Origin of the sequence: Arthrobacter sp. SLBN-112 (assembly GCF_006715225.1) — a bacterium.
In the GTDB taxonomy this organism is placed as follows: domain Bacteria; phylum Actinomycetota; class Actinomycetes; order Actinomycetales; family Micrococcaceae; genus Arthrobacter.
On sequence record NZ_VFMU01000001.1, the window covers coordinates 680917 to 1142289 of the forward strand.

General features: G+C 65.4%; 412 protein-coding genes, 4 tRNA genes, 6 rRNA genes, 3 pseudogenes and 2 riboswitches (2 of these 427 cut by a window edge). Of the genes and pseudogenes, 191 read left to right on the plus strand and 234 right to left on the minus strand.

Annotated elements, in window-relative coordinates; all coding sequences use genetic code 11:
- Positions 1-546: the beginning of an ammonium transporter gene (locus FBY33_RS03250; RefSeq protein WP_142029280.1), read on the minus strand. The gene continues 744 nt to the left of window position 1, outside the view; 546 of the gene's 1290 nt are visible here — the first part of the coding sequence; the start codon lies at positions 544-546; the stop codon falls past the left edge of the window.
- Between the two features lie 451 nt (positions 547-997).
- Here FBY33_RS03250 and FBY33_RS03255 point away from each other — a divergent pair, with 451 nt between their 5' ends.
- From FBY33_RS03255 to FBY33_RS03270, 4 genes are all read left to right on the plus strand, one after another.
- Positions 998-2128 carry a Gfo/Idh/MocA family protein gene (locus tag FBY33_RS03255; protein ID WP_200831306.1) on the plus strand — a complete coding sequence of 377 codons (1131 nt, stop codon included), beginning with the start codon at positions 998-1000 and terminating at the stop codon, positions 2126-2128.
- A 24-nt stretch (positions 2129-2152) separates the two neighbouring features.
- On the plus strand, positions 2153-2887 hold the full coding sequence (locus FBY33_RS03260) for a ThuA domain-containing protein (RefSeq protein WP_235010435.1): 735 nt from the start codon (positions 2153-2155) through the stop codon (positions 2885-2887).
- Positions 2888-3033: 146 nt separating this feature from the next.
- Positions 3034-3408 carry a cupin domain-containing protein gene (locus FBY33_RS03265; RefSeq protein WP_142029282.1) on the plus strand — a complete coding sequence of 125 codons (375 nt, stop codon included), beginning with the start codon at positions 3034-3036 and terminating at the stop codon, positions 3406-3408.
- Positions 3409-3514: 106 nt separating this feature from the next.
- On the plus strand, positions 3515-4501 hold the full coding sequence (locus FBY33_RS03270) for an NAD-dependent epimerase/dehydratase family protein (RefSeq protein WP_142029283.1): 987 nt from the start codon (positions 3515-3517) through the stop codon (positions 4499-4501).
- A 6-nt stretch (positions 4502-4507) separates the two neighbouring features.
- Here FBY33_RS03270 and FBY33_RS03275 read toward each other — a convergent pair whose 3' ends face one another.
- Positions 4508-4975: a hypothetical protein gene (locus FBY33_RS03275; protein WP_235010436.1), complete on the minus strand. Its 468-nt coding sequence runs from the start codon at positions 4973-4975 to the stop codon at positions 4508-4510.
- A complete protein-coding gene (locus tag FBY33_RS03280) occupies positions 4959-6902 on the minus strand; it encodes a primary-amine oxidase (protein WP_142029284.1) in 1944 nt (647 codons plus the stop codon). Before FBY33_RS03280 ends, FBY33_RS03275 begins: the two co-directional genes overlap by 17 nt.
- Positions 6903-6978: 76 nt before the next feature.
- On the opposite strand from FBY33_RS03280, the gene FBY33_RS03285 reads away from it, so the two are divergent.
- Positions 6979-7632, plus strand: coding sequence for a TetR/AcrR family transcriptional regulator (locus FBY33_RS03285; protein WP_442858312.1), 654 nt, complete (start codon positions 6979-6981; stop codon positions 7630-7632).
- An 85-nt stretch (positions 7633-7717) separates the two neighbouring features.
- Positions 7718-7894, plus strand: coding sequence for a CsbD family protein (locus FBY33_RS03290; RefSeq protein WP_056330981.1), 177 nt, complete (start codon positions 7718-7720; stop codon positions 7892-7894).
- 54 nt (positions 7895-7948) lie between these two features.
- On the opposite strand, the gene FBY33_RS03295 is transcribed toward FBY33_RS03290, so the two are convergent.
- Complete coding sequence (locus FBY33_RS03295) at positions 7949-8386, minus strand: DUF1003 domain-containing protein (protein WP_142029285.1); 438 nt, start codon at positions 8384-8386, stop codon at positions 7949-7951.
- Between the two features lie 182 nt (positions 8387-8568).
- Between FBY33_RS03295 and FBY33_RS03300 the strand changes: the two genes are divergently transcribed.
- The gene (locus FBY33_RS03300) at positions 8569-9540 is read left to right on the plus strand and encodes a helix-turn-helix domain-containing protein (RefSeq protein ID WP_142029286.1); all 972 of its coding nucleotides are present in this window, start codon (positions 8569-8571) and stop codon (positions 9538-9540) included.
- Here the strand turns inward: FBY33_RS03300 and gdhA are convergent.
- Positions 9537-10874 (minus strand): NADP-specific glutamate dehydrogenase, encoded by a 1338-nt coding sequence (gene gdhA, locus FBY33_RS03305; protein ID WP_142029287.1) that lies wholly within the window; start codon positions 10872-10874, stop codon positions 9537-9539. The genes FBY33_RS03300 and gdhA overlap by 4 nt on opposite strands.
- 203 nt (positions 10875-11077) lie before the next feature.
- On the opposite strand from gdhA, the gene FBY33_RS03310 reads away from it, so the two are divergent.
- Positions 11078-11707: an AmiS/UreI family transporter gene (locus FBY33_RS03310; RefSeq protein ID WP_142029288.1), complete on the plus strand. Its 630-nt coding sequence runs from the start codon at positions 11078-11080 to the stop codon at positions 11705-11707.
- On the opposite strand, the gene FBY33_RS03315 is transcribed toward FBY33_RS03310, so the two are convergent.
- The 8 genes from FBY33_RS03315 to glyA form a co-directional block, all read right to left on the minus strand.
- Positions 11700-13175, minus strand: coding sequence for an APC family permease (locus FBY33_RS03315; protein WP_142029289.1), 1476 nt, complete (start codon positions 13173-13175; stop codon positions 11700-11702). The two genes, FBY33_RS03310 and FBY33_RS03315, sit on opposite strands and share 8 nt — an antisense overlap.
- A gap of 200 nt (positions 13176-13375) precedes the next feature.
- A complete protein-coding gene (purU, locus tag FBY33_RS03320) occupies positions 13376-14272 on the minus strand; it encodes a formyltetrahydrofolate deformylase (RefSeq protein WP_142029290.1) in 897 nt (298 codons plus the stop codon).
- Between the two features lie 3 nt (positions 14273-14275).
- Complete coding sequence (locus tag FBY33_RS03325; protein WP_142029291.1) at positions 14276-15691, minus strand: L-serine ammonia-lyase; 1416 nt, start codon at positions 15689-15691, stop codon at positions 14276-14278.
- Complete coding sequence (locus FBY33_RS03330) at positions 15691-16341, minus strand: sarcosine oxidase subunit gamma (RefSeq protein WP_142029292.1); 651 nt, start codon at positions 16339-16341, stop codon at positions 15691-15693. Before FBY33_RS03330 ends, FBY33_RS03325 begins: the two co-directional genes overlap by 1 nt.
- Positions 16334-19276, minus strand: a complete 2943-nt coding sequence (locus tag FBY33_RS03335) for a sarcosine oxidase subunit alpha family protein (RefSeq protein ID WP_142029293.1) — start codon at positions 19274-19276, stop codon at positions 16334-16336. Before FBY33_RS03335 ends, FBY33_RS03330 begins: the two co-directional genes overlap by 8 nt.
- On the minus strand, positions 19273-19677 hold the full coding sequence (locus tag FBY33_RS03340) for a sarcosine oxidase subunit delta (RefSeq protein WP_142029294.1): 405 nt from the start codon (positions 19675-19677) through the stop codon (positions 19273-19275). The genes FBY33_RS03335 and FBY33_RS03340 overlap by 4 nt, the downstream gene beginning before the upstream one ends.
- Positions 19678-19706: 29 nt before the next feature.
- The gene (locus tag FBY33_RS03345) at positions 19707-20927 is read right to left on the minus strand and encodes a sarcosine oxidase subunit beta family protein (RefSeq protein WP_142029295.1); all 1221 of its coding nucleotides are present in this window, start codon (positions 20925-20927) and stop codon (positions 19707-19709) included.
- On the minus strand, positions 20924-22279 hold the full coding sequence (gene glyA, locus FBY33_RS03350; RefSeq protein ID WP_142029296.1) for a serine hydroxymethyltransferase: 1356 nt from the start codon (positions 22277-22279) through the stop codon (positions 20924-20926). Before glyA ends, FBY33_RS03345 begins: the two co-directional genes overlap by 4 nt.
- A gap of 133 nt (positions 22280-22412) precedes the next feature.
- Between glyA and FBY33_RS03355 the strand changes: the two genes are divergently transcribed.
- Positions 22413-23072, plus strand: coding sequence for a GntR family transcriptional regulator (locus tag FBY33_RS03355; protein WP_142032502.1), 660 nt, complete (start codon positions 22413-22415; stop codon positions 23070-23072).
- A 21-nt stretch (positions 23073-23093) separates the two neighbouring features.
- Here FBY33_RS03355 and FBY33_RS03360 read toward each other — a convergent pair whose 3' ends face one another.
- Positions 23094-24299: an ROK family protein gene (locus FBY33_RS03360; RefSeq protein WP_235010437.1), complete on the minus strand. Its 1206-nt coding sequence runs from the start codon at positions 24297-24299 to the stop codon at positions 23094-23096.
- Between the two features lie 89 nt (positions 24300-24388).
- Between FBY33_RS03360 and FBY33_RS03365 the strand changes: the two genes are divergently transcribed.
- The 6 genes from FBY33_RS03365 (at position 24389) to FBY33_RS03390 (ending at position 31320) form a co-directional block, all read left to right on the plus strand.
- Positions 24389-25666 carry an ABC transporter substrate-binding protein gene (locus FBY33_RS03365; RefSeq protein ID WP_200831307.1) on the plus strand — a complete coding sequence of 426 codons (1278 nt, stop codon included), beginning with the start codon at positions 24389-24391 and terminating at the stop codon, positions 25664-25666.
- 39 nt (positions 25667-25705) lie between these two features.
- Positions 25706-26644: a carbohydrate ABC transporter permease gene (locus tag FBY33_RS03370; RefSeq protein WP_142029297.1), complete on the plus strand. Its 939-nt coding sequence runs from the start codon at positions 25706-25708 to the stop codon at positions 26642-26644.
- Positions 26641-27531, plus strand: coding sequence for a carbohydrate ABC transporter permease (locus tag FBY33_RS03375; protein ID WP_142029298.1), 891 nt, complete (start codon positions 26641-26643; stop codon positions 27529-27531). Before FBY33_RS03370 ends, FBY33_RS03375 begins: the two co-directional genes overlap by 4 nt.
- Before the next feature lie 23 nt (positions 27532-27554).
- Positions 27555-28463 (plus strand): polyphosphate--glucose phosphotransferase, encoded by a 909-nt coding sequence (gene ppgK / locus FBY33_RS03380; RefSeq protein WP_142029299.1) that lies wholly within the window; start codon positions 27555-27557, stop codon positions 28461-28463.
- Positions 28447-30360 carry an alpha-amylase family glycosyl hydrolase gene (locus FBY33_RS03385; protein ID WP_142029300.1) on the plus strand — a complete coding sequence of 638 codons (1914 nt, stop codon included), beginning with the start codon at positions 28447-28449 and terminating at the stop codon, positions 30358-30360. Before ppgK ends, FBY33_RS03385 begins: the two co-directional genes overlap by 17 nt.
- 108 nt (positions 30361-30468) lie before the next feature.
- Positions 30469-31320 carry a prephenate dehydratase gene (locus tag FBY33_RS03390; protein ID WP_142029301.1) on the plus strand — a complete coding sequence of 284 codons (852 nt, stop codon included), beginning with the start codon at positions 30469-30471 and terminating at the stop codon, positions 31318-31320.
- Here FBY33_RS03390 and FBY33_RS03395 read toward each other — a convergent pair.
- The gene (locus FBY33_RS03395; RefSeq protein ID WP_142029302.1) at positions 31296-33227 is read right to left on the minus strand and encodes an FAD-binding monooxygenase; all 1932 of its coding nucleotides are present in this window, start codon (positions 33225-33227) and stop codon (positions 31296-31298) included. The genes FBY33_RS03390 and FBY33_RS03395 overlap by 25 nt on opposite strands.
- A gap of 228 nt (positions 33228-33455) precedes the next feature.
- Here FBY33_RS03395 and FBY33_RS03400 point away from each other — a divergent pair, with 228 nt between their 5' ends.
- The 7 genes from FBY33_RS03400 to FBY33_RS03430 are packed head-to-tail and all read left to right on the plus strand — an operon-like array spanning position 33456 to position 41421.
- Positions 33456-34916 carry a fumarylacetoacetate hydrolase family protein gene (locus FBY33_RS03400; RefSeq protein WP_142029303.1) on the plus strand — a complete coding sequence of 487 codons (1461 nt, stop codon included), beginning with the start codon at positions 33456-33458 and terminating at the stop codon, positions 34914-34916.
- A complete protein-coding gene (locus tag FBY33_RS03405) occupies positions 34909-35583 on the plus strand; it encodes a GntR family transcriptional regulator (protein WP_142029304.1) in 675 nt (224 codons plus the stop codon). Before FBY33_RS03400 ends, FBY33_RS03405 begins: the two co-directional genes overlap by 8 nt.
- Positions 35584-35631: 48 nt before the next feature.
- Positions 35632-37170, plus strand: coding sequence for a 5-carboxymethyl-2-hydroxymuconate semialdehyde dehydrogenase (gene hpaE, locus FBY33_RS03410; RefSeq protein WP_142029305.1), 1539 nt, complete (start codon positions 35632-35634; stop codon positions 37168-37170).
- A 43-nt stretch (positions 37171-37213) separates the two neighbouring features.
- A complete protein-coding gene (hpaD, locus tag FBY33_RS03415; protein WP_142029306.1) occupies positions 37214-38299 on the plus strand; it encodes a 3,4-dihydroxyphenylacetate 2,3-dioxygenase in 1086 nt (361 codons plus the stop codon).
- A 3-nt stretch (positions 38300-38302) separates the two neighbouring features.
- Positions 38303-39088, plus strand: coding sequence for a 2-oxo-hept-4-ene-1,7-dioate hydratase (hpaH, locus tag FBY33_RS03420; protein ID WP_142029307.1), 786 nt, complete (start codon positions 38303-38305; stop codon positions 39086-39088).
- Complete coding sequence (locus FBY33_RS03425; protein WP_200831308.1) at positions 39073-39888, plus strand: HpcH/HpaI aldolase family protein; 816 nt, start codon at positions 39073-39075, stop codon at positions 39886-39888. The genes hpaH and FBY33_RS03425 overlap by 16 nt, the downstream gene beginning before the upstream one ends.
- Before the next feature lie 27 nt (positions 39889-39915).
- Entirely contained in the window at positions 39916-41421 is a 1506-nt protein-coding gene (locus tag FBY33_RS03430) for an NAD-dependent succinate-semialdehyde dehydrogenase (protein WP_142029308.1), read from the plus strand.
- Between the two features lie 133 nt (positions 41422-41554).
- Here the strand turns inward: FBY33_RS03430 and FBY33_RS03435 are convergent, their stop codons facing one another.
- From FBY33_RS03435 to FBY33_RS03455, 5 genes are all read right to left on the minus strand, one after another.
- Positions 41555-42877, minus strand: coding sequence for an MFS transporter (locus FBY33_RS03435; RefSeq protein WP_142029309.1), 1323 nt, complete (start codon positions 42875-42877; stop codon positions 41555-41557).
- Positions 42874-44100, minus strand: coding sequence for an acetylornithine deacetylase (gene argE, locus FBY33_RS03440; RefSeq protein WP_142029310.1), 1227 nt, complete (start codon positions 44098-44100; stop codon positions 42874-42876). Before argE ends, FBY33_RS03435 begins: the two co-directional genes overlap by 4 nt.
- A gap of 183 nt (positions 44101-44283) precedes the next feature.
- Entirely contained in the window at positions 44284-44907 is a 624-nt protein-coding gene (locus FBY33_RS03445) for a helix-turn-helix domain-containing protein (RefSeq protein WP_200831309.1), read from the minus strand.
- Between the two features lie 87 nt (positions 44908-44994).
- Positions 44995-45987: a LacI family DNA-binding transcriptional regulator gene (locus tag FBY33_RS03450; RefSeq protein ID WP_142029311.1), complete on the minus strand. Its 993-nt coding sequence runs from the start codon at positions 45985-45987 to the stop codon at positions 44995-44997.
- Positions 45988-46134: 147 nt separating this feature from the next.
- Positions 46135-47487 carry an MFS transporter gene (locus tag FBY33_RS03455; RefSeq protein ID WP_200831310.1) on the minus strand — a complete coding sequence of 451 codons (1353 nt, stop codon included), beginning with the start codon at positions 47485-47487 and terminating at the stop codon, positions 46135-46137.
- Between the two features lie 203 nt (positions 47488-47690).
- Here FBY33_RS03455 and hisD point away from each other — a divergent pair, with 203 nt between their 5' ends.
- The 4 genes from hisD to FBY33_RS03475 all read left to right on the plus strand — a co-directional run bounded on the left by hisD (position 47691) and on the right by FBY33_RS03475 (position 51886).
- Positions 47691-49037, plus strand: coding sequence for a histidinol dehydrogenase (gene hisD, locus FBY33_RS03460; protein ID WP_235010438.1), 1347 nt, complete (start codon positions 47691-47693; stop codon positions 49035-49037).
- A 9-nt stretch (positions 49038-49046) separates the two neighbouring features.
- Positions 49047-49499 carry an SDR family NAD(P)-dependent oxidoreductase gene (locus FBY33_RS20910; RefSeq protein WP_142029313.1) on the plus strand — a complete coding sequence of 151 codons (453 nt, stop codon included), beginning with the start codon at positions 49047-49049 and terminating at the stop codon, positions 49497-49499.
- The gene (locus FBY33_RS03470; protein ID WP_142029314.1) at positions 49384-50298 is read left to right on the plus strand and encodes a 3-hydroxyacyl-CoA dehydrogenase family protein; all 915 of its coding nucleotides are present in this window, start codon (positions 49384-49386) and stop codon (positions 50296-50298) included. The genes FBY33_RS20910 and FBY33_RS03470 overlap by 116 nt, the downstream gene beginning before the upstream one ends.
- 178 nt (positions 50299-50476) lie before the next feature.
- Positions 50477-51886, plus strand: coding sequence for an aldehyde dehydrogenase family protein (locus FBY33_RS03475; RefSeq protein ID WP_142029315.1), 1410 nt, complete (start codon positions 50477-50479; stop codon positions 51884-51886).
- A gap of 60 nt (positions 51887-51946) precedes the next feature.
- On the opposite strand, the gene FBY33_RS03480 is transcribed toward FBY33_RS03475, so the two are convergent.
- From FBY33_RS03480 to FBY33_RS03510, 7 genes are all read right to left on the minus strand, one after another.
- Positions 51947-52333, minus strand: coding sequence for a hypothetical protein (locus FBY33_RS03480; RefSeq protein WP_142032514.1), 387 nt, complete (start codon positions 52331-52333; stop codon positions 51947-51949).
- Between the two features lie 195 nt (positions 52334-52528).
- A complete protein-coding gene (locus FBY33_RS03485) occupies positions 52529-52954 on the minus strand; it encodes a heat shock protein transcriptional repressor HspR (RefSeq protein ID WP_142029316.1) in 426 nt (141 codons plus the stop codon).
- 15 nt (positions 52955-52969) lie between these two features.
- Positions 52970-53944, minus strand: coding sequence for a DnaJ C-terminal domain-containing protein (locus FBY33_RS03490; protein WP_200831311.1), 975 nt, complete (start codon positions 53942-53944; stop codon positions 52970-52972).
- A gap of 294 nt (positions 53945-54238) precedes the next feature.
- The gene (locus FBY33_RS03495) at positions 54239-54940 is read right to left on the minus strand and encodes a nucleotide exchange factor GrpE (protein WP_142029317.1); all 702 of its coding nucleotides are present in this window, start codon (positions 54938-54940) and stop codon (positions 54239-54241) included.
- 3 nt (positions 54941-54943) lie between these two features.
- Positions 54944-56812, minus strand: coding sequence for a molecular chaperone DnaK (gene dnaK, locus FBY33_RS03500; RefSeq protein WP_142029318.1), 1869 nt, complete (start codon positions 56810-56812; stop codon positions 54944-54946).
- Between the two features lie 233 nt (positions 56813-57045).
- Positions 57046-57477, minus strand: a complete 432-nt coding sequence (locus tag FBY33_RS03505) for a hypothetical protein (protein ID WP_235010439.1) — start codon at positions 57475-57477, stop codon at positions 57046-57048.
- Positions 57478-57567: 90 nt separating this feature from the next.
- The gene (locus tag FBY33_RS03510) at positions 57568-58317 is read right to left on the minus strand and encodes a TetR/AcrR family transcriptional regulator (protein ID WP_142029319.1); all 750 of its coding nucleotides are present in this window, start codon (positions 58315-58317) and stop codon (positions 57568-57570) included.
- A gap of 125 nt (positions 58318-58442) precedes the next feature.
- On the opposite strand from FBY33_RS03510, the gene FBY33_RS03515 reads away from it, so the two are divergent.
- The gene (locus FBY33_RS03515; RefSeq protein WP_142029320.1) at positions 58443-59372 is read left to right on the plus strand and encodes an NAD-dependent epimerase/dehydratase family protein; all 930 of its coding nucleotides are present in this window, start codon (positions 58443-58445) and stop codon (positions 59370-59372) included.
- Between the two features lie 34 nt (positions 59373-59406).
- On the opposite strand, the gene FBY33_RS03520 is transcribed toward FBY33_RS03515, so the two are convergent.
- Positions 59407-61608 carry an MMPL family transporter gene (locus tag FBY33_RS03520; RefSeq protein ID WP_142029321.1) on the minus strand — a complete coding sequence of 734 codons (2202 nt, stop codon included), beginning with the start codon at positions 61606-61608 and terminating at the stop codon, positions 59407-59409.
- A 184-nt stretch (positions 61609-61792) separates the two neighbouring features.
- On the opposite strand from FBY33_RS03520, the gene FBY33_RS03525 reads away from it, so the two are divergent.
- The 6 genes from FBY33_RS03525 to FBY33_RS03550 all read left to right on the plus strand — a co-directional run bounded on the left by FBY33_RS03525 (position 61793) and on the right by FBY33_RS03550 (position 68069).
- On the plus strand, positions 61793-62299 hold the full coding sequence (locus tag FBY33_RS03525; RefSeq protein WP_142029322.1) for a MarR family winged helix-turn-helix transcriptional regulator: 507 nt from the start codon (positions 61793-61795) through the stop codon (positions 62297-62299).
- Positions 62300-62335: 36 nt separating this feature from the next.
- The gene (locus FBY33_RS03530; protein ID WP_056331579.1) at positions 62336-63154 is read left to right on the plus strand and encodes a methyltransferase domain-containing protein; all 819 of its coding nucleotides are present in this window, start codon (positions 62336-62338) and stop codon (positions 63152-63154) included.
- A 57-nt stretch (positions 63155-63211) separates the two neighbouring features.
- Positions 63212-63835: a LysE family transporter gene (locus tag FBY33_RS03535; RefSeq protein ID WP_142029323.1), complete on the plus strand. Its 624-nt coding sequence runs from the start codon at positions 63212-63214 to the stop codon at positions 63833-63835.
- 136 nt (positions 63836-63971) lie between these two features.
- Positions 63972-64505, plus strand: a complete 534-nt coding sequence (locus FBY33_RS03540) for a low molecular weight protein-tyrosine-phosphatase (protein ID WP_142029324.1) — start codon at positions 63972-63974, stop codon at positions 64503-64505.
- A gap of 67 nt (positions 64506-64572) precedes the next feature.
- Entirely contained in the window at positions 64573-66639 is a 2067-nt protein-coding gene (pabB, locus tag FBY33_RS03545; protein WP_142029325.1) for an aminodeoxychorismate synthase component I, read from the plus strand.
- A 155-nt stretch (positions 66640-66794) separates the two neighbouring features.
- Positions 66795-68069, plus strand: coding sequence for a multidrug effflux MFS transporter (locus tag FBY33_RS03550; protein ID WP_142029326.1), 1275 nt, complete (start codon positions 66795-66797; stop codon positions 68067-68069).
- 45 nt (positions 68070-68114) lie between these two features.
- Here FBY33_RS03550 and cls read toward each other — a convergent pair whose 3' ends face one another.
- On the minus strand, positions 68115-69590 hold the full coding sequence (gene cls, locus FBY33_RS03555) for a cardiolipin synthase (protein WP_442858313.1): 1476 nt from the start codon (positions 69588-69590) through the stop codon (positions 68115-68117).
- Positions 69591-69685: 95 nt separating this feature from the next.
- Here cls and FBY33_RS03560 point away from each other — a divergent pair, with 95 nt between their 5' ends.
- Both FBY33_RS03560 and FBY33_RS03565 read left to right on the plus strand, forming a co-directional pair.
- Positions 69686-70615 (plus strand): aminodeoxychorismate lyase, encoded by a 930-nt coding sequence (locus FBY33_RS03560; RefSeq protein ID WP_142029327.1) that lies wholly within the window; start codon positions 69686-69688, stop codon positions 70613-70615.
- Positions 70616-70674: 59 nt separating this feature from the next.
- Positions 70675-71139 (plus strand): pyridoxamine 5'-phosphate oxidase family protein, encoded by a 465-nt coding sequence (locus tag FBY33_RS03565; protein ID WP_142029328.1) that lies wholly within the window; start codon positions 70675-70677, stop codon positions 71137-71139.
- A gap of 40 nt (positions 71140-71179) precedes the next feature.
- Here the strand turns inward: FBY33_RS03565 and FBY33_RS03570 are convergent, their stop codons facing one another.
- Positions 71180-71884, minus strand: a complete 705-nt coding sequence (locus tag FBY33_RS03570; protein WP_142029329.1) for a TetR/AcrR family transcriptional regulator C-terminal domain-containing protein — start codon at positions 71882-71884, stop codon at positions 71180-71182.
- A gap of 219 nt (positions 71885-72103) precedes the next feature.
- On the opposite strand from FBY33_RS03570, the gene FBY33_RS03575 reads away from it, so the two are divergent.
- The 4 genes from FBY33_RS03575 to FBY33_RS03590 all read left to right on the plus strand — a co-directional run bounded on the left by FBY33_RS03575 (position 72104) and on the right by FBY33_RS03590 (position 74625).
- Positions 72104-72358 (plus strand): hypothetical protein, encoded by a 255-nt coding sequence (locus tag FBY33_RS03575; protein ID WP_142029330.1) that lies wholly within the window; start codon positions 72104-72106, stop codon positions 72356-72358.
- Between the two features lie 246 nt (positions 72359-72604).
- A riboswitch (SAM riboswitch) is annotated at positions 72605-72720 on the plus strand.
- Between the two features lie 13 nt (positions 72721-72733).
- Positions 72734-73009, plus strand: coding sequence for a DUF1737 domain-containing protein (locus FBY33_RS03580; RefSeq protein WP_142029331.1), 276 nt, complete (start codon positions 72734-72736; stop codon positions 73007-73009).
- Positions 73006-73416 carry a rhodanese-like domain-containing protein gene (locus FBY33_RS03585; RefSeq protein ID WP_142029332.1) on the plus strand — a complete coding sequence of 137 codons (411 nt, stop codon included), beginning with the start codon at positions 73006-73008 and terminating at the stop codon, positions 73414-73416. Before FBY33_RS03580 ends, FBY33_RS03585 begins: the two co-directional genes overlap by 4 nt.
- Positions 73417-74625 (plus strand): O-succinylhomoserine sulfhydrylase, encoded by a 1209-nt coding sequence (locus FBY33_RS03590; RefSeq protein WP_142029333.1) that lies wholly within the window; start codon positions 73417-73419, stop codon positions 74623-74625.
- On the opposite strand, the gene FBY33_RS03595 is transcribed toward FBY33_RS03590, so the two are convergent.
- From FBY33_RS03595 to FBY33_RS03620, 6 genes are all read right to left on the minus strand, one after another.
- Positions 74622-74939 carry a DUF1905 domain-containing protein gene (locus FBY33_RS03595; RefSeq protein WP_142029334.1) on the minus strand — a complete coding sequence of 106 codons (318 nt, stop codon included), beginning with the start codon at positions 74937-74939 and terminating at the stop codon, positions 74622-74624. The genes FBY33_RS03590 and FBY33_RS03595 overlap by 4 nt on opposite strands.
- A gap of 145 nt (positions 74940-75084) precedes the next feature.
- Entirely contained in the window at positions 75085-76311 is a 1227-nt protein-coding gene (locus tag FBY33_RS03600) for a glutamate--cysteine ligase 2 (protein WP_142029335.1), read from the minus strand.
- Positions 76312-76377: 66 nt separating this feature from the next.
- Positions 76378-77901: a UDP-N-acetylglucosamine 1-carboxyvinyltransferase gene (locus tag FBY33_RS03605; protein WP_142029336.1), complete on the minus strand. Its 1524-nt coding sequence runs from the start codon at positions 77899-77901 to the stop codon at positions 76378-76380.
- A gap of 117 nt (positions 77902-78018) precedes the next feature.
- Complete coding sequence (locus tag FBY33_RS03610; protein WP_142029337.1) at positions 78019-78819, minus strand: energy-coupling factor transporter transmembrane component T family protein; 801 nt, start codon at positions 78817-78819, stop codon at positions 78019-78021.
- Complete coding sequence (locus FBY33_RS03615) at positions 78816-80354, minus strand: ABC transporter ATP-binding protein (RefSeq protein ID WP_442858341.1); 1539 nt, start codon at positions 80352-80354, stop codon at positions 78816-78818. Before FBY33_RS03615 ends, FBY33_RS03610 begins: the two co-directional genes overlap by 4 nt.
- A 5-nt stretch (positions 80355-80359) precedes the next feature.
- A complete protein-coding gene (locus FBY33_RS03620) occupies positions 80360-80983 on the minus strand; it encodes an ECF transporter S component (RefSeq protein WP_142029339.1) in 624 nt (207 codons plus the stop codon).
- 68 nt (positions 80984-81051) lie between these two features.
- Positions 81052-81192, minus strand: a riboswitch (TPP riboswitch).
- Positions 81193-81276: 84 nt separating this feature from the next.
- On the opposite strand from FBY33_RS03620, the gene FBY33_RS03625 reads away from it, so the two are divergent.
- The 5 genes from FBY33_RS03625 to FBY33_RS03645 all read left to right on the plus strand — a co-directional run bounded on the left by FBY33_RS03625 (position 81277) and on the right by FBY33_RS03645 (position 84783).
- On the plus strand, positions 81277-81819 hold the full coding sequence (locus tag FBY33_RS03625; protein ID WP_142029340.1) for a heme-degrading domain-containing protein: 543 nt from the start codon (positions 81277-81279) through the stop codon (positions 81817-81819).
- Between the two features lie 182 nt (positions 81820-82001).
- A complete protein-coding gene (locus FBY33_RS03630) occupies positions 82002-83057 on the plus strand; it encodes an iron-containing redox enzyme family protein (RefSeq protein WP_142029341.1) in 1056 nt (351 codons plus the stop codon).
- Entirely contained in the window at positions 83006-84139 is a 1134-nt protein-coding gene (locus tag FBY33_RS03635) for a glycosyltransferase (RefSeq protein WP_327436739.1), read from the plus strand. Before FBY33_RS03630 ends, FBY33_RS03635 begins: the two co-directional genes overlap by 52 nt.
- A 29-nt stretch (positions 84140-84168) precedes the next feature.
- Complete coding sequence (locus FBY33_RS03640; protein ID WP_142029342.1) at positions 84169-84384, plus strand: CDGSH iron-sulfur domain-containing protein; 216 nt, start codon at positions 84169-84171, stop codon at positions 84382-84384.
- 135 nt (positions 84385-84519) lie between these two features.
- Positions 84520-84783 (plus strand): DUF4235 domain-containing protein, encoded by a 264-nt coding sequence (locus tag FBY33_RS03645; protein ID WP_056331531.1) that lies wholly within the window; start codon positions 84520-84522, stop codon positions 84781-84783.
- 9 nt (positions 84784-84792) lie between these two features.
- Here FBY33_RS03645 and mnhG read toward each other — a convergent pair whose 3' ends face one another.
- The 6 genes from mnhG to FBY33_RS03675 are packed head-to-tail and all read right to left on the minus strand — an operon-like array spanning position 84793 to position 91317.
- Entirely contained in the window at positions 84793-85197 is a 405-nt protein-coding gene (mnhG, locus tag FBY33_RS03650) for a monovalent cation/H(+) antiporter subunit G (protein ID WP_142029343.1), read from the minus strand.
- Positions 85187-85465: a monovalent cation/H+ antiporter complex subunit F gene (locus FBY33_RS03655; RefSeq protein ID WP_142029344.1), complete on the minus strand. Its 279-nt coding sequence runs from the start codon at positions 85463-85465 to the stop codon at positions 85187-85189. The genes mnhG and FBY33_RS03655 overlap by 11 nt, the downstream gene beginning before the upstream one ends.
- Entirely contained in the window at positions 85462-86007 is a 546-nt protein-coding gene (locus FBY33_RS03660) for a Na+/H+ antiporter subunit E (RefSeq protein WP_142029345.1), read from the minus strand. Before FBY33_RS03660 ends, FBY33_RS03655 begins: the two co-directional genes overlap by 4 nt.
- Positions 86004-87608, minus strand: coding sequence for a Na+/H+ antiporter subunit D (locus FBY33_RS03665; protein WP_142029346.1), 1605 nt, complete (start codon positions 87606-87608; stop codon positions 86004-86006). Before FBY33_RS03665 ends, FBY33_RS03660 begins: the two co-directional genes overlap by 4 nt.
- Complete coding sequence (locus FBY33_RS03670; RefSeq protein ID WP_142029347.1) at positions 87605-88210, minus strand: Na(+)/H(+) antiporter subunit C; 606 nt, start codon at positions 88208-88210, stop codon at positions 87605-87607. Before FBY33_RS03670 ends, FBY33_RS03665 begins: the two co-directional genes overlap by 4 nt.
- Positions 88207-91317: a Na+/H+ antiporter subunit A gene (locus FBY33_RS03675; RefSeq protein WP_142029348.1), complete on the minus strand. Its 3111-nt coding sequence runs from the start codon at positions 91315-91317 to the stop codon at positions 88207-88209. Before FBY33_RS03675 ends, FBY33_RS03670 begins: the two co-directional genes overlap by 4 nt.
- A gap of 195 nt (positions 91318-91512) precedes the next feature.
- Between FBY33_RS03675 and FBY33_RS03680 the strand changes: the two genes are divergently transcribed.
- The 3 genes from FBY33_RS03680 to FBY33_RS03690 all read left to right on the plus strand — a co-directional run bounded on the left by FBY33_RS03680 (position 91513) and on the right by FBY33_RS03690 (position 94650).
- Positions 91513-92916, plus strand: coding sequence for an MFS transporter (locus FBY33_RS03680; RefSeq protein WP_142029349.1), 1404 nt, complete (start codon positions 91513-91515; stop codon positions 92914-92916).
- Positions 92917-92980: 64 nt separating this feature from the next.
- Positions 92981-93463, plus strand: coding sequence for a TrkA C-terminal domain-containing protein (locus tag FBY33_RS03685; protein ID WP_142029350.1), 483 nt, complete (start codon positions 92981-92983; stop codon positions 93461-93463).
- Positions 93464-93468: 5 nt separating this feature from the next.
- A complete protein-coding gene (locus FBY33_RS03690) occupies positions 93469-94650 on the plus strand; it encodes a cation:proton antiporter (protein ID WP_056331513.1) in 1182 nt (393 codons plus the stop codon).
- Between the two features lie 67 nt (positions 94651-94717).
- On the opposite strand, the gene dcd is transcribed toward FBY33_RS03690, so the two are convergent.
- Positions 94718-95293 carry a dCTP deaminase gene (dcd, locus tag FBY33_RS03695; RefSeq protein WP_018769967.1) on the minus strand — a complete coding sequence of 192 codons (576 nt, stop codon included), beginning with the start codon at positions 95291-95293 and terminating at the stop codon, positions 94718-94720.
- A gap of 142 nt (positions 95294-95435) precedes the next feature.
- Between dcd and FBY33_RS03700 the strand changes: the two genes are divergently transcribed.
- On the plus strand, positions 95436-97166 hold the full coding sequence (locus FBY33_RS03700) for a CAP domain-containing protein (RefSeq protein WP_442858314.1): 1731 nt from the start codon (positions 95436-95438) through the stop codon (positions 97164-97166).
- A gap of 21 nt (positions 97167-97187) precedes the next feature.
- On the opposite strand, the gene FBY33_RS03705 is transcribed toward FBY33_RS03700, so the two are convergent.
- The gene (locus FBY33_RS03705; RefSeq protein WP_142029352.1) at positions 97188-97649 is read right to left on the minus strand and encodes an SRPBCC family protein; all 462 of its coding nucleotides are present in this window, start codon (positions 97647-97649) and stop codon (positions 97188-97190) included.
- 240 nt (positions 97650-97889) lie between these two features.
- Here FBY33_RS03705 and FBY33_RS03710 point away from each other — a divergent pair.
- The 3 genes from FBY33_RS03710 (at position 97890) to FBY33_RS03715 (ending at position 99373) form a co-directional block, all read left to right on the plus strand.
- Positions 97890-97960: transfer RNA gene (locus FBY33_RS03710), tRNA-Gly, on the plus strand.
- A gap of 106 nt (positions 97961-98066) precedes the next feature.
- The gene (locus FBY33_RS20445) at positions 98067-98207 is read left to right on the plus strand and encodes a hypothetical protein (protein WP_200831312.1); all 141 of its coding nucleotides are present in this window, start codon (positions 98067-98069) and stop codon (positions 98205-98207) included.
- Positions 98204-99373: a N(5)-(carboxyethyl)ornithine synthase gene (locus FBY33_RS03715; protein ID WP_142029353.1), complete on the plus strand. Its 1170-nt coding sequence runs from the start codon at positions 98204-98206 to the stop codon at positions 99371-99373. Before FBY33_RS20445 ends, FBY33_RS03715 begins: the two co-directional genes overlap by 4 nt.
- A gap of 12 nt (positions 99374-99385) precedes the next feature.
- On the opposite strand, the gene FBY33_RS03720 is transcribed toward FBY33_RS03715, so the two are convergent.
- Entirely contained in the window at positions 99386-100762 is a 1377-nt protein-coding gene (locus FBY33_RS03720; RefSeq protein ID WP_142029354.1) for an MFS transporter, read from the minus strand.
- 141 nt (positions 100763-100903) lie between these two features.
- Here FBY33_RS03720 and FBY33_RS03725 point away from each other — a divergent pair, with 141 nt between their 5' ends.
- Positions 100904-101758: a LysR substrate-binding domain-containing protein gene (locus tag FBY33_RS03725; protein ID WP_142029355.1), complete on the plus strand. Its 855-nt coding sequence runs from the start codon at positions 100904-100906 to the stop codon at positions 101756-101758.
- Positions 101759-102045: 287 nt separating this feature from the next.
- The gene (locus FBY33_RS20590; protein ID WP_235010440.1) at positions 102046-102240 is read left to right on the plus strand and encodes a hypothetical protein; all 195 of its coding nucleotides are present in this window, start codon (positions 102046-102048) and stop codon (positions 102238-102240) included.
- Between the two features lie 109 nt (positions 102241-102349).
- Here FBY33_RS20590 and FBY33_RS03735 read toward each other — a convergent pair whose 3' ends face one another.
- Complete coding sequence (locus FBY33_RS03735) at positions 102350-105856, minus strand: bifunctional proline dehydrogenase/L-glutamate gamma-semialdehyde dehydrogenase (RefSeq protein ID WP_142029357.1); 3507 nt, start codon at positions 105854-105856, stop codon at positions 102350-102352.
- A gap of 303 nt (positions 105857-106159) precedes the next feature.
- Positions 106160-107623 carry an amino acid permease gene (locus tag FBY33_RS03740; RefSeq protein WP_142029358.1) on the minus strand — a complete coding sequence of 488 codons (1464 nt, stop codon included), beginning with the start codon at positions 107621-107623 and terminating at the stop codon, positions 106160-106162.
- Between the two features lie 156 nt (positions 107624-107779).
- Between FBY33_RS03740 and FBY33_RS03745 the strand changes: the two genes are divergently transcribed.
- The 4 genes from FBY33_RS03745 to FBY33_RS03760 all read left to right on the plus strand — a co-directional run bounded on the left by FBY33_RS03745 (position 107780) and on the right by FBY33_RS03760 (position 111465).
- Positions 107780-108694: a LysR substrate-binding domain-containing protein gene (locus FBY33_RS03745; RefSeq protein ID WP_142029359.1), complete on the plus strand. Its 915-nt coding sequence runs from the start codon at positions 107780-107782 to the stop codon at positions 108692-108694.
- Between the two features lie 170 nt (positions 108695-108864).
- Positions 108865-109290, plus strand: a complete 426-nt coding sequence (gene panD, locus FBY33_RS03750) for an aspartate 1-decarboxylase (protein WP_200831313.1) — start codon at positions 108865-108867, stop codon at positions 109288-109290.
- Positions 109291-109341: 51 nt separating this feature from the next.
- Positions 109342-110268: an AEC family transporter gene (locus FBY33_RS03755; protein WP_142029360.1), complete on the plus strand. Its 927-nt coding sequence runs from the start codon at positions 109342-109344 to the stop codon at positions 110266-110268.
- 42 nt (positions 110269-110310) lie between these two features.
- Positions 110311-111465, plus strand: a complete 1155-nt coding sequence (locus tag FBY33_RS03760) for an FAD-dependent oxidoreductase (RefSeq protein ID WP_142029361.1) — start codon at positions 110311-110313, stop codon at positions 111463-111465.
- On the opposite strand, the gene FBY33_RS03765 is transcribed toward FBY33_RS03760, so the two are convergent.
- Both FBY33_RS03765 and FBY33_RS03770 read right to left on the minus strand, forming a co-directional pair.
- Positions 111462-112967, minus strand: coding sequence for an MFS transporter (locus FBY33_RS03765; protein ID WP_142029362.1), 1506 nt, complete (start codon positions 112965-112967; stop codon positions 111462-111464). The genes FBY33_RS03760 and FBY33_RS03765 overlap by 4 nt on opposite strands.
- Position 112968: 1 nt before the next feature.
- Positions 112969-113961 carry an LLM class flavin-dependent oxidoreductase gene (locus FBY33_RS03770; RefSeq protein ID WP_142029363.1) on the minus strand — a complete coding sequence of 331 codons (993 nt, stop codon included), beginning with the start codon at positions 113959-113961 and terminating at the stop codon, positions 112969-112971.
- Positions 113962-114102: 141 nt separating this feature from the next.
- Here FBY33_RS03770 and FBY33_RS03775 point away from each other — a divergent pair, with 141 nt between their 5' ends.
- Together FBY33_RS03775 and FBY33_RS03780 are read left to right on the plus strand one after the other, a co-directional pair.
- The gene (locus FBY33_RS03775) at positions 114103-114975 is read left to right on the plus strand and encodes an aldo/keto reductase (RefSeq protein WP_142029364.1); all 873 of its coding nucleotides are present in this window, start codon (positions 114103-114105) and stop codon (positions 114973-114975) included.
- A gap of 24 nt (positions 114976-114999) precedes the next feature.
- A complete protein-coding gene (locus FBY33_RS03780; RefSeq protein WP_142029365.1) occupies positions 115000-115698 on the plus strand; it encodes a type 1 glutamine amidotransferase domain-containing protein in 699 nt (232 codons plus the stop codon).
- 97 nt (positions 115699-115795) lie between these two features.
- Here FBY33_RS03780 and FBY33_RS03785 read toward each other — a convergent pair whose 3' ends face one another.
- Positions 115796-117841 carry a PxKF domain-containing protein gene (locus FBY33_RS03785; protein ID WP_142029366.1) on the minus strand — a complete coding sequence of 682 codons (2046 nt, stop codon included), beginning with the start codon at positions 117839-117841 and terminating at the stop codon, positions 115796-115798.
- Positions 117842-118162: 321 nt separating this feature from the next.
- On the opposite strand from FBY33_RS03785, the gene FBY33_RS03790 reads away from it, so the two are divergent.
- The 5 genes from FBY33_RS03790 (at position 118163) to FBY33_RS03810 (ending at position 124948) form a co-directional block, all read left to right on the plus strand.
- Complete coding sequence (locus FBY33_RS03790) at positions 118163-119140, plus strand: ABC transporter substrate-binding protein (RefSeq protein WP_142029367.1); 978 nt, start codon at positions 118163-118165, stop codon at positions 119138-119140.
- 137 nt (positions 119141-119277) lie between these two features.
- Entirely contained in the window at positions 119278-119859 is a 582-nt protein-coding gene (locus FBY33_RS03795; protein WP_142029368.1) for a TetR/AcrR family transcriptional regulator, read from the plus strand.
- A 99-nt stretch (positions 119860-119958) separates the two neighbouring features.
- Entirely contained in the window at positions 119959-121497 is a 1539-nt protein-coding gene (locus tag FBY33_RS03800; protein ID WP_142029369.1) for an aldehyde dehydrogenase family protein, read from the plus strand.
- Positions 121498-123153, plus strand: a complete 1656-nt coding sequence (locus FBY33_RS03805; RefSeq protein WP_142029370.1) for a GMC family oxidoreductase — start codon at positions 121498-121500, stop codon at positions 123151-123153.
- A 205-nt stretch (positions 123154-123358) separates the two neighbouring features.
- On the plus strand, positions 123359-124948 hold the full coding sequence (locus FBY33_RS03810; protein ID WP_235010631.1) for an APC family permease: 1590 nt from the start codon (positions 123359-123361) through the stop codon (positions 124946-124948).
- Between the two features lie 90 nt (positions 124949-125038).
- Here FBY33_RS03810 and FBY33_RS03815 read toward each other — a convergent pair whose 3' ends face one another.
- A complete protein-coding gene (locus tag FBY33_RS03815) occupies positions 125039-126319 on the minus strand; it encodes a wax ester/triacylglycerol synthase domain-containing protein (protein ID WP_142029372.1) in 1281 nt (426 codons plus the stop codon).
- Positions 126320-126431: 112 nt separating this feature from the next.
- Here FBY33_RS03815 and FBY33_RS03820 point away from each other — a divergent pair, with 112 nt between their 5' ends.
- From FBY33_RS03820 to fdhA, 3 genes are all read left to right on the plus strand, one after another.
- A complete protein-coding gene (locus tag FBY33_RS03820) occupies positions 126432-126992 on the plus strand; it encodes a hypothetical protein (protein WP_235010441.1) in 561 nt (186 codons plus the stop codon).
- The gene (locus FBY33_RS03825; protein WP_142029373.1) at positions 126989-129817 is read left to right on the plus strand and encodes an ATP-binding cassette domain-containing protein; all 2829 of its coding nucleotides are present in this window, start codon (positions 126989-126991) and stop codon (positions 129815-129817) included. The genes FBY33_RS03820 and FBY33_RS03825 overlap by 4 nt, the downstream gene beginning before the upstream one ends.
- 322 nt (positions 129818-130139) lie before the next feature.
- Complete coding sequence (gene fdhA, locus FBY33_RS03830; RefSeq protein ID WP_142029374.1) at positions 130140-131357, plus strand: formaldehyde dehydrogenase, glutathione-independent; 1218 nt, start codon at positions 130140-130142, stop codon at positions 131355-131357.
- A gap of 351 nt (positions 131358-131708) precedes the next feature.
- Here fdhA and metH read toward each other — a convergent pair whose 3' ends face one another.
- Complete coding sequence (gene metH / locus FBY33_RS03835; protein WP_142029375.1) at positions 131709-135350, minus strand: methionine synthase; 3642 nt, start codon at positions 135348-135350, stop codon at positions 131709-131711.
- Between the two features lie 573 nt (positions 135351-135923).
- Here metH and FBY33_RS20450 point away from each other — a divergent pair.
- Positions 135924-136385 carry a DNA adenine methylase gene (locus FBY33_RS20450; RefSeq protein WP_200831314.1) on the plus strand — a complete coding sequence of 154 codons (462 nt, stop codon included), beginning with the start codon at positions 135924-135926 and terminating at the stop codon, positions 136383-136385.
- Complete coding sequence (locus FBY33_RS20915) at positions 136339-136830, plus strand: DNA adenine methylase (protein ID WP_200831315.1); 492 nt, start codon at positions 136339-136341, stop codon at positions 136828-136830. The genes FBY33_RS20450 and FBY33_RS20915 overlap by 47 nt, the downstream gene beginning before the upstream one ends.
- Here FBY33_RS20915 and FBY33_RS03845 read toward each other — a convergent pair.
- The 5 genes and pseudogenes from FBY33_RS03845 to FBY33_RS03865 form a co-directional block, all read right to left on the minus strand.
- Positions 136790-138292: a hypothetical protein gene (locus FBY33_RS03845; RefSeq protein WP_142029376.1), complete on the minus strand. Its 1503-nt coding sequence runs from the start codon at positions 138290-138292 to the stop codon at positions 136790-136792. The genes FBY33_RS20915 and FBY33_RS03845 overlap by 41 nt on opposite strands.
- Before the next feature lie 743 nt (positions 138293-139035).
- Positions 139036-140124 (minus strand): hypothetical protein, encoded by a 1089-nt coding sequence (locus FBY33_RS03850; protein ID WP_160141937.1) that lies wholly within the window; start codon positions 140122-140124, stop codon positions 139036-139038.
- A complete protein-coding gene (locus tag FBY33_RS03855) occupies positions 140114-141172 on the minus strand; it encodes a hypothetical protein (protein WP_200831316.1) in 1059 nt (352 codons plus the stop codon). The genes FBY33_RS03850 and FBY33_RS03855 overlap by 11 nt, the downstream gene beginning before the upstream one ends.
- A gap of 159 nt (positions 141173-141331) precedes the next feature.
- Positions 141332-142559 (minus strand): annotated as a pseudogene (locus FBY33_RS03860) (ABC transporter ATP-binding protein); the annotation flags it as partial.
- Between the two features lie 12 nt (positions 142560-142571).
- Positions 142572-143612, minus strand: a complete 1041-nt coding sequence (locus FBY33_RS03865; protein WP_142029379.1) for an LLM class flavin-dependent oxidoreductase — start codon at positions 143610-143612, stop codon at positions 142572-142574.
- 174 nt (positions 143613-143786) lie between these two features.
- Here FBY33_RS03865 and FBY33_RS03870 point away from each other — a divergent pair, with 174 nt between their 5' ends.
- Positions 143787-144764 carry an alpha/beta fold hydrolase gene (locus tag FBY33_RS03870; protein ID WP_142029380.1) on the plus strand — a complete coding sequence of 326 codons (978 nt, stop codon included), beginning with the start codon at positions 143787-143789 and terminating at the stop codon, positions 144762-144764.
- A 111-nt stretch (positions 144765-144875) separates the two neighbouring features.
- Here FBY33_RS03870 and FBY33_RS03875 read toward each other — a convergent pair whose 3' ends face one another.
- From FBY33_RS03875 to FBY33_RS03905, 7 genes are all read right to left on the minus strand, one after another.
- Positions 144876-145358: a nucleoside deaminase gene (locus FBY33_RS03875; RefSeq protein ID WP_142029381.1), complete on the minus strand. Its 483-nt coding sequence runs from the start codon at positions 145356-145358 to the stop codon at positions 144876-144878.
- A gap of 34 nt (positions 145359-145392) precedes the next feature.
- Positions 145393-145899 (minus strand): gluconokinase, encoded by a 507-nt coding sequence (locus FBY33_RS03880; RefSeq protein ID WP_142029382.1) that lies wholly within the window; start codon positions 145897-145899, stop codon positions 145393-145395.
- A complete protein-coding gene (locus FBY33_RS03885; protein ID WP_142029383.1) occupies positions 145899-146210 on the minus strand; it encodes a putative quinol monooxygenase in 312 nt (103 codons plus the stop codon). Before FBY33_RS03885 ends, FBY33_RS03880 begins: the two co-directional genes overlap by 1 nt.
- On the minus strand, positions 146207-147130 hold the full coding sequence (locus tag FBY33_RS03890; protein WP_142029384.1) for an NAD(P)-dependent oxidoreductase: 924 nt from the start codon (positions 147128-147130) through the stop codon (positions 146207-146209). Before FBY33_RS03890 ends, FBY33_RS03885 begins: the two co-directional genes overlap by 4 nt.
- A gap of 3 nt (positions 147131-147133) precedes the next feature.
- Positions 147134-149053, minus strand: coding sequence for a TRAP transporter large permease (locus tag FBY33_RS03895; RefSeq protein WP_142029385.1), 1920 nt, complete (start codon positions 149051-149053; stop codon positions 147134-147136).
- A 94-nt stretch (positions 149054-149147) separates the two neighbouring features.
- A complete protein-coding gene (locus FBY33_RS03900; RefSeq protein WP_142029386.1) occupies positions 149148-150182 on the minus strand; it encodes a DctP family TRAP transporter solute-binding subunit in 1035 nt (344 codons plus the stop codon).
- Between the two features lie 95 nt (positions 150183-150277).
- Positions 150278-151630 carry an NAD(P)H-dependent oxidoreductase gene (locus FBY33_RS03905; protein WP_142029387.1) on the minus strand — a complete coding sequence of 451 codons (1353 nt, stop codon included), beginning with the start codon at positions 151628-151630 and terminating at the stop codon, positions 150278-150280.
- A 237-nt stretch (positions 151631-151867) separates the two neighbouring features.
- Between FBY33_RS03905 and FBY33_RS03910 the strand changes: the two genes are divergently transcribed.
- Positions 151868-152902 carry a LacI family DNA-binding transcriptional regulator gene (locus FBY33_RS03910; RefSeq protein WP_142029388.1) on the plus strand — a complete coding sequence of 345 codons (1035 nt, stop codon included), beginning with the start codon at positions 151868-151870 and terminating at the stop codon, positions 152900-152902.
- Here the strand turns inward: FBY33_RS03910 and FBY33_RS03915 are convergent.
- The 8 genes from FBY33_RS03915 to FBY33_RS03945 are packed head-to-tail and all read right to left on the minus strand — an operon-like array spanning position 152888 to position 159642.
- Positions 152888-153328, minus strand: a complete 441-nt coding sequence (locus FBY33_RS03915; protein WP_142029389.1) for a hypothetical protein — start codon at positions 153326-153328, stop codon at positions 152888-152890. The two genes, FBY33_RS03910 and FBY33_RS03915, sit on opposite strands and share 15 nt — an antisense overlap.
- Positions 153329-153368: 40 nt before the next feature.
- Positions 153369-153518: a hypothetical protein gene (locus tag FBY33_RS20460; protein ID WP_200831317.1), complete on the minus strand. Its 150-nt coding sequence runs from the start codon at positions 153516-153518 to the stop codon at positions 153369-153371.
- A complete protein-coding gene (locus tag FBY33_RS03920) occupies positions 153518-154891 on the minus strand; it encodes an NtaA/DmoA family FMN-dependent monooxygenase (RefSeq protein ID WP_142029390.1) in 1374 nt (457 codons plus the stop codon). Before FBY33_RS03920 ends, FBY33_RS20460 begins: the two co-directional genes overlap by 1 nt.
- Positions 154888-155979 carry an LLM class flavin-dependent oxidoreductase gene (locus tag FBY33_RS03925; protein WP_142029391.1) on the minus strand — a complete coding sequence of 364 codons (1092 nt, stop codon included), beginning with the start codon at positions 155977-155979 and terminating at the stop codon, positions 154888-154890. Before FBY33_RS03925 ends, FBY33_RS03920 begins: the two co-directional genes overlap by 4 nt.
- Positions 155976-156812 carry a DUF1684 domain-containing protein gene (locus FBY33_RS03930; RefSeq protein WP_142029392.1) on the minus strand — a complete coding sequence of 279 codons (837 nt, stop codon included), beginning with the start codon at positions 156810-156812 and terminating at the stop codon, positions 155976-155978. Before FBY33_RS03930 ends, FBY33_RS03925 begins: the two co-directional genes overlap by 4 nt.
- Positions 156809-157855, minus strand: coding sequence for a transporter substrate-binding domain-containing protein (locus FBY33_RS03935; RefSeq protein WP_142029393.1), 1047 nt, complete (start codon positions 157853-157855; stop codon positions 156809-156811). Before FBY33_RS03935 ends, FBY33_RS03930 begins: the two co-directional genes overlap by 4 nt.
- A 12-nt stretch (positions 157856-157867) precedes the next feature.
- Positions 157868-158677, minus strand: coding sequence for an amino acid ABC transporter ATP-binding protein (locus FBY33_RS03940; RefSeq protein WP_142029394.1), 810 nt, complete (start codon positions 158675-158677; stop codon positions 157868-157870).
- Complete coding sequence (locus FBY33_RS03945) at positions 158677-159642, minus strand: amino acid ABC transporter permease (protein ID WP_142032529.1); 966 nt, start codon at positions 159640-159642, stop codon at positions 158677-158679. Before FBY33_RS03945 ends, FBY33_RS03940 begins: the two co-directional genes overlap by 1 nt.
- A gap of 380 nt (positions 159643-160022) precedes the next feature.
- On the opposite strand from FBY33_RS03945, the gene FBY33_RS03950 reads away from it, so the two are divergent.
- The 4 genes from FBY33_RS03950 to FBY33_RS03965 all read left to right on the plus strand — a co-directional run bounded on the left by FBY33_RS03950 (position 160023) and on the right by FBY33_RS03965 (position 165560).
- Positions 160023-161957 carry an FAD/NAD(P)-binding protein gene (locus tag FBY33_RS03950; protein ID WP_142029395.1) on the plus strand — a complete coding sequence of 645 codons (1935 nt, stop codon included), beginning with the start codon at positions 160023-160025 and terminating at the stop codon, positions 161955-161957.
- Positions 161958-161977: 20 nt separating this feature from the next.
- Complete coding sequence (locus FBY33_RS03955; protein WP_142029396.1) at positions 161978-162511, plus strand: GNAT family N-acetyltransferase; 534 nt, start codon at positions 161978-161980, stop codon at positions 162509-162511.
- A 66-nt stretch (positions 162512-162577) separates the two neighbouring features.
- A complete protein-coding gene (locus FBY33_RS03960; RefSeq protein WP_142029397.1) occupies positions 162578-164338 on the plus strand; it encodes a helicase HerA-like domain-containing protein in 1761 nt (586 codons plus the stop codon).
- 229 nt (positions 164339-164567) lie between these two features.
- Entirely contained in the window at positions 164568-165560 is a 993-nt protein-coding gene (locus FBY33_RS03965; protein ID WP_200831318.1) for a hypothetical protein, read from the plus strand.
- Positions 165561-165688: 128 nt separating this feature from the next.
- On the opposite strand, the gene FBY33_RS03970 is transcribed toward FBY33_RS03965, so the two are convergent.
- The 15 genes from FBY33_RS03970 to rpmB all read right to left on the minus strand — a co-directional run bounded on the left by FBY33_RS03970 (position 165689) and on the right by rpmB (position 188681).
- Positions 165689-166396, minus strand: coding sequence for an endonuclease domain-containing protein (locus tag FBY33_RS03970; protein WP_235010442.1), 708 nt, complete (start codon positions 166394-166396; stop codon positions 165689-165691).
- 331 nt (positions 166397-166727) lie between these two features.
- Positions 166728-168752, minus strand: coding sequence for an NHL domain-containing thioredoxin family protein (locus FBY33_RS03975; protein WP_142029399.1), 2025 nt, complete (start codon positions 168750-168752; stop codon positions 166728-166730).
- Positions 168752-170911 (minus strand): cytochrome c oxidase assembly protein, encoded by a 2160-nt coding sequence (locus FBY33_RS03980; protein WP_142029400.1) that lies wholly within the window; start codon positions 170909-170911, stop codon positions 168752-168754. The genes FBY33_RS03975 and FBY33_RS03980 overlap by 1 nt, the downstream gene beginning before the upstream one ends.
- 135 nt (positions 170912-171046) lie before the next feature.
- Complete coding sequence (locus FBY33_RS03985) at positions 171047-171331, minus strand: HU family DNA-binding protein (RefSeq protein ID WP_011693739.1); 285 nt, start codon at positions 171329-171331, stop codon at positions 171047-171049.
- 278 nt (positions 171332-171609) lie between these two features.
- A 5S ribosomal RNA gene (gene rrf / locus FBY33_RS03990) occupies positions 171610-171726 on the minus strand.
- Positions 171727-171890: 164 nt separating this feature from the next.
- A 23S ribosomal RNA gene (locus FBY33_RS03995) occupies positions 171891-175029 on the minus strand.
- Positions 175030-175547: 518 nt separating this feature from the next.
- A 16S ribosomal RNA gene (locus tag FBY33_RS04000) occupies positions 175548-177069 on the minus strand.
- The 16S, 23S and 5S rRNA genes sit together here, the layout of an rRNA operon.
- Positions 177070-177639: 570 nt before the next feature.
- Entirely contained in the window at positions 177640-180672 is a 3033-nt protein-coding gene (locus tag FBY33_RS04005) for a glycoside hydrolase family 2 TIM barrel-domain containing protein (protein WP_142029401.1), read from the minus strand.
- Between the two features lie 95 nt (positions 180673-180767).
- Positions 180768-181775 carry a LacI family DNA-binding transcriptional regulator gene (locus tag FBY33_RS04010; RefSeq protein ID WP_142029402.1) on the minus strand — a complete coding sequence of 336 codons (1008 nt, stop codon included), beginning with the start codon at positions 181773-181775 and terminating at the stop codon, positions 180768-180770.
- Between the two features lie 93 nt (positions 181776-181868).
- A 5S ribosomal RNA gene (gene rrf / locus FBY33_RS04015) occupies positions 181869-181985 on the minus strand.
- 166 nt (positions 181986-182151) lie between these two features.
- A 23S ribosomal RNA gene (locus FBY33_RS04020) occupies positions 182152-185290 on the minus strand.
- A gap of 518 nt (positions 185291-185808) precedes the next feature.
- A 16S ribosomal RNA gene (locus FBY33_RS04025) occupies positions 185809-187330 on the minus strand.
- A 639-nt stretch (positions 187331-187969) separates the two neighbouring features.
- Positions 187970-188275: a 30S ribosomal protein S14 gene (rpsN, locus tag FBY33_RS04030; RefSeq protein ID WP_142029403.1), complete on the minus strand. Its 306-nt coding sequence runs from the start codon at positions 188273-188275 to the stop codon at positions 187970-187972.
- Between the two features lie 2 nt (positions 188276-188277).
- On the minus strand, positions 188278-188445 hold the full coding sequence (rpmG, locus tag FBY33_RS04035) for a 50S ribosomal protein L33 (RefSeq protein ID WP_013602737.1): 168 nt from the start codon (positions 188443-188445) through the stop codon (positions 188278-188280).
- Entirely contained in the window at positions 188445-188681 is a 237-nt protein-coding gene (gene rpmB / locus FBY33_RS04040; protein ID WP_050687447.1) for a 50S ribosomal protein L28, read from the minus strand. The genes rpmG and rpmB overlap by 1 nt, the downstream gene beginning before the upstream one ends.
- Before the next feature lie 318 nt (positions 188682-188999).
- On the opposite strand from rpmB, the gene FBY33_RS04045 reads away from it, so the two are divergent.
- From FBY33_RS04045 to FBY33_RS04055, 3 genes are read left to right on the plus strand one after another with little or no spacing between them, the layout of a single operon-like run.
- Entirely contained in the window at positions 189000-190472 is a 1473-nt protein-coding gene (locus FBY33_RS04045) for a ferredoxin reductase family protein (protein WP_142029404.1), read from the plus strand.
- Complete coding sequence (locus FBY33_RS04050) at positions 190469-191002, plus strand: FMN-binding protein (RefSeq protein WP_142029405.1); 534 nt, start codon at positions 190469-190471, stop codon at positions 191000-191002. Before FBY33_RS04045 ends, FBY33_RS04050 begins: the two co-directional genes overlap by 4 nt.
- Positions 190986-191807 carry an FAD:protein FMN transferase gene (locus tag FBY33_RS04055; protein ID WP_142029406.1) on the plus strand — a complete coding sequence of 274 codons (822 nt, stop codon included), beginning with the start codon at positions 190986-190988 and terminating at the stop codon, positions 191805-191807. Before FBY33_RS04050 ends, FBY33_RS04055 begins: the two co-directional genes overlap by 17 nt.
- A 19-nt stretch (positions 191808-191826) precedes the next feature.
- On the opposite strand, the gene FBY33_RS04060 is transcribed toward FBY33_RS04055, so the two are convergent.
- The 3 genes from FBY33_RS04060 to FBY33_RS04070 all read right to left on the minus strand — a co-directional run bounded on the left by FBY33_RS04060 (position 191827) and on the right by FBY33_RS04070 (position 194427).
- The gene (locus FBY33_RS04060; protein ID WP_142029407.1) at positions 191827-192588 is read right to left on the minus strand and encodes an SGNH/GDSL hydrolase family protein; all 762 of its coding nucleotides are present in this window, start codon (positions 192586-192588) and stop codon (positions 191827-191829) included.
- A 36-nt stretch (positions 192589-192624) separates the two neighbouring features.
- Entirely contained in the window at positions 192625-193815 is a 1191-nt protein-coding gene (locus FBY33_RS04065; protein WP_142029408.1) for a glycosyltransferase 87 family protein, read from the minus strand.
- A 120-nt stretch (positions 193816-193935) separates the two neighbouring features.
- The gene (locus FBY33_RS04070) at positions 193936-194427 is read right to left on the minus strand and encodes a MarR family winged helix-turn-helix transcriptional regulator (RefSeq protein ID WP_142029409.1); all 492 of its coding nucleotides are present in this window, start codon (positions 194425-194427) and stop codon (positions 193936-193938) included.
- 61 nt (positions 194428-194488) lie between these two features.
- On the opposite strand from FBY33_RS04070, the gene FBY33_RS04075 reads away from it, so the two are divergent.
- Positions 194489-194794: a YciI family protein gene (locus FBY33_RS04075; RefSeq protein ID WP_142029410.1), complete on the plus strand. Its 306-nt coding sequence runs from the start codon at positions 194489-194491 to the stop codon at positions 194792-194794.
- On the opposite strand, the gene FBY33_RS04080 is transcribed toward FBY33_RS04075, so the two are convergent.
- The 7 genes from FBY33_RS04080 to FBY33_RS04110 all read right to left on the minus strand — a co-directional run bounded on the left by FBY33_RS04080 (position 194791) and on the right by FBY33_RS04110 (position 203440).
- The gene (locus FBY33_RS04080) at positions 194791-195636 is read right to left on the minus strand and encodes an SGNH/GDSL hydrolase family protein (RefSeq protein ID WP_142029411.1); all 846 of its coding nucleotides are present in this window, start codon (positions 195634-195636) and stop codon (positions 194791-194793) included. The two genes, FBY33_RS04075 and FBY33_RS04080, sit on opposite strands and share 4 nt — an antisense overlap.
- 126 nt (positions 195637-195762) lie before the next feature.
- Positions 195763-197958 (minus strand): CBM96 family carbohydrate-binding protein, encoded by a 2196-nt coding sequence (locus FBY33_RS04085; protein WP_235010443.1) that lies wholly within the window; start codon positions 197956-197958, stop codon positions 195763-195765.
- 319 nt (positions 197959-198277) lie between these two features.
- Positions 198278-199333, minus strand: coding sequence for a siderophore-interacting protein (locus FBY33_RS04090; RefSeq protein WP_142029413.1), 1056 nt, complete (start codon positions 199331-199333; stop codon positions 198278-198280).
- Positions 199330-200145, minus strand: a complete 816-nt coding sequence (locus FBY33_RS04095) for an ABC transporter ATP-binding protein (RefSeq protein ID WP_142029414.1) — start codon at positions 200143-200145, stop codon at positions 199330-199332. The genes FBY33_RS04090 and FBY33_RS04095 overlap by 4 nt, the downstream gene beginning before the upstream one ends.
- A gap of 1 nt (position 200146) precedes the next feature.
- Positions 200147-201190 (minus strand): FecCD family ABC transporter permease, encoded by a 1044-nt coding sequence (locus FBY33_RS04100; protein WP_235010633.1) that lies wholly within the window; start codon positions 201188-201190, stop codon positions 200147-200149.
- Between the two features lie 68 nt (positions 201191-201258).
- On the minus strand, positions 201259-202341 hold the full coding sequence (locus FBY33_RS04105) for a FecCD family ABC transporter permease (protein WP_142029416.1): 1083 nt from the start codon (positions 202339-202341) through the stop codon (positions 201259-201261).
- Positions 202342-202351: 10 nt separating this feature from the next.
- The gene (locus FBY33_RS04110; protein WP_142029417.1) at positions 202352-203440 is read right to left on the minus strand and encodes an iron-siderophore ABC transporter substrate-binding protein; all 1089 of its coding nucleotides are present in this window, start codon (positions 203438-203440) and stop codon (positions 202352-202354) included.
- A 380-nt stretch (positions 203441-203820) separates the two neighbouring features.
- On the opposite strand from FBY33_RS04110, the gene FBY33_RS04115 reads away from it, so the two are divergent.
- Positions 203821-205122 (plus strand): hypothetical protein, encoded by a 1302-nt coding sequence (locus FBY33_RS04115; protein WP_200831319.1) that lies wholly within the window; start codon positions 203821-203823, stop codon positions 205120-205122.
- Between the two features lie 329 nt (positions 205123-205451).
- On the opposite strand, the gene FBY33_RS04120 is transcribed toward FBY33_RS04115, so the two are convergent.
- From FBY33_RS04120 to FBY33_RS04130, 3 genes are read right to left on the minus strand one after another with little or no spacing between them, the layout of a single operon-like run.
- Complete coding sequence (locus tag FBY33_RS04120) at positions 205452-208925, minus strand: ATP-binding protein (protein ID WP_142029418.1); 3474 nt, start codon at positions 208923-208925, stop codon at positions 205452-205454.
- Entirely contained in the window at positions 208922-209749 is an 828-nt protein-coding gene (locus FBY33_RS04125) for a DUF4194 domain-containing protein (protein ID WP_142029419.1), read from the minus strand. Before FBY33_RS04125 ends, FBY33_RS04120 begins: the two co-directional genes overlap by 4 nt.
- Positions 209742-211199: a DUF3375 family protein gene (locus tag FBY33_RS04130; protein ID WP_142029420.1), complete on the minus strand. Its 1458-nt coding sequence runs from the start codon at positions 211197-211199 to the stop codon at positions 209742-209744. The genes FBY33_RS04125 and FBY33_RS04130 overlap by 8 nt, the downstream gene beginning before the upstream one ends.
- A gap of 258 nt (positions 211200-211457) precedes the next feature.
- Here FBY33_RS04130 and FBY33_RS04135 point away from each other — a divergent pair, with 258 nt between their 5' ends.
- The 3 genes from FBY33_RS04135 to FBY33_RS04145 all read left to right on the plus strand — a co-directional run bounded on the left by FBY33_RS04135 (position 211458) and on the right by FBY33_RS04145 (position 214720).
- A complete protein-coding gene (locus tag FBY33_RS04135) occupies positions 211458-211760 on the plus strand; it encodes a hypothetical protein (RefSeq protein WP_142029421.1) in 303 nt (100 codons plus the stop codon).
- A 61-nt stretch (positions 211761-211821) separates the two neighbouring features.
- Complete coding sequence (locus FBY33_RS04140; protein ID WP_142029422.1) at positions 211822-213822, plus strand: acyl-CoA dehydrogenase family protein; 2001 nt, start codon at positions 211822-211824, stop codon at positions 213820-213822.
- A gap of 64 nt (positions 213823-213886) precedes the next feature.
- Positions 213887-214720 carry a TIGR04086 family membrane protein gene (locus tag FBY33_RS04145; RefSeq protein ID WP_142029423.1) on the plus strand — a complete coding sequence of 278 codons (834 nt, stop codon included), beginning with the start codon at positions 213887-213889 and terminating at the stop codon, positions 214718-214720.
- On the opposite strand, the gene FBY33_RS04150 is transcribed toward FBY33_RS04145, so the two are convergent.
- On the minus strand, positions 214721-215089 hold the full coding sequence (locus FBY33_RS04150; protein WP_142032532.1) for a YchJ family protein: 369 nt from the start codon (positions 215087-215089) through the stop codon (positions 214721-214723).
- A 193-nt stretch (positions 215090-215282) separates the two neighbouring features.
- On the opposite strand from FBY33_RS04150, the gene FBY33_RS04155 reads away from it, so the two are divergent.
- The 4 genes from FBY33_RS04155 (at position 215283) to FBY33_RS04170 (ending at position 219082) form a co-directional block, all read left to right on the plus strand.
- Complete coding sequence (locus tag FBY33_RS04155; RefSeq protein WP_142029424.1) at positions 215283-215942, plus strand: hypothetical protein; 660 nt, start codon at positions 215283-215285, stop codon at positions 215940-215942.
- 54 nt (positions 215943-215996) lie between these two features.
- On the plus strand, positions 215997-217001 hold the full coding sequence (locus tag FBY33_RS04160; RefSeq protein WP_142029425.1) for an aldo/keto reductase family protein: 1005 nt from the start codon (positions 215997-215999) through the stop codon (positions 216999-217001).
- Complete coding sequence (locus FBY33_RS04165; RefSeq protein WP_142029426.1) at positions 217002-217862, plus strand: SDR family oxidoreductase; 861 nt, start codon at positions 217002-217004, stop codon at positions 217860-217862.
- 89 nt (positions 217863-217951) lie between these two features.
- Positions 217952-219082, plus strand: coding sequence for a sulfite oxidase (locus FBY33_RS04170; RefSeq protein ID WP_142029427.1), 1131 nt, complete (start codon positions 217952-217954; stop codon positions 219080-219082).
- A gap of 31 nt (positions 219083-219113) precedes the next feature.
- Here the strand turns inward: FBY33_RS04170 and FBY33_RS04175 are convergent, their stop codons facing one another.
- The gene (locus FBY33_RS04175) at positions 219114-219485 is read right to left on the minus strand and encodes a hypothetical protein (RefSeq protein ID WP_142029428.1); all 372 of its coding nucleotides are present in this window, start codon (positions 219483-219485) and stop codon (positions 219114-219116) included.
- Positions 219486-219623: 138 nt separating this feature from the next.
- On the opposite strand from FBY33_RS04175, the gene FBY33_RS04180 reads away from it, so the two are divergent.
- Positions 219624-220007 carry an RNA-binding S4 domain-containing protein gene (locus tag FBY33_RS04180; RefSeq protein WP_056332115.1) on the plus strand — a complete coding sequence of 128 codons (384 nt, stop codon included), beginning with the start codon at positions 219624-219626 and terminating at the stop codon, positions 220005-220007.
- Positions 220008-220024: 17 nt separating this feature from the next.
- Here FBY33_RS04180 and FBY33_RS04185 read toward each other — a convergent pair whose 3' ends face one another.
- Positions 220025-220537, minus strand: coding sequence for a hypothetical protein (locus FBY33_RS04185; protein WP_142029429.1), 513 nt, complete (start codon positions 220535-220537; stop codon positions 220025-220027).
- Between the two features lie 113 nt (positions 220538-220650).
- On the opposite strand from FBY33_RS04185, the gene FBY33_RS04190 reads away from it, so the two are divergent.
- From FBY33_RS04190 to FBY33_RS04220, 8 genes are all read left to right on the plus strand, one after another.
- Positions 220651-222210, plus strand: coding sequence for an HNH endonuclease signature motif containing protein (locus FBY33_RS04190; RefSeq protein ID WP_142029430.1), 1560 nt, complete (start codon positions 220651-220653; stop codon positions 222208-222210).
- 45 nt (positions 222211-222255) lie between these two features.
- Positions 222256-222873, plus strand: coding sequence for a uracil-DNA glycosylase (locus FBY33_RS04195; RefSeq protein WP_142029431.1), 618 nt, complete (start codon positions 222256-222258; stop codon positions 222871-222873).
- Between the two features lie 81 nt (positions 222874-222954).
- Positions 222955-223110, plus strand: a complete 156-nt coding sequence (locus FBY33_RS20315) for a hypothetical protein (RefSeq protein ID WP_160141938.1) — start codon at positions 222955-222957, stop codon at positions 223108-223110.
- Positions 223111-223120: 10 nt separating this feature from the next.
- Positions 223121-223756 (plus strand): DedA family protein, encoded by a 636-nt coding sequence (locus FBY33_RS04200; protein ID WP_142029432.1) that lies wholly within the window; start codon positions 223121-223123, stop codon positions 223754-223756.
- 43 nt (positions 223757-223799) lie between these two features.
- The gene (locus tag FBY33_RS04205; RefSeq protein ID WP_142029433.1) at positions 223800-224507 is read left to right on the plus strand and encodes a FadR/GntR family transcriptional regulator; all 708 of its coding nucleotides are present in this window, start codon (positions 223800-223802) and stop codon (positions 224505-224507) included.
- 30 nt (positions 224508-224537) lie between these two features.
- Entirely contained in the window at positions 224538-225602 is a 1065-nt protein-coding gene (locus FBY33_RS04210) for an asparaginase (RefSeq protein WP_142029434.1), read from the plus strand.
- Positions 225603-225610: 8 nt separating this feature from the next.
- Positions 225611-227044, plus strand: a complete 1434-nt coding sequence (locus FBY33_RS04215; protein ID WP_142029435.1) for an aspartate ammonia-lyase — start codon at positions 225611-225613, stop codon at positions 227042-227044.
- Between the two features lie 26 nt (positions 227045-227070).
- Positions 227071-228585: an amino acid permease gene (locus tag FBY33_RS04220; RefSeq protein WP_142029436.1), complete on the plus strand. Its 1515-nt coding sequence runs from the start codon at positions 227071-227073 to the stop codon at positions 228583-228585.
- A 103-nt stretch (positions 228586-228688) separates the two neighbouring features.
- On the opposite strand, the gene ggt is transcribed toward FBY33_RS04220, so the two are convergent.
- Entirely contained in the window at positions 228689-230524 is a 1836-nt protein-coding gene (gene ggt, locus FBY33_RS04225; protein ID WP_142029437.1) for a gamma-glutamyltransferase, read from the minus strand.
- 90 nt (positions 230525-230614) lie between these two features.
- On the opposite strand from ggt, the gene FBY33_RS04230 reads away from it, so the two are divergent.
- The 3 genes from FBY33_RS04230 (at position 230615) to FBY33_RS04240 (ending at position 233646) form a co-directional block, all read left to right on the plus strand.
- Positions 230615-231562 carry an L-lactate dehydrogenase gene (locus FBY33_RS04230; protein WP_142029438.1) on the plus strand — a complete coding sequence of 316 codons (948 nt, stop codon included), beginning with the start codon at positions 230615-230617 and terminating at the stop codon, positions 231560-231562.
- A 140-nt stretch (positions 231563-231702) separates the two neighbouring features.
- Positions 231703-233019, plus strand: a complete 1317-nt coding sequence (locus FBY33_RS04235) for an ATP-binding protein (RefSeq protein WP_056335586.1) — start codon at positions 231703-231705, stop codon at positions 233017-233019.
- A gap of 78 nt (positions 233020-233097) precedes the next feature.
- On the plus strand, positions 233098-233646 hold the full coding sequence (locus tag FBY33_RS04240) for a flavodoxin domain-containing protein (protein WP_142029439.1): 549 nt from the start codon (positions 233098-233100) through the stop codon (positions 233644-233646).
- On the opposite strand, the gene FBY33_RS04245 is transcribed toward FBY33_RS04240, so the two are convergent.
- Both FBY33_RS04245 and gluQRS read right to left on the minus strand, forming a co-directional pair.
- The gene (locus FBY33_RS04245; protein ID WP_142029440.1) at positions 233613-234236 is read right to left on the minus strand and encodes an HD domain-containing protein; all 624 of its coding nucleotides are present in this window, start codon (positions 234234-234236) and stop codon (positions 233613-233615) included. The genes FBY33_RS04240 and FBY33_RS04245 overlap by 34 nt on opposite strands.
- A 9-nt stretch (positions 234237-234245) precedes the next feature.
- Positions 234246-235145, minus strand: coding sequence for a tRNA glutamyl-Q(34) synthetase GluQRS (gene gluQRS, locus FBY33_RS04250; RefSeq protein WP_142029441.1), 900 nt, complete (start codon positions 235143-235145; stop codon positions 234246-234248).
- A 318-nt stretch (positions 235146-235463) separates the two neighbouring features.
- On the opposite strand from gluQRS, the gene FBY33_RS04255 reads away from it, so the two are divergent.
- The 3 genes from FBY33_RS04255 to FBY33_RS04265 all read left to right on the plus strand — a co-directional run bounded on the left by FBY33_RS04255 (position 235464) and on the right by FBY33_RS04265 (position 238175).
- Positions 235464-235940: an Lrp/AsnC family transcriptional regulator gene (locus tag FBY33_RS04255; protein ID WP_142029442.1), complete on the plus strand. Its 477-nt coding sequence runs from the start codon at positions 235464-235466 to the stop codon at positions 235938-235940.
- Between the two features lie 100 nt (positions 235941-236040).
- Positions 236041-237516: a WXG100 family type VII secretion target gene (locus FBY33_RS04260; RefSeq protein ID WP_142029443.1), complete on the plus strand. Its 1476-nt coding sequence runs from the start codon at positions 236041-236043 to the stop codon at positions 237514-237516.
- The gene (locus tag FBY33_RS04265) at positions 237513-238175 is read left to right on the plus strand and encodes a hypothetical protein (protein WP_142029444.1); all 663 of its coding nucleotides are present in this window, start codon (positions 237513-237515) and stop codon (positions 238173-238175) included. Before FBY33_RS04260 ends, FBY33_RS04265 begins: the two co-directional genes overlap by 4 nt.
- Before the next feature lie 17 nt (positions 238176-238192).
- Here FBY33_RS04265 and FBY33_RS04270 read toward each other — a convergent pair whose 3' ends face one another.
- On the minus strand, positions 238193-238648 hold the full coding sequence (locus FBY33_RS04270) for an Lrp/AsnC family transcriptional regulator (protein WP_056335603.1): 456 nt from the start codon (positions 238646-238648) through the stop codon (positions 238193-238195).
- A gap of 107 nt (positions 238649-238755) precedes the next feature.
- Here FBY33_RS04270 and FBY33_RS04275 point away from each other — a divergent pair, with 107 nt between their 5' ends.
- Entirely contained in the window at positions 238756-239400 is a 645-nt protein-coding gene (locus FBY33_RS04275) for a LysE family translocator (protein ID WP_142029445.1), read from the plus strand.
- 12 nt (positions 239401-239412) lie between these two features.
- On the opposite strand, the gene FBY33_RS04280 is transcribed toward FBY33_RS04275, so the two are convergent.
- The 6 genes from FBY33_RS04280 to FBY33_RS04305 all read right to left on the minus strand — a co-directional run bounded on the left by FBY33_RS04280 (position 239413) and on the right by FBY33_RS04305 (position 244940).
- Complete coding sequence (locus tag FBY33_RS04280; protein ID WP_142029446.1) at positions 239413-240390, minus strand: hypothetical protein; 978 nt, start codon at positions 240388-240390, stop codon at positions 239413-239415.
- A 9-nt stretch (positions 240391-240399) separates the two neighbouring features.
- Entirely contained in the window at positions 240400-240783 is a 384-nt protein-coding gene (locus tag FBY33_RS04285) for a nuclear transport factor 2 family protein (RefSeq protein WP_142029447.1), read from the minus strand.
- A gap of 43 nt (positions 240784-240826) precedes the next feature.
- Positions 240827-241330 (minus strand): DUF456 domain-containing protein, encoded by a 504-nt coding sequence (locus FBY33_RS04290; RefSeq protein ID WP_142029448.1) that lies wholly within the window; start codon positions 241328-241330, stop codon positions 240827-240829.
- Positions 241331-241423: 93 nt separating this feature from the next.
- The gene (locus tag FBY33_RS04295; protein WP_142029449.1) at positions 241424-242623 is read right to left on the minus strand and encodes an NAD(P)-dependent malic enzyme; all 1200 of its coding nucleotides are present in this window, start codon (positions 242621-242623) and stop codon (positions 241424-241426) included.
- Positions 242624-242909: 286 nt separating this feature from the next.
- Positions 242910-243518 carry a TetR/AcrR family transcriptional regulator gene (locus FBY33_RS04300; protein WP_142029450.1) on the minus strand — a complete coding sequence of 203 codons (609 nt, stop codon included), beginning with the start codon at positions 243516-243518 and terminating at the stop codon, positions 242910-242912.
- A gap of 138 nt (positions 243519-243656) precedes the next feature.
- On the minus strand, positions 243657-244940 hold the full coding sequence (locus tag FBY33_RS04305; RefSeq protein WP_142029451.1) for an MFS transporter: 1284 nt from the start codon (positions 244938-244940) through the stop codon (positions 243657-243659).
- A 119-nt stretch (positions 244941-245059) separates the two neighbouring features.
- On the opposite strand from FBY33_RS04305, the gene rraA reads away from it, so the two are divergent.
- The 3 genes from rraA (at position 245060) to FBY33_RS04320 (ending at position 248957) form a co-directional block, all read left to right on the plus strand.
- Entirely contained in the window at positions 245060-245557 is a 498-nt protein-coding gene (gene rraA, locus FBY33_RS04310) for a ribonuclease E activity regulator RraA (protein ID WP_142029452.1), read from the plus strand.
- A 97-nt stretch (positions 245558-245654) separates the two neighbouring features.
- Entirely contained in the window at positions 245655-247319 is a 1665-nt protein-coding gene (locus tag FBY33_RS04315; protein WP_142029453.1) for an MDR family MFS transporter, read from the plus strand.
- Between the two features lie 201 nt (positions 247320-247520).
- On the plus strand, positions 247521-248957 hold the full coding sequence (locus FBY33_RS04320) for a sugar porter family MFS transporter (RefSeq protein WP_142029454.1): 1437 nt from the start codon (positions 247521-247523) through the stop codon (positions 248955-248957).
- Positions 248958-249040: 83 nt separating this feature from the next.
- Here FBY33_RS04320 and FBY33_RS04325 read toward each other — a convergent pair whose 3' ends face one another.
- From FBY33_RS04325 to FBY33_RS04350, 6 genes are all read right to left on the minus strand, one after another.
- Entirely contained in the window at positions 249041-250267 is a 1227-nt protein-coding gene (locus FBY33_RS04325; protein ID WP_142029455.1) for an MFS transporter, read from the minus strand.
- Between the two features lie 28 nt (positions 250268-250295).
- The gene (locus FBY33_RS04330) at positions 250296-250736 is read right to left on the minus strand and encodes a MarR family winged helix-turn-helix transcriptional regulator (protein ID WP_142029456.1); all 441 of its coding nucleotides are present in this window, start codon (positions 250734-250736) and stop codon (positions 250296-250298) included.
- 42 nt (positions 250737-250778) lie between these two features.
- Positions 250779-251270, minus strand: coding sequence for a GNAT family N-acetyltransferase (locus FBY33_RS04335; protein ID WP_442858342.1), 492 nt, complete (start codon positions 251268-251270; stop codon positions 250779-250781).
- Between the two features lie 188 nt (positions 251271-251458).
- Complete coding sequence (locus FBY33_RS04340) at positions 251459-252622, minus strand: mannitol-1-phosphate 5-dehydrogenase (protein ID WP_142029457.1); 1164 nt, start codon at positions 252620-252622, stop codon at positions 251459-251461.
- Positions 252622-254679, minus strand: coding sequence for a PTS mannitol transporter subunit IICBA (locus FBY33_RS04345; RefSeq protein WP_142029458.1), 2058 nt, complete (start codon positions 254677-254679; stop codon positions 252622-252624). Before FBY33_RS04345 ends, FBY33_RS04340 begins: the two co-directional genes overlap by 1 nt.
- Positions 254680-254766: 87 nt before the next feature.
- Positions 254767-255495 (minus strand): TetR/AcrR family transcriptional regulator, encoded by a 729-nt coding sequence (locus FBY33_RS04350; protein ID WP_142029459.1) that lies wholly within the window; start codon positions 255493-255495, stop codon positions 254767-254769.
- 160 nt (positions 255496-255655) lie between these two features.
- On the opposite strand from FBY33_RS04350, the gene ptsP reads away from it, so the two are divergent.
- The 3 genes from ptsP to FBY33_RS04365 are packed head-to-tail and all read left to right on the plus strand — an operon-like array spanning position 255656 to position 258626.
- Positions 255656-257341 (plus strand): phosphoenolpyruvate--protein phosphotransferase, encoded by a 1686-nt coding sequence (ptsP, locus tag FBY33_RS04355; RefSeq protein ID WP_142029460.1) that lies wholly within the window; start codon positions 255656-255658, stop codon positions 257339-257341.
- 44 nt (positions 257342-257385) lie between these two features.
- Positions 257386-257808, plus strand: coding sequence for a helix-turn-helix domain-containing protein (locus FBY33_RS04360; protein WP_142029461.1), 423 nt, complete (start codon positions 257386-257388; stop codon positions 257806-257808).
- A gap of 11 nt (positions 257809-257819) precedes the next feature.
- Positions 257820-258626: an alpha/beta fold hydrolase gene (locus FBY33_RS04365; RefSeq protein ID WP_142032537.1), complete on the plus strand. Its 807-nt coding sequence runs from the start codon at positions 257820-257822 to the stop codon at positions 258624-258626.
- Positions 258627-258642: 16 nt separating this feature from the next.
- Here FBY33_RS04365 and FBY33_RS04370 read toward each other — a convergent pair whose 3' ends face one another.
- Positions 258643-259863 (minus strand): PucR family transcriptional regulator, encoded by a 1221-nt coding sequence (locus FBY33_RS04370; protein WP_142029462.1) that lies wholly within the window; start codon positions 259861-259863, stop codon positions 258643-258645.
- Positions 259864-260095: 232 nt separating this feature from the next.
- Here FBY33_RS04370 and ald point away from each other — a divergent pair, with 232 nt between their 5' ends.
- Entirely contained in the window at positions 260096-261214 is a 1119-nt protein-coding gene (gene ald / locus FBY33_RS04375) for an alanine dehydrogenase (RefSeq protein WP_142029463.1), read from the plus strand.
- 75 nt (positions 261215-261289) lie between these two features.
- Here the strand turns inward: ald and FBY33_RS04380 are convergent, their stop codons facing one another.
- From FBY33_RS04380 to FBY33_RS04405, 6 genes are all read right to left on the minus strand, one after another.
- Positions 261290-262351, minus strand: a complete 1062-nt coding sequence (locus FBY33_RS04380; protein ID WP_142029464.1) for a Gfo/Idh/MocA family protein — start codon at positions 262349-262351, stop codon at positions 261290-261292.
- A 105-nt stretch (positions 262352-262456) separates the two neighbouring features.
- Entirely contained in the window at positions 262457-264172 is a 1716-nt protein-coding gene (locus tag FBY33_RS04385; protein WP_142029465.1) for an ABC transporter family substrate-binding protein, read from the minus strand.
- A gap of 51 nt (positions 264173-264223) precedes the next feature.
- Entirely contained in the window at positions 264224-266422 is a 2199-nt protein-coding gene (locus FBY33_RS04390) for an ABC transporter ATP-binding protein (RefSeq protein ID WP_142029466.1), read from the minus strand.
- Positions 266419-267408 carry an ABC transporter permease gene (locus FBY33_RS04395; RefSeq protein WP_142029467.1) on the minus strand — a complete coding sequence of 330 codons (990 nt, stop codon included), beginning with the start codon at positions 267406-267408 and terminating at the stop codon, positions 266419-266421. Before FBY33_RS04395 ends, FBY33_RS04390 begins: the two co-directional genes overlap by 4 nt.
- 2 nt (positions 267409-267410) lie before the next feature.
- Positions 267411-268394: an ABC transporter permease gene (locus tag FBY33_RS04400; protein WP_142029468.1), complete on the minus strand. Its 984-nt coding sequence runs from the start codon at positions 268392-268394 to the stop codon at positions 267411-267413.
- Positions 268395-268661: 267 nt separating this feature from the next.
- Positions 268662-269273, minus strand: coding sequence for a TetR/AcrR family transcriptional regulator (locus FBY33_RS04405; protein ID WP_442858315.1), 612 nt, complete (start codon positions 269271-269273; stop codon positions 268662-268664).
- A 118-nt stretch (positions 269274-269391) separates the two neighbouring features.
- Here FBY33_RS04405 and FBY33_RS04410 point away from each other — a divergent pair, with 118 nt between their 5' ends.
- The 5 genes from FBY33_RS04410 (at position 269392) to FBY33_RS04430 (ending at position 273142) form a co-directional block, all read left to right on the plus strand.
- On the plus strand, positions 269392-269949 hold the full coding sequence (locus FBY33_RS04410; RefSeq protein ID WP_056335685.1) for an NAD(P)H-dependent oxidoreductase: 558 nt from the start codon (positions 269392-269394) through the stop codon (positions 269947-269949).
- 183 nt (positions 269950-270132) lie between these two features.
- Positions 270133-270807: a GerMN domain-containing protein gene (locus FBY33_RS20595; protein ID WP_235010445.1), complete on the plus strand. Its 675-nt coding sequence runs from the start codon at positions 270133-270135 to the stop codon at positions 270805-270807.
- Positions 270808-270862: 55 nt separating this feature from the next.
- Positions 270863-272155 carry an aminotransferase-like domain-containing protein gene (locus FBY33_RS04420; RefSeq protein ID WP_142029469.1) on the plus strand — a complete coding sequence of 431 codons (1293 nt, stop codon included), beginning with the start codon at positions 270863-270865 and terminating at the stop codon, positions 272153-272155.
- Between the two features lie 44 nt (positions 272156-272199).
- Complete coding sequence (locus FBY33_RS04425) at positions 272200-272628, plus strand: universal stress protein (protein ID WP_142029470.1); 429 nt, start codon at positions 272200-272202, stop codon at positions 272626-272628.
- A gap of 178 nt (positions 272629-272806) precedes the next feature.
- Positions 272807-273142, plus strand: coding sequence for a hypothetical protein (locus FBY33_RS04430; RefSeq protein WP_082566808.1), 336 nt, complete (start codon positions 272807-272809; stop codon positions 273140-273142).
- A 335-nt stretch (positions 273143-273477) separates the two neighbouring features.
- Here FBY33_RS04430 and FBY33_RS04435 read toward each other — a convergent pair whose 3' ends face one another.
- From FBY33_RS04435 to FBY33_RS04460, 6 genes are all read right to left on the minus strand, one after another.
- A complete protein-coding gene (locus FBY33_RS04435) occupies positions 273478-274581 on the minus strand; it encodes an IS110 family transposase (RefSeq protein ID WP_142029471.1) in 1104 nt (367 codons plus the stop codon).
- A gap of 300 nt (positions 274582-274881) precedes the next feature.
- Positions 274882-275499, minus strand: a complete 618-nt coding sequence (locus tag FBY33_RS04440) for a phosphatase PAP2 family protein (protein WP_142029472.1) — start codon at positions 275497-275499, stop codon at positions 274882-274884.
- Between the two features lie 31 nt (positions 275500-275530).
- Entirely contained in the window at positions 275531-277021 is a 1491-nt protein-coding gene (locus FBY33_RS04445) for a dihydrolipoamide acetyltransferase family protein (RefSeq protein ID WP_142029473.1), read from the minus strand.
- A gap of 7 nt (positions 277022-277028) precedes the next feature.
- Positions 277029-278009 carry an alpha-ketoacid dehydrogenase subunit beta gene (locus FBY33_RS04450; protein ID WP_142029474.1) on the minus strand — a complete coding sequence of 327 codons (981 nt, stop codon included), beginning with the start codon at positions 278007-278009 and terminating at the stop codon, positions 277029-277031.
- Positions 278009-279241, minus strand: a complete 1233-nt coding sequence (gene pdhA / locus FBY33_RS04455) for a pyruvate dehydrogenase (acetyl-transferring) E1 component subunit alpha (protein ID WP_142029475.1) — start codon at positions 279239-279241, stop codon at positions 278009-278011. Before pdhA ends, FBY33_RS04450 begins: the two co-directional genes overlap by 1 nt.
- 150 nt (positions 279242-279391) lie before the next feature.
- Positions 279392-280510: a histidinol-phosphate transaminase gene (locus FBY33_RS04460; RefSeq protein WP_142029476.1), complete on the minus strand. Its 1119-nt coding sequence runs from the start codon at positions 280508-280510 to the stop codon at positions 279392-279394.
- A 105-nt stretch (positions 280511-280615) separates the two neighbouring features.
- On the opposite strand from FBY33_RS04460, the gene FBY33_RS04465 reads away from it, so the two are divergent.
- Both FBY33_RS04465 and FBY33_RS04470 read left to right on the plus strand, forming a co-directional pair.
- Complete coding sequence (locus FBY33_RS04465) at positions 280616-281041, plus strand: phage holin family protein (protein ID WP_142029477.1); 426 nt, start codon at positions 280616-280618, stop codon at positions 281039-281041.
- A gap of 194 nt (positions 281042-281235) precedes the next feature.
- Positions 281236-282147 carry a hypothetical protein gene (locus tag FBY33_RS04470; RefSeq protein WP_142029478.1) on the plus strand — a complete coding sequence of 304 codons (912 nt, stop codon included), beginning with the start codon at positions 281236-281238 and terminating at the stop codon, positions 282145-282147.
- Positions 282148-282208: 61 nt separating this feature from the next.
- On the opposite strand, the gene FBY33_RS04475 is transcribed toward FBY33_RS04470, so the two are convergent.
- Both FBY33_RS04475 and FBY33_RS04480 read right to left on the minus strand, forming a co-directional pair.
- A complete protein-coding gene (locus tag FBY33_RS04475) occupies positions 282209-283555 on the minus strand; it encodes a hypothetical protein (RefSeq protein ID WP_235010446.1) in 1347 nt (448 codons plus the stop codon).
- Positions 283555-283857, minus strand: coding sequence for a hypothetical protein (locus FBY33_RS04480; protein ID WP_142029480.1), 303 nt, complete (start codon positions 283855-283857; stop codon positions 283555-283557). The genes FBY33_RS04475 and FBY33_RS04480 overlap by 1 nt, the downstream gene beginning before the upstream one ends.
- A gap of 166 nt (positions 283858-284023) precedes the next feature.
- On the opposite strand from FBY33_RS04480, the gene purB reads away from it, so the two are divergent.
- Together purB and FBY33_RS04490 are read left to right on the plus strand one after the other, a co-directional pair.
- On the plus strand, positions 284024-285466 hold the full coding sequence (gene purB / locus FBY33_RS04485) for an adenylosuccinate lyase (protein ID WP_142029481.1): 1443 nt from the start codon (positions 284024-284026) through the stop codon (positions 285464-285466).
- A 131-nt stretch (positions 285467-285597) separates the two neighbouring features.
- Positions 285598-286275, plus strand: a complete 678-nt coding sequence (locus tag FBY33_RS04490; RefSeq protein WP_056335725.1) for a histidine phosphatase family protein — start codon at positions 285598-285600, stop codon at positions 286273-286275.
- On the opposite strand, the gene FBY33_RS04495 is transcribed toward FBY33_RS04490, so the two are convergent.
- From FBY33_RS04495 to FBY33_RS04505, 3 genes are all read right to left on the minus strand, one after another.
- A complete protein-coding gene (locus FBY33_RS04495) occupies positions 286272-287255 on the minus strand; it encodes a serine/threonine-protein kinase (RefSeq protein ID WP_142029482.1) in 984 nt (327 codons plus the stop codon). The two genes, FBY33_RS04490 and FBY33_RS04495, sit on opposite strands and share 4 nt — an antisense overlap.
- Positions 287252-287572: a hypothetical protein gene (locus FBY33_RS04500; protein ID WP_235010447.1), complete on the minus strand. Its 321-nt coding sequence runs from the start codon at positions 287570-287572 to the stop codon at positions 287252-287254. The genes FBY33_RS04495 and FBY33_RS04500 overlap by 4 nt, the downstream gene beginning before the upstream one ends.
- A gap of 88 nt (positions 287573-287660) precedes the next feature.
- On the minus strand, positions 287661-288158 hold the full coding sequence (locus tag FBY33_RS04505; protein WP_142029483.1) for a MarR family winged helix-turn-helix transcriptional regulator: 498 nt from the start codon (positions 288156-288158) through the stop codon (positions 287661-287663).
- A 156-nt stretch (positions 288159-288314) separates the two neighbouring features.
- Here FBY33_RS04505 and FBY33_RS04510 point away from each other — a divergent pair, with 156 nt between their 5' ends.
- From FBY33_RS04510 to FBY33_RS04530, 5 genes are all read left to right on the plus strand, one after another.
- Positions 288315-288818, plus strand: a complete 504-nt coding sequence (locus FBY33_RS04510; RefSeq protein ID WP_142029484.1) for a GNAT family N-acetyltransferase — start codon at positions 288315-288317, stop codon at positions 288816-288818.
- Between the two features lie 91 nt (positions 288819-288909).
- On the plus strand, positions 288910-289344 hold the full coding sequence (locus FBY33_RS04515) for an acyl-CoA thioesterase (RefSeq protein WP_142029485.1): 435 nt from the start codon (positions 288910-288912) through the stop codon (positions 289342-289344).
- A 168-nt stretch (positions 289345-289512) separates the two neighbouring features.
- The gene (locus tag FBY33_RS04520; protein ID WP_142029486.1) at positions 289513-290589 is read left to right on the plus strand and encodes an extracellular solute-binding protein; all 1077 of its coding nucleotides are present in this window, start codon (positions 289513-289515) and stop codon (positions 290587-290589) included.
- A gap of 47 nt (positions 290590-290636) precedes the next feature.
- Positions 290637-291701, plus strand: a complete 1065-nt coding sequence (locus FBY33_RS04525) for an ABC transporter ATP-binding protein (RefSeq protein ID WP_142029487.1) — start codon at positions 290637-290639, stop codon at positions 291699-291701.
- Entirely contained in the window at positions 291698-293518 is a 1821-nt protein-coding gene (locus FBY33_RS04530) for an ABC transporter permease (RefSeq protein WP_142029488.1), read from the plus strand. Before FBY33_RS04525 ends, FBY33_RS04530 begins: the two co-directional genes overlap by 4 nt.
- Here FBY33_RS04530 and FBY33_RS04535 read toward each other — a convergent pair whose 3' ends face one another.
- From FBY33_RS04535 to FBY33_RS04545, 3 genes are all read right to left on the minus strand, one after another.
- A complete protein-coding gene (locus tag FBY33_RS04535; RefSeq protein WP_142029489.1) occupies positions 293519-294574 on the minus strand; it encodes an FAD-dependent monooxygenase in 1056 nt (351 codons plus the stop codon).
- Between the two features lie 59 nt (positions 294575-294633).
- Positions 294634-295821: a 4-hydroxybenzoate 3-monooxygenase gene (locus FBY33_RS04540; RefSeq protein WP_142029490.1), complete on the minus strand. Its 1188-nt coding sequence runs from the start codon at positions 295819-295821 to the stop codon at positions 294634-294636.
- A gap of 113 nt (positions 295822-295934) precedes the next feature.
- Positions 295935-296678: an IclR family transcriptional regulator gene (locus FBY33_RS04545; protein WP_142032546.1), complete on the minus strand. Its 744-nt coding sequence runs from the start codon at positions 296676-296678 to the stop codon at positions 295935-295937.
- A 155-nt stretch (positions 296679-296833) separates the two neighbouring features.
- Here FBY33_RS04545 and FBY33_RS04550 point away from each other — a divergent pair, with 155 nt between their 5' ends.
- Entirely contained in the window at positions 296834-298063 is a 1230-nt protein-coding gene (locus FBY33_RS04550; protein WP_235010448.1) for an MFS transporter, read from the plus strand.
- A gap of 56 nt (positions 298064-298119) precedes the next feature.
- Here the strand turns inward: FBY33_RS04550 and FBY33_RS04555 are convergent, their stop codons facing one another.
- Positions 298120-299202: an FUSC family protein gene (locus tag FBY33_RS04555; protein WP_142029491.1), complete on the minus strand. Its 1083-nt coding sequence runs from the start codon at positions 299200-299202 to the stop codon at positions 298120-298122.
- 161 nt (positions 299203-299363) lie between these two features.
- On the opposite strand from FBY33_RS04555, the gene FBY33_RS04560 reads away from it, so the two are divergent.
- Complete coding sequence (locus tag FBY33_RS04560) at positions 299364-300206, plus strand: ACT domain-containing protein (protein WP_142029492.1); 843 nt, start codon at positions 299364-299366, stop codon at positions 300204-300206.
- Here FBY33_RS04560 and FBY33_RS04565 read toward each other — a convergent pair.
- Positions 300166-300699 carry an HPP family protein gene (locus FBY33_RS04565; RefSeq protein ID WP_142029493.1) on the minus strand — a complete coding sequence of 178 codons (534 nt, stop codon included), beginning with the start codon at positions 300697-300699 and terminating at the stop codon, positions 300166-300168. The two genes, FBY33_RS04560 and FBY33_RS04565, sit on opposite strands and share 41 nt — an antisense overlap.
- Before the next feature lie 324 nt (positions 300700-301023).
- On the opposite strand from FBY33_RS04565, the gene FBY33_RS04570 reads away from it, so the two are divergent.
- From FBY33_RS04570 to FBY33_RS04590, 5 genes are all read left to right on the plus strand, one after another.
- On the plus strand, positions 301024-302382 hold the full coding sequence (locus tag FBY33_RS04570; protein ID WP_142029494.1) for an MFS transporter: 1359 nt from the start codon (positions 301024-301026) through the stop codon (positions 302380-302382).
- A gap of 78 nt (positions 302383-302460) precedes the next feature.
- Positions 302461-303144 (plus strand): GntR family transcriptional regulator, encoded by a 684-nt coding sequence (locus tag FBY33_RS04575; RefSeq protein ID WP_142029495.1) that lies wholly within the window; start codon positions 302461-302463, stop codon positions 303142-303144.
- Positions 303141-303929 carry an aspartate/glutamate racemase family protein gene (locus FBY33_RS04580; protein WP_142029496.1) on the plus strand — a complete coding sequence of 263 codons (789 nt, stop codon included), beginning with the start codon at positions 303141-303143 and terminating at the stop codon, positions 303927-303929. The genes FBY33_RS04575 and FBY33_RS04580 overlap by 4 nt, the downstream gene beginning before the upstream one ends.
- A 29-nt stretch (positions 303930-303958) precedes the next feature.
- Positions 303959-305386: an amidohydrolase family protein gene (locus FBY33_RS04585; RefSeq protein WP_142029497.1), complete on the plus strand. Its 1428-nt coding sequence runs from the start codon at positions 303959-303961 to the stop codon at positions 305384-305386.
- Positions 305387-305394: 8 nt separating this feature from the next.
- Positions 305395-306120, plus strand: coding sequence for a maleate cis-trans isomerase family protein (locus FBY33_RS04590; RefSeq protein WP_142029498.1), 726 nt, complete (start codon positions 305395-305397; stop codon positions 306118-306120).
- Positions 306121-306126: 6 nt separating this feature from the next.
- Here FBY33_RS04590 and FBY33_RS04595 read toward each other — a convergent pair whose 3' ends face one another.
- The 16 genes from FBY33_RS04595 to FBY33_RS04670 all read right to left on the minus strand — a co-directional run bounded on the left by FBY33_RS04595 (position 306127) and on the right by FBY33_RS04670 (position 321668).
- The gene (locus tag FBY33_RS04595) at positions 306127-307047 is read right to left on the minus strand and encodes a diacylglycerol/lipid kinase family protein (protein ID WP_142029499.1); all 921 of its coding nucleotides are present in this window, start codon (positions 307045-307047) and stop codon (positions 306127-306129) included.
- Positions 307048-307119: 72 nt separating this feature from the next.
- Entirely contained in the window at positions 307120-308493 is a 1374-nt protein-coding gene (locus FBY33_RS04600; RefSeq protein WP_142029500.1) for an NAD(P)(+) transhydrogenase (Re/Si-specific) subunit beta, read from the minus strand.
- Positions 308490-308810 (minus strand): NAD(P) transhydrogenase subunit alpha, encoded by a 321-nt coding sequence (locus FBY33_RS04605; protein ID WP_142029501.1) that lies wholly within the window; start codon positions 308808-308810, stop codon positions 308490-308492. Before FBY33_RS04605 ends, FBY33_RS04600 begins: the two co-directional genes overlap by 4 nt.
- Positions 308810-310018 (minus strand): Re/Si-specific NAD(P)(+) transhydrogenase subunit alpha, encoded by a 1209-nt coding sequence (locus tag FBY33_RS04610; protein ID WP_142029502.1) that lies wholly within the window; start codon positions 310016-310018, stop codon positions 308810-308812. The genes FBY33_RS04605 and FBY33_RS04610 overlap by 1 nt, the downstream gene beginning before the upstream one ends.
- 223 nt (positions 310019-310241) lie before the next feature.
- On the minus strand, positions 310242-311054 hold the full coding sequence (locus tag FBY33_RS04615) for an IclR family transcriptional regulator domain-containing protein (RefSeq protein WP_142029503.1): 813 nt from the start codon (positions 311052-311054) through the stop codon (positions 310242-310244).
- Positions 311055-311077: 23 nt separating this feature from the next.
- Complete coding sequence (locus FBY33_RS04620; RefSeq protein ID WP_142029504.1) at positions 311078-311746, minus strand: 3-oxoacid CoA-transferase subunit B; 669 nt, start codon at positions 311744-311746, stop codon at positions 311078-311080.
- A gap of 1 nt (position 311747) precedes the next feature.
- Positions 311748-312449 carry a 3-oxoacid CoA-transferase subunit A gene (locus FBY33_RS04625; protein WP_142029505.1) on the minus strand — a complete coding sequence of 234 codons (702 nt, stop codon included), beginning with the start codon at positions 312447-312449 and terminating at the stop codon, positions 311748-311750.
- The gene (locus FBY33_RS04630; RefSeq protein WP_142029506.1) at positions 312449-313666 is read right to left on the minus strand and encodes a thiolase family protein; all 1218 of its coding nucleotides are present in this window, start codon (positions 313664-313666) and stop codon (positions 312449-312451) included. Before FBY33_RS04630 ends, FBY33_RS04625 begins: the two co-directional genes overlap by 1 nt.
- Positions 313667-313749: 83 nt before the next feature.
- Positions 313750-314199 (minus strand): 4-carboxymuconolactone decarboxylase, encoded by a 450-nt coding sequence (pcaC, locus tag FBY33_RS04635; protein ID WP_200831320.1) that lies wholly within the window; start codon positions 314197-314199, stop codon positions 313750-313752.
- Complete coding sequence (locus tag FBY33_RS04640) at positions 314196-315014, minus strand: alpha/beta fold hydrolase (protein WP_142029508.1); 819 nt, start codon at positions 315012-315014, stop codon at positions 314196-314198. The genes pcaC and FBY33_RS04640 overlap by 4 nt, the downstream gene beginning before the upstream one ends.
- Positions 315007-316482 carry a lyase family protein gene (locus FBY33_RS04645; protein WP_142029509.1) on the minus strand — a complete coding sequence of 492 codons (1476 nt, stop codon included), beginning with the start codon at positions 316480-316482 and terminating at the stop codon, positions 315007-315009. Before FBY33_RS04645 ends, FBY33_RS04640 begins: the two co-directional genes overlap by 8 nt.
- Positions 316479-317036 carry a protocatechuate 3,4-dioxygenase subunit alpha gene (pcaG, locus tag FBY33_RS04650; RefSeq protein WP_142029510.1) on the minus strand — a complete coding sequence of 186 codons (558 nt, stop codon included), beginning with the start codon at positions 317034-317036 and terminating at the stop codon, positions 316479-316481. The genes FBY33_RS04645 and pcaG overlap by 4 nt, the downstream gene beginning before the upstream one ends.
- Before the next feature lie 3 nt (positions 317037-317039).
- Positions 317040-317912 (minus strand): protocatechuate 3,4-dioxygenase subunit beta, encoded by an 873-nt coding sequence (gene pcaH, locus FBY33_RS04655; RefSeq protein WP_142029511.1) that lies wholly within the window; start codon positions 317910-317912, stop codon positions 317040-317042.
- A gap of 68 nt (positions 317913-317980) precedes the next feature.
- Entirely contained in the window at positions 317981-319849 is a 1869-nt protein-coding gene (locus FBY33_RS04660) for a bifunctional sugar phosphate isomerase/epimerase/4-hydroxyphenylpyruvate dioxygenase family protein (protein WP_142029512.1), read from the minus strand.
- A complete protein-coding gene (locus tag FBY33_RS04665) occupies positions 319849-320730 on the minus strand; it encodes a shikimate dehydrogenase (RefSeq protein ID WP_142029513.1) in 882 nt (293 codons plus the stop codon). The genes FBY33_RS04660 and FBY33_RS04665 overlap by 1 nt, the downstream gene beginning before the upstream one ends.
- A gap of 149 nt (positions 320731-320879) precedes the next feature.
- A complete protein-coding gene (locus FBY33_RS04670; protein WP_142032550.1) occupies positions 320880-321668 on the minus strand; it encodes an IclR family transcriptional regulator in 789 nt (262 codons plus the stop codon).
- 313 nt (positions 321669-321981) lie between these two features.
- Here FBY33_RS04670 and FBY33_RS04675 point away from each other — a divergent pair, with 313 nt between their 5' ends.
- Complete coding sequence (locus FBY33_RS04675) at positions 321982-323301, plus strand: MFS transporter (protein WP_142029514.1); 1320 nt, start codon at positions 321982-321984, stop codon at positions 323299-323301.
- Positions 323302-323451: 150 nt separating this feature from the next.
- On the opposite strand, the gene FBY33_RS04680 is transcribed toward FBY33_RS04675, so the two are convergent.
- Positions 323452-324540: an ATP-dependent DNA ligase gene (locus FBY33_RS04680; protein ID WP_142029515.1), complete on the minus strand. Its 1089-nt coding sequence runs from the start codon at positions 324538-324540 to the stop codon at positions 323452-323454.
- A gap of 62 nt (positions 324541-324602) precedes the next feature.
- Positions 324603-325526, minus strand: coding sequence for an AEC family transporter (locus tag FBY33_RS04685; RefSeq protein WP_142029516.1), 924 nt, complete (start codon positions 325524-325526; stop codon positions 324603-324605).
- A gap of 162 nt (positions 325527-325688) precedes the next feature.
- Between FBY33_RS04685 and FBY33_RS04690 the strand changes: the two genes are divergently transcribed.
- From FBY33_RS04690 to FBY33_RS04705, 4 genes are all read left to right on the plus strand, one after another.
- Positions 325689-326717 carry a TIGR03885 family FMN-dependent LLM class oxidoreductase gene (locus FBY33_RS04690; RefSeq protein WP_142029517.1) on the plus strand — a complete coding sequence of 343 codons (1029 nt, stop codon included), beginning with the start codon at positions 325689-325691 and terminating at the stop codon, positions 326715-326717.
- Positions 326714-328408 (plus strand): alpha-amylase family protein, encoded by a 1695-nt coding sequence (locus tag FBY33_RS04695; RefSeq protein WP_142029518.1) that lies wholly within the window; start codon positions 326714-326716, stop codon positions 328406-328408. Before FBY33_RS04690 ends, FBY33_RS04695 begins: the two co-directional genes overlap by 4 nt.
- Positions 328409-328446: 38 nt before the next feature.
- Positions 328447-329673 carry a pyridoxal phosphate-dependent aminotransferase gene (locus FBY33_RS04700; protein ID WP_142029519.1) on the plus strand — a complete coding sequence of 409 codons (1227 nt, stop codon included), beginning with the start codon at positions 328447-328449 and terminating at the stop codon, positions 329671-329673.
- 137 nt (positions 329674-329810) lie between these two features.
- On the plus strand, positions 329811-330047 hold the full coding sequence (locus FBY33_RS04705) for a hypothetical protein (protein WP_142029520.1): 237 nt from the start codon (positions 329811-329813) through the stop codon (positions 330045-330047).
- Positions 330048-330119: 72 nt separating this feature from the next.
- On the opposite strand, the gene FBY33_RS04710 is transcribed toward FBY33_RS04705, so the two are convergent.
- The 3 genes from FBY33_RS04710 to FBY33_RS04720 all read right to left on the minus strand — a co-directional run bounded on the left by FBY33_RS04710 (position 330120) and on the right by FBY33_RS04720 (position 331782).
- Complete coding sequence (locus FBY33_RS04710; protein WP_442858316.1) at positions 330120-330440, minus strand: MoaD/ThiS family protein; 321 nt, start codon at positions 330438-330440, stop codon at positions 330120-330122.
- Positions 330400-331509 carry a WD40/YVTN/BNR-like repeat-containing protein gene (locus FBY33_RS04715; protein ID WP_142029522.1) on the minus strand — a complete coding sequence of 370 codons (1110 nt, stop codon included), beginning with the start codon at positions 331507-331509 and terminating at the stop codon, positions 330400-330402. Before FBY33_RS04715 ends, FBY33_RS04710 begins: the two co-directional genes overlap by 41 nt.
- Before the next feature lie 72 nt (positions 331510-331581).
- Positions 331582-331782: a hypothetical protein gene (locus FBY33_RS04720; RefSeq protein WP_142032552.1), complete on the minus strand. Its 201-nt coding sequence runs from the start codon at positions 331780-331782 to the stop codon at positions 331582-331584.
- A gap of 279 nt (positions 331783-332061) precedes the next feature.
- Here FBY33_RS04720 and FBY33_RS04725 point away from each other — a divergent pair, with 279 nt between their 5' ends.
- The 6 genes from FBY33_RS04725 to FBY33_RS04750 all read left to right on the plus strand — a co-directional run bounded on the left by FBY33_RS04725 (position 332062) and on the right by FBY33_RS04750 (position 337889).
- Positions 332062-333087 carry a hypothetical protein gene (locus tag FBY33_RS04725; RefSeq protein ID WP_142029523.1) on the plus strand — a complete coding sequence of 342 codons (1026 nt, stop codon included), beginning with the start codon at positions 332062-332064 and terminating at the stop codon, positions 333085-333087.
- Positions 333088-333189: 102 nt separating this feature from the next.
- Complete coding sequence (locus FBY33_RS04730) at positions 333190-334002, plus strand: class F sortase (RefSeq protein WP_142029524.1); 813 nt, start codon at positions 333190-333192, stop codon at positions 334000-334002.
- A gap of 97 nt (positions 334003-334099) precedes the next feature.
- Complete coding sequence (locus FBY33_RS04735) at positions 334100-334612, plus strand: universal stress protein (RefSeq protein ID WP_142029525.1); 513 nt, start codon at positions 334100-334102, stop codon at positions 334610-334612.
- Between the two features lie 284 nt (positions 334613-334896).
- Entirely contained in the window at positions 334897-335262 is a 366-nt protein-coding gene (locus FBY33_RS04740) for a metal-sensitive transcriptional regulator (protein WP_142029526.1), read from the plus strand.
- A 53-nt stretch (positions 335263-335315) separates the two neighbouring features.
- Positions 335316-335555 carry a heavy-metal-associated domain-containing protein gene (locus FBY33_RS04745; RefSeq protein ID WP_142029527.1) on the plus strand — a complete coding sequence of 80 codons (240 nt, stop codon included), beginning with the start codon at positions 335316-335318 and terminating at the stop codon, positions 335553-335555.
- 27 nt (positions 335556-335582) lie between these two features.
- Positions 335583-337889, plus strand: coding sequence for a heavy metal translocating P-type ATPase (locus tag FBY33_RS04750; RefSeq protein ID WP_142029528.1), 2307 nt, complete (start codon positions 335583-335585; stop codon positions 337887-337889).
- Positions 337890-337892: 3 nt separating this feature from the next.
- Here the strand turns inward: FBY33_RS04750 and FBY33_RS04755 are convergent, their stop codons facing one another.
- Positions 337893-338165 (minus strand): DUF2277 domain-containing protein, encoded by a 273-nt coding sequence (locus tag FBY33_RS04755; RefSeq protein ID WP_056335855.1) that lies wholly within the window; start codon positions 338163-338165, stop codon positions 337893-337895.
- Between the two features lie 212 nt (positions 338166-338377).
- Between FBY33_RS04755 and FBY33_RS04760 the strand changes: the two genes are divergently transcribed.
- The gene (locus FBY33_RS04760) at positions 338378-338641 is read left to right on the plus strand and encodes a WXG100 family type VII secretion target (protein WP_056335858.1); all 264 of its coding nucleotides are present in this window, start codon (positions 338378-338380) and stop codon (positions 338639-338641) included.
- A 104-nt stretch (positions 338642-338745) separates the two neighbouring features.
- On the opposite strand, the gene FBY33_RS04765 is transcribed toward FBY33_RS04760, so the two are convergent.
- Positions 338746-339792: an EamA family transporter gene (locus FBY33_RS04765; RefSeq protein ID WP_442858317.1), complete on the minus strand. Its 1047-nt coding sequence runs from the start codon at positions 339790-339792 to the stop codon at positions 338746-338748.
- A gap of 71 nt (positions 339793-339863) precedes the next feature.
- On the opposite strand from FBY33_RS04765, the gene FBY33_RS04770 reads away from it, so the two are divergent.
- Positions 339864-340409, plus strand: coding sequence for a CGNR zinc finger domain-containing protein (locus FBY33_RS04770; protein ID WP_142029529.1), 546 nt, complete (start codon positions 339864-339866; stop codon positions 340407-340409).
- A 55-nt stretch (positions 340410-340464) separates the two neighbouring features.
- Here the strand turns inward: FBY33_RS04770 and FBY33_RS04775 are convergent, their stop codons facing one another.
- From FBY33_RS04775 to FBY33_RS04785, 3 genes are all read right to left on the minus strand, one after another.
- Positions 340465-340842 carry a hypothetical protein gene (locus FBY33_RS04775; protein WP_142029530.1) on the minus strand — a complete coding sequence of 126 codons (378 nt, stop codon included), beginning with the start codon at positions 340840-340842 and terminating at the stop codon, positions 340465-340467.
- Between the two features lie 99 nt (positions 340843-340941).
- Positions 340942-341532 (minus strand): hypothetical protein, encoded by a 591-nt coding sequence (locus FBY33_RS04780; protein WP_142029531.1) that lies wholly within the window; start codon positions 341530-341532, stop codon positions 340942-340944.
- 94 nt (positions 341533-341626) lie between these two features.
- Entirely contained in the window at positions 341627-342952 is a 1326-nt protein-coding gene (locus tag FBY33_RS04785; protein ID WP_142032556.1) for an MATE family efflux transporter, read from the minus strand.
- Positions 342953-343087: 135 nt separating this feature from the next.
- Here FBY33_RS04785 and FBY33_RS04790 point away from each other — a divergent pair, with 135 nt between their 5' ends.
- The 4 genes and pseudogenes from FBY33_RS04790 to FBY33_RS04800 all read left to right on the plus strand — a co-directional run bounded on the left by FBY33_RS04790 (position 343088) and on the right by FBY33_RS04800 (position 349343).
- The gene (locus FBY33_RS04790) at positions 343088-343522 is read left to right on the plus strand and encodes a DoxX family protein (RefSeq protein WP_142029532.1); all 435 of its coding nucleotides are present in this window, start codon (positions 343088-343090) and stop codon (positions 343520-343522) included.
- Between the two features lie 423 nt (positions 343523-343945).
- A pseudogene (locus tag FBY33_RS20920) lies at positions 343946-345829 on the plus strand (SGNH/GDSL hydrolase family protein); the annotation flags it as partial.
- 630 nt (positions 345830-346459) lie between these two features.
- Positions 346460-348271: pseudogene (locus FBY33_RS20925) on the plus strand (rhamnogalacturonan lyase); the annotation flags it as partial.
- A 100-nt stretch (positions 348272-348371) separates the two neighbouring features.
- Complete coding sequence (locus FBY33_RS04800; RefSeq protein WP_142029534.1) at positions 348372-349343, plus strand: acyl-CoA thioesterase; 972 nt, start codon at positions 348372-348374, stop codon at positions 349341-349343.
- Position 349344: 1 nt separating this feature from the next.
- Here the strand turns inward: FBY33_RS04800 and dnaB are convergent, their stop codons facing one another.
- Positions 349345-350727: a replicative DNA helicase gene (gene dnaB, locus FBY33_RS04805; protein WP_142029535.1), complete on the minus strand. Its 1383-nt coding sequence runs from the start codon at positions 350725-350727 to the stop codon at positions 349345-349347.
- A gap of 641 nt (positions 350728-351368) precedes the next feature.
- Here dnaB and FBY33_RS04810 point away from each other — a divergent pair.
- Together FBY33_RS04810 and FBY33_RS04815 are read left to right on the plus strand one after the other, a co-directional pair.
- On the plus strand, positions 351369-351674 hold the full coding sequence (locus FBY33_RS04810) for a hypothetical protein (RefSeq protein WP_142029536.1): 306 nt from the start codon (positions 351369-351371) through the stop codon (positions 351672-351674).
- Positions 351675-351687: 13 nt separating this feature from the next.
- Positions 351688-352254, plus strand: coding sequence for a hypothetical protein (locus tag FBY33_RS04815; protein WP_142029537.1), 567 nt, complete (start codon positions 351688-351690; stop codon positions 352252-352254).
- A 153-nt stretch (positions 352255-352407) separates the two neighbouring features.
- Here the strand turns inward: FBY33_RS04815 and FBY33_RS04820 are convergent, their stop codons facing one another.
- From FBY33_RS04820 to rpsF, 7 genes are all read right to left on the minus strand, one after another.
- Positions 352408-353634 (minus strand): hypothetical protein, encoded by a 1227-nt coding sequence (locus FBY33_RS04820; protein WP_235010449.1) that lies wholly within the window; start codon positions 353632-353634, stop codon positions 352408-352410.
- Between the two features lie 377 nt (positions 353635-354011).
- Positions 354012-354638 (minus strand): FMN reductase, encoded by a 627-nt coding sequence (locus FBY33_RS04825; protein ID WP_142029539.1) that lies wholly within the window; start codon positions 354636-354638, stop codon positions 354012-354014.
- Between the two features lie 107 nt (positions 354639-354745).
- A complete protein-coding gene (locus FBY33_RS04830) occupies positions 354746-355594 on the minus strand; it encodes a PhzF family phenazine biosynthesis protein (RefSeq protein ID WP_142029540.1) in 849 nt (282 codons plus the stop codon).
- Positions 355595-355672: 78 nt separating this feature from the next.
- Positions 355673-356125: a 50S ribosomal protein L9 gene (rplI, locus tag FBY33_RS04835; RefSeq protein ID WP_018769834.1), complete on the minus strand. Its 453-nt coding sequence runs from the start codon at positions 356123-356125 to the stop codon at positions 355673-355675.
- Between the two features lie 17 nt (positions 356126-356142).
- Complete coding sequence (gene rpsR, locus FBY33_RS04840) at positions 356143-356382, minus strand: 30S ribosomal protein S18 (protein ID WP_003800144.1); 240 nt, start codon at positions 356380-356382, stop codon at positions 356143-356145.
- Positions 356383-356506: 124 nt separating this feature from the next.
- Complete coding sequence (locus FBY33_RS04845; RefSeq protein WP_056335900.1) at positions 356507-357082, minus strand: single-stranded DNA-binding protein; 576 nt, start codon at positions 357080-357082, stop codon at positions 356507-356509.
- A gap of 73 nt (positions 357083-357155) precedes the next feature.
- On the minus strand, positions 357156-357461 hold the full coding sequence (gene rpsF / locus FBY33_RS04850) for a 30S ribosomal protein S6 (protein ID WP_015939036.1): 306 nt from the start codon (positions 357459-357461) through the stop codon (positions 357156-357158).
- Positions 357462-357699: 238 nt separating this feature from the next.
- Between rpsF and FBY33_RS04855 the strand changes: the two genes are divergently transcribed.
- From FBY33_RS04855 to FBY33_RS04890, 8 genes are all read left to right on the plus strand, one after another.
- Entirely contained in the window at positions 357700-358434 is a 735-nt protein-coding gene (locus FBY33_RS04855; RefSeq protein WP_235010450.1) for a glycoside hydrolase family 16 protein, read from the plus strand.
- A gap of 272 nt (positions 358435-358706) precedes the next feature.
- Entirely contained in the window at positions 358707-359798 is a 1092-nt protein-coding gene (locus FBY33_RS04860) for a hypothetical protein (protein WP_142029541.1), read from the plus strand.
- Between the two features lie 10 nt (positions 359799-359808).
- Positions 359809-360627 (plus strand): glycosyltransferase, encoded by an 819-nt coding sequence (locus FBY33_RS04865; protein WP_142029542.1) that lies wholly within the window; start codon positions 359809-359811, stop codon positions 360625-360627.
- Positions 360617-361903: a polysaccharide biosynthesis protein gene (locus FBY33_RS04870; RefSeq protein WP_142029543.1), complete on the plus strand. Its 1287-nt coding sequence runs from the start codon at positions 360617-360619 to the stop codon at positions 361901-361903. The genes FBY33_RS04865 and FBY33_RS04870 overlap by 11 nt, the downstream gene beginning before the upstream one ends.
- Positions 361900-363678, plus strand: a complete 1779-nt coding sequence (locus FBY33_RS04875) for a glycosyltransferase (protein ID WP_142029544.1) — start codon at positions 361900-361902, stop codon at positions 363676-363678. The genes FBY33_RS04870 and FBY33_RS04875 overlap by 4 nt, the downstream gene beginning before the upstream one ends.
- Positions 363675-364016, plus strand: a complete 342-nt coding sequence (locus FBY33_RS04880; protein ID WP_142029545.1) for a hypothetical protein — start codon at positions 363675-363677, stop codon at positions 364014-364016. The genes FBY33_RS04875 and FBY33_RS04880 overlap by 4 nt, the downstream gene beginning before the upstream one ends.
- Positions 364013-364243 carry a hypothetical protein gene (locus FBY33_RS04885; protein WP_142029546.1) on the plus strand — a complete coding sequence of 77 codons (231 nt, stop codon included), beginning with the start codon at positions 364013-364015 and terminating at the stop codon, positions 364241-364243. Before FBY33_RS04880 ends, FBY33_RS04885 begins: the two co-directional genes overlap by 4 nt.
- Positions 364240-365298 carry a hypothetical protein gene (locus FBY33_RS04890; RefSeq protein ID WP_142029547.1) on the plus strand — a complete coding sequence of 353 codons (1059 nt, stop codon included), beginning with the start codon at positions 364240-364242 and terminating at the stop codon, positions 365296-365298. The genes FBY33_RS04885 and FBY33_RS04890 overlap by 4 nt, the downstream gene beginning before the upstream one ends.
- A gap of 195 nt (positions 365299-365493) precedes the next feature.
- Here FBY33_RS04890 and FBY33_RS04895 read toward each other — a convergent pair whose 3' ends face one another.
- Together FBY33_RS04895 and FBY33_RS04900 are read right to left on the minus strand one after the other, a co-directional pair.
- On the minus strand, positions 365494-366492 hold the full coding sequence (locus tag FBY33_RS04895; protein WP_142029548.1) for a glycosyltransferase family 2 protein: 999 nt from the start codon (positions 366490-366492) through the stop codon (positions 365494-365496).
- Between the two features lies 1 nt (position 366493).
- Positions 366494-367309: a glycosyltransferase family 2 protein gene (locus tag FBY33_RS04900; RefSeq protein ID WP_142029549.1), complete on the minus strand. Its 816-nt coding sequence runs from the start codon at positions 367307-367309 to the stop codon at positions 366494-366496.
- A gap of 616 nt (positions 367310-367925) precedes the next feature.
- Here FBY33_RS04900 and FBY33_RS04905 point away from each other — a divergent pair.
- Positions 367926-370631, plus strand: a complete 2706-nt coding sequence (locus tag FBY33_RS04905) for a helix-turn-helix transcriptional regulator (protein WP_142029550.1) — start codon at positions 367926-367928, stop codon at positions 370629-370631.
- A gap of 192 nt (positions 370632-370823) precedes the next feature.
- Positions 370824-371483 (plus strand): PglD-related sugar-binding protein, encoded by a 660-nt coding sequence (locus FBY33_RS04910; RefSeq protein ID WP_142029551.1) that lies wholly within the window; start codon positions 370824-370826, stop codon positions 371481-371483.
- On the opposite strand, the gene FBY33_RS04915 is transcribed toward FBY33_RS04910, so the two are convergent.
- The 15 genes from FBY33_RS04915 to FBY33_RS04975 all read right to left on the minus strand — a co-directional run bounded on the left by FBY33_RS04915 (position 371480) and on the right by FBY33_RS04975 (position 389638).
- Entirely contained in the window at positions 371480-372787 is a 1308-nt protein-coding gene (locus FBY33_RS04915) for a M18 family aminopeptidase (RefSeq protein ID WP_142029552.1), read from the minus strand. The genes FBY33_RS04910 and FBY33_RS04915 overlap by 4 nt on opposite strands.
- Before the next feature lie 22 nt (positions 372788-372809).
- On the minus strand, positions 372810-374216 hold the full coding sequence (locus tag FBY33_RS04920; protein ID WP_142029553.1) for an amino acid permease: 1407 nt from the start codon (positions 374214-374216) through the stop codon (positions 372810-372812).
- 273 nt (positions 374217-374489) lie between these two features.
- Positions 374490-375374 (minus strand): ABC transporter permease, encoded by an 885-nt coding sequence (locus FBY33_RS04925; RefSeq protein WP_442858318.1) that lies wholly within the window; start codon positions 375372-375374, stop codon positions 374490-374492.
- Positions 375375-375382: 8 nt separating this feature from the next.
- The gene (locus tag FBY33_RS04930; RefSeq protein WP_142029555.1) at positions 375383-376306 is read right to left on the minus strand and encodes an ABC transporter ATP-binding protein; all 924 of its coding nucleotides are present in this window, start codon (positions 376304-376306) and stop codon (positions 375383-375385) included.
- 147 nt (positions 376307-376453) lie between these two features.
- The gene (locus FBY33_RS04935; RefSeq protein WP_142029556.1) at positions 376454-377950 is read right to left on the minus strand and encodes a bifunctional phosphatase PAP2/diacylglycerol kinase family protein; all 1497 of its coding nucleotides are present in this window, start codon (positions 377948-377950) and stop codon (positions 376454-376456) included.
- Between the two features lie 22 nt (positions 377951-377972).
- Positions 377973-379187, minus strand: coding sequence for an MFS transporter (locus FBY33_RS04940; protein ID WP_142029557.1), 1215 nt, complete (start codon positions 379185-379187; stop codon positions 377973-377975).
- Entirely contained in the window at positions 379184-379957 is a 774-nt protein-coding gene (locus FBY33_RS04945; RefSeq protein WP_142029558.1) for a DeoR/GlpR family DNA-binding transcription regulator, read from the minus strand. Before FBY33_RS04945 ends, FBY33_RS04940 begins: the two co-directional genes overlap by 4 nt.
- A gap of 119 nt (positions 379958-380076) precedes the next feature.
- Positions 380077-381759 (minus strand): ATP-binding cassette domain-containing protein, encoded by a 1683-nt coding sequence (locus tag FBY33_RS04950; protein ID WP_142029559.1) that lies wholly within the window; start codon positions 381757-381759, stop codon positions 380077-380079.
- A 25-nt stretch (positions 381760-381784) separates the two neighbouring features.
- Positions 381785-383773 (minus strand): penicillin-binding transpeptidase domain-containing protein, encoded by a 1989-nt coding sequence (locus FBY33_RS04955; RefSeq protein WP_142029560.1) that lies wholly within the window; start codon positions 383771-383773, stop codon positions 381785-381787.
- Between the two features lie 69 nt (positions 383774-383842).
- On the minus strand, positions 383843-385282 hold the full coding sequence (locus FBY33_RS04960; RefSeq protein ID WP_142029561.1) for a phytoene desaturase family protein: 1440 nt from the start codon (positions 385280-385282) through the stop codon (positions 383843-383845).
- Entirely contained in the window at positions 385275-386720 is a 1446-nt protein-coding gene (locus FBY33_RS04965; RefSeq protein ID WP_142029562.1) for a glycosyltransferase family 87 protein, read from the minus strand. The genes FBY33_RS04960 and FBY33_RS04965 overlap by 8 nt, the downstream gene beginning before the upstream one ends.
- Positions 386721-386768: 48 nt before the next feature.
- Positions 386769-386897, minus strand: a complete 129-nt coding sequence (locus tag FBY33_RS20795; RefSeq protein WP_268815861.1) for a hypothetical protein — start codon at positions 386895-386897, stop codon at positions 386769-386771.
- A 361-nt stretch (positions 386898-387258) separates the two neighbouring features.
- Positions 387259-387393, minus strand: a complete 135-nt coding sequence (locus tag FBY33_RS20800) for a hypothetical protein (RefSeq protein ID WP_268815862.1) — start codon at positions 387391-387393, stop codon at positions 387259-387261.
- 155 nt (positions 387394-387548) lie between these two features.
- Positions 387549-388133 carry a histidine phosphatase family protein gene (locus tag FBY33_RS04970; protein ID WP_018769863.1) on the minus strand — a complete coding sequence of 195 codons (585 nt, stop codon included), beginning with the start codon at positions 388131-388133 and terminating at the stop codon, positions 387549-387551.
- Positions 388130-389638, minus strand: a complete 1509-nt coding sequence (locus tag FBY33_RS04975) for a CCA tRNA nucleotidyltransferase (RefSeq protein ID WP_142029563.1) — start codon at positions 389636-389638, stop codon at positions 388130-388132. Before FBY33_RS04975 ends, FBY33_RS04970 begins: the two co-directional genes overlap by 4 nt.
- A 208-nt stretch (positions 389639-389846) precedes the next feature.
- Between FBY33_RS04975 and FBY33_RS04980 the strand changes: the two genes are divergently transcribed.
- The 5 genes from FBY33_RS04980 (at position 389847) to trxA (ending at position 395934) form a co-directional block, all read left to right on the plus strand.
- Positions 389847-390347: an NUDIX hydrolase gene (locus tag FBY33_RS04980; RefSeq protein ID WP_056335973.1), complete on the plus strand. Its 501-nt coding sequence runs from the start codon at positions 389847-389849 to the stop codon at positions 390345-390347.
- A gap of 60 nt (positions 390348-390407) precedes the next feature.
- Complete coding sequence (murJ, locus tag FBY33_RS04985) at positions 390408-392549, plus strand: murein biosynthesis integral membrane protein MurJ (protein WP_142029564.1); 2142 nt, start codon at positions 390408-390410, stop codon at positions 392547-392549.
- A gap of 163 nt (positions 392550-392712) precedes the next feature.
- Positions 392713-394359, plus strand: coding sequence for an ABC transporter substrate-binding protein (locus FBY33_RS20320; RefSeq protein ID WP_160141939.1), 1647 nt, complete (start codon positions 392713-392715; stop codon positions 394357-394359).
- A 254-nt stretch (positions 394360-394613) separates the two neighbouring features.
- Complete coding sequence (gene trxB / locus FBY33_RS05005) at positions 394614-395570, plus strand: thioredoxin-disulfide reductase (protein ID WP_142029567.1); 957 nt, start codon at positions 394614-394616, stop codon at positions 395568-395570.
- Positions 395571-395607: 37 nt separating this feature from the next.
- Positions 395608-395934: a thioredoxin gene (gene trxA / locus FBY33_RS05010; RefSeq protein ID WP_056335985.1), complete on the plus strand. Its 327-nt coding sequence runs from the start codon at positions 395608-395610 to the stop codon at positions 395932-395934.
- A 4061-nt stretch (positions 395935-399995) separates the two neighbouring features.
- Here trxA and FBY33_RS05015 read toward each other — a convergent pair.
- The 8 genes from FBY33_RS05015 to rpmH all read right to left on the minus strand — a co-directional run bounded on the left by FBY33_RS05015 (position 399996) and on the right by rpmH (position 405724).
- Positions 399996-401294, minus strand: coding sequence for a ParB/RepB/Spo0J family partition protein (locus FBY33_RS05015; protein WP_142029568.1), 1299 nt, complete (start codon positions 401292-401294; stop codon positions 399996-399998).
- Positions 401295-401360: 66 nt separating this feature from the next.
- Entirely contained in the window at positions 401361-402443 is a 1083-nt protein-coding gene (locus tag FBY33_RS05020; RefSeq protein ID WP_235010451.1) for a ParA family protein, read from the minus strand.
- Between the two features lie 89 nt (positions 402444-402532).
- Positions 402533-403183, minus strand: a complete 651-nt coding sequence (gene rsmG, locus FBY33_RS05025) for a 16S rRNA (guanine(527)-N(7))-methyltransferase RsmG (RefSeq protein ID WP_142029569.1) — start codon at positions 403181-403183, stop codon at positions 402533-402535.
- Between the two features lie 20 nt (positions 403184-403203).
- Positions 403204-403767, minus strand: coding sequence for a Jag family protein (locus FBY33_RS05030; RefSeq protein ID WP_142029570.1), 564 nt, complete (start codon positions 403765-403767; stop codon positions 403204-403206).
- Entirely contained in the window at positions 403767-404735 is a 969-nt protein-coding gene (gene yidC / locus FBY33_RS05035; RefSeq protein ID WP_142029571.1) for a membrane protein insertase YidC, read from the minus strand. Before yidC ends, FBY33_RS05030 begins: the two co-directional genes overlap by 1 nt.
- 15 nt (positions 404736-404750) lie before the next feature.
- Complete coding sequence (gene yidD, locus FBY33_RS05040) at positions 404751-405143, minus strand: membrane protein insertion efficiency factor YidD (RefSeq protein ID WP_200831322.1); 393 nt, start codon at positions 405141-405143, stop codon at positions 404751-404753.
- Positions 405136-405546, minus strand: coding sequence for a ribonuclease P protein component (gene rnpA, locus FBY33_RS05045; protein ID WP_142029573.1), 411 nt, complete (start codon positions 405544-405546; stop codon positions 405136-405138). Before rnpA ends, yidD begins: the two co-directional genes overlap by 8 nt.
- 40 nt (positions 405547-405586) lie before the next feature.
- Positions 405587-405724: a 50S ribosomal protein L34 gene (gene rpmH / locus FBY33_RS05050; RefSeq protein ID WP_003800212.1), complete on the minus strand. Its 138-nt coding sequence runs from the start codon at positions 405722-405724 to the stop codon at positions 405587-405589.
- 468 nt (positions 405725-406192) lie between these two features.
- Here rpmH and dnaA point away from each other — a divergent pair, with 468 nt between their 5' ends.
- From dnaA to FBY33_RS05105, 12 genes are all read left to right on the plus strand, one after another.
- A complete protein-coding gene (gene dnaA, locus FBY33_RS05055; RefSeq protein WP_018769876.1) occupies positions 406193-407614 on the plus strand; it encodes a chromosomal replication initiator protein DnaA in 1422 nt (473 codons plus the stop codon).
- Positions 407615-408150: 536 nt separating this feature from the next.
- Entirely contained in the window at positions 408151-409275 is a 1125-nt protein-coding gene (gene dnaN, locus FBY33_RS05060) for a DNA polymerase III subunit beta (RefSeq protein ID WP_142029574.1), read from the plus strand.
- 107 nt (positions 409276-409382) lie between these two features.
- Positions 409383-410267 (plus strand): phosphogluconate dehydrogenase (NAD(+)-dependent, decarboxylating), encoded by an 885-nt coding sequence (gene gnd / locus FBY33_RS05065; RefSeq protein WP_142029575.1) that lies wholly within the window; start codon positions 409383-409385, stop codon positions 410265-410267.
- Positions 410268-410312: 45 nt separating this feature from the next.
- Positions 410313-411518: a DNA replication/repair protein RecF gene (gene recF, locus FBY33_RS05070; protein ID WP_142029576.1), complete on the plus strand. Its 1206-nt coding sequence runs from the start codon at positions 410313-410315 to the stop codon at positions 411516-411518.
- A complete protein-coding gene (locus FBY33_RS05075) occupies positions 411508-412062 on the plus strand; it encodes a DUF721 domain-containing protein (RefSeq protein WP_142029577.1) in 555 nt (184 codons plus the stop codon). Before recF ends, FBY33_RS05075 begins: the two co-directional genes overlap by 11 nt.
- Before the next feature lie 380 nt (positions 412063-412442).
- Positions 412443-414530: a DNA topoisomerase (ATP-hydrolyzing) subunit B gene (gene gyrB, locus FBY33_RS05080; protein ID WP_142029578.1), complete on the plus strand. Its 2088-nt coding sequence runs from the start codon at positions 412443-412445 to the stop codon at positions 414528-414530.
- A gap of 55 nt (positions 414531-414585) precedes the next feature.
- Positions 414586-417264, plus strand: coding sequence for a DNA gyrase subunit A (gene gyrA / locus FBY33_RS05085; protein ID WP_142029579.1), 2679 nt, complete (start codon positions 414586-414588; stop codon positions 417262-417264).
- Positions 417257-417928, plus strand: a complete 672-nt coding sequence (locus FBY33_RS05090; RefSeq protein ID WP_142029580.1) for a DUF3566 domain-containing protein — start codon at positions 417257-417259, stop codon at positions 417926-417928. Before gyrA ends, FBY33_RS05090 begins: the two co-directional genes overlap by 8 nt.
- A gap of 97 nt (positions 417929-418025) precedes the next feature.
- Positions 418026-418099, plus strand: a tRNA-Ile gene (locus FBY33_RS05095).
- 70 nt (positions 418100-418169) lie between these two features.
- Positions 418170-418286 (plus strand): DLW-39 family protein, encoded by a 117-nt coding sequence (locus tag FBY33_RS20610; RefSeq protein WP_229748488.1) that lies wholly within the window; start codon positions 418170-418172, stop codon positions 418284-418286.
- A 72-nt stretch (positions 418287-418358) separates the two neighbouring features.
- A tRNA-Ala gene (locus FBY33_RS05100) sits at positions 418359-418434 on the plus strand.
- Between the two features lie 82 nt (positions 418435-418516).
- Positions 418517-419449: a DMT family transporter gene (locus FBY33_RS05105; RefSeq protein WP_142029581.1), complete on the plus strand. Its 933-nt coding sequence runs from the start codon at positions 418517-418519 to the stop codon at positions 419447-419449.
- Between the two features lie 2 nt (positions 419450-419451).
- Here the strand turns inward: FBY33_RS05105 and FBY33_RS05110 are convergent, their stop codons facing one another.
- Positions 419452-420327, minus strand: a complete 876-nt coding sequence (locus tag FBY33_RS05110) for a glycosyltransferase (protein ID WP_142029582.1) — start codon at positions 420325-420327, stop codon at positions 419452-419454.
- A 180-nt stretch (positions 420328-420507) separates the two neighbouring features.
- Entirely contained in the window at positions 420508-421470 is a 963-nt protein-coding gene (locus FBY33_RS05115; RefSeq protein WP_142029583.1) for a hypothetical protein, read from the minus strand.
- A 155-nt stretch (positions 421471-421625) separates the two neighbouring features.
- On the opposite strand from FBY33_RS05115, the gene FBY33_RS05120 reads away from it, so the two are divergent.
- The 3 genes from FBY33_RS05120 (at position 421626) to FBY33_RS05130 (ending at position 424061) form a co-directional block, all read left to right on the plus strand.
- Complete coding sequence (locus FBY33_RS05120; protein ID WP_142029584.1) at positions 421626-422171, plus strand: peptidylprolyl isomerase; 546 nt, start codon at positions 421626-421628, stop codon at positions 422169-422171.
- Between the two features lie 9 nt (positions 422172-422180).
- Positions 422181-423059 (plus strand): rhomboid family intramembrane serine protease, encoded by an 879-nt coding sequence (locus FBY33_RS05125; RefSeq protein ID WP_142029585.1) that lies wholly within the window; start codon positions 422181-422183, stop codon positions 423057-423059.
- Between the two features lie 537 nt (positions 423060-423596).
- Positions 423597-424061: a carboxymuconolactone decarboxylase family protein gene (locus tag FBY33_RS05130; RefSeq protein ID WP_142029586.1), complete on the plus strand. Its 465-nt coding sequence runs from the start codon at positions 423597-423599 to the stop codon at positions 424059-424061.
- Between the two features lie 218 nt (positions 424062-424279).
- Here the strand turns inward: FBY33_RS05130 and FBY33_RS05135 are convergent, their stop codons facing one another.
- Positions 424280-424885 (minus strand): DNA-3-methyladenine glycosylase I, encoded by a 606-nt coding sequence (locus tag FBY33_RS05135; protein WP_142029587.1) that lies wholly within the window; start codon positions 424883-424885, stop codon positions 424280-424282.
- Positions 424886-424916: 31 nt separating this feature from the next.
- Positions 424917-425168, minus strand: coding sequence for a cell division protein CrgA (locus FBY33_RS05140; RefSeq protein ID WP_018769892.1), 252 nt, complete (start codon positions 425166-425168; stop codon positions 424917-424919).
- A 175-nt stretch (positions 425169-425343) separates the two neighbouring features.
- On the opposite strand from FBY33_RS05140, the gene FBY33_RS05145 reads away from it, so the two are divergent.
- Genes FBY33_RS05145 through FBY33_RS05150 form a run of 3 tightly spaced genes read left to right on the plus strand, consistent with a single transcriptional unit; the run spans position 425344 to position 426943 of the window.
- Entirely contained in the window at positions 425344-426132 is a 789-nt protein-coding gene (locus FBY33_RS05145; RefSeq protein WP_142029588.1) for a class E sortase, read from the plus strand.
- A gap of 2 nt (positions 426133-426134) precedes the next feature.
- The gene (locus FBY33_RS20465) at positions 426135-426305 is read left to right on the plus strand and encodes a hypothetical protein (protein WP_200830467.1); all 171 of its coding nucleotides are present in this window, start codon (positions 426135-426137) and stop codon (positions 426303-426305) included.
- Positions 426302-426943 (plus strand): aminodeoxychorismate/anthranilate synthase component II, encoded by a 642-nt coding sequence (locus tag FBY33_RS05150; RefSeq protein ID WP_056336041.1) that lies wholly within the window; start codon positions 426302-426304, stop codon positions 426941-426943. Before FBY33_RS20465 ends, FBY33_RS05150 begins: the two co-directional genes overlap by 4 nt.
- Positions 426944-426988: 45 nt before the next feature.
- Here the strand turns inward: FBY33_RS05150 and pknB are convergent, their stop codons facing one another.
- The 7 genes from pknB to FBY33_RS05185 are packed head-to-tail and all read right to left on the minus strand — an operon-like array spanning position 426989 to position 436502.
- The gene (gene pknB / locus FBY33_RS05155) at positions 426989-428992 is read right to left on the minus strand and encodes a Stk1 family PASTA domain-containing Ser/Thr kinase (RefSeq protein ID WP_142029589.1); all 2004 of its coding nucleotides are present in this window, start codon (positions 428990-428992) and stop codon (positions 426989-426991) included.
- Between the two features lie 15 nt (positions 428993-429007).
- Positions 429008-430732, minus strand: a complete 1725-nt coding sequence (locus tag FBY33_RS05160) for a protein kinase domain-containing protein (protein ID WP_142029590.1) — start codon at positions 430730-430732, stop codon at positions 429008-429010.
- The gene (locus FBY33_RS05165; RefSeq protein WP_142029591.1) at positions 430729-432189 is read right to left on the minus strand and encodes a penicillin-binding transpeptidase domain-containing protein; all 1461 of its coding nucleotides are present in this window, start codon (positions 432187-432189) and stop codon (positions 430729-430731) included. Before FBY33_RS05165 ends, FBY33_RS05160 begins: the two co-directional genes overlap by 4 nt.
- Entirely contained in the window at positions 432186-433574 is a 1389-nt protein-coding gene (locus FBY33_RS05170) for an FtsW/RodA/SpoVE family cell cycle protein (RefSeq protein ID WP_056336053.1), read from the minus strand. The genes FBY33_RS05165 and FBY33_RS05170 overlap by 4 nt, the downstream gene beginning before the upstream one ends.
- On the minus strand, positions 433571-435283 hold the full coding sequence (locus tag FBY33_RS05175) for a PP2C family protein-serine/threonine phosphatase (protein WP_142029592.1): 1713 nt from the start codon (positions 435281-435283) through the stop codon (positions 433571-433573). Before FBY33_RS05175 ends, FBY33_RS05170 begins: the two co-directional genes overlap by 4 nt.
- A gap of 2 nt (positions 435284-435285) precedes the next feature.
- Complete coding sequence (locus FBY33_RS05180; protein ID WP_056336060.1) at positions 435286-435765, minus strand: FHA domain-containing protein FhaB/FipA; 480 nt, start codon at positions 435763-435765, stop codon at positions 435286-435288.
- Positions 435762-436502, minus strand: a complete 741-nt coding sequence (locus tag FBY33_RS05185) for an FhaA domain-containing protein (protein WP_142029593.1) — start codon at positions 436500-436502, stop codon at positions 435762-435764. The genes FBY33_RS05180 and FBY33_RS05185 overlap by 4 nt, the downstream gene beginning before the upstream one ends.
- 383 nt (positions 436503-436885) lie before the next feature.
- Between FBY33_RS05185 and FBY33_RS05190 the strand changes: the two genes are divergently transcribed.
- A tRNA-Leu gene (locus FBY33_RS05190) sits at positions 436886-436968 on the plus strand.
- A gap of 94 nt (positions 436969-437062) precedes the next feature.
- On the opposite strand, the gene FBY33_RS05195 is transcribed toward FBY33_RS05190, so the two are convergent.
- Both FBY33_RS05195 and FBY33_RS05200 read right to left on the minus strand, forming a co-directional pair.
- A complete protein-coding gene (locus FBY33_RS05195) occupies positions 437063-437761 on the minus strand; it encodes a FadR/GntR family transcriptional regulator (RefSeq protein ID WP_142029594.1) in 699 nt (232 codons plus the stop codon).
- Between the two features lie 9 nt (positions 437762-437770).
- The gene (locus FBY33_RS05200) at positions 437771-438898 is read right to left on the minus strand and encodes an L-talarate/galactarate dehydratase (RefSeq protein ID WP_142029595.1); all 1128 of its coding nucleotides are present in this window, start codon (positions 438896-438898) and stop codon (positions 437771-437773) included.
- Positions 438899-439050: 152 nt separating this feature from the next.
- On the opposite strand from FBY33_RS05200, the gene FBY33_RS05205 reads away from it, so the two are divergent.
- Entirely contained in the window at positions 439051-439974 is a 924-nt protein-coding gene (locus tag FBY33_RS05205) for an NADP-dependent oxidoreductase (RefSeq protein ID WP_142029596.1), read from the plus strand.
- Between the two features lie 18 nt (positions 439975-439992).
- Here FBY33_RS05205 and FBY33_RS05210 read toward each other — a convergent pair whose 3' ends face one another.
- Positions 439993-440685 (minus strand): TetR/AcrR family transcriptional regulator, encoded by a 693-nt coding sequence (locus FBY33_RS05210; RefSeq protein ID WP_142029597.1) that lies wholly within the window; start codon positions 440683-440685, stop codon positions 439993-439995.
- An 81-nt stretch (positions 440686-440766) separates the two neighbouring features.
- Between FBY33_RS05210 and FBY33_RS05215 the strand changes: the two genes are divergently transcribed.
- Entirely contained in the window at positions 440767-442212 is a 1446-nt protein-coding gene (locus FBY33_RS05215; protein ID WP_142029598.1) for a flavin monoamine oxidase family protein, read from the plus strand.
- A gap of 66 nt (positions 442213-442278) precedes the next feature.
- Entirely contained in the window at positions 442279-442761 is a 483-nt protein-coding gene (locus tag FBY33_RS05220) for a pyridoxamine 5'-phosphate oxidase family protein (protein WP_142029599.1), read from the plus strand.
- A gap of 27 nt (positions 442762-442788) precedes the next feature.
- On the opposite strand, the gene FBY33_RS05225 is transcribed toward FBY33_RS05220, so the two are convergent.
- On the minus strand, positions 442789-443397 hold the full coding sequence (locus FBY33_RS05225) for a DUF6919 domain-containing protein (RefSeq protein WP_142029600.1): 609 nt from the start codon (positions 443395-443397) through the stop codon (positions 442789-442791).
- Positions 443398-443457: 60 nt separating this feature from the next.
- Positions 443458-444060, minus strand: a complete 603-nt coding sequence (locus FBY33_RS05230; protein ID WP_235010452.1) for a hypothetical protein — start codon at positions 444058-444060, stop codon at positions 443458-443460.
- 178 nt (positions 444061-444238) lie between these two features.
- Here FBY33_RS05230 and FBY33_RS05235 point away from each other — a divergent pair, with 178 nt between their 5' ends.
- Positions 444239-444622, plus strand: a complete 384-nt coding sequence (locus tag FBY33_RS05235) for a VOC family protein (protein WP_142029602.1) — start codon at positions 444239-444241, stop codon at positions 444620-444622.
- A 3-nt stretch (positions 444623-444625) separates the two neighbouring features.
- On the opposite strand, the gene FBY33_RS05240 is transcribed toward FBY33_RS05235, so the two are convergent.
- Positions 444626-445030: a DUF5997 family protein gene (locus FBY33_RS05240; RefSeq protein ID WP_142029603.1), complete on the minus strand. Its 405-nt coding sequence runs from the start codon at positions 445028-445030 to the stop codon at positions 444626-444628.
- Here FBY33_RS05240 and FBY33_RS05245 point away from each other — a divergent pair.
- A complete protein-coding gene (locus tag FBY33_RS05245) occupies positions 444993-445814 on the plus strand; it encodes a LysR family substrate-binding domain-containing protein (RefSeq protein ID WP_200831323.1) in 822 nt (273 codons plus the stop codon). The two genes, FBY33_RS05240 and FBY33_RS05245, sit on opposite strands and share 38 nt — an antisense overlap.
- Positions 445815-445911: 97 nt before the next feature.
- Here the strand turns inward: FBY33_RS05245 and FBY33_RS05250 are convergent, their stop codons facing one another.
- From FBY33_RS05250 to FBY33_RS05260, 3 genes are read right to left on the minus strand one after another with little or no spacing between them, the layout of a single operon-like run.
- Positions 445912-446574: a DUF3618 domain-containing protein gene (locus tag FBY33_RS05250; RefSeq protein WP_142029605.1), complete on the minus strand. Its 663-nt coding sequence runs from the start codon at positions 446572-446574 to the stop codon at positions 445912-445914.
- Positions 446571-447002 (minus strand): phage holin family protein, encoded by a 432-nt coding sequence (locus tag FBY33_RS05255; RefSeq protein WP_200831324.1) that lies wholly within the window; start codon positions 447000-447002, stop codon positions 446571-446573. The genes FBY33_RS05250 and FBY33_RS05255 overlap by 4 nt, the downstream gene beginning before the upstream one ends.
- Complete coding sequence (locus tag FBY33_RS05260) at positions 447002-447898, minus strand: hypothetical protein (protein WP_235010453.1); 897 nt, start codon at positions 447896-447898, stop codon at positions 447002-447004. The genes FBY33_RS05255 and FBY33_RS05260 overlap by 1 nt, the downstream gene beginning before the upstream one ends.
- Before the next feature lie 275 nt (positions 447899-448173).
- Between FBY33_RS05260 and FBY33_RS05265 the strand changes: the two genes are divergently transcribed.
- Positions 448174-448719: a MarR family winged helix-turn-helix transcriptional regulator gene (locus tag FBY33_RS05265; protein WP_142029607.1), complete on the plus strand. Its 546-nt coding sequence runs from the start codon at positions 448174-448176 to the stop codon at positions 448717-448719.
- 86 nt (positions 448720-448805) lie between these two features.
- Here the strand turns inward: FBY33_RS05265 and FBY33_RS05270 are convergent, their stop codons facing one another.
- The 12 genes from FBY33_RS05270 to FBY33_RS05325 form a co-directional block, all read right to left on the minus strand.
- Entirely contained in the window at positions 448806-449093 is a 288-nt protein-coding gene (locus tag FBY33_RS05270) for a hypothetical protein (protein WP_142029608.1), read from the minus strand.
- A 50-nt stretch (positions 449094-449143) separates the two neighbouring features.
- Entirely contained in the window at positions 449144-450277 is a 1134-nt protein-coding gene (locus FBY33_RS05275) for a baeRF2 domain-containing protein (RefSeq protein WP_142029609.1), read from the minus strand.
- A complete protein-coding gene (locus FBY33_RS05280) occupies positions 450274-450486 on the minus strand; it encodes a hypothetical protein (protein ID WP_142029610.1) in 213 nt (70 codons plus the stop codon). The genes FBY33_RS05275 and FBY33_RS05280 overlap by 4 nt, the downstream gene beginning before the upstream one ends.
- A 106-nt stretch (positions 450487-450592) precedes the next feature.
- Positions 450593-450862 (minus strand): hypothetical protein, encoded by a 270-nt coding sequence (locus FBY33_RS05285; RefSeq protein WP_235010454.1) that lies wholly within the window; start codon positions 450860-450862, stop codon positions 450593-450595.
- 98 nt (positions 450863-450960) lie between these two features.
- Complete coding sequence (locus FBY33_RS05290) at positions 450961-452211, minus strand: D-arabinono-1,4-lactone oxidase (protein WP_142029612.1); 1251 nt, start codon at positions 452209-452211, stop codon at positions 450961-450963.
- Between the two features lie 57 nt (positions 452212-452268).
- Positions 452269-452985: a pentapeptide repeat-containing protein gene (locus FBY33_RS05295; RefSeq protein WP_327436741.1), complete on the minus strand. Its 717-nt coding sequence runs from the start codon at positions 452983-452985 to the stop codon at positions 452269-452271.
- Between the two features lie 89 nt (positions 452986-453074).
- Positions 453075-454847: an amidase gene (locus tag FBY33_RS05300; protein ID WP_200831325.1), complete on the minus strand. Its 1773-nt coding sequence runs from the start codon at positions 454845-454847 to the stop codon at positions 453075-453077.
- Entirely contained in the window at positions 454844-455944 is a 1101-nt protein-coding gene (locus FBY33_RS05305) for an agmatine deiminase family protein (protein WP_142029613.1), read from the minus strand. Before FBY33_RS05305 ends, FBY33_RS05300 begins: the two co-directional genes overlap by 4 nt.
- A 48-nt stretch (positions 455945-455992) precedes the next feature.
- Positions 455993-456703 (minus strand): alpha/beta fold hydrolase, encoded by a 711-nt coding sequence (locus FBY33_RS05310; RefSeq protein ID WP_142029614.1) that lies wholly within the window; start codon positions 456701-456703, stop codon positions 455993-455995.
- Between the two features lie 43 nt (positions 456704-456746).
- Positions 456747-457859, minus strand: a complete 1113-nt coding sequence (rsgA, locus tag FBY33_RS05315) for a ribosome small subunit-dependent GTPase A (RefSeq protein WP_142032565.1) — start codon at positions 457857-457859, stop codon at positions 456747-456749.
- A 373-nt stretch (positions 457860-458232) separates the two neighbouring features.
- Positions 458233-458982: a GAF and ANTAR domain-containing protein gene (locus tag FBY33_RS05320; protein ID WP_235010455.1), complete on the minus strand. Its 750-nt coding sequence runs from the start codon at positions 458980-458982 to the stop codon at positions 458233-458235.
- Positions 458983-459078: 96 nt separating this feature from the next.
- Complete coding sequence (locus tag FBY33_RS05325; protein WP_142029615.1) at positions 459079-459315, minus strand: zinc-ribbon domain-containing protein; 237 nt, start codon at positions 459313-459315, stop codon at positions 459079-459081.
- 145 nt (positions 459316-459460) lie between these two features.
- Between FBY33_RS05325 and FBY33_RS05330 the strand changes: the two genes are divergently transcribed.
- Entirely contained in the window at positions 459461-460612 is a 1152-nt protein-coding gene (locus tag FBY33_RS05330; protein WP_142029616.1) for a GGDEF domain-containing protein, read from the plus strand.
- 33 nt (positions 460613-460645) lie between these two features.
- Here FBY33_RS05330 and FBY33_RS05335 read toward each other — a convergent pair whose 3' ends face one another.
- Positions 460646-461373, minus strand: the 3' portion of a protein-coding gene (locus tag FBY33_RS05335; RefSeq protein WP_142029617.1) for a Gfo/Idh/MocA family protein. It continues 388 nt past the right edge of the window; only the last 728 of its 1116 coding nucleotides appear in the window; the start codon falls outside the window, past its right edge — the gene reads right to left on this strand; its stop codon occupies positions 460646-460648.

Below are 461373 nucleotides of genomic sequence, written 5' to 3' on the forward strand. Positions count from 1 at the left end.
CGCGCCGGCATTCATGTGGACCGCGGTGCCGCCGGCGAAGTCGATGGCCTTGATGCCGTTGGCGATCCAGCCGCCCATCGTGCTGCCGTCGGCCGAGTCGAATGCGAACACCCAGTGCGCGATGGGGAAGTAGACAACGGTGGCCCAAATGCCGGCGAACAGCATCCAGGCGCCGAACTTCATCCGCCCCGCCGCTGCACCGGCAACCAGGGCCGTGGTGACGCAGGCGAAGAACAGCTGGAACGCGGCGAACAAGATGACCGGGATGGATGCCGAATCATCCGCGGCCAGCAACTGGCCCATGCCGGGGAACTCGGTGACGTCACCGATCAGCCCCAGCCCCCCAACAGAGTTGCCGAACGCCATCGAGTACCCGAACAGTGCCCACAGGACGGCCACCAGGCTGGCGCCGCCGAAGCACATCATCATCATGTTCAGAATCCGGCGCGACCCCACCATGCCCCCGTAAAACAGGGCCAGGGCGGGGATCATCATGCAAACCAGCGCCGAGCTGGCCAAAATCCAAGCGACATTTCCCGAATCCATGGGAAACCCCTTTCAAGATGCGAAGAGAAGAACGGTAAGTTGCCGTCAGAGCCGCTCCGTGGGAGGGACGTGGACGGAGGGGCCACGTTCAGCGGAGGGGCGGCTGGTGCCGTCTGGTTCCAACTGTATGGCCGCTGTTTTGGGGTGGGTTTCCGGTGTGTTAAATGATCGTTTCGGTCATCCGCCACCGAGTTTCAGGCGTCCCGCCGCTCGCAGGAGTTACTGGCGCGTCACGCCAGGCATGCTTTCAAGGAGCGGACGACGGCGGGAGGCCGGGTTTTCGCGGCACACGCACCAAAGGCGGGTCGAAAGCATGCCCTGCGTGACGCCGTCGGGCGGCTGCTCCATATTGCCGGGCCGAAGCGGCGGCTAGGCTGAAAGCCACGGGGCGGAAGGTTGCTTCGGCCGGTACCCGCCACTGTCCAAACCCCGGACGAAAGGAAGCATCCCTTTGAATAACCAGCAGCCCATAGCCCGGCAGGCACCCACGCCCGGAGACAAGCTCCAGGAACTGCGGGTGGGTGTGGTCGGCATCGGCTGGGCCGGCCAGCAGCACCTGAAAGCCTATTCCGAGCTCGACGGCGTCCGCATCATGTCACTGGCGGGAATGGAACAGGAACTGCGCGACTCCCTGCAGGCCGAGTACGCCATCCCCAACGGCTTTGCCGGCTGGGAAGAGATGCTGGACCACGGCGGCCTGGACGCCATCAGCGTGGCGGTGCCCACCTTCCTCCACGCCCCCATCGCCATCGCCGCCCTGGAACGCGGAATCCATGTGCTGAGCGAAAAGCCCATCGCGCGCAACGCCGTCGAGGGCCAGGCCATGGTGAAGGCAGCGCGGAAGGCCGGACGCGTCCTGGACGTTGCCTTCAACCACCGCCGCCGCGGCGACATCCAGGCGCTCAAGGACGTGATCGATGCCGGCGGACTGGGCAGGCCCTATTACGCCAAGGCGTCCTGGCTGCGCCGCTCCGGCATCCCCACCCTGGGCAGCTGGTTCACGAATCCCGAGCTCGCCGGCGGCGGACCGCTGGCCGACATTGGCGTGCATGCGCTGGATTACGCCCTGCACCTCCTCGGCGAACCGAAGGTGGTGGCGGTCTCTGCCGCGACACACTCGGAGCTGGGCCCGCAGGGCAGGGGCGGCGGAAACCGGTATTCAGCTCAGGCCACCAGCCATGCGTTCGAGGTGGAGGACTTCGCGTCGGCGTTCCTCCGGCTTGAAGGCGGCGGAACACTGCTCCTCGAAGCGGGCTGGGCCACTTACCGGGAGACGGACGACCTGCTCGACTTCACGGTCTACGGCACCGACGGCGGCGCGGAACTAAAGGTGAAGGGCGCGCCGTTCCCGCCGGTAGGCCAGCTCAGGGTCTTCACGGACAAAGAGGGGGAATCCGCCGATTACGTGCCAACCGTGCTGCCGGGCCGCGCCCATGACGCAGTGGTGGAAGACTTCGTAACGGCGGTGCGCGGCGGCGAAACAGCGTGGGCCGGGCATGACGGTTCCCTGGCCCTGTACCGTGCACAGATCATTGACGCGTGCTACCAGTCCGCGCTGCAGCAGAGGGAGGTTCGACTCTAATGAACGGCAAATTTGAGGATCCGGGTGTGGAACGAGGGCGTCCACGAGGCCATCAACGAGCCCTCCCACATCGGGGAGATCTACCCCGACGGCATCCACGGCGCCATCGCCGCGGGCCTTCGTTCCCACTTTCCGGACGCAGACATCACGACGGCGGTCCTGGCCACCGACGACGAACACGGCCTTGACGAGGAGGTGCTTGCGGAGACCGACGTCCTGCTCTGGTGGGGCCATATGGCCCACGCCGAGGTGGGCGACGCCGTCGTCGAACGCGTCCACCGGCACGTGCTCGGCGGAATGGGGCTGATTGTGCTCCATTCGGGACACTTCGCGAAGATCTTCACCAAACTCCTGGGCACCAGCTGCTCGCTGGCCTGGCGCAATGACGGCGAGCGCGAGCTGGTGTGGACCGTCAAGCCAGCGCACCCCATCGCCGAGGGCGTGGACAGCCCCATCGTCATCCCCGAGCAGGAGATGTACGGGGAACTGTTCGACATCCCGGACCCGGACGATCTGATCTTCATCAGCTCGTTCGCGGGCGGCGAAGTGTTCCGTTCGGGTGTCACCTTCACCCGCGGCAAGGGCCGCATTTTCTACTTCAGCCCGGGCGACCAGGAGTACCCGGTGTACCACCACCCGCAGATCCAGCGGGTGCTGGCCAACGGCGTGAAATGGGCCGCGCAACCGGGGCTGCACCGTTCCGCCCCGGAAGTGACCAACCCTGCCCGGGAGTGGTTCCAGGAGGAAATGCGGCATTGACATCGGGTCCGGCCGGGAGCACATTGAGATCGTCGCGCACGCGGTTCGGCAGGTTCTGGACGGGCACACCCTCCCTGGCGGATCACCTCCCGGCGCCGCCCAGCCCGCCGGATGAATTAGCAACCACTCCTTACCGGGAGCCAGAAATGCCTGCAGTAACGGTCACGAACCTCGAATCCAAATCCTTCAACGAACCCGACGAGAAGCGCCGCCCGCCCAAGACCGAGGTGGATGTGGTCAACATTGGCGGCGCAACCCTGGGCCGGTTCACCTTTGAGCCGGGCTGGCGCTGGTCCGAAACCGTCAAGACCGTGGTCAAAACGGACAGCTGCCAGAACAACCACTTGGGCTTCTGCACCGCCGGCACCCTGACGGTGCAGCTCAACGACGGAACGCAGAAGACCATCCATGCCGGCGACGCCTATTCCATCCCGGCCGGGCACGACGCCTGGGTGGAAAACGACGAGACGTTCGTTGGCTATGAAGTCATGAGTGCAGCCGAGTACGCCAAGCCCGCCTGATCACGCAGCAGACCAAGGCGAACCAGCAGGAAAGGGAGGCCCGCCAGGACCTCCCTTTCCTATGCCGCCAGCCCTACGGTTGAGGGAATACAACGATCGGAGAGCAATGAAAGTCACCGTCATCGGCGGCAGCGGCCACATCGGTTCGTTCCTGGTCCCGCGGCTGGTCCGCGCCGGCCACGAGGTCACCACCATCAGCCGCGGCACCAGCAAGCCCTACATCGACTCGCCCGAATGGCAGCAGGTCCACCAAGTCACCGCAGACCGGCAGGCGGAAGACCGGGACGGAACGTTCGGGGACCGGGTGGCCGGGCTGAAGCCGGACGCGGTGGTGGACCTGGTCTGCTTCACCCTCGAATCTGCGGCGTCTCTGGTGCACCGCCTGCGGGGCGAGGTGGGGCACCTGCTGCACTGCGGCTCCATCTGGCGCTACGGGCAAAGCCTGAAGCTGCCCATCCGGGAAGGCTCTGATTCAGCGGCCGAGCCCTTTGGTGACTACGGTGTCCAGAAGAACCGCATCGCGGTGATGCTGCAGGAGGAGACCGCCAGCGGCGGCCTGGCAACCACCTCGCTGCATCCCGGCCACATCGTCGGACCGGGCTGGCACCCCATCGGCCCGCTCGGAAACCTGGACCCCGCCGTCTGGCAGGCACTCTCCGCCGGCCAGCCCCTTCGGATCCCCGGCACCGGCGCGGAACTGATGCACCACGTGCACGCCGACGACGTCGCCCAGGCTTTCGAAAAGGCCCTCGCCCACCCCGAGGCGGCCGCCGGCGAGGACTTCAACATCGTGGCCCCCACGGCGCTCACCGTCCGCGGCTACGCCGACATCGCGGCCGCCTGGTTCGGGCACGCCGCCGTCCTGGAGACGGTCAGCTGGGAGCGGTTCCGCGAAAACACCTCCCGCGAGTACGCCGAATCCAGCTGGGAACACCTCTACCGCAGCCACTGCTTCAGCATCGGGAAGGCTGCGTCCGTGCTGGGCTACGCGCCGCGGTACGAACCGGAGCAGGCCGTCTTCGAATCCATCCAGTGGCTGGTGGAGCAGGGCAAGCTGCACGTCGCGCGCCCGCTGGGCGTCCCGGCGGGGTGAGGCCGCCTAGGCAGGCCGCCGCCGGAGCCGTGACACCAGCGAGGCGGCCAGCAGGGCAGTCATCAGTTCCAGCGCGATGACCAGCAGCAGTTCCGGGGCGCCGTTTGCATGGGCAATGGACGACGGCGGCGCCCCGGCGTGGGCGTGTCCCGCACCGCCGCCGCCAAGCAGCAGGAAGCCGTGGAGGGCTGCCATGGCCACCGCGGCAACGGTGACCTGGTGCAGGGCGCCCATGCGGCTGTGCCGCCAGATGTGCACCGTGCAGGGCAGGCAGACGGCGGCGAGCGCCAGCATGAGCACGCTCAGCCAAATGCCGTGGCGGCCGGCGGCGGCCAGCCACAGGTGCCCAGCGCAGCCTGCGGCGGTGACCACGGCGACCAGCCGGGAATGCAGGACCGGACCCTTGGCACCGGCCCGTCCTGCCGCCGTCGTACTCCCTGCCCTGCCCGGGGCGATGTTAGTGGCAGGAGCCACCGCTGCCGCCCTCGGTGTGGCAGGCTACGGCCTGCTTGTTGGGGTTGGCGGGCACATCCAGGACGGGGCTGCGGTCGAAGAAGCCCTCGGGGCGGAGCTTGAAGCCCACGGTGTCCACCGGCATGATGGGCCAGTCCTCCACCCGCGGGAAGTGGGTCAGGCCAAAGGTGTGCCACACCACGATGTCCTGCCCGTCGATGTCCCGGTCCTGCGCCACGAAGGCCGGCAGGCCCGCTCCCCCGGCATGCTGGTTCACGAAGTCGCCCGTGGGGTAGCGCTCGTCCTCGGCGTGGCGGGTGACCCAGAGGTCCTTGGTGGCGAACGCGGCCCGGCGCGCAATGGACGAGTCCGGGTCCGCCAGCAGCGTGGGCTGGTTGTGGGAATGCAGCTTGTAGCCCACGGGCTCCCCCAGCCGGTTGCGGGATTCGGGGTTTGAGATGATCCAAGTCCGGCCGCTGCGGGCATCAGCCTCGCGGACTGCCTCGGATTCACGGGCCAGGACGGTGCGCTTCCGGGAGAAGGCGTTGCCGCGCTCATTGCCGGGACCCATGGCCTGGCGGACCACGTCCTCTTCCTCCACCCGGTTGGTGAACCCGTCAACGGCCATGTCCAGCCGGGCGCTGAAGAGGTGCTGGTGGAACGGGGCGCCCAGGCCGGGGGCCAGCTGGGAGATGTTGTCCGAGCCGCCCTCGGGGAAGGCTGACGTGAAGACGATGCCGGTGGCCTTGGCTTCGAATTCAATGGTGCCGTCCAGGTACAGGTACCAGTAGAAGCCGTAATCGTAGTTGCCGATGGTGGTGAAGAAGGAGATGACCAGGCGGCGGTTGCGGCGGGTGTAGTTGACGCCGCTCCACAGGTCCGAGTGCTTGGAGAGGATGCTCCAGTCCTCCTCGTGCATGCAGATCCCGTTGCGGATTTCCCGGGGGTTGCCGAACGCGTCGGAAATCACGGGGCTTAGGTACGTGATATCGCCCAGGCAGTCGCAGCCCAATTCCAGGGAGTTGGCGTACTGGCCCACCAGGTATTCGCCGGTGTCGAAGTAGTTCTGCCAGGACCGGATGGGTGACGGGTCGCCGTAGGGGACCACCATCTCGGCGATGGAGCCGCGGTTGATGATCGGCCGCAGCCGGTCGCCGTCCCGGAAGCCGAGGTTGTGCAGGACCACGCCTTCGCGGACATCGAAGCCGACGTCCACGCTCCACTTTTCCCACTCCACATGATTGCCGCCGGTTACGGTGAAGCTTGGCCCTTCCGGCTGGGTGATGCTGATGGGTTTCTGGGTGGTGCGCAGCGGCCCGGTCAGTTCCGGATGGGTGTAGTTGCCGTGTTCGGCAGGGATGGGCATCACGCCCAGGTCGATCACCTGCGTGACCTCTTTGCTGACCACGTCCACGTAGGCCACCAGCCCGTCCACGGGGTGCGCCCACGCGCTGTCCTCCGGGAACTCCTGCACGAACGCCAGCCCACGCAGGATCCGCCGGCCCTTCTCCTCCGCGTATTCGAAGACACCGGCGGAGAGCGGGGCAACCCGGACCTTTTCGACGGCGAGTCCGCGGTCTGCAAGCGCCTTGAGCCAGCGGTCATCGGTGGCCAGGAGGGCTTCCACCACCTCGAATTCCTCCTCCAGCACAGGCAGTTCGCCCGTCACCGCTGTGTCCAGTTCGACGTCGGAGTCCACCCTTTGGTGCGTGACGGAGACAAGGACATCGTGTGGGGCGGCGCCGGAGACGTCGTGGATGAACACCCGGAAACGGCGGTCCACCGCCTCCGGATCCGAGCCGCGGGGCGGATCCTGCAGGCCCAGGTAGGCAATCCGGTGCTGCGGGCCCAGGCGGCCTTCGGCCTGCAGGAGGGACCGTACCTGCAGGATTTCGGCTTCGGTTGCCAGCCCGAAGGCGGAGGCAGTTTCAGTTGGGGCAAGCATCATGGGTGAACCTTTGTCCGGGCCGTTTCCGGCCGCTGGGATTTATTTTCTATAGTTGTAGAGAATAAACCTACGTAACATGGCTCACAAGAGTCGGGACCAAAATATTTTCCGGGGAGTGGCCGCGGTGCCCAAGATTGTTGACCATGACGAGCGGCGCCTGGAACTGGTGGATGCCACCTGGCGGATCATTGCCCGGCAGGGGCTTGAGGGCGCCACCATGCGCGAGATCGCCACGGAGGCAGGCTTTGCCAACGGCGCCCTGAAACCCTACTTCCCCACCAAGGACACGCTCCTGGAGTTCGCCTTCAGCCACGTCTTCAACCGCACCAACCAGCGGATCGCCGAGGTCACCAAAGGCAAGTCCGGCCTGGCTGCCCTGCGGGCCTTTTGCCTTGAAGTACTCCCCCTGGACGAGGAACGCATCAACGAGGCACGGATCGTCATCCCGTTCTGGCAAAGGGCGGTGAATGACGCCCAGAAAGCCGGGATACACCAGCGCTCGATGGACGAATGGCTGGCCGCCATCCGCCGCTACCTGCAGGAGGCGAGGGACAGCGGAGACGTGACCGCCGGCGTCGACAACCACGTTCTGGCCGGCCAACTGTTGAACATGCTGCTGGGCGCGCAGATTGAAGCGGCACTTGGGCAGGAAGGCCGGACGGACTTCGGACATGCCGCGCAGCTGGACGGGTACCTGGCACTGCTGGGCAAAAATCCTGCCCGGAAATGAGCACCAAACTCGAAAGTATGCTTACTATTGAGGGGTCAGGTTCTGGTTCACGCCGGAGCGAGCACGAACTGTTAGGAGCATCTCCATGGGTTTGGATGACAAGATCGGCAACGCAGCAGAGAAGCTCGGCGGCAAGGGCAAGGAAGCTGCCGGAAACGCCACGGGCGATGAGAGCCTGAAGGCCGAAGGCCAGACGGACCAGTCGAAGTCGGACCTCAAGCAGGCCGGCGAGCACGTCAAGGACGCCTTCAAGAAGGACTAGTCGACGCTCGCATAATGGGTGCAGCTCCAGCCGGAGTTGCACCCATTATCGCGTTCAGGGCCGCTGCTCCCCCGCACTTCCCGCCCGGGCATCGCCATGCATTTCCCGCAGTTCCTGCAACAGCTTCAGCTGTTCGGCGTTGATGTTCATGAGCATCTCAATGTGCGCCGCGGCGCGCACATCCGTTTCGTAGTCATGCTGGGCCATCGCCGAGGCGATGGCGTCCTGGCGCTTGGCCGCGATCAACAGGATGGCCCCCTGCAGTCCGGCCAGCATGGACAGGAAAAGGTTCAGGAGGATGTAGGGATAGGGATCCCACGCCTTCGCTGCGAGAACGTAGCTGTTCACCACGGCCCACATTCCCATCGATGCCAGGAAGATGCCCACGAAGGGCCAGCTGCCCATCCCGTTCCGGAGGGTGTCCGCAGCCCTTTCGCCGGGACTCAGTCCCTCCTTGTGCCGCCGGTGCCAGTTGCTTCTGATGTCCGTCATGGCCCCAGACTATGTCCTGGACCATGGGCGGCGCGGCTGGTGGATAAGCCGCCAGGGAGTCAACTCCGTTTTATTTTCGCCAGCCGTTGAAAAAAGACGGCTTGGGTACTAACCTGAACACACTGTGTCGCAGAACACAGGGCGGGGGAACGTCGAGTTGCATTCCGTTACGAGGAAAATCCATGCCAGCACCAACTCCAACCCGGGCAACGTCCCGGCAGGCACCACAGGACCTTACCTCCAGGGTGGCCGGTTCCTTCGACCACTGGAAACACCTGGTGGCCGAATCATTCGTGCCGCTTACCGCACGGACCAATGACGTGGAGGGCTTCCGCGGCCAGATGCGTTCGCGTGTGCTGGACCGGATGTCCATCGTTGAAGTCACCGCTACCTCCCACGAGGTGCACCGCACGCCGGCCTTGATCGCCCAGGCCCACGAGCGCTACTTCAAGCTGAACCTGCAGCTGGAAGGAACCGGCCTTCTGGTCCAGGACAACAGGGAAGCCGTGCTTCAGCCCGGGGACCTGGCCATCTATGACACCAACCGCCCCTACACCCTGGCGTTCGAGGACCAGACCCGGATCATGGTGCTCATGTTCCCCTGCGATGCCCTGTCGCTGCCCGCGGACTACGTGGGCCAGCTTGCCGCCGTGCGGATGGGCAGCGGGGGCCTCAGCGGGATCGTGGGCCAGTTTATTCGGGAGCTGTCGGCAAACCTGGATGTCCTGAACGGCCCCAGCGGGTCAAGGCTCGCCACGAACGCGCTGGACCTGGTGTCCACCATGCTGCATGCGGAAATGGACATTTCGCCGGACAGGATGAAGCCACAGGCGCTCCTGGCCGTATCGATCCGCGAGTATATCGAGGCCAACCTGTCCGATCCACTGCTCTCGCCGGCCGGCATCGCCGCGGCGCACTTCATCTCCACCCGGCACCTGCACAATGTCTTCCACGAGTCGGGCAGCACCGTTGCCGGCTTCATCCGGAGCCAACGACTGGACGGTGCCCGCCGCGACCTGCGCGATCCGCTGCATGCCGGAAAGTCCGTAGGTGCCGTGGCCGCCGCCTGGGGATTCCTGGACGCCGCCCACTTCAGCCGGACGTTCCGGGACGCTTTTGGCGTCTCCCCCACCCAGTGGCGCCGCGGGGGCTAGATCAGCCCCTGTGCCAGCATGGCGTCGGCCACCTTGACGAAACCGCCGATATTGGCGCCGAGCACGTAGTTGCCCGGCTCGCCGTATTCCTCGGCTGTTGCCGCGCACCGGTCGTGGATGCCCACCATGATGTCCGTCAGCCGCGCCTCGGTGTGCTCGAAGGTCCAGGAGTCCCGGCTGGCGTTTTGCTGCATCTCCAGCGCCGACGTGGCCACCCCTCCCGCATTCGCCGCCTTGCCTGGCCCGAACAGCACCCCCGCTTCCTGGAACACCGAGACGGCATCGCGCGTGCAGGGCATGTTTGCGCCTTCACCGACCGCCACCAGGCCGCCGCGGACCAGCCGGGCGGCAGCACCGCCGTCGAGCTCATTCTGCGTGGCGCACGGCAGCGCCACGGAAGCATCCACGTCCCAGACCGAGCCGCCGTCCACATAGGCAACGCCGGCCCGCCGTTCGGCGTAGTCCTTGAGCCGCGCCCGCTGCACCTCTTTCACCTCGCGGAGCAGGGCAACGTCGATGCCCGCCTCATCCACCACATAACCGGAGGAATCCGAGCAGGCCACTACGGTGGCGCCGAGTGCTTGTGCCTTGGCGATGGCATTGATGGCCACATTGCCGGACCCGGACACCACCACGCGCCGGCCGTCAAAGGACGTGCCCCGGGTCCGCAGCATCTGCTCGGTGAAGATCACGGTGCCGAATCCTGTCGCTTCGGGCCGCACCAGGGACCCGCCCCAGGAGATGCCCTTGCCGGTGAGGACGCCGGATTCGTAACGGTTGGTGATCCGCTTGTACTGGCCAAAGAGGTAGCCGATCTCGCGCCCGCCCACGCCGATGTCGCCGGCAGGGACGTCAGTGTATTCACCGATGTGGCGGTAGAGCTCGGTCATGAAGGACTGGCAGAACCGCATGACTTCGGCGTCACTGCGGCCGCGGGGATCGAAGTCCGAACCGCCCTTGCCGCCGCCGATGGGCATGCCGGTCAGGGCGTTCTTGAAGATCTGTTCGAAACCGAGGAACTTGACGATGCCCAGGTACACGGACGGGTGGAAGCGGAGGCCGCCCTTGTAGGGCCCCAGGGCGGAGTTGAACTCCACCCGGAAGCCCCGGTTGATCCGGACCCGGCCGGAGTCATCCGTCCACGGGACCCGGAAGATGATCTGGCGCTCCGGCTCGCAGAGGCGCTCCAGGATGGCGGCTTCGAGGAATTCGGGGTGGCGGTCATGCACGGGGCCGAGGCTTTCGAAGACCTCCACCACCGCCTGGTGGAATTCCGCTTCGCCGGGGTTCCGCGCCAGGACGGTGTCCCTGATGGCTTCCAGCCGTGCATCCATAAACTCATTCCTTACCGTGGAGCCGGGACGGGAGCGGGCGCCAGGCAGGCACCGTCGCCGCGATAGGTTTACGTTTCAACCTATCGAATTACGACTGGGCACCGTTAGCCGGGTAGTGCCAACTGCACTAATCTCCGTATTGTGACAGCAACTTTCCGCTCAGTGAGATTATCTGGCCCAGCCCTCGCAGTGAAGACCGTCTGATGCCGTACGTCTGCCTCCTCCTCTCCGGCGCCGCGCTGCTGGTCAACGGCCTCGCCACCCTTGGGCACCTCCCCCGCCGCGACGCCGCCGTGTTCAGCCTGGTCATCGGGGGCACGCAGCTGGCGCTCGGCGTCGTCCATGTCTCCACAGCCGGGAACGCCCCGGCGGCGCTCCTGACGGCGGCCGGCATGTTCCTGTTCGGAGTGACGTACCTGTACTCAGGGCTGGACCTGCTGCTGGCACTCGGGGGCCGCGGCCTGGGCTGGTTCTGCGGGATGGTGGCCTCCTGCGGGGTGCTGCTGACAGCCGCTTGGCTGGGCCCGGACCCGCTGCTGGCGGTTCTGTGGCTGTGCTGGTCGGTGCTGTGGGCGCTGCTGTTTGCCGGCATGGCCCTCGGCGCAGCGCGGCTCGAACCGTTCACCGGCTGGGCGCTGGTGCTGACCAGCCAGGCGTCGGCCACGATACCGGCGGTTCTTGGCCTGGCCGGGCTCTGGCCCCGTTCCGCCACCGTGGCCTGGCTGGCCGCACTGTTCCTGGCCGGCCTGTTCGTTGCCGCACGCACACTGGCCCGGCGCGGAGACAATGTTCCGCGCCGGGCCCGTGCCGGAGAGACCCTGCCTGCTAAGTGAGCGCGTGGCCCAAATCGGCAACGTGATGGCGCCGCTGTATTGCCGACTCCACCAGCACGCCGGCCAGGAAGACCACTGGGACAGCCACCAGGAGGGCCGCGGCGGTCTCCGCGCTGCCGCCAATGAGGGCCGTGAAGTTGCTGACCACCAGGGACAGGACCCACGCCAGCAGGATCACCGCGAGGATGGGAGCCACGCGGGTTTGCCAGAGGAGCGCAGCCGCACGTTCCCGCCGGAAGAATGCCACGACGGCCGCGGAGCAGAGCATGTACAGCACCAGCAGGGCCGCCACGGCCAGGCCGCTGAACCAGGAGAACAGGGTCAGCACGGGGTCCAGCGCCAGGATGGCGAAGGGCACCACCAGCACGACGGCGGTGGCGGACTGGACCCAGGCTGCAACGGCAGGTGCCCGGTGCCGGTTGGTCCGGGCGAGGACGGCGGGCATGGAACCACGCAGTGCCAGGGAGTGCAGGTAGCGGTTGATGCCGTTGTGGAACGCGATGATGCCGGCGAGCAGCGAGGTTACCAGGAGGATCCCGGCCACGATGCCTGCCCAGGGTCCGAACAGTTCCACCAGCGGACCCATGACGAAGGAGGTGGCGTCTCCTGATTCGAGGGCGGCGCCGGCGGCATCCATCACCTGCGAGGGCCCGTAGTAGCTGACCAGCATCCAGGAGATGAAGGCGAAGAACACCGAGATCACGCCGACGGAGAGGTAGGTTGCCCGGGCCACGGTGCGGTGCGGATCCTTGGCCTCAGCGGAGTAGATGGCCGTCGATTCGAACCCGAACATGGAGGCCACCGCGAACATGATGGCAACACCGGGAGCTCCTGCGCCGATGGCTTCCGGGGAGAAGGACGCGGCAACGCTGATGCCCTCGGGGCCGCCGCCGTGGAACAGCACGGTGAACCCGAACATCAGGAGGATGGCCACCTCGAGTCCCACCAGCACAGCCAGGACGCGGGCGCCGAGTTCGATGTTGAGGGAGCCCAGCACCTGGACCCCGGCCATGGTGGCCAGGGACAGCAGCCACCAGGGAATGTCCAGCCCGGCAGAAGCCAGGAGCCCGGAGAAGGCTGCGCCGTAGAGGCCGTACATGGCGGCCTGGACGGTGCTGTAGGCCAGGAGGGCCAGCCACGCTGCGCCGGCCCCGGTCCGCCGGCCGAACGCTGCCGTCACGTAGGCGTAGAAGGCGCCGTTGGCCTGGATTTTCCGGCTCATGGCCACAAAGCCCACCGCGAAGATCACGATGACGATGCCGACAATCAGGTAGGCGCCCGGGGCGCCGGCACCGTTGCCCAGCGCTGCCGCGAGCGGTGCCGCGCCCACGATCCCCGTCAGGGGCGCCTGGGCGGACAGGACAAAGAACAGGATGCCCAGCACGCCGATGCTTCCGGCGCGGAGGGCCGTGGAATGCTCCTTTGCCGGAGCGTCAGTGGTCCGGGTCTCGGAATTCGAAATACTCATTGGATCCTTCTTAACGGTCATGAGCTCGGAAAAATTGCTGTGGGATCCAGCTTGGCAGCGGCCCGCGCTGCTGCTTTGTCCGCCAGCGATCAGTTGTTGTCCGTCAGCGCAGTGCCGTCCGCACCCGGGGCACAACAAAGCGCGGCCGGCCGCCCCGAAAGGGGCAGCCAGCCGCGCTGGCAGTATTTAGTTGGATCCGGTTACCGGAGCACCACGGTGCGGTTGCCCTGCAGGATGACCCGGCCCTCGCAGTGCCACTTGACGGCATTGGAGAGGGCCTTGCATTCGGTGTCGCGGCCGGCGGCCACAAGGTCCTCCGGCCCGTACGTGTGGTCCACCTCCACCACCTGCTGGGCGATGATCGGCCCCTCGTCCAGCTCTGCGTTGACGTAGTGCGCCGTGGCGCCCACCGTCTTGACACCGCGCGCGTAGGCCTGGTGGTAGGGCTTGGCACCCTTGAAACTAGGCAGGAACGAGTGGTGGATGTTGATGGCCCGGCCGTCCAGCTGCCGGGTCAGGTCGTCGCTGAGCACCTGCATGTAGCGGGCCAGCACCACCAGTTCCACGTCCAGCCCGTTCACCAGGTCCATGAGCTTCGCCTCAGCCTCGGGCTTGGTGCCGGCCGTGACCGGGATGTGGTGGAACGGGATGCCGTGCCACTCCACCAGGGCCTGGTGGTCCCGGTGGTTGGACACCACCGCCACCACATCTATGGGCAGTTCGCCGATCCGGGCGCGGAACAGCAGGTCGTTCAGGCAGTGCCCGAACTTGGACACCATGATCAGCACCTTGCGCTTGGAGCCCTGGCGTTCCAGCTGCCACCGCATGCCGAACTTCCCGGCAACGGGGGCAAAAGAGGACCGCAGGAGCTCCAGGGTGGATTCGTCCCCTTCGGAGGCGAAGTGCACGCGCATGAAGAAGTGGCCCTCGGAGCGTTCGCCGAACTGCTTGTTGTCGATGATGTCGCAGCCGTGCTCCAGCAGGAAGCCGGAGACGGCGTGCACGATGCCGGGCCCTTCCGGGCAGTCCAGGGTCAGGACGTGTTCTACGGTGGTGGGCGCCTTGGGTGCGGGGAGATGGGTTTCAGTAACAGTCATGGCTCAGCACTCGATTACATTCACGGCGAGGCCTCCTCGGGAGGTTTCCTTGTACTTGGTTTTCATGTCGGCTCCGGTGTCGCGCATGGTCTTGATGGCTTTGTCCAGCGAGACCTTGTGGCTGCCGTCCCCGTGCAGGGCCAGCCGGGCTGCGTTGATCGCCTTCACGCTGGCGATCGCGTTCCGCTCGATGCACGGGATCTGCACCAGGCCGCCCACGGGATCGCAGGTGAGGCCCAGGTTATGCTCGATCCCCACTTCGGCGGCGTTTTCCACCTGCGCGGGCGTTCCGCCGAGCACTTCGCAGAGCCCGGCCGCCGCCATGGAGCAGGCGGAGCCCACCTCACCCTGGCAGCCCACTTCGGCGCCGGAGATGGAGGCATTGGTCTTGAAGAGGATGCCGACGGCGGCCGCCGCCAGCAGGAAGCGGACCACACCTTCGTCGTCGGCTCCCGGAACAAACTTGATGTAGTAGTGCAGCACGGCCGGCACGATTCCGGCTGCCCCGTTGGTGGGCGCGGTGACGATCCGGCCGCCCGCGGCATTCTCCTCGTTCACGGCGAGCGCGAACAGGTTGACCCATTCCATGGCCAGCAGCGGGTCCGCCGGCGCCTGGACGGGCGACGGCGTTGCTGCCGCGGCTTTGGCGCTTGCCGCGGAGGCGGTCAGGGTGCGGAACAGCGACGGCGCCCGCCGGGTGACGTTCAGGCCGCCCGGCAGGATGCCTTCGGCGTTGCAGCCATTCTCCACGCATTCGCGCATCACGGCCCAGAGCCCCAGCAGTTTCTCCCGCAGTTCCGCTTCGCTGTGCCAGGTGAGCTCGTTGGCCAGCATGACGTCGGAGATGGACATGCCTTCCCTGCTGCAGATCTGCAGGAGCTCGTCGGCGGTGGAGAACGGGTAGGGCAGGACGGTGTCATCCGGCACCACCTTGTCAGCGCCCGCCGCGTCGCCGTCCACCACGAAGCCGCCCCCAATGGAATAGAAGCTCCGCTCGCTCAGCACCGCTCCCGTGTGGTCAAGGGCGCGGAAGGTCATGCCGTTGGGGTGCGCCGGAAGGGACTTGCGCCGATGGAGCACCACATCCTCTTCCCAGTTGAAATCCACCCGGTGGGAGCCCGCGATATGCAGCTCGGCGTTCAGCGCGGCAGCCGCCACCTGGTCGTCCGCGGTGAAGGTGTTCACCGTTTCAGGTTCCAGGCCCTGCAGCCCCAGGACCACCGCCTTATCCGAGCCGTGCCCCCGTCCCGTCGCGCCCAGGGACCCGAAAAGTTCCGACTGGACGCGCACCGTGGAGGCCAGCTGCCCGTCGCCCTTCAACCCGTCCGCGAACAGCTTGGCCGCCCGCATCGGGCCCACCGTGTGTGACGACGAGGGCCCGATGCCGACGGAAAACAGGTCAAGGACGCTGAGCGCCATCAGGGGACCTCTGGCGAGGCGTACTCCCGCATGGCGTCCAGCAGCCACCGGCCCAGGAACTCGGCGAAGGATGCCCGGGGGAAGATCCGGAAGGACTCCTCGCCGGTCTTCCACAGGATGGCGGGGATGTTGGCGATCTCGGTGGAGAAGGCGGTGCCGGTCTTGAACACCCGGGGGTGCAGGTCCAGCGAGCAGCCCTTTTCCAGGACGGCGCGGGCCCGCGGGCCGGTCAGTTCGAAAGTGGTCCGGTTGGCGGAAAGGTCCACTACCTGGCCCGCGTCGCTGCCCAGTCCATCCCGGAGTGCGGGGATCAGGCCGCCGCCCAGGGATTCGTGCGCCTCGGTGGGTGCCACCACCAGGAATTCGCCGGGCCCCAGCCAGAGGACGGACGTGTCGTCGCTGCCGGCGACGGCACCGGATCCGGAAGGAAGGCCGCCGGTGACAGCGGCCAGGCGCTGTGCCGTGTCCGATCCCGCCGTTGCCCGGAGCCCCACCATGGTGAGGAAGGGCAGCTCGGCGATCTCAACAGTCCCGGGCAGGGAGCCGGCCGCGAAGGCTTCGGAGAGCTGCTTGGCGGGGCTGACTCGGGCTGCGAGGTTCTTGTCTGCGGCGGTCTTTGCGGCGATCGGGGATGCTGCTGTTTCAGCCATCTTTACGGGTCCCTTCTGGGTCAAAAAGCACTGTTTCTGCAACAACCACGTCAACCAGCTGGTCGCCGGCGGCGGCCACCAGGGTTTCGCCGATGCGGTTGCGGCCGTTCTTGATCAGGGCCAGGCCGAAGGACCTGCCCAGGGCTGCACTGTGGTAGCTGGAGGTGACGAAGCCTTCCATCGGCACCGGCCCGTAGGCCGGGTTCGTGGAGCGGCCCTTTTCCACCAGCTGGGTGCCTTCGGGGAGCCGGAGCGTGCCGTCAACGGGCAGGACGCTGACCAGGTGCTTGCGGTCCTCGCGCTGGGCGTCGGCCCGGGAGTAGGAGCGCTTGCCAATGAAGTCCTTGGCCTTGGAGACTATCCATTCCATGCCCGCGTCCTGCGGGGTGACGGTTCCGTCCGTGTCCTGCCCAACGATCGGGTAGCCCTTTTCGGCGCGGAGCACGTGCATGGTTTCCGTGCCGTACGGGGTGATGTTGAATTCGGCACCGGCGGCAGCAACGGCTTCCCAGGTGTTCAGCCCGTACCAGGCCGGAATGTTGATTTCGTAGGCCAGCTCACCGGAGAACGAGATCCGGCAGATCCGGGCACGCACGCCGGAGGCAAGGGTGGTTTCGCGGAAGGTCATGAACGGGAACGCCTCGGCACCCAGTCCGCCGTTGGCGGCGAGTTCCGGGGCCACCTTGGCGATGACCTCGCGGGACTTGGGCCCGACGACGGCAATGGTGCTCCACTGCTCCGTCACCGACGTGCAGTGCACGTCCAGCTCCGGCCACTCGGTCTGCAGCCATTCCTCCAGCCAGTCCAGGACCTTCGCGGCGCCGCCGGTGGTGGTGGTCATGAAGTAGGTGTCACCGTCCACGCGGAGGGTCACGCCGTCGTCGAAAATCATCCCGTCCGGCGTGCACATCACGCCGTAGCGTGCCGAACCCGGGGCGAGCTTCTTGAACGCGTTGGTGTAAACCCGGTTCAGGAACTCGCCCGCGTCCTTGCCGCGGATTTCGATCTTGCCCAGGGTGGTGGCGTCCATGAAACCCACGGACTCACGGACGGCGGCGCATTCGCGCAGCACGGCGGCATCCATGTCCTCCCCGTCCTGCGGGTAGAACCAGGGCCGCTTCCACTGTCCGACGTCCTCGAACAGGGCGCCCTTGGCCACATGCCAGGGGTGGATGGAGGTGATGCGGGCGGGGTCGAAGAGCTCGCCGCGCTGGCGTCCGGCAAGTGCCGCGAAGGCCACCGGGGTGAAGGGTGCACGGTAGGTGGTGGTGCCGATGTCGCCGATGCCGCGGGACGCCTCACCTGCCGTGCGGAGGGCCGCCGCGATCACGCCGATGGCGTTGACGCCGGAGGTCTTGCCCTGGTCGTTGGCGGTGCTGATGGAGGTGTACCGTTTGATGTGCTCCACGGAACGCATGCCTGCCCCGGTGGAGCGCAGCACGTCGGCCACGGACTGGTCGCGCTGGAAGTCCACGAAGTGGTGGTGCCAGTCGTCCGGGGTGCCGTTCTCCCCCGGCACCAGCCAGAGCTGGCGGGTGGGGGCCGCTGCCTTCGGTTCAGCAAGCGGGGAAGGCTCGACGGCGGACGCAAAGCCCGCGGCGATGGCCGCCTTTGCGCCGGCGGAGACACCCTCGGCAAGGCAGTCGGCGGTGGCAAACGAGCCGCGGCCGGAGCCGATGGTCTGCTGGTTGGGCACTTCGGTGCTGGGCACGAAGGCGGCCAGTTCGTCATCCCAGCGCAGCTTGCCCTGCCGCTGCGAGTGCAGGTGCACCAGCGGGCTCCAGCCGCCGGACACAGCCAGCAGGTCGCAGGCGATCTGCTCGACGCCGGAGGTGAGTTCGCCGTCGTCGTTAATGCTGCGGACGGTGACGCCGGCCAGGCGACCTGCGGAATCCGCGGAGGTGTTGGTCACCGCGCTGCCGATCAGCACCCGGATCCCGGATTCGACGGCGGAAGTTGCGGCGGCGGTCAACGCGGGACGGGCGTCCACGACGGCGGCAACCTTGACCCCTGCGGCGGCGAGGTCAGCTGCCACGGTGTAGGCGCTGTCGTTGGTGGTGCTGATGACCACGCGCTTTCCGGCGGCCACTGCGTAGCGGTTGAGGTAGGTGCGGACGGCCGAGGCCAGCATGACCCCGGGGCGGTCGTTGTTCTCGAACACCAGGGGGCGTTCGTGCGCGCCGGGGGCCAGGACCACCTGGTTGGCACGGATGTGCCAAATCCGCTGGCGGGACACTCCCGGGGCAGCGGGGGTGGTGAGGTGGTCGGTGCGGTTCTGGACGGCGATGACGTAATTGGCGTCGTAGGCGCCGAACGCGGTGGTGCGGTTCAGAACGGTCGATTCCGCGCCGGACACGAGCTCCGCTTCGACGTCAGCGACCCATTCGAGGGCGGGCTTGCCCTCGATGGTCTCGGCCAGGCCGGCGGCGGTGGAGCCGGAGAGCAGGGAACCGCCTAGTTCGGGCTGGTCATCGAGCAGCATGACCCGGGCGCCGGTGCGGACGGCTTCGCGGGCCGCGGCAAGGCCGGCGGGGCCGCCGCCGATCACCAGGACGTCGGTGTGGACGTACTTCTTGTCGTACTCGGCGCGGTCATCCTCCGGATCCAGCTTGCCCAGCCCGTTCAGCAGGGTGGCCTGCAGCCCGTCCACCAGCGAGACAGTGGTGGCGGGGAGCATGGATTCGGCCACGTGGCCGGGGAACCGGGCCTCCACGCGGACCAGGGCGTTGGCTTCCTCCACGCCGGCGGACATGATGCCGCGGGCGCGCTCCTCGTACAGGGAGTTGCCGGCGGCGATGCGGCCGTTGGCCAGCAGCGCCGAGGCCAGGGTGTCGCCGGGGTGGCCGGTGAACTCCTCGCCGTCGAGCGTGAAGCGCCACGAGATGGTGCGGTCGATGCGGCCGCCGGTTGCCAGGCGGGCGTTCTGGGAAGTCACTTGGTCGCTCCTTCCGGGGCGGTGGTGCTGAGGATGCTCGTGGTGGAGGTGCTGGGTGCAGCGCTTCCCGTGGTGGTGCTGTCGGGGGCGGTGCTGGCAGTCCCTGTTTCGGGTGCGCCGTCTGGCGAGCGATCAGGCCGCTTCGCCCCCATCGGGTAGACAGCCTTGATGTCGTAGCTGACGGTGTCGCGGAGCATGTTGAACCACTGGCGGCAGCCGGTGCTGTGGACCCAGCGCTCGGCGAAGATGCCCTTGGGGTTCTCGCGGTAGAAGAGGTAGCGGGACCACTCCGTGTCGCTCAGCTCGTTGGGGTTCTCGGGGTACGGGACGTGGGCCTGTCCCCCGTAGTGGAATTCGGTTTCGTCCCGCGGGCCGCAGTTGGGGCATGGGATCAGCAGCATATGCGTTAGTCCTTTTCTGGTGGCGGCGGCTAGTGGGCCACGGCGGCGGCGCCGTGTTCGTCGATGAGGGCGCCGGTTTCGAAGCGGTCCAGCGAGAACGGCGCGTTCAGCTTGTGCGGAGCGCCGGTGGCGATGGTGTGCGCGAAGGTCATGCCGGCGGCGGGGGTGCCCTTGAATCCGCCGGTTCCCCAGCCGCAGTTCACGAACATGTTCTCCACCGGGGTGGTGCCCACGATCGGCGAGGCGTCCAGGGTGGTGTCCACAATGCCGCCCCAGGTCCGGAGCACGTGGGCCCTGGCGAAGATGGGGAAGAGCTCGACGGCGGCCGCCATCTGCTGCTCGATCACGTGGAAGGAGCCGCGCTGGCCGTAGCCGTTGTAGGAGTCCACGCCGGCGCCCATGACCAGTTCGCCCTTGTGGGCCTGGGAGACGTAGACGTGGACGTGGTTGGACATGACCACCGTGGGGTGGACTGGCTCATGCAGTTCGGACACCAGTGCCTGCAGCGGGTGGGACTGGATGGGCAGCTGGAAGCCCGCCATCTCCGCCAGGACCGAGCTGTGGCCGGCTGCGCAGAGGCCCACCTTTTCGGTGTTGATGGTGCCCCGGCTGGTCTTGACGCCCACCACGCGGTCGCCGTCCTTGAGGAAGCCGGTGACTTCGCAGTTCTGGATGATGTCCACGCCCATTTCGTCGCACTTGCGGGCGAAGGCCCAGGCCACATGGTCATGCTTGGCGATGCCCGCGCGAGGCTGGTAGGTGGCGCCCATGACGGGGTAGCGGATGTTGTCCCGGATGTTCAGGATGGGGCAGAGTTCCTTGACCTGCTGCGGGTCCAGCCATTCCGCGTCCACGCCGTTGAGCTTGTTGGCGCCCACGCGGCGGATGCTTTCGCGGACGTCGCCCAGGGTGTGGGCCAGGTTCATCACGCCGCGCTGGCTGAAGAGGAAGTCGTATTCGAGTTCCTCCGGCAGGATCTCCCAGAGCTTGAGGGCGTGCTCGTAGATGGCCGCGCTCTCGTCCCAGAGGTAGTTGGAGCGGATGATGGTGGTGTTGCGGGCCATGTTTCCACCGGCCAGCCAGCCCTTTTCCAGGACCGCGATGTTGGTCATCCCGTGGTTCTTGGCCAGGAAGTAGGCGGTGGCCAGGCCATGCCCGCCGCCGCCCACGATCACGGCGTCATAGGAGGACTTGGGTTCCGGGTTCCGCCAGAGGAAGTCCGGGTGCTCCGGAAGGTGCTGCTTGCTCACTGGGCGGCTCCAATCAGGTCTGCTTCGGCTTCGGCCAGGCCGGCGTCGGCGGAGAGGTGCGGGTAAAGGGGGAACTTGTCGGCCAAGGCCGCCACGCGGTTGCGGAGTTCGACGGCGGTGTCCCCTGGCAGGGTGCCCGTGCCGTTGGTGCCATTACCTGCAGCGGCGATCAGCGCCGTCGCGATGATGTCTGCAACCTCGGTGAATTCGGCGGCGCCGAAGCCGCGTGCGGCCAGGGCGGGCGTGCCGATCCGGAGGCCGGAGGAGACCATCGGGGGGCGGGGGTCGAACGGTACGGCATTGCGGTTGACGGTGATGCCGATCCGGTGGAGGGCGTCCTCGCCCTGCTGGCCGTCGAGTTCGGAGTGGCGCAGGTCCACCAGGACCAGGTGGACGTCGGTGCCGCCGTTGACCACGGAGATGCCGGCGGCCTGGACGTCTTCCTGGAGGAGTCGCTCTGCCAGCAGCTTGGCGCCCTGCAGGACGCGCTCCTGGCGTTCCTTGAATTCAGGGGCTGCGGCGAGCTTGAAGGCCACGGCCTTGGCGGCGATGACGTGCTCCAGGGGACCGCCCTGCTGGCCGGGGAACACGGCGCTGTTGATCTTCTTGGCGTATTCCTCCTTGGCCAGGATGACGCCGCCACGGGGGCCGCCCAGGGTCTTGTGCGTGGTGGTGGTGACCACGTCCGCGTACGGGACGGGGTTGGGGTGCAGGCCTGCGGCGACGAGGCCGGCGAAGTGGGCCATGTCCACCATGAGGTAAGCCCCCACGAGGTCCGCGATCCGGCGGAATTCGGCGAAGTCCAGCTGGCGGGAGTAGGCGGACCAGCCGGCCACGATCAGCTTGGGCTTGTGTTCCAGGGCCAGGGCTTCCACCTCGGCCATGTCCACTCGGAGGTCGGACTCGCGGACGTGGTACGGAACCACGTTGTAGAGCTTGCCGGAGAAGTTGATCTTCATGCCGTGGGTGAGGTGGCCGCCGTGGGCCAGCGAGAGGCCGAGGATGGTGTCGCCGGGGTTCAGCAGCGCGAACATGGCGGCGGCGTTGGCCTGCGCGCCGGAGTGCGGCTGCACGTTGGCGAATTCGGCGCCGAACAGTGCCTTCACGCGGTCGATGGCGAGCTGCTCGATCACATCGACGTGCTCGCAGCCGCCGTAGTAGCGCTTGCCCGGGTAGCCCTCGGCGTACTTGTTGGTGAGCACCGAGCCCTGGGCTTCCATCACGGAGGACGGAGCGAAGTTCTCCGAGGCAATCATTTCCAGTGTGGACTGCTGGCGGTGCAGTTCCTGTGCCACAGCGGCGGCGACGTCGGCGTCCACCGTGGCGAGCGAGGCGTTCAGTACGTCCTGCATTGTTCTCCTTTTGAGCCCTTCGGAGTTACTGATCCATAACTGATCTGTAACTGATATATTAGAACTGACGCAATAGTATGTTGTAGATCACGTGGCAGTCAATAGCTACCTTGGGAGAGCCCGGATGAGCGTAATGACAGAAAACCAGCTGGCTGGAGAAGGAGACCTCTCGCTCGCCGAGCAGGCCTACCGGCACCTTCGCGACCGGCTCATCATGCTCGACATCCGGCCCGGCGAGGCAATCAACGACGGCAAGCTCGCCGCCGAACTCGGGATCGGCCGCACGCCGGTCCGCGAAGCGCTCAAGCGCCTGGAAGGCGACCACCTCGTCGTGTCGTACCCCCGCCGCGGAACGTTCGCCACCGTCGTCGACATCACCGAGCTTGCGGACGTCTCGGAGCTGCGCGAGTCGCTGGAACCGCTGGCCGCCCGCCGGGCCGCCAAGCTGGCCACCCCTGCCCTGCGCAAGGAAATCAGGGACACCGCTGCGGCCATTGCGGACATGGGGGATGAGGACGATCCCTATGACCTCATGCGGTACGACATCAAAGTCCACCGCCTGATCTACCGGGCCGCTGCCAATACGCACCTCGAGGACGTCCTGATCCGGTACGACAACCTGGCCACCCGCATCTGGTGCATGGTGCTGGAGAAGGTGCCGTCCGTGGCGGCGCACATCGCCGAGCACGTGGAACTGCTGGAAGCAGTGGCCGACGGCGATTCCGACCGGGCGGGCAAGCTCGCCCTTGAGCACGTAACCAGTTTCGAGCAGGCCATCCGCAGCGTGCTGTAGGCCCACCGGCCCGTCCTGGGGTCAGGAACGGGCGGCACGCGGGATGAACGCCGAAGGCTCGCGCCTGATCCTAATCAATGCCGACTCGATGGCACCCTTCACTACCGCTTCCGCCCCGAGGGTGCTCGCCACGAGCTCCGGAAGCGGCAAGCCGGAATCCGTGGACAGCAGGCTGCGGGCATGCTCCAGGACAGGTTCGATGGCCCGTGAGATCGCGCCCGCGATGACGACGCGCTCAATATCGAGAAGACTGGAAAGCACTGCCGCGATCCGCGCCAGGCGCACGCCGAGCCGGGCAATGATTTCCTGCGCAAACGGGTCTCCTCCGCGGGCAGCCTGGAAGACATCCTCCGCGTTAATATCCCCCTCAGGTATTTGCCGCAGCGTCGTCGCGCCGTCGTAGGAATGGATGCCCGCACGCGCCCACTTCCGCGCAAGCGCTCCGAACCCGTCCCAGCCTCCCTCATCAGGCACGAACTTGCTGTCGAGCGCATCCAGGAACCGCATCTCACCGGCACCGCCCTGCCGGCCTCGCAGCAGGCGCCCATCAACAATCAGGCCGGCACCAAACCGCTCTCCCGACAGCAATGTGGCCACGTTGGCTGACGGCTCGTTTGCCTGCTCGGCGACTGCGGCGAGATTGGCATCGTTCTCGATGATGACCTTGCCCCAAAGATGCCCGCCGAATCCGGAATTCATCAACTGCCAGAATTCCCCTTCCTCTGGAGACTGGCCGTTCGCATCGATCGGAGCCGGCACGCCGACGGCCGTCAGCAGGACATCATCCGGGGTGCGTGAAACATCCTCAAGCGTCAGGCGGATCAGTTCACGTGCACTCCCGACCCGGCCGGAGCGTCCCAGCATGTGCGAATCAATGCCCTGGCGGCGCTTGCCCAGCTCGCGTCCGCGCAAGTCGGCAACGATGGCGGTGTAATAGCCCTCCCCGGCATCCAGGCCCACCACCACACCGGCTGCTTCGCGCAACTGGTACCGCCGCGCCGGCCTGCCCTTGAGCCTGCCGGCGTCCGCGCTCCCGTCGTTGAATTCCTCCAGCCAGCCGACGTCAACCAGGCCGTCACAAACCCCGAGCACGGTGGCACGCGTCAGCCCGGTCGCAGCCATGGCCGCTGCCGCCGTGAACACCTGCTCCTGCAGGGCAAAGCGCAACAGCGCCTCCGAGTTGATCTGCCGTAACAGTTGCGTCGAGCTCGCCGTAATTCCGTCCACCCCTTGACGATAGACCCTTCGTCCCCCATCCTCATTTAGGACCTAAATATAAGATCCATATAAATTCGCAGACAGCCCACGAGGAGCCGATGTTGCCACCTTTGCCGCCCGCCGGGAGACCACTCTCCCGGCGTACTTTCCTTACTGCTGCCGGAGGTGCTCTCACCGCTTTCGGACTGGCCGGCTGCGCCCCGGCCGGAACTGCACCAACCATCACGTTCCACCAGTCAAAGCCGGAGGCAGTTCCGTACTTCCGGGATCTGGCCGTGAAGTTCACCGCCTCACAGGACCGGGTTCGCGTCCTGCATGACATGGCCACGAATCTCTCTGCCAGCTTCGTCCGCAGCAGTCCCCCGGATCTCGGATGCCTCAACTACAACCTGGAGATGGCCCGGTTCATGGAGCGCGGGGCGCTCTCTGATCTTTCCGACCTCCCGGCAGCGGCTTCGATCCGGGAGGACGTCCTCGACCTCACCAACTGGTACCCAAGCTATCCGGGCCGCACGAGTGTGATCCCCTATTCGGTAATGGCGGCCTCCGTGATCTACAACCGCCGCATCTTCGAAGAGAACGGGCTGGCTGTCCCTGCAACCTGGGATGAACTGATCGAGGTATGCGAGCGGCTCAAGGCAGCCGGCATCACGCCGATTTACGGCACCTTCCGTGATCCCTGGACGGTGGCGCAGGGTTTGTTCGACTACACGGTGGGCGGAATGATCAACGTGCGTGACTTCTATAAGTCAATGCACGCCGCTGGCGCGAACGTGGGACCGGACTCGGAAGTGTCGTTCCAGAAAACGCTGCTTGAGCCGGTGAAGCGCATGGTCGAGCTGACCAAGTACGTCAATCCCGATGCCGCGAGCCGCGGCTACGGAGACGGCAATACCGCCATGGCGCAGGGCCAGGCCGCCATGTACTTCCAGGGACCGTGGGCCTTCGGGGAGATCGAGAAGGCCGGCAAGGACCTGGATCTCGGTACCTTCCCGCTGCCCATGACCGGTGACCCCGCCGATCTGAAGGTCCGGGTCAACATCGACCTCTCGCTCTGGGTACCCGAGGTGGCCAACGGGCAGCAGGGAGCCCGCGACTTCCTTCAGTACCTCATGCAGCCGGAGATCCAGAACCCTTACAACGCCAAATTCCTGGGTTTCGGCACCACCAAAGATGCACCGCCGGTAACCGACCCCCGCATCGTTGAGATGCAGAAGTACTACGACGAAGGCCGCTTCTACATGGGTGCCTCGCAGTTCATTCCGAACTCCATCCCGGCTGCGAACTACATCCAGTCGATCATCGGCGGCGCCGACGCCGAGGGCACGCTGCGCAGGATGGACGCCGACTGGGCGCGCCTGGCGTTCCGCGCATAACTACACTTTTCGATTCACAGCATGAAACGAGGACCATCCATGTCATCAATGACAAAACCTTCAATCAGGGCGGAGGTGACCCCACCACCCGCAACCGCAGCGGCAAGGGCAGGCAGGAGCCGCGTTGATCCGCTCTACTATGTCTTCCTGTTGCCTTCCCTGGTGATCTTCACGCTCGCCGTCACGCTGCCTGCCGTGCTCGGGTTCATCTACAGCTTCACGAACTCCGTGGGCTTCGGTGACTTCGATTTCATCGGCGTCCGGAACTTTATCGCGGTGTTCCGCGATGAAGGCGTCCTGGGCGCTTACGGCTTCACACTCACCTTTTCGCTCGTCACGGTCATCGTCGTGAACGCCGTGGCCTTCCTCCTGGCCCTGGGCCTGACGTCCCGCGTGCGGTTCCGTGCTGCGCTTCGCACGGTATTCGTCGTCCCGATGGTGATCTCGGGCATCGTCATCGCCTTCGTTTTCCAGTACCTCTTCTCGAACTCGCTGCCCCTGTTCGGCCAAAGCACCGGCATAGAGCCGCTGGCCACCAGCCTCCTGGCCAACCCCAACCTCGCGTGGCTTGCGATCGTCTTCGTCACGGCCTGGCAGTCCATTCCGAGTGCCATGCTGATCTACATCGCGGGGCTCCTCACGGTCCCTCCCGAGGTTTACGAGGCGAGTTCCATCGACGGCGCATCGCCATGGCAGAACCTGCGGCACATCACCCTGCCGCTCATTGCCGGATATGCCGTGATCAATACGGTTCTCGGCTTCAAGAACTACCTCAACGCCTACGACATCATCATCGGCCTTACCGACGGCGGTCCAGGCGTCGCCACACGAAGCGTCGCCATGTCGATCTTCCGCGGCTTCGAAGGCGGCGACTATGCCTACCAGATGGCCAATGCCGTGATCTTCTTCCTCATCAGCATCGTCATCGCACTCATCCAGCTTCGCTTCACCCGTGGCAAAGGAGGGATCGCAGCATGAGCAGCGCACCCAGCACCATCCCTGCAAAACCTGTCACGGCAGGAAAGGGACGGCGGATCCCCGCCGGCCCGGAACGTACCCAGTGGCCCGCCACCATCGTCCTCATCGTTTGCACGCTCAGTGTGCTCGTCCCGCTGTATGTCACCATCAGCATGGCATTCAAGACCACTGGCCAGGCCGTGGACGGCAACGCCTTCTCACTGCCAAACCCGCTGACCTTCGACAGCTTTGCCCAGGCGTGGACGCTCACGAACTTCCCCCGAGGCTTCGGGATTTCCGTGTTCGTGTCAGTGATCGCCGTTGCAGGCGAAATCATCGTTTCGGCACTGGCGGCCTACGCCATCGTCCGCAACTGGGACCGGCGGCTCTTCCGCTGGTCCTTCTTCTACCTGCTGGCGGCGATGTTCATCCCGTTCCCCGTGGTGGCGCTGCCGCAGATCCAGCTCACCGGCCTCGTCGGGCTGGATAACCCACTGGGCGTGGCCATCCTCCACATCGTTTTTGCCCTGGCATTCAACACCATGCTGTTCACTGCTTTCCTGCGCTCGATCCCCCTGGAGTTGGAGGAAAGCATGCGCATGGACGGCGCCGGAACCTGGCAGGTGTTTTGGAAGCTCATCTTCCCCCTGCTCGGACCAATGAGCGCAACCGTGGGCATCTTCGCCTTCATCGCCTCATGGAACGACTTCATGATGCCCTCACTCATCATTTCCGACCCGGAACTGCAGACCATCCCGGTGCTGCAGAAGATCTTCCAGACTCAGTTCAGCAACAGCTACAACGTTGCCTTCGCCTCCTACCTGATGGCCATGGCCCCGGCCATCATCGTCTACCTGTTTACGCAGCGCTGGGTAATGTCCGGCCTCACCCAGGGCGCAGTCAAGTGAGTCCGGCCCCGGGACAGGCAGTCATGGAACCGAAGGAACCGGCCCTCCCCGCCATCGTCGAACCCGCGGCCGGACCGGATTGCCTGATCGGAATCGACATCGGCGGGACATGGATCAAGGGTGCCCTCGTCGATTTGGGCAGCGGCACTCCGGCCGGTGGCGTCCGCCGCCTGAGGACACCCGCCGGCGGCAGGGTTGATGAGGTGGCAGAGACCCTGGACCAGCTCATTCACGAGCTCGAAGGCGAAAGCCCTGGGCCCGGGGACCGTTCGGTCGGCATCGCTGTTCCCTCGATAATCCAGCGTGGAGTTGCAAGGTCCGCAGCGAACATGGATGAAGGCTGGATCGGGCTCGATGTCCAGTCCTACCTGCTGTCACGGCTTGGCCGGCCTGTTTGCGTGGTGAACGACGCTGACGCGGCCGGCATGGCAGAGGTCCGTTACGGCGCGGGCAGGGGTAACCACGGCGTTGTCCTGGTCCTGACCCTGGGGACAGGCATCGGATCGGCGCTCATCGTCGACGGCAGGCTGGTGCCCAACGTCGAGCTGGGCCATCTGGAGGTGGGCGGCCGCAAGGCAGAATCCCGGGCATCGGCCGTGGTCCGAGAAACTGAAGGCCTCAGCTGGCCGGAGTATGCCGGCAGGCTGCAACGGTACCTGGCCCATGTGGAGTTTCTCTTCTCGCCCGACCTGATCATCATTGGCGGCGGAATTTCGGCCTGCAGCGATGAATACATCCCGCGCCTCTCATTGCGCACTCCGGTCATTCCCGCCGGCCTGGAGAACTCCGCAGGCGTGGTGGGCGCTGCCCTGCAGGCCCACGAGTCGATCCTGGACCTGGGTGGCGAAAGTGACGTGGGATACTTCGGTACAGATGCCGCCGGATGGGCCGGCGGCGGGCGGAAGGGGCTGTTGCATGCAGGGAACCGTTAATGAGGACGAAGAGGCGCGCCGGTCAGTGCTCGCAACACTGGCCCGCGAGCGGGACCTCGGCCTCCAGGCGGATCCGGATTTTGACCGCCGGCTTGAGGAGCACTTCCCCACGCTCCGCAGCCTCTTTCACTCGCTCTACGGCGCCCGGCAGGACTGGCTGGAACAGTTGTCCGCGCTGGTGGTCCAGAGCGCACGCTCGTGGCAGGAGCGTTCCCCGGAGCTGAAGGCGCTGGACGCCGAACGCGAGGAGGCCCCGGAGTGGTTCCAGTCCAACGGGATGCTGGGCGGCGTCTGCTATGTGGACCGCTACGCCGAAAGCCTGGAAGGAGTGCGCAGCCGCATTCCCTACTTCAAGGAACTGGGCCTCACCTACCTGCACCTGATGCCGCTGTTCCTGGCGCCCGATCCCCACTCGGACGGGGGCTACGCCGTCTCCAGCTACCGCCAGGTCAACCCGAAACTGGGCACCATGGAGCAGCTGCGGTCCCTCGCGGCGAAACTGCGCGCCAACGGGATCAGCCTGGTGGTGGACTTCATCTTCAACCACACCTCGGACGAACATGAGTGGGCCCGGAAGGCTGCCGCGGGCGACCCGGAGTACAGCGACTACTACTGGATCTTCCCGGACCGGACCATGCCGGACGCCTTCGAGGCGGACGTGCGCGAAATCTTCCCCGAGAACCACGCCGGATCCTTCATCCAGATGGACGACGGCCGGTGGGTTTGGGCCACATTCCACACCTACCAGTGGGACCTGAACTACTCCAACCCGGAGGTTTTCCGGGCCATGGCGGCAGAGATGCTGTTCCTGGCCAACCAGGGCGTGGACATCCTGCGCATGGACGCGGTGGCCTTCATCTGGAAGCAGCTGGGCACCCCCTGCGAGAACCTCCCCCAGGCACACACGCTGCTCCGGGCCTTCAACGCGGTCTGCCGGCTGGCGGCGCCGTCACTGCTGTTCAAGTCCGAGGCCATCGTGCACCCGGACGAGGTGGCGCTGTATATCGACCCCGCAGAATGCCAACTTTCCTACAACCCCCTGCAGATGGCCCTGATCTGGGAGTCCCTGGCCACCCGGGACGTCTCGCTCCTGGCCCAAGCGCTGGAACGCAGGCACAACATCCCCGACGGCACGGCCTGGGTAAACTACGTCCGCAGCCATGACGACATCGGCTGGACCTTTGCCGATGAGGACGCGGCAGAACTGGGCATCAACGGCTTTGACCACCGCCGTTTCCTGAACTCCTTCTACGTCAACCGGTTCCCGGGCAGCTTCGCCCGCGGCGTCCCCTTCCAGGACAACCCCAAGACGGGTGACTGCCGGATTTCGGGCACGACGGCGTCCCTGTGCGGCATGGAGGTGGACCCGGCTGAGGCGGTGGAACGGATCCTCCTGGCCCATTCGGTGCCGTTCAGCACCGGCGGCATCCCGCTGCTGTACCTGGGTGATGAAGTGGGCCAGGTCAACGACTACTCCTACGCGTCCGAGCCGGGCCACGAGGAGGACAGCCGCTGGGTGCACCGGCCGCACTTCCCCGCCGAACAGTACGCCCGCCGGGACGACCCCGCCACCGCGGAAGGCGCGATCTACGCCGGACTGAAGCGGATGATCGAGGTCCGGGCCGGCACCCCGGAACTTGCCGGGACCACGCTGGTGGATTTCCACACGGACAACCGTTCGGTGCTGGCCTACCAGCGCCCTGGGGATGGGGAAGGCGCCGGAACTGTCCTTGCCCTCGCCAACTTCGGCGACTCAGCCCAGACCCTCCCTGCGGAAACCTTTGCCGGCTTCGCTGCCGCCGCCGTCGACCTTCTCTCCGAAGCCACCCTGCAGCTGGACGACGGCGTCACCCTCCTCCCCCGGCAGTACCTCTGGCTGCGCGTCACCTCCGCCTAACCCGCGCCTCCCCAACCAGGTAGCAGCAGGTGTCGGTTTGGGGGCCCAAAACAGCATCTGCTGCTACTCAGTTGGGCGGGCGGGGCGGGACATGAAACCATACGGATCATGGCCTCCAAGATTGCGTACCAGGGTGAGCCCGGCGCCAACTCCAATATCGCGTGTCAGCAGATGTTCCCGGACATGGAAAGCGTGCCGTGCGCCAGCTTCGAGGACGCCTTTGAACTGGTGACCACCGGTGAAGCGGACCTGGCCATGATCCCCATCGAGAACTCCATCGCCGGCCGGGTGGCGGACATCCACATCCTGCTGCCGCAGTCCAACCTGCAGATCGTGGGCGAGTACTTCCTGCCCATCCACTTCGACCTGCTGGGCATCCCGGGCAGCACCATCGAGGGTGCCACCGAAGTGCACAGCCACATCCACGCCCTGGGCCAGTGCCGGAAGCTGATCCGCGAACATAACCTGAAGCCCGTCATCGCCGGCGACACCGCCGGATCGGCCCGCGAAGTGGCTGAGTGGAACGATCCCCGCAAGCTCTCCCTGGCTCCCCCGCTGGCCGCCCGGATCTATGGTCTCGACGTCCTGGCCTCGCGCGTGGAGGACGACCCCTCCAACACCACCCGCTTCGTGGTCCTGGCCCGCGAGACAGCGCTGCCGGCCAAAAATGAACTTCCCGGACCGGCAGTCACCAGCTTCGTGTTCCGCGTCCGCAACGTGCCTTCGGCCCTTTACAAGGCTCTGGGCGGGTTCGCCACGAACGGTGTGAACATGACCCGTCTGGAGAGCTACATGGTGGGCAACGAGTTCGCGGCCACCATGTTCATGGCCGACGTCGAAGGCCACCCCGAGGACCTGCCGCTGAAGCTGGCCCTCGAGGAGCTGGACTTCTTCACCGCCGAGGTACGGATCCTCGGCGTGTACCCCGCGGCTGACTACCGGGCGGCAGCCACCGCCTGACGCGGCTGTGCGGGTGCCGCGTTGGCGAGGGGCTTGAGCAGCGGCCGGAAGAAGGCGCCGAGCTCGGCGGTTGCGGTCAACGGCAGGACGGTGGCCACGTACTGGTCCGGGCGGACCACCACCACGGCGCCGGCACGGTCGATGCCGCGCAGCTCGAAGATGTCCGCAGTGGGATCCGTTGCGTACACCTTTTCGTAGTCCGTGAGCTTGAACGGGCCCACCTGCGGCTTGAACACGGCAGGAACGGCACCGATGTCGACGGCGGTGTGCGGCTGCTGGTAAATAACCTTCAGGTCGAACCACGCATCCGGGTCGGCGCCGGCAGGCGTGGCAGCCAGCGGAGATTCGGGTGAGTTAACGAACCACTCGGCAAGCTTGTCCGTGGTGGAGTCCGTGCCGGGCAGGGCCTGGTCCGCGAAGACGTAGATCCGCCACCGGCCGTCAGCCGTAGCGTGGTGGCCCAGGTGGATGGGGTTGGTGTCACCCACGCGGACGGCGGGTGCGGACTTGAACCGCTTGCCCACGGGGAAGCCGGCGGCAAGGCCCTGGTGGTCCGCCGAACCGATAATCAGGGACGGCGCGTATTGGGTCATGAAACCTGCAGGGAACTCGGCGGTCTGCACATAGAAGTCCTCGAGGTCGGAGGGGTGCTCGAACTCCTCCGGCTTCTTGGCCATCATGGTGGACCACTCCTTGTCGAAGTCGATCAGGTTCTTGGCCACCACCTGCCGCTCCTCGGAGTAGGTGGCCAACAGGCTTTCCGGGCTCCGGCCTTCCAGCACGTGCCCCAGCTTCCAGGCAATGTTGAACCCGTCCTGCATGGAGACGTTCATGCCCTGCCCGGCCTTGGCGCTGTGGGTGTGGCAGGCGTCGCCGGTGATGAACACGCGCGGGGTGCGGGTGCCGCGCTCCGCGGGCAGGACGTCGTCGAACCTGTCCGTGAGGCGGTGGCCCACCTCGTACACGCTGTGCCATGCGACGTTCCGTACATCCAAGGTGTACGGGTGCAGGATCTCGTTGGCCTTGGTGATGATCTGCTCGATGCTGGTGTTGCGGACGTCGTGGTGGGTGGCAGGATCCACTTCGCCCAGGTCCACATACATGCGGAACAGGTAGCCGCCCTCCCGCGGAATCAGCAGGATGCTGCCCTTTTCGGCCTGGATGGCGCATTTCGTGCGGATGTCGGGGAAATCGGTGACGGCCAGGACGTCCATGACGCCCCAGGCATGGTTGGCCTGGTCTCCCGCCAGGGTGCAGCCGATGGCCGTACGCACCTTGCTCCGGGCGCCGTCGGCTCCTACCACGTACTTTGCACGGACCGTCCGTTCCTGGCCCTCGTTGCGTCCGGCGGTGTGAAGCAGCGTCACGGTGACCGGGTAGTCCCCCTCGGTGCCGACCGTGAGGCCCTGGAAGTCATAGCCGTAGTCGGGCTTGAGGCGGGTGGGTGAGTTGGCGGCAAACTCGGCAAAGTAGTCGAGCACCCGCGCCTGGTTCACGATCAGGTGCGGGAACTCGCTGATCCCGGTTTCGTCATCCACGGCACGGGCGGCGCGGATGATGTTCGCGTGGTTTGCGGGGTCCGGCTTCCAGAACGCCATCTCCGTGATGCGGTAGGCCTCGGCGATGATCCGCTCCGCGAATCCGAAGGCCTGGAAGGTTTCGACGCTGCGCGCCTGGATCCCGTCAGCCTGGCCGATAGCGAGGCGCCCCGGACGGCGGTCAATGATCCGGGTGGAGACATTCGGGAACATGGACAGCTGGGCGGCGGCGAGCATTCCGGCGGGGCCGGTGCCGACGATGAGCACGTCCACTTCCTCCGGGAGCTCCTCGGGGCGGTTCAGGCCGACCCCGGCCGCCGGCTGGACGCGGGGGTCACCGGATACATATCCGTGGTGGTGGAACTGCACGGGCTTTCCTCACTTCTTTGTGGATGAGTCTCGGGCAGTGTTCTATATCAGAACACTAGATTCGATAATCGAAAACTATAAACTTGATTTCCACTGTACGCCGGATGTGACGGGGACGACAAGTGGCTCTGGAAGTGCCCGAAAAGCGCAGGAAAACCGGGGGTTGACGGACGCCGGAAATCTATAGATAGTGATCGTATACGATTTCGTACCTGATGAGGAGATGCTTTGGAGCAGGTCAACGGCGACACCCTGGCGGCAGCACGCAAGGTGGTCGCGGTGCACATCAACTACCCCAGCCGCGCTGCCCAGCGCGGCCGCACTCCGGCGCAGCCGTCCTACTTCCTCAAGCCTTCCAGCTCGCTGGCATTGAGTGGAGGCCCCGTCGAGCGCCCTGCCGGCTGCGAACTCCTCGGCTACGAGGGCGAGATCGCGCTCGTCATCGGGAAGGCTGCCCGCCGCGTCAGCATTGACGACGCGTGGAGCCACGTCGCCGCCGTCACCGCCAGCAACGACCTCGGCGTGTACGATCTCCGCTGGGCGGACAAGGGCTCCAACCTCCGGTCCAAGGGCGGCGATGGGTTCACCCCGGTGGGCCCGGCACTGATTCCGGCAGACGCCGTCGACCCTTCCCAACTCCGGATCCGCACCTGGCACAACGGAGAGCTGGTCCAGGAGGACACCACCGCGGACCTGCTCTTCCCGTTCGCCCGGCTGGTGGCGGACCTCTCCCAGCTGCTCACCCTTGAAGAAGGGGACATCATCCTCACCGGCACCCCGGCCGGCGCGTCCGTGGCCAAACCCGGCGACGTCCTGGAGGTTGAAGTGGGCACCGTGGACGGCAACCTGACCACCGGCCGGCTGGTCACCACCGTTGAGCAAGGCACGACGGCGTTCGCTGAGTTTGGTGCCCAGCCCAAGGTGGATGACCTGCAGCGGGAGGAAGCCTACGGGTCCCGCGAAGCCGCTGGGCTCCCCGCGCCCAAGCCCGCCCTCTCCGCCGAGTTGAAGGCGAAGCTGGAAAGCGTCGCCACGGCCACCCTGTCCTCCCAAATGCGCAAGCGCGGCCTTAATAACGTCAGCATCGACGGGCTGCAGGCCACCCGGCCGGACCGCCGCGTGGTGGGGCTGGCCCGGACGCTGCGCTACGTGCCCAACCGCGAGGACCTCTTCAAGACCCACGGCGGTGGTTTCAACGCCCAAAAGCGGGCCATCGACTCCGTCAACGAGGGCGAAATCCTGGTCATGGAAGCCCGCGGCGAAAAAGGAACCGGCACCGTGGGCGACATCCTGGCCCTGCGCGCCCAGGTCCGCGGCGCCGCGGCCATCATCACCGATGGCGGCGTCCGCGACTACACCGCTGTAGCCGGCCTGGAGATGCCCACCTACTTCGCCAACCCGCACCCCGCCGTGCTGGGCCGCCGCCACATCCCCTGGGACACGGACATCACCATCGCCTGCGGCGGCGCCACGGTCCAGCCCGGCGACATCATCGTTGCCGACTCCGACGGCATCCTGGTGATCCCGCCGGCGATCGCCGAAGAACTCGTCGATGACTGCATCCAGCAGGAAAAGGAAGAAACCTTCATCTTCGAGATGGTCAAGCAGGGCAACAGCGTGGACGGCCTCTACCCCATGAACGCCGAATGGCAGGCGAAATATAAGGAATGGGCTGGCAATAATGACTGAAACCATAGCCGACCTCCCTGAGGCCACTCCCGGCAGCAAGTCCCAGCAGGCCTACCAGGCCGTCAAGGCACGCATCGTGGAGGGCACCTACACTCCCGGTTACCGCCTGGTCCTGGGCGCCATCGCAAAGGACCTCGGCTTCAGCGTGGTGCCGGTCCGGGAAGCGATCCGCAGGCTGGAAGCCGAAGGCCTGGTGACGTTCGAACGCAACGTCGGCGCCACCGTGGCGGGCATCGACCCCACCGAATACCTCTACACCATGCAGACCCTCAGCATCGTGGAGGGTGCCGCAACGGCACTCTCCGCACCGCTGATCGACGGCCAGTCCATCGCCCGGGCCCGGGCGGTGAACCAGGAGATGCGCGAGTGCCTGGAGCACTTCGACCCGGTGCGCTTCACCCAGCTCAACCAGGACTTCCACAGCGTCCTGTTTGAACACTGCCCCAACCCGCACATCCTGGACCTTGTCCACCGCGGCTGGAACCGGCTGGCCGCGCTCCGCTCCTCCACCTTCCGCTTCGTCCCCGGAAGGGCACGCGACTCCGTGGAGGAACACGAAAACCTGCTGCACCTCATCGAGACCGGGGGAGATGCAGACGACATCGAAAAAGCGGCCCGCCGGCACCGCACCGCAACCCTGGACGCTTACCTCGCCCAAACCAACTAGTACGCAAAAGACAACTTGTACGGATAGAACCCAGTTAGGACTTCAACGATGACGACCTCGGTAGAAACCACCAAGCACTACGTTCCGGATGACCTGCCCACCCACATCCAGCACTACATCAACGGCCAGTTCGTGGACTCCGTCTCCGGCAAGACCTTCGATGTCCTGGACCCCGTGTCCAACCGGAACTACGCCACCGCCGCGGCCGGCCAGAAAGAGGACATCGACCTCGCCGTGGCCGCCGCCCGCGAAGCGTTCGTGAGCGGACCCTGGCCCAGAATGAAACCCCGCGAACGCGCCCGGGTCTTGAACAAAATCGCCGATGCCGTCGAGGCCCAGGAAGCCCGGCTCGCCGAACTGGAAACCTTCGACACCGGCCTGCCCATCACCCAGGCCAAAGGCCAGGCCCTGCGGGCGGCCGAGAACTTCCGATTCTTCGCGGACCTGATCGTTGCCCAGTTTGACGACGCCATGAAGGTCCCCGGTTCGCAGATCAACTACGTGAACCGCAAGCCCATCGGCGTCGCAGGCCTGATCACGCCGTGGAACACGCCGTTCATGCTGGAGTCCTGGAAGCTCGCCCCGGCCCTGGCCACCGGCAACACCGTGGTCCTCAAGCCCGCCGAATTCACACCGCTCTCGGCCTCGCTCTGGGCCACCATCTTCAAGGACGCCGGCCTGCCCGATGGCGTCTTCAACCTGGTCAACGGCCTGGGCGAGGAAGCTGGCGATGCCCTGGTCAAGCACCCTGACGTCCCGCTGATTTCCTTCACCGGCGAAACCACCACCGGCCAGACGATCTTCCGGAACGCCGCCGCCAACCTCAAGGGCCTGTCCATGGAACTCGGCGGCAAGTCCCCCTGCGTGGTGTTCGCCGACGCCGACCTCGACGCCGCGATCGACTCCGCGCTCTTCGGGGTCTTCTCCCTCAACGGCGAGCGCTGCACCGCCGGCTCCCGCATCCTGGTGGAGCGCGCCATCTACGATCAGTTCTGCGAAAAGTACGCCGCCCGGGCCAAGAGCATCGTGGTGGGTGACCCGCACGATCCCAAGACCGAGGTGGGCGCCCTGGTCCACCCGGAACACTACGAAAAGGTCGCATCCTACGTAGAGATCGGCAAGTCGGAAGGCCGGCTCCTGGCTGGCGGCGGACGGCCGAAAGGCCTCCCAGAAGGCAACTACATCGCACCGACGGTGTTTGCCGACGTAGCCCCCGACGCCCGGATCTTCCAGGAGGAAATCTTCGGGCCCGTCGTTGCCATCACCCCGTTCGAGAACGACGACGAAGCCCTCGCCCTGGCCAACAACACCAAATACGGCCTTGCGGCCTACATTTGGACCCAGAACCTGACCCGGGCGCACAACTTCTCCCAGAACGTGGAGGCCGGCATGGTGTGGCTGAACAGCCACAACGTACGCGATCTCCGGACCCCGTTCGGCGGCGTGAAAGCCTCCGGCCTGGGCCATGAGGGCGGCTACCGCTCCATCGACTTCTACACCGACCAGCAGGCCGTGCACATCACGCTCGGCAGCGTCCACACCCCCAAGTTCGGCAGCATCGAAGACTCCGCCGCCAACGAGGGCTAACCCCTTACTTCCTGAAGAACCTGCTCAAAGAAGAGAGACCATCATGACCAACTTCGTTCCCACCCCCACCGTCCCGGCACCGGACATCGTCCGCTGCGCCTACATGGAAATCGTGGTCACCGACCTCGCCAGGTCCCGTGAATTCTACGTGGACGTCCTGGGCCTGCACGTCACCGAGGAAGACGAGAACAACATCTACCTGCGCTCCCTGGAGGAGTTCATCCACCACAACCTGGTCCTCCGCAAGGGCCCGGTGGCCGCCGTCGCGGCCTTCGCCTACCGGGTCAAGTCCCCCGCCGAAGTGGACGCCGCCGAGGCCTACTACAAGGAACTGGGCTGCCGGGTGGAGCGCCGCAAGGAAGGCTTCACCAAGGGCATCGGCGACTCCGTCCGCGTGGAGGACCCGCTGGGCTTCCCCTACGAGTTCTTCTACGAGGTGGAACACGTGGAGCGCCTCACCCAGCGCTACGACCTCTACTCCGCCGGCGAACTGGTCCGCCTGGACCACTTCAACCAGGTCACCCCCGACGTCCCGCACGGCCGCAAGTACCTCGAAGACCTGGGCTTCCGCGTCTCCGAAGACATCAAGGATGCCGACGGCGTCACCTACGCCGCGTGGATGCACCGCAAGCAGACCGTCCACGACACCGCCCTCACCGGCGGCAACGGCCCCCGCATGCACCACGTCGCGTTCGCCACCCATGAGAAGCACAACATCATCCAGATCTGCGACAAGATGGGCGCCCTTCGCATCAGCGACCGGATCGAACGCGGCCCCGGCCGGCACGGCGTGTCCAACGCGTTCTACCTCTACATCCTGGACCCTGACGGCCACCGCATCGAGATCTACACCCAGGACTACTACACCGGCGATCCCGACAACCCCACCATCACCTGGGACGTCCACGACAACCAGCGCCGCGACTGGTGGGGCAACCCCGTGGTCCCCTCCTGGTACACCGAGGCCTCCCTGGTCCTGGACCTGGACGGCAACCCGCAGCCCGTCATCGAGCGCGAGGAAAAGAGCGAGATGGCGGTGACGGTGGGCGCCGACGGCTTCTCCTACACCCGCAAGGAAGGCTCCCCCGAAGGCGACCGGACCGGCTTCAAGCTGGGAGTGCAGGTCTAGGACATGCTGGAGCCGAAGACGATTGAGGCCATCGCGGATGAGCTGGTGGAAGCCGGCCGGACCCGCACCCCCGTCCCCCGCCTGACCGCCCGCTACCCGGAGATGACGGTGGAGGACTCCTACGCGGTGCAGCAGCTGTGGCGGCGCCGGAACGAGGACGCCGGCCGGACCCTGGTGGGGCGCAAGATCGGCCTCACGTCCAAGGCAATGCAGGCTGCCACCGGCATCACCGAACCGGACTACGGCGCCATCTTCGATGACATGGTGCTGGAGACCGGCTGCTCCGTGGAGTGGGACCGGTACACGCATCCGCGGGTGGAGGTGGAGCTGGCGTTCGTCCTGAAGGACGGTCTCAAGGGCCCCGGAGTGACCATCTTCGATGTCCTGAAGGCCACCGACTACGTGGTTCCGGCCCTCGAGATCCTGGACTCCAGGATCGAGATGGAGGGCCGGACCATCGTGGACACCATCTCGGACAACGCGGCCATGGGCGCCATGGTGATCGGCGGCAACCCCGTGAAGCCCGATGCCGTGGACCTCCGCTGGGTCTCCGCCATCCTGTACAAGAACCAGACCGTGGAGGAGACCGGCGTGGCAGCCGGCGTCCTGGACCACCCCGCCAACGGCGTCCACTGGCTGGCCAACAAGATCGCCGCCCACGGCGACGCACTGAAGGCCGGCGACATCATCCTGGCCGGATCCTTCACCCGTCCCATGTGGGTCTACAAAGGCGATACCGTCCATGCAGACTACGGACCCCTGGGGAGCGTCACATGCCGTTTCGAGTAGAAGACACCTTCCGCTCGGCCCTGGCTGCCCAAAGGGGCGAAGCAGGCCGGCCGCTGGCCGGCATGTGGGTGTGCTCCGGCAGCCCGCTGATCGCGGAGCTGTGCGCCGGGGCCGGCCTGGACTGGCTCCTGGTCGATGCCGAACACAGCCCCAACGGGCTCGAGTCGATCCTGGCACAGCTGCAGGCCATCCACGGCTACCCGGTGCACACCGTGGTCCGGCCGCCGGTCAACGACACCGTGGTGATCAAGCAGTACCTGGACCTCGGCGTGCAGAACCTGCTCATCCCCATGGTCAACTCACTGGCGGAAGCCGAGGCTGCCGTGGCGGCCACCCGCTACCCGCCGCAGGGCGTCCGCGGCGTCGGCTCGGCCTTGGCCCGCGCCGCCCGGTGGAACCGCGTCCCCGGTTATCTGGCGCGGGCCAATGAGACCATCAGCGTCACCGTCCAGATCGAGTCGACGGCGGCCGTCGAGGCAGTGGAGGACATCCTCAAGGTTGACGGCGTGGACGCCATCTTCGTTGGCCCGTCCGACCTCGCAGCCTCCATGGGGCTGCTGGGCCAGCAGGAACACCCCGAGGTGCGCGCCGCCGTCGAACACTGCCTCTCCGCCGCCAAGGCGGCCGGCAAGCCTGCCGGCGTGAACGCCTTCGCCCCCGCCACGGCCCGGCATTACCTGGACAACGGCGCCGGCTTCATCCTGGTGGGCGCCGACGTCGCCCTCCTGGCCCGCGGTTCCGAAGCCCTCGCCGCCCAGTACATCCCACAGGCCGACGGCGGCACCCCCGCCAGCTACTGACCTTCCCCTTCCCAAAGGACTTCTTCCATGACAGTTACTTCTGCGCTTTCCCCTGCCATCTCACCGGAGCGTGAAGCATCGTTGCTGGCTTCCGTGCCCACCGGCCTGCTGATCAACGGGAAGTGGGTGGAGGCGTCCGACGGCGGCACGTTCGATGTGCACGATCCCGCCACCGGGGAGGTGCTCGCCACCCTCGCCTCCGCCACCAGCGAGGACGCGGTTGCCGCGTTGGACGCGGCCGACGCCGTGCAGGCTTCGTGGGCGCGGACTGCGCCCAGGGTGCGGGCCGAGATCCTGCGCCGTGCCTTTGACCTGGTCACCGAACGGGCCGAGGACTTCGCGCTCCTGATGACCCTGGAAATGGGCAAACCCCTGGCCGAAGCCCGCGGCGAAGTGGTTTATGGCGCCGAGTTCCTGCGCTGGTTCGCCGAAGAAACCGTCCGTGACTACGGCCGCTACCTCACCACACCCGAGGGCAGGAACAAGATCCTCGTCCAGCACAAACCCGTCGGCCCCTGCCTGCTCATCACACCCTGGAACTTCCCGCTTGCCATGGCCACCCGCAAGGTGGCCCCCGCCGTCGCCGCCGGCTGCACCATGGTCCTCAAGCCCGCCAAACTCACCCCGCTCACCGCCCAGTACTTCGCGCAGACCATGCTCGACGCCGGCCTGCCCGCCGGCGTCCTGAACGTCGTCGCTTCCTCCTCCGCCTCCGGGATCTCCGGGCCGCTGCTCAAGGACTCCCGACTCCGCAAGGTCTCCTTCACCGGCTCCACACCTGTCGGCAAACGCCTGATGGCCGACGCCGCCCAGAATGTCCTGCGCACTTCCATGGAGCTGGGCGGGAACGCCCCATTCATCGTGTTCGAGGATGCCGACCTCGATGCCGCCGTCGAGGGCGCCATGGCCGCCAAGATGCGGAATATGGGCGAGGCCTGCACCGCCGCCAACCGCTTCCTCGTCCACGAATCCGTCGCCTCCGAATTCACCGCCAAGTTCGCCGCCGCCATGGGCAACCTGGCCACCGGCCGCGGCACCGACCCCGCCACCCAGGTCGGCCCGCTCATCGACGCCGGCGCCCGGGCGGACGTGCACGCCCTGGTGGCTGCCGCCGTCGGCGGTGGGGCAACAGCCGTCACCGGCGGGGCACCCGTGGACGGTCCCGGCTACTTCTACCAGCCCACGGTCCTGGCTAACGTGCCCAACGACGCCGCGATCCTGGGCCAGGAAATCTTCGGACCCGTCGCCCCCGTCACCACCTTCAGCACCGAAGAAGACGCCATCCGGCTCGCCAACAACACCGAGTACGGCCTCGCCTCCTACCTCTACAGCCGCGACTTCAACCGCCTCCTCCGCGTCGCGGAACAAATCGAGTTCGGCATGGTCGGCTTCAACGCCGGCGTCATCTCCAACGCCGCAGCACCCTTCGGCGGCGTCAAACAGTCAGGCCTCGGCCGCGAAGGCGGAACCGAAGGCATCGCCGAATACACCACCACCCAATACATCGGCATCGCAGACCCGTACGCGAGCTAAAAGCTGAAACAGCGCCACGCAGGGCACACTTTCAACGCACCAAAAACGGCGGGACCCCGGAAACCCGGGATCCCGCCGTCGTTCAGTGCCCAAAAGCATGCTCGGCGTGACGCCGACACAACCAAGATGGCGTTTAGGCCTGCCGGAATACTTTCCGGGAAACAGCGAGGCTGGCGGTGGCGATTGCGGCGACACCCACAAGGTAGTAGCCGGGGACCAGGAGAGAACCGGTCCTGTCGATGAGCCAGGTGAGGATAAACGGAGCGAACCCGCCGAACACCGTGACGCCGATGTTGTATCCCAGGGACAGCCCGGTCGAGCGGATGCGTGCCGGGAACATGGAAGACATGATGGCCGGCAGCGGGGCGAAGTATGCCGTGGCCAGGACCGAAAGGATCAGTTCAACCAGAACCATCATGGGCAGGCCCGGGGCAGCCATGAGCAGCAGGAACGCCGGAATACCGATGAGGATGGTTCCGACAGCAGCCCACGTCATAACCCGGGCCGGCCCTGCCTTGTCGGCGAGCATCCCGATGAAGGGTGAGCCGATGCTCATGACAACCCCGAAGATCAGAGTGGAGACGAACGCCGCAGTCTTGGGCATGCCGAGGTTGACGATCGCGTAGGTGGGCATGAACAGCGCAATGTAGACACCCACCGAACCCAGGGAAACGACGCCCACGATCGCCCACAGGCGGCCGCCGTTGCCGATGAGTGTTTCCTTCAGCGGCGCCTCGGACCGTTCCGTGGCCATGAACTCCGGGGTTTCCTTCATTTTCGAGCGGATGTACCAGCCAACGGGTCCAATGGCCAGCGCGAAGATGAAGGGAAGCCGCCAGCCCCAGGATTCCAGCGACTGGACGCTGAGGTAGGTGTTCAACACGAAGCCGAAGATTCCGGCTAGCAGTATGCCTGTGCCCTGCGTTGCCACCTGCCAGCTCGCGTAAAACGCCTTGCGGTTGGGGGCGTACTCGATGAGGTAGGCCGTGGCCGTGCCGAACTCCCCGCCGGTTGCGAACCCCTGCAGGAGGCGGGCAACGAGCACGAGGATACTCGCGGTGATCCCGATGGCCACCGCTGTGGGCGCGAGAACAATGAGCAGGGTGCCGATGAACATGACCAGGATGGAGACCATCATGCCGGCCTTGCGGCCGGCCCGGTCGGCGTAGCGGCCGATGATGATGCCGCCGAGCGGGCGCATGATGAAAGACACTCCGAAGGAAGCGAACGTCAGCAACAGGGAGGCGGTTTCATTGGTGGTGGGGAAGAACAGCTTGGAGATGGTGACGGCGAAAGTGCCGTAGACGATGAGGTCGAACCACTCCAAACCGTTCCCGATAGCCGCAGCAACGACTGCTTTCTTGGCATTCTTCAGTTCAGCCGCACCGGCAGCTGGGGCCGGGGCTTCCGGCGTTACGGGACCCGGCCCGACGCTCCTGACTGCTTCGTGACTCATGGCTGTGCGTTCCGTTCAGTAGTGGAGAGGTGTGCGGCGAGGTTGTGCAGGAACTCTTCGCAGGCTGCGATCTGGGTGAGTTCTATGTATTCGTTGGCGGTGTGGCCCTGGTCCATGCTGCCCGGGCCGCAGACCACCGCATCGATTCCGGCCCTCTGGAAGATGCCGGCTTCGGTGGCGTAGACAACGGTCTCCTCGGCGTCGTTGCCCGTCAACGCCTGGGCCAGTTCAAGCGCGGCGCCGGTGCCGTGCGGGCTGAGGCCGGGAACAGCGCCCAACGGTGTCATGCAGATATCTGCGGCGGGGTTTTCATGCTGCATCTCGGCCCGCAGGAGCGCGATGTGGTCCTCGATCCGGGAAATAACGGATGCCGGGTCGTCGCTTGGAATGGTCCGGAACTCGAATTCGAACTCGCACTTTTCGGCCACGGTGTTCACGGCGGCACCACCGGAAACCACGCCGACATTTGCCGTGGTGTACGGAACCACGAAGCTTTCGTCGAATGGGCCGGAGAGCCTGTGCTCGTCAGCCAGCGAGCGGATAAAGGCAATGGACCGGGCCGCGTACTCAATGGCGTTGACGCCGGTGGGTGTCATCGATGAGTGGGCGGCGCGTCCGCTGGCCGTGACGCGGTAAAGCTGGCTGCTCTTGTGTGCCGACACCGCACGCATGCTGGTTGGTTCGCCCACGAAACACAGCCGCGGCAGGATGCCTCGTGCGCTCAGTTCCCTCACGAGGGCAACAGCACCGTGGCAGCCGACTTCTTCATCGTAGGTCCAGGCGAGGTGGAGCGGCTCGAGCAGGGGACGGGACAGGAATTCGGGCAGGACGCCCAGGATCGCGCCGCTGAAGGCCTTCATGTCCGTGGTTCCGCGCCCGTAGAGCCTGCCGTCGCGGATCTCGGGCGAAAACGGTTCGCTGGCCCAATCCTGGCCGTCCACGGGGACGACGTCGGTGTGGCCGGCGAGCATTATTCCGCCAGTGACGGAACCATCCCGCGCCGGGATGGTAGCGAAAAGGTTGGCCTTGGTTCCCTCCGGGTTCGGCAGGATAACGGGGGCCAAGCCGTGGGCGCTGAGCGCGGCTGCCATCGCATCGATCATCGGAAGGTTGGAATTCCGGCTGGTGGTGTCGAAGGAGACGAGCTTGTTGACCCAGTCGAGGGTGGGTGCGGTAGGGGCACTCGAAGTTGGTTCGGCAGAGGCCGTGGCAAGGGTCGTCACGTGAAGGTCCTTGGATTCAGGGAGAAGGAGGAGAGCAAACCTGACGCAGGTGCAGGAAGCCCTGTGATCGGCCAGGAGTACTGAGTCGCAGGCCACATCCCTTCCAGTATTTACTGGAGCTTCACGCGAGTCAACACTTTAGAGTGGATTTATTCAATTAAATGAACAGAACGGAGCTGCGGTTCAAAAAGTGGGGGGCGTCATGGCGCCGATCAAGGCTGCGTCTTCCAAAGTCGGGTTCCGGTACCAGTGCGGCAGCGAGGAGTCATAGGTGAGGGAATCGCCCTCCTCAAGGTCGTAGCCCACGCCGTTGACGCAAACATGCAGACGGCCTTGCACCACGGTGACGCATTCCTCGCCAGGGTGCCTGAACGGTGCGTCCTTGTTGTCCCAGCCCGCGCCAATTTGGGCCCTCAACATCCCAAGCTGTCCGTGCATATGGGGCGTGAGGAGCTCGTACACCAGATTGTCCTCAGCGACCTCAAGACGCCGCCGGTCCGTTCGTCGGACAAGCGCGCCAGCCTGGTCCCCCGTGTCGAAAAACCGCCCGACGGGCACTTTGAGGGCCTGTGACAGCTTGATCAACGTGGTCAGGGAAGGGTTCCCCTGGCCACGCTCTATCTGGCTCAGCAGCCCGGGGCTGAGCCCGGCGGCAGCAGCCAAACTTCCGATGCTGTAGCCCGAGTCCTTCCGCAACTGCAGAACCAGGGCCCCGACCGCCGTCATTGCGCGCTCGGCCTGATCGTCGGCGCCGCGCGGTTCTATGTCGCTGGCAGGGTGCGGCGCGTGGCTATGCATAAATTCCATGTTCCAGTTAATTGAAGGAATGGTCAACATAATGAACGACGGCGAGGGCCGGGTCAAGGGGCAAGGAGGCCGTGCGCCAGGGCTGCTTTACTGCCGCTGCCTTGCGCTTCCCCGAACAATTAATTCGCAGGGAAAAACAACCTGGCGCGCGGGCTGGCCGGGGGAAATAATGCGGTCCACCAACATCCGGGCTCCTATCCGGGCCATTTCACGGCTCGGCTGGCGGACCGTGGTCAGGCTGAAGGACTCCCAGGCCGCCATGTCGACGTCGTCATAGCCGATGACCCAGCAGTCCTCAGTGTCCATCCCATGGGCACGCAGGGCGTCCAGCGCACCGAAGGCCATGAGGTCGTTGGCGCAGAACACCGCCTGGGGCCGGTCCGCCCGGGAGAGTAGCCTGCTCATGACCTGCGACGCGATGTCGTGCGAAAACCTGCCGTTGAACCGGAGGTGCTCCGGCACGGCATGTCCCTGCTCTTCCATCCTGCTCAGGAACCCCCGGCCCCGCTCGCGGGTGGTGCTCGCGTTCTCGGGGCCTCCGATGAAAGCCACTCGGGTCCTGGAGTTGGACAGCAGGTAGTCGGCCACGGCCGCGCCGCCGTCAGCGTTGCTGCTGGTGACCTGGTCGCAGTCAAGGCCCTCTACTATCCGGTTGATCAGAACGATCGGGCTGTTCTTTTCGATCGCTGCCTGCAGCTCGATCGAGTCTTCGGTTGCGGTGGTAAAGATGACGCCATCCACCGCGTGTTCCCGGATGGCCTTCAGTGCGTCCTTGTGGCTGCCGCCGCCGGCGTTCCAGATGACCACCCTGAAACCGGAGGTATCCAGTTCCTGGGTGAGTTCGTCGACGGCCTCAGAGTAGAAGGGGTTGTTCAGGTCTGCCACCACCACCCCAATGGTGTTGGTTCGCCTGGTCTTCATGGCCTGGGCACCCGCGTGCGGGACATAGCCGAGCGTCTCCATAGCTGCCTGCACCCGGGCTTTGGTTGCCGCCGACAGTTTCGGGGATGAGGACATGACCCGGGAGACCGTGGCCTGTGAGACGCCGGCCAGTTCTGCGACGTCGCGGCTCGTTACCATCGGTCGCGTCCTCCTTGCTTCGTAAGTTACTTTCGGGCGGGCACGCTGAATGAAGTCCCGGCCTTCAGACTAGCCAATCATCACTGCCCGGGTCCTCCGGCACCCGGCTTGCCGCCGGGTGTCGAAGGATCCCGGAGAAACGGCAGCCTACCGGGTGGTTGTGGGATCGTGTTCTGCGCTGAGTCCCTTGCGGAGCCGAACCCGGGGCGCGGTCTCAGGCGACCAAAGAGCGCCCACGATGGTGATGAGTGAGGTGACCACCATGTAGAGCGCGACCAGCCAGTAGCGGTCGAAGCCCGGGCCGATAAGCGCGGTGGCAATGAGCGGAGCAAACCCTCCGGCGAAAACGGCTGCCACCTGGGGGCCCACTGAAGCGCCGGAGTAGCGGAGCTTGGGTTCGAAGAGTTCGGTGAAGTAGGCCGGTTCCACGGAGTAGCAGAGGTCGCGTCCCACGTTGCAAGTCAGGATCAGTACGAGGAGGACCATGAAAAAGTCACCGGTCTGGACGGCCCAGAAGAAGGGGAACGCCATGAGTAGCATTGTGACCGCACCGGCGACCACGGTGTAGCGGCGGCCCCAGCGGTCTGATACCCAACCCCAGAATGGAATCGAGAAGACGCCCAGCCCGGCCATGATCATCGTTGCCAGCAGGATGGTGTTCTTTTCCAGCAGCACTGCAGGACCGTATGCGAGCAGGAAGGTGGTGTAGATGTAGTAGTTCGCGTTTTCCGCGAAGCGCATCATGATGACCTTGAGAATGGTAAGCGGCCGGGTCTTGACGACCTTGACCACCGGCATCTTCTCGATCTCACCCTTGCGCTTGATCTCTTCAAAGGCCGGGGATTCGTCCACCTTGCTGCGGATGTAGAAGGAGAGCACCACCAGCAGGATCGACACCAGGAACGGGATGCGCCATCCCCAGGCCACGAAGGCCTCTGGTGAAATCAGGTAGCCCATGATGTAGAAGGCGCCGTTTGCCAGCAGCGTTCCTGCCGGCACGCCGATTTGCGGCCAGGAGCCGAAGAATCCCCGCCGCTTGGCCGGGGCGAACTCCGTTGCCATGAGCGCCGCGCCGCCCCACTCTCCGCCAACGCCGATGCCTTGGATGATGCGCAGAAGCACCAACAGGGCGGGAGCTGCGATCCCGATGGAAGCGAAGTTGGGCAGGCAGCCAATGAGGAACGTGCCTCCGCCCATCAGGCCCAGGGTCATCATGAGCATCTTCTTACGGCCGAGGCGGTCGCCGAAGTGGGCGAAGATGATGCCGCCGATGGGGCGGGCCGCGAAGCCGATGGCATAGGTGCTGAAGGACAGCAGGATGCCCACGAAGGGGCTCGCGTTCGGGAAGAACTGGCTGTTCAGGATGATGGCTGCAGCTACGCCGTAGACGTAGAAGTCGTACCACTCGATGCAGCTGCCCAAGACTGATGAAACAAGGGCTTTGCGGCGCATCTTCGGGTCAATTGTGGGTGGCGCTGCGGTTGTCGTGGGGGTGCTCACTATGAGACTCCTTTGTCTTCGACCGGACAGTGACGGCAGCCACATCAGCCGCCTCGTGGACGAGTGTATACGTAAACATCTGCGAGAAACAACGTCTTGCGGAGCGAAATGTATACGTATACACTCGTTCCACATGCAGGCCGGCTGGCCTGGCCCGGGGCGCTCGATAGGTCGCCCATCAATGCAGATGGAAGGTATTGCTCATGACCGTTACAACAGCAACCGGCTCGGCCGTGAACTCCTCGATGTTGAAGGAGCCGGCCCAGAACAGCGTGAACCGGGGCAGCACCCCCGAGGTGCGCGCCACCGTCGAAGGCGTCATCGCGGACATCCGTGAACGTGGCGACGCAGCAGTCCGTGAATACTCCGAGAAGTTCGACAAGTACGCACCGGAATCCTTCCTGCTCTCCAAGGATCAGCTGGACGAGATCATCGCCCGCGTTCCGGAACAAACCATCGAGGACATCAAGTTTGTCCAGGAGCAGGTCAGGGTGATGGCGCAGAAGCAGCTTGAATCCCTGAGTGACTTTGAGATTGAAACCATGCCGGGGGTTTTCCTTGGCCAGAAGAACGTTCCGATCCAGGCCGCCGGCGCCTACATCCCGGGTGGCAAGTACCCCTTGCTGGCCAGCGCCCACATGACCATCATCACCGCCAAGGTGGCAGGCGTGGCGCGGGTCGCCGCCTGCACGCCGCTGATCCAGGGTGAGGTCCCCGACGCCACTGTTGCCGCCATGTACCTGGCCGGAGCAGACGAAATTTACCTCCTCGGCGGCATCCAGGCTGTAGCCGCGCTGGCCGTCGGCACTGAAACCATCAAGCCGGTCAACATGCTGGCCGGACCCGGAAACGCCTTCGTCGCCGAGGCCAAGCGCCAGCTCTTCGGGGAGGTCGGCATCGACCTATTCGCCGGACCCACCGAAGTCCTGATCGTGGCGGACGAGCACGCCGACCCGTTCATCGTCGCCGTCGACCTTCTGTCCCAGGCCGAGCACGGCCCCGACTCACCCGCCGTCCTGATCACCACCAGCGAGGAACTGGGCCGGAAGGTCATCGAGCACATCGACACGATCCTCGTCGACATGCCCACACGTGACTACGCAGGAGCCGCATGGCGGGACTGGGGTGCCGTCCACGTGGTTGAAACCCTTGACGACGCCTACGTCCTGGCAGACGAGTACGCCTACGAGCACGTCCAGATCCTCACCGAGAACCCCCGCGAAGCGCTGGAGAAGATGCATGATTACGGCGCACTGTTCCTGGGCGAAGGAACCTGCGTCTCCTACGGAGACAAGGTCATCGGAACCAACCACGTGCTGCCCACCCGCGGCGCCGCCCGCTACACCGGCGGTCTTTGGGTCGGCAAGTACCTGCGCACCGTCACCTACCAGGAGGTGACCAACACCGAGTCCAGCGCCTTCTTCGGCGAACTCTGCGGACGCGCCGCCCGGGTGGAACGGTTCGAAGGACATGCCCGCTCCGGCGACGTCCGGGCCGCAAAGTACCGCGGCACCGGCCTGTCCTGGTCAGACCACACCTTCGACAGCTAAGGAACACCGGTGCCTGACTTCCGCCTTGACGGCAAGAAAGCACTGGTCACCGGAGCAGCCCGAGGACTCGGCCAGGCCATCGCCGATGGCCTGGCCGAGTCCGGCGCGACTGTCTACGGAACCAGCCGCGACGCCGAAAGCGCCCGCCGGATCAGCGAACGCTACGGCACTTCTGCCCTGCCCCTTGACATCACGGAGCCCGCCCAGGTGCTCCAGTTCGCCGATGATCTCGTGCAGGAGAGCGGAGGCATCGATTTGCTGGTCAACAACGCCGGCGTCAACGTGCCCAAACCCGCGCTCGAACTGACCACGGAAGACTGGGACACCGTCTTCGACACGAACCTCAATGGGCGGCGGCATCGCCCAGGTGCTGGCCCTGCACGGCTACAAAGTCGCGCTGGGCGACGTCGACGGCGAAACGGCCGAACGTGCCCGCGTGCGGCTCGTGGAGCAGGCCCGTGACTTTGAAGGCTCCGGACTCCTGCCCGAAGGTGCCGCGGAAACCATCGAGGGGAACCTCGTGGCCGCAGCCAGCATCGAGGAAGCGGTGGAGGGGGCGGACTACATTGCGGAAGCCGTTCCGGAACAGCCTGACCTGAAAGCCAGCATCCTCCGCCGGGTCTCGGGTGCCGCACCGTGCCACGCGATCATCGGCACCAATACCTCCGCCATCCCCATCGGAGAACTTGCTTCTTCGGTGACCGGCCCGGAGCGGTTTCTTGGCGTGCACTGGATGAATCCAGCCCCCTTTATCCCCGGCGTCGAACTCATTCCAGGCGAGGAAACGGACCCCCGGGTCCTGGAGCGCGCCGAGCAGCTCATCCAGAGCCTGGGCAAGACACCGGCCAGAGTGGCGGATACCCCTGGCTTTGTCGCCAACCGCCTCCAGTTCGCCCTGTATAAGGAAGCCGTCCAGATCGTTGACGACGGCGTCGCCACGCCTGAACAGATCGACGCCGTCGTCGCCAACACGTTTGGATTCCGGCTGGCCCTGTTTGGCCCTTTCGCCATCGGGGACATGGCAGGGCTCGACGTGTACGAATCCGCCTACCACACCCTCGAAAAAGCCTATGGCGAACGGTTTGCAGTCCCCGAGGCCCTGGCCGCGACAGTCCGGGAAGGGAACATCGGGTTGAAAAGCGGACATGGCTTTCTCCACGTCGCCCCCGAGCATAAGGCGGCCCTGCTTTCCCACCGGGACAACGCCTACGCCCGCCTGGCCCAGCTCCGCACGGAACTCGGCCAGGCGCCGGGACTGTAGCGCCGGAACTGTAACCACCGAAAGCAGGGGCGTGGGGCGGATTGAATCCGCCCCGTTCCCTCAAGGTCAAGGAGTCTGCGCACAAAGACAAGAGCAGGGACCGGGCCTTCACCCAGACTGGGGAGTAACCCGCTACGCCGACCGGCTGGCGTCCTTGCTACTCGAAGTGGAGTATCCCTTGGAAACCTACGATGCACTCCTCGCGTCCATTGCCCCCGCGGCCGGCACCGGCCGGACCATCCTTGATCCCGCGACGGGCGAGGCTGTAGGCGAAGCACCCGTCCACGGCCTTGAATACCTTGAGTCCGCCGTCGCCGCTGCCGTGGCCGCCCAGCCCGCCTGGGCTGCCCTGGGCCATGACGCCCGGTCTGCCGCGCTCCTGAAGGCAGCCGACGCCGTCGAACGCTCCGCAGAGGAACTCGCCCAGCTGCTCTCCCGCGAGCAGGGAAAACCCCTGAACGGCCCCAACGCCCGCTTCGAAGTGGGTGCCTGCGTCGCCTGGCTCCGCGCCACCGCCGCACTGCCCCTGGAACCCGAAACCATCGTGGACGACGGCGAGACCCGCGCCGAACTGCATTACCGGCCCATCGGCGTCGTGGGCGCGATTGGACCTTGGAACTGGCCCATGATGATCGCCGTCTGGCAGCTGGCCCCGGCCCTGCGCATGGGCAACGCCGTGGTGGTCAAGCCGTCCGGCAATACTCCCCTGAGCGTCCTGGCCCTGGTCAAGGTCCTCAACGAGGAACTGCCCGAGGGCATCCTGTCGGTGGTCTCCTGCGGCCGCGAGGTCGGCGCACGGCTCACGGACCACCCCGCGATCGGCAAGATCATGTTCACCGGTTCCACCGCCGGCGGCCGCGCCATCATCAAGTCCTCCGCGGACACCGTCAAGCGGCTCACCCTGGAACTGGGCGGCAACGACGCCGGCATCGTCCTGCCCGACGCCGATCCCAAGGCCATCGCCACGGACATTTTCTGGGGCGCGTTCCTGAACACCGGCCAGACCTGCGCCGCGCTCAAACGCCTCTACGTCCACGACAGCATCTACGACGCCGTCTGCGAAGAGCTAGTGGCGGTCGCCAAGCAGATGCCCATGGGCAACGGCCTGGACGAGGACAACGTGCTGGGACCGCTGCAGAACAAGGCACAGTACGACGTCGTGGCGAACCTCGTGGAGGCGGCCAAGGCTTCCGGCGCACGCGTCCTGCTGGGCGGCAACCCCGATTCAAGCCAGCCGGGCTTCTTCTACCCCACCACCCTGGTGGCGGACATCGACAACGACAACCCGCTGGTGGCCGAGGAACAGTTCGGCCCCGCCCTGCCGATCATCCGCTACAGCAGCATTGATGAAGCGGTGGAGAAGGCCAACGGGCTCGACGTCGGCCTGGGCGCCTCGGTGTGGTCCCCCAACCTGGCGGCCGCCCGCGAGCTCGCGGCGCGTATCCAGGCCGGCACCGTCTGGATCAACCGGCACGGCGCCGTGGACCCCCGCATCCCCTTCGGCGGAGCCAAGCAGTCAGGCTACGGCGTCGAATTCGGCGTCGAAGGCCTCAAAGCCCTGGGCGTACCGCAGGTCATCAACGGCTGAGGTTGACTCGGGAGCCCGGCACGCGGCCTGCCAGTGCCGGGCTCCCGGGGCTGTATGGCTTTACCCCAAGGCCGGGGCGGTGGACGTCCTGCCGGCAAACTGCCGGCGGGCCCACCGGGCGAGCTTCTTGCCCCTGCCCTTCCACCAGTTGTCCTCGTCCTGGTTGTGGTGGAACCGGAAGACAATGGCCACCAGGACAAACATGCCCATCACCACGTCCACCCAGGAAGACACCACCAGGGCGATAAAGACGGTCATGGCATTGGCCACGATGGACGGGATTGCCAGGGTACGGAAGACGGTACTGGCCACATAGCGCCGGTGCGACCGTGGGACGGACAACTCACGGACCATGTCGAAGCAGACGCAGACCACAACAATGGTCTGCCCGATGGCCAGCAGGATCTGGCCTGGCATGGAACTGCTGAACGCGGCCACGGATTCCATTCCCGGGCTCATGGACGGGTCCTGATTGAAGCTTTGCTGAGATCTGTAAACACGGAAAACCCCCAGAACTTGCAGAACCACCGCCGCTGATCCGGCGATGGTTCCATTCAAGTTCCAGGGGGGTTTTCCGTCACGAGTAGCGGGTACTCATATTTGTGCGTGGCCCCGGGAAACGGTACTTATTGTCCGGGCACGCTATTGTCCGAGTGCCCGCGGCCGCCACAGCATGACCGCCTGCGACCGGGGCCGGGGGCGCTGGCCGCGGGCAAGGCTCACTACGTCGCCCGCCGCGCCGGCGGCAAAGATGCGCGAATCCACAGAACGCGGCCGCCGCCCGAGTTCCTCGGTAAGTTCAGCGATCCGGGTTTGGAGGGCTGCCACCTGGTTCTCGAGTTCCAGGATGCGCTTGATCCCCTCCAGCGAGACGCCTTCCTGGGACAGCCGCTGCACTTCCCGCAGCATATTCACGTCACGCTGCGAGTAGCGCCGGGACTTTCCGGGGGCACGGCTGGGTTTGACGATGCCCAGCCTGTCGTACTGCCTCAGCGTCTGCGGGTGCATGTCCGCCAGCTCGGCCGCCACCGAAATCACGAAGATCGGCTGGTCAGCATTGATGTCCATGCCTCACCTCCGTGCCTAGAGCCGGGCCTTGGCTGCCAGGCCCTCGCGAACATCCGCCGACGACGTTGCCTCGGCGAACGCCTTGACCGCAGCCTCGGCTTCCTTGTTCAGGTTCTTGGGAACCGCGACGTCGATGGTCACCAGCAGGTCGCCGGTGGCCTTGGACGTCTTGACACCTTTGCCCTTGACCCGCAGGGTACGGCCGGACGGCGTGCCCGCCGGAACACGGACCTTCACCTTGTCCCCGTCGATCGTGGGAACCTCAATGTCCGCGCCCAAAGCAGCCTCCGGGAACGTGACGGGGACGTGGATGCGGAGATTGTCGCCGTCGCGCGTGTAGAACTGGTGCGGTTGGACAGCGACGGTCACCACCAGGTCACCGTTACCGGCAGCACCGGGCTGGCCCTTGCCGCGCACGCGGACCTTCTGGCCGTCCTTGATGCCGGCGGGAACCCGGACGTCGATCACCTCGCCGCTGGGTTCGCGCAACCCGATGGTGGTGCCGCGAATGGAGCCGGCAAAGGAAATGCTGGTGGAAGCAGTCCGGTCGGCCCCCTTCTGCGGGGTCCGCTGGAACCCGGGCGCGCCACCGAAGCCGCCACCGAACAGATCGGCGAACTCGGGCGGGATGCCGCCCGCGGAAGGGTTGAACCCTCCGGCATGGCGTCCGGTGTTGCCGGTGAACAGGCCGCCGAACATGTCCTCGAACCCGCCGTTCGTGGCCCCTCCGCCGCCCGGAGCAAAGCGTGCCCCGCTGCCCATGGCCCGGATGGCGTCATACTGCTGGCGCTCATCTGGATCCGAGAGCACCGAATAAGCCTCAGAGATGTCCTTGAACTTCTTCTCGGAAGCAGCGTTTCCCGCATTCGTATCAGGGTGGTGCTGCCGCGCAAGCTTCCGGTAGGCCTTCTTGATGTCGGCGTCGGAAGCGTCCTTGGCAACACCAAGGATTTTATAAAAGTCCTTGTCCACCCAATCCTGGCTAGCCAATGGCGTTTCCTTTCTAGTACTTACTAAAGCCCTACGCGCTGCATGGGCCCCGGACCGCGCTCCGCTGGGTAGGGGGCCGTGCCCGCTCCGCGGTGCCCGCCACGCCGCGGCCCCCTACCCAGCTGCGCTTCGCTTGGTCCCACCTTAGGCGAGACAACCGCTGAGCGACGGACGGATAAGGGGCCCGGGAGTGGCATCGGGCCTGCCGGAGCTGGGTGGCTGGGGATCGCAGATCCTCAGCCACCCAGCGTAGGGGCGGGGCCCCTTATCCGTCCGGCGCAGGTGAGAAGCCGACTAAGCCGGGACCGCCACGATTACCTGGGCTGCGCGGAGGACTCGGTCGCCTGACTTGTAGCCTGAGCGGAGGACCTGGCTGACGGTGTCAACCTCAATGTCCTCGCCGGGCTGCTGGATCAGGGCCTCGTGGATCGTGGGATCGAACTCCACGCCGGTCTCATTGATGCGGACCAGGCCGTAGGTCTTCAGCGCGTTCTCCAGTTTGGTGGCGATCGCGGCGAAGGGACCGTCGGTGAGGTCGCCGTGCTGCCGGGCGGCGTCGACGTCGTCCAGGACCGGGAGCAGGGAGTTCAGGACGCCGATGACGGCCATTTCCCCTGCCACGGCGCGGTCGCGTTCAACGCGCTTGCGGTAGTTGACGTACTCAGCCTGGAGGCGGAGCAGGTCGTTGCGCAGCTCGGCTGCCTCGGCGTTGCCGCCGGACCCTGCGGGCGCACCCTGGGCCACAGATTCCTCGGCCGGCACGTCCACGCCGTTGAGAATCTCCTCAGCCTGGGCCAGCGCGTCGCCGTCGGAATCTGCTGCCCCGGCCTGGGAACCGGCGCCGGGGGCGGACTGGCCGCCCTCCGGGTGCCGGGCCTGCCCGGTCACCGGGTCAACCTTGCGGTTGTCCCGGATGACCGGCTCCTGGCCGTTGCCCTGCGTGTTCTGCTGGCTTGCGGATGTGTTGTGCTCTTCCTCGTTACCGTGGTGCGGCATGGGTTACTTCTTCGCTTCGTCTTCGTCGATGATCTCGGCGTCGACGATGTCTTCGTCGGAGGAACCTGCCGACGCACCGGGGGCACCCTCGGCACCTGCAGCGCCTGCGCCGTCCGGCGAACCGGGCTGGGCGTAGATGGCTTCGCCGAGCTTGGTCTGGGAAGCCTGCAGCTTCTCGAACGCGGACTTCACGGCGGCGTCGTCGGTGCCTTCGAGGGCCTTCTTGAGGCTGTCGACGTCGCCCTGTACCTCGGTCTTGACCTCTTCGGGCAGCTTGTCCGCGTTGTCGGCGATCAGCTTGTCCACGGAGTAGGCGAGCTGCTCGGCGGTGTTGCGGGTGTCGGTTGCCTCGCGGCGGGCCTTGTCCTCGGCTGCGTGCTCCTCGGCGTCACGGACCATGCGGTCAATGTCTTCCTTGGAGAGGCTCGAGCCGCCAGTGATGGTCATGGACTGTTCCTTGCCGGTGCCCTTGTCCTTCGCCGAGACGTGGACGATGCCGTTGGCGTCGATGTCGAAGGTGACCTCGATCTGCGGGATGCCGCGCGGAGCAGGGGCGATGCCGGTCAGCTCGAACGTGCCCAGCGGCTTGTTGTCCCGGGTGAACTCGCGCTCGCCCTGGAAGACCTGGATGGCCACGGACGGCTGGTTGTCATCCGCCGTGGTGAAGGTCTCGGACCGCTTGGTGGGGATGGCGGTGTTGCGCTCGATCAGGTGCGTCATCACGCCACCCTTGGTTTCGATGCCGAGGGACAGCGGGGTGACGTCGATCAGGAGGACGTCCTTGCGCTCACCCTTCAGCACACCGGCCTGCAGGGCTGCACCAACGGCCACAACCTCATCCGGGTTCACGCCCTTGTTCGGCTCCTTGCCGCCGGCGAGTTCCTTGACCAGGTCGTACACGGCGGGCATACGGGTTGAGCCACCAACGAGGACGATGTGGTTGATGTCGGAGAGCTTGATGCCCGCTTCCTTAATGACATCGTGGAACGGCTTCTTGGTGCGCTCCAGCAGGTCCTTGGTGAGGTCCTGGAACTTGGCGCGGGTCAGCTGCTCGTCCAGGTGGACCGGGCCGTCGGGGGTGACGGACAGGTACTGGAGCGAGACGTTGGTGCTGGTGGAGGAGGAAAGTTCCTTCTTGGCCTGCTCAGCGGCTTCGCGGAGCCGCTGCAGGGCGATCTTGTCCTTGGACAGGTCGATGCCCTTGACCTTTAGCTGGTTCAGCAGGTAGTCAACGACGCGCTGGTCCCAGTCGTCGCCGCCCAGGCGGTTGTCACCGGCGGTGGCGCGGACCTGGATGGTGGAGAAGTTGTCTTCGTCCTTGCCGACTTCGAGCAGGGAGACGTCGAAGGTACCGCCACCGAGGTCGAAGACCAGGATGAGTTCGTCTTCCTTGCCCTTGTCCAGGCCGTAGGCGAGGGCTGCGGCGGTGGGCTCGTTGACGATGCGCAGGACGTTCAGGCCTGCGATTTCGCCGGCCTCCTTGGTGGCCTGGCGCTCGGCGTCATTGAAGTAGGCCGGTACGGTGATGACAGCGTCGGTGACCTTTTCACCCAGGTAGGACTCGGCGTCGTTCTTCAGCTTCATGAGGATACGCGCGGAGATTTCCTGCGGGGTGTACTTCTTGGCGTCGATGTCCACCTTCCAGTCGGTGCCCATGTGGCGCTTGACCGATGCGATGGTGCGCTCGATGTTGTTGACGGCCTGGCGCTTGGCGATCTCGCCAACCAGGACCTCGCCCGACTTGGAGAATGCAACGACCGACGGCGTGGTGCGGCCACCCTCGGCGTTGGCAATAACGGTGGGCTCGCCACCTTCGAGAACGGAGACGACGGAGTTGGTGGTTCCGAGGTCGATACCTACTGCACGTGACATGTGTTGCTTCCTTCTTTCCTTGGAAACTGGTTGGCGCCCTAAACATTGAGCGTTCTGCACTCAACTCTACTCAGGGCGCCAGCGATGTCAATCCAAAGTTGAGTGGGGTCCACTCAACTTTGGATTTTCAGCGGGGTTTTCACCTCGGTGTTCCTTGGATTTTCGGGCTTCCGGGCGCAGAAGTACGACGCCGGAGCGCGGGTTCGCTTTGGGAGAACGTGCCGCCGGGCTGCTTAACGCTCCGTATCCCGGTCGCCATGGAGCGGGCCGCGCTCTTCCGCCGTCGTTTGAACCTGGCGGTCCGTGAGTCCTTCACGGATGGACTCCTCCGTGCGGCGGCCCGCAGTGCCGGCATCGCCGTAGTCGCCGTCGTCGTACTCGCCGTCGGCAACGTCGCGTTCGGGCTCGTTGACCGCGCCGGCATCGCCGTAGTCACCATCCACGTACTGCCCGCCGTCCTCCGCGCCCGAAGCATGGGTTCCAGCTGTTCCGGCAGCGCCGTAATCGCCCTCCGGATATTGCTCACCCAGCTCCCCGGCCGGCCTTTCCACGGCCCCGGCGTCGCCGTAGTCGCCGTCCACGTACTGCCCGCCCTCGCCTTCCAGCCCGGGGGCACTGCTGCCCTTGCGGGGTTCCTCGGCTGCAATTTCAGGGTTCTCAGTCATGGTGCATCTCTCCTTCGAGGCTCCGCGTCCATGCGGGCGCACTGGCAGTCTATCGACGGCCCGGGCGCATCAACAGGGCTTCGCCGGCACTTATCGGGAGGCCCGGACCGGCAGGCCGGCGACGCCTGCCAGCACGGCGAGGTGATGGTCGAAGAGCTCCGCGGGAGCCTTGAACGTGTCCGGCCCGTACTGGTTGAACACCTCGAAGCTGATCGCGCCGAAGAGGGAGCTCCACACCAGGACACCCCGGGCCACGAGCTCGTCCGGGAGGTCCAGGCCGTACTCCGAGCGGATGGCGGCCAGGTCGGCGGCCAGGGTTTGCGGCAGCTGCGGGGCCCCTTCAGCCGGCACTGCCAAGTGGCCGGCCCGGGAAGCCTCGTCCAGGATCCCGATGAGGCTGACGATGACCCTTGTTCCGGGACCAGTGGTGCGTTCCGCCGGGGCGTTGTAGCCGGGAACGGGGCTGCCGAAAAGGAGGGCGTAGCTGGCGGGCTCGCGCAGGGCCCATTCCCGGACACCCCTGCCCAGCGCCAGGAAGCGGGCAACATGGTCACCTTCCGGGGCCTGGGCGACGGCGGCGTCCACTTCGTCCCCAAGCTCGCCGAAGGCGTCGATCAGCAACAGTGTCAGCAGCTCGTCGCGGCTCTCGACGTAACGGTAGACGGCGGAGGACACCACTCCCAGGTCCCTGGCCACCGCTCGCAGGGAGAGCGCGGCCGCACCGTGGGTGGCCAGGTGCTGCCGGCCCAGGCGGACAATGTCCGCGATGGTTTGCGTCCTTGCCCGCTGCCGGGGCGTGAGCGGGCGGTCAAGGCCAGCCGTTTCCTTAACTTCAGTCACCGGTCCAGCATGCCACAACCGAGAGCGCCGGAATCAAAAGAGAGCACTGCTCTTGACTTAGTGGCCAAGCAGTCCCATGCTGTTCCTGAGAGCACTGCTCTCAGGAACCGGAAGGAGGAGGACAGATGGCACAGGTGTATGTAGTGACCGGAGCTGGGCCGGTGGGGTGGACGGTGGCCGAACAGCTGGCAGGCCAGGGACGGAAGGTGCGCGTCCTTACCCGTTCGGGCAACGGGCCCCGGCACCCGCTGATCGAGCGGATTGCCGGGGATGCGAAGGATCCTGCCATTCTGCGCGCTGCCCTTGCCGGCGCCAAGGCCGTCTTCCACTGCATCCACGGGTCGGCCTACACCGCCGCGGCATGGCAGGCGGAACTTCCCGCCGCCGAGCAGGCAGTCCTGGCCGCCGCGCAGGAAGCAGGCGCCGTCGTCGTATTCCCCGAAAGCCTCTACTCCTACTCCGAGCCTGACCGCGTGATGACGGAGGGAAGCCCGCGCCGGGCTGCCGGCGGCAAGCGCGGGGTGCGGACCGACCTGCTTCGGGCCCGTGCGGCGGCAGCCGCTCCTTCCGTGAGCGTGGTGGCAGGCGACTTCTTTGGGCCCCGCGTCCGGATGGCGCACGGCGGCGAGCGCATGGTGGTGCCGATCCTGGCAGGGAAGAATGTCAGCGTCATCGGCAGCTCCCGCCAGCCGCACACGTTCACGTACGTCCCGGACCTGGCCAAGGCAATGATCGCCGCGGCAGACAGGCCCTCCGCCTGGAACACCATGTGGCACGCACCCACAGGCCCGGCACTCACCCAGAAGGAACTTGCCCACGCCTTCGCCGCCGCCGCGGGACAGCCTGCTCCCAAAGTGCGCGCCCTGCCCGGCTGGACGCTCCGCGCGGCCGGCCTGTTTTCGGCCGATGCACGCGAACTGGCCGAGATGCTGTACCAGTTCGAGCGGCCGTTCATCATGGACTCGGCCGCGTCGCAGGCAGCCCTGGACGTCAGCCCCACCCCGCTGGAAACGGCTGCTGCCGCCACCGTGGACTGGTGGCGGCAGCAGGGTTAGACCTGAAGCTTACGGGTGGTGGAGATGCCGGGGGTTAGCGGCTGGGAACCTCTTCCAGGGGTTCGACGCCGGGCTCCCGCGGCCGGACGGCACTCCCGCCGTCCGTGCGCCCCAGCTTGCTGGGCCACCAGATCTTCGGTCCGATGTCGTAGGCCAGGGCCGGTACCAGCAGCGAGCGCACCAGGACGGTGTCCAGCAGCACGCCGAACGCCACAATGAACGCCAGCTGCACCAGGAACATGATGGGGATGACGCCCAGCGCCGCGAACGTGGCGGCCAGCACCACGCCTGCGGAGGTGATGACACCGCCGGTCACCACCAGGCCGCGGAGGATGCCCGGCCGGGTGCCGTGTTTGAGGGATTCCTCCCGGACCCGGCTCATCAGGAAGATGTTGTAGTCCACGCCCAGGGCCACCAGGAATACGAAGCCGAACAGCGGAACTGTGGCATCGGCGCCGGGGAAGCCAAGGATGTTGTTGAAGACGAACGCGGACACACCGAGCGCCGCCGCGTAGGAAAGCACCACGGAGAGCACCAGCAGGACCGGCGCCACGATGGAGCGCAGCAGCAGCATCAGGATGAAGAGGATCACCACCAGGACCACGGGGATGATGACCACCAGGTCATGCTGGGCGGTGGTGTTGGTGTCGAGCGCGGTGGCGATGACGCCGCCCACCAGGGCGCCGGGGTCAACGGCCTTCACCTCGGTGCGCAGGGCCTTGACGGTTTCCTCCGCCTCCAGCGAGTCGGCCGCGTCGTTGAGGGTGGCGTTGATGATCACCCTTCCCTCCCGGACGTCCGGGGCGCCGGGAGCCCCGGGGGCTCCGGTGATGGGCACACTGCCCGGGCCCAACAGGTAAGCCTCGCCCACGCCGTCGTCCGCTTTCACGCGGTCCAGCACCTCGGCTGCCTTGGCCTGGTCAGCAATGACGACGGCGGGGCTGCCGCTGCCGGCGTCGAAGTGGCGGGCCAGCGCGTCCTGGCCGTCAACGGCGTTGGAGGCGGTGAGGATGACATCCGTCTGCGGCACGCCGTTGGCCTTCAGCTGGAACAGGCCGCCAGCCGCAACCAGCAGCAGGAGGACCGAGGCCACCCAGACGGTCCTGGGGCGCCGTGCTACCAGCGAGCCGGTGGCATGCCACAGCCCCTTCTGGCCTTCCAGGCCCGTGACCAGCTCGGGTTCACGCTGGTCTGCGGGGAGGAGTTTGGGGCGGAACGGCCAGAAGGCGGCCCGGCCCAGCAGTGCCATCAACGCGGGAAGCAGGGTCAGCGCGGCGAACAGCGCGCACAGTATGCCCGCAGCAGCAACGGGGCCCAGCGCCTTGTTGGAGTTCAGGTCGGAGAAGAGCAGGCACAGCAGCGCGATGATCACCGTGGCGCCGGAGGCCAGGATGGGCTCGAAGGACGCCTTCCATGCGGTCAGGACGGCGGCCGTGCGGTTGGTGGTGTGGGTGAGCGCTTCCCGGAAGCGTGCCACGAACAGCAGGGCGTAGTCCGTGGCCGCGCCGATCACCAGGATGGAGAGGATGCCCTGGCTTTGGCCGTTGAGCTGGATCCAGCCGGCCTTGGCCATGCCGAAGACCAGCAGGATCGCGGCACACAGGGCAAACACGGACGTCAGCAGCACCATGATGGGCAGCAGCAGGGACCGGTAGACGATCAGGAGGATCACGAACACCGCGGACAAGGCAACGAGCAGGAGGATGCCGTCAATGCCGCCAAAGGCTGCGGTGAGGTCGGCGGCGAGGCCGGCGGGGCCGGTCACAAAGGTTTGGGTGCCCTCCGGTGCTGCTTCCGCCACCGTGTCTCGGAGTTCCTTGACCGCGTCCTTGACCTCAACGGAGGATCCGACCGGGACCACGAACTGGACCGCCTTGGCGTCCTTGGATGGAATCGGGCCGATCACCGCACTGCCCAGCTTGAGCTCCTCAAGGCTGGCCTTGAGCATGGCCAGCTCCCCCAGCTGCGCGGGTGTGAAACCCTCGTTCTTTTCGATGACGATGATGCCGGGAACCTCGTCCGAGTCGCGGAACTTTGCCTGCCAGTCCTGGGCCTCGGTGGCCTCGGCGCTGGCGGGCAGGAACGACGCCTGGTCGTTGGAGGAGACCTCCTCCAACCGGCCGAATGTGGGTCCGCCAACCCCCGCAAGCCCCAGCCAGGTCAGCACCAGGACCACCGGGACCAGCCAGCGCAGCCAGAAAGGGACTCGCTCCTTGGAAACTCTTGTGCGTTTCATGGCGCCTTCCGTCAATAAGCGGTGGAGAAATATTTGTTCCATCATAGATTATCTCCACCATAGAGATAAGCGCCGGTCGAGCTTTTTTCGGGCCGCTGAAGACGAAAGCGGGGCCTGCAGTAATATCCGTCAGTACGGCCGGACACAAACGTTGGCGTGGAACCAGGAATGCGGGGAGGTGGACATGGCAGGGAAAACTTCGCCTGATGCGGCACGGGGCCCGCTCGCCGGCGCGCCCGGAGGTCCCCCTCACCCACTGCTGCGCCTTCTGCAGGAGTTCACCATGGAGGCCAACCGCTACGTGGATGTCGCCGGGGGCCGGAAGGACATGCACCGCACCGACATGAACGCGTTGGCCGTCATCATGCGCCATACGGCCGCCGGCAGTGTGGTGACGCCCGGGGTCCTGCGCAAGGAGCTGAACCTGAGCTCTCCCGCCACCACCGCCCTGATCGACCGGCTGGACAAGTCGGGGCACATCGTGCGCGAACGGAACAGCGCGGACCGGCGCCAGGTCCAGCTGAAGATGACTCCCAAGGCGTTCCAGGAAGGCGGGGCCGTCTTCGCCCCCCTGGCGCAGCATATGGGCAGCGCCATGACCGCCTTCTCGGAAGAGGATCTGGAAACGGTCACGCGCTTCATGACGGCGATGGTGGAAGCCACGGTGGCGGCAAGGACAGAGTCCGGGTAACCGCAACCTGGCCGTTGTTGGGGGTAGCGTTTTGTTATGAGTGCCCAGCAGCCTGAAGACGACGTTTACACGCACGGCCACCATGAATCAGTGGTCCGCGCCCATGCCGCCAGGACCGCCGAAAATTCCGCGGCGTTCGTCCTTCCGCACCTCACGCCCGGCTCGACGCTGCTGGACGTCGGCTGCGGCCCCGGCACCATCACCTGCGACTTCGCCGCCCTGGTCAGCCCGGGGAAGGTCACGGGCCTGGACCGGTCACCGGACATCATCGCCCAGGCGCAGGCCCTCGCCGTCGAGCGGGAAGTGCCGAACGTCGAATTCGTTGCCGGCAACATCTACGACCTCGACTTTGCCGACGAGACGTTCGACGTCGTCCACGCCCACCAGGTGCTCCAGCACCTGACCGACCCCGTTGAGGCCCTGCGGGAAATGCGGCGCGTCGCCAAGCCCGGCGGCATCGTGGCAGTGCGCGACGCCGATTTCCACGGCATGAGCTGGTACCCCGCCATCCCCGAGCTGGACGAGTGGATGGACCTCTACCAGCGCATTGCGCGCCGGAACGGAGCAGAGCCCGACGCCGGGCGGCGGCTGGTCAGCTGGGCTCAGGCCGCGGGATTCAGCGACGTCGCCCCCAGCAGCAGCAACTGGCTTTATGCCACGGCCCAGCAGCGCCGCTGGCAGGCGCGCGTCTGGGGTGAGCGGGTGCTGCACTCGGCCTTCGCGGAACAGGCGCTGGAGTACGGGTTCGCCAACCCGGCCGACCTTGCCCGGATTTCTGCCGGCTGGCACCGTTGGGGTTCCACCGACGACGGCTGGTTCCTGATCCCGAACGGGGAGGTCATCGCCAGGGCCTGACAGCGATACGCCATAGCGGTGGCAACCCTCTGGCAGCAGGGGCACTAAACTTGGTTGGTGCAATTCTCTCTCTGGCTGGCCCTTGCCGGCGCAGGCGCCCTGATCAGCTTCACCCCCGGTGCCGGGGCCATCAACACCATGAGCAACTCGCTGAACGCGGGCTTCCGCCGCTCCATCTGGGGGATCCTGGGCCAGCAGGCAGCGCTGGTGGTGCACGTGCTGATCGTGGCCCTGGGCGTTGGCGTCCTGGTGGCCAGTTCACCCGTTGCCTTCAACGTGATCCGCTACGCCGGGGCGGCCTACCTGGTGTACCTGGGCATCCGCCAGTTCCTGAGCAAGCCCACGGTAGCCCAGGAGCAGGCCGCCACCCTCCGCAACGAACCCGCCTGGTCCATCTTCCGGCGCGGGTTCTGGGTTAACCTCCTGAACCCGAAGGCGATCGTGTTCTTCCTGGCCTTCACTCCCCAGTTCATCCGGCCCGATCAACCGCTGTTCACCCAGTACGCCGTGCTAACGGCAACGATTGTGGTCATCGACATCCTGGTGATGTGGTTCTTCTTTGCGGCAGCGGCGAGGTCATTTCAACGGTTCACCAACACGGAGCGGGGCCAGCTGGTCCTCAGCAGGGTGTTCGGTGTGCTGTTCGTGGGTGTGGGTATCCTGCTGGCCCTGATCCACTGAAAAGAGTCACCCGCCAACACCGGCACCAACGTGACCCGTACCCATTCCGGCGTTAGTAATGCATCTTTACAAACCCGTAAAGCTTTGTGAACAAGCCGCTAGCCAAGAGTGATTGGAAGCGCGCATGCTTAGGGGCATGAACTCAGCGTCGAGCGCATATCGCGTCATCACAGTCTGCACAGGCAACATCTGCCGGTCCCCCATGGCTGAGCTGATGCTCAAGGCAGCGCTTGAACGCGAGGGCCTTGACCGCCTGGTGGAGGTGGATTCCGCAGGCATCACCGGGTACGAGGCAGGCCGCCCCATTGATCCCCGCGCCGCCCGCCGACTCGCTGCAACCCAACTCGCCTCCGACCACCACGTGGCCCGGGAGTGGGAGCCTGGCTGGTTCCGCGAGCGCGACCTGATCCTGGCCCTGGACATCGACCACTACGCCTGGCTCAGCGAGGCGGCGCCGGACCAGGAATCCCTGGACAAGATCCGCATGCTCCGCAGTTTCGATCCCACCATGGCCGAACGCGACCGGCTGGACCTAGGCATCGAGGATCCCTGGTACGGCGGCCATGTGGATTTCGACGCCGTCTGGCACCAGATCCATGCAGCCCTGCCAGGCCTTGTCCAGCACATCAAGTCCGCGGTCCTGCACAACACCCAGCTTCAGCCGCACTAGCCGCAGGGAAACCAATCGGTACAGGAGCGCAAGCGAACGCGCCGCTGAAAACGGTACGCTCTAGTCCATGAGCCCAGCCCCCGTCATTATCGCCATCGACGGGCGCTCCGGCGCAGGGAAGACCACCCTCGCCGTCGAGCTGGCGGCCCGGCTCCGCGCCCACCACAAGGTCTCGCTGTTCCACCTTGAGGACATCTACCCTGGCTGGGACGGCCTGGCTGCCGGCGTCGAGCGTTATGTCTCCACCGTCCTCACCCCGCTCAGCCAAGGCCAGGCGGCCTCCTGGACCAGCTGGGACTGGGAGAACCACTACGACGGCGACGCCCGGGTGACGCTTCCTGCGGAGATCGTCATCGTGGAGGGGGTGGGGGCCGCCGCGGAGGCGGGCCGCCCCATGCTGGACGCGGTGATCTGGGCGGAATCCCCCGATGATGTGCGGCGGACCCGGGCGCTGGACCGCGACGGCGCAACGTATGAACCGTACTGGGACCTGTGGGCCGCCCAGGAGGAAGAATGGCTGGGCCGCGACGATGTGCCCGGCCACGCGGACCTTCGCGTCCGGAACCTCGCCGACGGCGCAGCCCCGGCGGAGCTTTTGCAGCTGCTCCCCTACCTGCCTGCCCTGGCTCCGGTCCTCGCCCCCGAACTGTCGGCCCGCCGCGGCCTTCGCCTTCAGGCCGAGCGCATGGATGCCGTCCCGGATGCACCGGCCCTGTTTCAGTCCCTGTACGGCCGCTCCGCCAATGCCGCGTGGCTGGACTCCTCCAACGCGGGCGCGGAACCTGGCGGCGCGGAGCCCGCGCAGCGGACTGCCGCCGAACGCAGCCGGTTCAGCATCATGGCGGACGACGGCGGCACCTTCGGGCAGTGCGTCGTGCACCGCGGGGGTGTAAGCCGGATCAGCGCAGGCTCGTCCACCGCCACCGTTCCCGGCCCCTTCTTCCGCTGGCTGGACACGGTCTGGGGCCGCCGCGCGGTGCGGACCCCGGACGGCTACCCCGGCGAATTCACCCTTGGCTGGCTGGGCTGCCTGGGGTACGAACTCAAACGTGAAACCGGCGGCAGCGGCCTTTCCGCACCCACCCCGGACGCCGCTTTGATCTTCGCGGGCAGGGCTGTGGTCCTGGACCATGCCGAGGGTACCGCCTGGCTCCTGGCGCTCGAGGCACCGGACGCGGACGAGTGGCTGGCGCAGGCCCGGTCCGCCGTGGAAGCCGCGGCGGAACCAACGGCTCAAGCCGGCGGCAGCACCGGCGTCGTACCCGCCACGCCGCCCGCTTTCCGCAGCCGGGACACGGGTGCGCAGTACCGGGAGAAGATCGCCGCCGCCCAGCACCAAATCGCGCAGGGGAATACCTACGAGGTGTGCCTGACCACCACGCTCGAAGCGCGGATCCCGGCCGGCTCCCTGGATCCGTGGACCACGTACCTGGCGCTCCGGCGCAGGAACCCGGCCCCGTTCGCGAGCTACCTCCGGCTGGGAGACCTTGCCGTGGCCAGCACCTCGCCGGAGCGGTTCCTCAAGATAGGGTCCGACGGCGGCATGCGCGCCGAGCCGATCAAGGGCACCCGCCGCCGGGCTTCAGACCCGCAGGAGGACAGCCGGCTGCGTACGGACCTGTCCAGTTCCTTGAAGGACCGGGCCGAGAACATCATGATCGTTGACCTGCTGCGCAACGACCTCAGCCACTTCGCCATCCCAGGCTCCGTCACGGTCAGCCGGCTCTGCGCCATCGAGAGCTACGCCACCGTCCACCAGATGGTCAGCACCATCGATGCCCACCTCCTCGCCGGAGCGCCGCGGGCAGAGGCGGTGGCAGCCTGCTTCCCTGCCGGCTCCATGACCGGCGCCCCCAAGATCAGCACCATGGCCATCCTCGACCAGCTGGAGGCAGGACCCAGGGGCATCTATTCGGGAGCCATCGGCTACTTCTCGCTCAACGCGGCGGTGGACCTCGCCGTCGCCATCCGGACCCTGGTGGTCAATGCGGCCGGTGACGGGACTGCTGAAATCTCCCTCGGCGTCGGCGGCGCCATCACCTCGGATTCCGATGCCGACGACGAGTACGAGGAAATCCGGACCAAGGCCTACGGGGTCCTCTCCACCCTGGGTGCGGAGTTTCCGGACGACTGACCCGTCCAGGGCGGGCCGGCGCCGGGTTGCCCTGGCAGCACACCCGGGAAAACGGTTTAGGAGGACACCGCCGCGGGTAGGGAGCTGAGCGTCAGCTGAACCGCTCAAGCAATGCGGCGGAATACCCAAGCGCCCACACGAGTGAGGTTTGCCGCGTGACGGACCCGTCCCACCCCCACAACACCAGCAAGCAGGCACCGCGGAGCGTCAAGTACATCCTCATGCTTGGCGCCCTGGCCGCCCTTCCTGCGATCACCACGGACATGTACCTGCCCTCGCTGCCTGCTGTGGAGGCCGATCTCCACACCACCCAGACCGCCGCCCAGCTGACACTGTCCGGAACCCTCGTGGGGGCCGGTGTTGGCCAGCTGGTGATCGGGCCGTTCTCGGACCGGTTCGGCCGAAGACTGCCCCTGGTCATCGGGATCTCGCTGCACGTGGCCATCTCGCTGCTGTGCTCGTTGACGCCGAACATCGAAACCCTGACCGGGCTGCGCGTGCTTCAGGGCTTCTTCAACGCGGCCGCGGCCGTGGTGGCACTGGCCGTCATCCGCGACCGCTTCGTTGGGTCCGCCGCCGCCCAACTGCTCTCCCGGCTGATGCTGGTGATTGGCGTGGCGCCGCTCCTGGCGCCCACCGTGGGGCAGGCGATCGCCGGTGCCTGGAACTGGCGGGCGGTCTTCTACGCCCTGGCGCTGTTCGGGGTGGTGCTGGTGGCAATCGTCTGGCGGTTCATGCCGGAGACGCTGCCGGAGGACAGCCGGAGTCCGGGCAATCCCAGGCATGTGGCCAGTGCATACTGGTCGCTGCTGCGGGACAGGCATTTCATGGCGCTTGCCGTCATTCCCGGGCTGGGGCTGGCCCTGATCATGAGCTACGTGGTGGGGTCCCCCTTTGTCTTCCAGAACGAATACGGCCTCACCGCCCAGCAGTTCGCCCTGGTCTTTGCCCTTAACGGGGCCGCGCTGGTCCTCTCCGCCCAGCTCAACGCCGCCCTGGTCCGGAAGTTCCCGCCGGTACGCCTCCTGCGCACCGCCCTCCTGGTCCAGCTGTGCCTTGCCCTGCTGCTGCTCGTGGTGGTGGCCACGGGGGCCGGTGGCGTGTTTGGCCTGGTGGCCGCCCTGTGGCTGGTCCTGTCAGCCCAGGGGATGGTGCCGGCAAACGCCTCCGTACTGGCCCTGCACAATTACGGCCATATGGCGGGAACGGCGGCGGCGGTCATCGGCGCCTTGCAGTCGGGGGTGGCCGGCCTGGTGAGTCCGCTGGTGGGGATCCTGGGCGGAAATTCGTGGTCGATGGCCGGCGTCATGATCGGCAGCTGCGCCCTGGCGGTGATGGTGCTTGCCCTGGGGACTCCCGCCTACCGGAAGGGCGGCTGGGCAGAGCATGCCGGGCGCGACGACGGCCAGCGGGTCAGCGCGGACGAATAGCCGGGTGCGGGGCCGGCTTATTGAACCGTATTTACTGGACCGTGTTTACTGGACCGTGGCCGTCAGCCGGGCCACGTTGTCCACGTACCGCGCGGCGAGCGGCCTGTTGAGCCAGTCCGCCAGCTTCAGCTCGTGGGAAATGTCCCGGTAGGTATCCTCCACCGCCCGCATCTTGTTCACGATGTCCTCGCCCAGGAGCATGACGGATACCTCCAGGTTCAAGGAGAACGACCGCATGTCCATGTTGCTGGAGCCCAGGACGGCCACTTCGTCGTCGATGGTGAAGTGCTTGGCATGCAGCACGAACGGCGCCTTGTACAGGTAGATCCGCACGCCGGCCTCGAGGAGCGCCTCATAGTAGGACCGTTGCGCGTGGTGGACCAGGAACTGGTCGCCCTTCTCGGACACGAACAGTTCCACGTCCACGCCGCGCTGCGCCGCGGTAGTGATGGCGTAGAGCAGTGAATCGTCCGGAACGAAGTAGGGGCTGCAGATGGAGATCCGGTGCTGCGCGGAGTAGATGAGCGTGTTGAAGAGCCGGAGGTTGTTCTCCGTGATGAAGCCGGGGCCGCTGGGCACCACCTGGGCCGTGACGTTGCCGGGTTCGGGGTTCGACGGGAGCTGCAGCTGGTGTTCCAGGGACTCATCGGTCTCGGTCAGCCAGTCAGTGGCGAAGACGACGTTCAGGGTGGTCACGATGGGGCCTCGGAGGCACGCCATCAGTTCCACCCATTCGCGGCCTGCCTTGCGGTGCCGCGGGTTGTTGTAGGAGGGCTCGATCAGGTTCTGCGAGCCCGTGAATGCGACTTCGCCGTCCACCACCATGATCTTGCGGTGGTTGCGCAGGTCCGGCCGGCGCCACTGGCCGTGGATGGGCAGCAGCGGCAGCATCCGCTTCCACTGGATCTTGCCGGCCTTGAGCCGCTTGAGCAGCTTCCGGTAGCCCTTGATGCGCAGCGTTCCGATGTGGTCGAAGAGGAGCCGCACTTCCACGCCGCGTTCGGCGGCTTCCTCCAGGGCGGTGAGCAGGTCGTTGGTGACGTGGTCCGAGCTCATGATGTAGAACTCGGCATTGACGAATTTCTTCGCCTTCCGCACGGCGTTCGTCATGTCCAGGATGGAGTCCGGGTAGCCGGGGATGAGCTCAACGGAATTGTTGTCCACCATGGGCAACGAACCCAGGGTGCGGTTGAGCTCGGCGGCGGACTTCACCCACTCCGGCCCGGGGTAATCGCTGTCGGCATCCGCGAGGGCACTGATGCCGGCCCGCACCCGCTCGTTGACCTGCTGCTGCTGCGCGCGTCTGCGGCTGGAGAGCTGGAAGTTGCCGAACAGCAGGAACAGCACGATGCCCACGAACGGGATGAAGAAGATCCCCAGCAGCCAGGCCATGGCGGTGGTGGGCCGCCTGTTCCCGGGGATGATGCCCAGCGCCAGGACCCTGATGACAAGGTCGGCGAAGCCCAGGAGCACCACAACCCATGTCGGCGCGGTGCCGGCAAGCGAAAAAGGCCACAACACGTCAATAACTCCCGGGGAGATTGGGCTCCCGGAGGACGGTTTTCGCCCGGGGCACTCTGCCCAGCTTATCCGCGGCACCGCACTAAGCTGGTGCCATGAGCTCTCCAGCCCCCGTGGTTCTCGTTTTCCTTGACCCTGCTTTCCCCGACGGCAGGGTGGCCGACGCCTCCAAGCCCCAGCTGCTGGTCACGGACCTTGGCGTCACACGCGGCGACGGCGTCTTCGAAACCATGCTGGCAGTGGGCGGGACGGTGCGGAAAATGCAGGCCCACCTGGATCGGCTTGCCGGTTCGGCCACGGCGTTGGACCTCGACATCCCGGACCAGGACGCCTGGCGGCGTGCCATTGCGGCTGCCGTGGCCCGGCACCGGTCAGAGAACCCGCCGGCAGACCCTTCGGCAGATGAACTGGTGGTCAAACTGGTGGTGACCCGCGGCGTGGAGGGCGCTCCCACCCCCACCGCGTGGGTCCAGGCCTCCCCGGCCGGTGCTGCCGCGCGCCGGCAGCGGGAAACGGGCATCGATGTCATCCTCCTTGACCGGGGCTACGACAGTGACGTAGCCGAACGGGCCCCCTGGTTGCTCCTGGGGGCCAAGACGCTCTCCTACGCCGTCAACATGGCGGCGCTGCGCCACGCGCACAAACAGGGCGCCGACGACGTCATCTTCACCTCATCCGATGGTCGCGTCCTGGAAGGGCCCACGTCCACGGTGCTCCTGGCGCATGTGGAAAAGTCCGACGACGGCACAACCGTCAAGCGCCTCATCACACCGCAGCTGGACAGCGGCATCCTGCCCGGAACCTCCCAGGGGGCGCTCTTCGCTGCAGCCAAGGCGGCAGGCTGGGAACTGGGCTATGGCCCGCTGGAGCCCCGGGACCTTCTGGACGCCGACGCTGTCTGGCTGATCTCCAGCGTCCGCCTGCTGGCGCCCGTGAACCGGATCGATGGCAAGGAGATCGGCACTCCTTCTGTCCAAAAGGAACTGACCACCGAATTGAACGGCCTCTTCGCCGGGATTCATTAGGCCCCCACAGGCCGGGACGGCCCTTTTCCCGTCCCGGCTTCACCCGTAAGGTGTGCACCATGGACTCGCAAAAGCTGCCGATCGAAAATTTGTCCTTTGACGACTGCTGGGATCTCCTTGCCAACGACATCGTGGGCCGGCTGGCCATTGTGGTGGATGGACATCCGGAGATCTTTCCCGTGAATTACGTTGTCCACCTGCGCAGCATCCTGTTCCGCACGGCGCCCGGGTCCAAGCTGTGGGGCGCCAGGATGGAAAGGCCCGCCGCACTGGAAATCGACGGCTACGATCCCGCCACCGAACTGGCCTGGAGCGTGGTGGTGCGGGGCGATACCGGGATCGTCGAGGACCAGGCCGTCAAGGATGCCGTGGACGGCCTGGGCCTTGAGCCGTGGCAACCCGGCGAAAAGGCAAACTACGTGAGGCTGAACGCCAAGGCACTGACCGGGCGCAGGTTCCAGGTGAACCGGCCGGACATCTGGAACACCCGCGCCCAGGACCGGCGCCGGGCGTCATTCGAATAGTACCGGTGGCATCAACCGCGTCTTTGGCCGGGCGCCGCTGTCACCCGCGGGCGCCTGCCACCTGCCGCGAAAGCTGCGCCTCCAGCCCGGACAGCAGGATGGCGAGTCCCTGGTCAAGCTCCCGGGCGCCGTCGTACTCTGCCAATGCCGGCGCCAGGGCACGCAGCCGCGGGAATTCCTTTGCGGGCAGGCGGTGCAGCCCAAGGCGCAGCAGCACTTCGTTCTCTTCCGGGTCCACCACGTACTCCTGAAGTTCGTTCAGGATGTGCCCGTAGAGGAAGCCGTAATAGGCACGGTAGACGTGGAGCGCATCCGCCGGTTCGAACCCTGCGGACGCCAGCAGGGCCAGGATCTGTTCCAGCGGCCGCAGGGTGCCCAGCGGGCGCAGTCCCAGCGGCGTGGACAGGGGCCGGGTTACCAGCAGGGGGACCACGTTGGGGTGCTCGAGCGCCAGCATCCGCAAATCGTGGGCGATGTTCCGCAGCTGGGCTTTCCAGTCCGGGTCCTCGGGATGAATCGGGAGCTGGTCAAGGACCAACTCTGAAACCCCGTCAAGGAGCGCAGCCCGGTTCTCGGCGTAGCGGTAGAGGCTCATGGGGTCCCGGCCAAGCTCCTGCCCCAGGCGCCGCATGGTCAGTGCGTCCAGCCCTTCGGCGTCGACCAGTTCGAGGGCCTTGGCCAGCACGGTTTCCCTGCTCAACCTTGCCTTGGCAGGTGTGCGGGCTGAAGCACGCGGGGAATCCATGATGTTGTCCTAGCGGTGGAGGTCGTCCCGAATAAATCGAGACGGTTGCGTCACTTGTAGTCTACGGGTACAGTCTACAGCGTAGACAGGCGCTGACAACGCTCAGGCCCACTGCATTTCAGGGGGACTCAACCTATAAATCCGATGGCCACGTGCAGGGCATCGGTTTTGCTGCTGTAGCCGAACGGCGGCGCCGAGCACTTAGCGAAGGGGGCCGTCATGGCGCATTCGCAGTTCGATCTTTTCCTCAACGAAGCCACCTACCCCGACAAGGCCTCAGACTCCAGTCTGGACCGCGACCGCCTGTACGGGCTGTACACCAGCTGGTGCTTCATCAACCAGCAGCAGCCCGGCACCGAGGACTGCTTCTGGGCGGCCATGAAGCAGAGGATTTCGCCGCACCATAACGGGCTCCGCATGAAGGGTCCTGCCGCTGCGGACTACATTCTCACCAGCTACCCGGGACTGGTCTAAGACTTCCCCGGTTTTACAACGGCCACCGGACAACCGGTGGTTCATGATCAAATGCTGTGGCACACCGTGCCGCAGCATTTTTCATGCCCTCCTTGGGCCGAGCGTGGCGCGGCGGGCCGCACACCTGCGGCGATGGCCGCCATCGGACCGTCCTTCGGTACTGGAACTTCCTTCGGCACAGCTCAATTACGGAACATGACGACGGCTGCCGTGCGGCCCGGCGCGGCAGGTGTTACGTTTTTGGGGAGTAATGAGTACCGGTGTGAAGCCCTGACTGGCCGGTCGGCAACCCTCCCTTTCGCGGCGGGGTGCCTCAGGTGAATACTCGGCATATCGACCGATTCGAGCTGCAAGCGTGAAAGAAGGAGATCCGTCGTGTCCGACGCACCCGCACCTGACGAAAAATTGTCCTACCGCCTGATCACAGGACCGGACGACCGCGCATTCTGCGAACGGATCTCGGCTGCGCTGGCTGAGGGGTACGTCCTGCACGGCAGCCCGGCAGCCACCTTCAACGGCACCCGCGTCATCGTGGCGCAGGCAGTGGTCCTTCCGGCGGCAATCGCCTCCGCCGACGCAGCGGTGGCCACCGCGGTGGATCAGCTGGACGCGGACTTTGAGGGCGAATTCGACGGCGAGGGCCACGCATGAGCTACGCGGGAGACCTCACGCCCCATGAGGCATGGGAAAAGCTGCAACAGGGCGCCATCCTGGTGGACGTCCGCACCGAGGGCGAATGGGCCCACATCGGCATCCCGGACACCAAGGCCACGGACAACGATCCCCTCTTCATCCAGTGGACGTTTCCCGGCGGCATCCCCAACCCCGACTTCGTGAAGGACCTCAGGGAGCAGGCGCCGGAGGACCCGTCCGCTGAGCTGGTGTTCCTGTGCCGGTCCGGTGCCCGTTCGGTTGCGGCTGCCACCGCCGCCACGAAGGCCGGCTTCATCTCCTACAACGTGCTGGAAGGCTTTGAAGGCGAGCCGGACCGCTACGGTGAACGCACCGTCAACGGCTGGAAGAACCGCGGCCTGCCTACCAACCTCGGAAAGAACTAAGTGAGCTTCAACCAAGACGCCCCCGGATGGAGCCCCGACACCCAGGCTGTCCGCGGCGGGCTGGACCGCACCAACTTCCAGGAAACGTCCGAGGCCATCTTCCTGAACTCCGGCTTCGTCTACGAATCCGCCGCAGCAGCTGAACGTGCCTTCACCGGCGAAGACGAGCGCTTTGTCTACTCCCGCTACGGCAACCCGTCCGTTGCCACTTTCCAGGAGCGGCTCAGGCTGCTGGAAGGCACCGAAGCATGCTTTGCGACGGCGTCGGGCATGTCCGCGGTGTTCACCGCCCTGGGTGCCTTGCTGGCTGCCGGGGACCGGGTGGTTGCCGCCCGTTCGCTCTTCGGTTCCTGCTTTGTGATCCTGAACGAGATCCTCCCGCGGTGGGGCGTGGAGACCGTCTTCGTGGATGGTCCGGACCTGGACCAGTGGCGCGAGGCCCTCTCCAAGCCCACCACCGCCGTCTTCTTCGAATCCCCGTCCAACCCCATGCAGGAGATCGTGGACATCGCCGCGGTCAGCGAACTCGCGCACGCCGCCGGGGCCACCGTGGTGGCCGACAACGTCTTTGCCACTCCCCTCCTCCAGCGCTGCGGGGACCTGGGCGCGGACGTCATCGTCTACTCGGGCACCAAGCACATCGACGGGCAGGGCAGGGTGATGGGTGGGGCCATCCTGGGCACCAAAGAGTTCATTGATGGCCCCGTGAAGCAGCTGATGCGGCACACCGGGCCGGCGCTCTCCGCGTTCAACGCCTGGGTCCTGACCAAGGGCCTGGAGACCATGAGCCTGCGGGTAAGCCATTCCTCTGCCACCGCCCTGCGGCTCGCGGGGTGGTTGGAGGAACAGCCTGCCGTGAGCTGGGTGAAGTATCCGCTGCTGAAGTCCCACCCGCAATATGAGCTGGCCGCCAGGCAGATGAGCGCCGGCGGTACGGTCCTCACCCTTGAGCTCGCCTCCTCCGGTGGGCGCTCCGGCAAGGAAGCGGCCTTCGCACTGCTGGATGGGCTGCGGATCATCGACATCTCCAACAACCTTGGCGATTCCAAGTCCCTGATCACGCACCCCGCCACCACAACGCACCGCGCGATGGGCCCGGAGGGTCGTGCCGCCATTGGCCTCACTGACGGTGTGGTCCGGCTTTCTGTGGGTCTTGAGGATGTTGACGACCTGATCGGCGACCTGGAACAGGCGCTGAAGCAGATCTAGCCGGGCGGGGAATGGTCGGTCCGGACTTCCAGTTGGACTTGTACGTTGTCACCGTCCTTGAGGTGCGCCTTGTCCCTCACTTCCTTCTTGACGGGCAGCAGGTACGACGCGCTTTTGCTGTCGCGGAACAGCGACGTCTGCCACGCATGGCCGTCCACCTTGGCCTGGACTTTGACGGAGCCGAATGCCTTGCCGGCCCCTGCCGTTAGAGCGCGGACGTCATCCGCCACCTCTGCCGGCAGGGTCACGAAGTGCCAGCCGGCTTCGCCCGGGTACAGCCAGAGTTCGGCATTAAAGGAATACGACGGCGTCACGCGCCGAGTATGGCACGCCGCCCCCGCAGGTGCCATAGATTTCGCCGGTGTAGCTATGAGACGGCCACCGATAACCCACCTAAGCACGGGCTGCCATGCTCAACAAGGCTCGGGGAACTCCCCAGCGGCTTCTGCCGGCTGTCCCTCAGGACTGGCGGACGCGCAGCAATTCGGGGGTGGACTCCATATCTGCAAGATCCAGGGCATCGCGCATTGTGACGTGGACGGCCTGCCGGACCACCGCGCCGAAGCCCATATCCTCCGGGGGCGGCCCCGCCAGGGCCTTTTCGCGGGCGCGGCGCTGCTCAGCGGCTCCTGTTCCCCGGGCGATGATGTCCTCCACGCCCTGCCGGGCCAGGGCCAGCTCGCCCTGTTCGGCCAGGACGGGAGCCAGGTAGTCCACCAGGGAGCGCACCACGTCTGCGGCCGGCGCGGGGCGGAAATTGCCGAAATCCAGAAGCTCACCACTGAGGCCGGAGCTGCTGGCCTGCCAGGAAGCCATGCGCAAAAGGACCGTGGGAACAGGCGCGGGGTCCACGCCGTCCCGCCATTCCCTGCTGGCGGATTCCACCAGCGCCCGGACCAGCACGGCAATGAGCGCGGCGTCCTCGGCACGAAGGCACACATCCGCTACGCGGACCTCCACCGTGGGGTGGTTGCGGGAAAGCCGGGCATCGAAATACAGCATGCCCTCATCGAGCATGACGCCGCTCTCCAGCAGACGGGTGACCACCCTTCGGTAGGCAGCGTATGTGCCGTAGATACCGGCTGGCCCCGCGGTGGGCCAGCGGTTCCAGGCCTGCGTGCGGTAGCTTTCGAACCCGGTGGGAACGCCGTTCCAAAAGGGCGAATTGGCGCTTAGGGCCGTCAGCACTGCCAGCTTGTCCCGGATCCGGTCCAGGACCGCCACGCCCTCTTCGGGCGATTCGACGAATGTGTGGACGTGGAAACCGCAGGTCAACTGCTCCTGGGCGGTAAGGCCAAAGCGCTCAAGCATCCGGGCGTAGCGCGGGTCAGGGGTGGTGTGGGTGGTGGACGCCATCGGCGAGGTGGCGAGTGCCGCCACCCGGGCGCCATGCTTCTTGGCGGACTGATCGGCCAGGGAGCGGCCCGCGCGGATCTGTTCGAGCAGGCTCCCGTACTCCAGGCACGGCCGGGTCTGCGTCTCGATCTGCTCAAGCTTCAGCTCGGCACTCAAGCCCATCTCGTCGTCGTAATCCGCCTGCTTTCCCGTGTGGTGGACCTCCGGGTCCACGGGAAGATCGTCAGCTGCAACGTGGTGGTTGGCCAGGAGGGCGTCGGCCAGGGCAAGGGGCTCCCCCGACTCCGGATCAACGATCAGGAGTTCTTCCTCCACGCCAAAAGTACGCATACCAACATTCTGCGATACTTGCCCCGCATTCACAGGGCACCGGCGGTTCATGACGAACCGTGAATGCTAGTCCTGGAAGTACTCCACCTTGGCGCCGATGGTGTTGAGGCGCTCGGCCAGGTCCTCGTAGCCGCGTTCGATCACGTAGATGTTCCGCAGCTCGGACACGCCCCGCGCGGCGAGCATGGCCAGCAGCAGGCACGCGGCCGGACGCAGCGCCGGCGGGCAGCCCACCTCGGCGGCGCGCCACTTGGTGGGCCCGTTGACATAGATGCGGTGCGGATCCAGGAGCTGCACCTGCGCCCCAAGCCTGTTCAGCTCCGTCAGGTAAATGGCCCGGTTCTCGTACACCCAGTCATGGATCATGGTTTGGCCATGGGCGTTCGCGGCGATGACAGCAAAGAACGGCAGGTTATCGATGTTCAGCCCGGGGAACGGCATGGGGTGGATCTTGTCCTCGGGGGCGTGCAGCGTGGAGGGCTTGGTGGTGACATCCACCAGCCTGGTACGGCCGTTGCGGGCCATGTATTCGCCGGAGATTTCCAGTTCCTGGCCCATTTGGCCCAAGGTGGCCAACTCGATCTCCATGAATTCGATGGGCACGCGGCGCACCGTCACTTCTGAGTTGGTGACGATGCCGGCCGTGATGAGGCTCATGGCCTCGATCGGATCCTCGGAGGGGAAGTATTCGATCTCGGCGTCGATTTCGAGCCGGCCGGTGATCTTCAAGGTGGTGGTGCCCACGCCCTCGATGGTGACGCCCAGCATCTGCAGGTAGAAGCACAGGTCCTGCACCATGTAGTTGGGGCTCGCATTGCGGATCACGGTGGTACCGGGCCGGTGCGCCGCAGCCATGATGGCGTTCTCGGTGACGGTGTCGCCGCGTTCGGTGAGGACGAAGGAGCGGTCGCGGGTGTCGGCAGGGGGCGCCTGGACGGTGTAGAAACCTGAGGTGGCCTCAACCGACAGGCCGAACTGGCGCAGCGCCTGCATGTGCGGTTCCACGGTGCGGGTGCCGAGGTCGCAGCCGCCGGCGTAGGGCAGCCGGTACTCCCGCGACTCATCCAGGAGCGGACCCAGCAGCATGATGACGCTGCGGGTCCTGCGGGCCGCGTCAACGTCCATCGCGTCCAGGTCCAGGACGGCGGGACGGCGCAGGCGCAGGTCCGTGTCGTTGAGCCAGGTGCACTCCACGCCGATGCTGGTCAGCACTTCGACGATGCGGTTGACTTCCTCGATCCGGGCCAGCCGGCGGAGCACGGTGGTGCCGCGGTTGATCAGGCTGGCGCACAGCAGGGCGACACCGGCATTCTTGCTGCTGTTGACATCCACGGCGCCGGACAGGGTGCGGCCGCCCTCCACGCGGAGGTGCGTCATCTGCGGCTTGCCGACGTTGACGATGCTGCGGTCGAAGATGGTTTCCAGCCTCTGGATCATCTTCAGGCTCAGGTTCTGCTTGCCCTGTTCCATCCGGGCAACGGCGCTCTGGCTGGTGCCGAGTTCGGCGGCCAGCTGGCCCTGGGTCCAGCCCTTCTCGGTCCGGGCGTCCCTCAACATGGCGGCAACGTGCTCAGCGGTTTCCTGCGTCATAACCAAAAATATATCATAAATGAGTTACCACAGCCTCGGCTCAGCGATATGGGCCGCTACTGGAAAGGCTTTACCCGGTACATGCGATAGAAATCACGCGCTGGGTCCAGGCGACGCTCAGCTGCCCAACCACACCATGTTCCACGTTCCGGCGGCCAAGGCCGCAAAAAGGGCAAGTCCGGCCACCAGGACACCACCGGCCACCACCCCAAGATCCAGCGTGCTGAACGTGGATTCCCGGGCCCAGGTCCGTTGGCCACCGCCGAAACCCCGGGCTTCCATGGTCACGGCGAGCCGGGACGCGCGGCGGACCGCCTGCACCAAAAGCCCAAAGCTCTGGCCCAACGTCGCTTTCACCCGCTGGCCAAGGCTGCCGCGTGAACCCACGCCGCGTGCACGGCGCGCCATCCCGATGGTCTGCCACTCCTCGGCCATCAGCCCCACCAGGCGCATCGCAGCCAGCGTTCCCAGGACGAACCGGTGCGGCAGGCGTGCCTTCTGCGCCAGCGCGTCGGCAAGGTCCGTGGGATCCGTGCAGCTCATCAGGAGCACCGCCGGAAGGGCGATGGCAAAGCCGCGCAGCATGAAGCCGACGCCCAGCTGAAGAGAACCTTCGCTCATGGTCCAGATGCCGGCGTCGAGCAGGATCCTGCCGCTGTCCGGCGCCAGGATGGACGTGCTCCAGCCGCCCACGGCGGCGGCGATGATCAGCGGCCAGCCGCGCTGCCACAGCAGGGACAGGTTGAGCCCGGCCAGGGGGAACAGCAGGAGCTCGAAAACCAGGGCCACGGATGCCGACACCCAGTCGATGGACAGCGCCAGGACCGCGGTGATGAGCAGGACGGCCGCGAACTTGCTCAGTGGATTGGCGCGTGCCAGGAGGGCATGGTTGCCGGTCAGGGTGAGTTGCTGCCTCATGGTGCCACCGCTTCCGCCGCAGCCATCCGCAGTTCGGTCCCGCCCAAGGCTTCGGTGAACTCGGCGTCATGCGTCACGGAGACCACCGCGGTGCCGGCATCCAGGAGTTCGGACAGGAATGAGGCCAACTCAGCCCACGTGTTGGCGTCCTGCCCGAACGTGGGCTCGTCCAGGACCAGGACCTGCGGGCTGGCGGCAAGGACGGTGGCCACGGACAGCCGCCGCTTCTCGCCGCCCGAGAGCGTATAGGGGTTGGCGTCCACCAGGTGGGTGAGCCGCAGCCGCTCCAGCAGTTCGTCCACCCGGTCTTCGCCATGCCCAAGGTGCCGGGGGCCGAACAGCAGCTCATCCAGCACCTTCCCGGTCACGAACTGGTGCTCCGGCTCCTGGAACACCGTCCCCACGCGCGAAATCAATTGCTGGGCCTTCCACCGGTACGGGTCGATGCCGGCCCCGCGGCTGAGGTCCAGGGTGGCGGACACCTTTCCGGAGACCGGCTCCAGCAGCCCGGCCAGGGTGAGCGCGAACGTGGACTTGCCGGCACCGTTGGGGCCCGTGACGGCGAGGGCCTGGCCGGCGCGGACCTGCGCGGCCAGGCCTTCCTGGACCGGTACCGGCGGGATCTTCCGGAAGCCTTTGCGGCGGGGACGTTCGCGGGAGACACCCAGCTGTTCGGCGGCCAGCAGCAGGTTCCCCGTGCCGGGTGCCGGGACAACGGCGCGGGCGCGGGTTGCTGGCAGGTAGCCGGGGACCCACACGCCGGCTGCGGCGAGCATGGCCCGGGCCTCCGTGAGCACCCGGTCCGGCGGGCCATCCAGGAGCACGGCAGGATTGGCGCCGGAGCCCGGCTGCAGGACCACGATCCGGTCCACCAGGTCCTTCCACACGGAAACCCGGTGCTCCACCACCACCAGCGTGGCCCCGGTCTTGTCCAGGCAGCGCGCCACGGCGTCACGGACCTCCAGCACGCCGTCCGGGTCAAGGTTGGCGGTTGGCTCATCCAACAGGATCAGGCCCGGGCGCATGGCCAGGATGCCGGCCAGCGCCAGGCGCTGCTTTTGCCCGCCGGACAGGGCCGACGTCGGGTGGTCCAGCGGGAGGTGGGACAGTCCGACGTCGGCAAGCGCCTCGTGCACCCGCGCCCAGATTTCCTCCCGCGGCACCGCAAGGTTCTCGGCACCGAAGGCGACGTCGTCCCCCACGCGCGACAGGACGACCTGCGTCTCGGGGTCCTGCTGCATGAGTCCGGCACACCCGCGCTGGGCGCGGGGCACGGCGCCATCAACCAGCAGCGAACCCGATTCGTCGGCATCGCCCGCCTCGCCGCCGTCGTCGTTGATGTCCCCCAGCACCCCTGCGAGCGCATGCAGGAGCGTGGACTTCCCGGCGCCCGATGGGCCGAGCAGGAGCACCCGCTCCCCGGGGCTGATGTCGAGGTCAAGGGCGTGGACGGCGGGCTTGGCCCTGCCGGCATGCCGCCAGCCCCAGCCGCGGGCGGTGACAGCGGCAGGGCGGACCGCCGTGGCCTGGGGCATTGCCATCAGGAGAAGACGGGCTCCGTGGCAGCCTTGCGCGAGGCGAAGGAGCTCAGTACCCCTGTGCGCGCCAGGCCGCGGGTGGCCACCCAGGACAGGGCACCGGCAATGACTGCTCCGGAAATCATGCAGAAGACGATGTAGGCCAGCTTGTCACCGCCGGAGTAGGCGATGTTCCAGCCCCACGGCGCAAAGGAGTCGTTCAGGCCGCAGAAGAGACCTGCTGCCGCACCTGCCAGCAGGGAAACGGGCAGGTTGAACTTGCGGTAGACGAAGATGGCGAAGATGATTTCCGCACCGAGGCCCTGGACGAAGCCGGAGAAGAGGACCGAGGCGCCGTACTGGGAGCCCATAAGCAGTTCCCCGGTGGCGGCCACGGTCTCGCAGAACAGCGCGGCCCCCGGCTTGCGGATGATCAACATGCCCAGCACGCCCGGAATCATCCATCCGCCGGCAATGATGCCGGTCAGGGGCGGGTAGGCGGCGTTCATCGGCACGGATACTGCCGCCGCCCCTTGGGACCAGGCCCAGAAAATAACGCCGCCGGCGATGGCCACCAGCGCGGCGACGACAATGTCCACGACGCGCCAGGACTTACTGGTGGTCTTCTTGATTGCTGCAGTACTCATTGGAATCCTCCTGGGAAACAGGAGGGGAAAGTGGACCCGGCTGACGGCCCGTTGCCGTGCAGCCGCGACACTTTGAGAACTCGACTCCCTTGCGCCGGTACTAACCGGATCAGGTTCGAGGGTCTGCGGCTGTCCGCACTCTCAGCGCCCACCTGCGGTGCCCGGCGGATGCCAGGATGCCCGACGGCGGCGCTCCCCTGTCGTTTGTAGTGTTGCTTTTCGTTTGGGTAAGGCTTTTGATTGCCCTTCCGGGCGTGGTCAAGTTTACACCTGGCGGGGGTAGATTGAAGGCCATGAGCGCCATTCCACCGGATGTGACCGGGTTCGATCCTGATTCCCCCGACGCCCAGCCCGAGGGGTCACTGGAGGCACTGGTTGCCCGGGTCGAGGCGGAGGTCCGGGAACTCCATTTCCCCGGCTTCTCCGTGGATGACGCGCTGAACCTTGGGCTGCTTCTGGTGGAACTGGGCAAGGAGCGGTCGCTTCCCATCGCCATCGACATCACGAAGGGCGAGCAGGTACTGTTCCACGTCGCGCTTCCCGGCGCCACTCCTGACAACGGCTACTGGATCCGGGCCAAGCAGCGCACTGCCGCCCGGTTTGAGGTACCGTCCCTTTTGGTGGGGCTGCGGGGCCGGCTGGGCGGCGGCCGGATCGAGGACAACGCCTGGTTCGACCAGTCCCGGTATGCAGCCCACGGCGGCTCATTTCCCATCTTCGTCACCGGTGTGGGCGCGGTGGCCACGGTCACCGTCTCCGGATTGCCGCAACTGCAGGACCATGACCTGGTGGTGGAGGCGCTGCGCGACATCCTGGGGTCTGCCCTGTCTGACTGATCGCCGCAAGGCCGGGTACAGGGGGACCCAGCAAAACCCCTAAATGCAAAGCCTGCTTAGCTTTTATTAGTAATCATGCTTACTATATTGTCCCCCGGGTTTCGAGGAGGACAGGGCATGGCAGTCAGCATGGGCGGTCCCGCGTTCGTTCCCGTCACCAGCGCGGCAGACCAAGGAGCACCATGAGAATTCCGGAAACCAGAGGCCCCCTCAGCAGCGCCCTGTTCACGGCCCTGGCGCAGGCTCCGGACTCCGCCGGGACAGAACTGGACGCCCTGTACCGCCTGGCCGCACGGCAGGTGGCCGGCACCGCTGACATTATTGGCGACGACGACATCCAGCTGGCCCTCTTCTGCCTCTACGAACTCCATTACTCCGGGCTGGACGGCGTCTCCGACCACTGGGAGTGGAAACCGGAATTGATCAGGGTCCGGCAGTTGCTCGAGGAACCGTTTGAGGCGGCCCTTCGCGCCGCCGCACGGCAGGCCGCCGGGGACCTCGAACTGCCCGCCGGCGGTGCCATGACCAGCGACCAGGTGGCCGATGTCCTGTTCGGCCTCGCTGGCAAGGACACCGGCCCCAGCGTCTCCCGGTACGTGGCCAGGAAGGCAACCCTGGAGCAGCTCAGGGAGTTCCTGGTGCACAAATCCATGTACCAGCTGAAGGAAGCCGATCCGCACACGTGGGCCATCCCGCGCCTCAGTGGACGGCCCAAAGCCGCCCTGGTGGAAATCCAGGCGGACGAATACGGCGGCGGCCGCCCGGAGCGGATGCACAGCGCGCTGTTCGCCCGGACCATGCGGGGCCTGGGCCTGGATGACAGCTACGGCGCCTACGTTGACGCCGTCCCCGCAGTCTCCCTCGTATCGGTAAACCTCATGTCCCTTTGCGGGCTGAACCGGCGGCTCCGCGGTGCCATCACCGGCCACCTGGCAATCTACGAAATGACCTCCTCCCAGCCCAACCGGTTCTACGGCAACGGTTTCCGGCGGCACGGCTTTGGCGCGGACGTCACCCACTACTTTGATGAGCACGTGGAGGCAGACGCCGTCCACGAGCAGATCGCCGGCCGGGACCTCGCCGGCGGCCTCGTCGAAGCCGAGCCGGAACTCCTGGCGGACGTCCTGTTTGGCGCGACGGCCGTCATGGCCATCGACAGCCGGCTCTCCGCCCACCTCTTGTCCTCGTGGGAAGCCGGGACATCATCGCTGCGGGCGGCCGTGCCGGCGGCAGCATGACGGCCGCTCCCACCGCGCAGGGACTGCACGCCTGCCTGGCCGGGGCGGAGTACATCCTTCCCCTGCGCTGGAATGAGGACTCCGCCCTTTCTGAGCTGTCGGACTACCTACGGCGCCTCGCGGACTGGATCCCGGTCAGCGTGGTGGACGGCTCCGCCCCCGACCTCTTCGAACGCCACCGCGCCGCGTTTCCCACGGCAGTGCGCCACCTCCGCCCGGACCCCGATGGTTCCCCGCAGCACGCGGGCGACGGTGGTGGTGCCCGTAACGGCAAGGTGGCCGGAGTCATGACCGGCGTCCGCGCCTCCAGCGCGGAGTTCCTTGTCATTGCCGACGACGACGTCCGCTACACGCGCGAGGCCCTCGCCGCCGTCGTCCATCACCTCGGGTCGGCCCACGTGGTGCGGCCGCAGAACTACTTCGACCCCCGCCCGTGGCACGCCCGGTGGGACACGGCCAGGACGCTGCTCAACCGCGCATGGTCCACCGACTACCCCGGAACCATGGGGGTCCGCCGCAGCGCACTCCTGGCCACCGGCGGCTATGCGGGGGTCCTGTTCGAAAACCTGGAGCTGATCCGCACCATCAGGGCCGCTGGCGGAACGGAACGGATCCTGCCCGGCCTGTTCGTGGCCCGCCGGCCGCCAACTGCCCGGCACTTCCTGCGCCAACGCATACGGCAGGCGTACGACGATTTTGCCCAACCGCGGCGGCTTGCTGCCGAACTTATCCTGCTCCCGGCAGCCACCGGCGCCGCACTCCTTCCAGCCCGGGCAAGGCGGACCGCCCTCCTGGTGCTGGCCGGGGCGGCCATCGCCGGCGCGGAAATTGGACGGCGCCGGCACAACGGGACAGCCGTCTTTCCCGCCTCCGCAGCGTGGTTTGCGCCGCTCTGGGCACTGGAGCGGGCCGTCTGCGTCTGGCTGGCAGCCGCCTTCAGGGTGGCCGGCGGGATCCCCTACGCGGGCAGCAGGATCAGGACGGCGGCGCACTCGGAGGCAGAACTCCGGCGGCGCCATGCCGGAAAGCTCCGCCGGGCGCCCGGCAACCAGGAAGCAACGATGAAAGCGGTGCAGGGATGAAACCAGGACAGAATGGAACAGAAGCCCACGTGGACCAGGAAGCAGCCGCCAGCTCCATTGTGGTGTGCCCGGACGGGCCGCTGATTGTCAGGGGCGAGTTCGAGATCGTCACCCCCTCCGGGGACGCCGTGCCCCGCGACCGCAAGACCGTTGCCTTGTGCCGCTGCGGGGCCTCGGCCATCAAGCCGTACTGCGACGGCACGCACAAGATGATCAAGTTTCGCGCCGAGCCGCCCACCGGCTAGTCCAACAAGCTGTCAGTCCAATAAGGCTGTTAGTCCAACAAGCCGCCTGCAGCACGCCACGCCCTTGCCCGGACCGGAAGGGGCGTACGGCTAGGCTGGAGGCAGTCCGTTTTCCGCCCGCAAGGAGTAATAGGAATGAACCTTTTCATCAAGCTGCTCGGGACCGGGGTGAGCCTGGGTGCAGGCCTGGTCGGAACCAAGCTCGTCAACACCATCTGGGAAAAGACCACCGGGCAGAAGGCCCCCACCGGCAAGAACGAGGACGTCCCCACCAGCCTGCGTTCGGCGTTGACCTTCGCGCTGATCTCGGCGTCGGTGAGCGCCATCATCCAGGTCCTGGCCAACCGCGGCACCCAGCGCGCCATCACCCGGTTCGCCAAGTCCCAGGACATCGTCTAGCGTCAAGCGCTACCGGCCGCCGTCGGGGCTGTCTTTCCGGGCAGCCTCGGCGGCGGCTTTTTGCACCACGGCCTCCAGCTCGTCGGCCGTGAGCAGTTCCCGGTGCAGGTGCTTGGTGCGGTACCCGGCGCGGCCCACCATGTGCGCGGACACCGGCACGGTGAGCAGCTGGAAGATCCAGGCCACTGCCAGGACCGGCCACACCCACCACGTCCGCATCTGCAGCCCAACGGCCGCCAGCAGCAGGAACAGGCCCAGGACCTGCGGTTTGGTGGCCGCGTGCATGCGGCTCAGCAGGTCAGGGAAGCGGAGCAGCCCAATGGCCGCGCCCAGGGACATCAGTGCCCCCACCACCATGAACACCGCTGAGACGGCGTCGATCCAGCCGTCGGGTCCGGACAGGTCAGGATTCATCAGGCTTCACCCTTCGGTCCGCCACAAAACGGGCCACGGTCACGGATCCGATGAAACCGATGATGGAAATGGCCACCACCAGCATGAGGTTGTTCAGGTGCCGGTTCACGGCCATGTCGATGCACAGGGCTCCGGCCAGGACGGCCAGCAGCACATCGGCCGCGAGCACCCGGTCCAGCAGCGACGGTCCGCGGGAGATCCGCAGGATGGCGCCGGCTGCAGCAAGCGAGAAGATGACGGCTGTAACAGCCAGGACAACGTGCATCATGCGGCGGCCTCCATTCGGACGGCTTCGAGTTCCTCAGGGCTGCCCATGATGCGGATCAGGCCGGCCTCGATGGACCGCACTTCGTTCCGCAGGCCCTCCACGTCCTCCTTGGAGGTGATGTTGAGGGCGTGCAGGTACAGGGTGGATGTGGAGCGGTCCACCTCCACAACCAGGGATCCCGGGATCAGGGAGATCACGTGGCCGGTGGCGGTGACGATCAGGTCCTGGTGGCTGCGCAGCTTCACCGCGACGACGGCGTTGGTTACCTTGGGGCCCCTGACGGTGGCCAGGTACAGGACCTGGGCGCTGGCCACTGCCACTTTGCCCACGAACGCCAGCGCAAAGGGCACGGCGTGGAGGATGTTGAAGCGGCCGCTGAGCTCCACCGGCGGAAGGTAGAAGAGCCGGGCCACGCCCACTGCCAGCAGGGCACCGAACAGGAGGTTCCCGGGGCTGAAATCCTGCCACAGGGCGCCCCAGACAATCACCAGCCAGACCAGGAGGGGCAACTCCTGGCGCAGGGAAATGCGTTTGCGGCTCATCGCACTCCTCCCACGGCAGTTGTGGCCGGGATGGGAACATCACTGCCCAGCACCGCCTGGATGTACGGGGTCCGGTCCAGCATGTCCCGCGCGGCCCGGTCCGCAAGCCCGAACAGCGGACCGGCAAAGACGGTCAGGGAAACGCCGAGAACCACCAGGCCAAGGGTTGAGCCCACCATGGTGCGGGGCAGGAGCGTCACGGTGTTGAGCTTGGCGCCCGGCCCGGCCACCCTGGCCGCCGGGCGGGCAAGCAGCACCGGGTCCGGATGTTCGGCGTCGGTGGGCCTGCGCCAGAACGCACGGTTCCACACCCTGGCGATGGCCAGCAGCGTCAGGAGGCTGGTAACAACCCCGCCGATCACCAGCGCGTAGGCCAGCGGCGTGCCCAGCTCGATGCCCGCCTGCATCAGCCCCACCTTGCCCAGGAACCCGGAGAACGGCGGGATGCCGGCAAGGTTCATGCCGGGGACAAAGAAGAGCAGCGCCAGCAGGGGCGACAGCTTGGCCAGCCCGCCCAACCGGTCCACGGACGAGCTGCCGCCGCGCCGCTCGATCAGGCCCGTGACCAGGAAGAGGCTGGTCTGGATGGTGATGTGGTGGGCCACGTAGAACACTGCCGCGGCCAGTCCGGCAACGGAGGACATGGCCAGCCCGAACACCATGTAGCCGATGTGGCTGACCAGGGTGAACGACAGGAGCCGCTTAATGTCGCTTTGGGCCAGGGCGCCAAGGATGCCCACCACCATGGTCAGCAGCGCTGCCACCATCAAAGGTGTGTTCAGGGTGTCCCCCGGGAACAGCAGGGTTTCGGTCCGGACCATGGCGTACACGCCCACCTTGGTGAGCAACCCCGCGAACACGGCTGTGACGGGCGCCGGCGCGGTGGGGTAGGAGTCAGGGAGCCAGAAGGAGAGCGGGAACACGGCAGCCTTGATGCCGAACGCCACCAGCAGCATGACGTGAAGCAGGGTCTTGGTGCCCTGGTCCAGTTCGCCCAGCTTGATGGCCAGGTCCGCCATGTTGACCGTTCCGGTGGCTCCGTAGACCATGGCGATGGAGATCAGGAACAGCACCGAGGACACCACGGACACCACCACGTAGGTGACGCCTGCCCGGATGCGCGGCCCGGTGCCGCCGAGGGTCATCAGCACGTAGCTGGCAGTCAGCAGGATCTCGAAGCCGACGTAAAGGTTGAACAGGTCCCCGGACAGGAACGCATTGGACACCCCCGCCACCAGGATCAGGTAGGTGGGGTGGAAGATCGACACCGGGGCGTCGTGGTCGCCGTCGGCCATGCCCTGCCCCGTGGCGTACACCAGCACGGCCAGGCTAATCGCGGAGGACACCACCAGCATCAGGGATGAGAACTGGTCCACCACCATGACGATCCCCCACGGCGGCAGCCAGCCGCCGATGGTCACCGCTGCGGTCCCGCCGTTCCACGCGGACGCCAGCAGGAGGCATTCGAGCGCCAGGGTCAGCGAGAGCAGGGCGATGCTCACCGCCCGCTGGGCCCGGGTATGCCGGATCAGCAGGAAGGTCAGGGCGGCGCCCAGGATGGGAAGTACGACGGCGAGCGGGGCAAAGCTTGCGATGTTCACTTTCCGCCTCCTTCCGGGCTGGGGTCGACGTTGAGTGAGCCGGGCTTTTCCTCCGCGGCGGCATGTTCGGCGGGCATCTCCCGGCCGCCGGCCACGACGGTGGCCACCGGCTGGCCCGTTTCCGGGCCGCCATCCACGCCGGACGCCGCGTGGTTTGAGACGTCCCGGCCGTCCGATCCCAGCATGGTGAGCGGGAACTCGGAGGTTTCCGCCGGCACTTCGGCGTCGTCCTCGGCGTCGAAGCTGGGGGTTGCCGCCACACGGCGGTCTTCCAGGTCGTCCTGGATGTCGTCCTGGCGTGCCAGCACCCAGGTGCGGTAGATGATGCCGAGCATGAACGCCGTGACGGCGAAGGAAATGACGATCGAGGTCAGGATCAGGGCCTGCGGGAGCGGATCGTTGTAGTCCTGGGCGGGCCTGTCCTTGTCGAACAGCGGAGCCAGCCCTGCGTATCCCCCGGTGGCCAGGATCAGGAGGTTGGTGGCGTTGGCCAGGAGCATCAGCCCCAGCAGCACCCGGGTGAGGCTGCGTTCCAGGATGAGATAGATGCCGCAGGCATACAGGGCGCCCATGACGATCAGCAGGGTCAGGTTGACGCTCATGCGTGGCCCTTTGCGGTGGTCTCGGCGGGCCTGGTCTGGGCGGGGACGGTCTGGGCGGGCGCGGTGTCCGGCTCCAGCGGCGGTTCAGGATCGCGTTCGGCTTCCAGTTCCGGCTGCACCGGACGGTCCTCCTCCGGCTCGTCCTGGTGCGCGGCCGCCGCGGACCGCTCCTCCATGTGCTCATCGATCTCGGCGCCGAGGCTGCGGAGCACGTCAAGCACCAGGCCCACCACCACGATGTACACGCCGATGTCGAAGATGGTGGAGGTGACGAATTTGATGTCGCCGAAGACGGGCAGCCACACCTGGATGATGGCGGACTGGAACACCTGCCCACCCAGCAGCAGGGGCACCACCCCGGACACGGCAGCCAGGGCCAGGCCCGTGCCCAGCAGCGCGCCGGCGCTCAGCGGCGCGGCCTCCCGCAATTCGAACCGTCCGCCGGCCAGGTAGCGGATGGTCAGCGCCAGCCCGGCCGTGAGGCCACCGGCGAAACCGCCGCCCGGCAGGTTGTGCCCGGCCAGCAGCAGGTAGAGCGAGAAGATGATCATCGAGTGGAAGATCAGCCGGGTGACCACCTCGAAGATGATGGAGCGCCGTTCGGGGGCGAGGGTCCGGCCGGCCACGATCCAGGGATCACGGGCGGCGGCTGCGAACTTCCGGCTGATGGCCAGGGCCGCGCCGTCGCGGGAGCCGGGATCCACGCCGTGGTGCCGCCCCACCGTGCCTTCGGCCACGGACGCGGAGGTCTGGAGGCGGTCGCCGCGGCCGCGGATGAAGATCAGGCTGGCCACGCCGGTGGCGGCGAGCGCCAGCACGCTGATCTCGCCGAAGGTGTCCCAGGCGCGGATGTCCACCAGGGTCACGTTGACCACGTTGAGGCCGCCGCCGCCCTCGTAGGCAAGCTGCGGGAACTGCAGTGACACCGGAATGGCGGTCCGGGCGCCCATCGCAAAGATCGCCGCGAACACCATGGTCACGCCGAATCCCAGGCCGATGATGACGCGCACCACCCGGTATTTGCCGCCCGTGCGGTCCCGCAGCTCGGGCGGCAGGCTGCGCATGGCCAGGACGAACGCCACCAGGATGATGGTTTCCACCAGCATCTGGGTCAGGGCCAGGTCCGGTGCGCCCTGCAGGGCGAACACCAGCGCGATGCCGTAGCCGGTCACGGACACCATCAGCACGGCAAGGAAGCGTTTGTTCGCCTTGACGGCGGCCAGGGCGCCTATCACGATTCCCACACCGGCCACGAGCTGCAGCGGGGAGTTCGGATCCACCAGGTAGACGTCCTGCGGCAGGGCGTTGCCGCCCAGGAAGATGGCCGTGAGCGGCAGGACGAACGCCACGCTGAGGATCACCGCAAGGTAGAAATACAGTGAACCGCGCTGGGTCCGGCCCGTAATCCACACCGCCACGTCGTCCAGGGCGCCGATGGTCAGCTGGTAGCCGCGGTCGCCGTCCACCCAGGCCGGAACGAGGGACTGGACACGGGCCACCGCGTTGCGGCCAAAGTACATCGCCGCGCCCAGCACGAAGGTGACCGCCGTCAGCCCAAGGGCCGGGGTCAGCCCGTGCCACAACGCAAGGTGGCCCGCCTGCTCGGCCGGAGTGCCGGCGTCGGGCGCTGTGGAAGCGAACGATGCCGCGTACGGCTGGATCCAGGCGTCCACCGGCACCGGCCAGAGCCCGTAGGGGATGGTCAGGACGCTGAGGACCGCAGGCGCGGCGAGGAAGGAGGGCGTGATCGCCTTGAAAGGGGTGGGGGCCACGCCGGGTTTGGCCGCGAACGCACCCCACATGAAACGCGCGCTGTAGGCGAAGGTGAGGATTGACCCCACCACCAGCCCGGCCAGGACCACCATGCCCCACGGGGCGGAGTGCGGGTCCGCAGCATGACGGACGAACGCTTCCAGCACGGATTCCTTGGCGACGAAGCCGCCCAGCAGCGGAACGCCCGCCATGGACGCGGCGCCGATACCGGCCACGATGCCCAGCGCACGGGAGGAGCGGAAGACGCCGGACAGTTTGCGCACGTCGCGGGTCCCGGACTGGTGGTCGATGATGCCCACCACCAGGAAGAGGGTGGCCTTGAACAGGCCGTGGGCCAACAGCATGGCCAGGCCCGCCAGCGCGGCATCGGGTGTGCCCAGGCCCACCACCATGGTGAGGAAGCCCAGCTGGCTGACGGTGCCGTATGCCAGGATCAGCTTGATGTCGGTCTGCCGCAGTGCCCGGTAGCCGCCTACCAGCATGGTGGCCAGGCCCAGCCCCAGGACCACGGGCTGCCAGTACGCCGTTTCCGAGAACCCCGGGGCGAGCCGCGCCACCAGGTAAATGCCTGCCTTCACCATCGCCGCAGCGTGCAGGTAGGCGCTAACGGGGGTGGGCGCGGCCATGGCGCCGGGGAGCCAGAAGTGGAACGGGACCAGCGCGGACTTGGTGATGGCCCCCACCAGGATGAGGACGACGGCGGCGCCCACCACGCCGGCGGACGTCCCGGAAACCAGCGCGGGGGCCTGTTCCAGGATCCCGGAGATACGGTACGTGCCGGCGGTGTAGCCCATCATGATCAGGCCCACCAGCATGGCCAGGCCACCGGCGGTGGTCACCATCAGCGCCTGGAGGGCGGAACGGCGGGCCGCAAGACGGGTCCGGGCAAAGCCGATCAACAGGTAGGACAGGATGGTGGTCAGTTCCCAGAAGATGAACAGCAGCAGCAGGTCATCCGCCACCACCAGCCCGAACATGGCCCCGGCGAACGCCAGCAGCTGGGCGCCGAACCCGCCCAGGTCCGGGTCTTCCCTTTTGAAGTACCGGGCGCAGTAGACCAGCACCAGGGCGCCGACGCCGAGCACCAGCAGGGACATCACCCACGCCAGCGCGTCCATGCGGAAGGCGAATTCCAGGTGGAGGCTGGGGATCCAGTCGAAGACTTCGGTGACGGCCCCGGACCCTGAGTAGATGGGGTTGTGCTGGAACAGCAGCCAGCCGAAGGAAACACCCGGAACAGCCGCCAGTGCGTAGAAGGCGTTGCGGCCCCACAGCCTGAAGAGGAAGGGCGCGAGGACAGCCACCGAAAAGTGCACGGCAAGGACTGTGATCACTGTATTCTCCGCAACGTCAGGAATTCGATTGTCAAAAGTTGGAGCAGGCGGCAAAAAGTAAGGTCCGGGAGGGGTCAGTTTACCAAGGGCCTTCCGGTATCCTGCCTCTTCCGCGGCGCCAGGGCAGGCGGAATCCCCACCGGCAAGGGCCCGTCGTCCCAAGGGTGTTCGCCACGGGCGGATACGATGCATCCTATGAACAGCGCCAGCGCTCCGGGAGCAATGCAGCCTGCCTCGGAACTCGAAACCGGACCCGGGAAATCCAGCAAGGGCCGGGTGCTGGCCTGGGCTTCCTGGGACTGGGGCTCGGCGGCCTTCAACGCGGTGATGACCACCTTCGTCTTCACTGTCTATCTGACGTCCAAGGCTTTTGGCGGCGAGGACAACGCCTCGGCCGTGCTGGGCGCGGCATTGGCCGTTGCCGGGTTTGCCATCGCGCTGCTGGCGCCTGTCACCGGCCAGCGCTCTGATGCCGGCGGCCGGCGGAAACTGTGGCTGGGAGTGAACTCGGCCGCCGTCGCCATCCTTACGGCACTGTGCTTCTTTGTATTCCCGCACCCGGAATTCCTGCTCCTCGGGGCATCGCTGATCGCGCTGGGCAACGTGTTCTTCGAATTCGCCGGCGTCAACTACAACGCCATGCTGGCCCAGGTCTCCACGCCCCACAACATCGGGAAAGTCAGCGGCTTCGGCTGGGGTGCGGGCTACCTCGGCGGCATCGTGGCCCTCCTGATCGTCCTGCAGCTGTTTGTACAACCGGCCTTCGACTGGTTCGGCGCGTCCACCCAGGACAGCCTCAACATCCGGCTGGTGGCCGTCTTCTCCGCCCTGTGGTTCCTCGTCTTCGCCCTCCCGGTCCTGTTCGCCGTCCCCGAGCTGCCCCGGTCCACCCAGGCGGCCCGCCTCGGATTTTTTGCCAGCTACGGACTGTTGTTCCGGCGGATCAAGGCGATCTACGCCACCAGCCCGCACACCATCTACTTCCTGCTGGCCAGTGCGGTGTTCCGCGACGGCCTCGCCGCCGTCTTCACGTTTGGCGGCATCATCGCTGCCGGCACCTTCGGCTTTGCCCTCTCCCAGGTCATCTTCTTCGCGATCTTCGGGAACGTGGTGGCGGCCGTGGGCGCGGTGATCGGCGGCTTCCTGGATGACAAGGTGGGCCCGAAAGCCGTCATCACCGGTTCCCTGGTGGGGCTCCTGATCGCCGGAACGGCCATCCTGGTCCTGGGCAACGGGGACTATGTCTTCTTCGGCATGCAATGGGCCGGCAGCACCACGTTCTGGGTGTTCGGTCTCTTCCTCTGCCTGTTCGTCGGGCCCGCCCAGTCCGCATCCCGCGCCTACCTGGCCCGGCTCGCCCCGCACGGCGAATCCGGTGAGCTGTTCGGCCTCTACGCCACCACCGGCCGGGCCGTCAGCTTCCTGGCGCCGGCTCTGTTTACCCTCTGCATCACCGTGGCAACGCCGCTGGTGCCCGCCGGGCAGGCACAGCGGTGGGGCATCCTGGGCATCATGGTGGTCCTCCTGGCCGGGCTCCTGGTGCTGCTGCCGGTGAAGTCCCCGGAGAAGGCACCCATCGCGGTGGTCCCCGCCAGCTGAAAACACCCTCCGGGTCCTCTGCCAGGGCCCGACCAAGGGTTGCCAGGCAGACTAGGCTGGACGTATGAACGTGGACGAAACCAACCTTCCCGGCCTGGGCCGCAGGAAGGATTTCATGACCGCTTCCGGACGCCGCATCGGCGTCGTCGAGCGGCGGGAAGGCCAGACGGAACTGATCGTTTCCACCTGGGACGACCCCGATACCTGCCAGGTTTCCATTCCGCTCACCAGCGATGAAGCAGCCACCCTGGGCAACCTCCTGGGCGGCACGCACCTGGCCATGAAGCTCACGGAGGAACACAAGGACGTTCCCGGCATCGTCACCCGGCAGTTCTCCATCGCTGCGGATTCCCCGTTTCAGAACCAGCCCATGGGCAAGGCCTGCATCCGCACCCGCTGCGGCGTATCCATCGTGGCCATCATGCGCGAGGGCGAGGTACTGCCTTCGCCCGGGCCCGACGTCGTACTTCACCCCGGCGACCTGCTCGTGGCGGTTGGCACCCAGGAAGGCCTCGACTCAGCGGCCGATATCCTGCGCCACGGTTAGTTCCTATGGACCCGTTGGCCCTGACCCTCATTGAACTGGGGGCCGTTGTGTTCTGCCTGGGCCTGCTGGCCAGGCTGGCCGGACGGATCGGAATGTCGCCCATCCCGCTCTACCTGCTGGGCGGGCTGGCTTTTGGCGCCGGCGGGATCGTCAAGCTCGAAGGCATGCATGAGTTCGCACATCTCTCCGGCGAGATCGGCGTCATCCTCCTGCTGCTTATGCTCGGACTGGAATATACCGCGTCCGAGCTTTTCACCGGCCTGCGCCGGTCATGGCAGGCCGGTGTCCTGGACCTGGTCCTGAATTTCCTGCCCGGCGCCGGGCTTGCCCTGCTCTTGGGCTGGGGCGGCGTGGGGGCCATGGTCATGGGCGGCGTCACGTATATTTCCTCCTCGGGCATCGCCGCCAAGGTGATTACCGACCTCGGACGGCTTGGTAACCGCGAGACTCCGGTGGTGCTGTCCATCCTGGTCTTCGAGGACCTGGCCATGGCCGTTTACCTGCCCATCCTCACAGCCACGCTCGCGGGAGTCAGCTTCCTGGGCGGGCTCACCACGGTGGGAATCGCCCTGGCCGTGGTCAGCCTGGTGCTCATGGTGGCCCTGCGGCACGGCCACCACGTCTCCAAGGCTGTGCACAGCGAGAACTCCGAGGTCTTCCTGCTCAACGTCCTCGGGGCCGCGCTGCTGGTGGCGGGGGCCGCGTCAGCCATGCAGGTTTCAGCCGCGGTGGGGGCCTTCATGCTGGGCATCGCCATCTCGGGTGCCACGGCCCACAACGCCACCCGGATCCTTGAGCCGCTGCGGGACCTGTTTGCCGCCATTTTCTTCGTGGCGTTCGGGCTCAACACCGACCCCTCATCCATTCCCCCGGTCCTCGGCTGGGCCCTGGTCCTGGCGGCAGCCACCACGGCCACCAAAATGGCCACCGGGATCTGGGCCGCCAAGCGCGCCGGCATTGCACGGCCTGGTCGGTTCCGTGCCGGCGCCGCGCTCGTGGCCCGCGGCGAATTCTCCATCGTGATCGCCGGCCTGGCCGTTGCTTCGGGGGTGGTACCTCATGAGCTCGCGGCGCTGGCCACAGCGTACGTGCTGCTGATGGCAGTACTGGGCCCGCTGGCCGCGCGCTATGTGGAAGCGCTGGCCAGGCCGTTCCTGCGCAGGCCGGCCGTCGCCCCGCAGCTCTAGGCACACCGGCGGCACTGAGTACGCCCCCGGCACTGGCCCTTGCCGGTGCCGCTTTTTATTGCCGGGGCTAAATGCTGGTGCGGTGGAAGTTCAGGTGGCTCCGGCTGGCGGTCGGACCGCGCTGGCCCTGGTACCGGTTGCCGTACTCGCCCTGGCCGTAGGGGTACTCCGCGGCCGAGCTCAGCCGGAAGAAGCAGAGCTGCCCGATTTTCATGCCCGGCCACAGTTTGATGGGCAGGGTGGCCATGTTCGACAGCTCGAGGGTGACGTGGCCGGAAAAGCCGGGGTCGATGAAGCCTGCGGTGGAGTGCGTCAGCAGGCCGAGCCGGCCCAGGGATGATTTGCCTTCCAGGCGGGCCGCGATGTCATCCGGCAGCGTCACGGTTTCGTAGGTGGAACCCAGGACGAACTCCCCCGGGTGCAGGATGAAGGCCTCGTCCTGCTCCACTTCCACCAGCCGTGTCAGCTCAGGCTGCTCCTGCGCCGGATCAATGTGCGCGTACTTGTGGTTGTCGAACAACCGGAAGAACTTGTCGATCCGGACATCCACGGACGACGGCTGGACCATCGCGGGATCGAACGGTTCCAGCACGATCCGCTGGGAATCAATTTCGGCACGAATGTCGCGGTCAGAGATCAGCACCGTCCCAAATTACCGTATCGGTTATCCACAGCCACATTTCCCCGTTGTTGCTGTGGCCTTCTGGGGCTAATGTTGCCAATGATAGCCGCCGGAATGGTCTCCCGGAGGCGTAACAGAGCTGGGGATGTTTGTGAATAAATTGGTGGCGCCCTCTTTTGTTGGCGTGCTCTGCGCGTGGGCACTGGTCTCCTCATCAGTTGCGGGGCCTCCCGCGCCGTTGCAGGTGGGGCAGGCAGGGGCAGCGGGCATCTCGCTGGCGGCTCCCGTCGTGCACGACGCCGGGACGTCCGCCAGGGTGAACGGCACCGCCGGGAGCCTCACCCCCGCCGTGGACCCGGACATCCGGGTCGCTTCACCCCTGCCGAATGTCATCGCCGTGCCGACTGCAATATCCTCGCCAACTGCAACCGCACCCATGGCAGCTTCACCGTCCACGGCTGACGCTGCGGCCTCGACGGAAACGGCACCATCACCGGCGCCCTCCGTCGCTTCGGCGGAGCCGGCCCCGCAAACAGTTTCGATCCCGCCGCTGTGGGCGCCGGAACAGGAACTGGCTTCGCCTCCCGCCACTCCGCTGGCCGCCCCGGAGTCCGCCACCGCGCTGCCCTCCGCGGAGGCACTGGTCCCGGATTCCAACGCAGCGGCCATCCTCACAGTGTTCACCAGGATCAATGAGTACCGGGTGGCCAACGGCCTGAACAAGGTCAAGTACCACCCCACGGTGGCCGGCCTGTCGCAGGAATGGTCGGACAACATCGCCAGCCGCGAGGTAATCGAGCACCGGGCAAGCTTCTGGACCGATCCCCGCGCCCTCAGCCCCAATAACGGCGCCGGCGAGGTCATCGCCATCCGTACCGACCGTGACGCCGCCCAGTTGGTGGAATGGTGGAAGGGATCGCCGGGCCACAACGCCATGCTCCTGGACCCGCGTTTCAACGTGATGGGCGCCGGAATCTCCTACACCAACTCCACCTACCAGATCTGGGGTGTAGTGAACTTCTTCGGCTACACCTCGCTGCCGGCGGGCACTCTCGATTCCCCGGGCGGCGCAGGATCCAGCGGCGCTTTCCCGGCACCGCCGGCAAGCCTGTGCGATGCCCCGGTCAAGCACATGCCGCCCACCCTCAACCTCGCCGGTGCGGCCATCACGAGCCCGGCAGACCTCGTGTCGGTTGACTCCGCCGGGCAGCTCCTGGACAGGGCATCCACCGGGCCCCGCACCTATGCCACGGCCAAGGTGATCGGATCAGGCTTCAGCGGAGCCAAGGAAGTCTTCGTCACGGACTGGGACCGTGACGGCGCATACGACCTCCTGACCCAGTGGACCGGCGGCGACCTCACATTGCACCGCGGCAGCTCCGGCGGGGGGTTCCAGGCCGCCATCACTCTCGGCAGAGGCGGATGGAACACGCTGACCCTGGCAGTTGGCGGCTGGTGCGCCAACAACCGGATGCCCCAGATCCTGGCCCTGGATGGCGCCGGGAACCTGTTCCTCTACGCCAACAAGGGCACCGGTGACCTAGCGGAGCGTGCCACCGTTGCCACCGGCGTTTACGCTTCCCGCCTCGCCATGGTGGACTACGACGCCGACGGCTTCCAGGACCTGCTGGGACTGAAGGGCGACGGAAGCGTGCAGCTCTACCGCGGCTGGGGCACCACCGCCCTCCGTGCTGAGGCGCGGCCTACCGTGGCCACCGGCTGGACGGACGTCACGGGAATCAAGGCGCTGCGCAATGTCACGGGGCTGAACTCCACGGGCGTAGCGCTCCGCCGGGCCAACGACACCGTGCAGTACTGGGACCTGAGCGGCGGAAGCCTGGCCTCGGCGTCGACCATTGCCGGGCCCTGGACCGGGCAGCGGCTGGCGCAGTAAGCCCCGAACGCCGGCAGTGGCTCAGATGACCGGTTGAAGTTCCAGCACGTGCTTCAGCCGGTCCAGTTGGGCCACATCCGCGCTGACGCGGCGCTGCAGCATTCCGTTGAGGAACCCAAACCGGCTGAGGAAACCGAAGCGGCCCTCACGTTTGGCCTCAATGGCGAACCTGACCCGGGTCCCCGCGTCCTCGGTGCTCAGGTAGTAACCGCCCCACCGGGTGGCAGGCCCGGAAACAACGTGGAACTGGATTTCTGCACCGGGCCGAACATTGGTGATTTCCAGGTCCGCGGGGATGCTCAAGCCAGAGCGCCCCGCCACCATTTTGCGGTAGACGGCACCGGCGGCTTCGGCCGGCCCCTGCAGGAGCTTTACGCTGCGGACATCGTTCCGCCAGGCGGGGAGATTGGTGGCATCAAGGAGGTACTGGTAGACGGCCATGGCGTCGCGCTCTATGAGGACCTCGTATTCTGCGATTGCCATGTAGATATTTCCTGTGGTTGACGTCGGCTGCCGCAATAGCTGCCTCCCCCAATGCGGCCGCTACCCGGATCAGGTTAGCCAGCGCTCAACGCCCAAACCTAGCCGGCAGCGCCGGCGTTATTGAAGAGTTACTGGATGACGTCATGCGTGCCGGGACACGGAACCCGCCGCCTGCCGCGTTGGCGGGGAGCCGGGAGATCTGCGCTAAGCTAAGTTCTGCCCCGCGCGAGTGGCGGCACTGCGGCTGTAGCTCAATGGTAGAGCGCTAGCTTCCCAAGCTTGATACGCGGGTTCGATTCCCGTCAGCCGCTCTGATCCCCAGCTTCCCGTAAGGGGCAGCCTCCCCCTGATCCCATTAGGTGCACGGGTGTAGTGTCGGTAGCCAGGAACCTTTTCGGTTCCGCTACAGGAGCAATCATGGCTGATAAGTCCCCGCGTCAAACGGCATCAAAAAAGTCCGGCAAGTCCATCAAGGAAAAGCGCGCAGACAAGAAGGCCGCCGCGGCGCCGGCCAGCTCCCTGGACACCACGTCCACCAAGGCCGCTAAAAAGAAGTGAGTGGCCAACAGACCCAGCTGAGCCTGGGCGTCCTGGCCTCCACGCGGAAACCGGACGAGCGCCGTGTTCCCATCCACCCCCTGCACTTCGAGCGGATCGAACCCGGACTGCGGCAGCGCATCATCCTGGAGCAGGGCTACGGCGAGCGCTTCGGCGTCCCGGACAGCCACCTCGCACCTTTGGTGGGACGAATGGCGGCCAGGGCAGAGCTGTTGGCCGCGGCCGACGTCGTGCTCCTGCCCAAACCCCAGCCGGAAGACCTCGCCGACATGCGCGACGGGCAGGTCCTCTGGGGTTGGCCGCACTGCGTCCAGGACCGCGCCATCACCCAACTCGCCATCGACAAGAAGCTCACCCTCATCGCATTCGAGGCCATGAACCACTGGGCCAGCGACGGCGGGTTCGGCCTGCACGTGTTCCACAAGAACAACGAGCTCGCCGGATACTGCTCGGTCCTGCATGCGCTGGCATTGACGGGCTCCACGGGAGACTACGGACGCCGGCTGAGCGCCGTCGTGATCGGCTTCGGCGCCACGGCCCGGGGTGCAGTGACGGCGCTGAATGCGCACGGCATCCACGACGTCCAGGTGCTCACCAACCGCGGTGTGGCCGCGGTGGGCGCACCGATCCATTCGGTGAACATCGTGCAGTTTGACCACGACGCCGAGGCCCCCTTCCTGAGCCAGGTCATCACGGAGCGTGGCCGGGTTCCGCTGGCGCCGTTCCTGGCCGAAAGCGACATCGTGGTCAACTGCACGCTGCAGGACCCGAACAATCCCCTGACCTACCTGCGGACAGAGGACCTGGCGGGGTTCCGTCCGGGCAGCCTCATCATTGACGTCTCCTGCGACGAAGGCATGGGATTCAGCTGGGCGCGGTCCACCACGTTTGCCGATCCCATGTTCACGGTGGGTGAGCACATCAACTACTACGCTGTGGACCACAGCCCCTCCTACCTCTGGAACTCCTCCAGCTGGGAGATCAGCCAGGCACTGCAGCCGTTCCTCGAAACCGTGATGGCCGGCCCGGCCGCTTGGGAAGGCAACGACACCATTGCGCGGGCCATCGAGATCCGTGACGGTGTCATCCGCAATGAGGCCGTGCTCCAGTTCCAGGAGCGGGGCGCGGAGTATCCGCACCGGCCACTGCACCTGGCAACCCTCTAGGCGCCTGCGCGGCTAGGCTCCTGCGCGGCTGACGATCCTCACCGGGCGGCGGCCCTTCAGATCCATCCGAAGCTTCAGTCCGCCCTTCCGCGCCAGGATGACGCCCATCGTCATGGCCGCGAGTGCGGGGACGCCGCCGGAGACCAGCAGGGCAACATGGGGATCGGCATGTTCGGCGATCCAGCCCAGCATGGGGCCGCCCAGTGCCTGGCCGCCGATCAGCACCATGATGTACAGGCTCATCACCCGCCCGCGGATGCCCATGTTGGAACTGACCTGCACCAGCTGATTGGAGCCGGTGAGGAACATCAGGCACCAGAAGCCGGACAGCACCATGACGGCCCCAAACCACGGCATGGAGGGGGCAAGGGCGGCGAGGCAGAGCATCAGGCCGTACATTCCGGCGCAGAACACTACGGAACGCAGACGGAGCTGCCGACGCCGGGTGGATGCCACGGCGCCGGCCAGGGCACCGAGTGCCACCAGGGCGTTGAGGAGGCCGTACCCGCCGGCCCCCACCTGGAAGACATGGTCCGCGAAGGCGGCGAGCACCACGGGCAGGCTCATGGCGAAGACTGAGATGAAGCCGGCCATCAGCCACGGCCAATAGATGGTGGGCTTGCCCAGCGCGTAGCGCAGTCCCTCGCGGAGCATGCCCTTGCTTTTGGGTGCGGGGGCACTGACGTACAGCTGGTCCTTCCGCAGGATCAGGAGCATGGCAACAGTGGAGCAGCAGGCCACGGCGTTGGCGGCGAAGGCCCAGCCGGCCCCCACCGCTGTGAGGAGCAGCCCCGCAAGCGCAGGGCCGATCAGGCCGCCCAGTTGGAAGGTGGTGGAGTTGACGCTGATGGCGTTCCGCAGGTACTGGGGGCCAACGAGCTCGTTGACGAATACCTGGCGGGCCGGCTGGTCAAGGACGGTCACCAGACCCAGGACCAGGGCGATGGCGTAGACATGCCACACCATGATGGCGCCGGTGAGGGCCAGGGTGGCCAGTGTTGCGGCCAGAATGGCGGCCATGCCCTGGCAAAGGATGAGGATCTTCCGCTTGGCGAACCGGTCGGCGATCATGCCGCCCCATGGCCCCAGCAGCAGGGAGGGCAGGAACTGCAGCGCCACGGTGATGCCCACGGCGGTCACGGATCCCGAGAGCTGCAATACCAGCCAGTCCTGGGCGATCCGCTGCATCCAGATGGCGATGACCGCAATGAAATGGCCCGCGGCGAAGATCCGGAAGTTGGGCACCTTCAGCGAGATGAAGGTGTGCTTCCAGGGGAGCCGTTCCGTGACGACGGGAAGTGGCTGGGTCTGGCTGTCCGGCGGCGCTGAGCCCGCCGCGTCGATCACTGGCTGGGAGACGGAGGCCGACGAAGGCGGTGGGGGTGCCACAGGGGTGTCCTCAAAATTGCGGGCGGTCTGGGATGTCCTTAACGCTAGGCTGGCGGAGCAGATTATGGAGGCGTATGGTCCCTATAACTCGTATTGCGAAACGCAATGAACCATCAAGAGCAGAAGGCCGGGGAGCCCACTATGTTCGAGCCAGCCCAGCTGCGTTCCTTCCTCGCGGTGGCGGACACGCTCAGCTTCACCAAGGCCGCCGAGCGGCTGGGGCTGGCGCAGCCCACCATCAGCCAGCACATCCGCAAGCTCGAAGCCGCCGCCAAGCGCAGCCTGATTACCCGGGACACCCGCGACGTCCGGCTTACCGATAATGGCGATGCCATGGCAGGCTTTGCCCGGACCATCCTGTCCGCGCACGACGCCGCCGCCCGCTACTTCTCCGGCTCAGCAATGCGGGGACGCCTGCGGTTCGGCACCGCGGACGACCTCGCCATCACCGGGCTCCCCCGGATCCTGCGTGAATTCCGGCAGATCTACCCCCAGATCAACCTGGAACTGACGGTGGGTCAAAGCGACCAGCTGTACCGCAAGCTCAACGCCGGCCAGCTTGACCTGGTGTTCGTGAAATGGGTGGCCGGGGCAAAGGACGGCACCGTGGTCCAGCATGATTCGTTCTCCTGGGTGGGGCTGGAACAGACAGTGCTGGAGCCCGGGGCGCCCGTGCCGCTGATTGCCTACCCGGCCCCCAGCCTCAGCCGGAAGCTGGCCATCGATGCGCTGGAAGCCAACGGCAGGACCTGGCGGATCACCTGCACCACCCGCCAGATCAGCGGCGTGCTCGCGGCGGTTCGCGCCGGAATCGGCGTGGCCGTCATGCCCACGTCGCTGGTGCCCGAGGACCTGAAGATCATCACCCGGCGCTTCGACCTTCCCGCCGTGGGGGACGTGGATTTCACGCTGATCCGTAACCCGCTGGCGAACGCCGAAGTGATCGACGCCCTCACCCAATCGATCGTGGGCCGGACCATTAACCGCCAAACTTAACCCCTCACCGTCGCAATTTCCAGCATTTAGGGGAGTTAGGGGTCCGTGTCCATTGATAGGGGAAGTGGCATCCCCTATGCTGATCTCCAAGGTCAAGCAGCAGGCCAGTTCACCCAAAACAAGTGCGCATCCGCATGCCGGAACGCCGCCCTTGGGACAGGCAGCCAATGACGACAGCCAGGAACACCCATCTTAGTTCTGCACACGCGCGCCCGTACTCCGCAGCACGGCCGTCCACCCGCCAGAACACCCTCGGAACCGGACACGCCTCCGTAGACTCCGGATACGTGGGAAAACCCACCTGCGACAAATGCCGTACCGACGAATTCGTCTACCTTGAGTCGTACATTCCGCCCACGTACCGCCGTGACGGAACAGTGGCCACACTGGGCGAAGTGGCCTACACCTGCACCCGCTGTGAGGAATTCTCAGCCCACAACGTCCCCGTTACCTGGACACCGCCGGGCTGGTATCTGGGCTAGACCTCCTGGTCTCCGGGCTAAAGCGATAAGGCCGGGCAACCACCATCAGGTGGCTGCCCGGCCTTTTTAGCGCGGGGGTCTTAGCCCGGACGCCTCACTCCCGCACCGATCAGATCAGCGCGTCCGACAGGTGGTTCGGGGTGCCGAACCGGTGCCCGGTGATGCTGACGGCCTGTTCGTGCAGGAACGGCAGCAGTTCCACGCGTCCTGCCTCGGTGACGGCGTGGGCGTAGATGGCCAGGTCGGGCCGGCCGCCGGTGGCCTCAGCCAGCGCCGAGGCGTCGCCGCCGATCAGGCGGATGCGGGCACCGGACAGCTTGCCGGCGGAGGCGAGGTGTCCCGCCGAAGCCAGCCAGCCGGCGTCGGACTCCACCATCACCTCGATGTCCTGTGCGGTGAGCACGGAGCGCAGCTGGGCGGGAAGTTCGACGGCGGAGGACACGGTGACTGCGGATCCCGCCACAACACCGGCGGCCACGGTCCGGACAAGGTGCGCCAGCGGCGCGCCTTCGGACAGCCGGATGGTGACCGGCAGGCTGCGGTAGCGGAAGATGTTGCGCTCGGCACTCAGCCCGGAGACATCCTTTGCCGTGCCGAACTCCCCAGCCCATGCTGCGGCGTCGGAGGCCAGGGCACGCTGCACGGACTCGAGCTCGGCCGGCTGCAGGGCGGAGCCGGCCGCGTTGAGGATGCGGCTGACGGCCGGGTGTGTGATGGATGCCGTGGCGGTGCTGGCCGCGGGGGTCCAGTCACCCAGGCCGGCCAGGTAATTGGGGCCGCCCGCCTTGGTGCTGGCGCCGACGGCGGACTTCTTCCAGCCGCCGAAGGGCTGGCGCTGCACGATGGCACCGGTGATGCCGCGGTTGACGTAGAGGTTGCCGGCCTGGATGGTATCCAGCCAGATGCCCAGTTCCTCCGAGTTCAGCGAGTGCAGGCCGGCGGTGAGGCCGTACTCAATCTGGTTCTGGATGGCGATGGCCTCTTCCAGGGTGTCCGCGGTCATGACGCCCAGGACCGGGCCGAAGAACTCGGTCAGGTGGAAGTAGGAGCCGCGCTTGACGCCGTAGCGCACGCCCGGGCTCCAGAGCCGTCCGGTGTTGTCCAGCTTCTTTGGTTCCACCGCCCAGTTCTCGCCGTCACCCAGTGTGGTGAGGGCGTTGAGGAGTTTGCCGTTGGCGGGCTCGATGATCGGGCCCATCTGGCTGGTGGGATCCTCCGGATAGCCCACCTTCAGCGAGGTGACGGCGTCGATAAGCTGGTTGTGGAACCGCTTGGACCTTGCCACGGAGCCCACCAGGATCACCAGTGAGGCGGCGGAGCACTTCTGGCCGGCGTGGCCGAACGCGGAGTAGGCCACGTCCTTGGCCGCTAGGTCCAGGTCGGCGCTGGGGGTCACGATGATGGCGTTCTTGCCGCTGGTTTCGGCCAGCAGCGGCAGGTCCTTGCGGAAGGAGCGGAACAGTTCGGCGGTTTCGTAGCCGCCGGTGAGGATCACGCGGTCCACGGCCGGGTGGCTGATCAGCTGCGTGCCGAGCTCCCGCTCGCCGAGCTGCACCATGGTCAGCACGCCCTTGGGCACGCCGGCTTCCCACAGCGCCTCCACCATGACGGCGCCGCTGCGGGCGGCCTGCTTGGCGGGCTTGATGACGACGGCGGAGCCGGCGGCGAGTGCCGCGAGGGTGGATCCTGCGGGGATGGCGACCGGGAAGTTCCATGGCGGCGTGACAACGGTGAGCTTGGCTGGGACGAACGTGGCGCCGTCGACCATGTCCAGCTTGCGGGCGGACTCGGCGTAGTAGTGGGCGAAGTCCACGGCCTCGCTGACTTCCGGATCGCCCTGGTCAATGGTTTTGCCGGTTTCGCTGGCCATGACCTCCAGGAGGTCGGCCCTGCGCGCTTCCAGGATCTCGCCGGCCCGGTGCAGGATTTCAGCGCGTTCGTTGCCGGAGAGTTCACCCCAGGCCTTGCCCTTGTCCACGGCATTGGCGATGGCTGAGTTGAGGGTTTCTTCGTCGTTGATGAACGCGCCCTTCACCGAGGCGTTGCCCAGCGTGGAGGACGCGACGCGTTCCAGGATGGCGCGTCCCCAAGTGCGGTTGGCGGGCAGGGATGGATCGGTGTCCGGGGTGTTCTGGAAACCGCTGTGCGGCATGGGCTCCGGGGGCAGGTTGCGGTCCTGGCGGCGGTTGGGCTGCGGAACAATGTTGTCCAGGGCGTCCAGCGAGGAGAGGAAACGCTGCTTTTCGCGCTCGAAGAGCGTTTCGTTTTCGCTGAGTTCGAACACCGCGGACATGAAGTTGTCCTGGCTGGCGCCTTCTTCCAGGCGGCGGATCAAGTAGGCGATGGCCACGTCGAACTCGGCCGGGTGCACCACCGGCGTGTAGAGCAGCAGGGAACCTACGTCCTTCTTGACGGCCTCGGCCTGGCCCTGCGCCATGCCCAGCAGCATCTCGAACTCGATGCCGGATTCCACGCCGCGCTGCTTGGCCAGGAGCCAGGCGAAGGCGATGTCGAACAGGTTGTGGCCGGCAACGCCGATCCGGATGTTCTTGATCCGCTCAGGGTGCAGGGAGTAGTTGATGACGCTCTTGTAGCTGGTGTCAGAGTCCTGCTTGGAGCCCCAGGTGGCCAGCGGCCAGTCGTGCAGCGAGGACTCCACCTGCTCCATCGGCAGGTTGGCACCCTTGACCACGCGGACCTTGATGCCGGCGCCGCCCTTGGCACGGCGTTCAGCGGCCCAGTCCTGCAGGCGGATCATGGCGGACAGGGCATCCGGAAGGTAGGCCTGGAGCACGATGCCGGCCTCAAGGTCCTTGAACTCGGGCTTGTCCAGGATCCTGGTGAAGACCGCGATGGTCATGTCCAGGTCCTTGTACTCCTCCATGTCCAGGTTGATGAACTTGGCCTTCTTACCCGGGCCGGCGAAGGAGTTGGCGCGCTGGAAGAGCGGGGTGAGCTTTTCGACGACGTGTTCCACGGCTTCGTCGAAGGCCCAGGCCGAGTGCGGGGCAACGGTGGAGGAGACCTTGATGGAGACGTAGTCGACGTCGGGGCGCGCCAGCAGGGTGTGGGTGCCCTCGAGCCGGCGGGAGGCCTCGTGCTCCCCCAGGACTGCCTCGCCCAGGAGGTTGACGTTGAGCTTGATGCCGTCCTTGCGGATCTTGGCGATGGCCGGGCCCAGCTTGGCGTCGGTAGCGTCAACGATCAGGTGTCCCACCATCTCGCGGAGGACTTTGCGGGCGATGGGGATGACCACCTGCGGCATCACCGGGGCCATGGTGCCGCCCAGTGCCACGGCGCTGCGCATGTACCAGGGCAGGAAGGCCGGTACCTTCGGGGCCAGGGCGGCCAGGTTGCGGGCTGCCACGTTCAGGTCCTCGGGGCGGACCACGCCGTCCACGAAGCCAACGGTGAATTCCAGGCCGTTGGGGTCCTTCAGGACGCCGGCGAGCTGCTGGGCGGAGGCGTCCACCGGGACCTTGGCGGCCTCGGTGAGCCAGCGCCGGACCAGGGCCACTGCGTCATTGGCGAGGGCCTTTGCCTGGGGGACGTCGACGTCAACGGTCTGCTGTGCGGTACCGGTGGAAACTGCTGGTTCCATTGCAACGTGGGTCATGGTTTTTCCCGATCTTTCTGGCTCTGGGAGGAGGTCTTTCCACCAGTATGAGCTTCCGCTCACATAAGATAAAGCGATCTTTTCCAACCAATACAGGTTAGGAAAACCGATGCGTTGTCGGGCCTCCCATGCGCCCTTAAACTCCAAGCGGCAAGCCCGTCCCCTCCCGTTGCTCCATCACTTTTGGTCCCTAAAACGGCTGTTTAGGGACCAAAAGTGATAGAGGAACTGGTGTTGAGGGGCAGGGCTTGCCGCGCGTCCCGGGACAAACCGCCAAAAGTGGGCGGGCGTCCGGAGGGAGGGTTAGCCGACTGGCCGGTGCATCTCCACAATTTCCTGGTGCCGGGGGCTGTTGGGGTTCATCAGGGAGTGCTTGCGGCCGTAGCCGAAGTAGATGACCAGGCCGATGACCAGCCACACCCCAAACCGCAGCCAGGTTTCCCAGTGCAGCTGCAGCATCAGGAAGGCCGAGGCCAGGACACCGAAGGCCGGGACCAGAGGCATCAGCGGCAGGCGGAACGTGCGCGGCGCATCGGGGCGCTTGTAGCGGAAGATGATCACGGACAGGCAGACGACGACGAACGCGGCCAGGATGCCGATGTTGGTCAGGTCCGCGACCGCCTTGATGGGGAAGACGCCCGCCAGGAAAGCGGAGGCGATGCCGCCGATCCAGGTGACGCGCTGCGGGGTGCCGTGGCGGTCGGTCTTGGAGAACCAGCCGGGAAGCAGGCCGTCACGGCTCATGGAGAACCAGACGCGGGTGACGCCCAGCAGGAAGGTGAGCATCACGGTAAGGATGGACAGGACCGCGAACACGGAGATGATGGTGGCGATGACGGGCAGGCCTACCGAGGTGAAGGCGGAGGCGAAGCCGGCCTTGGGGTCGATGTCCTTGTAGTTCTGCATGCCGGTCAGCACCAGGGTGGCGGCAACGTAGAGCAGCATGGCGATGATGAGCGAGAGCACAATGGCCTTGGGCATATGCTTCTTGCCGTCCTTGGCTTCCTCGGCCGCGGTGCTCATGGCGTCGTAACCGAAAACTGCGAAGAAGACGGTGGCGGAGCCGGCAACCACTGGGCCGAAGCCGCTGGGCATGAACGGGTTGTAGTTGTTGGTGTCGATGTAGAACACGCCGAGCCCGATGATGAAGAGGATCAGGATCACCTTGATGGCCACGGCGACGAGCTCGAACCTACCGAAGGCCTTGGTGCCGCGGGAGAGGATCCAGGTGACCAGGAGGCAGACCAGAATGGCGGGGATGTTGACGATGCCGCCCTTGCCCTCGTCTGCGGTGGAGGTCATCCAGGTGGGCAAATGGATGCCGATGCCGGACAGGAAGGCGTCAAGGTAGCCGGAGATGCCGATGGCCACCACGGCCACAATGGCGATGTATTCCAGCAGCAGGTCCCAGCCAATGAACCAGCCGATCACCTCGCCAAGCGCTACATAGCCGTAGGTGTAGGCAGAGCCGGCGCGCGGGATCATGCCCGCGAACTCTGCGTAGGACAGGGCTGCGGCCGCTGAGGCCAGGCCTGCAATAAGGAAGGAAATCAATACCGCGGGCCCCACCCCGGGTGTACTTTCGCTGCCGGCGGCCACCAGTCCCGCAAGGGAAAAGATGCCGACGCCGATAATTCCGCCAACGCCGATGGCGGTGAGCTGCCACAGCCCAAGGGACTTAAACAGTCCGCTGTGCTTGTTTTCTTCTTCGATGTCATCAATGGGCTTTCGCCGCATGATCGATTGGCTCAAGTCTTTACTGCTCATCAGGGACTCCTGCTCGGGGGTGCGACCCCGCCGCGGCACGCCAAGCAAACTGGCTGTGACGGGGGTAACTCGGTTTCAACAGTATGCGTGCGCGGTTGCGTTAGATAAAGTGGCTACTTCTAACCTATATTCGTTAGTTTCAGTTAGGAATCCGTCATGCTTGACGTTCGCAGGCTCCGGCTGCTCCGTGAGTTAAGCATCCGGGGGACGCTCGCCGAGGTGGCTGAGGCACTGCAGTACAGCCCGTCGTCGGTATCGCAGCAGCTGGCCCTCCTGGAGAAGGAAGTGGGCGTGGAACTGCTCCGGAAGACGGGGCGGCGGGTGCAGCTGACGCCCCAGGCCGAGGTGCTGGTGGCGCACACGGCACAGCTGCTCGAAACCATGGAGCAGGCGGAGGCGGACTTGGCCGCATCCCTGACCACCGTCACCGGCACGGTCCGGATCGCGGTGTTCCAGTCCGCGGCGCTGGCCCTGATGCCGGACACCTTGACCCGGATGGCCGCCACCTATCCCGAGGTCCGGATCGAAATGATCCAGCGTGAGCCCGAGACCGCCCTGCATGAGACGTGGGCGCGCGACTTCGACCTGGTGATCGCCGAGCAGTATCCCGGGCACGCTGCGCCGCGCTACCCGGAGCTGGACCGGATCAAGCTGACCACCGACGCCATCCGGCTGGCTGTTCCCCCGGCGTCCGACGGCGGCTCCTCCATCCGTTCGCTGGAGGACACGGCGGAGCTCGCCTGGGTCATGGAACCGAGGGGTGCGGCGTCGCGCCACTGGGCGGAGCAGGCGTGCCGCAGCGCCGGCTTCGAGCCGGATGTCCGCTTTGAGACCGCCGACCTGCAGGCCCAGGCCCGGCTTATCGAGTCCGGCAACGCCGTGGCCCTGATGCCGGACCTGGTGTGGACCGGCCGCGGCACCACGGCCCAGCTGCTGGAGCTTCCCGGCACGCCGCACCGCACCATCTTTACCTCGGTCCGCCGCTCCAGCGCCCAGCGCCCCGCCATCCTGGCCGCCCGGGAAACCCTCGCTGCGGCCGCCGCCGCCGTGGCAAGGGACAACGCCGGGTGACCGGCCGCCGTCGTCCGCGTGCCAACCTGCGAGGTCAGGCACCACTTCGTTGCGCAGGCGCACCCCCTGCGCAGTGAGATCCGGCATCGCTGCGCGGGCGTGCACGTGAAAGGCGTTATGTTTCCTGCGTCACTGCGGGTGAGGGGCCGCAGGTCTAGACTGGAGCCGTTATGAATCGAACAATGTTCAAGTCCAAAATCCACCGGGCCACCGTCACGCACGCCGACCTGCACTATGTAGGCTCGGTCACCGTGGACCTTGACCTGCTCGAGGCTGCCGACATCCTGCCCGGCGAGCTGGTGTCCATTGTGGATGTCACCAACGGCGCGCGGCTTGAGACCTACACCATCGCCGGCGAGCGCGGCTCCGGCGTGATCGGCATTAACGGTGCAGCGGCGCACCTTATGCACGAGAACGACATCGTCATCCTGATTACGTACGCCCAGATGACCAGTGAAGAGGCCAAGGCCTACGATCCCCGCGTGGTCCATGTGGACGCAAACAACCGGATCATCCAGCTGGGCAACGATCCCGCAGAGGGACTCACCCCCGGCATGATGCGCCCCCCTTTCGCGCTTAACAACGCCACCCTGTAACCGGAGCGTGCGTCCCGGTCCAGTCCTCCGTTGTGCCCAAAAGGCTGATCCTTGCTAGGGGTGCTGGCGGGGTTTTTCGTGGTCTGGTGCATCATCCTGGTGGGGTGGTTCGTGGGCCGGCGGAGAATCCTCGGCGATAACGCACGGCCCGTGCTCAGCGGGCTCACGTTCTTCGTCGCCAGCCCCGCACTGCTTTTCGAAACCCTCAGCAAGGCCCGCCTGCAGGAAGTGTTCGCCGAACCGCTGCTGGTTACCGCGGTGGCCGCCATTATTACCGCCGCCGCATTCTTCGCCCTCGCCAGGTTCTGGCTGAAGCGGGCACTCCCCGAAGCGCTGATGTCCGCCATGTCCGCATCGCTGGCAAACTCCGCAAACCTGGGTATTCCCATTGCGGTATATGTCCTGGGTGATGCCAGTTATGTAGCGCCGCTGCTGATCTTCCAGCTGGCATTCTTCACGCCAATGTTCCTGATGATCCTGGACTCGAGCACCAGCACGCACCGCACCACCGCAGTGGGGTTTTTCCTGATGATCCTGCGGAACCCCATGATCGTGGGTTCGGGCCTGGGGTTGCTGGTGGCCGGCACGGGCTTCCAGGTTCCGGCGCTGGTGATGGAGCCCATCCACCTGATCGGCGGCGCCGCGATTCCTGCCATGCTGATCGCTTTCGGGATGAGCCTGAACGGCACCCGCCCGCTGCAGGCTTCCGCCGGCCGGCGGGTGGACACGCTGCTGGCGAGCGGCTTCAAGCTGGCGGTCCAGCCGGCCCTTGCCTATGTTTTCGCCCGCTTCGCCTTGGGGATGGACGGGCACGCGCTGTTCGCGGTGGTGGTCACGTCGGCCTTGCCCACCGCTCAGAACGTGTTCGTGGCCGCCAGCCGGTACCAGACCGGGCTTACGGTGGCCAAGGACACCGTGCTGATCACCACCGTGGTGGCAGTGCCGGCGATGATCGGCGTCGCGCTCTTGCTGGCGTAAGGCTGCTTTACAACGTGACCACAACCGCAGCTTGGAGGGCTGATGAACACTGTTCTTGACACCGTGGTGATCGGCGGCGGCGCCATGGGCTCTGCGGCCGCGTGGGCGTTGTCGCGCCGGGGCCGGCAAGTGACGCTGGTGGAGCAGTTCGGTCCGGGGCACAAGATCGGCGCGTCGCACGGGGCAACCCGAAACCTGAACCCCGGCTACCACCGGCCGGAGTATGTGGCCATGCTGGCCGAGGGGCTGGCGCTCTGGGACGAGCTGGAGCAGGAAAGCGGTACGCAGCTGCTGGCGCGCACCGGCATCGTCAACCACGGCCCGGGCGGGGACCTCCAAATGGTTTCGGATGCCCTCACCGCTGCCGGGATCCGCGCCGAATTCCTGGACCCGGCGGAGGCCCAGGAACGCTGGCGCGGCATCCGTTTCGACCAGCAGGTCCTGCATATGCCCGACGGCGGCCAGCTCAACCCTGACGCGGCGCTGCCGGCTTTCCAGCGGCTGGCGGCCGCCCGGGGCGCCGAGATCAGGCACCACACCAAGGTGGTGGACTTCGAGGTGTTCGACGACGGCGTGCGGCTGACGCTGGAATCGGCTGCGGGCACCGAGGTGGTCACGGCAGCGCAGGCAGTGGTGACGGCGGGCGCCTGGACGGAGAAGCTGCTGGAGATGGCTTCCGGCAGGGTTTCAGGCAAGGACGCCGCCGCGATCCGGATTCCCCGGCTCAGGGTGACCCAGGAGCAGCCGGCGCATTTCCGGGTGGCGGACGCCGGCGCAGCGTGGCCCGGCTTCAACCACTACCCGGGCCCGGACTACCGGGGCTGGTACTCCCCCGTCTACGGCATGCAGACCGCGGGCGAGGGCATCAAGGCCGGCTGGCACGGGGTGGGCCCGGTGGTGGATCCGGACCACCGGGATTTCCGGCCCGAACCGACCCAGCTCGCAGCCCTGCAGGATTACGCGCGGCAGTGGTTGCCTGGAGTGGACCCCGATGACCTGGAGGCCATCAGCTGCACGTACACCACCACGCCGGACGAGGACTTCATCCTGGACCGTGTGGGGCCGGTGGTGATCGGTGCGGGCTTTTCCGGCCACGGCTTCAAGTTCACGCCGGTGGTGGGGCGGATCCTGGCTGATCTTGCCACGGGGACCCGGCCCGCGCCGTCGATCTTCCGCGCGTCCCGCCAGGCACCCTAACTGGCGCGGCCCTCCGGGCTGGGCACAGATTCCTCAACGGGTTCCGCGTCAGGTTCCCCAGTTTCCGCCGCCGGTTCCGCCGTTTCCGCCTTGACCGCGGGCATGGCCAGCACAGCAGCAACGGTCAGCAGTCCGGCCACCAACGCTGCCAGGAACACGGCCCCGGATGCGGAAATCACGGTGGCGGGGTCCCCCTCGCCGCCGCTGCTGCTGCCGCCGTAAATGGAGTTGGCCACGGCACCGAACACGGCCACGCCCAGGGCACTGCCGATGGAGCGGGCAAACATGTTGGTGCTGGTCACCACGCCGCGCTCGTGCCAGGGCACGCTGGACTGGGCGGCGATCAGGGTGGGGGTGGCCAGCAGGCCCAGGCCGAGCCCGACGACGAAGCAGCTGATGGCGATCAGCGCCACGTTGGGTGCAGCCGCGGTCAGCGAAAGGATCAGCAGGCCCACCACGGAGATGGCGATGCCGATCAGGGCCGTGGACTTGAAGCCGATCCGCAGGTAGAACTTGCCGGCCTGCGAGGCGCTGAGCGGCCAGCCGAGGGTCAGGGCCGCAAGGGCCAGGCCGGCCACCAGGGGCGAGGAGGACAGTGCCCCCTCCAGGAAGGTTGGTACGTAGGAGGTCAGGCCGATCATCACCGAGCCAACTCCGAAGGACACCAGCGCGGTGGTGCCCAGCAGGCGCCGCGAGACCACCCAGGAGGGCAGGATGGGTTCGGCCGCCCGCCGCTCCACCAGGAGGAACGCTGCCAGCAGGACCGCGCCCACTGCAAAGACGCCAATGCTGATGGGCGAGTTCCAGGCCCAGGCCTGGCCGCCCTGGAGGGCGCCGAGGATGAGCAGTCCGAGCGAGCCAGCCAGGAGTACGGCGCCGGCATAGTCCACCTTGTGCTTTGCACGTTCCACGTTTTCATGAAGGGTGCGGACCAGCATCCAGCCTGCCAGCAGGCAGAGCGGGACATTGACCAGGAAGATGCCACGCCAGATGCCCAGCGCGGAGAAAATACCGCCCAGGCTGGGGCCCACTACCGAGGAGATGGCCCAGACGCTGGCCAGGTAGCCCTGGACCTTGGCGCGCTCCTGCAGGGTGTAGATGTCGCCCGCGATGGTGATGGACACCGGCAGCACCGCGCCGGCGCCCAGTCCCTGCAGGGCGCGGAAGGCAATCAGCGACGGCATGCTCCAGGCCAGCCCGCAGAGCACGGAGCCCAGCAGGAACAGGCCGATGCCGGTCAGGATGATGGGCTTGCGGCCCGCCATGTCCGAGAGCTTGCCGTAAATGGGCACGGTCACGGCCTGCGCCAGCAGGTAGGCGGAGAAAAGCCAGGGGAAGGAGGAGAAGCCGCCCACGTCCCGGACGATCGACGGCACGGCCGTGGCCACGATGGTGGAGTCGATGGCCACGAGTCCCGTGGACAGCATGAGGGCGATGAGGATGGGCCCACGGTCGGACCGGAAGCCTACGCCTTCCTTTGCGTTCGCTTGTGCCTTCGCCATCTCAGACCCGGACCAGTCCGGCGGCCTCGGCCAGCAGCTCCACGGACCGCAGCCGCTCCTGGGTCCCCGGGCTCTGGTGCGCCACGATGAGTTCGTCGGCGTCGGCGTGCTTTCCGAAGCTGTCCAGGTAGTCGATGACCGCGTCGGGCGTCCCCACCGCGGAGTACGTCATCATCTGTGCCATGTGGCGTCCCTGCGGCGAGTCGAGGATCATGTCCGCCTCGTCGTCGGTGAATTCGCGGGTGCCCCCGCCGAAGAACAGGGAGACGCGGGCACGCTTGGTGGCCTGAAACATGGCCTGGGCCTCGGAGGCGGAGTCGGCGGCGATCACGTTGACGCCGGCGATGACATGCGGAGCGTCCAGCTGGGCGGACGGCTTGAACTCGCGGCGGTAGATGGCCACCGCGTCCTGCAGCGCGGCCGGGGCAAAGTGCGAGGCGAAGGCGTAGGGCAGGCCCAACTGTGCCGCCAGGCGGGCACCAAACAGGGACGAGCCCAGGATGTACAGCGGCACGTTGGTCCCCTTGCCCGGGGTGGCCTCGACGCCCTGGATGCGGGTGGGGCCGGTCAGGTAGCCCTGCAGTTCAAGGACGTCCTGCGGGAAGCTGTCGGCAGACATGGGGTCCCGGCGCAGCGCGCGCATGGTGTTCTGGTCGCTGCCGGGGGCGCGGCCCAGGCCCAGGTCGATCCGTCCGGGGTGCAGGGTTTCCAGGGTGCCGAACTGCTCGGCGATGGTCAGCGGGGAGTGGTTGGGCAGCATGACGCCGCCGGCCCCAAGCCGGATGCTTTCGGTGTGCGCGGCCACGTGGGCGATCAGCACGCTGGTGGCGGAGGAGGCGATGGAGGACATGTTGTGGTGCTCGGCGTACCAGACGCGCCGGTATCCCAACTTTTCGGCGCTTTGCGCCATGGCCACACTGCCCGCGAAGCTCTCCGCCGCCGTCTGGCCTTTGCCGATGGTTGCCAGGTCAAGGATGGAGAGGGGAAGAGTCACGTCAGGTGCCGGCCTTTCAAAAAAGTTTCGTAGGTTGTGCCGGCCGGATTGCGGCGGGCACTTGAGGCATAACGACGGCGGGCCCCGCCTTATTTCTGTGAGATCCGGAATACTCAGCACACTGATGAGGTTGCCGCCCCTATGAGCCATGATTCAACGAAGCAGCTGGAACTGTCCGCAACGATTGACCTCAAGGATCTGGGAACCGTGCACCGCCTCGGTTTTGGTGCCATGCGCATCGTGGGTGACGGCGTGTGGGGTGAGCCCGCAGACCGGCAGGCCGCTGTGGCCGTGGTGCGCCGCGCCGTCGAACTCGGAGTGGACTTCATCGACACCGCCGATTCCTACGGCCCCAACATCAGTGAGGAAATCATCGCCGAGGCCCTCCACCCCTACAAGAAGGGGCTGAAGATTGCCACCAAGGTGGGCTTCACCCGCACCGGCCCCAACAAGTGGATTCCGGTTGGCCGGCCGGAATACCTGCGCCAGCAGACCGAACTGAGCCTGCGCAAGCTGAAGGTGGACACGCTGGACCTGCTGCAACTGCACCGGATCGATCCCAAGGTGGACGCCGAGGAGCAGTTCGGCGTGCTGCGTGAGCTCCAGGACGAAGGCAAGGTCCGCGCCCTGGGCCTGTCCCAGGTGAGCGTGGCGGAACTTGAAGCCGCCGGCAAGCACTTCACCGTTTCCACCGTGCAGAACCGGTACAACCTGACGGACCGCAGCTCGGAGGACGTGCTGCGCTACTCGGAGGAGAACGGCATCGGCTTCATCCCGTGGGCACCGATTTCCGCAGGCGAGCTGGCCCAGCCGGGAGGACCGCTGGACGAGGCCGCCAAGCGCCTGGGGGCCACTACCTCGCAGGTGGCCCTGGCCTGGCTGCTGCGCCGCTCCCCCGTCATGATGCCCATCCCCGGCACCGGCTCTGTGCAGCACCTCGAAGAGAACATGGCTGCCGCGGATATCACGCTCGACGACGACACGTACGCCGGGCTTGAAGCAGCTGGCAAGTAAAGAATTACAGACAGGAGAACCACCATGGCAAACATCCTGATGGTCGTCTCGGCCGCAGATTCCCTCACCATGAAGGACGGCAGCGAGCACCCCACCGGCTACTGGGCAGAGGAACTGGTGGTATCCCACCGGACCCTGACCGAGGCCGGCAACACTGTGCACATCGCAACTCCCGGCGGAAAGAAGCCCACCGTAGACCAGGTCAGCCTGGCCGCCGAATCCGCCGGCGGCGAGGAACGCGCACAGGGCTTCCGCGACTACCTGGAAAAGATCGACGGCGAGCTGGCGCACCCGCTGGTCCTTGCCGACGTCGACCTTGCCGCCTATGACGCCGTGGTGATGCCCGGGGGCCACGGCCCCATGGCCGACCTCTACAAGGACGCCCACCTGGGCCGACTGCTGGTGGCAGCCAACAGGGACGGCAAGGTCATTGCTCCGTTCTGCCACGGCCCGGCGGGCCTGCTGAGTTCAACGGACGACGACGGCGGGTTCGCTTTCAAGGGCCGGCGCCTCACGGTCTTCACCAACGAGGAAGAACTCGGCGGCGGGACCGGCGAAAACACTCCCTGGCTGGTGGAGGACGCGCTCAAGGAAAAGGGGGCCGTCATCGAAAACGGTGCCGCCTGGTCCTCCAATGTGGTCCGCGACGGTAACCTCATCACCGGGCAGAACCCGCAGTCCAGCGAGGACGTGGCCAAGGAAGTCCTCGCAGCCCTGGGCTAAGAGAGCCGCAATTTTAGGGCAACGACAGAGGGGGCCAGTTCTCACTGAACTGGTCCCCTCCTTGCGGCGCGCGTCATTGGGCGCCGGCCCGGCAGTGCTACTTCAGCTTGAAGTTCGCACTGATGAAGCTGCCGTCGTTCGCCGTCATGGTCAGCGTGTAGCAGCTGCCGGCCGTGGCGGGCGTCTTCCAGTTGTAGATGAACTGGCCGGAAGTGGCGTCGTACCGCAGCGAGGTGTTGCCCGTGGTGGTGGTTTCGATATCGTCGACCAAGCTCAGGAGCGAGCAGGTCACCTTCTGGGCAGTGAACCTGGCCAGGGCAGGATCGGTCAGTTCGGTGTCACCGGCGAAGATCTCAAACTTCGCGGGGACCGTGCTGCCGTTCTTGACCGTATTCAGCACACCGTTCATGTCGATCGGCTGGTAGAAGCCCTTCAGGGTCCAGGCCTTGACCGTGTAGGCCTGCTCCACCGTTGTGGTGTTACCAGCCAGGTCGGTTGCCGTTGCCTTGAGCGTGTGCGTCCCGTTCTTGGTGTCATAGCCTGAGACCACGCAGCTCCCACTGACCCCGGACAGGACATCGGAGGCCGTGCAGGTGGGCTTTGCGGCAGTGGAGCCGAAGTAGCTGTCCGCGATGACGGAGTCGAAGGAAACGGTGGGTGCCGTCTTGTCGATCTTGAAGGTCTGCGAAGCAGCGCCCGCGGGGGTGGTGTTGCCGGCGTTGTCGCTGAAGGCCGGGCTTTCGACCGTTACCGCTTCGCCTTGACCTTGCGAGGTCGCAGTCTGCGTTGGCGTGGCCGGACCGGAGGTGAGGTCGGTGGCCGCGAAGGTGGCAGTGACATCCGTGTTGTACCAGCCATTGCTGTTCGGCTGGGTCGTGGGTCCGCTGGAGGTCACCTCGGGTGCGGTCTTGTCGATCCTGAAGGTCTGCGAAGCAGCGCCCGCAGGGGTGGCATTGCCCGCGATGTCCGTGAACGCGGGGCTGTCAACTTTCACAGCGTCGCCTTCACCGGAGGAGGTCACGGTCTGGACTGCGGCAAGCAGCCCCGAGGTGGCATCAGTGCCGGTGAAAGAGGCGTTGACGTCTGAGATGTACCAGCCGTTGCTTCCCATGATTCCGGCCTCGCCATCGGCAGCCACGGTGGGGGCGGTTGCGTCCTTGCCCAAGTTCACGGTCTGCAGTGCGGCAGTGCCACCGGAACTAGTGGCGGAGCAACTGTAGTCTGTGGCCACCTGGTCAGCGGTGATGGTCTGGTCCTCGCAGCCTGTCGGCTTCACCGTGCTGGGAGAATCCTCTTCCGTGATGATCCAATGAAGTTTCACGGCGGTCTTGTACCAGCCGTTATCTCCGTCTGGAGTGGTGGGCGAGAGCGTGTATCCGATTGTGGGCGCGGACCCATCAATAATGCTGTAAGTGACGGAGCTTGACGCCGTAAGGTCGCCCTTGTCCGTGTAGCTGCAGAAGGCCGTCTGTGAACCGATGCCGGTTGCGGCATCGGTACCGGTAATGGCACCCAGCTTGGCGTCAAATGTGCTGTTGCCATCCTCCGTGTCGATAACGTTGCAGAGGGCAGCGGGCACTTTACCCTTCGTGTAGGTGCCGCCGCTCGTCACGCCCGTGATATTCAGTACGGGCGCTGTGTTCGAGGGCGCCGGGGCGGCCACGTTAACTGTGAACGTGGCAGGGGCAAGGTTGAAGGTCCCGTCCGTGGTGTTGCTGACCTGGCGTGCGGTTACGCTGGCGGATCCGGCACCAACCGGGGTAATGGTCAAGGCCTTTGTGTCGGAGCAGGAAGTGAAGGTCACCTGGGACGGGGATACTGTAGCGACGGCCGGATTACTTGACGCGAGGTTAAGGGTAAGCGCCGTTGAGCCTGTCAGGTTGCAGCCGTTCTTGCCGTCTGCGTTTCGTTCCTGCACGGCCAGCGTTGTGCTGCCACTCGAACCGCCTGCGTTGAGCGGCATGACCTCGGCCGTTGCATCAATGACGGCGTCAAGGTTGTTGTAGATATCGTCCGCATACGACACCCCGCCGCCCGCGAGCAGCAGGGTTCCCGCAGCGACTGCCGCGGCTGTCCTGGTGCTGGTTCGCCTTAGCAGGCCCGTCCCCCCAGCAGTAGTCTTCCCGCCTGGCGAATGATTCATGTGTATGCCTCCCTCATGGCTTGCGGCCCACCCGGGCCGCAATGTAATTCACCGTAAGTCGGGGCATAGGCGGAGAACACGCGTAATCACCACTTGTCTTTTTTGCCGGGGTACTCGCTTTCTGCTGAATCTGTGGCGCGAGGCTACTTGGCTCAGGGCCCCGGCCCAGCCCGAATGTGACCGCCGCGGTCCTCCGGTTAACCGCCGTTACTCCCTGTATCCCAGGGTTTCGCGCGCTTTGATTCCCGTTCCGGGGCTGCCGGATAGTTGCTGCAACGCGCACATTCCGTTGCATCCCCGCCACCCTTCCAAGGAGGAACCATGGCCTTCAAGCCCAAGCCGGCCGCCGTCGTTGCCCTGGCCGTCTCAGCGCTGCTGGGACTGGCTGCCTGCTCCGATCCCGGCGCCTCTGCGGCGACAGCATCGTCGTCGTCCGCCACCAACTCCAGCGGCAAGAACTTCAACCTGTCCCCACAGCAGGACCGCTTCAGGGTCACCAAGGATGACACCGCAGCGGCCCTGGTGCCGGAGGCAATCAAGGCCGACGGCAAGCTCACCGTGGTGACCACCGGCGGCACGGCCCCGCTCAGCACATTCGCCACGGACAACAAGACCCTGATCGGCAGCGAGGTGGACATCGCTTACGCAGTGGGCGGGGCGCTGGGACTCGAAGTCGAAGTCCTGCCCGTGGCCTGGGCGGACTGGCCACTGGGCATCGAATCGTCCAAGTACGAGGCCGTCCTCTCCAACGTGACCGTCACCGAGGCGCGGAAGGAAAAGTTCGATTTCGCCACCTACCGCAACGACCTGCTGGGGTTCTACGCCAAGAGCGACTCCAGCATCGGGGAGATCAAGGAAGCCAAGGACGTGGCCGGCCGGAAGATCATTGTGGGCTCCGGCACCAACCAGGAAGCCATTTTGGTGCGCTGGGACGAGGAGAACAAGAAGAACGGTTTGGCCCCGGTCGAGTTCCAGTATTACGACGACGACTCGGCCTCGAGCCTGGCCCTTCAGTCAGGCCGTGCGGACCTGACGTTCGGACCCAACGCGGCTGCCGCCTACAAGGCGGCGCAGGACGGGAAGACGAAGCAGGTGGGCACGCTGAACGGCGGCTGGCCGCTGACCGCGCAGATCGCCTTCACCACCAAGAAGGGCAACGGCCTGGCGGTCGCCGCCCAGGCCGCATTGAACCACCTGATCGAGGACGGCACCTATGCCAAAATCCTGGACCGCTGGGGCCTCTCGTCCGAGGCCATCCAGAAGTCCGAACTGAACCCGGCGGGCCTGCCCAAGAAGTAGGCGGCCCGCCGACGAAGGAATCCCCACCTCACCTCGGTAAGGTGGGGATTCTTCCGTATCAGCGCGGGTCCGGCTCCACAGCCCACGCCAACCCCGGGAAAGTGCGTTTGCAGCGGGTTAGGCAATAGTCTGGCCAGATGGGGACCAGTGCCGTGAACTCCGGCGAACAGACCGACAGACAGACCCGCATTCTCGAAGCGGCGATGGACCTGCTGTCCCGGCACGGCATTTCCGGTGTGAGCATGCGGGCCGTGGCACGGGAAGCCGGCGTGGCCCTGGGCCTGGTCAACTACTACTACGACGACAAGACCACCCTGATCCGGGCAGCCCTGCGCCGGGTGGATGAGCATGACCTTCTGCTCGTGGCCCCGGATCCGTCGGCCACCCCGGATGAACAGCTGCGCAGCGCCCTCCGGCGCGTGGCCGCCACCGACCTGCTGACCACCCGCTACCTGTCCCTGCGCCTGCACCTCTGGGCCCTCGCCCAGGCGGACGAGGACTACGCACAGATCAACGCCGCAGCCTTTGACCGGTACATCGACGGGCTCGCAGCACTGGTGTCCAGCGCCAAACCCGACCTGTCCTGGGAGGCATGCCGGGAGCGGGCGGCGGACATCGTGGTCATCCAGAATGGCATGTGGCTGACAGCGCTGCTCGGCGTGGACAAGGCCTCCATCCAGCGGAGTATCGAGCGCACAGAGCAGATCGCTTTCGCCTGAAACAGCTGCCGCAAGGCAACGGTAACCCCATCAAAGCCATTGAACAAGTGTTCAAGAAATGTATTGAACACTCGTTCAACGTGCGTTACTGTCCTTCCTATGACTTACGCCACACCGGTTCGGGATGCAGCCCCAACCGAAGAAACTGAGACAGCTTCCTCCCTGTTCATCAACGGCGTTTGGGAGCCGGCCGCATCCGGCGCCGTGCGCCGGATCCACAACCCGGCAGACGGCGAGCTGGTGGCCACCGTCTCCGAGGCCGGCCGCGAAGACGCCGAACGCGCCATTACAGCCGCCCGCGCCGCATTCGACTCCGGCGTCTGGTCCTCCGTCCCGGCACCCGAGCGCGGATCCTTCCTCCTGAAGGTCGCGGCGGGGCTTCGCGAACGCCGCGAAAAGTTCGCCCGGGCCGAGTCCCTGGACACCGGCAAGCGGATGGTCGAAAGCCGGATCGACATGGACGACATCGCCGCCTGCTTCGAATACTTCGGCAGGCTCGCAGGACAGCAGGCCGGCCGGGTGGTTGACGCCGGGGACCCCGGCGTCGTGAGCAGGATCGTCTACGAACCCGTCGGCGTCTGCGGCCTGATCACGCCGTGGAACTACCCCCTGCTCCAGGCCGCGTGGAAGATCGCCCCCGCACTCGCCGCCGGGTGCACCTTCGTCCTCAAGCCCTCCGAGCTGACGCCGTCCACCAGCATCCTGGCCATGCAGCTGCTGCAGGACCTCGGCCTGCCGGACGGGGTGGCCAACCTCGTCACCGGCCCCGGCGCCCAGGCGGGCGCCCCGCTCTCGGAACATCCCGACGTCGACCTTGTCTCCTTCACGGGCGGCCTGGAAACCGGCAAGCGCATCGCCGCTGCCGCCGCCGGCACCGTCAAGAAAGTGGCGCTGGAGCTGGGCGGCAAGAACCCCAACGTGGTGTTCGCCGACGCCGACTTCGATGCCGCCGTAGACAACGCCCTCAACGGCGCCTTCGTCCATTCCGGCCAGGTCTGCTCGGCAGGTGCGCGGCTGCTGGTGGAGGAATCCATCGCCGAACCCTTCGTGGCCGAGTTGGTCCGGCGCGCTGAGGCGATCCGGCTCGGCGGCCCCTTTGACGACGCCGCGGAAACCGGCCCGCTGATCTCCGCCGCGCACCGGGACAAGGTGCACGCCTACGTCCAGCGCGGCATCCAGGAAGGCGCGCGGCTGCGCACCGGCGGCGCGGCACCAACAGGAGAGAAGTACGACGCCGGGTTCTACTACCAGCCGACCATCCTGGACCAGGTGCGGCGCGGCATGTCCGTGGTCACCGACGAGGCGTTCGGCCCCGTGGTCACCGTGGAGACCTTCCGTACCGAGGACGAGGCCGTGGCCACCGCCAACGACACCATCTACGGGCTGGCAGGCGCCGTCTGGACCCAGGACGCCGGGAAGGCGCAGCGCGTGGCGGCCCGGCTGCGGCACGGCACCATCTGGATCAACGACTACCACCCCTACCTTCCTCAGGCCGAGTGGGGCGGCTTCGGCCAGTCCGGCGTGGGCCGCGAGCTGGGGCCCACCGGCCTCGCGGAGTACCAGGAAGCCAAACACATCTACCAAAACACCAACCCCCAGGTAACCGGCTGGTTCGCTGACCACGGCAAGGAGAACTAGATGCACGTCGACAACATCGAGGACCTCAGCGGGCACTCGTTCGATTACATCGTGATCGGCGGAGGATCCGCCGGCGCCGCAGTGGCCGCACGCCTGAGCGAGGACCCGGACGCCACCGTGGCCCTGGTGGAGGCGGGCCCGGATGACCGCAACATCCCGGAAATCCTGCAGCTGGACCGCTGGATGGAGCTGCTGGAATCCGGCTACGACTGGGACTACCCGGTGGAACCGCAGGAAAACGGCAACTCCTTCATGCGCCACGCCCGCGCCAAGGTCATGGGCGGCTGCTCCAGCCACAACTCCTGCATCGCCTTCTGGGCGCCGCGGGAGGACCTGGACGAGTGGGAGTCCAAGTACGGAGTTGCCGGCTGGAATGCCGACGCAGCCTGGCCGCTGTACAAGCGGCTGGAAACCAACGAGGACGCAGGCCCCGATGCACCCCACCACGGGGACTCCGGCCCCGTGCACCTGATGAACGTGCCCCCGGTGGATCCTGCCGGCGTCGCGCTCCTGGATGCCTGCGAGCAGGCCGGCATCCCCCGCACGAAGTTCAACACCGGCGCCACCGTGGTCAACGGTGCCAACTTCTTCCAGATCAACCGCCGGGTGGACGGCACGCGCGCCTCCAGCTCCGTGTCCTACATCCACCCGATCATGGAACGCGAAAACTTCACCCTGCTGACCGGCCTCCGGGCCCGCCAGCTGGTGTTTGACGCGGACAAGCGCTGTACCGGCGTGGACGTGGTTGACTCCGCCTTCGGCCGCACCCACCGGCTCACCGCCCGCCAGGAGGTGGTCCTCTCCACCGGCGCCATCGACTCCCCCAAGCTGCTCATGCTGTCCGGGATCGGCCCCGCATCCCACCTGGCGCAGCATGGCATCGAGGTCCTGGTGGACTCCCCCGGCGTGGGCGAGCACCTGCAGGACCACCCCGAAGGCGTGGTCCAGTTCGAGGCCAAACAGCCCATGGTGCAGACCTCAACGCAGTGGTGGGAGATCGGGATCTTCACCCCCACCGAGGAGGGCCTGGACCGCCCCGACCTGATGATGCATTACGGCTCCGTCCCGTTCGACATGAACACCCTGCGGCACGGCTACCCCACCACGGAGAACGGTTTCAGCCTCACCCCCAACGTCACCCACGCCCGCTCCCGCGGCACGGTCCGGCTGCGCAGCCGCGACTTCCGCGACAAGCCCATGGTGGACCCCCGGTACTTCACGGACCCCGAAGGCCATGACATGCGCGTCATGGTGGCAGGCATCCGGAAGGCCCGCGAAATCGCCGCCCAGCCCGCCATGGCGGAATGGACCGGCCGCGAACTCTCGCCCGGCGTCGACGCGCAGACGGACGAGGAACTCCAGGACTACATCCGCAAGACCCACAACACCGTCTACCACCCGGTAGGCACCGTCCGCATGGGCCCGGCCGACGACGACATGTCGCCGCTGGACCCCCAACTGCGGGTCAAGGGCGTCACCGGCCTCCGCGTCGCCGATGCGTCCGTCATGCCCGAACACATCACCGTCAACCCCAACATCACCGTCATGATGATCGGCGAGCGCTGCGCCGATCTGATCCGCGCCGAGCACCTTCGCGCCGACCGGCCAGAAGAAATGTCGACGGCGGAACTTGAGCTCAGCGCGTCGCTCGCCTGAGCGGCAGTACCCCGGGCCCACCAGGCCACCACTTACCAACCACCGCCCCGCAACCCCAGCGGGCCAACCCGGCCGCGTCCACAAGACGGCGTCAGGCCACACCCTCCCCGACCTTCCCCGCACCACAGGTCGGGCCGGTCCCCATCGTGCTTTTCTGATCTAGGAGTCCATATTGGAACCCAGCAAGAGTATTGATTCAAGCGGCATGGACGAATTCGGCTACACCCAGACCCTGGACCGGAGCATCGGCAAGTTTGCCAGCTTCGCCGCAGGCGTCAGCTACATCTCCATCCTCACCGGTGTCTTCCAACTGTTCTACTTCGGTTTTTCCATGGCCGGCCCTGCCTACGCCTGGTCCTGGCCCATCGTGTTCGCCGGCCAGCTGATGGTGGCCCTCTGTTTTGCCGAACTGGCCGGCCGCTACCCCGTGGCCGGGTCCGTGTACAACTGGGCCAAACGGCTCGCATCCGGGACCACCGCCTGGCTGGCCGGCTGGCTGCTGATGCTGTCCAGCATCATGGCGCTGGGAGCGGTGGCACTGGCCCTGCAGCTGACGCTGCCGCAGCTCTGGTCCGGCTTCCAGTTCGTCGGCGACGGCACCGGACCGTACGACTTCGCCATGAACGGCGTGGTGCTGGCCACGATCATGATCACCATCTCCACCCTCATCAACGCGTTCGGCGTGAAGCTGATGACCCGGATCAACAGCATCGGCGTCTTCGTGGAACTGATCGCGGCCGTGCTGCTCATCCTGGCACTGGGCTGGCACGTGGTGCGGGGACCTGAGGTCTTCTTCGACACCGCGGGCTTCGGGGAAGGCAACGACCTGGGCTTCTTCGGTGTCTTCCTCATCGGCGCCATGGCTTCCGGCTACGTGATGTACGGCTTCGACACCGCAAGCTCCCTGGGCGAGGAGACGAAGGACCCCAAGCGCACGGCGCCCAAAGCCATCCTGCGCGCCGTCACGGCCTCGTTCGTACTGGGCGGCCTGATCCTGCTGTTCGGCATCCTGGCCGCACCTGACCTGACCGACCCCAAGGTGGGATCTGCCGACGGCGGCCTGCAGCACATCGTGCTCTCCGTCCTTGGCGGGCCTTTCGGCAAGGCTTTCCTGCTGTGCATCGTGGTGGCCGTGGTGGTCTGCACCCTCGCGGTCCACGCGGCAGCCATCCGCATGGTGTTCGCCATGGCCCGGGACAACAACCTGCCGTTCAGCCGGCAGCTCAGCAAGGTGGATCCGGTCCGCAGGACCCCCACCGTCGCGGCCATCGTGGTGGGGGTCCTGGCCGTCATCCCGCTGCTCATCAACGTCATGCAGCCGGCCATCTTCACCATCCTGTCCAGCATCAGCATCGTGCTGATCTACCTGTCCTACCTCCTGGTCACGGTGCCGATGCTGCGCAACCGCTTCCTGAAGAAATGGCCCCTGGCGCACGACGGCTCCGAACCCGGTTTCAGCATGGGCAAGTGGGGTGTTCCCGTGAACATCCTGGCGGTCCTGTGGGGCGGCGCCATGACCCTGAACCTGATCTGGCCCCGCCCCGAGATCTACAACTCGGTGCCGCCTTTTGAGTGGTACCTGCAGTGGGGCGGCGTGATGTTCGTCGCCGCCGTGGTCATAGGCGGGACCCTGCTCTACCGCCTGAAGATCCGGCACCAGACCGGGGTGCTGGCCGAGCACGCCGCGGCCGTCGCCGCCCACCCGTCGTCAGGCCCCGCGCAGCACCACGCAACCCACGAGGCGCCGCAGGATGCACTGGCGGCGGACGGGGCCCTGGCAACAGAACCCGCGTAACACCTCACCCAAAAAGGGCCGACGTCGGCACTCACCCGAGTGCCGCCGTCGGCCCTTTTGGGTCTGAAGGCACCGTTCCAAGCACAATGCTCACCTGCCCAGGCGTGCCAGCTCCTCCCCCATGGCCCGCGCAAACACGTCGCCTGGGACATTCGAGGCATCGAAGTGGATGCCACAACACAGGTTGCCGGCGTAGGAGACCGCAGCGACGCCGAGCCGCACGTTGCCGGCAAGCACCGCAACCGGCCAGAGCGCGGTGACCGGAGCCCCCGCGAGGAGAAAAGCCCCTTTCGGGCCCGGCACGTTGGTGACGAACCCGCCCACCAGATGCTGCCTTCTGGCGAGGTGGTCCATGACGCGCGCGCCGATCGGGCCGCGCATGAACTCCAGGGTGCCCTGGTCCCTCGCCCGCAGCTTCTCGTCACGCGTCTGGGCTGCGATGAGCCGCAAGCGCTCATCCGGGTCCGGCTCGCCGAGTGGCAGCCGCACCAGCATGACTCCCACCTGATTGCCCGCAGTCCCGCGGCGCCGCAGAGCCACCGGTTCCGAGACCGGCAACCAAGCCGGAACCGGTTCACCGGCCGCCAACAAAGCTGCCCGGAAGCCAGCCGCCGACGCAGCAAGCAGTGCATCGTTGACGGTGGCACCCCACGGGCGCACCGCCGCTTCAAGGGCTTCGATTTCTGTCTGCAGGAAAGCGACGCCATGGTGGGCGCTGCGCTCACCGAGCAGCACCGTGCGGCCCACGCCCTGGCCCCATAAAGTTTTGCGGATGCGGCTAAGCCCCGTCCCAAGTCGACGAAGTGTGCTGCGCGGATCGTTCCGGGGATGGCGCCGCGGAGCCTCCGCCGGCCCGCGCGCAGACGGCTGGTTCAATGGGCTCTCCACCGGTTCTCCGGGGTCAAAAAGCCGCTGCACGATGACAGCCGCCGTCATCCCGTCGGCCACCGCGTGATGGATACGCAGCACGACGCCGAGTCCTCCCGCTGTGGCACCCGGTACCACCAGGATCTCCCACATCGGACGGTCCCCTGCCAGCGGCTGCCCCATAAGCTCAGCGCACCTGTCCCCAAGTCCTGTGAGGCCATCCACGGGCTCTACGGCGCGGATGTGGTGCTCGAGGTCGGGAATGGCTTCAATCCAGTGGTGTCGACGGCCTGCTTGGACGGCGGTTTTGCGGAGTGCCGGCAGCTGCGCAATCCGTTCATGGAGGACCGCCCTCAGCGCTGCGATGTCCGCGGTGCCGTCCGGAGCCAGGAAGCCGCCGGGTGCGAGCAGCGCAGCGACGAGGAACACGTTGACCTGGCCGGCGTGGTCGAGCACCAGGTTCGCCTCATCGGCAGGGGCCAGCCGTTGGGTCGCTGGGCGCATGTCTCGAGGGTAGCGGTGAAACAGCCGGACTGTCAGTGGTTCTGCTGGAGACCTGGCGTCATACAAGGGGACGGCCTCCTGCTCCGGGCGGGCAACGCCCTACCCTTGACAGGTGACTTTGACTAACATCCGTACCGCCGCCGCAGGCTCACTCGCCGCCGCCGGTCTCCTGATTGCCCTCGCCGGCTGTTCCACGCCGGCCGCCAACCAGCCCAGCCCCTCCGCCTCCTCGGCACCGTCTTCGGCCGGCGCTTCATCCAGCGCCGCAAGCGAACCCTGCGCGGGAGTGAAGGTCATCGTTGATTCCGGCGCCCTGAAGCGGGCCGCCGCGGACACCTCCACCTGCGTCTCCGTGGATGGACCCACCGTGGCATCGGCCGTTCTGAGCAAAGCTGACGTGAAGATCGAGGGCACCGCCAAGTACCCCACGAGCTTCGCGTGCCGCGTCAACGGCGTGCCCGCCGCGGACTTCGACATCAAGCACAAGGGTGGCACGACCCGTGAAGCGTGCGATGACAAAAACACTGTCTCGTATTGGGCACTCTGGGTGAAGCCCGCCGCCGGCGCGTGGGGTTACGCGCAGGAAGGCCTGGACAGCCTGAAGCTCAACCCCGGCGAGAGCCTTGAACTGCTCTACACGGTGGACAACGAACCGGCAGCCCCCGCGGCATGACCTTCCGGCCCGCGCCGTTGCGCGCAGCGGCAGTCCTCGCCGCTGTGTTCATCGCGGCGCGGGTCGTCTACCGCATCCTTTTCAACGGCGCGGGCACCGGCAGCCCCGTCCTGCTCCACCTGCCGCCGCTAAGGCTTCCCGCCCCCTATGCCCATGTGGTGTTCCTCGGCCCGGTCACCGGGCCCGGGCTGTGGGCGGCAGTGCTGTCCGCCCTGCCCATCGCCGCGACCATCCTCGGCTTCGGCCTGCTCAATGCCTGGGTGGATATCTCCCGCGGCTTTGTCCGCCTGGCCCGCGGCGGCCCCCTGCAGGGCGTGGCACGGATGCTGGTGGTGGCGTGGGCGGCGCTTCCCGCACTGGCCGACGCCGTGGCCTCCGTCCGCCTTGCGTTCCGGTTGCGGGACGAAAAGTTTGGGCCCCGCGCCTTGGTTCCCGTGCTGGAGCGCACCCTGGAACACGCCGGCCGGGTTGCCGCAGCCCTGGAATTGCGCGGTTTTGGCAGCCGTGGGACGCAGACGCAAGAGTTCGACGGCGGCGCACCGCTTGTGGTCCGGAACGCCCAGTTCCGGATTGGGGACACCTGCATCAACGCCGACGCGTTTGTTCCGCCGCGCGGCTCGGTCACGGTGGTCACCGGGCCGACCGGCTCCGGCAAGTCCACCATCCTGCGCGGCATCGCCGGCCTGCTCTCGCACGTGGACGGTGGAACGGTTTCCGGCATGGTGCGGGTGGGCGGACTGGACCGTGCGGCTGCGCCGCCGCGTGACACCGCCCGGCTTCTCGGCGTCGTCCTGCAGAATCCCCGTGCGGCCTTTGCCACCACCCGGGTCAGCGACGACATTGGCCTGGCTCTGGAGCTGCGCGGCGTGCCGGCCGTTGCCGTGAAGGCGCGGGTGCTTGAGGTGGCGGAGCGGATCGGGGTTTCCGGGCTGCTGGACCGGAACGTCAGCACCCTTTCGGCCGGTGAGGCGACGCTCGTAGCCATCGCCGCCGCCGTCGTGGATTCTCCTGCCCTGCTTCTGGCCGACGAACCCCTGGCCGACCTTGACGCCACCGCACGCGCGCGCGTCATCACCGTGCTCAGCGCCCTGGCCCGGGAGGAGGGTGTCTGCGTCATCGTGGCGGAGCACCGGGCGGAAGCGCTCGCCCCCATTGCCGATTCGTGGTGGACCATCGACGGCGGCGCCCTGGTGCCGGGTACTGCGCCGTCCGCGCCCGCTGCCCATCCCGAAGCCGCTCCCGGCCGGAAGGTGCCGGATTCCGTGCCCGTGCTCACCGCGGAACACCTCGCGGTACACCGCAGGGGCAAGCCGCTGGTGCGCGACGCGTCCCTGGCCCTGCACGGCGGCGAGGTGGTGGCCCTGGTGGGGCCGAACGGGGCCGGAAAGTCCTCCCTCCTGGTGGCGCTGGCCCTGGGTGACGGAGCTGTTAAGGGCAAGGTCGACGGCGGCAGGGTGGCTTTGGTGCCGGACGCCTCGGACGACCTCTTCACCAGGGACACTGTCGCCGGAGAGCTGCGCGCGGCCGAGCGGCGCCTGGCGCGGGGAAAGAGCCTCCAGCCTTCTGCGCCCGGATTTGCCGCCACACGCCTGGCCCGGCTGCGGGGAGGCGTGCAGATTCCCATCGGGCATGAACATCCACGGGACCTGTCCGCCGGCGAGCGCAGGATCCTTGCCATCGCGCTGCAGACCATGGACCGCCCGCAGGTGCTGCTGATCGATGAGCCCACGCGCGGCCTGGATCCCGAAGCGCGGGCAGCCGTCTCGGCGGCGCTGCGGGCAGCGGCGGACGACGGCGCAGCAGTCCTGATCGCCACCCACGACCTCGAGTTCGCCCGCGGCGCGGGCGCCCGCATCCTGCCGATGCGGGACGGTGTGGCACCTGCAGCCGAACCAGCCATCAGCCCCAAGCCGCTTGTCCTCCCACCCCGGCCGGCAGCAACCAGGCCCCAGCCGGCCACCCTCAACGAGCAGGCTGACCCCCAGGACTCTGTAAAGCCCCGCCGCCTTCGGATGCCGCGCCCGGTCGAGCTGGCAGTCCTTGCAACCGCAAACCTGCTGGCCCTCGCGGCCTTCTGCTGGCCGCTGCTCGCCGCGGCGCTCCCCGAGGATGCCACGGCCGCCCTCCCCTACGCGGCGCTGGCCATCGCACCCGTGGCGGCTGTCGCCGTCGTGGTGTCCCTCGATGGCTCCGTCCGGTCGGCACATACCGTGGCGCTGCTGGGCGTCTTGGCCGCCGTCGGTTCCGCTGTCCGGGTGGCGAGCACCGGCGTTGGCGGCGTGGAAGCCGTTTTCATCCTGCTGATCCTGGCCGGCCGGGCGTTCGGTGCGCGTTTCGGCCTGCTCCTGGGCGCGGCCACCATCGCCGTCTCCAGCGTGCTTTGGGGTGGCGCTGGGCCGTGGACGCCGTTCCAGATCTTCGCGTGCGCGTGGGTGGGCGCGGGCGCTGGCCTGCTCCCCCGCCGGGTGCGGGGCAGGGCGGAACTGTGGATGCTGGCCGGTTACGGCGTGGTGGCGTCGTACCTGTTCGGGCTGCTGACCAACCTGTGGTTCTGGCCGTTCGCAGTGGGCGCCGGCACCGGCATTTCCTACGTTCCGGGGGCGCCGCTGGGCACCAACCTCAGCAGCTTTTTCTTGTACTCGCTGTTGACGTCGACGGCGGGCTGGGACACCCTGCGCGCCGTCACTACGGTCATCGGCATCGCCGTGGTTGGCCGGGCCATCCTCGCCGCACTGCGGCGCGTGAAGCCGGTGTCCGGCGGGGGCGGGCAGGCCGCGAAGGCCCAATCCACCCACGTCAGGGACCCGCTACAACTCAGGGCCTGAGGATCCCGCCGAAAGATAGTGGCGGAGATATGAGCTGAGACCAATCATGCATCGATTCTGCATGGTTATCTTCAAAATCTCGCGCTTTTGTTGCACGGCTTGTGACCCCTAGTCTCATCATTGCAAGCTCTTCGATCATCAGAGGCATGAAGAGCTGTCCCATACCCGTGAAGGGTGCTTCGGTGGCCTGAAACCTGGGGAGGTATCCCTATCGAAGCACCGCTCTCGGGCAATGGGGCAGCGCCTGCAGCGTTGCAGGACCAGTGCAAGGCCATCCAAATGGAGGGCCTTGCACCAAATACCCCTACCAAAAGGAGTGTCCATGTCAGGAAACAGAGCCGTTGCCTACAAAGAACCCGGCGTCGTCGAAATCATCACCACCGACTACCCGACGTTCGAACTCAAGGATGGGCCTGGCGTCAATCCCGCGAATGTGGGCCGAAAAGTACCCCACGGCGCCATCCTGCGCACGGTGACCACCAATATCTGCGGCTCGGACCAGCACATGGTCAGGGGCCGGACCACGGCCCCGAAGGACCTCGTCCTTGGCCACGAAATCACCGGCGAAGTGGTGGAGGTCGGTCCGGATGTGGAGTTCATTAAGGTGGGAGACATTGTCTCTGTACCTTTCAATATCTCCTGCGGCCGTTGCCGGAACTGCAAGGAGCGCAAGACGGGCATCTGCCTGAACGTCAACCCGGACCGCCCGGGCAGCGCCTATGGCTATGTGGACATGGGCGGCTGGGTGGGCGGCCAAGCCGAATACGTGCTGGTCCCCTATGCTGACTGGAACCTGCTCAGGTTCCCGGATCGCGACCAGGCCCTGGAAAAGATCATGGACTTGACCATGCTCTCCGATATTTTCCCCACAGGCTTTCACGGCGCCGTCACCGCCGGAGTTGGCGTCGGATCCACCGTCTACATTGCCGGTGCCGGTCCGGTGGGCCTCGCGGCCGCCGTCGGCGCACAGCTGCTCGGTGCAGCGGTGGTGATTGTCGGTGACATGAACGAAGACCGCTTGGCCCAGGCCCGCTCCTTCGGCTGCGAAACGGTGAACGTCACCAAGGGCGATCCGAAGGACCAGATTGAGCAAATCCTTGGCGTCCCCGAAGTGGATTGCGGCGTGGACGCCGTAGGGTTCGAGGCCCGCGGTCACGGCAAGGACGCCTCCCACGAGGCCCCCGCCACCGTGCTGAACTCGCTCATGGACATCACCGCTGCAGGCGGCGCCCTTGGCATTCCCGGCCTGTATGTCACCGGCGACCCTGGTGGAATTGACGAGGCCGCAAAGCACGGTTCACTGTCGCTGTCCCTAGGCACCGGATGGGCAAAGTCCCTGTCCTTTACCACCGGACAGTGCCCCGTCATGTCCTACAACCGCCAGCTGATGATGGCGATCCTGCACGACAAGGTCCAGATCGCCAAGGCAGTAAACGCCACAGCGATCCCACTTGAGGATGCACCGCGCGGTTACGCCGAATTCGACGCCGGGTCGGCAACGAAGTTCGTGCTGGATCCGAACGGATACGTCAAGGCGTAGAACCGCAGCTGGTGGAGGGCCTCGCCCCACCTTTCAGCGAATCCTTAGCAACCGGCCCCGATGGCACGGGCTTTCAGGGCCCGTGCCACCGGCGCGCATGCACTCTCCATACATCAGCAAAGGCAATCACATGACCCTTCTCACCGACCAAGAATCAATTCTCCGCCTTAGCAGCAACGGGCAGGAGCATGTCGACATTCGGCTCGAAGCATCGAGTCCGGTGACCGTTCGGCTGCAGCTGGATGGTGGCTGCAATTGCCAGCATGGCACTCAGGTCCGCCCGGGTTCGTACGTGGACAGCGACCTCGGCGTCCGCTGACAGCGGCTGGGCGAAAGACCGCCCGCTTCACCTCACACCTTGAAGTACTTCGCCTCCGGGTGGTGGAACACGAACGCGTCCGTGGACTGCTCGGGGTGCAGCATCAGCTCGTCGCTGAGGATCACGCCCATCCGCTCGGGCTTGAGCAGCTCGGTCACCTTGCGGCGGTCCTCCATGTCCGGGCACGCGGGGTAGCCGAGCGAGAACCGCGCACCGCGGTAGTCGAGCTTGAAATACCCTGCAGTTTCCTTCGGCTCCTCGGCCGAGAAGCCGAGTTCCTTGCGGATCCGCGCATGCCAGAACTCCGCAAGCGCCTCGGTGAGCTGCATGACCAGGCCGTTGAGCTCGTAGTAGTCGCGGTACTGGTTGGCGGCGAACATCTTGGACGTGAACTCTTCGATCTTCGAGCCGGCGGTGACCAGCTGGACCGGCAGGACGTCGATCTGCCCGGATTCGCGCGGCTTCACGAAGTCGGCCAGGCAAAGGTGCCGGTCGCGGCGCTGCCGCGGGAAATCGAACCGCAGCCGGTCGGTGCCGATCGGACCGCCTGAACCACCGTCGGGGGCGAGCAGGCCCGCCTGGCCCAGGACGCCGTCGCGATCTTCCCCGTGGTGCAGCACCACCACCTGCTCCCCCTCGGAGACGACCGGGAAGTAGCCGTAGGCGACAGACGCATCGAGCATACCCTCACCAAGGATGCGGTCCAGCCAGTAGCGCAGGCGCGGCCTGCCCTCGCGTTCCACCAGTTCCTCGTAGGAGGCGCCGTCCTCGCCTCGGCCGGGCTTGAGCCCCCACTGCCCCATGAACGTGGCGCGCTCATCGAGGAACGCCGAGTAGTCGTGGAGCGAGACGCCGCGCACAATGCGCGTGCCCCAGAACGGAGGCGCGGGCACGGGGTTGTCGGAGACGACGTCGGACCGGCCGGGCATTGCCTCGGGCTCGGTCACCGTGAACTTTGCGCCGCCCTTGTGGATCCGCTTCTTCAAAGGCGGCAGGCCGACGTCGTCCGGCGACGCGCCGCGGGCGACGCGCACCAGCGGTTCCATGAGGGACAGACCCTCGAAGGCGTCCTTGGCGTACCGGACAACGCCGTCGAACTGCTCGGCCAGGTCCTGCTCGACATAGGCGCGGGTCAGGGCTGCCCCGCCGAGGATCACGGGCCATTTCTTCGCCAGGCCGCGGGACTGCAGTTCCGCGAGGTTTTCCTTCATCACCACGGTGGATTTCACCAGCAGCCCGGACATGCCGATCACGTCGGCGTTGTGCTCCTCGGCCGCGGCCATGATCTCGGCGATGCCCTGCTTGATGCCGATGTTGACGACCTTGTAGCCGTTGTTGGTGAGGATGATGTCCACCAGGTTCTTGCCGATGTCGTGCACGTCGCCGCGGACGGTGGCGATCACCATGGTGCCTTTGCCGGAGGAGTCCGACTTTTCCATGTGCGGCTCGAGCAGGGCGACGGCGTTCTTCATGACCTCGGCGGACTGCAGCACGAACGGCAGCTGCATTTCACCGGCACCGAAGCGTTCGCCCACCACCTTCATGCCCTCGAGCAGGTGGTCGTTGATGATGCCGAGCGGGGTCATGCCCTCACTGCGGGCCAAGTCCAGGTCGGCTTCGAGGCCCTTGCCTTCGCCGTCGATGATGCGCCGTTCCAGCCGCGCGCCCGTGGGCAGCGCCGCGAGTTCGGCGGCGCGCTGGTCCTTGAGGGCTGCGGTGTCGACGCCGGCGAACATGTCCAGCATGCTGGCCAGGGGGTCGTACGTGGTGTTGCCGTCGGCGTCGTATTCGCGGCGGTCCCAGACCAGGTCCAGGGCCACCTTGCGCTGCTCTTCCGGCAGGGAAGCGAGCGGGACGATCTTGGCAGCATCGATGATGCCGCTGGTCAGGCCGGCCTGCACGGCCTCGTGCAGGAACACGGAGTTCAGGACGACGCGGGCTGCCGGGTTCAGGCCGAAGGACACGTTGGAGACGCCGAGGGTGGTGTTGATGCCGGGGTACTTCGTGGTGATCTGGCGGATCGCCTCGATGGTTTCGATGCCATCCCTTCGGGTCTCTTCCTGGCCGGTGGCGACGGGGAAGGTCAGGCAGTCGACGATGATGTCCTCGACGCGCATGCCCCATTCGCCCACCAGGGCGTCCACGAGGCGGGAGGCGATGGCCACCTTGCCTTCGGTGGTGCGGGCCTGGCCCTCTTCGTTAATGGTCAGGGCGATGACGGCGGTGCCGTGTTCCTTGACCAGCGGCATGATGCGGGCGAAGCGGCTGTTGGCGCCATCGCCGTCCTCATAGTTGACGGAGTTGACCACCGGGCGGCCGCCGATGAGTTCCAGACCGGCCTGCAGGACGGGCGGTTCGGTGGAGTCGATGACCAGCGGGAGGGTGGAGGCGGACGCGAAGCGGCTCACCACCTCCTTGATGTCCGCGACGCCGTCGCGGCCAACGTAGTCGATGCAGACGTCCAGCAGGTGCGCGCCGACGCGGATCTGCTCGCGGGCAATGTCCACGCAGTCGTCCCAGCGCTCTTCGAGCATTGCTTGGCGGAAGGCCTTGGAGCCGTTGGCGTTGGTGCGCTCACCGATGGCAAGGTACGCGGACTCCTGGTCGAAGTTCACGTGCTGGTAGAGGGAGGCGACGCCGGCTTCGCGTTCTTCCGGGATTCTTGCCGGCTTTCCGCTGTTGGTCACCACGGCTTTGGCGCGGAAGGGCGCAAGGCGTTCGACGACGGCGGCCATGTGTTCCGGCGTCGTACCGCAGCAGCCGCCCACCAGGCCCAGGCCGAATTCGCGGACGAACTGCTCGTGCGCGGTGGCGAGTTCGGTGGGTGAGAGCGGGTAGTGCGCGCCGTTGGCGCCGAGCACCGGCAGGCCGGCGTTGGGCATGCAGGCGATGGCCACGGAGGACTGCTTGGAGAGGTGGCGCAGGTGCTCGCTCATCTCGTCGGGGCCGGTGGCGCAGTTCAGGCCGATGGCGTCGACGCCGAGCGGTTCTAGCGCGGTGAGGGCGGCGCCGATTTCGGAGCCCATGAGCATGGTTCCGGTGGTTTCGACCGTGACCTCGACGAAGATGGGGAGCCGGATGCCGCGGGACACGATGGCCTGCTTGCAGCCGTTGACGGCGGCCTTGGTCTGCAGGAGGTCCTGGCTGGTTTCGATGAGGAACGCGTCCGCGCCGCCGTCGATGAGGCCCTCGGCCTGCAGGGCGAAGGTCTGCTTGAGGTAGTCGTAGCTGGTGTGGCCGAGGCTGGGGAGCTTGGTCCCGGGGCCCATGGAGCCCAGGACCCAGCGCATGCGGCCGTCAGTTTTCTCTGCCGCTTCTGCCCGTTCGCGGGCGATCCGGGCCCCCTTCATGGCGAGCTCTTCGATCCGGTCGTCGATGCCGTAGTCCGAAAGGTTGGACCAGTTGGCGCCGAACGTGTTGGTTTCCACGGCGTCGATGCCGGTGGCGAAGTAGGCATCGTGGATGTCGGCGATGACGTCCGGCCGGGTGTCATTGAGGATCTCGTTGCAGCCCTCGAGGTTCTGGAAGTCCGTGTCGAGCTGCAGGTCACGGCCTTGAAGCATGGTGCCCATGGCGCCGTCGGCGATGACCACCCGGTGGTTCACGGCGTCCAGGAGTTCCTGGGAACGGGCGGGGCGGGGGACGGACTCGATGTCCAGTGCAAAACGAGGCATCTAAACAGGTTACGTGTGGGGGCCGGAACGTTGCGCTGTGTGTCCGTGTACTACGGCGGGGGTGGATGCTTTGGGCCGTCGCCGCTGTGCGATTATTCCCTAGCTGCGCGTCTTCCCTCAATGCGTGGGGTTTGTCGATCCCAAATCTAGCAGACCAGGCCCTTGGTGAGAAGCCGGCCATCAGCGAACTCGGGCATGACTGCGATCGCTAATGCTTTTGCGGAACCTTGAGCGTTGGTCATCAGGGAATTGCCTGAGTCATGTGCACGCGGAGGACTACTAGTTTGGTTTGACCGCTGCGCGCACCTTTAGGCAACCAGAATCAGTGCGGCATGTCTGCCAATTCAACTGGACCTTCACGGATAGTATTCGTTACATGCCAGATTTCCTGACCCTAAGCGACGCGGACTTGACCGAACTGGATCGAGCTCTCCGCAATGAGCGGTTACGTCGACGAGGAGCTTGGAAGCATTGTGAGAACTGCCAAGACCCATTCTTGGGCCGCGGTGACGCTCGCTTCTGTTCCACCCGGTGCCGCGTATCTGCTCACCGTTCCACGGAGCAGAGATCTCTATGAGCAATACGTTGACCGTGCTGGCCTCACGACGCTACGGCACGCTGTCACCTCTGCGCTATCCAGGCGGTAAAGCTTCGTTGGCCGGATTCTTTGCTGATCTCATCCGAAACCTTGGACTTAGACAAGCCCGGTATGTCGAGCCTTACGCCGGCGGAGCAGGGGCTGGTATCGCGCTACTCCGGGAAGGCATTGTAGACCACCTCGTCATAAACGACATCGATCCCGCTGTCCATGCTTTCTGGCATTCAGTCGTAGACAATAATTCCATATTTGTCGACTTGGTGAAGTCAACACCATTGTCCATCGTGGAATGGCAAAAGCAGCGCGAGATATCGGGCCGGGGACCAAGGAGACAAGCTCAGCTTAGGATTCGCGTTCTTCTTCCTCAACCGCACAAATCGCTCAGGGATATTGAACGCCGGCGTCATTGGTGGGCAAAAGCAAGACGGAAACTATAAAATAGATGCCCGATTCAACAAAGAAACCCTAGTCGAACGCCTTGAAACGATAGGCGCTTTGGCTGAGCGCATCACGGTCTCAGACTTGGATGGACGGACTGTGATCCAGCACTACGGATGTGACAACACAACCTTCATGTATATAGACCCGCCCTACGTTGAAGCAGGGTCACGGCTATACCTGAATGCCTTTGACGGCCGTGACCACAAAGCATTAGCCTCGTCCGTCAAATCGGTGGAAGCGGCGCATTGGCTCATGACTTACGACACGGCGCCGTTGATCGAAAGCCTATACCGGGGGAACTTTCAGTGCAGGCTTGAAATCACATATTCAGCTCACCACCCAGGCAAAGCTGAGGAACTCTTAGTGGCATCCCCACTAGTTGGTAATGCCGTCAGGTCCCTCATGAAGCCAGCGGAACCGGCGGCCGCAAAAGGTGCCTGAGTATCGGGCCAACCAGCTTCCATCCTTCACGTACATCCTCGGCTGATACTGCGGCATCTGAGCTGTGTACTACGAGGTTGAACCACTGGATGGACCCAGGCTTCTGGGCGCTGCCAGACTGAATGGAGTTGATGGTGTTACGCAAGGCCTTCACATTGCCATATGACTTGGACACTTGTGCAAAGACGGCGCTGAGCTCGCCAGACACGGGAGTCGACGAAGATTCGAAGTGAACTTTGACAGTCGACTCCAACACCGACCGAAGTAGGATTGCTGTCGCTGTCGGCAGGGTTGACAAAGTTATCCTTCTTAACTCGAAGTACCGCAACTTAAGGTTCAACGGAGCAGTTTCATAGCCAAGACCGCTCAGATCCAAAGTGTCCCGCGTATCTGGATGATTTGGTCCCCGACTTGTAGCAGCCACCGCCCCAGGAACTGGCTGGGGCGAACTGACAGGGTTCAAAGCGCCACTATGTCCGTGCTCAGCAGTCGAAGGCTTGGAAAAAGCCGGTGTAGCAGCTGGTGCTGAGGGCAAGTCTCCCACATGCACTGAAGTTGAATCATCGGCCCCAGACAGTTTTTCCAGTAAGTGCTGGTGTTCCGCGCTTTCCTTCTTAAATTCAAGGGAACGGGTATTCAACCGGCCGGCTCGGAACTCACCAAGGAGAAACTCAAGTGCGCCTAGCTCACGCTTCGAGAGGTTCCCAGAAACTTTTTCCGGTGACAGCGTGGCCGGGACGAGACTCCCATCCTTGTTGAGAGCCACTCCGATGAAAGCGGCAATGTCCTTGTTTCGATAGGCGTACTCGAATGCAGACATGCGAAGATCGTCGCTGGCCGCATATTGGCGCAAACTGTGATCGGAGAATGGCGCGGCAACCAAGAATCGTCGCACGACAGCCATCTTGATGAACCGAACGACGTTGACGCCTGGATACTGGGCTTTGACCCCCTCAACAGTGGTCTCTTCGTCAAGAAGGGAATAGTAAAAGGTAGCCTGCTGGTCCAGGCTCCACGGTTTTTTCGAAAGCCCGGTATGTAGCCGCGCGATGTGAGGTGCAGCCATGACCCGGTCCACGGCCACAAGCACACGAATGCGCTTGGGAAGATTTTGCGCTTCGACGGCATACCGTTTGAGGAGTGTCCGGACCTCTTGCTCATGACCAGGGATGAGTGTTGGGTCGTTCAGCGCCTTCAGGGCACTAACCCGGCGGTTGCCCTCGAGGACGGTGTACTTGGTTTTGCCGGATCCGACGTCTTCAGCGATGACAATGGGTACCTCGTTGTCGAAGTACCCATCCCGAAGGATTAACAGTGCGGCTCCCATGACGTTTTCTGAAGCGAAGAGGTACTTCAGCGCACTTGCTTCGTCACCGCGCTTGGTTGGAATTCTATAGTTTTCGAGATCGAGGCTTAGGTCGTCTACGTCGACCTCCACCATGGGTAACTGCTCGTACGCCATGCCCTGCCTTCCAATGATTCGCAATTCCTCGCTACGTACTACTCCATCGAGGGGCCGCGGGAGTTGCCATTTTCCTACCGTAGTGCCCTTGGGGTGATGGGTCGACGAACAGACTAATCAGTCGCAGCCGTGAGTCGTGCCAGTAGATCGTCACCGAGGGCCTTGTGCAGTGAATTTATCCAGACCGCGCTTCCTGCCCCGAGCCCAATGAAGTCAGTGATCCTGTCGTCCCAATAGTTCCTCTGAAAGTGAAAAACCCCATTTCGAAAACGCCTCAGAGAACCCAGATTTTCGGAATTGGACAGCAGTATTTCTACTTTTGGACTTGAAAGCGATAGTTCTAGCCAGCCCTCGGCAACGACGTACAGGCTCCCATACCAAAGGCTTAGGTATGCAAATTGCTGAACCCAGTCGCTGTCTGCTGGTCCCGAAGCTAAGCCAAACTCCTCCGCGCGCGATCGATATAGCCGCCTTAGAGTTGAAGCGTTCAGAAAGTACCTGTGCAGCGAATGCACTCGCCGCAAATACTCGATGCGCTCATTCGCATCGGCTTTATCGCTCATACGTCGGACTCCACCAACTGATAAATTGGAAACCAAAAACCGACATCCAGACTGGACCCCAGCTCGGAGCAGATTTAATTGGCATTGATTCCCTTACCACTTACGTAACCCAGACTCAAGATAGCGACCTTCTTCTGCAGGATCGACAAACACGATCCACAGTTACTCTAAAAGCACGAATCACATTGCCAACTTCTCAACAAACCGACGCCATCGAACGAGCTTAGCTAATTCTAGAACCAATATCTCATCATCAGCATCAAGCATCATGGAATTTGTCCGAAAAGACCGTGTCGCCACAAGATCGGTCATTCTTAGCCTATCAATCACAAGGCCGTAAATGCGTTCGTCCCGAACAGCTTCCGCGTGGGCAATTTCTTCAAATGGCGTATCACGTGATGGCTTACAATTCTCGTGCGCAGGAAACGGAATAAACATAGAGTGCAAATACTCGCGAGACGGCTTAACCGAAAACCATTCCATGAAGTACGGATCTATGTATGATCGCAACGGCTTTTCGCGCCAGTTGCTACCCGAAGCCACCTGGCCGTAAAGGATTACGGATCCAGGCGCACGTCCGGCCAACTTTTTCCAAACAATTAGATCGACAGTCCCATCCTTTTCCGAATCGGAACTCCATCCAGGGTCCTTCGCATGCAACTCACCTAAGTTCAATTTCGAAGAAGCAACCTTGATTGCTTGGCGCATGGTGGAAGTGTTGTCCGGACGCGGCCAGCCCATCCAGTACGCGCTGCCTCCAAGGATCTCCGGCGCCGCGAGGTAGGCCATCATCTGAAAATGTTTCGCGATCTCCCGATATTCCGGCTTTAGATGGTGGAGGCTTATGTACTTGTACTTTATAGACGAGATTAAAAGGCAGGAGAGGTAACAGTACTGAGCCGGCTTGGCAGCACCGTCCTTGGCTGATTCGTAAGATACGATCCACGATGTTCCGACGGCAGAAATTGAGAAAGGATAGTTGATTCCGAGAATCTCGCTACGATACTCAATTTCTTGAAGAGCCCGGTCTGCCATGTTCTCTGCGCGTTCGTCAAGGATGTGCCTGGCACCCTCCCCGTCGCGCTCATCATCCTCGTCGTAGCCGAGGTCCTCGTCGTCCTCATCGAAAGCTGGCTCGTCCAGCGTGGATACGGCCCTCAGAAACTGGCCCTTACTTATGCGCCCAACCGGCGATATGAGAGCACATAGCTCTACCCAGTCCGCCAGTCGACTCCGCGTATCAGTCGGAGAATAGGCACTAATCGGCATTCTCATCCTCAGGCTGCCAAGCTCTAACTGTTGAATGGAGAACACGTGCGGACTTGCTAATGCTTTCGGTGGCAATTACTAGGTCTTTATCTCCGTCGTAGCTACCGCTGAGCCGTAACGCTTCCTCCACATCTTGCACTAACTTATAGACCAACTGTGAAAACTTTGCCCCTTTGTCCTCAGCTACGTCATACGCGCGATTGAGATTACGTGTTGCCTCAAGGGTGGCAAGTGCTGCCTTATTTCCTAGAACTTGAACGAGCCGCCCTAAATCAGGATTCTGACTTTGAACTATCGCTGGTTCCTCACCTTGGCCGTAAAGCCAAGATGTAAGTTGGCGTAGCTTGGGAATCTGTGGAGCAGGTACCGGCGCCTGCGTCAAAAGACCCTCTGCGACGTCTGGTAGACCGAGGTACTCTCGTGTTGCGGGCCGAGAAAGCGCCGTGTACAAGTGCGAAAAGGCGAATGTTCGGCGAGAGATGGCCTCACGGTCAAAACCTTCATCTTCGGCTTGCTGGAGCACTTTCCACCCATTGACCAGGCGGCTTATGGTGTTGTGATTGTCGCCCAGTCGCTGACTGACCATATCGATCTCGCCGCCGTCTTCAAGCCATTCCGCCGCATACCTAGCTTTGGCCAATGAGTCCCATTTGAAGGCACCATTGATGTGCTTGAAGCCAATGAAGTCTCGAGCATCCTTTTTGGACTCAACCAAGCGAACGCGAACAAACGGTGGGCGCGCTAAGGGATTCAGAGGTTCAGGCAGTGAAACTCCGAGGGATACTGCGAGTCGAGGGTCATTTATGAGGCGAAGCGCTGCCAAACGCCGATTACCCTCGATCACGATGTTGGATGACTTGAGGACAATTAGTGGCTCGTAGTCGTACCAGCCGGATGTGCCAATCGACTGCACAAGTTCAGAAACGTCAGCATGGTTAGCCAAATACTCGATTGCCTCAAGTTCAGTTTCAAACTTAGCATCCGGCATTCTGGGATTCTCTAAGTCCAGACGCAACTCTGAGGGATCCTTGGGGACGTCTTCATTCACTTGCATGTCCTCGATCCGTTGTTGACTTCCTCGGAGTATATACAAAGCTGCGGTGCCAGAGGGGACAGTGGCTAGCTCGCGCAATGGTGCTATGCCTTCTGTGTGTCCAGATGACCGGGTCGCGGGATGAGTCCCTCTATGGCCCGAGACTACTCGTCCCTAAACCTCCGCCGCAGGAGCAGCGAACTGCGCCTCGTACAACCGCGCGTAAGCCCCACCCACGGCCAGCAGTGAACCGTGCGTGCCCTGCTCCACGATCTGGCCGGCCTCCATCACCAGGATGAGGTCGGCGTCGCGGATGGTGGACAGACGATGGGCAATAACAAAGGAAGTCCGGTCCGACCGCAAAGCGCTCATTGCCTTCTGCACCAATACCTCGGTCCGGGTGTCCACGGAAGAGGTCGCCTCATCCAGGATCAGCACAGACGGCCGGGCCAGGAACGCCCGCGCGATCGTCAGCAACTGCTTCTCGCCCGCGGACACGTTGGAGCCCTCGTCCTCCAGCACCGTGTCGTACCCCTCGGGCAGTGACCGCACGAACCGGTCCACGTACGTCGCCCGCGCCGCCTCCAAAATTTCGGCTTCAGTTGCCGAAGGCCGGCCGTACGCGATGTTGTCCCGGATGGTCCCGCCGAACAGCCACGTATCCTGCAGCACCATCCCCAGCCGCGAGCGCAGCTCGCGCCGCGGCACCGAGGTGACGTCCACGCCGTCGAGCGTTATCCGCCCCGCATCCAGCTCGTAGAACCGCATCATCAGGTTCACCAGCGTAGTCTTGCCCGCGCCGGTGGGCCCGACAATCGCCACCGTCTGCCCCGGCTCCGCCACCAGGGAAAGCCCGGAGATCAGCGGCTTGTCCGGCGAATACGAGAACGACACATCCTCGAACACCAGCCGCCTCCGCCCAAACACCGGTCCAGAAGAAGGAGCAGGCTCAACAGATTCCTCCTCCTCATCCAGCAGCTCAAACACCCGCTCCGTCGAAGCCCCCCGGACTGCAGCAGGTTGGCCATGGACCCCAGCTGCGCCAGCGGCTGCGTTAACTGCCGCGAGTACTGGAGAACGCCTGCACATCACCCAACTGCATCGCGTCGGACGTCACCTGCAGCCCGCCCACCACGGCGATCCTCACGTACACCAGGTTTCCGATGAACGTCATGGCCGGCATGATCAGCCCGGAAATGAACTGCGCCCCGAAGCTCGCCTCATACAGTTCGGCATTCTTCTGCCGGAACCGCTCCCCCACCTCCTGCTGCCCGCCGAACACCTTCACCAGCGCATGCCCGGTGTACGTCTCCTCGATCTGCCCGTTCAGCTCGCCCGTGTTCTTCCACTGCTGCACGAACAACTTCTGCGAGCGCTTGGCAATCAGCGCAGTGACCCTGAGCTAAGGCAGCTGCTACTTGCCTTCCATCCGAGACCAACCCAAAGCCGGCCCCAACTTGCCCGCGATATCGGTAAGGATATGGACGTAGTCCTCGTGGTCGAAGCTGAAGGGCAGGGCGAAGGCCACCTCATCCACCTCCTGGAAGCCTGCGTGCGCGTACAGCTGCGCGGCGATCTCCTCGCTGGTGCCGATCAGGTCCTGGGCAAACATCATGCCCCGCGGCCCCTGCGGAGCAGCAGTGCGCGGAGTGCGTTCATCCACATATCGCTGGTACTTCTCCCGCTGCGCCGGCGACGCCGAGTCGGTGGGGATCACCACCAGGCCCTGCGAAACCCGCGCATGGGCACGCCCTGACGCTGCTGCCGCCTCCCGGAACGCCCGGATCTGTGACTGCTGGACCAGCGCGAAATCCGGCTCCTGATCCTTGTCCGGGAAGATCACGCTGCTGGACAGCAGGTTGAACCCATTCGAACCGGCCCAGACAGCTGATTTCTTGCTGCCGGCCCCGTACCAAAGGCGGTCCCGCAGCCCGGGCGAATGCGGCTCCACGCGGTTGGAGAATTCCTCCACCACGCCCTGCTTGCCCGAAAACTCCCGCACCGGCTCACCCGCAACCAAACGCACAAACCGCTCCACCCGGGCGTAGCTGAAGTCCTCCACGTCCGCGGTATCCGGGTACAGCTCGTGCTTCACGGTGTCGTACTGCATCGGTTCGCCCACGCTCACGCCGGGATTGATGCGTCCTCCGGCGAGCAGGTCCACGGTGGCCAGGTCCTCGGCCAGGCGCAGCGGGTTCTCCCAGCCCAGCGGCGTCACGGCGGTGCCAAGCTCGATCCGGGAGGTGCGCTGGCTCGCCGCAGCCATCACCGCAACCGGCGAAGAAATCCCGAACTGCAGGTGCCGGTGGCGCAGCCAGGCGCTGTCGAACCCCAGCCGCTCCCCCAGTTCAATAATCTGCAGCGTGGACTCGTGGCCAGCGGCGGGATCAAGCGGATCAAACAGCCCAATGGTGAGGAAACCAAGCTTGCGCAAAGGACGGTCGGGCTGCGGCATGGCTTCCTCCAGGAATCAGGGACGTGGCTGATCCTCAGCCTAGGCACTGGGCCACCGCATGAACCAACATGTCCCTCGGCCCAGCGCCGCCTGCAAAGACAACCTTGACGGCATCGTCCATCCGAGGGTTAGGCTCGCCAAGAGCCAGCGACGGCGCCGGCACGGGAGGAAGATATGTCTTTGCAGGAAATCGAGTTCACGTCCGCCAACGGCCGCGACACCATACAGGCGTGGGTCTACGAACCCATCGGCCAGCCCAAGGGGATCGTGCAGCTGATCCACGGGCTCGGCGAGCATTCCCGCCGCTACCTCCACCTCATCTCCACCCTGGTGGACGCCGGGTTCATCGTGGTGGCAGGTGACCACTCCGGGCACGGACGCACCGCGATGCAGCAGGGCACCTGGGGCGATGCCGGCGAGGACGCCGCCAGCGTGGTGGTCGCCGACGAGGTCACCCTTCAGGCCAAGGCCCGGGAAGCACTCCCCCAGCTCCCGTACGTGGTGTTCGGCCACAGCTGGGGATCCATGATTGCGCGCGGTTTGGCCATCAATCCACAGGCTCAGCTTTCCGGCCTGATCCTCTGCGGAATCGCGGCCCAGATGCGGGGCATCGAGAAAATGATCAACCGGCCCGAACTCGCCCGTCTTGCCTCCGGCGAGCGCGCCACAGAGCCCGCACCCGAGGAACTGGTGGGCCAGCTGTTCGACGGTTTCCTGGGCCGCTTTGGCGAAGATGCCGGCCCCACCGCCTGGGTGGCGCTGGACGTTGACGTCGTTGCCGACCACGGGCGGGACCCCTTCAACAACTTCGGCGCACCCTTGAGCGCGCGGTTCCTGCAGGGCTTCGTGGACCTCTACGACCAGGTCAACTCCGACGACTGGTACAAACAGCTCCCCGCGGACCTCCCCGTGCTGATCCTCGCCGGCGACCAGGACCCCGTGACCAACTACGGCGAAGGGGCCTACCACGTGGCCAACCGCCTGGCCGATTCAGGCCACGCGGACGTCCGCACCCGCGTCTTCCCCGGCGTACGCCACGAGGTGCACAACGAACCCACCACCCGCGCCGAAACGGAACGCGAGACGGTCGAGTTCATCCAGCGGGTCGCGCACCAGCGGCAGGACTCCCCCGCACCGTCAGCTACAGCCTGACGGTCCCGGAGGAAAGCAGCCCAGCGGAAGGGGTCGACGACGGCACCCGCCCCGCCGCCGTCGTCGCCCCTTCCAGCGAAGCCAGCCAACAGCGGCCGGCCCCGCGGGCTGCTAGGCGGCGTCCTCGGCGATGTCCTCCGCCCACAAGTCCGGGTTGTCTTCCTGGAACGCACGCATCATCTCCACGCACCGCGGATCATCCAGGACCACCACCTCAACACCGCGTGAGCGCAAAAGGTCGAACTCGCCGTCGAAGGTGCGCGCCTCCCCCACCACCACCCTCGGGATCTTGAACTGGATGATGGTTCCCGTGCACATGGCACACGGGGCCAGCGTGGTGTAGAGCGTGGTGTCCCGGTAGCTCTTCTGCCGTCCGGCCGCGCGGAGTGCGGACATTTCCCCGTGCGCTATCGGGTCGCCGTTCTGGACGCGTTCGTTGTGTCCGCTCGCGATGACCACCCCGTCACGGGCCAGCGCTGCCCCGATCGGGATGCCACCCTCTTGGAGGCTCTTCTGGGCAGCCTGGTACGCGGCTTCGAAGGCAGGGTCGGAAGTCGCTGGCTTAGCGGCGGACGCGTGATGTTCGTCAATCATGCGGTCATTCTCGCATGTGGCCGTCACGCGCAATTCAGACCGATACTGCTCGCTCCAGCAGTTTCCGGATCCGCTCAACCGTTGTATCGATGCCTCCCGTTGACTCAATCATCAGGCCGGATTCGTCGTCCTGGAGCTCCTCCAGGGTCTCCAGCTGGGACGTGAGCAGGGATGCCGGCATGAAGTGTCCGGGGCGTTGGTCGAGCCGGTCCTGCAGTGCGGGCCTGTCGGCCTGCAGCAGGATGAACGTGGTGGCCGGCGCGGCGGTCCGGATGGCATCCCGGTAGCTGCGCCTGAGGGCCGAGCAGGCAACAATGGTTCCGTTGTCGGGGCTGCTGGACAGCCGGGTACCCACGAGGTGAAGCCACGGCCACCGGTCCTCATCGGTCAGGGGAACGCCTGAGGCCATTTTCTTGACGTTGGCTTCGGGGTGCAGGATGTCACCATCGATGAAACGGGCGCTCATCTGGGTGGCGAGCGCCTGGCCGACAGAGGATTTCCCTGCACCGGAGACGCCCATCACCACGATGCTCTGGGACACTACAGGGCGCCCTGGTGCGCGGTGCCGGCGGGAATGGGCGTCAGGCGGGTGACCTCGACCGGTTCCGCCAGAAGTCCCTCGAGTGAGGCGTTAAGCCGCTTGACGGCGTCGCCGGCGCCGTGCGCGTCGAGCAGCCCGGCGCTTTCCCATTTCTCGATCATGACGATCTGGCCGTTCGGCGCGTCGTGGATGGCGTACAGGAGGCATCCGGGTTCTTCGTGGACCTCGGCGATGGCGGGCTCGAGGGCCGCGACAACCCGGTCGCGGGCACCGTCGTTGGGGGTGAATACTGCTGTGACGACGATGGTCATGATGGTTCCTTTGCTCGATTGCTGGTGATGCTCAAATAGATGCCGGTATGGTCCAGGTCCCCGAGGCCGTCGGTGACCATTGTTTCGAAAGCGGATTTCAGCGTATTGGCAACGGGCAGCGTGAGTCCTGCATCCGCGGCTGCCTCCGTGATAAAACGCAGGTCCTTGAGCTGGTTCTTGGCCGAACCGCCGCCGTCGAAGTCCCCGGTGATCCAGCGGCCGCCCTTTTGTTGAAGGACCTCTGAATTGGCCAGACCGCCCTTGAGGATTGCCTGGACGTTTTGCAGGTCCAGGCCCGAGGCCTTCGCCAGCGCCATCGATTCAGACAGGGCGGTGACCGTCGCCGCCACCACGATCTGGTTGCAGGCCTTCACAATGGCGCCGGCCCCGGCTTCCCCGAACCACATGACTGTGGAGCTGTAGAGCTCGAAAAGCGGTGTCAGCCACTGGACCACGCCCTGGGGCCCGCCGGCCATGATGCTCAGCCGCCCCTGCTCTGCCCCGATGGTCCCGCCGCTGAGCGGTGCGTCGATGACCACCACCCCGTAACGGGACTTGCAGTCGGCTGCGAAGGCGGCAACCGCCGTGGGGGACACGGTGCCGTGGATGACCAGGACAGGTTCAACCACACCTGCCCTGGCCCACCCCGCGAGCAGGCCGTCATCCCCGTCCAGGAGTGCTTCCACCTGGGGCAGGTCCGGCAGCACGGTGAGGACAACATCCGCTGCGGCATCGGTCGGCCGTGCAGCTACCGTGCCCCCTTGGATGGCTTCGGCTTTATGGAGCGTGCGGTTCCACAAGGTCAGGGACACCCCGCCGTCGATGAGGTTCCGGGCGATCGGGGCTCCCATGGGGCCGGTGCCGAGCAGTGAGACGGAGACGCCGGGATTGAGGGGTGAGGGAGGTTGGGTTTCTGTCATGGATTAGAAGGGGATCAGGCCGGCGAGGGCAGGGAGGAAGGTGCTGAACCAGGGCACGGCGGCGAGGACGAGGAGGCCGACGAACACCGCCACCAGGTACGGCCAGAAATGTTTGAGACTGTTTTCCACGGTTTCGCGGGCGGTGGCGCAGGCGACGTAGAAGCCAACCCCAGCCGGCGGGGCGAAGGAGCCGATGCCCATCGAGATGATGAGGACCATGGCGTACTGCACCGGGTTGACGCCGAAGTCGGTGGCGATCGGCAGCAGCAGCGGGGCGAAGATGAGCACAGCGGGCAGGCCTTCGAGGAGCTGGCCCATGATGATCAGCAGCACCACGGTGAAGAGCATGAACAGGATGGGGGAATCGCCCAGTCCGGACATCAGGTCGTGGATCTGCTGCGAGACGCCCGCCAGGGCGAGGGTCTGGGCCAGGGGCGACGCCGCGGCGATGATGAACAGCACCATGCCCGCCGTCGTGGTTGTTTCGCGCAGGGTGTCGCCGAGAAGGCGCCGGCTGCCGCGGCGGTAGGCGGCGGCAAGCACGAAGGCGTAGGCGACGGCGACCGAGGACACCTCGGTGGGGGTGGCGAACCCGCTGAGGATCCCCACCACCATGCCCACCGGGAGCAGAAGCGTGGGCAGGGCGAAGAAGGTGGCGGAGCCCCGGGCCCGCCACGTGGCCTTGGCGCTTGGCACCCCTCCCTGCTTGCGCGCCCTCAGGAACACCATAGCCATGACCACCAGGGCGAGGAAAGCTGCCGGCACGAAACCTGCGAGGAACAGGGTGGTGGTGGAGATGGTGGTGATGGAGCCCAGGATCAGCAGGACGATGCTGGGCGGGATGGTTTCACCCATGATGGCCGACGCCGACAGCACGGCCACCACTTCGCCCCGCGGGTATTTGCGCTCTTCGAGCATGCCGCGCATGGTGGTGCCCACAGCTGCGACGTCAGCGACTTTGGAGCCGGAGATGCCGGAGAAGATGTACATGGTGACCACCACCACCTGCAGGAGCCCGCCGCGAAGGTGGCCGATCAGGGCATCGACGAGCTTGGCCAGCGGCAGGGTGAGGCCCGCCGAGTTCATGACTGTGCCGGCCAGGATGAAGAACGGGATGGCCAGCAGGACGAAGCCCTTGGCTCCGGATGCCATGCCGATGGGGATGGCGCTTACGTCGGAAATGCCGCCGAGGTACAGGTAGATTCCGGAGGCCAGTGCCAGGACAAACGCGATGGGCAGGCCCAGGAACAGCAGGGCAAACAGGGCCACGAGGACCACCAGAAGCAGGACGTTCGGGGAGGCGTAGTAGAACAGCGGCGGTGAGACAAGGACGACGACGACCAGGGCTGCCGCGATTCCGGCACCCACCAGAGCGGGTCGCCAGGCCTCGCGCCGGAGTTTGACCAGGGCGAACCAGGCAATGAGTACCATGCCTACCGTGAACGGCATGTTGACCCAAAAAACGGGGAGCTGCAGGATGGGTGTCTTCTCCTCGATCTGCTGGACGAGGGTGGGCACGAACAGCGCAAGCGCGCCGGCGCTCATGACAAAGACGAGCCAGTCCACAAGCGCTGCGAGGTACGGCTTCCATGTTGCGGGCAGGCGCATGATGAGCGCCTGGACGGACATGTGTGCGCCCTTCGGGTAGGCAATGGCGCCACCGATGAAGGCAATGGTCAGCAGGGCGATCTCGGACACCTCCTGTGTCCAGAGAACTGAGTCCCCCGTGATGACGCGGACGGTGATGTTCAGCAGGATCACCACGAGCTCCGCGAGAATCGCCGCTCCCACAATCCATTCGAGGGCCTTGTCGAGCCATGCAGCACCGCTCCAGCCGGAGGGCACGTGGTCGTGGTGAAGGATTTCCTCCGCTTCGAGGGGAAGGACTTCCTCGTAGTCCTGGGGAGCAACGGTGGGTTTCATGGTTTTCCAGACTGTCGACATTGAGAGCGGGATTTCTATGGAGGTGGAGGGTCAGTGCGGGTGGGAGCCCTGCGGGGGCTCCCACCCGTCCTTGTTATTTCTTGCCGGCGAAGGCGATGGCCTGGTCGAAGAATTCCCTGCCGATGAGCTTGGAAAACTCCGGGTAGAGGCTCTGGGAAGCGGCCTTGAACTCGGCGAGTCCTGACGCGCTGAGCTCGTTGGCCTTCATGCCCTTGGCCGCCAGTTCATCCAACTGCTTCTTGGACTGTTCCTCGTCATAACCCGTCTTGAAGGTTGCCGTTTCCTCGGAAGCGGTGGTGAGCGCCTTCTTCTGGTCATCCGTCAGTGAATCCCACTTCTTCGATGACAGGGCCAGTACCCAGGCGTCGTTGATGTGGTTGGTCATTGAGACGTATTTCTGCACCTCGGAGAACTTGTTGGTCCAAGGAACTTCAATCGGGTTTTCCTGGCCGTCAATCGTCCCGGTCTGCAGCCCGGTGAAGACTTCCGAGAAGGCCATAGTGGTGGGGCTGGCGCCCAGCTTGCCGAAGAAGTCGGTCCACAGGGTGTTGCCCGGCACGCGGATCTTCAGCCCCTTCAGGTCCGAAGGCTGTTCGATCGGGCGCACGGAGTTGGTGATCTCGCGGCCGGTCCGGGTCAGGAAGGAGAGCGCCACGGTGTCCTTTGCCGCCAGCTTCTCCTTCAGGACCTTTCCGGGTTCCCCGGCGAGGAACTTTGCCTCTTCCTTGGTGTCCGCGAAAAGGTAGGGGATGCTGATGCCGTTCATCTCCGGCACCACCGAGGCGTAGACGGAGGTGGACAGAATCAGTCCGTCGAGCGATCCGCCCTGCAGACGGGTCACCGCGGCATTCTGGTCACCGCTGAAGCTCGTGCCGTTGGGCACAACGGTGACCTGGACGAAACCGTTGGAGGTCTTCTTGACCTGGTCGGCGAAGTGCTGGGCGGTGACGCCGACGGAGGACGTCAGAGGATCGGGGATGGAGAGCTGGATCTTTGCCACCGGGCCGCTTTGGCCTGCGGGCTGGGCTCCGCCTGCACAGCCGGTCAGCAGCGCTGCGGCCAGGCTGGTTGCCAGTACCCCTGTGATGGCGCGGGTCTTGAGGTTCATTCGATGCCTTTCTTCATTGGAAGGATGCGGTGCTGCACGGCAGACACGGCGTGCCGCTGGTCGCAGCGGGTGTGGCTTAAGCCGGGGATACTCGTTTAGGAGACGGTGACGGGGGTGGCGATCAGCGCTTCGGTCTCGCGGCGGAGCTCCAGTGCTTGGGACAGGGAGTCATCAATGATGACATCGTCCCAACCGACAGTGGCCCCCTTGGGCACATCGTTACGCAGCTCCACGTGGTGGGCCAGGGCAACAGGGAGGGCGCCCGTTGACACCGAGTGCTTGGCGGAAACCAGCTTGCCCCAGACGGTGAAGCCGCCTTCGCCGTCGAGGAATTCACCGGCCTTGAGGTCCTTCTTGGCGGTGGCGACCACGTCGCCGTAGAAACCGACCGGGCCACCGGTGGGGATGCCGCGAAGGGCTGCGTTGGCAATGGACATGTTCAACTCGAGGCCCACGTAGTGGTACGGGCGGTACAGGGCGGCGTACTGGCCAGTGGGGTCCGGGTGCCAGGGGTATTCGTTGAAGCAGCCGGAAACGTAGTCGTTGGTCGCCTTGACCACGACGAAGACGCCTTCCTGGGTGTTGTGGCTGATCCAGCTGCCGTCGCGGTTGACGCTGGACATGACGTCGACGCTTCCTTCGTGGGCGAGGGATCCGCCGACGGCGGCCGGGCGGCAGATGGTGGCGATCTCTTCAACATTGCCGGGCGTGAAGCTCAAGCCGGAATCGGAGGGAGCAAGCCCGGCACCATTGGCCACCGCCGCCATTTCAATGGCGGCCTTGGTCCCGTCGCGGAATGAGGTGTGCATGTAGGGGTTGAGCTGGCCGGAGTCCGTCAGTTCCTTGGAGAACTCCCAGTTTTCCCAGACGTTGTCCGGGTTCATCTCGTGGTAGTGCTCCAGGTATTTGGCGCCCTTGCCGGCGCAGACCACGTCGAAGCCGCTGGTGCGGGCCCAGTCCACGAGTTCCATGATGAGGGCCGGCTGGTCCCCGTAGGCCATCGAGTAGACCACGCCTGCTTCCTCCGCCCGCTTGGCCAGCGCGGGGCCGGCAAGGGCATCAGCTTCGACGGTGACCATGATGATGTGCTTCTTGGTTTCGATCGCCTTCAAAGCATGCTTGATGCCGACGATCGGGTTGCCGGTGGCTTCGACGATGACGTCGATGTCCACGTCGAACAGTTCGTCAGCGTTGGCGATGATGGCCGTGGAGCGGTCCCGCAAAGCTGTTGCGATATCCGGGGCAACCTGCGAGGCGGGCCATTCCACCAGTTCGAAGGCTCCCTGGGCCCGCTTGACGTTGATGTCCGCGATGGCGACGACGTGGATGCCGGGGATGTTGTTGGCCTGGGCCAGGTACATGGTCCCATAGCGGCCGGCGCCGATCAGTCCAACGCGGATCGGACGGGACTGCTGTTCACGGTCGCTGAGGAGTTTATGAAGGTTCACGGGAATCTCTCTAAGGGGTGCTTGGCCAAAGAAAAGCACCTCCGGCAGGCCGGATGGCACAACTTCTTTGTCGCATTTTGTAAGGAAAACTGTCCGGAGTGGAACCGGTTCCACTTTTGTACCAGCCACTGATAAGCTGTGTCAACGATCACCTTCCTGGCCCGTCGTAATGAAGCGAACGGGCAGGAAGGAATGGCGTACGTAATGACGAAAAGGTCTTGGTCTCAAGGAGGAGCGGTGCGCAAAGCGCCTACTATTCGCGATGTGGCAGCGGCTGCGGGAGTGTCCGTCTCCGTGGTCTCACGGGTCCTGAACCCGGATTCGGGACCGGTGGCACCCGCGAAAAGACAAGAGGTTTTGCGGGTCATCGACGAACTGGGTTACCGGCCCAGGGCGGCCGCCCGTGAACTCAGCGCGGGGCAGGCACTCACCATCGGCCTGGTGGTCACCGACCTCTCCAACCCGTTTTTCGCCCGCCTGGCGGACAGGATCGTCTGGGAGGCACGCGGCCATGGCGTGCAGGTGGTGTTGATGACCACGCAGGAGGATCCGCACCTGGAGGCAGACTCCCTGGATACGTTGCTGGACCGCTCAGTGAGCGGCGTGATTGCCACTCCCACCGGGGGCAACATCGAAAAGTGGCGGCGCCTGCGGGACCTCGGCGTCAACGTGGTCTTCATTGACCGCGCTATCGAAGAGCTCGAAGATGTGGACGTTGTCAGCATCGAAAACTTCGACTCCGCGGAACGCTCCACCGAGCACCTCATCACCCTGGGCCATACCCGGATCGGGCTGATCACCGGCCCGCTCACCACCTCCACCGGAAGTGCCAGGCTGAACGGCTACAAGGCCGCCCACCAGAAGGCCTCCCTGCCGGTAGACCCCACGCTGATACGTGACGTGCCTTTCCGTGGGGACGCCGGCGGCGACGCCGTAGGATCACTGCTTGCGATGCGTCAGCCGCCCACGGCCCTCATCGTGGCAAACACGGCACAGGTGCAAAGTTCGGTCCGCAGGCTGGTCCAAATGGGCATTGACATCCCCGATGAGCTTTCCCTCATCGTCTTTGACGACAATCCCTGGACGGAGCTGACCACTCCCCCGCTGAGCGTCATCCGCCAGCCGCTGGACATGCTTGCCGTTCACGCCATCGAGCTGGTGCTCGGGCGGATGCACGGGAAGCTGCCGGACGGGGCGCGCCGCATCGAGGTCAAAGCCGACTACCTGCCGCGCAACAGCTGCGCGCCCCTCATCCTGTCAAGCGCCCGCTGAGGTCCGGGTCGGGGCGGGGCTCTTTGCGCGGTTCCGGTCCAGGATCAGCGCGAGGGCGATTCCGAACATCCAGACGTCCTTTGCCAGCGCGGTGCCTTGCTGGCTTGGCCGGATCCCGTCTTCCAAAGTCATGTCAGGAATTCTTCGGTACATGGTGAGAAGGGATCCGGAGAAGAGGCCCAGGCCCAGCCCGGCCAGCCGGCTTGGCACGAACGGCGCCAGGAGTGTTGCGCCCAGTGTCATCTCGGCGTAGCTGAGCAGCTTTCCGAACGTTTCCGGCTCCATCCAAGCCAGCTGTGGGTACACTTTGGCTCCCATGCCCTGCATCTGGGCGGCGCTGTCCTTGTCCAGGTTTCGCTTGCTGTAGCCGGCGTTAAGAATGAACGCTCCGGTGGCCAGGCGGAGGGGAATATGGCTCAGTTTCATCATTAAAGTTTAGTCCTGCACCTCCGGCCCGGCCTAGGAACTACGCCCACTGCTCCCACACCGTCAGCTGCAGCCTGACCGTCCCAAGCAAAGCACCTTCCACGGAAGGCTCGACGACGGCACTCACCTCGCCGTCGCCGTCGTCCCGCCCAGCAAACGCGCCCGTTACAGCGAAAGCGGCCCAGTGCATCAGGCGGTGACCACCTCGGCAGCTGTGTCCGCAGTCCGCACGGGCGTTTCCAGCCCCAGGTGATCACGGAGCGTGTTGCCGCGGTATTCGGTGGGGTACACGCCGCGTTCCTGCAGCTCCGGCACCAGGTGGTTCACGATGTCGTCCAGGCCGGTGGGGATCAGCCACGGCGAGATGTTGAACCCGTCCACGGCCCCCACCCGGGCGTACTCGGCCAGCTGGTCGGCAACAGCGATGTAGGAGCCGGTGAAGGTGGCATCGATCCGCGCGGTCTTCGAGGTGACGAACTGGCGGATGGACAGCCCCTTGTCCTTGGCCTCCGCCCGCCACTGGTCCGCCAGCTGCCGCGCCTTGGCACCATGGAAGCCGCTGCCGCGGGTCTCGGACGTCTCCTCCACCACGGGGTCGATCTCCGGCAGCGGTCCGTCCGGATCGTAGGACTGCAGCTCGCGGCCCCAGAACTGCTCGAGGTAGGCGACGGCCTGCTGCGGGCCGATCTGCAGGCTCCGCACCCATTCCTTCTTCTCCGCCGCCTCGGCAGCGGTGGGGGCAAGAATGAACTCGCTGGCCGGCATGATCTGCACGGCGTTCGCGCCGCGGCCCGCGGTCAACGAACGCTCCACCAGGTCCTTGCGGAACTCCACGGCGTCGTCGAACTTGGGGTGCGCCGAGAAGATGACGTCCGCCTGACGTGCCGCGAAGTTGCGGCCTTCCGGCGAGTCGCCGGCCTGGAACAGCACCGGCCGGTACTGGGCGCTGCGCGGCAGCCGCGGCGTCACGTCCACCGTGTAGTGCTGGCCCTCGTGCAGAACCCGGTGGGCGGGACCGGCCGGGGTCTCCCATGAGTCCCAGATCCGCTTGGCCGTCTCCACGAATGCCTCGGCGTGCTTGTACCGGTCAGCATGGTCCAGGTAGCCGCCGCGGCGGAAATTCGCCCCGGTCCAGGCGTTGTCCGTGGTCACGATGTTCCACGCGGCACGGCCACCCGAGATCAGGTCCAGCGAGGCGAGCCGGTGCGCCAGGTCCGCGGGATCGTTGTACGTGGTGTTCTGGGTGGCCACCAGGCCGATGTTTTTCGTTAGCGATGCCAGGGCGGCGAGCATGGTCTGCGCGTCCGGGCGGCCCACCACGTCCAGGGCGTGCGGGCGGCCCAGGTGCTCCCGCAGGCGGAGCCCCTCGCCCAGGAAGAACGCGGCGAACAGTCCGCGCTCGGCGGTCTGGGCGATGCGGCGGAACGATTCGAAGTCCGTCTGCGAGCCGGATTCCGCGGCCTTCCAGATGGTGCCGGAGTTGACGCCCTGGAAAAAGACACCGAACTGGATCTGGCCGGACGGTACAAAGGCATCGGATTTAGCACGGTTGTGCTGTGTCATGGTTTTCCCTTACTTTCCAGCGCCGGCGGGGCAGCGGCGGCGTGTGCGGCAGTGGCGGTTGCGTAGCGGCTCACCGGGCGTTGCAGCCCCAGCAGGTCACGGAGGGTGCCGTCCTGGACAACCGGACGGAGAGCTCCGCGGCGGCGCAGCTCCGGCAGGACCAAACGGCCCAGCTCCTCCAGATCAACAGCGAGCGACGCCGGGTGCAGCCGCACGCCGTCGGCCTCCTTCAGGAGCTCCGTCAGGAAGTCGGTGAGACCGGCTGCGGAACCTGCGTAGACGGCACGGCCGGAATCAATGCCAGCCACACGCCCAGCCGCAGCCTGCCCGCGCGCGTCCAGGACGACGTCGAGCTCGGCAACAACGGCGACGGACGCGCCCACCCGGGCCCGCACGTCGCGGATCTCGGCCGTAAGCAGTTCCGCGGCAGGCGCTGACACCAGCACCCCGTCAACAGCATCCGGCGAAACCACCCCCAGCAGGAACGCCGGAACCAGCACCGGCAGCTGGCCCTGCAGCGGCCGCGGAATGATGGACGGCCCCTTGACGGAGTAGCCCGCACCGGCAAAACCGGCAGGCGTTTCAAAATCGACGTGGTGCAGCTTGTCCACATCGATGTACCGTCCGGTGGCCACATCGCGGATCACGGCGTCGTCCTCCCACGAATCCCACAGCCGCCGGGACACCTCGATGGACGCCGCAGCTTCCTGGCCCAGCGCGGCACCGGCCACGGAAGAACGTCCGACGGCGGCAGCAGCCTCCGGCGATTCGGCCGCGGTCGCGATCCAGCCGGCCCGGCCGCCGGCCACGTAGTCCAGGCTGGCCAGCTGGGTGGAGACGTGGAACGGCTCGGTGTAGACGGTGTCCACCTCGGGGACCAGGGCAATGGTCCGGGAGACGGGCCCGGCAAACGCCGCGCGCTGCAGGGCGTTCGCCCGGCCGGGCACCGGAGCATCGGTGAAGGTGGCGGCGTGAAAGCCGGCCGACTCGGCGGCCAGCACGGCACGGGCGATGTCCGCTCCGGCCCAGCCGGCGCCGTCGAGCTCGATGGCAAGGAACCCTGCCTGACGTGGTGAAGAGGTGCTCACTTCTGGTCCTGACGTTCGTAGGGAATCTTCTCGCCGGCCTCGATGGCCACGGGCAGCCGGTTTTCGGCCGGCGGCAGCGGGCAGGTGGCCAGGTCCGTGTAGGCGCAGGGCAGGTTCACGGCCCGGTTGAAGTCCAGCAGCACCGACCCGTCCGCCGCAGGCACCACCGAGAGCGACCGGTTGGCCGCGTAGGTTGTCTTGCCGGAGGTCTGGTCCGTGAACAGCACGGACAGCGAGCCGGGGGCGTGGCCGTTGAACGCCGTCAGCGCCAGCTCCCGGCCGGCCAACTTGAAGCGGATCTCCCCCGGCGCCTCGTAGACATGCTGGATGCCCTCGACGGCGGCACCCACCGTGGTGGGCCGCGGCGCCTCGAACGGCACGAACGTCCCGCGCACGGCGTAGGCCGCATCCGGCGAGTAGGCGGGCGTGCCCTGGTAGGCCTGCAACAGCGGGTTCTCCGGATGCCTTGGCCGCACGATGTACTCGCCGCCGCGCTTGGCCAGCTCAATGACGGTATCGCCCGACACCAGGTTGATGCCGCCGCGTTCCTTGATGGGGCCGAGCTCAACGGCATCACCGGACACAGTGTTTAGTTCCCTGCCGTCCAGTTGCAGGCTTTCGCCCGCCTCCAGAACCACGCGGACGACGTCGGCCTCCACGCTCCAGGTGCCCGGCGCACCGTCCAGCCGCGCGGGTTCGCTGCCCAGCCAGTGCAGGTGGGTCACCGCCAGGAAACCGTGCCGGTGGGCCCGGTGCTGCTCGTGGGCGGCGTGCCACTCCTGCCAGTCGGCGTCGAAGGACTCAAGGGCGGTGTCCGTGGGTATCGCGTTCATGATGCCTTCCCTGACGGCGCAGCAGATGAAGTGGCCTGCGTGGCCGCGAAGTTCTCCTCGGTGATGGTCTTTGATTCCGGCAGCGCTTCCTCGGACAGGCCCCAGCGTTCCAGGACCTTCCCGTAGGAGCCGTCCTTGATGACGGAGTTGAGGGCCTCGGAGATGACCGGGGCCAGGCCGTTGCCGCGCAGCCTCGTGGCGGCCACCAGCGTCTCGGACGGCCAGCCGGCGTTGACCTTGCCCACCACTCTCAGGTCGTCGCGGGTGTTCTCGCGGTACACGGTGGACGGGTACGGGGCGATGTTGAGGTCCGTTCGGCCGGAGGACAGCGCCAGAATGGTATCGGCGTCGGACGAGTAGTACTGGAGCGTGGCCGGCGCCTTGCCCTTGCCCTCCAGTTCCTTGTTCCAGGCCAGCAGGATCTTCTCCTGGTTGGTGCCGGACCCCACGGAGATCTTCAGGCCGGAGATGTCGTCCGCGCCCTTGATGTCGTAGGTGGACGACTTCTTGGCCTCGAAACCCATGTACGCGGCCCGGTAGCTGGCGAAGTCGAACAGCTTCACCCGGTCCTTGTTCACGCCCACGTTGGAGAACACGGCCTCAAAGTCGCCCGACTGCGTCTTCAGCGGCCAGTTCTCCCAGGAAGTCACCTGGACGTCCAGTTCCAGGCCCAGCTTGTCCGCCACCAGCTGGGCGATGTCCAGCTCGGAGCCGATCGGCGTCTTGTCGTCCGTGGCGTGGAAGGACAGCGGGATGGACCCCGCCGTGGTGGCCACGGTCAGCTTGCCGTCCTTGCCGATCAGCGCGGGGACCTTGGCGGCGAGCGCCGCGTCCTTCTCAGCCCGGATCCGCTGCTGGTCCGGGGAGGTGTTGTAGACGACGCCGTTGCGGGCCGCCGTCGTCTGCGCCCCTCCGCTGGGGTTGCTGGCGGCTGATGCGCCGGGGTCCGCGCACCCGGCGAGAGCGGCCGTGCCAAGGAGGACGACGGCGGGAAGCACGTCGAGTGCGCGGCTGCGGCGTAGGCCGCTGGTGGAGAGAGCCATGGGGTGGGTCCTTTAGATGTTGAAGGCCGGTTCGAGCACCTTGGAGAAGAAACTCCGGGTGCGCGGTTCCTGGGGGTTGCTGAAGATTTCCTGCGGGGTGCCCTGTTCCACGATCTGGCCCTGGTCCATGAACACCACGGTGTCCGCCACGTCGCGGGCGAAGCCCATCTCGTGCGTGACGATGATCAGCGTGGTGCCGGACGTGGCGAGTTCGCGGATCACGTCCAGCACTTCGTTGACCAGCTCGGGGTCCAGGGCGGAGGTGGGTTCGTCGAACAGCAGGATCTTGGGGTCCAGGGCCAGGGCGCGGGCGATGGCGACACGCTGCTGCTGGCCGCCGGAGAGCTGGCGCGGGTAGGCGCCGGCCCGGTCCTTGAGCCCCACGCGGTCCAGCAGTTCCAGGCCGCGGCGGCGGGCGTCTTCTTTCGAGCGTCCCTGCGCTACCACCGGTGCTTCGGCCACGTTCTCCAGTGCGGTGAGGTGCGGGAACAGGTTGAAGTTTTGGAACACCATGCCGATCTCGGTGCGCTGTTTCAGGATCTCCTTTTCGCGCAGCTCGTGCAGCCGGTCGCCGCGGATTTCGTAGCCCACCAGCTGCCCGTCGATGGTGATGTGCCCGCCGTCCACCTTCTCCAGGTGGTTGATGGTGCGCAGCAGGGTGGATTTGCCGGAGCCGGAGGGGCCCACGATCACGGCCACCCCGCCCGGCTCGACGGTCAGGCTGACGCCTTTGAGGACTTCGGTGGCGCCGAAGGACTTGCGGACGCCGGTGATTTCCACCAGGCCGCGGGTGGCAGGAGGGGCGGTAAGGGTTGCAGTCATCAGAAGTTCCTCCGGTTGGGGACCGCCGCGTGGGTGGCGAAGAATTTACGGGCCTTCTGCAGGGGCGTCAGCGGCAGGTTCCGCACCGCGCCCTTGGAGTAGTGCCGCTCGATGTAGTACTGGAAGACGCTCAGCACGGACGTGATCACGATGTACCAGAGCGTGGCCACCAGCAGCAGCGGCAGGACCTGCTGCGTGCGGTTGTAGATGACCTGGACCGTGTAGAACAGCTCGGAGTAGGCCAGGACGTAGACGATCGAGGTGCCCTTGACCAGGCCGATGATCTCGTTGAACGCCGTGGGCAGGATGGCCCGCATGGCCTGCGGCAGCACGATCCTTGTGGAGCGGCGCCAGGCCGGGATGCCCAGCGCCGCCGCCGCCTCCAGCTGGCCCTGGTCCACGGAGAGGATGCCGCCGCGGATGATCTCGGCCGAATAGGCCGCCTGGTTCAGGGTCAGTCCCAGCACTGCTGCCGCAAACTGGCTGATCAGTGTGGTGGTCTGCACCTCGAAGAACCGGACATCGGTGAAGGGGAGCCCTAAGCTGATTTTTTCGTACAGGTAGCCCAGGTTGTACCAAAGGAGCATCTGGACCAGCAACGGCGTGGACCGGAAGATCCAGGAGAACGTCCAGGACACCGAGACCAGCAGCGGCGACGCCGAGAGCCGCATGAGCGCCAGGATGAAGCCGAGCACAAACCCCAGGACGCCGGAGATTACCGTCAGCTTGAGGGTTTCCACCAGGCCGATGACCACGGACTGGGCGGTGAACCACTGGGCCACCACGCCCCACTCCCAGCGCGGGTTGGTGGCCAGGGACCACGCCACGGCAAGGACACCAAGCGCGACGACGGCAGTCCCCACCCAGCGCCACGGATGCCTGGCTGCCACCACGCGGTAGGACGAGTAGTCCGCCGGGATCCGACCCTGGATGCGGTCTCCGTCCGGTGGCGCTGCCGGCGGCACTGCCGCGACCTGGTCCGGCTGCGGCTGGACGGGTTGCGGTTGCTTTGACTGCGCCACCCTGGTTGCTGAACTCACGGGGCCACCTCACTTCTCTTTCCTGGGCTGGAGCCGGGTTGCCCGGCGTCGGAGCGGCTGGCCCCGGGTGCTGGCTGCAAATCTAGGACCGGCCGTAACGGGCCAGCAAGGCGGCCGGTTGCAATACTTCACGGGGCTTCGCACGGCGTCATGAGTCGGTTTTTTGCGTCCCTTAACGCGCCGTGACGCGGAGTTAACGGCCGTGACCAGGCGCTCGACCGCCGTCGTCACGCCTGCCTAGCATGGGCACTCCGACGGCCGCTCCCGTGCCGTCCCCTGCACATCACATGCCGTCAGGAGAGCCCATGCCAGCCACCCTCCCGGCCATCGTCTTCATCGGCGGCGGACCGCGCACGGCGGGCGTGCTGGAGCGGATCGCCGCCAACCGGCCGGACGTCTTCGCCGGCCCCCTGCAGATCCATGTGGTGGAGCCGCACATCCCGGGGTCGGGCCGCATCTGGCGGTATGACCAGGACCCCGGGCTCCTCCTGAATTCGATGGCCGCGGACATCACCATGTTCACCGACGCGTCCGTTGACTGCTCCGGTCCCACCGCGCCCGGCCCGGGGCTGGCCGAGTGGGGCGCCGGCGTACTGGACGCCTCCATCACCGACGTTCCTGACTTCCCCCAGCCGCTGTGGGACCAGCTGCGGGCCCTGACCGCCACCACGTTTCCCACCCGGCAGCTGCAGAGCCAGTACCTCGAGTGGTTCTTCCGCCGCGCCGCCAGGTCCTTGGGCCGCAGCGTGACGGTGCACCGGACCACCGCCGTGGGCATCACAGCACTAGCCTCCGGTAGCCACGGGGTTGACCTGGCCAACGGCCGGACCCTCCACGCGGACATTGTGGTGACCGCGCTGGGCCACACCGACTCCCGCCCGGACGCCATATCCGCCGGTTTCACGGACTTCGCTGCCCGGCACGGCGGCTACCACGCGGCACCCAGCTACACTACCGACGTCGACTACTCCCCCATCGCTCCCGGCCAGGACGTGATCGTGGCCGGGATGGGCCTGGCGTTCGTGGACCTGCTGGTCCTCCTCATGGAGGGGCGCGGCGGCAGGTTTGAGGAGACGTCCGACGGCGGGCTGCGCTACCTGCCGTCCGGACGCGAACCACGGCTGTGGGCGGGGTCGCGGCGGGGCGTGCCGTACCACTCCAAGATTTCCGCAGCCCTGCGGGGACAGGCGCCGGGGCCGCTGCAGTTCTTCACCAAAACCGCGGTGGAGGCCCTGCTGCAGCAGCACGGCGAGCTGGACTTCCGCCGGCACCTCTGGCCCCTGATCGCCAAGGAAGCCGGGCACTACTACTACCGCGAGCTGCTGACCGGAAGCCCTGACCGGGCCGCCATGGGCTGGGACGAGTTTGCCGCCGCCTATGCCGGACTGGACTGGTACAGCCGCGAGCGCGCGGACCTGGTTGCCGCCGCAGTCCCGGATTCCGGCCTGCACTTGGACCTGGAGCGGCTGGACCGTCCCTTCGAGGGCCTCCACTTCCGTGACCACGCCGAGGTGCAGGAAGCCGTCGCTCATTACATCGACAATGACTTGCGGCTCCGGGACGGCCCGGACCACCCCGAGACCTTTGCCCTCTTCCTGGCCCTGCTGCACGTCTATATGGAGGTGGGGCGCATGGTCCCGCCCGAGCGGCTGAACGCACGCTCGCAGCAGGTCATCCACGGCTGGTGGCACGGCTTCTTCAGCTTCGTGGACTCCGGTCCGCCGCCCCACCGGCTCCGCCAGATGCTGGCGCTGCACCGGGCGGGCGTGCTGCAGTTCCTGGGTCCGGGCCTGCAGGTTTCCGCCGACGAAGCCACCGGGTTGTTTGCTGCTTCGTCCGCGCAGTCGGGGGTAACGGTCACGGCCAAGGCCCTGATCGAGGCCAGGCTGCCGTCCACCTCGGTGGCCCGCTCGCTCAACCCCGTGCTCGCCTCGCTGTACGGGAGCGGCCTGGGCAGCGAGCAGCAGCTGCTGACCTCGGACGGCATCCACTCCACCGGGAAACTCCTGGTCTCCCCGCAGCACCAGCTGGTGGGCGCCGACGGCGTACCCCAGCCCACCTTATTTGGCGTTGGCCCGGGCACATCGGGCTGGGGCGCCGGCGCCTTTGCCCGGCCCAACACCAACGCCGCGCCGTTCCGGGAGAACGATGCCCTGGCCCGGGCCGTCCTCGGCGTTGCCCGGGACCTGGCTGCCCGGGCCACAATTACTCCAGAACCAGCCGCCGCCGGAAAGAACTAACCAGTGACAAGGAATGACCAGTGACCGCAGAACCCCACCTTCGTCCCAGGCCTCTTGACCCTGCCAGCCTGGCGGTCCTCAGCCTGCCCATGCACGATCCGCGCGTCCGGCCGCTCCTGGACGAGCTCGCCGTCGAATATGACACCCGGTACGGGGACCTGTTCGGCCGCTCGGCTGCCGCGGAGGAACTGAACCGCTACCCGGCTGCCGAATTCGAGGAACCGCACGGCGCCCTGCTGATCATCCAGGAGGACGGCGAGTCAATCGCCGGCGGGGCGTTCCGGAGCTATGACCAAACCACCGCGGAACTGAAGCGCATCTGGACGCACTCGGACCACCGCCGTCGTGGTTTGGCCCGGCTGGTACTGGCCGAGCTGGAAGCCCTGGCCAGCGCCCGCGGCTACACCCGTCTGTACCTCACCACCGGCCCCCGGCAGCCCGAGGCCAAGCACCTCTACCTGAGCACCGGCTACCAGGCGCAGTTCGACCTGGACGCCGATCCGGAAACCATCGGGCACCTGGCGTTCACCAAGGACCTGCCAACCCTGCTGTAGGACGGACTGCGGGGTCGACGGGCCGGGCACCGCCGCAAACCGGACGGCCGCGGCTAAGCTGGCGCCATGGCCACCAAAACCACAGCAGAGAAGCTTGCCACCATCCAGAAGGGCTACACGCTGGAAGGGGCCACCATCGAGCTGGGGGCCGCCATCATCGACGGCGAGCTGCACAAGGACGCGCCCGTGCGGCTGCCGCTGGCCATGATGAACCGGCACGGGCTGGTGGCGGGTGCCACCGGAACGGGCAAGACCGTCACGCTGCACATGATGGCCGAACAGCTGTCCACCGCCGGCGTCCCCGTCTTCCTGGCCGACATCAAGGGCGACCTGTCCGGCCTGGCCACAGCCGCCGCCGGCAGTGACAAACTCACGGCCCGCACGGACAGCATCGGTCAGGCGTGGCAGGGCAAAACGTTTCCGGTGGAGTTCCTGGCGCTGGGCGGCGACGGCAACGGCGTTCCCGTCCGCGCCACGGTGACCTCGTTCGGGCCCATCCTGCTCTCGCGCATCATGGAACTGAACGACACGCAGGAATCGAGCCTGCAGCTGGTCTTCTACTTCGCGGACAAGAACGGCCTGGAGCTGATTGACCTCAAGGACCTCCGCGCCGTCATCCAGTTCCTCACCTCGGATGAAGGCAAGGACCAGCTCGAGGAACTCGGCGGCCTGTCCAAAGCGACCGCGGGCGTGATCCTGCGGGAGATCGTGACCCTGGAGGCGCAGGGGCTGGAAAAGTTCTTCGGCGAGCCGGAGTTCGACACCGCCGAGCTGCTGCGCACCGCCCCGGACCGCCGCGGCGTAATCACCTGCCTGGAACTGCCCACCCTGCAGACCAAGCCCATGCTGTTCTCCACCTTCCTCATGTGGCTGCTGGCAGACCTGTTCGAGGACCTCCCCGAGGCCGGCGACCTGGACAAGCCCAAGCTGGTCTTCTTCCTGGACGAAGCCCACCTGCTGTTCAACGACGCGTCCAAGGCCTTCCTCGAGGCCATCACCACCACCGTCCGGCTCATCCGGTCCAAGGGTGTGGGCATCTTCTTCGTGACCCAGACGCCCAAGGATGTCCCCGCTGACGTCCTGGGCCAGCTGGCCAACCGGGTGCAGCATGCCCTGCGCGCCTTTACCCCCGAGGACGCCAAGGCGCTCAAGGCCACGGTGTCCACGTTCCCGCTCAGCGACTACGACCTCGAAGAGACGCTCACGTCCGCCGGTATCGGCGAGGCCGTCATCACCGTCATGAACGAGAAAGGCGCGCCCACCCCGGTGGCCCTCACCCGGCTCCGCGCCCCCGAGTCCGTCATGGGCCCCAGTGACGAGGCCCTGGTCCGCAGCACGGTGGCCGGTTCCGCGCTGCTGGGGAAGTACGGAACAGCGGTGGACAACCCGTCCGCGTACGAGAAGCTCACCGGCAAGGCTGCAGCTCCCACGGGTCCGGCGGCTGGATCTCCTGCCGGCGCACCCGGGACGCCGGCCGGGTACGACGTGGACGCCGAAGCCCGGCGGATCGAGCAGGAGATCCTGGGCCGGCCCAGCAGCAGGCCTGCGCCAGCCTCGCCGCAGGATCCGGAACCCCAGTACAGCGAACCGGATTACGGCGAGCCGGCGCCGTCCAAGACTCGGGCAAAAGCGCCGCGGGCCCCGCGGACGCGACAGTCCCGGGAGCCCCAGCCGCAGCCCGGCGGCATGATGGGTGACCTCGGAGGCGTACTCGGCGGTGCCCTGGGTGGCGGGCTCAAGAGCATGGCGCGGTCCATGGGCACGCAACTCGGACGCGAACTGCTCCGCGGAGTGTTCGGCACGTCCTCCCGGCGACGCCGCCGCTGAGGCTGCCGCTCCCGGCCCTGACGCTGACGACCTGCCGCTCCTAACCCTGCCGCTCCTTGCGCCGCGCCTCATAGCTCTGCACCGGGTGTCCCGGGGACCTGCCCAAGGTTCCTGGTGACGCTGTCCTGGCCTCCCGCCGTCGGGCGTTAAAGGGGCGTTGCACGGCGGATTAGGGGGGACCCTAACTTTAGTGTGTGTCCGCACTGCCGTTACTGTAAGGAACGTGCAGATGAGTCAAGCGTTGGTGAGGATCGCGGCCGGATGGCTGTTGGGCCTCATGCTTGCCGTCGCCGGAGCCGTGGTGGCCATCAATGTGGTGAACAATACCGTGGCCAGCCCGCAGCAGCCGGTCAGGGAGTATCTGGACGCCCTGAAAAGCGGCGACGGCGGGCGTGCGCTGGGGCTCCTGAAGGCCGCAGTCCCGCCAAGCAACGCCGCCATGCTGGATGGCCCGGGCCTGCAGACGTCCGCCGCCCGCCTGGCCAATATCGCCATTGGTGATCCCGAAGAACGTCCCAACAACCAGGTGATGGTGCCCCTCGAGTACACCATCGACGGCAGCCGGCTGCACACGGAATTCCTGCTGCAGAAGACCGGCACCGAGTGGCTGTTCTTCAACACCTGGGCATTCGTCCCGTCCCGGCTGCCCACGGTTGATATCACCGTGGTCAACGGCAGCGAGGCAACAGTCAACGGCGTCCCGGTCAACATGCCCAACGGCCGCAACTCCTTCGCGGTGTTCTACCCCGGCGAGTACGAGGCCTCCCTCGACGGGCAGTATTTCTCGGCACCGGCCACCCGCGCCACCGTCACTTCCAAGGACACCCCCGTGGCGCCGCTCAACCTGCTGACCCAGGCCACGGACAAGCTGAAGAACGATGTTGCTGCCAAGATCCGGGAATTCCTGGACACCTGCGCGGCGGAGGCCGTCAAGGAACAGAAGCTCCAGCCCGACTGCCCGTTCTACTACACCAGCAACAACAGGGTCCAGGACGGCAGCATCCGATGGACCGTGACCGAATACCCCGGGGTATCGGTGGAGCCGTTCGACGGCCGCTGGGTGGTGGCACCCCTGGACGGCAAGGCCAAGGTGGAGGCGCTGCAACAGAACTCGTTCACTGGGGCCTGGTACCCGCTGGACCAGGAGGTGGACTTTAGCTTCACCACCCGCTTGGACGTCGCCGGTGACACCGTCAAAGTCACCCCGATGCTGAGCTTCTAGCCCCTCCGGTTAGTCCGCGTCACGCCAGACACGCTTTCAGGCCTGGTGCGTGCTGCCGCCCTTGATTTTCCAGGGTTCCGGCAACTCAGCGGTGGTGAAAACCTGCTCCGCGTGACGCCTCCGGCCGGCTACCGCCGTCGTTTCAGGACCGCAAGCACCTGCTCCACCATCTCCTGCGGCCGGAACACCACGTCGGCGTAGTAGTAGCGGAGTGCCGTGTACCCCTGCAGGACCGACTCGTTGTTGCGGCGATGGTCCTTTTGAACCTGTTTCCACTCCGCGTGATGCCTCCCGTCCAGTTCCACCACCAGCCAGCCATCCAGCAGCAGATCCACATAGCCCACCCGTTCCAGGTACACCTGCGGCTGCACTTGGATCCCTGCCTTGCGGAAGTACGTCCGTGCCAGGGTCTCCAGGAGGGAATCCGCCCCACTGTCCACCCAGTCCAGGACCGCCCTGGCCCTTCCGTTGCGATGTCCGGGTAACCGCTGGCGCAGGAAATCCACAGTCATGTCGCCGCGCGTGACGGCGCACTCCACCATCACCAGCGACTCCGCGAACGGCAGGCATCGCAGCGCATGGATCAACACATCTGCCAGTGCGGCCACCGGCTGAAGCGGGGAAGGCGGCAGGAGAAGTCCACTGTGGTGGACGGCGTCGCCACAGACAGCGTCCTGCCGGCGGTGGTAAACGTGGCGCCTTCCGTCCGAGGGGAGTGACCAAAGGCTGTAAGCAGCCGCGGCGCTGGAACACGTCAGCAGCTCCCGGTTCCGCAGCACGGCAACCAAGTCCGGAGGCGCCGTCGGAAGCGCATAGAGCCCTCGGTCGGGTTGCATCACCCCGGCCCTTACCGCACGCCGAAGGGCGGCATCATCCACTCCCAGCCTTGACAGGGCTAACCTTCGGGCGGCGCCGCCGCAACTTTCCAGGGCTTTGAGGGCATCCATACGCCCATGCTCCCCGGCTCCTGAAGTTACCTGACAGCCTGCCCCGGGCCTATGTGGACAGCAGCGAACACAGTCCGCGTCACGCCAAGCACGCTTTCAGGGCCCTCGGACAACGAAAACCCCGGAGTTCCGGGGCTGCCATTACGCCGGAAACGCGAAAGGCTGCTTCCCGTGACGCGGGGTCACAAGAAAGCAGCCTTTCAGGCAGCAGCCGGCCGGGTCAGTCCATGCCGCGCAGGTCCAGGACCAGTTCGGTGTCGCCATCGGCCTGCAGGACCACCGGGATGCCCCAGTCCTGCTGGTACAGGTGGCAGGCGGCGTGGTCGGGGATTTCGCCGTCCTCGGTCTCGGGGCCATCGCAGGCTGCGGCCCGGGCGGTAATGTGCAGCACGCCCTCGGGCACGTCCCGGGACAGCTCCAGGGTACGCAGCAGTCCCACGGAGGTCCCGCCGCCGGACACCAGCAGCTCCGGCGGGGTGGAGGAGATCTTCAGCTGCGTGGGGTCGCCCCAGCGGTCGTCGAGCTTCTGCCCGGTGGGCGCGGTGAAGCGGACGGTCAGATCCAGCGGTCCGGGAGCCACGGGGCTCTTGGGTCGGTGGGTCTGGGACGCTCCCTCATCCACCTGCTGTGCTTCCTTGGGGATGGGAACGTAGACGAGCTGGTGTTTGTTCGCCTCCACCACCACCAGCAGGGGCTCCGAGCCGGCTGACTGTGTGTGGTCAACAATGACGTCCGAGGGCTCTGCGAGGCCGCGGGCCAGGGTGGACACCGTGCCGGACGCGGGATCATAGCGGCGCACGGCTCCGTTGTAGGTGTCCGCGATCGCCACGGAGCCGTCGGGCAGGACTGTCACTCCGAGCGGGTGCTGCAGGCGTGCTTCTGCCGCGGGGCCGTCGCGGAAGCCGAAGTCGAACAGGCCCTTGCCCACCGCGGACTCCACGGTGACGGTGCCGCCCTCGGCGATGACCAGCTTGCGCAGGGCGGAGGTTTCAGAATCGGCCACCCAGATGTTGCCGTCGGCGTCCTCGGCCAAGCCGGAGGACTGGGCGAACCAGGCCTCATGGGCGGGCCCGTCGAGCAGGCCTTCCAGCCCGTTGCCGGCAATGATGGCCACCGCACCGGTGATGGGATCGAAGCTGAAAATCTGGTGCGTGCCGGCCATGGCCACCACCACCGCGTTCAGCTTGCGCGACCACACCACGTCCCACGGCGAGCTCAGGGCAACCTCCAGCGGATCGCTGCCCAGCGACCCGCTGAACCCGGCACCCTCTTCATCCACGCGTGCCGGGCCGGTTTCCAGCAGCCGCTGGATGCCGTTGCCGGCCAGGGTGGAGGCCTTGCCGTCCGTGAGCGAGAGTCCCCGCAGGCGGTGGTTGACCGAGTCGGCAATCACGACGTCGTAGCCGGCCTTGGCTGCCACATCTTCCGGCAGCAGGACCAGGCCCTGGGGCTCATTGAACTGTGCGCTGGCGGTATCGCCCGCGGCGGAACCATCGGCGTAGCCCTTGGTGCCCGAGCCGAAGGTGGCCAGGACGGTCTGGAAGTCGGTGCCCAGCTCCACCAGGCGGTGGTGGCCGGTGTCGGTGACCAGCCAGGAACCCTTGTCCGCGGCGCCGCCGGCCGTGGCACCTGCGGAGGAGCCGTCGTCGGACGTTCCAGCCGGAGCGCCGGAACCTCGGCCCGCCGGCAGGAACAAAGCCTTGCCGGGGAAGCGCAGGGTCCCGGAGGTCGCCTCGGGCGCCACGTACGGGCCGGAGCCGCGGTGCAGGGTGCCTTTGGCCTCGTGTTCGGCGATGAGCTCGGGGATCAGCACGGCGAGCCCGTCCGCGTGGCCCTCGCCGGAGAGGTGGGCCACGATGTAGCCCTCGGGGTCGATGACCACCAGGGTGGGCCAGGCGCGGGCGGTGTAGGCCTTCCACGTGTCCAGCTCCGGATCGTCCAGCACGGGGTGGTGGATCTCGTAGCGCTCCACGGCCGCGGCCAGCGCCACCGGATCGGCCTCGTGCTCGAACTTGGGCGAGTGGACCCCCACGGTGACCAGCACGTCCGAGTACTGCTCTTCCAGCGGCCGCAGCTCATCCAGGACGTGCAGGCAGTTGATGCAGCAAAAGGTCCAGAAATCGAGCAGCACGATCTTGCCGCGCAGGGCCTCGAGGTCCAGGCTCTTGCCGCCGGTGTTCAACCAGTTGCGGCCCACCAGTTCGGAGGCCCGGACCCGGGCATGCGTGCGTACGGTTTCGCTCATCAGCGTCCTTCCAGCTTGTTGCGTTCAGCCAGCTTGGCGTCGCGTTCGGCCAATTTGGCAAACATATCGTTGTAAGCGGTCAGATCGGCGTCATTATTCCTGTCCGCCGCGCGGTCCACCCGTTTGGTCTCCCGCTGGTCGGACCTGGACCACATGATGGCGACGCCGATCGCCACCAGCAGCGTTGGCACCTCGCCGATGCCCCAGGCCACCGCGCCGCCGGTCTGCTGGTCAACGAGGGCTGACGGTCCCCAGGCGCGGCCAAGGTTGCCAAAGTAATCCGCGGCCAGCAGCCCAGTGCCGCCCATGATGGAGACGCCGAAGAAAGCGTGGAAGCCCATGGTGGCCAGCAGCAGGAGCAGCCGCATGGGGTACGGCGCACGGAGCGGCAGGGGGTCGGTGCCGATCATGCTCAGCACGAAGATGTATCCGGTGAGCAGGAAGTGCAGGTTCATCAGTTCGTGGCCCACATGCTCGCGCATGGCGAAGCCGAACAGGTCCGAGTAGTAGAACAGCACGATCGAGCCGGCAAAGTTCGCGGCCGCGAACAGCGGGTGGGTGACCAGCTGCGAGAACTTCGAGTGCACGAACACCAGGAGCCATTCCCGCGTGCCGCGTGAGCCATCGCCGCGCGCGGGCAGCGCGCGCAGGGCAAGGGTCACCGGGGCGCCCAGCACCAGGAAGATCGGGGCCACCATGGTCAGGGCCATGTGGTCCACCATGTGCGCGGAGAACAGGACGCGGCCATAGACCGACGGCGGCCCGGACGTGATGTAGGTCAGGACCACCAGGCCGATGACCCAGTTCACGGACCGGAACCACTGCCAAGAGTCGCCGCGGCGGCGGACCTTGGCCACACCCAGGAAATAAGTCACCAGGCCAAAGAGGGCCACTGCCACCCAGAGCCAGTCCAGGCGCCATTCCGTCAACCAGCGTTCGGGCGTCAGTTCCGGCGGCAGGTCGTAGCCGCTGAGGATGAAGGCGGCCGAGGCATTGGGCGCCGGTTCGGTGGGCTGCGGTGGAGCGGAGCGGCCCAGGGCCACGGCGATGCCGGAGGTGGCGCCCATGATCAACAGCTCAGCCAGCACCAGCTGCCAGAGGACGCGCCGCGAGGACAGGGTGGAGCCCTTGCGGCCCAGCTGCGGGATGACCCACTGCCGGTGCATGAAGCCAATGCCGCCCAGCACTACCGCGGCTGCGCTCTTGGCCAGGATCAGCTGGCCGTAGGCGGAGCCGAAAAGATCAGACCAGCTGGTGACCCGGATACTGGCGTTGATGATGCCCGAGGCGAAGACCAGCACGAACGCGAACCCGGCCAGGGTGGAGAACCGCCGGAGCGTGGGTTCGGTGATGTCCGTGGCTGCCCCGGCCTTGGTCCCGGTGAGGATCCCGGACAGCAGGGCCAGGATGATGATGCCGCCCACCCAGGTGCTCACGCCCACCAGGTGCAGGCCGAGTGAGTTGATGGCGCCCTCGTGGTCGGAAGAGCTGGACGAGTGGCCGATCAAGGCGGTGGGGACCAGGCCAATGAGGGCCAGGACGAGGGTCAGCGCCAGGCCGCCCAGTGACCTGACGCCGAACAGCGCTGTGGTCACCACCGCGGCGATGATGATGACGGCAAGCCAAGCCCGGCCGGTTTCAATATCCGTCATGAAATACACCAGGGCCTGGGTGAACGCCTGGTCGCCGGACAAACCCTGCCCCGCAACGTCGGCATAGGTGAGCACCAGGACTGCGATGGCGGACAAGGTCCACACAGCACCGGCGACGGCGGCCACAGCCAGGACGCGGGTAAAGGCGGGATGTTCGGGTGCACCGTTGACTGCCGCTTCCCGGTCGCGGCCGCGGGCGTTGAGGGCTCTGGGGAGAATCCCGACGGCGAAGATCAGGCCACCGACGACCGTCGCCAGGGAGACGTTATGGACGGCCTTGCTGACAGGCAGGCCCCAACGCACCAGGGCACCGGGGTCGGCAACACTGCGGGCCGCTGCAGCGCCGGAAAAGATCAGTGCTGCTGCGAGGCCCAGGAAGAGTGCTGCCAGGCCGGCCAGCTGCCAAGGCACCGGGATCCCCCGGCTTCCGGCGTCCCGGACCGCAGCTCCCTTGCCAGGATCGGACTGGGGCGCGGTGGAACGGGGTTTTGCGGCAGAAGACACCATTCCATTGTCCGCTACGCCTGCCCGGGCCGCGAATCCGTGCGTGAAAGCCAGCGGGCCCTTAAAAGCGAAGGAGCGGCAACCCTGGGGGTTGCCGCTCCTTGTATCCAGCCGGCTGAGTGCCGGACGGGACAAGCCTTACTTCTTGGAGACTGCAGCCTTCAGCTTGGAGCCGGCGGTCAGCTTGACGCTGTGGCCTGCTGCAATCTGGATGGTTTCGCCGGTCTGCGGGTTACGGCCGGTGCGGGCTGCACGGTCGGTGCGCTCGACGGCGAGCCAGCCCGGGATGGTGATCTTCTCGCCCGCGGCGACAGAAGTCTCGAAAACCTCGAACAGTGCATCGAGGACGGAGTTGACGGCAGCCTGGCTGGTGCCGGCCTTGCCTGCTACCTCTGCAACAAGTTCACTACGGTTCTTAGCCATTTATGTCCTCCTGGACGATTCTGATTCTGAAGCCTGCACGCGGCATGCGTACAAGCCACTGTCCGAAAACTTACCAGCTTGGGCGCTTCCGGTCCGCAAATTCCGCGTGTTTCCGCCACTTTTTGAGGTTAATCACCGCTTCCGAGGGCTATTTTCAGCCCTCGGCAGAAGCCTCAGTGCTTCCTGGCGGGTTTGCCCAGGGTGGTCCTTCGGGTCCTGGGCGGTTAAATGTGGGAGGCCCCAACCGTGTGTGGTTGGGGCCTCGACCATTAATGTGTGTCCGGCGGTGACCTACTCTCCCACACCCTCCCGGGTGCAGTACCATCGGCGCTGTGGGTCTTAGCTTCCGGGTTCGGAATGGGACCGGGCGTTTCCCCCACGCTATGACCGCCGTAACCCTTTTACCCGTCACCCCCGGTGTTTTGGTGGGTGTGGGAAATCTTGTGGTTACAACATTGTGGTGTTGTTATTCAATTGTTGGTTCCTGCCAAAACCCCGGTGTTGGGTTGTTGGTTGGGAACCACATAGTGGACGCAAGCAGAGTTTTGTATATATCTGTGTGGTGTAAGTTGTTGGCCTATTAGTACCGGTCAGCTTCACGAGTCGTTAGTCCTCGCTTCCACATCCGGCCTATCAACCCAGTGGTCTGGCTGGGGGCCTCTCACACCCGAGGGTGTATGGAAATCTCATCTCGAAGCGAGCTTCCCGCTTAGATGCTTTCAGCGGTTATCCCATCCGAACGTAGCTAATCAGCGGTGCACTTGGCAGTACAACTGACACACCAGAGGTTCGTCCGTCCCGGTCCTCTCGTACTAAGGACAGCCCTTCTCAAATTTCCTGCGCGCGCAGCGGATAGGGACCGAACTGTCTCACGACGTTCTAAACCCAGCTCGCGTACCGCTTTAATGGGCGAACAGCCCAACCCTTGGGACCTACTCCAGCCCCAGGATGCGACGAGCCGACATCGAGGTGCCAAACCATGCCGTCGATATGGACTCTTGGGCAAGATCAGCCTGTTATCCCCGAGGTACCTTTTATCCGTTGAGCGACGGCCATTCCACAATGTACCGCCGGATCACTAGTCCCGACTTTCGTCCCTGCTCGAGATGTCTCTCTCACAGTCAAGCTCCCTTGTGCACTTACACTCGACACCTGATTGCCAACCAGGCTGAGGGAACCTTTGGGCGCCTCCGTTACTTTTTAGGAGGCAACCGCCCCAGTTAAACTACCCATCAGGCACTGTCCCTGACCCGGATTACGGGCCGAAGTTAGATGTCCAAAGTGACCAGAGTGGTATTTCAACGATGACTCCACCCGAACTGGCGTCCGGGCTTCAACGTCTCCCACCTATCCTACACAAGCCACTCCGAACACCAATACCAAACTATAGTAAAGGTCTCGGGGTCTTTCCGTCCTGCTGCGCGTAACGAGCATCTTTACTCGTACTGCAATTTCGCCGAGTTTATGGTTGAGACAGCGGGGAAGTCGTTACTCCATTCGTGCAGGTCGGAACTTACCCGACAAGGAATTTCGCTACCTTAGGATGGTTATAGTTACCACCGCCGTTTACTGGGGCTTAAATTCTCAGCTTCGCCTTGCGGCTAACCGGTCCTCTTAACCTTCCAGCACCGGGCAGGAGTCAGTCCGTATACATCGTCTTGCGACTTCGCACGGACCTGTGTTTTTAGTAAACAGTCGCTTCCCCCTGGTCTCTGCGGCCCCGATCCCCTCCCGGTCGCTAGTACCGTTCAAGGTTGGGGCCCCCCTTCTCCCGAAGTTACGGGGGCATTTTGCCGAGTTCCTTAACCATAATTCTCTCGATCGCCTTGGTATTCTCTACCTGATCACCTGTGTCGGTTTGGGGTACGGGCGGCTAAAACCTCGCGTCGATGCTTTTCTCGGCAGCATAGGATCACCAAATCCCCCCAAACGGGGGTCCCATCAGATCTCAGGCTTATATGAGTGGCGGATTTGCCTACCACTCGCCCTACATCCTTAGACCGGGACAACCATCGCCCGGCTCGGCTACCTTCCTGCGTCACACCTGTTAATACGCTTGCCTCCCGGGATCAGGTCCTGCGCTCCACCAAAACCCTTCCATCCAAAGGACGGTCGGGCAGGTTTCGGGCAGTTAGTATCCCCCGCTCAGCATGGGCGGTTTTTCGCCGGTACGGGAATATCAACCCGTTGTCCATCGACTACGCCTGTCGGCCTCGCCTTAGGTCCCGACTTACCCAGGGCAGATTAGCTTGACCCTGGAACCCTTGATCATTCGGCGGACGGGTTTCTCACCCGTCTTTCGCTACTCATGCCTGCATTCTCACTCGTGTAGGCTCCACCGCTGGTTTACACCGCGACTTCACCGCCCACACGACGCTCCCCTACCACTCCGGACGCCTGAACCAACCCACAAGGGGCGGCTTAGCTAAAATCCGAAATCCACAACTTCGGCGGTGTACTTGAGCCCCGCTACATTGTCGGCGCGGAATCACTTGACCAGTGAGCTATTACGCACTCTTTTAAGGGTGGCTGCTTCTAAGCCAACCTCCTGGTTGTCTTCGCAACTCCACATCCTTTCCCACTTAGCACACGCTTAGGGGCCTTAGTTGGTGGTCTGGGCTGTTTCCCTCTCGACTATGAAGCTTATCCCCCACAGTCTCACTGCTGCGCTCTCACTTACCGGCATTCGGAGTTTGGCTGACGTCAGTAACCTTGTAGGGCCCATTAGCCATCCAGTAGCTCTACCTCCAGCAAGAAACACGCAACGCTGCACCTAAATGCATTTCGGGGAGAACCAGCTATCACGAAGTTTGATTGGCCTTTCACCCCTACCCACAGCTCATCCCCTCCATTTTCAACTGAAGTGGGTTCGGTCCTCCACGACGTCTTACCGTCGCTTCAACCTGGCCATGGGTAGATCACTTCGCTTCGGGTCTAGATCACGCCACTGCAACGCCCTATTCAGACTCGCTTTCGCTACGGCTGCCCCACACGGGTTAACCTCGCGACGTAACACTAACTCGCAGGCTCATTCTTCAAAAGGCACGCCGTCACCAGAATCAGACTGGCTCCGACGGATTGTAAGCACACGGTTTCAGGTACTGTTTCACTCCCCTCCCGGGGTACTTTTCACCTTTCCCTCACGGTACTGGTCCGCTATCGGTCATTAGGGAGTATTTAGGCTTATCAGGTGGTCCTGACAGATTCGCACGGGATTTCTCGGGCCCCGTACTACTTGGGATACTCTCACAGGCGGTACAAACACATTACGGTTACGGGACTAACACCCTCTCTGGCCGGCCTTTCAAAACCGTTCACCTATGCGCGCACATCACACCCCACCAGCCCGGCAGAACTGGTATGGAAAGTCCCACAACCCCGACCATGCAACGCCCGCCGGCTATCACACATGGAACGGTTTAGCCTGATCCGCGTTCGCTCGCCACTACTAACGGAATCACTATTGTTTTCTCTTCCTGCGGGTACTGAGATGTTTCACTTCCCCGCGTTCCCCCCACGCACCCTATGTGTTCAGGTACGGGTCACCAAGTCACTCGCGCGCTTGGCGGGGTTTCCCCATTCGGACACCCTGGGATCACAGTCCGGTTATCGACTCCCCCAGGCTTATCGCAGATTCCTACGTCCTTCTTCGGCTCCTAATGCCAAGGCATCCACCGTGTGCTCTTAAAAACTTGACCACAAAGATCAAAAACATTTTCGAGAGAACCACGAAAACCAACCACACCCCAACACCCCAAAAAGGATGTCAACAGCGCAGCCAGATCCAGGTTCATTAATCTTGGAAATTGCTTCTTATACAAGATGCTCGCGTCCACTATGTAGTTCTCAAACAACAACCCCACACCACACACCCCCGCACACAACCCCCAAAAGGGAGCCGGCATGCGCGGGAACGTCATGGCAGGGAAACCAGAAACAAAGCACCGACGGCAAAAACCCCCGGCCCTGTTGCCTCAGGACCCAACAGTGTGCCAAACACTACCCAGCAGAACAAACCACACAACGTTCCTGAACCAACCCACAAAGGAGCCGGCCCGTACTAGCACAAATGGTTCATCCCACCAGGCACCTATTCGTTGATATTCCACCCATGAGCACCCGCCACGGAACAAACGTCCATGCTGCGGGCTTGCTTCCTGACAACCCCCCACCCCGGCATTCACCAGGACAGGAAAAGGTTGGAGGTGCTCCTTAGAAAGGAGGTGATCCAGCCGCACCTTCCGGTACGGCTACCTTGTTACGACTTAGTCCCAATCGCCAGTCCCACCTTCGACAGCTCCCTCCCACAAGGGGTTAGGCCACCGGCTTCGGGTGTTACCAACTTTCGTGACTTGACGGGCGGTGTGTACAAGGCCCGGGAACGTATTCACCGCAGCGTTGCTGATCTGCGATTACTAGCGACTCCGACTTCATGGGGTCGAGTTGCAGACCCCAATCCGAACTGAGACCGGCTTTTTGGGATTAGCTCCACCTCACAGTATCGCAACCCTTTGTACCGGCCATTGTAGCATGCGTGAAGCCCAAGACATAAGGGGCATGATGATTTGACGTCGTCCCCACCTTCCTCCGAGTTGACCCCGGCAGTCTCCTATGAGTCCCCACCATCACGTGCTGGCAACATAGAACGAGGGTTGCGCTCGTTGCGGGACTTAACCCAACATCTCACGACACGAGCTGACGACAACCATGCACCACCTGTAAACCGACCGCAAGCGGGGCACCTGTTTCCAGGCGTTACCGGTTCATGTCAAGCCTTGGTAAGGTTCTTCGCGTTGCATCGAATTAATCCGCATGCTCCGCCGCTTGTGCGGGCCCCCGTCAATTCCTTTGAGTTTTAGCCTTGCGGCCGTACTCCCCAGGCGGGGCACTTAATGCGTTAGCTACGGCGCGGAAAACGTGGAATGTCCCCCACACCTAGTGCCCAACGTTTACGGCATGGACTACCAGGGTATCTAATCCTGTTCGCTCCCCATGCTTTCGCTCCTCAGCGTCAGTTAATGCCCAGAGACCTGCCTTCGCCATCGGTGTTCCTCCTGATATCTGCGCATTTCACCGCTACACCAGGAATTCCAGTCTCCCCTACATCACTCTAGTCTGCCCGTACCCACCGCAGATCCGGAGTTGAGCCCCGGACTTTCACGGCAGACGCGACAAACCGCCTACGAGCTCTTTACGCCCAATAATTCCGGATAACGCTTGCGCCCTACGTATTACCGCGGCTGCTGGCACGTAGTTAGCCGGCGCTTCTTCTGCAGGTACCGTCACTTTCGCTTCTTCCCTACTGAAAGAGGTTTACAACCCGAAGGCCGTCATCCCTCACGCGGCGTCGCTGCATCAGGCTTGCGCCCATTGTGCAATATTCCCCACTGCTGCCTCCCGTAGGAGTCTGGGCCGTGTCTCAGTCCCAGTGTGGCCGGTCACCCTCTCAGGCCGGCTACCCGTCGTCGCCTTGGTAGGCCATTACCCCACCAACAAGCTGATAGGCCGCGAGTCCATCCAAAACCACAAAAGCTTTCCACCAACCACCATGCGATGGAAGGTCATATCCGGTATTAGACCCAGTTTCCCAGGCTTATCCCAGAGTCAAGGGCAGGTTACTCACGTGTTACTCACCCGTTCGCCACTAATCCACCCACAAGTGGGCTTCATCGTTCGACTTGCATGTGTTAAGCACGCCGCCAGCGTTCATCCTGAGCCAGGATCAAACTCTCCGTTGAAGTAAAACAAAAACGAAACACAACCACAACCACCGGAAATAACGGCAGAAACAGCTGCAAAATTTGAAACCAGCTAAAAACACCATGCCAACCACGGGGTGGCGGCACAGCAAATTCAACCAATTTATAAAAAATCGGTATCAACAAACTTGGCACACTATTGAGTTCTCAAACAACAGACACACCCGGCACCACCCAAACCTTCGTTCAGGATCGCTCCGGAGCAACTTTTCAAACTTACCCGGTTTCAACGAGCTTCGCAAATCGGCGTTTCCGCGATCTTCTTAGCTCTGAAACCAGCCCCACCCACGTCCGGCACGCCAAGAGGCGAACCATTTTCAGGCTGTTTCGTAAGGGGTTTGGCCGCTATCTTTCCGCTTCAGCGGCGGCGACTCAGAAAACAATACCCGCCCCCACACCCAACCGCAAATCGGCCCCAAAAGGCGCCCATGCCCCTCAGGAACCCCGGAAACCCGCGGTTCCTGGGGGTACCGTCAGGCCATTTCCCCCAGCCAGGACAGGTTTACTGCTTCTATGGAGTGGCTCACACTGACAAGGAGCCAAATGAGGCTACCCCTGCACGTTGAGGACAACTTCGAAGTCAGCCTGCCGGGGCTTGAGCCGGTACGGCTCCAGAACGCCGGGGCCACAGGCCGCGGTGCCAACACCCCTCATGGCATGGTCCACGTAGATGTAGCTCCGCCCGTCAGGCACCAGATCCGGCCTGTGTGTGGCCGCATCCAGAGCCTGCATGCTGTAGGGCCGAACCGTCAGGGCAAAGGGTTCGCCGGAAATGCGCAGTTCCCTGCCGCCGGTCTGCAGGACAGCGGACCGTACGCCGGACCGGGCTCCCGATTCCTGCGGACGGACATAGTCCACATCCAGTTCACCGAGGGGAAGTTCAAACCACCCCGTCCGGGCACCCTGGCCCGTATCCGGGTAGCTCTGGTGCGGTCCCTGCCCGAACCACTGCACATTGGTGGTCTCTGAGCCCAGGACCAGCTCCAGTCCGATCCGCGCCCACTCCACCTCGAAGCCGGCGTTGACCCACTCCCCCACCGGCCGGACCTGGGTCCGCAGAGCCAGTGAGCCGGAGCTGCTGGCCCACACATAGTCCACCAGCAGACCAAACTGCTTGTCCGCTGCGCCCATGCGCGTGCTGACGCGGAGGTGCTCACCGCCGTCGCGCGAGGACTCCGTGCGGATGCCCAGCAGCCGGGGGTGCATCCGGTCGAGTCCCGCGTCCTTCCACTGAATGGCAAGGGGCCGTTCGTCCGGACCTCCCCACTCCCGGCCAAGGTCGTTGTCGGTCGGGGCCCACCATAGGACCAAGCCGAACTTTTCCACGGGAAGTCCACCAATGGACGTTGGCATTCCGGTGGTGCGGTTGAACACCGCGGTCCCCAGCCGGAGTTCGTCGTCCCCGGCTTCAACCAGGTCCCCGGCCGGCACCTCCGCGACTGGAGAAGCGAATCTGGCAGCCTGCCCCCAGGCAACCTCGTGGCCGGCAGCCGCCCAGCCGGTGTCCGCGGCCAGCACAGCACTCACGGTGAGCACTGCGGTCCGGTCCTGCGGCAGCCCCGCCACGTACCCGGCAACCTCCGCCGGCAGCTCCACGGCAGCCGTGGACTGCGCCGCCAGCGGCGCAACAGCCACCGTTCCCTCCAGCCGCGCGCCGCCGTCGTCCTCCACCTTGTACTGAAAGCGGTAGGCGGACGTATCCGCGAAGTCCTGACCGTTCCGCACAGTGAAACTGGACCATGGCGGCGAAATTTCGATGCGCAGCGGAGCAATCACCTTCTTGAAATCCAACAGGCCGGGGCGGGGTTTACGGTTGGCGTCCACCAGCCCGTCCGTGACGAAGTTGCCGTCATGGACTTCCTCGCCAAAGTCCCCACCGTAGGCGAAATGCTCGCCACCGCCCGGCGAGGGAACAAGGATCCCGTGCTCCAGCCACTCCCAGACGAAGCCGCCCATCAGCCGCGGATACTTGTCGAAGAGGTCCTGGTATTCGCTCATGCCGCCCGGCCCGTTGCCCATCGCGTGGACGTATTCACACAGCACGAACGGCATGGCCCGGCGCCGCGCATCCAGTTCCGCGTCCTCGAGCGGCGGCTCAATGCCCTGCCCGATGAGCGCCGTCTCGGCCTGGCTGGCATACATCCGGGAGTAGACGTCCACGTCCGGTGAGGACCAGTCGCCCTCGTAGTGGATGGGGCGGGAGGGGTCACGGTCCTTGGTCCACCGCGACATCGCCGCAAGGTTCCGGCCGGTGCCGGCCTCGTTGCCCAGGGACCACATGATCACCGAAGGATGGTTCTTGTCGCGCTCAACGGTGCGCCGCATCCGGTCCAGCAGGGCCTCCTCCCACTGCGGATCATCGCTGGGGTTCTGTGCCCAACCGGCACTGTGGAAGCCGTGCGTCTCGAGGTCGCATTCAAGGACCACGTAAAAGCCGAGCCGGTCTGCCAGTGCCAGGAATTCCGGGTGCGGCGGGTAGTGGGATGTCCGGATGGCATTGATGTTGTGTTGCTTCATCAGGCGCAGCTCCGCCTCCACCACGTCCCGCGGCACCACACGGCCGAGCCTGGGATGGTGCTCGTGGCGGTTCACTCCCCGGAGCAGGATCCGGCGGCCGTTGACCTTGAACTGGGCGTCCTCAATGACGATGCTGCGGAAACCCAGCTGCAGGGCAACAGACTCACCAGGGGTGCTCACCGTCGCGTTGTAGAGTCGCGGGATCTCGGCGGACCATGGCTCCACGGCGGAGATATGGTGTTCCACGCCCGCAGGCAGTTCAAGGCCAAGTTCCGGAACGCGTACGACGGCGTCAATCGCCTTCCCCGCCCGGCTCACCTCCACACGGAACGTGCCTTCGCCCGTTCCCGGGTCATAGCCCGCGTGGACGAAGACATCATCGATGCCGTCCTCCGGCCGAGCCTGCAGGGTGACGTCCCGGAAGATGCCCGGCAGCCACCACATGTCCTGGTCCTCCACATAGCTCGCAGCGGAGAACTGGGCCACCCGCACGGCCAGTGTATTGGCTCCTTCCACCAGGATGCCGGAGACGTCGAATTCGTGGGCCAGCCGGCTCCCGCGGGTGGTCCCGAGCTCCACCCCGTTCAGCCAGACGGTCCCGGCCGAGTCGATCCCATCGAAGCGCAGCAGGGCCCGCGGAAAGAACTCCGGGCCGGCGTCAAAGGTCACCAGGTGGTCACCGACCGGGTTGGCGTCCGGTGCGTGGGGCGGTTCCACCGCGAAGGGGAACTGGACGTTGGTGTAGGCCGGCGAGCCGTGCCCGTGCATGTTCCAGCTGGAGGGGACGGGCAGGGGGGTGAAGCCGGAGAGATCCCTGCCGTCCTGCCAGCCGTCGTTGGGGGCCGTCCTGATTCCGGAGCTCAGGCGGAACTGCCATTCCCCGTTGAGTGAGAGCCGGGGTGCATCCGACTCCAGGTAAACCCGCGCCGGGAGTGCTCCGCGGCCGGGTCCCATGGAGGCCAACTCGGCGACATCGGCCGCGGCGAGATCGAGGCTGCGGGAGGAGCTTGCGGCTGTCGAAGCGGACCGGGGGCCGCGGGTTGCGGCGGGGGTGTGGGCTGGCATGGATTTTCCTAGCGGGGAGAATTTGTTGAGGTGGTGCGTGAACGTTCACGTTTCAGCTCAAAAGCCTATGCGCTTACTCACGATTTGGGTAGGGGTCAGGCTGATTGCCTAAGGATCAGCTGATGCCGCAGGGTCAGATGGGCCTCAGGGCTGCGGTCCGGGATAGCCCCCGTGAGCAGACCATCCAGGAGGCCGACGGCGGCCCGGCCCACGCCGCGCAGGTCCAGGGAGAGGGTGGTCAACTCAGGCGTAAGCAGCTCTCCGAGCGGAATTCCGTCCATGCCGATGACAGCACAATCGCCGGGGACGGGGATGCCTGACTCCTGCAATGCCTTCAACGCGCCGGCTGCCATCAGGTCATTGAAGGCCAGAATGCCATCAGGTCGATTATCCCCCGCCATAAGGACGGCCACAGCAGACTTTGCCGCCGCCGCGGACGGGTGCGCCTGGAAGCGGGCAAGGTGGAAGCCTGCCTCGGCCGCGACGGCAGCTGCAGCGGCGCTCCGGCTGGCGGACGGGCCCCCCTGGTCCGAGTCCAGGAAGGCAATGCTCCGGCAGCCGCGGGAAACAAGATGGGTGAGCGCGAGCCGGGCTGCGTGGTGGTAGTCAAAGGAAATCCCGCCGGCGGTGCCGGCGTCCGGGGAGTCCAGGGCGACGACGGGGCGCCGGCCCATCAGCGACTGCGCCTCATCCGGATGGGGTACAAGGTATCCGATCAGTGCATCAACCTGGGGCGCAAGCCGGGCGGCAGCGTCCACCGCGCTGCCGGTTCCGTGCCCGTAGTCGTCCACCACCACATTCCAGCCCCGCTCCGTGGCAGCCTCCACCACACTCGACGCAAAGGCCGGGAAGTAAGGGTTGGTCAGGTCAGGGATGGCCAGGCCCACAGAGATCCGCGCACCCTGGACAAGGCCTTTCGCGAAGCGGCTGGGGCTGTAACCCATCTCGGCAGCGAGCTTCTGGACCCGCTCCCGCGTCCCGGCGCTGATGCCCGCCATGTCATTCATGGCCCGGGTAACAGTCTGGCGTGATACGCCTGCTGCGGCTGCCACATCCAGGATGGTGGCACGCCGGCCCCTGGGGCTCGGGGTTCGGGGAGTCATAAACCGTAAGTCTAGGCGGTGTTAAATCTGGGTGCTTTGTTAAATGTGGGAGGCCCCAACCGTGTGTGGTTGGGGCCTCGACCATTAATGTGTGTCCGGCGGTGACCTACTCTCCCACACCCTCCCGGGTGCAGTACCATCGGCGCTGTGGGTCTTAGCTTCCGGGTTCGGAATGGGACCGGGCGTTTCCCCCACGCTATGACCGCCGTAACCCTTTTACCCGTCACCCCCGGTGTTTTGGTGGGTGTGGGGAAATCTGTGTGGTTACAACATTGTGGTGTTGTTATTCAATTGTTGGTTCCTGCCAAAACCCCGGTGTTGGGTTGTTGGTTGGGAACCACATAGTGGACGCAAGCAGAGTTTTGTATATATCTGTGTGGTGTAAGTTGTTGGCCTATTAGTACCGGTCAGCTTCACGAGTCGTGAGTCCTCGCTTCCACATCCGGCCTATCAACCCAGTGGTCTGGCTGGGGGCCTCTCACACCCGAGGGTGTATGGAAATCTCATCTCGAAGCGAGCTTCCCGCTTAGATGCTTTCAGCGGTTATCCCATCCGAACGTAGCTAATCAGCGGTGCACTTGGCAGTACAACTGACACACCAGAGGTTCGTCCGTCCCGGTCCTCTCGTACTAAGGACAGCCCTTCTCAAATTTCCTGCGCGCGCAGCGGATAGGGACCGAACTGTCTCACGACGTTCTAAACCCAGCTCGCGTACCGCTTTAATGGGCGAACAGCCCAACCCTTGGGACCTACTCCAGCCCCAGGATGCGACGAGCCGACATCGAGGTGCCAAACCATGCCGTCGATATGGACTCTTGGGCAAGATCAGCCTGTTATCCCCGAGGTACCTTTTATCCGTTGAGCGACGGCCATTCCACAATGTACCGCCGGATCACTAGTCCCGACTTTCGTCCCTGCTCGAGATGTCTCTCTCACAGTCAAGCTCCCTTGTGCACTTACACTCGACACCTGATTGCCAACCAGGCTGAGGGAACCTTTGGGCGCCTCCGTTACTTTTTAGGAGGCAACCGCCCCAGTTAAACTACCCATCAGGCACTGTCCCTGACCCGGATTACGGGCCGAAGTTAGATGTCCAAAGTGACCAGAGTGGTATTTCAACGATGACTCCACCCGAACTGGCGTCCGGGCTTCAACGTCTCCCACCTATCCTACACAAGCCACTCCGAACACCAATACCAAACTATAGTAAAGGTCTCGGGGTCTTTCCGTCCTGCTGCGCGTAACGAGCATCTTTACTCGTACTGCAATTTCGCCGAGTTTATGGTTGAGACAGCGGGGAAGTCGTTACTCCATTCGTGCAGGTCGGAACTTACCCGACAAGGAATTTCGCTACCTTAGGATGGTTATAGTTACCACCGCCGTTTACTGGGGCTTAAATTCTCAGCTTCGCCTTGCGGCTAACCGGTCCTCTTAACCTTCCAGCACCGGGCAGGAGTCAGTCCGTATACATCGTCTTGCGACTTCGCACGGACCTGTGTTTTTAGTAAACAGTCGCTTCCCCCTGGTCTCTGCGGCCCCGATCCCCTCCCGGTCGCTAGTACCGTTCAAGGTTGGGGCCCCCCTTCTCCCGAAGTTACGGGGGCATTTTGCCGAGTTCCTTAACCATAATTCTCTCGATCGCCTTGGTATTCTCTACCTGATCACCTGTGTCGGTTTGGGGTACGGGCGGCTAAAACCTCGCGTCGATGCTTTTCTCGGCAGCATAGGATCACCAAATCCCCCCAAACGGGGGTCCCATCAGATCTCAGGCTTATATGAGTGGCGGATTTGCCTACCACTCGCCCTACATCCTTAGACCGGGACAACCATCGCCCGGCTCGGCTACCTTCCTGCGTCACACCTGTTAATACGCTTGCCTCCCGGGATCAGGTCCTGCGCTCCACCAAAACCCTTCCATCCAAAGGACGGTCGGGCAGGTTTCGGGCAGTTAGTATCCCCCGCTCAGCATGGGCGGTTTTTCGCCGGTACGGGAATATCAACCCGTTGTCCATCGACTACGCCTGTCGGCCTCGCCTTAGGTCCCGACTTACCCAGGGCAGATTAGCTTGACCCTGGAACCCTTGATCATTCGGCGGACGGGTTTCTCACCCGTCTTTCGCTACTCATGCCTGCATTCTCACTCGTGTAGGCTCCACCGCTGGTTTACACCGCGACTTCACCGCCCACACGACGCTCCCCTACCACTCCGGACGCCTGAACCAACCCACAAGGGGCGGCTTAGCTAAAATCCGAAATCCACAACTTCGGCGGTGTACTTGAGCCCCGCTACATTGTCGGCGCGGAATCACTTGACCAGTGAGCTATTACGCACTCTTTTAAGGGTGGCTGCTTCTAAGCCAACCTCCTGGTTGTCTTCGCAACTCCACATCCTTTCCCACTTAGCACACGCTTAGGGGCCTTAGTTGGTGGTCTGGGCTGTTTCCCTCTCGACTATGAAGCTTATCCCCCACAGTCTCACTGCTGCGCTCTCACTTACCGGCATTCGGAGTTTGGCTGACGTCAGTAACCTTGTAGGGCCCATTAGCCATCCAGTAGCTCTACCTCCAGCAAGAAACACGCAACGCTGCACCTAAATGCATTTCGGGGAGAACCAGCTATCACGAAGTTTGATTGGCCTTTCACCCCTACCCACAGCTCATCCCCTCCATTTTCAACTGAAGTGGGTTCGGTCCTCCACGACGTCTTACCGTCGCTTCAACCTGGCCATGGGTAGATCACTTCGCTTCGGGTCTAGATCACGCCACTGCAACGCCCTATTCAGACTCGCTTTCGCTACGGCTGCCCCACACGGGTTAACCTCGCGACGTAACACTAACTCGCAGGCTCATTCTTCAAAAGGCACGCCGTCACCAGAATCAGACTGGCTCCGACGGATTGTAAGCACACGGTTTCAGGTACTGTTTCACTCCCCTCCCGGGGTACTTTTCACCTTTCCCTCACGGTACTGGTCCGCTATCGGTCATTAGGGAGTATTTAGGCTTATCAGGTGGTCCTGACAGATTCGCACGGGATTTCTCGGGCCCCGTACTACTTGGGATACTCTCACAGGCGGTACAAACACATTACGGTTACGGGACTAACACCCTCTCTGGCCGGCCTTTCAAAACCGTTCACCTATGCGCGCACATCACACCCCACCAGCCCGGCAGAACTGGTATGGAAAGTCCCACAACCCCGACCATGCAACGCCCGCCGGCTATCACACATGGAACGGTTTAGCCTGATCCGCGTTCGCTCGCCACTACTAACGGAATCACTATTGTTTTCTCTTCCTGCGGGTACTGAGATGTTTCACTTCCCCGCGTTCCCCCCACGCACCCTATGTGTTCAGGTACGGGTCACCAAGTCACTCGCGCGCTTGGCGGGGTTTCCCCATTCGGACACCCTGGGATCACAGTCCGGTTATCGACTCCCCCAGGCTTATCGCAGATTCCTACGTCCTTCTTCGGCTCCTAATGCCAAGGCATCCACCGTGTGCTCTTAAAAACTTGACCACAAAGATCAAAAACATTTTCGAGAGAACCACGAAAACCAACCACACCCCAACACCCCAAAAAGGATGTCAACAGCGCAGCCAGATCCAGGTTCATTAATCTTGGAAATTGCTTCTTATACAAGATGCTCGCGTCCACTATGTAGTTCTCAAACAACAACCCCACACCACACACCCCCGCACACAACCCCCAAAAGGGAGCCGGCATGCGCGGGAACGTCATGGCAGGGAAACCAGAAACAAAGCACCGACGGCAAAAACCCCCGGCCCTGTTGCCTCAGGACCCAACAGTGTGCCAAACACTACCCAGCAGAACAAACCACACAACGTTCCTGAACCAACCCACAAAGGAGCCGGCCCGTACTAGCACAAATGGTTCATCCCACCAGGCACCTATTCGTTGATATTCCACCCATGAGCACCCGCCACGGAACAAACGTCCATGCTGCGGGCTTGCTTCCTGACAACCCCCCACCCCGGCATTCACCAGGACAGGAAAAGGTTGGAGGTGCTCCTTAGAAAGGAGGTGATCCAGCCGCACCTTCCGGTACGGCTACCTTGTTACGACTTAGTCCCAATCGCCAGTCCCACCTTCGACAGCTCCCTCCCACAAGGGGTTAGGCCACCGGCTTCGGGTGTTACCAACTTTCGTGACTTGACGGGCGGTGTGTACAAGGCCCGGGAACGTATTCACCGCAGCGTTGCTGATCTGCGATTACTAGCGACTCCGACTTCATGGGGTCGAGTTGCAGACCCCAATCCGAACTGAGACCGGCTTTTTGGGATTAGCTCCACCTCACAGTATCGCAACCCTTTGTACCGGCCATTGTAGCATGCGTGAAGCCCAAGACATAAGGGGCATGATGATTTGACGTCGTCCCCACCTTCCTCCGAGTTGACCCCGGCAGTCTCCTATGAGTCCCCACCATCACGTGCTGGCAACATAGAACGAGGGTTGCGCTCGTTGCGGGACTTAACCCAACATCTCACGACACGAGCTGACGACAACCATGCACCACCTGTAAACCGACCGCAAGCGGGGCACCTGTTTCCAGGCGTTACCGGTTCATGTCAAGCCTTGGTAAGGTTCTTCGCGTTGCATCGAATTAATCCGCATGCTCCGCCGCTTGTGCGGGCCCCCGTCAATTCCTTTGAGTTTTAGCCTTGCGGCCGTACTCCCCAGGCGGGGCACTTAATGCGTTAGCTACGGCGCGGAAAACGTGGAATGTCCCCCACACCTAGTGCCCAACGTTTACGGCATGGACTACCAGGGTATCTAATCCTGTTCGCTCCCCATGCTTTCGCTCCTCAGCGTCAGTTAATGCCCAGAGACCTGCCTTCGCCATCGGTGTTCCTCCTGATATCTGCGCATTTCACCGCTACACCAGGAATTCCAGTCTCCCCTACATCACTCTAGTCTGCCCGTACCCACCGCAGATCCGGAGTTGAGCCCCGGACTTTCACGGCAGACGCGACAAACCGCCTACGAGCTCTTTACGCCCAATAATTCCGGATAACGCTTGCGCCCTACGTATTACCGCGGCTGCTGGCACGTAGTTAGCCGGCGCTTCTTCTGCAGGTACCGTCACTTTCGCTTCTTCCCTACTGAAAGAGGTTTACAACCCGAAGGCCGTCATCCCTCACGCGGCGTCGCTGCATCAGGCTTGCGCCCATTGTGCAATATTCCCCACTGCTGCCTCCCGTAGGAGTCTGGGCCGTGTCTCAGTCCCAGTGTGGCCGGTCACCCTCTCAGGCCGGCTACCCGTCGTCGCCTTGGTAGGCCATTACCCCACCAACAAGCTGATAGGCCGCGAGTCCATCCAAAACCACAAAAGCTTTCCACCAACCACCATGCGATGGAAGGTCATATCCGGTATTAGACCCAGTTTCCCAGGCTTATCCCAGAGTCAAGGGCAGGTTACTCACGTGTTACTCACCCGTTCGCCACTAATCCACCCACAAGTGGGCTTCATCGTTCGACTTGCATGTGTTAAGCACGCCGCCAGCGTTCATCCTGAGCCAGGATCAAACTCTCCGTTGAAGTAAAACAAAAACGAAACACAACCACAACCACCGGAAATAACGGCAGAAACAGCTGCAAAATTTGAAACCAGCTAAAAACACCATGCCAACCACGGGGTGGCGGCACAGCACAATCAACCAATTTATAAAAAATCGGTATCAACAAACTTGGCACACTATTGAGTTCTCAAACAACAGACACACCCGGCACCACCCAAACCTTCGTTCAGGATCGCTCCGGAGCAACTTTTCAAACTTACCGGATCAACCACCCCGATGCAAATCCGTCTTTCAGGATTTCCATCAGTATGAAGACCGCCCCCACCAATTTCCGGCGCCCTAAGGAGCAACCAGATTTTGGTTTATATTTTGGGGGGTTTGCCACCCGCGGTTACCAGCTCTTCGCTGTCTCCCCCGCGGCGACTTAGAAAACAATACACGCACTTTTGGCCCACCGCAAACCGGCCGTCCAACGGCTTCCAGACCCCGGAATCCCGGGGCCGCTGGGGGCATGCAGGCACCCAGGCCGCCTCCCGCCGTCGTTATTCCCCTCTGTGTGCTGCCGCACAGTCTGCGGTACTTCACTGCAGACAGCAGAAGGGCCGGCAACCCTAAGGTTGCCGGCCCTTCTCAAGCAGCTGGATTCAGCGGTGCTGAATTACCAGGAAGACTTGGTGACGCCCGGAAGCTCGCCGCGGTGAGCCATGTCGCGGAAGCGGACACGGGAGATGCCGAACTTCTGGAGCGTGCCGCGGGGGCGGCCGTCGATGATGTCGCGGTTACGCAGACGGATCGGGGACGCGTTGCGGGGCAGCTTCTGCAGGCCCAGGCGGGCTGCTTCGCGTGCTTCGTCGGTTGCGTTTTCGTCAACCAGGGTCTTCTTCAGCTCGAGGCGCTTTGCAGCGTAACGCGCAACGATGACCTTGCGCTGCTCGTTGCGAGCAATCTTGGACTTCTTAGCCATGTTTAGCGCTCCTCTCGGAATTCAACGTGCTGGCGGATCTTGGGGTCGTACTTCTTCAGGACCATACGGTCCGGGTCGTTACGACGGTTCTTGCGGGTTACGTAGGTGTAACCCGTGCCCGCGGTCGACTTGAGCTTGATGATGGGACGTACGTCCTTGTCCTTAGCCACTAGAGCTTCACCCCACGAGCCAGAATGGCGGCGACGACAACGTCGATGCCGCGTACGTCGATGGTCTTGATGCCCTTTGCAGATACCTGCAGCGTGACATTACGGCGCAGGGACGGAACCCAGTAGCGCTTCTTCTGAATGTTCGGATCGAACCGGCGCTTGTTGCGGCGGTGCGAGTGCGAAATGCTGTGCCCAAAGCCCGGCTCGGCTCCGGTCACTTGGCAGTGTGCTGCCATGACTTCTCCTCAAGAATTGAAAGTAATGATCCGCATATCTGCTGCTGGACCATGCTGCTAAGGGCGACCCAAAAATGAAGAAGGGCAACGGTTAGTCACGCAACTTGAGCCCCTAACTACCGGCCACCCTGGAGAAAATTACCGGGCAACCGGAGCAATTGCGCACGCTCCGCGCACTTAGCGCCTACCAAGTCTACGAGTTGGCGCAATTAAAGACCAATCGGGCCGCAAAGGGTGTATAAGGGCCGCCAAAACATCACAGCCAGGGCTGGCCCTTTTTCACAGCAGGATCATAGTTTTCGCGCGCATCGTGGATGCATGAAGACGCAGCTCCTGCCGGCATCACCGGCCGCAAACAGCTCCGGCCGCCCGGAGCTTTCACTGCCAGCACCGAAGAATCCCTCCCATGGCTGGTTCGCCCGCCAGTACCGGCAGCGCATGCTGCGGACGGATCTCCTGACGGTCATTGCCTGGACCTCCGTGGCCGCCGCAATTGCCCTTTGGCTTGCCGACGGCGGGGCCACCAGCATCACCTCACCCGCCGCCGCATTCACGGCAGCGGGCATTGTGGCCGGGTTGGCGGGCATGGACCTGGTCCTGCTCATGCTTCTCCTGGCCGCGAGGATCCCATTTATTGACCGCACCATCGGCCACGACCGCGCCCTGGAGTTCCACGGGAAGCTGGGAAAGCCCTCCCTGTACCTGCTCCTGGCTCACGGCCTCCTGCTCGTTATTGGGTACGGCATGGCCGAGGGGCTGGATCCGGTCACCGAGTCCATCAACCTATGGTTTCAGGTGCCCGACATGTGGCTGGCGTTCGTCTCCATGGCGCTGTTCATCGCCGTCGTCGTGACGTCCCTGGTGGCCGTCCGGCGTCGGTTCCCCTACGAGTTCTGGTACGTGGTGCACCTCCTGACCTATGCCGCGGTGGCAACGTCATTGCCGCACCAGTTCAGCGTGGGCGGCCTCTTTGCGGCAGGCACCTGGCAGCGCCGGTACTGGCTGGCCATCTGCATCTACACAGGCACGGCACTGGTGTACTTCCGGGTGTTGGAGCCGGTGCTGGCCACGGCACGGCACCGGCTGACCGTGGCCCGCGTGGAGGCTGTGGCGCCCGGCGTGGTGAACATCGTCATGAGCGGCCGGAAGCTGGACCAGCTGGCAGGCACGGGCGGACGCTTCTTCATCTGGCGCTTCCTGGCCCCGGGCATGTGGTGGCATCCCCACCCGTTCAGCCTGTCCGCCGGGCCCGTCCTGCACGGCCCTGACGGTCAGGGGACACTGCGGGTCACCGTGCGGAACCTTGGCAGCGGATCGGCGCAGCTCCTCCGGCTGCGGAAGGGAACCAAGGTGGCCCTGGAAGGCCCTTACGGCTTGCTCAGCACGGCTGCCCGGACCCGGAACAAGGTGGTGATGATCGGTGCGGGCATCGGCATCACGCCCCTGCGCGCACTGCTGGAGACCACGCCGTTCGCTCCCGGCGAGGCAACGGTCCTGCTTCGCGGCCGCACGGACCAGGAGCTATACCTAAGCCACGAAATCCTCGATCTTTGCCAGGCCCGTGGCGCCCGGCTCTTCCACCTCACCGGCACACGGGCCCACGGCCGCTTCTCCTGGCTTCCGGAGGACGCCGTGCGGAGCGGCTACAGCCTCACCTCCTATGTACCGGACATTGCGGAAGCGGACGTCTACGTCTGCGGTCCGGCGGCCTGGGCGGCCAACGTCATAGCGGATGCCGGGAAGGCCGGCGTCCGTGAAGAACAGATCCATCACGAAAGGTTTGACTGGTGAAAATACGCGGAACAATCGCAGCGGGCCTGGCCTCCGCCGGGATCCTCATGGCTGGATGGCAGGCAGGCACGCAGGTGGGCGGCATCAGCACGGTGGCAACAAGTACGACGGCGACAGGCACCACGGATTCAACGGGCACCGGGTCGACGGGGACGGGTTCGTCCGGCACAGGTGGATCGACCGGCACGGGTTCGGCAGGTTCCGCCGGCTCTTCCGGTTCGACCGGCTCAACCGGTTCGACCGGCTCGTCAGCCTCCGGCACCTACAAGGGAACCGCGGTTCAGACCCGGTTCGGTCCCGTGCAGGTCCAGATCACGGTGGCCAGCGGAAAGATCACGGAGGTCACCGCCCTGCAGCTGACCAACACCGACCGCAAGTCCATCCAGATCAGCAACCGCGCGGCACCCCTGCTCCGCAGCAAGGTCCTCGCGGCGCAGTCGGCCGATGTCCAGACCGTCAGCGGCGCCACCATCACCAGCGACGCGTACCTGACTTCACTCCAGGCAGCCATCGATGCAGCCAACCTCTAACCCAGTGGACGCCGCAGCCGGCGGTCCCATCCTGAAGGCCCGCACCTTTGAATGCATGGGTACGGTCATCGGACTGACGCTGCCCGTCGCCTCCCCCGCGGAAGGGCAGCCGGGGCTTGACGAGCTCGCCGCCGCCACCGCCGTCGTCGAACGCCTTTTCCGGGAACTGGACGAAAAATTCAGCCTGTACCACCCGGATTCGGAGGCGGCCAGGCTGGCCCGCGGCGAACTGACGCTGCGCGGTGCCTCGGAGCAGATGCGCGGGCGGTATGCGGAGGCGCATGAATGGCGGCTGCGCACGGAGGGCGCCTTCACCCCTGAACGGCCCGACGGGGCGCTGGACCTTTCCGGAATTATTAAAGGTCATGCAATCCGCGAGGCAGGTACCTCGCTCCTGGCCTTGGGCCGGCAGGATTGGTGCCTCAACGCCGGCGGCGACGTCCTGGTCAACGGCTCGCCCCATCCCGGCAGCAGCGAGCCTTGGAAAGCGGGCATCGTGGACCCGGCAGACCGCCTGACCCTGGTCGCGGGCTACGCACTGGGTGGCAGCAGCCGGCACACGGCAATTGCCACCTCCGGCTCCGCCGAGCGCGGCGAGCACATTTGGCGGCTGGGAAGCGGCGCCGAGTTTGTCCAGGTCACTGTGGCCGCCGCCGGCATTGTCACCGCCGATGTCCTGGCCACGGCGATCGTTGCCGGCGGAACCAAAATGCTGAACCGCGCCACGGACCAATGGGATGTTGCCGTCCTGGCGATCCGCGCGGACGGCTCCATCCTGGCGACGCCCGCATTCCACCCCGCCTGAGCCACCGCTGAGTGGGGCCCTACAGCCGCGTGAACGTCGGGTACTTCGGCTGCAGGTTGTCCCCGGACGACTTGCCGGTTACGCGCCGGACCACCCACGGAGCCGCGTACTCGCGGAACCACTGGGCGTTGGCACGCAGGGCATCGGCGCCCTTCAACTCCGGGACCGGGGACATCGGCGGGATGTCGATGGAGTGGTCATATTTAAGGACCTCGAGGACCCGCTTGGCCATGTTGGCGTGGCCGGCAGCGGACATGTGCATCCGGTCATGCGCCCACATGCCCCAGTCGTAGTACTCGCTGAAGCGCCAGTAATCGACCAGCAGCGCGCCGTGGTCGCCCGCGATTCCCCGGACCAGCTCGTTGTAGATGGCGGTACGGCCGCGCATGGTGCCAAAAACCTTTGAACCCCGGGCATCGAAACCGGTGAACATGACCACGGTGGCGCCGGTGGCAGCCAGCTTTCCGACCGCGTCGTTGTACTCCACGAGGAGGTCATCGATGTCCACGCGCGGGCGAAGGATGTCGTTGGCACCGGCGTAGATACTCACCAGCGTGGGATTAAGTTCGACGGCGGCGTCCACCTGCTCCGCCAGGATCTGGCGGAGCTTCCGGCCGCGGATGGCCAGGTTGGCGTAGCCGAAGTCAGGATCGGCGGCGCAGAGCTGCTCTGCGACCCGGTCGGCCCAGCCGCGGACACCGTTGGGGCGTGTGGGGTCGTCGTCACCGACGCCTTCGGTGAAAGAGTCGCCAATGGCCACGAACCGGGAAGAAAAATCCATGCGGCTAGTCTGCCATCCGTTGCCGGGAGCAACCAATCAGTCGTGGACTGAAACCCGGGCGTCGCTGCGGTCCTCACTGTTCTTAAACCGCACGATGCCCCACAGCTTCATCAGGCTCCAACCGAAGACCATGATGACAAGCGCGTTTCGCAAAGTCAGAAGCAGGGCCACTCCGGGGTTCAGGGCAACATAGAGCTGAACGTAGAGAATTGGAAAGACAAGCGTTGTGAGAATGCCAATCACGAACATCGCAATTGCGGGAACAGCCCAACGCAGTCCATACAACGCTGACCCAACACAAATAACCGCAGCCAGCCAGATCATGAATTGCGGGGACCCGACCTTGTTGAAGACGATCATTGCCGATACGAGCGCGAGGGCGCCCATCATCATAAGCTCCTGACGGTCTACGCGCGTCCTGACCCCCGCCAGAATCAACAGACCTATCAGCAGCAAGCTGACACACAGCAGGGGATTCATCAGGGTTCCAACGAAATCGGAGAGGGTACCCCTGATTTCCAATGTCGTAAGTTCAAAATTCGGATGAACCCACGCACCCCATCCAAGGACCGCCTGCCACAGTCCCGGCGTTGTGAAGGGCGCCTCAAGCTGCATGCCGCGCTCACCCTGGGCCTTCACGAACCCGAGAAGATTACTGGCGCCGCCTCCGGCCACAACAGACCCAATCATGACCGCAGAGACGGCAGCCCCCGCGAGGAGGACCTGCAAACGCGCCTTGGTTGCCAGCAACAGGGAAAGGACAACCGCAGCCGGCCATACCTTCACCCATGTGGCCACTGACAACAAAGCTGATGCGATTGCTGGCCGCTCTGCCGCGAACACCAGCCCGATGACGACGAGGGGGGCGGATACGCCGTCCACCCGTGAGAACACCAGCGGGCCCAATATACCGATCAGCAGCACCCACAGGTACGCCGCCTGCCACCCGAATGGCAAACTCCGGCTGCGCTTCAATACGAACAGCGCCAACAAATTCAGCACGGTGCAAAGGAGGAACCAGCCGAGCATGTACAACTTTTGCCCAAGAAGGCCCGCGGCCAGCATCGGCAGCATTGCACCTATTGGATAGACCCAAGGTACGTCAATGCCCTGCCAAACCCCCTCCTTGATTCCCGCAAAAGCCCACTGGCGATAAAGACCCACATCTCCGTAGACGCGACCCGCCATAATGTCAGGAATCAGAAACATCAGGAACAGGAGGTGCACAGCAGCAAATGCAGTGATGATTGTTCTGTTCCGGGAAAGAAGTATGACAGCGCGGGGCCGAATGGTATCCACTTGGAGGCTTTCTGCTTGATGTAAAGATATTTAGGGCTGGTGGTTGTATTAAGCTTCGCCCTGCGTCTCGCGCAGGATCCAGTGGTCCTTGTCCAGGCGTCCCACCACTTTTTCGCCGATCCGGGCCAGGTCCAGCACATCCTGCTCCGTCAGCGCGTCGAGGAACAGGTCGCGGACGTCCTCAACGTGGCCAGGGGCCAGCCCAACGATGGTGGCCATGCCGTCCTCAGTGAGGTGGGCGGTGGTGACCCTTGCATCGTGGGGATGGGGACGGCGCTCAACCCAGCCGCGCTTCTGCAGCTTGGTGACCACATGCGACAGGCGGGACAGTGATGCGCTGCTGCGCGCGGCGAGCTCGCTCATGGGCAGGAACCGGTCCTCGGCCTCGGACAGCATGGCCAGGACCGTGTAATCGAAAAGGGACAGCTTCCCCGCTGCGTGCAGCCTGGTATCGAGCGCTGCGGGCAGCAGCGTATTGATGCTCACCAGCGCCAGCCATGCGCGGCGTTCGTCAGCGGTGAGCCAGCGGGGTTCGGTCATGGGCTCCATTCTACGATTGATCTTTCAAGTAGCCTGCTGCGGCACCGGTAGGCTTGGCCCCATGTATGTTGTGTCCCTCACCTACCGCGTGCCGCAGGAGATCGTCGACTTCCACAACAACGCCCACATTGCCTGGCTGCAGAAGGCGTTCGACGACGGCGTCTTCATTGCCGCCGGCCGTAAGATCCCGCGCACCGGAGGACTGCTGCTTTCGCAGGCGGAACGGGAAACCCTGGACGCGAGCCTGGCGCAGGACCCGTTCTACGTCAACGGCGTGGCCGACTTTGAAGTGCTGGAGTTCCACGCCGGCCGGGTGGCCCCGGGGTTTGAAAACCTGCTGGACACCCCGCCCGCCCAGACCAGCTAGGGTGGGCCGCCGCCGTCGGACAATTCCGCCGCAACCTTCTTCAGCCCGCCTTTCCGCGGAACCTTCACCGGCTGGGGCCAGCGCGGGCTGAGCGTATCCCCCAGCGTTACGCCGCGGAGCTTGCGGCCAAAGAGCGGCAGCACCCAGTCGTGGACCCAGCGCCGCTGGTACCGCTCCCATTCGCGCAGGCTGAGCCGGGGCGGCGGCTCCCAGTCCCTGGGCTTGATCCTGTGCGGCACGCCCAACTGGTCCAGCACCTGCCCGGCCAGGTATTTGTGCCCCGCCTTGGACATGTGCAGCCGGTCTGAATCCCACATCCTGCGGTCGTGGAAGGCCTCCAGGCACCAGTAGTCCATCAGCACCGCGCCGTACTGCTCCGCGATGTCCCGCACCCGCTGGTTGTAATAGGTGTTGCGCTTCTTCAACGGCTCCAGGAGCGCGGAAACCTTGACGTCGAATCCGGTGAAGAGGACCACCGTGGCGCCGGTGCCGGCGAGCCGGGCAACAAGCTGTTCGTAGTCCGCCATGAGCGCTCCCATGTCGGTCTTCAGGTCCAGGATGTCGTTTCCGCCGGCGTAGAGGGTGACCAGCGTTGGCCGCATCCGCAGCGCCGGGTCCAGCTGCTCGTCGATGATGTGCCGCAGCCGCTTGCTCCTGATGGCCAGGTTGGCATACTTCCACCCCGGCTGTGCCTTGGCGAGTTTTTCGGCCACCCGGTCGGCCCACCCCCGCACCCCGTTGGGCAGCCGCTCATCCCGGTCCCCCACCCCTTCGGTGAAGGAGTCACCAAGGGCAACAAAGACGCGCCGCCCGAAGTCAGGAAGCAAGGATTCAAGCGCCACCGCCCCAACCTAACGGCACAAGGGAAAGCAAGGACGACGCCGGGATGAACAGTAAGTGAGCGGGCGTCACGGTTGAGGCGGCGGCGGATTGGCGCGGTCACCCCTGCTGTCGGGAGCGGCCCGGCATCATGGCGTCCGTGACCCGCTGTCCGTCTGCATTCCTCCGTGGACGGGACGGAACTCCCAGGAGTAGGAGCCGTCCGCTTTCAAGCTCATCCTCAGGTGGCCCCAGGTGTCGCTGAACTTCCGCTGGATGTAGGCCGGATCGCTGGTGAACGAGCGGAGGCCGATACCGCCGGTGGACACCTGGAACTGCTGCATGCCGTCCGGTACGCACTGGTCCGCGTTGTTCACCGGGCAGGTCCGCTCATAGTTGTGCTGGGAGCCGGACAGCAACACTTTCACCCGGTTGTTCCAGAACATGTCGATCCAAGGCTTCGCCTGGGTGAAGCGGGTGTGGCTCGATGTGTTGGAGGTGAAGTATGGGTCATGGTAGACGGCGGCCAGATGCTTCCCGGCAGCCTTGGCCGCCTTCAAGTCAGCGTCCATTTCCGCGGTCATGGCCTGCGCCCGGGACGCGTTGTACCGCCACGTTGCCGTGGGCGCCACCAGAATATGCCAGTTGCCCTTTTCGAACGAATACCACTCCATCGCATCCTGGAACCGGCCCAAAGTAGTGCTGGTAGCGGACTTGGTGGAGTTCACGCATTGGCCGTCCATGAACCGGTCCACGTCATCATTCACACCCGGCTCCAGATCGTGGTTGGGGCCCGTGGTCCAGTACGTCTTGGCCTTCAATCCGCCCCACAGCGTGTTCCACGCCCCGAGCGTTGAGCAGGTCCCCTTGTCATATTGGAAGTCACCGATGGCAAGGAAATTATCCAACGAACCATCATTGAGGCCCCCGATGATGCTGGCAGCGTTCTTACCGGACGCCGAGCTCGTCGACGTATTACCTGAAGGGTTCATGTCGCCAACGGCGGCGAACTCGAAAGAATCACCCGACGGCGGAGTGGTAGGCGCCGGGGTCGGGCTCGAAGTCGGCGACGGGCTCGAGGTGGGGGTAGGCGTCGGGCTGGGGCTCGTCGCGCCTGCTGCCGGGTAGACACGTACCCAGTCCACGCGCATTTCCCCGGCACCATCAGCAGTGGAATCCGGGAACCAATCCAGCTGCAGCGTCTGGTGCATGCTGCCTGGAGGCTGGTGGGTCGGGTCGTTGTCCTCGAACCACTTCACGCCATCCACGTAACCAACCATCCCGGCGGGGGACCAGTCCACTGCGTAGTTGTGGAACTGGGAAACGTCCAGCGTCTTGCTGGCCCTGGTCTGGGAGTTGCTGCAGGAGAAGTGCTGGAAGAACTTGATGACGTTCCAGTCGCCCGATGTTTCCGCATAATCCACTTCGCCGTCGCAAGGCCAGTTCCCGCTGTCCGGCCACAGGATCGAAACCATGTGGTACTCATTGTCGCCCGACCCGGCGGCGCGGACCTCCCACCGCCCGTACTTCTGGCGGGCGAACTTCGCGGACATGCCGGCGGTGGTCCCGTCCGGTGTTCCGCTCATGACCATTTTGGACCCGTCCACTTTTACCTGCTGCGGGCTGCGGATGCCCTTGCCGGCGTGTCCTGCGCTGTTGTACACGCTCCACTTGGTTGCGTCCGGGGCTCCGGTGTAGTTGAACTCGTCCCCGGCGACGGGTGCACCCCAGTTCTGCGTGGCAGCAGCCTGGACGCCGCCCGGATCAGAAGGCGCGGGGGTGGGTGTTGGCGTCGGGGTCGGGTTCACCACCACCGCGTCAGCCTCGGTGGTGACCACCAGCTTGGGGCGGAGTGCTGCGTCCAAGGCCTGGTTCGATTTGAAGCCCAGCCATTTCTGCGCGCCTGATTCCAGCCTGAAGTTCTGCTCACCGCCGGTGGCGGTGACGCCCTTGGTGACGTCCCATTCCACCCAGGCGCCGTTGGAGAACCCGCCGGTCTTGCCCAGCCAGGTCCCGCGCGCCGGCGCGTTGTTCCAGGTGACGCCCGTTTCGGTCCATGCCCCGCTCGTAGTGTAAACATCCACAAACTCAGTCGATGTTGCCGCCGCCTCCGAGTATGCCCGCAGCTTTGCCGAGACGATGTGCTCCCCGGCAGGGACCTGGACGTTGAACCTCAGCAGACTGTTCCGGGAAATGCTTGTCCGGCCCTCCGTGGACCATCGGACGCTGGTCCCGAAGTTCTCCGTTGGCCGGTCCGCCTGAACATAGCTGTCGGCGGTCGGTGCGAATGTCAGCGCTCCAACCGCGTTCGCCACGCTGCCCACTACGGCGAGTGAGGCGAGCATGACTAAAAGTGTCAGGGCAGAGATAGCCGGCCGCAGGATAGTTTTCATGGAATGAGACCTTAATGTTCCAGTTGAAATAACCGAAGCATACGGCTTGTCACACCCTATGACATAGCAATTACCGCTCTGGCGATTCTTGAAAACGTGTGTTACGCGGGAGCAGGCTGAAGTGACGCCACAACGAGCCGTGACTGACGACTTGCGTAGGAGCGCATCGCCGACCAGAGCTGAGTGAGGCCGCCCGCGGCCGAAGGAAGCGCCGGGAGGTGTCTAAGCGACGGCAAGTCGGCAGTTACGGCGCCTCAACCATGGGCCGAAGCTACCCTTCGGCTTTGCCCTGCCGCCAGTAACCCATGAAGGCCACCTGTTTCCGGTCCATCCCCACGTCGCGCACCAGGTAACGCCGCAGGTCCTTGATGACGGCTGCCTCGCCGGCGATCCAGGCGTAGAAGGGCATGGCGCCGGCAGGAATTCGAGGGTTCTTGGTGGCGCTGATGTCCGCGGTTTCCAGGCGGGCGGGCGTTTCCCAGAGGATGTCCGTGTCCACGTTGACGTCCTCGGGCTCGGACCCTGCGCCGCCGTCGTCCGTTCTGATGCCCACCCAGCCCGGCTCGGGGACGGCTTTGCGCACGGCCTCCTGCAGGAGTTGGCCGTGGGGCCGGGAGCGGCCGATGGCGGCGCCGCGGGCCAGCCAGGTGATTTCGATGTCGGCCGGGGAGTGGAGCTCCAGGAAGTCGCCGGCCTGCGGAACCTCGAGGAAAGCGTGCCCGCTCATGTACGGGGGGAGCGTTTCGAGGATGGCGGAGATGGCGGGGACGGCGGTTTCGTCGCCGGCAAGCAGGATGCGCTGGGCCAGGCCGGGGCGCCATTCGATCCCGGAGTAGGTCTCCGCGGTGACGCAGTGCGCGGCGCGGTTGTTGGGGCCGATGATGGTGATGGCGTCGCCGGGCCGGGCGTCGAGGGCCCAGTTGGCGGCAGGCCCGGTGTTGTCCGGACCGTCGAGGTGCATCACGAAGTCGACGTCGATCTCCGGGTACACCCCGTCCAGCCGCGCCTCGCGAACGGTGTAGGTACGCATGGACCCACGAACCTCCGGGTCCGTGGCAAGCCAGTCGCGGTACCACCCGGCCTGGCCTGTGTGGAAGGCCGGCAGCGGCAACTGTGAGCCGTCCGGGGCCAGGGACGGAATCAGGAGCTTGATCCGGAGGTCCAGGGTGTGGCCGTGGACGCCGAAATCACGCAGCGAGTAGCCTCCGAACGTGATCCTCCGGAACGTGGGGCTGAGCTGCTGGACGGAGGAGACCGTCACCTCGAAGGCGAGGCTCATCGGCTGGGCGGTCACAGGCTGGGCAGGTGCGTTGTGGCGGGTCTTCATGGGACGAGCTCCAGTTCGTTGGCTGGGGTGTGGTGGCGGCCGATGGGAATGATCAGCGGAGTGGCCGAGACGGGGTCCGGGATGACGCGGCTCTCCAGTCCGAAGACGTCACGGACCAGTTCTTCCGTCACCACCTCGCGCGGGGACCCGACTGCCGCCACGGCACCGTCCTTCATGGCGATGACGTTGTCCGCGTAGCGGGCGGCGAGGTTCAAATCGTGCAGGACAATGGCCACGGTAGTGCCGTGCCTGCGGTTCAGGTCCGTGACCAGGTCCAGAACCTCCACCTGGTGGGCCAGGTCGAGGTAGGTGGTGGGTTCGTCCAGCAGCAGGACGTCGGTTTCCTGGGCCAGCGCCATCGCAATCCAGGCCCGCTGCCGCTGGCCGCCGGACAGTTCGTCCACGTCGCGCCCGGCCAGGTCCAGCGTTCCGGTGGCTTCCAGCGCACGCTGCACGGCGGCGTCGTCCTTTTCACTCCAGCTGCGGAAGAAGCCCTGGTGCGGGTAGCGCCCGCGTCCCACCAGGTCGCGGACGGTGATGCCGTCCGGGGCGGTGGGGTGCTGGGGAAGCAGGCCGAGGGTCCGGGCCAGTTCGCGGGCGGGCCGGGTATGGATATCCCTGCCGTCGAGGGTCACGGCGCCGCCGGAAGGCTTCAGGAGCCGGGACAGTCCGCGGAGCAGGGTGGACTTTCCGCAGGCGTTTGCGCCCACGATCATGGTCACCTTGCCCGCGGGAATCCGGACGCTGAGCCCGTCCACCACGCAGCTTTGGCCGTAGGTGAGCGTCAGGTCCCGGGCTTCGAGAACAGCCATGTCACGCATCCTTTCGATTGGCCGTGACCAGGAGCCACAGCAGGAACGGGGCGCCGAGCGCGCCGGTGACCACACCCACCGGCAGGACGGTGCCGTCCAGGAGCAGGGGGGCGAGGTTCGCGGCGGCGTAATCCGCCGCCAGGACAATCAGGGCACCCACCAGGGCCGACGCCGGCAGGCTGCCTTTGCCGGCGAAGCGGCGGGCGATGGGACCGGCGAGGAAGGCGACGAATGAGACCGGCCCGGCGGCCGCCGTCGCCACGGCCGCCAGCGCCACCGCAATGAGCACCAATGCCAGGCGGGCCGCGTTGACGCGGACCCCCAATCCGGCCGCTGCATCGTCGCCCAGTTCCAGGATGCGCAGCGGACCGGCGATGACCGCGGTGGCGGGAACCAGCACCCCGAGCGCCAGGAACAGGACTCCGGCGCGGTCCCAGTTGGCGGAATTCAGGGATCCGTTGAGCCAGACCAGGACGTCGGCGGCGGTGCGGATGTCCGCGCGCGTCATCAGGAAACTGACCACGGCGTGCAGGGCGGCCGCGATCCCGACGCCGGCAAGGACCAGCCGGTTTCCCGCGGCATTCCCCCGCCCGGTCCCGCGGACAGCCCCGCCGCTGGAGATCTTATGGATCAGGGCGGCCACGGCAAGGGCACCCACGAGCGCCGCCCCGGAAACCACAGCACCGGAGGCGCCGAAAATGACAATTGAAGTCACGGCGGCTGCACTGGCGCCGGAGCTGATGCCGATGACGTCGGGGCTGGCGAGCGGGTTCCGCAGCATGGTCTGGAACAGTGCGCCGGCCAGCCCGAAGGCGATTCCGATCATGGTGCCGGTGACGGCCCGCGGAAGCTTGTTCTCCATCACGATGAAGCTTGCGCCGGGAATCTTCGCACCGCCGCTCACATGGTTGACCACGATGGTGAAGAAGTCCGGGATGCCCACCGTGTAGCTGCCCAGCAGGACTGACGCGAAGAACAGGACCACGACGGCGGCTGCCAGAAACGCGGTCCGGTTCAGGCGCAGGCGTCCCCGGCGTTGCTCCATCACTTGTGGTCCCTTTGAGGGGGTTTTAGCAGCCATATCTGATGGAGCAAGCCGGGGTTTGAGGAGCGTCACAGCCCGGCCCCCTTTCCGCGGCGGATCAGCCACACGAATACCGGCGCACCTACCAGGGCGGTCATGATGCCGGCCGGGACTTCGCCCGGAAGCAGGACCACCCGCCCAAGGATGTCGGCACCCAGGAGCAGGACAGGGGCCACCACCAGGGAAAAGGGCAGGATCCAGCGGTAGTCGGGGCCGGTGAGGAAGCGCACGGCATGCGGTACCACCAGGCCCACGAAGCCGATGGGCCCCGCCAGCGCGGTGGCCGTACCGCACAGCAGGACGATGCCGAGGGCCACCACGGTGCGGGACAGCCCAATCCGCTGGCCAAGTCCCCGGGCCACGTCGTCCCCCAGTGCCAGGCCGTTGAGGGTCCGGCCGGCCAGCAGCACGATGACCCCACCGGCGGCCAGGAACGGCAGTCCGGGCAGGAGCACTGTCCAGTCACGGCCCGCGATGCCGCCCACCTGCCAGAAGCGGAACCTGTCCAGGGTGTCCTGGCTGGAGACCAGGATGACATTCATGAGCGAGGACAGTCCGGCGCTGAGCGCGGCTCCCGCCAGTGCGAGTTTCACCGGAGTGGCACCATCCCTGCCCAGCGAGGCGATGAGGTACACCACGACGGCGGCCACGGCAGCCCCGAGAAAGGCGAACCAGACGTAGCCGGAGAAGGTGGCCACGCCGAAGACGTAGATTCCGGCGACCACCGCCAGGGCAGCTCCGGCATTGACGCCAATAATGCCGGGATCGGCCAGCGGATTGCGGGCGACTCCCTGCATCGCGGCCCCGGCCAGGCCCAAGGAGCCGCCTGCCAGCAGGCCCAGGACCGTGCGCGGGATACGGGCCTGGACCACGGCGTGGTCACCGTCGGTGGGATCGAACGTGGCGAGGGCCTGCCATACGGTGCCAAGGGGAACCTCCCGCGCCCCCACGGCCAGCGAGGCCCCGGCCACCAGCACCAGCACGACGACGGCGGCCGCCAGCCAGGCGGTGCGCTTCCTTCCCGAAGCATCACTGCGGCGGGGGGCAGCGGCTGCCTTGGCCGGCACCTGGGTGCCTGTGCCCGTGGCCGGACGTGCCGTCGTCGTACTCATGAAAGGGTGCCTACTTCACTGCATCCGCTGCGCTGGCCAACTGCGGCAGGAAAGTGTCCAGCGACCACGGCAGGCTCAGCGGCGACGAGGCCGAGATGGACAAGGTCAGGGTGTTGTCCGAGTCGGCCACCAGCGCGCCGTTTTTGATGGCCGGGATCTGCCCGAGCAGCGGATCGGCCTTGATGGCGTCCGCGGTGGAGGCATCGGGAACCCAGGTGACGAAGATGTCCGACTGCAGCTCGTTCGCCTTCTCAGCGGACCAGGGCAGGTAGAACTCCTTGGAGCCCTTGGAGTTGTCCGCGACCACCGGGGCGAGGGTCATGCCGATTTCGGTCAGGAAGCGCGGACGGTTGTCGTTGGCGGTGTAGACGTTGACGCCATCACCCTTGGCCGGCTCCAGGTTGCCGTAGATGAAGCTGTTGCCCTGGATCTGCGGGTACTGGGAGACCTTGTCCTTGAGGGTTGCCTCGGTATCGGAGACCAGCTTGGCGGCGTCCGCTTCCTTGCCCAGCGCCTTGCCGATGATGGCGGTGGAGTCCTGCCAGGAGGTTCCGTAGGCCACCTCCGGGTGGGCCACCACGGGGGCAATCTCGCTGAGCTTCTTGTAGTCCTCCTCGCTGAGGCCTGAGTAGGCGGCGAGGATGACGTCCGGGCTGAGCTTGGCGATTTCGGTGAAGTTGATCCCGTCCGCCTCCGAGTACTGGACGGGAGCCTTGGCCGAACCGAATCCCGCGCCCAGCTTCTCGAGCGCCGCGTCCTTCCAAGGGGTGGAGCCCTTGTCATTGCCGCCCCACTCGTTCTTGGGGACCCCCACGGGCACCACTCCCAAGGCGATGGCAACGTCGTCGTTGACCCATGAAACGGTTGCCACCCGCGTGGGCTGCTTCTCAATGGTGGTCTTGCCGTAGACGTGCTCGATGGTGACCGGGAACTGGGCGCTGCTGCTTGGGCTGCCCGCGTCGGCGACGGACGGGGCCGGGCCCGTGCTGCAGCCGGAAAGGGTCAGGGCTGCCGCGGCCAGCACCGCCGCCGCCTTGCCGGCAGAGGAAAAGAGTGTCCGGCGGGTGGAATGAGGGCCGGGGAAGAGGGGGGACGTCACGGGGCTCCTTGGATCAGGCTGATGAAACTTAAGTAAGGCTAACCTATGCTGCAAGTAATTACGCAAACCTTTCCTGTCGTTATTCCAGCTTGGATCCCGGTCGTTTTTCGTGGTCTCCAGCCACACCACGCCACGCCACATGTTCCCTACGCGCTCACTGGATCTCGTCGTCAAGAACCACAAGACGCAATGACCCACAAGCACGTACGGGCAGACGAACCACGATCACTCCAGCCAGCCGCCGGCTGTTCAGCAATCCGCCGGGCTCCTGGCATATGCCGGACGCCTACGCAGGCAATGTCAGCCGTGAGCGCAGCAGGTACAGACCTCAGCATCAAATGGCCAGCAGGGCGGGACTGCGCGACCTGTATGCTTGCCAAATGGGGAAAAAATCAGACGAAGTTTTCGGTATCTCGAATACGATCTTGCCCGATTCATACGTGGATCGAGGTGCACTTGATACGGAGATCGGCCAGCAGATTAACCGAAAAGTTCATCTCGCCATACGTGGCGCCTCCAAAACTGGAAAAACTTGGTTACGCCAGCGTCTTGCCCCGAATTCTATTGTAATCCAGTGCCGTTTAGGTAAGTCCATTGAGGATATTTATAAGGAGGCCCTCGGGCAGCTTGATATTAGACTCGTCACGAACTCGACGAAGGGTCGCGAGCTAACCGGGACGGTTGAGGCCGAAAGCGAATTTGGTATCAACCTTATTGGAAAAGTCAAAGCGAAACTAAACCTTGGCACGAAGGCAAGCTCGGCCGTCTCATCCACCCATCTTAAACAAAACGTTGAAGACCTGAAGTTTATAGCCGAACTGATCTTGGAGTCAGGACGCAGGCTTGTAATCGAAGATTTCCACTATTTGTCTCACGACGAGCGGGAGCATCTCGCCTTTGACCTCAAAGCGTTGTGGGATCTCGGCGTCTTCGTAATCGTCATTGGCGTTTGGAGTGACAATAACCTGCTGCTCAACATCAATACAGATCTTTCCGGCAGAGTTCGAGAGGCTTCCGTGAGTTGGAGCGACCCGGACCTTCATCAAGTACTTAGAAATGGCGCTAATGCGTTGAATATAATATTCAACGCTGACGTCGCCAAGGAGCTTGTACGAATCAGCTACGGGAATGTAGGAATTCTCCAACGGCTCACTCTCGATGTTCTTGATCGCACTCAAATATTTGAGCGCCAGCACTCTTTAGTACGCGTTGACAATATAGAAACCGTCCGAGATGCGGCGCTTTTTTACGCGGAAGAACTAAACTCGGTATACCAATCCTTTGCCCAAAATGTCTCCAAGGGAATACGAACCCGAAGGGGTTCCACTGGCATTTATGCTCATGCCATGGCCGTTGTTCTTACCTGTGACGATAGTCAACTCTTGAAGGGCGTGCCGTTAGATGATATTTTCCGCATTGCACATGAGCGGGAGCCTAGGATTCAAAAGGGTAATCTTCGTATCGCGTTAGGTAATATCGAACGCCTCCAAGTCGACGACGCTGGCCGCGGCCTAGTGTTGTCCTTTGCCGACGGCAAGGTCAGGGTCGTTGATCACCAATTACTCCTTTACCGCGCGTTTACTACCGTCGAGTGGCCGTGGGACGACATTGTTCGCCAATCGAAGGAAGGGGGAGAAGACTACGAGGCTACCTCTACGCAGCTGCTGTGGCAGGACAACTGACTCGCCGCAGCCACTCACAACGGTGGCCGACCACTAGACCAAGGTCTGCACCGTCTCTGACTTTCGCTGTTGCAACCCGTCCGTCGTCCTCTGCAGCGGCAATTGTCGTGAAGGCGTCACCTGCCATCGGCCCCAGCCACCCGCCTGATGCGGCGACCAGGAAAGCGCCGGCCATTATTAGGGAACCCCTCAGGCAGCAAACCCAGTGCAGTCTGGAGTTTCACCTGCCGCCTTGAGTCTCGAAGGTGCTGCGGGCTCCGAGTTCTACAGAAACTCCGGGGATCGGAATGATGCGCTTCTATCGTGCACCACGACAAGTCGCGGGCCAGTCAGCGCAGCACGATGTCCACCGGGTTCGCCTCGGACCGCCACGCCCCTTCTTCGCCCGGCCTTGGCTTGATGACCGGCGCCGTGAGGACTCCCGAGCGGTTGGTGCGCCTGTCGCGGAGGATCTCGGTGACCGAGCCCAGGTGCCGGGACAGGTCGATCACGTTTTCCGGGGCGGCCAGCAGCAGCTGGAAGCCGAATTCGTGCAGCGCCTTGATGCCGGCGCCGGCGAACTCCTCGGAGGCAAGCACAAAGGCCTCATCCATCATCACAGTGCCGTAAGTGGTGAACCCCTGCTCGGCGATGCCCAGCTGGTAGCTCAGGGCCGCGGCCATGATGAACGCGGTGAACCGCTGCCGCTCGCCGCCGGACATGGAGCCGGTGTCCGCGTGCATGAACACCTCGGTCTTTTTGGCGCCGCCCTTCTTTTTTCCTGCTGCCGGGGCGCTGACTTCCCGGTGCTCCTTGCACTGGATGAACAGGTGGCCGCGGACGTCCAGCACTTCCGCGCGCCACCGCCGGTCTTCCGGCGCCTGCGATCCAAGCCGCTTGACCAGGGTTTCCAGGGATTTGTAGCGGGCGGTGAGCTCGGCATCGTCATTGTCAGGCCCCTCCCCCTTGGGTGCGTCCGTCCTGCCGGGCCGTGTGTGGCGCGCCTTCAAAGCGTTCTGGATGGCGTCCTTGAACTGCTTGGCGGTGGGTGGCAGCGTCTGCTTGATGTCCAGTTCCAGGTAGCTGCCCTCATGGAAGTTCACCTGGGAGAGGATGCCGTTGAGGGGCAGGATGCGGCTGGTGATGGAGCGGCGTTCCTCGTCCAGCAGGTGCAGCAGGGTGCTGAAGGATTCGTGCGTGCGCTGGTTGAAGAACAGCCGGAATTCCGCCTCCTGCGCGGGCAGGCCGTCGTTCACGATGGCGTGGTAGCGGGACTCGAATTCGCTGGCCGCGCCGATGCTGGTGCCGTGGTCCGCCGAGATGGCGCTGCCCCACTCCCGCACGAAGCCTTCGAAGATGCGGGTGAGCCGCTCCGCCGTGCCCTGCCCCCGTGATTCAGCTGTATGCAGTTCGCCCAGCAGGGCGGTCCGGACCCGGTTGGCCAGGTTGTCCAGTTCGTGCATCTCGGTCACGTCGCCGAATTCAGCGAAGTACGGCTCCAGCGCTGTCACGGTAGCGTCCGACGGCGGCGCCTGGGCCAGGCGGTCACGCGCGGCTTCCAGCAGCGAGTCCGCGGCGGTGAGCTGCCGGTCCAGTGCCTTGTATTCACTTTGCAGGACCGCGGCGGACTCGGTGCTGGACTGGTGCTTTTGCCGGACCTCCTCGATGGTGGCGCGCAGCGGCTCCAGGTCCGCCTGCGCGGCAAGGGCGTCCTTGAGCCGCTGCTCAATCCGGGTCAGCTCGTCCGCCGCCACCGCGGCAGACACCTGTTCCCAGGGGCGGTCGTCTTCCGCAATCCGCCGCAGCGCATCGAGCTGGCGGCTCATGCCCTGGTGTGAATCCTCGCGGCTTTGCGCCAGTTCCGCGGCCTTGGCCACTTCCTGCCGGAGGTCCTCCACCTGGCCGGCCACGAGTTCGAGTTTGGCGGCATTGTCGAAGCCCAGGACGTAATCCTGGCGGCTGGTGAACCGGTCGTCCTTCTCCACGGTGTGCCGGTTGCGCTTGACCACGCCGCCCAGGCTGAGGCCCTTGTCCAGCGCCGCCAGCTCGTCCGGGTCTTCCACGCACTGATAGGCGAAGTCCAGGGCGATCCGCTCGCGGACCCATTCACCCGCTTCGGCCGCCGCACCTGAGGCGAGGATGTCCAGCTTGGTGAGCAGGTCGCCGTCGCGCACGTCCTCTACGGCGAGCGCACCGCCGGCGAGCGGCTTGGAGATGTCCACTGCCCGCAGCGCGCCACGGACGTTGTGGTCATTGAGGTAGCGGGTGACGGCGCCGAAGTGCTCACCGGGCACCAGCAGGGTGGTGGCCAGGCTGCGAAGCGCGCGTTCGGCGGCGGGGCGCCACCGATCCTCGCCTTCTGCAAGGTCCATGAGTTCGCCGGCGAAGGGCATGCGGTCTTCCGGAACGCCGGTTGCGGCGGCGATGGCGGCGCGGTTTTCAATGCTCGACGGCGGCAGCAGGGACTTGCGCGTCTTCAACGAGACGAGCTCCTGCTCGGCAGCCGCCAGCTCCCGTTTGCGGCTGGCGTGGGCGTCGAAGGCCTCGAACCGCAGCTCCTGCAGGGCCTGCGAATCATCCTTCAACTCGGCCGACCGTGCTGCCGCCTGCTCGTGGGCCTGCTCCCAGCCAGCGGCGCTCCACTCAAGCTGCAGCCCGGCGTCGGCCAGTGCCTGCTGGGCCGCCTCCTCAACCTGCCGGCGCAGCTTGAGGCCAACGCGGGCGTTCTCCAGCGACTGCTCAATCGCCGAAATCGCGTTGCCGCCCTGATTGTTGTAGTCGGTTTCCAGCTGCCGCAGTTCCTTAGCCAGGTTGTCGCGGACAGCACGCTCCGCGCCGAGTTCCTTGGCCTTCGCCTGCGCCAATTCACGGAAACGGGCCAGCGTCTTCTGGTGGACCGTAACGGCGAGCTGCTGGCGGTACGCCTCGAACTCCCCACCCACCAGCTCCCGCAGCCGGTTGGCGTCCAGCAGCGACTGCGCATACTCGCGGTTCAGTCCCGGCACGGGCGCCAACTGGTCGCGCTGCTGCCGGACATCCTCCAGCCGCTGGCGGATGGACATCAGGTTGCTGAACTCCTCCACCACGTCATCGGCGGCGGCCAGGGTTGCCGGAGCATCCAGCACCTGGTCGCGGAAAAAGGTGTTGACGCTGCCGCCCAGCCCCTTGCCGGCCTGGATCACGCGCAGCAGGGGCAGGGCCTGGTCCGAGCTGATCCCCAGCAGCCGGCGGAACCGTTCAGCGAAGGCCTTGTGCACGTCGAAGACCTGGGCGTGCGGGAAGACAGCCTCAAGCGCGCCCTTGGTGAACCGTTTGTCCGCGATGCCCTCCACCGCTTCCAGGTCCAGGGGCACGTTGTCGATCAGGTAGAACCGGCCCACGCTCGACTCCGTGCCGTTCTTGGGCAGGTCGAACAGCGCCGACACCGTCACCCGCGTGCCGGCGGCGTTGTCGAACGTCAGGGCGACGGCGGACCACGTGGCACCCGGGCGCTGGAACGCACTCGCCGAGCCCTCCCCCACCGCCTTGTCCCCCACCTTGCCGCGCATGTAGGTGAACGTGGTCCGCTTGTCCTCCACGGCACCGCCGGAACGCTGCGCAGCCGCCTCGTTGGACCGCGGCCGGGCATCGAACACCCGCAGCATCGCGTCAAACAGCGTGGACTTGCCCACGCCCGAGTTGCCCGTCAGCAGGGTTCCGTTCCGGTCCACGTGCATGGTGTGCGCGCCATGGAACGTCCCCCAGTTGACCACCTGCACCAAGGCAAGCCGCATCTGTCCCGGATTGGTCACATCGCCCAACGGAAGCATGCTTGCAATGGTCACTTGGTCACCTCAGTCTTTGTCGCCTTCGACTCCGCATCGGCTGCTGCGTCTTCTCGTCCGTCACCAGGGGCAGCGGCATCGGCGTCGTCGTCCTCGGCGCCACTGTCCGCGTCCAGGTCAAGCATTGCCTCGGTACCGGTGGGATCGGTGCTTGCCGCCACCAGGGCTTCGATGTGGGCCGGGATGTCGCCGATGTTTTCGAACGGCAGGGCCAGGGGCAGGGCGTTGGAGATGGCGTAGACGTCGTCCAGGCCGGTGGGAAGCAGGAGCTGGCGGGCCAGGAGCTTGGTGATGGCACGGGTCACCACGTCCGAGTCCCGGAGGGCGTCCTGCTGGCCGGCGGGCTGGTAGTGCGCCGCCAGGTCCGCGATTTCCTCGCGGGTAATGGTGGGGTCCGTCTGGGCCGTGACGTGCCGGTCCAGCAGCAGGCGGAGCCGGAGCAGCACGATGGTTTCCACCCGGCTGAGGGCACGCTGCTGGCGCAGGATGCTGGACCGGGCGCTTCCTCCGATGACGTCCGGATCCACGGGGCGCAGGACCGCGATCTTGCGCTCGTGGTCCAGCTGGAGGGTCAGGAACAGCTCGGACAGGCGGCTGCGCAGGATCACCTGGTTGTCCAGCAGGGTGGTCCAGAGCTTTTCGTCCCGGCCGCCGTCAATGTACGGGCCCTTCAGCAGCTTCACCAGGGCCTGCCGCACCTTCACGGACAGGACGCCGGTGTCACCGGGGAAGAGGGCGGCGCCGTCCACGAAGGTATCGCGTGGGAAGACTGGTCCGGGGTACCCAGCGCCCGATGAGTCCTGTGCGTGCGTAACCTCAGTCATCTGAATCCTTTGCGAGCGTAACCACGGGCAGATAGGCCCTGCGGGTGGAGCCGTCGATCTGTTCGAAGTCCAGGCCATCCCAGGCGCTGCGGTTGAAGTCGGCCCCGGCGTGCAGGGCCTCCGACAGGAGCGCGCGGATGGTGTTGATGTGCTGCTCTTCCGGCGGCAGCTGCTGCCAGGCGTCCGCGAGGGTGGCGGCCCCTGCCATGGCAGACCGGACCACGTCCGGCCTGGCTTTGCCGGTCCTCGGCGAGCGCACCCGGTCCGAGTCGGTGAAGGCGATGGGATCGGCCAGCCGGGGCGGCGCCGCGAATTCGTCCGGATCGAAGAGCTTCACCATGGACAGCGACTCAAACCCGGCGTTGTACAGGACGGGCCCGTGCACCAGTCCGGGGCTATCGCGCTCGTAGGGAAGGGAACGGATGGCCTGCTCAGCCTCGCGAAGGACCCGCCGCAGCCGGACCGACTGGCGGAAGTCATCGCTCTGGACGTACGTGTTGAGGCTTTCGCTGAGCTTGCCGTAGATGCGCTGGATCTGGCTGTGCTGCTGGCGGAGCTCGGCCACCAGGTTCTTCAGCGTCTCCCGGTCGTCCGGCGAGAGGTCGTCGGCGAACTGGCGGCTCAGGACTTCCCCGATGGCTGACCGGAACCTCACCTGCTGCTGCGGGTCCTCCAGGAAGGCGGTAAAGGAGCGGAACGTCCTGCCCTCGGGGCTTTGGCGGAGCCGCTTGTCCGCTTCCAGGACCTGGGCCATGGTGGCGCCCTTGGTCAGGGACTCCTCGATGATCTGGTTGCGCAGCCCGCCCACCAGTTCCTCGATCCGGTCACGCATCTTCTTATAGTCGGCGGGGAGGCTGGCGGCCAGGTCCAGGATGTTGCCGGCGGCCTCCACGGCTTCGTCGTCATCGAGCAGGCCGTCGAACCCGCCCGTGCTGATGTCCTGGATCAGCTGCTGCCGCTCTTCGATTTCCTCTTCCAGGGCTTCGAGCCTGGCGCTCTGGTCCGGGTTGGTCTCGTTGGCGAGCTTTTCCACGTCCCCCAGCAGCGTGCCCAGCCGTGAACCGTTTAGAGTGGACCGCTCGCTGGAGAGGCTGTCCAGGAAGGCGAGCACACGCGCCGCCGGCTCCGTGGCCTCGTAGACAATCCGGCCTGACTGGTTCCGCCGGGTGAGGAACTGCCGCCGGGTCCACTCGTCGCCGAAGGCCTTTCCGTTGGCCCCTCCGCCCAGCCCGGGATCCTGGCGCCGGAGCTCCTCAAGGAAGGAGTCGACGTCGGCATGGAATTCCTCGAGCGGAACCTGCGGCCGGGTGCGGGTAAAGGAAGCCTGGAGCACGGCAATCACCCAGGGCGCCGAACGCGTCAGGGCCCACGCGGGTCCCTTGGTGAGGAGTTCGAGGTCCCGGAGCCGGGCGCTGATGGCGTCAGCGGATGACCTGGCGGAGCGGGGCACACACTCTCCTTGGGCTGTTGGGCGGCGGCTTGGCAGGACGGCGCGCAAGGGAGCGGCCGGAAAACTGCCAACTACAAGGTTAACGCAGGCCGCCGCGACCACTCCGTGACCTACCTGCCGGTAGTGTTTCAATCCCGTATCAACAGTCACTTCTGCCCCATCCTGCTCTGGCTGGCTGTGGGAGTGTCCCCCTACGCTTCTGCTACTGGTCTTCGCCACCGCAGTCTTATGCAAAGCAACGTCGCAGCAGGGGGATTCATGCAGTTCGATCTAAGTTCAGTGGAAACAGCCACCTTGGTCTTCATCGGGACACTGGTATTTGGCGCAATCCTCGCCGCCTTCGTGCTCACAGCCGGGCTTATTGCCCTGGCCGTGCTGGGGGCAGGGAAGTTCACCTGGGTGGTGGTGTCCACTACGCTCCTGGCCGTGGTCCACGGCATCAATGCCGGCTGGGACAAACTGGTGCACCGGGCATCCGCTGTTGAGCTGCCCGGCGATTTCCAGGGCCAGCCGGCCCCTAGCACCGGAACCTACCCGCGGGTAATCTTGAGGGACAGCTGAAGGGTTCTCCAACCCGGCGGATCCATGGCGACACCGGCCAATCCGGCCTAGGAGATAACCCATGACCTCCGCAACTGACAGCCAGGCCAAAGACGCCCCGGCTGAAGAAACCCCCGTCCCTGCCGGCAACATCGGCGCCGGAGCCACCGCCGAAGATGCCCGGGCCGTCGCCGAGGCCGCCCGTGAATCCGGCTGGGACCGCCCCAGCTTCGCCAAGGGCCTGTACCTGGGCAGTTTCGATCTTGGCCTGGTCCATCCCTGGCCGGCCCCGGACCCCGCTTCCGTGGAAAAGGGCGAGGAGTTCATGGCCAGGCTCACCGAGTTTGCAAAAACCATGTCCGGGCAGGTCATTGAACGGGATGCCAAGATCCCCGACGAGTACATCAACGACCTCGCGGAGCTGGGCGTCTTCGGAATGAAGATCCCGGAGGAATACGGGGGCCTGGGGCTCTCCCTGGTCTATTACGGCCGCGCCCTGGCCCTGCTGGGCAGCGTGCACCCCAGCCTGGGCGCCCTGATCTCAGCTCATCAGTCCATCGGCGTGCCGGAGCCCGTCAAGGTCTTCGGCACGCCCGAGCAAAAGCGGGAGTACCTGCCCCGGTGCGCCGCCGGCGCCGTCACCGCCTTCCTCCTCACCGAACCGGACGTGGGCAGCGACCCCGCCCGGATGGGCAGCACGGCAACGCCTACGGACGACGGCGGCGCGTACCTTTTGGACGGCGTGAAGCTATGGACCACCAACGGGGTGATCGCCGAACTGGTGGTGGTCATGGCCGTTGTCCCCGCGCACACCGATCCGGACGGCACCAGGCACAAGGGCGGCATCACCGCGTTTGTGGTTGAAATGGACTCACCGGGCATCACCGTGGAAAACCGCAACGCGTTCATGGGCCTGCGCGGCATCGAGAACGGCGTGACCCGCTTCCATCAGGTGCGGGTGCCCGCCGCCAACCGGCTAGGGCGCGAGGGCCAGGGACTGAAGATCGCGCTCACCACCCTCAACACGGGCCGCTTGGCGCTGCCCGCGCTGTGCGTGGCGTCCGGGCGGTGGAGCCTGAAGATTGCCCGCGAATGGTCCAACGCGCGCACCCAGTGGGGCAGGCCCGTGGGCGAACACGAGGCAGTGGGCAAGAAGATCGCCTTCATCGCGGCCTCGGCCTTTGCCCTGGACGCCGTGTTTGAACTGTCCGCCGAACTTGCCGATGCGGGGCAGAAGGACGTCCGGATCGAAGCCGCGCTCGCCAAGCTGTGGGCCACGGAGATCAGCTGCCGGATAGCGGATGAGCTGGTCCAGATCCGGGGCGGGCGCGGGTTCGAGACGGCCGAGTCGCTGGCGGCCCGCGGCGAACGGGCGGTGCCCGCGGAGCAGCAGCTGCGGGACCTGCGGATCAACCGGATCTTCGAGGGTTCCTCCGAGATTATGCGCCTGCTGATCGCCCGGGAAGCGGTGGATGCGCACCTGGCCGCCGCGGGGGACCTCGCGTCGCTGGATGCAAGCCTGGCCGACAAGGCCAAGGCCGCCGTCGGCGCCTCCGGCTTTTATGCCAAATGGCTGCCCAAGCTGGTGGCCGGCGCCGGGATGGACCCCCGCTCCTATGCGGAGTTCGGCAGGCTGGCCAAGCACCTCCGGTTCGTCGAGCGCTCGTCCCGCCGGCTGGCACGCCAGACCTTCTATGGGATGGGCCGCTGGCAGGCCAAACTGGAGCGGAAGCAGGCGTTCCTGGGCCGCGTGGTGGACATCGGCGCCGAGCTCTTCGCCATGACCGCCTGCTGCTCCCGCGCGGAGATGTTGCTGAAAACCGCCCCGGAAAAAGCCGCCAGCGCCTACGAGCTCGCCGATGCCTACTGTGAGCAGGCCAGGGTGCGGGTGGACGAGTACTTCGACCAGCTGTGGCGGAACACCGACGACGCCGACTACGCCCTCACCGGCAAGGTCCTCGCCGGCGACTACACGTGGCTGGAGGCGGGGGTCCTGGACCCGTCCGAAGGGACCGGCCCGTGGATTGCCGATGCCTCGCCGGGGCCGTCCAACAAGGAGGACCTGCACCGGAAATACCGGTAAAACCGCAGGTCACAAAATAGTAAGCACGCTTGCTATCAGTGTGGGTGGGTGGTTGAGTTGAACCATGAGCAGCTCAACGGACCCAGAGAACCTGCCTCCCCGCCGTGCCCGGGAGGATGAAACCACCCGTAGCGGAAGCTACCGGGACGCAGCCGCGGACGATGCCGCCACGCGCTCAGTGGACCAGGCCCCCACACGCCCACGGGAACGGGACTATTCCAACGCACCCTCAGCGGAGCGGGAGTACCATCCGGCCCCCACCCGGGCCACGCCCGTGGTGGAGCCGGTGGCAGACCCCAGGCTGGCGAACCGGGAAACCGCCGTCGCGCGCCAGAAGGAGCGTTTTGGCGGCATCAAGGTGGGCTCGGCGTTCTTTGGCTGGCTGACCGCCACCGGGATGGCCGTGCTCCTGACGGCGCTGGTGGCAGCCGCCGGGACCGCGGTGGGCCTTGCCAGCAATACCGATGTCAACGAGGCCGTGAACCAGGCCGCCCAGAACACCGGCACCGTGGGGCTGGTGGGCATTATCGTGCTGCTGGTGATCCTGTTCCTCTCCTACTACTGCGGCGGCTACGTGGCCGGCAGGATGGCCCGCTTCAACGGGGCCAAGCAGGGGCTCATGGTGTGGATCTGGGCGCTGATCGCGGCCGTCGTGGTGGCAATCCTCGGCGTCGTGGCAGGGCAACAGTTCAATGTCCTGGCCAACCTGAACAGCTTCCCGCGGATCCCCATCAATGAAGGCCAACTGACCACCACAGGCATCATCGCCGCGATCGTGGTGGCAGCCGTGGCCCTGGTGGGCGCAGTGCTCGGCGGCCTTGCCGGCATGCGGTTCCACCGGAAGGTTGACCGCGCCGGCTTCACCCCGGACAGCGAGTTTTACGACGACGGGGAATAGTCAGGCGAGGATGTCGCCGTCCACGTACAGCCACCGGCCGTGCTCCCGGACGAACCTGCTGTTCTCGTGCAGGACGGCCCGCTCCCTGCCGTGCCGGTAGTACGCCTTGAACTCCACCGTGCCGGCGGTATCGAAAGGTCCGCCTCCGCTGGTGGCGAGGATGTCCAGGCGGCGCCACTGCATCGCCGGGTCCAGGTCAAGGCCGGCCGGTGCGGTGGATGGATGGTGGGTGCGCAACAGGTAGTCCTCATCCAGCAGGACGAACGCGCTGTACCGGGACCGCATCAGCTGTTCGGCCGTTGCAGCCAGCGCCTGGCCGGAATGGAACCTTCCGCAGCATTGGACGTAGGGCTCCCCGGACAGGCACATGCAGTTTGCGGACTCATTCGATTCGGTCACCCGGTGATGCTGTCATATCGGATAACAGCTTCGCTACAACCTCGGAACAGGCCGGGCGCGCGGCGGCATGGCCGGACAAAAATCCGTATGGTGGAGAAGGAGCTTGCCCCCGTCACCGGATGCCGTGAGCGGACCAGGATGCTGGCTGGAGAGGAGAGAAGACGTGGAGAACCCGGACACTCTCGTCCTCAACCTGACCTTCCTGGGCACTGTTGGCGTGGCCCTCATGATGTTCGGCGTCCTCTTCCTGCTCGGCGTCATCACCCTGGTCCTCGCGGGCCTGGGTCGCCTGGCCGCCATTATTCTGATGGCCTTGTTCGGGCGGGTCCCCGGAAAGGGGAAACTCGCCCGGTTTCCCGGCTCATCCGCACAGCCTGCCCAAGCCCGCAAGCCGCTGACGGCAAAGGCCGCAGCACTGAAGCCGGACCGGCTGAAGGAGTCGCTGCGCACCGCCGTCGTACGCCATCCAAAGCTTGCCGCCGCCCGCCACGAACCGCCGGTCCTCGCCGAAGACTGGGCCTCCGCCGTCGCCGAGGCGGACAAGCGCGCCAAGGCCAGGGCACGCGCCGCCGCGCCCGAAATCAAGCTGTCGGTGCGGGACCTTCCGGACCCGGCCGTGCCCGCTGACAAGGTGTCCGAGGTAGCCCCGCTGGTGGAATCCGCCCTGCACAACCATCGGCCCCCACATGAGCTGCCGCGGTCTTTCAAGAAGCCGCAGCCGCCCCATCCGGTGCCGCCGCTGGATACCGGATCCCTGGTTTCCCTGACCGGTAAGCAGCAGGCGCTGAGGGAACAGGCGCAGGACGCGCACCCCCAGCCGTAAGGGAGAACGGCAAAGCCCTTACCCTGAGCAACCATCTGGGTTAGCGTGAAACCCATGGAATTCAGATACCTCGGAAACAGCGGCTTCAAAGTCTCGGAAATTACGTTCGGCAACTGGCTGACGCACGGCTCGCAGGTGGAAAACGACGTTGCCACCCAATGCGTGCGGGCTGCCCTCGACGCCGGCATCAGCACCTTTGACACCGCGGACGTCTACGCCAACACCGCCGCGGAAACCGTCCTGGGCCAGGCCCTGAAGGATGAGCGGCGCGAGTCCCTGGAAATCTTCACCAAAGTCTTCGGCCCCACCGGCCCTAAGGGCAAGAACGATCTTGGCCTGTCCCGCAAGCACATCATGGAGTCCATCAATGGCTCGCTGCGGCGGCTGCAGACGGACTACGTGGACCTGTACCAGGCCCACCGCTACGACTTCGAAACGCCGCTGGAAGAAACCATGCAGGCGTTCGCGGACATCGTCCGGCAGGGCAAGGCGCTGTACATCGGCGTGAGCGAGTGGACCGCGGACCAGCTCCGCGAGGGCCACAAGCTGTCAAAGGAACTGGGCTTCCAGCTCATCTCCAACCAGCCCCAGTACTCCATGCTGTGGCGCGTCATCGAAGCCGAGGTGGTCCCGGCGTCGGAAGAGCTGGGCGTGTCCCAGATCGTCTGGTCGCCCATGGCCCAGGGCGTCCTCAGCGGCAAGTACCTGCCCGGCCAGCCCGCCCCGGAAGGCAGCCGCGCCACGGACGAGAAGGGCGGCGCCAAGATGATCGAGCGCTGGATGCGCGACGACGTCCTGGCCGCCGTGCAGGAACTGAAGCCGATTGCCCAGGACGCAGGCCTGTCCATGCCGCAGCTTGCCGTTGCCTGGGTCCTGCAGAACCCCAACGTTGCCTCGGCCATTGTCGGCGCCTCCCGGCCGGAGCAGATCGCCGACAGCGTGGCTGCCGCCGGCGTGAAGCTCGAGGCGGAGGTCCTGAAGAAGATCGACGACGCCGTCGGCGGCCTCGCTGAACGGGACCCCGCCCAGACCAAGTCGCCGGCCACGCGGGAAGCGTAAGTGGCGTCCGCCTCGGAGCTGCCGAAGCTTGCGGTCACCGGGTCCACGGGAGGCCTGGGCGGAATGCTGGCGCGGCAGCTGGCCGCGTCCGGTTTCGCCCAGCGCCTGCTGGTGCGGGACGCCGGGCGCGCGCCGCAATTGGAGGACGCCCATCCGGTGGTATGTTCCTACGGGGACGGCGCCGCATCACGGCAGGCCCTGGAGGGCGCGGAAATCCTGTTCATGGTGTCCGCCGCGGAGGCCGAAGACAGGCTGCAGCAGCATTATGCGTTTGTGGATGCCGCTGCGGATGCCGGGGTGCAGCACGTGGTGTACACGTCCTTTTACCGGGCCGCACCGGACGCCACTTTCACCCTGGCCAGGGACCATTACGCCACGGAGGAGCGGATCAAGGCGTCAGGGATGGACTACACCTTCCTGCGGGACAACTTCTATCTGGACTTCCTGCCGCTGCTGGCCGGGGAGGACGGGGTGATCCGCGGCCCAGCCGGTGACGGCGTGTTCTCGGGCGTGGCACGGGAGGATGTTGCCCGCTGCGCCCATGCAGTGCTGCGGGATCCGGCCATCCACAAGGGCAAGACCTACGACCTGACCGGCCCGGAGGAATTGACCATGGCGCAGGCGGCCGAGGTGTTGAGCACCGGGACCGGGCGCACCATCAGGTACCAGCCGGAGACGGTGGAGGAAGCCTATGCGTCACGGGCGTCCTACGGTGCTCCGCGGTGGCAGCTGGACGCATGGGTCAGCACCTATACGGCAATGGCAGCGGGCGAGATGGCGGGGCTTTCCCCGGACGTCCACGGGCTGACCGGCCAGGACCCCATCAGCCTTGCCGGGTTCCTGACCCTGCCGGTGCTGTAGCTGGTTTAATTTCGTTGACGGGCGCTTGGACCCGGCGTAGACCTGTTGGCGGGGGCGTCCCTTAACTCCGCTACCAGAATCGCGTCGCCATGAACTACAGCAACCAGCAGCCCACCCGGGAACCGTCGGCGGAACAGGCAACCGTCACAACGCCCGGCGCGCAGCCAACGGCCGGTCCGCTAACCCGCGAGGAACTGCAGCTCGCGGCCCGCAACCATTCCATGCCGCTCGAGATCCTCCGCCGCGAAGTTACGCCGCCGGGGCTTCACTATGTGCTGACGCACTTCGACATTCCGGATCTCGATGCGTCGTCCTGGCACCTGCGGATCGGGGGTGCAGTGGAGCGCGCCCTGGAGCTGGGCATGGCGGCGCTGCGCAGGGATCCGGCCATCACGGTGCCCGTCACCCTCGAGTGCGCGGGTAACGGCCGCTCGCTCCTGGAGCCGCGGCCCGTAAGCCAGCCCTGGGTGCTGGAGGCTGTGGGTACGGCGTACTGGACCGGGGTGCCGCTGGCCTATCTCCTTGGCAAGGCGGGCGTGCTGCCCGATGCGGTGGAGGTGGTCTTCACCGGGGCCGATGCGGGGGTTCAGGGTGGCGTCCCCCAGCAGTACGCGCGAAGCCTGCCGATCCGCGAAGCGCTGCGTCCCGACGTCGTTCTCGCCTACAAGATGAACGGCCATGACCTGCCGCCGCAGCATGGCTACCCGCTGCGGCTGGTGGTGCCGGGCTGGTACGGCATGGCCAGCGTGAAGTGGCTGCAGTCCATCGACGTGGTCCGGGCGCCGTTTACCGGGTTCCAGCAGCAGCCTGCCTACCGGTACCAAAGCACCGCGGACGACGCCGGCACGCCGGTTACGCGGATCAGGGTGCGTTCGTTGATGGTCCCGCCGGGCGTCCCGGACTTCTTCACACGGCAGCGGTTCCTTCGCCCGGGCCCAGTGATGCTGGAAGGCAGGGCCTGGTCAGGGGAAGGTGCCGTGACCGCCGTCGAGGTGGGCATTGACGGCACCTGGCTCCCGGCCCACCTGGACAAGCCCGTTGGCGGCTTCGCCTGGCGGCGGTGGAGCCTGCCGTGGGTGGCCGACCCGGGCGAGCACGTCCTGGCATGCCGTGCCACGGACATCACCGGTGCCACCCAGCCACTGGAGCAGAACTGGAACTACCAGGGAATGGGCAACAACGTGGTGCAGCGGGTCAGCGTGACGGTGGGGTCCGACTAGGCCGGCCAGAGAAAAGGTGCGCCGCCGGTCTTTACAGCATGCTCGCCGGGGCCGCCACCAGCGCGACCAGGGCCATCACGGACAGTCCAACAACCATTGGCCCCGCCACAAGCATCCACGTCGTGGCGGGGTAGCCGCGGTAGCCCCTGCCACGCAGCCTGGCCGTCCACAGAGCCCCGTAGGTGACGCTGGCGAGCAGGTAGGGAATGGTCAGCGCGGTCAGCGCCAGGCCAAGCCAGATGGTCGCCTGAAAAACTGCCATCGTGTTGTCGTCGTACATGTCACCGATCCGTGACGTGCTCAGGGTGATCAAGAGCAGCAGAAGCAGAAGCAAAACGCCGGACAGGACCAGCAGGGTTGCCCGGAAGATCCTTGCCCATGCGGGCAAGGGGGCTTTCTTCATTGGATCCCCCTGACGGCTGAAGTCTTCGTGCTGGTTCGTGCGGTGGGGCTCCACGGTTCTCTCTTCCTGGCGGGGACTCCAAGTCTTCCATGCAACGGGGACGGTGTGACTCAGCCGAGGCTATACTCGGTGCCAGCCATGACCAGTCTCCCTGCCTCCCCCGCCAGTGTCCGCATCGATGCCTGGCTGTGGGCCATCCGCGCCTATAAAACGCGATCGGCCGCCACTGCAGCCTGCCGGGCAGGGCACGTCCGCCTGAACGGCAGCCCGTCGAAGGCGTCGGCGACCCTTGTTACAGGCGACACCGTGACCGTCCGCATGTCCGGGTACGAGCGCATCCTGGAGGTCCGGCGGCTGATCGCGAAGCGTGTGGGAGCCGAGGCGGCCTCACACTGCTTCACCGACCACACTCCCCCGCGGCCCGTTCTGCCGGCGCTCGGCCTGCCGCAACGCGACCGGGGAGCGGGCAGGCCCACCAAAAAGGACCGCCGCGAGATGGAGCGGCTACGGGGCCCTGCGTGAAAGGCGTGCCGGAGACGTCAAGCGCCGGACCTGGCACGCGCCTGCACGAGGTTGGCGAACGGCAACCGGCCGAATTCCGCCACGAAGGCTGAATGACAAGCCGCTTCCGCGCTGTTCAGTTGTTCCGCCGGAAGTTCTTTCCACGCAATGGCCAGTGATCCCGCGTCGGCAAGCTGCCAAATTGCGCGCCCGTCCCAATGCCCGGGCGGCTTTCCTTGCCCGAAGTCCACAAACTCCTGGATCTGACGCCGGAGCCCCCGGTTACCTTTGCTTCCGGGCCCGGCTTTTCCGACATAGAGAACCACGGCGCCGTCCACCCACTCGGCGGCCAGGGCGGCTGCGGGAAGCGACGGTTCCTTCTTCTTGAAGACGCCCGCTGTGCTTTTCGGAAGGAAGCGCGGTTGGAAGCCTTCCGGGGCCACAACGGTGAAGAGCCCCGTTCCTTGTGGGATCCTCATGGCCTCAAGGTCCTGGATCGGCCGGAAGCCAGCGAAACCTTCGGCCTTCAGGCCCTTCCTGGTGAACTGCATAATCCATTGAACAGCATGTCCTCGGAATGTCCTCGGACGGCTGTAGCCTGCCGTTTTCCACATAGGGCAGTTGAGTTGCTGCGGTTGTCACACCCTGATGGAAGACTTTGGTTATGGAAGCAGTATTGCGGTCGGTGCAAGCGGGTGGTGCGGTACTCGTTGCTGGGCCACGGACGCCCCTCGGTGCCGGCCCGCTTTCGTTTCCGTCCTCCCCGGCTGCCCCTTCCATTGCTGATGTCATTAGGCTGTTGGCGTCTGTTCCCATGGCCAGCGATGATGCCGGGAAGATTGACCAGGTGCGGGAGCTGGAGGACCTGAAGTGCCTGGCCGGTGCCCGTCAGGCCGATGCCACCGTTGCTTTTGATTTGTCGCAGCGCCGTGAGCAGGCCGCCGCCGGGGTTCCCGTGAATGAACAGGGCGCCGGGGTCGGGGCGCAGATCGCGTTGGCCCGGCGGGAAGTCCCGGCCCGGGGGTCCCGGTTGCTGGGCCTGGCCAAAACCCTCACCGGGATGCCGCACACCTTCGCCGCGTTCCGGGCTGGCCTGCTGAATGAGTGGCGGGCCACGCTGGTCGTGAAGGAAACCATCTGCCTCAGCCCGGAGGACCGGGCGGGGGTGGATGAGGAACTCGCCGCCGACACCGGCACCCTCGAGGGCGCCGGCGACAAGGCCATTGTGGCCGCGGTCCGGGCCGCCGCGTACCGGCGCGACCCGGCCTCCGTCACGAAACGGGCCGCACGCGCCATCACGGAAAGGACTGTGAGTCTGCGCCCGGCACCGGACACCATGACGTACCTGACCGCACTGCTGCCGGTCGCCCAAGGAGTCGCCGCCTACACCGCCCTGACCCGCGACGCGGACACTGCCCGCAGCGGCGGTGACGAGCGGTCCCGGGGTCAGGTCATGGCCGACATCCTCGTCGAACGCGTTACCGGTATCCCCGGCGGGATCAGCGGGGTTCAGATCCAGCTCGTCATGACCGACCGCACCCTCCTCCAGGCCGATTCCGAACCGGCAAGGCTTCCCGGTTACGGCACCATCCCCGCAGCAGCCGCCCGGGACATCGCCCTCACCCCTCCAGCCACCAAACCCGGTTCCCCCGCCACTGATGACACCGCCCAAGACCCCGCCGGCATGGTCGATATTGCCGGCCGGCACGACCTGGATCTCTGGGTCCGGCGGCTCTACACCGCACCCGCTACCGGCGAGCTGTTGGCAATGGACTCCAAGGCCCGGTTCTTCCCGGCCGGATTGAAACGCTTCCTCCAGATCCGGGACGACACCTGCCGCACGCCGTACTGCGACGCCCCCATCCGCCACCACGACCACATCACCGCCTGGCACGACGGCGGCCCCACCAGCGCCCGTAACGGCCAGGGCCTCTGCAAAGCCTGCAACCACACCAAAGAAACATCCGGCTGGACCACAAAACCCATCCCCGGACGTAGGCACACCGTTGCCACCACCACCCCAACCGGCCACCCCCACCACTCCACCGCACCACCACTACCGGGTTCACGGTTAGCGGGGACACTGTTAGCGGGGACACGGTCACGCTCAGGAACAGTGGTTGGCGCTGGCGCGTGCCCACCCCTGACATGGTCATTTCCTCCTGCAGGGGCCGGCTGGGCCGAATTCGGTGTGCCCACCCCTCGCCGCAAAAGCGTAGAGTGACATAGGACGCCTGATTCTGGACGCCTCGCTGCCAAGGGAGAAATCGTGACGATTGATTGGGACGAAAAAAAGGCCCTGCTACAGGAACCGAACATCGCAAAGGTAACCCAGCTTTGCGATGAACTCATGGAGAAGAAGCCCGGTTCCAGGGTCCCCTACATCGACCCCGTCCACGACGAAGATGAGTGCAGGATCATCAGCCTCCAGGCCAGCCCAGGCAAGGGCACCGAGTCCGGATTTGTCTCCCACAACAACGATGACGAAGCTGCCCGGCGGGCCACCCAGATCTACGAACTCGCTGAGCTGGATCCCCGCTACGTCATGCCGTGGAATGCCTACCCTTGGGTCCGTGAAAGCGGCAGCCCGTCGGCCCTGAGTGTCCAGGAGAAGACCGACGGCCTGCGTCCTTTCCGGCAGTTCCTCAAAATCAACTCCCGGGTGTCCGCGATCATTGCTCATGGGACTGACGCGTCCACGTTCCTCACCCTGTTCGAGAAGACCTACCATTCATCGCTGAAGAACGCCGGCATCAAAATCTACAAGGCCTCCGCCCTCGGCGGCAGGGCCTTTGCTGTTTCCGAAGCCAAGCAGGAAGAGCTGCTGGCCAAGAGCGTTGACACCTACCGTGACGCCATGCAGCGGGCAGGAATCCAGCACCTGTAGCCGACCTTTTCCCAGCCTTCTTTCAGCCGCGCAGGCGCATACTCGTAGGTACCCTGACCGGCGAAAGAACCAGGCTGAACCGTGACGCCCTACCCCAACCGTTCCCACGGCGCGGAACCCCCAGCGGAGGCCGCAGCCCTGCTGGCGCTGGCTTCCGCGCTGGCCATCGCTGTCTTCCTGCCGGTCCGGATGCCGTTCCTGGCAAAGCTCGGCCCTGTCCCGGCGCCCCGGGGCTGACGCCGCCGCCATGACGGGTTTCATCGACGGCCTCCTGAACGTCAGCCCGATCGTGGCGTACGTTGCCGTCTTCTGCCTGGTATTTGCCGAGGACGCATTGTTTGTCGGCTTCGTCATCCCAGGCGAAACAGCAGCCGTCCTCGGGGGCGTGGTGGCCAGCCGGGGCGAGGTGCAGCTGGGCATCATGATGGCCCTGGTGGTGGGTGCCGCCATCATTGGCGACAGCGTCGGCTATGAGGTGGGCAAGCATCTGGGCTCCCGCATCCTGGAGTCAAAGGCGCTCCGCCGCCACGCCGGGAGGTTGGAGAACGCGCAGGACTTCCTCCGCCGGAAGGGCGGTTCCGCTGTCTTCCTTGGCCGGTTCACTGCCTTCTTCCGGGCTGTCATGCCAGCCCTCGCCGGCACGTCCCGGATGCCCTACGGCCGGTTCCTCGCCTGGAACTCCGTGGGCGGCATCGTCTGGGGCATCGGCTTCGTCCTGCTGGGCTTCCTCGCAGGCAACTCCTACGAGGCCGTCGCCCAGGCAGTGGGCCGGGATCTCGCCGTCGTCATCGCTGCTGTGGCCGTGGCGGCGCTCATAGTTTGGCACCTCCATTCACGACGGCGGCGGCAGCTGCGGCGCGCCGCCAACCAACGGCAGGACTAGGGAGAGCTTGACAGCAACTGTGACCAGTGCCATATTTGAGGACGTGAACCTGTCAGACAGCCGGACAGCAGGACAGCCTGCACACCGTCCCCTTGCCCGGCTCAGCGCTGCCGAGGCGGTGTTCAACGCCATCCGCGGGGACATCGAATCCGGTGCGATTCCGGTGGGAAGCAAGCTCAGTTCAGAGTCCACCCTCTCGCAGCAGTACGGAGTCAGCCGCTCGGTCATCCGGGAAGCCCTCCGCTCCTGCACGGCCCTGGGCCTCACGGTCACCAGGACCGGAAAGGGCACGTTCGTCATTGCCAGCAAGGTGGCCAATGACCTAACCCTGGGGCAATACTCCGCACGGGACTTGACGGAAGCGCGTCCCCACATCGAGGTCCCGGCTGCAGGCCTGGCAGCGGAGCGGCGCACTCCGGAGGAACTCGACGTCCTCCGCGGGATCGTCGCCGCCATGGCCGCGGAAACGGATCCGGAATCCTGGGTGGCGCTGGATTCCAGCTTCCATGCCACCATTGCGCGCGCCAGTGGCAACAAAGTGTTCGCGAGCGTCGTGGCTGACATCCGCGACGCATTGGCCCACCAGTCCGAGACACTGAACATGGTGGCTGACCGCCAGCACGCCTCCGATATTGAGCACCAGCAGATCCTTGCCGCCATCGAGACCGGTTCCGCGGAAAACGCCCGCGCCGCCATGGCCCACCACCTGGAAGCCGTGGGCGAAGCCCTGGAATCCATCCTCAACAGCTAGCCGAATCCAACCAACGCTCCCAAGGACTCCATGCCATCCCCCGTGTTTTCTGCTGCCCACACCGCTGCCCCGGACAAGCTGGCCCTGCCACAGCACATCCCGCTGGCAGCCGCCCTCCGCGACGGCCTGTTGGAAAGTGTCCATTATGGTTCAGGGATTGCGCTTGCGGCTGACGGTTCAGTGGCGGCAGCCGCAGGTGACCCGCTGACTCCGTTCTATCCCCGCTCCGCTCTCAAGCCCCTGCAGGCCGTGGCCATGGTCCGTGCCGGCCTGGAACTCCCTGCAGATCTCCTGGCGTTGGCCGCCGCGAGCCATTCGGGCGCGGCAGTGCACCGGGACGGCGCCCTGCGCATCCTGGAACTGCACGGTCTGGCCACCACCGACCTGGAAAACAGCACCGATCTCCCCTATGGCACCACCGAGCGCGAGGACTGGCTGCGCAATGGCGGCCGCGCCACCCGGATCACCCAGAACTGCTCCGGGAAGCACGCCGCCATGGCCGCAACCTGTGCGATCAACGGCTGGCCCGTACAGGGCTACCTGGATCCCTCCCACCCGCTGCAGCAGCTCGTCGCCCGGACCGTCATTGACCTGACCGGCGAGGAGCCGGCCGGCGTGAGCACCGATGGCTGCGGGACCCCGTTGTTCGCCCTCACCCTCCAGGGCATGGCGCGCGCCTTTGGCCGGATCGCCCAGGCAGCCGCACGGCACGACGGCGACTTGGATCCCACGAACGCGGAAGCCGCCGTCGGGCTCGCCATGCAGCAACACCCACACATGGTGGCCGGGGAAGGCCGCGACGTCACCGAACTGATGCGACTTCTGCCCGGCGCCGTGGCCAAGGACGGCTTTGAGGGCGTCCAGCTGGTGGGCCTGGCTGACGGCAGTGCCGTGGCCGTGAAGATTTCCGACGGCGGCGACCGCGCCCGGATGCCCGCCACCGTGCGCCTGCTGGAGGCGCTGGGCGTGGACACCGAACCCCTCGGTGAGATCGCCACCGCACCCGTGCTGGGCGGCGGCCACCAGGTGGGCCTGCTGCTGGCCACTGACTTCCTGAACACCACCCAGTCCACGCCCGACAACGAAGCCCTGTGAGGACCTCAATGACCATGATCGACACCGCCGCGGACGCCACGTCTGCCCCCAGCACCAGGTCAGAGCACGACCTGCTGGGCGACCGGGACGTGCCCGCCCAGGCGTACTGGGGCGTACATACGCTCCGCGCCGTAGAGAACTTCCCCATCACCGGCCAGAAGCTGTCCTCCAATATGCACCTGGTCCGCGGGCTTGCCGCCGTGAAACTGGCGGCCGCCCGCACCAACCGGGAGCTCGGCCTGCTGGACGCCGAACGCGCCGACGCGATCGAGCAGGCCTGCCACGACGTCCTGGCCGGCCGGCTTGCCGACCAGTTTGTGGTGGACGTGGTCCAGGGCGGTGCGGGCACGTCGTCGAACATGAACGCCAATGAGGTCATCGCCAACCGTGCCCTGGAAATCCTTGGCCATCCCAAGGGCGACTACGCGCGGCTGCACCCGAATGACCACGTCAACCTCAGCCAGTCCACCAACGACGTGTACCCCACGGCCGTCAAGCTGGGCACCATCTTCGCCGCCAGGGAGCTGCTGGCAGCACTCGAGGAACTTGAGGACGCCTGCGATGCCAAGGCCATGGAATTCCGCACCGTGGTGAAAATGGGCCGGACCCAGCTCCAGGACGCCGTCCCCATGACCCTGGGCCAGGAGTTCGGCAGCTACGCCGTCACCATCGGCGAAGACCGGCTGCGCCTGGCGGAGGCCGAGCTGCTGATCCACGAGATCAACCTCGGCGCCACAGCCATCGGCACGGGCCTGAACGCGCCGCACGGTTACGCCGAAACAGCCTGCCGGCACCTGGCGGAGGTCACGGGCCTGCCGCTGGTCACCGCCGTCGACCTGATTGAAGCCACGCAGGACGTGGGCGCCTTCGTGCACTTGTCCGGCGTGCTCAAGCGGGTGGCGGTCAAACTGTCAAAGATCTGCAATGATCTCCGCCTCCTCTCCTCCGGCCCCCGCGCCGGCTTCGGCGAGATCAACCTCCCGGCCGTCCAGTCCGGATCCTCCATCATGCCCGGCAAGATCAACCCGGTGATCCCGGAAGTGGTCTCCCAAGTGGCCTACGAGGTGATCGGCAACGACGTCACCATCACCATGGCCGCCGAAGCCGGCCAGCTGCAGCTCAACGCTTTCGAACCAATCATCGTCCACAGCCTCCACAAGAGCATTTCCCACCTCGAAGCAGCCTGCCGCACCCTTACGGCCCGCTGCATCCGTGGAATCACCGCCAACACCGAACACCTGCGCCGCACCGTGGAGCAGTCCATCGGGCTGGTCACCGCTTTGAATCCCCACCTCGGCTATGCCACCGCCACTGCCATTGCGCAGGAAGCACTTGCCACCGGCAAGGGTGTGGCTGAACTGGTCCTGGAACACGGACTCCTCACCGATGCCCAGCTCCAGGAACTCCTGAGCCCCGAACGCCTGGCCAACCTCAGCAAGTAGTCCCCACATCCCCAAAGGACACTCCCATGACAAATACCCCCCTTCCTGACCACGTTATTGACGGCGGGCACGCGCACGCGTCCGAGACCTCCCTGCACGCGGAGGACAAGGGTTACCACAAGAACCTCAAGCCCCGGCAGATCCAGATGATCGCGATCGGCGGCGCGATCGGCACCGGCCTGTTCCTGGGCGCCGGCGGCCGGCTCAACGCCGCGGGACCGTCCCTGGTCATCGCGTACGCGGTCTGCGGGTTCTTCGCGTTCCTGATCCTGCGCGCCCTGGGCGAACTGGTCCTGCACCGGCCCTCCTCCGGCTCGTTCGTCTCCTATGCCCGGGAATTCTTCGGTGAAAAAGCCGCGTTCGTCTCCGGCTGGTTCTACTGGATCAACTGGGCCACCACCACCATCGTGGACATCACCGCCGCCGCCCTCTACATGCACTTCTTCGGCAACTACATCCCCTGGATGGCCGACGTCCCGCAGTGGGCCTGGGCACTGACCGCCCTCATCGTAGTCCTGGCCCTGAACCTGGTCTCCGTGAAAGTCTTCGGCGAAATGGAATTCTGGTTCGCCCTGATCAAGGTCGCCGCCCTCGTCGCGTTCCTCATCATCGGCACCTACTTCGTCATCTTCGGCACCCCCGTGGACGGCCAACCAGTCGGCATCAGCCTCCTGAACGACAACGGCGGGATCTTCCCCAACGGCCTGCTGCCCATGATCATCCTCATGCAGGGCGTCCTGTTCGCCTACGCCTCCATCGAACTCGTCGGCACCGCCGCCGGCGAAACCGAAAACCCCGAAAAAATCATGCCCAAAGCCATCAACTCCGTGGTCTTCCGCATCGCCGTGTTCTACGTCGGCTCCGTCATCCTCCTGGCCCTGCTGCTGCCCTTCACCTCCTACCAAAAAGGCGTCAGCCCCTTCGTCACCTTCTTCGGCTCCATCGGCGTCCAGGGCGTAGACGTCATCATGAACCTCGTCGTCCTCACCGCCGCCCTGTCCTCCCTCAACGCCGGGCTCTACTCCACCGGCCGGATCCTGCGCTCCATGTCCGTCAACGGCTCCGCCCCCAAATTCGCCTCCCGCATGAACAAAGCAGGCGTCCCCTACGGCGGCATCGCCATCACCGCCGTCGTCTCCCTCCTCGGCGTCCCCCTGAACTACCTCGTCCCCGCCGAAGCCTTCGAAATCGTCCTCAACATCGCCTCCGTCGGCATCATCATGACCTGGGCCACCATCGTCCTGTGCCAAATCCAACTCAAACGCTGGGCCGACAAAGGCTGGGTCACCCGCCCCTCCTTCCGCATGTTCGGCGCCCCCTACACCGGCTACCTCTCCCTGCTCTTCCTCATCAGCGTCCTCATCATGGTCTTCATCGACTCACCCCTGACCATGCTCGTCACCGCCATCGCCTCCATCCTCATGGTCATCGGCTGGTACGCCTGCCGCCAACGCATCCGCGACATCGCCGAAACCCGCGACGGCTACACCGGCACCTCACCGGTGGTAGCCAACGCACCGGCTGAAACCTTCAAGAAATAACTGCCGCCACGCGCAGTAACTGCTGAAACGCCCGACGGCGGCGCCCAGGTTCCGGTAATCGGGAACCAGGGTGCCGCCGTCGGACTTTAACGCACCAGGTGACCTACTTTGACGGCTTGACCACCATGGCGGAGCCGCCGCCGCGCCTCACCGGCTCGGCTGCCGCGAGGGTGCGGCCGTCATCGAGGAATTCGATGGCGGTGGCCGCCCCGATCTCGGAGGCGGACGAGAACGAGTCGCCGGACGGGGTGAACTCATGGCCGAAGCGCGAGGTCAGTGCGGCCCCGTACTTGTCAATGAACGCCGGCTCGGCAGTCACCTTCGCCGTGTTCCGCTGTGCTGCACGCGGCGCGGCGATGGCATCCGGGGTGCTCATGCCCAGGTCGATCCGGTTCACCAGGGTCTGCAGGACGGTGGTGATGATGGTGGATCCGCCCGGGGAGCCCAGGGCCAGGAACGGCTTGTCGTCCTCCAGCACGATGGTGGGCGACATGGACGAACGCGGCCGCTTGCCGGGCTCGATCCGGTTGGGGTCCGCCGCGTCAAAGACGGTGGAGAAGTCGGTGAGCTCGTTGTTGAGCAGGAACCCGCGGCCGGGAACCACCATGCCGGAGCCGCCGGTCTGCTCGATGGTCAGCGTGTACTCCACCACGTTGCCCCACTTGTCCGAGACCGTCATGTTGGTGGTGGAGATGTTTTCCGTGTCCTTTTCATCGCCGGCCGCGGCCGGTTTCACCGGGCAGGTGCCGTCGTAGTTGGTGACATCGCCCGCCGTCTTCAGCGGCTTCGCGGCTGCGTGCATGGGGTCGAGTTCACAGGCCCGTTCCTTACCGAAGATGGGATCGGTAAGGGCTTTGGTGGGCACCTTCACGAATGCCGGGTCTCCCACGTACTTGGCGCGGTCCGCGAAGGCCAGGGCGCTGGCCTCCAGGTAGTGGTGCAGGACGGCCGGCTGGTCCTTCTTCAGTGCGGGCAGGTCGAAGACGTCCAGGATGTTGAGCGACTCACCTACCGTGGTGCCGCCGCTGCTGGACGGCGCCATGCCGTAAACGTCATAGCCCCGGTAGTTCACGTGGGTGGGGTCCTGGTCCAGGGCCTTGTAGTGCTCCAGGTCCTTCTCCGTCATGGAGCCCGCAGGGACGGGAAGCTTGGTGTCCGGAGACTTGGGCGGGTTCTGCACGGTGTGGGCGATCTCCTTGGCCAGCGGGCCGTCGTAGAACGCGTCCGTGCCCTTGTCTGCCAACAGCCGGTAGGTATCGGCCAGGTCATGGTTCTTGAACACCGAGCCCACTTCGGGGAGCTGTCCGTCCCGGAGGTAGAGGTCCTTAGTGGAGGTGAACGCCTCAAACCGCAGCTGGTTGTCTTTGGTCTGGCTGCGGAACGTCTCATCCACCACGAACCCGCGGTCCGCAACCTTGATGGCCGGCTTCAACGCCTCGCGCAGGCTGATGCTGCCCCAACGCTCCAGCGCGCGCTCCCAGGTAGCGGGAGTCCCGGGGACGCCTACCGAGACGCCGCTGGTGACCAGATCGGGCGTGAATTTGTAGGCTTCCTTCGTGGCAGGATTAATGAACGCATCCGGTTTGATCCCCGCCGGCGCCGTTTCCCGCCCGTCGATGGTTTTGACCTTGCGGGATTTGGCGTCGTAGTAGACGAAGTAGCCGCCCCCGCCAATGCCTGCGCTGTAGGGTTCCGTGACTCCAAGCGTGGCTGCCGCGGCAACGGCTGCGTCCACCGCGTTTCCGCCCTTGCGGAGGACCTCGATGGCCGCCGCTGACGCTTCAGGATCCACCGTACTGACCGCCCCGCCATAGCCGGTGGCCGTGGGATTCTTATCGGTCTGCCGCGGATCGGCGGCGGCGGGGCTGATGGCCCCGGTGGTAACGCTCATGGCCAGCGCTGCCGTAACAGCTGCGAGCCGGCGTCCAATATGTGGCATCGTGGCTCCTATATGGGGGTTTGAGTGATGTGGGCCACGCTACTCTTCGGGTAGGACACACTCAACGGCTCGGGAAAGGGAGAGTGCACCATGGCAGGATCCAAGCTCGCAGTGGTGGGCGCCGGGAGCGTCGGAACGTCGCTGGCATACGCCGCGCTGATCCGCGGCTCGGCGAGCAGCATCGCGCTGTACGACGTCAATACCCCCAAGGCAGAGGCCGAAGCCCTGGACCTTGCCCATGGCAGCCAGTTCGCCGCGGCGTCGGCCACCGTCACCGGTGGCGGGGATATCGCCGTGACGGAAGGCGCCGACGTCGTGGTCATCACGGCAGGTGCCAAGCAAAACCCCGGCCAGAGCCGGCTGGACCTTGCCGGCACCAATGTGCGGATCCTGGAGCAGCTGATGCCGCCGTTACTTGAACGTGCCCCGGACGCCGTCTATGTCCTGGTGACCAACCCCTGCGACGTCCTGACGGTGGCTGCCCAGCGCATCTCGGGGCTGCCACCGGAACGGATTTTCTCCTCCGGCACCGTGCTGGACACCTCCCGGCTGCGCTGGCTCCTGGCCCGCGAGGCGGGGGTTTCCGTCACCAGCGTCCATGCCAGCATGGTGGGAGAGCACGGGGACACGGAGTTCCCCTTGTGGTCCGGCGCCACGATCGGCCCGGTCCCCATCCGCGACTGGACGGTCGCCGGGGAGCGGATCTTCACGCCAGAATACCTCGCCAACACTGCGCGGGAAGTGGTCCAGGCGGCCTACAAGGTCATCGCGGGCAAGGGAGCCACGAACTACGCCATCGGCCTGTCCGGTGCCCGCATCGTGGAGGCGCTGCTCAGGGACGACAACGCTGTCCTTCCGGTTTCCACCGTGCTGTCAGGACTGTACGGGATTTCCGGGGTGGCACTGTCCCTTCCCAGCGTGGTGGGCAGGGGCGGGGTGCACCGCGTCCTGGAAACACCCATGGACGACGACGAGCTGGCAGCCCTGCGGCATTCCGCGGACACCCTGCGGAACACGATGGACAGGCTGGGGGTCTGATCCGTTTGCAGGATGCGGGCGGTCAACGTCATGCAACGCCACTGCAACCCCGCCCGGCAGCTGCTTCACATATGCTCACTTGGGATGGCCAAGCAGGCTCAACCACGACTGGCTCAATGACGAACCAACAGGAGTAACGCATGACCAACTGGCGGATCAGGGATTTCCACTCGGCGGACCTGGACGGGATCCTGCACCTGTGGGAGACCCTGAAGGCACACAACGTCGAACCCGTGTACGCCCTGTCCGAGGTCCTCGCGTCCTGCGAAAAAGACCATGCCGTGGTTGCCGTCCAGGGCGAACAGGTGGTGGGCGCCGCCGTCGGCCGGGCCGCGCACGACCAGGGCTGGATCGTCTTCCTGGCCACCCTCCCCGAGTACCGCGGCAGGGGCATCGGCACCTCGCTGCTCGCCGCCGTCGAAAACCGGATGGCCCCGCACGGCCTGAACAAGCTCTCAGCCCTGATGCCCGAGTCCGAAACCCGCGTTGAGGCCTTCCTGGGCCGCGGCTTCGCCCTGAAAAAAAACCTGCGCTACTTCGAGCGGACCATCCCTGTCCAGCGCCAGGAACTCGGAGCGCTGGGGCAGCTGGGCGGCCGCGTCCTGGCCCGCGACCTCTGGGAAAACGTGGCCGGCATGCGCAGGGAAAAGGAACTGTTGGAACGGCGCCTGGTGCTGCCGCTCGCCGAGGCGGACCTCGCCGATGAATTCGGCGTGGTGCCGCCGCGCGCCGTCGTCCTTTTCGGCCCTCCCGGCACCGGCAAGACCACCTTCGCCAAGGCCATCGCCTCCCGCCTGGAGTGGCCGTTCGTGGAGGTGTTCCCGTCCCGCCTGGCCGGCGACCCGCAGGGCCTGGCCGGCGCGCTGCGCGAGACCTTCCTGGAAATCGCCGAACTGGAGCACGCCGTGGTGTTCATCGACGAGGTGGAGGAGATCGCCTCGCAGCGCTCCGGGGAGCCGCCATCGCCGCTGCAGGGCGTCACCAACGAGCTGCTGAAGATCATCCCCGCGTTCCGTGAACAGCCGGGCCGGCTCCTGGTGTGCGCCACCAACTTCATCCGGGCCCTGGACTCGGCCTTCCTGCGCCACGGCCGGTTCGACTACGTCATCCCCATCGGACTGCCGGACCGGCAGGCGCGCGAGGCCATGTGGCAGCGCTTCATCCCCGCGGCCGTGGTGGACGCCGTGGACGTGGAGCTCCTGGTGGAACGCACCGAAGGGTTTTCCCCGGCGGACATCGAGTATGCCGCCCGCAGCGCTTCCCAGCGGGCGTTGGAAAAGGCAGTGTACGACGACGGCGGGCTGGCCTCCGGGGGCGACGTTTCCGTCCGTACGGCGGTCAGGAAGGGGCCGTCCACCCAGGACTACCTGGACGCCATCGGTGATACCCGCACCACCGTGAGCGCGGAGGTGCAGGCGGACTTCCTGGAGGACATCGAGGCGCTGGGTCGGGTTTAGCTCGGCGGCTTCCCATCGGACCTTTGCAGGGACTTTTGCCCCTTTGCCCGGTTTCTGCGGGACGCCAGAGTGGTGGTCATGGCAAAGATCCTGATCCCTTATGGAACCTCGGAGGGCCAAACGGCCCGCATCGCCGACTACATCTCTGACGTGCTGCAGGCCCACGGCCACCAGGCCGACACGCTGGACCTCAAGCACGCGGAGCACGACCTGCCGGACGGCTACGATGCCGTCATTGTGGGCGCCTCCGTCCATGCCGGGAAGCACGAAGGGTTCGTGGCCGACTTTGTCAGCCGGAACCGGTCCAGGCTTGAGAGCCTGCCGGGCGCCCTGTTCTCGGTCAGCCTTGCCGCCCACGGGGATCCGGAGGATGCGGAAAAGTACGTCGCGGAGTTCGAGGACAGCACCGGCTGGCAGCCTGACAAAGTGGCGATGTTCGGCGGTGCCCTTCTCTACACCCAGTACGGATTCCTGAAGCGCATGATGATGAAGAAGATCGTCAGCAGCCACGGCAACCCAGATACCGATACCGGCCGCGACTACATCTACACCGAATGGGACGGGGTGCGGCGGTTTGCGGAGGAGTTCCTGGTCTACGTGGACAGGAACCCTGGGCCGTCGTCGTAGCGAAGGTTCTCGTAGTCGGTGTCGTCGGCCTCGTCCAGCTGTGCGTCGAATTCCTCCAGAAGCCAGGGGTTGACCCGCGCCAGGATCTTCCGGACCTCGTCCACCTCCACGGCGGCGTAAAGCACGGGCCGGGCATCCCGGTACTTGGTCACCGGCGGCTTGTCCGGCCACTTCTCCGCCAGCGCCTGGACCCGCTCGGGCAGCGAGTTGTGGGCATTGTCCGCGATCTTGACCAGGGCGGCGTCATGGTCCTCGGCGATCTCACGGATACCGGACTGATAATCGTCCGGATTGCTGTGCAGGCGGTTGGTAACGCGCTCGATGATGTCCACGGAGCGCTCCGGGACACCCATGTCCAGCAACGCCTGCCGGGTCATTGGCGTGTCCTCGGCGATGTCGTGAAGGTAGCCGGCGATCCGGATCTCGTCGTCGAAGTCCGCCAGGGCGTCCCCGACCGCAAGGACATGGTCCCGGTAGGGCCGCTTCAGCTTGTCCTTCTGCCGGTTGTGGGCCACCTCGGCCAGGACCTTGGCGGTCTCCACCGTGAACGTGGGCGTGCGGACCTGGTCCGGCATGTGCTCGTCTGACATCCCACAAGCTTAGCCAGCGGAGACGCGGTCCATTCCGGTCCACACCCAGGGTTTGCGCGGCAGCCGTGCGGGGTCAAGTGAGGGCAGTGCCTGGTCCAGCGTTCCGGCGGGCAGTCCCAGGGACTCCAGCAGCAGGTCCCTCACTTCATGGGCAGCCACCCCGGTCTGGGCGAGGTCCGCCAAAGTGACTGCGCCATCACGCTTTGCCAGCCTCACGCCGTCGCGGTTCACCACCAACGGAACGTGCACATATTCCGGAACAGGAATACTGAGGAGCGAGGCGAGGTAGGCCTGCCGCGGCGTGGAGGGGAGCAGGTCGTCCCCACGGACCACCTGGTCTATGCCCTGCGCAGCATCATCCACTACCACGGCAAGGTTGTAGGCAGTGACGCCATCGTTCCGGCGCAGCACGAAATCGTCCACCGCCGCCGTAAATGCACCATGGAGGACATCCTGCACCGTATATTCCCGCACGTCCGCCCGCAGGCGTATGGCGGCCGGACGTGCGGCTCGCTTGTACTCCAGTTCCGCGGGCTCCAGGTCGCGGCACGTGCCTGGATAGGCTCCCAGCGGGGCATGCGGGGCGGACGGCGCCTCCTGGATCTCCCGGCGGGTACAGAAACACTCGTAGGTCAGGCCGGCCTGTCCGAGCCGGCTGATCGCGTCGGCGTAGAGGGCCCCGCGGTCCGTTTGCCGGACCACGTCGCCGTCCCAGGTGACGCCCACTGCCGCGAGGTCGCGCAGCTGCACCGCCTCCGCTCCTGCGCGGGCCCGGTCCAGGTCCTCCACCCGCAGCAGGAAGCGGCGTCCGGTGGAGCGGGCGAAAAGCCAGGCAAGGATTGCAGTCCGGAGGTTTCCTACATGGAGCTCACCGGAGGGGCTGGGGGCAAAACGGCCGGCGGAGGTCATGGATCAACCCTAGACGGAAGCACACAAGAGCCCCTCAGCTACCGATGACTCCGCCGGGTGCGGGCGTCGGTAGCTCAGGGGCTCTTGCCGTGTTTACAGAATGAGCGTGGTGTGAACAAGCGTCAATCAGCGGCGGCCTCCTTGCGGGAAGCTGTGTCCAGGTGCCGGGTGGTGTGCCGGGAAACCTGTAGCCTGCGCGGACCAGCGGTAGCTTTTGTCCTTGTTGCCACTATTCCAGCAGAGACCATACAGTTGGAACAACTGGCAGAACTTCAGTTGATCAGTCTGACTAATCCCTGCAGTTCCGAACGACAGGAAATGATCAGATTGCAGGAACTTGATGCCACGGACCGACGGATCCTGAATGCCCTGGACCAGGATCCCCGCGTCCCCATCATGGTGCTCGCGCAGCGGCTGGGCCTGGCCCGGGGGACCGTCCAAAGCCGGCTGGAGCGGATGACGGCGTCGGGAGCCCTCCGGCCCAACAGCAGCCGGGTGCTTCCGGCAGCACTTGGACGCGGGGTGGCCGCTGCGGTCAGCGCAGAGCTGGACCAGAGCCACCTGAACGAGGCCATCGCTGCCCTGCGTGACATCCCCGAGGTCCTGGAATGCCATGCACCGGCCGGCGATACCGATCTCCTCATCCGCGTGGTTGCCAAAAGCCCGGACGACCTCTACCGGGTCTCGGAGGAGATCCGGCTCTGCCCCGGCATCGTCCGCACGTCCACCAGCATGTTCCTGCGCGAGGTCATTCCATACCGGACCACAGGGCTCCTGCAGGACCAGTCGGAGTAGCCGGCAGCACCAGGGCAGCTCTCCCCATCGCCGCAGGAAAGATGCCCGGCTAGGCTGGCACGCGGGAGATCCAACAGCGGGGGACCAACAGGGGGACAACATGGCGGGGAACTTTTATGGCGGCGATGTGGCGCAGCTGCGGCAACTGGCCAAAGACCTTTCCGCCGGCGCCAACCGCCTCAACGCCCTGGGGCAGCAGCTCAGCAGCAGCGTTGGTTCCGGGCTCTGGAAAGGGCGCGACGGCGACAGGTTCCGCAGCGAGTGGACGTCATCCCACGCAAAGCTGCTGAGGTCGGCAACGGCAGGGCTGGAGTCGGCCGCCAGAGCAGTCCTGGCCAACGCGGACGAACAGGAGAAGGCGAGCACCACCGGATCGGGCGGCCCTGGCGGCAGCGGCTCTGGCGGCAGCGGCTCCGCTCAGGATCTGACAGACACACTGAACGGCATGACCCCTGCCGAACGGCGCGCCTACCTGCAAAGCGACGAATTCCGCCGGTGGGCCGAGGCCAACCCCGACGCCGCCAAGGCCGCCATGGATGCCGCCGCGGACTCGGGCCTGATCAGCAAGAACTCCAGGGGGTACCAGGACTTCCTCAACTCTTACTGGAACCGGCAGGCGATGCTGGAGATGGGTATTGATCCTACTGACTGGGACACGTCAAAGGGTACGGAATACAACTGGGAGACCATTGCCAAGGTTTATGACTTCTACGGCCAGGCCTACCTTGCCAATCCGGACCTGCAGTGGGCAGGGATGGCCAACATGATCGGCCCGTCCTTCGCCGGCGGATTCCGGGACATGGCCATGCTGCGGGAGCTGGCCCAACAGATCACCGACAACCCCGCCTCCGACATTCCCCTTCCCATCCTGGACCAGCTGGAGCAGCTCGCAGGGATGACGGATGGTGAAATCCGGTTCTATGAAACCAGCATGCTGGACATGAACAAGGAAATTTTCCTGGATCAGGCCCGCCAGCACCAGGCGTACCTGAACGGCGGCCTCGATGAAATCAACCGCCTTCGCGACTCCGGCGCCATTGACCAGGCCACGGCCAACGCCTGGGCGCAGATCGATTCGGGAGATCCCGGCCAGGTCCGGGAGGGCAACACAGCACTCCTGTACCGCGAGCAAAACGAAATCATCGCCGACGATTACGACACCATGCGCAGCCATCCCGGCGGCGAAGCGGTGACCTACATGGTGACGCTCGCCGGCGAACCCTCCATCCCGGGCGCCAGGAGCTACCCCGAAGTATTCCCGTTCAGCTTCAGCGTGGAAAGCCCAGGTCCGGAGAACATCCCCTTCACCAACTGGGACAACCCCGCACAGTTCCGCACCGACTTCACCACCGGCTTCCCGGACGGCAATATTGCCGATGCGGACCAGCGCTGGAATCTCATCAGGCAGGACACCCTCCCCGCCTACCAACACCTCCTGGCCACGGACCCGGACCGCGCCGCGCAGATCATCGGCTCGGACTTCGACGGCCGCGTGGACCAGTACCGCCCCACCAACAACATTCAGGGCATCATGGACCGGTTCCTTGACGGGTTTGACGCGGAGGTCCACCAGTGAGTGCGCCACGCCGGGCCGCCGCACCGGGCGGCGGTGCCGCCGTCGTCATTGCCCTCCTCCCAATCCTTGTCCTGACCGGATGCCAGGCCACCGCCCCGGCCCCCGCCGATCCGACTGCCGCCACATCACCTTCTGCAGGGAGCACCATGAAAACCTCCTCTTTCTCCACCCTTGACGCCGCCGGCGTGGAAAACATCCGCGCCACCAGGACTGCCCGGCTGGATATGAGCTCCGGGCGCCTGGAGAAGGACGCCGTCCGCGTGACCAAGGACAGCTACGGCCCTGAAATCAACACCCGCGGCTCGGGCAAGATCAGCCTCAGCATCCTGGCACCCAACGGCGAAATCACCGCCGAAACAGACCGGATGCGTTTCAACACCGTGGACACCCGTACAGACTTCAGCGAGGTCACCTACTTCCTCACCGCCAGCTCTGCAGACGAGTACTTTGGGCTGATCCGGGATGGCGTCCGGCGGTACGGGATATCCGCGGAATCGGCTGAAGAATGGATCAGCAGCACCCAGGCGGACCCAGCCTCCAGGAGCGATTTCTCCATCACGCCCGGAACAGACACCGGGCTCACGGTGAACTACGATCTTCGCTACGACGGCAGCAAGGACACGCAGGTGATCATCGTTCACATCCTGCCCGCGTCCTGACCCGCCGGATCCGGCTCCTAGACCGGCGGGCCCGCGTTCGACTTCAGGTTCTTCATCACCAGCGTGGATGTCAGCCGCTCCACGCCGGGCAGGGACGTCAGCTCGGTGTCGTAGAAGCGCTGGTAGGCGGGCAGGTCCGCGGCGATCACCTTCAGCAGGTAGTCAGGTGAACCAAACAGCCGCTGCGCCTCCACAATGTTCGGGTTGTCCGCCACCCGGTTCTCGAAAATCTCCATGGTGGGCCGGTCCACCTGGCGGAGCGTGACGAACACAATCGCCTCGAACCCCAGGCCCACGGCGGCAGGGTCCACGTCCGCCTTGTAGCCGCGGATCACCCCGGATTGCTCCAGGTCGCGCAACCGCCGGTGGCACGGCGCCACGGTCAGGCCCACCTTTGCAGCGAGCGCGGTGGCAGTCATCCGGCCGTCCTCCTGGAGGTGGCGCAAAATATTCCTGTCGATTTGATCAAGCACGCAATAAACGTACTGCCTGCACCGCGGGGCTGGCGAAAACCGGACAGCACTTTTGGCGGGATTCTCCCTATGGTTGCTCCTGAGAGTCCGTCGACAGGAGAAACCCGATGAATCCGCAGCTGTTCCTGGCCTTCCTGGTGGTGGCCGCTGCCCTGGCCTGCACGCCGGGAGTGGACTGGGCCTACACCATCGCGGCGGGCCTTCGGCAGCGCAGTTTCGTCCCGGCCGTTGCCGGGCTTTGCGGCGGTTATGTCCTGCACACTGTCCTGCTGGTGGCCGGGTTGGCCGCCGTGCTGGCAGGCATGCCCGGCGTCCTGGGCTGGATTACCCTGGCCGGTGCGGGTTATCTGCTGTGGCTCGGAGTGGGGACCCTCCGTTCCTGGCGCGGCGCCAGCTTCAGCGCGGACGCAGCCGGCGCCGCCGGAACCCAGCTGCGCACCTTCCTGCAGGGGATGGGCACCAGCGGGATCAACCCCAAGGGACTGCTCTTCTACGTGGCCCTCATACCGCAGTTCGTCAGCTCCGAGGCCGCCCTGCCCGTGCCGGTGCAGTCCGGGCTGCTGGGCATGACGTTCGTGGCACTGGCAGGACTGGTCTACACCGTGGTTGCCCTGCTCTCGCGCACACTGCTGCAGAGCAGGCCGGGTGCTGCTCGGGCAGTAACCCTTGCCAGCGGCATCATCATGGTGGCTTTGGGGGCCGTGCTGCTCGGCGAGCAACTGCTGCCGTTCGCAGCCAGCCACATCCAGTAGCCGGCCGGGTTCCTAGTCCCCGTTCAGTTCCTTCCAGTCCTGCTCCCAGATCCGCCGCATTTCTTCGTCCTTGCGGATGGGCGCGGGGGCCTCCAGCTCGCGCTGCGGTTCCGGGTCCTCGCGCCGTTTTCCCCAGTCGCGGGGGTTCAGCGACCGCCGGCCCGATTCCAGCACGAGCAAAGCCCGGTCCGTCAGGGCGTCGTTGCGGAGCGCAAGGTGTGTCTTGCGGCGCCGGAGGACTTCGGCGATCGCCTGGTGCGCAGCATCGAGGCGGCCTTCCCGCCGCAGGGCGCGGGCGCGGACCAGCAGCAGGGCGGCGGAGAGGTCGTCCGCGTTCAGCAGTCCCTCCGTCCAGTCGATGACGGTGCGGCTTCGGCCCAAGGTGAGGGCCAGGGAGCAGCGGGCCAGGGCCATGGGGAGCGACGGCGGCAGCCCGGTCAGTGCGTCGAGCGCGGCTTCGGTGCGGCCGGTCTCGCGCAGTGAATGGGACAGGGCAAGGAACACGGATTCTTCGCTGAACAGGACGGGGATCTCCACCCGCTCGGCCAGTTCGATCCGGGTGACAATCCGGGTGAGGTAGGTCGATGAGTAGCGGTTGGCTTCGTCGTCGTTCCGGGTGGTGAGCCCGCGTTGTAGGAGCTCGGACGCACGCAGGTAGCCGCCGTGCTTGTACACCAGGAGCCCGCCCATGAGGTAGCAGAGGCCGGCCCATCCAGGATAGGCACGGGCCAGGGTGATCAGGCGTTCCGGTTCGCGGCTGGTGAAGACGGCTTCGTGGACCACCTTGGCGGGCTTGGGCAGCAGCCGCTTGAGCCGCGGCACCTCGCCGTCGATGGACAGCAGGGCAGGGTTGCGGCCGCCCAGGACGCCGGTCAGCAGGCCGCCCACTCCCCCGGCCAGGTCGTGGACCGGGGTGCGCAGCTGCGCCTGCCCGAAAGGGGTGAGGTCGCGGCTGTCCCAATAGATCGGTGCGGTGTCCCCGGCGCTCATCTTTCCATGCTAATTGTCCGGCTTCCTCGCCATGAACCATTCGGTAAAGGCGCTGGCGCGGCCGGATCCGTCGAATGTGACGACCCACAGGTTGTCGTACATGGGGCGTCCACCCGAGTAGGTGGTGACGCCTTGGACAAAGGCGGTGGACCCCTCGCAGCCCAGCAGTTCCCAGGTGAACGTCCAGTCCGCGGGCTCGTCACGTGCCGCGAGCCAGCCCTGGATGATCCCGTCCTGGCCCCGCCAGGGTTCGGGATCGCGGGGACGCGTCTCGTAGAGCGCGTCCGGGGTGAAGAGGGCGCGGATGTCCTCCGGGCCGTTGCTGGTCCAGGCAGCCTGGTATTTTTCCATCCAGGACCAGATGAAGTCGCGGGCTGAAGCGAGTTGGGTCATTATCCGGTTGTACCCGCGGAACATCCCGCGCGCAACAACCGGTTCAGCCGTTGGCGGCGGCGATCCACACGCCGATCACCCAGGTGCTGGCGGCAAGGCAGGCGAGCCCGAATTCCGCCAGCATCCCCAGCCCGGTGGCCTTCAGGGCAGCCCAGCTGGACCTCGCCGCCGTCGAAAAATCCCGTGTCCGGGTGTACTCGCTGAGGAGGAGCCCGGCCGCGAAGCCAACGAAAAGGCCCACCACCGGGATGATAAACATCCCCACCACGCCCGCCACAACGGCCACCACGATGCTGCGGCTGGGAATGGCGTGCTGCTTGAGCTTCCTGCCAGTGAGGACAGCGCCCGCGGTCATCCCCGCGGCGACAAAGATCATGGCCACCGCGAACACCACCCACCCTGCCGTCCCGGCGCCGCCCCAGATGGCCCAGGCCAGCAGGCTCAGGCCGATGAGGACGCTGCCGGGCAGGACGGGAATGATGGTACCGGCCACCCCCACCAGGATTGCCAGGCCGCACAGGATGGTCACTACGGTCTCGGAGCTCATGGACCCCAGTCTAGGGGCCGGTCCTTAATGCCCGACGGCGGCGCCTCCTTTGGGAAAGGAGGCACCGCCGTCGTGGTTTTTGCCGAAAAGACGCTACTCCGCTTCGACTGCCGCGGCCACGGCGGCGGTGACCGCCGGTGCCACCCGCGGGTCCAGCGGGCTGGGGACGATGTAGTCGGCCGAGAGGTCTTCGGCGGCGAGCCCGGCGATGGCGCGCGCTGCTGCGAGCTTCATGGCGGGCGTAATGCGGCGGGCACCGGCGTCGAGGGCGCCGCGGAAGATGCCGGGGAACGCCAGGACATTATTGATCTGGTTGGGGAAGTCGCTGCGGCCGGTGGCCACCACGGCGGCGTACTTTACGGCCACCTCGGGAAGGACTTCGGGGTCCGGGTTGGACAGGGCGAACACGATGGCGTCCTGGTTCATCGAGGCCAGGTGTGCCTCGTCCAGCTTTGAGGAGGAGACGCCGATGAACACGTCGGCACCGGCCAGGGCCTCGGCAGGTCCGCCGGTGACGCCGCGGGGGTTGCTGCGGCCGGCAATGTCGGCCTTCTTGCTCGCCGGGTCCGCGGCAAGGTCCTTGCGGCTGCTGTTGATGACGCCGCGGGAGTCGAGCAGGACGACGTCGGTGATCCCGGCTGCGAGCAGGATTTCGGCGACGGCGATCCCCGCCGCACCGGCGCCGGACACCACCACCTTCAGGCCTTCGAGGCCCCGGCCGGTCACCTTGGCGGCGTTGGTCAGCGCGGCAAGGGCAACGACGGCCGTCCCGTGCTGGTCGTCGTGCATGACCGGGCAGTCAAGGGCTTCGATCAGCTTTTCCTCAAGCTCAAAGCAGCGCGGCGCCGAGATGTCCTCGAGGTTGACGGCGCCAAAGCTGGGGCGCAGGCGGACCAGGGTTTCCACGATCTCGTCCACGTCCGTGGTGTTGAGGACCAGGGGGATGGAGTCGAGATCGCCGAAGGTCTTGAAGAGGGCGGACTTGCCTTCCATGACGGGCAGCGAGGCGCTGGCGCCGATGTTGCCCAGGCCCAGGACGGCAGTGCCGTCGCTGACGACGACCACCAGGCGCTCGGCCCAGGTCAGGGTGCGGGCCAGTTCGGGCTTTGCGTGGATGGCCCGGCTGACCTCGGCCACTCCGGGGGTGTAGGCGATGGACAGGTCCCGCTTGTTGGACAGCGGAACAGTGCTGGTCACGGAGAGCTTGCCGCCCTGGTGGGCGCTGAAGATTTCGTCTTCGGTCAGGGCCGTGGCTGCGGAACTGTCGGTGGCTGTGAATGCGTCAATGGACACGTCGTTGTCTCCTGGTGCTCGCCGTGGGCGCACGGCGCATGGGGCTGGAGCCCGGCCGGGCCCAAGCGGGGAAAGTAGTGCGGCAGCAAACCCAGGGGTGGCGGGTCCGTGGGAACGCCGGGGATGTTTCCGCCCTGCCGCTCCGGTCCCCCATGGTAGGCAGCCCGGGAAGGGCGATTTTGTCCTCCTTGACAAGGTTCAGCGGAGACAAAACGTTTAACCAGCCGTTTTAGTGACCTACCTCACGGCATTATGGCGTATTTAATACCTTTTTGGTCTAGACCAGTTACGCAGACTTGGCCACTGTGAAGCCCGCCCCTGCCGCACGGGACAGCCTTCCGCACGCCTTTTTCAGGTCCTCCTCGGCTTCGAAGAGGGACAACCGTCGGTTGCGCACGGACTGGACCAGACCAGTGACCGTCAGGAGGAGGACCCTCGCCCCCACGGCGTCACCGCAGGCGCCGGCGACGAGCTTCTCACTGAGTGCATCAATCTCACGCAGGAGTTCCGTGGTGTCCTTTTCCGGGTGGTACACGCCCCTGCTGAGGCATTGCTCCACGGCGGGTTGCATGACGCGCATGTGGAAGATCTCCATCAGCAGCCCGGACAGTGCACGGCCGCGGAAGCGTGGGGACGAGCCCCTGGTTCCGGCCTGCAGCTCATCCAGCTGCTGGCGGTACAGCGCCAGCATCAGGTGGGTGGGGGACGGAAAGTAACGGTAGAGGGTGCCCAGCGGGACGTCTGCTTTTTCTGCCACCCGGGAAAGTTCCACGGCATCCAGTCCCGTACGGGCGAACCCGGCGGCGGTGTCCAGGATCCGGGTGTAGCGGAGGCGCTGGCGCGGAGCGGAAGGCCGGGCGGCCATGGGCGGATGGTCTGAAAAAGTCTCGGGCATCAGCATTCCGGGGTTGTGATTTAGGGACTGCGGCCAGGAGCGCCCCCACTTCCGTACCGCCCTGCAGCCGGGTTCAACTATACGGCACAGCAATGTGCCCTAATTAGTCAGCGGCCTTAGTTTTGGGCCACCGGCCGGTCAGTCGACGCCCTTGATTTTCACCACGAAGACCGCGCCCAGCAGCCCGATGGCCGCGGCCGTGAGGAACAATGTCCGGTAGCCGCCACCGTAGGTCACTGCCAGCAGCGCCAGTGCCGGAGCAACCACCTGCGGGAGCGAGTTGGCCACATTGATGACCCCCATGTCCTTGCCCCGGCTCGCAGCGAACGGCAGGACCTGGGTCAGCAGCGCAAAGTCCACGGCCAGGTAGGCCCCAAAGCCGATGCCCAGGACGGCGGCGCCGGCGAGCGCGCCGGGCCAGACCGGAAAGAACGCCATGATGGCGCCGGCCATGGCGATGGTGGCGGAGGAGCCGATGACGAACGGTTTCCGCCTGCCCACCCGGTCACTCCACGGTCCGGCCAGCACCGCAGTGATCATCACCATCACCGCGTAGATACCCGTCAGGACCAGCACCCCCGTGGCGGGATCCTCATGCCCGATGACGTCCCGCAGGAAGAAGAGCAGGTAGACGATGGTGAGCTGGTTTCCCACATTGACCAGGAAGCGGGTGAGCCAGGCCCAGGCGAAGTCCTGGTGGCGCCGCGGGCTGATCCAGAAGCCCCGCAGGAAGCGGCCCATCCGGAACCTGCCGGCTGCCCCCGCCGGCAGCGGCGGATCATCCCGGTGGAACAGGTACGGCAGCACGGACAGCAGCAGGGCCCCCGCACACAGCCAGTAGCCCACCAGGAAGTTCCCTGACACCACCGCGCCGAAGACGGCCCCCGCAAGGATCCCAAGGGTCTGGCCCATGGCCGCGAGGCCGCCCACTCCCCCGCGCTGGATGAGGGGCACCCGGTCCGGGACGGCCGCGGTGATGGCTGCGTAGGCGGCGTTGGCACCCAACTGCACCAGACACCAGAAAAGGACCATCAGGGACACCGCCGCCGAGAAGGACATGGCCAGAAGCGCCGCCGTGGCGAGGACTGCCCCGGCCAGCACCCATGGGGCGCGCCGGCCGAACCGCGAGGTGGTCCGGTCCGAGAGGGCACCGAAGAGCGGGTTGGCCACCAGCGAAACCGCCGCGCCGCAGGCAGTGACCAGCGAGAGGATGGCTTCCTTGGACGGCGCATCGATACTGATGGCCTGCTGGCCGATGAACACGTTGATGGGCCCGAAAAAGGCCGCATTGATGCCCACATTCACCAGCACCAGCCCGGTCACCCAGCGGGCGGAGACCTTCTGCACCGGCTCGGCGAGCGCCGCCGGGACTTTCCCTGCCGGTGTGCCGTCCAGCGGCGCAGGCGTATTGAACGGACTCATTGGCTTGGCTCCCCCTGATGCGGCCGGCTGACGGTGGAATCAGACTATCGTGGGCGGTACCTGGCCGCTTTGCGGCGGGTGCAATATGTGCATAATCCACCACTACGCGAGGAGAACAGGTGACCACACCAGCAGGAAACGGACCCACTTCAGCCGTGAACACTGCCGACCTTTACGATGAGCGCGGCGACCAGCTGGCGTCCGTTTCCCTGCAGTTCCAGTCCCTTGGCGGCCGCTCGCATTTCAGCGGCCCGGTCCGGACCATCCGCTGCTTCCAGGACAACGCCCTGGTGAAGTCCACGCTCGGTTCACCCGGTAACGGGGCGGTACTGGTGGTGGACGGCGGGGGCTCGCTGGGCACGGCCCTGATGGGGGACATGATTGCCGAAAGCGCCGTGGCGAACGGCTGGGCCGGCGTCGTCATCAACGGCGCCATCCGCGACCGGCTGGCCATCGCGGACCTGGACCTCGGCGTCAAGGCCCTGGGCAGCAACCCGAAGAAGAGCCAAAAGGCAGGCGCGGGTGAGGTTGACGTCGATGTGGTGATCGACGGCGTGACTTTCCGCCCCGGAGCCACCATCTGGTGCGACCCGGACGGCATTCTCGTGGAGCCGTAGCAGGAATATCGGCAGTGCGGGGAATAGAAACAACGAGTAAGATAGTTACTGAAAGCAACTATCGCTGCTTATATCCTTCCTTTTCCTTGGAGCACCCATGTCCAAAGCCACTGCCGCGCCCCGCGCCGGAGAAGTCCTGACGCAACGCCAGATTGTCACCGTCATGGTGGGCCTGATGCTGGGCATGTTCCTGGCATCCCTTGACCAGACCATCGTCTCCACCTCCATCTACACCATCGCCAATGACCTGGACGGGCTCTCCCTGCAGGCGTGGGCCACCACGGCGTACCTGATCACCTCCACCGTCAGCACGCCGCTGTACGGCAAGCTGAGCGACATCTTCGGACGCCGCCCGCTCTACCTGACGGCAATCGTCGTCTTCCTGGTGGGCTCGCTGTACGCCGGCTCCGTCCACTCGATGACCGAACTCGCGGTTGCCCGCGGCATCCAGGGCCTGGGTGCCGGCGGCCTGCTGGCCCTGGCACTGACCATCATCGGCGACATCGTCTCGCTCAGGGACCGGGCCAAGTTCCAGGGCTACTTCATGTCCGTGTTCGGCATTTCCTCGGTCCTGGGCCCGGTGGTGGGCGGTGCATTCGCCGGCTCCTCGAACATCCTGGGCTTCGATGGCTGGCGCTGGGTCTTCTTCATCAACATCCCCATTGGGCTCGCTGCCCTGACGGTGGTATTCCTGTTCCTGCACCTGCCGGCGAAGCACCTGAAGCAAAAGATCGACTACTGGGGCGCCGCCGCCATCACCGTAGCCATCGTTCCGCTCCTCCTGGTGGCTGAGCAGGGCCGCACCTGGGGCTGGACCTCCCTGAACTCCTTCCTCTGCTACGGCCTGGGCGTGGTGGGCATTGCCTGGTTCCTGCTGGCGGAAAAGCGTGCCGGCGACTATGCCCTGATTCCCCTGCGGCTCTTCCATAACGTCACGTTCGGGCTGTCCTCGCTGCTGAACTTCATCATCGGCATCGGCATGTTCGGTGCCATCGCCATGCTCCCGATGTACCTCCAGCTGGTCAAGGGACTCACCCCCACCGAGGCCGGCCTGATGATGATCACCTTCACCGTGGGCATTCTGTTCGGCTCCATCACGGCAGGGCGCACCATCTCGGCCTCCGGCACGTTCCGCATCTTCCCCATCATGGGCACCGGCATCCTGACCGCGGCCGCCCTGGTGATGGGCTTCTCGCTGGCAGTGGACACCGAACTCTGGGTACCCGGCCTGATCGCCGTGTTCTTCGGCCTGGGCCTGGGCTTCTGCATGCAGCCGCTCACCCTGGCCATGCAGACCTCGGTGCCGCCGCGGGACATGGGCGTGGGAACCTCCTCCGCAGCCTTCTTCCGCTCCATGGGTGGCGCCGTGGGTACCGCCGTCTTCATCTCCATGCTCTTCAGCCTGGCCGCCAGCCGGATCGCCGACGGCATGAAGACCGCCGCCACCGATCCCGCCTACCTGGCCGTCCTCAAGGACCCTGCCGTCGCGTCGGACCCCGCCAACGCCAAGCTGTATGAATTCTTCAGGAACGGCGCCTCCAATGACTCCCTGAATGACACCAGCTGGCTGCACACCGCCAACAGCACGCTGACCCGGCCCATCACCGAGGGCTTTGCCACGTCCATCGACACCGTGATGCTGACGGCGGCGGCGCTCACCGGCCTGGCGTTCCTCATCAGCTTTGCCCTTCCCCGCAAGAAGCTGACCGACCAGAAGGCATCCCCGCAGGCCAAGGACAACATGGAAATTCCGGCGCACTGACCGGCAGCGCATGGGTGGGACGACGACGGCGGCACGGCCCGCCGTCGTCGTCCTGCGTTTAAGGGGCAACAGGCGCCAAGTGGAACCTCGGGCGGTGACGTGCCACACTGTTTAGCGCGTGTGCGCCGGCCCCCTCTGGCCGGTACCGCAGCCGACGACGTCCGCACCGCATCCATAAACCCCCCAAACCCAGGGAGAACCATGCCCACTGCACAGGAGCAGACCACAACCGGGATACCGCGGCGGGTGATCTGGCTGGCGCTCGCGGGGGCGGTGGGCGGATTCCTCTTCGGCTTCGACTCATCAGTGGTCAACGGCGCCGTGGACGCCATGAAGGAAGAGTTTGCGCTCTCGGAGGCCGTCACGGGCTTCGCTGTGGCCATCGCCCTGCTGGGCTGCGCGGCCGGCGCCTTCCTGGCCGGCAAGGTTGCGGACCGGTACGGCCGCATCCCGGCCATGAAGCTGGGCGCCCTGCTGTTCCTGGTCAGCGCCGTGGGCACCGGCTTTTGCTTCGGCGTGTGGGACCTGATTTTCTGGCGCCTGGTGGGCGGGCTGGGCATCGGGCTGGCGTCTGTCATCGCCCCTGCCTACATCTCCGAGATTTCGCCGCGGAAGGTGCGCGGCCGGCTGGCGTCGCTGCAGCAGCTGGCCATCACCACGGGTATCTTCGCCGCGCTGCTGTCCGACGCGCTCCTGGCCACCAGTGCCGGCGGCGCGGACCAGGCCTTCTGGCTGGGCATTGAATCATGGCGCTGGATGTTCCTGGCCGCCGCCGTCCCGGCCGTCGTTTACGGCTGGGTTGCCTTCACCCTGCCCGAGTCCCCGCGGTTCCTGGTGTTCCAGGGCAAGGAGGACCAGGCCCGGAAGGTCTTCGAGTCCATCGCGCCCTCCGAGGATGCCGACCGCCATATCCGGGAAATCCGCGAAGCCATCGAGGAAGACAAGCTGGCCGGCCAGAAGGGGTCCCTCCGCGGCAGGACGTTCGGCCTCCAGGCTGTGGTCTGGGTGGGCATCACGCTGTCGGTCCTGCAGCAGTTCGTGGGCATCAACGTGATCTTCTACTACTCCACCACCCTCTGGAAGGCAGTGGGGTTCCAGGAGAAGGATTCCCTGGCCATCTCGGTGGCAACCTCCATCACCAACATCCTGGTGACCCTGGTGGCCATCGCCCTGGTGGACCGGGTGGGCCGCCGGCCCATCCTGCTGGCCGGATCCGTGGGCATGGCCGTGTCCCTGGGCGCCATGGCCGTGGCCTTTTCCTCTGCAACGGGCAGCGGCGAGGACATCAGCCTGCCGGGCGCGTGGGGTCCCGTGGCCCTGGTGGCCGCGAACATCTTCGTGGTCAGCTTCGGCGCGTCCTGGGGGCCGCTGGTGTGGGTGCTCCTGGGCGAGATCTTCCCGTCCAGGATCCGTGCCCGCGCCCTGGGCCTGGCCGCGGCGGCACAGTGGGTGGCCAACTTCGCGATCACCCTCAGCTTCCCGGTCATGGCTGCAGCCTCGCTGCCGCTGACCTATGCCATGTACGCGCTGTTCGCGGCCGCGTCCTTCTTCTTCGTCATGTTCAAGGTGCCGGAGACCAACGGCATGTCCCTGGAGCAGGCAGAGACGCTCTTCGTCCCCAAGGGTTCCGCCAAGTAACGCCCCATCAGCTTCCGCAGGAAAACAACAAACCCTCCATCACATGATGGAGGGTTTGTTTGTTTGGATGCCTGGACCGGTGCCTAGACCACGTGCGGCTCGTGCGAGGACAGGTAGGCCCGGCCGCCGAACGCGACCAGGATGGCGATCGCCATGGCCAGCGCCCCGGCAAAGAACGGAACCTGCGGGCCAAAGTGCTCACCGAGCTGTGCCGCCGCGAATGGGGCCAGGGCGCCGCCCATCCAGCGGACGAAGTTGTAGCCGGAGGAAGCCACCGGCCGCGGCGAATCAGAGACGCCCATGGCCAGTTCCGTGTAGATGGTGTTGTTGATGCCCAGCAGCGCACCGGCAACAATGACCAGGACGACGACGGCCGGGACCGAGTGCCCCGCCGCCAGTCCCAGCCCGGCCAGGTCCAGCATGAGGACGAACAGGGTGCCGGTGAGAACCTTGACGGCGCCGAAGCGGCGCTGCAGCACCGGTGCCACGAAGACGGAGAAGACGGCCACGGCCACACCCCAGCCAAAGAAGACGCCGCCGATGCCATAGGCGTTCATGCCCAGGATGAACGGGGTGAAAGCCAGGATGGTGAAGAAGCCGTAGTTGTAGAACAAGCCGCTTGCCGCCGTCGTCCGCAGTCCCTTGTGGCCCAGTGCCAGCAGGGGGTCGCGCAGCCGCACTTTGCGCTCAGGCAATGGGGTTTTGGGGAGCAGGGCGATCAGGGCGACGAAGGCGGCGGCCATCAGGACGGCGGTGCCGAAGAACGGGGCGCGCCACTGCCAGCCGCCAAGGAGTGCGCCCAGCAGCGGGCCGAGCGAGATGCCCAGGCCCAGTGCTGCCTCGTAAAGGATGATGGCCGTGCCGGCGCCGCCGCTGGCCACGCCTACGATCACGGCGAGCGCGGTGGCGACGAACAGGGCATTGCCCAGTCCCCAGCCGGCCCGGAAGCCCACCAGTTCACCGACACTGCCGGACAGCCCCGAGAGCGACGCAAAGACGACGATGACGGCCAGGCCGATCAGCAGGGTCCGCTTGCCGCCAATCCGCGAGGAGACGTACCCCGTAATCAGCATGGCCAGAGCGGTGACCAGGAAGTAGCTGGTGAAAAGCAGGGACACCTGGCTGGGGCTGGCGTCCAGGTTGGTGGCGATGGCCGGCAGGATGGGATCCACCAGCCCGATGCCCATGAAGGCGAACACTGCGGCGAGGGCGGTGGCCCACACCGCCTTGGGCTGCTTCAGGAATGAGGCCTTTTCAGCCTTCAACGTTGATTCTGGTGCTTGCAGGGTTTCTGCGAGCTGGCCGTCCATGGAGGATGCTCCTAAGTTCGTGGCTGGATCAGTTCTGGAGGGATGCATTGATTTTGTCGATGACCGGCAGGGCCTCCGCCAGGGCCTTGCGGTCCCGGTCCGTGAGGGTGCTGAGGATGTCGGCCATCACCTGGTTCCGCCGTCGGTCGGCAGAGTCGACGGCGGCCCTGCCTTCGTCGGTCAGGATCACTCTGACCGCGCGGGAGTCCGCCGGGTCCGGCTCGCGGCGGACCAGGCCCGCGCGCTCGAGCTTGATGATCTGTTCGGTGGCACTGGGCACGCGGACCCCCAGGTTCCGGGCGATCTCACCGACGCGCTGGCCTTCGCCGAGCAGCATCTTGAGCGTGCTGAGCTGGGCGGCGCTAAGTTCGCCGTCCGCGTCGAGCCGCCGGACCAGGTACACGCTGTGGCGCAGGGCTTCGCGGAAGCCGCTGGCGAGCTCCTGCAGTTGGGTATCGTCGTCATTCATCATTAGGTAGCCTAACATTTAGGGCACCTAACGGTCAAGGGTTTACAGTGCCAGCTTCATGCCCACGTGGCTGGCCTCGAACCCCAGCTGCCCATAAAACCTGTGGGCGGCCGAGCGGCTTGTGTGGGTGGTCAACTGCATTAGGCTGCAGCCGCGGCTCCGGGACTCACCGATGGCCCATCTCACCATCAGCTTGCCGATGCCCTGCCCGCGCAGGGACGATGCCACCCGGACTCCCTCCAGCTGCGAGCGCCATGCCCCCTGCCGGGAGATTCCCGGGAGGAAACTCAGCTGGAACGTGGCAACCACCGGCCCGGCTTCTTCGCCGGGTGCTGCCAGCTCCCCCACCAGCAGCAGGTGAGCCGGATCGGCCTCGATCGCCGCGAAGGCGCGCTCGTAGGGCTCCATGTCCGCGGCTGCTTCGCGGCCGGCCCCCAGGGCATCGTCCGCCAGCAGGCGCACCATAGCGGGCAGGTCCGCCCGGTTGGCATGGCGGAGGCGGAACATCCCGCCGTCGACGTCGGCGGTGAGCAAGGCGGCGGCATCCGTATTCTGGTTCACCCGCCCAGCTTTGCACAGGATCTGCGCGGGGGTTCGGGAAGAACGCGTCAAAGGTGAGCGGGCGTTGGATGGGGCACAGCAAAAGGGCGACGCCGGCACTCTGCTGAGTGCCGACGTCGCCCTCTCTGCAGTACGTCGATTGGTTCGGAAGGCGGACCCGGTCAGGCGGGAGTGCCGGCCATTTCCGCCTGCCGCTCCTCCACAAGGGTGGCAACGGCGGCAAACAGCGGGTGGCCAGGCGCCAGCCCGGTGATCCTTTCGGTGGCAGCGGTGGGGCTGGCCGAGCCGAGGATGGCTGCCAGCTCGGTGGCCTCGGCATCAGCGGGATCGTTGAACCGGAGCGCTGCCGCGATGGCACCCAGCAGGGCCTCCGGCACCACGCCGCGTTCTGCCAGTTCCGCCGCCGGGCCGATGAACCGCTCGTTCCGGCTCAGCTTCCGCAGCGGAGCCCGGCCCACGCGGTTGACGGTGTCCGGCAGGTACGGGTTGGAGAACCTGACCAGGATCTTCTGTACATAGGCTTCCTGCTCGTCGTTGCTGAACCCGTGCTTGGTCACCAGGAGCTGCTTGGTTTCCTCCAGCACCGCCCGGACATCTTCAGCCACATCCTGGTCCGCCATGGCGTCGGAGATCTTCTCCAGGCCCGCCTCGAACCCGAAGTACGCCGCCGACGCGTGGCCGGTGTTCACGGTGAAGAGCTTCCGCTCGATATAGGGCGAGAGGTCGTCCACGAAGGTGGCACCGGGGATCGCGGGAGCGGAGTCACCGAAGGCGGTGCGGTCGATGACCCATTCGTAAAAAGTCTCCACGGTGACGTCCAGGCCCTGGCCGGCTTCCTGGTTGGGCACGATCCGGTCGACAGCAGTGTTGGCGAACACCGCTTTGCCGTCCAGGACTGCCGCGGTGGCACCGGGCTGGGCCGCCACTTCCTTGGCCAGGAGGTCCGTGGCATTGATCGCGTTCTCGCAGGCCATGACCTGCAGGGGAGCCCGGCCGGGCTCCCGCGCAACGATGCCCTTGGCGATCACGGGCGCCACGAACTTCAGGATGTGCGGACCCACCGCCGTGGTGACGATGTCCGCCGTCGCGATCTCGGAGACGAGTTCCGCTTCCTGGGCGTTGGAGTTCAGCGCCCGGAAGTTGTCCACCGTCCGCACGGCGGGGTCCTCCCCCACCTCGTGCACGGCGTAGCTGTCCGCTTCCTTGAGCCGGTTGATCAGGTCCTCGGCCACGTCCGCGAACACCACCTCGTAGCCGGCGTCATGCAGGAGCAGCCCCACGAAGCCGCGGCCGATGTTGCCGGCCCCAAAATGTACTGCCTTCACTATGCGTTGACCTTTCCGAAGAGTTCCAGGACTTCATCCTCGGACGTGGCGGCCTCGAGCCGGGCAACCTGTTCCTTGTTTGTGAAGACCTTGGCGATGGAGGACAGGATGTGCAGGTGCTCGTTGTTGATGCCGGCAACGCCCACCACGAACTTGACCTGCTTGCCGTTCCAGTCAATGCCTTCCGGGTAGCGGATCACGGACACGGCCGACTTGCGGATGTGGTCCTTGGCGGCGTTGGTGCCGTGCGGGATGGCCAGGAAGCTGCCCATGTAGGTGGACACGGATTCTTCCCGCTCGTGCATGGCGGCGATGTAGCCCTCATCCACGGCTCCGCGGGCCAGCAGCAGCCGGCCGGCTTCGTCAATGGCGGCGTCGCGGGTGGTGGCGGAGCCCCGCATGACCACGCTCTCGCGGGCCAGGATGTCCGAGCTTCCGCTCGCCGCGGCTCCGCTTCCGGCTGCACCTGCCGCGGCAGGGGCTGCGTCCACCGGGGCATCGGCGGCATGCGCACCGTGGGTGGTGCCGGCGTCGGACGTTCCGCTCTCGGTGTTGCTCTCGCGGACCAGCTCGACGATCTCGTCATAGCGCGGGCTGCTCATGAAGTTGTCCACGGAGTAGTGGACGGCGCTGGACGTGGCAGGCTTGGCCCGTTCGGTCAGGTCCTGGTGGGTGACCACCACGTCATAGGTGTCACTGAGGTTGGCAATGGAGGCGTTGGTGACCTTGACGTCCGGGAAGCCGGCCGCCTTGATCTTGTTCCGCAGCACCGAGGCGCCCATGGCGCTGGAGCCCATGCCGGCGTCACATGCAAACACGACGTTGCGGACGGGGCCGGCCAGGACGCCCACTCCGCCACGGCCGCCGGACTCGGCACCTGCGGAAGCGCCTGCACCGGTGAGGGTGGAGGACACCGAGCTCTTCTTGCCCTTCATTGCCTCCATGCGGGCGGTGGCGTCGCCCAGGTCGGCTTCGTCGCTGTGCTTGGTGGTCTTCATGATGACGGAGGCCACCAGGAAGGACGCCGTGGTGGCGAGCACCACCGACAGGATCACGCCGAGGTAGCTGTCACGGGACGTCTGGGCCAGCACCGCGATGATGGAACCCGGGGCGGCGGGGGCGACGAGTCCTGCGCCGGTGACGGCCAGGGTGGCGATGCCGGTCATGCCGCCGGCGATGGCCGCCAGGATCAGCAGCGGGCGCATCAGCACGTACGGGAAGTAGATTTCGTGGATGCCGCCCAGGAAGTGGATGATCGCAGCACCGGGGGCCGACGCCTTGGCGGCACCGCGGCCGAAGAACATGTAGGCCAGCAGGATGCCCAGGCCCGGACCCGGGTTGGCCTCGAGCAGGAACAGGATGGACTTGCCCTGGTCCAGCGACTGCTGGACGCCCAGCGGGGTGAGCACACCGTGGTTGATGGCGTTGTTCAGGAACAGCACCTTGGCAGGTTCGATGAAGATGCTGGTCAGCGGCAGGAGGCCGTTGTTGACCAGGAACTGCACCACGTTTCCGGCGGCGGTGCTGAACGCCGTCACCAGCGGCGAGATGCCGAAGAATCCCAGCATGGCGAGCAATGCGCCCCAGATGCCGGCGGAGAAGTTGTTGACCAGCATTTCGAAGCCGGGGCGGATCTTGCCGTCCCAGAGCATGTCGATCTTCTTCATGGTCCAGCCGCCCAGCGGGCCCATGATCATGGCGCCGATGAACATGGGGATGCCGGCACCGACGATCACGCCCATGGTGCCGATGGCTCCCACCACGCCGCCGCGGACGTCATAGACGTTCTTGCCGCCGGTGTAGCCGATCAGGAGTGGCAGGAGGTAGGTGATCATCGGTCCAACCAGGCCGATGTTCGTCTTGCCGGCGGCGTTGGTGCCGAACCCGCCAAGCTCCGGAACAGGCAACCAGCCCTTCTCGATGAAGAGGGCCGTGATGATGCCCCAGGCGATGAACGCCCCGATATTGGGCATGATCATGCCGGACAGGAATGTCCCGAACTTTTGGACGTGCACGCGCGCGCTGGTGCGGGGTTTTGCAACTGTCTCTGTTGCCATGTGATTTCCTAACCTTATTCCTGCTGCTCCGCAGGAGTGGTCCGATGATTACGACGACGTACTGTTGGGTATTACGGGGTTGCGGGGCTAACCGGCGGGGCTGGTGGAGATCCGGTGCAGCCATTCGAGGAAGAGCTTGAGTTCCGAGCTGGAAAGCTGGTCAGAGTGCGAAGCCTGAAGTGCGGCGTTCAGGGCGATCGCTGCCACCACCACCGAGGACTTTCCAGTGCCGCCCGGGGCCGGGCCGCTGGCGGGCTCGGCGGACACCGCGAAGATCATGGCGTCCCGGGTCATGGTGGACAATTCGAGGTTGCGTTCGGAAGCGGGCTCCGCAATCAGCATCAGCGTCACGCCCACGTTGGCGGCCAGGATGGACCTGGCTGCCTCCCTGGGCTGGACGTTCAGCTGGCCCGCCGCCGCTGCCTTGTTCAGCATCTCCTCCATGAGCGCCTCGGCGTCTGCCACGATGGCAGGCCTGCTCTCCGGGCGGATATTGCCGAACATCACCAGGTACAGCTCAGGCTGGTTCAGTCCGAACTGGACGTGGTTGTCCCACATTCTCCGGATGTCCTCGAGCGGCCGTCCGGAGGGGGCGAAATCCCTTTCGCCCGCGACATATTCTTCAAACCCTGCGGCGACGACGGCGTCGAACAGACCTTCCTTGTCACCGAAGTGGTGGTACAGGGTGGGCGCCGAAACCCCCGCCAGCTGGGTGATCTGGCGGGTGGACACCGGAGCTCCCGCGGATTTTGCCAGCAGTTCCGCGGCAGCACGGAGCAGCCGCATTTTGGGGGGAAGCTGGCCATCCAAACTCATAACCGCTACCCTAGCACCTATAGCGTTGCTATATGAACTGAATCACATACAATTTTTTCAGGCACGTTTCCCACCCCGGACGTAGCAGTCCCCGGGCGGACCCGGCACGGCGCCGGAGAATTTGGCGGGCCTGTCTACCGGCAGAGAATGAGGACCTTCAGTGCAGAACTTCCCAGGAGTAGGCGTCAGCCCAGGCCGCGTCATCGGCACCGTCCGGCAGATGCCCAAACCGATCAGTGAGCCTCCCGCCGGTGAACAGCTGGCCCCGGGCACCACTGCCGAGGAAGCCACCGCGGCACTGAAGGCAGCCTCACAGGCCGTGCACGACGAGCTGAAGGACCGCGCCGCCCACGCCACCGGCGACGGCAAGGCCGTCCTGGAGGCCACCGCGCTGATGGCCAAGGACACCATGCTGATCAAGGGGGCAGCCAAACTGGTGGCGCGGGGCACCTCCGCCGAACGCGCCATCTGGGAATCCGGTTCCTCCGTATCCGAGATGCTCCACAACCTGGGCGGCTACATGGCCGAACGCGCCACCGATGTCCTGGACGTCCGCGCCCGGATCGTGGCCGAACTCCGGGGGGTTCCAGCACCCGGCATTCCCGCCTCCAACACCCCGTTCGTCCTGGTGGCAGAGGACCTGGCCCCCGCGGACACGGCGACACTCGACCCGAACAAGGTCCTGGCGCTGGTTACTGCAGGCGGCGGCCCGCAGTCGCACACCGCCATCATCGCCCGGTCCCTCGGCCTGCCCGCAGTGGTGGCCGCCGTGGGCGTGGACGAGCTCCCGGACGGCATCGAGGTGTACGTGGATGGAGCGGCCGGCCTCATCACCGCCGACCCCGACGAATCCCTCCGGGCAACAGCGGAAGCATGGGCCGCCACGGCATCTTTGCTGGCTGAATTCACCGGCACGGGTACGACGGCGGACGGCCACGAAGTGCCGCTGCTCGCCAACGTGGGCGGCGGCAAGGACGCCGAAGCGGCGGCAAAGCTGGGCGCCCAGGGCGTGGGCCTGTTCCGTACCGAGTTCTGCTTCCTGGAACGGGACACCGAACCCAGCGTTGAGGAGCAGGCCGCAGCCTACAAGAGCGTTTTCGATGCCTTCCCGGGCAAGAAGGTGGTCCTGCGCACGCTGGACGCCGGCGCCGACAAGCCGCTGCCGTTCCTGACGGACTCCACCGAGCCCAACCCCGCCCTGGGTGTCCGCGGCTACCGCACCGACTTCACCACTCCGGGCGTCCTGGACCGCCAGCTGGAAGCCATCGCCCTGGCCCAGAAGAAGTCCGAGGCGGACGTCTGGGTCATGGCGCCGATGATCTCCACTGCGGAAGAAGCCTCGCGTTTCGCTTCCATGTGCGCCGATGCCGGCATCCAGACCCCCGGCGTGATGGTGGAAGTCCCCTCTGCTGCCCTCACGGCCGAGGCCATCCTGCGTGAAGTGGGCTTTGCCAGCCTTGGCACCAACGACCTGACGCAGTACGCCATGGCCGCCGACCGCCAGCTCGGGCCGCTGGCCAACTTGAACACCCCGTGGCAGCCCGCCGTCCTGCGCCTCGTGGGCCTTACCGTTGAAGGATCACGGGCGGAGGGACACAACAAGCCCGTGGGCGTCTGTGGGGAGGCTGCCGCCGATCCCGCCCTCGCCGTCGTCCTCACGGGCCTTGGCGTCAGCACCCTGTCCATGACGGCACGCTCACTCGCCGCCGTGGCAGCGGTCCTGAAGACGGTGACCCTCTCCGAAGCCCAGGAGCTGGCGAAGCTGGCCCTGTCCGCACCGAGTGCCACCGAGGCACGGGCGTGGGTCCGGGAAAAGCTGCCGGTATTGGAGGAGCTGGGACTCTGATGCGTCCGCGGCCAGGCCGGCCGGGGCCGGGATAGGCTACGTCCATGGCACTGATCGCTCCCCGCGTCACGGCCGGCCTGCCTGCCGGCGACGCCCACAGCCTTGCGCGCGCCCTGGTGGACAGCAATGACATCACCGTCTTCGTGGACGGCACCGTCCACCGCCTGCCCGGCCAGGCACGGGACGCCGTCGTGGATCTTCTTGCCCGGCTCAGCCGGGGCGAGACGGTGACGGTGAGCAGCGTGGAGGAAATGCTGACCACGTCGCAGGCGGCCGAGCTGGCTGGGATCTCCCACACCTACCTGCGCAACATGACGGACCGCGGTGAGATCCCGGTGGAGTACCGCGGCTCGCACCGGCGGATCCGGACAGCCGACATCATGGCGTGGCTCGAGGCCCAGAAACTCGCAGAACAAAAACGCAGGCATGACAAGACCGCCGGGGCCGACGCCGGCGGGGGCGAATAGTGCGCACCCGTATGGCCTGGACCCGGACCCGGAACGAGCCACTGAGGTCAGCCGACGTGGAGGCCGGCGGGCTCCACGGGCGCATCCTCTGGGCTGACGGTACACCTGCGCCGGGGCCGGAAAGCGCCGGCAGCCAGGCCGCGCCCGCCTACATCCTCATCCACGGCATCGGGGTTTCCCACCGCTACCTTCGGCGCCTCCACGACGAGCTCGCCGCCGTTGCCCCCACCTATTCCCTGGACCTGCCGGGTTTTGCCGGCACCCCCAAGCCCGGGCGGCAACTGTCGGTGGAGGACTACGGGGCCTTCATCGCGCAGGCATTGAAGGCCTGCGGCATTGGCTCGTATGTCCTGGTGGGACATTCGATGGGGGTCCAGTTCGCCATCGAAGCCGCGCTTGACGCACCGGAGCAGGTGCGCCGGCTGGTGCTGATGGGTCCGGTGGTGGACGCGCGGCACCGCAGCGTCCGGCGGCAGGGTTTGGCGCTGTTCCTGGACTCACTCCTCAGGGAAAGCGCCTCCTCCAACTGGCTGGTGTTCTCGGACTATTTCCGCTGCGGTCCGCGCTGGTACTTCACCATGCTGCCCGTGATGATGGCGTACCCCACCGAGCTGCGGCTGGCGGGCATCAATGTGCCTGTGCTGGTGCTGCGCGGAAAACATGACCCGGTGGCGGGTACGGATTGGTCGCTCCGGCTCTCGCAGGTTGTGCCGCAGGGAAGCTTCGTTGAGATTGGCCGGGCGGGACACGTGGCCCAGCACCTGCGCCCGGGGCAGGTCGCGGACGCCATCAAGTCTTTCGCCGGGGCCTCCGCCTAGCGTCGGGTTCCGGGCCTCAAATCCTGGGCCTTCCCGCCCAGCGCCGCATCTTGAGGGCGGCGTGCAGTTCCAGGCGGAGCATGCCCTTCAGCGGGTCCACCCCCAGCAGCTGCCGGATCCGGCCCAGCCTGTTATAGATGCTGCTGCGGTGCAGGTGGAGCTTGCCGGCTACGTCCTGCACGGATCCGTCGTTGTCATACAGGAGTTCAAGGACCGGGATGAGTTCGTCGTTGCGGTCGTGGTCCTCAAGCATGCGGAAGTAGACCGAGCCGGAGTCCGCCCAGGCTCCCACGCCGCCCCCGGCCGACGCGAGCAGCTGATAGACGCCCGTTGCGCGGCAGTCCACCAGTTCGCCCAGTTGCGGGTCCACCGCCGCCGCCTGCGCCGCCACCCGAGACTGCCGGTATGCCTCTGAAAGCTGGCGGGTTTTCGAGAAACCCTCGCTGATGCCAAGGATTATCCGGTGGACGGGACGGCCGGAGCGCTTGGCAAGCTCCAGCTGGTAGTGCACCAGGACCTGGGCGTGGTTCGCCCGGCCCGTGGACTCGCGGAACAGCACCACGGAATGCGTCTCCGTCCCGGCGCTGAACAGGGCGGCGTCCACCCCAACGGTTGCCTGGAGCGCCGTTGAGCGGTGGATCAGGGTGGACGCAATGGGGTCCGGTCCGCTGGCCCAGCCGTCTGCATCGAGTACCGTAACCATCTGCCACGGGCCCCGGCCCTGGACTTCCTTCCAGCCGGCCACGGCGGCCACGGCATTGGGTTCCCCTGCACAGGCGGCGAGGAACTCCCGCTCCCGGCCGCGCCGGAACTCGGATTCCGCCGTATTGGAGTCGAGCAGGAGGCCGGAGAGCAGCTCAAGCTCGTGGTTTACGCCCGGCAATTGGGTGAGGATCGCCGTCGGGCTTTCCTCCGCGGAGTCCTGCTGCACCCAGAGGTAGCCCACGCGGAATCCCCGCACCATGAGCGGAACGCAAACCCGGCCCAGCATGCCCAGGTCCGGGTTGGCGGGAACCACAACGGGCCGCACGGCAGTGGCGATGCCGTGGGAGAGCTGCCATGCGCTCACGTCCGCCGAAACCTTCTTGCTAAGGAGGAAGTTCACCCGCACCCGGTCTGCATGGGACTGGTTGGAGCTGTACGCAAGCAGCAGGCCGTCCAGGTCCTCGAGGGAAAGGCCGCGTCCCAGCTTCTGTCCCACCTGTTCCACAAGCTGTTCCACACCCTGCTGCTGCATGGGCCAACACTACTGCTCCGGAAGCCCGCTGGACGAACGGACACGAGGCGACACCTGACGCCCCACAACTCGACAGATGTCTACCTGGAAGCCGCAAAAACCGCGGAACTGCGCGGTCCCTGCGCAGGGCTTCAGGCTCCCTCGTGTCATGTGGCTCACAGCCGGATTTATCGTTGAAACACGAAATCCTTTCCGTTTTACGGCCCACCGGCCCCACACCCTGGAGCAGACGATGATCATCGGCGTCCCCAAAGAAATCAAGAACAACGAGTTCCGCGTGGCCATCACCGCGGCCGGCGTCCACGAGTTCCTTACTCACGGGCACACCGTCCTGGTGGAGCGCGGGGCCGGCCTGGGCTCAGGTATTACCGACGAGGAATACTCGATCGCCGGTGCCGAAATCGTCAACGAGGCCGATGACGTCTGGGGCCGCGCGGACATGGTCATGAAGGTCAAGGAACCCATCAAGGCCGAGTACCACCGCTTCCGCAAGGGCCTGATCCTCTTCACCTACCTGCACCTGGCTGCCGAGCCGGAACTGACCAGGGAGCTCATCAACTCCGGCGTCACCGCCATCGCCTACGAAACCGTGCAGGAGGGCCGGTCGCTGCCGCTGCTCGCCCCGATGTCCGAGGTTGCAGGCCGCCTGTCCGTCCAGGTGGGCGCCACCTCGCTCATGGCTCCGGCCGGCGGCAAGGGCGTGCTGCTGGGCGGCGTTCCCGGCGTTCGCCCCGCCAAGGTGGTTGTCCTCGGCGCCGGTGTCGCCGGCACCAACGCCGCCGCCATGGCCCTTGGCCTGGGTGCCGACGTCACCATCCTGGACATCAACATCAACCGCCTGCGCGAACTGGACGCCCAGTACCAGGGGCGGCTGAAGACGGTCGCTTCCAACAAGTACGAGATCGAAAAGTCAGTGGTGGACGCGGACCTGGTGATCGGTTCCGTCCTGATCCCGGGCGCCAAGGCCCCCAAGCTGGTCACCAACGACCTCGTGGCCCGGATGAAGCCCGGCTCGGTCCTGGTGGACATCGCGGTGGACCAGGGCGGCTGCTTCGAGGACACCCACCCCACCACGCACCAGGAACCCACGTACAAGGTGCACAACACCATCTTCTACTGCGTGGCCAACATGCCCGGCGCCGTGCCCAACACCTCCACCTATGCGCTGACCAACGTCACCCTGCGCTACGCGGTGTCCCTCGCCAACCTGGGCGTCAAGGCCGCCTTCGACCGCGACCCCGCCCTCGCCGCCGGCCTGAACATCGCCGCCGGCCACGTGGCACACCACTCCGTGTCCGAGGCCCACGACCTGCCCCTCGTCGCCGACTGGCACGAGCTGGTTTCCGCCTAGTCCACTCCATCGATTGCTCCGTACTTGTCCTTTTGAACGCTCAGAACGACAAGTACGGAGCAATCGATGAGTCTTTTAACCCAGTTCCCGGGCGGTCTCGATGATTTTGATGACCTCGACGGCGTCTTCCGGGTTTACGGGGAGGGGCAGGGCTGACGCCGTGCCGCCGTCGAGGATCTTCGCCGCCAGGATCCGGTAGAACTCCGGGTAGGCGCCGCGTTCGGTGGGGAGCCGGTCCAGGTGGCCGTCGCGGCCCAGGAGCCCTGCCCATTCCGGCGTCTCCTGGCCGTAGGCTGGGTCCTGGGGACTGCCGCCTGCCGCAATATAAGGCTCCTGCGGGTCCACGCCATTCTTGGTGAAGCCGCCTATTGAGCCCAGCACCCGGAAGCGCGGCCCCTGCTGCGCGCACAGCATGTTCATGGTCAGATGGCTGGTTACACCGGAATCGTGGCGGAGGACCAGGAAGACGTCATCATCCGCCCGCTCGTCGGACCGCCGGGCCTTCAGCTCCGCGTGCAGCACCGTGGCCGGGCCGAACAGCTGCAGCGCCTGGTCGATCAGGTGGCTGCCGAGATCGAACAGGGCCCCTCCCCCGTCGGCGGCCGTGGCCCTCGCCTTCCAGGCTTTTGCGATGGCCGGGGACCAGCGCTCGAAGCGGGATTCGAACCGGATCACGTTTCCCAAGGCCTGGGCCACCAGGAGCTTCCGCAAAGTGAGGAAGTCACCGTCCCACCGCCGGTTATGGAACACCGTGAGCACCCGGCCCCGCTGCTGCGCCAGCTCAATCAGTTCCTGCCCCTGGCCGCTGGTGACCGCGAAGGGCTTGTCCACCACCACGTCCAGCCCCGCCTCCAGCGCCGCCCTGGCCACCGGATAATGCGTCGCGGGCGGCGTCGCCAGGACCACAAGGTCAAGGTTGGCTGCGCGCCCCAGGACAGCATCGGCGTCGCGCACCACTGCCGCGCCCGGAAGCCGGGATGAGGCCGCCGCGCTCCGTCCGGCGTCAGACGTGGCCACGACGTCCAGCGAGTAATCGCTGTTGGCGGCCAGCAACGGCACGTGGAACACACTGCCGGCAAGCCCGTAGCCGACGACGGCGGTACGGATGGTGCGGGGGTCGCCTTCAGTTCCGGTCATGGAAGCAACGCTACCCCCGTCCCCGCGTGGTTAAAGAAGCCGGCACCCCTGGTAATCCAGGGGTGCCGGCTCTCCGCTACGCGGGCAAGGCCGCGGGAGTGGTGGCTACTTCTTTTCCCAGCCGATGGTGGTCCAGTCCGGAACCTGCGAGAGGCTCTGGAACAGGGACGGGCCGTAGTTGGCCAGGCCGGTGCGGACGAAGGAGATCTGCGGGCCGTTCATGACCACGCCCATGGAGAAGTATTTCGCCATGTGCTCCTTCTCTACGTCCATGGCAGCCTTGTTGCGGGCTGCGTTGTCCTCGATGGAGGCGAGGTCCGCGATCTTCTTGTCCAGCTCGGCGTCGCCCAGCTTGTTCTCGTTTGTCTTGGAGTCGTAGTACTGCTTGACGGCGTCGGTGGCGTCCGCGCCCACGGTGTAGCCGGAGACGCTCATGTCGAATTCGCGGGAACCGAGAACCTTACCGAAGTCGGCGGAGGCGCGCTGATCGATGCCCACGTCCATGCCGCCTGCCTGGAGCTGCTTCTGCAGGGTCTGGGTGAAGGCGAGGGTGGTGGGATCGTCGCCGAAGTTGCTGATCTTGAAGGCGGCGGCCTTGCCGTCCTTCTCCATGATGCCGTTGGCGTTGGCCGTGTAACCGGCGTCGGTGAGGACCTTCTTGGCGGCGTCCGGCCCCGTTTCCTTGACCGGGTAGTTGTCCTGGTAGTAATCCGAGAACGGCAGCAGCATCATGGAGCCGGAGCTGGGCTCTTCCCAGTTGAGGCCGTTGAAGCGCACCTTGCGGAGGGCTTCGCGGTCGACGGCGGCGAAGATGGCCTTGCGGACGGCAACATCGGTGATGCGCTGGGCGTTCAGGTTCATGCCGCCGGCGAAGAGGCGCTGGCCGCGGCGGATGTCTGAATCCTTGGTGCCGTCAAGCTGCTTGTAGAGAGAGATGGTGTTGGCGGACATGGCGTCGATCTCGCCGTTCTTGAATGCCGCAATCTGCGCGCTCGTTTCCAGCTGGCGGAAGGTGACATTGGCCAGGACCGGCTTCTGGCCCCACCACTTGTCATTCGGCACCAGGGTTACGGTCTTTGCGGCGGTGTCGTACTGGTCCAGCTTGAACGGACCGGCCATCCACTCGGGGTGCAGGTTGCCGTTGTAGCCCTCGTTGAAGATTTCAGGGGTGTTGACGGCAGGGTGGATGAGGCCGAAGAAGAGGGAATCCACCGGGAAGACCGGGCGGCTCGTCTTAACGATGACTTCCTTGTCGTTGCTGCCTGCCTCGACAGAATCAACGAACTCGTAGGCACCCGAGCTGACGATGTCGTAGCCGGCATCGGGGCTCTTGAGGGTGTTCCAGGTGTTCTTGAAGGCCTTCACGTCGATGGGCGTGCCGTCGTTGTAGGTGGCCTTGGGGTTCACCTTGATGGTGATGGTCTGCTTGCCGTCCTTGACTTCGCTGTCCACTGATTCACAGAAGTCAGTGTTGGGCGTGACCTTGCCCTTGAAGTCAACCTTCCAGCAGCCGCCGATGCCGCCGCTGTTCATCCCGACGGGGTTCATCGGAACCTGCAGGGCGGAGTTGTCCGCGCTGTTGCCGTTGTTGGAGAACCCGTTGAAATCCGGGCCAATGTTGCCCAGCGGAAGGGTGACCTTGCCGCCCTGCTGGAGGTCGGCTGCCGGCTTCTCGTTGATGCTGATCAGCTTGGACAGGTCACTTCCGGATTCCTGGCCCTTGGCCGTTTCGGGGCCGCTGGCACCGCCACCGCCGCAGGCCGTCAGCGCCAGGGCCGCAGCAACGGCTGCAGCTCCGCCGATCCTGTTCAGTTTCCTCATGGTTTTCCCTTCATTGTGGTGCGAGTGGTGGTGCTTGTGGGTCGAGAAATTCTAGGGCGCATGGTGGTCCGCCGTTTCGTGGACCACCAGCATGTCCTCATCCAGCTCCCCGTCCGGGAAGAAACAGGCGAACTGCTGGTCCGTGGCGGACACCGCTGCTTCCAGGGGCGGTTCCAGGGTCAGGCACTTCTCCTGCTTGGCCGGCGGCAGCGCCGCGAAGACAGGACAACGGGTGGCGAAGTTGCAGCCTTTGGGCGCCTGCAGCGGTGAGGGCAGGTCGCCCTGGAGGATGATGCGTTCGCGGGTGCGTTCCAGCTGGGGGTCCGGCACGGGGATGGCCGAGAGGAGCGCACGGGTGTAGGGGTGGCGGGGGTTGTCGAAGACGCGGTCCACCGCCCCGATCTCCACGATCTTCCCCAGGTACATCACGGCCACGCGGTTGGAGATGTGGCGCACCACCGAGAGGTCGTGCGCCACCAGCAGGTAGCTCAGGCCCAGTTCGGCGCGCAGGTGGTCCAGCAGGTTGATGACGCCGGCCTGGACCGACACGTCGAGGGCCGAGACGGGCTCGTCCAGGACCACCAGCTTGGGGTTCACCGCCAGTGCGCGGGCAATGCCGATCCGCTGGCGCTGGCCGCCGGAGAACTGGTTGGGGAAGCGGTTGACGTGGTCCGGCTGCAGGCCCACGAGCTTCATCAACTCCATGATCCGCTTCCTGATGGCGGCGCGGTCCATGCCCGCGTTCTGCAGGGGTTCGGCAAGGACTTCATAGACTGTGAACCGCGGGTCCAGGGCGCCGGTGGGGTCCTGGAACACCATCTGGAGTTCGCGCCGCATTTTGGCTTTGGTCTTGGCGTCAGCCGCCTGCTTGTTGCTCAGGCCGCCGATCACCACCTCACCGTCCTGGTCCGGGTGGAACTCCATGATTTCCAGGAGCGTGGTGGTCTTTCCCGATCCCGATTCGCCCACGATGGAGAAGCATTCGCCTTCGCGGATGTCGAAGCTCAGGCCGTCCACGGCCTTGACGGTGCCGATCCTGCGCTTGATCAGGGCGCCCCTGGTCAGCGGGAAGTGTTTCCGCACGTCCGTGAGCTGCAGTACCGTGGACCGCTCATTCCTTGGGATCGCATCGAAGCGGGACACCGGCACCGGCGGGGCGGCGAACACGTCGTGCACATCCATGCTTCCGCCCAGTGAATCGGACTTGATGCAGGCGGCCCGGTGCAGGGCCGCGCCGGCAACGGGTGTCAGGGCGGGCTCGCCGTCCAGGCAGGCGTCCGAGGCGAGGGGGCAGCGGGGCGCGAACGAGCACCCTGTGGGGGCGTGCAGCAGGTTCGGCGGCATGCCCTCGATGGGAACAAGCGAGGATTTTTCCGCCACATCCACGCGGGGCACGGCGCCGAGCAGGCCCATGGTGTAGGGCATCCGGGGGTTGTAGTAGATGTCATCAACGGCGCCGGTTTCCACCGGTTTGCCGGCATACATGACCATGATGTCGTCTGCCATCCCGGCCACCACGCCAAGGTCGTGCGTGATCATGACGACGGCGGCGCCGGTTTCCTCCTGTGCCGTGTGCAGCACCTCGAGGACCTGGGCCTGGATGGTGACGTCCAGGGCCGTCGTGGGCTCATCGGCGATCAGGACGCGGGGGTTGTTGGCGATGGCGATGGCGATCATGACGCGCTGCCGCATGCCGCCGGAAAATTCGTGCGGGAAGGCTTTCAGCCTGTCCCTGGGGCTGGGAATTCCCACCATGGCCAGCAGCTCGACGGCGCGGGCTTCTTTGGCTGTCCTGCTCATGGTGGGGTGGTGGATGGTCAGCGCCTCGACGATCTGGGTGCCCACCGTGAACACAGGGGTGAGGGAAGACAGGGGATCCTGGAAAACCATGGCGAGATCGTTGCCGCGGTACTTGCACATGTCCTTGTCGCTGAGCCCCAGCAGCTCCCGGCCCTTGAGCCGGACGGAGCCGGAGACCTGGGCCGTGGGCGGGAGGAGCCCCATGATGGCCAGCGAGGTGACCGATTTGCCGGAACCCGATTCACCCACGATTCCCAGCGTCTTGCCCGGCATCAGGTCGAAGTCGACGCCCCTGACGGCCTGGACCACGCCGTTCTCAGAGTTGAAGCGGACGTTCAGGTCACGGACGGACAGAACTGCGTCGGTGGGGGCGTGCAGTCCCGCCACGTGCAGGCGCTCCACGTCTGAGCGTGCGGGTTCAATGGCTCCGGTGGTGGTTTCGCTGCTCATGCCGTCTTCTTTTCCGCCGTGGTTTTCCGGGCTTTGGCCTTCTGGGCTTTGCCGGTGGAACTGGAGCTGGGGTCGAAGGCGTCGCGCAGGCCGTCGTTCATCATGGCCAGGGACCCGGTCAGCAGGAACATGACGGTGAGCGGAACCCAGAACATCCAGGGAAAGGTCTGCACCTGGGAGGTGGCGCCGCCGATCAGTACGCCGAGGCTGACGTCCGGGACCTTGATTCCGATGCCGATGAAGGAAAAGGCGACTTCGGCGAGGATGGCCGCGGTGACGCCGCGGGTGATGTCCAGGATCAACAGGGAGCCGATGTTCGGCACCAGGTGCCGCCAGACAATGCGCCGCGGGGGGACGCCCATGTACTGGGCTGCTTTGACGAAGTCCCGCTGCATCAGGGACATGGACATGGAGCGGATCAACCGGGCGGTGCCCATCCAGCTGAACACCAGCAGGACGATGATGAGCAGCAGCCAGGAGGGAAGGTTCCGCTTCAGGCCTTCACCTCCGCCGCTGGTGGCCACAGCAACCACCAGGAGTGCCGGCATCATGATCAGCGCTTCCAGGATGAACAGCATGACCTTATCCACTTTGCCGCCGAAGTAGGCCATGGTGCAGCCGTAGACGGCGGCGACCAGGACCGATACCAGGCCTACCACCAGGCCGATGAGGATGGAGATCCTGGTGCCCTCCACGGTCATGGCGTACAGGTCGATGCCCGCCTGTGACGTGCCGAGGTAGTGGTCGGCCGACGGCGGCATCCCGATGTTGAAGGGGTCGATGGTTTCCTTGTCCCACGGGGTGAGGAACCCCCCGATGAACGAGAAAACGGTCAGGGCCAGGAAGATGGCCAGGCCCGCCACAGCGGTCTTGTTCCGCAGGAAGCGGCGGAAAATGATGGTGTTCTTGCCAATGACGACGTCGGCGCTTTCCAGGTGCGCGTCCTGCGCCACGGCTGCCGGGTCAACGGCGTTCAGGTTGGTCATGGCTACTGCACCCGCACTCTCGGGTCGACAAGCGTGGTGGCGAAGTCCGCCAGGATGGCGCCCAGTGCAAAGATCACGGAGCCGTAGGCCAGGGTGGCCGTGGCGGCATTGACGTCCTGCAACGAGATGGCATCGATGCTCCAGGACCCCACGCCTGGCCAGGCGAAGATCTTTTCAGCGAAGAAGCCGCCGGCGAAGATGGCCGGGATGGTGAAGGCGATGCTTTGGGCCACCGGAATGAAGGACACACGAAGCGCGTGCCGGGCAATGGCCTGGTTCCGGGTGAGCCCCTTGGCCCGCGCGGTGCGGACAAAGTCGGCGTTGACGTTGTCCAGCAGGTATTGCCGCTGCGCAATCTGGTACGCGCCCCAGCCGACGAGTGTGATGGCCACCGTGGGCACTACATAGTGCGCCACCATGTCAACGAAGTGGGCCCAGCCGGGGGCGATGCCGGGGGTGGAAATGCCGGTGACGAAAAAGATCCGCTCACCCACGGATTCGTTGATGTTGATGGCTCCCAGCTGCACCAGGAAGTAGGCGATGGGCGCCGGCACGATGTAGGCCAGGTAGCTGTAGGACGTGATGACACGGTCCTGGAACTTGTACTGCCGTGCCGCCGAATAGACGCCGAGTGCGACGCCGATGACCAGGGTCAGGATGATGGAAGCCAGGAAAAGCCGGGTTGAGATCCAAACGCGGTCCCCGAATTCGGCATTGATGTAGGCACCGTTGGGGCTGCGCCCCCAGTCCCAGCGGGTGACAATGCCGGTGAGCCAGTCAACGTAGCGCTCCCACGGGCTAAGGTCCGGGTCCAGACCCTTGAGCCGCATTGAGTTGGCAACCTGCTCCGGGGTTGGCCGCGGGATCCGCTCCTGCTCGAGCAGTGCCGGCTTGAGCGAGCTGACAGCCAGGAAGTAGCCGGCGGACGTGGTGAGGAAGATCATCACCACATAGGTGATGCCGCGCTTGGCAAGGTACTTGAGCATGGGCGCTGCTGGATCCTTCCGTCTCCCCCGGACAAGCACGGGTTGTGCCGCCTCACCGGGTCCTGCACCAGCGGGTAGCTGGCCTCCCGCAGCCCCAAGGGCAGGTCCTGGTGCACTATGTCGCGGGTCACATTCCAGAGGAAACTATCACAAGCCGTCACCGGAAAAGTGCCGCAATCCCCGGAAACCAGGCGGGCCGTATCAGATCGTTATGAATAGTTCTGTGAAGTTGGTTTGACTGGACGCAAGGGCTCTGAACCGCGTAATCTACGCGCCGCCCGCCACCCGTGTGACAAGATCGCGCCAGGAAGCCGCCAGCCGCCCACTGGTGACTCCGTGCCCGCGGACGAGGTGCAGGAGCCGTTCAGCGTCCAGCGTGGCATTGAGGGATCCCGCCATCAGCCACGGTTCAGGGGAATCGACGCCGGCTTCGCGCAGGAGCATCTCCACGTGCTGGTTCCAGAGCGCGGCGGCCGGGACGTCAAACCTGTCGCGGGAGGCATGGCCGGCGGCGAGGACCAGGTCCCCGTATTCCAGCACGTAGGCGATCCGCTCGGCGCCAAAGGCGACGAGCCGGTCGAGTGGCGCGGCGCCTGGCCCCAGGGGCGGGGGGCCGAACAGGACGCGGGCCTGGAAGGCGGCCTCCGAGTCGTTCAGCAGCGTCAGCATCAGTCCGGCCCGGCTGCCGAAGCGGCGGAAGACAGTGCCCTTGCCGACACCGGCGTGTTCCGCCAGGCGGTCCATGGTGAGTGCCGCCACCCCGCCCTGGCCGATCAATTCCCGGGCGGCCACCAGGAGCCGTTCCCGGTTCCGGGCAGCATCGCTGCGTTCCGCGGCCGTTACCGGTGTCATTCCCGGCCGCACTGGGATGGAACTCACAAAGACAGTGTAGCCACCGGGAATAGAACCGGACTGCGGTCCGTTTAGTCCAGTGATGGCTCTCGAGCCTCTCTCTAACCACACGCGGTCCCCGCCGCGACCCTAGCCAGGAGTTTCCATGACCAAGAGCACCGTCCTTACCCTTGTTGGCAGCCTCCGCGCCGAGTCCACCAACCAGAAGCTGGCCGAAGCCATCCAGCTCAACGCCCCCGAGCAGGTGGACGTGGTGATCCACGAGAGCCTGGGCAACATCCCGTTCTACAACGAGGACATCGACGTGGAGGGCCAGGTGCCGGCTGCCGCCGCCGCACTGCGCGCCGCCGCCGAAGAGGCCGACACCCTCCTGCTGGTCACGCCCGAACACAACGGCACCGTTCCCGCCGCCCTGAAGAACGCCATCGACTGGCTGTCCCGCCCCTTCGGTGCCGGCGCCCTGGCAGGCAAGCCGACCGCCGTCGTCGGTACCGCGTTTGGCCAGTACGGCGGCGTGTGGGCCCAGGACGAGGCACGCAAGGCCGCCGGCATTGCCGGCGCTCAGATCCTGGACGACGTCAAGCTGGCTGTTCCCGGCTCCATGGTGCGTTTCGCCGAAGTGCACCCCAAGGACGACGCCGAGGTGGTGGAGCAGATCAAGGGCATCTTCGACGCCCTGGCCGCCGCAGCACCGGCAGCCTGACCCCACCCACAACCCGGCCGCGCCCGGCACGCAACTCCGCGTGCCGGGCGCGGCTTCGTTAAGGGGCACTTCCCGGGCCGTGACCAACTCTTGTCCCAACCGGTACCTTCCGGACATCCGGGCGGGCAAGGGCAGCCGTAGCGTTAATCCACTGGAAACTACCGGATCGGATTGCGGTGCCGCATGGCAAAAAGACGGAGTTGGGGCGGCGGTGGCCCCGGCAGCCTGACGGCGGCCGCAGGCTGCCTTGCGCTGCTGCTCTCCGCTTGCAGTGCTCCGCTCCCCCAGCCCGAAGGGTCTCCCCTGCCCGCGGCCAGTGGAACTGCCGGAACCAGTGCCGCCCCGCTGGCCCTCCTGCCGGCCACGATGGGCAGCAGTACCACTGGCGCGCAGTATGGACGGGCGGCAGGAAAGCCGGAAAACACCCCGCAGGCAACGGCAGCGCCCACGGCCCCACCGGTAACGGCCTACATGGTGATGGTGGACGACGGCGGGAGGCACGGCGTCCGCTTCGGCTGCAACGACAGCCTGGTTGGCTCCGCCCCGGCGGGCAGCGCCGGGGATGCACGGCTTAAGGCGGCGATCGTAGCCCTGCTTGACGGCGAACAACAGCACGGCGGGCTGTTCAACGCAGTAGGCGGTTCCCGGCTGAAGTTCCTGTCCGGGAGTTTTGACGGCACCACGGTCACGGTTTACCTGGCGGGCAACCTGAAGCCCGGCGGGACCTGCGACCTTCCCCGCATAGAGGCCCAGCTCACCCAGACGGCCCTTCAGGCGGTGGGGGCGATCAGGGCCGACATCTACATCAACGGCGAGACCCTCGCCGATTTCCTGAAATTGAAGCAGGTCAGCCGGTAAATCGTTGATAAACAACTGTTGCTTTTCAAGCAACAAGTAGCTGTATCCTGACTCTGTGACCCACGAAACACTTGACGCTTCCGCAGGCACGCTGCCCGCAGAAGCCATCGACGCGATCGAGCGTGCCGCCACCTCCGCGCACCGGCACGAGGAGCTGTTCTCCGAGCGCGCGGCAAACATCCGGCAGTCGGCAGTCAGGGATGTCTTCGACATCTCCCTGCGGCCCGGCCTGGTGTCCCTGGCGGGGGGAAGCCCCTACCTGCAGTCGCTGCCCCTGGACCGGCTGGCAGCAACGGCAGCCAAAATCATCGCGGAGGATGGCCTGACCGCCCTCCAGTACGGGGCCGGGCAGGGAACGCCGGAGCTCCGCGCGCAGATCTGCGAGGTCATGGCCGCCGAAGGCATCCTGGATGCCCGCCCGGAGAACGTGGTGATCACCGCAGGTTCGCAGTCGGCCCAGGACGTGGCCACCAAACTCTTCTGCAATCCGGGGGACGTGGTGCTGGTGGAGGACCCCACGTACGTGGGCGCGCTCAACACGTTCGAGTCCTACCAGGTCCTGGTGGAGACGGTGGAGATGGACGAATACGGGCTGGTTCCGGATCTGCTGGAGGCTCGGATCGCCGCCCTGCAGCTGGCCGGCAAAAGCGTCAAGTTCCTCTACACCATTCCCAACTTCAACAATCCGTCCGGCATCACCCTAGCCAGGGAGCGCCGGCAGCAGGTGGTGGATATATGCCGCAGGGCGAATATTCTGGTCCTGGAGGACAACCCGTACGGCCTGCTCCGCTTCGAGGGGGAGCCGCTGCCGCCCTTGCGTGCCGCCAATCCTGACGACGTCATCTACCTCGGGTCCTTCTCCAAGATTTTCGCGCCCGGCCTGCGCATTGGCTGGGCGCTTGTGCCGGAGCACCTGCAGCGCCGCTACTACCTGGCGGCGGAGTCGGTGACGCTCTGCCCGCCCGCCCTGAACCAGATGCTGGTCTCGGCCTACCTGCGGGATTACGACTGGAAGGGCCAGATCGGAACCTACCGCGGGCTGTACGCGGAGCGCTGCCGTGCCATGCTGGCCGCCCTCAAGGAATACATGCCCGCGGGGACCACCTGGACCAGCCCGCAGGGCGGCTTCTTCGTCTGGGTCACGCTGCCCGAGGGCGTTGATACCTACCCGCTGCTGCACAAGGCGATCGATGCGGGCGTCGTGTTTATCCCCGGTGCCGCCTTCACGCCGTCGGACGATCCGTCCAACAAGCTCCGGCTCGCCTTCAGCGCCGTACCTCCCGACGCCATCGCCGAGGGAGTGCGCCGCTTGGCGCCGGTGCTGCAGGAAGCCATCGCCGCGCTGTAGCGTAAGCCACACGAGTGCCGAAAACCGAGCAAAGGAGCATGCATATGGCTGGAATCATCGTTGTAGGGGTTGACGGCAGCGAGACCGCGAAGAGGGCGGCGCAGTCAGCCAAGGACCTGGCGGCAGCCCTGGGCGCATCCCTGCACGTCGTGTCCGCCTTCGACAGCGACAAGACCGAAGTGTTCGGCAGCGGCAGCGACCGTTGGATCGTCTCGGACGCCGACGCCGCGGAACAGGTTGCCAGGACGGTGGCGGAATCGTTGGGCCGCGACATCACGGTGACGTACTCTGCCGCCCGGGGACGGCCGGCAGATGCCCTCATCAAGGAAGCCCTGCGGATGGATGCGCGGATCATCGTGGTGGGAAACCGGCGCATGCAGGGCATCGGGCGCGTCCTTGGCAGCGTGGCCAACAGCGTGGCCCACAACGCGCCCTGCGACGTGTACATAGCCAACACCTACGACGCCGACTAACCCCCGGGACGGTCTGCCGGCGTAACGCCGGACACGCCCCGTGGTGGCGGATATCGCTGCGGGGGGTGTCCGTTCTCACCGCTATATCACCGTTTCGGCTGCCGGCGCAAAGATAAAATTGAGGGAGGGCCCCAAAGGCGTGGACACTGACGAATCCACTCCCAGCGAAGGGCTCCCCTTGATTACCTTGCAGCGCCGCCAGCTCGTTGGCCACGACATCCTCCTGGCCCGCCACGGCAACCACATCTCCTCCATGCGGGTGGACCGCAGCAACGGCAGGGTTGTCGCCCTCCTTGATGACGGCACCCTGGACAGCGCCCCCAACCTCATCGCGCCGGGGCTTGAGCTTCCCCAGACCGTGCGGAGCGTCCTGCGCGAGGACTGGAAGCTCCTGGGCGCCTGGGCCGGAATGGCCGCCCTCATGGGCGGCCTGATGACCGCAGCCGCGGTGGTTTTGGGAACCACGGCTGATCCTGCCCTGCTTGAGGCACTCACCGCCTACTCCGCGTACTAATATGTAGTTGATTCTGTCAAGAGGGCCAGGGGAAAGCGGTCCCGGGTTGAGAGCCCGTGGGCCGCTTTTCTGATGTTGGCCATGGCGGGTTGGGCGTGGCCGCATCTTGTGTTGGTCCGGGGCGTCTGGTGGGGTTGGTCAGCGTGTCGTTGGCGACGTGGCGTTGTCAGACTAATATGCGCGGGTTGGTTACCGCAGGACGAGGTGTTCGGCTGGAGCGGATCGCTTCTCTAGGGTCGAGCGTGGCCCCATTTTGGGGTTACTCATAGTCGCGACGCGAGTTCACTCCACGCGCTGCCTTGTGGCCCAACCTGTTCCCAGACGTCCCGGACGTTTCATGGAGCTGGTTGGCTTGTGGCCTTCTGTGCTTCGCTGGCCAATGACCAGCACCAGCTTGCCAGTTCGCGTGCGATGGCGACGTTGGCGATTACAGGCCTTTTCCGGTGTTCCAGGTAGACCAGCCAGCGTTCGTGCAGCCGGCGGTTGCCGGCCTGTCCGCGGGTTCTGGCTGCGGGGGTTGCTGCTTCCCAGCGGGCACGCATTTGCATGGAAGGCCGCGTGTAGGCTCGTCGGTGGTGCCAGGCCGCCTCAATCAGAAGTCGACGCGCGTGGGTGTTTCCGGTCTTCGTGATGCTGCCCTGGGACCGGTGCTGGCCGGACGAGTTTTCGCTGGGGACAAGGCCGAGGTAAGCACCGATGGTGCGCCCTGTGAAGCGGTTCCAGTCTCCGATCTCGACGGCCAGGCCGAATGCTGTGAGTGTGGAGATCCCGCGCAAGCATTCCAGTGCCCTGACGACGGGCGTGTATTCGCTTTCGTAGGCGATTTTAGTGATGGCTTTATCGAGGCGATCGCGCCGGTTCAGTGTTTCTGTGACGGTTTCGACGGCGAGGTCATAGGTCAGTTGCAGGGCCGGGGAGTCGAAATGCTGTTGATAGAGCCAGCCCATATGGGCTTGGGTCCAGGTGTCGCCGCTGTAGCGCAGACCTTGGCGCAGCAAAAGTTTGGAGACCCGGTGTCGGGCGCGCATCAGGTCCCCGCGGGTGTCTTCTCTTGCCCGCACCAGGTCCCGGGCCGCTTCCTGCCCGGGGCTCGGGACGGTGACCTCGGTGATTTGGTCGAGTTTGAGCAGCCGCGCCAGATGCAGGGCGTCGTTCTTGTCGGTTTTGACGCGGTCTCCGCTCGGTCGCTGAAGCTTGGAGGGGGCCGCGACCACGCAATCAATGCCTGCTGCCCGAAGTGCCCTGGCCAGGACAAAGCCAGTAGGACCTGCCTCATAGACCACTCGGGATGGGCCCGGCAGTGCTTTGATCCAGGCGAGAATTTCACCATGATCCGGTGTCAGCCGGTCCCGGAGTATCTCACCCGTCTGGCCGTCGATCGCGCAGGCGACGACCGTGAGCGCGTGGACATCCAGGCCGACGTGAGTACGCTCGTGCATAGCTGGAACCTCCAAACTTCAATTGTGGCTCTGTCCCCAATGGATTAAGTCTGGGGAAAATCCACGTCGTCTTGAAGAGAAGGTTCCAGCCTCCAAAGCGACCAGGTCCTTCTGATAGAGGCCATCACCGGCCCGGTGACAGGATCCGGAACGCGTCGCTCCCACGATACAAGCGTCGAGCACTAAAGCTCGCGGTCCGGATCCGCCGGGCCAGTATGGACTCCAGAAGGACCTGGCCCCCTTCCCCTCAAGGCGCCCACCCATATCGTCTAGGACGGGCGCATCCCGGCAACGGTGCGTTCAGGCCAGCAGCAAGCCCTGCAGCAGCCACCAGATTCCGGCCATCACCATCCCGCCGAACAGCGAGCCGGCCACCACCTGCGCAGGGGTATGAGCCCTCAGGACCACGCGTGACCAACTGACCGCGGGAACCAGGAGCAGCAGCGGCGCCCAGGCGGGGCCGAGCATCAGCACCAAGACGACGGCGGCGCAGGACACGGCAGCGGCGTGGCCGCTCATTTTCCAGAAAGGACTGACGGCCGCCAGGACGGCTACTCCGCCCACCACCGCCAGGACCATCGCGGTCACACTCCGGGGCGCGTCCACAGCGTTCAGCACCAGCAAACCCACCGCAATGCAGCCCAGCGCCATGAGGAGTACAGGGGCGCGCTGCTTCCGGTCGCTCACGTGGTGGTCGGTGACCTTCCCCAGCCGGACCAGCACCAGCAACACCAGGAGCGGAACCACACACACAAAAAGTGCCGCCAGTGCCCCGTAACCGATGGTCCTGGGGAATCCGGCCTCCGGCAAGGGGCTGATCAGCAGTTGGATGCTGACCACCACCGGGGGCTGGAGGACCTCCGTCAGCCACTTGGCGGTGTGGTTCCTGACCCGGATGGAGCCGCTGCTTACCGTCACGTCCTTGTCCAAGACCCCTGGCCCTAAGGCCCTAGTCCAGGAGGAGCGCGGGCTCTTCCAGGATGGCTGCGACGTCGGCCATGAAACGGGCAGACAGGTCACCATCCACCACGCGGTGGTCGAAGGACCCTCCCAGCGTGGTGATCCAGCGCGGAATCACCTCACCGTCCAGGACCCACGGCTTCTGCTTGATGGTTCCGAAGGCAACGATGGCCACCTCGCCCGGGTTGATGATGGGCGTGCCCGTGTCGATGCCCAGGGCGCCGATGTTGGTAATGGTGAGTGTGCCGCCCTGCATCTCGGCCGGCTGGGTCTTCCCTGCCCGGGCGGTGGTGGCCAGGTTGTTCAGCGCCAGCGCCAGCTCCTTCAGGGAGAGGTCCTGGGCGTTCTTGATGTTGGGGACCATCAGTCCGCGCGGGGTTGCAGCGGCAATGCCGAGGTTCATGAAGTGCTTGACATGGATTTCAGCGGTGTCGGAGTCCTCGTTGTCCACCCATGAGGCATTCACGCTGGGGTTCCGGGCGGCCGCCCAGATGACGGCCTTGGCCAGGATGAGCAGCGGCGAGACCTTGACCCCCTCGAAGTCCCGGGAAGCCTTGAGCCGTTTGACGAATTCCATGGTGCGGCTGGCATCGACGTCCACGAAGATGCTGACATGCGGCGCGGCGAAGGCGGATTCCACCATCGCCTTTGCCGTGGCCTTGCGGACGCCCTTGACCGGGATCCGCTCCACGCGCTGGTCCTGCGGCTTACCGGCCTTGCCCCAGAAACCCTCTGCCTTGTCCAGTTCGGCGTCGCGCTGCGCCTGGTAGCTGACCAGGTCCTCGCGCGTCACCTCGCCCCGTGAACCGGTAGCAACAACATCCGCGAGGTCGATGCCGAGATCCCGGGCGATCTTGCGCACCGGCGGCTTGGCCAGCACCCGGTTGACCAGGCCCGTAATGGTGCCGCCAAGGGTGGGCCGGTAGTCGACGGCGGCGGGTTCGGTAGCAGCAGTTACAGCGGCGGGCGTGTGCGGCTGGACGGGCTCGACCTGCGGGGCGTTGACCGTCACGGCGGTGGCGGGCGTGGTCTTCCGCGGGCGTCGCTTGACGGCATCGGCTTTGGGGCCGGAACCCACCAGCGGACCGGCGGCCGGGGCACTTCCACCAGTGCCGCCGTCGGCCGCCGTGTCCTCTGCCGCGTCCTCCGGGAGCTTGCCGTAAAGCGGCTGCACCGGCGTTTCACGGGCAACGGGCGTCTCCGGCGCGCGGACGTCTGCCGGCGTCGGATCGCCGGAGACGTCGTCGCTGACGCTGATGATGGCGGTGCCGACGTCCACGGTCACCCCTTCGTCCACCAGCAGTTCGGTGACCGTCCCGGCAAACGGGGAGGGCAGTTCCACGATGGACTTGGCGGTTTCAATCTCGCAAAGGACGTCATTGATGGCGACGGCGTCGCCCGGCTTGACCTTCCAGGAGACGATTTCCGCCTCGGTGAGGCCCTCGCCGACATCAGGCAGGTTGAACTTGTTCAGGGTCATGGTGTCCTCAGTAGGAGAGGGCGCGGTCCAGCGCCTCCAGGATGCGGTCGATGTCCGGAAGGTAGTCTTCCTCCACCTTGGCAACGGGATAGGGCATGTGGAATCCGCCGACGCGGATCACCGGCGCCTCGAGCGAGTGGAACGCACGTTCACTGATGCGCGCGGCGATTTCACCGCCGATTCCACCGAACGTGGGTGCCTCGTGCGCCACGATCAGCCGGCCGGTCTTCTGGACGGACGCGGTGACGGTGTCGAAGTCGATCGGCGAGATGGACCGGAGGTCGATGACCTCCACACTCCTGCCGTCCTCCGCCGCGGCGTTGGCGGCGGCAAGCGCAACGGGAACCAGGGGACCGTACGCAACCACCGTGGCGTCAGTGCCTTCGCGCAGCACGTGGGCCTTGAACGGGTCTTCAGACGGGCCCGGCGTCTGGACGTCGACGTCGCCCTTGAGCCAGTAGCGGCGCTTGGGCTCGAAGATGATCACCGGGTCCTGGCATTCCACGGCCTGCTGGATCATCCAGTAGGCGTCGTGCGGGTTGGAGGGGGTGATGATGCGCAGGCCTGCCGTATGGGCGAACAATGCCTCGGGGGATTCGGAGTGGTGCTCCACGGAGCCGATGCCGCCGCCGTACGGGATGCGGATGACGACGGGAACGGTGAGGTTGCCGTGGCTGCGGGCGTGCATCTTGGCCAGCTGCGTGGTGATCTGGTTGAAGCCGGGGAAGACGAACCCGTCGAACTGGATCTCGCAGACCGGGCTGTACCCGCGCAGGGCCAGGCCGATGGCGGTGCCGATGATGCCGGATTCGGCCAGCGGTGTGTCCACCACCCGGTCCGGGCCGAACTCGCCGATCAGGCCGTCCGTCACCCGGTAGACGCCACCCAGGGGGCCAATGTCCTCGCCCATCAGCAGCGACTTGGGGTTGGCGGCCAGGGTGGCCCGAAGGCCCTCATTAATGGCCTTGGCGATGGTCATGGTGGTCATCAGTGGCCTGCCTTTGCTGCCTGCCCGGCGGACTCTTCCCCGCCGGCGAATCCTGCACTGTACTCCTCGAACCACGCCAGTTCCTCGGCCACCAGCGGGTGCGCCTGGGCATAGACGTTGGCGAAGGCCTGCCGGATGTCCGGGTTTTCAAGGTCATGGGCGGTGCGCCGGACATACGCGGCCAGCTCGTCGCCGTCGGCTTTGACCTTGGCGAAGAAGTCATCGTCCGCAAGATCCTGGCCCCGCAGGTACTTCTCGAGCCGTGTTAACGGATCCTTGGCGCGCCAGGCGTCTTCCTCTGTTGACGGGCGGTATTTGGTGGGGTCGTCGGCGGTGGTGTGGGCACCCACGCGGTAGGTGAACGCCTCGATGAGGACGGGCCCGTTGCCCTGGCGCGCATGCTCCAGCGCCCACTCGGTGACCGCGTGCACGGCGATCACGTCATTGCCATCCACCCGGATCCCGGGGAAACCGTAGCCCTTGGCGCGGTTGGAAAGCGGCACCCGGGTCTGGACGTTGGTGGGTACCGAGATGGCCCAGTGGTTGTTCTGGCAGAAGAACACCACCGGCGCTTTGTAGGAGGACGCGAACACCATGGACTCGTGCACATCGCCTTCAGAGCTGGCGCCGTCGCCAAAGTAGGCAATGACGGCAGCATCGGGCTGCCGGCCGGCCGCGTCCGATGCTGCGGCAAGCTTCTGGTCGCGCTGGATCCCCATCGCGTAGCCCACGGCGTGGAGGGTCTGGGCAGCCAGAACCAGGGTGTAGAGGTGGAAGTTGGTGTCCTTGGGGTTCCAGCCGCCGTTGGAGACTCCCCGGAACTGGCGCAGGAGTTCGGCCAGATCCACGTTGCGGGTCAGCGCGACACCGTGCTCGCGGTAGGTGGGGAAGATGTAGTCCTGCGGCTGGCTGGCCCTGCCCGAGCCGATCTGCGCTGCTTCCTGGCCCGTCAACGGTACCCACAGTGCCAGTTGGCCCTGGCGCTGAAGGGCGGTGGCTTCAACGTCGAACCTGCGGATCGCAGCCATGTCCGCGTACAGCCCGCGCAGGTCCTCCTGGGTCAGTTTGTCCGCGTAGGCACTGAAGACCGGGTCGGTGCCCAGCTTCCCGTCGGGGCCGAGCAGTTGCACCATCTGGGCCGCGGGCTCGCCCATCACGGCCTCAGCATCGGCTTCCCGCTGGTCGTCTACCGCTGTTCCGTCGAACTCGGTGGAAGGCAGATGAGTGCCCATACCGTCTCCTTGCTTGCCGCATCCGGATGCAATGCAAATGTCGCTGGGATATATGCCTCACAAGGAATACATTCCCTTTACGGCATATACATTGGCTTACTGATCCTAACTTTATCTTCGGTAGGTAGCGGGAGGGCTACTTGTTAAGTGCTAGGAAGTTGCCGGTGCCTTTGTATAGTCGGCACACAACTGGAGGAATCGCGTGTTCGCGTCCGGTTCCCCTATGCTGACTCTCACACCCTCCCCGGGGAAGGCCCGCACGGAGAGCGCGCGGGTCCCTGCCAGTTCCGCGAATGCGGCACTTTCGGCACCCAGTGCAAGCCATACGAAGTTGCCCTGGGCATCCGGAATATTCCATCCGAGCTCCCGGAGACCTGCTGTTACCCTCGCGCGTTCATCCACCAGTTTTTGTACCCTTTCCACAACCTGGGCGTAATTCCCAAGGGAAACAATTGCGGCTTTTTCGGCTATTTGGGAGACGGCGAACGGGGTAGCGGCAACCCTGAGGTACTGGGCCAACTCCGGATGGGAGACGCTGTAGCCCACACGCAGGCCAGCCAGGCCGTGTGCCTTGGAAAAGGTCCGGAGCACCACCACGTTCGCGTATTTGCGGTAGAGGTCGATTCCGTCGACGGCGTCGGCGGCCCTGACAAATTCCTGGTAGGCCTCGTCGATGACCACCACGACGTCGGCCGGCACGGACCGGATGAAGGCTTCGGTTTCAGCCGCGGCAAGGGCCGGCCCGGTGGGATTGTTGGGGGTGCAGAGAAGAATGACTTTGGTGCGGGCGCTCACGGCGGCCGCCATCGCCTGCAGGTCATGCCGCCCGTCAGCGGTCACGGGGACGCGCACGCTTTCGGCACCTGCCAGGCCCACGCTGATGGGGTACGCCTCAAAGGAGCGCCAGGCATAGATGACTTCGTCCGCCTTGCCGTCCTCGTTCTGGCCGGCAAAGGCGGCAAGGATCTGGTTCAAGGCGCCCAGGCTTCCAGCCCCGGTGACGATGTCTTCGGCGGGCACGTCAAGGAATTCCGCGAGGGCCGCCCGGAGTTTGCTGCTCAGCGGATCCGGGTACCTGTTGAAGTCCGTCTGGTTGGCAATCGCCTCAAGGACGGCCGGAATCGGCGGCAGCGGGTTTTCGTTGGATGACAGCTTGTAGCTGGCGAGTCCAGCAACGGCGGCCGGCGGCTTTCCTGCGGCGTAGCGGGGCAGCCGGTCCAGCACGGGGCGGGGTGCGATGCCGCCGGCCCTGGTCTCAGGTGAAGTCATGGCTTATAGCCTACTTCCAGGGCACCGGGGGGCTCCGGGAGCAACCCGGGAAATTGAGGGTATGCCGCCAGCCACCCACCAGGACCCGTATGGAAGCATGGTGCCATGGGTTCACTTATCCTCCGGGTCATTGTCAATGCCGCAGCTCTTTGGGTGGCCAGCTGGATCCTGCCGGGAATGGACATCTCCAGCACGGCGGCATCGGATGCGGTGGCCAGGACAGGCATTTCGCAGGACACTGACACCATTGGGATTGTCGTGGCCTACCTCTTCATCGGCCTCATCTTCGGTTTGGTGAACGCCTTCGTGCGGCCACTGGTCAGGCTCATGGCGCTTCCCATCACCATTCTGACCCTCGGCCTGTTCGCGATCGTGATCAACGCCGCCATGCTGTACCTGACAGCCTGGATCAGCAGTTACACGCCCGTACACCTCACCATCGATTCCTTTTTCTGGACCGCTGTCCTTGCCGCGATCATCATCTCCCTGGTCTCACTGGTGGCGGGCTTGCTGCCGGGCGGCAGGCGCTGACTACAGGGCCGGATGAGAACCCCCAAGTAGGCGGGCGGGCGGAAACAGGTACCCGACAGGTGCGTCCCCGTGGGCTATTCCCAAAACTTCAGTACCCGCCACCCATGACCCCCAAGGTACGGCCCGCTTAGGCTGCCAAACGGGCCCCTCCAGAGGCCTGCTTGCTGCCAGTTTCCACACACGGGGGGCCACGAATGAAGCCCATCAGAATCCTGCTTGCCGCCTGCCTGCTTTTGGCTTGGCAGGCTGGCCCGGCCCAGGCGGACGCCGAAACATGGCCGGGCCCGCACGGCGCCGCCGCGCTGGGCAATGACATCTCGTGGCCCCAGTGCGGGGGCGATCTCCCGGCACCCCCGGCGTTCGCCGTGGTGGGTGTCAACGGCGGGAGGCCGGAAACCGTCAACCCCTGTCTGGCGGCCCAACTGGCCTGGGCGGACCAAACGTCAGATGCAGCCGGGGGAACTCCCGCGGCGGTCTACGTGAACACCGCCGCGACAGGACCTGTGGATTCGCTATGGTGGCCGGCAGGCAACACTTACCACGGTAGGGACATTAATAATCCCTACGGGGTGTGTGATGGCAGTGATACACCTGCCTGCGCCTACGTCCACGGCTACGCCATGGCCCTCACTGACGTGGCGATCCTGAAGGAATCGGGCGATGCCGGGGAGCGGCGCATGTGGTGGCTGGACGTGGAAACCGGAAACAGCTGGCTGTGGGACAAGGCCGTCAACGCTGCCGAACTGGAAGGCATGACCGCGTACCTGGAGAGCACCGGCGTGGACGTGGGCATCTATTCCACCGAGTACCAATTCGACGAAATTGTGGGCGAGGTGGGTCCCGGCAGTAACCTCTACCGGCTGCGGAATTGGCTGGCGGGTGCGGAATCCACATCCTCTGCCCAGGAATACTGCACCGCTTCCCCCCTCACGTCCGGCGGCACCGTCGCGCTGACCCAGTTCACTGAAGGCGACCTCGACTACAACTACCGTTGCCCCGCCGCCGCCCCGGCAACGGCTCAGCACCCGGAGCCGCAGCCGGCTCCGCAACCGGAGAAGCCGCGCAGCAGAGCGCACGCGGAATTGCATGCCGCGCAGATCTCTTGAACCCTGCTGACCTGGATGGCTGCAAGGTTCCCCCCGGCGCCCGCTCCTGACAGGCACATTCCTACTTGGCACCCGGCTGCACCCGGCCTGAAAACGGGTCCCTGCGTTCCCTCGGAAGGGCAGGCGGTGGCGGCTTGGTCAGGGAAAACCGGGTGGCAGTGGCAGCACCGCCCGCGCCCAGGACCCCGCCCAGCACGGCCGTGGACTGCATCAGGGAAGGGTCCCTGCTGGCGGTTACCAGCCGGGCCGCCTCCTGGTAACCGCCGAGATTGTGGCCCGGTCCCAGTCCGGCCTTTTCTCCCCCGCGGACATAAAGGTCGTTGGTCACTGTCACCGTGACTTGGTTCCGGGCGTCCCGGTTGGCCACGCCGTCGCTGCCCGGCACCCAGTCCGTGCGGTGTTCCAGGTGCAGGGTGCTGACGTCGGGGGGAGGCATGATGCGTGAAATGGGCGATCCGGCAGTCAGGACGTACTTCATGTCGTACTCCTTCAGGAACTCCCGGTCTGCCGCCAAGTTCATGGCGTGGATGCCGCCCTGGCTGTAACCCACCGCCACCACGTCCGCTCCCGGCTCGGCACCGGCCGCCCGGAGCGCCTGGAGGACAGCGGCATTCACCTGCCGGGAGCTGCTGCCCAGGCCATCGGCAATCCCGGCAAGATCGAAAGGATTGGTGCCCTCGTCTTCGTCATGCACCTGGGTTCCCGGTACCACCACCACGTATGCCTTCGCACCCCTGTTGTCCACCTCGATGACTTCGATGTAGCCGCTGCCGCGCTCCTCGATCAGCCTCACCCGTTCAAGCAGGCCGGCAGGAGTGGCATCCAGATCGATGGGCACCTGTTCCTGCTGCCGGGCCGTGACCATGCCCGGTCGCAGCGCGGGGTTGACTCCCTCAACCAGTGACTTAAGCATCGGAAGGCTGGTTACTGCATTCGCCACCAGCATCTCCATGGCATCTCCATTGAGGAATCCTGTGCGCCAGAAGTCCACATGCTTTTGGAGTTCAACATCCGGATCCGACAGGCCCAGCATCCACTGCGTGTGGGCAGCCGATTCAGCGATCTCGTAGTCCCGCCTGCAGGTCCGCACCTGGCTGCTGATCCGCTGCAGCTCCAGCCGGACTTTGACGACCGCCTCGCGCGCATCCCCCACGGCAATGAGCGCGGCCGTCCCCGTGGTTCGCGGCTGGTTCTGGTAGGAACCAAGCTCCTGCCACGTCCCGGAAAGTTCCGCCTCGATCGCGGCGAGGCTGCCGGCGAGTTCATCGAGCTTTCCGGCCCCCACATCCAGTTCCTCCAATTGGACGGTGATGCCACCCACGCCACCTGAAACTGTCAGGATCCCGTCCGGGGGCGGGGGTGAGACGTGGATGGATCCTCCTGAGCCGGAGGGTGTTGCATCGGCCATCAGAAACGGTTGCCAGGCGAACAATCGGCGGTCAACGCCGCCCGCGCGTGGGCGGCCACTGCGGCAGAGGCTTCCCGCAGCCGGTCCAGCGCCCTCCGGACCGCCACCGCCTGCAGGCTTACCGAATCGCGGTACGCCTGCCCGGCGGGCGATTCCCAGTTCGCCAACTGAATCTCGTGAAATCCTGCAAGTACCTCTTCCGTCCTGTCAGAGCATTGGGCCACCCTTCGGGCCAGCTCCTGGACTTCAAGGCTGACGCCCAGCCCGCGGCCCCATATTCCGTCCGTCAGATCGTTCCCCATGCCAGCTTCCTGTCGCCGCCTCCCGGGCGCATGATTCGCCCTGACCTTGCCGATACCAACGCTAGGGAGGCCTCCTCCCCGGGGTAAGCACCGCCGCCCGCTATGTGGATAAGTAACGTGGTTGCCCGGCTTAAGGCCGCGCCGGACTTCGTGAAAGAATCAGCACATGCCTGAAACTGCCGCCACAGCTGATACCCGTACGCCCTCAGGACGCCTGGCCCTCGCCGCGTCATCGGAAAAAATCGCGCTCGGACCCCTGGACGGCCGCTACCAGTCCGCCGTCGCCCCCCTCGTTGACTACCTGTCCGAGGCAGCCCTGAACCGTGACCGCGTTGCCGTTGAAGTCGAATGGCTCATCCACCTGACCAGCAACAATGTGCTGCCGGGCGCCGGGCCCCTGACCCGGGAGCAGCAGGACCAGCTCCGCGCCATCGTCACCGAGTTCGACGCCGCCTCCGTGGCCGAACTCGCAGAGATCGAGGCCGTCACAGTCCACGATGTGAAGGCCGTGGAGTACTACATCGGCCGCCGCCTGCCCGTGATCGGCATTGAAAACCTGACCGCCATGGTGCACTTCGGCTGCACCTCCGAGGACATTAACAACCTGTCCTACGCGCTCGGGATCAAGGGTGCTGTGGAGGACGTGTGGCTGCCCGCAGCCCGCGCCCTGGTGGGACAGATCAGCAAAATGGCGGAAGACAACCGAGCCGTCCCCATGCTGTCCCGGACCCACGGGCAGCCGGCCACCCCCACCACGCTGGGCAAGGAGCTGGCTGTCATCGCGCACCGGTTGACCCGCCAGCTGGACCGGATCGCAAAGACGGAGTACCTGGGCAAGATCAACGGCGCCACCGGCACCTACGCCGCCCACGTGGCCTCCGTACCGGGCGCCGACTGGCAGCACGTCTCCAAGTCCTTCGTTCAAGGGCTCGGGCTGACCTGGAACCCACTCACCACGCAGATCGAGAGCCACGACTGGCAGGCAGAACTGTACGCCGACGTGGCCCGCTTCAACCGCATCCTCCACAACGTCTGCACGGACATCTGGAGCTACATCTCCATTGGCTACTTCGCGCAGATCCCTGTTGCCGGCGCCACGGGTTCGTCCACGATGCCGCACAAGGTCAACCCCATCCGCTTCGAGAACGCCGAGGCCAACCTGGAGATCTCCAACGGACTGCTGGACACGCTGGGCGCAACGCTGGTTACCTCCCGCTGGCAGCGCGACCTCACAGACTCCTCCAGCCAGCGCAACATCGGCGTGGCGTTCGGCCACTCGCTGCTCGCCATTTCCAACGTGGCCAAGGGCCTGGAACGCCTGGACGTCGCTGAGGACGTGCTCGCGGCGGACCTCGACACCAACTGGGAAGTCCTGGGCGAGGCAATCCAGATGGTTATGCGCGCCGAGGCGATTGCCGGCGTCGAAGGCATGGAAAACCCGTACGAGCGGCTCAAGGACCTTACGCGCGGCCAGCGCGTGGACGCTGCCCGCATGCAGGAGTTTGTGCAGGGCCTGGGCCTTTCACCGGAGGCTGAGGCACGCCTCCTGGCCCTCACGCCGGGCAAGTACACGGGCATCGCTGACCAGTTGGTGGACCACCTGAAGTAAGCCCCGCAGGAGGGCAGGAACGTACGACGGCGGCGCCGGGCTCCCAAGGGGCCCGGCGCTTTTCTGCGCCCCGGCAGCGTGACGGCCCTCCGCCGTACCTCGGCCACCTTCCGGGGTGCGAAACTGGAATCATGAAGTTGCTCCTGATCCGCCACGGCGAAACCCCCGGCAACGTGCTGGGCCAGTTGGATACCGACCACCCCGGCCCCGGACTGACCGAACTGGGCGAACGCCAGGCGGAGGCCATGGCACGCTCCCTTGCCAACGAGCGCATCGGCGCCCTCTATGCCTCCACGCTTATCAGGACCCAGATCACCGCTGCACCGCTGGCGCGGCTGCATACCCTTGATATCGAGGTGCTGGACGGGCTGCACGAAATCGAGGCGGGGTCGCTGGAAAAACTCACTGACCACGAATCCCACAAGCGCTACATGGGGACGGTCATCTCCTGGGCCGCCGGGGACCTGGATCTTCGGATGCCTGCAGGTCCGAACGGCCACGCCTTTTTTGAACGGTTTGACGCCGCCATCGCCGAGGTGGCGGAGCGGGCCGAAAGGCAACAGCATGGCACCGTTGCCGTGGTCAGCCATGGTGCCGCGATCCGCACCTGGGCCGGACTCCGGGCGGACGGTGCCGACCACGAATTCGCCGCCCGCCACGTCCTAGCCAACACCGGGATCGTGGCTTTGGAGGGCGACCTGCGTGCGGGCTGGAACCTGATCCACTGGGACGGGAGCCCGGTGGGTGGCCTTGCCCTGGCAGACCCCACCGCCGAGGACCCTACGGGGCGGGACGTGTCCGCGCCCTAAACCCGCTGCCGGTGGCGCCGGGGCGAAAATATGCCCATTGCCCTGCACGGGACTGCGTCCGCATGCACCCGCGGGGGGCTGTAGCTGCGCTGGCCGTCCCGGCTGCCTTCTCCGGGCACTGGCACCAGGGGAATCAGGCGCGCGGCCATCCCCGCGGCGCCTGCCGCCGTCGGCCGTTCCCTGGGATCCATGGCGGTGAGGGCACGCAGCAGGACCGCCCATTCACCGAGCTGGTCGGGAACGTCCGGGGACCGAAGGGTCCGCGCCACGAGGGATTCGATGGCGGTGCCCGGAAACGCCTTGGAGCCGGTGAGAAGCTCCAGCAGGACCAGGCCCATGGAGTACACATCCCAGGAGGGCTCAACTGCGCCGCCGGATGCCTGCTCGGGGCTCATGTAGTGCACGGTGCCGGAGGAAATTCCGGGTTCGGGCGCAGACCCCGCCGCGGCGGCGATGCCAAAATCAATGATCCGGACGGGACTTCTCCGCAGGCCGCTCAGCATCAGGTTGGCCGGCTTGATGTCCCGGTGAACAAGTCCGTTGGAGTGAACGTGCGCCAGCGCAGCGAAAAAATTCCGTGCCCACAGCGCAACATCGGCCGGACCGGGGTTCTGTACCCGGATGGTTTCGGCCAGGCTCGTGCCAAAAGCCAGTTCCTCCACCAGAAAGGGGCGCCCGGAATGAGGGCCGCCCTGAGGCATGACGCCCTGGGCAAGAAGCCGAGCAATGGAGGGGTGGTTGAGCCTGGCCAGCACGTCGGCCTCATTGCGGAGCCGCTGGTGCTGCTTCCGGCCATTGGCTGAGGCGATCTTTACTGCCGCATCAGGACCGCCCTCCAGGTCAACCGCGCGAAAGACCTCGGCAGCAGCCCCACGGCCCAAGCGTTCCCTGAGCTGGTAGCGGCCGGCAATAAGACCGCCGGCCCCAGTTTTCATCGGGTCAAGCGGCAGTGTCGGCGCTGCTGTCGCCGCGATGCTCATGCGGAAAGGGCGACGGAGGCGCGCGGTGCGCCGAGATCGGCGGCAGGCCACGCGTCCAGCTGGAATCCGCAGGCGCAGCGCCATACTGGCGGAAGCTCAACGCCTCCCGTATCGGTTGGCCCGAACGTGTAGCTGGCACCTTCCCATCCCACGGCCGGGGTCACCAACCGCATGGCGGCACCGCAGTGAACCGCGGGCTCTCCCTGCGGCGCAATGGTGCCGTCCAGGGGAACTTGCAGCAGCCCGCCCGTCACGTACGTCACGGCAGCGCCGGGACTGGGCGGTGAAACTTCGGTGAAAGTAACCAACACACTCACGACTCCGTTGGGAAGCAACTTCGGGAACGATCGTAAGCTTACATATAACTAGCTGATCTAGCTAGTCCAGCTAGTGAATTTTGTTGTGTCAGGCTTCAGGAGCTTGAAGGGCGTCCGTCATCCGCTGGAGGAAATCCACCACCACGCGCGCCTCGTCCACGGTCAGACCTTCGGCCACCTGCATCATCCGGCGATGCATTGCACCAAGCGTCTCGCGGACTTCCTTGTCCGATTCACCCGTGGGGATGACAACGACGGAACGGCGGTCGGTGGGGTGTGGCTCGCGGCGGACATGTCCGCTGGCAACCAGCCGGTCGATCAGGGAGGTAGTGGAGGCGCTAGTAATATTGAGGAAATGGCTCAGGTCCTTGGGGACAACCTGCTTGCCGGAGGCCTGGACGCGCAAGAGGTACCGGAGTGCAAGAATGTCGGTTTCCCCCATGCCCATGGAGTCCCTGGTGGACCGGCGGATTTCCGTCTCGGCTGCCCGATAGTCCCGGAGCGACTTCAATACCGCAGCACTGTAGTCCAGCTGCCCATCGGGTCCGTACCAGTAGCCGGATCCCTCGTTGCCCATGGAAACCATGTAACTATTTTAGACCACCTGGTAACTAGGCGACCGAGCAATCCTGAAAAGGCCCTCCCCGTTCACGTTATCCAGGTGCTAACCGCCAGGAAACACCTCCGTAACTCCTCGCGCCTAGCCTTGTGAGGCATACCCCTCCGGCGAATCGAGGCAGATATGCAGACCAACCCAAGGCTGAACATCCGGCAGGTCTCCTGGTCCCACCCGGTTGGCGCCGACCTCCGCCGGGCCCAGCAGGCCGAACTTGACGCCCGCTTTGGCCGGCCTGACCACGAACCCGGCCAGCCGCCGTCGGGCGCCGACTGCGCAGTCTTCCTGGTGGCATACGACAAGGGCTCCGGGCAGCCCGTGGGCTGCGGGGGACTGCGGCTCCTCGATTCATCAACAGCCGAAATCAAGCGTCTCTACGTACTGCCCTATACCCGCGGGTCCGGCGTGGCCAGCTCCATCCTGGCAGCCCTCGAAGCGGAGGCACACAAGCAGGGGATCACCCGCATCAAGGCGGAGGCAGGGTCCGCGCAGCCGGACGGCCGGAACTTCTACGAGAATTCGGGGTTCGAGGCCATCCCGAACTTCGGGCCCTACGTCGGAGTGGAACACTCCTACTGCTACGCCAAGAGCATCAATGCCCGCAGCGCGGCCCACACCGCCATGGCCTAGCACCGGAGCCCTGGCATCGCGCGTCCCGCATGCCATCGCTTGGCACCGTCACACTGGGATTGCATGCAGCCCCGTCAGCTAATCTCAGCCTATGGAAACAGCGGACATCACCTTCCGGACCCGCAAGTGGGTCCGGCCTGAGGACCTCAACGCCAACGGGACACTCTTTGGCGGCAGCCTGCTGAAGTGGATTGACGAAGAGGCCGCCATCTACGCCATCCTCCAGCTGGGAAACGGCCGTGCCGTCACCAAATACATCTCGGAGATCAACTTCGTCAGCTCCGCCGTCCAGGGCGACCTCATCGAAATGGGCCTCACGGCCACCCGGTTCGGGCGGACCTCGCTGACCATGCGCGCGGAAGTCCGCAACATGATCACCCGGCAAAGCATCCTCACCATCGAGGAGATCGTCTTCGTGAACCTGAACCAGGACGGCAAGCCCGAACCGCACGGCTACACGGAGATCACCTACGACAGGGATCGGATCCCCACGCATCACCTGATTGGCACTGTCGCCAAGGACTAACGTTCGCCCCTGGTTCACACCCAGGGCCTCCGCCGTTTCCCCAACTGGACCAATGTGGGCAGCCGGGCTGTTTATCGAATCGATAGCTATAACAGCCCGGTTTTTGTCATGCCCGGCTATAGGCTGTGCGGACATGCTCCGATTCCAGTCCAGAAATGAGTCCTGATCGTGCGTAAATTGCAGACTTTGGTTGCCGCCGCCGTCGCCGTCACCCTCCTCGCCGGATGCGGTGGTGGTTCCACTCCACCGACGTCATCGGGGGAAGCAACCGGCGCGCCGGCAGGTGGTTCCGGGGACACTTTGGTTGTCTATACCAACTCCAACGGAGAGGGCCGGGGCGATTGGCTGGCCGGCAAGGCGGCCGAGGCCGGGTTCAAGATTGAGATCGTGGGGGCCGGCGGCGCCGATGCCACCAACAAACTCATTGCCGAGAAGAACAATCCCATTGCGGACGTCGCATTTGGCCTGAACAACATGTACTTCTCGCAAATCAAGAACGAGGGCGCATTGGAGGCCTACCAGCCCGCCTGGGCCGGTGACGTGGACAAGGGACTTGGCGACGGGGAGACGTACTGGCCCCTGGTGAAGCAGGCCATCCTCCTCGGCTACAACTCTGACAAGTTCACCAAGGAAGCAGCACCGAAGGACTGGACCGACCTGTGGACCAAGGACGAGTTCAAGGACCGTTATGAAAGGGTCACAGGCCTGGGAACGGCCACAGCCCAGTTGGTCTTTGCCGGCATCCTCTCCCGGTACCGTGACGACTCGGGTGATTTGGGTATCTCGGACGACGGTTGGAAGCAGGTTGAGCAGTACTTCAAGAACGGCAGTCCCGCTGTTGCAAAAACCGACCTGTTTGCCCGCATCGCGTCCGGCGAAGTGGACATGGGGCAGATGCCGTCCTCGATCATCGCCGAGCGCGAAAAGTCCTTCAAGGTGAACGTCGACACGGTCATCCCTACCGTTGGCGTCCCGCTGGCAGTGGAGCAGATCGCACTGGTGAAGGGCACCAAGAAGAAGGAGCAGGCGCAGAAATTCATCGACTGGTTCGGCAGCGCCGAAGTTCAGGGCGAGTTCGCCCAAAAGTTCAATTCCATGCCCGTCAACAAGGCGGCCCAGGCAAAGGCAAACCCCGACGTCGTGGGCTTCTTTGCCGACCTTAAGCAGCAGGACATCGACTGGGGCTTCGTCCAGAAGAACATGGGTGCCTGGGTGGAGAAGATCGAGCTCGAATACATGACGTAACCTGCCCTGCCAGCCGCCGTTCCCGCGTTCCATCAGACAGGTATGCCATGATCCGTTTGGAAAACATTGAAGTTACCTTTGGCGATTTCACCGCCATTCCGCATCTGGACCTGCATGTCCGGCCCGGCGAGTTCTTCACCCTCCTGGGACCCTCCGGTTGCGGAAAGACGACGGCGCTGCGCACCCTGGCCGGCTTCATCCAGCCGTCCACGGGTACGGTCCGTGTCGATGGCAAGGATGTGACCCGCCTTCCCAGTGATAAGCGGCAGGTGGGCATGGTGTTCCAGAACTATGCCCTGTTCCCCAGCATGAGTGTGTGGGAGAACATCGCCTTCGGACTCCGGGTCCGGAAGGAAAAACCGGCAGACAGCGACCGTCTTGTGCGGGACATCGCACGGCGCGTGGAGCTCAGCGATGAGCAGCTGGCGAAGAACGTGGCGGAGCTGTCCGGTGGCCAGCAGCAGCGGGTTGCCGTTGCGCGGGCCCTGGTGCTGCGGCCAAAGATCCTGCTGCTGGACGAGCCACTGTCCAATCTTGACGCCAAGCTCCGCCACCAGCTGCGCCAGCAGCTCAAGGACCTGCAGAGCGAGTTTGGCATCACTACCGTCTATGTCACCCATGACCAGGACGAGGCACTTGCCATGAGTGACCGCGTCGCCGTCTTCAACAAGGGCGTTATAGAGCAAGTGGGGACGCCACAGGACATTTACGACCATGCGGCCACTGAATTTGTCTGCAATTTCATCGGTGACAGCTCTGCACTTACACCTGGGTTTGTCTCGGAGGTCAGCAGGCTCTCAGGTGCCGGTCTCAGCGCCGACGCCAAATCCTACCTCCGTGTGGAAAAGGCCTCCCTTGACCGGCCCGCTGACGGGGGCACCGCCGTCGGACTTCCCGCCACCGTTGTTTCCCGCACCTATCACGGCCTGCACAGCCGCTACGTGGTGTGCAGCCACGGCGCGGAAATCCGTCTCCTGGTCAGGGAGGATGGAAGCACGCACCCGGAGTCCGGCACGAACACCACCGTCTACGTCCAGCCTGAGCACATCCTCCAGTACCATCCGGGGACTGGAGTCTCACTGCGCCAGGACCAGGCGGTTGCGCTGCCATGAGCACCAACACCACAGCGCGCAGCATGGGCCGATCACCCTTCGTCCTGGTGGTGGGCGTGGTCCTCACCTGGTTTATTGCCGCGTTCCTGGTATGGCCCAACGTCAACATCCTGATTGCCACCTTCTTTCCTGACGGGAGCTTTTCGGGCCGCGCCGCGGAGAAACTGTTTTCCTCGCAACGGGCCATGAAGGCATTGGGCAACAGCTTCCTCCTGGCCGTGGCTCTGTCTGTCACCGTCAACCTGGTGGGCGTCTTCATTGTCCTGGTCACCCACTACTTCCGGATTTGGGGCTCGCGCATCCTCTTCCTGGGCTACGCCTCCACCTTCATCTACGGCGGCATCGTGCTGGCCGCCGGGTACAAATTCATTTACGGGGACAAGGGCATCGTCACCTCGCTGCTGACCAAGCTGATCCCCGGAATGGACCCGGCGTGGTTCTCCGGGTTTTTCGCCGTCCTGGTGGTCATGACCTTTGCCACCACCACCAACCACATGCTGTTCGTCGCGAACGCGCTGAAGGGCATCGACTACCAGACCATCGAGGCCGCGCGGAATCTTGGCGCCTCCACCTGGACCATCCTGCGGCGCATCGTCCTCCCAATGCTCAAGCCCACGCTGTTCGCCGTCACCATCCTGTCGTTCCTCACCGGCCTGGGCGCCTTGAGTGCCCCGCAGGTGCTGGGCGGCCGCGACTTCCAGACCATTACGCCGATGATCCTGACCTTCACCAACAGCCCCACCTCCAGGGACCTCGCGGCGCTGCTTGCCGTCATCCTGGGCCTGGCCACCATGCTGATGCTCGCCGTCATGTCCCGGCTGGAGAAGGGCGGCACCTACTTCTCGGTGTCCAAGGTGTCCTCAGAGCTGCAGAAGCAGGACATCACCAACCCCGCAGCCAATGTGGCCGTACATGCTGTGGCATATCTCCTGTTTGCCATCTACACGCTCCCTGTGGTGTTGATCGTGCTGTACTCGTTCGCCGACGGCGCGGCCATCCAAACGGGACAGCTCTCGCTGGCCAATCTGACGCTCGACAACTACATCCGCGTCCTCACCCAGCAATCCGGGCTCCGTCCCTTTATCGTCAGTGTTGTTTACAGCGCCCTGGCCGCCGTCATCGCCGTTGGCGGACTGCTCTTCGTGGCCCGGCTGCTGCAGAAATACAAAAACTGGGTGGCCTCGGCCTTCGAATACCTGCTGCACATCCCATGGATCCTGCCGTCCGCGCTGCTGGCTTTGGGCCTGATTGTCAGCTACGACCACCCGAACCCACTGGTGGGCGGAGCCGTGCTCACCGGAACAACGGTGATCCTGCTCATCGCATTCGTCACCGTGAAGATTCCATTCACCCTTCGGATGCTCAAAGCGTCCTTCGCCTCCGTGAACTCTTCCCTGGAGGAGGCTGCTGTCATCATGGGCGCCAAGACCCTGTACGTCTTTCGGCGTATCCTCCTGCCGTTGGTGCTCCCGGCGGCAGCAGCCATTACGGCCCTGAACTTCAACAGCCTCCTGGATGACTACGACACCGCGATCTTCCTGGCCCATCCGCTGGTACAGCCGCTGGGCCTGGTGATCAAGGCCAACACCGACGGCGCAGAAGGCACTGAAGGTATTGCGAACACCTTCGTTTACACCGTGCTCCTCATGATCATCACCGGCGTAACGATGTACCTGGTCTACGGCAGGTCAGGGCGAAGGCGGAACAGGAAGCGGCTTGCTCCGGTAGCGCCCGTCCCGCAAGGCGCCGGGGTGCTTCCCGGCGCCCAGGCTCCAGGTGGGGACGACGCTACACGGCCCGCCGCTGCCATCCGCTGATCACCTGTCGGAACCGCTGCCGACGGCGGCGCGTTCGTGCCGCCGTCGGGCCAGGTTGAGCAGGCCGTCACGCAGCGGTTGGGCGCCTTCCGCCAGGGCCACCCGCATCATTGCCGCAGAGGCCATGCTCAGGGCACGGGTCCGCAGCCGCCGCTGCCGGTTGTAGGCGGCGAGCGCCCTGTCCTGCGGCAGGCTGTTCAACAGATCCGCAAGGGTGACGGCATCCACCAGTGATTCGCAGGCTCCCCGGCCCAGGTTGGGCGTCATGGCGTGGGCGGCATCGCCCACCAATACCGCAGTGCCGCGGACGTAGGAGCGCAACGGCGGGGTGGTCCAGATCCGCTGGGCCAGGGAAAGTTCGGGAACGGCGGCCGCGAGCACCTGGCGGATGGCGGGGGCGTGGCCCGCAAAACGCAGCCGGGCCTGGTCCAGCGCCTGGGCAACATCGATCCCTGTGGGACCAAGATCAGAACGCCAGCTCGCATACCAGTTGGTCCCGCCCGGGGAGGCGGCGATACCAAACAGGTCCCCCCGCCCCCAGTACTCCCCCACCTCCTCGGGATTGACCGGTGCCGGGATAGTGCCACGGACTGCAATGCACGACTGGACACGGGCATTCGTGCCGGCACCCCAGATCTCACGGCGGACCATGCTGTGCACGCCATCGGCGCCAACTACCAGACCATGATCGCCTGGCAGCGCCCGCAGGTGCACAGCGACCCTGCGGACAGCACCAGGGACGGCCGAATCAAGAAGCCTCAGGAGGTCCACCCGGGACATTCCGAACAGCTCGCCCCCGTTGACCGTGGCCCACGGTTCGCCTGCAGCATTGCGGATGGATCCGCTGCCAAGGACCGGGCTGACCGCCCGGGCCTGGCCAAGGATCCCCACCCGCGCCAGCGCTCTCTGGGCGTTCGGCCACATCGCGAGCACGGTGCCGACCGTGGGCAATTCCGGCCGCTTCTCGTAGACCGTCACCTCGAAGCGGTCCGGCTCCAGGCAGGCCGCCAGGGCCAGTCCAGCGATGCCGCCGCCAACGATCGAGACCGTTTCCATGGCATCATGTTATGCCTCACCCACCGGGCAGTGGACGCAGTCCGGCGGCTGCTGGGTTCTTAGGCGCCGACGGGCCAGCCCGTGTAGGCCTCGGCCAGGTAGGCCATGCCATGCCGGGAGGAGACCACCGAATTGAGTTCGCCGAGCTGGCGCGCCCGGGAGAAGTCGTCCGCGCCGGCGGGGGTATGCAGCATGGTGGTCATCCAGTAGGAGAACTGCTGCGCCTTCCACACCCTGTCCAGGGCGCGTTCGCTGTAGGTCTCCAGCAGCCGGTCGGAGCCGGCGTTGTAGTGGCTGTCCAGTCCCTCGAAGAGGACCTTGACGTCGTTGATGGCCAGGTTCAGTCCCTTGGCACCGGTGGGCGGCACGGTGTGTGCGGCGTCGCCGGCCAGGAAGAGGTTGCCGTGGCGCATGGGCGTGTGGACGAAGCTGCGGAAGGGAAGCACCATCTTCTCGATGACCGGCCCTTCCTTGAGTTGAAAGCCGTTGCCGTTGACCCGGCTGCGGAACTCGGCCCAGATCCTGTCGTCATCCCACTCGGCCACGTTCTCCTTGGGGTCGCACTGGAAATACATCCGCTGCACAGTCTCCGTGCGCTGGCTGATCAGGGCGAAGCCGTTGGCGGAGTTTGCGTAGATCAGCTCGTCGGAGCTGCGCGGCGCCTCGGCCAGGATGCCGAACCAGGCGAAGGGGTATTCATGGAAGTACCACTTGCGGTGGGCCTCCGGGATCTGGAACCGGCAGTGGCTGCGCGATCCGTCTGCACCCACCAGGAAGTCGGCCTGGATCTCGAACTCAACGCCCTCGGAATCGGTGAACCAGACCTTCGGCCTGCCCTCAAGATCATGGACGGTGGTGTCCGTGACGCTGTAGCGGACATCGCCGGCGTCGTCCTTCCGGCGTGCCGCGAGATCCAGGAAGACGTCCGTCTGCGGGTACAGCCACACGGACTCCCCCACAAGGTCCTTGAAGTCGACCCGGTGGCTCTCGCCGTTGAACCGCAGCTCGATCCCGTCATGCCGGTCCCCGTCGCGCAGCACCCGGTCCGAGACCCCGCTGTCCACAAGGAGATTGACGGTGCCGTGCTCCAGGATGCCGGCGCGCACCGTGTGCGAGATTTCCTCATGGCTGCGGACCTCGACCACCGTGGACTCGATGCCTGCCTTCGCCAGGAGGTGGGAGAGCATCAGCCCTGCCGGACCGCCTCCCATGATGGCCACTTGGGTGGTGATGACATTTCGTGCCATGATCTGTTCTCGCTTCATTGCGGGCCCCGCCGTGGGCGGCACCGTATCGGTTCGTCTTCCAACAGTGTGGGCGGGAAGCCGTGACTGCCGTTACACCGATTCCGTTCAACGGATCAGGCATCAGCCAGCTGCCGCGCGATTCCGCGGGCAGCAGTCTGCAGTGCAGGAACCAGAGCCTGCAGGCGCATCTCGCGCAGCGGAACCACGACGCCGAGAGACGCCACAGCGCGCTGCCTCCGGTTCAGGACCGGGACGGCGATGCCCCAGGTGTCGGGATCCACGACTCCCTTTAGTTGGGCGAAGCCCTGATGGAACGTTTCGGCCAACAGCGTCCTGACGTCGTCCGCTGCCAGCCTTCCATCGGGATCGGTGAACTGGCCCAGGTACTCCTGCTGCAACGCTTTATCCTGGTGGGCCATCAGCGCCAGGCCGGCGGACGATATATGGATAGGCATCCTTCCCGCCACCTGCGCCCGGTTGGCCACCGATCCCCTCCTGGACAGCCGCTCCACGAACAACGCCTCCCAGCCTTCCAGCACCGCCAGGTTCACGTTCTGGTGCAGTACCTGCTGGATGTCCTCCATGAACGGCATGGCCGCCTGGCGCAGGGCGAGCGTGGGCGAGGTCCGGTTCACCAGCTCCCACAGCCTCAACCCGGGCCGGACCATGCCGCCCGGCGCCGCCTCGAGCAACCCATGGGCGGCAAGTTGGCCTACCAGCCGGTGCGTTGTGGTCAGCGGCAGGCCCGCACGCTGTGCAAGGTCGCCCAGTTGCAGGGCGCCGACGTCCTGGGGAAAGGCGGAGATCAGCCGGACGATCCGGTCCACCACGGAGTCGCCGGACGGGGAGTTGGCCAGCGCGAACACCTGCTTCCATTGAATGGGAAAAGTTGTCCCAGATTACACCCCTTAGTGATACAAACCTCACTGGGGATATGGGCAATGCTGCCCACACCACCACCGGCAAAGCAGCCTGCCGCGAAAACTCCTGGACGATACACCGAGGTATTCCTATGTCATTTGCGCCACATCAGCACCGCTCCAAGTGGCCGGTCTGGCTTTGCTGGCTGGCGATGGTTCTTGACGGCTTTGACCTGGTGGTTTTGGGCACCGTCATTCCCACGCTGATCAAGACCCATGACCTTGGCTTCGACGCGGTGGGCGCCACGCTGGCAGCCACAATCTCACTGGTTGGCGTTGGCGCCGGCGCCCTGTTCATCGCCCCCCTGTCCGACCGCTTTGGGCGGCGCCGCCTTCTGGTGGCCTGCGTCCTGTGGTTTTCAATCTTCACCATCGCCGTGGTGTTCGCACCCAACGTTGCGGTGTTCTGCGCCTTCCGGCTTCTTGCCGGGCTGGGGCTCGGCGCCTGCCTCCCGGCCGCCCTGGCGTACATGAACGACTACGCTCCGGCAGGTACCGCCGGAAAGTCGACCACCCGGACCATGACCGGCTACCACGCCGGCGCTGTGGCCACGGCCTTCCTTGCCCTGCTGCTGATCCCGGACTGGCGGATGATGTTCATCGTGGGCGGCCTCGCAGGCTTTGCCCTGGCACCTTTCCTGTGGTTCAAGCTCCCGGAAACCCTTCCCTTAGCCGCGGAAGGAAAAGAACCTGCCGCAGCCCGCACGGGCTTCCGGGACCTGGCACGGAAGCCCTACCCCCTGGTGGCGCTGTCCATCGCGGCGGCTTCTTTCATGGGCCTGCTCCTGGTCTACGGCCTGAATACCTGGCTTCCGCAGCTGATGGCCGGCGCCGGGTACACCGTCAGCACCGGCCTGGTTCTCCTGCTGGTCCTCAACGTGGGGGCAGTGGTGGGCCTGGTGATCGCAGGGATCCTGGCTGACAAGCACGGCACCAAGCGTGTGGTGCTGCTGTGGTTCGGGCTCTCCGCGGTCTTCCTGGCGGTCCTGAGCGTCAAGATCCAAAGCGAACTGCTACTCAACGCGGCGGTCTTTGTCACGGGCGTGTTCGTGTTCAGTGCACAAGTACTGGTTTACGCATGGGTCAGCCAACTGTTCCCGGCAACCCTGCGCGCCACCGCGCTTGGTTTTGCAGCCGGTGTAGGCCGGCTTGGCGCCATTGTGGGCCCTGCCGTGACGGGCACACTGGTGGCTGCGAACATCGCCTACCCGTGGGGTTTCTATGTCTTTGCCGCCGCTGCCGCGATCGCCGTGGTCGCGCTGATGGCAGTGCCACACACGATCCGAGCCGTGCGGGAAGAAGCAGCCGCGGAACGTCCGTAACGGGACACCCGTCCGGCCTGCCCCTGGGCTGCAGGGCAGGCCGACGGCAAAGGCGGTCAGGCCGCCGTCGTCCGCTGCCTGATGCGGCGCCGCTGCCTGATGCGGCGCCACGCGCCCGGAGCCAGCACCACGGCGATGCCGACGGCGGCGCCGATCACCGTCTCGATGATGCGGTCCCGCAGCAGGATGGAGGGTGAGGCCGGGACCACCAGCAGTGTTGAGACCAGCGCGAGGGGTGTCACGAACACCTGGGCCAGCAGGTACTGGCGGATGATGAACATCTCGGCGCCGAACTGGCACAGCGCCATCACCAGCACGGTCTGCCACGGCTGCAGGCCAACGAGCAGGACGGCAGCCAGGACCAGCAGCCCCAGGACTGTGCCGATGATCCTTTGGACGCCCCGGCGTACCCGGTGCCGCGTGGTGTGGCCCACCAGCGGCACCACGGCAGCCACCATGGCCCAGTAGTTGTGCCCGAATCCCAGGCGCTCCCCTGCCCAGGTGGCCAGCGCACCGGCAAGGCCGGCGGCCGCCAGGTAGCCGAATCCCTCAAGCCAGGCCGTGCGCTTCTCCGCGGGAGTGCGCCGGATCCGGGGAGGCCTGGTCCAGGGAGAGCGGTGGCTGGGAAGGATCCTGGACGAGAAACCCACCAGCAGGGCGAACACCGTGGTGAGGACGGCCACCAGCATGCCCTGCCACAGCGGCGGCTGGTTGGGAATGGAGGCGATGGCGGCGAAGGCGAAGATATGGAACAGCGAACCCGCAGGGCGCAGTCGAAGCCAGGAAATGGCAACGGAACAGGCGCCGGCCACCAGCGTGGTGGCCAGGACCAGCAGCCAGGTGTGGGCGGCGGCGTCCAGGCCCCAGGCGGGACCCATCCGGGCCGCGAGCGCCGCCAGGAGCATGACCAGCAGCATCAGAAGCCCGGCCCGCAGCTGCAGCACAAACCGGACCGCATGCGGTTCACCGCGGCCGTAGATCCCGGTAAAGGCACCGAAGGACGCGAAGATTGCCAGGTCCAGCCTGCCGAGCAGCACCAGCGTGATCAGTGGAACGAAGACGCCCACGGCACACCTCAACGCGGGGTGGTGGTCCTTGTTGCCGGGGGCAATGCTGAACATTTCAGCAAACAACTTCACGGGCAGCGCCTTCCTGGGGTTCCTGGGTGGATTCTCACGGGCGGCCGCGCTGACGTTCCTGGTAAATCCTACGGGGCGGGCCCTGGAAGTACCCCGGCGCGTTCCCCTGAATGGAATCAGGAGGCAACGCGGCGGAAACAGCGCAGGGCGATGCTGGTGTCATGACACGCCCTGCACACAACACGCCCGCTGCCGAACTGCGTTGCGAGGTCTGCGGCCTGATGCCCGAACCGCCCAAGGCGCGTTTGACCTTGGCCAACATCGCAGTGATGCTGCCCATCGAGCTGCTGGTCCACGCCCTGGTGGTGGAGACCCACCTTCCCTATGTGGCCAAGGTCCTGGTGCTGACACTGACCGCGACAGTGCTGGTGATCTGGGTGGCCGAGCCCTCAGCGGCCCGGGTGCTGCTGCGCTGGCTGCACGCCCCGGCCCTCCGGCACCGGCGGCAATTGGCGTCGGCGCCGTCCCTCTGGCGGGCGCGCACGCTGCTCCGGGACCAGCCGGGCTCGCTGCAGCGGATCACGGGGGCGCTGGCCCGGCTGGACACCAACATCCTGAGCATCCACGTCCACCCGGTTCCGGATGGGGTCCTGGATGAGTTTGTCCTTTCGGTTCCTGGGGAGGTGGGCGAGCACGAGCTGCTGGCGGCATTGCACGACGGCGGCGGCGGCAGTCCGCACGTCTGGCCCACCACTGCGCTGGCCATGGCTGACGGGCAGACCAGGGCGCTCAGCCTGGCAGCGAGGATCGCTGCCGCCCCGGACGAACTGCCCCTGGCGGTGGCCGAGCTTTTGCACGCACGGATTGTGCCGCCGTCGGACGCCGGCTTGAAGGTGTCCGACGGCGGGACGCACCTTAAGATCCCCACCGCATGGCATGGCCCCATCACCTTCGCCCGGCCGGGAGAGCCGTTCACACCGGCCGAGTCCGCGCGGGCCCACCGGCTGGCGGAACTGGCCGAGATCATGTCCTACCGGCCGGCCGGGTCCCCAACAGCGCGTTGAGCCCCCACCCCACAACGGTCACCAGGACGATGGCAGCAGCCATGGACACCAGCTGCATGGGTGCGGACAGGATGCCAAGGCTGACAATCAGCGTCGTGGCGCCCGCTGGAGGGTGCGGCAGGCCAAGCCAGGTCAGGACAAGGGTGGTCAGCCCAACCGACAACACGCCGCTGAGGACATGCAGCGGCGTCAGTCCGCCCACCGCGGCGGAGGGTTGGTCCTGCAGGCCCAGCGCATACAGGCAGAGCGCACCTGCGGCCAGCCCCACGCCGTGGCCCACCAGGGTGTTGGCCGGCCTTGATGCTTTCTGCTCGGGCGATTCGAAGAACAGCATCACCGTGGGGCCGAGGCTTGGGAACAGCCAGGGCAGGTGGAACAGGAGGCCCACCAGGCCGCTGGCGGCAAGGACCAGGATACTCAGGACTGCGGCGTAAAGGCCGGCACCCAACTTGTCCCAGCGTTGCTTCGCGCGGTCCAGGAGTGCGGTTTTCATGGCTGTTCCTCTCTGCGGGTACGACTGGCGGCCTGGGAGCTTTTAATGCCGCCCTCACCCCGGCCTTACCCCATGCGTGGCGGTCACAATCCGTCAGCAAGTCCCCGTCACGTTGCCGGAAGCAAAAACCCTTGACAGTGGCCCGAGTCACTTCTACCGTTGTTTTTGGGATCCCAAAACGGGATCCCAAAACGGCACTTCCCGTTGCACGCTCCGGATCGTCCAGCGGACCTTTCCCCCCGGCAGGCCACACCTGCACTGCCGGGCATGTACCACAACATTCGCATCCTCCCCATCCGTAAACTTCCCCGTGAAGGAGAAGCTGTGTCCATCCCAAACACTGAAACAACGGCCACGTCCGACGAGGCCACGCCCGGCACTACCGAAACGCACGGAAAGGACGGAACGCAACGGCGCACCTCCGTCCGCTGGAAAATGTTCCTGCTCCTGCTCGTCCTGGTTGCCGTCAACTACATCGACCGCGGCTCCATTTCGGTCGCACTGCCCATCATCCAAAAGGAGTTCAATCTCGCCCCGGAGCTTGTGGGCCTGCTGCTTTCCGCCTTCTTCTGGACCTACGCCCTCATGCAGATCCCTGTGGGCCTGCTCATCGACAAGTTCGGTCCCCGCAAAGTGATGACCGCTTCCTGTGTCGGCTGGGGCGCGGCAACTGCCGCATCAGGGATGGCAGGAGGCTTCCTGAGCATGTTCATCGCCCGCCTCGGCATCGGCGTGACCGAAGCAGGTGTCATGCCGGCCGGCGGCAAGCTCAACGCCATCTGGATGCACAAGTCGGAGCGCGGCCGCGGAGCCACCATTTTGGACGCCGGCGCCCCGCTGGGTGCAGGCCTCGGCGGCATCCTCATCGCCGGCCTCATCGCCGCAACGGGCAGCTGGCGCAGTTCCTTCGTCATCGCCGGCGCCGCAACAGTCCTGATGGGCCTGGCCGTCTGGTGGTACGTCCGGGACAACCCGCGGCAGCATCGCGGTGTCAATGCCGCCGAAGCCGAGTACATCGAAGCGTCGCACGCTGCCGAGGATGCCGAAGCCGAGCTCGACGGCAGCCAGGGCAAGCGCGCGCTGCTCCCCTACCTTAAGTTCCGCTCCTTCTGGGCGATGTGCTTCGGCTGGCTCGGCTTCAATGGAGTGTTCTATGGCCTGCTGACCTGGGGCCCGCTCTACCTGGCCCAGGCCAAGGGCTTCGACTTGAAGACCATCGGCTGGTCCACCTTCGTCATCTTCGGTGCCGGCTTCGTGGGTGAAATCCTGGGCGGCACCATTGCGGACAAGTGGCGTGCGTCCGGCGCCTCAGCCAACCGGGTGATGCGCACCCTCCTGGGCATCTCCAGCGCCGTGGTGATCGGCGGCCTGGTGGGCGTCACCGTGGTCCCGGACCCCACCACCGCGGTGGTCCTGCTCTCCCTCGTCATGTTCTTCCTGCGCTGGGTAGGCCTGTTCTGGAGCATCCCCTCCATCCTTGGCGGCCGCACCAACGCGGGCGTCCTGGGCGGCGCCATGAACTTCAGCGGCAACATCTCCGGGTTCGTCACTCCGATCGCCGTCGGCCTGATCGTAGGGGCCACGGGTTCCTATACCTGGGCGCTGCTGTACTTCGTCGCTTCCGCGGTGATCATGGGCGCATCAGTGCTCACCCTGAACTACAACAAGCGGCTTCCTGTCTAAGCTGACCCTCGCAGGGAAACTTGCAAACAACGCCCCCGCAGCCGGGAGCAGTGCCAACAAAAATCCGAATGGAGCATCATGCTGACCGCCGAAGAGACCCAGGACAAGGACCGCCCCCTCCGCGAAACCGTCCGGGACACCCTCCGCACCAGGATTTTCGAAGGACACTACGCTCCCGGCACGCGGCTGGTGGAGCGCGACCTGGCAGCCGAATTCTCCGTTTCCCGGCTGCCGGTCCGCGAGGCCCTGCGCATGCTCCGCCAGGAAGGCCTGATCAGCGACCGCGGCGCACGCGGGGCTGAAGTGAGCAGCCTCAGCCCGAAGGACGTGGAGGACCTCTTCGACGTCCGCCAGTCCCTGGAAGTCCTGGCCTGCCGGCTCGCCGCCAAGCGGGCCACCGCAGAGGATCTCGCATACCTGGAGGGGCTGCTGGACAACGCCGAAGCCTTCCTGGCCAAGGGTTCCGTGATGGAGGCGCACCGCTCCAACAGCGAATTCCACGACGCCATCACCGCCATCGCGGACAACAACTTCCTCAAATCCGCCCTGGAACCCCTCCAGGGCCGAATGCACTGGCTGTTCCGGCACGTCAGCGACCTGCCCGAACTCATCCGGGAACACCGCGAACTGTACGCCGCGATTGCCAGCGGCGATCCGGACAAGGCAGCCGCCCAGTCCGCATCACACATCGGAAAGTACCGGGACCAGTTCCCCGAGGACTTCCAGAAGACCGAACCAGAATTCCACCGGAAGAGAAAATGAAACTCCTGGTCATCAACCCCAACATCAGCGCCGATGTCACGGCGCTGATTGAATCCGAGGCGCTCCGATCCGCCTCCCCCGGCACCGAACTGCTGGTCCGGACGGCCGGCCACGGCGTGGAATACATCGAGACCCGCTTCGAATCCCTGATCGCCGCCGGTGCCGTGGCAGAGCTCATCGCCGAACACACCCGCCCCGGCGCAGCCCGGGTGGATGCCGTGGTGGTGGCCGCCTTCGGCGACCCCGGCATGCCGGCCCTGAAGGAACTGGCGGACGTGCCGGTCATCGGCATCACCGAGGCCGCATTGTGCGCAGCCGCACTGCAGGGCCACCGTTTCTCCATCATTGCCATCTCGGACCGGATCAAGCCCTGGTACCGGGAGTGCGTGGAGCAGTTCGGCCTTGCCGGGAGGCTGGCCTCCATCCGTTCCATCAATGACTCCCTGAACAGCATCGCCTCCGTGCAGCAGGACTTCAGGGAAACCCTGCTGGCACTCAGCCGGCAGGCCGTGGCTGAGGACGGCGCCGACGTCGTCATCCTTGCCGGCGCCCCGCTTGCCGGCCTTGCCCGCGAACTCAAGGGGCAGATTCCCGTCCCCGTCGTGGACGGGATCTCCGCCGGCGTCCGCATGGCCGAGGCAGTCGCCGCACTCCAGTCCGGCCCGCACCGGGCCGGCGCCTTCGCCCCGCCCCCGGCCAAGGACCGCAAGGGACTGTCAGGCAACCTGGACTCGGCCCTCGCCGCCCGCCAGGAACACGCCGGCACTCCCCAGCCCACCCCCTAGCCAAACCCACCAACTTCAGGAGGACACCGATGTCCCGCCAGCCTCAACTTGTCATTGCCAACGCCACCGTGGTGAACAGCCACGGCCGCCAGGAAGCGCACATCGTGGTGCAGGACGGCCGGATCGCCCGGCTCGTCGACGCCGCCCAGCCCGTCCCCGCGGCGGACAACACCATCGACGCCACGGGCAAACTCGTGATCCCCGGCGGCGTGGACGGACACTGCCACGTGGCCCAGGTGACCGGGCGCTTCCGCACCCTGGACGACTACCGGACCACCTCCACCGCAGCGCTGTGGGGCGGGACCACCACCATCATCGATTTCGGCATTCCCCGCGACGCCCAGGAAACCCCGCTCGCCGCCGCCCTGCACAAAAAGGAACTCGCCACGCAATCCCGCTGCGATGTTGCCCTCCACGGTTCCGTGGTCAGCTGGGACGAAACAGTCCCGTGGCAGCTTGAGCAGCTGGCAGCGGAAGGCATCAGATCGGTGAAGATGTACACCACCAACCGGGGCAGCACCATGGCCGACGGCGACACCATCCTGAAGGTCATGCGGGAAATGGTGCGGCTGGACGGGCTGACATACATCCATGCCGAGCACGATCCGATCATTGCCGACTGCACGGGGCAGCACGCCCAGGATGGCCGGATCGGCATCGAACACCTGCACCGGACCCGGCCGGAGCTGGCCGAGGAGATCTCGGTCAAGGAAACCCTGGCCATGGCCGAATACACCGGCGCCCCGGTCTACTTCGTCCACCAGTCCACGCCCGGGGCGGTTGACCTGGTGAGCCAGGCACGCGACCGCGGGCTGGAGGCGTACTCCGAGACCTGCCCGCATTACGTGACGCTGGACGACTCTGTCTACGGCTCGAGATTCCCCGAGTGGTTCGCCTGCTGCCCGCCCATGCGCAGCGCGGAAACGGTGGCCGCCCTCAAGGAGCGGCTGGTGTCCGGAGCCATCCACACCATGTCCTCCGACCACTCCTGCTACGACCTGTCCCAGAAGCGCGAGCGCACCGATGACGTGCGCGCCATGCCGCACGGCCTGCCCGGCGTAGAGACGCGGATGCCGGTCACGTTCACCGCCATGACATCCGCCGGGGCAACCGTGGAGCAGTTCGTGGAGGCCTTCGCCGCCGCGCCTGCACGCATCAACGCCGTACCTGCCAAGGGCCGCATCGCTGAGGGGTTCGACGCCGACCTGGTGGTTTTCGACCCCGCCGAGGAACGCACGGTGGACGGCTCAGCCCTGCACATGGGAACGGACTTCTCACCCTTCGACGGGAAGGCACTCAGGGGCTGGCCCGCCGTCGTTGTTTCCAACGGTCGGGTGGTCCTGGACGCGGACGGCTTCCATGACCCCGGGTCGGTGGGCCGCTTCATCGACCGCAACGGCTTCCGCGAGCACCGGTCCGGCGCCCCCGAAGCCTCCCAGCTCACTGCCGCCCTCTAGGAGCCACCATGCCCGCAACCACACGCCCACGCAGGATCGGCATGATTGTGCCGTCCTCCAACACCTGCCTGGAGCCCCAGACCTACCGCATCCTGGGCAGCCGCACCGACGTCACCGTGCACTTCACCCGGATCCCGGTCACCCGCATCGCCCTGGACGATTCCTCCGACCGCCAGTTCGACCCCGCAGTCATGCAGGAGGCAGCAGGGCTGCTGGCGACGGCGGATGTGGACGTGATTGCCTGGAACGGCACGTCCGGCTCATGGCTGGGGTCAGCCCACGACCAGGAACTGGCCGGCGGAATCACGGCGGCCACCGGCATCCCCGCCACCACCTCCACCCTTGCCTACCTCGAGGCCTTCCGGAGCTTCGGCACGGAGCGGATCGGCTTGTTCACCCCGTACACGGAGGACGTGAACCACCGGGTCATCGCGTCCTACGAGCGCGAAGGCATCAAGACCGTGGACCACCGGGCGCTGGGCCTCAGCGACAACGAGTCCTTCGCCCGGGTCACCCACGACGAAATGCGTCCGGGCTCTCTGGAGCTCGCCGCCATGGCCCCCGATGCCCTGGTATACCTGTGCACCAACCTTTACGGAGCCAACATCACTGCAGAGATCGAGGAAGCCACCGGGGTCCCCGTGCTGGACTCGGTGGCCGTCACGCTCTGGCACGCCCTGAAACTGGCGGGCGCGCCGCTGCTGGAACCTCGTTGGGGCCGGCTGCTGGCGTAAGGAAGCCTACATCCGCAGGGTCAGGGCACCGGGCTCCATGGTCATGAGCACGTGCTTGCCCTGGCCCTCGTGGTCCCCGTCCAGCTGGTAGTCGTCCTTGTGCTCCAGCGTGATCTCAACGGTCTTGCCCTGGAAGTACTCCACGGCGGTGTCCTTGCCTCGGCCCTTGCCGATGATGCCGGCCAGTACGGAGAACCAGCCCAGCTTGCCGTGGTGCGGCGCCAGGACCGCGACGTCCAGCAGGCCGTCGTCCACCTTGGCGTCCGGGAAGATCTCCAGGCCGCCCTGGACCTTACCGCAGTTGCCCACCATGACGCTGCGGACACCGCGGTGTACCACGTCCTTGCCATCGATGACCACGGTGGCCTTGATGGGTTTGCCTTGCAGGTTGCGGATGCCCGCGTCCACATAGGCGAGCCAGCCCACCTTGTGCTTCAGTTCCTGGTTGGTGTCAGCCATGATCGTGGCGTCGTAGCCCACGCCGGCCATGACCAGGAACAGCTGTTCCTCGTCAGGATCGCTGCGGCGGGCCCGGACCACGTCGATCTTCCGTTCGGTGCCCACGAGGGCTCCGGACAGGGCGCCGTCATAGTCGGTCACGTCGATGCCCAGGTTGCGGGCCAGCAGGTTTCCCGTTCCCAGCGGCAGCAGGCCCATCGGGATGTCGCTCCCGGCCAGGACTTCGGCGACGCAGCGCACTGTGCCGTCGCCGCCGGCGGCGATGATAAGGTCCGCCCCCTGCGCCAGGGCTTCCTTCGCCTGCCCGACGCCGGGATCCTCCTCCGTGGTCTCGAACCAGAGGGTTTCGCCCCAGCCATTTTCCTGGCAGTGCTTGGCCATGAGCTCCCGCACGTCGATGTCCACCGTCTTTGCGGGGTTGATGACGACGGCGGCACGTTTGGGTGAAGGGGAATGGTTCTCAGTCATGGCGTCCTCTGATGGCGGATGGAAAGCAAGCTTCTGAAAGAAGGGTAACCCGCGTCTGGTGCCTTTCCATGCCTACAGTGCCTTCACGGCACCCAGCACCTGGGCCAGGGAGTCCTTGGCGTCGCCGAACAGCAGTGACGTCTGTGGCTGGTACAGCAGGTCGTTCTCGATGCCGGCAAACCCGGGGCGCATGGACCGCTTGAGGAACACCACCTGCCGCGCCTCCGCCACCTCCAGGATGGGCATCCCGTAGATCGGTGAGCCGGACGAGGTCTTGGCTGCCGGGTTCACCACATCGTTGGCGCCCACCACCAGGGCCACGTCCGTCGTCTTGAACTCCGGGTTGATCTCGCCCATCTCCTTCAGCGACTCGTATGGGACGTTGGCCTCGGCCAGGAGCACGTTCATGTGGCCCGGCATGCGGCCGGCCACCGGATGGATCGCGAAGTCCACTTCGATGCCGCGGGCTTCCAAGGCCAGGGCCAGTTCGGCGGCAGTGTGCTGGCCCTGCGCCACCGCCAGCCCGTAGCCGGGGACGATGATCACCCGCTGCGCGTAGCCCAGGAGAACCGCCACGTCCTCCGGCGAGGACGAACGGACCGGACGCTCGCTCACTGCGGTGGACCCCGCCGTCGAACCTCCCCGGAACGCCCCGAACAGGATGCCCGCCACCTTCCGGCCCATGGCCGCAGCCATGGCACGGGTGAGGATGGTGCCCGAGGCTCCCACCAAGGTGCCTGCCACCACCAGCAGCACGTTGCCCAGCACCAGGCCGGACGCCGCGACGGCCAGGCCGGTGAAGGCGTTCAGCAGCGAGATAACGATGGGCACGTCCGCGCCGCCCACGGGCAGCACCAGCAGGACGCCGGCGGCAAGGCCCAGGGCCAGCAGCAGGACCGCGAGGGCCAGCGACCCAGTGAGGACCACAGCCACGCCGGCGGCCACCGCGGCGAGTAGCACCACGGCCATCACCACGGGGAGCCCGGGGAACATCACGGGACGGGTGGTCATCAGTTCCTGCAGCTTGGCGAACGTGACGCCTGAACCCGCGAAGGACACGGCACCCACCAGGAGCGTGAAGACGATGGCCACCCGCACCCAGGGATTCTCCGAATGGGCCAGTTCCAGAAGTGCCACGAGGGCGGCCGCGCCGCCGCCCACGCCGTTGAACAGTGCCACCAGCTGCGGCATCTGCGTCATCTTCACACGCCGGGCCACGGGCGCCGCCACCGCGCTGCCCACGGCGATTGCCGCCAGGATCCAGGGGATGTTGTCCAGCCGGGCGGACAGGAACACCGTGACGACGGCGATCAGCGCTCCGAGTGCGCCCACCAGGTTTCCCCGCCGGGCCGTCCGCGGGGAGCTGAGGCCGCGCAGGGCCAGGATGAAGCAGACCGCCGCGGCGAGGTAGAGCAGGGAGGTCCAGACGGGGTCAAGGAGGCTCATTTGCCGCCCGCCTTGGGTTCCGTGATGGTCCGGGCAGCGTCCTTCTTGGCGTGGAACATATGCAGCATCCGGTCCGTCACCACGAACCCGCCCACCAGGTTGGCAGTGGCAAGGACGACGGCGAGCAGCGCCACCGCCAGGACCCACGGGTCTGCCGCCTGGCCCGCCACGATGATGGCACCGACCAGGATGATGCCGTGGATGGCATTGGCGCCGGACATCAGCGGAGTGTGCAGGGTGCTGGAGACCTTGGACACCACTTCGAAGCCGACGAACACCGCCAGTACCGTGATGGTCAGCAGGGCTGTTCCGTCCATCAGAGCGCTCCTTCCTGCCGGGCCGCAGCCGCGGCAGGCTCTGCGGCTGTACGGGCCCGGGCCACCAGCAGCTCCGCCGTGGGCTGGTGCCGCACCACGCCATCGTGGGTGAGGCAGGCGCCGGCCACCACTTCGTCGTCGAAATCCAGGTTCAGGATGCCGGCGGCGTCGTCCGCGCGGACCAGCAGGGCCAGCAGGTTGGCCACGTTCTTGGCGTAGAGGCGGGAGGCGTCCGAGGCCATGGCCGAAGCCGGGTCCTTGAGGCCTACCAGGGTGATGTGCCCGGTTCCGTCGGCGGTGGGGATCGGGATGTCCTGGCCCGGCACCGACCCTTCCACGTTGCCGCCGGATTCCGCGGCGAGGTCGATCACGACGGATCCCGGCCGCATGCCCTGCACCATCTCGCGCGTCACCAAAAGGGGCGCCGGCCGCCCGGGGACTGCCGCCGTCGTAATCAATACGTCCGATTGCGCCACGTGCGGCGCCAGCAACTGCCGCTGCCGGGTGCCGGCGTCGGAGCTCAGCTGCCGGGCGTAGCCGCCGGCCGCCTCCGCCGTCTCGAGGTCCAGGCGGATGAAGGTGCCTCCCATGGAGGCGACCTCGTCCGCGGAGGCGGGGCGGATATCGTTGGCGAAAACCCGGGCACCCAGGCGCTTGGCGGTGCCGATGGCCTGAAGTCCAGCCACACCGGCGCCGAGCACCAGGACCCGGGCGGGCGGGACGGTGCCGGCGGCGGTCATGTACAGCGGAAAGAAGCGGGGCAGCCGGATGGCCGCCTCCAGCACGCAGCGGTACCCGGCCACCAGCGCCTGGGAAGTCAGGGCGTCCATGGACTGGGCGCGGGAAATGCGGGGCACCAGTTCCATGGCAAAGGAGGTCACCCCGTTGTCCGCGAGCGCCTGCACGGCCGGCAGTTCGGACGACGGCGACGCGAGCCCCACGGTGACGGTGCCCCTTTTCAGGGACGCGGCAGTGTGCGGGTCAAGGGGGCGGACGTGGGCGAGGATGTGGAGGGCAGCAATGTCCAGCTCCGGGACGATGGTGGCGCCGGCCTTTTCGTATTCCTGATCAGCATGCCCCGCGGCGTCCCCTGCCCCGGTTTCCACCAGGACCTCCAGCCCCAAACCTGCCAGTTGCCGGACGGTGTCCGGAGTGGCGGAAACGCGCCGCTCACCCTCCCGGCGTTCCCGCGGTATGCCCAGTTTCACCTGGCAGCTCCCTCTTCCCGACAAACAGTGCAGCGGCTCTGCTGCACGCAGTTGGCTAGAGTCTAGGGCCACTGCTGCCGGGACGGGAGTGGGGCGGCCCGCTTGGATGGCAAACAGTTATCTCGCGCCGCGTGCCGATCTGCGCAGCGACGGTCCGGTTCGCTGCGCGGGGACTGTCCCTGCGCAGCGGGACTGGAGGCGGCTGCGCAGTGCGGGGTGCCTGCTACCCCCGGGCCGTGAGGTCTGCCGAGATGAGCTTCGCGGTGGCCACGATCTCCTGCGCAACTGATGCCAGGTAGGCGTCCCGGTCCGGTTTGGCCTCCACGGACTGGGCCTGCAGGGACACGTTCACCGCGGCCACCACTTTGGACCCGTCGTACACAGGAGCGGCTACGGACATCAGGCCCAGCTCCAGTTCCTGGTCCAGCAGGCACCATCCTTGGGCGCGGACGGTTTCCAGGACAGCCAGCAGGTCCTGGACAGAGCCGAGGGCACGCGGTGTCAGCGGTTTGATGTCGGCAGCAGCAAGGTAGGCCTTGAGCTCTGCCGGCGGCAGGTGTGCAAGCAGCACACGGCCCATCGACGTCGCGTAGGCCGGGAAGCGGGTGCCCACCGTGATGCCGATGGTCATGATCCGGCGCGTGGTCACGCGGGCGATGTAGGCGATGTCCGTGCCGTCCAGCACGGCGGCGGAGGTGGACTCCCCCAGTTTGAGCGAGAGCTCCTCCAGGTGCGGCTGCGCCAGCTGCGGCAGGGACAGCCCCGAAAGGTACGCGTACCCCAGCTGGAGGACCTTGGCCGTCAGCGCGAACGTCTTGCCGTCGGTGCGCACATAGCCCAGCTCCACCAGGGTGTGCAGGAACCGGCGTGCGGTGGCCCGGGTCAGACCGGTGCGGCCTGCCACCTCGGTGAGCGTCATGACCGGACGCTCGGCGTCGAAGGCACGGATTACGGCCAGGCCCCGGGCCAGCGACTGGACATACTGGTCGCTGGCCTGGGGGGCGGGCTGGTTATCGGTACCTGCGGCGTCGGTCATGGTTACCAATCCTAGGGCCGTCCTCAGGCGCCGGCTTTGAGGGGAACGGGCACCAGTTCCTGGAGCTCCTCGAGGGTGCAGCCGAAGGTTTCACGGACGGTGACGCCCTCGGGGCCGGTGAGGAACACGGCTTTGTCGGTGTAGACGCGGGTCACGCAGCCGACGCCGGTGATGGGGTAGGTGCAGGACTCGACGATCTTGGAGGCGCCTTCGCGGGTCAGGAGGGTCATCATGACGAAGACGTCCTTGGCCCCGGTAGCCAGGTCCATGGCACCGCCGACGGCGGGAATCGCCCCGGGTGCCCCGGTGTGCCAGTTCGCCAGGTCACCGGTGGCGGATACCTGGAAGGCGCCCAGGACACAGATGTCCAGGTGCCCGCCGCGCATGATCGCGAATGAATCGGCGTGGTGGAAGTAGGACGCCCCGGGGAGCTCGGTCACGGGGATCTTGCCCGCGTTGATGAGGTCGCCGTCGATCTGGTCCCCTTCAGCAGCAGGGCCCATGCCAAGCATCCCGTTCTCCGTGTGGAGGGTGATGTTCTGTTCGTCAGTGAGGTAATTGGAGACCAGGGTGGGCTGCCCGATTCCAAGGTTCACGAAGGAGCCCGGTGCGATGTCCCTGGCCACCAGCCGGGCGAGGTCGTCCCGGCCCAGCGGTGTGGTGGAGGTCTGGAGCGTTGTTGCGGTGCTCATCTCACGCTGCCTTTTCGGTGGTGGTGGAGGTGCCTGCGCCGCTGCCGGCAACCTTGACGATGCTGTTGACGTAGATCCCCGGGGTGACGACGTTCTCCGGGTCCAGCGCGCCCGTGGGGACGATCTCCGAGACCTGGACGATGGTCTGCTTTGCCGCCGCCGCCATGATGGGGCCGAAGTTCCGGGCGGTCTTGCGGTACACCAGGTTGCCCTTGCCGTCGGCCTTGAGGGCCTTGATCAGGGCGACGTCGGCGTGGATGGGGGTTTCGAACACCTGCCATTTGCCGTCCAGGAACCGGGTTTCCTTACCCTCGGCCAGCATGGTGCCGTACCCGGTGGGGGTGAAGAACCCGCCGATTCCAGCCCCGGCAGCCCGGATCCGCTCGGCGAGATTGCCCTGCGGCACCAGCTCCAGCTCGATCTGCCCGGCCTTGTACTTGGCGTCGAAGTGCCAGGAATCGGACTGCCGGGGGAAGGAGCAGATCATCTTCTTCACCCGGCCTTCCTTGATAAGGAGGGCCAGACCCTGGTCACCCTGGCCGGCGTTGTTGTTCACCACGGTCAGGTCCGTGGCGCCGCATTCGAGCAGGGCGTCGATCAGTTCGAACGGCTGCCCGGCGTTGCCGAACCCGCCAATCATCACGGTGGAGCCGTCCTTGATACCGGCCACGGCCTCCTGGACGGAATCTACGAAGTTCAGCATTACTGGTCCTTTCCAGCGGTGACGTTTTCGAGCACGACGGCCAGGCCCTGGCCCACGCCGATGCAGATCGCCGCGACGCCCCAACGTTCGCCGGAGACCTGCAGGGACCGGGCCAGGGTGCCCAGGATCCGGGTTCCGGAAGCACCCAGCGGGTGGCCCATGGCGATGGCCCCGCCGTGCCGGTTCACAATCGAGGGGTCGATGCCCCAGGCGTTGATGCAGGCGAGGGACTGGGCGGCAAAGGCTTCGTTAAGTTCGACGGCGCCCACCTGGTCCCAGCCGATGCCCGCCTTCGCGAGCGCCTTGTTTGCCGCCTCCACGGGGGCGTAGCCGAAGTACTGCGGATCATTCGCATGCGCCCCGCGCCCGGCAATCCGGGCCAGCGGGTCCAGCCCCAGCAGCCCGGCGGCAGCCTCGCTGCCCACCCATGCCGCGGAGGCGCCGTCGGACAACGGCGAAGCATTCCCGGCAGTGACCGTGCCGCCGACCTCGGCGCCCTCGGGCTCGTTACGGAACACGGTCTTCAGGGCGGCGAGCTTCTCGGCGGTGGAGCCTGGCCGAATGCCCTCGTCCCGGACCAGGTCCGTGCCTGGCACCGGCGTCACAAGGTTGTCGTAGAACCCCTCGTCCCATGCCGCAGCGGACAGGTTGTGGGAGTTCGCCGCGAACTCGTCCTGGGCCTGCCGTGTGACGCCGTACTTCTCGCGGAGCCGCTCGGTGGCCTCGCCGAGCGAGATGGTCCACTCCTTGGGCATGGCCTTGTTCACGAGGCGCCAGCCCAGGGTGGTGGAGGCCAGGGTCATGTCACCGGCCGGATAGGGCTTCTCGGTCTTGGGCAGCACCCAGGGCGCGCGGGACATGGACTCGGCCCCGCCCACCAGCATCAGGTCGGCGTCACCGGCGTTGATCTGGCGGGACGCGATGATGGCGGCGTCCAGGGACGATCCGCACAGCCGGTTGACCGTGGTGCCGGGGATGGACACCGGAAGGCCCGCCAGGAGCGTGCCCATGCGGGCGATGTTGCGGTTTTCCTCGCCCGCGCCGTTGGCGTTGCCGAACACCACCTCGTCAATCCGCTCAGGATCAAGGCCGGGGGCGCGCTTCACGGACTCCTTGATCACATGCGCGGCAAGGTCATCCGGACGAACTCCCGCCAAACCGGAGCCGAACTTGCCGAAGGGTGTGCGTACGGCGTCGTACACAAAAGCCTGGTTCATCACTGTTCCTCTACATTTCTGTCTGGTGTGCCCAACTAGGTAGCAGTTGATGTCGTTTTGGGGGCCCATAGCGACATCTGCTGCTACCTAGTTGGGTGGGGTTCGTCGGCGTGGGTGCTGTCGATCTCGCGGAACACCTGCTGTGCTGTCTTGAAGGCGGTGTTGGCGGACGGGACGCCGCAGTAGATGGCGGTCTGCAGCAGGATTTCCTTGATCTCGTCCCTGCTGAGGCCGTTCCGGAGGGCGGCGCGGATGTGCATGGCCAGCTCTTCCCAGTGTCCGTGGGCCACCATGGCGGTGATGGTCACGGCGGAGCGCATCTGGCGCGGAAGCCCGGGCCGGGTCCAGATGCCGCCCCACGCGATGCGGGTGATCATGTCCTGGAAGTCCTCGGTGAAGCCGTCCTTGTTGGTGTTGGCCCGGTCCACGTGGGCGTCACCCAGGACTTCGCGCCGGACCACCATGCCGCCGTCGTAAATTTCCTGGCTGGTGGCGCCGGGCTGGACCACCCCGTGCCGCTCATTGCCGCTCACTTGGCTGCTCCCTGTGATTCGGCCCAGGACATCAGGCTGCGCATCAGGTCTGCCACGTGTGCCGGCGCCTCGGCGGGTGCCAGATGCGCCACGCCCGCAAGCGTGACGGCGGTGGCGGTGCCGCCCCCTGCGGTGATTCCTGCCGCGACTTCTTCCGCCATTTCCGGTGTGGCCACGCCGTCCAGCGCCCCGGCGATGACCTGCGTGGGCACCTTGATGCTGCCGAGTTCACTGCGGACGTCAAAGGCGGCCAGGGCTTCGCAGCAGAAAGCGTAGCTGTAGCGGTCGGCATCGCGCAGGGCGTGCAGGAGGCGGCTGCTGAACTCGGGTTCCCGGTCCATGAAGCCCGGCGCGAACCAGCGCTGCGCGGAGCCCTGGATCATCACGGGAGTGCCCTGGGTGCGGACCGTTTCGGCGCGCTCCAGCCAGCCCTCCGGGGTGCCGATTTTGGCCCCGCTGTTCTGCACGGACAGGCTCTTCAGCCGCTCCCCGTGCTTGATGCCAAGCTGCAGGCCTACGGTGCCGCCCAAGGAGACACCGGCGTAGTGGAATGCCTCACCGGGGGCGATCGAATCGACCAGGTCCACCACGGCGTCCGCGAGGGCCGCGACGTCGAACGTTTCGGTGGCCGCGGGCGAGACACCGTGGCCGGGGAGGTCCCAGGCCACCAGGTCGATGTCAGCGCCGAGCAGGGTGGCCACGCGGTTCCACAGGATGGAGGAGGTGCCCAGGGACGGGCCCGCCACCAGCAGGGGGTGATCGCCCAGGGGTCGCTGGGGTGACAGCAGCGCTGCTTTGAGGGCCGGTTTAGCCACGGGGAGCTCCGTTCGCATCGGGGGTCGGGGATACAAGGTCGGGGTAGGCCGCCAGGATGCGGCGGGAGATTTCGGCCGCCTGGCCAAGGTAGCTGCCGGGGTCCAGGAGTTCTTCCAACCGCTGGTCCGGGACGACGACGGCGGGGACGGCGTCGCGGAGCAGGCTGCGGTAGGTGGCGGCTTGCTCCGTCGCGGGCGCCTGCAGGGTCCGGTCCACCACGTCCTGCAGCTGCTGCTTGCCGCTGCGGCCGTCCTTCCCGTCCAGCAGCGGTGCGACCGCTGCGTTGATGCCCTCAGCCAGCAGCAGCGGGCCGGCGAGATCCAGGTTGCGGCGCATGGCGTCGGGGAAAACCTGCAGCCCTTCGGCCAGTTCGCGGATATGTCCGGCGGCGCCGAGGGCCAAGGCCAGGAGTTGCCGGAGGGCAGGCCACTCGATGTGCCAGGCGCCGTCCGGGCGTTCGTCGTTGAAGGTGGCGGCGGCCAGGTGCAGCTGGGCAGCCAGGCCCGGGGCCTGCAGTGCCGCACTGCGGACCAGGACAGACAGGACGGGGTTTTGCTTCTGCGGCATGGCGGAGGACACCCCGCGCCCGGCAGCGCGCGGCTCGGCCAGCTCGGCCACCTCCGGGCGGCTCAGGAACAGGACGTCCGCGGCGATCTTGCCGAACGCGTCCAGGACCGACGCCAGCGCGTGCCCAAGGGACGTCACGGGCAGGCGGTTGGTGTGCCAGGGAGCCGCTGCAGGGGCCAGGCCCAACTGGGCTGCCAGGGCATCGGCAAGGGTGAAGGGGGTAGCGGAGGAGCCTGCCGTCAGTACGGTTCCGGCCGCGAGCGTTCCGGCGGCCCCGCCGAACTGGACCGGGAACTCCAGGCCTTCCAGCTGCCGGCCGGCGGCGGCCACGCCCTGGAACCACTGCGCAGCCCGCAACCCGAAGGTATAGGGAAGCGAATGCTGGGTCAGGCTCCTGCCCACGCACAGTGTGCCTTCATGTTGGCCGGCCAGGGCGGCCAGCGCGGTGGTGGTGGCTTTCAGATCTGCCACCACGGCGTGCACGGTGTTGCGTGCCACCAGCATCAGGGCGCTATCCAGCACGTCCTGGCTGGTCAGGGAGGTGTGCACGGCTTTCCCGGCGCCAACCCCGGCGGTATCCAGCGCTGCCACGTTCTTCCGGAGGTCCGCCAGCAGCGGAATCACCGGGTTGCCGCCGCCCTGGGCACGGAGCGCAATATCGGCCAGGTCGTAGCGGCGCGCTTCGGCAGCGGAAACCACGACGGCGGCGGACCCGGCAGGTGCCAGGCTGGCCCGTTGCAGCACGGCTGCCCAGGCGGATTCGACAGCGAGGATTGCCGCCAGCACTGCCCGGTCCCCTGTCAGCGCCGCCACCAACGGTGACGCTGATACGGGGCTGAGCAGGCCGGCGTCGGCCTCTTCCGCAAATGCGCGCAGGTTTCCAGGGGCGGCGTTGGTCACTGGAAGTCCAGGAAGACCGTCTCGCCCTCACCCTGCAGGCGGATGTCCCAGGTGAGGCCGCCATCAGGGTCGCGGCGGGCGATCAGCGTCTGGCGGCGTTCCGGATCCAGCGAGCTGAGCAGCGGGTCATTGGCCAGCGCCTCGGTGTCCTCGGGCATGTAAATGCGGGTGAACAGGCGGTTGGTGAGGCCGCGGGCGAAGAGCGCCACGGAGATGAACGGCGCCGCCCCCGGGTTGGTGGGGCCCGGGTTGACGGTGGTGAAGGTGAACACGCCGGAGTTGCCCACGGCGCCGCGGCCCCACCCAGTGAAGGTGTAACCGTCGCGGACCAGGGAGCCCGTGCGCTGGACAACCTTGCCCTGGGCGTCCGGCTGCCAGATTTCCAGGATGGCGTCCGGGATGGTGTGGCCGGCGCCGTCGTAGACGGTGCCCTGCAGGCGGATGGAGCCCGGGAAGCCGGGAGGCAGCAGCTCGTTGTCCTTTTCGAACGGAAGCGCGTAGCCGTAGAAGGGGCCCACGGTCTGGCCGGGGGTGGGTACCAGTTCGGTGCTCATCGTCTACTCCTCGTCACCTTCTGCGCCCAGCGCCTCGTTTTCGGTCCAGGTCCGCTTGGGACCGGTCAGGACGATGTCCCAGTTGTACCCCAGCGCCCACTCGGGCTCGGTGAGGCTGTGGTCGTACGTGGCCACCAGCCGGTCGCGGGCGTCCTGGTCCACGATGGTCTGGTAGATGGGGTCCAGCGGGAAAAGCTGGTCGCCCGGGAAGTACATCTGGGTGATGATCCGCTGGGTGAACTCGGTGCCGAAGAGCGAGAAGTGGATGTGAGCGGGGCGCCACGCGTTCAGGTGGTTCTTCCACGGGTAGGCGCCGGGCTTGATGGTGGTGAACCGGTAGGAGCCGTCCGGTTCGGTGATGCAACGGCCGATGCCCGTGAAGTTGGGGTCGATGGGGGCCGGGTGCTGGTCGCGCTTATGGATGTAGCGGCCGGACGCGTTCGCCTGCCAGATCTCCACGAGCTGGCCCGCCACCGGGCGGCCGTCGCCGTCCAGGACCTTGCCGGACACGATGATCCGCTCACCCAGCGGCTCGCCGTTGTGCTGGATGGTGAGATCCGATTCCAGGGCGTGCACGTCCTGGTGCCCGAACGCCGGCGAGTACAGCTCGATGGTTTCGGGGTCTGCGTGCTGCAGGCTCTTGGTGGGGTGGCGCAGGATGCTGCTGCGGTACGGCGCGTAGTCCAGGCGCGGCTGGGTCTCGGGCTGGCCACCGTCCTTGAGCGCCCGCTGGTAGGCCTCGCCGATGGCGTTGATCTCGGCGCTGAGGTCCGCCTGTGACTCGATGGCCTTGTCCAGGGGCTGGTGGGCAGCCTTCGGTTCAGCCGGGGGCACGAGTTCCTCCGACTCCAGCTCCGCGGTGATGTCTTCCGGCATTGCTGGCTCCTTTCTGGTGGGTTGTTCTCTTAAAGGTCTGGCTTGGATGGAAGATTTTGCTTGATGGTTCAGGTGCGGTGCAGGGAGTCGTACTGGACTGCGTGGCGGACCGGGGCATTGGGGGCCCCGTAGCCGTCGTAGTTGCCGCGGCGTTCCACCATTTCGAAGAACACGCTGCCCACGGTGGCGGTGTAGAAGTGCAGGAACTCGCCGTCGGCGTCCCGGTCGAACAGGAGGTTGAGCTCCTGCAGGGTGGCCAGGAAACCGGGCTCGAGGTCGAACCGGGCGTCCAGGTCCTCGTAGTAGTTGGCCGGGATCTGCAGGAATTCCAGGCCCCGGTCCCGTGCTGCCCGCGCCGTGGCCACGAGGTCGTCCACCGCGAAGGCGATGTGTTCCTGGTAAGTCTTCCGGGCATCGTTCTGCGCCTGCTGCACCGGTGCCAGGTTCAGCACCAGACGTACGTCGCCGTTAGAGGTCTGCATGACCTGCGAGCGCACCAGCCCGCTGGGGCTGGGCACCTCCGCGAACGGCTGCGGCTCCAGGGCCAGCGCGCTGGTGTAGAAGAGGACTGCTTCATCGAAGTGCTGCCATGGCTGGGCAAGGTTGACGTGGTCGATCACGGCGCTGGCTCCGGCGGAAGGGTGTTCCAGCCCTTCCCCGAACTCATGGGTCCATGCCGCGGTGCCGTCAGGGCTGCCCTGGCAGAGGAAGATCTCGGTGGAGTCCGGGGCGGAGATGCCCTGGAACACTTCCTCGTCCGCCTGCACCTTGCGGGCCACCACGGGGGCCTTGAGCTGCTGGGCCCGGGCGGAGGCAATCACGGGGGAATCGACGTCGAACCCCAGCGCGGCGATGGCTGGTTCGGCGTGCTGCGCGGCCTGTTCGTTGATGATCACGCGGGCCTGGCCCATGGTCCAGAGCTGGACGTCCTTGGTGCGGTGCCGGCCTTCGAACGCGAAGCCGAGCTGGCCAAGGAGCCGCTCCAGCTGCGCGGTGTCGTCCGCCTTCACCTCGGCGAAGTTGAAGCCGGCAGGCTCGTTCACCTTGGGCAGCGTGGCAAGTTCCATGGGATAACGACGGCGGAGGCCGGCTCCGTCGTTCGGCGCCCCTTCGGCGTCCGCGAGCCATTTGGCGCTCTGCTCTTCAAGCCAGATGAGCGAACGCATGGCGTCCACGGCCGTGCGCTCCACGTCGGACTGGCGGAAGACGTCGTTAAAGACCTCCAGCGAAACAGGTCCGGTGTAGCCCGCACGGACCACGTGGCCCATGAACTTGGCCAGTTCAAACTGCCCTTCGCCCGGGAAGACCCGGTAGTGCCGGCTCCAGGACAGCACGTCCATGGAGAGCTTGGGGGCGTCCGCTACCTGGACGAAGAAGATTTTGTCCGGGTTGAACGCCTCGACGTGGGCGGTTTCCCAGTCACGGGACAGGATGTGGAAGGAATCCAGGCAGGTCCCGAGGTTGGGGTGGTCCACCATCTCCACCAGCCGGTAGGCGTGCTCGTAGTCGTTGACGTACTTTCCCCAGGCCAGCGCTTCATAGGCAACCTTGACGCCGTGGTCTCCGGCCAGGTTGGCCAGCTGTGCCAGCTGTTCGGCGCGGAGGCCGTCGTCGTCGATGGTGGCTGTGGCGACGTTGGAGCACACCAGGATGGTGTCCATGCCCAGCCGGGCCATGAGCTTGAACTTGGCCTCAGCCCTGCGGAGGTTGGCCTTGAGCAGGTCCGGCGTCACGCCGTCGAAATCCCGGAACGGCTGGTAAAGGTCAAGGCCAAGTCCCAGGTCCGCGGCCATCTTCCGCACGTCCTCGGGACTGAGCGGCGAGGTGACGAGGTCCTGTTCGAAGATTTCGATGCCATCGAACCCGGCGATGGCGCATGCCTGCATTTTCTCCTTGAGGGTGCCGGACAGGCAGACGGTGGCGATTCCGGTGCGCATCAGGCGTTCACCTCCTCGGCGGCCACAAGCTCCAGGAAGTGGCTGCGCATGCGGTCCGGATCAGCATCCAGGCCGGTGAAGATCCGGAACGCGTCCGCGGCCTGGCCCACCGCCATCCGCCCGCCGTCCAGGACGTCGCAGCCCTTGGCCCGCGCGCCGCGGACCAGTTCGGTGTCGATGGGGCGGTAGACGATGTCCGCCACCCAGTGCCGGGGCTCCAGCAGGTCCAGGTCCAGCGGGACACCGGGGTGGGCGGCCATGCCCACGGGGGTGCAGTGCACCAGGCCGTCGGCCACGCGCATCAGCTGCGGCAGCTCCGCCGTCGTGCCTGCCGTCACGGTGCCGTCCGGGAAAAAGCCCGCCAGCTCGGCAGCCCGGGCCTCGGCCCGCATCGGGTCCACATCCACCAGGTGCAGCGTGCGGACGCCGGCCGTCAGCAGGGCGTAGGCGACGGCGGATCCGGCACCGCCGGCGCCCAGCTGCACCACACGGTCCAGCCGGGCTCCGGGGAGGCCGGACGCCAAAGCGGCGGCGAAGCCGGAGAAATCAGTGTTGTGGCCGATAAAACGGCCGTCGCGGATCACCACGGTGTTCACGGCCCCCAGCCGGCGGGCATCCGGGCTCACCTCGTCCAGGTGCTGCAGGACCAGCTGCTTGCAGGGGTGGGTGATGTTCAGGCCGTTGAAGCCAAGGGTCCGGGCGCTGTGCAGGATGGCACCCACCGACTCTCCGGTCAGGCCCAGCTCCAGCAGGTCAATGGGGCGGTACAGGTAACGCAGGCCCTGCACGTCCCCTTCCCGTTCGTGCATGGGCGGCGTGAGCGATGGCGTGACGCCATCACCAACCAGTCCCACCAGGTAGGACTCAATTCGATTGCTCATGCGTGCAGCTCCTTTGGTACGGCACCGGGCAGGCGCGGAAGTTGGGCGCGCTGCGGGTGACAGGGATTACGGTACATCAATTGTTCACTCCTCGCACTCTTGTTCTACATACGAACAACGAGGCGCAAAAACGGGCGATTCTTTGGCTGCTAGCGCTGCGGCAGCCTTGCGGCGAGCTCCGCGGCAGCTTCCTGCAGTAGCGGAACGTGGGCCTTCAACTCCTCGAGGCCCAGGCGGAACACCGGCACGGCAGTTGCGAGGGATGCGAAGGCATGGCCCTGGCTGTTGAGGAGCGGGACGGCCACGGCGCGCATGCCCGCCTCGTTTTCCTCATCCATGACGGCGTAGCCCTGCCGGCGCACCTGCTCGATTTCGGCGCGGAATGCATCCCGGTCCGTGATGGACTTTTCGGTGAGCGCTTCGAGCGGCAACTCTGCCAGGAGCCTTTCCCGCTCCGCGTCCTCGGCGAAGGCCACCAGGGCTTTCCCGACGGCGGTGGTGGACAGGGAGCCCAGATGGCCGGGGTCGCTGGTCACCCGGAACATCTGGGGACCGTCCACCTTGCTGACCGTCAGGTGATGGTGGCCGTCGCGGACGCTGAGGATGGTTGCCTCGCCGGTCTCGGCGGTGACCCGGCGCAGGACCGGCGTGGCAGTACCAGCGAAACCATGATGGTTGGACACACGCTGGCCCAGCTGGAAGATGCGCAGGCCCAGATGGTAGCGGCGGCCGTCCGGCTCATAGTCCACAAAGCCGTCACGGGTCAGGGATCCAAGCAGGCGATAGGTGGTGCTGAACGGCAGTTCCGCCCGGCGGGAAATCTCCGCGGCGCTGGCACCGCGGGGCTCGTCCCCCAGCAGGACCAGCAGCCCCAGGGCTTTGCCCACCATGTCCGTACGGTCCGCAGGACGGCCGCCGACCTTGGCTTCCGGGGGCATGGCGTTCACGGGCTCTGCGACGGCGGGGACGGCAGCAGCGGATTCTTCATTGACCGCTGTGGTTTGGTTCACACTCATAACCCGATGTTCCCACAATGTGAGAGCTATTTCTAGATGGTGAGTATTTTCTTGACAGGTGACTGCCCTCACAGTCATAGTTTCTATATCGCACAAGTAGCTCCCACCATGTGGCTACAAATGCTTGGGTCTTTTCCGGACTCCAGCCGCATCGCGCCCCGCCCGCACCAAGGCAGCGGCGGCTGCGACCCCCAGATCCACATCCGCGACAATGTCGTCACACCAAAGGAACACCATGAGCCAGACACTTCCGTCCGCCGGGGCGGGTGCCCTCACCTCCGCCGGGACGCCCAAGAAGGCCGCCCTCGCCAGCTTCCTGGGCAGCGCCGTCGAATACTATGACTTCTTCATCTTCGGATCCGCTGCGGCGCTGATCTTCCCCAAGGTCTTTTTCCCCGATGCAGACACCAACGCTGCCATCATGTCCTTCGCCACCTTCGGGTTCGCCTATGTAGCGCGTCCCGTGGGCGCCATCATCCTGGGCCACTTCGGTGACCGGGTGGGCCGCCGGAAGGTCCTGATGTTCACCCTGCTGCTCATGGGCGCATCGACGTTCGTGATCGGCTGCCTCCCCGACTTCCGGACTGTCGGCTGGTGGGCTCCGGCCCTCCTGGTGATCGCCCGCCTCTGCCAGGGCCTCAGCGCCGCCGGTGAGCAAGCCGGCGCCTCCTCAATGACCCTCGAGCACGCCCCGGACAACCAGCGGTCCTTCTTTACCTCCTGGACCCTCACCGGTACGCAGGGCGGCCAGATCCTCGCCGCCCTGGTCTTCATCCCCGTCCTGGCACTGCCGGATGAGGTCAAGTACGGCATCGGCTGGCGCATCCCGTTCTGGCTCAGCGCCGTGGTGGTCATCGTTGCCTTCTTCATCCGCCGCACGCTGCACGAACCGCCGGCATTCGAGGAAGCCCAGAAGAACGCCCAGATCTCCAAGCTTCCCGTCGCCGACCTCCTCAAGGGCCACTGGCGCGACGTCCTGCGTGTTGTCGCCTGCGCCTTCATCGCCGCTGTCTCCACCGTGTTCGGCACGCTGGCCATCAGCTACGCCAAGACCGTCGCCGGAGTGGACGGCACCACCACCCTCTGGCTCGTCGTGGGCGCCAACCTGGTGGCCCTGGGCACCCAGCCGCTCTTCGGGAAGCTCGCGGACAGGATCGGCCGCAAGCCCGTCTTCATCTACGGCGCCGTGGCCAGCGCAATCCTGACCCCGCTGTTCCTGCTCAGCCTGGAATCCGGCAGCATTCCGCTGATGTTCGTTGCCGCCATCGGTTTCTTCTCCTTCGGCTACGCCGCCTCCAACGCCGTCTGGCCGTCCTTCTACGCCGAGATGTTCAGCACCAAGGTCCGCTTTTCCGGCCTGGCCATCGGCACCCAGCTGGGCTTCCTGATGGCAGGCTTCGCACCGGCCATCGTGGCTGCCATGGGCGGCATCAAGCCCGGCGGATGGGTGCAGATCAGCATCTTCACCGCCATCATCTGCACCATTGCCGCAGTATCCGCCCTGACCGCCAAGGAGTCCTTCCGGACCCCCACCAAGCTGCTGGGCCTGAAGTAGCGGCGACACACGCGGGCGTTCCTGCCCAGTTACTGATTAGTCAAAGCCCGCCACCTCCGGAAACGTCCGGAGGTGGCGGGCTTTTGCGTGCGATCCGCAGTGGAACGGCGGCAGTAACCGGGCAGGAATGCACGACGGCGGGGGTCTCGGCTACCCCCTGCCGGTCTCCAGCACCGAGGCCAGGTCAAAGTTGACCGGTTCCTCCAGTTGTTCGTACGTGCAGGATTCCGGGTCCCGGTCCGGCCGCCACCGGTTGAACTGGGCAGTGTGGCGGAACCTGTCGCCCTCCATGTGGTCATAGCGGACTTCCACCACCAGTTCGGGCCGCAGCGGAACGAAGGACAGGTCCTTCCCGGCGCTCCACCTGCTGCCTTCGGCGTTCCGCGGGGTCCGTTCCCCCTCTTCCTGCTTGGCCCACGCCCAGGGGTGGTTGTCGAAATCCGTGACCAGCGGCTGGAGCTGGTCAAACAATTCCTTCCGGCGCTTCATGGGGAAGGCGCCGATCACGCCCACGCTGGCCAGGCCGCCGTCGTCCTTATAGAGGCCCAGCAGCAGGGAACCGATGGCGTCCGGGCCGCTCTTGTGGAGCCGGTAGCCCGCCACCACGCAGTCCGCGGTGCGCTCGTGCTTGACCTTGAACATCACCCGCTTGTCCGGTTCGTACCGGCCGTCCAGCCGCTTGGCCACGATGCCGTCCAGCCCGGCCCCCTCAAACTGCTCGAACCATTGGGCGGCGGTATCCTTGTCCGTGGTGGCGGCGGTCAGGTGGACCGGAGCGCTGCTGGCCGCGAGCGCCTTCTCCAGCGCCGCCCGCCGCTCGGAAAAGGGCCTGCCGGTGTAGTCGTCGCCGTCCAGTGCAAGGAGGTCGAACGCCACGAAACTTGCCGGCGTTTGCTGGGCCAGCAGCTTTACCCGGCTGGCGGCGGGGTGGATGCGCTGCTGCAGGGCGTCGAAATCCAGCCGGTCGCCGGAGGCGCCCACCAGGATAATCTCGCCATCCACCACGCAGCGCTGCGGAAGGTTTTCCTTCAGCGCGGCCACGAGCTCCGGAAAGTAGCGGGTCATGGGCTTTTCATTGCGGCTGCCGATCTCCAGGTCATCACCGTCACGGAAGATGATGGACCGGAAGCCGTCCCATTTGGGCTCGTAGCTAAGGTCACCACTTCCTGGAATGCCGTCAATACCGCTGACGGCCTTGGCGAGCATGGGCGGGACGGGCGGCATCACGGGAAGTTCCATAGTGCCCATTCTTGCCCGGCCCGCACCCTGGACGGTAGGGCGCCACGGTGCCCAGAAGGTTTTCAGCCGGCCAGCAGCCAGACCACCAGGACCAGCACGGGCGCTGCGGCGGCGGTGGAGAGCAGGATGGTTTCCCGTGCCACCGCCACGCCCTTCCCGTATTTGCTGGCAAACAGGAACACATTCTGGGCGGAGGGAAGCGCCGCCATGAGCACCACGCCCAGCAGCATGCGGTGGTCCAGGTCAAAGAGGAAGCGGCCGACGACGAACGCCACCGCCGGCATCACCGCGGACTTGAGTGCCGTGGCAGTGAGGATTTCGGCCGTGTGGCCGCCGCTTCGCAGCATTTTGGTTCCGTGCAGCGACATCCCGAATGCCAGCAGCACCACGGGGACGGCCGCGCCGCCCAGGAGTGTCAGCGGTGCCATCACCGGGGCCGGGGGCTGCACATGGAACGCGGCCAGGACCACGCCCAGGAGCGAGGCGATGATCATGGGGTTCCGGAAGGGCTGGGTCAGCATGAGCCGGGGCGAGAACCGGCCGGCTTCGGAGAGGTCCAGCAGGGTCAGGACCAGGGGGGCGAACAGAAGCAGCTGGACCAACAGGACCGGAGCCACGGGGGTGGCGTCCCCCAGGGCGTACAACGTAATGGGGATGCCGATGTTGTTGGCGTTGACGTAGGAGCCGGCCATCGCACCGATGGCCGTCTCGGCCAGCGGCCTTCGGAACCAGATCCGGCTGGCGGCCACATAAAGAAGCGCGGTGACGGCCGCCGTAATCAGGGCGAGCGGAACATAGGCGGAGAAGACCACGGAGAGGTCCGATTTCAGCACCACCGTGAAGAGCAGCACGGGGTTGGTAATAAAGAAGGCGGTACGGGTCAGGGCCGAGATGGTGGGTTCATCGCCCAACCCGCACCGCGCAGCGATATAGCCCACGGCGATCACCACGCCGATCACCGCCAGTCCAATGAGCACACCGCCCACGTGGGGTACTTCCTTCCCGTTCCGCCGCACCCTGCGCCCCGGCAGGGCACAGTATTACAAGTCCTAAACTTATCGGACAAGCAGCCCGCGCTTTCGCCACCTGTCCACCAAATGGCCGGGTACCCCTCGACAGGCCGCCCTGCGGGACGGTACAGCTTAACGATGGTTACCGTCGGCTTCCACGCATCCCACGAACAGATCAGTCCCGGCCAGTTGCTCAAGGACGTCCAGCACGCCGAACGCGCCGGCTTTGACGCGGCCATGTGCTCCGACCACATCGAGCCGTGGTCCGCCCGGCAGGGGCACTCCGGCTTCGCCTGGTCCTGGCTGGGCGCGGCGCTGGCCACCACCAGCCTGCGGTTCGGCGTTGTCACCGCTCCCGGCCAGCGCTACCACCCCGCCATCATCGCCCACGCCTCCGCAACCCTGGCCTGCATGTTCCCGGGCAGGTTCTGGTTCGCCCCCGGCAGCGGCGAAAACATGAACGAGCACATCACCGGCGACGCCTGGCCGGCCAAAGACATCCGCCAACGCCGGCTCGAAGAGTGCGTGGATGTGATCCGCCGCCTGCACCGCGGGGAGGAGGTCAGCCACCGCGGACTCGTCACCGTGGAGCAGGCGCGGATCTGGGACGTCCCCGACTCCCCGCCCCCGCTCATCGCCCCTGCCATCAGCGTGGACACGGCCCGGCGCGCGGCAGCCTGGGCGGACGGCCTGGTCACCGTCAACCAGCCGGCGCCGAAGCTCCGGGACATGCTCGCCGCTTACCGCGACAACGGGGGCAAGGGCAAGGCGGTGCTGCAGGTGCACCTGTCCTGGGCCGGCAGCGAGCAGGAGGCGGCGGCCGTCGCCCTGGACCAGTGGCGGACCAACACGTTCGCACCGCCCATCCCCTGGGACCTGCCCTCCGCGGGGCATTTCGACGGCGTGGGCGAGCACGTGGGCGAGAAACAGGTCCGCGGCGCGGTCAATGTTTCCGCCAGCCTCAATGCGCACGCGGACTGGCTGTCCGAATACGTGCACCTGGGCTTCGATGAGCTGTACCTGCACTTCGTGGGGCAGCGGCAGGATGCATTCATCGACGCCTTCGCCGCTGAGGTACTCCCGCAGGTCCGCACCCCTGACCCCACCAGCGCGGAACCGCAGCTTGCGGCGGCAACCGCCAGCCCGGCGTCGGACACCCCGGCATGAGGATCGCCGAGACCTCGGACCTGTGGTGGAAGAACGCGGTGATCTACTGCCTGGACGTGGAGACGTTCTTTGACGACGACGGCGACGGCACCGGCGATTTCGCCGGCCTCACCCAGCGGGTGGACTACCTCGCTGCGCTGGGCGTGACCTGCATCTGGCTGATGCCGTTCTACCCGTCCCCGGACCGAGACGACGGCTATGACGTCACGGACTTCTTCGGCGTGGACCGCCGCCTTGGCACGTTGGGCGACCTGGTGGAATTCATCCGCGCCGCGAAGGACCGGGGCATGCGGGTGATCGCCGACTTCGTGGTGAACCATACCTCGGACCAGCACCCCTGGTTCGTGGAAGCCCGGAAATCCACGGACAACCCGTTCCGCGACTTTTATGTGTGGCGAAAGGACACTCCCCCGGACACGTCCTCGGAGGTGGTGTTCCCTGGGGAGGAGAACTCGCTGTGGACCCTTGATGAGGCCACCGGCGAATGGTACCTGCACATGTTCGCCAAGTACCAGCCTGACCTCAACGTCACCAATGCCGGCGTGCGGGACCAGATCGCCAAGGCCATGGGACTGTGGCTGGAACTGGGGCTTGATGGTTTCAGGCTGGACGCCGTGCCGTTCTTCCTGGAAACCCGCGGCGCACCCAAGGACGAGGCAGCGAACATCAACCCGCACGGGTACCTCTGTGCGCTGCGGAGCTTCATTAACCGGCGCAACGGCAGCGCCGTGCTGCTGGGGGAGGTGAACCTGCCCTACAAGGAGCAGCTGGAATACTACGGCGGCCCCGAGGGCAACGAACTGAACATGCAGTTCGACTTCCTGGCCATGCAACACATCTACCTGTCGCTTGCCCGGCAGGATGCGCGCCCGCTTGCCGAGACGCTCAAGAGCAGGCCGCCGATCAACCCGGACAACCAATGGGCCATGTTCGTGCGCAACCATGACGAATTGACCCTGGACAAGCTCAGCGACGGCGAGCGCCAGGAAGTCTTCGCCGCGTTCGGGCCGGAGAAGAACATGCAGATCTACGGCCGTGGCCTCCGGCGGCGGCTGCCTCCGATGCTCGGCGGAGACCAGGAGCGGATCCGCATGGTGTATTCCCTGATGTTCTCGCTGCCCGGCACCCCGGTGCTGTTCTATGGCGAGGAGATCGGCATGGGTGAGGACCTCCGGCAGAAGAGCCGCGCCGCAGTGCGCACGCCCATGCAGTGGAACACTGAAAAGAACGGCGGCTTCTCCAATGCCAAGGCATCAGAGCTGGTGGCCCCGCTGGTGCGCGGTGAATACGGGCCGGAGAACGTCAACGCCGCTGCGGCCAAGCGGGACCCGGAATCGCTGTTCAACTTCATGGCTACGCTGATCGCGCGCTACCGCGAGGCACCAGAGCTGGGATGGGGCTCGTTCGGGATCATCGACCAGCCGGAATCTGCGGTCTTTGCCCACACCTGCAGCTCCGACGGCGGCACGCTGGTGCTGCTGCACAACTTCGGCGAAGAGCAGGTGAAGGTCACCGGACGGGTGGGACCGGAGGATGGCCCGCCCCAGGCTTACCGGGACGCCATGCTGCTGGACCTGTTCGACGGCGGCAACGCCCCCTTGGAGCCCGACGGCAGCTTCACGGTGGAACTGGGACGCTACGGCTGCCGCTGGTTCCGCGTGCACCGCAAAGGCGACCGGCTGGCACCGTAACCCGCCGCCCGCCGTCGTGCTTTGTGAAAAGATCAACCATGCACGCAATGCAGCACTCCAGCAAGCTTGAAAACGTCCGGTACGAACTCCGGGGCCCGGTCCTGCAGGCTGCCAAGAACATGGAGGCTGAGGGGCACCGGATCCTCAAGATGAACCTCGGGGACACGGCGCCGTTCGGCCTGGAGGCGCCGGAATCCGTGGTGGTGGACATGATCCACCACCTCCGCGGCGCCCAGGGCTACAGCGACTCAAAGGGCATCTTCACGGCACGTACCGCCATCTCGCAGTACTACCAGACGCGTGGCCTGATGAACATCGGGGTCGAGGACATCGTGATCGGCAACGGCGTCAGCGAACTGATCTCCATGAGCCTTCAGGCGTTCATGGAAAACGGCGACCAAATCCTGGTCCCGGCCCCGGACTACCCCTTGTGGACCGCCGCCGTGACCCTGACCGGCGGCAAGCCGGTGCACTACCTCTGCGACGAGGCGGAGAACTGGTGGCCGGACATGGCAGACGTGGAAGCAAAGATCACCAGCCGCACCAAGGGCATCGTGATCATCAACCCGAACAATCCCACCGGTGCCGTCTACCCCCGCCACATCCTGGAACAGTTCGCGGCGCTGGCCCGGAAGCACAACCTGGTCCTGTTCTCTGACGAGATCTACGAGAAGGTGCTCTACGAGGACGCAACGCATATCCACACCGCCTCCGTGGCCGAGGACGTGTGCTGCCTGACCTTCAGCGGCCTGTCCAAGGCCTACCGGATGCCGGGCTACCGGGCGGGATGGGTGGCCATCACCGGGCCGCTTGCCGCTACCGCCGCATACCGTGAAGGCCTTGAGCTGCTGGCCTCGCTGCGCCTGTGCGCCAACGTTCCCGCCCAGCACGCCATTCAAACCTGCCTGGGCGGCTACCAGAGCATCGAGGCCCTGGTGCAGCCCGGCGGCAGGCTGCGCGAGCAACGGGACCTTGCCCACCAGCTCCTGACTGCCATCCCCGGCGTAACCTGTGTGCCGGCGTCGGGCGCCATGTACCTGTTCCCGCGCCTGGACCCGGAACTCTATCCGATCGCCAACGACGAGAAATTCGTCCTGGACCTGCTCCGGGACCAAAAGATCCTGATCTCCCACGGCTCGGCCTTCAACTGGCCCGCGCCGGACCACTTCCGGTTCGTCATCCTTCCCTCGGTACTGGACATTGAAGAAGCTGTCCGGAGGATTTCCACCTTCCTTGCCGCCTACCGCAACGGCAGCGACGCCTGAAAGCGACAGACATGAAACCGGTGCGGCGCGAAGAACTAACCGCACGCTAACCGCGGGGAAACCGCTGCGCAACATTCGCGGCCCACACTGGGTAGTGCAGGCAAGAGCCGGCACCAGCTCCAGCCAGGAGGCCCCCGATGTTGAAGAAAGCGACCACGCATGTAACCAGAATCCGCGCACTGGACCAGCTCCACCGCGGTGACGAAATCGAAGCCCGCCTCTCCGTGGGACCTTCCTACGACGACGTGGTGATCCGCCGCGGCAGCGTGCAGGAAACGGCGCCCGGCATCGGAGTGGTGTGGATCCTGGACCGGATCACGGGGGTCCGGAAGGCAATTAATACAGACGAGTGCAGCGTTTGGCGTGTGGCATAGCGAACTGGACGTGAGGCTGCGGGCGTAGCCAGTAAGGGCTGCCCGCGCCTTACCCGTCTCACATTCAGCCTCTCAGCCGCCTGCGACAGACTGGATCACCAGGACGTCCTGGCCCGGCGCCACCTCGGTATCCAGGCCCTGCAACCGCCGCACCTCGTCACCGTTGACGTAAACATTGACGAACCGCCGCAGCGCGCCGGTTTCGTCACGAAGCCGCCGGCCCAGCACCGGATAGTCGGAGGCCACCGCATCAAGCAGGCTTCTTACCGTCACCGGCCCGTCCGCGGGCGCAGTCAGCACCGACTGCCCGCCGGCCAGGGGCTGCAGGACGCTGGGCAGCAGCAGCGAAATCTCAGCCACCGACCACCACGGCTGCCCTGACGCACAGGACATCCGGCAGGTGGGAAGCCACCTCCCTGAACGTCTCCCCTTCATCCGCACTCGCATAGACCGTCCCGCCGCGCGTACCGAAGTACACCCCGGTGGGATCTGCGGTGTCCACGGCCGCCGCGTCCCGGAGCACGCTGTTGTATTCGTGCTCAGGGAGTCCGGTACTGAGGCGCTTCCAGGTGTTCCCGGCGTCGTCCGTGCGGTGGACGGCGAGCTTTCCTTCGGGAGGGATGCGTTCGCCGTCGGCCTTCAGCGGAACAACCCAGGCGGTGCCGTCCCGGCGCGGATGGGTGAGCATCACGAAGCCGAAGTCGGCAGGCAGGCCCTCCGCGATGGAGTTCCAGTTGTCTGCGTTGTCGTCCGTCCGGTAGACCCCGTGGTGGTTCTGGGCGTACAGGCGTCCTTCCACCGCGGCATCCGCGGCGATCTTGTGCACGCACTGGCCGAACTCCGGGTTGGGGTCCGGCATGAAGTAGGCCGAGATGCCCTTGTTGCGTGCTTCCCAGGAGGTGCCGCCGTCGAGCGACCGGTACACGCCGCCGGTGCTCATGGCAACATGCACCGTTTCCCCGGCCGGCTGGACCACGATCGAGTGCGCCGCCGCCCCGCCGTAGCCTGCTCCCCATTCAGTGCGGTGCGGGTGGTCCCACAGGCCGCGGTTCAACTCGAAGTGCTCCCCGCCGTCCGTGGATTTCCAGACGGAAATCGGTTCTGCTCCCGCCCACACAACTCCGGGACGGGAATCGGCGTCCGGGTAAATCTGCCAGACGCGCTCAAGTGCCGCCCCTGTGTCCTCCGGGAAGGTGATTGCGCCCTGTTCCGGCTCGGACCAGGTGGCACCAAGGTCATCCGAGTGGGCAACCGTTGGTCCCCAGTGCGGGCTGCGGACACCGACCAGGATGCGGGTGCGGCCCTCCCTGGTGTCGATTCCGATGCTGGGGATCTCCGCCATGAGGAAGTGCGGTCCCGTGAAGGACCACTCCTGCCGGTCCCGGCTGGTGGCCAGCCAGAGCCCTTTCTTGGTGCCGATTGCCAGGACGAATGATTCTGCCGCCGTTGCCATGCGCTCCATGCAACCACCGCAGGGGCCCGCCCGCAATGCTTTTCACCCCTGCAGTGCCCCCCTACCGATCCGGCAGGGGCTTCAGTCGACGAACTCGGACTGCGTTTCGATGAAGTCCCAGTCCGCAGCCGTCAGTACGGCGGCGGGATTGCCGGGGTGCGGGCCGCCGGCTTCGGCAATGCCCTGGAGGACCGGGAGCGGCAGTTCGTCGGCGCGGAGGTTCCCGCGCAGCCACTCCTTGCTGTCGAGGTCCAGGTCCAGCCACCACATGAAGATTTCCATCATTCCCCCTTCCCGGGTTGATTTAAACGTTAGGCGTGGCCCCGGCGGCGGACAAGGTGCTGCAGCGGAAGCAGGTGGACGCAGGCGGTGCTTAGGGTACTGGCAGGTAACGTGGCTGGTCAGCGCCCGATAAAGACGAGTACTCCCTACTGGCGACTGCCGCAGGACGCGCCCCTAGCCTGAAATCTCAAAGCAAGCTGACCGTGCTGCTGGGGCATACGGCGTCACCGCTGGCCTTTCCTCACCATGGTCCGTTTCACACACATATGGGGAGAAAAAATGAAACGCACCTTAGCAACAATGGGGGTGGTAGGGCTCGGCCTTATCAGCCTCACAGCGCCTGCCATCGCGGCTTCCGACCGGGCGGTGCTCGCCCCCTCGGACGGAGGCGCGCTGATACCGCTGGAATTCAATATCAACGGCACAGGCGGAGGCACCAACAACGGCGGCGGCACCGGCGGCGGCACCAACAACGCCGGCGGCGGCGGCGGCCAAGGTGGAGGCACCAACAACGGCGGCGGCAACGGCGGCGAAGGTGGAGGCACCAACAACGGCGGCGGCAACGGCGGCGAAGGTGGAGGCACCAACAACGGCGGCGGCACCGGCGGCGGCGGCACCAACAACGGCGGCGGCACCGGCGGCGGCGGCGGCACCAACAACGGCGGCGGCAACGGCGGCGGCAACGGCGGAACCAACAACGGCGGCGGCAACGGCGGCGGCAACGGCGGCGGCAACGGCGGAACCAACAACGGCGGCGGCAACGGCGGCGGCAACGGCGGAACCAACAACGGCGGCGGCAACGGCGGCGGCACAGGCGGCGGCAACGGCGGTGGAAACACAGGCGGCGACACCGGCGGCGACACCGGCGGCGACACAGGCGGCGGCGACACCGGCGGCGACACCGGCGGCGACACCGGTGGCGGCGACACAGGCGGCGACACCGGTGGCGGCGACACAGGCGGCGGCGACACAGGCGGCGAGACCGGCGGCGACACAGGCGGCGAGACCGGCGGCGGCGACACCACCGGTGGAAACACCACCACCGGCATAAACACCAACACCGGAACAGGTCTCGTCACTGTGGTTCCGAACGCTACAGTCCCCGCCAAGAAGCCGACTGCCGCACCCAAGGCTGCTGTCCCGGCCCCGGCCGCCGTCGGAACCAACCAGGGCTACAACGCCCAGACGGCGGTGGGAGCACCTGACGGCTTGCCCGGCTGGCTCGTAGGCCTGGGAGCGCTGGCTGCCGCAGGGACCGCGGTGGCAGTACGGCGCCAGTCGCGTCCGATGCACACCGCCGGCTAGCCGGAACACCGCCACTACAGGTGGCCCTCTGACAAGGAAGGCGTTCTGCCAGTGCCCGGCAGGACGCCTTCCTTCCACCTCCGCCGACCCCTAAGGAATGCAATGCGCCAGCACCGAAGCCAGCACGCAGCGCCCCTGCGGCGCGGCATCCTGCGGTGGAACCGGGGCGATCTGGCCATCCTGGTGTGTGGATTCCTGGCCTTCCTGTCGTTCACGTTCGGCGCTCCCCTGTTCCAGCCTTCGGCCTTGTCCCACCCCGCAACCCTTTCCCACCCCACAGCCCTCGCCCACCCCGCACCGCTGCCTGCTGCCGGGAATGCCCCTGCGGCCACGGCACCCTCTGATGGCGGGGCCGCGGACGGGGCAGCTCCGATCGCGGAGACCGGCGGACCGGCCGGGGCAGCTGTGCCGGCCAACCCTGCGGAAGCCCAAACGCCGGGCTCTCCGGGAGCGGCAGGGCCCGAACTTCCTGCTGCTGCCCCGCCCGTCCGCATCCATTACCCAGCCGCGGACTTTGACATTGCAGTCCACCCTCTGGACCTTGACGGCGTAGCCCAATCCAGCCGGACCATAGAACCTCCGGCCACCAAGGACGGCTACTGGCTTACCCCGTTCGGGATTCCCGGCAAGGGTTCCGGCAACACTACCTACGTCATTGGCCACAGCTGGGAGGGTGCGGACGCCCCCTTTAACCACTTGAGCTCCGCGGCCGCCGTCGGCGACAGGCTGGAAGTGGGGACTGCCGAGGGAACCATTACATACCGGGTGGACAGCATCACCACCTACGCGAAGTCCGGCCTCAAAGACAGCACCGTCTGGGACATGGTGCCCAACCGGCTGGTCCTCATCAGCTGCTACACCGAGGATCCCTGGGGCAAGAACGTGGTGGTCACTGCGTACCCCGCGCTTTCCTGACGCCTTCACTGCAGGCGTCCCTTAGGCCTCGGCGCGCTGGTTCGCAGGGCCCAACGTACCTGTTCACAGCCCCTTGGGCGGGCGGACAATTGTCTGCATGACATGGGAAAACTTCGACGTCGCCCCGCTGCTGGTGGGAATCATGCCCAAACAGCACCCGGAGGTTCTCCGGGCTGCGGCCATGCTGGCCTCCCGGCTCTCCGTGCCGCTGGTCTGCGCCTACGTGGACGAAGCCAGCTACCTGGTGGAATGGGATCCGGCCCGCTCCGCCCACCGGCTTTCCCTGCACCCGGACAAAGATGACGACATGCTGGCACTGTCAACGGAGTTGAAGGAACAGGTCCAGGCAGCAGTGGACAAGCTCCCGTCCGGCGGCAGGTCCATCCAGTGGTCCTTCCGCACCCTGACGGGGGACCCCGCCCGGGCCCTGGCCCAGCTGGCCGCCGAAGTGGACGCCCCAATGATCATTGTGGGCACCTCCGAACGCGGATTCACGCACCGGCTGTCGGAGGCCCTCAACGGCTCGGTGGGGCAGTGGCTAAGCCACCACCAAGGCCGGCCGGTGCTGGTGGTTCCCTACCGGATGCCTGCTCACGAGGACAGGCCCTGAGCAGTGGAATTCCGGGGAAAATACGCACGTTGGAGGCCGGCTTAAAGTAAAGCGAAAGTAGTTATTCCTGGTGCTGGCGCGGGGCCGGTACCAGCCACTAAGCTGATTCAAGCAAGGCCGGTCCACACCAGTGGAAACCGGTATTGCCCAAGAGCTGCTCCGGAGTGCGTATCCCCCAATAACGCACTCCGGAGCTTTTTTGTGCCCTGAAATCTGCCGCCGGACGGCAACATACCCCTCGGGGGTACTTGTAATGATACCCCCGTGGGGTATATCTTTACTGCATGAACGCTATCAAAGAAGCCGTCTCGGCGCTGGCAGCTGAAGCTCCGGCCACGGAGGCCGGCGGTGCAGTCCACCACGGTTACACGGGAAACAAGGATGCATACCTTCGCCGGCTGAAGCGCATTGAGGGGCAGGTCCGGGGCATTGCCCGGATGGTGGATGAGGACAAATACTGCATCGACATCCTCACCCAGGTTGCCGCCGTCACCAAGGCCCTGCACGCCGTCAGCCTCGGGCTGGTCGAGGAACACATCGGCCACTGCGTGGTGGGTGCCGCCTCAGAACCGGACCCGGAAGCACGCGCTGAGGCCATCGATGCCAAGGTCAAGGAAGCCGCCGACGCCATCGGCCGCCTCCTTCGCTGACACCACTCACACCCAAACCCCGGCCACCGCCGGCCCCCACAAAGGAGCAAGCCATGAGCACCACCTCCCCCACCACCACGACAATCAGCGTCTCCGGCATGACCTGCGGGCACTGCGTGTCGGCCGTCAGTGAAGAACTCGAGGCCCTGGAAGGCGTTGAAGCAGTGGACGTCGATCTGAACGCCGGCGGCATTTCCACCGTGACCATCACCTCAAGCAAGGAACTCCCGCCCTCCGACATCGGGGAAGCCGTCGCCGAGGCGGGCTACCTGGTCGTCGCCAACGAGGCCTAGAAACCCCAATACGACCGGAAAGCTGACATGAGCCACCAAGAACTGCTGCACCAACCGGGCACCCGGATCGTCGAACTGGACATCGAGGGGATGACCTGCGCGTCCTGCGTCAACCGGGTGGAGAAGAAGCTCGGGAAGCTCGACGGCGTGTCGGCAACGGTCAACCTCCCGCTGGAATCCGCCTACGTCACGGTCCCCGAGGGGATCACCGACGAACAACTCACGTCAACGGTGGAAGCAGCCGGCTACAAGGCACACGTCCGCCAGCAGCGCACTGAAGCCCAACGAGCAGACCAGAGCGCAGCGATCCCCGTATCGAGCATCCGCCCGCGGCTCATCCTCGCCGCGGTGCTGACCATCCCGGTGTTCCTGGTCAGCATGATCCCGGCGTTCCAGTTTCCGAATTGGGGCTGGGCGGCGGCGGTGCTGGCGTTGCCGGTGGTCACGTGGGCGGCGTGGCCCTTCCACCGGGCGGCAGCGGTCAATGCGCGCCATCTCGCCTCCACCATGGACACCCTGGTGTCGCTCGGGGTGGCGGCCGCCTACCTGTTTTCGGCGTGGCAGCTGCTGGCGGACCCCCGCATGACGGAGCATCCCGGCATGGAGGGCATGCCCGGGGGCCTGTATTTCGAGGTGGCATCGGTGGTCACCACCTTCCTGCTCCTGGGCCGGTACCTGGAGGCCAATGCCAAGCAAAAGGCAGGCGACGCGCTCCAGGCCCTGCTAAACCTTGGCGCCAAGGATGCCACCGTCCTGCGTGGCGGCCTGGAAGAGAAGATCCCTGCGGACCGCCTGCAGGTGGGCGATGTCCTGGTGGTCCGGCCGGGCGAGAAGATCGCCACCGACGGCGTGGTGGTGGACGGCGCCTCCGCCGTGGACGCCTCCCTGGTCACGGGTGAGTCCGTCCCTGTCGAGGTGGGGCCGGACAGCCGCGTCACGGGTGCCACCATCAATACCTTCGGCCGCCTGCTGGTCAGGGCAACAAGGGTTGGCTCGGAAACCACGCTGGCCCAGATGGCGCGCCTGGTATCGCAGGCGCAGACCGGCAAGGCCCCCATCGCGCGGCTCGCCGACCGCATCAGCGCCGTCTTTGTCCCTGTGGTCCTGGGCATCGCCGCCCTGACATTCGTCCTCTGGCTCGTCCTGGCCGGCCCGGGAGCCGACGGCAGTAACCTGCGGCAGGCATTCACGGCCGCCGTCGCGGTGCTGGTGATCGCCTGCCCGTGCGCACTGGGCCTGGCCACCCCGGTTGGCCTGCTGACGGGCACCGGCCGCGGCGCGCAGCTGGGCATCCTGATTAAGGGCCCGCAGGTTTTGGAGGACACCCGCACCGTGGACACCATCCTGCTGGACAAGACGGGGACGGTCACCACCGGTGTCCTCGCCGTGGACGCCACGGCAGCGTTCCCTGGCTTCCTGGAAGGGGACGTCCTCCGGCTCGCCGGAGCCGTTGAGGCCGCCAGTGAGCACCCGGTGGCCCGCGCCATCGCAGCAGCAGCTTCCGCCGCACCTTTGGTCCATGCAGCGCACGACGGCGGTGCGTCGCCTTCCGCACACTTGGCGGCAGTTAGCTTGCCGGCAGTTCAGTGGTTCAGTTCCGCTCCCGGCGGTGGCGTATCGGGGACCGTCGAGGGCAGGCGCGTGATGGCTGGACGGAGCGTTTGGCTGCTGCAGTACGGCATTGCCCTGGACGCCGGCCAGCAGGCGCAGCTGGCGGCTGCCGAGGAAGGCGGCGCCACCGCCATCTGTGTTGCAGTGGATGGCACGCCTGCCGGAATCATTAGCCTCAGGGACACTGTCAAGGAAGGCTCCGCCGCCGCCGTCGCCCGGCTGAAGGCGCTGGGCCTGCGGCCCATCCTGCTGACCGGGGACAACGCCGCCGTCGCCGCCCGGGTGGCTGCCGCCGTCGGCATCGCTCCGGACGATGTCCATGCCGGTGTCATGCCGGAAGGGAAGGTGGAGGCAGTTCGGAAGCTCCAGGCGGGCGGGGCCACGGTGGCCATGGCCGGGGACGGCGTCAACGATGCTGCAGCCCTTGCACAGGCGGACCTCGGAATTGCGATGGGCTCCGGGACTGACGTGGCCATCGAAGCCGCCGACCTGACGGTGATGGGTAACGACCTGGCCCAGGTGGCCCAGGCCATCGAACTGTCCCGGAAAACCCTGGGCACTATCAAAACCAACTTGTTCTGGGCGTTCTTCTACAACGCGGTGGGGATCCCGGTGGCCGCGCTGGGCCTGCTGAACCCAATGATCGCCGGCGGGGCCATGGCAGCCAGCTCGGTCCTGGTGGTGGCCAACTCGCTGCGGCTGCGCAGCTTCGGGAAACGCTGAGGGTCAGGCGGCGCCGTAACGGACAGCGGCGCGCGCCCTGGCCTTGGCCGCTTCCGCTTCCCGGTCCTTCGGCGGCGCCTGCGTCACCAGGGAATCCAGCAGGTGCTGCGTGATGTGCGCTATCTGGTGCACGGCCTCGTCAAAGGCCTCCTGGTTGGCCTTGGACGGCTTGGTGCTGCCGCTGACCTTGCGGACGTACTGCAGCGCGGCCGCATTCACCTCCTCGGACGTGGCGTGCGGCTCAAAGTTGTGGAGGGTTCGGATATTCCGGCACATAACCACATGCTAGGCTCTTCCAACGCCTGGGATCGACCCCTTTTTTCATGGTCTCCACCCGGCGTCCATGGGGAGCCCGGCATGGGCAGGGCTGCCCATCGACACTGTTTGGGGGCCGGGATAGGTTTTAGGCAATGGATCTTCCGGATGAGCCGGGGGGCCGCTGGGGATGCCGATCTGGTTCGGATCCACTACCTAACAAGGAGAAACTGATGGCTATTTGGGGTGCAGACGTTGAGCAGCTTCGCCAGCTCGGCAGCAAGCTTCAGGCAGGGGCGTCCGAGATCGAGACGCAGAAGTCCACTCTTACCAAGGTCCTGAGCGGCACTGACTGGAAGGGCCCGGACGCTGACAAGTTCCGCCAGGAGTGGTCCGGAACCCACACCACCATGCTGACCAAGGTTGCCGAGGCACTGAAGGAAGCCGGCAGCCAGGCCAAGCGGAACGCCGAGCAGCAGAGCCAGGCCTCCAACTAGGCTTGCCGCCACATTCCGGCAAAGGGGCAGGGACACCGAAAAGTGTCCCTGCCCCTTTTTTATTGGCGTCCGACGGCGGCACCTGGCTTGGCGGGCCTTCGCGCCTAGGGGACGGGCTCGACGTCGTTGGCGTGGTCCAGCGGCGACGCCGGCACGTGGGCGCCCTTGCCGCCGTCGTTGGAAGCAGTGGAGGCGGGAGAACGCAGCTCATCGAGCCGGACCAGGATGACCCCGCCCACGATCAACAAGCCGCCCAGGAGCTGAATGGCACCGGGAAGTTCCCCCAGCAGCAGCCACGCCCAGACCACGGCGAACAGCACCTCGGTGAGTGACACAAAGGACGCCACCTTGGAGCCGAGGGCCCGGGCCGCCATCACTCCCGAAACGTACGCCAGCACGGTGGCCAGCACCACCAGCCCGGCAAGCGAAACCCACCACGGCACGGTCCATGGGCCTAGGGCTGTGTCCGCAGTGCCGAAGGCCATGGGCAGCAGGCCTGTGGCGGCAGCGAGCCACATGACGGCGGCACCCACCATGAGGCCGCCGGAGGCCAGCACGATGGGGGGCAAAGTGTCGTTTTCCTTTGCCGTGATGAAGAAGTAGATGGCCAGGCAGACCGCCGCCGCCATCCCCCACAGCACACCCACCAGGTCAACCTTGACGGCCCCGGTCAGGTCAAGGACCAGCACGAGCCCGGCCAGGGACAGCAGCGTCCCACCCGCAGTCAAAACGCGTGGGCGCCGGCGACTTGCGGCCCAGAGCCACAGGACGATGATCACCGGAGCCAGGTACTCCAGCAGGAGCGCGACGCCCACGGAGAGCCGGGCCACAGCGTTGAAGTAGAACAACTGGCAGGCCGCCACCCCAATAAGCCCGAACAGCACGATGGTGAGCCAATTGTCCTTCAACTGGCTCCAGCGGCCCTTCAGTGCCCACGCCGCGGGCAGCGCAAGGATCAGGGCAGCTCCCGTCAGGCGGGCGGTCACGGCAGCCCCCGGGGTCCAGCCGGTTTCCAGAAGCGACTTGGCGAAGGATCCGGACAGGCCAAAAACGGCGGAGGAGAACAGCGCGATGCCCAGCCCGGAAGCCTGGAAGCCGGCACGCCTTATGGGCAGTTCCCGGATGGGGGTGTGGTTTTGGGCGGCAGGCACCGTCGCCTCCTGTCAGGAGTAAAGTGGGGTAACGCCCATGACACTACGCTTGGCTGCTGTAAGGAGTCAACATGGTTTTCGCCCCTGACACTGAAGTGGCGCTGCGGACGGTGGTGAACCTCATCAATACCGCCGCGAACGGCAGGGAAGGGTTGGTCTCCGTTGCGGACCTGGACCGCTTCCTGGCCACGGAGGGATTTTCCGGCTCCCGGAGCCGGGACGCCGGGGAACTCGAAAGCGTGCGGCAGTTGCGGCGGGAACTGTGGGCAGTGTGGACAGCGGATGAGGACGCCGCTGTGGATACGGTCAACCGGCTGCTGCGGGACGCCAACGCGCTGCCGCAGCTGGTGAAGCACGATGGATGGGACTGGCACCTTCACGCCACGGCACCGGAAGCACCCCTTGCGGACCGGATGAGCACCGAGGCGGCCATGGCCCTGGCTGATGTGATCCGCAGCAAGGAGATGGACAGGTTGCGGATCTGCGGGTCTGAGGACTGCGATGCGGCCGTGCTGGACCTGAGCCGCAACCGGTCCAAGCGGTACTGCGATACCGGCAACTGCGCCAACCGCGCGCACGTTGCGGCCTACCGGGCCCGGCAGGCTGCGGCGGGATAGTGCTGTTCCCGCTCAGTGTCCCTGCGTCTGGGAATCAAGTGGAGATAGCCGCAGCTCAGCGCTGGGGCGTGCCGTCCGTGTCCTCGCCGGATGCCGGCGGGTTCTGGCTGCCGGGAGCACCGAAGCCGTGGCCCGGCGCTGCCTGGGATGGCCTCTTAGGTGCCGAGCTCAGGTTCACCCCTGATCCCTTGCCCAGGTGCTCGGCGTTCTCCTTGTAGCTCATCGACAGCATTGCGGCGACCACCAGGGTGGCTATGAAGGCGATGCCGGCGGCTGTGAAGGCAAGGTCGAACCGGGGTGCGCGGGCGCTTCCCCCTGAGGCAAAGATCAACACTGCAACGAAGGCTACGACGGCCCAGAATGCCGAAAACATCAGCGGCCCCTTCACCGAGGTCCGCAGCCTGCGCGGTTTTCCTTGATGCTGGTCAGCCACAGTGGTTCCTCCCTGCAGGCGGCGCACGGCCGGCCTGGTTTACGAATTGCGGTGTCGCACCGGATTTTCTACAGAAAGTAGAAGGGCGCTCCTCCTAGTTTACGGCTTCCCCGCGCCGGCACGGGCATCGTGCCGAAGCGTCAATCCGGAAAGTACCCACAGGACGCCGGAAATAATGGCGCCTCCACCGGCAACGCCCAGCAGTGCATGGGCGCCGAGGTTGATGAAGAAGGGCAACAGCACCGCGGTTCCGATCCCGATCACACCGGACGCAATCCAGTCGCGGGCAAGTACATGGCGGCCCCTGTACTGCAGGCCGCAGGCAAGCTCGAGAACGCCGGCCACGCCCAGGCCAAGGGCTGCGATCACCCCGAACAGCAGGTCACTGTGCAGGAGGAGCACGGCAAAACCGGCGCCCGCCAGGACCGCACCGCTGGCGGACAGCAACTTGCCGGGCGCCGAGTTCTGCGCGAAGCCGGCTGCGGGGACGGTCCGCAGGAAGACCAGGCCGGACGCCAGGAGGTAGAGTCCCCCGGCCCAGCCCATGACCTCCACGGACGGTGACGTCCAAAAAACGGTCACGGCACCAAACACCAGGGCGACGGCCGCGCGGAGCAGGACCGGCTTCCAGAGGTGGTTACGGGGCGTGGTTCCGGGAGCTGCGCCCGCGGGGGTGGATGGTTGCGTCACCGGTCCAGTTTAGTGGCGGCAGCTGGAAGATCTAACCGGACCGTTGCCCCGCCGGATCGTCATGCTGCGCCACGCCCCGGGCAGAACCTCACTGTCAGGCAGAGCCCAGCACCATCCAGCGGTCCGACCGGGCACGCAGGCCAAGGGTCACGGCACGCGCCGCCATGTACCCCAGCGCGAAAGCCACCCAAAGCCACACGAGCCCGGCGCTGCCGGCAGCACCCGACAGCGCAACCCCCGCCAGGAGCGGCACGTAGACCGCAAGGTTCACCAGCCCCGCCAGGGCGAGGTACCGGGCGTCCCCCGCGCCGATCAGCACACCATCCAGGACAAACACGTAGCCGGCGATCGGCTGCCCGGCCGCCAGGATCCAGAGGGCAGTGGTGAGCACCTGCTGTACTTCGGGATCGGTCGTGAACAGCAATCCGGCCCACGGGGCGGCCGCTGCCAGCAGCAGGCCCGTCACCACGCCGAAGCCCGCACCCCAGCGGATCATCGTCCGGGTCAGCAGCCGGGCCCTGTCCGCATTGGACGCACCAAGTTCCTTCCCAATGAGCGCCTGCGCAGCGATGGCCAGGGCATCCAGGGCGAACGCCAGGAAGGAAAAGATGGTCATGGCCAGCTGGTGGGCGGCAAGGTTGACCTCGCCCTGGGCCGTCACCACCAGCACCGTGGCCAGGATGGCGGCGCGCAGGCTGAGCGTGCGCAGCATCAGCCAGGATCCCACCCGCGTCATGCTGCGGATCCCGCGCCAGCTGGGAAGCAGGCTGACGCCATGCCGGACGGCGCTGCGCCGCACCATCACCACGTAGACAGCCGCCATGGCCCATTGGGCCAAGCTGGTCCCCACCGCCGAACCCACCACGGACATTCCCAGGCCGTACACAAGCCACAGGTTCAGGAGGATATTGACACCGAATCCTGCCGTGGCTACCACCAGCGGCGTGCGGGTATCCTGCAGTCCGCGGAGCACGCCGGTGCCGGCGAAGATCAGGAGCATCGCCACTAAGCCGGGCATGGACAAGCGGAAGTAGTCGATGGCAAAGGTCCGGACGCTTCCCTCGGCGCCCATCAGGTCGATCAGCGGCTCTGCCGCCGCGAAGCCTGCCACGGCGAGGAGCACGCCGAGGAGCAATGCCAGCCAGACGCCGTCGCGCCCTGCCGCAAGGGCTTTGCCCGACTGCCCGTCACCAATGGCGCGGGCCACGGCGGGCGTGGTGGAGTAGGCCAGGAAGACCATGAGTCCGACGGCGGTCTGCAGCACCGCGGATGCCAGCCCCACACCCGCGAGCTGGGCAACACCAAGGTGCCCCACGATGGCGGAGTCCGCCAGCAGGAAGAGTGGTTCAGCCACCAGCGCGCCGAAGGCCGGGACGGCAAGGCGGAGAATCTCGCGGGCATGGCCCTGGGTGCCGGTCACGGCGGCGGGAGCGGGTTGTTGGGGCACGGTGCCAGCCTAATGGTGACCGGAGACAGTGACCCCGGGGCATGAGAAAGGCCACAGTCCGTCACAATTAGTTGACAGTTCAACTATCAGCTTGGGAGGGTGGTATCCATGAACCAGTCACGACTCACCACCACCGCCCTCGCCGCCCTGCGCATCATCCTCGGCTTCCTGTTCGCAGCCCATGGATGGCAGAAGTTCAATGAATGGACCATCGCCGGCACCCAGGCATCCTTCGCCAAGATGGGCGTACCGGCAGCGGAGGTCATGGCACCCGCCATCGCCGTACTGGAACTCGCGGGCGGCATTGCCCTCATCCTGGGGATCCTTACCCGCGTGGTGGCTGCCCTCCTCGCCCTGGACATGCTGGGCGCCCTCTTCCTGGTGCACGCTCCCGCCGGCATCTTTGCGGCCAACGGCGGCTACGAACTCGTCCTGCTCCTGGCGGCGGCCGCATTCGCCCTGGCACTCACCGGAGCCGGCCGGCTTTCCCTGGACAGCGCCCTCTTCGGCCGCGGCAATTCCCGGCTGGCCGTCCTGGCCTAGGAACACCTGCCCCAAGCGTGCGACGGCGGCTGGACACCCAAGGTGCCCGGCCGCCGTCGGGCATTTAAGGGCGCTGCTCCAAGGCCCCCCGGACGCGCCAGCCCATCTCCGACAGAACATTCGGGACCCCCTCGGGAAAGTTGGGAAAACGCTTGCCAGGGCGGTGCGTGGGCTGATAAACCAGAAGCTGTTGCAGTGAGAGCTGCATCACCCGCACCCAGGTCTCAGTTATCCACAACGGGTATTTTCCCGGAACGTCATTCGCCACGCCTATCCAGGTGGAACGGCTGCGCGTATTTGAATCGTTCCAATACCGCTCCCTAGGAACCGCTTTGCCGCTCATCGAAGGAGATGTCAGTGAACAAACCCCCGCAAGCGATCCCCCGGCCTCCGGAAGGGCCGCCATCCCGCAGACGCCCTGCCATGTCTGCCGTGCGCGCGCTGACGGCCACAGCAGCATCTGCCGCCTTGGCTTTCACCGGCCTGCCGGCCGTCCACGCCGAAACTGCTTTGCCTCCCGTGGGAAGCGGATTCAAGTTCGACTTTGGCCCCGGCGCAACCGCCGAGGGCTATACGGCCGTGGATGCCGGCGCGCAGTATTCGGCAGCAGCAAAATTCGGCTTCACGGACACCACCGTCACCTCCGGCGCTGACCGCGGGACGGGTGATGCCCTCCGGTCCGACTTTGTCCAGGCCCAGGGCAGTACCTTCCTGGTGGACCTGCCCAACGGTGACTACACGGTAAAGCTCATCGCCGGGGACGCCACGGAAGCGACGAACATCGCCATTACCGCGGAGAAGATCGCCAAAGTCCAGGCCACGGACAAGCCTGCGGGCCAATACCTGGAGATGGAATTCCCCATCTCCCTGGTGGATGGACAACTCAACCTCGACTTCAGCGGTACTGCCGCCAAGATCAATTCACTGGTCATCGCTGCGCGGGCCCCCCGCACGGCCACCACTGACCCCGGCGTCTACCTTGCCGGAGACTCCACAGTCCAGACCTACGATGCCGGGTACGTCCCGCAGGCGGGCTGGGGACAAATGATTGACCGCTACTTCGACAGTGCGGTGACGTTCCGGAACCATGCCATCGGCGGCCGGAGCTCCAAGAACTTCATCAGCCAGGGCAGGCTGGACGAGATCCTTCGGGTCATCAACCCCGGGGACTACCTGATGGTGCAGTTCGGCCACAACGACGCCACCATCGGAGTGGATGACCGCTACGCTTCCCCCGCGGACTACAAGGAATACCTGCGGACCTACGTCCACGGGGCACGCCAGCGCGGCGCGGTCCCCATCCTGGTCACTCCTGTGGGCCGGCGCGATTATGACGAAGCCACGGGCAAGTTCAACGTCAGCTTCCCGGAATACGTCGCGAAGATGCAGGAGCTGGCAACCGAAGAGAGCGTGGCCCTGGTGGATCTCTCCGCCTCCAGCCGTGCCTACTACGACGCCATTGGACCCGAGGACACCAAGTCTGTGTTCCTTCATGTGGATGCCGGGATCTACCCCAACCGGCCCACGGGAACCGTGGACAACACGCACTTCCAGGAGTACGGCGCCATCCAGATCGCACGCCTGGTGGCCAACGGGGTGAAGCAGCTCAACCTTCCGCTTGCTGCACACGCCAAGGAGATCGCGCCGCCGTCGTCCGTTCCCGCACAGCCGCAGGGCCTGGTGGCGGGCAGCATTTCCAACGCCGGCGCGCTCTTGAAGTGGCAGCCGGTTGACGGTGCGGACATCTACAAGGTGTACCGGAAGCTGGCCGCCGAACCGGACAGCGAATACAAACTGACTACGACGGCGACTGTGGCCACCGCCAACCTCGCAGGCCTTGCTGAGGGCACCGCGTACAGCATCCGGGTGGCGGCCATGAACGGCAAGGGCCTCTCCGAGCCCAGCACACCGCTGGCGGTCACTACCAAGCTGGCCAAGTACAAGTTCGACTTCGGCCCGGCGGGAGCGCCCGTGGAGCCCGGCTACACCGAGGTCAACCGGACCATGCCCTACACGCCCGGGCGTGGATTCGGCTTCAAGGACATCTCCGTCCTCAGCGACCGGGACCGGGGCGCCGTCACCAGCAACCTCTTGCGCGACTTCGTGCTCAGCGGGTCCAGCTTCGAATTCCAGCTTGACGTGCCCAACGGCACCTACGCGCTCAAGACCTACCACAGCGACTGGATCGGCTCCACCCGGACCGACGTTGCCGCCGAGGGCACCCCGTTCGGACAGGTGTCCTCCAGCAAGGCTTCCTCCGCCACCAAGATCATCAATCAGGTCCTGGTCACCGATGGCCAGCTGAACCTCACCATCAGCGGCTCCGGCCAGCGGTTGAACGGACTGGAGGTGACCCCGCTGCTGGTGGGGCCCACGAACCTGCACAGCACCGCCGTCAATGCAGCAGCTGAACCGCCCACGGTGGACCTGGCATGGGACGCGGTGCCTGACGTGGCTTCCTACAAGGTCTTCCGGCAGGCATCCTTCGAGTCGGAGCCACAGGTCATCGCGTCTGATGTAAAGGACGCGGCGTACCGGGACACCACCGCATTTGCAGGGCTGAAGTACAAGTACTTCGTCACCGCCGTCGACAACACTGGGCTGGAATCGGTGCCTTCGAACACGATGGAAACCGCCCTGGTTGATCCCTCCACCCCGGCGCCCACAGCCCCGGTCAAGGTGGACGTCAAAGCCGTTGAAAAGACGAGCGTCACCCTGAAATGGCAAAAAATCAAGGACGCGGCGGCCTACCAGGTGTACCGCTCCACCTCCCCGGACGGCCCCTTTGAATACGCAGGCCGCGCCAGTGAGGTGAATTTCACCGACTTCACTGTCCTGACCACCATCCGCTACTACTACCGTGTCACGGCAGTAAACAAGGGCGGCGAATCCGCACCTTCCCCGGTGGTGGGCACGGAGAAGGTCACCGTGGTGAACCGGCAAATGGAGAACCTGGACCGTGCACCGGTGGCCCTGCTCACCAGCGACGGCGTGCGGGTGGGCTGGCGCATGCTGGGACTGGACCCGGAGCAGGTGGGCTTCCACGTCATCCGCGACGGCGTCCAGCTCACCGACGAGCCAATCCGCAACAGCACCACCTTCCTGGACCCGGCAGGAACGGCTTCCTCCAAGTACGTCATCAAGGCCGTGGGCAACGGCGGGGACCAGCTGACCGCAGAGTTCCAGCCGATGTCCCGGAACTACCTGGCCGTTAAGCTCGATAAGCCGGCGGACGACTACACCAAGGACGGGCAGCCCTACACCTACTCCGCCGGGGACGCCAGCGTGGCGGACCTTGACGGCGACGGGACCTACGAGATTCTCCAGATGTGGTCCCCGTCCAATTCCAAGGACAACTCGCAGTCCGGCTACACCGGAACCGTGTACGTCGACGCCTACAGGATGGACGGCACCAAGCTCTGGCGCATCAACATGGGCTCCAACATCCGGGCGGGCGCGCACTACACGCAGCTGCTCGCCTACGACTTTGACGGCGACGGCAAGGCCGAAGTAGCCATGAAGACCGCTGACGGCACACGTGACGCAGCCGGAACCGTGATCGGAAACGCCGGCGCTGACTACCGCAACAGCAGTGGCTACGTGCTCACGGGACCCGAGTTCCTCACCGTGTTCCATGGAGCCACTGGCACCATCATGGACACCGTGCCCTACGATCCTCCCCGCGGGGACGTCGGCGCGTGGGGCGATACGTACGGAAACCGGGTGGACCGGTTCCTGGGCGCCGTGGCCTACCTCGACGGCGAGCACCCGTCCATGATGTTCAGCCGCGGCTACTACACCCGGACGGTGCTGGCCACCTACGACCTGGTGGGCGGCAGGATCAGCAAGCGCTGGACGTTCGATTCGGATATTGCCGGTACCCAGTACCGCGGCCAGGGCAACCACAACATGTCCGTCCTGGACGTCGATGCTGACGGCAAGGACGAATTCGTCTTTGGTTCAATGACCATCGACGACAACGGCAAACCCCTTTACAGCACCGGCCTGGGCCATGGGGACGCCATCCACACGAGCGACTTCGATCCGTCCCGGCCCGGGCTGGAGACCTTTGCCGTGCACGAGGAAATGGGCTCGAGCGGAAACCTGGGCGCAACCTTCCGGGATTCAAGGACGGGCGGGGTGCTGTGGAGTATCCCCGCCGTCAAGGACACCGGCCGCGGCGCCATGGGAGACGTGGATCCCCGCTATCCCGGCGCCGAAGGCTGGGCCATCGGCGGCGACGCTGCCTGGAATTCGCCCGTGGGGCAGCTGCGCTCCGTCAAGGGCGAGCTGATTTCGGAAAAGATCCCGGCGGCCAACTTCCTGGCATGGTGGGACGGTGACCTGCTGCGCGAAATCGTCGACCACGACTGGGATGCAGCAGCCAACAGCGGAACACCCAGCATCGCCAAGTGGAACTGGGAGACCCAGTCCAGTGACCGGCTGCTGACCACAACGGGTGCCAAGTCCAACAACGGCACCAAGGGAACGCCTGCCATCCAGGCCGATCTCCTTGGCGACTGGCGGGAGGAAATTGCCTGGCCCTCCGCGGACAGCACCGAGCTGCGCATCTACACCACCACGGCCACCACGGACATCCGGCTCCGGACCCTGATGCACGATCCCGTGTACCGCCAGTCGGTGGCCCGCGAAAACGTGGCCTACAACCAGCCCCCGCACCCGGGCTTCTTTATCGGCGTGGGCATGGAGTTGCCGGCCCAGCCGGACATCGTTTACACCCGCCGCTAGGTATTGCACCCACAGCTGCCCCGTCCGCCGTTTCGGCGGGCGGGGCACTTTGTTTCGGGCACAACCGGCCGGTAACCAGAGCCCTCAGTAAGATCGCAGCATGACTGAGACCGGCCGCCCCAACTCCGTGACCCTCCGCTTCCTCGCCGCACCCATGGACGTGGGGCACAGCGGCTCGGTGGACGCGGGGACGGTGCTCGAATGGGTGGACAAGGCCGCCTATGCTGCGGCGGTGGGATGGGCCAAGTCCTACTGCGTCACCGCGTACGTGGGAAACATCCACTTCGCCGATCCCGTCAACAGCGGCGACATGGTTGAGGTGGAAGCCACCATCGTCTACACCGGCCGGTCCTCAATGCACATCCACACCGTGGTTTCCTCCGGCGACCCGAAGGGCGGCCCTGCCACCATGCGCAGCCAGTGCATGGTGATCTTCGTGGCCGTCGGCGAGGACGGCAAGCCCATCCCGGTTCAGCAGTTCGAACCCGGCACCCCCGCTGAGATCGAGCAACGCGACCACGCCCTGGCCAGGATCAAGGTGCGGGAACAGATCGTTGAAGCCATGAACCGGCAGGAATATACCGACGCCGGTACCGCCGAACGCGTGACACTGAGGTTCATGGCTGCCCCCACCGACGTGAACTGGGGCGGCAAGGTGCACGGCGGCATCGTCATGAAATGGATCGACGAGGCCGCGTACGTGTGCGCCTCACGCTACTGCGGGATGGACACCGTGGCGGTCTTCTCCGGCGGCGTGCGCTTCTACCGCCCGCTGCTGATTGGTCACGTGGTGGAGGTGGAGGCCCGGCTGGTTTACACCGGGACCAAGGGGATGCACATCGCCGTCCACGTCCGTTCCGGCGACCCCAAAGGCCGTGAACTGGCCCTCACCACGTACTGCCTCACCGTGATGGTGGCGCGCGACGACGAGGGCAACTCCGTGCCTGTTCCGGCCTGGGTGCCGGTCAGTGGTGAAGACAAGCGGCTGCACGCTCACGCGCGCGAACTCCTGGAGATCCGGGGAACGGCGCCGGGCAACCGCCTGCCGAACCACCTGCTCACCCAGGGCTGACCTAGAAGCCGCCACCGCCGGTGTCGCCGGCCATATTGGCGAAGCGGGAATAGTGGCCCTGGAAGGCCACCACAATGTCCTTGGTGGGACCGTTACGGTGCTTGGCCACCAGGATGTCCGCTTCCCCGGCACGGGGTGATTCCTTGTCATAAACGTCCTCGCGGTGGAGCAGGATGACCATGTCGGCGTCCTGCTCGATGGAGCCGGACTCGCGGAGGTCAGAGACCATGGGCCGCTTGTCCTGCCGCTGTTCGGATCCACGGTTCAGCTGGGACAGGGCGATCACGGGGACCTGGAGTTCCTTGGCCAGCAGCTTGAGGGCACGCGAAAACTCGGAGACTTCCTGCTGGCGGGACTCCACCTTCTTTCCCGAGCTCATGAGCTGCAGGTAGTCCAGGATGACCAGCTTGAGATCGTGCTGCTGCTTCAGGCGGCGGCACTTGGCGCGGATTTCCATCAGGGACATATTGGGGCTGTCGTCAATGAACAGGGGGGCATCATTCATGCGGCCCATGGTGGTGGCGATCTTGGACCACTGCTCATCCTTGATGGTTCCCTTGCGGAGGTCCTGGAGGCCGATGGTGGCCTCGGCGGACAGCAGGCGCATGGCGATCTCGTTCCGGCCCATTTCCAGGGAGAACATCACGGTGGAGAGATTGTTCTTAATGGCCGCGGAGCGGGCAAAGTCCAGGGCGAACGTCGACTTACCGACGGCCGGGCGGGCTGCGATGACGATCATCTGGCCGGGGTGGAGCCCGTGGGTGAGCTCGTCCAGCTCGTAGAAGCCGGTGGGCACGCCCGTCATGCCCTCTCCGCGGTGGCCGGACGCCTCGATTTCGTCCACGGTGGACTCCATGACGTCCTTCAGCACCACGTAGTCCTCGGCAGTGCGGCGCTCGGCGACGGCGTAAACCTCCGCCTGCGCCTGGTTGACCAGGTCCTCCACCTCGCCGTCCGAGCCGTAGCCCAGCTGGACGATCTTGGTTCCGGCGTTCACCAGCCGGCGAAGGACTGCCCGTTCGGCCACGATCTCCGCGTAGTAGCCGGCGTTGGCTGCGGTGGGGACGGTCTGGATCAGTTCGTGAAGGTAGGCAGGGCCGCCGATCCTGTTGATCTCCGCGCGCTTGGTGAGCTCATCGGACACGGTGACCGCGTCCGCGGGCTCCCCCCGGCCGTAGAGGTCGATGATGGCCTCATAGATGGTCTCGTGCGCCGGACGGTAGAAATCCTGCCCGCGGAGGATCTCAACGACGTCAGCAATGGCATCCTTGGACAGCATCATGCCGCCCAGGACCGATTGTTCGGCAGCAATATCCTGCGGGGGCTTCCGGCTTGCGTCCGATCCACGGGTTGTCTCGACAGGGTCCAGATGCGCGATTGACAAAGCTGCCGTCCTCCATTTGTGCCGGGCCTGGCGGCCTGGCGATCCATCCTGTTCGCGGCAGCCGACAACCGGCTCCGCCACCCGTCCAGGTCTACCCGCAGGCCCTGACAATCAAGCGCCGGGGTCCGGACGCCGGGCTCCGGCCGGAGTTATCCCCACTATCCACAGCTTTTCCACAGAGATGCGCAGGAGGCGGTCCGCCGGGGTCCAAACCATGGCAGGAACGCCCTTTTTGGGCTGGGGAGAACAGGTACCCCGCTACGCTAACCGCCGTGGCCCCCGCCGCAAAGCCAGCAGTCCGCAGATGCTGTGGATAACCTGTGCAGTACAGGGAATACCTTGTGCACAGCCTGTGGGGAACTCTGTGGATATCAACTTTTTTTGCCGCCCGCCCTGCCTCTGAACTGCGGAAACACTCGCGCCAGCATGTGGAGTAAATATTTCTTTCACGGAATTTCATCCACAGGCCCTGGAGGGGGCACTTGGGGGAAACAGGGCGGAAGGCGCTGGCCGGGAGTATTTGGCATGGGACGTGTCGCTCCTCATATTCCCGGCCGGACGTTTGACCTGCCGCTACGGGCACTGTATGCGAAGCAGTGAATATTGCTGTGGATAACTGCGATCTGGAATAAGCTCTACATATGGGCGATCTACTGCTGGTGCTGTTGCCTGCGATTGTTTTGGTGGCGCTCATGTGGGGCGTTGCCACCGCCCTGCGGCCTCGCGATGCCGGGACGTCGGAGGCCGAAAAGTACCAGCGCGAACTCGCCGAGCGTTCTGCCCGGCACTACGCAGCCCAGGTCGAGGCGGCCACCGCCGCACGCGCACGGCTGGAGGCGGCTACCCACCCAAGCCAAAACAGGCAGCAGTACATCCAGCAGCAGGAACATGGTTTGGCGAATGGCAAGCCAGGCAACACCACCTGGCGAGGGCCAGGAAGTACATAGAACGGCTTATGAAATGGAATCGCTTGTGGTCCCGGTCCTTATCCTGCTCGCCGTGGTCGCGGGGGTCACGCTCGCTTACCGTGCCGCCCGCCGGCGCAAAGCAGCGCACGCCTCCGCCCAGATCCAGCCTGTTGCCACTCCGCAGGAACTGGCCCGGGCTGCGGCAGCCCGGCTGTCCGAAGACGAACACCGGCGGCTGTATGCGTTGATTGCACAGGGCCAGGCCATGGCCGCCATCAAGCTGTACTACGAGGTCACCGGAGAGGGGCTGAGGGCCTCGCGGGACGCCGTAGGCGCCCTGGCAGCGCACCCGCAGCCCTACCGGAGCCCGGAGCCGGCGCAGGCGCCCGAGGAGGACGACGACGAACCACAGAGGTTTCCGTACCGCTACCGCGCGATCGCCAGCAAGGGGGACGTAACCCGCGAAGTGAGCAGCAACATGCTCAACGACGAGATCTACGGCAGGATCCGCACCCTGGCCCGCAGCGGTGATACCGAAGCGGCAGCCACCGCGTTGACCAGGCACTCTGACATCTCCCTGAAGCAGGCCCGGGAGTTCATCGCACTGCTGGACGACTAAAGACGCTTTCAAAGCATGCTGGGGCCGCCTACGGTCAGGGGCCAGCGTGCAAAAGGAGGCCGGGACCGCATCCTCACGGATACAGTCCCGGCCGTCCATATCTTCTTTGCTCTTACCTGGCTCAGGGCGAAGATGAGCCAGGGTGCGACCGGCCTACCCAGCGCCGCCAGTGGAATCGTAATAGGACCAGTACCGGTTTGTGGCGTTCACATCAGCGAGCACCAGCAGACCGCTGTTGGCCGTGCCCCGCGCAGAACTGTTGAGGTTCTGCTTCGTCGATGTCACGTTATGCACATACTGGTCGGCGTCCACGATACGGGCGGTCTTCGTGGTGGTGAATTTGATGTCGTTCAGCGGCGTGGATTTCTCGTAGATGGCACCCCCCGAGCTGGTGCAGACACCGGCGTTCGTGGTGCCGCTCGGCTTCGGATAGGTGGCGAAGGTACGCACCTTTTGCGCGGCCTCGTCGATCATGACGATCACCCTGTTCGGGCACTCAGCCACGGTGGCAATCGTGCTTGCGGTCCAGGTCGAAGTCGACGTATTCAATGACAGCAGCTGGATCAGCGGCTGGGACGATGATGTGTAGGAGGTTTTGATTGCAGCAAAGACCTTGTCAGCCGTAGCGTCCAGCCACTTCAGGTTCATGTGGTCGTCGCCGCTGCGCTGCCCCTTCACCGCCGCAACTGGAGTGGTCCAGGTGGTTTTGGACGCTCCGTCGACATGGTAGCTCCAGTACATGCCGTCAGTGGAGTCCCCCACCTGCCTGCTCCACATCACGCCGATCTTGTTGCCGCTATAGGCGATCACAGCCGAGTTATCGTCCACGGACACATTGCTCAACGAGGCCGGATGGGCGAACGGGGTGCCCCACGTGGCACCATCCGTGCCAGTGACATTCATATAGATCCGGTTCCCCTGCTGCCAGGTGGCCCAGACGCGGCCTGACGGCTCCTTATCAATCGAGATGGTCTCGATTTTTTGGTTGTTGATTTGGGACGACCCCAGACTGGTGTACGACTTGGTGCTCGAGTTGTAGCTGTAGCGCCGCATCGTCGTCGGGAAGTTCGGTTCGGCCGGCAGGCCGTCATTGACGAACCGGAAGCTCGCGACATACAATGTCTTCCCGTCCCACAGGACGTCATGATGCGTGTTCGCCCTGGACTCGGTCACCACACCCGTACTGGTCCACGACTTTGTCGAGGCATTGAACCGGAAGATGCGGAAGCTGGAACTGGCGGCATCCCACAGGTTCCCCCACCAGATCCCGTCATTGAACCACAACGAATTTGTTTGCCGCTTGGTACCGGTCGGCGTCCCCGTTCCTGAGTGCGACGGGCCTTCCGTTCCCACGTCACCCGTGGCGGCGGATGCGCCCACGGGTGCCACCAGCCCAGCAAGCACAACCAGCAGCGCTGTCAGCAGTGCGGGCAACCCCAGCCGGGATCGACGCAAGCGGCCGCTCCCGGGACTGGCAGGTCCCCTTCTGTAAAAAGGCCAGGAAGCTCTGGCAGCGTGATCGTGCCCGTCCCCGTCGGATATTTGATGGTCTCTCAACTTCACTCCCCGGTGTTGAATTATCAGTCAACCCCCAGATTGCTCAGTGTTGGCTGTGGCGCCACCAAAAACAATCCCCGGCGCGCCCCCTAAACCCTGCGGCCCCGACCCCCTAACCCCCGAGTGCATAGGGAGTGACGTCAGTTCCATTCCGCCCATGCCGCCGCTTCATCCCGCTGGAACGCGCTGCCGACCGCCGGTCAGCGGCTCCCGGAAATGCCGGCCAGCAGCTGCTCGAACGGAAGGGACTCCAGCGGGGCGGGCTTCCGGCCGGGCTGCGGCCCATCGAGCAATCGCGCGAGCTCACCGGCGGCCCGCTCGATCCGGTCGGCGAGTGACGCCCCGCCCTCGTCGGCGGTTCCCCAGTCCTGCGGCCCGGCGAAGACGCCGGTTGCAGCGATACGTGTGCGGAGGTAACTGAACAGCGGACGCAGCGCATAATCCAGGACCATCTGGTGCCGGTCCGTACCGCCCGTGGCACCCAGCAGTACCGCCTTGCCGTCCAGTGACTTTGGGTCGAGGACGTCCATGAAGGATTTGAAGAGACCACTGTAGGAGGCGCTGAAGACCGGCGTCACGGCAATTATGCCGTCCGAGGCCTCCACGCCGGCAATGACCTCCGCCAGGCGTGGCGCGGCGTAACCGGTGACGAAGTTGTTGGCGATGTCCACGGCCAGGTCCCGGAGTTCGACGACGTCCACGGCCGCTTCGTAGCCACTGGCCCTGAGCTGCCGCTCGGCAGCGGCCGACAGCTGGTCAGCCAGCAACCGGCTGGATGAAGGTACGCCCAGTCCTGCGGAAAGGACGGTGATACGACGGGTTTCCATGGCGTTCTCCTGGTTCTCGTTCTCACAGCATACATGCATATGCATCTACACTTCTGAACTGCCGGTGGCAGGGAACTATTCCCGGACACCAACTCCAGGCCACCGGATTAGAGCAGCACAGTCCCCCGGATGCACGTGGTGGAATCACCACCCACCCAGATGTCCCCGCCCTCAGAGCTGACGTGGATGCGCCCGGACCGGCCCAGGACGGTCCCCTGCGAGGCTACGTATTCCTCCGGTGCCCTGCCGCTTCCAATGAGCCACTGGGCGGCACCAGCGTTGAAGCTGCCGGTGACCGGATCTTCCGCCATGGCATCACCGGGGAGGAAGGTGCGGACCTCGAAGTCGGTACTGGCGCCGGGCTCGTGGGGCCCGATGACGCCGATCTTCAGGTCACCCATCGCCGCCTGGTCCGGCTCAAGAGCCAGCACCTGCGCCGCTGACCCCAGCAGGACACCGATCCATTCAGGGCCGTTGACCAGCCATGACGCGTCGACAATGCCGGAGGCGGGCAGCCGCAGCGCCTCGGCCAGCTGCCGGCGCACGGCTGCATCCACCGGGCCGGAACGTGTCAGCGGCGGTGCCGCGAAAGCCAGCCTCCCGCCGTCGCGCTTTATCCGGACCAGCCCAGCCGCGCACTCCTGCACCAGGTGGCCGTCTGACCGGGGTACTCCCCCGGCCTGCAGCCAGGCGTGCGCCGATCCCAGCGTGGGATGGCCTGCGAATGGGAACTCCTCGGTACCGGTGAAGATCCGGACCCGGTAATCCGCGAGGGAATTCTCGGGGGGCAGGAGAAAAGTGGTCTCCGAAAGGTTGGTCCAGTTGGCGAAGTGCTGCATTGTTGCCGTATCCAGCCCTTGGGCATCAAGGATGACGGCGAGCGGATTGCCGCGGTAGGCCTGGCCGGCGAAAACATCTACTTGGTGGAAGGGGCGGCTGCGCGGTGTCGGTTTCACCGGAGCAGGCTACCACCGGACAACGAAAGACCCCCGCCGCCGGAACCGGCAACGGGGGTCTTCTGATGCAGTTGAGGACTACTTTCCTGCAACCACGTCGAGTTCGATCACAGCAGCAACGTCAGCGTGAAGGCGGACGTTGGCCTGGTAGGAACCAACCGACTTGATGTGGGCGGGCAGTTCAACCTTGCGCTTGTCGATCTTGCCGAGGCCAGCGGCCTCAACAGCGTCGGCAACGTCGCCCTGCTTGACGGTGCCGAACAGGCGGCCGGACTCGCCGGCCTTGACGACCAGCTTGACCGGCTTTGCGGACAGTGCAGCGGCCTGCTTCTGAGCATCTTCCAGGGAAGCGTGCTCGCGGGCGGCGCGGGCAGCCTTGATGGACTCAACCTGCTTCTCGCCACCCTTCGACCAGGTCAGGGCGAAGTTGCGGGGCAGCAGGTAGTTACGTGCGTAACCATCCTTGACCTCGACAACATCGCCAGCAGCACCGAGACCGGTTACTTCGTGGGTCAGAATGAGCTTTGCCATGTTAGTTAATCCCTTCCTTAGCCGCGGCCAGCGCCGGAGTAAGGCAGCAGAGCAACTTCGCGGGCGTTCTTGATTGCCTGGGCGATCTTGCGCTGTTCCTGCACCGTGACGCCAGTGACGCGACGGGCGCGGATCTTTCCGCGGTCGGAGATGAACTTGCGCAGCAATGCTACGTCCTTGTAGTCGATGACAGTGATGTCAGCGGCCTTCAAGGGGTTGGACTTTGGTTTGGGCTTACGGAGTTCAGCCTTAGCCATCGTGGAGCTCCTATTCTAGGGAGCCCGTGGATATTGATCCACGGGATGGTGGTGGTCCGACGGCGGCAGTACCTTGGGTGCCTTTCGGCACCCGGCAGCCCCGCGCCGGGCCGTTGTTTGGGTTTTAGAAGGGAGGTTCGGAATCGGGGCCGTTGCCCCAGCCACCTGCGTTGGAGACTCCGGGCGTAGCCCAGGGATCGTCCTGTGCAGCCTGCTGGTTGCCGCCACCCCATCCTCCGCCGGCGTTGCCGCCCTGGTTTCCACCAGAGTTGCCGCCGCCGAAGCCACCGCCGCTGTTGCCTCCGCCGAAGCCGCCCCCACCCTGTCCGCCGGAGCGCTGGGTGCGGTTGACCTTGGCGTTGGCGTAGCGCAGGCTGGGGCCGATTTCGTCGACCTCAAGCTCGATAACGGTGCGCTTTTCGCCTTCTTTTGTTTCGTAGGAACGGCTCTTCAGGCGGCCGGTAACGATGACGCGCATTCCCTTGGTCAGGGATTCGGCAACGTTCTCGGCTGCTTCACGCCACACAGCGGCGCGGAGGAACAGGGTCTCCCCGTCCTTCCACTCGTTGGACTGGCGATCAAAGGTGCGGGGGGTGGAAGCGATGGTGAAGTTCGCTACTGCCGAACCGGACGGTGTGAACCGCAATTCCGGGTCATTGGTGAGGTTACCGATGACCGTAATGGTGGTCTCGCCTGCCATCTACTGCCTCCTTGTTCGATCCTGGGTGAAGAGTGCGTGTCCTGCGGGGTGAAGAATGAAGAAAGGTGCTGAATTACTCAGCAACAACCTTCTGCTCTTCGGGGCGGGTGATCTTGGTGCGCATGATGGTCTCGTTAAGAGACAGCTGGCGGTCAAGTTCCTTGGCGGTTTCCGGCTTGGCGGTGAAGTTCACCACGGCGTAGATACCTTCGGACTTCTTCTTGATGTCGTAGGCCAGACGGCGACGGCCCCAGATGTCAACCTTTTCGATGGTTCCACCATCGTTGGTGATGACGTTCAGGAACTTCTGAAGCGACGGCTCAACGGTACGCTCTTCGACCTCGGGGTCGATGATTACCATCAATTCGTAAGGACGCATATGTGAACCCACCTCCTTTGGGCTAAGCGGTTACGGCATTTCCGTAACAGGAGGTTCATTTGCGATTCCGTGCGATGCCCCGCTTCCGGAACGGAGGCAGGACGCAGCACAGACTTCAATATCCTAGTGCATTTGGACCCGATAGGCGATTCGCGCTTGACTCAAGGCTAGTGGCGTGGTTCAGCACGCGCAGTCCGTGCCATGGGCTATGTGGAAAACCGGGCCTATCATCTGACGTATGCGTCGACCCTTGATGGCCTTTGGCATGGCGGCCCTGTTCCTGTCCGGTTGCTCGGCTACTTCAGCCCAACCCATGACAGACTCCGCCGCCGCAAAGCTGAACTGGGGCAGGCCGATCGCCGGCGACGAATTCGACTACGCCGGCGCTCCGGACGCCGCGAAGTGGACCGTGTATGACAGTGACGGGCACGCGGGGAACGGCATTCGCAGTCCCCGCCAGGTCTTGGTGGACGGTTCCAAAATGGTCATCACCGGAACGCCGGACGGGACAACCGCCGGGATCAGCGCCAAGTTCGGCCTCCAGCAGTACGGCCGCTGGGAGGTCCGGGCAGCCGGTTCCGGGGACGATGAATACCATCTGGTGTCGATCCTGTGGCCGGACAGTGGAAATTGGCCCTGTGACGGCGAAGTCGACTACGCAGAGACGACGGGTGACTGGAACCGGATCAGTTTCTTCCATCACTACGGATGTTCGAACTCGAAGACGTCTCTAGCCAAGACCCTCGACGTCAGCCAGTTCCACAACTACGCAGTTGACTGGTCTCCCCAAGGCATCGTTGGCTACATCGATGGGGTGAAGTGGTTTGAAGACAACGACCCCGCCCACCAGCCTCCGGGATCAATGCACCAGACGCTGCAACTGGACTGGTTTCCGGACAGCACTCCCAACGGACCCGGCGAGATGCGGGTGGACTGGGTTCGCGTCTATGCGCAGGGTACCCCCTCTACCTGACGCCTGAACGGGCTAAACCCCCAACGTACGTAACGCGCCAGTCGGAGCTGCCCCTCCACCCCCTGCCCTGCCGAAAGCACGCCATTCCCCACGTAGGAGGCGATGCAAAAGCCGAGTACTCACTACCGGTGTTTACCTGCCCGGCCTCACCTACGCTCGATTCTGCCGGCGGCGTTTCACGGCCGGGGGTTTCGAATCCGTCTACGGGCACTGGGTGGATTGGCCCGGGCCGGAGCTGAATTCGGCCGACACCAATCAGACAGGGGAGGACTATGAGCACCAGGCGGGCGAAGGCACTGCACTTCGACATTCACGGCCGCGTCACGATCAGCGTCGACGCGATGGCCCCCACGGCAAGGCAGCTTCAAAGCATGTTGGCGTGTTTCGCCACCGATACTGAGCGGCAGCCCGACATCATCGTTGACGACCAGCCGGAACCCATGCCCGATGCCGGTTTGGTCGAGCATGAGCTGGCGTACACGGACAACAGCGTGCGCTTCCAGGCCGACCGGGTCCAGGTGGTCAGGGATGCAGATCAGTGGCGCGTGCACGGGCCGGGGGAGCTGTTGACTTCCGTGGTACCGGTTCTCGATGCCGCAATGATCGGTAAGGGAGCGGCCATGATCCATGCCGCAACCATGGCCTATAAGGGCCACGCAATCGCACTTCCCGCTGCCGGCGGCACCGGCAAGACGAGCACCGCCGCGAAGTTGATGCGGCGCGAAGGCTGGTCGTTCATGGGCGACGACTGGGCATTCCTCGCCGAGGATGCCACGCTGCTCGGTTACGCCAAGCCCATGTTCATCAAACCGCATCACCGCGCAATCTATCCGCACCTGTTCGAGGGAGCGCGCAAGCCGCTCGTCCCTTCGCGGTTCTCCGGGAGCATCGGACGCCTCACCACCGTGGTGCACCCGTTCGTCATCCGCTATCCGCGCCTGGCAGACTTCTCCCGGCGGTGGTCCCCGGAGCACCGGATGGTCACCCCTGAAGCCGCATTCCCGGGCCGGAAAGTGACCACCTCGGCACCGCTTGCCGCAGCCATCTACGTCGAGCGCTACGAGGGTTCACGCTCCCGGGTGGTCGAAAGGTCGCAGGACTGGATGGTGGACCGCATGATCGGCAACTTCCACATCGAGATGGCCGGCTTCTCGCAGCGGGTCGTGACCGGCCTGGCCGCCACGTCCGTCGTCCCATGGCGCGAGCACTTTGCGGCGAAGGGGCTGGTCTTGAGCAAAGCCCTTGACGGGCGTCCCTGCCACCTGTTCCAAATCCCATCCGCCTACTCCGCGGACCAGGCATCGGACGATATTGTCCGGCACCTGGACGAGCTGCTGCCGTCGATCCTTGACGAGCAGGTCTAAGGGGGACAGCGTGGGCTACAGTACAGCAGACGTCACCGCGGTCGTCCCGGCCCGCAACGCGGAGCAACTGCTTCCGCGCTGCCTGGAAGCCCTGCGCCAGTCCGGTGTCGCCGAAATCATCCTGGTGGACGGGCTGTCCACCGACCGCACTGTCGAAATCGCCCGTGAGTTCGGCGCCCGCGTCCTCAGCGACGAGGGGCGAGGCCTGCCCTGGGCCCGGACGCTCGGTGTGCAAAGCAGCAGCACCCGCTGGGTCCTGCTCGTGGATGCCGACGTGGTCTTCGGTGCCACGGGAGTCGCGGACCTTCTCATTGAGTTGGTGGAGGACGGGTACGACGCTCTCCAGGCAGGCCTGGAGAGCGTCGCCGGCCCCGGTTACTGGGGGCAGGCCCTGGCGCATCACCACCGCACCGGGCGCAGCCGCAACTGGTTCGGACTTGTCGCGACGCTCGTCGACCGGGACCTGATGCTGGGCCTTGGCTTCGACGACGCATTCAAGTCGGGCGAGGACATCGAACTTCGGTGGCGGATGCGGCAGTCAGGCATGAAGACAGGGGTCTCACAGCGGGTCATGGTCGAACACAGGTTCGCAGCAGACGACTTTGACTTCGCACTCGACCAGTTCCTCATGGACGGTACGGGCCTTGGCCGGATGGTCCGCAAGCATGGCTGGGGCGGCGCCAGGCTGGCGCTCCTGCCTGCTGCCGCGGCAGTCCGCGGCAGCGCACTAAGCCTCGCCGCAGGCCAACCGAAATGGCTGCGCTATTACATCGCCTTCTGCTGGTACAACTATGCGGGTATGGCGAGGGGTTTAGGTCGTGACGGCTGAACGTGAGCTCGTTCCAACGGAGGCCCCGCCCGTCGTCCGGCACTCCCCCCTGCGCAGTTCGCTCGGGCTCGTCCTGGCCAAGGCTGCCCAGACGGGTACGGGGTTCGCCTTCTGGGTGGTGGCCGCGCACGCGACGTTCGACCGCGAGGTAGGGCTCACCACTGCTGCGGTTTCGGCGGTGATGATCTGTACGCAGCTTGCCGTCCTGGGCACCGGATCCGCCGTCATCGTCTCGGTGGGGCGGGGGGAGCCGCCCGCGCGGGTGCTGGACGCGGCGTTCGGCATCGTAGGCGTGGCCGGGACCGTACTGGCCCTCGGCTACCTCGTGCTGGAGTTGTTCGTGGCGCCGAACACAGCCCCGATGTCTGTCCTCTTCTGGATGACGTTCGTGGTAGCCGCCGTCACAGGAACGATGTGCACCGTGCTGGACCAGGCCCTTGTAGCGTTGGGACGCGGCAGCAGCGCAACGCTGAGGTACACGCTGGGCGGGCTGGTCTCGCTTGGGGCCGCTGCAGTGGTGGCATGGCTGGCCCACGGCGCCTCGGCCGACGTCCTGATGGCCTGCTGGACCCTCGGCTCGGCTGCCTCCTGCATCATCGGAGCTATCCAGCTGCGGAAACTGGTCGGCTACCGGCCGCGACCGTCCCTGCACCCTGCACGCGGGCGTTTGCTACTGAAGATGGGGATTCCAAACCAGCTCCTCACCCTCACCGAACGTGCCCCCGGGCTGGTGCTGCCACTCCTGCTTGCGCACCTGGTGTCACCGGAGGTGGCGGCGTACTGGTATCCCGCATGGATGATGGCCTGGGCTGCCTACACCGCACCAATGCTGATTGGCATCGTTCAATTCTCCGAGGGTGTCCGTGAACCGGCCCGTCTGGCGGCAACTACCTGGGCCAGTTTCCGTTGGTCCCTTCTTTTTGGTGGCCTCGCTGCCACAGTCCTCATCGTGTTAGCCCATCCTCTGCTCCATCTGCTGGGTGACAGGTACGCCAATGCCTCCACCAGCACCCTGCGGTTGTTGGCCGCCGGGGTGGTGGCATATGCAGTGCTGCAGGCCTACAACTCCGTTTGCCGGGTCCTCGGCCTTTATACGGAGTCCATTGCGGTCGGGGTGATCCTCGGCGCGGCCCTCTGCGCCTCGGCCCTGTTGGCCGCTGGCAATGGCTCCAGCGCCATGGCCCTTGCCTGGCTGGTGGTGCTCTCCGTCGGGGCCGTCATTATCGGACTCCGGCTTATAGCTATTCTCCGCCGCACCAAAAAGGAGGCATCATGACCAGTACGCTGAAGGAGACCATCCGCCCCCAGGCGCGCTGGAAACCCCGCGATATCTGGTGTGCAGTGGCCGGCGGGGTGTCGCTCGCGCTGGCTGTGTGGGCCGCCTCCACGGTGGCACTGCCCGTGAACAGCGACCTGGGGCTCGTCGGCGTGCTGCCCTTCCCGTTCTGGGCAGGGGTGGTGATCCTCAACGTCGCCTTCGTCATGGCGCTGCGGGGGGATGCCGCAGGCCCGGCACGCAGCCCGGTCATGGTGTGGCTCCTGGTGGTATTGGTGCTCGTTCTCTTCGGTGCCGCAGTCTTCGTGACGGACGTACCCCGGGGTGAAGTCGCGTTCCGCCATCTCGGCATCGCGGACGCCATGTCGCGCAATGTGGCGATCGACCCCAACATCGACGCGTATTTCAACTGGCCGGGCTTCTTCGCCCTCCTGGCAACCGTGCTCGGGGCCGCCGGGCTCGATCCCGTGACCCTTGCACTCTGGGCACCGGTATTTAATGTGGGTCTGTGGCTCGTGGGCGTGGCCGTGGTGACACGCTGCCTGACGAGCGACCCGCGACGGCGCTGGCTGGTGCTCTGGCTCTTTTGCCTCGGCAACTGGCAGGACCAGGACTACCTTTCCCCCCAGGCTTTCGGCTTCTTCCTGTACCTGGTGGTGGTGGCGCTGGCCCTCGGTCCGCTGGCCGCAAACGCCCCGCCCTTCCGCGGCTTCCGGCGCGCCGACCTCGCAGCGTGGTGGCGCGGCCGGTACCCGGCCGAGCCCCGTCCGGGTTACCGGGTGGCTGCCCTGGCCGCAACCCTCCTGCTGATCGTGGTCATTTCTGCGAGCCACCAACTCACGCCGTTCATGGTACTTATCGCCCTCACCGCCCTTACCTTGAGCGGACGTCTCCTGCCCAGCAGGCTGCCCCTGATTGCCGGCGTCGTACTGATGCTCTGGCTCGTCTTTCCCGCAAGTACGTACCTCGTGGGACACCCGCCCCTGGCGGACGCAGGCTTGCAGACCGCCATCGAAGCGAATGTCGTCGACCGCACGAACGGGACTGCCGGCCACGTGCTGGTGGTGCAGGTCCGGATAGCCCTCACCCTCCTGCTGTGGACCCTCGCCGCGATAGGAACGGTGCGCGACTGGCGCAGGTGGCGTCTCGACATCCGGGTGCTCCTGCTCGCCGTCACCCCAGTATTCCTCTTTCCCGCACAGTCCTATGGAGGGGAGATGCTTATCCGCATATCGCTGTTCGCGCTCCCCTTCGTTGCGCTGCAGGCGTCTTCGGTCCTGCTTCCGACCAACACCGGATACCGGCCTTCTTCCCGGGTTGCGGGAGGCCTTGTGCTCACCTGCCTGGTATTCGTCGGGATGACCGTGACAGGCCGCTTTGGCAACGCACAGTACGACGTGTTCACCGACGACGAGATAGCCGCCATCACCACCCTGGACCGCATGGCACCCCCTGGCTCAGCCATCATCTCGGCTGCCCATCCAACGCCATGGCGCAACACGGACTACCTCGGACACCGCTACCGGACCATTGAGGACCTCTGCCCACCCGATCTGTCCGCCGCAACGTGCGGGCCAGTGGTCTATCACTACGCCAAGCACAATGCTGCCGGCAGCTATCTGCTTCTCATGACTTCGGCGGAGTCGAGCCTGGTAGTCCAGGGTCAGACCACCACAGGCGGATTCGAGGAGCTTGAGGCCTGGCTCGATGCCCAGGACGGCGTTGAACTCGCCTACAGCAATAACAACGCACGCGTATACAGGGTGGAACCATGAACTTCCGAGAATTGAGCCGGCCTACGGTGGCGCTGGGCATTGCGGCCGTGGTGCTGTCCCTGGTTACGCTGGTCGGGTTGCCGACACCGCTGCAGGCGGTCGCCGCGATAGGCGTCCTCATCCTGCTCCCGGGACAGGCGCTGGCCCGGCTCGTCCCAACCACCGACGGCGCACTTGGCGTGCTCCTCGCCCTGGGACTCGGCCTGGCCACACTCACTGCAGTGTCCACGGCCATGTTCTACCTCACCGTATGGTCGTGGCAGGCGTGCGTCGTGACAATGGCCGTCGTTACTGTCCTCGCCTGCCTGGCGCGGGCACGGCAGGAGGTCGCATCATGATCGAACTGGCAGGGGTGCTTGCAGCCGCCGTGCTGCTCGTCACCCTCGTAACCCTCGAGGTCCGGCGACTGGGACCAGACACCGGGCCAAACACCGGGCAAACCACTGGCCAGCCCGCAGGCCCTACGGTCCAAAACCGGGCAAGGAACACCAGGATCACCGTCGGTGTCATGTGGGCGGCTTTCCTGCTCCTGCTCCTGCCGCGCGTCCTCGGACTGCTTACGTGAGCCTGAGGCGGGCGGCGCGATGGTTGCTTCTCAGCGACCTCCACTTGGACGTGTCCGACGACGATCCCCGCCACCCGGGCAGGGTGTTGCCGGAGTTCATCAGCCGCCAGGTGCCCGCAGCCCCAGGTGCGCAGCAGCACCTGGTCTTCGTTGGTGACACCTTCGAACTCACAGGGTTGAACGAGGCTGAGAGCCTGGCCCGGCTTGAATCCATCCTCGCCCGGCACCCGGACACGTTCCGGGCACTGGAGGCGTGCGCGGCGCGCGGCGTCCAGCTGCACTTCGTGTGCGGGAACCATGACGTGGAGCTGGCCCGGCCCTCCGTGGCCGCGCGGCTGTCCGCGCTGCTGGCTCCGAACGATCCGACGCGGGTCCGGGTGCATCCGTGGCTCTTGTACGTCCCCTCCGTCCTCGTGGCCGAGCACGGGCACATGCACCACGCGCTGCACCGGATACCCGAGGTGCTGCGGACCGCAGTCAACGGCACCGACGAGCTGGACCTGCCGCCCCTCGCTGCCTGGCACGCCCAGCCGACGGGATCTCGCCTGAACCGTGCCGGCGCCGTCGCCCGGGCCTGCCTGGCGTCGGAGCGCGCGGAACGCCGTATCCGCCGCCCCGAATACGACGAGCTGCTGCAGACCGAATCGCAGCGGCTCAGGCTCAACGGGACAGCAGTACGCGAGCTGGCACGTCTGTCCCGGTTCCGTACGGTGTCGGCGCTCCCGCTCACTGCCACCCGCATGGTGCTGGCGGCCACCGGGCGCAATGTCAGGGGCGGCCAGGCTCCTGCTGCGGCAGCCCGCGTGGCCGGAATTCTTGACACGCACGCCTCCACGGTTGCCTGGTACATCTCAGCCCACACGCACCGGGCGCTTGAAGCGGCGCTGGAGACATCGTCAACCCGGTACATCAACACCGGCACCTGGTCATCGGACATCCGCGGCCAGGGCCCGGATGTACTGGACCGCCAGGCTTTCCCCTATGCGCTGATCGATGTAGCCGAGGACGGAACCACCAGCGGCGGGCTGCGGTACTGGCGCGCGGACGGCCGCTGACCCCCACCTTTGCAGCTTTGCAGCGCGGCAGACAGCTTTATGGCGCCGCGGGACGGCACGCGCAGCGGGCTCGCCGCGGGACGGAACGACCAGGTAGCTGATGGACCTCCCAACAGGAAAGACCTCTTAGGTTGGTAGGAACCTAAGAGGTCTTTCCTGTTGGCGACGTAAACGGCCTTGCCTAGAAATCCACCCTCATTGGACTTCCCGCCACACCGCACCCTGCGGAGTGGCGCTGGTCAGCTGGGTGGAGGAGGAGTGGGCCAGCCGGCGGCCCCGCAGATAGCCAGCTGACGTGAAGGCCAGCACCGCCAGGACCGAACCCGCACGCCCCAGTCCCATGGGGTTGTCGCCCCGGCTCCAATCGCGGATTCCCGAGAACACGGCGCGCGGGAGGGTGCTGCGGACATAACGCCGCTCGGGGCCCAGGGCCCGCTTGTGCCCCACAACGTGGCTGACCTGCGCTTTGGAGAGACCCTCAGACCAGGACCTCGAGAGCATGTAGCGTACAGTCCCCCGCTCCTCCGGCACGTGATGCCGGACCAAGGCGGCAGGTTCGTAAACGATCCTGGAGCCGGGTGTGCCCATTGTGGAGCGGATACAGATCTCTGTCTCCTCGCAGCCAAGAGGCAAATTGCCCTGCCGGCCAAGCGCAATGTTGAAACCGCCAACCTGCCGGAGGACGTCGAGCCGGAAGGACATGTTTGCCCCGATGAGGTTCCGGACTTCGGAGGCAACCGTGGGCATTCCCCGGTGGCTGCATCCGACGATCCAGTCGAGTTCCTCACCGAAGTAACCCGGGCGGCCGCGGTCCCATACGGGCTCGACCCGGCCACCAACGGCCAGCACATCCGGATCGTCGTAGAGGACCAGCAGGCGCTCCAGCCAGTTGGGCATGGCCACGGCATCATCGTCGAGGAAGGCCACGATGTCGCCCTCGGCCAGTCCAACGCCCGTGTTACGTGCGCCTGAAAGGCCGGGAGGGCCTTCGCTCTGCACCACCGTCACGTCATCGACAATCGCCAGGAGCCGTTCGTAGAGGTCCTCATTGTGGTCAACCACCACCAGGATCTCCTGGGGGGCAACAGTCTGGGCGCGGACGGACTCAATAACATCCAGCAAAAGGTCCCAACGGCGCTCCGTGTAGGCGCAAATCACAATCGAAACGCTCGGACGGACAACTCGATCCAACATGTTAAGCCCCCTGAACCAATGCAAGAATGCTCTGCGGGTCGGTTGGGGTCCGCGGAACGCTGACGTTGGCATAGGCGTACTTGACCCGGCGGAGCGCTTCGGGCCGGGCGCCGGCCGTGGGTGCCTCCCACATGGTGCACTCGTGGGCAAGCTTCCTCAGGACCCGCCAGCCATCGCGGAATGTCTGCAGGTTGGATGCTCCGGAGATCCTGTCAAGTTCGATGCTGGGAACTTCCGCGATCCGAAGGCCGGCCCGCGCCGCCCGGACGATCAGCTCGGTCTCGATTTCGAATCCGTCTGATTCCAGCTGCAGGATCTCGAGGCATTCACGGCGAAACGCAATGTATCCGTAGCAAAGGTCGGAGTAATTGCTGTGCAGCACCGCGTTGGCCAGCTTGGTCAGCGCCTGGTTGCCGGCTTTCCGCAACCGGGTGAGGTCTTCCGATCCCCCACCGGTGACATGGCGCGAGCCCTTGACGAAGTCGTAGTCATGTTGGAGCGGGGAAACGAACCATCCGATCTCCTGCGGGTCCATGCTGCCGTCCGCGTCGAGCATGACAATGATGTCACCTGAGGCGGCGGCAAACCCTGAGCGAAGGGCCACGCCCTTCCCCTTGCGTGGCTCATTGACAATGACAAGGTTGCCGCGGATGGCCTGGGCTACTCCCACGGTGTTATCGGTGGACCGGCCGTCCACGATGATTACCTCATCAACGTAGGACGGCATCCTGCGAAGGACCCATGGAATGTTCCTGGCTTCGTTCAATGTTGGAATGACGACGCTGACGGAGGCCTTACCGGGCTCCGCGCCCTGCATCGCTAGAGTTATTGGGAGCTGGATGGAAATGGACAAATACCTCACCACTTCATGACGTGTGCGGATAGTTACAATGAACCCGCCCGCTTGGAAGCCGAGCGCGACTTTGACGCTTTATCCGGTCATGGGTCTGGTCTCGGGCCCCAGCTCTCGTTAGCCTTTGACTCTGGCCGTGACGAAAGCCTATTTGGGCCTCTTTCGAGTGTCACCAGTAGCGAGTACTCAGTTTCTACAGCCAGGTTCCCTGTAATAAGGCAAGTACAGGGTTATAGGACTGATGCGGATATTAGGTATAGGGGATATTGCCTTGCCCAGGCTTTTAAGTAGGGGGCGGGGCATCCAACTCTTCGTGATTCAGGCTGCACAGGTGGTGCCAACGCGGCCACCGGCGCGCTGGCCGCGGTTCCCGGGCCTCATCGGGGGCCGGCGGCCAGGTTTCGCCAACGGAGACGGGGCCTTGAGTAATTATGGGCCCAATCTTGATGCAATCCAGCGGCAATTAGCGCGATGCCGGGTTTATATTCTCATGTATCGGGCTGCGCGTTGGGGTGGCGGGGCCGGCAATTAATCGGGCATTACAAGAAAGCGGTCTCCTTCTTCGACGATTGGGGACGCCATGCCGCTTGTGGGTCGAAACAAAGAGATTGACCGGATTCTTTCCGCGATCCGCGGGCCCAAGGAAACGGCCTTGGCAGTCGTCGGCGGCCGGGGTATGGGCAAATCAGCCCTGTTATCCGGAATACGCTCCCTTTCCGATTACCGGACAGTGTTCCTGTCCCCCAGCGCCGCAGAGTCCGGCTGGCCGCTGTCCGGGCTGACCGCGCTCCTGAACGAAATGGACGATCCGGTCCTCAACCGGGCCGCCGATGAGCTGGTGCGGTCCAGTGCGGAGACAGTGACAGTGCCTGCCGTGTCCGCCATGCTGCTCAGCAGCCTGCACCAGCGCCCGTCATCGCGGACCATCATCGTGATTGACGACGCCGACCAACTGGATCCGGCCACCCAGTCAGTCATTGGGTTCCTGGCACGGCGGCTGGCCGGCACGGAGGTGGTGTTGTTCGCCGGCATGCGGGAGGAACGTCCCGGGAGCCCGCTCAGCGGCCTTCCCGCGCTGCACCTGCGGGCAATGAGCCACAGCGATACCGTGCGGATGCTGGAAGGCATCCCCACTGCAAGGACCACGACGGCGGCGGCCCACGCAGTTGCCGCAGCCACCGGCGGCAACCCGCTTGCCGCCGTCGAGCTCTATAACCGGCTGCTGGCGAGGTATCCCGATGGCAGGTACGCCCTCCCTGTCCCGCTGTCCACCCAAAGCAGCTTTGACGCAGAACACGCGTCAGCAGTGGGGGCACTGCGCCCCGGTGCGTGTACTCTGCTGGACCTGCTCGCCCTCTCCTTCCACAGCGACGTCTCCACGATCGTGAAGATCCACCCGGAGGCGTCGACTGCGGCGGAGGAACTACTGACGGCCGGCCTGGTGAAGAGATCGGGACAACACCTCTGGATCGCGGACCAGCTGCTGCGGGGCCATGTCTACGCGGCCATGCCGGCGGGGGTCCGCACCGCCAACCACCGTGCCATGGCGGAAGCGGCACGGGACACGGACCGCCAGGGCCGCAGCTGGCACTTGAGCTTTACCGCCCCAGATGGTCAAACTCCCTTCCAGCTGCTCCGCCACGCGGTGCACCTGGTCCGGGGAGGCCACGTGCCTTTCGCCGTGGAGTTCATTGAGCGGGCCCTCACCCTCAACCCGTCGGAAGCGGAAACGGCTGAACGCCTGACCGGCCTGGCCGAACTGCTCTTCTCCCGTGGCGAATTGGTGTATGCGCGCCGGTACGCGGAATGGGCGCAGGGAGTGACGCGCAACCCCGCCCTGATCCTGCGGCTGACCGGACTGTCCTTCGAAATCCAGTTCGTCCAGGGCGCCGCCGTGCGGTGCAGCATGGTGCAGCGGCTTGTGCAGGAGTTTGGCCAGCACCATCCGGGATACTCAGCGGGATTGCTGGCCGTCGGCGCCCTGTATTACGCCGAGCGGTGGGAGCTGAAAGAGGCCGCTGAGCTGCTGCGGCAGGGCGGCGCATTCCGCGGCTCCGCATCCGTGCAGCACCTGGCCATGGCCGAGCACGCCAAACTCCTGCTCGAATCCATCAGCGGCGCGAGGTCCAACCCCGCGCGCAGGCACGAGCAGGCTGGCAGGCACGACCAGTTGGGCAGCGCACGGCAGGCCGGCCTCCTGCTGCGCGGCCGGGCCCTCGCTTACGCCGAGCAGCATGAAAGCGCACGTGAAATCTTCGCGATGCTCCACGGCTCCACCACACCGGAGCGCGCCAACTGGCGGCAAACTGCAGCCCTCATGGCCATTGATAATCAGATCCGGGCCGGAAACGTGGGAGCCGCCGTCAGGCTGATCGACGAACTTGAGCTGTCCGAACCCGGGATGAATTACCACCGGGGAACGCGGCACCTCTTCCGGGTTTGGCGTGCCTACTCGCTGGGTGACGACGAACTCGCGCGCGTCGAGGCCAGTGAAGCCCAACGGTATCTGCAGGCCGGGTACCACCCTGCCCTAACGGCGCAGCTGGCGGCCTGTCAGGGCAACTTTGCCCTCCTGCGGGGTGATCTGGCGGAGTCTGTTGCCCAGCTGTCCAGGGCAGCCGAAATTGGAATGGGGCTTGGCAATCCAACCCTGTTGCGCTGCGAGGCCGACCTGGTGGAGGTTCTGGTCCGCCTGGGCCGGCACCGCGAGGCCACGCAGGCCCTGCAGCGGCTCGAAAGCCGCTCGATGGGGCTGCGCTCACCGTGGCTGCTGATGGTGGTTGCCCGGAGCCGCGCCATGCTTGCCGACGGCGAGCAGTCCCTGCATCTTTTCAACCAGGCGCTCGAGGACAGGAACGGGAACAGGCTTGAGCGGGGCAGGACCCTGATGTGCTACGCGGAACGGCTGCATGCCTTCGGCCGGCTGCGCCACGCACGGGAGGCCTTGCTTCGGGCCAAGGTGATGTTTGATGAAGCCGGGGCAGATGCGTGGACCCAGCACGTGGACGCCCTTCTGCTGGACGATCGGTGGGAGCCCGCCCGCCCGCAGGGCAATCCGTCAATGCTGTTGCTCGCAGACCATGAGCGGTCACTGGCCATGATGGTGGCCCGGGGCATGCGCAACAAGGAAATAGCGGCCACGCTGTACGTTTCCGTCCGCACGGTCGAAGTACGCCTCACGGCCATCTACCGCAAGCTCGGCGTTGAGTCCCGGGCACAGCTGACCGCCCTTGCCGCGGGCAAGGGAACCACAGCGGTGCAGCCGTATGTCCTGCCCGTCCTGTGACTGCGCAGGTACCCGCAGTTTCCACATAGTTCCCGGGCGGGACCCACAACGCCTTCGATGTCCAGCCGGCAGATATGGGCCCTGCGCATATCCTTGTGCCACGTTCAGAGGACGTGAGGCACGGCCGGAAAGGTACAGCATGGAGCGGACCCCAGTAACGAACCCCCGGCAGGCTGCTGCCTGGGCGATCACGTGAGCGAACTGATCCTGGTAGATGCCAGTGGCCTGGCGCGTGAAGTGCTGGCCATGGTCCGCAGCAGCGGCCAGTACGACGTTGTTGGGCTGCTCGACGATGACAGGGAGATGGCCGGCGTCACGGTGGACGGCGCCCCCGTCCTTGGCAGTATCGACGATGCCGTGAACTACACGCACGCCTTCCTCCTGGTGTGCATCGCCGCGAGCAGGGAACGCGAGGCGGTGGTGTCGCACCTGGCCTCGCTCGGGATCGGCGAGTCGAGGTATGGCACTGCCGTGGATCCTTCAGTCCAGTACCCGGAGGGGTGCCGGGTGGGGCGCGGCAGCATCCTCCTGCGCAACGTCACCCTGACAGCCGCAGTCAGTTTGGGTTCCCATGTGGTGGCCATGCCATCCGTCACGTTCTCTTATGACGTCGATGTATCCGACTTTGCGACCTTTGCCGCCGGCGTTTCACTGGGGGGTGGCGTCAGGATAGGCAAAGGCGCCTATCTCGGACTGAATTCGAGCGTCCGGGAAAGAACGTCGGTGGGGGACTACGCAACGATCGGCGTGTGCGCGGGGGTGCTCAGCAATGTTCCCGACGGCGAAACCTGGGTGGGCGTGCCGGCCCGCGAGATTGATCACGGAACGTACAGCTACGGCAGGATCCGTTAGCGCTGCGCCGCAGTCCGGAAGAACAGCTCCGTCACAGCGGCCAGGCGGCGCGGATCCTCGACCCCGCACAGCTCCCGCGCAGAGTGCATGGACAGCAGCGGCACACCGACGTCCACGGTCCGGATTCCCAGCCGGGTAGCGGTGAGGGGCCCGATGGTGGAACCACAGGGCACCACGTTGTTGGACACGAATTCCTGGTATGGAACGCCGGCTTCGCGGCAGAGCCGCGCCCAGAAGGCGGCCCCAAACGCGTCCGTGGCGTAGCGCTGGTTGGCGTTGATCTTCAGCAGCGGACCCCCGTTCAGCACGGGATGGTTGGCGGGGTCGTGCCGCTCCGGATAGTTGGGGTGGACTGCGTGCCCGGCATCGGCGGAGAGGCAGAACGACGCCGACAGGGCCTGCCGCCGCTGGCTCACCGTTGCGCCCAGGCCGTCGGAGATGCGCACCAGCACGTCCTCGAGGATGGGCCCGCATGCACCCGAGCGGGAGTTGGAGCCGATCTCCTCGTGGTCGAACGCGGCAAGGACAGCAATGGGGCCGCCTTCAGACGGAGTCTCCGCATGGGCGGCCAGCGCCGCCAGGCCGGCATGGGTGGCTGAAAGGTTGTCCAGCCGCCCTGATGCGAAGAACTCCCCCTTGCCCCCGAAAACCGCAGGTGCCTGCGTGTCCGCAATGACGACGTCGTACCCGCCAATCTGCCCCGGATCAACGGATGCGCCGGCAACGGACGCTGCCAGCACACCCAGCAGGTCGGAGTCCGCCGGATTCCCCAGCCCCCACACCGGGTTCATGTGGCGCTGCTTGTCCAGCGTCAGCCCCTCGTTGGCTGCCCGGTCCAGGTGGATGGCCAGCTGCGGGAAGCGGAGCAGCGGCCCGGTGGCCGTGAGGTGCTCGGTGCCGTCGAGCAGCACCAGCCGGCCCGCGAGCCGCAGCTCGCGGTCCAGCCAGGAGTTCAGCAGCGGGCCGCCGTAGATCTCCACTCCGGCCTGGAGCCAGCCGTGGGCACCGGTGGTGGGCTTGGGCTTGAGCTTGAACGACGGCGAATCGGTATGCGCGCCCAGGATGTTGAATCCCGTGGCTGGTCCCGCACCTTCGGGGACCACCCACGCGATCAGGGCGCCGTCGCGGATGATGAAGAAGGAACCGGGCCCGCCCTCCCACGGCTGCAGCTCATCCAGGCGGGTGAACCCGGCCTCCTCCAGCCGCCGGCCCCCCTCATGCGCGGCGTGGAAGCTCGACGGCGATGCGCTGACATAGGCGCCAAGGTCCTGGATGTGGTCTGCGGCAGAGGAAGGCAAAGGCATGGTCCCGAGTCTAGCGAAGCGCCTACTCCGCAGGTGCCGATGCAGCCTCGGCTGCCACGGCTGGCTGTCCGGCGGTGGCCGGGCCCTTCCCGCGGTAGCGCAGGACGCCCAGCGCCACCACGATGGCGGCCAGTGCAAGCGAGAGCAGCAGGGACTCCCGGGTGGACTCCACGATCACCATGCCGATCAGCAGTGCCACGATGCTGATGATCGCTGCCCAGGTGAGGTACGGGAAAAGCCACATCTTCAGCTGCAGGTCCTTCGCTGCCGCTCCCATGCGCCGGCGGAGGACCAGCTGCGAGGCGGAGATGACCAGCCACACGAACAGTGCGATGGCACCGGAGGTGTTGACCAGGAAGAGGAACACCGTGTCCGGGGCAATGTAGTTCAGGCCCACCGTCACAAAGCCAACCACGGTGGAGGCGAGGACGGCGGCAGCGGGGACGCCCCGGCGGGAGATGCGGGTCCACGCACGCGGTGCGTCGCCCCGCGTGGAGAGGGAGAACAGCATGCGGCTGGCGGTGTAGAGGCCGGAGTTCAGGCAGGAGAGCACAGAGGTCAGCACCACGACGTCCATGATGGTTCCGGCGCCCGGGATGCCGAACAGTTCGATGACCGCTACATAGGGGCTCTTGGCCACGGAGGCCGAGTTCCATGGAAGCAGGGTGACTACCACGGCGATGGAGCCGATGTAGAAGACCAGGATGCGCCACACAGTGGACTTCACGGCCTTCTTGACCGCGTCCACGGGGTTTTCGGATTCGCCGGCGGCAATGGTGGCGATCTCGGCGCCAAAGAAGGAGAAGACCACCACGAGGATTCCGGCGAGGACCGCGCCCGGACCGTTGGGCATGAAGCCGCCGTTGTTGATCAGGTTGCTCAGGCCGGGGGCCGGGACGCCGGGGATGAGCCCCAGGATGGCGGCGGCGCCGAAGATCAGGAAGAGGACGATCGCCGCCACCTTGATGGAAGCGAACCAGAACTCGAACTCGCCATAGGACTTCACCGAACCGAGGTTGGTGAGCGTCAGCAGCACCATGAGGACCAGGGCCCAGACCCACTGGTCAATGCCCGGCACCCACCGGTGCATGATGGCCGCACCTGCGGTGGCCTCGATGCCCAGGACGATGATCCAGAACCAGGCATAGAGCCAGCCGATACTGAACCCTGCCCAGCGGCCCAGTGCCTTGTCAGCGTACGTGGAGAAGGAGCCGGTCTCCGGGTTTGCCGCGGCCATCTCACCCAGCATGCGCATGACCAGGATGACCACCAGGCCGGCGGCAGCATACGCGACGAGGATGCCGGGGCCCGCCTGCTGGATCGCGGCGCCCGAGCCGACGAAGAGGCCTGCACCGATGACGCCGGCGATGGCGATCATGGACAGGTGCCTGGGTTTCAGGGACTTTGAAAGTTGCTGGTCAGCATGCATGGAAGCGCCGTCCTGTTGGGGAAATAGCAGAGGTTGAGCGGGGTGCCGTGGCGGACCACCGGGGACCGTGTGATGCACCACATCGTCGTTTCACCCTAGGTCCGCCATTATGCGCCTTGCTTTGTGCACTCCAACAGATCTGATTGTGCCCAACAGGACGTGACTCCAAGCAGGAACCATGAGGGGCAAATAAAGTTTCCTCCCAGGCACTTTTGTAATGTGCCGGAAACCACGCGCCGTTCGTTCCTTGCGCGGCGGACGCGGGGGTTTCCCCTAGACGTCCCGCCGTTTCAGCAGGACTGCGGCGAGCAATACGGGGATGACCACCCAGCCGCCGAGGACCAGCGCCGCCTGCCAGGCTTCCAGTGTGTCGGGAACGTGCTGGGCGGCCGTCAGCGGCTCAACGGTGTTGCCCGGCAGGTACTTCCGGGCCTCCTTGAAGAAGTCCCCGGGGATGAGCTGGAAGGCGATGGGCGCCACAAAGAAGATGCCCACCAGGCTCATGATGCCGCCGGCGGAATTCCTGATCAGCGTGCCGAGCGCCATGCCGATGGCGGCGACGGCTGCCACGTAGATGCTGTTGACCAACAGGAGCTTCAGGGACTGTGAACTGCCAAGATCCAGAGTGAGCCCGTAGTTGTCCAGGATGGGCACGGCCACCAGCCCCGCCACCCAGGTGGACACGGCAGTGACCACGAACGATGTCACCATGACCACCACGAGCTTTGCCGCGAACGCAGGCAGCCTCCTGGGCACGGCGGCGAAGGTGGACCGCGCCATCCCGGTGGTGAATTCCGAACTCATGAGGAGCACGCCGAGGGACCCAAGGATCAGCTGGGCGAAGGCGATGCCGGAGGTGGGCACGCTGACGGCAAGGTCGCCGCCCTGCGATGCCATTCGGGCCGCGGCCTGCGGATCCCGCGTAGCGGCGTCGGCGAACTGGCCGGTCCCCCATGCGGACAGGGCACCGAAACCGACCATGACCACCACGGTGGAAGCGAGCAGGACCAGCGTGGAAAGGAGGCTGCGGAACTTGATGACTTCCGAGTTCAGCACCCGGAGGAACGTGGGGCCGGGCAGGGCGCGGCCCCCGTTGCGGACGTTGCGGCCCCCGGCGGATGCTGCAGGTTCGGGCGGGGACGTGGATTCAGTGGCCATTGCGTTCATTACTTGCTGACCTCCGCAGCGGGAAGGGAGTGGTATTCGACGTCGTCCTTTGTCAGTTCCATGTAGGCCTCCTCGAGGCTGGCGACGAGCGGCGTGAGTTCGTAGATCATGACCTGGTTTTCCAGGGCGGCTGCCGCGATGGTTCTGGGCTCCAGGCCCGTCACTTCAAGCATTTCCCGTTCCGGGACGTCGATGGATGCTCCCCGTGCGGCAAGAAGCTGGTGGAGCCGGCCAGGCTCGTCCGTGCGGACGCGGACCCGGGCCTGGCCCTTGCCCGTGATGATGTCGCGGATGGGTGCGTCGGCAATCACGCGGCCGCGTCCAATGACGATCAGGTGGTCCGCGGTCTGCGCCATCTCGCTCATCAAGTGGCTGGAAAGGAACACCGTGCGTCCCTGCCCCGCGAGGTAGCGGACCAGGTTCCGCACCCAGACCACACCTTCCGGGTCCAGGCCGTTCACGGGTTCGTCGAGGATGAGGGTCTGCGGGTCCCCCAGCAGGGCCGCCGCAATGCCCAGCCGCTGGCCCATTCCCAGGGAGAAGCCGCCGGCCTTCTTGCGTGCCACGGCGTCCAGCCCCGTCATTTCAATGACCTCATGCACCCGGGACTTGGGGATGCTGTGTGTGGCAGCCATGGCCAGCAGGTGGTTGTAGGCGCTGCGGCTGGTGTGCACGGCCTTGGCGTCCAGCAGTGCACCCACTTCGCGCAGGGGTGCCTTGTGCCTGACGTAAGGGAGGCCGTTCACGGTGACAGATCCCGACGTCGGCCGGTCCAGTCCCATGATCATCCGCATGGTGGTGGACTTTCCTGCGCCGTTGGGGCCCAGGAAGCCGGTTACTTGCCCTGCCCGGACTGTAAAGCTGACACCGGCCACGGCGGTTTTGGCGCCGTATACCTTTGTCAGCCCTTTTGCCTCGATCATGGAGAATCCTTTGCATCGCAGCGCGCGGCTGCGGACGGTGGTTGGTGGGTGTTCACGCCCTACGCTACCGACGCCGGGCCAGGTTTTCCCCGGAATCAGGGATGATTCAGGGGAGAATCAGGGTTCGACTCCTGCCGCCGCGACTGGTCAGCGGCGCGGTGAGTAGTACGTCAGGGCCCGCGGCCGGATCCGGTAGGCCACACTGCGCACTCCCGCCAGCGCTTCTCCATCCACTGCCAGCGCCATGGGTGCGCCGCCGGCGTCAATCCTGACCTCCGCGGCCTCCCGCAGATGGGTGATGCGGGAACTTGCAACCGTGCCTGTCAGCACGGACCACAGCAGCCGCACCCGCGCGAAGGATTCATCGGCGGTAATCATCCGCACATCCAGCATCCCGTCATCCATCACCGGCCGGAAAAGAGGCGCATGGTCCCGGGGGTAAAACCGGCCCCGGCCCAGATAGGCGATCCACACCTTGTGCACCACTCCGTCCACGGACAGGGTGATGGGGGTGCCCGCGGCAAAGGTCCTGAACATCGCCACGACGCCGGCCAACGGCTTCCCCAGCGCCGGCTGCAGGTGCTCCCGCCGCCGCACGAAGTTCGGATACAGGCCGATGCTTGAGGTGTTGAGCATAACCAGTTCGGATACCTCGGGGCTTCCCGCCAGGCCACGTTCCGCGGTTACGACGCCGATGTCAGCCAGGGCCGCATCACCTTTGCCCGCCGCTTCCACAGCATCCTTCAGGCTTCCCGTCCCCGCGTCGCGGGCAAAGTGGTTCAGGGTTCCCCCCGGCAGGACCAGCAGGGGAATGGAACGTTCGACAGCGGCTGCGGCCGCCGCTCCGACGGTTCCGTCCCCGCCCCACACGCCAAGGGCACGGGTGCCGGGGAAATCAGCGGTGGCGGCAATCCGCTGCAGCAGGTCCTCATCCGGCTGCACGGTGTTTATATGTGCCTTGGGAAATACTTCTTTGAGCGCGGAGGCGGTCTCCTCCTTGAACGATCCACCCAGAGTGTTGACCACGATGCTCAAGCCCTCGCCGTCCGGCAGTTCGGGTGCACTGGTCCAGGCCCTCGTGGTCTGAGGTATCGGCGGACGGACCGGCCACCAATGCCGGGTCACCAGGGCGGCGCCGGCACCAAGCGCTGAACCGAAGAGGACGTCCGAGGGCCAGTGGGCGCCGGTGTGCACTCTTGAATAGGCAACTCCCAGGGCGGCGGGAGCCAGGGCGGCACCCACGGCGGGGCGAACAAGGCCGGCGCCGACGGCAAACGCTATGGCAGACGCTGAATGCCCCGACGGCATGGACGAGCTCGTGGGCTGTGGATGCACGAAGCGGAAGACCGGCAGGTGCTCGGGGAGCGGGCGGGTCCGGGGGAGCAGGGTTTTGAACACCACGTTGGTGACCGCGGAGGCCACCCCTTGGGCAAGCAGGCCATGCAGTGCGGCCCTCCGCGTCTTGCCTGGAAAGAGCGCCAGGAGCGCCGCCGCCCCCATCCACAATTTGCCCTTGTTGGCTGAGGCTGAAAGCCGGCGGAAGAAGACGTCGTGGTTGCCGCCCGGCAGGTTGGATACATGCTTGAGAAGGTATCTATCGAGGCGGCTGATCCAGCTTCGTCCCCGCGGCCTTGCGCTTTGCATGTCATCACCCTAACCCCAACGGCTACTCCCGCTCAGCGGCTTGCTCCTCCGTCCGCAGAGGCCTGGCGGCTCCTGCCAGAAGCAGGGCCACCAGGATGGGCGCCGTGATGGCCAGCAGGGCAGTGTGGATGCCCGTCAGATCCCCGAGGTAGCCCAGCAGCGGCGGTCCGGCGAGGAAGGATATATACCCGAGAGTGGATACGACTGATACGCGGGCGGCGGAGTGCTGTGGGTCATCGGAGGCAGCGGACATGCCCATTGGGAAGGCCAGGGCGGCCCCTACGCCCCAAAGGGCCGCACCGATGCCGGCGAGCCAGATGTTGGGGGCCAGCACAAAGAGACCCAGTCCGGCAGCTGCAGCGGCCATGCTGGCCCGCAACACGGCGACCCGTCCGTACTTGTCAATGACGCGGCCACCGAGGAACCGCATTGCCGTCATGGCCAGGACGAAGAGGGCGAACATGAGCGCCCCGGTTGACTCGGAGGCCGCGAGTCCGTCCACTGTAGCCTTGGCAATCCAGTCGTTGCCCGCGCCTTCAGTGAGGGTGGCGCCCAGGACCACCACGCCAATCAGCAGCGTCCTGCTGTCCCGCCATGCGGAGGGTCCCTTGGCCGGCTTTGGTTCCCCTTCGGCGGCCGCCGTTGAGATGTGGGGAAGGAAATAGCGCGGAACCACCAGGGCCACGAGCACCACCACGGCGGCAATCACCAGGAGATGCAGCGGGAGGTCGATGCCCAGGGTGGAAAGCCCTGCACCCACGAGGGCTCCGACGAATGCGCCGCCGCTGAAGGCCGCGTGGAACTGGGGCATGATGGTGCGGCGAAGCTTATGCTCAACGTCGGCCCCTTCGATGTTTTGTGCCACGTCCCAGAGCCCGATGCCAATGCCAAAGAAGAACAGTGACACCGCCGTCCCTGCAATGGAGGTGGCTGAGAGTGACAGGGCAATGCCCACGCCTGCCGCCGCCGCCAGCAGGCCGGCAAAGCGGACCGTGTTGGCGGTGCCAATCCTGCCGACCACCAGGCCGGCGGTGGGGAGTGCCAGCAGGGAGCCAACGGCCGTGCACAGCAGCAGCGTGCCCATTTGGCCGGACGTGATGTGCAGCGTTTGCGTGACGGCAGGGATCCTGGCCGCCCAACTGGCGAAGACCAGTCCGTTGATGCCGAAGACCACGAACGTGGCTGCGGCGGCCGCCCTCAGGCCGGCCTGCTGTTCGGTGCCGGTATTGGTGCTCATACGCTCACTACTTCCACTGAGTATTTTTCGAGTTCGGCTTTGTCCCTGGCGCTGAATTGCCGGTCCGTCACGATCACGTCCACCCGGTCCAGGCCGGCGACGAGTACCCGGGCAGTGGCGTGCCACTTTGCTGCTGAGGCGGCCACCACCACGCGCGCGGCCGATTCCAGGCCGGCTTTCTTTACCGCTGCATCGTCGAGGTCGTGGGCCAGCAGGCCGTCGTCGAAATCGAGGGCGCAGGGCGTGACCACCGCGGTGTCAAAGCGCAGCGACCTGATGTTGGACTCGGCCAGGGGCCCGCGGAAACAGAGTTCGCCGGGCACCACGCTTCCGCCGGGCAGCAGCAGGGCAGGGCGGGCGTCCCCGGCACTGTCCCCGCCGGCGGCTGCATTGAGGGCCTGCAGGGACATGGGCATCAGGGTCAGTTCCCGGCCAAGCGCTGCCCGCGCCACCTCCGTTGCCGTGCTGCCGCTGTCAAGCCAGACGTGTTCACCCTGGACCAGCAGACCCGCCACGGCAGCTGCAATGCGCTTCTTGGCGTCCCGGTCCTCCAGTTCGCGCTGTCCGTAACCTGGGTTCTGCCCGTGGCCGATCAGGCTCCTGGCACCCCCGTGGACCCTGCGGAGGACGCCATGGCCGGCCAGTACTTCAAGGTCCCGGCGGATGGTTGCACCGGAGGCGGCGCAAGCCTGCATCAGGTCTTCGACACTCACCTCAGGCTGCCGCCGGAGAATCTCGGCAATCGTTCGATGCCGCTCATCGGTCTTCATGAGCAAATGCTAACAGTTCGTGATCATTTGCTCACTAAGAAAAAGCCATACTTTGTTTGCTCCATCAGTTACGGCTGCTAAACCATCGGTAAAACAGCCATATCTGATAGCGCATCCTCTCACCGTGCGCGCTGCACCCTCTGTTCGTCCCATACCGGCTCGGCAGACTCGAACACTTTGCCGTCGGAGCCGAACACCAGGAACCTGTCGAAGGTCCGCGCGAACCAGCGGTCGTGGGTTACCGCCAGGACCGTTCCTTCGAAGTGGTCAATGGCCCGTTCCAGTGCTTCAGCGGAGTGCAGGTCCAGGTTGTCCGTGGGTTCGTCGAGCAGCAGCAGGGTGGCGCCGCTGAGCTGCAGCAGCAGGATCTGGAACCGCGCCTGCTGGCCGCCGGAGAGGGACTCGTACTTCTGTTCCGACTGGCCAGCCAGGCCGTATCCGTCCAGGGCACCGGCGGCTGCCTCCCGGCCAAGGCCGGAACGGTGTTCATCGCCGCGGTGCAGGATCTCCAGCAGAGTCTTGCCCAACAGATCGGGACGGACATGGGTCTGGGCAAAGAATCCAGGCCGGATCCTGGCCCCAAGTTTCACGGTGCCTTCGTGCGGTACCTCGGCAATCTCGACGTCTGACACGGGCAGGTGCTCGCGTTCGGGGTCGGTGCCGCCGGTGGCCAGCAGCCGCAGGAAGTGTGATTTTCCGGAGCCGTTGGAGCCCAGCACGCCCACGCGGTCGCCGAACCAGACCTCCGTGGAGAACGGCTTCATCAGGCCGGTCAGTTCCAGCTGCTCCGCCACGATGGCACGCTTCGCGGTCCGCCCGCCCTTGAGCCGCATCTGCACGTTCTGCTCAATGGGCAGTGCCTCCGGTGGCCCCACTTCAAGGAACTTGGCCAGCCGGGTCTGGGCGGCGTGGTACCGGTTGGCCATATCGGAGCGGAACGCGGCCTTGTTCTTGTACATGTTGACGAGTTCCTTGAGCTTGATGTGCTCCTCGTCCCAGCGCTTCCGCAATTCCTCGAACCGTGCATTCCGGTCCGCCCGCGCCTCCACATAGGATGCGAAGCCGCCGCCATGGATCCATGCGGCGGCCCCGTTGATGCCGGGCTCCAGGGTGACAATGCGCCCGGCGGCGTTGTTCAGCAGTTCCCGGTCGTGGCTAATGAAGAAGACGGTCTTCCTGGACTCATTCAGCTTCTCCTCCAGCCACCGTTTGCCGGGCACGTCAAGGTAGTTGTCCGGTTCGTCCAGGAGGAGGAGGTCGTCCGGTCCGGCGAACAGTGCTTCCAGCACCAGCCGCTTTTGCTCACCGCCGGAAAGGGTCGACGCCGGGCGGTGCTGTGCGCGGTCAAACGGCAGCCCCAGCGCGGCCATGCAGACCTCATCCCAGACAGTCTCGACGTCGTAGCCCCCGGCGTCCCCCCAGTCCACGATGGCCTGGGCGTAGCGCATCTGGGTGGGTTCGTCGTCGTGCTCCATCATGGCCAGTTCTGCATCATCTACCTCGCGGGCAGCAGCAGCCAGCGCCGGGGGAGCGGCCGACACCAGAAGGTCCCGGACGGTGGAGCCGTCCCGCACCTGCCCCACGAACTGGCGCATGATGCCCATGTTTCCCGAGCGCCCGATCACGCCCTCGTCCGGAACCAGGTCGCCGGCGATGATCCGGAACAGCGTGGTCTTGCCCGTTCCGTTGGGCCCGATCAGGGCGGTCTTGGTACCGTCCGGAACCTTGAAGGTCACCCCGTTCAGCAGCTGGGTGCCGTCGGAGAGGAAATAGTCGATGCCGGAAACGTCAATATGGGCCACACCGTCAATCCTCCCACGGCCGTCCCTAGCCGGCTGCGGTGAGGAACTGCTTCAGCAGCGGCCCGGAGGTGGTGGCACCCAGGCCGCCCTCCTCCACGAAGACGGCCACGGCCAGGTCGCCGTGGACCGCCACGATCCAGGCGTGGGTCTTTGGCGGATTCTCGTTGCCGAACTCGGCCGTTCCGGTCTTCGCCCCCACTGGCGCCCCGGGAACGCTGGACAGGAAGCCTGCGTGGCCCGACGTGACGACGGCACGCATCATGTCTGCCAGCGATGCCGCCTCCGCTGCCGTAATCGGTTTGTCAGAGGCCGTGGAGGGCGCCTCGGCCGTGGCGGTGGCGGATGGTGCGGCGGCGGGAGCAGTGGAGCCCGCCGTCGTTCCGGCAGCCGGCGCTCCGGCGTCGGCGTTGAGGACCAGTTGCGCGGAGACGGGGGCGCCCTTGGCCACCGAGCCTGCCATGATGGCCGCGGCCAGGGGGGAGAGCAGTACCTTGCCCTGGCCGATCATGGACGCTGCGTGTTCGGTGCCCTGGGCCTGCCCGGGAACGGAGCCGAGAAAGGCTTCCGCACCGAGTTTCGGTGCCTCGACCGCCACCCCCATGGATGTGGCGGCGGCTTCAAGCTGGCCCTGCGACACCGCGTCGCGCTGGGAAATGAAGGCCGTGTTGCAGGAGTGCGCAAAGGCGTCCCGCAGAGTCACTGCCCCCAGGGAGGTCTCCGGGTACCCTTCGGAGTTCTTGAACGTCCGCCCGTCCACCGTGAGCGTGGGGGTGCACTGGACGGTGGAGTCCGGTGTCATCCCGTTGCGGAACATGGCCAGGGAATCCACCATCTTGAAGATGGAACCCGGGGCGTACTGCCCCAGCATCGCCGTGTTGTAGCCGTTGCTGCCCGGCCCGGAAGCCGCTGCCAGAACGGCACCGGTGGAAGGCCGAAGGGCCACGATGGCTGACGCCGGCCCCACTCCCTCCAGGGTGCTCTCAGCCAGGGTCTGCAGCCGCGGATCAAGGGTGGTCTTCAGCGGGGTCCCCGGCTTGGGCTCCACCTGGAAGAGGACGCGGCGGGGGTCGGTGCCCGCGGATTGGATTTGTTCGCGCGTGAGGTCCGCACGCTGTGCCCGGATGACCACGGCGTCCGATCCGCGAAGCTGTTCGTCGTATTGCTGCTGGAGCCCGCCAATGCCCGTGACATCGCCGGGAGCCAAGGCACCATCCGACGCCTCGATCTGTTCGGCCGTGGCCTGCCCCACCGACCCGAGCACGGCACGGGCGAACGTCCTGCTCGGAGCCAGGGGGATCGATGCCGGGATGCCGCGGGCGCCCGGGATGGCCCGGATCTGCTCATCGGAGATGGTCCGGCCTTCCTCACGGAGGGTGATGGCGGGAACAAAGGCCTGGGCACCGGCTGCCTTGACCTGCTGCACGTAGGCGGCAGGATCCACCCCTACAAGGGCAGCCAGTTTACCGGCGGAATCGGCGGGGTCCGTGGCGCCCAACTGGGGCTTATCGATGCCCACATTCACCACGGGACGGTAGGTCACCAACGGGACGTCCCCGGCGCCAAGGATGTCGGCACGCTGGGGGGACTGGGATCCCTTGGTCACGATTTCACTGTCCCCGAGGCCGGGCGCCAGGAGGGCCGGATCCCAGACGGTGAGCCATTTGTCCCCGGACTTCTTGAAGTTTGCCGGGATGGTGTACTTCCACTCCGCGTCGCCGAACTTCCAGGCGTAGTTCAACGGTGCGGAGGCCTTGTCGCCGTCCAACGTCAGTCCGCCCGCCTGGACCTGGGGCTTTTGCGGATCCAGGGCCGCGAAAACCTGGTGCAGCTGGTCGTTGGCTGCGGCGGCCTCCTTGCCGTCAAAGGCCACCGACCCTACATCGAGGGCCGAGACTGCGCTGGCCAGCTGTTGTGCCGCGGCTTCGGCGCCGGATTTTCCGTCATCGCAGGCCACCAGCGAAGTTCCCATGATGAGCGCAGCTATGGCAAGCGAAAGTTTTGTTGATTTCCCCATCGCGCCATTATCCCCCGGACCGGCTGCCAAGCACGCCACCGGCGTCTTCTGCCCTTGCCGCTTCGAAGCCTAGAGACCCAGGTCCGGCACCGGCAGTTTGAAGACATCCTTCAAGGCGTGCTTCGCCGCGTGCATCCCGGGCATGCCCGTTACCCCGGGACCCGGCGGTGTCGATGACGAACACAGGTAGACGCCCAGCAGCGGCGTCCGCCACGGGACCGGGGACAGTACCGGCTTCTGGACAAGGCCACGGACGTCCATGATGCCGGCGCTGAAATCGCCGCCAATGTAGTTCCGGTTGTACTCGGCCAACTCCGCTGCGGTGATGGCGTGCGATTCCACCACCAGGTCGCGGAAGCCCGGGGCGAACCGTTCCAGCTGTGCCGCAACCTGGTTGGTCATGTCCTTTGTAGAGCCGGAGGGGACGTGGCAGTACGTCCAGAGCGTGTGCCGGCGTGCCGGCGCGCGGCCGGGGTCGAAGCGGGACGGTTGGGCCACCAGCACGTAGGGCCGTTCAGGGTGCCGTCCGGCACTGACCTCGTTCTCCGAGCGCGCCAGCTCAGCCCGCGTACCGCCCACGTGCACCGTGCCGGCGTCGGAAAGTCCACTGGCCTGCCACGGCACCGGCCCGGACAGGATGAAGTCAACCTTGCACGAGCCATTGCCGTAGCGGAAGCGTTCAAGGGCCCGCTGGTAGCGTCCGGGAAGTGACGGCCCTGCCATGTCCAGCAAACCCCTTGGTGCCACGTCCAGCAAGGTGGCACGGGTGGCAGGAAGCTGCTCCAACCGGTCTATGGGGGTTCCGGTGTGGATGACGCCCCCGTGGGCGCGGATGTCCTCTGCAAGTGCTGCCGCAATGGAAGCGGAACCGCCACGCGGGATGGGCCATCCGCCGGCGTGCCCCAGGGCGCCGAGCATCAGCCCGGCTCCCGAGGCTGCCAGGGACGGCAAATGGGAGACGGCGTGGGCGGCCACCCCACTCAGGAGGGCGGGCGCCAGCTCCTCCCGGAACCGGAGGTTCCACAGCCCGGTCCCCTGTTCCAGGGTCCGCAGTCCGTAGACGCCGGCCACCAGGGGATTCCGGGGGATCCGGAGGAGCTGGTTTTGGGTGAAGTCCATGACGTCGTCAATATGGCGGACCAGCGGTTCCATGAGCCGCCGGTACGCAGGGCCGTCCTGACCCAGCCCCTCGACCGTCCGGTCCATCGATTTGTAGGCCAGGGCTGCCCGGCCGCCTTCCAGCGGTGAACCAAAGGACACGTCCGGGGTGATGAGGTCCACCCTTCGTGGCAGCTCGAATGCCCGGAAGAACGGGGACGCCACGGCCATTGGATGCACTGCGGAGCAGACATCGTGGAAATGTCCGGGCTGCATCAACTCCGTAGTCCGCGTTCCGCCGCCAATCTTTGCTGCTGCCTCGAAGACCTCCACAGACAGCCCGGCCCGTGCCATGACCGCAGCTGCCGAGAGTCCGTTCGGGCCCGAGCCCACTACCGCTACGTCAGGCACGGGCCCCCTCCTTCGAAGGCCGCAGTGGCTTCAGCCGGATCCGGTCCGGTGCGTTGGCGAACGGCCCCCCGTGCGGATCGTCGAGGTGGTGCCGGCGGATGGGATCGTAGGCGGGGTCGTAGATGTCCCACACGACGCGTGCCATCAGGTAGGCCACCGCGGCCATGTGCGCGGCGACAGCCAGGACGTAGTAGGGCATGTCCAGGTTGTGCTGGGAGGAACCTGCACTGGTCACCTGTCCAAGGTACATCCAGATCGCAGCCCAATGCAGGGCTTCGATGCCCTGCCAGACCAGGAAGTCGCGCCACCGTGGCCTGGCCAGGGCCAGCAGCGGGATGAGCCACACCACGTATTGGGGCGAATAGACCTTGCTGGTGAGGATGAAGGCCGCGACGATCAGGAACACCAGCTGCGCCAGGCGGGGGCGGCGGGGAGCGGTCAGGGCAACAGCGGCGATGCCTGCGCAGGCCACCGCAAAGAACCCGGCGGACAGGATGCTGACCGGGCCGTCTCCAAGCCCGGACCAGCCCAGCCTGTCCGCCACCAGGTTGTAGGCGAACCAGGCTGAACTGTAACCGGCGCCCCGGTCTGCGCTGTACTGGAAGAAATAGGCCCACCCGGCAGGGTTGGCGGCGGCAAAGGGGAGATTGACCAGAACCCACGTTGCGGCTGCGCTGCCCCCGGTCACCAGCAGCGGGCGCCACCGTCCCGTGCGCACGGCCAGCAGCAGGATGGCCCCCAGCACCAGGAGCGGATACAGCTTGGTGGCGGTTGCGAGGCCGATCATGACCCCGGCGGGGACAAGCCGCTGCCGGGCGAAAAAGTACATTCCCAGTGCCAGCAGGCACGCAGCCCACAGGTCCCAGTTGATGGTTCCGGCCAGGACGATCCCCGGGGCCACAGCTACCATGGCGGCATCCCAGGGCCTGCGGCCGGGCATGCGGGCAATCACCAGCACGGTGGCCATGGCCACCGCCGCGAGCAGCACGGCGTTGATGTCGAAGTAGGCCAGGGCCCGGGCACTGGCCTCGCCGCCGGGCACCAGCCAGGCCGTCACCCCCGCGATCAAGCCGAGGAGCACCGGGTATTCGAACTGGCTGCCTCTGCCCAGGATGGGAAAGACTCCCGCCGCCATACCGCGGTTCCGGAACAGTTCGGGGAAATCCGAGTAACAGGTGGCATAGAACTGCGTGGGCGTTTCCCAGCCGTTGACCCTGCAATACCCTTTCAGCAGGATCCCCGCCAGGGCTGCCAGCGCCGTGAGGACAATGAGCACCCGTTCCACCGAGTAGATGCCGGGGGAGACCACGCCCGGATCTGACCTCGTCCCCAGCGGCCCGCCGATCACCTCGGTGAATTTCTGCAGCAGTGCATCACTGCGGCTGGGCACCACGATTCGGGGCCGTCGTTTACCGTCCGGCGCCTGGGTCTCGTGCATGGCATCGAGCTTACAGCCGGCCCCGTCCCGCGGGATCGGGGCCGGCCGTCAGCGCAGGCCGCCCATCTGCTGGTGCATGAGCACGAAAACGTCATTCCTGTACTGCTCCAGCAGGGCAGTGTTCAGGGAACTGCGGTGCTGCAGGGGGCGGGACAGGAGCCCCATGATCATTTGCATCAAGGGAGCCACCTCCTTTCTCCGGAAATAGGGCACAAAAGTGCATGGCGAATTAGCGCCAGATTTCTGCGTGCAAAAGCGGCGCGAATTAAGGCGCAAAAAATCAATTGGAGGGGATTAGCGGGAAGTGCGTCCAAAGAGCACAATTACGGTGCCGATCACCGGGGAGACAAGGGCGAACCGTTGCCAAGCCCGGGACAGAGTTCTACGGACGCGGGATTATGCGGCCGCGAGGCGGGTGCCGGGGCAGCAGCAGTTCCGGAAAGCCAGCCGGAAACTCAGCGGGGAAGCCCGGCGGTCCTGCCAGGAAGCATTGCCGGCCTGGGCCGCGCGGAGCGGGTGTCCGGGAAGCCGGCGCCTGTTAGCGGCGCCGCAGCAGGCCCGGGAGGGCCGCCGTCCGGCGGTAACCGGAGTTGACCGAAGCCACGCATGCGTGATCAGCAAAGGCCGGGAATGCATTGATGGGGGCATTCCATTCGCCAGTCAAAGTCATCATTATCCCAACCTCCTTTTCTGCTGCGCGCTGCATGGGGTGCAATGCGGTCCATGACCCTGGCAGATGGCCGTGGGGTCAGGAATAAAGGTACCCCAGGATTGTAAGGAATACCAGCAATTCGCGGGAAAAGGAGGAAACTTTTTGAATATGGGGGATTAGAGGCCCCAGCGGACAATAGCGGGAGTCTTTTTATCCCAGCCAAGCGTGCAGACTTTCGCCGTGCCAAGAATAAAATGCCGGCCTTCCGTGGGCGGCAATTCCAGCCAGCGCGCCGTGAGGATACGGGAGAAGTGTCCGTGCGCCACGATCAGCACGTTGTCCATCCCGGATTCCAGGATCCGCCCGATGATCTTGTCCGCCCTCGCGGCCACCTCGTCAAGCGTCTCCCCGTTGGGCACGCCATGCGTCCAGATCAGGTAGTCGGGATTGTCCTTGCGGATCAGGTCCGAACTGATCCCCTCGTAGTCCCCGTAGTTCCATTCGACGGCGAGCGGTTCATGCCGGGCATCGGGGAAGCCGGCGAGTTCGGCTGTCCGCCGTGCCCGCCGGAGCGGTGAGGTGAGCACCAGGTCGAAGTCGACGCCGTCCAGCACTTTGCGGGCCTCCACGGCCTGCTGCTCGCCTTCCACCGTCAGGGGGAGGTCCGTAAGGCCCGTGTACTGCCCGCTCTTGGACCATTCGGTTTCGCCGTGGCGGAGGATCCATAGCTGGGGGCGCGGGGCGAAGGCGGGGTTGGTCACTTGGACTCCTCAACGGGGGAAGGTTCGACGACGGCGGGAGGGGCTTCGGGGCCGGGTGCGGCAGGTGCGGATTCAGGCTGTTGGGCCCACCAGCGGAGGAGGCGCGCCTCAGCTTCTTCGGTGGGCAGTGGCCCGTGCTCCATCCGTTCATTCAGGAGGAACTTGTAGGCACGGCCCACCACCGGCCCCGGTTTGATGTCCAGCAGCGCCATGATCCGGGCTCCGTCCAGGTCCGGGCGCACCGCATCCAGGGACTCCTGTTCGCGGAGGGCTGCGATCCTGGCCTCGAGGTCGTCATAGGCGAAGGCCAGCCGCTCGGCCTTGCGCTGGTTCCGCGTGGTGACGTCGGAGCGGGTCAGGCGGTGCAGCCGCTCCAGCAGGGGACCGGCGTCGGTCACATACCGGCGGACGGCGGAATCGCTCCAGCCCGCATCGCCGTAGCCGTAGAAGCGCATATGGAGCTCCACCAGCCGTGCAACGGCCTTGATGGTGTCATTGTCGAACCGCAGCGCCTTCATCCTCTTGCTGGTGAGCTTGGCACCCACCATGTCGTGGTGGCGAAAGCTCACCGCGCCGCCCGGTTCGAAACGGCGCGTCGCCGGCTTTCCGACGTCGTGCATCAATGCTCCGAAACGCAGCACGAAGTCCGGGGCGGGCACGGGCCCCTCCGCGTCGGTTTCAAGCTCTGCTGCCTGTTCCAGGACCTGGAGCGAGTGCTGGTAGACGTCCTTGTGCCGGTGGTGCTCGTCGGATTCGAGCCGGAGGGCGGAGACCTCGGGCAGCACATGCTCGGCCAGCCCGGTGTCCACCAGCAGGTCAATCCCCACGCGTGGCCGGGCCCCGCAGATCAGCTTGACCAGTTCGTCCCGCACGCGTTCGGCGGAAATGATCCTGATCCGGTCCGCCATGCCCGTCATGGCCTCCCGGACGTCGTCGGAGACCGAGACTCCCAGCTGCGCGGCGAACCGGGCGGCCCGCATCATCCGGAGCGGGTCATCGGAGAAGGACGCCTCCGGAGCGCCGGGCGTGGCCAGCACGGAGGCGTGGAGGTCCCGGACGCCGCCGAAAGGATCCACCAGCTCCATGGAGGGCAGCTTCAATGCCATGGCGTTAATAGTGAAGTCCCGCCGCAGCAGGTCGTCGGTCAGGGAGGAACCGAACGCCACCACCGGTTTACGGGAGTCGGGATCGTAGGCCTCTGCCCGGTAGGTGGTGATCTCGATCTGGAAGCCGGCCTTGCGCATGCCGATGGTGCCGAACGCCCGGCCGATCTCCCAGAAGTTGTCCGCCCACTTCTTGATCAGCGCCACAGTCTGGTCCGGGGTGGCGTCAGTGGTGAAGTCCAGGTCGGGGGAGGTCCGGCCAAGGAACAAATCACGCACCGGGCCGCCCACCAGGGACAACTCGTGGCCGGCGTCCACGAAGCGCTGCCCGAGCTCCAGGACCACCGGGTCCACCTTGAAGTCGACAGTGTGGGAATCAATCTTGTGATGTGCGTGCGACATAGTTCCTTAAGCTTGGCAGAAACCAGCGCCACGGCAGTCCAAAAAAGCGTCACGATCCGCGCGGATTGAGGTTCCCTGCCGGAAAGTCCGTCATATCCCGTCCATGTTGGTGTCATGTTCCGGTCATCACGGGAGGGCAACAGTCGTTAGAGTGGACTCCATGGCCCATCCAGTACCGAGCGCTCCCGGCAGGAGGACGAACGCACCATTGCCGTCGGCAATCGGGGCGCACGTTGCCCCTGCCCAGCAATCGGCACCGGCGTCCCTGCCCACGGTGGAGGAAGTCTCCGCCGGCGGCGTCGTGGTGGATACGTCCGACGCCGAATTGAGGGTTGCGATCATCGCCCGCCTTAACAGGGGTGGACGCCTGGAGTGGTGCCTGCCCAAGGGGCATCCGGAGGGCAAGGAAAACAACGAAGAGGCCGCGGTCCGGGAAATTGCCGAGGAAACCGGCATCGAGGGCACCATCCTGGCGCCGCTTGGCAGCATCGACTACTGGTTCACCGTGAGCGGCCACCGGGTCCACAAGACCGTGCACCATTACCTCCTGCGTGCCACCGGCGGCGAACTCACCATCGAGAACGATCCCGACCAGGAAGCCGTGGATGTGGCTTGGGTGCCCATCCAGGAACTCGCCCGGAAGCTGTCGTTCCCCAACGAACGCCGCATCGCCGACCTCGCCCGTGAGGTCCTGCCCGGACACCTCTAAGCCCGGACGCCGCCGTCGCCATTGCGGTGTTAAGTGCCGGTGGGTGAGACGATGAAGTCGATGTCAGCTACCAACTTTCCTTCCGACCGGTCCGGCCGGCCCGATGATGCCGCACCCGACGGGGTGCCCCCGGAGCCGGCGGCTCCGGACATGGCCCAGCCCGCAGCAGCGGGGGCCAGCGAGACCCGTTCCAGCGCCATCATGGCTGCCGGGACCCTTGTCTCGCGTTTCCTGGGCTTCGGCAAGACGTGGATGCTCGGTACCGCCCTGGGCCTGGGCTCAACGGTCAATGACACGTTCATCAACGCCAACAACCTGCCCAACCTGATCTTCCTCCTGGTGGCCGGCGGCGTGTTCAACGCCGTCCTGGTCCCGCAGATCATCAAGGCCAGCAAAGCCCCGGACAGGGGAGCGGACTACATCAGCCGGCTGTTGACGCTGGCTGTGCTGCTCCTGCTGGGACTGACGGCCCTGGTCACCCTGGCAGCGCCGGGCGTGATCGAACTGACCACGCAGGGTTATTCACCCCAGCAAAAAGCGCTGGCGGTGGCCTTTGCGTTCTGGTGCCTGCCACAGATCTTCTTCTACGGGCTCTATGCCCTGCTCACCCAGGTGCTGAACGCCAACGGGGCCTTTGGGCCCGCCATGTGGGCCCCCATCCTGAACAACCTGGTGGCCATCGCCGGCCTGGGCATGTTCATCTGGATCTTCGGCACCAACGAAATCAACCCCCACACGCTGGACAACTGGGGCCCCACCCAAACGCTCCTGGTGGCCGGGTTCTCCACTATCGGCGTGCTCTCCCAGACCGCCATCCTGCTGGTGCCGGTGTTCCGGCTCAAACTCGGCCTCCGTCCCCGGTTCGGGTGGCGCGGCGTGGGACTTGGCCACGCAGCCAGGCTGAGCGTATGGACGCTGCTGACGGCCGCCGTCGGGCAGCTGGCCTTCCTGTACGTCATGCGCATCGCCACCATCCCCGGCGCCGAACGTATCCGGCTGCAGCAGGCGGAGGACCCTTCCGCTGACACCCTCCCAGGCAACGCTGTCCTTGAAGTGGCCAGCCAGCTGTACCTGCTGCCGCACTCGATCATCGCCCTGTCCCTGGCCACGGTGCTTTTCAACCGCATGACCAGGGCGTCCCAGGACGGCAACCGCGCGGAACTGCGCGATGCCCTCTCCCATGGCCTGCGGACCATGGCCGTGGCCACCGTGTTCGGCGCCCTGGCGCTGTTTGCCCTCGCCGGCCCGCTGGGCATGTTCTTCTCCGGCGGCTCGCGGCAGGACGGCGTCATGCTGGCCCAGACGCTGACCATCCTGGCCCTCAGCACGCCGTTCATGAGTGCCAACTTCATGATGTCCCGCGTGTTCTACGCCAACGAGGACGCCCGCACACCGTTCTACGTGCAGCTGCTGCTCGCCGTGGTGTACGTGGCCGGCGCCTTTGCCATCCAGTTCCTGCCGGTGGGCCAGATCATCTACGCCATCGCCGTCCTCTACATGGTGGGCAACATCCTCTCCGTGGTCATCAGTGCGTTCTTCCTGCGGCGCATGCTGGGCCACCTGGACGGCCCGCGGATCGCCAACTCGTACATCCGGATGGGGTACGCGGCCCTTGGCTCGGCAATCGCCGCTGCGGGCGCCCTGTGGCTCATGGGCAGCTACAACCCGGACGGTTTCGCATGGCAGAACCGGCTCACCGCGCTGGTGACTGTCATCGTGGTGGGCCCCGTCATGCTGGTGGTGTATTTCTTCCTGCTCAAGCTGTTCCGGGTCTCGGAGCTCAGCGACATGCTCCGGCCCCTGCTGGGCAGGTTTGGCCGCGGCCGCCAGGCCGCTGCTCCGGACGCCGGGGACACGCCGTCGCCCACTCCTGGTGAAGGTGCCGAGGGGGAGCGCAACCACCGCCCCGAGCGGGCCACCACGTCCGTTGATACCGGGCTTATCCCCCGGATTTCAGGCGAGTTCGACGCCGTCTCCTTCCGTGCCGGCCCGGATCCGGAGCGCGGTTCCCGGCGGCAGGAAACGTACGACGACGGCGCGCGGCAAGGTGCCGAAGGCGCCTACCTGCCGGGTGAGGACCAGCCGGGCACCGCCCGGGGCGGCCTGCTCAGGGAGCAGATCCCGCTTCCCGGCCGCCGCACCTACCAAGGCAAGGCCGGCGAGAACCCGTATTTCAAGACCCGGCGCAAGCGGAAAAAGTGAGTCCCGTCCGGTCCGGCGCACGTCTTCTCCACGGCCGTTTGGGGCGGATCGGCTAGGATCGAACAGGTACAGGGGTAGTTGCATTCGGGGTTCTGCCATGCGCGGCACCCGAACGGCGGTTGCGTCATCAGACCGGCAATCCCGGACAGTCTAGGAGGAACACGTGTCCAACCCGATCGATGTCGGATCAGTACTGGGCGGCCGCTACAAGGTCACCGCCACAGTGTTGGCCTCGCACGACCACGATCTGGTGCTGGACGGTGTGGACCAGGTCCTCAACCGCCCCGTCAGTATCCTGGTAGCCGGACCGGAGAACACCGAACAGGTTGCGCAGAGTGCCCGCGAAGTCGCCACAGGCGAACGTCCCGGCACCGTGCAGGTACTGGACCTTGGCGTCACCGAGGACGCCACCTACCTCATCACCAACCACACTTCTGCCGCTGACCTGCTGGACCTCGCGGTAACGCCCAATCCGCCCTATGTGGAGCCGTTCTTCACGGACACCCTGGGCAGCGAAATCTTCGGCCAGCCGCGGTCACACGAGCCCGAGCCGTACGACGAGGAAGACCACGTCGACGCCGGATACATCAACTACGCCGATACGCACCCCAGCCAGGTTGATCCCTACCGTTCCGCTCCGGCCGTACCGCCCAGGCCTGCTGCCCGTCCCGCCGGGCAGCAGCCCGCTGTGCCTGGGCGCAACGGCGCAACCGCTGCGGGTTCCGTTGCCGGGGCCGCCGCTGCTGGTGGTGTGGCCGGTGCTGGTACTGCTGGTGCCGCAGCTTCGAAGGCCGGAGGCGGAGCCTCCCGGATCGATCCGGATGCCACTGCCGCACAGCCTGTCGCCCCTCATGACCCATCCCTACAGGCGCGCGCCGGCTCCGCGGACGCAGATACGGGCCCCAACGAGACGGCTGCCACAAGCACACCCCAGCCGCGGGTCCAGCCCTCCGAAGAGGAGCGCACGCCGAAGGTTTCCCTGTGGTCCGATGACGACTATGCGCAGGCAGAGGACAAGGACCACTACGAGGACAGTCACGAATCCCCGCGGGAACAGCGTCCGGCAACGGGCAAGCCGGCCTTCTTCGCCCGTGCGGCGGCACCCGCTGCCGCCGGCGTGGCGTTCGCTGACCGTGCCGATGACGACGATGATCGTGATGAGCCCGAAAACCAGCCCCGCTCAATGCGCTGGCTGGTTGGCGGCCTCCTTGCCGTCGTACTGATCGCAGGCCTGATCTTCGCCGTAACCAATCTCGGCAGCCTCTTCAGCTCAGAACCGCAGGCGAAGCCAACAGCTGCCCCGGCAACCACCAACTCACAGACCCCTGCAACCCAGGCAGCACCGTCTGCGCCCCCCGCCGTTCCCCCGGCCATAGAGAGTGTCAGCCGCCAGGGGAACTTCGACTTCGCCGCAACCTTCGATCGCGATCTGGTCAAGGCCTACGACGGCAACGCCGCCAGCTACTGGTCCGACATGGAATTCGCCACAGAAAACTGGGGTGGCTTGGCGCCGCAGGGCGTTCCCCTCGTAGTGAAGCTCAAGGGCACCGCCACTGTCTCTTCCATCACGCTCTCCCAGCTTGGAGGGTCGGGCGGCAACATCACCGTATACACCAATGACCGGCCTTCCGTGGAGGGAGCCAAGGCAGTGGGAACCAACAGCTTCACGTCCACAGACCTGAACATGCCGCTCCCGGAACCGGTCCAGGCACAGTACGTCATTGTCTCCATCAATTCACTCCCCAAGCTGGCTGCCCCCAAGACCCGCTACGGCTACGGCCTCCGGTTGGCTGAAATCAAGGTCCAGTAGCAAGGGTCCCAAGAGCAAGGGTCGGAGCACGCATCGTTACGGCTCCGGATATTACTGCCGCTATTACTGCTGCCCTCCGCGCAGCTGCAACGGGAATGTACTCTGGAAAGAGCGCCCTGTGACGGCTGGTCTCCCGTCTTCCCCGATGGTTCACCTTGCCCGGGCGCTGGAATATTCAGCACGCGCGCACAGTTGTGCCATGTGGCCGGCCTCCACCGGGAGGCGAGTCGAACAAGGAAGAGGTTCACGGTCCAGTGACCATCGAAGAGAAGACGGCGTCCGACGTTCGCGACGTCATCATTGTGGGCTCAGGCCCGGCGGGCTATACGGCAGCCGTCTATACAGCCAGGGCGAACCTCAAGCCACTGCTGCTGGCCGGATCTGTGACCGCCGGCGGCGAGTTGATGAACACCACCGACGTGGAGAACTATCCGGGCTTTCCTGACGGGATCATGGGGCCGGACCTCATGGAGAACTTCGAGAAGCAGGCAGCGCGCTTCGGGACCGAGATCCAGTTTGAGGACGTCACAGCGCTGGAGCTTGATGGTCCCGTCAAGACGGTGACCATCGGCACGGGGGAGACCTTCCAGGCGAAGGCGGTCATTCTCTCCACCGGTTCCGCCTACAGGGAGCTCGGTCTGCCCAATGAGAAGCGCCTGTCAGGACACGGTGTTAGCTGGTGTGCAACCTGCGATGGTTTCTTTTTCAAGGACCAGGACATCGCTGTCATCGGCGGCGGTGATTCGGCCATGGAAGAGGCGCTGTTCCTCACCAAGTTCGCGAAATCAGTAACGGTTGTCCACCGCCGTGATTCGCTGAAGGCCTCCAAGATCATGGCAGACCGCGCACTCGCCCACGAGAAGATCAAGTTCGTATGGAACAGCACCGTGGACGATGTGCTGGGAACCGATAAAGTGACCGGTCTCCGGTTGAAGAACTTGCTGGACGATTCCTTGTCGGAGCTTGCAGTCACCGGTGTCTTCGTCGCTATCGGCAATGATCCCCGTACCGACCTCGTCAAAGATGTGCTCGAGTTGACCCCGGAGGGAACCATCGCCGTGGAGGGTCGCAGCTCCAGGACCAGCGTTCCCGGTGTATTCGCTGCCGGCGATGTTGTGGACCCCACCTACCGCCAGGCCATCACCGCTTCCGGTTCCGGCTGCGTGGCGGCGATCGACGTCGAACACTACCTGGCAGACCTGCCGGCATAATCTGCGCCCATTGATATCCGAAGAGAAAGATAAGGTTATGAGCAACGCTAAAGATGTAACTGACGCAAGTTTCGGCACCGACGTCCTGTCCGCCGAGAAGCCGGTAATCGTCGATTTCTGGGCCGAATGGTGCGGCCCTTGCCGTAAGCTCGGCCCCATCCTTGACGAGATCTCCGTCGAGTACAGCGAAAAGGTGGACGTCGTCAAGGTCAATGTCGACGACAACCCCGCCATTGCCGCAGAATATGGAATCACCTCCATCCCGGCCGTGTACCTCTTCCAGGGCGGCGAAGTGAAGAGCACTGTGATCGGTGCCAAGCCGAAGCAGTTCTTTGAGAAGGAATTCTCTGACGTTCTTTCGTAACTGACTGCCCCAGTCACAAGCAGGGGAGTTACCGATATGAGAATGGCCACCGCCTTTCAGCGGTGGCCATTCTTGTTTAAGCCGGGCAGGGTGCGCTGGTTTCATCCTGATGTTTCACGTGAAACTCCTGCGGTACCTATCCTTTTCTATAGTTTGAATTGTCAGCACAATAACGCCTCGATTAGGTGCCCGATAGGCGCTGCTCCGTAAGAACGATGGGAGTGTCGTCTCCGGTATCCCCCCACTACGCAGTCGAAGGATCTGCTAAGGGCGCGGGTGACTCTGATTTTCGGACTGGAACCTGATGCAGCTTCACCCCCCCTGTGCTACCAGGTGCCTTTTCCCTGGAGCTCCGAGTTTTCCAAAATAGCGAAGGGGAGGACCACAGGTCCGCCGTGGTTTCACGTGAAACAGGATTGCTCTGAATCAAATCGGAGCCTAGCCCGCCAGCCCAGCAGCTCGTCCGCACGCACTGTATGACTCTCGCGAATGCATAGGAACACAACATGGTGGAACGCACGGCGGCGCGAGATCAGCGGTATGCACCATGCTTTCGACTGACTAGTCGCAGGTTTCCGTGCGCTTGCAGGCGGTGGCTCAACACTACAAACGAATCGTCACCGAAAGAGTAGGTGGTTGCCCTCACCGGCAGGCCCACTGTCAGGGGCAACGGGCGCGTGGTGTGGAGGATTTCGGCTGGGGCACCGCCAGAACGCCTGTACAGCTTCTATCCGCTTTGTAAGGATGCCTTGGATGTCCATGGCCTGCACCAGCGCCGCATCCTCGTCTGGGAGACGCGGGAGGATTGAAGATCTGTGACCGGGTAATTCTCCCTAGGGGCGTCTGTGCTGCTGCGCGGCGGCCTGCCGCGTAAGCACACTTCAACCTGTACCCGGCTGGATGCAGCCAGTACTTTGTCTAAGACCCACGCCACGCCACACGTCGGTTCTCCCAACGGATTTGGAGGTTGTCCTATGAGCTCCTGCGTGGCTGGAAGCCGCTACCTGGCGGGCACCAGACATGAACAATCCTTCGTGACATAAGCGGCGAAGGCATCGATTTCCGCGCACGACGGACCACACGGTTGCAGATATCCCTAGGGGAGTTTTTCCTCCCATCGTTGAATGTGTGCATCTTGACGTTTGCCCATTCACGACGGCCCCAACGGGTACCGCTACTGTTTCACGTGAAACAGAGGGGCATGTTTCACGTGAAACGCGACTCAAGGAATCGCATTCGCCAGGCTGGAGCTGCTTTGAGGCCTCTCCTCAGCAATTCAACCCCAGACTTCTACGCCAACAGACCATCGGTCACGTGGAAAAAGGATCCGCCGTCTGAGCTGTTATGAATCCGACGACCAAGGGTAGCGTCTGCAGCATCGGCTGGATAAGGAAGAAGTAGATTTCACCTTCTGCTATCCGTAGGAGGCGTGCACCTAGCGCCGTAGGAGCTGCGCGACTGCCACGACGATGTGCTGGCTGGGCTCAGGCTGGATCAACCCACTCCACAGCACTAGGTCGCCACAGCACTAGGCCTTCGGGAGATGCAAGCCGCGCCGGACGCCGCTTGCCCGGAAGGGGTTTGAAGTCCGGTATGAGATCGCACTCTCGGTTCAGGAGCATGGCCAGGCCTTCCCCCAATGGATGGAGCCTTGCGCTTGTCATAGTCGAGAGGACCGGTCGGCCTCCTCGCGGGCAAGAGCGCGCCAACAAGTATCCTGTAGCTGGCCGGCGACCAGTTCCTGCGGCACCGCCTAGGGAGGAGATCGTGGCTTTGTCCACACTGTTATCCACACCCGGATGGATCGCCTATCCACAGACTTATCCACACCCCTCTTGGGACGCCAGGATCGATGTCCACGTCGGAGTTTCAGAGTAAAACGCCACAGCAGGTATCGTTACGTCGCGTGTGACAAGCTGTGCGCGACAGCCGGGGACCGGGATGCGCTGTTAGCTTGCGCTGGGTCGCCGCTTTTCACACTTCTTCGGTTGCTTATCGTAGACCCACCAGCGTCATGCGCGGCCCTGACGTGTTTCACGTGAAACAATGCGTGCGCAAGGGTAGCGCGAATACCTCGCGAACAAAAGTGCAGGCCCGGCGGTTTGGAACGAAGCACCGCCCCCGATTCACACATCGCTCGTTATACCCAATCTTCTCCACAGCGTTATCCACAGGGATATCCACCGGTGAGATTGCCCACGTGCAGAGCGCCTGTTCGTTGATCCGGTAACTCAGAAGCGCAGGTCCACCGGCCTCCTCCGTCCTACGCTGACATTCCTTAGCCCATCTCAGGGCCCCCTCGGCGCGCTCGTTGCGTTCCAGTCGCGGCCTCATGAAGTCCCTGCTGGCCTTGGGTCAGCAATGAGAAGCCTACTAAATTCGCGGCCGCCGCCACTTACGGTACAAAATCCTTACCCAGCTTCTCCATGCGCTGTCAGCCTCGCAGTGCGCTACGGCGGTAAATAGGTCCCGATCGAGCGGAGTAACGCCACAACTACGCCCTCACCAATCACGTGCGCGTGTGAGCGCACCTACTTCGGAGAGGAAGGGTACGCTGCAGGGTGAGCGGAACCTCTGGCGTTGAGCGATTGTCGATCTCACAGTGGTCAGCCCGGCTGCCTGCCCTAACTCACGGGGTGTTTAGGGGGCAACTAGATCTTGGGGGAGACGAGGGACCGGCCATAGGACGATCGAGCATTGGGATGGAAAAGAGCACGACAATCGCAGATAGCCGGCAGGCCGAACCCGTGATGGAGCAGACAGTGCCGTTATTGCTGACGGACCCTGGCTGGTAAGCATCTGCACGGTCATGGGAAGGAGCATGCTCAGCAGGAGCTGTTTCACGTGAAACACTGGACCCGGTCGCGAAGATTTTGCCGCCCCGTCGAGGATCCTACGGGCAGCGAAATCCCCGAGCACGCAGTTTCACGTGAAACATACGAGCTCCTCCCGATGGTTCTGCAGACTCGTGGGTTAGGGTTCAACACGAGTCACAACCTGAGCGCCGATATTGCGACCGTGTTATAGGCACCAGGACTGTGTTCGAGCCCGACAGAACGGCCTAGCAATGGCGCTGGGCATTTCGGATACAGAAGATAACGGACTGGCTAACTACTTGCAGCCGCGAGACCCAAAGTACCGGTGTTAGCGGGTCAACCAATGACTTAGGGGCTGCCCATGGGACTGCCGAAAGCCACGCCCTAGGGAACGCATGCGACTCCCATACAAGACCCCTTCCTGCTTCACGCCCTCCTCGTAAGGGTTGCGGCCCCATAGCTACCCTGTAGAGCCCTCCCATACGACCGTTACCCGCGGAGCGCGCAAGAGTCAGGTGTTGCCTCCCCGCGAGCGGATAGACCGTAGGAGCACCAGGTGCACCTAGGCGCGCTGCCGTGCGTGAGGGCGGAATCCGGGGCAGGCAGCACCTACTGTGGCACCAGATCGGGCAATGCTCCCACCTCACCCAAACACGCGGTATCTCAGGAAGCGGATCCACTTCCGTCTATTCGCGCCTGCGCATTCTTGATAACTGAGAGTGATGGTAGGGGACTCACCTGGCAGATCCCTTCTCGGCCCCTCCGCAGGACTGAATACCCTTGCCTTGGTTTCACGTGAAACGAAGACAGCTAGACGTTTACGGGGTTCCCCAACTACAACAAAGCATTGGGAACATCGCAAAATGCAGCGCGGTCTGCTGCAATGGAAAAGCACTCATAACTAAATAGGGGATGCTGGCGGTCGGAACATGAACCGGGGCAGGGGTGAAGTCAGTAGGATTGGCCGCAGGAGCGGCGCTGTATGCAGCTCCAAGGCGCTCCGCTGCAATACGACCGTTCATCCGGCCATGGCGACGCGGCGCCACGGAAGGCTGTACGCGAACTTCAGAACGGACCCGATTCCAAATATAGGAGACATTCGCCCTTCCAAGACGGGCGCCGGCACCACGAGACGGCACGATCCGGATGCTACAAGCAAAATCGGCTTCACCGGGATGGACGTAGAAGCTCAACAGGAAAAGAAAAAGGCCCGATTCGTGATGAATCGGGCCTTTCGCTGCTGGATCAGTTGGTCGAACCAGGGGCAAGGACATCCATGATTCGGTTCAGGTCCTCCACGCTGGCGAACTCGATGCTGACTTTGCCCTTCCTAACCCCGAGGGAGATCTTGACATTCGTATCAAGGCGATCGGAGAGCGACGACGCAAGGTAGTCCAGGCGCTCATGCCGTGCACCGGGCCGCGGAATGTTGTTCTTTGCCGGCTTGGCAGGATCCTGATAGAGGGTCACAGCCTCCTCCGTGGCGCGGACAGACATCCCCTCAGCAACAATCTTCTGCGCAAGACGCTCCATGGCGGCAGCATCGGGAAGGGACAGCAGAGCCCTGGCGTGGCCTGCGGACAGCACACCGGCAGCAACACGCCGCTGCACCAGCGGGGGGAGCTTCAACAGGCGAAGCGTATTGGACACTTGGGGACGGGAACGCCCGATGCGGTCCGCCAACTGCTCGTGGGTGGTCCCGAAGTCCTCCAAGAGCTGCTGGTAAGCAGCAGCCTCTTCAAGCGGATTCAGCTGGCTGCGGTGGAGGTTCTCAAGCAGGGCATCCCGGAGGAGATTGTCATCCGTCGTGTCGCGGATGATGGCAGGGATGGTGTCCAGACCCGCTGCCTGCACGGCGCGCCACCGGCGCTCACCCATGACAAGCTCGTACGGCTCACTATCGTTTTCGGTTGATGTCCGAACAACAATCGGCTGGAGGACGCCGATCTCCCGCACAGAGTGGACGAGTTCAGCCATGTCGTCTTCATCGAAGACATTTCGGGGCTGTTTGCGGTTCGGATGGATGTCGGACACCGGGATCTCCGCGAACCGCGCACCGGGAACTTCCACCAGCTCAACACCGGAGTCAGCCCGTGTGTCCGCAGGGACGGTCTTGGCTGGCTTCGGGCTGTCTACGGCAGTAGCCTCCGTCACTTCGGTAGCAGCCGCTGTCTCCACGACAGGGGAGGGTCCAGGCTTCTCATTGGAGCCCGCGGAAGTCTTCCTGGCAGGAGTCTTCTTCGTCGGAGCCTCATCAGCTGCAGGAGCGGACTTGGTAGCGTTACTACTCTTGTCCGGATCCGAATTGGCAGAAGCTGCCTTAGCTGCAGACGGTCGCATCCCCGGGGCAGCGGCGTCCTTGTCCTGTACCCCGGCGGTGTCGGCTGCAGGTTGTTCCAACGGCTCGGTCTTTTTCCGGCCTTCCGGAAAAAACAGATCCACGGGTCGGGATACCGCACCACCGTTGCCGGCCCCATTGGTTGCGGGGGAACTCGGAATCAGCGCGCCAAGACCGCGGCCTAGGCCCCGTCGCTTCTCGCTCATGGGTAAATCCCTCCAGTGGTAGAGCCCCGGACCAGCCTGGCTCCGTGCGTTGCGGTAATGAAGATTTTAGCGTTCCGCTATTTCAGCAGCGGCTTCCAGGTAGGACAGTGCACCACTCGAGGACGGATCGTATGTCATGACCGTCTGCTGGTAGCTGGGCGCCTCTGAAATGCGTACCGACCGCGGCACCACGGCCGAAAGAACCTGATCTGGGAAGTGCTGCCGTACCTCCGCAGCGACTTGTGCCGCAAGATTGGTGCGGCCGTCATACATCGTCAGAAGGATCGTGGAAACAACGAGGTCCGCGTTGAGGTGCTTCTGGATCATCTCTATGTTCTTGAGGAGCTGGCTCAGGCCTTCCAAGGCGTAGTACTCGCACTGGATGGGAATCAGCACTTCACTGGCCGCACAGAAAGCATTGACCGTCAGCAGGCCCAGGCTGGGCGGGCAGTCAATGAACACATAATCCAGGCGCTCTTCGCCGTTCTTCTCGCGGCTCTTCGCATAGACATCGATGGCGCGGCGCAACCGCTGTTCGCGGGCCACGAGCGACACCAGTTCGATCTCGGCACCTGCAAGGTGGATGGTGGCCGGGGCGCAGATGAGCTTGCCTATGTCCGGGCACGGGGCGACCACATCGGCCAACGGGACGTCATTGATCAAAACGTCGTAGATGCTGTCCACATCGGCATGGTGTTCGATTCCCAGCGCAGTGGAAGCGTTGCCCTGCGGGTCGATATCGATAACCAGGACGTTCAGTCCAGCCGCCGCCAGTGCCGCAGCAATGTTCACGGTAGTGGTGGTCTTGCCGACGCCGCCCTTTTGATTTGAAACGGTGAAGATCCGAGTCTTTTCGGGCCGGGGCAGCTGGCGGCCCATCAGGCGCTCACGGCGCTTCGTCTCGTGCGCCAGCTCGCGCGCAATGGGGCTCGAGTCATCGATGGCATCAATAACGTTCGAACGACCAGCCGAGGTTGTTTCACGTGAAACCGCGCCAGCGGAAGCGGCAGAACCAACCGTCTTAGGGTGATTTCCGCCCCGTCCTGGAGCCATAGCGGTGCCCGCCAACCCCGACCCAGCGACAGATCGTGCCGACCCCAAAGACACAAACGGTGGGATCCGTTGTGCGGAGGCTTCACTACTGGTCACTGGGGCACACTCACTCTCGTTCAGCCAATTTTGCTGCCGTTGTCTAGCCTAACTGCTCCAGCCTGCTGACAGCCGTCAGCAGGCCCGCATTAGGACTTCTTTTGGGACTTGTTCACCACGATGCGGACCACCGTGGTGGGCTCCTCCAGGAGATTGTCGCCGACGGTCAGCACGGAGGTTGCGATACCACCCAGTTTGCGGATGGTCTTGGCCGCCTTTTCGATCTCTTCGCCCGCACTCCGGCCCTTGATGGCCACTACTTCACCGTGGCCGCCAAGAAGCGGGATTGTCAGGCCGGCAAGGTTGGTCAAAGCGGATACCGCCCGGGCCGTTACCACGTCAGCCTCCACGTGCCCCACCGCGAGCTCAGCCCGCGTGCGCATCACCGTGACATTGTCCAGGCCGAGGTCATCGACCACTTCCTGGAGCCAGATGACGCGGCGTTCCAACGGTTCAATGAGGGTCAGCTCAAGGTCGGGACGGGCAATGGCAAGGCAGAGCCCCGGCAGTCCGGCACCGCTTCCGACGTCGGCAACGTGGCTTCCGGGGGCAATCTCGCTTTCGATGACAGCACAATTGAGCACGTGCCGGCTCCACAACCGTGGAACCTCACGCGGCCCAATCAGGCCACGCTCCGTCCCGGACGTGGCCAGGTGCTCCACGTAGCGCTTGGCCAGTTCCAGGCGGTCGCCGAAGATCTTCTCAGCAGCGCGAAGCTCTGCTGCCGTGATGTCAACCATGGTTATCGGGTCAGCATTCTCTAGTCTGCGGAAACAACAATGTGGCGTCCGGCGCCTTCGCCCTCGGACTCGCTCACGAGGCCGAGGTCGGCTACGGCGTCGTGCACGATCTTGCGTTCGTAGGCGCTCATCGGTTCCAGCGCCACGGACTTGCCGGTTTCCTTGACAGACGCTGCCGCGTCTTCGGCGATCTTCTGCAGATGGCCGGTGCGTTCCTGCCGGTAGCCATTGATGTCCAGGACAAGCCGGGAACGGTTCTCCGTGGCGGACAGGACAGCCAGCCGGGTGAGCTCCTGGAGGGCCTCGAGGACCTCACCGTCTTCGCCAACCAGGCCTTCGAGCCCTTCGGATTCCTCTTCGGCAACAATGGAGATGTACGTCCGGCCGTTGCGTACCTCAATGTCGATGTCGCCGTCGATGTCGGCGATGTCCAGCAGTTCCTCCAGGTAGTCTGCGGCCACGTCCCCCTCTTCCTCGAGGCGGCTGACGGCAGAGACCTTGGGGGACGAAGCATCCTGGTTCACGGACTCGTCCTGATCTTCGATCTCTTCAGAGAAGGCGTGCTCGGTGCTCTCGGCTGACATTACTTCTTCTTCCTGTTCTTGCGCTGGGGCTGGACGCGCTGTCCTTTGATCTCAACTGCGGAGGAGCCGGCGGCGTCGACTGCTTCATCCCGCTTGCCGGTGAGGACGGACAAGGCCGGCAGGCCCTTGGCGGCACGGCGCTCGGCGAGGGCCTTGGCTGCGGGGGATCCCGGCGTCGGCATGCGGCGGATGACGAAGAACTGCTGGCCCATGGTCCAGAGGTTGGTGGTGGTCCAGTAAATGAGGACACCGATGGGGAAGTTGATGCCACCCACGCCAAAGACAAGCGGCAGGATGTACAGCATCATTTTCTGCTGGCGCATGAACGGGCTGGCCATGGCCTCTTCAGACATGTTCTTGGCCATGATCTGCTTCTGCGTGATGAACTGCGAGGCCGTCATGGCCAGAATCATCACAATCGAGAGGACCCAAACAACCACCTGGTCGCCGCCGCCGCCATGCAACAGGGATGCTGAGAGTGGGGCGCCGAAAATGCTGGATTCATCGAACTGCACCACCTGCTCGTGGCTCATGGCACCGATGCCTGCACCGGTCTGGCGCGCTGCAGTGATGCCCGACAACACCTGGAACAGGGCGAAGAAGAACGGCATCTGGATCAGCATGGGAAGGCAGGCTGAGAACGGATTGGTCCCGTGCTTCTTGTACATGGCCATCTGTTCCTGGGCCATGGCCTGGCGGGACAGCTGGTCGGTCTTGCCCTTGTACTTGTCCTGGAGCTTCTTCAGGTCCGGCTGCAGCAGCTGCATGCCGCGCTGCGCCTTGATCTGCTTCACGAATACCGGAATCAGGGCTGCGCGGATCACCAGCACGAGTCCGATAATGGACAAAGTCCAGGTCCAGCCGTTCGCAGCAGGCATCCCGATGGCGCTCAGGCCATCGTGGAATCCGATCATGATGATGGAAACCAGCCACTTGAACGGGGCCATGATTGTTCCAAAGAAGTCCATACTTATCCCTATTCGTCAGGCCGCACTGCGGCCTTCTTCATCAGTCCGAGCAACCAGGTACCTGTCCGGATTGTTCAGCACAACAATTGTGGGGGTCTGGCCTGCGGGCCATTCCCTGCGGCCGGCGGGGACGTGGTCCACTCCGCCGGCGTTCCATGGATGGCAGTGGCCAAGGCGCCGGACCGCGAGCCAGCTGCCCTTGACGGCGCCATGGACGGTGACCGCTTCAAGGGCATAGGCCGAGCATGAAGGGAAGAATCGGCAGACCGGCCCGTACAAGGGAGAAACCACCTTGCGGTAGGCCATCAGCAGAAGGATGAGGATGTTCCGGGGCAGGTTCCAGAGGAACCTCCCAACGGCGGCGGCCAGGTTGCGGAAAAGGGCGACGACGGCGGTGGCGTTAGGCACGCGTTGTCCCCTTCTGTGTTGTACCGGCCGAACCTGTCGCGGCAGCCCGTGAAGGGCGGCCAGCCAGCCGGTTCAGCGTAGATTCCAGTGCAGCGTTGTAGTCCGACAGCAGCTGGTCCCAACTGGCGGACGCGGACGCGGGAAGCGCCCGAACCACGATAGCCAGTCCCGTACGGTGCTCGCGCAACGAGGCAGCAGCTGCTTCTCTCAGTCTCCTCTTAACGAGGTTCCTGACCACAGCGTTCCCTACACTCTTGGAAACGATGAACCCGATCCGGCTGGGTTCGTCGGCAGCAATGGCTGCCGCATATAACACTACGTTCCGGCGCCCATTGCGGACACCGGAACGTACAGTTGTTGAAAAATCGGTTGAGGTCCTCAAGCGGTTGCGGGCGGCCAGCACCTTAAACTCGCAAAGGGATGTCTACCGACAAGCCAGTTATTTAGGCCGACAGTTCGGTGCGGCCCTTGCCACGACGGGCTGCCAGGATGGCACGGCCGGCACGGGTACGCATACGAAGGCGGAAGCCGTGCTTCTTGGCTCGACGGCGGTTATTCGGCTGAAAAGTCCGCTTGCTCACGTTAGTTACTCCAGTGGATCAAAGGTGCGCCCACCCGATCAGTATGGGGAAGAACTGGCCGACGCTAAGTTTTGTATATGCACGCTTCCCCCGGCTGCCCTGACGCACTGCGCCTGGGGAGTTCAGATGGGGCCAAAAAGCGGACACAAAGGACTTCACAACGTTAGGGCAATTTACGGCCCCGAGTCAAACCGGAAGGGTCCTCCCGGGCTATCCCCAGCTGTGCCTAAGTATCCCCAACGGCCTGTGGATGAAGTGGCTCACAGGGGCGTTTGAAGAACCACACCGGTGTAATTATCCACAGCCGGATCCCCAGCTATCTTCTAGGCTTTTCATCCCCTAGAGTGTCCCAGTAGCCGATTATCCACGCACTGTGCATAACCCTGTGGATTAAGTGGGGCCAGCACCCTGGTTCCGGACTTGGGCTGCAGGCAACGCAGGCAAAGCAAGTTTTGAGGGAACCGATTGATGACAGTAGACGAAGCCAACCACGCCAATACTGTCGGAAGTTCCTGGCGCCGGGTTGTCAGCCTGCTGGAACAGGACCACCGTGTATCCCCACGCCAAAGGGGCTTTGTCATCCTCGCCCAGGCACAGGGCCTCATCGGTTCCACCCTCCTGGTTGCCGTCCCCAACGAACTCACCAGGGAAGTGCTGCAGACCCAGGTCAAGGACGCCTTGGACGATGCCCTGCACAACGTCTTCTCCGAGGACATCCGCTGCGCCATCGACGTCGACACCGATCTGGTTCCCATCCACGAAGAGCCCGAGCCCGTCGTCGAACCCGCCTACGCACCCGACCAGCTGATCGAGCAAAAGCCGCAGCCCATGCTGCCCAGCACGTCACACGAATTCGGCCGGCTGAACCCCAAATACGTCTTCGATACCTTCGTGATCGGTTCCTCGAACCGCTTTGCCCACGCCGCCGCCGTCGCTGTAGCTGAGGCTCCGGCCAAGGCCTACAACCCGTTGTTCATCTACGGTGACTCCGGACTGGGCAAGACCCACCTCCTGCACGCCATCGGCCACTACGCCCGGCGGCTCTACAGCGGAATCCGCGTCCGCTACGTCAACTCCGAAGAATTCACCAACGACTTCATCAACTCCATCCGTGATGACGAGGGCGCCAGCTTCAAGACCACGTACCGGAATGTGGACGTGCTGCTCATTGATGACATCCAGTTCCTGGCCGGCAAGGACCGGACGCTGGAGGAGTTCTTCCACACGTTCAATTCGCTCCACAACAACAACAAGCAGGTGGTTATCACCTCGGACCAGCCGCCCAAGCTGCTTGCAGGGTTCGAGGACCGCATGAAGTCCCGCTTCGAGTGGGGCCTGTTGACGGACATCCAGCCGCCGGAACTCGAAACCCGTATCGCCATCCTTCGCAAGAAGGCACTGAGCGAGGGCTTGTCGGCGCCGGACGATGCCCTGGAGTACATCGCTTCCAAGATTTCCAGCAACATCCGCGAGCTTGAAGGCGCACTGATCCGGGTAACGGCCTTCGCAAGCCTGAACCGCCAGCCCGTGGATGTAGCCCTTGCGGAAATGGTCCTGAAGGACCTGATCACCGACGACGGCGCACAGGAGATCACATCCGCCCAGATCCTTCAGCAGACCGCGGACTACTTCAAGCTCAGCATGGAAGAACTGTGCAGCAAGTCCCGGACCCGGACGCTCGTTACCGCACGGCAGATCGCCATGTACCTCTGCCGGGAGCTGACTGACATGTCGCTGCCCAAGATCGGACAGGAACTTGGCGGCCGCGACCACACCACCGTGATCCACGCTGACCGCAAGATCCGCGAGCTGATGGCCGAGCGCCGTGTGATCTACAACCAGGTGACAGAGCTGACCAACCGGATCAAACAGCAACAGCGGGACTCCTGAATCCACATCAACCCCGCTGCTCTATACCTTATTAACAGGGGCATGTGGATAAGCCTGTGGATAGTTAAGGGGACAAGCGCGGTTAATGGGCTTAAAACCCTTAAGGCGTCTGTGGATCGTTAAAAACCGGCCTTGACGTTGTCCCCATCCACACCCTGTTTAAAACCCAGTAACGCACACTTCGTGAACAGGGCTTAACCGCGGAACCGTGGGGCAGGACCGGGTTATCCACAGTTTCCACAGCAGTTATTAACACTACGAATCCCAAAAAATTGAATTCCCTCAAACAACAAGATCGATGCGGGTGTTCGACGAGGGGGCCTGCCGGCCCCAAAGCGGCCGGGCCGGATCATGGGGGATGGGTTAATCCAGGATCTTCCGGCTAAGCTGTCAGCAGCGCTCCCATCCCTGGGTTTTTGTGTGGTTACGGTCCGAACAGACCATGCACCAGCCAGGGTGCGCCCAACTTCTTCCGGAGTTTCCCCTCGAAATTCCCGGGTTTACATGGCAGCAGCAATGAAAGGCGGCACCCTTCCGTGAAGTTCAGAGTCGATCGGGACGTCCTGGCAGAAGCCGTCACCTGGACAGCCCGTTCGTTGTCTCCGCGGCCGCCGGTGCCTGTCCTCTCCGGCCTGCTTTTGAAGGCTGAAGCAGGAACAGTCAGCCTGTCCAGCTTCGACTATGAGACCTCGGCAAGGCTTGAAATCACGGCGGATATCAGGGACGAAGGAACCATCCTGGTTTCGGGCCGGCTGCTCGCCGATATCTGCCGCAGCCTGCCTTCGGCACCGGTCGACGTCGAAACGGACGGCAACAAAGTCACGCTTACCTGCCGCCGAAGCAGCTTCCACCTGGCAACGATGCCGGAAGCCGAATACCCTCCACTCCCTGCCCTGCCGGCCATCAGCGGAACTGTTCCGGGCGACGCCTTTGCCCAGGCCGTTTCGCAGGTCATCATCGCGGCCAGCAAGGATGACACCCTTCCCATCCTCACGGGCGTGCGGATGGAGATCGAAGACGACCTGATCACCCTTCTGGCCACTGACCGCTACCGCCTCGCCATGCGGGAAGTACCGTGGAAACCGGTGACCCCCGGCATCTCCACCAGTGCGCTGGTCAAGGCAAAGACCCTCAATGAGGTCGCCAAGACCCTTGGCAACAGCGGTGACATCAACCTGGCCCTGTCCGACGACGACAGCCGGCTCATCGGATTCGAAAGCGGTGGCCGCACCACCACATCACTTCTGGTTGACGGCGACTACCCGAAGATCCGTTCGTTGTTCCCGGAGTCCACCCCCATCCACGCCACGGTCCAGACGCAGGAACTGGTGGAAGCCGTCCGGCGTGTGTCCCTCGTGGCCGAACGCAATACCCCGGTCCGGCTCGCCTTCACCTCAGGCCTCCTGAACCTGGATGCCGGCACCGGTGAAGACGCCCAGGCCTCCGAAGAGCTTGAGGCACAGCTGTCCGGGGATGACATCACGGTCGCTTTCAACCCGCATTACCTCATTGAGGGCCTGAGCGTCATTGAGACCAAGTTTGTCCGGTTCTCGTTCACCACGGCACCCAAGCCGGCCATGATCACAGCCCAGGCAGAGGCCGACGGCGAGGACCAGGATGACTACCGCTACCTGGTGATGCCGGTCCGCCTTCCCAACTAGTCCCCGCCGCCCCCCCTTGCCTCGCAAGCTCGGCCAGGGAACCCGGGCGGCGTGGGCCCACCCACCGCCAACCCCGTTCCTCCCACTAGCGCAGAAAAGAGTTCCACATGCACATTGGACTGATCGGCCTCGGCAAAATGGGATTCAACATGCGCGAGCGGCTGCGCAAGGGTGGCATCGAGGTCACCGGGTACGACCGGAACCCCGACGTCACTGACGCCGCCAGCGTCGATGACCTGATAGCCGCTGTCCCGGCGCCCAGGATTATCTGGGTCATGGTCCCGTCAGGGGCAATTACGGACGCCGTTATCATCGAACTCAGCGAAAAACTCGAGCAGGGCGACCTGGTCGTCGATGGCGGCAACTCCCGCTTCACGGAAGACCAGAAGCACGGCGAAGTGCTGGCCGCCAAGGGGATCCGTTTCGCGGACTGCGGTGTCTCGGGCGGCGTCTGGGGCCTCCAGAACGGCTACGGCCTAATGGCCGGCGGCGACGCCGCCGACATTGAACGCGCCCTGCCGGTCTTTGACGCGCTGCGCCCCGAAGGTGAACGCGCGGACAGTTTCGTGCACGTGGGCGGCATCGGCGCAGGCCACTACGCCAAGATGGTCCACAACGGCATCGAGTACGGCCTGATGCAGGCCTATGCCGAGGGCTACGAACTGCTGGCTGCCAAGGACATCGTCACCGACCTTCCCGGAACGTTCCGGGCCTGGCAAAAGGGAACCGTGGTCCGCTCGTGGCTGCTGGACCTCATGGTCAAGGCCCTTGACGAGGATCCGGGATTGTCCTCGATCGACGATTACGTGGAGGATTCGGGTGAGGGCCGCTGGACGGTGGAGGAGGCCATAGCCAACGCAGTCCCCGCTCCGGCCATCACCGCCGCGCTGTTCGCGCGGTTCGCATCCCGGGAGGACACCTCTCCTGCCATGAAGATGGTTTCCGCGCTGCGCCACCAGTTTGGCGGCCACGCAACCCGTCCCGCCAAGTAGCACCCACCGGGAACCAGCAGGGTTCCCAGAATTGCCGAAAACCGCGTGTATCTGGAACACCTTTCACTGACCGACTTCCGCAGTTACGCCCAGGTTGACCTCGCGCTGGGCCCTGGCGTCACCGTCCTGGTGGGATACAACGGCATCGGCAAGACCAACCTGATGGAGGCCATCGGCTACCTGGCCACGCTCAGCTCGCACCGGGTAAGTTCCGATGCACCGCTGCTGAGGTTCGGCACCGAGCGCGCCCTGGTGCGTGCCCGGCTGGTCCGCGGCACACAGGTCACTGTGCTGGAGTTGGAAATCAACGCCGGCCGCGCCAACCGCGGCCGCATTAACCGCAGTAATCCGGTCCGTGCCCGGGATCTGCTCGGCATCTGCCAGACCGTCCTTTTTGCGCCCGAGGACCTTGCCTTGGTCAAGGGCGATCCGGCCAACCGCCGCCGGTTCCTGGATGAGCTGCTGGCAAGCCTCATCCCGCACCATGCCGCCACCCGCAGTGACTACGATCGTGTCCTGAAACAGCGCAATGCCCTGCTGAAGTCGGCGCGCGCCGGAAAGTTCACGGCCGCACATGAATCAACCCTTGACGTCTGGGACCAGCACATGGCGCGGGCCGGAGCGGAGCTGCTGCATGCCCGGCTCGAGCTGGTGGAACGTCTTCGTCCCCATCTTGCCCGGGCCTACGCCGAGCTCACGGATGCAACCAAGCCCGCTGACGCCACCTACCGTTCAACTCTCCAGAACCAGATGGACGACGACGGGGTCCCGGCCGGAGGCATGCAGGGTGCCGCAGCCGGAACTACTTCGGGCGGCCCGGATGACCTGCGCCTTCTGTCGGTGGACCAGCTCACGGAACAGTATGTCCAGGCCTTTGCGGAGTCACGGAAAAAGGAACTGGAACGGGGCATATCGCTCGTCGGCCCGCACCGTGACGAATTGGAGCTGATGCTGGGCCAGGCGCCGGCCAAGGGGTATGCCTCGCACGGGGAAACATGGTCCATGTGCCTGGCCCTCCGCCTTGCCTCGTACTATGTGATGCTTGACGATGCCCGGACCGGCGGTTCTGCTCCCATCCTCATCCTGGACGACGTTTTTGCTGAGCTGGACGTCCAGCGGCGGCGTAAACTTGCGGCAATAGTCTCCGGCGCGGAACAGGTCCTGGTGACCGCCGCCGTCGACGCCGATATTCCGGAAGAGCTGTCCGGGCGGCGGGTGAAGGTCATCCCGGGAGGTATCGATGAGCAGTGACCAGGGCGGCGGGCCCCAGCCCGGCCGCGAGCCTGACAACATCGATGCCCCCCAGGCCGCGCTGAACAGGATGCGCGAAGCCGCCGCTGCACGCGGCGAAGTGCGCCGCAAGGTGGCACGGCCGGGTTCCCAAAAGGCCAAGGGCAGCATCCGTGACACCCGCGGCTTCAGCCAGTTCCACGCCACGGGCCGCGATCCCCTGGGCCTGGGAAAGGTTGTTGGCCGTCTGGTGGCAGAGCGCGGCTGGACGTCACCGGTGGCTGTGGGCTCCGTGATGGCGGAGTGGGCCACGCTGGTGGGACCGGAGATCTCGGCCCACTGCACGCCCGAGAGCTTTACCGACACCACGCTCCACGTCCGGTGTGATTCCACTGCCTGGGCCACCCAACTTCGGCTTTTGAGCAGCAGCCTCCTCGAGAAATTCCGCCGGGAACTCGGCGACGGCGTGGTGACCAGCATCCAGGTGCTTGGCCCCTCAGCGCCCAGCTGGCGCAAGGGCGGACGCAGCGTCAACGGCCGTGGGCCGCGGGACACGTACGGATAGCCCGGACGGCAGCTCTTGAAACTGCGCCCGAGGGCGTGTAGGGCGCTGTAAGGACCGAAGCGTGTATAGGCACCCGGAGGGGGTACCGCTGGGCCGCCCTAGGCGGGGCCAAGTGCCTTGCAGAGCCATATTCCGCCACTGGCGAAGGCCCTGGAATGCGGGGATATGGGCCTGTTCGCGGTAGAATTGGGGCAGATAACTGGGCGCGGATGAAACGTTGACATCAGTCCGTTCTCCGCGCGCTCTCCGCGTGCGGAGCGTGGATCACCAACCGTCAGCAAGTCACCGGCGCCATAAGTTTGTGCCTGTTGGCGGGTGGCTTTTCCCTGGGGAAGAGAAACCGGCCGGCCATCATCGAGAACAGAGGAGTCGCAGCGCCTGTGGCTAACGACAATACAGATATTCTGGCAGCAGATACAGCAGTCGAGGATGGCCGCACCCCTGATACCCCGGCCGCGCCAAGCACCCAAAGGGAATACGGCGCCAGCGACATCACTGTGCTGGAAGGCTTGGAAGCTGTCCGCAAGCGTCCCGGCATGTACATCGGTTCCACGGGCCCCCGCGGCCTTCACCACCTGGTCTATGAAGTGGTGGACAACTCCGTGGATGAGGCGCTGGCCGGCTACTGCAGCCACATCGAGGTGGTCCTGCAGGCTGACGGCGGCGTGAAGGTAGTGGATGACGGCCGCGGCATTCCGGTGGACATGCACCCCACCGAACACAAACCCACGGTGGAGGTTGTCATGACCATCCTGCACGCCGGCGGCAAGTTCGGCGGCGGCGGCTATGCCGTTTCCGGTGGCCTGCACGGTGTGGGTATCTCGGTTGTCAACGCCCTTTCCAGCCGCGTGGACACGGAAGTGCGCCGTCAGGGACACGTCTGGCGGATGTCCTTTGCCGACGGCGGCAAGCCCCAGGGCGGGTTGGTCAAGGGCGAAGAGACGGACACCACCGGCACCACCCAGACCTTCTATCCGGATCCGGCGATCTTCGAAACCACGGAATTCGATTTCGAGACGCTGCGCGCCCGTTTCCAGCAGATGGCCTTCCTGAACAAGGGCCTGCGAATCACACTCACGGATGAGCGCGACGCAGCCGGTGACGACGCCGATGACGACCTGGACCTTGACGACCTCAGCACCGAGGGTGAGGTCAAGGCTGAACACCGCACCGTGGTCTACCAATACAACGAAGGTCTGTTGGACTACGTCAAGCACCTGAACTCGGGCAAGAAGGTGGAGGTGGTCCACGAGGACGTCATCGCCTTCGAAACCGAGGACACGGAACGCAAGATTGCCCTGGAAATGGCGATGCAGTGGACCAGCGCGTACTCCGAGAGCGTGCATACCTACGCCAACACCATCAACACCCATGAGGGCGGCACCCACGAGGAAGGCTTCCGCGCTGCCATGACGTCCCTCATCAACCGGTACGCCCGGGAGAAGGGCATCATCAAGGAGAAGGACGACAACCTCACGGGTGACGACATCCGCGAAGGCCTCACCGCCGTTATCTCCGTCAAACTGGCTGAGCCCCAGTTCGAAGGCCAGACCAAGACCAAGCTGGGCAACTCAGAAGTCAAGGGCTTCGTGCAGCGTGTGGTCACCGACGGCCTTGGCGACTGGCTGGAGCGCAACCCCGGCCCCGCCCGCGACGTCATCCGCAAGGCTATCTCCGCCGCCCAGGCCAGGATGGCAGCGAGGAAGGCCCGGGACAACGCCCGGCGCAAGAGTCCGCTGGAATCCTTCGGCATGCCAGGCAAGCTTTCTGACTGTTCTTCAAAAGACCCGGAGAAATGCGAGGTCTACATCGTGGAGGGTGACTCCGCCGGTGGCTCCGCCAAGCGCGGCCGCAACCCGGAGACGCAGGCCATCCTCCCCCTGCGCGGCAAGATCCTGAATGTGGAGCGTGCGCGCCTGGACAAGGCCCTGGGCAACACAGAGGTCCAGTCGATGATCACCGCTTTCGGCACCGGCATTGGCGAGGACTTCGACCTCGCCAAGCTGCGCTACCACAAGATTGTCCTCATGGCAGACGCCGATGTGGATGGCCAGCACATCACCACCCTGCTGATGACGCTGCTGTTCCGTTACATGCGGCCGCTGATCGAGAACGGCTACGTGTACCTGGCACAGCCGCCGTTGTACCGGATCAAGTGGTCCAACGCTCCGCACGACTACGTCTACAGCGACCGCGAACGCGATGCCAAGCTGGTGGCGGGGCAGGCAGCCGGACGCCGTATTCCCAAGGACAACGGCATCCAGCGCTACAAGGGCCTCGGCGAGATGGACTACACCGAACTGTGGGACACCACCATGGATCCTGATCACCGCACTCTGCTGCAGGTGACCATGGACGATGCCCTTGCCGCCGACCAGATCTTCTCCGTCCTCATGGGTGAAGACGTGGAATCGCGCCGCAACTTCATCCAGCAGAACGCCAAGGACGTCAGGTTCCTGGATATCTAAGGACCCGCTCCTAAGTATTCGGAACCAGATATATACCTGAAACGGAAAATAAAGAATGAGCGACGAAACCCCCGAGATTCCCGCCCCCGAGGCCGGAACTCCGGACACCGTTCTTGAAGGCGACGTATTGATTGACCGCGTGGAGCAGGTGGACCTGCAGACGGAAATGCAGCGTTCCTACCTGGACTACGCCATGGCAGTCATCGTGGGACGTGCCCTTCCGGACGTCCGTGATGGCCTCAAGCCCGTGCACCGACGGGTGCTGTACGCGATGTTCGACGGCGGCTACCGGCCCGACCGTTCCTTCAACAAGTGTGCCCGTGTGGTGGGCGAGGTCATGGGTCAGTACCACCCGCACGGCGACACCGCCATCTACGACGCTCTGGTGCGCCTCATCCAGGACTGGACCATGCGCTACCCGCTGGCGCTGGGCCAGGGCAACTTCGGCTCGCCCGGCAACGACGGCGCAGCGGCACCTCGGTACACCGAGACCAAGATGGCCCCGCTTGCCATGGAAATGGTCCGGGACATCGACGAGGAAACGGTCGATTTCCAGGACAACTACGACGGCAAGAACCAGGAACCCACCATCCTGCCGGCCAGGTTCCCCAACCTGCTGGTGAACGGTTCCTCCGGTATCGCCGTCGGCATGGCCACCAACATCCCGCCGCACAACCTCCGCGAAGTAGCCGACGGCGTGCAGTGGTATCTGGCCAACCCCGGCGCCACCCGCGAGGAACTCCTCGAGGAACTGCTGGTGCGGGTCAAAGGTCCCGACTTCCCCACCGGTGCCACCATCCTGGGCCACAAGGGAATCGAAGACGCCTACCGGACCGGCCGCGGATCCGTCACCATGCGGGCAGTGGTTGCGGTGGAGGAACTGCAGGGCCGCACCTGCCTGGTGGTCACGGAGCTTCCGTACCAGGCCAACCCGGACAACCTGGCCATCAAGATTGCCGAACTGGTCAAGGACGGCAAAATCTCCGGCATCGCCGACCTCCGCGATGAGACCTCCGGCCGCACCGGCCAGCGCCTTGTCATTGTGCTGAAGCGTGACGCAGTGCCCAAGGTGGTGCTGAACAACCTCTACAAGCACACCGAACTGCAGAGCAACTTCTCCGCCAACATGCTGGCCATCGTTGACGGTGTGCCGCGGACCCTGAGCCTCGATGCGTTCATCCGCCACTGGGTGACGCACCAGATGGACGTCATTGCGCGCCGCACCCGGTACCGCCTGCGCAAAGCGGAGGAAGAAGCCCATATCCTCCGTGCCCTCCTGAAGGCACTGGATATGCTCGACGAGGTCATCGCCCTCATCCGCGCTTCCAACACCACCGAAGCCGCCCGCGACGGGCTGATGGAACTGCTGGACATCGATGAGCTGCAGGCCCGGGCCATCCTGGACATGCAGCTGCGCCGCCTGGCCGCACTGGAACGCCAGAAGATCCAGGACCGGCATGCCGAACTCGAGGCCCTGATCGAGGAGTACAACGCGATCCTGGGTTCCGAGCAGCGACAGCGCGAGATCATCAGCGTCGAGCTGGGCGAAATCGTGGACAAGCACGGCGACGACCGGCGGACCAAGATCCTCATGGGCTACGACGGTGACATGTCCATGGAGGACCTGATCCCCGAAGAGGAGATGGTGGTCACCATCACCCGCGGCGGCTACGTCAAGCGCACCCGCAGCGACAACTACCGGTCGCAGCAGCGCGGCGGAAAGGGCATCAAGGGTGCCCAGCTTCGTGGTGACGACGTGGTGGAACACTTCTTTGTAACCACCACCCACCACTGGCTGCTGTTCTTCACCAACTTGGGCCGCGTCTACCGTGCCAAGGCGTACGAACTGATGGAAGCGGGCCGGGACGCCAAGGGCCAGCACGTGGCCAACCTCTTGGCGTTCCAGCCGGATGAACATATTGCCCAGGTCCTGGACCTGAAGGACTACCAGCAGGCGCCGTACCTGGTGCTGGCCACCAAGAGGGGCCTGGTAAAGAAGACCAGGCTGGAGGATTACGACACCAACCGTTCCGCCGGCGTGATCGCGATCAACCTGCGCGACGGCGATGAATTGGTCTCAGCCCAGCTTGTTTCGGAAACCGACGACCTCTTCCTGGTGTCCCGCAAGGGCCAGTCCATCCGCTTTACTGCCACCGATGATGCGCTGCGCCCCATGGGACGTGCCACATCGGGTGTCACCGGCATGAAGTTCCGCGAGGACGACGAATTGCTGGCCGCCGATGTCGTCACCGAGGGTTCCTTCGTGTTTGTCGTGACCGAGGGCGGCTATGCCAAGCGCACGGCTGTGGAGGAATACCGCTTGCAGGGCCGCGGCGGACTTGGCATCAAGGTCGGCAAGTACCAGGAAGAACGCGGGCACCTGGTAGGGGCACTCATTGTCCAGGAAGAGGATGAAGTCCTGGTGGTCATGGAGGGCGGCAAGGTTGTCCGGTCCTCGGTTGCCGGTGTTCCCGCCAAGGGCCGTGACACCATGGGCGTTATCTTCGCGAAGCCGGACAAGAATGACCGGATCATTGAGGTGGCGCGCAACAGCGAACGTGGTCTCGAGGACGAGGAATCTTCCGGGGATGACGTAACGTTGGCTGAAGATGGCGGGACCGCTGGGGAATCCGCCGCGCCAGCAATGGCAGAAGAATCACCGGCCGTTGAGTCAGAGGACGCCTCGGGCGACGCTGAGCCGAACGAAGACAACACGGAGGTAACGAGTGAGTAATTCCGACTCATTTCCCAAGCCGAACAGTACTGTTCCCGACGGGAACCGGCCCTCCGGGGCGCCCCGGGTGAACGCCCCCGTACGTCCGCAGCAGCGGCCAGCTGCTCCTGCCGGGGCTCCGGGCCAGCGGCCTGCCGTGCCGGGCCAACGCCCGCAGCAGGGCGACCGCCCCGCACAGCCCGGCCAGCGTCCTTTCCAGGGCCAGCAGGGGCAGCGTCCGGCGCCGGCGGGACAGCGTCCTGCGCAGGGTGCCCAGGGCCAGGGTACGCCCGGCCTGGTGAAGCCCGCGCCCAAGGCGAAGGTCCGCCGCGCCCGGCTGCTGATCAGCAAGGTTGATCCGTGGTCCGTCCTGAAGATGGCATTCCTGCTCTCCGTGGCCTTGGGAATCGTCACCGTGGTGGCCGCCATTGTCCTCTGGACCGTTTTGGACCTGACCGGAATCTTCGACCAGGTGGACAGCCTGCTCGGTACGCTCGCCGGTTCTGAAAGCGGCGGCTTCGAACTGAAGAAGGTGGCCTCGCTGGGACAGGTGGCCTCGTTCGCCACCATTATTGCAGTGGTCAACGTTGTCCTGCTGACGGCGCTGTCCATGCTGTCTGCCGTGCTTTACAACATTTCCGCCACCCTCGTGGGCGGCATCGGCGTTACCCTTACCGACGATTAGGAAGCCATTTCCGCCGGCCGTAAACCGGCGGAAGGGCCCGATTTGAGATCGGGCCGGGATGTGCTGTAAAGTCATGTCTCGGCCCGATGAGGGATCGGGGCGTATAGCTCAGGCGGTTAGAGCGCTTCGCTGATAACGAAGAGGTCCCAGGTTCAAGTCCTGGTACGCCCACGGAACCTGTGCAGGTTTCACAATAGGCTTGGTCCGGATTCGTCCGGAGCTTGGCTGGAATGGGGAGCATGTGAAGAAGTTGCTTGTACTGGCAGCCGCGATCGCAGGCGTCCTGGTCTACCGGAAAGCACAGGAATCCGAAGCCCGGAAAACGGTCTGGAGCAAGTCAACCGATACGGTGGACTAGCACGGACACCCACTCCGGGAGCCCGTCAGAGGCTCTGCGGTTCTAAGGTATGATGGACGGGTTGCTTCTTATGGGGGCATGGCGCAATTGGTAGCGCACCTGCTTTGCAAGCAGGGGGTTCGGGGTTCGAGTCCCCGTGCCTCCACCATAAGGAAGTCCCGGTCAGCGGAAACGCTGGCCGGGACTTTTCGCTTTCCATCTCCGTCACGGACGAGCTTCAGGGGTGCGCCATGAACTTCTTCTTCGCCGCCTTGGGCGTCCTGGGTGTCGCCTCGTCCGGCCCCTTGATTGCGGCCACGCTCGGTGCCACCAGCGTCAGCGCCCTGGCCATTGCCTTTTGGCGCAACGCCATCGGAGCAGCCGTCATGGCCACCCCCACCCTGGTTCGTGAACCCCGCCAGTTCGGCCGGATTACCCGCCGGGAGTTCCGCTGGTCGGCCTTGGCCGCCGTCGCCCTTGCACTGCACTTTGCCTGCTTCATTACCTCCCTGCAGCTCACCTCCGTAGCCGCCGCCACAGCCCTGGTCTGCCTTCAGTCAGCCTGGATTGCGGTCTTCCAGCTCTTCCGCGGCACCCGCCACCGCTGGGAGGTCCTGGCCGGGCTGGGCATCGCCTTTGCCGGCGTGGTTGCCATTACCGGCTTTGACCTGGGAACCTCACCCCAGGCTCTCACGGGTGACCTGCTGGCGATGGCCGGCGGTGCACTGGCTGGCCTCTATACGCTGGCCGGGGGCAAGGCGCGGCAGAGCATGACCACGGGGACCTACACCACGCTCTGCTACGGGATGTGCGCCGCCCTGGTGGCCGTACTGGCCGCGGCGGCCGGCCAGCCGCTGGCCGGGTTCGAACCCACAGGCTGGTTTGGCATCGCTGCCATTACCGTCTGTGCGCAACTGGTGGGCCATACCGCGTTCAACCATCTGTTGGCCACCATGAGCCCGCTCGTGGTCTCCATGATCATCCTCCTGGAGATCCCGGGGGCTGCGCTGCTGGCGGCCGTGTTCCTGCACGAGACCCTGCCGGCCGGCACCTATGCCGGGCTCGGCCTGATCCTGTCCGGACTCGCCGTCGTGGTCCTTGGCCAGCGGAACGCCGGCAGGCGCGGAAGGGCACCCAAGGGTGAACCGCCGTCAGAACGCCTGGCCGAGCTCGGGGCCGACTGAAGCTATTGCCCGCCGCGGCGGATGGGCTGGGCTGTGTTGACCGTGTGGATGGCCCTGAGGAGCTTGGCCGGGAAATACACCGAGAAGAAGACCACCATTGGGGCCTTCAAGGCCATCTTCCTGACATTGTGGGCCTTGTAGGTGCGGTCAAAACGGGTGACGTAGTAGCGGTAGTCACGGGGCGAGTCCTCCAGCCGCCGCGCGGACATCCCCGACACCATTTGCGGCCAGTAGCGCACCGGAAGCTCATGGTCGGCCAGATGCAGGGACAAATCGATGTCCTCGTGCATCTCGTCCTTCTCGTCCCGGCACGTTTCGGAGCGGATGGTCTCCCAGGCAGTGGCGCGCAGGGCCATGTTGGAACCGAACAGGAAATGGTACTGGTGCTTGGCCAGCTTGAGCATCAGCTGGCGCATCTTGTCGTCGGCCTTGAGCCCAAAGCGGCGCATGGGCATGTCGTAGTAGACAACAGGGCCGGTGGCGGCCTGGACGGACGGGTCCGCGAAGGCCTTCTGCACCTGCTCCACCCAGTCGGGTTCCACGATCGAGTCCGCGTCGATGCGCCCCAGGATGTCCCCGGTGGCACTGTCCAGCCCGAAGTTGCGGGTGGGGATGAGTCCCTGCTCCCGGTCCTGGCTCAGCAGCATGATGGGGCTTTCCGGATACTCGAGCTGCATCTGGCGGACAATGTCAGCGGTCCGGTCCTTCGAAAGGTTGTCCACCACGATGATCTCGTGGGCGGGAACAGACTGGTAGATGGCAGCGATGAGGCACTGCCTGATCACGCTCTCCTCGTTGTACGCCGGGATGACAATGGACACGCGGAGCTGTACGGCTGCGTCGTTCACGGCATCCCCAGAGGGTCGATCGGCTGACATCACTACAAATCTAGCATCCGGGCCATGGCCTGCCCCCAGCGGTGGCCCGCTTCTGCCGTGGGCTCCGGAGAATGTGGACGGCCTGGCAGGAAGGTTTGCGGCAAGGCGTGCAGCGGTACGCGAAAGGGGCCCCGTCGTGAAACGGGGCCCCTTCGAGTGCGGGGTGGGAACTAAGGAAAATTAGGCCTGGCTGCTGCCCTTGTCGTCCCCGGTGGCCGTCTTGGCGTCGTTGGCGGCGCTCTTTGCACCCTCGGCGGCGTCGGCGGCCACGTGCTTGGCCTTTTCAGCGGCGTCCGCGGTCTTTTCCTTGACCGCATCGGCTGCGTCGCCGGCTTTGTCCGCGGCGGCAGCCGTGGCAGATCCGGCGGCAGAAGCAGCGCTGCCAGTGGTGTCCGCGTTGCTTTCCTTGAGATCGCTGACGGTGGTGGCGGGAACCGGAGCAGGAGTGGGCGTCACCGGCGAGGGAGTCTTCCAGGGATCCTCCACGGGCTTGGATGCCTTCCATGCGGCGACACCCGCGGCCACGGCGGCAGCAACAACTCCGAAGACCAGCCATCCGCGCTTCTTGGGCTTTTCCGGCTGCGCGAGCTGAACGTCTACTGCCCGGCTGGCGCCTGCTGCGGCTGCCTTCAGCTGCGTGCCGGTCGCCTGGGCCTGTTCCTGGAGGGCGTGAATGATTCCCACATCGCCCAGCTTCTGGGCCACGGCGTCCACCCGTGCCGGGGTGTTTTCCAGCGTGCGGTGAACTGCACCGGAGGCCACGCCGATCTGGTCCGAAAGCCTGGGCAGGTATTCCACCACCACCCGGTCACGGGCGTTCAGGACAACAGGAGTGGCCTTGTCCAAAGCTTCGTGAAGCCTGGGTGACGCGCCGTCGACAACGTCATTGATCCTGGGGGCCAACTGGGCCAGACCGTCCTGGATCCGGGGAGTCACGGTGGCAACACCGTCGGCCAGGCTGTGTGCAGCCGTCTTGAGGCCCTCCTGGATCTTGGGAGATGCGGTATCCAGGCCATGCTGGAGACGGGGAACAGCCCAATCAACGGCAGCTTCCACCCGGGGGGCCGCCCAATCCTTGGCGTTTTCCACCGCACTGGTGACCGACTGCTCAAGGTCACGGGCAATACGATCCGATTTCTTCACAACTACCTCCCGATTAATGTGACGGTTCTGTCGTTAGCCTACGTGCCCAGAACACCACGGGCTATTCACTCTGCGGATTTTAGGGCGATTTCACCCAGCGCGGAACTGTGCCTGCAGCCGTGGCCGCCCATATCCGGCGTGGAAGAATGGGGCCTATGACTGCCATCGCAACTGCAAAAGCAACCATCCACACCAGCCTCGGCGACATCGTGGTTAACCTCTTCGGCAACCACGCGCCCAAGACGGTCAAGAACTTCGTTGGCCTTGCCACCGGCGAGCAGGCCTGGACCCACCCGGAAACCGGCGAGGACAAGACCGGCACCCCGCTCTACAACGGAACCATCTTCCACCGCATCATCAAGGACTTCATGGTCCAGGCGGGCGACCCCCTGGGCCGTGGAACCGGTGGCCCCGGCTACCGGTTCGATGACGAAATCCACCCGGAACTGAGCTTCAACCAGCCCTACAAGCTGGCCATGGCCAACGCGGGCATCCAGATGGGCAAGGGCACCAACGGTTCACAGTTCTTCATCACCACCATTCCCACCGACTGGCTCCAGGGCAAGCACACCATCTTCGGTGAAGTGGCCGACGACGAATCCAAGAAGGTTGTCGACGCCATCGAGGGCGTACGCACGGGTATGGGAGACCGCCCGGTTGAAGACGTGACCATCAACAGCATCGACATCGAACAGCTGTAACGCTCCACCATGAGTTACGGAATTCCGTCGGCCGAGCCGTCCGCCCAGGTTCCGGTCTGCCCCCGGCATCCGGACCGGCCGTCCTACGTGCGCTGCCAGCGCTGCGGGCGCCCGGCGTGCCCCGAGTGCCAGCGGGCGGCCGCCGTCGGATTCCAATGCGTTGACTGCGTCAATGAGACAAAACGTACGACGCCGGAGGTACGGACCGTCTATGGCGGTGCCGTTGCCACTGGCAGGCCATTGGTGACGTTCGGCATCATCGCAGCGTGCGCTGTGCTGTACGTGCTGCAGTGGCTGGTTCCCAATGACCTGATTTACCAGAGCCTAGGCTTTGCGAACATATACGCGGAGCCACGCTGGGGTGAGTTTGAACCCTGGCGGATGCTCACTTCCGCCTTCCTGCACTCACAGGGCTTCATCCTGCACATCGCTCTGAACATGTACATGCTCTGGGTATTCGGACAGGCGCTCGAGCCGCTTCTGGGACGCATCCGCTTCCTGGTGCTCTACCTGGTTTCGGCATTTGGGGGCTCTGTGGGCTATTTGCTCCTGACCCCGCTCTATCTGCCCGGTCAGCCGTTGTATGGCGTCGTGGGTGCTTCCGGGGCAATCTTCGGGCTCTTTGGCGCGATGCTTCTCATTCAGCGCCACCGCGGCGGAGACACGCGCCAACTGTGGGTGCTGATCGCCATTAACGGTGTCATCGGCTTCGTGATCCCCCAGATTGCTTGGCAGGCCCACTTGGGTGGCCTCGTGGCCGGCGGCCTGTGTGCTGCGGTCTTCGCCTACACCCCACGTGGCCGCCGGCAGGGCTTGATCCAGGCGCTTGGTCTAGCCGCAGTGCTTGCGCTGCTCATAGCGGTGAGCTGGGTCCGCGTGACGCTATAGCCTGCCGCGCCAGCAGTTAGCGATGCCCCCGACACCAGACGGTGCCGGGGGCATCGTCGTTTTTCCACAGGCATTATCCACAGTGTTGGTAACTTACACGGCTGTAGTTCCCATGCTGGTCTCCCCATTCCCAGCTTGCACCCGGCCCTTTCGGCCGGAAACCTGACCGCGTTCTCCACATCTGTGGATAACCTGTGGGGATATCGCTGTGTGAAAGTGGATAAGCAGGAGGATTTCCCGCTTTCTGTGGATAAGGGCACTCCAAACAGCCTCCGACGGCTGGTTTCCCTGTCCCGCCGGCATGTTATCGACACCCTTATGCACAGTGTTAATAACTGACAGTTGTGTAGTTTGGGCGCTGGAAATCCCGCAGGAGTAGGCTGCAGCGGCGGTAATGGAACGATTTCCACGGCTTTACCCACAGTTGTGGATAACTTGTGGGTATTGCGATGTTGGTAAGTGGATAAGTGGCCGGCCAGCCCTCGACTCCTGCCTATGATGGTTGCCTGCCAAGCCTTTCAAGCGACAAGGATCCCCGTGGGCGTCACCGAGCACCTGTACCTGGACAAACAGCATCCGGCCCTTTGGAAGGCGATCAGCGGCCTGGGCCTCAAGGTGCAGGAAGCCGCAGAGGAAGCCGGAATCGGCCTGGGTCTGTTGGAACTCCTCAACGTCCGGATCTCGCAGATCAACGGCTGCGCCTACTGCCTGGACCTCCATGTGCGAAAGGCGGTCGAGGCAGGGGAAAGGGCGCAGCGGCTGGCGGTCCTGCCGGCATGGCGGGACACCGCACTCTTCACCGGCAAGGAGCGGGCAGCACTGGCACTGGTGGAGAGCATCACGGAGCTCCCGGGCCAGGAGTCACGCGAGCAGGCCGAGGCCGCGGCGCGGGAATGCCTGACGGTAGAGGAATTTTCAGCAGTGAGTTGGGTTGCGGTGACCATGAACGCGTTCAACCGGGTCTCCATCACCAGCCACCACCCCGTGAAGCGGGATCGCTGACAGCGCTCCGAGTCTTCGGCAGGAGGTCACAGAGTTCGGGCCGCCTATTTATCCACAGGTATTCCACACTGTTAATAACGGCATTTGCCCGGCCGGTTAACCGGATCGGCCTTGCCCGGCGGGCCAGCCGCTCCATCCGGAGACCCTTGGCGAGCTTTTCCACACTGTGGATAACTTTCCCAACAGTTGGGGATAACCGCGTAAGTACCGCAACGGTACTATCCGGGCCAGATGCCGGACGATCCACGCCGGTGGCTGTCCACAAGGTGGGTATCCACTATCCCCACAGCCTCCATCAGGGCAAACATGGTGGTGGGTCCCACAAAGGAGAACCCGCGCTTCCGCAGTGCCTTGGACAAGGCAACCGACTCTGCGGACTGGGTGGGGATCTCGGCGGCCACCCTGGGCCGCGGGGTGCTGCCCGGCGCAAAGCCCCACACAAAGTCCACCAACCCGCCGTCGTTCCTAAGCTCCAGCGTGGCCTGGGCATTCCTGATCGTGGCAAGGATCTTCAGCCGGTTCCTGATGATGCCCGGATCCTGCATCAGCCGCTCCACGTCCGTGCTGCCAAAGAGCGCCACAGCCTCCGGATCGAACCCTGCGAAGGCGGCACGGAACGCCGGACGCTTACGCAGGATGGTGGCCCATGACAGTCCTGCCTGGAAGCCCTCCAGGCAGATGCGCTCGTACAGGCCCTGCTCGTCAGTGACAGGCAGGCCCCACTCCTGGTCGTAGTAGCTCCGCATGAGCGGATCCGAGGCAGCCCACGCCGGCCGGGCCAGGCCGTCCTCGCCAATAATTACGCCGGCGGAATCGGGAGCCAGTGGAGTCCTCCTTGGAAGGTCCGCCGATCCGCTAGGAGCGCCAGCGGGTGGTCATCAGGAATCCCACGATCGCAATGCCGAAGCCGGCTACGATGTTCCACGATTGCCAGGCCTGTACCGGGAAGCGGCCCTCACTGATGTAGAAGGTGATGATCCAGAAGAGGCCAATAATCATGAGTCCAAACATGACCGGCTTGAACCACACGGGGTTGGGCTTGTAGGCCTGGGGGGAAGCCGGCTGGGCGGTGCTGGCGGTCTTCTTGCGAGGCTTTGACTCGGGCACTGGCTCTCCTTGGCAGGCTGGGCAAGCTCGGCGGTCCGGGCTTGGTATCCTGCAAGAAGGAAATTGCCAGCGGTCTGCGCGATCTTGGTCAAATCTGGATTCTTACTAGCAGCCAATTCTAGCCGCAGTTGATGGGCAGCCTGTGCCCACAGGGCGGACGCCCGGAGGAGAACGCGTGGTATTGCAGGAGAAGGCGGGGCCCGCCACTGCGCCCGCGTCCCGCCGTGCCCTGTTGCCTGGCATCATCCAGGTGCTGGGTGAGCTGTTGATAACCGCCGGCGTCATTCTCCTCCTCTTCGTCGCATGGCAGCTGTGGTGGACCAACGTCGAGTCCGACGCCAAGCAGAGCCAGGTCATCAAGGAATTTGCCCAGGACCTCAGCAGCGCCGCTCCCGCAGCAGCAGCCCCCTCCGCTCCACCGGCCGCAGCTGAAGATTTCGGCAAGCCCGTGGTGGGCACCGCCCCGGGCCATGCGGGAACGATCGGCATCATGTACATCCCACGGTTCGGCCCCGGCTACACCCGTCCCATTGTCCAGGGAACCAGCCAGGACGTCCTGGACACCCTGGGCCTTGGCCACTACAGCAACACGGCCATGCCCGGAGCCGTGGGCAACTTTGCCGTCGCGGGGCACCGGCAGACGCACGGCGCGGTGCTGGACAACATCCACACACTGGTGCCCGGTGACAAAATCTACGTCCAGACCAAGGACGGCTATTACGTCTACGTTTTCCGAAACAACCAGATTGTGATGCCGTCCCGCACGGATGTCCTGGAACCGGTCCCAACCAAGCCCGGCGCCACGCCCACCGAAAGCTACCTCACCATGACCAGCTGCAATCCCCGCTTCGGCGCGGAAGAACGCATCATCGCCTATGCCCTCCTGGACAGCTGGCGTCCGGCTGCGGCCGGGCCGCCGGCCGAGATCGCGGCGCAGGTTGCAGCAGCCACCGGAAGGAGCTGACCGTGTACGCCTGGATTTTCCGCCACCTTCCCGGACCGCTCTGGCTCAGGATCATCATCTCGCTGGCACTGGTCTTCATCGCCCTGGTATTGATGGTCCAGTTCCTGTTCCCCTGGATGTCCCATTTCACCCAATTCACCGACTCGACGATTGGTTCCACAGACCAGCCATGACCACAACCAAGATCCTTGTAGTGGATAACTACGACAGCTTTGTCTACACCCTGGTGGGCTACCTCCAGGAGCTCGGCGCCGAAACCACGGTTGTCCGCAACGACGACGTTACGCTGGCGGAGGCAATTGAACTTGCCGGTACCCGCGACGGCGTCCTCATCTCACCCGGCCCGGGCAATCCTGCCGAGGCCGGTATCTGCATCGAGCTGATCAAATGGTGCGGTGAAAACAGCGTGCCCATGTTCGGCGTATGCCTGGGTCACCAGGCACTGGCCGAGGCCTTCGGCGGCAAGGTGACCCACGCCCCTGAACTCATGCACGGCAAAACGTCCCAGGTGGAGCACATTGGCACCAGCGTTTTCGCCGGGCTCCCCTCCCCCGTCACGGCCACCCGCTACCACTCACTGGCCGCGGTCCGGGAATCCATTCCCGATGTCCTGGAAGTCACCGCGCAAACCGCGTCGGGTGTGGTCATGGGCCTGCAGCACCGCACGGCGCCGCTCTGCGGTGTGCAGTTCCATCCCGAATCGGTCCTTACCGAAGGCGGGTACCAGATGCTGGGCAACTGGCTGGAATCGCTGGGCATGAAAGGCGCGGCGGCGCGGGCGGCGAAATTGAGCCCCCTCATCCAGCACTAGCCGTCAGTAAAGCTGGCGGGAAGGGCCCCGGCCCACCAGGGGACGTCAGCCTTTCTTAGTGGGCGTCGGCGTCGGCTTCGGTGTGGCCGTGGGAGTCGGGGTTTCCGTGGGAGACGGCGGTGGCGGTGGCGGTGCCTTGGCCACAACGATGGTGATGGTCTTTCCCTGGACAACGGCGGCATTGGCAGGATCGCTCTGGTCGGTGACCTTGCCCGGCTCCACCTGCGAGTTTTCCGCCTCGACCACCGAAGGGACCAGCCCAAGCTCCTTCAGGGCCGCCTCCGCTTCTTCACGGGCCAGGCTCCGCAGCTCCGGGACCACCACCTTGCCGGTGGAAACTATGAGTTCCACGCTGGTGCCCACGCCAACGCTCTGGCCCGGTGCCGGGTTGGAGGTGATGACGATCCCGGCCGGAACAGTGGCGCTGTTGGCCGTGCTGGTGGTCGGTGCGCCGGCCAGTCCCGCCTGGCGCAGGATGTCGCGGGCGGCGGCCTCAGTCTTGCCGGGAAGGCTGTCCGGGACCTTCACCGAACTGGGGCCTTCAGAGATATTGAGGATGACGTCCGCCCCCGGATCCAGCGAACCGCCCGCCGCTGGATCAGTCCCGATGGCGGTTCCCTTGGGCACCGTATCGTTTGCCGCACGTGCGATCCTGGGGCGCAGTCCCGCGTCGTACAGTGCCTGAAGTGCCGCGCTCTCCGTCAGGGACGCAACGGCGGGTATTGGGACCTTGGGTGCAGGGGGGGCCGGCCGGTTGACCGTTTGGTAAAGCCACAGGCCGCCGCCCGCGAGTACCAGCAGGGTGAAGATCACCAGGGTGGCAATCCAGGCACGACGGCGGGACTTCTGCCGGGTGCTCGGCTCCCGTTCCGGAGGGAAGCCAAGCGGGAGCGGCGCAGCCGCGCCGTACCCGTCTGCCCCGTACCCGTTCGGCCTGTATTCATCCGGCCCGTCCCCACCCGCAAGTTCCAGCGGAACGCCGGGTCCGCCGTCGCCATGGAGGGTGGTTGCCGCCAAGCGGCCTGTGGGTGCGTCATCAAGGAAGCTTGCCCCCGTTGCGGCGAACGCTTCGGTGGGCGGAGCCGCTTGCGGGACGTGGTCGTTGGGATCGGTTGGCGCCTCGGACGCCGGCACGGCAGGGACAGGCACGCCGGCCTTCGCAGCCCTCAGGGCACGCCGGAAGGCTGCAGCATCCTGGAACCTGTCATCCCGGTTCTTCTGCAGGGCCTTGGCGAGGACGGTGTCCAGGGCCGGCGATACCTTCGGATTCAGGCTGCTGGCAGGCTCCGGAATCTCGCGCACGTGCTGGTAGGCGACGGACACCGGGCTGTCTCCGACGAACGGAGGACGCGACGTCAGCATTTCGTAGAGCAGGCACGCGGCGGAGTAGAGGTCACTGCGGGCGTCGACGGACTCGCCGCGCGCCTGCTCCGGTGACAGGTATTGCGCCGTACCCACCACTGCCTGGGTCTGGGTCATGGTGGCGGAGGAATCGGCGATGGCGCGGGCGATGCCGAAGTCCATCACCTTCACCGAATTGGTGCCCGGGCAGTACATCACGTTGGCCGGCTTGATGTCCCGGTGGACGATCCCGGCCTTGTGGCTGTATTCGAGAGCCCCCAGAACTCCCAGGCAGTAATCGATGGCCTGGTCGATGCCGACCTCATTCGCGCGGATCAGGTCACGCAAGGTCCTGCCCTCGACGTACTCCATCACGATGTAGGGCACCCGGACGTCTTCGCCAGTGCCGTCGTGGACCAGGTGTTCACCGGTATCGAAAATGGCCACGATGGAGGGATGGTTCAGGGCGGCCACGGCCTGGGCTTCACGCTTGAACCGTGCCTGGAACTGCGGGTCCCGGGCCATGTCCGGCCGGAGCAGTTTGACGGCCACTGTCCTGCCCAGGCGGGTATCGGTTCCGCGGTACACATCCGCCATGCCACCACGTCCGATGAGGCTGCCCAGCTCGTAGCGGCCGCTCAGGACACGCCGGTTATCCACCGGCAGGCTGTCCTCCCGGTGCAACGGTGTGCGTGGTGACTCATTCACTGGTGGTCCCGGTGTTTAGGGCGCGCAGGTTGCGGGTGTTCCGGGCGTTTGGCCGGCCGCGCAGGTTGGCAAGGGCGAAATAGGGGTGGGACCCGCAACGGGTGAGGACGTGGTGGGGGTAGGCGTCGGCTTGGGCGCCGTGGTGGTGGTGGGGGCGGGGGATGGAGCGGTTGCGTAGATAACGGTGATAAGCGATCCCTTGGGCACCGGGCCGGTGGGATTCAGTTCCAGGACGGTGCCGGGGTCGGCGGTTGCGCTCTCCTGGGGCAGGACGGTCACTTGGAGTCCAAGGTTCGCAAGGGCAGTCTGGACCTGGCGGTAATCCTTGCCAAGGTAGGCGGCAGGTATCACGTTGACCGTGTCCTGCGTGGGCTCGGGCGTGGGTGTGGGCGTCGGGGTGCTGCGTGTCTGGGTGGGCGTGGCCGACGGGGTCCGCGTAGGTGTCGCCGAGGATGGGGCCGCGCTGCTGGTGGTGGTGCCCGTCGTCGGGTTGCCGGACGGCGAGAACAGGCCCATCTGGTTCAGCAGGAAACCCACCAGCGCAAACAGGAGCAGCAGGATCAGGGCCACCAGGGGCCATGTCCATGGACTGCGCCCCTTGCGCCGGGGCTCATCGGAGGGGACGTCGTCGTACGTTTCCTCCTCCTGGTCCCAGTTCCGTTCTGCAGCCAGCGCGTTGGCGCGGGCCAGCGGGCCCTTGGACGCGTCCCCTTCGGCGGCGGCGCCTGCGGCCATTCCGGCGGCAGCACCGGCAGCACCGGCACCGAGAACCGGCAGGGCGGACGTGGCTGTGGGGGTGGAATCGTGCTGGGCGCCAATGACGCCGGTGGGGGCAGTGGCGGTGTCAACGGGGGCCGTGATGGGCCCGGTATCGGCGTCGAAAAGAAGCATGCCCGGAACCGCGGCTCGTGCTGCGCTGATATCGCCGTTGCGGATCGCCTCGGCTGCTTCGGCCAGCTTGATGGCGTTCGCCGGGCGGTCCTTGGGGTCCTTTGAAAGCATGGACATCAGGAGGGCGCGCACCGGGGCCGGCAGGCTGTCCGAAAGGGGAGGCGGAGCGTCGTTCACCTGTGCCAGGGCAATGGCGATTTGTGATTCACCGGAGAACGGACGGTGCCCGCTGAGGCACTCGTAGCCGATGACACCCAGCGAGTAGATGTCCGAGGATCCCGTGGCGGTCTGGCCGGTGGCCTGCTCCGGTGACAGGTACTGCGCGGTTCCCATGACCTGGCCGGTCTGGGTGAGGGGCACCTGGTCAGCGAGGCGCGCGATGCCGAAGTCGGTGACCTTGACCCGCCCGTCAGGGGTGATCAGGAGGTTGCCTGGCTTGACGTCGCGGTGGACCAGGCCCTGCGCGTGGGCAACGGCCAGCGCGCGGGCGGTCTGCGCGATGATCGACAGCGTCCGGTCCGGTGACAGCACCTGTTCGTGCTCGATGATGCTGCTCAGCGGCTGGCCGGGGACCAGTTCCATGACCAGGTACGCCGATCCCTCTTCTTCGCCGTAGTCAAAGACGTTGGCTATCCCCACGTGGTTCAGCAGGGCAGTGTGGCGGGCCTCCGCACGGAAGCGCTGGAGGAATCCGGGGTCGCCCGTGTACTCCTCCTTTAGCACCTTGATGGCGACGATGCGGCCCAGGACGAGGTCTTTGGCTTTCCAGACTTCCCCCATGCCGCCGATCGCAATCCGCGTGGTCAGCTGGAATCTGCCGCCGAGGGTGATTCCGGTTGTAGGCCTCACTTATTCAACACCGCCTCAAAAATCTTCTTCGCGTTAGGACTGGTCAGCTGTGCGCCGGTGGTGATGTTCACGCCTTCCATGACGATCGTGACACTCACCTGCGGGTTGTTTGCGGGGGCGAAGCCGGTGAACCAGGAGTTGTTGGTTCCGTTCCCGAGCTCCGCGGTTCCTGTCTTGCCGGCCACCTGGACGCCGGGGACCGCTGCGCCCTTGGCAATGCCCTCGCTGACGGCGCTTGCCATCCACTCGGTGATCTGGCTGGCGATCTGCGGGGTGGTGGAGGAGCGCAGCTGCTGCGGCTGCGGTTCGTCGATCACCCGAAGGTCCGGGGAGCGCAGGGTCTTGATGAGGTTGGGCTGCATCTGCTTTCCGCCGTTGGCAATGGCGGAGGTCATCATGTTGATCTGCAGCGGCGTGGCGCGGACATCCTTCTGGCCGATTGCAGACTGCGCCAGGCCGGGTCCGTCCAGGTTCGCAGGGAACCCATTGCCCAACGCGTGGCCCAGTTTCAGCTGGTCTCCGACGTCCTCGCCAAAGCCGAACTTCTTGGCCTGTTCGGCGATGGCATCGCGGCCAAGATCCAGCGCAATGCTGGCGAACGGAGTGTTGCAGGACTGCTGCAGTGCGAAAGCGAAGCTGGCCGTGTCCCTGGTGTAGCAGTTGCCGCCGGCGTAGTTGGGCAGCTTGTACTGGATGCCCGGGAAGGGCATTTCGGCAGGGTTGGGAAGTTGGCTGTCCTTGTTGTACTTCCCCGAGGCAAGCGCGGCGGCCGTATCCACGAGCTTGAAGACGGAGCCCGGTGCCAGCAGCTCCCCAGTGGGACCGCTGACGTTCTGGTTCAGGTTAATGCCCGGGATCTTGACCAGTTCGTTGATGTTGGCCCGTTCGGCGGCAGCGTCCTGCGTGGCCACTGAGTTGGGGTTGTAGGACGGCTTGGATGCCATGGCAAGGATGGCACCGGTCTTGGGATTGGTCACCACAATGGACCCGCGCTGGCCGTCCGGAATCAGGCTGTAGGCCAGCTGCTGGATCTGGGGATCGATGGTGAGCTCCACTGACGCGCCCTTGGGCTGGTTGCCAAGGAAGAGCTGGCCCACCCGGTCCAGGAAGAGCTGGTCGGAGTCGCCCGCGAGTTCGGCGCCCATGGACTGCTCCAGCCCGGTGGCACCGTAGTTCTTGGAGAAGTAGCCGGTGAGGCCCGCATAGAGCTCCGGCTGGGTATAGGTGCGCTGGAACTTGCAGGTCTCCGAACCGGTTTCCACCGACTCGGCAATGGGGGTGCCGCCAACGATGATGGCCCCGCGGTCGTTGCAGTAGTTCTGCAGGATGGCGCGCTGGTTCAGGGGGTTGGTCTTGAGGTCATCCGCCCCCACCACCTGCACATAGCTGATGGCACCGAACAGCAGTGCAAACATGGCCACAGCGGCCACCCATGAGTGCCGGATTGCCTGGTTCACGCCTGCTTCACCGCCTCGGTTGGAGTGTCAATGCCAGTTGCAGCTGCGGCGCCGGCCGGCGGGAGCGGTGTGGTGTCCACCGGGCCGCGGGCTGCGTGGGAAATCATCAGGAGCAGTCCCACGATGATCCAGTTGGCCAGGAGGGACGATCCGCCGGCTGCGAGGAACGGCGTGGTGAGCCCTGTCAACGGAATGAGCCGGGTGACACCGCCAATGACCACGAAGCACTGAAGGGCCACCGCGAAGGACAGGCCGCAGGCGAGCAGCTTGCCGAACGCGTCGCGGGTACCCAGCGCGGCCCGGAATCCGCGGGTGACCAGTAGCAGGTACAGCAGGACGACGGCGAACAGGCCGATCAGTCCCAGTTCCTCGCCAAGGGACGCGATGATCATGTCGCTGTTGGCGAAGGGGACCAGGTCCGGGCGTCCCTGGCCAAGGCCGGTGCCCACCAGGCCGCCGTTGGCCATGCCGAACAGGCCCTCGATGACCTGCCGGCTGCCGTTCTCGTAGACGTCCGGAGAGAAGGCGTTGAGCCAGCCGTAGACGCGCTGCTGGACGTGGGAGAACACCTGGGCCGCCACAAAACCGCCGCCGAGGATCAGGGCCAGGCCGATGACCACCCAGCTGATCCGGCTGGTGGCCACGTAGATCATGACGATGAACAGCCCGAAGAACAGCAGGGAGGAGCCAAGGTCGCGCTGGAAGATCAGGACGCCGATGCTAACCAGCCAGGCCGTGATCATGGGGCCCATGTCCTTGAACCGGGGAAACTGCAGGGGGCCGATCTTGCGGCCGGCGAGCAGGATGAGGTCACGGTTGGACGAAAGATACCCGGCAAAGAATATGGCGAGGGTAATTTTGGCTACTTCACCCGGCTGGAACGTCATGGGACCGAACCTGATCCACACCCGTGCGCCCAGGATTTCGCCGGCGCTGATCCCTGGCACAAGGGGCAGGATCAGCAGCAGGGCCGACGCAGCCAGGGAGATGAAGGTGAACCGGCGCAGGATGCGGTGGTCCTTGAGGAAGAATACGACGGCGATGGCCACTGCCATGGCGATCAGGGTCCACCGGAGCTGGTTGTTTCCCGTGTCCTCGCCGGGAGCATCGAGGCGGTGGATCATCGCCAGGCCCAGGCCGTTCAAAGCAACCACGATCGGAAGTATTACTGGATCGGCATACTTCGCACGGAAGCGAAGGACACCATGGAACACCAGGGCGGCGACCGCCAGCAGGCTGGACTGGAACCAGAAGTCCGAATCGAACGCCTTCTCCTGGTCCACGCCCACCAGCATGTTGGCGCCGATGCCGACGGCAAGTGCCAGCAGCAGGAGCGCAAGTTCAACGTTGCGGCGAGGCTTGGGCAAAGTGCTTACCTGGCTCATTTCGCCGCCTCGCAGGTGATAGTCGGAGTGGGGGAAGGAGAAGCTGCGGATGGTGCGGTTGAAGGCGCAGGGGCAGGGGCATCCGATGCGGGCGGCGGAGCGGCTGCGCTGGCCGGGGGTGCTGCACTTTCTGGGGGTGCTGTGCTTCCTGAGGGGCTGGGGCTGGCTGAAGGCTTGGGGCATTCGTCCTCGGGCGAGGTGGTTCCGGTGAGCTCCAGGTTCTTGACGATCCGCTGCGCGTCGTAGAGATCGTTGGCAGGGACGGTCTGGCGGACCCGCTGCTGCGAGAACGGCGGGAGCGAGTCCAAGCGGATCTCCGTCACGGTTTCAAGCGAGGACAGCTGGATGGGGCCCAGCCTCTGGGACACTCCGTTGTAGATGGCCACGCGGGAATCGAACTCGCCCACGTAGTAGCGGGTCTGGGTCCACGCGTACCCAAGCCAAAGGCCTAGGGCCACGACAACCAGGACGGCGGCTGCCACGGACCAGGCCACCCAGCGGCGGGGACGCAGTGCCGGCAGGGTGTCCTCCGGCTCGCCGGCCGGTTCCGCCTTGTGGGTGAGGAGCGTCGCCGCCCGCCGTGCGACCGTACGCCCGGCCACGGTTGGAATGGAGCCGGATTCGGCTGCGGCGGCCGCTGCGCCTACGAGTTCATGCGGGCGGGAGGCAAGTTCTTCCCTGAGGACTTCCGCGGAAAGATGCTCGCCAAGGTGTGGGTCGGTGCTGCCGGGGTCAGGGGAACCGGCTACCCCCTCCTTGGCGCCGCCGTCAACCGGGTCCGGCTGTTGCCGGGCATCTTCCGGGGCGGACCCGGCTGTGGCGGCATCCTTCCCGTCCCCGGGGATGGATGCTGCAGCGGCGCCACCCGCTGCCGCGGCAGCGGACTTGCTGCCCTGCACCGGCGGAACGATTTCGACGGCGGCGGTACTGACGTCGTCGGGCGTTTCCTCCACGATGTCCACCATGACGACGGTGACGTTGTCCGGCGAACCGGCCTCAAGGGTCAGCTGGACAAGGGTTTCGGCGCACTCGTGCAGGTTGTGCGTTTCCCGGACGGTCCGCTCCACGGCGTGGGCGGCAACGTAGTTCAGCCCGTCAGAGCACAGCAGCCAGCGGTCGCCGGGCCGGGCGTCGAGGGTATCCAGATCGAGTTCGGGGCTGGCGTCAACGTCGCCCAGGACACGCATGAGGACGTTCTTGTGCGGGTGCGTTTCCGCTTCCTCCGGCCGCAGCCGGCCTTCGTCGATAAGCCGCTGGACGAAGGTGTGGTCCACGCTGACCTGCTTGAATTCGCCGTCGCGGAGCCGGTAGGCGCGTGAATCGCCGATGTGCGCGAAGTGCAGCTTGCCGTCAGCGAGCAGGAGCGCCGTCACGGTGGTGCCCATGCCCGCCAGCTTGGGATTGATGTGCACCAGTTCGGAGAGCAGTGAGTTGGCGGTCTGGATTTCATCGGCGAGGATCGTGCCGGCTTCGTCGCCGTGGTCCGGACTGTCCAGGTGGATCATGTCCAGGACGGTCGCGGCAGAGGCAACGTCACCGCCCGCGTGCCCTCCCATGCCGTCCGCGACGACGGCGAGGTGGCGTCCGGCGTAGGCGGAATCGTCATTCTTCGAACGGATCCGGCCGACGTCGGACCGTGCCGCGAAGCGCATGATGAGGGGCCGCTGCGCCGGGCTGGAGCCGGTTGCGGGGTTTTCGGCCTCGGCCATGGTTACGGCCTCAATTCAATGACCGTCTTGCCGATTCTCACGGGTACCCCTGGCTCGACGGGCAGGGCACGGGTAAGTTGCTGGTCTCCCAGGTAGGTTCCGTTGGTGGAGCCGAGATCCTCGATGAACCAGCGGCTGCCCTGGGGGAAGAGCCTGGCGTGGCGGCCGGAGGCGTAGTCATCCTCCAGCACCAAGGTGGCTTCCTGGGCGCGTCCCAGCAGGATGGGGCTGGCTGCCAGGGGCAGGGTCCTGCCCTTGAGCGGTCCTTCGACCACTACCAGTTGGCGGGCCTGCTGCTTGACGGGCTGCTGGTTCTCTGCCAATTCCGGGTTCCGGCGGACCTGGCGGGCGGTCGGGACGCCCGAGGCGGCTTTCCGGCCCAGCATGAGGTCCCGGCGCATGGCGGAAACGATGCTGAAGATGAGCACCCAGAGGAGCAACAGAAAGCCGAACCGCAGCGCGGTGATGGTCAGGTCGCTCATGCGTGGCCACCCGGGTTGGCAGGAAGCAGGCGGAAGATGATCTTTGTCCGTCCCATCGTGATGGTGGATCCGTCTGTGAGTTCGGTGCTCCCGGAGACCTTTTGGCCGTTGACGTAGCTGCCGTTGGTGGACCCCAGGTCCACGGCGCTGGTGACGCCGTTGGCAGTGCGGATTTCCAGGTGGCGCCGTGATACGCCGGTGTCCTCAATGTGGATATCTGCTTCGGATGACCGGCCCAGGACGATGGACGGGGCGTTCAGCGAGTAGCGCTGGCCCTCGATGTCCAGGACTGGCTGCAGCCGCACGGGCGCGCGGCTTGGTGCTGCCGGGACGTTCGGCCTGGGCTGGTTCCCGCCGGGGCCCTGGGACTTCTCGGTGGAGGAGGCAATTTCGAAATCACCGGCGCGAAGTGCGCTCTCGCGGAGGAAGGAAATCCGGACGGGCCCCTGGAGGATGTAGCCCTGGCTCCGGACGTGGTTGATGACCACGTCGCAGAGTTCTTCGGCCAGCGGCGTGCCCCACTCCTGTGCGCGTCCGAAGTCGTCGTCACTGAGCTGGACGTCGAAGACGTTGGGAACCAGAGTCCGTCCGGCCGCCACGGTGATCGCTTTGTGGTCCACCTCGCGGCGGAGCCTGCTGGCGATCTCCACGGGCTCGACCTGGGCTTTGGAACCGGTGGAGAAGACACCGCGGACGGCCTTTTCAATGCCACGTTCAACCTTGTCCAGCAGACCCATGGTTCTTCTCCTTTCCCCCCGGCTCCGGGGCAGTAGTTGTTGCTGACCAGCACCTGCAGGGCGGTCCGGCACTGCGCGGCGTGCCCGCCGGCAGCGGCCACTCCTACACCCGATACTACTGGCCACCCCTGCGAATGACCTTAATCCACAACGGCCGGGCGCCGGCAAAAGTTCAGATCCGGCCCTGCCCGAGGCGGTCGGGCCGGGGCTCCGGCGGGCAGATTTGGGCTGGTGTTGCCGCTCATTTGAGCTGCTGTTCCGGGCGTGTGGAAGGGGCAAGGCCGGCCAATTGGTAATTTGCGGCATCTGTCCGTTATGCTTGATCTCGCTGCTTTTACGAGGCGCGGAACGGGAAACCGGTTCGGCTGAGTGGAAGAAGTTGCGCGCGAGTGGCGGAACGGCAGACGCGCTGGCTTCAGGTGCCAGTGTCCGAAAGGGCGTGGGGGTTCAAATCCCCCCTCGCGCACGCAATGGGAAGAGCCCCGGTCTTAGGACCGGGGCTCTTCTGTTTAATTTCTGACCGCTGGTTCCAGCGCGCTTCGCCCCCCGCACGCCCCAGGTTACGGGCGCGCCGAAGCCTTGAACCGGCGGCGCGAATTGGCCAGGTGGCTGCGCATCGCGGCCGCCGCGGCAGACTGGTCACCGTCCGCAATCGCGTCCAGGATGGAGCGGTGCTCCAGCACCACCTGCTCAAAATGGTCCCGGGCGTAATGCTCGACGCCGGTCATCAGGCGGGTGCGCGGCATGGCGATCATGGTCTGCCCCAGCGCAGCGAGGCAGTCGGAGTAGTAGGGGTTGCCGGATGCCGCCGCCACGGCCCGGTGGAACTCGAAATCCGACTTCATGGCGTGGGCTGGATGGTCCGCGCTTTCACTGAAGGCATCCAGCGCCGCGCTGACGGCGCGCAATTGCCGGTCGGTGCGGTTCTGGGCGGCCAGTGCGGCAGCTTCGGTCTCCACCCCCATCCGGAAGGCCAGCAGCTGCAACCTGTCTTCGGTGCTGGCCACCGGACGGCTGCCCGCCACCGCAGGGGGCCCGTACGTGGGGGGAGTGAGGGCGAAGCTGCCGCGCCCCCGCTCGGTCTCGACAAGCCCCTCAGCTTGGAGCCGGGTGAGGGCGGCACGGACCACCGTACGGCTCACGCCAAAATCGCTGATGAGCGTGTTCTCGCTGGGCAGCTTCTCCCCGGGCTGGATCACGCCGTCGACGATGCGGTTGCGAAGGTCAGCGGCAAGGTCCGCGGTGAGGTTCCGGCTCATGGCTCAAGATTACGCGCCGAACTCCACGCTCTCGGTGGTCCAGGCGCGGGCCTGCTCGGTGAGCGTGACGCCGAGGCCGGGGCGGTCCGGGACGATCATGCGGCCGTCTTTGGTCTCGAGCCGCTCGTTGAACAAGGGGTCCAGCCAGTCGAAGTGCTCCACCCAGGGCTCGCGCGGGTAGGCTGCGGCCAGGTGGAGGTGGATTTCCATGGCGAAGTGCGGGGCCAGGCCCAGTCCGCGTTCGTCCGCGAGGGCGGCAAGGCGGAGGAACTGGGTGATGCCGCCGACGCGCGGGGCGTCCGGCTGAATGATGTCGCAGCCGTTCGCCGCGATGAGGCCCTTGTGTTCGGCGACCGAGGCAAGCATCTCGCCAGTGGCGATGGGAGTGTCCAGGACCTGGGCCAGGTGGGCGTGGCCCTCGAAGTCATAGGCGTCCAGCGGTTCCTCGATCCAAACTAGGTCGAATTCCTCGAGCCGGCGTCCCATCCGCAGGGCGGTGGCGCGGTCCCACTGCTGGTTGGCGTCCACCATCAGCGGGACATCCCAGCCGATGTGTTCCCGGATTCCGGCCACCCGGCGCAGGTCTTCCTTGCTGTCCGGGAGGCCCACCTTGATCTTGATGCCGCCGATGCCTTCCTCGATCGATTGGGTGGCCCGTGCCTTTACCTCGTCCAGGGTGGCGTTCAGGAAGCCGCCGGAGGTGTTGTACGTCCGCACTGAGTCACGGTAGGACCCCAGGAACTTCGCCAGCGGCAGCCCGGCGCGCTTGGCCTTGAGGTCGTACAAAGCGATATCGACGGCGGCGAGGGCCTGGGTGGCGACACCGGACCGGCCCACCGAGGCGCCCGCCCAGAGCAGCTTGGTGTAAATCTTCGCGATGTCATTGGGGTCTTCGCCAATAAGGCCAGCGGCGACCTCCTTTGCGTGGGCGTACTGAGCCGGGCCGCCTGCACGCTTGGAGTAGCTGAAACCGATGCCGGAGTGCCCCAGCTCCGTGGTGATTTCCGCGAACAGGAAGACCACCTCAGTCATGGGCTTCTGCCTGCCGGTGAAGACCTTGGCGTCGCTGATGGGAACGGCGAGGGGAAGACGGGCAGAGGACAGTTTGACGTGCCGGATCAGATCGACGGTGCTCATGAATACTCCTGGAAGCGGGGACTGGGCTCCTTCGCCCACCCTCTTAGGGTATAAGTGCGCTACTTGTATTACAAGCACTGAAGGGCGATGCGATGTGCCACTCCTGGCAGGGGAATGGAATAGCAGCGTCAGGTTGAGTGGTTGTCGAAGGCATGAAGGCAATTACCTACAGTGAATACGGAAGCCCGGACGTCCTCGAAATGGCCGATGTTCCCCTGCCCAAGGTGGGGCCGGGCATGGTCCTGGTCAAAGTGAAGGCAGCCGCTGTTAACCCGGTGGACTGGAAGATCATGGCCGGCTACCTGGATGCGGCAATGGACCTGCAGTTTCCCGCGATCCCTGGATGGGACGTAGCGGGGGTTGTTGAGTCGGTGGGTATCGATGCCCGGCAGTTCCAGCCTGGCGACGAGGTCATTGCTTATGGCCGCAAGGATTATGTCCATGGCGGAAGTTTTGCCGAGTACATCGCCTTGCCGGAAAGACTGCTGGCCCGTAAACCCGCCTCGCTGGACTGGAATGAATCGGCGGGGCTTCCCTTGGCCGGGCTGACGGCGTACCAGGTCCTGAACCGCCTGGGCCTCAGGTCCGGTGAGACTGTCCTTGTCCACGGCGGCGCCGGCGGGGTGGGATCACTCGGCATCCAGATCGCGGTGGCACTGGGTGCGAAGGTTATTGCCACGGCCTCTGAAAAGAACCATGAATTCCTCCGCTCCCTGGGAGCCGAACCGGTTGCCTATGGGGACGGCCTCGCTGACCGCATACGCGCGCTGAGTCCCGGCGGTGTGGAAGTGGTTGCCGATTTTGCCGGGGGCAATCTCGAAGCGACCCTGGCGGTACTGGCCGAAGGCGGCAGGCATGCATCCATCGCTGACAGTGAGGTGGAGGAGCATGGCGGCACCTGGATGTGGGTCAGCCCGGTCGGAGCTGATCTCCAGAAGCTCGCCGAATTGGTGGACCGGCGGAACATCCGGGTGGAGGTTGCCAAGGTTCTCCCGTTGGCCCAGTCCGCGGAGGCTTTCCGCCTCAACATGGAGGGGCATACCCGGGGCAAAATCGTGGTGGCCGTGGACGCCTGATTCGGGTGTCCGGGTCTCCTAGTTGCGCAGCGCGCCCAGCCCGGAGATCAGCGCATCAAGCCCCAGGCTGAAGGCGGTATCGGCAGGTCGGCCACGCTCCTGGCCGGCTGCCGAACTGCGCACCGCGGCGGAGAAGTTGGGGGTGGATCCGGCCATGGAGCCGGAATCGAAGATGTCTTCCGGGGCGGTGACGTCGTACGCCGACCCAAAGATAAAGGACTCCAGTGCCACGATGGCGGGGATGATGCGTTCTTGGGGGAACCCGGCGTCGAGGAAACCTTTACTCACGGTTTCGTACATGGCAAGGGTCTGCGGCGCGTCCGTCACGGGCAGGACTGCGATGACCGGAATCAGGGGTGTGTGCTCTGCGAAAACGTCCCGGTAGCTCCATGCCCAGGCCCGGACGGCGTCCTCCCAACTCCCGCTGCCGAAACCCGAGAGGTCCACCAGGGACATCAGGTGGTCCTCGACCAGGAGCAGCACGTCCTGCTTTGAGGCCACGTGGTTGTAAAGGGCGGAAGGCGCCACCTCCAGCACCTTTGCCAGCGCGGCCATGGTCAGCCCGTCGTAGCCCTTTCGGCTGATCAGTTCCAGCGCGGCGGCCGTAATTCCGGCCTTGTCCAGTACCGCCGCAGACGGTCGTCCTGCCCGCCTCCTCTGTGCTCCGCCGTTGCTGGTGGAGCGTCCCTGTGCGGCTGATACTGCCGGCATTGCTGCCCTTTCGTCGGTGTCCCCTGCATTATTCCATCCGGCTCTTCCGCTCCCGGCAGGCACCGGTTATAGTTCTAATAAATGAATGGCATTCATTTAGTGGTCCCCGTCACCAAGGGACGCAGAGAGGACATCATGCTGAACCTGAACCGCGACGTCGTGGTCGTTGGAGCCGGGCCGTCCGGACTCACCGCCGCCCGTGAACTGAACAAAGCCGGCCTCACCGTCGCCGTGCTGGAGGCCCGCGACCGCGTGGGCGGCCGCACCTGGACCGATACCGTGGACGGCGCCATGCTCGAGATCGGCGGCCAGTGGGTCTCCCCGGACCAGACCGCCCTCCTGGACCTGCTCCAGGAGCTGAACCTCGAAACCTACCCGCGCTACCGCGACGGTGAGTCCATCTACATCGGCGCGGACGGCATACCGGTGCGCTACACCGGCGAGACCTTCCCCGTGGACCCGGACACCGCCGTCGAAATGGACCGCCTGGTGGCCCTGCTGGACGGCCTGGCCGCGGAAATCGGCCCGACCGAACCGTGGGCCCATCCCAAGGCGCGGGAACTGGACACCATTTCCTTCCACCATTGGCTGCGGCAGAACTCGGCCAACGAGGAAGCGTGCAGGAACATCGGGCTCTTCATCGCCGGCGGCATGCTCACCAAACCCGCCCATGCTTTCTCCGCCCTGCAGGCGGTCCTGATGGCAGCTTCCGCAGGTTCGTTCACCCACCTGACGGACGAGGATTATATTCTGGACCGCCGTGTGGTGGGCGGGATGCAGCAGGTCTCGCTGCTGCAGGCGCAGGAGCTGGGCGACGACGTGATCCTTAACTCCCCGGTGCGCACCATCAAGTGGGAACCTGATTCGGAGGGCGGCCACCGCGTCTCCGTTATTTCGGACCGCGCCATGGTCAATGCCCGGTTTGTGATCATGGCTGTTCCGCCCAACCTCTACTCCCGGGTCTCCTTCAACCCGCCGCTGCCGCGCCGCCAGCACCAGATGCACCAGCACCAGTCCCTGGGCCTGGTGATCAAGGTGCACGCCGTCTACAGCACGCCGTTCTGGCGGGACAAGGGGCTCTCCGGCACCTGCTTCGGAGCAGACGCCCTGGTCCAGGAGGTCTACGACAACACCAACCACGGTGACCCACGCGGAACCCTGGTGGGCTTCGTGTCGGACGAGAAGGCGGACGCCGTCTTCGAGCTCAGCGCCGAAGAGCGCAAAAAGGCCATCCTGGAATCGATCGCCGGCTACCTCGGCGACGAGGCCCTGGCCGCGGAGGTGTACTACGAGTCCGATTGGGGCTCGGAGGAATGGACCCGCGGAGCCTACGCTTCCAGCTACGATTTGGGCGGACTGCACCGCTACGGCAAGGACCAGCACACGCCCGTGGGCCCCATCTACTGGTCATCCTCAGACCTTGCCGCCGAGGGCTACCAGCACGTGGACGGCGCCATCCGGATGGGCCGCATCACCGCTGCCCGCATCGTCGAAGTGGCGAAGGTGCCGGTTACCGCGGGGTGGTAAATAAGCATGCTTACTAATAGGCTGGCGGCGGGGAGCGTCCCCGACTTTCGACGAACGAGGTGAGGCATGACTGACGCCCAGGGCATCAGCAAGGTTACTGACATCATCAACGATTCCAAGATCGGGATGGTCACCACCATCAACGAAGAAGGCGCCCTCGTCAGCCGGCCGCTGGCCGTCCAGGAGGTTAAGGACGACGGCGACATGTGGTTCTTCACGGGCCTTGGCACGTCCCAGGTTGCGCATGTCCGGGCTGATCCGCGCGTTAACGTCGCCTTTGGCAAGAACACCGAATGGGTGTCCGTGGCCGGAACCGCCGAGGTGGTCACGGACCGGGCCAAGATCCATGAACTGTGGAACCAGGCGGTTGAAGCCTGGTTCCCGGACGGCCCGGATACTCCCGAGGTGTGCCTGTTGCGCATCGATTCGGACTCTGCCGAGTACTGGACCAGCCCGGGCGGCACGGCCGCCACGGTTCTGCAGTGGGTGAAGGCAAAGGTCACCAACAGCCGGATGAGCGTTGGCGAAAGCGGCACCGTGGAGTTGTAGGGCCGGATATGGAACGGGGCGGGGCGGCTAAGGCTGCTCCGCCCCTTTCAGTGCCGCGAGCACTGCCGGCAGCAGCACGTCATTGCGCCCCCACACCGGATCCAGGATTTCCACGTACCAGGAGTCTGCAAGCAGGAGGGCCAGGGCATCGTTGGTTTCATCTGCCCAGTCCCGGATTTGATCCTCCTCCACGGGATTCTCGCTGGAGCCCAGCACCGTGGTGATCTCAGGCCCGGCGAGCGTCACGGGAATGGCAGCGTTGCTTGCTTCGCCCGGTGCGTGGGCAACGGTCACCAGTTCCGTGCGGGTGGACAGCGCCAGCAGGCTGCCTGCAGTGCCGGCGCTGCAGAATCCCGTTACGTACTGCCGTTGTGCAGCACCGCCGGTCCGGATGCCCGGCTGAGATTCCCTGGTAAACAGCCCGTTCCGGTTCAGTTCGGCCAGGGCTGCGGCGATCGGCGTGGTCTCGTCGTCGAAGCCGGCGGCAAAATGGCCCGGCTGGTACGAACTGCCGCCTTCCAGCCACCGGGCCGTCAGTTCGCCGGCGGCCTCCAGGGTGGTGGCCTGGCGCCAGACTCCGCGGTCCTCCAGCAGCCGGCCGTACTGATCGTGGACAGGAACTTCTTCAGGCTTCATCTTCGGATGCTATCGCCGGGCCTCCCTGCCGATGCAACATTCGCGACACAGCACTTAACGTCAGCCCGCCTGTTCAGCCGGCAGCCCGGCGGGAATCCCCGCCGCCCGTTCCGCTGCAGCAAGCGATGCTGCCAGGCTTCCGACGGCGTCCGGGTAACCCTTGTGCGTGGCAGTCCGCAGCTGGTCCGCTGTCCGCATCGCCTTGATGAGGGCGGAGGTTTCCGGCAGCCGGACGTCGGTCAGTTCCGGATGGTCGATGCTGCACGCCGGGTCCAGTTCGTAGCGCCGCCACCGGCGCATGAGTTCGTCGTGCCGGAGCCTGGCGGCCTGATGGGCAGAAAGCCGCTGCCGCTCTTCCCGTCGCGCGTTGCGCCAAGCCAGGAACCGTAGGCTGCCGCGGTAGGCGGCGATGCCTGACGCAGCAGCCGCCCCTGCCAGGACCAGTCCCGCCCACGGCGATACCAGGGCGGGGATCAATAATGCGGGAAGGGCCACGCAGGAACCAAGGAAGAGATCCCAGAACAGCTGGTCCCCACCTTCCGGTGCGCTGCCTGTGGAAGCCAGGGCCCGGCGTCGTACAACAAAAACGGTGGCGGCCACGCTGGCCACCAGCACGGGGCCGCACAGCAGGACCGCCCACGCACCCTGAAGCAGACCGTGCATCAAGGACTCCACCACGACTGACATCCTGCACCTCCAGCATCCAATGGAAGGACCAGACCCCGCCGGCAAACCCGGGCTGGTCCTTCCATTGGACCGTCTTCCGGGCAGAGCGTCAATGGCGGCCAAAAGGGGGAAGCGGGGTATGCCACGGACCTGCGGTGGGCGGTAGCGTGAAGGCATGCGACTCAAGATGTGCAGCATCCACGTCCAGGACCCCGCCGCGGCCCACGCCTTCTACACGGGCACGCTGGGCTTTGACACGCTCATGGCCATGCCGGAGTACAACCTCTACATCATCAAGGATCCGGGAGCGAACGACAGCAGCTCAGCAGGCCTTCTCCTTGAACCCAGCGACAATCCGATCGGGGCGGACTACATGAACGCTGTTCGCGAGGCGGGGCTTCCCGCGATCGTCTTCGGGGTTCCCGATGTGCAGGCGGAGTACGAGCGGCTCGTGGCCGCAGGAGTCAGTTTCAAAACCCCGCCCACCACGGATCAGTTCGGGACCAGTGCCGTGTTTGACGACGGCTGCGGCAACTACATCCAGATCCACCAGGACTGACGGCTATTTGGCCTGTGCCCGGTCCTTGTTGGCCTGCTTCTTCGCGGCCTCTTCCTTGACCCGCTGTGCCTCAGCGCGGACAGCCGCGTGCGTGGCTCGTTCGGTGACCAGCCACTGTGGCGGAGCCTGCAGCAGCGCGGTGATTTCCGCAGTCGTGAGCGCTTCCTCCACTCCGCCGCGGGCCAGGCCGCTGATGGACACGTTCAGCTTCTGAGCCACCACGGGGCGTGGGTGCGGGCCGTTGCGGCGGAGCTCCGCGAGCCATTCCGGCGGGTTGGCCTGAAGTTCGGCGAACTCCTCGCGGCTGATGGTTGAATCCTGGAACTCCTGCGGCGTGGCCGGGAGATAGATGCCAAGTTTCTTGGCAACGGTGGCCGGCTTCATGGACTGGGAGTTTGCAGAGGTCATGCTTCAAGGGTATCCGGGCGGCGGGTACTGTGAAGACGTGCCCGCCGACAATGCCCCCACGCCCGACGCCCACGCCGCCCCTGATGAGGCGGCGCCACGGGTGCTTCGCATCGCGTACGTAGCCGGGGTCACCCCGGGCAAATGGATCCGCCGCTGGGAAGAGCGGATGCCACATATTCCCCTTGAAGCATTTATGGTCGACGACGGCGCGCAGCTTGGGACGCTCCGGGACGGACAGGCGGACATGGCGTTCGTCCGCCTGCCCATCGACCGGGACGCGCTCAGTGCCATACCCCTTTACGAAGAACAGCCCGTGGTGGTTGCACCGAAGGGTCACGAGATTTCCGTGTTCGAGGAAGTGGACCTCGCTGACCTGGCGCAGGAATCGTTCCTCGACGTTGCCGCCCTGGGCGGACCGGAGGCGGCGCTCCAGGTGGTTGCCGCCGGCGCCGGCCTGGTGATCCTGCCCATGTCGGTGGCCCGCCACTTCAACGTCAAAGATACGGTGGCGCGCAGGCTCAGCGGGGCGGACGGAACCGAAATCGCGCTGGCCTGGCCCACCGAGGCAACGGATGAGGTGCTGGAGGAATTCATCGGCATCGTTCGTGGCCGCACCGCCCAAAGTTCACGCCAGCCATCCGCGCAGCCTGAGAAGGTGAAGAAGGAGCCCAAGCCGGACCGTCGGGGCACCGGTGCCAAGAAGGCCCCCAAGGTGGCCCAGCGTTATGCACCCAACCCGGACAAGGGCCGCGGCCGGGGCTCACGCAAGAAGGGCAAACGATAGCCGGGCTTGCGGGCGGCCACTTTAGGCCCGGCAGCAGCAAAGCCGGGTCCGCGGGTGCGGATCCGGCTTTGCCATGGTGCGTGGTTACCCATGCGGTTTAGGTGTTTTGGACGTTGTCTTTGGCGTCGGTGGCGCGGTCTTTGACGTCGGCGGCGGCCATTTGGCCTTCGGCTTTGACGTTTTGGGCGGCGTCGGTGGCGGTGGCCTTGACGTTTTCCATGGCTTCCTGGGCTGGTTCCTTCAGGTCCTGGGCCATGTTCTTGGCGGCGTCGGTGACCTGGGTGGCCAGGGGCTGGGCTGCGGTTTTGAGCTGGTCCGCGGCTTCGCGTTCCTTCTGGCTTGCCGGGATCAGCGAGGAGACCAGCATGCCGGCGCCGAACGCGATCAGCCCGGCGGCCAGGGGGTTGCCGGCGGTTTTGGCTTTGACCTGGTCCGGGGCGGCGGAGACGGCCTGGCCGGCGTCGCTGAGTTTGGCCGAGACGGTATCTTGTGCCTGGTGCAGGCTGTCGCCGGCGGAGTGCATGGCGTTGGTGGTGTGTCCGGCGCCGGTGGAGGTCGTGTCGTGGACCTTGGTGGTGGCGGTGTCTGCTGCTCCCATGATTTTCTCCTTCACCCCGGTCACGGCGTCTTTTACTTTGTCGGTTTGGCGGTGGACGATGTTGGACGGGGTGACCTTGTCCGCCACGGCGTCCACGTTGGTGCCCAGCCGTGCCCGGGTGGCTTCTATGTCTGCGCGGATGACGTCAGGGTTTTCGCTCATCGGTTTACCTCACCTGGTTTTAGGGTTGGGGGAATTTCTGAGAGGGTTTCCCCGGTTTGGGGCAGGCCCTTGATCTGCTTGAGTTCCTTGCGGCCGATGGAGGCCAGGACCGCGGCGATGATGGCCCAGACCACGGCGACGATCAGCGCGGACCAGCCCAGGGGCATGATGGCCCCGAGGGCCCACATCAGGGCCAGGGACAGGAAGAGCAGGACGAAGTGTCCGCCCACGCCGGCGCCGGCGAGCATGCCGGCGCCTTTCCCTGCCCGGGAGGTGGATTGCTTGAGTTCGGCCTTGGCCAGTTCCACTTCCTGGCGCATCAGGGTGGACAGGTCCCGGGTCACATCCCCCAGCAACTCGCCCAGGGACGCGTTGTCCGCTTTCATATGCGCCTCACTCGGCGGCATCTCCGGAATCTGGCTACTCATCACAGACCACCCGTGCCGCGGCGGCCGGTGCCGGCGGTGCCTTCGCTGCCGAACGGCTCGTCGTCGTTGTAGACGCCGTTTTCGGCCCGGTAGGGGTCGTCATCCAACCGAAGCGGTGTCTCCTCGGCGGTACCCGAGGGCAGGGTGCTGGTGGAAACCGGGGCCCCGCTGCCTATCGTTGGCTCTGCGAAGAGGTCATCCGTTCCGGCGGCGTACACGGTCTCCGGGTGCAGGGGCGCTACGGGCGGTGACTGCACGGCGCGGTGCTGGCCCAGGCCCTGCTGGCCTGAAGCCCGGACCTGTCCCTGTGATTCGGGGGCGCCTGCGGTGAGTCCGCGGGTGAGGCGTCCTGCCAGGACGCCGGCGCCGGCGGCGAGGAGCAGGAACGTTCCGGGCCGGTTGCGGGCAAACCGCTGGACCTCGTTCAGGAGGTCACCCGGCTCCCGGTTCTCCAGCCAGGACGCCATGGAGGACGTGCGATCGGCTGCCTGCCGGATCAAATCGCTGGCCATGCCCTGCTGGTCCGGTGCGCTGGCCATGCTGTGCAGCTGGCTGGAAATGTTCCGGATGCCCTCGGCAGCCTTCTGCTGCTGCGTGCCGGCCTGACTGGTCAGGCCCGACTTCGCCTGGTGCAGCAGGTCCTGGGCGTTGGCCTTGGCCTCGTGGGCCACGTTCGCGGCCTCGCCCTTGGCCGTCTGGGCTACTCCCTGGGCGGCAGATGCAGCTTCACCAGCAACGTTGGAAGCCTCCTCCTTTGCCGCCTGGGTCTTGGAGGTGTCGGCTGAGGTCCCCGTGTAGGGGGCCTGGCCTGGTGCTACCTCGGTTGCGCCGTATGGATCGACGACTGCCGGGTCGGCAGTGGTGCGCGGTGTCTGGGGCCATTGGTTCTCTGTCATCATCACTCTCTTTCAGAAAGGGTTAGCTGGCGAACAAGAACCAGCAGTGCTGGCAACTTAGTAAGCAAGGTTACTAATTAGATACTAAGCACACTTCCCATTTCGATTGCAAGGGGTAGTGCCCTGCCGTTTGAAGTCAGGAGTGCCCGATGTGGGGCCGGCGGGGCGGATGGATAGTAAGCCTACTTGCGAATAGGTTGCTAAGCATGCTTATTGTAGGGGTGTAGCGACGCAGGGTGACCAGCACTTCGCCACCTACAGGAAGGCCGCGGCCGATGACCAGCAATCTCGATCCGGACGCCCGGAGCAGCTACCGCCTTATCACTTTGGCGGCGCGGCTGATCCAGCGGCGCCAGGACGATGCACTGGCCCCCCTTGGCCTCACCCGTGCCGCTGTTATTGCACTGGAAGGCCTGATGGGGGGCCCACTGAACCAGGAACAGCTCGCCGACGCGATCAGGGTCCAAAGCCAGACACTGGGCCGGGTCCTCACGAGGCTTGAAGCCACCGGACTCATCACCAGGATGCGCCACGCTTCGGACCGAAGGCAGCTGAAGGTGGAGCTCACCGATGCCGGCGTTGCCGCCGTTGAAGCCGCACGGAAGGCCGAGGTCAACGCTTATCCGGATGACCCGGACATTGCATGGAATGTACTCCGCGAGGAGCTGACGAAGTTTGTCCGCGCAGTACCGCCGGGCCGTGATACCGGCGTTGTCCCGTTTGCCCCGCCCGAACACCGGGCCGGGCACGGGCACGCGCACCGGCCGCAGGCCGGGCGGGCAGGCGGCGCGCGGAGCTGGGACCAGCCCCGCCAGAACTGAAGTCCTCGCCGGCACTGACAGCCTTGCCGGAACCGTCAGCAGGAAAGAGCAGTGGCCGGACCTTTCGGACCGGCCACTGCTTTTACTTAACCCTTGTCTTCGTGCTCATCCTCCAGCAGTCCCCGTTGCGCCAGGTCGGCTGCGTCGGCTGCCTCCGGGGGCAAGGGGTCTGTCGCCGGGGGAACGTCGCCCGGAGCATAATCAGCCAGGCCCGCCGCAACCCTCTCCTGTTCGACGGCCCGCTGGTAATCGTCGTCGTCAACGTCTTCCGGCATCTTGCCGTGGCCGCGGCGGGTGGGGTTCGGAAGCGCATCCTCCTCCGGGACTATCACGGTGTCGAGGACGTCATCGCGGTTTTCATCTGCAGTGCTCATGGTCACCTTCCACTCGTTGGGTTCCTCCAGGAACGGGGCCGTATGGCTACTTACGACGGGACGTCCGGTCCCGAAGACCAGCGCAGCAGTGCCGCCACATCGACGCCCTCCGGCAGGACTGGCCCGGGAACCAGGAGGACACGGGCGTCAGTGAGGGCCGCTGCCCGCAGCAGGGCCGCAGGGGCCGGAACTTCGCCAAGGATTCCCGCCGCCAGGGCTTCCTCCTTGGCGGTGGCAATCCACGGTTCGGCATCCAGTGCCAGCATGGTCCGCTGCGACAAGGCGGCGTCATTGAGGATCAGGACATCCACCTGTGCCTGCTGGAGTGCGTGGACCACAGCTCCAACGCCGTGCGCGGCCTCTGGATTCGCCTGGCCCTCCTGGACCGCCAGCCTGTCCATGACCGACTGCTGCTCCTCAGCCCAGACCTCGGCCACCCGCTGGTTGACCTGGTCTTCCAGGTTGCTGCTGTCCGCCCCGGCGGTGTGGGTGTGGGAATCGACGATTGACACCAGTGCCTGGGCGGCTTTGGAAAGTTGCTCCTGCACCAGCCCGCGGGCATGGATATCACCGGCGAGAACAATCAGCCGCGCACCGCTGTTCTCTGCCAGCCGGTCGATTTCGCCTGCCACTTCATCTGCATTCCGACGCCAGACGTCCTCGGTGTGGTGCTGGAAGCGCAGGTGCGACCAGCCGCCGCCCTGGAACTTCTTTATATGCTCGGACTCGCCCTCCACCTCCTGGACGCTCGTGGGGGCACCGGCCCCGGCGCGGTACAGCCGGATTTCCCCGTGCTCGCGGCTGACCTCGGCCACGATGTAGGCAAACTCCTCGGGCTGGTGCTTCAGCAGCGGGAGCAGGTCCGGGACGGGGTCCACTGCCAGCCGCTCCGGGAGGACGAGTTCGCCGGGGAGCACCTCATTGAGTTCGGCTTTTCCGCCATGGACCAGGACGAACCTGGACACGGGGGAGGGCACTCCGGTTGCAGGTTTCAGGGACTGTTCCATGGCGTCGACGTCAGCCGGCGCTGCACCCTGTGCTTCAAGCTGGGCCCGGGTGTTTCCGGGGCGGACATCGCCCGCTTCCAGGCTGTCCACCGTTCCGGTTCCGGCGTCCACGTAGGCGGTGCACCAGGGGCCGGGGAGGCGGTACAGGTCTGCGTATTTTTGCAGGCCGGTGGTCACTGCTCCCCCTCCTCGTCGTCGAGAGGGTCTGGTGCTGCCAGATTCAAGGCTTCCTGCACCTCGGCGGGATCCGTGTCATCGGGGAAGGGCTCTGTTTCGCGCCATTCCTCCGCATGGGGCGGTTGGTTTCCGTGCACCACCCCCTGCGTTTCATGCTTCATCTGGTCATCCAGATTCTGGCCATGGGTGGTGTTGCCGCGTTCTGCCATGACGATCTCCTTCGCGCGTGAATTAGTATCACAGGCTTACTAGTTCGTCACTTCACCGTAGCACCAAGACGGTGCCGGCTAAAGGGGTAAAACGAGGCTTTCCCCGTCAGGCCTGGCAGGCTTCCTTCAGGGCCCGGACGGACTCTGTTGGCACCTGGTCGCCGGACTCCGCGATCTGGCCCAACGGCGTCGTAATTTCCGCCGGAACCCCTGCTGTCCGTGCTGCCGAGACGAGGCCTGCCAGCGCCTGGCGGTCCTCCACGCTGACCAGGCCGTCCTGTACCACCGCGCAGATCTGCCGGTTGACCTCGTGGGAGGCGGCCGAGGCAACCTTGGAGGCGGCGTCACTGGCCGCGTTGCCGGCGGCCTCCTCCACGGCACCACATCCGGTCAGCAGCAACAGGGCGGTGGACAGGGAAGCGGCGGTAACGACGGGCGGCGCGGAAAGTCATGCGTCCAGCGTACCGGCGGTGGCTAGCGGCGGGCGGGGACGCCCAGGATGCTGTCCAGGAGTGCGTTCCGGAATTTGCCGTCCGGATCATGGCCGGCGGCAAAGGAACGGAAGTCGGCGAAGCGCGGGTACAGCTTCTCCCAGTCATGTGCGTTCGGGGTGAACAGCTTGCCCCAGTGCGGGCGGGCCCCGAAAGGCCGGAGGGCCTCTTCCAGCACCGGGAGGAAGGCTTCCACTTCCGGCTGAAGCGGCTTCCAGGTGAAGTGCAGGGCCACGCTCTGCTGCCGGTAGAACGGGCTAAGCCAGAACTCGTCCGCCGCGCCCGTGCGGATTTCCGAGACGAAGAGCAGGGGTGCTAGTTGTCCGGCCAGGCCGCGGACCGCCTGGAGGGCGGCCGGGGCGTGCTCCAGGGGCAGGATGAACTCGCTTTGCAGTTCGTCCCCGTTGCTGGGCGTGAATTCGTGCCGGAAGTGCGGCAGCCGGTCCAGCCACAGCCCGGGTTCATCCAGCTGTGCCGTGCAGTTCTCGGCAGACATGTCCGGCAGCGGGTGCCGCGGGTTGAGGGCGGCGGTGGCGCCGAACAGGTTGGCGAGCGGCTGCTCTTCATCAAGTGCCTTGAGCCAGACCTGGTTGATCCTGTCGCCGGCGTAGTCCGTAAACAGGCTCACGCTGTAGGCGCTGGATACGATGGTGCTGAAATCGGCCAGGGCGTTGTCCCAGGGGAGATCCTCGAGGACGCGCTGGCGCATTCTGAAGCTGGGGCGCACGGCCAGTTCCAGTCCGGTGACGATGCCCAGGGCGCCGATGCCCACCACGCTGGCGAGGAACTCGTCCCCGTCCGCCCGGGTGAGGGTGACCTGCTCCCCGGAGGCCCGGACCAAGTCGATGGACTCCACGGCGCCGGCAAGTGAAGGGTTGTCCACCCCGGAGCCGTGCGTGCCGGTCTGCACCGCACCGGCCACCGAGATGTGCGGCAGCGAGGCCAGGTTGTGGATGGCAACCCCGGACTCCTCCAACGTCCGGCACAATGCCCCGTAGCTCACCCCGCCACTGACGCGCACGGTGCCCTTGGCTGCGTCCAGTTCCACCTGCTGCGGCAGGGCCTCCAGGAGGACGTGCAGGCCGTCGGTATCACCTATCCGGTTGAAGGAGTGCCGGGAACCCAAGGCCTTGACCCGGGGCGCGGCCGCCACGATGTCCGCCAGTTCCGCTACGGATTCCGGCCGCCGGACTTTCGCGGAGGAGTATTCGAGGTTTCCTGCCCAGTTCTTCATCGGTGGCTTTCGCTTGGGGTCGGTTTCCTCCACTGTCAGCGCTAACAATCTCCGCTGTCAAGAAGCTTCCACGGTGCGGGCGGGGGTTGCACTGCCCGCACCCAGCCAGTGGCCGGGCCGCTCAAGACCGGCTGGCAGCCGGGTGGAAGGGGTGCCGCGGGCCGCGGTGATTTGTGCCTGGGTGAGGAAGAGCGCGTCGGTGAGGTCGGCGTCGTCGAATCTGGCATCGCGCAGGTCGGCCCCCAGCAGGTCCGTCGCGGCCAGGTCCGTGCCCCGGAAATCCGCGGCGATCAGGCATGCGCCGCGAAGGTTCGCGCCGCAGAGCGTCACGGGGCGCAGGTCTGCTCCCGCCAGATCCGCACCAGGCTGCAGGTGGCCCAGGGGCCGGCCGTCGTCGAAGTAGCCCGCGCGGACCTCCTCGCTGACCCCGCGTAATGCGTCGCCTACCTGAACGTGCAGGGATCCGATGTCGGCGGCCAGGATGACATCGAGGGGACCGTCTGCAACTTCCCGGACCATGGCCTGCAGGTGGCGCACGTCCGCGGCAGTATCCGGGCCGTAGGCCTTCTCCTCGGCCTGGCCAAGGAGCCACTGCATTTCGTGCAGCTGGCGCAGGACTTTGAAGGCCGCGAACATATCCGGCGCCAATGCGGGGTCCTCCCGCCAGCTGGTGCCCCCGAACAGCCGCTGGCTGACGGCCTGGCCGGCGGTTTGTCGATGGCGAAGTCGGCCGATCGGGTGAACCCGAAGGCAGTGCAGCACAATGCAAAGCATTGCGAACAGTCAGGCCGAAGGGCGGCTTGGTCGGGGGAGGCGGCAGCGGAAATCACTGCGTCCAGAGTATCCGCTGCTGCGGGGATCGGTCAGTCGTTTTTGGTATTTCCTGCAGGCGTGGTGCGCGGCGGCGGAACGCGACGGCTTCCGGTGGCCTCAAAGGCCGCCGCCAACCGGAGCAGTTGGGTGTCGCTGTAGGCCCTGCCGGCAATGGTGAGGCCCACGGGCATCCCGAGGTCGGAAGCGATGCCCATGGGAACCGTGACCGTGGGGATGCCGAGGTGGCGCGGAACCAGGTTTCCGTTGGCAACCCAAACACCGTTGCGCCAGGCGATGTCCGCAGAGCCTTCATTGATATCCGCGTCCGCGGGCGCCACATCGGCGGCTGCCGGGAACACCACCGCATCCAGGCCCAGCCGGTCCATCCACTCCTCCAGGTCCACCCTGCGGGTCTCTTCGAGTCCTGTCAGGCCTTGGGGCAGGTGCGGAATGTCGGCGAGGACGGGAACCCCGTTTTCGCGGACCCAGGCGGGGTAATCCGCAATGTCGTCGTCGAACCCGTCGTACCGGTCCGGCAGCGCGCCTTTGGGGGCCGGGAAGATGGTGGAACCGACGACGCCGGCAAGGCGGTTCAGGCGAGGGTCGCCGTTGGCATCGAGGAAGTCATTCCACGCCCAGGCGGACAGGTCCACGATTTCCCGCCGCAGGTATTCCGGTGACACCAGTCCGCGCGTGGCAATGGTGGGCGTACCGGGCCGGTCGCCCTCATAGTTGGACACCACCGGGAAATCCACCTCCACCACGTCCGCGCCTGCGGCTTCCAGGTCGCGGCGCGCAGCTTTCCACAGCTCCAGGATGGACGCGCGCGTTTCGATCCGCTGCCCGGTGGGGCCGCCAATGCCGGGTGCCTCCGACGTCCCGGCCTCCGGATCCGCGTTGATGTACATGCGGGGAATACCGAAGCATTTACCCGCCAGCACGCCTGCCGCCCCGGAACCGTCCTGCACCGCGAGGTCCATGTACGACGACGGGCGGACAGCGGATGCCTTGGGTATCCGGATCCAGGGCTGGACACGCCAGAAATCACCTCGGGTCTCGGCATCGTCCGCCACCACTACGTCCAGGACCTCCAGCAGGTCCGCCATGGTGCGGGTGTGCGGAACCACCACGTCCATGGTGGGGACAAGGGGCCAGTTGCCGCGGACGGAAATTACACCGCGTGATGGGGTGTAGGCGCAGAGCGCATTGTTCGACGCCGGCGCCCGCCCCGAGGACCAGGTTTCCTCTGCGAGTCCGAACGCGGCGAAACTGGCGGCCGTGGCGGTACCGGAGCCATTCGATGACCCGGACGCGAAGGCCGCGGTGAGGTAATTCTCGTTGTAGGGGCTTTCCGCCCGCCCATATGCTCCACGCTGCATACCTCCATTGGCCATGGGCGGCATGTTGGTGAGTCCGATCAGGACCGCCCCGCCGGCCCGCAGCCGTTCGATGGTGAAGGCGTCACGCTGGGCCACCAGGTCCTTGAAGGCCGGTGAGCCGGCGGCGACCGTGAGACCCTGCACCTGGTAGCTGTCTTTAGCGGTGTAAGGGATGCCGTCGAGGGGGCTGAGTGTGAAACCGGCGGCGCGGCGCCGGTCTGACGCCCGCGCCTCGATGATGGCGTCCGGGTTCATCACCACCAGCGCGTTCAGGCGTATGCCCGTGGAGTCATACTTCTCGATGCGTTCGAGATAGAGCCGGACCAGTTCCTCGCTGGTCACCTGGCCGGATTCCAGCGCGGCGCGCAGCTGCGCGATGCCGGCCTCCACAACGTCGAACGTTTCGTTGAGTGGCAGCGGAGCCTGCGTTTCGGCCAGCTTCACAGTGAGCCTCCGTCCCTGGTGGCTGGCTGCTGCTGGGTGATGCAGTGGATGCCGCCGCCGAAGGCGAAGATGTCCCTGGCATCCACCAGCTCCACGGTCCTGCCCGGATAAGCGCGTGCCAGGATCCCGGCCGCAATGGCGTCGTTGGGATCGTTGAAGCGGCAGAGCACCACCACGTCGTTGCCCACGTAGTGGTTGATGTAGGACCAGTCCACCCAGCCTTCCTCGTCGCGAAGGACTGTGGGGGCCGGAACGTCGATGATGCGCAGCGGCCGGCCCTGGGCATCCAGCTGGCCGGCAAGGACAGTCTTCAGCTGCAGGTACACGGCGTGGTCGGGGTGGGCAGGATCGTCCTGGCGGTGCAGCAGGACGGTACCCGCTCCGGCGAAGGCTGCCACGATGTCCACGTGGCCCCGGGTGCCGAACTCGTCATAGTCCCGGGTCAGTCCACGGGGAAGCCAGATAGCTTTGGTGGTGCCCAGGGCCGCGTGGATTTCTGCTTCAACCGATTCCCTGGTGGCGCCGGGATTGCGGCCGGGATCCAGTTGGACGGTCTCGGTCAACAGGACCGTGCCTTCGCCGTCCACATGGAAGCCGCCGCCTTCGTTAACCAGGGCGCTTGGCCGGACGGGGACTCCGGTGCCCGCCGCCACTGTCCGGGCCACAGCTTGGTCCTGGGTCCAGGCCGCCCACTCCTGCCCGCCCCAGCCATTAAAGATCCAGTCAACGGCAGCCAGTGAGCCGTCCGGCTGATGCACGAAAGTGGGGCCGCTGTCCCTCAGCCACGCGTCATCGAGCGGAACGGCCATGACGTCGATGCCGCCGCCCAGCCATTCCCTTGCAGCTGTGGCGTCCCTTGGGTCAGCCACCACCGTAACGGGCTCGTAGCGGGCGATGGTCTGGGCCACCCGGGTCCAGGCTCCACGTGCGCGGTCAAGGGTGGGGCTGCCTACGGGGCCGAAGGTGTCATTTGGTGGTGGGAACGCCATCCATGTGCGCTGGTGGGCCTCCCACTCTGCGGGCATGTGGGCAGTGGTGCCGGTGGAAACGTGGTCAAGGGCGGCACTGTCCCCGACGGTGGAATAAATGAATGCCATTCATTTATTATGGGTACGGTGCAGGCCCGGCGCAAGAGTATTTCGTTTTTAGGCCGTGCCCGTCCGGTCCACCGCCGCCAGGATGGCATGCGCCAGTTGGTCCGGTTTGGTGAACTGCGGCCAGTGCCCTGTCGGCAGGTCGACGAATTCCATCTCCCGCACCTTTGCCAGTTCCGCCACGAACGGATGGCGGGCCGTGATCCACTCCCGGAGCATGGCGGACGGGAATTCGCAGGCGATCACGGTGGCGGGCACGTTGTAGCGCCGCTCGTCATGCAGGTGCTGCCTGCCGTACGCCACGCCCCGGGGCTCAGGAACGGCCCGGGCCCGGAATGCCTGCCGCAGCCCGTCGTTCAGATCCACCAGGTCGGCGTCGTCAAAACTCTCCCAAGGCGGCAACGGCACATCGTCCCCCTGCGCCGGCAGCTCGTCGTTGATGACGCCGCCTTCCCCCAACGGCCCGCTGTCCACGTAGATCGCGCGTTCCACCCTGTCCGGCCGCGCATCCACCACCCCATGAATGATGGCCCCGCCGCCGGAATGCCCCACCAGGACCGTCTTGGCCGGCAAGCCATCCAGGACCTGCACCACGGCATTGATGTGGTCCTGCAGACTGATACCCGCACGGCTGGCCTCCGCTGATTCCTTGCCGGGAAGGGTGAGGGGGCGGGGGCGGTGTCCCGCTGCTTCCAGGACTGGTGTCACCTTCTCCCACGACGATGCGTCCAACCAGAAACCGGGTACCAGGATGATGTCCATGACCGAACCCTACTCCCCGCCCCCGACACGGAAGGGACTTGTCCTATCGCCTCCGCTTCCGGTCCTTGCCTCCTGTCCGGCTCCCGCGCTCGGCGGCCTCGCGCTCTGCCCAGCGTTGTGATTTGCCCGCCGCAACCACTTTCTGCTGCCACTCCCGGTGGTAGGCACGCTGGGCGGCCACGTCGGATCGGCGTGCCAGTGCCGCCATTTCCCGCTGCATCTTCAAATAGGAGTTCCAGCGGCGTTCGGCCAGGGCACCGCTGTCGATCGCTTCGCGGACCGCGCAGCCGGGCTCACTCCCGTGGCCGCAGTCAGCGAACCGGCAGCCGGCGGCCAGTTCCTCGACGTCGCCGAACATCCCGTCCAGCCCTTCGCCGGCGTCGAACAGCCCAAACCCGCGCACGCCGGGCGTGTCCATCAGCCCCGTCCCGTTGGACAGCGGCACCAGCTCCCTGGCAGTGGTGGTGTGCTTGCCTTTGAAGTCGCCGGACCGCACCTCCCCGGTTTCCTGGACCTGGCGGCCCACGAGGGCATTGATTAGCGTGGATTTGCCGGCACCGGACGGGCCCAGGAGCACGACGGTCCCGCCGGGCGGAATCCGCGCCAACAGTTCGTCGATGCCGTCCCCGTTTTCGGCCGACGTGGTGACCACTTCCACGCCTGCAGCCTGCAGGATGACTTTCCCGACGACGTCGTCCGCCACCTCCGCCAGGTCTGCCTTGGTGATGATTACCAGCGGGGTGGCGCCGGAATCCCGCGCGGCGACGAGGGTCCGTTCCAGCCGGTTGTGCGTGAGGGGCCGGTCCACGGGCACCACCACGCCCACTGTGTCCATGTTGGCGGCCAGGACCTGGGCGGCGGAGGAGTCCTCGAATGCGCGTTTTCGGCTAAGTTCCGAGCGGCGCGGGAGGACGGCCAGGATCTGCCGATCGCCCGCCCGGTTGGGGCCGATCCAGACCCAGTCACCGGTGACCGCCTGCCCGCCGGACAGGGGGTATGGCAGGTGCAGGAGCCCGTCGTCGACGGCAACGAGCAGCAGGGTGCGGTCCACGCGCACCACCCGCCCGGGTGCAGTTGCGCCCGGGCAGGGGTGCTGATGGAAATAGCGTGCGACGGCGGGCGTGTAGCCGTAAGCGGACAGGGCCCCGCCTTGCATGCGACCGCTGTTTGCCGTGCTGTCAGTGTGTTCGTTGTTGGTGGCGTCAGGGGGGTTGCCTGAAGAAGTATGCACTGTGGTTTCCTTGGATGTCCCCGGTGCACTGGCAGGTGGACGTGCAGCGTCAGGAAACGCGAGTGCAGCCGGGAGGGATGGTTGATGTAGTGGATGCGGGGCGCTCAGGGCGCGCGGCAACAGCAGTCATCAAAACCACCCCCATTCCCTCGTGCGGGTTCCCGTCCTCCTGCCGGTAAGCGGCAGGGCGGGACCGCGTCCCACTCTAGCCGCCGCCGGCGTCGGGGGCTAGAGGTGGAAGTTTTCCGTTATCACTGGGCTTCGGTTCGCGCGGCAACGCCGGCGGGGGCAGGTCCGCCTATTCGTCGAAATGCGTGAGCAACGATGCGTTGGGTGACACGGACTCCACCACTCCGGCCGCAACGTCCCGGAGCTTGGCATTGCGTGAGCTTGAGGCTTTCCTCAGCACGGTCAGGGCAGCCTCCTGGCTGCACCGGTTCTGTGCCATGATGACGCCGACGGCTACATCGATTGCCGTGCGGCCCTTCATTGCTGCTTCCAGGTTGTCCCGCGCCTCCTGCAGCCGGGCCAGCCGCAGCCCCAGCCGGAGGGTCTTGGACGACTGCTCCGCGAACAGTTCAGCCCTGGCGATATCACTGCCCGCAAAACCATGGATCCGCGAGGCGTAAATGTTCAGCGCCGCGGTGGAATCGCCCTCAAGCTGCAAAGGCACAGCGAGGATTGAACCCACGGCATGGTCGGCTACAGCGCGGATGTACTGGGGCCAGCGATGTTCACGGGTCACATCCGGGACGTGGACGCTGGTCCGGGTCCGCATTGCCGACAGGCCCGGCCCGTCGCCGAAGGCGTACTGCAGTTCGTCCATCGTCCGGGCCCTGGCCGTGCTGCAGGCCACTGTGACAGGTTTCTTGTGGCGGACCACGCTGAGGTTGCAGAAGATTTCGGCGCCCCTGGGGGACAGGAGGGAAGCGGAAAAGATTGCCAACCCCTGGAAGAACTCTTCGGCATCAGAGGTTTCCAGCACCATATCCTGCAGCCGCGAGGCGACGCTGTCCTGCAATTCCAGGGGGATGGAGAAAGCGTCCACGGCACGTCCTTAGGCGGTTCTTCAGCAACTTCCAGGTTGCGTGTGAAGACGCCCACTTCCAAACGTTCAGTTCCACCCTACCTTGCCCACCAACTTCTACCGCCGAAGCTCCAGCGCCCGCTTCTGCCGGGCGGTGATGGACGAGACATAGCCGCAGTTACTGCAGGTAATCCGGAATTTCCGCGACACCGTGAGCACTGGAATGAAGAACAGCGTGAACCTGGTGGCCTGCTCCTCCAGGAGATGGTGGACGAAGGCCCCGCAGTTACGGCAGGTTGCCGCCCTCCCGGGGAGTGCCTTGTGGACGGTCTTGAAACCGAAGAGAAGGAGCATGGCATGCCTTTCGTGGTGCCCGTGGTTACCTGCCAGCTTAGGTGGGTTTGAGGAGTGCCGGCGGGGGTACGAGGTCTTCTGCGCCGTGTTGGTGGATGCAATACTTGCGTGAGCAACATCGGGGCTTTGGGGGGGCTACTGGCAGATGGTTCTGGATACGGCGACCCTGCGCATCGCTTTTGGCCTCATGGCCCTTGTCCTGGTGGTCCTCTTCTACTTTTCCGCCTACCGGTTGACGCGCTCGCCATACAGCGCCTGGTGGTGTGGAGCCCTGCTGTTCTTCCTGTCCGGGTCAGGCTGCTTCCTCCTGGACGGCACACCCCACCAGGTGTGGGCCAACCCGGTGGGGAACACCCTGCTGGTACATGGTGGTGTTGCCGTGTGGGCCGGGGCGCGCTCCCTGCGGACCGTGCGGCCGCCCAAGTGGGCCTTCACCGGCATTCCGCTGGTTACCCTGGTGGCCTCCCTGCTGGACCATCCGGCCACCAACACCTGGTCCGGCGGCCCCGTGTTCCTCGCCGCCATGAGCCTGACCATTGGCCTGGCGTCACGTGAGCTCTGGCGCCTTGAGCCTGGATATTCACGGGTCCGGATTCCCATGGCCGTTGCTGCCGGAGGGCTTAGCGTTTTCTATTTCTTCCGCTGGCTGGCATTCCTGGTGGTGGGCCCCAATGCGCCACTCTTCGACGCCGTGTTTGGATCCGCCGTCACCACCCTGGTGACCATGGTGCTGCTGGTGGTGGTCTCCTTCAGCATGGCGGCGCTGAGCACTGAACAACAGACGCGCGCCCTGCGCGTGGTGGCCAGCCGGGATGACCTCACGGGGCTCCTGAACCGCAAGGCCTTCCTGGACCTGGCCGGGGAGCAACTGGCGGACCGCTCCATTACCGGCGGCTCAGGAGCGCTGATCCTGGCCGACCTTGACCACTTCAAAACCGTCAACGACACCTACGGCCATGCCGCCGGAGACCTCGCATTGCAGGCGTTCGCTGACGCCTGCGCTGCCACCGTACGCTCCACTGACCTGACCGGGAGGTACGGCGGGGAGGAGTTCGTCATCCTGGTGCCGGGGGCAAGTGCCGAACGGGCCGAGACGATTGCCGGGGAAATCAGCAGGCGCATGGCCGGGGCGGTTGCGCCGGACGGCATGGAAATGCCCACCGCGAGTTACGGCATTTCCACCTACGACGGCCGGGCATTGGATGTTGATGAGCTCATCGCCGCGGCGGATGCAGCCCTGTACAGGGCCAAATCCCTGGGCCGGAACCGTGCCGCCCATAGCGATGGAGTGCACTAGCTCCACTGCGACGGGCGGCGCGGTTCCGGATGGCTACTTGGCCTGAAGGGCGTCTGCCTGCTCGGCCAGGACAGTCAGCGCCACGCTTTCCGGCCGCTCAACACTGCTCTGGATGCTCACCGTCATGCCGCTGTGCGCGGCCTTCAGGACAGATTCCATGACCTCCAGGACATGGTAGGCCAGGGCACCGCCGGCGCGGGGTTCCTTGCCCTGCGGGGTGGCGGCCAGGTCCGCGATGCCGAACCCGCGTCCGGAATCGACGTACCCTGCCGAAGCGGGGAGGGTTTCCCAGTCCTCGGCGCCCAGGGAGAACAGCTGGACGTCGCCGTCAAAGTGGTTGGGATCCGGGACCACCAGGGATCCTTGCTCGCCGTGGATCTCGATGTTTGACGATTTGGACTTCACCGCGTCGAAGCTCATGAACAGCGTGGAGAGTGCGCCGGAAGCATGGACCAGGACTCCGGTCACATGGGAGTCAATGGTGACCGGCACCTTTTCACCCTGGCGCGGTCCGGAGCCGATGGTCCGTTCATTGCGCGTGTGGCTCGCGGCGCCCATGACCGAAACCACGGGGCCGAGCAGGGTTACCAGGGCGGTGACGTAGTAGGGGCCCATGTCCAAAAGGGGACCGCCGCCCGGCTGGTAGTAAAAGTCCGGGTTTGGGTGCCAGCGCTCGTGGCCGGGGGTCACCATGGTGGCCGACGCCGAGATGGGGGCCCCGATCAGGCCATCATCGATGGCTTTGCGGGCGGTCTGGATGC

Bases quoted from the DNA above. Each gene is read 5' to 3' on its own strand.
- FBY33_RS03265 (WP_142029282.1), top strand. From the start codon at position 3,034: ATGCCTGCAGTAACGGTCACGAACCTCGAATCCAAATCCTTCAACGAA.
- FBY33_RS03270 (WP_142029283.1), top strand. From the start codon at position 3,515: ATGAAAGTCACCGTCATCGGCGGCAGCGGCCACATCGGTTCGTTCCTG.
- FBY33_RS03280 (WP_142029284.1), bottom strand. From the start codon at position 6,902: ATGATGCTTGCCCCAACTGAAACTGCCTCCGCCTTCGGGCTGGCAACC.
- FBY33_RS03285 (WP_442858312.1), top strand. From the start codon at position 6,979: ATGGCTCACAAGAGTCGGGACCAAAATATTTTCCGGGGAGTGGCCGCG.
- FBY33_RS03290 (WP_056330981.1), top strand. From the start codon at position 7,718: ATGGGTTTGGATGACAAGATCGGCAACGCAGCAGAGAAGCTCGGCGGC.
- FBY33_RS03295 (WP_142029285.1), bottom strand. From the start codon at position 8,386: ATGACGGACATCAGAAGCAACTGGCACCGGCGGCACAAGGAGGGACTG.
- FBY33_RS03300 (WP_142029286.1), top strand. From the start codon at position 8,569: ATGCCAGCACCAACTCCAACCCGGGCAACGTCCCGGCAGGCACCACAG.
- gdhA (WP_142029287.1), bottom strand. From the start codon at position 10,874: ATGGATGCACGGCTGGAAGCCATCAGGGACACCGTCCTGGCGCGGAAC.
- FBY33_RS03310 (WP_142029288.1), top strand. From the start codon at position 11,078: ATGCCGTACGTCTGCCTCCTCCTCTCCGGCGCCGCGCTGCTGGTCAAC.
- FBY33_RS03315 (WP_142029289.1), bottom strand. From the start codon at position 13,175: ATGAGTATTTCGAATTCCGAGACCCGGACCACTGACGCTCCGGCAAAG.
- purU (WP_142029290.1), bottom strand. From the start codon at position 14,272: ATGACTGTTACTGAAACCCATCTCCCCGCACCCAAGGCGCCCACCACC.
- FBY33_RS03325 (WP_142029291.1), bottom strand. From the start codon at position 15,691: ATGGCGCTCAGCGTCCTTGACCTGTTTTCCGTCGGCATCGGGCCCTCG.
- FBY33_RS03330 (WP_142029292.1), bottom strand. From the start codon at position 16,341: ATGGCTGAAACAGCAGCATCCCCGATCGCCGCAAAGACCGCCGCAGAC.
- FBY33_RS03340 (WP_142029294.1), bottom strand. From the start codon at position 19,677: ATGCTGCTGATCCCATGCCCCAACTGCGGCCCGCGGGACGAAACCGAA.
- glyA (WP_142029296.1), bottom strand. From the start codon at position 22,279: ATGCAGGACGTACTGAACGCCTCGCTCGCCACGGTGGACGCCGACGTC.
- FBY33_RS03355 (WP_142032502.1), top strand. From the start codon at position 22,413: ATGACAGAAAACCAGCTGGCTGGAGAAGGAGACCTCTCGCTCGCCGAG.
- FBY33_RS03365 (WP_200831307.1), top strand. From the start codon at position 24,389: ATGTTGCCACCTTTGCCGCCCGCCGGGAGACCACTCTCCCGGCGTACT.
- FBY33_RS03370 (WP_142029297.1), top strand. From the start codon at position 25,706: ATGTCATCAATGACAAAACCTTCAATCAGGGCGGAGGTGACCCCACCA.
- FBY33_RS03375 (WP_142029298.1), top strand. From the start codon at position 26,641: ATGAGCAGCGCACCCAGCACCATCCCTGCAAAACCTGTCACGGCAGGA.
- ppgK (WP_142029299.1), top strand. From the start codon at position 27,555: ATGGAACCGAAGGAACCGGCCCTCCCCGCCATCGTCGAACCCGCGGCC.
- FBY33_RS03385 (WP_142029300.1), top strand. From the start codon at position 28,447: ATGCAGGGAACCGTTAATGAGGACGAAGAGGCGCGCCGGTCAGTGCTC.
- FBY33_RS03390 (WP_142029301.1), top strand. From the start codon at position 30,469: ATGGCCTCCAAGATTGCGTACCAGGGTGAGCCCGGCGCCAACTCCAAT.
- FBY33_RS03405 (WP_142029304.1), top strand. From the start codon at position 34,909: ATGACTGAAACCATAGCCGACCTCCCTGAGGCCACTCCCGGCAGCAAG.
- hpaE (WP_142029305.1), top strand. From the start codon at position 35,632: ATGACGACCTCGGTAGAAACCACCAAGCACTACGTTCCGGATGACCTG.
- hpaD (WP_142029306.1), top strand. From the start codon at position 37,214: ATGACCAACTTCGTTCCCACCCCCACCGTCCCGGCACCGGACATCGTC.
- hpaH (WP_142029307.1), top strand. From the start codon at position 38,303: ATGCTGGAGCCGAAGACGATTGAGGCCATCGCGGATGAGCTGGTGGAA.
- FBY33_RS03425 (WP_200831308.1), top strand. From the start codon at position 39,073: ATGCCGTTTCGAGTAGAAGACACCTTCCGCTCGGCCCTGGCTGCCCAA.
- FBY33_RS03430 (WP_142029308.1), top strand. From the start codon at position 39,916: ATGACAGTTACTTCTGCGCTTTCCCCTGCCATCTCACCGGAGCGTGAA.
- FBY33_RS03435 (WP_142029309.1), bottom strand. From the start codon at position 42,877: ATGAGTCACGAAGCAGTCAGGAGCGTCGGGCCGGGTCCCGTAACGCCG.
- FBY33_RS03445 (WP_200831309.1), bottom strand. From the start codon at position 44,907: ATGGAATTTATGCATAGCCACGCGCCGCACCCTGCCAGCGACATAGAA.
- FBY33_RS03450 (WP_142029311.1), bottom strand. From the start codon at position 45,987: ATGGTAACGAGCCGCGACGTCGCAGAACTGGCCGGCGTCTCACAGGCC.
- hisD (WP_235010438.1), top strand. From the start codon at position 47,691: ATGACCGTTACAACAGCAACCGGCTCGGCCGTGAACTCCTCGATGTTG.
- FBY33_RS03470 (WP_142029314.1), top strand. From the start codon at position 49,384: ATGGGCGGCGGCATCGCCCAGGTGCTGGCCCTGCACGGCTACAAAGTC.
- FBY33_RS03480 (WP_142032514.1), bottom strand. From the start codon at position 52,333: ATGGAATCCGTGGCCGCGTTCAGCAGTTCCATGCCAGGCCAGATCCTG.
- FBY33_RS03485 (WP_142029316.1), bottom strand. From the start codon at position 52,954: ATGGACATCAATGCTGACCAGCCGATCTTCGTGATTTCGGTGGCGGCC.
- FBY33_RS03495 (WP_142029317.1), bottom strand. From the start codon at position 54,940: ATGCCGCACCACGGTAACGAGGAAGAGCACAACACATCCGCAAGCCAG.
- dnaK (WP_142029318.1), bottom strand. From the start codon at position 56,812: ATGTCACGTGCAGTAGGTATCGACCTCGGAACCACCAACTCCGTCGTC.
- FBY33_RS03505 (WP_235010439.1), bottom strand. From the start codon at position 57,477: ATGACTGAGAACCCTGAAATTGCAGCCGAGGAACCCCGCAAGGGCAGC.
- FBY33_RS03515 (WP_142029320.1), top strand. From the start codon at position 58,443: ATGGCACAGGTGTATGTAGTGACCGGAGCTGGGCCGGTGGGGTGGACG.
- FBY33_RS03520 (WP_142029321.1), bottom strand. From the start codon at position 61,608: ATGAAACGCACAAGAGTTTCCAAGGAGCGAGTCCCTTTCTGGCTGCGC.
- FBY33_RS03525 (WP_142029322.1), top strand. From the start codon at position 61,793: ATGGCAGGGAAAACTTCGCCTGATGCGGCACGGGGCCCGCTCGCCGGC.
- FBY33_RS03530 (WP_056331579.1), top strand. From the start codon at position 62,336: ATGAGTGCCCAGCAGCCTGAAGACGACGTTTACACGCACGGCCACCAT.
- FBY33_RS03540 (WP_142029324.1), top strand. From the start codon at position 63,972: ATGAACTCAGCGTCGAGCGCATATCGCGTCATCACAGTCTGCACAGGC.
- pabB (WP_142029325.1), top strand. From the start codon at position 64,573: ATGAGCCCAGCCCCCGTCATTATCGCCATCGACGGGCGCTCCGGCGCA.
- FBY33_RS03560 (WP_142029327.1), top strand. From the start codon at position 69,686: ATGAGCTCTCCAGCCCCCGTGGTTCTCGTTTTCCTTGACCCTGCTTTC.
- FBY33_RS03565 (WP_142029328.1), top strand. From the start codon at position 70,675: ATGGACTCGCAAAAGCTGCCGATCGAAAATTTGTCCTTTGACGACTGC.
- FBY33_RS03570 (WP_142029329.1), bottom strand. From the start codon at position 71,884: ATGGATTCCCCGCGTGCTTCAGCCCGCACACCTGCCAAGGCAAGGTTG.
- FBY33_RS03575 (WP_142029330.1), top strand. From the start codon at position 72,104: ATGGCGCATTCGCAGTTCGATCTTTTCCTCAACGAAGCCACCTACCCC.
- FBY33_RS03585 (WP_142029332.1), top strand. From the start codon at position 73,006: ATGAGCTACGCGGGAGACCTCACGCCCCATGAGGCATGGGAAAAGCTG.
- FBY33_RS03600 (WP_142029335.1), bottom strand. From the start codon at position 76,311: ATGCGTACTTTTGGCGTGGAGGAAGAACTCCTGATCGTTGATCCGGAG.
- FBY33_RS03605 (WP_142029336.1), bottom strand. From the start codon at position 77,901: ATGACGCAGGAAACCGCTGAGCACGTTGCCGCCATGTTGAGGGACGCC.
- FBY33_RS03610 (WP_142029337.1), bottom strand. From the start codon at position 78,819: ATGAGGCAGCAACTCACCCTGACCGGCAACCATGCCCTCCTGGCACGC.
- FBY33_RS03615 (WP_442858341.1), bottom strand. From the start codon at position 80,354: ATGCCCCAGGCCACGGCGGTCCGCCCTGCCGCTGTCACCGCCCGCGGC.
- FBY33_RS03620 (WP_142029339.1), bottom strand. From the start codon at position 80,983: ATGAGTACTGCAGCAATCAAGAAGACCACCAGTAAGTCCTGGCGCGTC.
- FBY33_RS03625 (WP_142029340.1), top strand. From the start codon at position 81,277: ATGAGCGCCATTCCACCGGATGTGACCGGGTTCGATCCTGATTCCCCC.
- FBY33_RS03630 (WP_142029341.1), top strand. From the start codon at position 82,002: ATGAGAATTCCGGAAACCAGAGGCCCCCTCAGCAGCGCCCTGTTCACG.
- FBY33_RS03645 (WP_056331531.1), top strand. From the start codon at position 84,520: ATGAACCTTTTCATCAAGCTGCTCGGGACCGGGGTGAGCCTGGGTGCA.
- mnhG (WP_142029343.1), bottom strand. From the start codon at position 85,197: ATGAATCCTGACCTGTCCGGACCCGACGGCTGGATCGACGCCGTCTCA.
- FBY33_RS03655 (WP_142029344.1), bottom strand. From the start codon at position 85,465: ATGATGCACGTTGTCCTGGCTGTTACAGCCGTCATCTTCTCGCTTGCT.
- FBY33_RS03660 (WP_142029345.1), bottom strand. From the start codon at position 86,007: ATGAGCCGCAAACGCATTTCCCTGCGCCAGGAGTTGCCCCTCCTGGTC.
- FBY33_RS03670 (WP_142029347.1), bottom strand. From the start codon at position 88,210: ATGAGCGTCAACCTGACCCTGCTGATCGTCATGGGCGCCCTGTATGCC.
- FBY33_RS03680 (WP_142029349.1), top strand. From the start codon at position 91,513: ATGAACAGCGCCAGCGCTCCGGGAGCAATGCAGCCTGCCTCGGAACTC.
- FBY33_RS03685 (WP_142029350.1), top strand. From the start codon at position 92,981: ATGAACGTGGACGAAACCAACCTTCCCGGCCTGGGCCGCAGGAAGGAT.
- FBY33_RS03690 (WP_056331513.1), top strand. From the start codon at position 93,469: ATGGACCCGTTGGCCCTGACCCTCATTGAACTGGGGGCCGTTGTGTTC.
- FBY33_RS03705 (WP_142029352.1), bottom strand. From the start codon at position 97,649: ATGGCAATCGCAGAATACGAGGTCCTCATAGAGCGCGACGCCATGGCC.
- FBY33_RS20445 (WP_200831312.1), top strand. From the start codon at position 98,067: ATGGCTGATAAGTCCCCGCGTCAAACGGCATCAAAAAAGTCCGGCAAG.
- FBY33_RS03725 (WP_142029355.1), top strand. From the start codon at position 100,904: ATGTTCGAGCCAGCCCAGCTGCGTTCCTTCCTCGCGGTGGCGGACACG.
- FBY33_RS03735 (WP_142029357.1), bottom strand. From the start codon at position 105,856: ATGACCCACGTTGCAATGGAACCAGCAGTTTCCACCGGTACCGCACAG.
- FBY33_RS03740 (WP_142029358.1), bottom strand. From the start codon at position 107,623: ATGAGCAGTAAAGACTTGAGCCAATCGATCATGCGGCGAAAGCCCATT.
- FBY33_RS03745 (WP_142029359.1), top strand. From the start codon at position 107,780: ATGCTTGACGTTCGCAGGCTCCGGCTGCTCCGTGAGTTAAGCATCCGG.
- panD (WP_200831313.1), top strand. From the start codon at position 108,865: ATGAATCGAACAATGTTCAAGTCCAAAATCCACCGGGCCACCGTCACG.
- FBY33_RS03760 (WP_142029361.1), top strand. From the start codon at position 110,311: ATGAACACTGTTCTTGACACCGTGGTGATCGGCGGCGGCGCCATGGGC.
- FBY33_RS03765 (WP_142029362.1), bottom strand. From the start codon at position 112,967: ATGGCGAAGGCACAAGCGAACGCAAAGGAAGGCGTAGGCTTCCGGTCC.
- FBY33_RS03775 (WP_142029364.1), top strand. From the start codon at position 114,103: ATGAGCCATGATTCAACGAAGCAGCTGGAACTGTCCGCAACGATTGAC.
- FBY33_RS03780 (WP_142029365.1), top strand. From the start codon at position 115,000: ATGGCAAACATCCTGATGGTCGTCTCGGCCGCAGATTCCCTCACCATG.
- FBY33_RS03785 (WP_142029366.1), bottom strand. From the start codon at position 117,841: ATGAATCATTCGCCAGGCGGGAAGACTACTGCTGGGGGGACGGGCCTG.
- FBY33_RS03790 (WP_142029367.1), top strand. From the start codon at position 118,163: ATGGCCTTCAAGCCCAAGCCGGCCGCCGTCGTTGCCCTGGCCGTCTCA.
- FBY33_RS03795 (WP_142029368.1), top strand. From the start codon at position 119,278: ATGGGGACCAGTGCCGTGAACTCCGGCGAACAGACCGACAGACAGACC.
- FBY33_RS03800 (WP_142029369.1), top strand. From the start codon at position 119,959: ATGACTTACGCCACACCGGTTCGGGATGCAGCCCCAACCGAAGAAACT.
- FBY33_RS03805 (WP_142029370.1), top strand. From the start codon at position 121,498: ATGCACGTCGACAACATCGAGGACCTCAGCGGGCACTCGTTCGATTAC.
- FBY33_RS03810 (WP_235010631.1), top strand. From the start codon at position 123,359: ATGGACGAATTCGGCTACACCCAGACCCTGGACCGGAGCATCGGCAAG.
- FBY33_RS03815 (WP_142029372.1), bottom strand. From the start codon at position 126,319: ATGCGCCCAGCGACCCAACGGCTGGCCCCTGCCGATGAGGCGAACCTG.
- FBY33_RS03825 (WP_142029373.1), top strand. From the start codon at position 126,989: ATGACCTTCCGGCCCGCGCCGTTGCGCGCAGCGGCAGTCCTCGCCGCT.
- fdhA (WP_142029374.1), top strand. From the start codon at position 130,140: ATGTCAGGAAACAGAGCCGTTGCCTACAAAGAACCCGGCGTCGTCGAA.
- metH (WP_142029375.1), bottom strand. From the start codon at position 135,350: ATGCCTCGTTTTGCACTGGACATCGAGTCCGTCCCCCGCCCCGCCCGT.
- FBY33_RS20450 (WP_200831314.1), top strand. From the start codon at position 135,924: ATGAGCAATACGTTGACCGTGCTGGCCTCACGACGCTACGGCACGCTG.
- FBY33_RS03845 (WP_142029376.1), bottom strand. From the start codon at position 138,292: ATGGCGTACGAGCAGTTACCCATGGTGGAGGTCGACGTAGACGACCTA.
- FBY33_RS03850 (WP_160141937.1), bottom strand. From the start codon at position 140,124: ATGCCGATTAGTGCCTATTCTCCGACTGATACGCGGAGTCGACTGGCG.
- FBY33_RS03865 (WP_142029379.1), bottom strand. From the start codon at position 143,612: ATGCCGCAGCCCGACCGTCCTTTGCGCAAGCTTGGTTTCCTCACCATT.
- FBY33_RS03870 (WP_142029380.1), top strand. From the start codon at position 143,787: ATGTCTTTGCAGGAAATCGAGTTCACGTCCGCCAACGGCCGCGACACC.
- FBY33_RS03875 (WP_142029381.1), bottom strand. From the start codon at position 145,358: ATGATTGACGAACATCACGCGTCCGCCGCTAAGCCAGCGACTTCCGAC.
- FBY33_RS03885 (WP_142029383.1), bottom strand. From the start codon at position 146,210: ATGACCATCGTCGTCACAGCAGTATTCACCCCCAACGACGGTGCCCGC.
- FBY33_RS03890 (WP_142029384.1), bottom strand. From the start codon at position 147,130: ATGACAGAAACCCAACCTCCCTCACCCCTCAATCCCGGCGTCTCCGTC.
- FBY33_RS03895 (WP_142029385.1), bottom strand. From the start codon at position 149,053: ATGAAACCCACCGTTGCTCCCCAGGACTACGAGGAAGTCCTTCCCCTC.
- FBY33_RS03900 (WP_142029386.1), bottom strand. From the start codon at position 150,182: ATGAACCTCAAGACCCGCGCCATCACAGGGGTACTGGCAACCAGCCTG.
- FBY33_RS03915 (WP_142029389.1), bottom strand. From the start codon at position 153,328: ATGAAACTGAGCCATATTCCCCTCCGCCTGGCCACCGGAGCGTTCATT.
- FBY33_RS20460 (WP_200831317.1), bottom strand. From the start codon at position 153,518: ATGCACTGGGCCGCTTTCGCTGTAACGGGCGCGTTTGCTGGGCGGGAC.
- FBY33_RS03920 (WP_142029390.1), bottom strand. From the start codon at position 154,891: ATGACACAGCACAACCGTGCTAAATCCGATGCCTTTGTACCGTCCGGC.
- FBY33_RS03930 (WP_142029392.1), bottom strand. From the start codon at position 156,812: ATGAACGCGATACCCACGGACACCGCCCTTGAGTCCTTCGACGCCGAC.
- FBY33_RS03935 (WP_142029393.1), bottom strand. From the start codon at position 157,855: ATGGCTCTCTCCACCAGCGGCCTACGCCGCAGCCGCGCACTCGACGTG.
- FBY33_RS03940 (WP_142029394.1), bottom strand. From the start codon at position 158,677: ATGACTGCAACCCTTACCGCCCCTCCTGCCACCCGCGGCCTGGTGGAA.
- FBY33_RS03950 (WP_142029395.1), top strand. From the start codon at position 160,023: ATGCCAGCCACCCTCCCGGCCATCGTCTTCATCGGCGGCGGACCGCGC.
- FBY33_RS03960 (WP_142029397.1), top strand. From the start codon at position 162,578: ATGGCCACCAAAACCACAGCAGAGAAGCTTGCCACCATCCAGAAGGGC.
- FBY33_RS03965 (WP_200831318.1), top strand. From the start codon at position 164,568: ATGAGTCAAGCGTTGGTGAGGATCGCGGCCGGATGGCTGTTGGGCCTC.
- FBY33_RS03970 (WP_235010442.1), bottom strand. From the start codon at position 166,396: ATGCAACCCGACCGAGGGCTCTATGCGCTTCCGACGGCGCCTCCGGAC.
- FBY33_RS03975 (WP_142029399.1), bottom strand. From the start codon at position 168,752: ATGAGCGAAACCGTACGCACGCATGCCCGGGTCCGGGCCTCCGAACTG.
- FBY33_RS03980 (WP_142029400.1), bottom strand. From the start codon at position 170,911: ATGGTGTCTTCTGCCGCAAAACCCCGTTCCACCGCGCCCCAGTCCGAT.
- FBY33_RS03985 (WP_011693739.1), bottom strand. From the start codon at position 171,331: ATGGCTAAGAACCGTAGTGAACTTGTTGCAGAGGTAGCAGGCAAGGCC.
- FBY33_RS04005 (WP_142029401.1), bottom strand. From the start codon at position 180,672: ATGCCAGCCCACACCCCCGCCGCAACCCGCGGCCCCCGGTCCGCTTCG.
- FBY33_RS04010 (WP_142029402.1), bottom strand. From the start codon at position 181,775: ATGACTCCCCGAACCCCGAGCCCCAGGGGCCGGCGTGCCACCATCCTG.
- rpsN (WP_142029403.1), bottom strand. From the start codon at position 188,275: ATGGCTAAGAAGTCCAAGATTGCTCGCAACGAGCAGCGCAAGGTCATC.
- rpmB (WP_050687447.1), bottom strand. From the start codon at position 188,681: ATGGCAGCACACTGCCAAGTGACCGGAGCCGAGCCGGGCTTTGGGCAC.
- FBY33_RS04045 (WP_142029404.1), top strand. From the start codon at position 189,000: ATGAAGACGCAGCTCCTGCCGGCATCACCGGCCGCAAACAGCTCCGGC.
- FBY33_RS04055 (WP_142029406.1), top strand. From the start codon at position 190,986: ATGCAGCCAACCTCTAACCCAGTGGACGCCGCAGCCGGCGGTCCCATC.
- FBY33_RS04060 (WP_142029407.1), bottom strand. From the start codon at position 192,588: ATGGATTTTTCTTCCCGGTTCGTGGCCATTGGCGACTCTTTCACCGAA.
- FBY33_RS04070 (WP_142029409.1), bottom strand. From the start codon at position 194,427: ATGACCGAACCCCGCTGGCTCACCGCTGACGAACGCCGCGCATGGCTG.
- FBY33_RS04075 (WP_142029410.1), top strand. From the start codon at position 194,489: ATGTATGTTGTGTCCCTCACCTACCGCGTGCCGCAGGAGATCGTCGAC.
- FBY33_RS04085 (WP_235010443.1), bottom strand. From the start codon at position 197,958: ATGCTCGCCTCACTCGCCGTAGTGGGCAGCGTGGCGAACGCGGTTGGA.
- FBY33_RS04090 (WP_142029413.1), bottom strand. From the start codon at position 199,333: ATGAAGACCCGCCACAACGCACCTGCCCAGCCTGTGACCGCCCAGCCG.
- FBY33_RS04095 (WP_142029414.1), bottom strand. From the start codon at position 200,145: ATGGCTGTTCTCGAAGCCCGGGACCTGACGCTCACCTACGGCCAAAGC.
- FBY33_RS04100 (WP_235010633.1), bottom strand. From the start codon at position 201,190: ATGGAGCAACGCCGGGGACGCCTGCGCCTGAACCGGACCGCGTTTCTG.
- FBY33_RS04105 (WP_142029416.1), bottom strand. From the start codon at position 202,341: ATGAGTACGACGACGGCACGTCCGGCCACGGGCACAGGCACCCAGGTG.
- FBY33_RS04115 (WP_200831319.1), top strand. From the start codon at position 203,821: ATGGGGAAAAAATCAGACGAAGTTTTCGGTATCTCGAATACGATCTTG.
- FBY33_RS04125 (WP_142029419.1), bottom strand. From the start codon at position 209,749: ATGACTGAGGTTACGCACGCACAGGACTCATCGGGCGCTGGGTACCCC.
- FBY33_RS04135 (WP_142029421.1), top strand. From the start codon at position 211,458: ATGCAGTTCGATCTAAGTTCAGTGGAAACAGCCACCTTGGTCTTCATC.
- FBY33_RS04140 (WP_142029422.1), top strand. From the start codon at position 211,822: ATGACCTCCGCAACTGACAGCCAGGCCAAAGACGCCCCGGCTGAAGAA.
- FBY33_RS04145 (WP_142029423.1), top strand. From the start codon at position 213,887: ATGAGCAGCTCAACGGACCCAGAGAACCTGCCTCCCCGCCGTGCCCGG.
- FBY33_RS04150 (WP_142032532.1), bottom strand. From the start codon at position 215,089: ATGTGCCTGTCCGGGGAGCCCTACGTCCAATGCTGCGGAAGGTTCCAT.
- FBY33_RS04160 (WP_142029425.1), top strand. From the start codon at position 215,997: ATGGAATTCAGATACCTCGGAAACAGCGGCTTCAAAGTCTCGGAAATT.
- FBY33_RS04170 (WP_142029427.1), top strand. From the start codon at position 217,952: ATGAACTACAGCAACCAGCAGCCCACCCGGGAACCGTCGGCGGAACAG.
- FBY33_RS04175 (WP_142029428.1), bottom strand. From the start codon at position 219,485: ATGAAGAAAGCCCCCTTGCCCGCATGGGCAAGGATCTTCCGGGCAACC.
- FBY33_RS04180 (WP_056332115.1), top strand. From the start codon at position 219,624: ATGACCAGTCTCCCTGCCTCCCCCGCCAGTGTCCGCATCGATGCCTGG.
- FBY33_RS04185 (WP_142029429.1), bottom strand. From the start codon at position 220,537: ATGCAGTTCACCAGGAAGGGCCTGAAGGCCGAAGGTTTCGCTGGCTTC.
- FBY33_RS04190 (WP_142029430.1), top strand. From the start codon at position 220,651: ATGGAAGCAGTATTGCGGTCGGTGCAAGCGGGTGGTGCGGTACTCGTT.
- FBY33_RS04200 (WP_142029432.1), top strand. From the start codon at position 223,121: ATGACGGGTTTCATCGACGGCCTCCTGAACGTCAGCCCGATCGTGGCG.
- FBY33_RS04210 (WP_142029434.1), top strand. From the start codon at position 224,538: ATGCCATCCCCCGTGTTTTCTGCTGCCCACACCGCTGCCCCGGACAAG.
- FBY33_RS04215 (WP_142029435.1), top strand. From the start codon at position 225,611: ATGACCATGATCGACACCGCCGCGGACGCCACGTCTGCCCCCAGCACC.
- FBY33_RS04220 (WP_142029436.1), top strand. From the start codon at position 227,071: ATGACAAATACCCCCCTTCCTGACCACGTTATTGACGGCGGGCACGCG.
- ggt (WP_142029437.1), bottom strand. From the start codon at position 230,524: ATGCCACATATTGGACGCCGGCTCGCAGCTGTTACGGCAGCGCTGGCC.
- FBY33_RS04230 (WP_142029438.1), top strand. From the start codon at position 230,615: ATGGCAGGATCCAAGCTCGCAGTGGTGGGCGCCGGGAGCGTCGGAACG.
- FBY33_RS04235 (WP_056335586.1), top strand. From the start codon at position 231,703: ATGACCAACTGGCGGATCAGGGATTTCCACTCGGCGGACCTGGACGGG.
- FBY33_RS04240 (WP_142029439.1), top strand. From the start codon at position 233,098: ATGGCAAAGATCCTGATCCCTTATGGAACCTCGGAGGGCCAAACGGCC.
- FBY33_RS04245 (WP_142029440.1), bottom strand. From the start codon at position 234,236: ATGTCAGACGAGCACATGCCGGACCAGGTCCGCACGCCCACGTTCACG.
- gluQRS (WP_142029441.1), bottom strand. From the start codon at position 235,145: ATGACCTCCGCCGGCCGTTTTGCCCCCAGCCCCTCCGGTGAGCTCCAT.
- FBY33_RS04255 (WP_142029442.1), top strand. From the start codon at position 235,464: ATGATCAGATTGCAGGAACTTGATGCCACGGACCGACGGATCCTGAAT.
- FBY33_RS04260 (WP_142029443.1), top strand. From the start codon at position 236,041: ATGGCGGGGAACTTTTATGGCGGCGATGTGGCGCAGCTGCGGCAACTG.
- FBY33_RS04275 (WP_142029445.1), top strand. From the start codon at position 238,756: ATGAATCCGCAGCTGTTCCTGGCCTTCCTGGTGGTGGCCGCTGCCCTG.
- FBY33_RS04280 (WP_142029446.1), bottom strand. From the start codon at position 240,390: ATGAGCGCCGGGGACACCGCACCGATCTATTGGGACAGCCGCGACCTC.
- FBY33_RS04285 (WP_142029447.1), bottom strand. From the start codon at position 240,783: ATGACCCAACTCGCTTCAGCCCGCGACTTCATCTGGTCCTGGATGGAA.
- FBY33_RS04290 (WP_142029448.1), bottom strand. From the start codon at position 241,330: ATGAGCTCCGAGACCGTAGTGACCATCCTGTGCGGCCTGGCAATCCTG.
- FBY33_RS04300 (WP_142029450.1), bottom strand. From the start codon at position 243,518: ATGCCCGAGACTTTTTCAGACCATCCGCCCATGGCCGCCCGGCCTTCC.
- FBY33_RS04305 (WP_142029451.1), bottom strand. From the start codon at position 244,940: ATGAGTCCGTTCAATACGCCTGCGCCGCTGGACGGCACACCGGCAGGG.
- FBY33_RS04315 (WP_142029453.1), top strand. From the start codon at position 245,655: ATGTCCAAAGCCACTGCCGCGCCCCGCGCCGGAGAAGTCCTGACGCAA.
- FBY33_RS04320 (WP_142029454.1), top strand. From the start codon at position 247,521: ATGCCCACTGCACAGGAGCAGACCACAACCGGGATACCGCGGCGGGTG.
- FBY33_RS04325 (WP_142029455.1), bottom strand. From the start codon at position 250,267: ATGGACGGCCAGCTCGCAGAAACCCTGCAAGCACCAGAATCAACGTTG.
- FBY33_RS04330 (WP_142029456.1), bottom strand. From the start codon at position 250,736: ATGAATGACGACGATACCCAACTGCAGGAGCTCGCCAGCGGCTTCCGC.
- FBY33_RS04345 (WP_142029458.1), bottom strand. From the start codon at position 254,679: ATGGCAACAGAGACAGTTGCAAAACCCCGCACCAGCGCGCGCGTGCAC.
- FBY33_RS04350 (WP_142029459.1), bottom strand. From the start codon at position 255,495: ATGAGTTTGGATGGCCAGCTTCCCCCCAAAATGCGGCTGCTCCGTGCT.
- FBY33_RS04360 (WP_142029461.1), top strand. From the start codon at position 257,386: ATGGCACTGATCGCTCCCCGCGTCACGGCCGGCCTGCCTGCCGGCGAC.
- FBY33_RS04365 (WP_142032537.1), top strand. From the start codon at position 257,820: ATGGCCTGGACCCGGACCCGGAACGAGCCACTGAGGTCAGCCGACGTG.
- FBY33_RS04370 (WP_142029462.1), bottom strand. From the start codon at position 259,863: ATGCAGCAGCAGGGTGTGGAACAGCTTGTGGAACAGGTGGGACAGAAG.
- ald (WP_142029463.1), top strand. From the start codon at position 260,096: ATGATCATCGGCGTCCCCAAAGAAATCAAGAACAACGAGTTCCGCGTG.
- FBY33_RS04380 (WP_142029464.1), bottom strand. From the start codon at position 262,351: ATGACCGGAACTGAAGGCGACCCCCGCACCATCCGTACCGCCGTCGTC.
- FBY33_RS04385 (WP_142029465.1), bottom strand. From the start codon at position 264,172: ATGAGGAAACTGAACAGGATCGGCGGAGCTGCAGCCGTTGCTGCGGCC.
- FBY33_RS04390 (WP_142029466.1), bottom strand. From the start codon at position 266,422: ATGAGCAGCGAAACCACCACCGGAGCCATTGAACCCGCACGCTCAGAC.
- FBY33_RS04395 (WP_142029467.1), bottom strand. From the start codon at position 267,408: ATGACCAACCTGAACGCCGTTGACCCGGCAGCCGTGGCGCAGGACGCG.
- FBY33_RS04400 (WP_142029468.1), bottom strand. From the start codon at position 268,394: ATGCTCAAGTACCTTGCCAAGCGCGGCATCACCTATGTGGTGATGATC.
- FBY33_RS04410 (WP_056335685.1), top strand. From the start codon at position 269,392: ATGACCAAGAGCACCGTCCTTACCCTTGTTGGCAGCCTCCGCGCCGAG.
- FBY33_RS20595 (WP_235010445.1), top strand. From the start codon at position 270,133: ATGGCAAAAAGACGGAGTTGGGGCGGCGGTGGCCCCGGCAGCCTGACG.
- FBY33_RS04425 (WP_142029470.1), top strand. From the start codon at position 272,200: ATGGCTGGAATCATCGTTGTAGGGGTTGACGGCAGCGAGACCGCGAAG.
- FBY33_RS04435 (WP_142029471.1), bottom strand. From the start codon at position 274,581: ATGCACGAGCGTACTCACGTCGGCCTGGATGTCCACGCGCTCACGGTC.
- FBY33_RS04445 (WP_142029473.1), bottom strand. From the start codon at position 277,021: ATGACCCTGAACAAGTTCAACCTGCCTGATGTCGGCGAGGGCCTCACC.
- FBY33_RS04450 (WP_142029474.1), bottom strand. From the start codon at position 278,009: ATGACCACCATGACCATCGCCAAGGCCATTAATGAGGGCCTTCGGGCC.
- pdhA (WP_142029475.1), bottom strand. From the start codon at position 279,241: ATGGGCACTCATCTGCCTTCCACCGAGTTCGACGGAACAGCGGTAGAC.
- FBY33_RS04460 (WP_142029476.1), bottom strand. From the start codon at position 280,510: ATGACTTCACCTGAGACCAGGGCCGGCGGCATCGCACCCCGCCCCGTG.
- FBY33_RS04465 (WP_142029477.1), top strand. From the start codon at position 280,616: ATGGGTTCACTTATCCTCCGGGTCATTGTCAATGCCGCAGCTCTTTGG.
- FBY33_RS04470 (WP_142029478.1), top strand. From the start codon at position 281,236: ATGAAGCCCATCAGAATCCTGCTTGCCGCCTGCCTGCTTTTGGCTTGG.
- FBY33_RS04475 (WP_235010446.1), bottom strand. From the start codon at position 283,555: ATGGCCGATGCAACACCCTCCGGCTCAGGAGGATCCATCCACGTCTCA.
- FBY33_RS04480 (WP_142029480.1), bottom strand. From the start codon at position 283,857: ATGGGGAACGATCTGACGGACGGAATATGGGGCCGCGGGCTGGGCGTC.
- purB (WP_142029481.1), top strand. From the start codon at position 284,024: ATGCCTGAAACTGCCGCCACAGCTGATACCCGTACGCCCTCAGGACGC.
- FBY33_RS04490 (WP_056335725.1), top strand. From the start codon at position 285,598: ATGAAGTTGCTCCTGATCCGCCACGGCGAAACCCCCGGCAACGTGCTG.
- FBY33_RS04495 (WP_142029482.1), bottom strand. From the start codon at position 287,255: ATGAGCATCGCGGCGACAGCAGCGCCGACACTGCCGCTTGACCCGATG.
- FBY33_RS04505 (WP_142029483.1), bottom strand. From the start codon at position 288,158: ATGGTTTCCATGGGCAACGAGGGATCCGGCTACTGGTACGGACCCGAT.
- FBY33_RS04510 (WP_142029484.1), top strand. From the start codon at position 288,315: ATGCAGACCAACCCAAGGCTGAACATCCGGCAGGTCTCCTGGTCCCAC.
- FBY33_RS04515 (WP_142029485.1), top strand. From the start codon at position 288,910: ATGGAAACAGCGGACATCACCTTCCGGACCCGCAAGTGGGTCCGGCCT.
- FBY33_RS04525 (WP_142029487.1), top strand. From the start codon at position 290,637: ATGATCCGTTTGGAAAACATTGAAGTTACCTTTGGCGATTTCACCGCC.
- FBY33_RS04530 (WP_142029488.1), top strand. From the start codon at position 291,698: ATGAGCACCAACACCACAGCGCGCAGCATGGGCCGATCACCCTTCGTC.
- FBY33_RS04535 (WP_142029489.1), bottom strand. From the start codon at position 294,574: ATGGAAACGGTCTCGATCGTTGGCGGCGGCATCGCTGGACTGGCCCTG.
- FBY33_RS04540 (WP_142029490.1), bottom strand. From the start codon at position 295,821: ATGGCACGAAATGTCATCACCACCCAAGTGGCCATCATGGGAGGCGGT.
- FBY33_RS04550 (WP_235010448.1), top strand. From the start codon at position 296,834: ATGTCATTTGCGCCACATCAGCACCGCTCCAAGTGGCCGGTCTGGCTT.
- FBY33_RS04560 (WP_142029492.1), top strand. From the start codon at position 299,364: ATGACACGCCCTGCACACAACACGCCCGCTGCCGAACTGCGTTGCGAG.
- FBY33_RS04565 (WP_142029493.1), bottom strand. From the start codon at position 300,699: ATGAAAACCGCACTCCTGGACCGCGCGAAGCAACGCTGGGACAAGTTG.
- FBY33_RS04575 (WP_142029495.1), top strand. From the start codon at position 302,461: ATGCTGACCGCCGAAGAGACCCAGGACAAGGACCGCCCCCTCCGCGAA.
- FBY33_RS04580 (WP_142029496.1), top strand. From the start codon at position 303,141: ATGAAACTCCTGGTCATCAACCCCAACATCAGCGCCGATGTCACGGCG.
- FBY33_RS04585 (WP_142029497.1), top strand. From the start codon at position 303,959: ATGTCCCGCCAGCCTCAACTTGTCATTGCCAACGCCACCGTGGTGAAC.
- FBY33_RS04590 (WP_142029498.1), top strand. From the start codon at position 305,395: ATGCCCGCAACCACACGCCCACGCAGGATCGGCATGATTGTGCCGTCC.
- FBY33_RS04595 (WP_142029499.1), bottom strand. From the start codon at position 307,047: ATGACTGAGAACCATTCCCCTTCACCCAAACGTGCCGCCGTCGTCATC.
- FBY33_RS04600 (WP_142029500.1), bottom strand. From the start codon at position 308,493: ATGAGCCTCCTTGACCCCGTCTGGACCTCCCTGCTCTACCTCGCCGCG.
- FBY33_RS04605 (WP_142029501.1), bottom strand. From the start codon at position 308,810: ATGGACGGAACAGCCCTGCTGACCATCACGGTACTGGCGGTGTTCGTC.
- FBY33_RS04615 (WP_142029503.1), bottom strand. From the start codon at position 311,054: ATGACCGACGCCGCAGGTACCGATAACCAGCCCGCCCCCCAGGCCAGC.
- FBY33_RS04620 (WP_142029504.1), bottom strand. From the start codon at position 311,746: ATGAGCACCGCAACAACGCTCCAGACCTCCACCACACCGCTGGGCCGG.
- FBY33_RS04625 (WP_142029505.1), bottom strand. From the start codon at position 312,449: ATGCTGAACTTCGTAGATTCCGTCCAGGAGGCCGTGGCCGGTATCAAG.
- FBY33_RS04630 (WP_142029506.1), bottom strand. From the start codon at position 313,666: ATGAACCAGGCTTTTGTGTACGACGCCGTACGCACACCCTTCGGCAAG.
- pcaG (WP_142029510.1), bottom strand. From the start codon at position 317,036: ATGAGCACCGAACTGGTACCCACCCCCGGCCAGACCGTGGGCCCCTTC.
- pcaH (WP_142029511.1), bottom strand. From the start codon at position 317,912: ATGCCGGAAGACATCACCGCGGAGCTGGAGTCGGAGGAACTCGTGCCC.
- FBY33_RS04660 (WP_142029512.1), bottom strand. From the start codon at position 319,849: ATGCGCACCGGAATCGCCACCGTCTGCCTGTCCGGCACCCTCAAGGAG.
- FBY33_RS04665 (WP_142029513.1), bottom strand. From the start codon at position 320,730: ATGAGCAATCGAATTGAGTCCTACCTGGTGGGACTGGTTGGTGATGGC.
- FBY33_RS04670 (WP_142032550.1), bottom strand. From the start codon at position 321,668: ATGCCCCCGGAAGCCAAGGTCGGCGGCCGTCCTGCGGACCGTACGGAC.
- FBY33_RS04675 (WP_142029514.1), top strand. From the start codon at position 321,982: ATGAGCCAGACACTTCCGTCCGCCGGGGCGGGTGCCCTCACCTCCGCC.
- FBY33_RS04680 (WP_142029515.1), bottom strand. From the start codon at position 324,540: ATGGAACTTCCCGTGATGCCGCCCGTCCCGCCCATGCTCGCCAAGGCC.
- FBY33_RS04690 (WP_142029517.1), top strand. From the start codon at position 325,689: ATGGTTACCGTCGGCTTCCACGCATCCCACGAACAGATCAGTCCCGGC.
- FBY33_RS04695 (WP_142029518.1), top strand. From the start codon at position 326,714: ATGAGGATCGCCGAGACCTCGGACCTGTGGTGGAAGAACGCGGTGATC.
- FBY33_RS04700 (WP_142029519.1), top strand. From the start codon at position 328,447: ATGCACGCAATGCAGCACTCCAGCAAGCTTGAAAACGTCCGGTACGAA.
- FBY33_RS04705 (WP_142029520.1), top strand. From the start codon at position 329,811: ATGTTGAAGAAAGCGACCACGCATGTAACCAGAATCCGCGCACTGGAC.
- FBY33_RS04710 (WP_442858316.1), bottom strand. From the start codon at position 330,440: ATGTCCTGTGCGTCAGGGCAGCCGTGGTGGTCGGTGGCTGAGATTTCG.
- FBY33_RS04715 (WP_142029522.1), bottom strand. From the start codon at position 331,509: ATGGAGCGCATGGCAACGGCGGCAGAATCATTCGTCCTGGCAATCGGC.
- FBY33_RS04720 (WP_142032552.1), bottom strand. From the start codon at position 331,782: ATGGAAATCTTCATGTGGTGGCTGGACCTGGACCTCGACAGCAAGGAG.
- FBY33_RS04725 (WP_142029523.1), top strand. From the start codon at position 332,062: ATGAAACGCACCTTAGCAACAATGGGGGTGGTAGGGCTCGGCCTTATC.
- FBY33_RS04730 (WP_142029524.1), top strand. From the start codon at position 333,190: ATGCGCCAGCACCGAAGCCAGCACGCAGCGCCCCTGCGGCGCGGCATC.
- FBY33_RS04735 (WP_142029525.1), top strand. From the start codon at position 334,100: ATGACATGGGAAAACTTCGACGTCGCCCCGCTGCTGGTGGGAATCATG.
- FBY33_RS04740 (WP_142029526.1), top strand. From the start codon at position 334,897: ATGAACGCTATCAAAGAAGCCGTCTCGGCGCTGGCAGCTGAAGCTCCG.
- FBY33_RS04745 (WP_142029527.1), top strand. From the start codon at position 335,316: ATGAGCACCACCTCCCCCACCACCACGACAATCAGCGTCTCCGGCATG.
- FBY33_RS04750 (WP_142029528.1), top strand. From the start codon at position 335,583: ATGAGCCACCAAGAACTGCTGCACCAACCGGGCACCCGGATCGTCGAA.
- FBY33_RS04755 (WP_056335855.1), bottom strand. From the start codon at position 338,165: ATGTGCCGGAATATCCGAACCCTCCACAACTTTGAGCCGCACGCCACG.
- FBY33_RS04760 (WP_056335858.1), top strand. From the start codon at position 338,378: ATGGCTATTTGGGGTGCAGACGTTGAGCAGCTTCGCCAGCTCGGCAGC.
- FBY33_RS04770 (WP_142029529.1), top strand. From the start codon at position 339,864: ATGGTTTTCGCCCCTGACACTGAAGTGGCGCTGCGGACGGTGGTGAAC.
- FBY33_RS04790 (WP_142029532.1), top strand. From the start codon at position 343,088: ATGAACCAGTCACGACTCACCACCACCGCCCTCGCCGCCCTGCGCATC.
- FBY33_RS04800 (WP_142029534.1), top strand. From the start codon at position 348,372: ATGACTGAGACCGGCCGCCCCAACTCCGTGACCCTCCGCTTCCTCGCC.
- FBY33_RS04810 (WP_142029536.1), top strand. From the start codon at position 351,369: ATGGGCGATCTACTGCTGGTGCTGTTGCCTGCGATTGTTTTGGTGGCG.
- FBY33_RS04815 (WP_142029537.1), top strand. From the start codon at position 351,688: ATGGAATCGCTTGTGGTCCCGGTCCTTATCCTGCTCGCCGTGGTCGCG.
- FBY33_RS04825 (WP_142029539.1), bottom strand. From the start codon at position 354,638: ATGGAAACCCGTCGTATCACCGTCCTTTCCGCAGGACTGGGCGTACCT.
- rplI (WP_018769834.1), bottom strand. From the start codon at position 356,125: ATGGCAAAGCTCATTCTGACCCACGAAGTAACCGGTCTCGGTGCTGCT.
- rpsR (WP_003800144.1), bottom strand. From the start codon at position 356,382: ATGGCTAAGGCTGAACTCCGTAAGCCCAAACCAAAGTCCAACCCCTTG.
- FBY33_RS04845 (WP_056335900.1), bottom strand. From the start codon at position 357,082: ATGGCAGGCGAGACCACCATTACGGTCATCGGTAACCTCACCAATGAC.
- rpsF (WP_015939036.1), bottom strand. From the start codon at position 357,461: ATGCGTCCTTACGAATTGATGGTAATCATCGACCCCGAGGTCGAAGAG.
- FBY33_RS04855 (WP_235010450.1), top strand. From the start codon at position 357,700: ATGCGTCGACCCTTGATGGCCTTTGGCATGGCGGCCCTGTTCCTGTCC.
- FBY33_RS04860 (WP_142029541.1), top strand. From the start codon at position 358,707: ATGAGCACCAGGCGGGCGAAGGCACTGCACTTCGACATTCACGGCCGC.
- FBY33_RS04875 (WP_142029544.1), top strand. From the start codon at position 361,900: ATGACCAGTACGCTGAAGGAGACCATCCGCCCCCAGGCGCGCTGGAAA.
- FBY33_RS04880 (WP_142029545.1), top strand. From the start codon at position 363,675: ATGAACTTCCGAGAATTGAGCCGGCCTACGGTGGCGCTGGGCATTGCG.
- FBY33_RS04885 (WP_142029546.1), top strand. From the start codon at position 364,013: ATGATCGAACTGGCAGGGGTGCTTGCAGCCGCCGTGCTGCTCGTCACC.
- FBY33_RS04895 (WP_142029548.1), bottom strand. From the start codon at position 366,492: ATGTTGGATCGAGTTGTCCGTCCGAGCGTTTCGATTGTGATTTGCGCC.
- FBY33_RS04900 (WP_142029549.1), bottom strand. From the start codon at position 367,309: ATGCAGGGCGCGGAGCCCGGTAAGGCCTCCGTCAGCGTCGTCATTCCA.
- FBY33_RS04905 (WP_142029550.1), top strand. From the start codon at position 367,926: ATGCCGCTTGTGGGTCGAAACAAAGAGATTGACCGGATTCTTTCCGCG.
- FBY33_RS04915 (WP_142029552.1), bottom strand. From the start codon at position 372,787: ATGCCTTTGCCTTCCTCTGCCGCAGACCACATCCAGGACCTTGGCGCC.
- FBY33_RS04920 (WP_142029553.1), bottom strand. From the start codon at position 374,216: ATGCATGCTGACCAGCAACTTTCAAAGTCCCTGAAACCCAGGCACCTG.
- FBY33_RS04925 (WP_442858318.1), bottom strand. From the start codon at position 375,374: ATGGCCACTGAATCCACGTCCCCGCCCGAACCTGCAGCATCCGCCGGG.
- FBY33_RS04930 (WP_142029555.1), bottom strand. From the start codon at position 376,306: ATGATCGAGGCAAAAGGGCTGACAAAGGTATACGGCGCCAAAACCGCC.
- FBY33_RS04935 (WP_142029556.1), bottom strand. From the start codon at position 377,950: ATGCAAAGCGCAAGGCCGCGGGGACGAAGCTGGATCAGCCGCCTCGAT.
- FBY33_RS04940 (WP_142029557.1), bottom strand. From the start codon at position 379,187: ATGAGCACCAATACCGGCACCGAACAGCAGGCCGGCCTGAGGGCGGCC.
- FBY33_RS04945 (WP_142029558.1), bottom strand. From the start codon at position 379,957: ATGAAGACCGATGAGCGGCATCGAACGATTGCCGAGATTCTCCGGCGG.
- FBY33_RS04955 (WP_142029560.1), bottom strand. From the start codon at position 383,773: ATGGGGAAATCAACAAAACTTTCGCTTGCCATAGCTGCGCTCATCATG.
- FBY33_RS04965 (WP_142029562.1), bottom strand. From the start codon at position 386,720: ATGCACGAGACCCAGGCGCCGGACGGTAAACGACGGCCCCGAATCGTG.
- FBY33_RS20795 (WP_268815861.1), bottom strand. From the start codon at position 386,897: ATGCAAATGATCATGGGGCTCCTGTCCCGCCCCCTGCAGCACCGCAGT.
- FBY33_RS20800 (WP_268815862.1), bottom strand. From the start codon at position 387,393: ATGATGACTTTGACTGGCGAATGGAATGCCCCCATCAATGCATTCCCG.
- FBY33_RS04975 (WP_142029563.1), bottom strand. From the start codon at position 389,638: ATGTCGCACGCACATCACAAGATTGATTCCCACACTGTCGACTTCAAG.
- murJ (WP_142029564.1), top strand. From the start codon at position 390,408: ATGTCAGCTACCAACTTTCCTTCCGACCGGTCCGGCCGGCCCGATGAT.
- trxA (WP_056335985.1), top strand. From the start codon at position 395,608: ATGAGCAACGCTAAAGATGTAACTGACGCAAGTTTCGGCACCGACGTC.
- FBY33_RS05015 (WP_142029568.1), bottom strand. From the start codon at position 401,294: ATGAGCGAGAAGCGACGGGGCCTAGGCCGCGGTCTTGGCGCGCTGATT.
- rsmG (WP_142029569.1), bottom strand. From the start codon at position 403,183: ATGGTTGACATCACGGCAGCAGAGCTTCGCGCTGCTGAGAAGATCTTC.
- FBY33_RS05030 (WP_142029570.1), bottom strand. From the start codon at position 403,767: ATGTCAGCCGAGAGCACCGAGCACGCCTTCTCTGAAGAGATCGAAGAT.
- yidC (WP_142029571.1), bottom strand. From the start codon at position 404,735: ATGGACTTCTTTGGAACAATCATGGCCCCGTTCAAGTGGCTGGTTTCC.
- dnaA (WP_018769876.1), top strand. From the start codon at position 406,193: ATGACAGTAGACGAAGCCAACCACGCCAATACTGTCGGAAGTTCCTGG.
- gnd (WP_142029575.1), top strand. From the start codon at position 409,383: ATGCACATTGGACTGATCGGCCTCGGCAAAATGGGATTCAACATGCGC.
- FBY33_RS05075 (WP_142029577.1), top strand. From the start codon at position 411,508: ATGAGCAGTGACCAGGGCGGCGGGCCCCAGCCCGGCCGCGAGCCTGAC.
- gyrA (WP_142029579.1), top strand. From the start codon at position 414,586: ATGAGCGACGAAACCCCCGAGATTCCCGCCCCCGAGGCCGGAACTCCG.
- FBY33_RS05105 (WP_142029581.1), top strand. From the start codon at position 418,517: ATGAACTTCTTCTTCGCCGCCTTGGGCGTCCTGGGTGTCGCCTCGTCC.
- FBY33_RS05110 (WP_142029582.1), bottom strand. From the start codon at position 420,327: ATGTCAGCCGATCGACCCTCTGGGGATGCCGTGAACGACGCAGCCGTA.
- FBY33_RS05120 (WP_142029584.1), top strand. From the start codon at position 421,626: ATGACTGCCATCGCAACTGCAAAAGCAACCATCCACACCAGCCTCGGC.
- FBY33_RS05125 (WP_142029585.1), top strand. From the start codon at position 422,181: ATGAGTTACGGAATTCCGTCGGCCGAGCCGTCCGCCCAGGTTCCGGTC.
- FBY33_RS05150 (WP_056336041.1), top strand. From the start codon at position 426,302: ATGACCACAACCAAGATCCTTGTAGTGGATAACTACGACAGCTTTGTC.
- FBY33_RS05170 (WP_056336053.1), bottom strand. From the start codon at position 433,574: ATGAGCCAGGTAAGCACTTTGCCCAAGCCTCGCCGCAACGTTGAACTT.
- FBY33_RS05175 (WP_142029592.1), bottom strand. From the start codon at position 435,283: ATGGCCGAGGCCGAAAACCCCGCAACCGGCTCCAGCCCGGCGCAGCGG.
- FBY33_RS05180 (WP_056336060.1), bottom strand. From the start codon at position 435,765: ATGAGCGACCTGACCATCACCGCGCTGCGGTTCGGCTTTCTGTTGCTC.
- FBY33_RS05185 (WP_142029593.1), bottom strand. From the start codon at position 436,502: ATGGGTCTGCTGGACAAGGTTGAACGTGGCATTGAAAAGGCCGTCCGC.
- FBY33_RS05195 (WP_142029594.1), bottom strand. From the start codon at position 437,761: ATGAGCCGGAACCTCACCGCGGACCTTGCCGCTGACCTTCGCAACCGC.
- FBY33_RS05200 (WP_142029595.1), bottom strand. From the start codon at position 438,898: ATGAGCACCGTCGATCTGATCCGGCACGTCAAACTGTCCTCTGCCCGT.
- FBY33_RS05205 (WP_142029596.1), top strand. From the start codon at position 439,051: ATGAAGGCAATTACCTACAGTGAATACGGAAGCCCGGACGTCCTCGAA.
- FBY33_RS05210 (WP_142029597.1), bottom strand. From the start codon at position 440,685: ATGCCGGCAGTATCAGCCGCACAGGGACGCTCCACCAGCAACGGCGGA.
- FBY33_RS05215 (WP_142029598.1), top strand. From the start codon at position 440,767: ATGAATGGCATTCATTTAGTGGTCCCCGTCACCAAGGGACGCAGAGAG.
- FBY33_RS05220 (WP_142029599.1), top strand. From the start codon at position 442,279: ATGACTGACGCCCAGGGCATCAGCAAGGTTACTGACATCATCAACGAT.
- FBY33_RS05225 (WP_142029600.1), bottom strand. From the start codon at position 443,397: ATGAAGCCTGAAGAAGTTCCTGTCCACGATCAGTACGGCCGGCTGCTG.
- FBY33_RS05230 (WP_235010452.1), bottom strand. From the start codon at position 444,060: ATGCACGGTCTGCTTCAGGGTGCGTGGGCGGTCCTGCTGTGCGGCCCC.
- FBY33_RS05235 (WP_142029602.1), top strand. From the start codon at position 444,239: ATGCGACTCAAGATGTGCAGCATCCACGTCCAGGACCCCGCCGCGGCC.
- FBY33_RS05240 (WP_142029603.1), bottom strand. From the start codon at position 445,030: ATGACCTCTGCAAACTCCCAGTCCATGAAGCCGGCCACCGTTGCCAAG.
- FBY33_RS05250 (WP_142029605.1), bottom strand. From the start codon at position 446,574: ATGAGCGAAAACCCTGACGTCATCCGCGCAGACATAGAAGCCACCCGG.
- FBY33_RS05255 (WP_200831324.1), bottom strand. From the start codon at position 447,002: ATGAGTAGCCAGATTCCGGAGATGCCGCCGAGTGAGGCGCATATGAAA.
- FBY33_RS05260 (WP_235010453.1), bottom strand. From the start codon at position 447,898: ATGACAGAGAACCAATGGCCCCAGACACCGCGCACCACTGCCGACCCG.
- FBY33_RS05265 (WP_142029607.1), top strand. From the start codon at position 448,174: ATGACCAGCAATCTCGATCCGGACGCCCGGAGCAGCTACCGCCTTATC.
- FBY33_RS05270 (WP_142029608.1), bottom strand. From the start codon at position 449,093: ATGAGCACTGCAGATGAAAACCGCGATGACGTCCTCGACACCGTGATA.
- FBY33_RS05280 (WP_142029610.1), bottom strand. From the start codon at position 450,486: ATGGCAGAACGCGGCAACACCACCCATGGCCAGAATCTGGATGACCAG.
- FBY33_RS05290 (WP_142029612.1), bottom strand. From the start codon at position 452,211: ATGAAGAACTGGGCAGGAAACCTCGAATACTCCTCCGCGAAAGTCCGG.
- FBY33_RS05295 (WP_327436741.1), bottom strand. From the start codon at position 452,985: ATGCTTTGCATTGTGCTGCACTGCCTTCGGGTTCACCCGATCGGCCGA.
- FBY33_RS05305 (WP_142029613.1), bottom strand. From the start codon at position 455,944: ATGGCATTCATTTATTCCACCGTCGGGGACAGTGCCGCCCTTGACCAC.
- FBY33_RS05310 (WP_142029614.1), bottom strand. From the start codon at position 456,703: ATGGACATCATCCTGGTACCCGGTTTCTGGTTGGACGCATCGTCGTGG.
- rsgA (WP_142032565.1), bottom strand. From the start codon at position 457,859: ATGCAAGGCGGGGCCCTGTCCGCTTACGGCTACACGCCCGCCGTCGCA.
- FBY33_RS05325 (WP_142029615.1), bottom strand. From the start codon at position 459,315: ATGCTCCTTCTCTTCGGTTTCAAGACCGTCCACAAGGCACTCCCCGGG.
- FBY33_RS05330 (WP_142029616.1), top strand. From the start codon at position 459,461: ATGGTTCTGGATACGGCGACCCTGCGCATCGCTTTTGGCCTCATGGCC.